We start from the raw sequence: 446,802 nt of genomic DNA on the forward strand, positions 1-446,802 counted from the left end.
CCAAATGAACGTTGATGCCCCACTCTAGCGACTTGCCCAGCGGGCCGTAGTCGGTGTAATTCATGTCTAGAAGCGGCTCGCCGCTGTACTGATCCAGGTGCACGACGCGCTGCCGTGACAGGTCGTCTGGGTAGATCGAGCCGGTATAGACGCCTCTCGGGTCGCTCGGCAGGCTGACGGCATAGCCGGGAGCGAGTCCCAGTTCGTCGAACGTCCGTACCGCGCCGTTCAGGCCGATGCTCGGCGCGTCCGGGCGCCTGGGTGTCGATTCCGGCAACCGCGCCTGCTCCAGCGACCAGGTCGTCATCTCCCGCTCCGCCAGCCGCTCGTCGGAGACCGGCACGTTGACGCGCACCCCGTCCGGATAACCGAAATTGTGGCCGTTGGCGAGCTCGTTGACCTTGCTACCCCAGACCGTTGTCCAGGGCATGCCGGTCACGGCGAGAAAGAGAATGAAGCCAGCCACGAAGAGCCCGGTAACGGCGTGAAGATCCCGCCAGAAGCGCCGCTTCGCCGGGGTCGCGCGTACCGTCATCACGCCCCCGCGCCGTCCGCGTGGCCACCACAAGTAAAGCCCGGTCAGCACCAGCAGGATCGACCAGCCGCCGACGATCTCGATGATCATGCTTGCCGTCTCGCCGAAGTAATTGAGGCTGTGGATAGACCGCACGATCCACATCACGCTGCCGTGATAGGGGATCGTACCGGTGACTTCGCCGGTGTAAGGGTCGACGTAGACGGCTTGCTTGCCGTCGGCGGTGGTGATGTCCACCTCCGCGGCGAGATTGGGTGCCGCCGGCGGTACGTAGCGGAATGCCTTGCCGGGATGCGCCGCCACGGCGGCATCGAGCTGTTGCTGCGGCGCCACCGTGGGCGACGACTGCGCCTCGACGCGCACGATGTCCGCATTGAGCCACTGGTCGATCTCATCCTTGAAGAGATACAGCCCACCGGTCACTGCCAGCGAGATCAGAAAGGGAATCGCGATGAGACCCGCGTAGAAATGCCACCGCCAGACCGCCCGATAAAGGTCGCTGGCATCACGTGAAGAACGAGACAAGAAAAAGGACATGGGCTCGACCGAGGGAGTGTCAGAGGCGTGCCATACTATCGCGACTCTCGCCCTAACACAGCCGGCCGAGCGCGCGACGCCACGGGTGTGCGCGAGGCCATGCATACGCGTCCGGGCCAGAGGCGGCCTGCGGCGCTATGAGGCGAGGCAGGGTGCGACAATCCGTCTCGTAGATCGCCCGAGCGCGGCGGCAGGTTATGATGAACTCGATGACGCCACGACGTTATGTCTTTCTCCATGCAAGGAGCTTGTCACTATGCACACCATCGGTTTGCTCGGCGGTATGAGTTGGGAGTCCACCGAAAGCTACTATCGCGCGCTGAACGAGGGCGTGAAGCAGGCTCTAGGCGGCCTGCATTCGGCGAAGGTGGCGATGGTGAGCGTAGACTTCGCCGAGATCGAAACCTGGCAGAGCGCAGGTCGCTGGGACGAAGCCGGAGAAGCGCTGGCGGAAGCCGCGCGTCAGATCGAACGCGCCGGGGCGGATTTCCTGCTCATCGCCACGAATACCATGCACAAGGTGGCGCCGCAGGTGGAAGCAGCCATCGACATCCCGCTGCTGCATATTGCCGATGCCACGGCCGAGCGATTGGTCGCCGACGGCATCACGCGGGTCGGGCTGCTCGGCACACGTTTCACCATGGAGCAGGACTTCTACAAGCAACGCCTGACCGAGCGCTTCGGCATCGAGGTCATCGTGCCGGAGGACACCCAGCGCGACCACATCCATCGGGTGATTTTCGAGGAACTGTGCCTCGGGCGCATCGAATCTGCCTCGCGGGAGGCTTTTCTGGACGTGATCGATTCGCTACATGCCCGGGGCGCGCAGGCGGTAATCCTAGGCTGCACCGAAATCGCCATGCTGATCAAGGCAACCGACACCCATGTGCCGCTCTACGACACCACGGCACTGCATGCCGAGGCTGCCGTGAAACGCGCACTCGCTGGATCCCCCTTGTCGGCAGACACTCAATAGCCCGGGAGACCCTATGTCCACGGACACCACGCAAGACCGCATCAGCCTGCACCCCCACACGCGTCGCGTTCGGGTATGGGACGGCGACACACTGCTCGCCGATAGCACGGGCGCCATCGAGCTTCGCGAGCGCGGTTATCCCTCGCGCCAATACCTGCCCGAAAGCGACGTGCACATGGCGTATCTCATCCGCTCCGCCACCGTGACGCACTGCCCCTTTAAGGGGGACGCCACGTACTACAGCACTGACGAGCATCCCGACATCGCCTGGCAATACGCCAACCCGTTGACGGACATGGACACGATTGCCGGCCGGCTGGCATTCGATGACACGGCATTAGATGTACGCGTAGAGACAGCGTAATCTGGGCGCTTTCATTTTGAATGCATGTTCTAGGCGTCTTCGCGACGCCCCGCCTCGAACCGCTCTCGGCTTTTAGTCTTATCGCAATTCTCTCGAATGCCAGCGTTCGGCATGTGGGGGCGGGCCTGGCGCCATCAGGGAAGTATCATGTTCCAGCACAAGGGAGGTGTCATGTCAGTCGCCGTGCGCGAATTCGTGGCCAGAGTGTGGCCAGTGGCCATGCTGATCGTGGCGATGTGCTCGATCCAGACCGGCGCCTCCATCGCCAAGACCCTGTTTCCGATCATTGGCGCCACCGGCACGACCTCGATCCGTTTGATTCTCGCCGCGCTTATACTGCTGATCGTCATGCGCCCCTGGCACCAGCGATTCAGTCGCCGCGCCTGGAAGTCGACGATGGTCTACGGCGTCGCCTTGGGCGTCATGAACCTGCTCTTCTACCAGGCGCTGCAGACCGTGCCGCTGGGTATCGCGGTGGCGTTGGAGTTCACCGGGCCGCTGACGGTGGCGATGCTCTCCTCGCGACGCTGGCTGGACCTCCTGTGGGTGGCATTCGCCGTGCTCGGCCTGGCGTTTCTTCTGCTGCTGGGCGACGACCGCAATGGCCCGATAGACCCTTACGGCGCGGCTTGCGCCCTGGGGGCCGGCGTTTGCTGGGCGCTCTATATCTTGTTCGGACAGAAAGCAGGCTCGGTCAACGGCGCCCAGAGCGCCACGCTGGGCATTACCATCGCGGCGGTGGTGATCGCCCCCGTCGGTCTGATTGACGTCGGTCCAGCGATTTTCGCCCCGGAAGTGCTACCGTTGGCGCTTGCCGTCGCCGTGCTTTCCACGGCCCTGCCCTACACGCTCGAAATGGTGGCGCTGCCGCGCCTGCCGACCCAGACCTTCGGCACCTTGATGAGCCTGGAACCGGCGATCGGCGCGCTCTCCGGTCTGCTGTTCCTGAGCCAGCTCTTGAGCGGCCTGCAATGGCTGGCCATCGGTCTGATCATCGTCGCCTCGATCGGCACCACACTGACGGTGCGTAGGCGCGATACCTTCGAAACGCCGGTACCGGACTGAAGCGCCCAGCCGCTTGAGCGTGGAGACAGAGCCGAACTGTACCCTCATGCCCTACGGTGCGTCGATCACGCCAAGGCCGGAGAGAATGCGGTACGCGGTTTCGACGCGCGCATCGTTGGGATAGTTCTTGTTGGCCAGCATCACCAACCCCGTCTGCTCGCCGGGCAGCATCACGACATAACCGCCGAAACCGTTGGTGGAGCCGGTCTTGTTGACCCAGACATCGTCACGCGGCGCTTGCGGCGGCGCGATGGCCTTGGCCGGGTTGGGGTCGAGGATCATGTCATAGCCGTTGCCGGTCAGCAGCGTATCGAGCGTGACGGGGAGCGGGTACTGCTCCCAAACCAGGTCCTGGGTCATATCACCGACCTGATAATAGCCCCGGCGAGTTGCATCGATGGCCTGCTGGAGCTCGGCGTCAACATCCGCGAGATGCAGATTGGCGCGCACCAGCTTGGCTAGATCGCCGGCGGTCGTCTTGATGCCGTAGGCTTCATCGTCAAGCACGCCGGGGGCCACGCGAATCGGCTGGCCGTCCTTGTTCTCGCCCATGGCGTAATCAGCCATATGATCGTCGGGAACGTCGTACCAGGTGTGCTGCAATCCCAGCGGCTCCAGCACATGAGCGCGCATCGCGGGAACGAATTCACTATCCAGACTCGCCGCCGTTTCCACGCCGAGCAGCCCGATGCCGAGATTGGAGTAGGTGCGGACGTCGCCAATCGGTTCCGGCGGCTGCCAGTCTCGATACCAGGCCATCAGCGATGCGTTATCGGTCACCTCATCCGGCACGAACAGCGGCAGCCCGCCGGTGGTGTGCGTGCCGAGATTGAGGCCGCTGATCCCATCGAAGGCGCTGCCCTCGAGCGCGGGTAGATAGCGACTCACCGGGGCGTCGAGATCGAGCTTACCCTCGACGGCGGCGAGCGATGCCAGCGTGGCGGTGAACGTCTTACTGAGCGAGCCGATCTCGAACAACGTGGCTTCGTCGACCGCTGAGCCGGCCTCGCGCTCGGCGACGCCGTAATGGGCGATCGTCGTGCCTTGCGGCCCGACGAGGGCAACCGCCATGCCGGGGATATGCTGCGCCGCCATCAAGGATTCGACGATGGGATCGAGTACCTCGCGAGCTTGCTCGTCTATCGCACCCTCCTGGGCCACCGCCGCGTTCGCCCCGCTCAACAACACCAGCGTCCCACCCAGCACCCATCCTTTCATTGCGCTTCCCTTCTTGTGTCGATAAGCCAAAACCCTGGACGGGTATCATGCGGCAAAAAAGCGACCGCTGGAACTATCGGAGACGAGGCCTATGAAGACTCTTCATCTGTGTAATAGCCGCGCTTCCCAGTACGCCGATAAAGGCAATGACCAGCGGCACGCTAAAGGCGGCGCGTCCCACCAGGATCAGAAACAAGGAAGAAATGATGGGTACGAAATAGGTCAAGATGCCCAGCAACGTGGAAGAGCTTCGCAGCAGGGCGTAGCCCCAGGTAATAAAGGCCAATCCGTAAGGGCCGACACCGATGAGCGCCGCTACGCCCCAGTCCATGGCGGTCGTGTGTTCGGGGGTGACTTCGAACAGGTAGTGCAGCCCCCAGGAGGCAACGGCGGCGCCAGCAAACAAATATTTGTATTCGACCCAGGACAATGCGGCGCGTCCCCGCAGATAGAGGGAAAACATGATCCAGGAGATACCCGAAGCAATACCTTGGGCATAACCAAGTGTCGAGGTCGGTTCTCCCTGGCCGTTCGAGAGCACCAACGGGATCAGGCCTGAAAAAGCCACGGCCGAGCCCAGCAAGGTACGTGCTCGGAGCCCACGCCCGGCCAGCACGTCCGCTACGAGCATGAAACCCAGCGGCCAGAGATAGGTCACGAGGGTGATCTTCGCCGGATCGCCCTTCCCCAGCGCCGAGAAGTAGAAATACAGCGCCCCCGTCAGGCCGCCGATTCCCATCAACCAGAACTTCCAGTCACGATACGACGTCACCCCGACCGCCGTGCCACCTCGCTGCCCGACGCCTTGCGCCATCAGGGCCGCCGCGCCCATGGCCACGGCGGCCGTCAACATCGGCGGCAGATTGATCAGATCGCGCAATACCGGAAGACTCGCCCAGAGCGTTACCGTCAAGAGTCCTGCCAATAACCCGGCTGATGTACGTGTGTTGGCCATGACCCGCTCCTGTGCGTAACGAATAGACGTTAGTTGTATGCGACGCGAGCAGTCTGGGGCAGGATGAATTATCATGGAAACGAAGACTTACGATATTTCGATCATGATTCGTGATGATACTGAATGGCTAACTTTCGTCCTTTAGATCTGGTGGTGCTCAATACCTTTGTGGCGGTCGTGGATAAGGGAGGATTTACCGCTGCGGCGGATACCTTGCATCTCGCGCAATCGACCGTCAGTGCGCACATGAAGCGCCTGGAAGAAACCTTCGGGCAGCCCTTGTTGCAGCGCAGGCGGAAAGCGTCGATCCCCACGCCGGCTGGGGAGCGCCTGCTCTCTCACGCGCGGCAAATGCTGCGCCAAAACGCGCTCGCCTGGCAGGATGTCAGCGATCAACGGCTGGATGGCGTGGTGCGACTGGGCATTCCCGACGATTACGTGATCTATCTGCCCGAGGCACTGTCCGAGTTCGAGTCCCAGTACCCGGGAGTCGAATTGCAAGTGGACTGCGGGCTCAGCGTGGACCTAGTGCAGAGCGTCCGCGCAGGCAGCCTGGATCTGGCAATCACCACGCGTCAGCCCAAGAGCCCCGGCGGGGAAGTGTTGTGCCAGGAGCCCACGGTGTGGGCCGGCGCTCCAGGGCATGACACCCAACGCCGCACACCACTGCCCCTGGCGGTCTCTACGGACGGGGTCTGCATCTTCAGGGAACGCGCCCTGGCGGCACTCGACGCCGTGGGCCTTCCTTGGCGGATTGCGTATACCAGCGCCAGTCTGTCCGGTCTCACGGCCGCAGTACGCGCGGGGCTCGCCATCACCGTACTCACACCCTCCATGCTGGGCTCGGACCTGAGTATCATCGATAGCGTCGAAGGGCTCCCCGAGCTGCCCATGACCGAAATTGCCCTGCACCGCAGTCCGGGGCGCCCCAAGGAGGCGGCGCGTCAGCTCGCATTGAGCCTGCAAGCCCACATTCAGGCTCGATCAACGGTCGGCCTTAACAAAGCAGCGCCAGCATGAGCCGCCTCTCGCACCCATAGCATCCTTGGCTACACTGCTGGCATTCTTGTCGCTCATCGCATACCGCCTGAAGGAGTCCGCATGGGGCGTTATCCTGCCGCTTATTTAGCAACTATCGAGAGGCTTGCGCCGCGTGTCCGAGCAGCGTTGGCGCTACTTGTATGCCTGTTCGTTCTCGCCGGATGTTCGTCGAGCCAACGCATCGAGACCCAGGATCCAGGCCCCATCGAAGCCCGGAATCTTTCCATCGAGCGTGCCTTGATCCTTGCCAGCGCCAAGCAGGCCCTGGGCACCCCGTATCAATGGGGCGGCACCTCGCTGGAAAACGGCGTCGACTGTTCCGGGCTGGTACAAGTGGCTTATCAAGCGGCGGGCATCGACGTGCCGCGCACCTCCAACCAGCAGTACCAGACGCTCGATCATCGCGAGCAGGCGCGCCCCGGCGACCTGCTGTTCTTCGGCGCAGGGGATCGCGCCACCCACGTGGGGATTTACCTGGGTGACCGTCGAATGATCCATGCGCCCGGTAGCGGCCGCGAGGTGACGGTGTCCTCGCTGGATATCCGCTACTGGCGCAAGCACTACTTGGGCGCGGCCGGCCCAGCGCCGTGAGCGGCAACCATTGTGGTGCGCTTGACCCTTGTGTTGGCCGCCACACGTCACCATGTATTGAAGAGAGAGGGCGCGGGAAGCGCCACGCGAGGGCAAATATCCAAGATGCATTTGCTTAGCGAAATCCATTGTTTCCCATGCCCTGGTTCATGATGCGATGCTCTATGCTTCGCGCCAATCAGTGAAAGGAGGACGCCATGGCACTACAACTCGGCGATATTGCCCCGGATTTCACCCAGGACAGCACCGACGGAACGATCAACTTCCACGAATGGGCAGGTGACAACTGGGTCATTCTGTTCTCGCATCCCAAGGATTTCACCCCAGTATGCACCACCGAGCTCGGTGAAGTGTCACGCCTGAAGCCGGAATTCGAGAAACGCAACGCCAAGGCCATGGGTCTCTCCGTCGACCCGGTGGACGATCACAAGGCATGGGAAGGTGACATCAAGGAAACCCAGGGCCACGGCCTGAATTTCCCGCTGCTGGCGGACGCCGACCGCAAGGTCAGCTCGCTGTATGGGATGATTCATCCCAACGCCAACGACACCTTGACGGTGCGTAGCGTCTTCATCATCGATCCCAACAAGAAGGTACGCCTGACGCTGACCTATCCGGCCAGCACCGGTCGCAACTTCGCGGAAATCCTGCGTGTGCTGGATAGCCTGCAGTTGACCGACAGCCAGAAGGTCGCCACACCGGTGAACTGGACCGAAGGCGACGACTGCATCATCGTACCCTCGGTCGACAACGAGAAGGCCAAGGAACTCTTTCCGCAAGGCTGGGACGAGAAGAAGCCGTATCTGCGCATGGTCAAGCTGCAGAAATGACCCCCTGGCAATGATCCGCCTCGTCAGGCGCCGTCCGGTGCCATGACTAGATTGCCCGTGGCCTGCTGGTCCACGGGCAATCTGTTTCATACGCGCTATTCTGCATGAGAAATCTCCTCCTGCCTGCGTGATGTCATCTCGCGCCGCGCGCAGTGCTTCTAGGCTTTCACGTGAGCATCCAGAAACTCACGAATGACCGGGATGATCACATCGCCATGGGTTTCCAGAGCGAAGTGCCCCGTGTCATAGAAACGAATGTCTGCATTGGGGATATCCCGCTTCCACGCCTCGGCGCCGGGCGGCAGAAAGAACGGATCGTGTTTCCCCCAGACGGAAAGCAGCGGCGGTTGGTACTCACGGAAATAGGCCTGAAATGCCGGATATTGCTCGACATTGGTGGCGTAATCCAGCAATAGGTCGAGCTGGATATCCGCCATGCCTGGCCGCGAGATATGGGCGCCCTCCAGCGTATAGGCATCCGGTGCCACAACGCTCGTATCGCTGACCCCTTCCACGTATTGCCACTTGATGGACGCCGGTGTCGGGAAGTCGCTGAGCGCTTGCCGATTTTCCGTCGTCGGATCGTTCCAGTATTTCCGGATGGGCTCCCAACCTGCGGAAAGGCCCTCCTCATACGCATTGCCGTTTTGCGAAATGATCGCCGTGATTCTTGACGGGTGGGCGAGAGCCAAGCGCCAGCCTACCGGTGCGCCATAATCGTGAACCGCAATCGCATAGCGGGTGAGCTTCAACTGGTCGGTGAATCGATCGATCGTTTTCGCCAGGTTGGCAAAGGTGTAATCGTACTGGCCACGCTCTGGCGCCTCCGTGTAACCAAATGCAGGCAGGTCCGGTGCGATTACGTGATAGCCGTCCGCGAGCGCTTCGATCACATCGCGCCACATGTACGACGAGGCCGCGAACCCGTGCAGCAACAGCACCGACGGTGCGGCTGGATCTCCCGCTTCCCGATAGAACACGTTGACGTCGCCCACCTGCTCGACGCGGTAATGGACCTGCGGTACTGCCGATGATCGGCCATCAGGAGCATGGCTGCCACGTGATGAAGAGCTGGCGCTGGGCAGGTTTTCAGTCGTCATGATCGACCCCTTAGTAACCATCAATTTATGAATTTGAAGGTTATACAGCTCCATAGTAACCTGTCAAATTAAATTTAAGAGGTTACCAAGTATGAGCTTAGGCATTACGCCACCGTTGATCGCAGGCAACCTCGCGCTCGATTTCATCAACACGCAATTTGGCGTCGGGTCCGATCGGCACGAATGTCTGAATGACGACCACAGTGTCGTTGAGTGGCTTCGTCAGGCGGGTGCGTTGAATGAAACGCTCGAGGCCCCGCCCACCGGGCTGGTGGAACTGGCTCGGGCATTGCGTGAAGACATGCGGAAACTGATCGTCTCAGCTAGGGAGGGGCGAGGCGTGGATCCCGCCATCGTCAACCAGGTACTGGAGCGCGGCCGTCCCATCGAGAGGCTCGAATGGGTGCCAGCGAACGCCGTATTCCACAGACAGACGTACCGATGCGACCTGACGAGCGAGAGCCTGTTGCAGCCGGTAGCGCAGGCATTGGCCGAGCTGCTGACAGAAGAGGACTTGCAACTGGTGAAAGAGTGCCAGGCCTCCGACTGCGTATTGCTATTCCACGATCAAACGAAGTCTCATCGGCGGCGATGGTGCAGCATGGCGTCATGCGGCAACCGAATGAAGGCGGCCGCGCATCGGGCCAGAAAAAGCGCGACGTAACTCATAGTCGACGGCCCGTGGCCCCTAAACCACGGGCGATCGTCGTTTGGCCGCCACGCGCCGCGCCGTGCGAATCACACGCACCAAGCACGCTGCTCGATAAGCAACGAATAATAGCAGGATAGCTATCTTGAACGTGACCTTGATGCGCATCGTCGTACCCGGCTCGGCGTCTCGTGGGGAAGGAGTACGACGAGTTAATCAGAGGAATGTTAAGGAATGATGTTAGCGCCGAGGTAGGCGACTGCACCCAATATCGACATCCCGCAGATAGACTTGAGCGTGAGCACCTCCTTTTTATAAAAAATACCTTATTCAGGGTCTATCGATAAAATCGACCCTCTAATCAGCCTTGGGTCAGCCCCTCAAAAAAGCTCACGGCGTTCGCTTCCAACCCCTCGAGATAATAGCCGCCCTCCTGCACCACCAACGTTGGCAGGCCGAGGTCGGCCACCACGCATCCCAACCTGCCAAACCCTGGCGTAGAGACCGCCACCTTGGCCTGCGGGTCCTGCTCATGAATGTCGAAACCCAGCGCCAGTACTAGCGCGTCCGGTTCGAATAACCGAATGGTCTGACAAGCTTCGTCCAGACGTTCGAAGAAAACCGTCTCCGGGGAGCCGTGCGGCATCGGCAGGTTGAGGTTGTAGCCTTCTCCCGCGCCGTATCCGCGTTCGTCTTCGAACCCCGTCACCGCCGGATAGAAGTTGGTGGTGTCGCCATGGATCGAGATGTACATCACGTCATCTCGGTCATAGAAGATTTCCTGCACCCCTTGGCCGTGGTGCATGTCGGTATCCAGCACCACGACACGCGGATAACGCGCCGTCAAACGCTGCGCGGCGATGGCGGTGTTATTTAGAAAGCAGAAACCGCCGGCGGCATCGGCGCGGGCGTGGTGCCCCGGCGGCCGCGACAGTGCATAGGCCCAGCGCTCCCCGTGATTGATCGCATCGGCCGCGGCAATCGCGCTTTGCGCCGACCAATACGCGGAATCCCAGGTCGCTTCCCCTATCGGCGCACTACCATCCGCCAGGTAACGCCCCGCCTCGGCCAGCACACCGCGCAAGGCATTGGGCGAGCGTACGAAGACATTGGACATGACCTCATCGCCCCAGTCGTCCCCCAGCGCGGTCCAGCGCCGATGGGCGCTTTCCAGAAAGCGCAGATACGGTAGATGATGCACGGCGCGAATCGCCGCCAGGCCGCTGTCAGGCGGCGTGCGCACCTCGAACCCCAGCCGCTGAACGGCGCCCAGCAACCCCTCGAGGCGCGCTGGGATCTCCTGGGGTTCGCGCAGCTTGCCGCGCGAAAAGTAGAGCCGAGGATGATGGCGCCGCTGCGCGGCGTGAAAGAAGGTCTTCATGATCGTGCCTCCTCCGGATCGGTCTCGATAACGCTGCAAGATACGCGCCGAGAATCACCGAAACCTCTTCGACATTTATGTCGTGGGGCGCGCCTTGATGGCCACCTGCCGTTCATACAAGGCAATGGCGACGCCGCTACCGATGATCACCAGCGCGCCGATGAAGACCCAGATATCCGGCACTTCATCCCACAACCACCAGCCCAGCAACACGGCCCAGACCATGGCGGTGTAATCGAACGGCGCCGCCAGCGCCGCTGGAGCGTAACGAAACGCCAGCGTGATGCACGACACCGCACCGACGCCGAAAATGCCGGAGCCGATGAAGCCCAGCCACGCCATGCCCTCGGGCATTCGCCAGACGCTGGGCAATAGCATCGCGCTGACGATCAGCGGCACCAAGGTAGCGTAGAAGACCATCGCCCACAGGCTTTCCTTACCGCCGTAACGCCGCGCAGTGATCATCATCAGCGCATAGCACACCGCCGCGCCGACGACGATCAGCGCACCCCACTGAAAGCCCGCCGCACCAGGACGCACCACGACCAGAACACCAGCAAAACCCACCAGCGAGGCGATGAACGGCAAACGCTCGACACGCTCCTTGAGCAGCGGCCCGGACAACAGCGTCACGAACAACGGCGCGGCGAAAGCGATAGCAGTGGTTTCCGCCAGTGGCAGTAGAGTCAGGCCGGTGACGAAGCAGAACATCGTCCCGGCAAAGATCAAGCCGCGCAGGAGATGCACCCCCGGGCGCCGAGTCTTGAGCTTTTGCCAGCCACCGTTGAAGCGTGCCAACAGCGCAATCAGCGGCAACGAGATCAAGGTGCGGAAGAAGATGATCTGAATCGGGTCGTACGTGGCGCCCAGCCACTTGGAAATCGCATCGCCCAACGCGAGGCACAACACCCCGGCGCACATGATCAAGATTCCCAGCAGTGACGGCGACATACCCACCTCCATGAAGAAAGACCACGCGGCGCCTATCGCAATGCACCCCGCTACGTGTAATGGAAACGGCCCGAAGAATCGGCCCTTGAGCATAGCCGAATCTAATACGCACCGCGATGGTGCAAGGAGAAGATAGGCCACAAATCGACGCCAAAACGTGCATAATCGGGGCTAGATTCCCGTTTATTCACTCGACGTACGCAAGAGAGTCATGACGCTCGATACCACCGCGATCAACCAACAAATGACGCACTTCAACGACCATGAGGCGATTTGGCTGTTCGGCTACGGCTCGTTGATCTGGAAGGCGGATTTCTCGTTTCTGGAGAGCCGGCCTGCACATATCATCGGTTGGGAAAGACGTTTCTGGCAGGGCTCGCACGACCATCGCGGCACGCCACAAGCGCCGGGGCGCGTCGCCACACTGACCGAGCGTCCCGGTGCGGTTTGCCACGGCATGGCCTACCGCATCACTCAGGACGTGCTCGGCCCGCTGGACGTGCGCGAGAAAAATGGCTACCTGCGGGTGGTCACGCCGCTGCACTTCGACGATGTCGAGGGCGAAGAAAATGTCGAGGGCTTGGTCTATCTCGCCGGCGAGGACAACGCCGCCTTTCTGGGGCCGGCGCCGGACACCGCCATCGCCCGGCAGATCGCCGAGTCCCACGGCCCCAGCGGCCCCAATCGCGATTACCTGCTCAACTTGGCCCAGGCGCTGCGCGAAATGGGCCACGACGACCCGCATATCTTCGCCCTGGAGCGTGAACTGCTCGCGCTCCCACGTCAGCTAGCGTAAAGCGGCCCGCCAACCGCCGGCGGAGTTACGTCTCTACCTTGCCACGCAAGGCCTTGGTCTTGCCCTTGCGGGTTTTCTTGTCGACGCGGCGGCGCTTCGCGCCCTTGGAAGGCTGGGTGGGCCGGCGTGCCTTGTGCTGCTTCACCGCCTCCTGAATCAACGCCTTGAGACGCGCCAGCGCCTCTTCCTTGTTGGCTTCCAGCGTGCGATGACGCTGTGCCTTGATGATGATCACGCCATCCTTGTTGATACGCTGGTCAGACAGCGCCATCAACCGTTCCTTGTAGAATGGCGGCAATGACGAGTGGGGAATATCGAAGCGTAGATGCACCGCCGAGGCGACCTTGTTGACGTTCTGACCGCCGGCCCCCTGCGCGCGGATTTGGCTAATGTCGATTTCCCAATCGGCGAGCGTCACCGTGTTGGAGATCGTCAGCATGGTATGCCCCTCGTGCATGACGCGCCGAGCACGACACGTGAATGGTGCGCGATAGGCTACACCATTGCCGGTATCATGGGACCCCGGCGCGGTTTACAGGGACTCGTCATCCTGACGTTGCTTGGCGTTCAGGGTGGAAACCTTCGCCGTGTCGTTATGAACACTAACGTTTTGATTAGCTTCGCTTTCCGCTACCAGGGAGAACGGTAGCAATGCGGAGACGACGATGGTTGCCAACATCGAGAACAGCTTATTGAGCGCTTTCATGACCACTCCTAGGTTGTGGTGATGCGGCGTTTTGTCGCATTACACGATTAGCATGCTAAAAGAATTTGCCGACGTCAAGCCCGCTGTGCTCACCGCCATTTTTTGCCACACTCATATAGCATGCGGCGATCATATCGTTAGCCGATAAACTATTTTGGTGCCGAAACCACCATTGTCCTGAATTTTTTACTAAAATACCTCCGTGGACTACTACTAAAGGCGTAGCCCGCAGCTCAGCCGTTGCGCTCACGTCCGTGAGCCCGGCGGAGTAAGAGCTAAGTGATCATTCCTGTCCCACCAAGGAGACAACAACGCCATGCCACAATCTCGTTCGCAAAGATTGGGCGCCATTGTGCTGCTGGTGGCTTCGCTCGTCGGAGTTGCCATCGCACTCTATGCCTATTTCACCCCGCTGACCGGGGTCAATGGCACACTTGGCGCGCTTGTCGCCATTCTGGCCAACATCGCCCTGGCCGTCATGGCGCTCATCTTGCCCGCACTGAAAGGGAACGCCACGCGTAACGTGTGGCGCGTGCTGATTCTGCTGGGCCTTGCCGGTACCTTCTTCGCGGCACTCCTCCTGCACCAAGGGTGGATCTGCGTGGCCATGGTGGTCGGCCTGATCGGGCTGATTCTCGATATGGTCCTCGCGAACCGCGCCACCCACCCCGCCCAACCATAAGGAGCCGCCCCATGCCGACATTGAGAACCACCGCGCAACGCCTCGGCACGGCCACGGCGCTAGCGCTTTTCCTGACGCCACTGCCGCTTTTGGCGCAGGATCAGAGCGCCGACCAGAACGCCTCGAGCACGCAAGAGAACGCATCGTCGCAAGCGCCATCCCAACAAGATGCGTCCGAATCGATACCGCTGGTCCCCGGCACGCCGACCTGGGATAGCTTCCACGGTCAGCTCAACGCTCAAAAGTACAGTCCTCTCGACCAAATCAATGCCGACAACGTCGGTAACCTGAAGAAGGCCTGGGAAGTTCACACCGGCGATGTCTCCGATGGCTCGGGCGAGCTACCACCCACCGTGTGGTCCGCAACACCGGTCTTCGCCAACGACACGCTTTACATCGGCACGCCGTTCTACCGGATCCTGGCGTTGGACCCCGCCACCGGCGAGCAGAAATGGAGTTTTGATACTAACTCCAAGCTCGAGGCGCTGACTCAGCCCGCGCTCAAAAGCCGCGGCGTTGCGTACTGGGAGGCGGAAAACCCGGTTGAAGGCAAATCCTGCCAGAAGATCGTCTACTTGGGCACCATGGACGCACAGCTCTTCGCCGTTGATGCCAATACCGGCAAAAAGTGCAGCAACTTCGCCAATAATGGCGTGCTCAACGTCAACCAGTGGAACGACACCAACGACAAATGGCCGCTGTCGGTATTGCAGCCGCCGACCGTCGTCGGCGATCACCTGATCCTCGGCTGGGCTGGTAATGACTGGGCCTTCGAGCAAGCGCCTCCCGGCACGGTGTTCTCCATCAACGCCCGTACCGGCGAGCGCGAATGGACCTTCCACGCCCTGCCCAAGGATATGCGTGAGCAAAGCGGCACCGCCAACGTGTGGACGCACATGTCCGCCGACGAGGAAAACGGTCTCGTGTATCTGCCGGTCTCCTCGCCGTCACCCAACTATTGGGGCGGTAACCGTACCGAGAAAGCGCCCATGGCGACATCGACCACCGCGCTTGACGTCGATACCGGCGAAGTCGTCTGGTCGCGCCAGTGGGTTCACCATGATGTCTGGGACTACGACATCAACTCCGCCCCCACGCTGATGGACATCACCGTGGATGGCGAAAAGATCCCGGCACTCGTGCAGGCCACCAAGCAAGGCTTCTTGTTCGTGGTCAACCGACTGACCGGCGAAGACGTCTGGCCAATCGAAGAACGCCCGGTCCCGCAGGGCGACGGCTCCGTCAAGGGCGAGAAGCTGGCAGCCACTCAGCCGTTCCCGACCAAGCCCGCACCTCTGCTCGATCAATCCGAGAAGCCGGAGATTTGGGGGCTCGCCGATGCCGTGAGCTTCGGCCAGTGCTCAGCGCTATGGGATAAGCTGACGTACGAAGGCATGTATACGCCGCCCACCACTAAAGGCGAAGGTACCCTGGCCTACCCTGATAGCGCCGGTGGCGTGCAATGGGGCGGTGTCGCCTATGACCCGCAGAGCCAGACAGCCATCGTCAACACCTCGCACATCGTGCAGTACGTGAAGCTCTATGGACGTGAGGCCTACGAGAAGGCTGACAGCGGCTCCGGCAACGAAGTGGGCTTCTCGCCACAGAAAGGCGCCCCTTACGGCATGCGTCTCAAGGTGGCGCGCAACTGGCTGGGCATGCCGTGCTGGAAGCCACCCTTCGGCGAACTCGTCGCCCTCGACATGCATACGGGTGACGTGAAATGGCGACGCCCACTCGGCGCTTCGCAGCAGTACGGCTTCTTCATGCCCGAAAGTTGGGGCTCGCCCACCATCGGTGGCCCGGCAGTGACGGCCGGCGGTGTGATCTTCATCGGTGCTTCGATGGACGCCAAGCTGCGCGCCTATTCGCTTGAGACGGGTGAAGAGCTGTGGGAGGACCAGGCAGAAGCCCCCGCCGTCGCCAACCCCGCCGTCTACGAGTATGAAGGCCGCGAATATGTCGTCTTCATTGCCGGCGGTAACTCGATCCTCAAGGACCAAGTCGGGGATCAGGTCGTCGCCTACGCGCTGCCGAAAGACGATAGCGAGTAACGTCTAACGGCCAGCCGTCGATAAGCGGCAGAAAGCATAAAGAAGCAGAGAAGAAAGCAGACGGGGTGGGGCCATGGGCCCACCCCGTTTATTGTATTGCGGCTTTGCAGTGGTTGGCCGGCAGGCTATGGCGCGTTCACGCCGGGGTTACGATGGCCAAGTGTTCATAGAGCACGGCAAAACCGATAGCGATGAGGATCAGCCCTCCCAGTACCTCCGCCCCCTTGCCCACGACAGTGCCGATGGCACGCCCAAGCAGCGTACCCAAAGTGACCATCAAGGTCGTCGCCAGACCGATGGCCAGGGATGCCACGACGATATTGATATCCGTCAGCGCCAGCGTAATTCCCACGGCCATAGCATCGATGCTGGTGGCCAAGGCCGTGAAGGCGATCAGCCATATGGACTTGCCTTCATGCTGAGCTCCGGCGACTTTTATCGCCTCGTTACCGCCCTTCTTGAATCCTTCCCAGATCATGTGTCCGCCTAGCAACGCCAGCATGACAAAGGCAATCCAGTGGTCGATGCCGGAGACGAAACGCATCGCGACGTGGCCGAGCGCCCATCCCACCAGCGGCATAATCGCCTCCACCACGCCAAATACAATGCCTATGCGTAGCGCGCTGATGAAGCGTACCTTGCTCAACTCGGCGCCCCGACCAACGGAAGCGGCGAAGGCATCGGTCGACATGGCGAATGCCAGCAAAATCAACGATGCAGGATTCATGTGATCTCCAAAATGCACAACTGGCGATGCTGAGGGCGCATCCTCACTCCCAAAAACCTGATTATTTTTGTCAACTTTTAATACAGCCTATACCCGACACCCCTGTATAACAATAACTACCTGAAAATAAAGCAAAAATTAACCAAGATTGATCAGTATCGTGGCGGTTAACACTCTGAGAGCATGCTTCGAATGAATAACCAGGGTTTAACAATTCCTTGCGATTCATAGGGAAAGACAAACGCGCTGCGACGTTTCAGCGCGCTCGCTGAAAAACGCTTGGCATATCATCGTCATATCGCACACGCTGAGAGACGTTTCGACGGGCAAAGGGATAGCGCCATGCATACGTTTTCGACTCGACACCAGGCCCTCGGCCTGATCGGCTGGCTGGTGGTCAGCTTCATTACCGCCGGGATCGGCGCCATCGCCTCAGTGGATGCCACGCAGTTCTACGCCGAACTCACACAGCCCAGTTGGGCGCCACCCGCCGGCGTCTTCGGCCCGGTGTGGACGACGCTCTTTGCCTTGATGGGGATCGCCGCTTGGCTGGTCTGGCGGGAAGGTGGCTGGAATCGGCACCAGGGTGTGCTGGCACTGTTCATCGTTCACCTCGCCGTCAACGCATTGTGGAGCTGGCTGTTCTTCGTCTGGCACCAGGGAGTACTGGCTTTCGTCGAGGTTATCCTGCTATGGGGCATGATCCTCGCCACCCTCATCGCCTTCTGGCGCGTGCGACCGCTGGCCGGACTGCTGTTGGTGCCTTATCTGGCATGGGTGTCGCTGGCCACGGCGCTGACCTACACCGTCTGGCAGCTAAACCCACAGCTGTTGGGGTGACGCCAGCTCTCGGCAGGAAAGCGCCTTACTTAAAAGCCGGCTGACACCGGTTTGGCCGGATGACCTAGAAGGGTGGGACTCGGTGTTCGCGCTGACGTTTACTCGCCTCGACCCACCATGTCAGGTCATCCGCAAATCGGCCAAACGCACGTTCGAAGGACTTTCCGGCCTCACCGACGGGCATGCCGTTCTCATCCAACGTATTGGCAATCTGGCCGACCGCAACCGTGCTGGAAATGACCACCATCCCCATCTCGGCCAACGTGCCGTGCCAGGCCAGATTGGCGTGAGCACCGCCGAGACGACCGGCCGAGTAGCTGACGATACCGGCCGGGCGCCAGAACCACTCTTCCAGAAAGTGATCGGTCAGGTTCTTCAGCCCCGGCTGCATGCCCCAGTTGTATTCGCCGGTGACGAAGACGCAACCATCGGCCGTACGAATCTTGACCGCCAGTTCCTCCATCGGTGCTGGCGCCTCACCCTCGGGGTACTCCTTGTACATGCGATCCAGCATCGGCAAATCGACGGCCTTGGCATCGACCAGTTCGGCCTCGGCGCCGCGCTTCTTCAACGTATTGACGACATAGTCGGCGAGCCGAATGCCGGCGCGGTCGGACCGGTAGGAACCGTAGAGAACCAGAATACGATCGGCCATGAAAAAGCACCTCGAACGCGAAGAGTGATTGGGCAAGCAAGTCTCTTCAGAGTAGCGCCGTCGAGGGAAAGCCACCACGCCGCTACGCATCCCAGCGGCGCTGGTTGTTTCACAAATCATTGATACAGCATTAGATTAATGCAGCGTTAGATATATTAAGCGCGGGGAAGTTAATGACTAGGGCGGGCGCAATTATCCAATATCAGCGCGCGACCTCACACCCATTATGTTTTTCTGGAGGCAATGAGTGTTGGGGAGCTCGGGCGACAGTTGCGAGTGACGCTACTTTTTCAGTCTCAATGAGAAGACACGTAGATCGACGGCGACGTCGGCGGTGGCAACTCGAAAGACGAGCGCATCCAGGCAACTTCCGCTCGGGGCGAGCGCGCGAAGAGCCTTTTGAACTCCCGGCTGAATTGAGACGAACTTTCATACCCCACATTCGTTGAGGCCGTAGCAGCCGTCATGCCGTTCCGGAACATCAGGAGGCGTGCCTGATGCAGCCGGACGGCCTTCACATACTGCATTGGCGATGTCTGGGTCACCTGCCTGAAATGCGCGTGGAAGCTAGGCACACTCATGTTGGCTTCATCGGCTAACTGGTGGACGTCTAGAGCCGTCGCATAGTCCGTGTGAATGCGACGGATAGCACGTGAGATAAGTCCGAAATTCCCCTCCATATCCAGTGCGGCCCGCATGGCCCCGCCCTGAGCCCCGGTAAGTACTCGGAAATAGATCTCGCGCACCATAGCCGGCCCGAGAATCCGGCCATCATCGGGCGAGGCCATGATCTCGAGAAATCGCGCCACAGTGTCGCTCAGGGCCGGCTCCATCACCGATGACAGCATCCCGCAGGGTGGCGCAGACGCCGGTATCCCCCCTTCTTCCAGCTCGAGTAGTAAGTCAGCCGCCAGCGGTATATCGAGATGCAGATAAATCGCTAGCAGCGGATTCTCGGCACTGGCATCGGTCTCCATCGTGAACGGAACGGGAACCGAGACGGCCAGGTAATGCTGAGCATCGTAGACGTAGGTTCGGTTGCCCCAGTAACCCCGTTTCCGCCCCTGACACACGATGACGATGCCTGGATCGTACAGCACGGGGGTTCTAGCCAGGGGGCGGTTAGATCGCAGGAATCGCACGTCCGGCAATGCCGTCAGGTTGTAGCCTTCCCGAGGTGCCATCTGGTCCAGCAAAGTCACCATGCGTCGTTCACGCTGGCTGTTATCGATGGATTCAGTGCTCATGACATTGGGGTCTGATAATTTTGTGCCTTCATTCTGCGTGATTCGTGCCTATAAACAATCCTACTCATAGCAATAGGCAATAAACTCAGAAGATCTCGCGTTCGATTCCGGGATCAGGCGCCCTAGGATGAGGTCGTCTCCCTGACGGGGGACATCGACCCCCAGACACAGAGCAATGTCATGAACCAGACCAAGACGATCCTCATCACTGGCGTCAGCAGCGGATTCGGCCAGGCCCTGGCGGAGACAGCATTAGCCGCCGGCCACAAAGTCATCGGTACCGTTCGGCAAGCCAGCGCAGCACGCGCGTTCGAGACCCACGCTTCCGGCAATGCCTACGCACGCCAACTCGACCTGACAGATACATCGGCCATCGCCAACGTCGTCGAAGACATTGAAACCGCCCTCGGCCCCGTTGACGTGCTGGTCAATAACGCCGGCTACGGCCACGAAGGCATCCTGGAAGAATCACCCACCGATGAGATGCGCCGGCAGTTCGAAGTGAACGTCTTCGGCGCGGTCGAAATGATCCAGGCGCTGTTACCGTTCTTTCGGAAACGTCGTGCCGGGCACATCATCAATATCACGTCGATGGGCGGCTTCATCACGATGCCCGGCATCGCCTACTACTGTGGCAGCAAGTTCGCGCTGGAGGGCATCTCCGACACCCTGAGCAAAGAGTTAGCACCGTTCAATATCCACGTCACCGCCGTCGCACCGGGCTCATTCCGGACCGATTGGGCAGGCCGCTCCATGCGCCGCTCCCCCCGGCAGATTGCCGACTACGATGCGCTATTCGACCCTGTCCGGCAGGCCCGTCTGGAAAAAAGTGGTCAGCAACTCGGAGATCCAGAGAAGGCGGCAGAAGCCATGCTGGAGATTATCGAGTGTGATACACCGCCTGCTCACCTGCTGCTCGGAAGTGACGCGCTCAAGTTGGTACGGGGGCGTTTATCCGAAATGTCGCAGCAAATGGACACCTGGGAGTCTCTGACTATTTCGACAGACGGTTAATCCTAGATGGGAGCTGCATTGCCAAGGCAAGGCCAATTCTGTAGCGGTCGGATTGGCCATTGAATTCACGAGAAGAACCATGGCTCAATTCTAGGCCATGGCGCGCTTGATGCTTTCAATAGAGACCTCCGTTCTCATCTTTAGCGTCGTCGGCTCCAGCTCTTTTTCAGACAGGCAGTTCAGCCAGGCCTGTTGAGGCTCAGCGCAGAAGAACCGCTTTATTCCATCGCCCAGAAAGTTTTCTAGATCAACATGGTCATCGGGATATAGTAGCGAAAATGCCTTTTCTGCCTCACTGACATCCGACACCTCTCTCGCCAGGCACTTCAGGTAGAGACACATGAGATTGTTGGTCCCCCGCGCGCGCGTCGAATCATAAAAGGTCATGAAGACCGAGCTATTGAAAACGATATTCTTGGAGTGTTCCGCCTGAATCCAGGACGACCAGTAAAAGTTTAATTCCACGTCCGGCAATGCGGTGACAGGTGTATTCCATGGCACATCGTTTTTCGACGTCGCGATGTTGGAATAAAGGTTGTGATCAAGAATGCCCGCTGCTCGATTGGCTAAATCGATGTCGTTCATTACTGTCTCCCAGGTTGGATGGTTCTATGGCCATGGCGCCCCGATGAGCACGACCGCTCACCCACAACACGGCCATGAGCAGCCGGTACGTGCTCGTGTCTTTGCGCGTTGCCGCAAGAACAGCGTACGTACAACGCCCACTTCCCTGAAAGCGATTTATCTTGATACTTGTTATCATGTTTAAAGATAGCTTCTTTTCTGGCGGGGAGACACGGCATGCAACTCAAATCGTTACGCCTGTTTATGGCCGTGGCCGAAACCGGCAGTTTCGTGGCCGCCGCCGAGAGGATGCATACGGTGCAATCCAACGTGACGGCCCATCTCAAGAAGCTCGAGGAAGAACTCGGTGCCCAACTCGTCCACCGGGCTGGCCAGACGCGCCTGACCTCCGCCGGGCGAGCGCTGGTGGCGTATGCCGAGCGCATGTTGTCCTCGCATGACGAAGCGCTATCGCACTTCAAGGGCAGCGACAAGACGCATGGCCAACTGCGGATCGGCGCCATGGAAACCACGACCGCGTTACGCCTTCCCCCGATCCTCACGGCGTACCATGCCGCCCATCCCGAGGTCGACATCACGCTACACACAGGCGCCACGGCGGAGCTCATCGAGATGCTGATAGCAGGCCACGTCGATGGCGTATTCATCGCGGGAGGCCTCGAACATCGCCGTTATCATCTGCTCAAGGCCTTCAGCGAACGCCTCGTACTGGTCGGCCCCCAGCCCATGGCCGCGATGCCCACCTCGGAAGAACTGATGAGCGCCGCCTTCCTCGCGTTTCGCCAAGGCTGTAGCTATCGCCAGCGCATCGAGCTGCTGCTGGCCTCCCATGGCGTCAACGCAGCGCGCATCTTCGAGTTCGGGAGCCTGGATGCCATGCTTGGCTGTGTCGCCGCCGGAATGGGCTATACCGTGCTCCCCATGAGCACTATCAAAGCCCATCAGCACCGTTTTGGAATTCACTACCTGACCCTGCCGACGTCCCTGGCGGAAATCGACACCTACTTCGCCGCACCCGAGCCAACCACCTGGACGCCTGCCCTGGCCCGCTTCGTCGACACCTTGCATCAGGCCGTAGACGTGCCCGAACCGCAGTAAGATTTCCTGCAACGCCCCCATGAAGGCATTCCGGCATTGCCACACTCACAGAGACAGCAAGCGACTATGTAAAAATACAAACTGTGCCGCAAAGTGTCGAATGGATCGACGCCTTCGAACCAGCGGCTCTTGCAGCCGATCAGTCGACTTCGTAGATGGTTATGAAGGAGATAATGGCAGCGTAAACCAAGCGCAAGTACCTTTCCCTTGTCGACTCTCAAGAATCAATCGGGAGTCGTGACGCTTAAGGACTTCGAACACGATGGCCAATCCCAGACCGGTCCCCGCTCCACGATCTCGCCCGCCCGCCGTTCGGTAAAAACGTTGCGAGACGAGCGGAATCTCTTCAGCGGGTATGCCAATGCCTGTATCCCTCACACCAACTTTCAATGTCGATGCATCGAATTCAAGCATTCGGATCGTCACCGTCCCACCCCGGTTCGTTGCAGAAATGGCATTATCGACCAGATTGGTCAGCGCATGGTCGATGAGCTCAACATCCGCCAACACTGCAGCCATTCCAACGTGGTTCTCGACTCCCAGATCGATGCCGTTCTCCACGGCCCGTGGACGGAATTTTCCGAGAATATCGTTGGCCAGCTCTGCAAAGGAGAAAGTCTCCAGACATAACGGACGGTCCGCGAGGTTCGAGCGGGACATCTGCGAGAGCTGTTCAGCCAAGCGGGTGAGACGCCCCACATTGGAATGAATGGCATCGAGGCCTTCCCGAGCATCATCGTTCAGAGAGGTTCGGCTCAACTGCTTGGCATACCCCTGCAGCGCGGTCAGCGGCGTTCGAAATTCATGCGATAGATTGGCGACCAGCTCTCGACGTTGGCGGTCGGTTTCTTGTAAGGCTTCGAGTTGAGCTTCTATGGTAGCCGCCATATTGTTGAACGCTATCCCAAGACGCCCTATTTCGTCGTCGGTCGATTCAGAGCTACGTTGACGATAGTCACCCTCTGAGAACCGCTGGACGGTCCGCGTGAGCCGTGAGAAACGCCGGGTCAGCAAGGCGAAAAGCGCCAGCCCCACTGCGAGGGTCAATGACAACGCCACGCAGCCCACGATAAGCAAGGTTCGGAAAATACTGCTCGTCTGCCAGATGTTTGCCATGGAAACATCGGTGTTGGCTTCCAGCCGAACGAACAGATAGCCGGGCAGTTTTTCCTGACCGTATGTGATGGCCGCCACCGAGAAGACACCTTCATCGCCCCGACATGGCATGGAGGCATATACCGGCAACATTGGCATGGTCGATAACAGTTCGTTGATCGCCCCCCGGTCAATGGTTTGGCCCAGACCGCATTGGTCGTCGCTGTAAGCACCGACGACTACTCCTTCGGAATCGAGCACATAAAGCGATAACGCGGGATTGATCGTCATGACCCGGGCGACGGCCTCCTTTGCCTGGGGGCTGTCGACGCCACCATCGAGCGCGCCCTGGAGGACGCGGGTCAGACGATGCGCCATGTCGATTTGCGTGCGCTGCTGCCACTCTCGCCCCAACTGATCGAACTGATCGACGGCCACCAATGCCGTGGTGGCGGATAACGCAATCAGGCTGATCAGATAGACGACGACGATGCGTGCGAACAGGCTAAGATAAATCTTGCGCAGCGTGTGACAAATGCTCATTGGGATGTCGTTGCAGACGGTCTGGAGGATGTCTGGGGCACATCGGTGAAGCGATAGCCGATGCCCCAGACGGTGAGGATGTACTGTGGATGCGAGGGATCGAGCTCTATCTTGTTGCGCAGTCGATTGATGTGCGTATTGACGGTGTGGTCGAAGCCGTCGAATTCCGGTCCCCACACGGCATCCAGCAACTCTCCGCGGGAGAAACCTTTACCGGGATGTCGAGCAAAGAAGGCAAGCAGCGCAAATTCGCGAGTCGTTAGCGATACCTGCTGGTCCCTGAGCTTGACGCTGTGATCGTCCACATTGATTTCGAGGTCTTTGATGACGAGTGGCGGGTAGGGTGACGAATGCTTGTCCAGTGCTCGCCGCCGGCGCAGCAGTGCATGGATCCTCGCCAGAAGGATATCAGCATCGAACGGTTTGGTGATGTAGTCGTCTGCGCCGATTTCCAGGCCCTCGACCACGTCCCGAGTGCCAGCCAGGGCCGTCAACATGATGATCGGCACGGCGGCATCCTGTTCGCGAATGCTGCGACAGACCGTCAAACCATCGATACCGGGCAGCATGAGGTCGAGAACGATCAAGGACGCCCGATGCCATCCTTCGAGCGCCTTCTCTCCAGTGTTCACCCACTCTGGAACATAGCCGGCCTGCTCCAGAATCTCCGTCAGCAGACAGCCGATGCCGGAATCGTCTTCGACGCATAATATCGGGCTCGCCATGCCTTTCGCTCCTTTGAATTCGGAATCCGACCATAGCGACTCGATCGACGGCAATCATCACGGCGGCGTTATCGTTGGCCGTTATGATTTCGTGATGATTGCACGAAAGACGCCCGCTTATTGTGGACTCACCGTGTCACACCAGATACGGCATGATCGATAAGGATGGAGTGCATCATGACTTACAAGACATCGAAGTTGCTATTGGCATTGAGCACCACGCTGCTGGTCGGTGGCATGGCATTCACCACCCTGGCCAGCGCACAGGAGACGCAAAACGACAGTATGGCCCAAGATTCCATGGATCACAGTGACGACATGGAGCAGGACGGCATGAGCCACGACGACGCCATGGGCCAGGACGGCATGGGCCACGACGATGCCATGGGCCAGGACGGCATGAGCCACGACGACGCCATGGGTCAGGACAGCATGGATCACGATAATTGAGCCATGGCCATCCGGCGGCTACGGCCGCCGGATGCCGTCTGCGTGAAAGCGAGGTGAATCATGCCATCCGGTATCGGCCCCGTCGCCAATCCCAACCCCAAGCCCGACTCCAGTTCCAAGCCGGCCTCCAAGCCGGAAGCATTGGAGTCGTCCCGGTTGATCAAGCGCCATAGCCTGGGCACTCGGCTGTGGCACTGGACCAATTTCCTCTGTCTCATCGTGCTGCTGATGAGCGGCCTGCAGATATTCAACGCGCACCCGGCACTGTACTGGGGAGAGCAATCCGGCTTCTCCGACCCCTTCATCGCGATTCATGCCCAAGCCGGAAATGGCGGTCAACAACGGGGCGTGGTACAAATCGCCGGCTACACGATCGATACCACTGGCGTACTGGGGCTCTCCGATGACAGCGGCCGGCTGCGCGAACGAGCCTTTCCCGACTGGTCCACGCTGCCGGGATCGCAATGGCTGGCCATGGGAAGAAACTGGCACTTCCTCGCGGCCTGGATCTTTGCGCCATCAGTGGTGGCATACCTGCTCTACATCGTAGTCAGCCGTCGCCGCCGAGGAGCGATCTTTCCAACACGACAACAACTACGCGATATTCCGAGAACGATCGTCGACCACGCGCGATTCCACTTCCACCATGAGGCCGATTACAACGGTATCCAGAAGCTCACCTATCTCCTGGTGCTATTCGTGCTGTTACCGATGATGATCCTCACCGGGCTGACGATGTCCCCCCTCATCAACGCGACCTGGCCATTGCTGACGGAGCTTTTCGGCGGCCGGCAAAGTGCCAGAACCCTGCATTTCATCTGCGCATTTTCGCTGGTGGTTTTTTTCTTCGTGCATATCGCCCTGGTGCTGGTATCGGGTGTCTTCAACAACCTGCGCTCGATGGTGACAGGGCGCTATCGCATCACGGAAAGGCCGGCTGGGCCGGTGAATCAGGAGGATCCTCATGAGTAAGCCCGAATCGTCCGAGCAGAATCGGAGCCGGCGTCGCTTTCTCTCCGGCGTGGTGGCCTTAGGGGCAGGAAGTGTGCTGGCGGGTTGCGACCGGATTTCCGGCAGCGCCTCAGTGAAGCGTGCGTTAGGTAGCGTCGAGCAACTGACCTACAAGGCGCAGCGACTGATCGCGTCCCGGCAATCACTGGCGCAGGAGTTCGACAAGAGCCAGATAGCACCGGTCTTTCGCCCCAACGGCACGACCAATCCTCAGGAAGGTTACTATCGAGCCTGGGTGGCGAACGATTTCGCCGACTGGCGGCTGACGATCGACGGTCTCGTCGAGGAGCCCATGACGTTGTCGCTGGAGGAGCTGGGCGCGATGCCGTCGCGAACCCAGATTACCCGCCACGACTGCGTCGAGGGTTGGAGCTGCATCGGCCAGTGGACCGGTGTGCCGCTGGCCGATCTGCTCGATCGCGTGCGTCCGCGGGATCAGGCCAGATTCGTGGTCTTTCACTGTGCCGATCACACCTACGGCGGTAGCGATCTCTACTACGAGAGTCTCGACATGGTCGAGTCCTATCATCCACAGACGATACTCGCTTACGCCCTGAACGATGCCGCGCTGCCGGTGGCCAATGGCGCGCCCTTGCGCCTGCGAGCCGAGCGCCAGTTAGGCTACAAGCAAGCCAAGTACGTCATGCGCCTCGAACTCGTCGAGAGCTTCAAGGACATTCAGAGGGGCAAGGGCGGTTACTGGGAAGACAGAGGATACAACTGGTGGGCGGGGATCTGAAAGCGGCAACCGAATAAAGACAGCGATAGGAACACCTTACTACGCCAAGATCGACCTCGACGCCGACCTGGCCGACAGCCTCTTCCGCTAACCGTATTTTTTTAAGCTCACTACCGCCACGCCGCTGTTCATCCAGCGGCGTATTTTTTATTCATCTTTACTAAAGTTAATGCGGCATAATCGCCGGTGTCACAGGAAGCAACCCATACAGCGTCTTGCCCAGAAGCTAAGACAGTCGATTGTGATGCAGTGCACGGCGGCTGCATTGTATTCGTCTGATTTCAGTCAGGCGCTCCCGCACGCAGGAGGTTGAGCTCTATGAAAGCTAAAGACTTCGATAAAAAATTCGAAGAAAATCATTAAGATATTGTCGATGACCTCGATCTGACTACGGCTCATCGCGTCAACCAGGAACCAAAACGAATCAACGTTGACTTTCCAGCATGGGTTGTGGAATCCCTGGATCGTGAGGCGGCGCGGATTGGTGTGACCCGGCAATCGATCATCAAGAGCGTCTCCAGACAGAAAACGCTAACAAGTCGCTCAATAATGACTCTGCCGGCGGCACACATTAGCGGTACGTTAAACCAAACAGACTGAAGGCCTGCTCCTAGCCGACGCTCTTCCCTTCCCCGGCCTCACGGCCGGGCCGTGTCTCCTCTCATCACTCATCGTAATCGACGACGAACGCGGACCAGGTTTGGCGCGTGGGCAGGCTTCTACTCGACGCCTGAGATACCTCAGCCGCCTTCTGAAGATGACTCAGATTACCCAGCGGGCTGATCTTGTATAAAAAATCGCGTAACCCTTTCTAGGTATGGCAAAGGACCGTTTTTCACAGTAGGTTACAATCACGCTCGGCGCGGTACGCCGTATGAATGGTGACAGGGGGATCGTCTCAGCATGAGACTCCACTAGAGCCAGCTACGGAAGAGAAGGACTGGGTGATGCTCCGTACTGACGAGCCATGAGGCATTATCGCAATCGCAGCCTGGCAGGCGGCTATCGAACTGTTTGAAGATAATCGAAAAACGGCAGACTGCTGGTCACATCATGAGGCAATGGGGCTGTGTCATCACTAAAAACGCAACATCATGTGCATTGGTGGACCGGTCAGTTCAGCGAATGTAGCTTCGAATCGATGTATCGCAAGTCCATAAAGACGAGAGGACGGTTTGAATCCTTCCTTTCGTTGATCTTGGTGTCCTTGGTCTTTGGGATGTTTGCGATTACAGACTACCACCTTCTCGGTTTAAGCCGGGAGTATTATCTCCTGATCACCATGCGCATCGTGGTGGTGAGCCTTTGCCTTTTCCTGGCATTCATTATCGGACCCTGGGGCAGTTACTCCCGTAAAGCCTGGTTGCACGCTCTGCCTCTCTGGATACTTGCGACGGGCATCATTTTAATCGTTCCCTTGCGCCCCGATAGCCTCTTCACTCAGGTAACCGCGGTGGTGGTCGCTACCATGGCGTTCTACCTCCTGATCCCCAACCTGCTGACGGTGGCGATGTTCGCGAGCCTCTATTTGAGCATTGGTTTTCTAGTCGCTGCGGTACTGTTCGCGGAGATTACACCGGTGGTGACGCTTCGCATCGCGCTGCTATTGATCATGACTAATGTAGTGGGCTTCTGTGCCTTGCTGCGTTTGGAGACCCTGCAGCGCAAGCAATTTGCGCTACTTCACGAAGAGCGTAATCAAAATCGCCTTCTGCTCAAGGAAATAGCGCATCGCAAATCACTGGAAGCACAGCTGCGCATTGTCGCCGAGCGGGATGCTCTGACGGGACTCGATAGCCGCAGTCATTTCATGAAACGGGCCGGGGCACTGTTACAGCGCTCGCGATTGGAAAAGGTGCCGTTCAGTCTTTTCATGATCGATGTGGATCATTTCAAAAGCATCAACGATACCTGGGGCCATACTCATGGGGATTGGGTGCTGACCAAGATCGCGGCGGCTTGTGCACAATCTCTCCGCCCCACTGATGTGATAGGGCGTTTCGGTGGGGAAGAGTTCATCGTGGCCTTGCCGAACACCGGCCCCGAGGACGCTCAAATCGTGGCGGAACGCTTGAAGAAGAGAGTCGCCGAACTTCCGTTAAAGGAAGGGATGAGCGAACTTTGCCTGAGCGTCACCATCGGTATCGCTTTAGCGCACCCCGAAGAGGCCGACCTCGAGTCCTTGATCACGCGAGCGGATCAGACGCTGTACGTTGGCAAGCGCGGCGGTCGAAATCGGGTAGTAATGTGTCGTGGTTCTTACTGATAGATAGGATTGGCGTGCCCCGTGACTGACTCTCCCTTCCCCACCCCGGCCTCACGGCCGGGGTGGGGTGCCTCTGCTGTCTCCCTTCACTCATCGTAATCGATGGCGAACGCGGACCAGGCTTGGCGCGTGGGCATGACTTCCAGGCGGTTGAAGTTGATGTGCGCCGGCAGCGTGGCGATGTAGAACATCTGCTCGGCGATGTCCTCGGCGGTGAGGGCGGTAGTGCCGCTATACAGGGCATCGGAAGCGGCCTGGTCGCCGCCGGTACGCACGAGGGTGAATTCGGTCTCGGCGATGCCAGGCGCGAGGTCGGTCACGCGCACGCCGGTGCCGAGCAGATCGCAGCGCAGGTTGTAGCTGAACTGTTTGACGAAGGCCTTGGAGGCTCCGTAGACATGGCTACCGGGGTACGGCCATTGGCCGGCGATGGAGCCGACATTGACGATGGTAGCGCCTGCGCCGACGTCGATCAGCGTCGGCAGCAGCGCGTGGGTGACGTTGACCAACCCCGTGACGTTGGTGTCAATCATGGTGTGCCAGTCGCGCCGGTCGACGTTTTGCGCGGGCTGCGGCGCCAGCGCGAGGCCGGCATTGTTGAGCAGCGTACGCACGCGCTTGAAGCCTTCCGGCAGCGCGGCCACGGCGGCGTCGACAGCATCGCTGTCACGCACGTCGAGCGCGATGATATGCACCGGAACCAGGCCTTGCAGTTCTTCCTTCAAGGCTTCCAGACGTTCCAGGCGGCGTCCGGTGAGCACCAGCGACCAGCCTGCGGCGGCGAAGCGGTGCGCAGCCGCACGGCCGAAGCCCGAGGTGGCACCGGTGATGAAGACACAATCCGTCATGCAGGTTTCCTCCGTTGTGAAAATGAGAGGTGGTGGGGGTCAGGCGAGCGCTTCGCGGAGCAGCACCCACAGCGAAAGCGCAATCAACAGTGGCGCGACGCTGGACTTGAGCGAGCGCGGCGGCGCGCATTCGAAGCGCCACTGGCCGAGGGCGTTGCCCAGCAGCGCAGGGAGCAATAGCCACGCCGCCCAGTGCCAGGTGCTAGCGTGCAAGGCGCCGGCCAGCCCCAAGCCAAGCAGGGAAGCACTGCTGCTCGCGGCGAAGAAGACGATAGCGGTGGCGCGCATTACCAACGGCGGCATGCGGCGATACAGCAGGTACAGCATCAGCGGCGGTCCACCGGCGGAAGCCAACGTCATGCACAGCCCCGAAAGGCCGCCCGCGCCGAGCGTCACACCCAGATGATGCGGCGTGGGCGTGGCCGAGGCGGTTTCACGCTGGCACAGCAGCGCCACGGCGCCGCTCATCGCCAATAGCGCGACGACGATGCGCATCGGCGAGGCCGGCATACTTGCCAGGAGCCACACACCGATCAATGTCGTCGCCACCATACCGAGCAGCAGATAGCGCAGGCACGGCCAGTCGGCATGCCGCAGGGCGCGACACCACAAGCCCATACTCGCGACGAGATCCAGCACCAGCGCCAACGGCACGGCCTGTATCGGCGCCATGAACAGCATTAGCCCCAGCGCCATCAGCATGGCAAAACCGAAACCGCAATAACCGCGCACCATGCCCGCCAGCAGCGCCAGGCTCATCGCAGCGGCAAGCATGGGGAACGTGGACGGCACGACGACTCCTGAATCCGGGTATGGGCTGGCTAATGTTGCGGAGACCTTAGCCAGCCCGCCCAGGTCACGGTAGAGCCAGTTCCAGCGCGCCAATGAGACATGCCGCCTTCACGAGGTCGGCTGTGAGCGCCGTATACACCGGGCAGCATGACGCCGAGCCTCGTGCCAGGCCTTGACGTTAGCCTTGTGCATGGTATTTGGCATTAGTACGCCGCTACCCACAGAGCACAGGCGTGCTGAAAGGTACACATCAGTAAGACATGAATCGGAGCGAGTTCATCAAGCGGGGGGCTGACGGTATCGCGACACGCACACTTCGTTTTGAAGCGTCCATGTCGCGTTCCCGGCGTGCAATGCACGCTATAGGAAGGAAGTGTTACGCGACGTCGAAGCGATCGGCGTTCATCACTTTCGTCCAGGCAGCGACGAAGTCTTTGACGAACTTCTCGTCATTATCGTCCTGGGCATAGACTTCCGCGTAAGAACGCAGCAGCGAGTTGGAACCAAAGACCAAGTCAACGCGTGACGCTGTCCATTTGACGGTGTCTGTTTCCCGGTCGCGAATCGTGTAAAGGCCGTTACCCGCTGGCTTCCAGGCGTTGCCCATATCGGTCAGATTGACGAAGAAATCATTGGTCAACTGGCCTTCACGGTCGGTGAAGACACCGTGCTGGGTACCGCCATGGTTGGTGCCCAGTACCCGCATACCGCCGAGTAGCACGGTCATTTCCGGCCCGGTCAATCCCATCAGTTGGGCACGGTCGAGCAGCATTTCTTCCGGCTTGACCACGTAATCTTTCTTCTGCCAGTTGCGGAAGCCATCGGCCAGCGGCTCCAGCGGCTCAAAGGATTCGCCGTCGGTCATTTCGGCAGAGGCATCGCCACGGCCTTTCAAGAACGGTACGCGCACATCATAGCCCGCCGTCTTCGCCGCTTTTTCGATACCCACGCTACCCGCCAACACGATCACATCGGCAATGCTGGCACCGGTATCAGCAGAGATCTTCTCATAAACACTGAGTACTTTAGCAAGACGCTCTGGCTCGTTCCCTTGCCACTCTTTCTGAGGCGCCAGGCGAATGCGAGCGCCGTTAGCACCACCACGCATGTCGGAACCGCGATACGTGCGAGCGCTGTCCCACGCCGTGCTGACCATCTCGCTAATGCTCAGGCCGCTTTCAACGATCTTCTGCTTAACGACTTCTTCACTGTAGTCGGTGTTACCAGCCGGGATCGGATCCTGCCAGATCAAGTCTTCAGCGGGCACTTCCGGGCCTATATAGCGCGACTTCGGGCCCAGGTCACGGTGGGTCAGTTTGAACCAGGCCTTGGCGAAGGTTTGCTTGAAGTATTCCGGGTCGGCCATGAACTTTTCGCAGAGCGCCCGGTAAGTCGGGTCCATCTTCATCGCCATATCCGCATCGGTCATGATGGGGTTGTGGCGAATAGAGGGGTCACTGGCGTCAACCGGCTTGTCTTCTTCCTTAATGTTCACTGGCTCCCACTGATGGGCGCCCGCTGGGCTCTTCTTCAATTCCCACTCATAGCCAAAGAGCAGATCAAAATAGCCCATGTCGAACTGAGTGGGATTCTTGGTCCAGGCACCTTCAATGCCCGATGTGATGGCGTTACTCGCCTTGCCGCCCATGCTCGGGTTGCTCCAGCCAAAGCCCTGGTTTTCAACGTCGGAAGCTTCGGGTTCGGCATCTAGAGCAGACGCATCACCGTTGCCGTGACATTTACCCACGGTATGACCACCGGCCGTCAACGTGGCGGTTTCTTCGTCGTTCATCGCCATGCGGGCGAAGGTTTCACGTACCTGCTGGGCAGTCTTCAGCGGATCAGGCTGACCGTTCACGCCTTCGGGGTTAACGTAGATAAGCCCCATTTGTACTGCGGCCAGCGGGTTTTCCATGGTGTCCGGGGTATCGACGTCTTCGTAACGCTCGTCGGAAGGCGCCAACCACTCTTTCTCATCACCCCAGTAAATGTCTTTTTCCGGTTCCCAGATATCTTTGCGACCGAAAGAAAACCCGTAGGACGGTAGCCCCATGGATTCGTAGGCGACGGTACCGGCCAGAATCATCAGGTCGGCCCAACTGATCTTGTTGCCGTATTTCTTCTTGATCGGCCACAGCAGACGACGCGCCTTATCGAGGCTCGCGTTGTCCGGCCAGGAGTTGAGCGGGGCGAAACGCTGGCTACCGGTGCCGCCGCCGCCACGGCCATCGGCAAGACGGTAGGTACCCGCAGAGTGCCATGCCATGCGGATCATCAGGCCACCGTAGTGGCCCCAGTCGGCCGGCCACCAGGCTTGGCTGTCGGTCATCAGTGCGTGAACGTCTTGCTTGAGCGCGTCGAAATCGAGCTTTCTGACTTCCTCACGGTAATCGAAGTCAGGATCCATCGGATTAGACTTGCGGTCATGCTGGTGCAAGATATCCAGATTAATACCTTCCGGCCACCAGTCTTTATTGGAGGTGCCTGTAGAGGTATGACCACCGTGCATAACTGGACATTTTCCGCTCATATTTCTTTCCCCTTCGTGCTCTTGGCCTTGGCGATATCCAAGGAACTTATGGCCGTTAGTTATCGTGCTCACTTTTACGTGACAGCCATGCGTTATTGACGTAGCCATTTTTAAAGCATTCTCTCGATAGTAAAAATTTGTATTTATATACTTTCCCAATAGAAATAAATCATCACATGGCAAGGCGGTGTGTGATGTGGCATGTCACTGTCACGCGGACGGCGTGTTTCTGGCTCTATCTAGGCACGGGGAACGCTGCCTAAGCTTGTGCAATCAACGACACCGTTCCTCGCCGACCGCATAGGACTTCGCTCATGACCCCGACCAACGACCTCGTTCGCCAGCTCGACCGCCAGTATGTTTTCCATTCCTGGTCTCAACAGGGCCAGCTCGATCCGCTGGTGATCGCCGGCGGCGAAGGCTGTCGTCTCTGGGATTACGCGGGCAAGGAATATCTGGATTTCAGCAGCCAGTTGGTGAATACCAACATCGGCCATCAGCACCCCAAGGTCATCGCCGCGATCAAGGAGCAGGCCGAGACACTCACCACGGTGGCGCCGGCACACGCCAACCTGGCGCGGGGCGAGGCCGCCAAGCGCATCGTAGAGCGCGCACCGCAGGGCTTTTCCAAGGTGTTCTTCACCAACGCGGGGGCAGACGCCAACGAGAATGCCATCCGCATGGCGCGGAGCTACACCGGACGCGACAAGATCCTCTCGGCGTATCGCTCCTATCACGGCAATACCGGGTCAGCCATCGTCGCCACGGGCGACCCTCGCCGCGTGCCCAACGAGTTCGCGCGGGGCCATGCGCACTTCTTCAATCCCTACCTATATCGCAGCGACTTCTGGGCCAGCGACGAGCAAGAGGAATGCCAGCGCGCCTTGCAGCACCTGCGGCGGGTCATCGAATGCGAGGGCCCCGGCGCCATCGCCGCCATTCTGCTCGAGCCGATCCCCGGTACGGCGGGCGTGCTAACGCCCCCGGCGGATTACTTGAAGGGTGTGCGAGCGCTGGCCGATGAATTCGGCATCCTGCTGATCTTCGATGAGGTGATGGCCGGATTCGGGCGCACCGGACGCTGGTTCGCCTTCGAGCATTACGGGGTCTCGCCGGATTTGATCGCGTTTGCCAAGGGGGTCAATTCCGGGTACGTGCCGGCCGGCGGCGTGGTGATTTCGGAGGCCATCAGCCGGCATTTCGACGAACACATGTTCTTCGGCGGGCTCACCTACTCCGGACATCCGCTGGCGATGGCGTCCATCGTCGCGACGCTGGACGCCATGCATGAGGAAGGTGTGGTGGAGAATGCCGCCAGCATCGGCCAAGGTACGCTCGGCCAAGGCCTCGAACGCTTGGCGCGCGAGCATGCCATCGTCGGCGAGACACGCGGGCTGGGGGTCTTTCATGCCCTGGAACTGGTCAGCGACCGGGAATATCGCACGCCGCTTTCAGCGAGTGCGATGGGCGAGATTAAGCACGCCCTGCTCGACGAGGGCATGCTGCCGTTCGTGGCCGAGAACCGCATTCATGTGGTGCCACCGTGCATCATTAGCGAGGCGGAAACCCGACAGGGGCTGGCGATTCTGGATAAGGTCCTGGGCGAGATGTCGGCCAAGCACGCCGCTTGACCGTCAGGCTCACGGCATCGCTATCGCAAACGCGAAATCGCATGCGCCGGGCCTTATGCCCGGCGTCGACGTGGGTACGCCGCTACCCTAGCGTTCTCGCCAGGCGTTCGATCCCTGGTTCGATGCGCTCGGCGTCGATGGCGCCGAACCCCAGGCGCATGAAGTTGCGCGGCGGCACGCGCTCGAAGAAGTGCTGAAAACCCGGTTCTATGAGCACACCGTTTTGCGCGGCCTGCCAGGCCAGGCGCTGGGTATCCACGTCTCGCGGGGCTTCCAACCAGAACACGCTAGCATGGTCGCCGCCGACCCGTCGGCAACTGGGCATATGCGCCGTGATGGCCTCGTTCATCGTTTCCCAGCGCTGGCGCATCTCGTCTGCGAACTGGCGCAAATAGCGGTCATAATGGCCTTGGGCAAGAAACTGCGCCATCTGCTGTTGCAGCGCCGAGGGCGGATGACGATACATCAGCCGCCGCAGCGCGCGTAGCTCATCGACCAGCTCGGCATCGGCGACCAGATAGCCCAGTCGTAGTCCTGGCGAAAGCGGTTTGGACAGGCTACTCATGTAGATCACCCGATCGCCGACACGGCTGGCTTTCAGGGCCGGCTGGGCCTGGTGGTCGAAGTTCACTTCCGCGTCGTAATCGTCCTCGAGCACGATCTGATCGAAACGCTGGACCTGTTGGATCAACCGCTCGCGACGCGCGCGACTCATGGTAACGCCGGTCGGCCCCTGATGGCTGGGCGTCACGTAGAGATAGTCACAGCGTGGCGTCTCGGCATCGAGCTGCATGCCTTCGCCGTCCACGTGCTGGTAGTGAAGTTGGGCACCCTGCCGCAGGAAGACATTGATCGCCTCGCGATACCCGGGATTCTCGACGGCGATACGCGTTTTCCGGTCGAACAACAACTGCGCGATCAAAAACAAGGCGTTTTGTGAGCCTAGTGTCACCAGAATCTCATCGCTCTGCGCATGAATGCCACGCTTGGGCAGCACTCGCGTGCGCAACTGCTCGACCAGCATCGGATCGTCCTGATCGTAGCGGTCACTGAGCCAGTGACGCTCGCGGTTCGCGCCCAGCAGGCGTCGCGAGGTCTCGCGCCATTGTTCGAGGGGAAACAACCGCGTATCCAGTTGCCCATACACGAAGGGGAACTCGTAATGCATCCAGTTGCTAGGACGCAGTACGCCCTGCAAGTGACTGGGGCGATGCGTGAAGCGTTTGTTCCAGGATGGTGCATCCACCGTCGGCTGGCGCGTCGCTTGAGCCAGGGGATCGCTGTCGTGATAAGCGTCGTGCAAGTAGTAACCGCTACGCGGCCGGCTGACCAGATAGCCGTCCTCGACCAGGCCTTCGTACACCAACGCGACGGTATTGCGCGAGATACCCAATTGCAGGGACAGACGGCGACATGACGGTAACGCCTCGTCGACGGGAATGGTCCCGGTGTGGATAGCATCGAGCAGCGACTCGCGCAGCTGTTCCTGCAACCCGCGCTGGGTATCGAAATCGAGATGGAAATAATGGTCGAGCATCGCTCTCTCCCGATGAGGCATTACACCGGAACAGATGCAAGGAGCGCGCCATGACACGATGCTCGCTGACTGGGCACATGATTAGGCGCCGAAACATCTGGCCAATCGGCGCCCCTCAACTGGCTCTATAGCGACCAACGTCGAATTCTTTAGGGTGGACTCACCACATTCGAGATTGCCCCGCACGGCGAGCCGTCTTCGGTCTCAGCCAACGATCTCAACAACAACAGCAACAGCGAAGGTGATTATGATGCTTCCCACGACTCGCAACGCAGGTCGCACTACAGGTTCCATTCCCCGCCGCCGTTTTCCAAAGGTCCGTTTCTCCAAGACCATTGCCGCTACCCTGGCCGGCACCTTGATGTCGTTATCGCTACCCGCCCTGGCGGCGGATCTTCCGGAGATCCAGGAACGCGGTTACATGGAGGTGGCCACCGAGGATAATTACGCGCCCTTCAACTTCATCGAGGCCGGCAACGCCAAGGGCTTCAACGCCGATATGCTCGAAGAGCTGCGCGACTACGCCGACTTCGAGATTCGCCAAGACATCCTGCCGTGGACCGGCCTATTGGCGGCGGTTTCCAACGATCAATACGACATGGCCTTGACCGGCGCATCCGTCTCCGATGAACGCTTGCGCGTGTTCAACTACACCCCGCCCTACGCCTCCGCCCAGCACTTCGCCATCAAGCGCGCTGGCGATGACAGCCTTCAGAGCGTGGCCGACCTGAGCGGTAAGACGCTCGGCGTTCAAGCCGGCAGCGTGTTGCTATCGCGACTGCCCGAGCTCAAGACCATGCTTGAGGAAAAGGACGGTGAGCTAGGCGAGGTCGTGCAGTACGCGTCCTACCCAGAAGCCTTTGCCGACCTGGCCAATGGCCGCCTGGATTACGTCATCGATTCGGCGGTGCCGGTGAATACGCTAGTGGCCTCCAAGCCGGACGTCTTCGCCAAGGGGCCGGCGGTTTCCGGGGCGGGCTACGTCTCTTGGCCGATCCCCAAGGATAGTCCAAAACTGCTCGATTACATGACCGGATTCCTCGATCACATGAAGGAAACCGGCCGCCTCGCCGAGCTGCAGAAAAAATGGTTCGGCGAAAGTTTCCCCAACCTACCCGACGAGCCACTTACCAGCGTCGCACAGTTTCACGAACTGGCCGGCCTCGACGACTGAGCCGCCGGTACGCGCCAAGTGTCAACGCGGCGCCGTGGCCCGTCCTCGGCGCCGTCCTTCTTTCCTTAGCTCGGGGGCTCTGTCATGAACGCCAGCGCCTGGCAAATGTTGCTGGAAGGGGCTTGGACCACCGTCTGGATATCCGCTGTCTCGATTGCCATCGGGGTCGTGGCGGGTTTGGTCATCGCTCTGATTCGCCTCGCGCGAATTCCCATCGTCGATCAACTGCTAGTGCTCTACATCAGCGTGGCTCGCGCCACGCCATTGGTGACCCTGGCACTGTTCATCTTTCTCAGCGCCCCCGACCTGGGGCTCGACCTCAACCGCAGCGTTGCCGGCATTCTCGCGCTGACGCTCAACACCACCGCCTTCAACGCCGAGATATGGCGCAGTGCATTTCGCAATTTTTCTCGCGAGCAAAGCGAGGCAGCCATGGCCACAGGGATGACGCCATGGATCACTTTTCGACGCATCATGCTGCCCCAAATGGTCATCACCAGCTTGCCTGGGCTAGTCAATGAGATGTCGTTTCTGATCAAAGGCAGCCCCGCCATCGCGGTGATCGGCATCGTCGATCTGACCCGCGTGACCAACCGTATTTCGGCGGTGACCTACGAGCCACTGCCACCCATTCTCGTCGCCGGCGCGCTCTACATGGCAATAATCGGTTGCCTGGTATGGCTACAGCGTCTCGCCGAACGCCGTGCCAACCGGCTGGCAATGTGAGAATAGAACGGTGAGGACACGACCATGAGCAACTGGGACATCCTGTGGGATGAACGCGCGCAGTTCTGGAGCGGTTTTCTGAGCACCCTGGAAATATTTGGCCTGTCGATCGTGGGTGCCTTTGTGATCGGCTGCAGTCTACTTTATTTACTTGAAGGCAGTCGCAAGCGGCTGACCATGCCGCTACGCATTTTTATCGACGCCATGCGCATGCTGCCGTTTTTGATCCTCGCCTATCTGCTGTATTACGGCTTGCCAAGCGTCGGTATTCGCCTCGATGCCTGGTGGTCGGGGGTCGGCGCGCTGGCAGTGTATCACGGCGCCTATTTCGCCGAAATTTTCCGGGGGAGCCGTTTGACTTTTCCACCGGGGCAGATAGAGGCCGCCAAGGCGCATGGCTTCACCAAGGGCAAGATGTTCTTTCGCCTGATTCTGCCGCAGGTCATCATGCAAACCCGCCCGTTATTGGGCAACCAGCTGATCTACGCGCTCAAGGACACGGCCTTTCTCGTCATCATCACCGTGAGTGAGCTGACCGCCGCCGCCAACAGCTTATCGAGCACCTATTTCATTCCCACCGAGGCATTCATCGTCGTGATCGGTTTCTACTGGGCGATCAGCGTGACGATGGAAATCATCATCAAACAATGCGGGCGTTTCAGCGCCAAACGGGGATTCGACAATGTCTGAAGCAAACACGTCTGAGACGGCGGCGGTTTCGATCCGCCATCTTTCGAAAAGCTTCGATGACGTTGAGGTATTGCGCGATGTCGAGCTGGAAGTAAAAACCGGCGAGGTAGTGACGATCATCGGCTCGTCCGGCTCGGGAAAGTCGACACTATTACGTTGTATCAATTGGCTGGAAAAGCCCGACCGCGGCAGTATTCATATCGCCGGGCAGCGCATCGGAGTCCACGATGACGGCCGACCGATGCCCGTGCGTGAGCTCGCCAAGGTCCGCGCTAAAACCGGCATGGTGTTTCAAGGCTTCAATCTGTGGCCGCACCTCAACGTACTGCACAATGTCACCGAGGCGCCCATCCACGTACAAGGAAAGTCCAAGCGTGAAGCCGAGGAACTCGCCACGGCGCTGCTCGAGAAGGTGGGCATGTCACACAAGCACGATAGCTATCCCAACACGCTCTCGGGCGGCCAGAAACAGCGCGTGGCCATCGCCCGGGCACTGGCCATGCAACCAGCGGTGATGCTCTTCGACGAGCCCACCTCGGCGCTCGACCCGGAGCTGGTGGGCGAAGTTTTGGCGGTGATCAAGGATCTTTCCGCCGAGGGCTACACCATGGTCATGGTGACGCACGAGATGGCCTTCGCCCGTGCGGTGTCCGATCAAGTGGTCTTCCTGGAAAAAGGTCTGATCATCGAACGCGCCGACCCGGAGACCTTCTTCACCTCCCCCAAGACCGATCGTGTGCGCAAGTTCCTCGAAAACCACGATAACCCCTCGCCCGCCTGAGCGGACGAGGGTGGAACGACGGTCCTCGCTCATCCTGTCTGAGCGGGGTCAGGGACGGTCGGGAAGCGCGGCGGGTACGCCTGCATGAAGGCATGGCAGGCACGCAGGACGCGGACATCGTCGAACTTGCCACCCGCAAGTTGGAAACCCACCGGCATGCCCGTGTCGGTGAAGCCGCACGGCACGGAGGCGGCGGGCTGCTGGCTAAGGTTGAAGGGGTACGAGAACGGCGCCCATTCTTCCCAGTCGCGCATGCCGCTACCCGGCGGGACTTCGTGATTGGCCTCAAAGGGTGACACCGAAACCGACGGCGTCATCAGCAGGTGATATTTCTGGTTAAAATGCTCGAGGCGTTGCGTCAGCCGCGCACGGGATTCCAGGGCGCGGAAGAAGTCCAGCGCGCTCCAGCGTTCTGCGATGCGTGCATTGGTCACCAGGCCGGGGTCGAGCAGGGTGCGTTCGTGTTCAGTGGACCGCGACCAGACCTCCAGCGAGGCGGTGAACCATATCTTCTGGAATATCTCGATCGGCGACTCGAAGCCGGGGTGAATCTCCTCGACCTCGGCCCCCAATGCCTGAAGCTTCTCGGCCGCTTCGCGTACACGGGCGGCGATCTGCGGGTCGACCTGGGCGTAGCCGAGATCCGGCGAATAGGCGATGCGCAGGCCGCGCAGGTCACAATCCAGGTCTACGCCCCAGTCATCGGGCTGGCCACGCGTGGCGTAGGGATCATGATAGTCATAGCGTCCGATCACGTTGAGCATGCGCGCAGCGTCAGGCACGTTGCGCGTCAACGGGCCGATATGCGACAGCGTAGGCTCCGTGGCGGGCGGCCATTGCGGCGTCCAGCCAAAGGTCGGCTTGAAGCCGAACACGCCGGTAAACGCGGCGGGAATACGGATCGAGCCACCCGAATCACCGCCCTGATGCAACACGCCCATGTTGAGCGCGGCTGCGGCCGCCGCGCCACCTGACGAACCGCCCGGCGTGAGGCGTGTATCCCAGGGATTGTAGGTGGCCCCGAACACGCGATTATCGGTGACGGCCTTCCAGCCGAACTCCGGCGTATTGGTCTTGCCCAGGAAGATTGCGCCCGCCTCACGCAGCATGCGCGCCGGCGGCGCATCGCTTTCGCAGGGCGCATCCGACGTGGTCAACGAACCGTCGCGAGCCGGCATGCCGGCCACTTCGGTCAAGTCCTTCATCGACACCGGTACGCCGTCGATGGGACTCAGCGGCTTACCTTGCCCCCAGCGGCGCGCCGAGGCCTTGGCGGCCTGCTCGGCACCTTCATGATCCACGTAAACATAGGCGTTGACTGCGTCGTTGAAGCGCTCGATACGCGCAAGCGAGGCACGCGTGGCTTCCAGCGGCGAGGCCTCACCCGACTGAAACAGCGCCGTGAGTTGCCCGGCATCCATCATGCCCAGGTCAGTTTCTTGCATAACACCCTCACATCCTTGTTTGGTGAATGACGTTCATTGGCTTGTCTTCCCTAGGCTAGACGCGACACCCTCGGCAGGGCAACGCGACGCTTCATATCGATGCAGCTTCCACGCGATCGAGAACCATGGGCACGCTTCGCGCCAACGCTTATCATCGGCCTATGTTTACGTCGGCCTGGGAACATCAATGCCCGAAAATCCCTTCTATATACAGCTTCGCGACCGCCTGGTGAAGCTGATCGAGACGGGCGAGTTGCCGCCCGCTAGCCGATTACCCGGCGAGCGCCGTCTGGCCGAGCGCTTCGCGACGACGCGTGTCACGCTGCGCCAGGCGCTGACCCAGTTGGAAAGCGAGGGGCGAATACATCGTCGCAACCGGCGCGGCTGGTTCGTCTCGCCCAGACGCGTGGAATATTCGCCGAATCACGATCAAAGTTTTACCCAGTACGTGAGTGCGCAAGGGCGGCAACCGCATACCGAGGTGTTGGACGTGGGGTGTCTACCGGCCTCTGCTGAAGCGGCACAAGCACTCGGCATTAGCTGCGGGCAAGCCATTTTGCATGTAAAACGGCGTCGTTACATCGATGGCCGGGCGGTATTGTTGGAGCGTATCTGGTTGCGCGACGACCTTTTGCCAGGCCTCGCCGAGGGCAATTTCTCGACATCGCTGTGGCAGCGCCTATGGGACGAGTACGGCCTGGTGTTGGCGCGCAAATCGCTGCGGCTCTACCCCACCGCACTGACCGGCGACGAAGCCGAGACACTCGGCGTGCACAGCGGCTGCGCGGGCCTTTGCGTGACACGCGTCACGCATGACCGTGGGGGGCGCGCCCTCGAGTATGACGAGGATTACTGGCTACACGATGCCATCTGTCTGCGCGTGGAGGTGGCGATGCCGTGAGGCCCACCGGGACGCCTCACTGGCCGGAGCCCATGGCGACCACGACGCAGTCCACGCCCTCGCGTGCCAGCTGCCGACACCCACGGCGCGCCTGGGTTTCCTCGAGATCCACCAACTGTGCCCGAAAGATGCCCCCATCGCCTTGCACCGATGACACGGCCACGCGACCGTCGAGCTCGGCTGGCAGGAATTCGGCGGCTTGGTCAGCCTGCCGACGCGCCCGGGTACGATCGCTGAACGCGCCCACCTGCACGGCCCAGGCGCCGACATTTCCGGCCGCTGTCCTGGCATCACCGTGCTCGTATTCCGCTTGGGCGATCACGTCACGAATGGGATCATCGTCAGGCGTGGGCGCAGGGGCACTCGTTGGGGTGGCCTGCAAGCGGTCACCGTAAATGTCTGCCTTCGCGATCCAATCCCCCTCTGCGATCGCTTCGGCACGCACGAACCCACGATCGAGCAGTTCGCTCATGTGGGCGTCGCGTGACTGGGCGGTAAAACCGCCCATGACCACGGACAGCAGGCGACGCCCATCATGGACGGCGGAGGTCGCCACATTGAATCCCGAGGCACGAATGTAACCGGTCTTGAGGCCATCGGTGCCGGCATAGTTGTCGAGCAGTCGGTTGTGTCCTTTGTAGCGCCGCCCCTGCCACGTGAACTCGGTCTTGGCGAACACCGGATAATAACTCGGGAAGTCCTGCATCAGGCGCAGCGCGAGAATCGCCATGTCGCGGGCGGTGGTGACTTGGCGGTCATCGGGCAGCCCCGAGGCATTGCGAAAAGTTGTGTGTACCATGCCCAAGGCGCGTGCCTTGTCGGTCATCTGGCCGGCAAAGGTGGACTCGCTACCGGCCAGCCCCTCGGCCACCACCGCCGCCACATCGTTGGCGGATTTGACCACCAGGATATTGATGGCATCTTCCACCTTCACCGTCTCCCCAGGCCTCACCCCCATCTTGGACGGCGGTTTCGCGGCAGCATGCTGCGAGACCGGCAGGCGCGAACCCATGCTCAGCGTATCGTCCTCGAGCGCCTCGAACAGCAAGTAAAGCGTCATCATCTTGGTTAACGACGCGGGGTAGCGCGTTGCATCGGCGTTTGCCGAGTACAGTACCGCACCGCTCTCGGCATCGATGACAATGGAGGCATAACGTGGATTGGGTGCCGCCTGGGCTGCAGGGAGCATGCACAACGCCATCACGAAGGCGATCAAAATGAACAGCGTAGGCACCGTACGCGATCGATGAGGAAACGAGGACGTCATTTGTTATGTCCTTGAAGGAGGGTCCACTCGTAACATTTGCCGCGACATTTTTGTTATGGCGACGCCACAAAGTGCAATGACATAAGGATTATGAGCGAGAGACACGCTCTGTACAGCCCATATCGGCATTTTGGGCACCCTTCGTGACATTGCGCAAACATTTGTCACGCGATGATGGGGCCAATGGCGACGCGAACGCTCGGTTGCGATCACGCCAGGCGTAGTGGAAGATGTCACCATCCATCTGGTATATACCAGAAAGAAGCCATCCCACTTAACGCCCTTTGAACCTGCCCGGAGGCACACGCTGAGCACACTTGCCATCGCCTTGATCGTCGTGTCCGCAGTACTCCATGCCGGCTGGAACCTGCTCGGTAAGCGCGGTGAACCATCGCTGGCGTTTTTCGCCCGTGCCATGGCAACCGGCAGTGTGCTGTATGCGCCGCTCCTGCTCTGGGGGCCTTCGCCATTGCGGCTACCCGACGTCTTCTGGGTCTGGCTCATCGCCACGGGAGCGTGCCAGGCGCTCTATATGGGCGGGCTCGCCTGGGCTTATGCACGCGGCGAAGTGAGTCTTCTCTACCCCCTGGCACGCGCCCTCCCGGTACTGCTCGTGCCCGCCGTCGCGCTCCCATGGCTTGCCACAAGCGCGCTTAATAGCGGAGACATCCTCGGCATGGCATTGATCGCCGCGAGCGCCCTCGTCATGCCCCTGCCCCATTGGCGCGCCTTGCGCCTGTCGCGTTACCTCACTCCTGCGCTGGGCTTCGTCTTGCTCGCCGCAGTCGGCACCACCGGGTATTCACTGATCGACAAGCACGCCCTGGGCTTGATGACCACGCATGGCTACACCCCGCTACAAGCCGGACTGCACTACATGGTGCTGCAAGCCATGACCACCTGGTTATGGATGTGGCCACTCGTACGAGCATTGCCCAACGAGCGTCATGCAGCACGACGACTGCACCGCTCCCCCGCCGCGCGTCGTGCCTGGCTGGCAGGCACCATGATCCTAGGTACCTACGGGCTGGTGCTGATTGCCATGTCCACCAGTGCCGACGTCAGCCACGTCGTCGCCCTGCGCCAGCTCTCGATCCCCCTCGGCGTGCTCGCCGCCGGTTACTGGTTTAGAGAACGTCTCACCCCGTTACGACTCGGCGCCATCGCCGTCATGCTCGGGGGACTGGCGCTCGTCGCGTGGTGAAGTAGGCTTGGAATTTAGGGTTTCGCCTTTCAAGCATGCTTGGCGTGTGCTCAGCACTTCCGACAGATAGGAGAAAAAAGCCATCACCCGGGCGGTATGCCGCAAATCGGGGTGCGTCAACAGCCACAACGGCGTCTCCAATGAGGCCAGCGACTCACCGACTTTCATGAGGCTATCGTCCCTATCGGCGAGATAACACGGCAGGACACCACGCCCTATGCCACTCCGCACTCCCGCCAGCATTCCCAACATGCTATCGACACGATAACGGCAGTCAGCCTCTATCCCTTCATGCGCCATCCATCTTTCCAGGGCGGGATATCCCAAGTGTGAATCAGGCCCTACCCAAGCACTTGTCTCAAGGTGGTACTGATGGACATAAACAGCCTGAGCGATTTGCCCCACTTGGCGGCCCACTAGTGTTTCCGGCGGTGATTTCGTTGGCCGAATCGCGATATCCGCGTCTCGTTGCGATAAATTGTATTCACGATTAGAGACTTCCACTTCCAATACAATATGGGGATATTCATGCTGGAAACCTGCGAGGACATCACTCAGTAGCCCCATGAGCAAGGTGTCAGTCGTGGTGACACGCAACGTACCGGACAACCTGGCGTCCTGCCCCATGAGACGCCTTTCCACGGCATCGATATCTGTCGTGACACGTGCTGCGGTCGTCGCTAGATCGTCACCCGCCAGCGTCGGCACATAGCCCGTGCGGTGACGCTCGAATAACCGTACCCCCAAGTGGGATTCAAGCGCTCCTAAGCGGCGAAATACCGTCGCATGACTGATTCCTAATTCTCGACCGGCCCCGGCTAGAGACCCCTGCCGCACGATGGCCAGTACGATCCGTAGGTCATCCCAAGGCATGACCTGTTCATTCATGCAAACCTCACTTTCATTCATGGGGGATGTCATTTCTTCTATGCAAAGCCTAGCGTAATTAGTCTCATGTCGTTACAAGGCTTTCCCATGAATATTTTGATCGTGCATTGCCACCCTGAGCCACACTCATTCAATGCGGCATTAAGCAACCTCGCCGTGACTGCATTGACACGTGAGGGGCATGACGTCTGTGTTTCAGATCTATACGTCGAAGGTTTCGACCCCGTGGAACGTGCCGAGCACTTCGTCGGTCGTGCAGATCCCCACTACTTCTCGGCGCTGACCGAGCAACGTCACCATGTTCAATCAAACACGCTACCTGGCGACATCCAGCGAGAGATCGACCGACTGCGACACGCCGATCTCGTGATCTTGCAATTCCCGCTTTGGTGGCACGCTCAGCCCGCCATGCTCAAAGGGTGGTTCGATCGTGTATTCGTCTATGGCGGGCTTTATTCGGGTACACACCGCTACGACCGGGGGCCGCTAAAGGGCAAGCGGGCCATGTGTTCGGTTACCACGGGGGCGCCAGCATCGACGTTTACTCCCGGCGGCCGAAGCGGCGATATCGCCACACTGATGTGGCCGATCCTCTGCTCCCTCTATTACGTCGGTTTCGAGGTACTTTCCCCGCACATCACATACGGCGTGCAGGGTGGTGGTTTGAGCTATAAAGACGAACCGGCCTTCCACGATCACCTGGAACAGGCCAAACACCAATGGGAAACACGTCTGCGCCACTGGCAAACGGAGAAAGCGATCCCCTTCACCGGCTGGCAAGACTGGGACGAACAGGGCCAAACCGTGGACGAGCACCCCTTGCGTTGGCGTATATGACCACGACATACGCCCTATCGGTTGTCTAATCGTCCTTGAGCTCGTCCCGACATGGCACCTACCTTGAAGGAACACGGCACATAGAGGTGCCGTGCTTTACTCACGACGAGGAGATGACGAATGGAAATCATCATCGAGAACGCCGGCATGGAAACCGACGAGTTCCACATGATCGCGGGCGGCGAGATGGGCGATGCCTTACGCAAGACTGCCAAGAACTACCTTGGTAGCCATGAAGTCACCGAGCACCAGCTCGAGGAATTGCGCATGGCGGGCGGCGAGGAATACGAGGCGCTGCGTCGTGACATGACGCAGCACGCCTTGAGTGTCGTCAACGTGCCCAAGGACACCGCAATCTCGTTGGATATCGCTTTTCAGGGCGGCGCCAAGTCGTAATTCGGCGGGTATATGCCAACTGCTATGGCAGCATGGGGGCAGGCGCTCCCATGACACTTATCTCTGCGCTATCATGCTCTTTCCCTGCCCCGTTGTTCATACTTCTTGATACATTCGAGTCGATACCGCCTGTCGCGAGGAGCATGTATGACACCGCGCCATGACCCCATCGAAGAGCCCCCCCTGATCGACGCTGGCGATAGCGTGCCAGGAGAAACGGTCGATTACGCAGACACGTTCCAGGAGCAGCGTTTCTGGCACAAGATCACCCGCTACGGACGTCGGGCAGGTCGTGAAGTCACTCGACGGGCGCTGCAACTGTACTTTGTGCTGCAGCGACCCGATGTTCCGGTATGGGCGAAGACCACGATCTTCGGCGCACTGGGGTATTTCATCTCGCCGCTGGATGCCATCCCCGACCTGATCCCCGCAGGCGGTTATGTCGACGACGCCAGTGTCCTCGGCGCGGCACTAATCGCGGTGTCGGTCTACATCGATGACGACGTCAAAGCGCGTGCCGACAACGCCATGCCCACGTGGTTGTGACAATGTCAGGGGCCTCTAGCGTCACATCGGTATGATCTCGCCGCTTACTTCTCGACGAAAGCGCGCTCGATGACGTAGTCGCCGGGTTCGCCCATGCGCGGGGAAATATTGAAGCCCAGCTCGTCGAGCATGGCGCTGGTGTCGTCGAGCATCGCCGGGCTGCCGCAGATCATCGCGCGGTCCTGCTTGGGGTCGAGCTCGGGGAGGCCGGTATCGGCGAAGAGCTTGCCGCTACGGATATGATCGGTCAGGCGCCCCATGGTGTGGAATTCTTCACGCGTCACGGTGGGGTAGTAAACCAGCTTCTCGCTGATCTCCTCGCCCAGGTACTCGTGAGCCGGCAGTTCCTGGGTAATGAAGTCGGCATAGGCCAACTCGCTGACCGTGCGTACACCATGGATCAGTACGATCTTCTCGAAACGTTCGTAGACTTCCGGATCCTGGATCAGGCTCAGGAACGGCGCCAGGCCCGTACCGGTGGACAGCAGATAAAGATTGCGACCCGGCAGCAGGTCATCGACGACCAGCGTACCGGTCGGTTTGCGGCTGACCATGATCTGATCGCCAACCTTGAGATGCTGCAGCCGTGAGGTCAGCGGGCCATCCGGCACCTTGATGCTGAAGAACTCAAGATGATCCTCGTAGTTGGGACTGGCCACCGAGTAGGCCCGCAGCAGCGGCTTACTGTCGGCTTCCAGACCGATCATCACGAACTGGCCGTTCTTGAAGCGCAGGCTACGCTCGCGCGTGGTGCGGAAGCTGAACAGGGTGTCGTTCCAGTGATGAACGCTGAGAACTTCTTCAAGTGCCAGTTTACTCACGAGACGCTCCTTAACTTATAACCGGAAAGCATTAACTGCTGAAATTGAAGTTGCACTAATTATAAGACTGAACCAATATATCTGTTAAATGAATTGTATGGATATCGGTTATCTATCTAGCCGATATAGAACGGTCGATGAAATCGCCAGGAGGTCGACATGCGTTACACACTGCGCCAGCTCGAAGTCTTCGTCGCCATCGCGCAGCATGAAAGCGTGTCCCGCGCGGCACAGCGCCTGGCGATGTCGCAATCCGCTACTAGCACCGCCCTCGCGGAGCTTGAGCGACAGTTCGACTGCCAGTTGCTCGACCGCATCGGTAAGCGGCTCAAGCTCAATGCGCTGGGCTTTCAGTTGCTGCCCAAGGCCGTGGCGCTGCTCGACCGCGGCGAGGAAATCGAGGAGCTGCTCAAGGGCCAGCGCGGCATCGGGTCACTGGATGTCGGTGCGACGCTGACTATCGGCAACTATCTGGCGACGCTGCTGATCAGCGACTTCATGCGTCACCACCCGGGCAGTCGCGTGCGTCTGCATGTGCGCAACACGGCCTCCATCGTCGAGCGCATCGCCCATCATGAGTTGGATCTCGGTCTGATCGAGGGGGACTGTCAGCACGAGGATATCGTCATGCAACCCTGGGTCGAGGACGAACTCACGGTCTTCTGCTCGCCACGGCACCCATTGGCCAGCGCCGGTGAGGCGGATCTGGAAGCGCTGATGCGTGAGGACTGGATCATGCGCGAGGAGGGCTCGGGCACGCGCCGTACGCTGGACCAAGCGATGCGCCACCGGCGTGGACGGCTCAATGTGCTGCTCGAGCTGGAGCACACCGAAGCCATCAAGCGCGCGGTGGAATCGGGACTGGGCATCGGCTGCGTCTCGCATTTGGCCCTGCGCGACGCCTTCCGGCGCGGCAGCCTGGTACCCATCGCCACCCCGGCGCTCGACCTGACACGCCAGTTCGCCTTCATCTGGCATCGACACAAATACCTGACCACCGCCATGCGCGAATTCCTGCGCCTATGCCGCGAGATGACCGCTGGGGTCCAGCGCAGCGACGACATCGACCTGCCGGCCGTTCCCTAGGATCGCCCTTGTAGAAACGGCTCAATCAAAAAAGCCCACCGGCGCATGCCGGTGGGCTTTTGATGGCGCGGGGGATGCCGGTCAGGTCTTGGTCAACGCCGGACGCGTTTGCGTGTACCCGTCTTCGCGCAGGCTGAAACGGCCCACGACCTCGGCTAGACGCGAGGCTTGGTCGCGCATTTGCTCGGCGGCGACGGTGGATTCCTCGACCATCGAGGCGTTGTGCTGGGTCATTTGATCCAGGTCGTTGACGGCCTGGTTGACCTGGGTCACGCCTTGGCTTTGCTCCTGCGTGGCGGCGTTGATCTCGGCGAGGACGTCGGAGACCCGCGCCACGGCGGTGACGATTTCCTGCATGCTGTCACCTGCCATGCGCACCATGTCGGTCCCCTCGCGGGTCTGGGTCACCGAGGCGTCGATCAACTTTTTGATGTCATCGGCCGCCGAGGCCGAGCGACTCGCCAGTTGACGCACTTCATTGGCGACCACCGCGAAACCGCGACCTTGCTCGCCGGCGCGTGCCGCCTCGACCGAGGCATTGAGCGCCAGAAGATTGGTCTGGAAGGCGATTTCGTCGATCAAGCGCACGATGTCGGAGATCTGCGTCGTCTGGGCATTGACCTCTTCCATGGTGTTGACCGCCTTGCGCGCAATATCGCCGCCATGATTGGCCGCCGTGGTCGCCTCCCGGGAGAGCTGGTCGGCCTGACTGGCAGACTGCGCGGTATTTTCCACCGTGCTGGCGATCTGCTCCATGGCGGTAGACGTTTCCTGCAAGCTGGAAGCGGCCTGCTCGGTGCGCCGTGAGAGATCCTGGCTGCCGTGGGCGATTTCGCTGGAGGCCTCGCTCACCGAGGTACTACTGGCACGGACTTCGAGGAGCACCTGGTTGACGGCATCGGCGAAGCCATTGAAACCCTGGGCGATTTGCGCCACCTCGTCGCGACCATCGATCTCGAGCCGGCGTGTCAGATCACCTTCACCAGAGGCGATATCGAACATGGCATCGCGCGCCAAGCGCAGACGGCGGAAGATCGGCGACAACAGCGCCCACAGCAGCAAGGCGGCAATCAGGCCGGACAAGACCATCGCGATCAACGTGGCGTGCAACATGCCTTGCACGCCGGCGTTGGCTTCGGCGAGGTCCAGCGCGATGACCAGGCGCCAGTCGGTTTCCGGCACAGGCACGGCATACAACAGCACATCCCGACCATTGACGGTCGCTTCTTGCGGGCGACTCTGCTGGCTCAACGCGTTGAGCCGCGCAGGGGTCAGGCTTTCGTCCAGTGCCGTCGATGGCTTCAATGCCAGGCTGGCGTCACGATAGGCGACGAGCTTGCTGTCCTGATTGACGAGGAACGCGAAGCTGCTTTGAGTCGGACGGACCGAGGTCACGTTCGCGTTGACATCGGCCAGGCTGACATCGGCGCCGATCACGGCCTGGGTCTCACCGTCCTCGATCACCGGTGTAGCGAAAGATACCACCAGGCTGTCGGTGACCATATCTAGATAGGGCGGGCTGGCAATGCTCTCGCCGGCCTCGACGGCCGAGCGGTACCAAGGGCGCTGCGTGGGGTCGTAATCTTCCGGCGGTTGCCAGTTGTCGTTGGTGATCAGGCGCTTGTCCGGCAGTCCTACGTAGACCTGGCTGAAGCCCCCGGCCGTCGCGGCTTGTTGCAGCGCAGGAACGAGCCTATCGCTCCCGAGGGCGGGAGGCAGCGCTTCAATCAGGCGCTTCTTGCTCACGGCCCAATTTTCGATGGACTCGACATGACCGCGTGCCACGCCGTCGAGCATATCGGCATTGATGGTGCGCTGGTGCTGGCTCACCAGCCAGTAGTTGACGCCACCGGTGGCGGCCAAGGCGACCAGAATCATGGCGACACAAGCCACCATGATCCGGGTGCGAAGCGATGTGAACATTAATGAGTGCCTATCGTTGGAGGAAACCTCCTCTGATTAACGGCACTCATGGAAAAAACTTTAAGCAAGACGCTTATTCATGTTGATTCGAATTGTCACATCAACTGAGGGGCGGGCGAAATTTCTCGGCCAACTCTTCCTCGTCGGCACTCGATAGGTCTTTATCCAAGGTATGGATGACGCAGGCCTGGGTCGGCTTGTCGAGTTTCTGGCGAATCAATCCCAAAAAGTGCGGCGCGGCGGCGATGATAAACTCACCGGCTTTCCCCTGGGTACGCGCCTGACGGAGATAATCAGCGACCTCCTTGGCGAAGAACGCGGCGTGTTTTTCCATCGTGGCATCGTCATTACCGGACTGACGCGGCGAATGCGATGCCGCATCGTCGGCCTCGCCTTTGCCGCCCGTACGCAGATCGCCGGTATGCAAACGGCCCTCGGGATGAATCAGCGTATCGACTTCACTCACTACACCGGCTTGATGCGCGAAGACACGCGCACGCGAGGCATTGGCGGTCACGATATAACGCTTGTTCATGTCTGACTCCTTGATCGGGGGATGACCGGCATCTCGGGACAGCGGCGCTTCCTGCGCCGTTGATATCCCACCGCCTCTTCGCGCGAACGGCGGCCCTTCAAGCATCGAAACCCAGCGTATTTCTGTCAACCTCGCGGTAGGCGTCAGCACGCCGCGACATTCGCGTGGCATGACAACGACAGGTTCACGCTTGACGCAAACCTGCTAACATCGCATCGCTGGACAGGAATCACCGGCTACGAGCGCTATCTGCCAGGGAGAGCGACATGCGCGACTTTATCTTGATGCGTCGCCCACTACCGCGACGGACGTTGATCTTTTCTCATTGTGTCCTGCAAATTGGCCTGCTGTTGGCCGGCGGCGCTTGGCTATGGCGCCATTCACCGGCAGCGAGCGGACTATCATGGCAGGAAAATTGGCCGATGTTGGCCCTCGGCGGCGGCGTACTGCTGCTTGCCATGGCGTTGGTGCGCCTGTTCGCCGAGTTATGGATGGCACCGCACCATATGCTGGCGCGGCGCGAGGGCTTTGCCCCGAGCGACGTCATGACGCGCGCCATCGATCGGCGCCCGGCCATGCACGACCCGGAACAGGCCTGGATCAGCACGGCGAAGCCGCTCGACCCGGAGGAAGGCGTGGTGGGCCAAGCGCGCGTGACAAGGCCCCGCCAGCCGGCCACCGCGAAACGGGAACCGGCCACTTCCCCCCAGCGCCAGGAACCCAGCCTCTAACCGGCGACGGGTGACTTGTCGCTCAGTGGCCGAGAATCTGGCTGAGAAACAGCTGGGTACGCTCGGAGCGCGGGTTATTGAAGAACGTTTCCGGCGGCGCTTCTTCGATGATCTGCCCCTGATCCATGAAGATGACGCGGTCGGCCACGGTCTTGGCAAAGCCCATCTCGTGGGTCACGCAGAGCATGGTCATGCCTTCGCGTGCCAGTTCGACCATGACATCGAGCACTTCCTTGATCATTTCCGGGTCGAGCGCCGAGGTCGGCTCGTCGAACAGCATCACCTCGGGGCGCATGCACAGCGCCCGTGCGATCGCCACGCGCTGCTGCTGACCGCCCGATAATTGCCCCGGGTACTTCTTGGCCTGTTCGGCAATTTGCACCCGCTCCAGGTATTCCATGGCCAATTTCTCGGCTTCGTGGCGGGGCTTCTTCTGTACCCATATCTGTGACAGGCAGCAGTTCTCCAGCACGCTGAGATGCGGAAACAGGTTGAAATGCTGGAACACCATGCCGACCTGGCGACGGATCTGTTCGATTCGCTTGATGTCTTCGGTCATGGTGATACCGCCGACCACGATGCCACCCTGCTGGTGCGCTTCCAGGCGGTTGATGCAACGGATCAACGTCGACTTGCCGGACCCCGAGGGCCCGCAGATGACGATACGCTCACCGCGCTGGACGGTAAGATCGATATCGCGCAGCACATGGAAGTCGCCATACCATTTGTTGAGGCCGGTCATCTCGATCATCGGCTCGGTGCCGTTGTCCCGTGAGGCAGTTGCTTCGCTCATGCAGGTGCTTCCTGAAATGAATTGTCTTGTTGTATGCCGGCACACGCCGCCTTGCCACTGCAACGCCTAACAGTTACCGGCTGCCGAGTGCTAATGCCCTGTGTGCAGCTTGCGTTCGATACGCTGGCTGTAGCGCGACATGCTGAAACAGAAGACCCAATAGACCAGTGCCGCGAACACATACCCTTCCATGGCATAACCCAGCCACTCGGGGTCGGTGAGCCCGGCCTGGATGATCGACAATAGATCGAGCAGGCCGATGATCAGCACCAGCGAGGTATCCTTGAACAGCGCGATGAAGGTATTGACGATCCCCGGGATCACCAGCTTCAGCGCCTGCGGCAGGACGATCAAGCCCATCCGTTGCCAGTACCCCAGGCCCAGTGACATGCCGGCCTCGTCCTGCCCCTTGTCGATGGCCTGCAGTCCACCGCGTACCACTTCCGCCATGTAGGCGCTCCAGAACAGCATGATGCCGACCAGGGCGCGCAGGAGCTTGTCGAACTCGACCTCCGAGGGCACGAACAGCGGCAGCATCACCGACGCCATGAACAGCACGGTGATCAGCGGTACGCCACGCCAGAACTCGATGAATACGACACTGACGCCCCGTACCAGGGGCATGGATGAGCGCCGCCCAAGGGCGAGCAGGATGCCGATGGGCAGCGAACCGACGATACCCACGACGGCAATCGTCAAGGTCAGCATCAACCCGCCCCAATCACGGGTCGGCACGGGCATGAGCCCGAAGACACCGCCAGCCAGCAGGAAGAAGGCGATGAGCGGAAAGCCGGTCAGGGCGAACAGGGCCACCCATCCCTTGGAGGGCAGGCGCGGCAGCACCAGCCAGGCGATCAATCCCGCCAGCATGGCGAAGACGATATTCACCCGCCAGATCTCGCTTTCAGGGTAAAAGCCGTAAACGATGCTCTCCAGGCGTGCCGAAATGAATACCCAGCATGCTCCCTCCCCCGTGCAGGCCTCACGCGTCTCGCCCAGCCAGTCGGCCTGGACGATCGCCCATTGCAGTAAAGGCCAGACGATGAGGACGGCAAGCACCAGCATCACCAGGCTGACGATGCTGTTCAGCGGCGAGGAGAAAAGATTCTTGCGTAGCCAACCGGTCACACCACGACGCGGGTCGGGGGGCTCTCGCTCGGGGATCATGGGTGTTGACGTCGTTTCGGGCGATGGCGAAGAGGTCGTCATGTCAACGCTCCTTTATCTGCACACGGGCGTTGTAGAGATTCATCAAAAACGACACGACCAGACTTATCGTCAGGTAGACCGCCATGGTGATGGCGATGATCTCGAGTGCCTGCCCGGTCTGATTGAGGGCCGTTCCCGCGAACACCGCGACCAGGTCAGGATAGCCAATGGCTGTGGCCAGCGAGGAGTTCTTGATCAAGTTGAGGTGCTGACTGGTCAACTGAGGAATGATCAAGCGCATGGCCTGGGGGATCACGATCTTGCGCAGCGTGACGCCCGGCGCCAGTCCCAGCGAACGCGCCGCCTCGATTTGGCCATGAGCGACCGACTGAATGCCCGAACGAACGATCTCGGCAATGAAGGAGGCGGTATAGATCGACAGTGCCAGCCACAGTGCCGCCAGCTCAGGCAGGATGGTAATGCCGCCGCGGAAGTTGAAGCCGGCAAGGGCCGGCACCTCCCAGTTCAGCGGGAAACCGTTGATCGCATAGACCGCCAACGGCAGGCCCACGATCAACGCAAGGCTGAGCCAGCCGGCGGGTAGCCGCTGCCCCGTGCGATCCTGACGGCGGCGCGCGAAGCGCACCAAAAAGAAACTGGCAACGACGGCCAGTAACAGCGCCCAGAGAACCGCCGAAAAACCGGGCTGCGGCAGCGGCGCCGGCATGATCAGCCCACGTATGTTCAGAAAGATGACTTCGAAAAACGACAGGCTGTCACGCGGCGAGGGCAAGGCCTGCAAAACGGCAAAGTACCAGAAGAGAATCTGCAGGAGCAGCGGTACGTTGCGAAAGATCTCGACATAGACCATTGCCGCCTTGGCCAGCAGCCAATTGGGGGACAGCCGCGCGATACCGACCAGGAAACCGATCAGGGTCGCCGTCACCACACCCATGGCAGACACCAGCAGGGTGTTGAGCAGGCCCACCACGAATGTCATCGCATAGGTGCTGTTGCCGCTGTACTCGACCAGGGTCTGTGGAATCGAAAAGCCGGCCCTCTCGCTGAAGAAGCCAAACCCCGTCGTGATACCTCGTTCTTCCAGGTTGCTCATCGTGTTGGAAACCAACACGGCGATCACTGCCGCCAGGGCGATGAGCAATACGGCCTGGACGACCAGAGCTCGAAAGCTGGGATCTCGCCACAGGGCGCCCTTTTCTCGCGAACGTTGAACGCTACGCCACATCGGTGAATGCTCGATCAGAAAGCAACCTCACAGGCTACCCATGCCGTTACGACACAGGGGCCCGGAGTTGCTTCAATGAATGTCAGGACTCGCGCCGGGTCGTTCCGGCGCGAGAGGTTGGCGTAATACGTTTCAGCGCACCGGCGGTGCGTACATCAAGCCGCCTTCGGTCCACAGCGCGTTGAGGCCGCGCTCGATACCCAACGGGGAGTTCTTGCCTACGTTGTCGGCAAAGACCTCGCCGTAGTTACCGACATCCTTGACGATCTGATAGGCCCAGTCTTTGGGCAGGCCGAGTTGCTCGCCGTAGCTGCCCTCAACGCCCAGCAGGCGGGCCACCTTGGGATTGGGCGGATTGGCCTTCATGTCGTCGACGTTCTCGCTGGTCACGCCCAGCTCTTCGGCATTGATCATGGCGAACAACGTCCACTTGACGATGTCGAACCACTGATCGTCGCCCTGGCGAACCACCGGGCCCAGCGGCTCCTTGGAGATCAGTTGGGGCAGGATTTCGACACTACTCGGATCAGGCAGTTGCAGGCGCAACGCCGCCAACTGCGAGGTGTCGGAGGTCAGCACATCACAACGTCCATTGGCAAATCCACCCGCAGTCTGATCGGGTGTGTCGAAGGTCACCGTCTGGATATTGATGTCACGGGAGGGGAAATAATCGGCGAGGTTGAGTTCGTGGGTCGTGCCGGCCTGGATACAGATCGAGGCGCCGTCGAGCTGCTTCAGGTTATCGATGCCTAGATCCTTTCGCAACATGAAGCCTTGACCATCGTAGAAAGCCACACCGGTAAAATCGAGTCCCAACGAGTTGTCACGCGTGGCGGTCCAGGTGGTGTTGCGCGAAAGTACGTCGATTTCACCAGACTGCAAGGCGGTAAATCGCTCTTTGGCGGTCAGTGGCGTGAAGGCCACCTTGCTGGCATCGCCGAACACCGCAGCGGCAACGCCTCGACAGATTTCTACATCCAGCCCTTGCCAGTGGCCGTCCTCGTCAGGTGCCGAGAAGCCGGTCAGGCCGACATTGACCCCGCAATTGAGGTTGCCACGCTCCTTGACATCGTCGAGCGTCGCCGCTTGGGAGGCGGTCGCCAGACCACTCAGCAACAGGGCGGCCGGAACGGCCATCATGAACTTGTTCTTGTATAACATGCAGAAGCTCCTTGCGTTATTGTGGTGGCTTATTCGCGAGCCACTAACCACATTAGCAAAGAGCTTGCCACTCCGACCAATATACCTAAGTCACGTACCTTTAACGTTTTTCACACGTTGCACATCACATCGACAGTGCACGACGCATGAACGGTGGCAGCGCCAATGCACCACGATGGGTCTCGACGCTGTAGTACTCGAGCGGGAATTCCACCGCCGCGGCATCGTTTTCACGAAAGCGCGTCACGTCTTTGCCCTTGCCGGCCAGCGTCACGCTCCACCACCCCGAAGGATAGACTGGCTGCGGAAATGGCAGCGTGGCGACGCTATCGAAGCCGGCGCGTTGCATATCGGCGCGTAGCTCGCGAATGATCGAGCCGGTGTGATAAAGCGGTGACTCGCTCTGTTGCACCAACACACCGCCGTCGGCGAGCAGGCGATGACAACGCGCCAGGAAGTCGGCCTCGAACAGTCCTTCCGCCGGCCCCACGGGATCGGTGGAGTCGATGATCATGACGTCGACGCTGCCTTCCGGTGCGTTCTCGACCCACTTGACGCCATCCTCGAACTTGAGCGTGGCGCGCGGGTCATCGTTGGACGCCGTCAGCTCGGGGAAGTAGCGCTGAGAGGCTCGGGTGACCTCTTCGTCGATGTCGATCTGTACGACGTCTTCGACGCCGGGATGCTTGAGCACCTCACACAACGTACCGCAATCACCACCGCCGATGATCACCACACGCTTGGGCGCGGCGTGCGAAAACAGCGCCGGATGCGCGATCATCTCGTGGTAGAGGAAGTTGTCGCGCGTGCTGAGCATCACGCAGCCGTCGAGTACCATCAAGTTGCCGTAGGTCTCGGTGGCGTAGACTTCCAGATGCTGATAGGGGCTTTGTACCTCGTGCAGCTTGTCCTTGATCATGAGTGAGAAGGCACTGCCGTGGCTGTCGAACACTTCCGTGAACCAGCCCTGGTCGAGACGCTCGGTCATGGGAACCCTCGTAATCACTATCGTCAAAGCCCCTTCGAGAGGCTGGAATCGCATTCATGGAATAGCCGCGCAACATAGCCTATCCGCGCGCGACAAGAAAGCGCCTGGGCAGCAGCCAATGGCAGACTCTAACGGCGACAAGCGCCCCTAGCGTATTGGCCAGCGCATCGGCCCAATCGGCGCCGCTACGGCCAGGCACGCCCAACTGCAGGCCCTCGATGAGAACGCCGTAGCCGATAGCCAGACTAAGCGCCGTCAGCGTACGAAAGCCCCCCAGCCGCAACAGTGCCGCCAGGCCCGCATAGGCAATAAAATGATTGAACTTGTCCCAAGGCAGATCTTGGGACATCTCCGCACCGGGCGTCAGGCTGCCCCAGGCGATCACGGCGGCGCTGATGCCGGCCAGCACCAGGCACGACCAGCGAAGAGGGCGAAGGGAAACAGACATGGCTCACTCTCCTTGTGACGGATAGATATGATCGGCAATGTCCACGTCGGCGCCCATCAAGACGAGCGGCAGTCCGAGCCGCCGGCAGGTCGTTTCATCCAGATACGATACCCAGCTCGCACGCGCTTGTGGCGACCACTCAGTCGCCGGTGCCAACCGATGGCGCCAACGCCCGACGACATGATAGACACCATCGCGCCAAGCACGCGGACACCAACGCAGCGCCGCCAGGCCGCGCCAAGGCCACTGCAGCCCCTGAGCCAGACGCCACAATGCCGAGCTGTCGCGATGCAGCTCGCCCCCGCGCACCAACCAGATGCTATCGAGCTGGTTAGGATCGGCCCCGAAGTACTCGCCCAAGCGCTGCGCCGACGCCTCGTGCAGGCTTGCCAGGTACACCGGCGCCCGTGCATGGCGCAACACGAAATGCGCCGCGCGCCGACACAATGGGCACTCGGCGTCGAGCACGAGCAGCATGGCACGTTCAGCCATATCAGCCATGATAACGCGGACTGAACTCATGCAGCGCCTCGATGAACGCGGCGACATGATCAGGATCAGTGAATTGGCTAACGCCGTGGCCCAGGTTGAAGATGTGACCCGGCCCACTGCCGTAGCTGGCCAGGATCCGCGCCACTTCATCGCGAATCGCCTGGGGCGAGGCGAACAGCACATTGGGGTCGAGATTGCCCTGCAACGCCACGCGATCGCCCACGCGGGCCCGCGCATCGCTCAGTTCGGTGGTCCAGTCCAGGCCTACGGCATCGGCGCCGCTATCGGCGATGCTTTCCAGCCACTGGCCGCCCTGCTTGGTGAACAGGATCACCGGTACGCGCCGCCCCTCGTGCTCGCGGATCAGTCCCTCGACGATGCGCGTCATATAGGCCAGCGAGAATTCGCGATATGCAGGCGTCGACAGTACTCCACCCCAGGTGTCGAAGATCTGCACGACCTGGGCACCGGCACGGATCTGGGCGTTGAGATAGTCGGTCACCGAGCGCGCCAGCTTGTCGAGCAACGCATGCATCGCCGCCGGGTCGCCATACATCAGCGCCTTGGCGTGCCGGAAATCCTTGCTCGAGCCGCCTTCAATCATATAGGTGGCCAGCGTCCAGGGACTTCCCGTGAAACCGATCAGCGGCACGCTGCCCGCCAGTTCGTGGCGAATGGTGCGCACCGCGTTCATCACGTAGTCGAGGTCGCGCTCGGCGTCGGGCACGCGCAGCGCGGCAACATCCTCGGCGCTGCGCACTGTCTTGCGAAACTTGGGGCCTTCTCCAGTCTCGAAGTAAAGCCCCAGGTCCATGGCATCCGGGATCGTGAGGATATCGGAAAACAGGATCGCCGCGTCGAGCGAGTAACGCTCCAGCGGCTGCATGGTCACCTCGCACGCCAACTCGGCGTTGCGGCACAGGTCCATAAAGCTGCCAGCTTGGCCGCGCGTTTCGCGATACTCGGGGAGATAGCGGCCCGCCTGGCGCATCATCCACACGGGTGTGCGATCTACCGGTTGGCGTGCCAGGGCACGCAATAGGCGGTCGTTTTGCAATGGCATGAGAACTCCAGACGTCGATTTTGTCCTCCATTGTAACGAATGCGGCGCGCGGCGACTTGATTCACGGTGACGCATCCCCATCTAGCAAATTGCTAGTAACATACCCCGCCGCACTAAGCGCACGCGCGGCACTTACAGGGTGAGCCTCACGCTACGGCCTGCTAGAATGCTCGCCCCGACGCTTTCGCTTTCCGCACCGTGCTGTGCACCACTGAGGTTCATCGTGACGATTCGCTTCATCGCCGCCTCTCAATTACCCACACCGTGGGCAACCTTTACCATGCATGGTTTCGAGGACGAGGCCACTGGCAAGGAACACATTGCCTTGACGCTGGGTGATGTCTCGACGTCCGAGCCCGTGCTAGGGCGCGTGCACTCGGAGTGCCTGACCGGAGACGCCCTGTTCTCGATGCGCTGCGACTGCGGCTACCAATTGCAGGAAGCGCTCAAACGCATCGCCGATGAAGGGCGCGGCGTGCTGCTCTATATGCGTCAGGAAGGCCGTGGCATCGGCCTGCTCAACAAGATCCGCGCCTATCATCTGCAGGATCAGGGCTTCGACACCGTGGAAGCCAACGAGCATCTTGGTTTCGGCGCCGACATGCGCCGTTACGATCTCTGCGTGCCCATGCTCGACCACCTGGGCGTGCAAGCGCTCAAGTTGATGACCAACAATCCGCGCAAGGTCGACGCCTTGACGCGCGATGGCGTGCGCGTCGCCGAGCGCCTGGCGATCACCGCAGGGCGCAACCCCCACAACGAGCAGTATCTGGCCACCAAGGTCGGCAAGCTCGGGCACATGATGGCACTGGACGACTTTTCCCCCACCCGCAAGGGCGATCGGGAACGCTGACGCTGCCCTTTGACGAACTATACTGATGCGCATGTTGTCTTGATGTCAGCCCGTCGCTATCACGCAGGAGTTCGCCATGTCACATGAGTCCCCACCCGTCTCGCCCGACCAAGACGCTCCTTTTTCCGGCCTCGAAGAAGCACTGCATAGCATCAGCCATGGAATCGGCGCCGTGCTGAGCCTCGTCGGCGTGGTGGCGCTCATCGTTGCAGCCAGCCTGGCGGCCGAGGTCGATCCGTGGAAGATCGCCAGCATCAGCCTCTATGGCGTCTGTCTGTTGTTGCTGTATACGGCCTCGACGCTCTACCACGGCCTACGCAGCGCGCGCCTCAAGCGCCTTTTCCAGGTCTTCGACCACTGCGCGATCTATCTGCTGATCGCCGGCACCTATACGCCGTTCTTGCTGGTCAACCTGCGCGGCCCCTTGGGGTGGACACTGTTCGCGGCGATCTGGAGCCTGGCGCTGGGCGGCATCGCACTCAAGATCGTCTGGCCGCATCGCTTTGGCATGCTGCGCGTGGGCGTCTACCTGTTGATGGGTTGGATGATCGTGCTGGCTGCCGGTGAACTCGACGCCCGCCTCAACACCCCCGGCCTCGCCCTGCTGGTTGCAGGCGGTATCATCTACACGTTGGGAGTGGTGTTCTACGCGATTCCCGCGATCCCGTACCATCACGCCATCTGGCACCTGTTCGTCTTGGGTGGCAGCGTGTGCCACTACTTCGCCGTCTACACCGCCGTGCTGCCGTTTCAGGCGTAAAGCACGGCGGCGTCGCCCTGCCAGGAAATTCGCATGTTCCACTGGTTCGAAAAGCGTCTCGCTCCGTTTCCGCCTCAAGAGCCACAGCGCCCGCCGGACACGCTGGTCGCCTTCTGCCTGCACTACACGCGTGGCGCCTGGCCGTATCTGCTGGTCGCCACGATACTGATGGCACTGATCGCCGGCATCGAGGTGTGGATGTTCGGCTTTCTCGGCAACATCGTCGACTGGCTGGCGGCCCAGGACCGCGAGACCTTTCTCGCCGAGCAGGGGTGGAAGCTGGCCGGCATGGCGCTGATCGTGCTGGTCTTGTTACCTGGCCTGGTGGGGCTGCATTCACTGTTTCAGCAGCAGACCCTCATGGGCAACTTTCCCATGCGCATCCGCTGGCAGGCGCACCGCTATCTGCTGCAACAATCGATGGCCTTCTACCAGGACGAGTTCGCGGGGCGTATCGCCACCAAGGTGATGCAAACCTCGCTGGCCGTGCGCGAGTGCATCATCAAGCTGTTCGAGGTACTCAACTACGTCAGCGTCTACTTCCTGGGTACGCTGATCCTGGTGGGCAACGCCGACTGGCGCCTGGCAATGCCGCTGGTGGCCTGGCTTGCCGGCTATCTCGTACTGCTGCGCATTTTCGTGCCCATCATGGGCCGCGTGTCGAAATCCCAGGCCGACGCCCGTTCGCGCATGACCGGGCGCATCGTCGACAGCTACAGCAACATCCAGACGGTGAAGCTGTTCTCCCACGCCCAGCGGGAGGCGGCGTTCGCCAAGGACGGCATGGAAGGGTTCCTGGTCACCGTGCATCGCCAGATGCGCCTGGTCACGGGGCTCTACGGTCTGCTCTATCTGCTCAATGCGCTGTTGCTGTTCGGCATCGGCTGGCTGTCGATCCACCTGTGGTTGGTGGAAGCGGTGAGCGTCGGTGCGGTGGCCGTGGCGCTGGGGCTGGTGATGCGCCTATGGGGCATGTCGCAGTGGATCATGTGGGAAGTCTCGGCGCTGTTCGAGAATATCGGCACGGTCCAGGACGGCATGGCGACGCTCTCGCTGCCGCGCCACATCGAGGACCGGCAAGACGCCCCGCCGCTGCGCGTCGACCGGGGTGAAATCGCCTTCGACCGGATCCGTTTCCACTACGGCAAGGGCAGCGGCGTCATCGACGAGTTGTCGCTTGCCATTCAATCGGGGGAAAAGATTGGCCTGATCGGTCCCTCCGGCGCCGGCAAGTCGACACTGGTCAATCTGTTGTTGCGTTTCTTCGAGCTGGAAGGCGGCGCGATCCGTATCGATGGTCAGAACATCGCCGAGGTGAGCCAAGAGAGCCTGCGTGCGCAGATCGGCATGGTCACCCAGGACACCTCGCTGCTGCACCGCTCGGTACGCGACAACCTGCTTTACGGACGCCCGGATGCCACCGACGAGATGGCCTGGCAAGCGGCCCGCGGGGCCCATGTCGCGGACTTCATCGAGTCACTGCACGACATTCAGGGCCGCAGCGGCTTCGACGCGCATGTCGGCGAGCGTGGCGTGAAACTCTCCGGCGGACAGCGCCAACGCCTCGCCATCGCTCGGGTGATGCTCAAGGATGCACCGATCCTGATCCTCGATGAAGCCACCTCGGCGCTGGACTCCGACGTCGAAGCCGCGATTCAAGAAAACCTCGACCAACTGATGCAGGGCAAGACAGTGATCGCCATCGCCCACCGCCTCTCCACCATCGCCGCCATGGATCGCCTGGTGGTCATGGAGGGTGGACGCATCGTCGAGCAGGGCAGCCATGCCGAACTGATCGCCCGCGACGGGCTCTACGCGCGCCTTTGGCGGCGCCAGTCCGGCGGCTTTCTGGAAAGCGAAATGGCGATACCCGAGGCACCCTGAGCCTTCATTTGCCTCTCGACACCGATGCCGTGCCCCCGATGGCCACCATGCCATTTAGTGATCGATCGCGAACATTTACTTGTTGGGACAAGTACATGGCAAATGATTTCTGCATTTTGAGTCACAACCTCATGGTGAAGAGTTGACATCACCTAGCGTGTGTTACTTTAATAGCACGACACTGTGACTCTAATAACAAAACGACAAGCCACATGCTGGCGTATGCCGTTCCCTGTATAACAATCCACAATCGAATGTCATCAGGATGCTGATATGACCGCTATCATGAGCCTGGTAGGAATGGCGACGCTGATCCTTATCGCCGTGCTGTTCTCCTCCAATCGCAAGTCGATTCGCCTACGCACGGTCGGCGGCGCCTTCGCCATCCAAGCCTCCATCGGTGCCTTCGTTCTTTACACCCCTTTCGGCCAAGCCGTCCTCGAGACGATCTCGGAAGCTGTCAGCCAGGTCATCGTCTATGCCAACGATGGCATCGACTTCCTCTTCGGCGGCCTCGCCAATCCCGACAAAGTAGGGTTTGTCTTCGCTTTCAAGGTATTGCCGGTCATTATCTTCTTCTCGTCATTGATTGCCGTGCTCTATCACCTCAAGGTCATGCAATGGGTTATCCGCCTGCTGGGTGGCGCACTCCAGCGCGTGCTGGGCACCTCACGCAGCGAGTCCATGTCGGCCACGGCGAACATCTTCGTGGGCCAGACCGAAGCGCCGCTGGTCGTACGCCCCTTCATCGCTTCCATGACGCGCTCAGAGCTATTTGCGGTCATGTGCGGTGGGTTGGCCTCGGTGGCAGGCTCGGTCCTTGCGGGGTACGCCAGCCTGGGTATCCCGATGGAATACCTGATCGCGGCCTCCTTCATGGCGGCGCCGGGTGGACTGCTCTTCGCCAAGCTGTTGATGCCGGAAACCGAAACGCCCGATGACAGTATTTCGCACGCCGAGGAAAAGATCGAAGCGGACGACAAACCCGCCAACGTGCTCGATGCCGCCGCCACCGGGGCCACCTCGGGCATGATGCTGGCGGCCAACGTCGGCGCCATGCTGCTGGCATTCATCGGCTTGATCGCACTGCTCAACGGCATCCTCGGCGGCGTCGGCGGATGGTTCGGCATGGCGTCGCTGAGCCTGGAAATGATCCTCGGCTGGCTCTTCGCACCGCTGGCCTTTCTGCTGGGCATCCCCTGGAGCGAGGCCACGCTGGCCGGCTCATTCATCGGCCAGAAGATCGTCGTCAACGAGTTCGTCGCCTTCATCAACCTGGCGCCGTACATCTCCGGCGAGACTGTCGTCGCCGCCACCGGCGAAGTCATGTCCAAACACACCGCTGCCGTCTTGTCCTTCGCGCTATGCGGTTTCGCCAACCTCTCCTCGATCGCCATTCTGCTCGGCGGGCTCGGCCTCATGGCGCCCAATCGCCGTCAGGAAATCGCCCGTTACGGCCTCAAGGCCGTACTCGCAGGGACACTTTCCAACCTGATGTCGGCCACCATTGCAGGGTTTTTCATTAGCTTGGCATAACGCCGCCGACACTCGACCAGGGGTCGGCGGGAATCGCGCTCCGGGTAAATCTCTGCGCCTGGGGTGTATTTCGACTGCAACATAAAAAACGTAAAGATGGGAAAATGACCATGAACAAGATCACAACAAGCAAGTGGGCTGGGGCCACGTTCTTGGCCACCATGGTCTGCAGTAGTCCTGCCCTGGCGGCGGATTACTCGGGCGGCATTCACGAAGACGACAACCTCTGGTTGACCTTCAATCTGATGCATAGCGAGGACAATCGTCTACCGTTCCGCAATGCTCAGGATACCTACGTGGAAATGGAGTTCGGCGGCCGCTCGGGCATCGTCGACCTCTACGGCTATGTCGACATGTTCGATGCCCTTGACAGTGGTAACTCCGACCAGCATGGCGGGGACAACGTGTTCATCAAGCTCGCGCCGCGCTTCTCGCTGGATGCCATGACTGGCCGAGATCTCTCGGTGGGCCCGGTCAAGGAATGGTACATCGCCACCGTCACGACGATCGGCGACAACGGCCCGGCCGGCGGTCTATGGGAGCATTACGTCGGGCTGGGCTCGGACGTGGAAGTGCCCTGGTTTGGCGAGATCGGCCTCAATCTCACCGCACGCTACGTGCGCGAGAACTATGGCGGCCCGGATGAGAGCTCGTGGGATGGCTTCATGGCCTCCACCAACTGGTTCAAGCCGTTCTACACCTTCTCCAACGGCGGCTATCTTTCCTACCAGGGGTATATCGATTATAAATTCGGTGCCAATACCGTCGCCGAAGAGGCGGGACGCAGCAACAACAGCCTAGAGTGGTTCAACGGCCTTTACTACCACACCAACCGCTTTGCCATCGGCTACGGCCTGAAGATCTACAACAACATGGCCTTCTACCGCGACGATACCGATGCCTCCGGCGTGCAACAGGACACGTCAGGCCCCGGCCATTACTTCAGCATCAACTACAAGTTCTGACCCGCTTGCGTGTCCGCCGTCCCGGCGGACACGTTCCCCCTGCCGGCACCACCCCAGCGCGCCGAGTGTTCGGCGATTCCTGCAATGACCTGACGCCTGCATCTCAGCGTGACGGCACCGCACGTTTACCAGCCGGCGGGCGCCCCAAGATGGCGATTGTTGTCGGAAAGGATCTCCAGCCAACTGCGTTCATCATCGGCTTGGTCGGCATTGGCAACAGTGTCGTCGGCATTGATGCCGCGCTGGCTGTCGACCATGGCAACGCTCATGCCGGAATAGCGGAAGGCATCGTTGTCGAAGGCAGTCGCTGTCGGTGCATTCGATTGAGATGCCATGTGCAGCGACTCGTGATTGACGGCGGCGGCTTGTTGGGAAGCATCGCTAGCCTGTGCGGCGAGTGGCAAGGCAGCAAACAGTAGTGCAGTGGCGGCTAATGAGCGTGTCATAGGGCATATCTCCTGACGCGTGAACGAATACGAGACATTCTATTAGCTCGCTAAACGTTATTCAACTAAAGTCATGCACACGCTTTCATAGCGCTTCACCACCGACCAGGTAGAGACAGGCTCCAAGCCTGCTGAATTTGTCAGTTCAATAGCTTGAGTCCCAGCACGCCGATCACGATCAACGCGGTAAAGCCGATCCGCAGCGGATGACGCGACTCGCCCCAGAACAGCATGCCCAACAGGGTGCCGCATACGGTGCCGATGCCCGTGAACACGGCATAGGCAACGCCCAAGTCGATGCCGCGCATGGCCAGCGCCAGAAAGCCAAGCGCCGTGCCGAATCCCAGCGCCATCAGCACACCGCCGGCCAACGCGCGCCCCTGGCTGACGCGGGCGAAACCCACCACGCCAAGCACCTCGAAGACACCTGCCCCAAGTAACGCCAACCAATGCCAGGTCATGAGGACACTCCTCCGCGCTGCCGATCAGCGTCGTGAGAGGTCCGAATGGCCGTGGGCTCGCCGGCAAACTGCTGCAAACCGATGACGCCGATCAGGATCAACCCGATACACGCCAGCGATGGCCACGAGAAATGCGTGCCGAACAGCCAGGCATCGGCCGCCACCGTGCCCGCCGCACCGAGCCCCACGAAGACCGTGTACACAGTGCTCGCCGGCAAGAAGCGCACGGCGCGCACCGCCAGCAGCAAGCTCAACGTCGCCATGACCAATGTCGCCACCCAGTCGCCGAGGCCATCGGCGAGTTTCAAGCCGGTCGCCCAACCGACCTCGGCCACCGCCGCCAGCGGTAGAATCAGCCAACGCATCGCCATCATGCCCTCCTCGTTCACCTGCGCCGCGCGCTTTTCGTAAGAGTGCTCATCACGCCAGGAGCGCCCACACTAACTAACGGTCGTTAGTATAGAGTTGGCAACACGACTTGGCAATCATGCACGCAAGCCGCGATCATGAGCAGATTCACGCAGGCCCAGGGACGTTCAGTGCATACCCGCGACAAACTCAAACACACCGGTCTCGCCCTTTTCGCTCAGCATGGCTACGAAGGCACCTCGCTTGCGCAAATAGCTGCCGAGATCGGCATCAAGAAGCCGTCGATCTACAATCATTTTCCCAACAAGGCGGCGTTGTTCCTGGCGATCTTCGAAGAGGTCGAAAGCGGCATCGTCACGCTCATCGACGACAGCCTGACACGTTCCCACGACTTGCCCACGCGAGAGCGCCTCGAGCGGCTCATCCGCGCATGCGCCACCTTCATACGCCGCGAGCATCAAGGCGTGTTCTACAAGCGCTATCTGCTTTTTCCACCCACAGACGTGGCCACCCAGGTCGCCGCCATTTCGAATGACAACGAGCGGCGCATCAACGCCCATCTGCACACACTCTTCGAGGAGGGCCGCCACGCTGGCGAGCTGCGCGCGCTGCCTGAGGCACAGTTCACCGCCGCCTTCTACTGCCTGATGGATGGTCTGTTCGCCGAGAATTTCTACTACGACGCCGATACGTTCGAACGGCGCCTGGAGGGGGCCTGGGCCGTCTTTTGGGCGGGGCTGGAAACCTGAGCGGCTGGGTCAGGAGATCAAGGAAGAAGGCCAGGTCCGCGCCGCCATGTGACGAATGAAGGCCGCCGTGGCCTCCGGCCGCGTGATGGGCAGCATGTGCCCCGCCTCGGGCTCCACATGCACGAGCATATCGGGACGCGGGCGCTGCAACGTCTCGATATGCAACGCCGGCTCGAGAATCCGGTCATCCGCACCGAACATGACGCCCAGCGGCACTCCCAGCGCCGTATAGCGAGATACCTGCCGGGGCAATTCATGCTCAAGCATGGCCATGTCGGTGGAGGCCGCATGGAAGGCTTGGGGACGCAATGCCAGAAGCCCGCCACCACGAGTGGCGTAATCCGCAGGCACCGCCTCCGGGGCAAATACCTGCGCCAACGCCTGCCGCGAGGTCACACGCGTCAGGGGAATGGCGAGCGTCTCGGCCATCCAGCGCCGCCGGCGTGGCGAGCGAATCGCCAGCAGACGCATCGCCGGCGGCACATCGGATACCTGTGCCACCAAAGGCGCGAGCAATGCCAGCCCCGCGACCTCATCGGGATATTCAAGCGCCAGCGTCAAGGCCACCGCGCCGCCCATCGAGTGCCCCACCACGAGCGGACGCTCGACGCCCAAGGCCCGCCACGCCTCGTGCAGGGCCTGCGCCTGGCAAGGCAAGCGAGCATGCCGATCATCGGTGGGAGCAGAATATCCCGACCCCGGCCGGTCGATGGCAATGACGCGGAAATCATTGCCCAGTGCCTCGGTCAAGGCATAGGTAAAGTGCTGCAGCTGGCCGCCCAGGCCATGAATCATGACCAGCGCCGGCCCCTGGCCGACATCGACGTAATGCAGGCGCCCGGCGGAGGTGTCGATGAAGCTACCACGCGGCGGTAACTGCGCTTCGGCCTGACGGGCCAGGTCGCGCGTCATGCGTCGCAGCCCCCAAAGGCACGCCGCGCCAAACAGCACACAGAGGAACATGAACCAGATCATGATCAACATCATGGCCACACGATGACGCAGTTCACGGTCTCGCCTCCGCCTTCCGAAAAGCCTGGTAGCAGTGTTGATTGCGCTCCAGCGCGATCAGGCTGTGCTGATCGAGACCTGGAATCGCACGCGGATGCAGGTCATCGAGCGCGGTCACGGCATCCGGCGGCACGGCGTTATAAGGCGGAATATCGTTCCAGCCCAGCAGGAGTTGTCCGCCGGGCCGTAGGCAGGCCACTGTCGAGGCAAAGGCGGTGTCGATATCGCCGGGGGAGTCCAGCCCCCAACCCAGTACACCGTTACAGACCACGGCATCCAGGCTTTCGGGCGGTAAATGCGCTGCCAACGCGACCATGTCAGCCACGATATGGCGCTCAGCGCCGAAAGGCGACTTGGCCGGGTCGACGTCCAGAGTGGTCACGCGACTTGTGGGGAAGAGCTCGGGATAATTACGCGTGTACCAAGCACAGCCGACGAGCAACACATGGCCGCCGCCGACTTCCGTGGCCAGTGCCGGGAGAATCACTTTCTCCAGCAACTGGCGATCACCATAGCGATAGCCCACGCGCCATCCCAGGGTGTCGAGTACGCCCAGCACACGTGCCATGGCGCGATACGCTTGCAGTCTCGCGGGCATCCGCGTCTCCCGGTGTCGCGCCACGTGGGGCGCTAGCGCCTTTAGCGTTGCCGACGCACAGGGCAGCTGTCAACGCGGCCGAGGCGAAGGAGCTGCCCAGTCACCTGCGTTTGTACAAAATCTAGGCACTCGCCTCGCGGGACTTCTTGATCAGGTCGTAGGCGTTGGAGATTTCTTGGGTACGCGTTTCGGCCATTTCGCGCATGCTTTCGGGCAGGCCTTTACCCGCCAGCTTGTCGGGGTGGTTCTGGCTCATCAGGCGACGGTAGGCTCGCTTGAGCTCGGCATCGCTGGCATCTGCTTCGACGCCCAGGACCCGGTAGGCATCGGTTAACGCCTGCTGCGATGGCGCACCATTCGCCTGCTGTTGACCGCCACGCAGCATGGCCTCGATCTGTTCGATTTCGGCCTCACTGCAGCCCAGACCGCGCGCCACGCGCAGCAGCATGTCATGCTCGTCGGGATGCAACTCGCCGTCAGCGGCGATCGCAGAAAGCTGGACTTGCAGGAATACCTGTAACAGCGCACGTTGCCCGCCGGTCACTCGCCGCACCGTGGCCAACTCGGCGTCGAGGTCGAAGTCATCGGCCTTGCCACGCTCGAAAGCCGCCTTGGCGCGCTCACGCTGCGCCTCGTTCAAGCGTAAACGCTCAAAAAGCGCCTCGACGACACGCAGCTCGTCGCCGCTGACATGGCCGTCCGCCTTGCAGACGCACCCCATGACCGCGAACGTCGAGTCGAGGAACTGCCCCTGCATTTGCGATAGCTTGGAGACGACCACACGGCGTATCAGACGCCGCGCGACCCAATACCCCAACATGGCACCGATAATCAGTCCCGGCAATTTACCGAACATGAAGCCGAGCCCGGCCCCAATCAAAATGGCGATCAGCATGAGCTTTCCGTCTTGTCGCTAAATGTTAGTCATCGCGCTGCGCCGCGTCCCAGCGCCGGCGTACCGCGGCCTCGATGCCCTCGGCGTCGAGGCCGCACGCCGTCAGCAATTCGGCGGGCTTGCCGTGCTCGACGAAGGCATCCGGCAAGCCGAGATTGAGTACCTCGACCTGGACACCCTCAACAGCCAGGAGTTCATTGACGCCGCTCCCCGCGCCGCCGGCGACGACGTTCTCTTCGAGCGTCACCAGCAGCCGGTGCTGGTTCGCCGCCGCGAGTATCGCGTCACGATCCAGCGGTTTCACGCTGCGCATGTTGAGGTGCGTAGCGTCGAGACGCTCGGCGACCTCGGCGGCGGGGCCATTCATGCTGCCGAACGCCAGCAACGCCACGCCGCCATCGCGACCGCTGCGCCGGGTCTCGGCCTCGCCGATGGGCAGCACCTCGAGGCCGGGCGCGAGTGTCGTCCCCGGCCCGGTGCCGCGCGGATACCGCACCGCCGCCGGCCCTTCGTGATGATAGGCGGCACTCAGCATGGCGCGGCACTCGGCTTCATCGGCAGGCGCCAGCACTACCATGCCCGGGATGCAGCGTAGGTAGGCGAGATCCAGCGCCCCATGGTGCGTAGGACCGTCTTCGCCGACCACGCCCGCGCGGTCGATGGCGAAGGTGACATCGAGCGCCTGCACCGACACGTCATGGATCAACTGATCATAGCCACGCTGCAGGAAGGTCGAATAGATCGCCACCACGGGCTTCATGCCCTCGCACGCCATGCCCGCCGCCAGCGTCACCGCGTGCTGCTCGGCGATCGCCACGTCGTAGTAACGCTCGGGATACTCGCGCGAGAAGCGAATCAGGTCGGAGCCTTCGCGCATCGCCGGCGTGATACCGATCAAGCGCGCATCCTCCGCAGCCATGTCGCAGAGCCACTCGCCGAAGACATTACAATACTTGCGTGGTTTAGGTTTGGCTTCAGGCTCGGGCGTAGTCTCGTTGGGCGAGCGCGGCTCCACCTTGGGCGGCGGCTCGCTGGCGGTCTTCTCGAGCTTGGTGATGGCATGATAGCCGATGGGGTCAGCCTCGGCGGGGCGAAAACCACGTCCCTTGCAGGTCTTGATATGCAGGAATTGCGGCCCCTCGAGGTTCGCCATGCTGCCGAGCGTCTGCACCAGGGTCGGCAAGTCGTGGCCGTCGATGGGGCCGATGTAATTGAAGCCCATCTCCTCGAACAAGGTCGCCGGGCTGACCATGCCCTTGACGTGCTCTTCGGTGCGGCGCGCCAATTCCAGCGCGCCCGGTAGATGCGAAAGCACGCGTTTGCTGTTCTCGCGCATCACCGTATACGGCTTGCTGACCAGGATGCGTGCCAGATAACTGGCCATGCCACCGACGTTCTCGGAGATCGACATCTCGTTGTCGTTGAGAATCACCAGCATATTGGCATCGACATGCCCGGCATGCGCCAGCGCTTCGAACGACATGCCGGCGCTCAAGGCGCCGTCGCCGATCACCGCGCAGACACGGCGCTTCTCGCCTTTGGTGCGCGCCGCCAGGGCCATGCCCAGCGCCGCCGAAATCGAGGTGCTCGAGTGGCCGACACCGAAGGTGTCGTAGGGCGACTCATCGCGCTTGGGAAACGCCGCCAGCCCGCCGAACTGACGGATGGTCGACATCTGCTCGCGACGCCCAGTGAGAATCTTGTGCGGATAGGCCTGATGACCGACATCCCAGACCAGGCGGTCATGCGGTGTGTCGAGAATATGGTGCAAGGCGACGGTCAACTCGACCACGCCCAGCCCCGCGCCGAAGTGGCCGCCGGTACAGCCGACACTATAGAGCAGGTAGGCACGCAGCTCGTCGGCCAGTTCTCGCAACTGCGCCGCCTTGAAATCGTGTAACGCCGCCGGAGACTCGAGGGTGTCGAGCAACGGCGTGGCCGGACGTTCGGCAGGAATCTCGTCGAACAGCTTCATAAGCGTCTTCTACAACCGATCAGTGATCGCGGTCGATCATATGGCGGGCCAAGTCGGCCAGAGGAAAGGCTTGCTCGCCCAGGGGCGCCAGAGCGTCCAGCGCCTCGTCGAGCAGGCCGTGCGCCTTGGCACGGGCGCCTTCCAGGCCGAGCAAAGCCGGATAAGTGGGTTTGGAACGCGCCGCATCGGCGCCGGTGGCCTTGCCCAGGGTCGCGGCGTCGCCAGCGACATCGAGGATGTCATCCTGAATCTGGAACGCCAAGCCGATGGCCGCAGCGTAGGCATCCAGCGCCGCCACGCGGGGGTCGTCTTCGTCGACGATCGTCAGGGCGCCGAGCCGCACGGCGGCACGAATCAAGGCACCGGTCTTATAGCCGTGCATGGTGGCCAGAGCGTCGACGTCCAGGCGTCCGCCCACGGCGGAAAGATCCAGGGCTTGCCCAGCGGCCATGCCCTCTCGCCCCGAGGCATTGGCCAGCACGCGCACCATCGCCCCCAGACGCGGCGGGCGTGCCTCGGCAAGCACCTCGAAGGCCAGCGTTTGCAGTGCATCGCCGGTCAGGATGGCCATCGCCTCGTTATAGACACGATGCACGGTGGGACGTCCGCGACGCATATCGTCGTCGTCCATGGCAGGCAGGTCATCGTGGATCAACGAGTAAGCATGGATCAGCTCGATGGCGGCCGCGGGGGCATCCAGCGCAGTGGCCTCGGCACCCAGGGCGCGTCCGGCGGCATACACCAGCACCGGACGCAGGCGTTTACCGCCGCCTAGTACGCCATAGCGCATGGCAGCATCGAGCTCGCCAGCGACCGGCGTCGCGCGCTCGAAGACCTGCGCCAGCACTTGCTCGGTACGCGCCCGCGCCGTCGTGATGATATCGCGCTCGGCCAGGGATTCAACGCTCACCATCGGCCTCCCCGGTATCGAAGGGCGTCTCGTGGAAGCTGCCGTCGGGCTGCTCCAGCAATGCCTTGACGCGCAACTCGGCGTTTTCCAGGCGTTGCTGGGCGTCGCGGGTCAGGTGCACGCCACGCTCGAACGCCACCAAAGAGGCTTCCAGAGACAGCTCGCCCGACTCCAGTTGAGCCACCAGCGATTCCAGACGTGTCAGCGTGGCCGCGAAATCCTCCGGAGCGGCGTCCTGAACATCCGTTTCGTCGGGCTGGGCGACACCGCCAACCGATGCATCCTTTTCCACCATGGCGCTTCTCGCTCATCCGTGCGGACCGATGCCACGGCCCGGCTTGCCAAGAGTTGGCCCCACAGTATACACCCAAGCCCCGGGGATGCGTCTGCCCCGGCGTAGCCGCAAGCGTCGCCGGTGCAAACGCATTCATGCACAAGGTGCAGCGAATTCATCCTCAAACAGGCCGCCTGTGCTACGATATGGCCCCTGTCGCTGGGCGGTCTCCTCCCCTTTTTCTTGCCTCGGGGCCTCGGATCGCCCGCTTGGACAGGCCACCACCATACCGATAGATACACGTCGCATCAGTCGACGAAAGGGTTGAACCGACAATGGCCAAGACGTCTCTGGACAAGAGCAAGATCAAGATCCTGCTGCTCGAGGGCATTCACCAGTCCGCCGTGGACAACCTCCTGAATGCCGGTTACACCAACATCGAAACGCTCTCCACTTCCTTGTCCGAGGACGAGCTGGTCGAGAAGATCCGCGACGTTCACTTCATCGGCCTGCGCTCGCGCACGCAGCTCACCGAGCGCGTGTTCGCCGCCGCCGAGCGGCTCACCGCCGTGGGCTGCTTCTGCATCGGCACCAATCAGGTCGATCTCAACGCAGCGCTCGAACGCGGCATACCGGTCTTTAACGCACCGTATTCCAATACCCGCTCGGTGGCCGAGTTGGTCCTCGCCGAAGCCATCATGCTGCTGCGCGGCATCCCGGAGAAATCCACCCGCGCCCATCAGGGCGGCTGGTTGAAGTCGGCCAAGAACGCCCACGAGGCGCGCGGCAAGACGCTGGGCATCATCGGTTACGGCAGCATCGGCGCTCAGCTTTCGGTGCTCGCCGAATCACTGGGCTTCGATGTCCTCTATTACGACGTGATCACCAAGCTGGCGATGGGCAACGCGCGTCAGGTAGGGTCTCTCGAGGAGCTGCTGGCGCGAGCCGACGTCGTTAGCCTGCACGTGCCCGACGTGCCGTCCACGCGCTGGATGATCGGTCACGACCAGTTGGCGCTGATGAAGCAGAGCGCCATCTTCATCAACGCCTCGCGCGGCACCGTGGTGGACATCGAAGCGCTGGCCGAAGTGCTCGAGAGCGGCAAGCTGCTCGGCGCAGCCATCGACGTCTTCCCCGTCGAGCCCAAGGGCACCAACGAGGAATTCGTCTCGCCGTTGCGCGGCAAGGACAACGTCATCCTCACCCCGCACATCGGCGGCTCGACCTTGGAGGCCCAGGAGAACATCGGCATCGAGGTCTCCGAGAAGCTGATCACCTATTCCGACAACGGCACCACCATCACCTCGGTCAACTTCCCCGAGGTCGCGCTGCCCGCCCATCCGGACAAGCATCGCCTGTTGCACATTCATGAGAACGTGCCGGGCGTGATGTCCGAGATCAACAAGGTGCTCGGCGACGAAGGCATCAACATCTCGGCGCAGTACCTGCAGACCAACAGCGGCGTCGGCTATGTGGTCATCGACGTCGACAAGGCCTACGGCCCCAAGGCGCTGGAAGCGCTCAAGCGCGTCAATCATACGCTGCGCCTACGCGTACTCTACTCCGAGAGCAACTTCGAAGCTTGACGCCACGGCGCACTGATCGCTTCAACGCAACACGGCCCCTCATGCGAGGGGCTTTTGTAATTATACGCTAACATAGGATTCAACATGATTTCCCATGGTTCGGGGCTTAGCGCTTGGCAATCAAACCTTCATTATTTGCATAACCTAAAAGTCGCTACCGCATACTAAAAGGACCTTTTCACTATGGGACGAGCACAGCCACTGTATTTACAAATACAAAAACATTTACTAGAAAATATCCAAAATGGCACTTGGAAAGCTCACCATCAGATCCCCCCTGAAGAACAGCTCGCCAAGGATTTTAACGTTAGCCGAATGACAGCCAATAAAGCGATTCGCGATCTAGTACAGCAAGGCTATCTTTCCCGGCAACCAGGACTAGGAACCTTCGTCACCGACCTTAAATCAGAGTCATCCCTCGTTGAGGTTCACAACATCGCTGAAGAGGTTCGGGAACGCGGCCACTTGTATAGCTGCAATGTACTATCGAGCGGAGTCATGGAGGCTGATGACGAGGTGGCATTGCGCTTGGGCGTACGACTGGGTACACAAGTCTTTCATACGCTAATAGTACACCGAGAAAACGGCACTCCCATTCAGTTGGAAGATCGCTTCGTCAACCCACGCTGGGTACCAGATTATCTCAGCACTGATTTCACGCTACATACCCCCAACGAAATACTAGTGACCGCCTGCCCCATCAACGATGTCGAGCATGTCGTAGAAGCCGTCTTAGTCGATGAGCAAACTGCTCTCCATCTAGAGATCGATACTGCGCGACCCTGCTTATGCATGACGCGCCGCACATGGTCCGGCGATCACTTAATCAGTTATGCACGACTGATACATCCAGGGGAACGTTACAAGCTACGTTCTTCAGTACACCGAAACACCTGATGATACAGCGCCAAAACTGAAGAAAAAATTACCATGTCCTCACCCATTAACAGCTAGCGCCATCACGGCATAGCCTGTCGGAATAGCCAAAAGCAAGCTTAAAGCCACTCTCAAAAACCAGATCACCACAATACGCCCAATGCTAATCGGAATAGTGGTGGAGAGAATGCAAGGGATCGAGGCCGAGAAGAACAACACTTCCGACACCGACACAACGCCTGTAGTGAAACGGGCAACAAAACCAGTATCGCCCATCAGCAGGGCCGGCAGGAACATCTCGGCAAAACCGGTAGAGGCTGCCTGGGCCAGCTGCATCGCTTCATCCAGCCCCCACAAGGCCGTCACCGGATAAAACACCAACCCCAACCAATCGAATAACGGCGTGTACTTGGCCAACAGCAAACCAATCAACCCCACCGACATGATCGATGGCAGGATACTGATCGCCATCAGCAGCCCTTCCTTGAAGTTCAATGCCACACTGCGAGCCAGGCTAGGAGCTTCTCTTGCGGCGTCGAGGCCGGTGTACCAAGCGGTCGTCAGTCGGCGTCCACGCGCTACTTCAGGCTCGTTGCCGGGCTTTTCGTCGTCCATTCTCGCCAACGGTGGCAAGCGCACGGTAATCGCGGTCACCACGAAGGTGATCAACAAAGTCAGCCAGAAATAAAGGTTCCATACCGCCATTAAATCCAGCGTCTTGGCGACGATGACCATGAAAGTTACCGATACCGTTGAAAAGCCGGTTGCAATGATCGCCGCTTCACGTGCCGAATACTGCCCCGCCTTATAGACACGATTGGTGATCAACAGACCAATCGAGTAACTGCCGACGAAGGACGCCACAGCGTCGATCGCCGACTTCCCGGGCGTGCGCCAGATGGGTCGCATCACCGGTTGCAGCAGAATGCCGATCAACTCGAGCAGGCCATAGCTGATCAGCAGCGCCAGGAAAATAGCCCCAATCGGCACGATCAGGCCCACCGGAATCACCAGCTTGTCGAACAGGAACGGCAACATATCTGGGGTATGCAATAGTGCTGGGCCCCAACCGCTGAGCGCCATCACGGCAGCCACGACCCCCAGCAACTTGAGCACGGTGAATATTCGCTCGGTGACACTACGCCGCCAGCGCCCGGTCGCCAATGGATAGACCGCCCCGGCGACGATCAACACCAACGCGTACCAGCCATCCAGTCCGCCTAACAGATATCGCGCTCCACTCACCATGTGATCGAGGGGGATGGTGGTTCGCCCCGCCAGGGTCAAGGGCACGAAAAAGATCAGGATGCCCAGCACGCTGGGAACGAACAGACGCAACACAGTTTTCAGGGAATACCGCCGCCCTGGGGCCCCGGTCGAATCGAGAATCTTGTCTTGATGTGACATAAAGGCCTCGCGGTTTGTCGTTATGATCCATTATTTGTATATACAATACTAAAACCTTGCTTGTCACGTCTTGCTCAGGCAACGAACATCCGACCAATGTCTAACACCACACAACCTCCTTCCCAAGGGAATTCGGTGCTGCTTATCCAGATTTGATGGGGGATAGGCTTGACGCCGTAGATGTGTTTCGATAATTGTATATACAATTACTAGCGAAACGCTGCCCAAGGAGAAAGCTCATGCCCGAGACGACGCGACTGCTATGGCGAGACATGACGGTATTCAACGGTGTGCAGGAATTGACCGAGCCCATGGCGGTGATCACCCAAGGCGATCGCATCGACACGCTGTGCCCGATGCGCGACTTCGATACGGCGCTTATCCAGGATGCTCATGACGCTGGCCGAGGCAAGGTGATGACACCGGGGCTCGTCGATTGTCATACCCACCTAGTGTTCGGTGGCAACCGCGCCAACGAGTTCGAGCGGCGCCTGGAAGGTGCCAGCTATGCGGAGATCGCCAAGGCCGGCGGCGGCATCCTCAGCACGGTACGTGCCACCCGTGAAGCCAGTGAGGCGGAACTCCTCGAGCTCGCCCTGCCCCGGCTCCAGGCCCTAATCGACGACGGCGCGACCACGGTGGAAATCAAGTCCGGCTATGGCCTGAACGTCGCCGACGAACTCAAGATGCTGCGCGTCGCGCGTCGCCTCGGTGAGCGGCTTCCGGTGCGGGTGGTGACGACCTTGCTCGGCGCTCACGCTCTACCACCGGAATATCAGGACGCCAGTAAAGCCTACATCGACCTAGTTTGTGACGAGATGATTCCCGCTGCGGTAGCCGAGGGACTCGCCGACGCCATCGACGTGTTTTGCGAGAAAATCGCCTTTTCCGTCGCTCAATGTGAGCGCGTCTTCCAGGCCGCTGAGACACACGGCTTGCCGATCAAGGCGCACGCCGAGCAACTCTCCAACCTAGGCGGCACGGCGATGGCCGCACACCATGGCGCGCTGTCGGCGGATCATATCGAATACCTCGACGAGGCCGGCATCGAGGCCATGGCCGAGGCCGGCAGCGTGGCCGTCATCCTGCCGGGTGCTTTCCACACGTTGCGCGAGACCCAGCTACCACCCATCGCGGCGCTACGCGAAACCGGCGTGCCCATGGCTATCGCCACCGACGCCAATCCGGGCAGCTCGCCGCTGTTCCAGCCGACACTGATGCTCAATCTGGCCTGCACGCTGTTCCGCCTGACGCCGCGTGAAGCATTAGCCGGCATGACCGCGAACGGCGCCCAGGCACTCGGCGCCAAAGAGTTCGGGCGACTCGAGGTGGGTGCGCTCGCCGACCTATGCGTGTGGGATATCCAACGCCCTGCCGAGCTAGCCTATGCCGTGCAGCCCGGCCGGTTACGTCAACGGGTGTTCCAGGGAGTGATGACCCATGAGCGCTGATACCGATACTCACGAGATGCCTCCTATCGATATGTCGATGTGGCAGGGGCGCGTCGACCCCGAGCCAGACAGCCCACGCTGGCACCAGTGCATGCACCCCTGGAAAGTGGGCGCGACTCCCGGCGCCGCCCTGCTGGGCTTTGCCTCGGATGCTGGCGTCAAACGCAACCAAGGCCGGCCGGGCGCCGCCGACGGACCGCTAGCGATCCGCCGGGCATTGGCCAACCTGGCCTGGCATCGCCAAGCGCCGATTTATGATGCCGGCACTGTCGAATGTGATGGCGATGCACTGGAAGCGGCTCAGCAATGCCTCGCCGAGCGCGTCGCCGACCTCCTAAATGCCGGGCAGTTGCCCATCGTGCTAGGCGGTGGTCATGAAGTGGCCTATGGTAGCTGGCAGGGCCTCGCCGGACATCTAGAAGCGCAAGGCAGCCAAGTGCCCAGGGTCGGCATTATCAATCTCGATGCACATTTCGATCTCCGCGACCCCGCCCATATACGCTCGTCCGGCACGCCCTTCGCCCAGATCTTTGACCAGTGCGAGACACGTGACTGGCCGTTCCGCTATGCCTGCCTGGGCGTCAGCCGCGCAAGTAACACTCGCGCCCTGTTTCAGCGTGCCGAGGAGCTCGGTGTCCTGGTACGCGAGGACCGTGAAATCAACGCAGCACGACTCGACGCTATCGTGCGCGACGTCGAGCGTTTCATCGCTCGCTGCGAGCACCTCTATCTGACCATCGACCTCGACGTACTGCCCGCCGCCGAAGCACCAGGTGTCAGTGCGCCAGCCGCGCGTGGCGTGTCGTTGGCGTTGCTCGAACCGCTGATCGAGATTATCCGCGATAGTGGCAAGCTGCGGCTCGCCGATATCGCCGAACTCAACCCCGATCACGATATCGATGGCCGCACCGCCAAGGTCGCGGCGCGTCTCGTTCATCAACTGACCCTGACCGGCTAATCGGCCACGGACTACTAGCCGCAGATTTGTCTAAACCAGCCCTAATGTTTGTCTAAAAGAGCAAAGAGAGACCTCAAATATGTCCAACACCGACAAGCGTCACGACCCCAGTCGCCGGATCGCCGCTCCCACCGAAACCGAGCTCTCCTGCAAGAGCTGGCTGACCGAAGCCCCGCTGCGCATGTTGATGAACAACTTGCACCCCGATGTCGCCGAACGCCCGGAGGATCTGGTCGTCTATGGCGGCATCGGCCGCGCCGCCCGCGACTGGCAGTGCTACGACAAGATTGTCGAGACGCTCCAACGCCTGGAAGACCATCAAACGTTGCTGATCCAGTCCGGCAAGCCAGTGGGCGTGTTCGAGACTCACAAGGATGCCCCTCGGGTACTGATCGCCAACTCCAACCTGGTACCAGCCTGGGCCGACTGGGAGCACTTCAACGAGTTGGATAGGAAAGGCCTGATGATGTACGGCCAGATGACCGCTGGCTCGTGGATCTACATCGCTTCCCAGGGCATCGTCCAGGGTACCTACGAGACCTTCGTCGAGGCGGGGCGCCAGCACTATGATGGCAAACTCGCCGGTCGCTGGATCCTCACTGCCGGCCTGGGGGGCATGGGCGGCGCCCAGCCGCTGGCCGCGAGCATGGCTGGCGCCTGCTCACTGAACATAGAGTGCCAGCAGTCACGCATCGATTTTCGTCTGCGCACGCGCTATCTCGACGAGCAAGCTGACGATCTCGACGACGCTCTGGCTCGACTCGAGAAGTACACCCAGTCAGCCCAGGCGATCTCCATCGGCCTGTGCGCCAACGCCGCCGATGTACTGCCGGAACTAGTCAAGCGTGGTGTACGTCCGGACATGGTCACCGACCAGACCAGTGCTCACGATCCGTTGCATGGCTACCTGCCCTCAGGTTGGGTCTGGGAAGATTATGTGGCTCGCGGCAAGCGCGAGTCCGAGGCAGTGGTCAAGGCCGCCAAGCGGTCCATGGCAGTGCACGTCCAGGCCATGCTCGACTTCCAAACGATGGGCATTCCGACCTTCGACTATGGCAACAACATTCGACAGATGGCAAAAGATGAAGGCGTGACGAAGGCCTTCGATTTCCCCGGCTTCGTACCGGCCTATATTCGCCCGCTATTCTGTCAGGGCATCGGCCCGTTCCGCTGGGCGGCGCTGTCCGGCGACCCGGAGGACATCTACAAGACCGACGCCAAGGTCAAGGAACTGATCCCCAACGATCCACACCTGCACAACTGGCTCGACATGGCCCGCGAACGCATAAGCTTTCAGGGCCTTCCCGCACGCATCTGCTGGATCGGCCTCAAGGATCGTGCCCGCTTGGGACAAGCTTTCAACGAAATGGTCAAGAACGGCGAGCTCAAGGCGCCGGTGGTCATCGGTCGCGACCACCTGGATTCTGGCTCGGTGGCCAGCCCCAACCGCGAGACCGAAGCAATGCTGGACGGCAGTGACGCTGTGTCCGACTGGCCACTGCTCAACGCCCTGCTGAATACCGCTGGCGGCGCCACTTGGGTCTCGCTGCATCACGGCGGTGGCGTAGGCATGGGCTACTCACAGCACGCCGGGGTGGTGATCGTCGCCGATGGCACGGATGACGCTCACGCGCGGCTAGGCCGAGTGCTGCGCAATGACCCCGGCACCGGGGTGATGCGCCATGCCGATGCCGGTTACGAGATCGCTAAAGAGAGCGCTAGAGAGAACGGCCTTGATCTGCCAATGATCGACGCACAGGAGAGCAAGTGATGAGCCATCTCAAGATTTCCCCCGGAAAGATGACCCTGGCACAAATGCGCCGGGTGTTCGAAGCCCCGATCCAAGTCAGATTACCGGATAGCGCAAACGCAGCCATCCAACGCGGCGTAGATTGCGTCAACCAGGTGCTGTCGGAAGACCGCACCGTCTACGGCATCAATACCGGTTTCGGCCTGCTGGCCCAGACCCGTATCGAAAAGGACCATCTCGAAGATTTACAGCGATCACTGGTGCTATCGCATGCTACTGGCGTCGGCGAGCCCATGGACGACTCTTTGGTGCGGCTGATCATGGTGCTCAAGATCAATGCTCTGGCACGGGGCTTCTCGGGTATTCGACGCCAGGTACTGGATGCCCTGATCACGTTGATCAATGCCGAGATCTACCCACGCATCCCGCTCAAGGGCTCGGTGGGGGCTTCCGGCGACTTGGCCCCATTGGCCCACATGAGTGCCCTGTTGCTGGGTGAGGGCCAGGCACGCTATCGGGGCGAGTGGTTGCCCGCGCGACAGGCGCTGAGTATTGCCGGACTAGAGCCATTGGCACTGGCACCCAAAGAAGGGCTCGCACTGCTCAATGGCACTCAGGTCTCCACCGCATACACCTTACGTGGGCTGTTCGAGGCCGAGGACCTATATGCAGCCGCGACGGTCTGTGGCGCCCTCACCGTCGAAGCGACGCTCAGTTCACGCGCGCCCTTCGATGCTCGCATTCACAACGTACGTGGCCAGCAGGGCCAAATCGATGCCGCTAGCGCCTATCGCCACCTGCTGGGTGAGCATAGCAGGATCAGTGACTCACATGTTGATTGCGGCAAGGTACAGGATCCCTACTCGTTACGCTGCCAACCGCAGGTGATGGGTGCCTGCCTGCGTCAGATGCGCCAAGTCGCCGAAATCTTGGAAGTCGAAGCCAATGCGGTCTCCGATAACCCTCTGGTATTCGCTGCGGAAGGTGACATCATCTCCGGCGGCAACTTCCATGCCGAACCGGTAGCCATGGCAGCCGACAATCTGGCGTTGGCGATCTCCGAGATCGGCTCGCTCACCGAGCGGCGTATCTCGCTAATGATGGACAAGAACATGTCTCAGTTGCCCCCGTTCCTGGTAGAAAAAGGTGGCGTCAACTCCGGTTTCATGATCGCCCAGGTCACCGCCGCAGCGCTGGCCAGCGAAAATAAGGCCCTGGCCCATCCGCACAGCGTCGACAGTCTGCCGACATCCGCCAACCAAGAAGACCACGTATCTATGGCGCCTGCCGCCGGTAAACGCCTGTGGGAAATGGCCGCCAATGTGCGTGGCATCGTGGCCATCGAGTGGCTGGCCGCCTGTCAGGGGCTCGACTTCCGCGACGGCCTCGCTACTACCTCCCTTCTGGAGCAGGCCCGCAGCGCATTGCGTGAACGCGTGGATTACTACGACAAAGACCGTTTCTTCGCCCCGGACATTGAAGCGACCACCGAGCTATTGCTCGCACGTGCACTCAGCAAGCTGGTACCGGACAACCTGCTGCCCAGCTACTGAGAAATCACCCGCGATCCCCATGTATCGCGGGCCTAAATTACCTAAAGCCATCATTACAATGAAGGAAAATCATGTCCAAACAATCACAAGACATTCCTTTTTTTGCCGCCATGCTGCCTTTCATCGTGATGATCGTCACGATGATGACAACCATTATGGTCTACGAAGGCAGCCCACACATTCCTTTGTTGATCGGCGCCGTGACGGCGGGCATCGTCGCCTGGTTCAACGGCTATTCATGGGAGGCGCTTGAAGGTTATATCTACGATGGCATCAAGAAGGTGCTACCTGCCGTCGTTATCCTGATACTGGTGGGGTTGTTGATCAGTTCTTGGGTCGCTGGCGGCGTCGTCGGCGCGATGACCTATTACGGCCTGGAGTTCTTGTCACCCGGCTATTTCCTGCCTGCACTGCTGCTGATCTGCGCATTTAGTACGCTGATGATGGGCAGTTCCTGGTCGACTATCGGTACCCTGGGCGTCGCGGGCATGGCGGCCGGCACCAGCATGGGACTACCACCAGCGGCGATCGCTGGGGCGATCGTTTCCGGCGCCTTCTTCGGCGACAAGATGTCACCACTATCCGACACCACCATTCTTGCCTCGGGCATCGCGGGGGCGAATATCTTCGCGCATATCCGCCACATGCTCTACACCACCATTCCCGGGCTTATCATCGCCTTAATCATGTTCATGTTCATGGCCCATTCCACTGACGCTGGCGAACTATCCCAATCGATCAGCACCGTCGTGTATAGTCTCCAGGCGAATTACGTCATCTCCCCTTGGCTGTTCATTATTCCCTTATTGATTCCAGTATTGGCGACCAGCAAGGTGCCGGCCATACCGACCCTGATCATCGGCATCATGTTGGGTAGCCTATCCTATCTTTGGATTCAGGGCGGTGATATGCAAACGCTGTTTTCTGTACTACAAGGCGGCTATGTATCGGATACAGGTAACGAAACCGTCGACAGCCTACTCAGTCAGGGTGGCCTAGACTCCATGATGTATACCGTGTCACTAGCGATGATCGCGATGATATTTGGCGGCATCATGGAAAGCACTGGAATGCTGAACGCGTTGGTAGGCAAAGTCGTGAGGCTGGCAAGAAGCGGCCGATCATTGTGCGCCGTTACAGTCGGCTCGTCTTTTTTGACCAACGTAGTCACTGCCGAACAGTATATTTCTATCATTATTCCGGGGAGAATGTACGCTCAGTCTTTTCGCGACAAGAATCTGCACCCCAAGAACCTTTCCCGTGCCCTAGAAGACGGCGGTACAATCACCTCTCCCTTAGTACCATGGAGCACCGATGCCATCTTCGTTTATAGCGCACTTGGTGTTAGCGCCTGGTCGTACGCTCCTTACGCCGTGCTGAACTACTGCGTCCCGTTGATCTCTATTGCCATGGCGCTTACCGGCTTCAAAATTGCCTATCAGAAAGTAGCTGAATCGGGCCATTCAACCTCTCAAGAAACTAGTAACTCTTCTTTAGGCTACGAACGCTAACGTAAACAAAGATATCAACGATAAAGGCAGCATATCTGCTCAATATTCTTGAGCACCGCCTGCCTCAGCGCAACATGGCCCCTCCTAGGAGGGGCCGTTTTCGCGTGCGGGGCCTGTTTCAGGTGTCAAGGCGTCTCGTCGGCACGCGAGACATCCGCTGGGTTACTGGTCGGCCCGCTTTGCGGCACGCCCGCCTTGACCTCACGTTGACCGCCGCCATAGGTGTTAACCGTACAGCCGGCTAGCGCGGCCAGCAGCAACGCGGTCCCCATCGTCAAAAATAGATAGCGCATGCGTTCCCTCTTCTCTGGTTATTGATCGATATACCTAGAATGCGACCTCCACTCCAGCGTAGACGGTCCGTCCCGGCGCCGTATCAAAATAGCGCTCATTGGTCGCATTGATGATCACGTTGGCGAAGTGCTCACGGGCGAAGAGGTTGCGGATACCCACGTAGCCCTTGAGCAAGGTATCGCCGCCCAAGTGCCAGCCATCACCGGCGCGTAGATTAACCAGCCAGTAGTCGTCGACCTGCACATCGTTGGCGTCATCCGCCACCATATCGCCGATGTACTGCGTCTCGAGGGTCGCAAAGCGCTCGTCGAGCCCCTGCCAGGTCAACTGATTGATCCAGGTCTGCTCCGGCAACCCAGGGATGCGATTACCGTCGTAATTGTTCCCATCGACGACATAATCGTCGTATTCATAACGCGCCAAGGTCAGCGCACTATCAATCCGCCAGCTCGGCGTCAGTTGCCATCCCAATGAGGTTTCGATCCCCTCCTGTCGGCTATTACCCGCATTGCGGTAATACGTCTTGCCAGCCGCGTTCTCGTATGCCACCAGGGAGTCCCGCACGCGCGTCGAAAACACGGCCAGGTCGTAACTCAGGCCATTATCGAAATTGCCACGCAGACCGATTTCACGATTCCACGCCTTTTGCGGCTCGATATCGGGATTGAAGCCGCCTCCCACGCCCGGGTTGGCGAATTCGGAGAACGTCGGCGTCTCGAAGGACGTACCCGTGGACAGATAGAACTGATGCGTAGGGAGATAACGGAAGCTTAGTCCCGTACTGCCGCTCCATTGATGGAACGTCCGCTCGCCACTGTCGTCGTCATCGCTCAGGAAATGATCGTCAATATCAAATGTCACCCGGTCATAACGCGTGCCCAGCGATAGCACCCAGCGCTCGGTCAAATCCAGATCGCCCTGTACGAACACCCCCAGAGAAGTCGCCTTTTGCGTTTCATCCTGAGAGCGACGCACATGCTCGCCATCGATCAATACGTCGTCACTATGGCGATCATCGACCTGGCGCGCCACATCGATGCCCGCCACATATGTCAGCGGCATATGCCCGAGCGAAAGTGACTGATGATATTCAGCACTGCCGCCATAATAGTTACGGTCATAGGCGATGTAGTTTTGCACATTCTCAATTGAACGGCTGCCACCCGCAAAGGCCAACTGTTGCTGATAGTCACGGTGCATATAGAAGCCTTTGAGATACAGTTCACCCGGCCCCGCCGAGAGATCCTCGTATTGCAGACCGATCACCTGTTGATCGACCTCCTGCCCCGAGTCGATCCGCTCGGGTGAGTAATCATAGTATCCTCGGCTATCGATCGTTCCTTCACGGTCCTCATTGACCAGTTCCCGCGTCATGCCGCCCGGATCTTCTGCGTAGGGGCTATCCATTAGATTGACGATAGCGGTAAGCGCGCGGTCGTCACCCAGCTCACGACGCAGCTTGCCGTTGAACAAGTATTTCTCGGCGGCGCTATGCTCGCGGTAACCGTCGGTTTTCAGTGCCGAGAAGCTCACATGGTGCGACCAGGGGCCTTCGACGCCGCCATTGCTGACCGAGGCCTTTCGATAGCCGTTACTACCCACTCCGAGACGCACGCTGCTGCCCGGATCATCGCGCCCCGTCGCCGTGGTCACGCTGATCACGCCGCCCGCCGCGTTGCCGTACTGAACCGACGCAGGGCCACGAATCACCTCAATGCGCTGGGCACTGTCGAGATCGATGGCATCGGTTTGCGCCTGCCCATCCGGCAAGGTGTAGGGAATGCCGTCGACCATCAGCGTAATACCGCGTACCCCCCAAGGCGTACGCGCCCCGAAGCCACGAATGGAAATGCGTTCGCCCTGCGCGAAGTTATAGCGGTTCTGCAGGTACACGCCCGGCACGGTCACCAGCGATTCATCGAGACGTACGCGCTGCTGGCCTTGCGCTATTTCTTCACGATCGATCACAGAGACCGCGGCGGGCGTGGCATAGAGCTCGCGGTCGAGGCGCGGGGCCGTGATTTCCATTACCTCAGGCGCGGAGGATTGGGCGAGGGCAACGCCGGAAACGCTCAAGGCGCCCAGCAACAAGGAGGTGTTGAGATAACGATGGATCATGGCGATATCGACAGGTCGGGTCTGCCGGATGACGAGGCGCCGCCGGCGGACGGATTCATTAAGCGAGGGCGCATATTAGCATATCACACGCACACCCGCCTTAAGTCTAATCGCGATTTTGCGCACCACATGCTTAGTGCCATTCAAAAGTGCGTCGTCATCACCTCCGTCACTGCCAGCGACTCATCGACACACAATACGCGACGCCATTTGTCGAACGTCAGGCATGGGTGCGACGTCCCGAAGGCGATCACATCCCCCACGGCGATATCGGCGTTCTCGGGAAGCGCGAGGAACACATGCTGATCCATGATATGCGTCGTCCGCCAGTCGCTGATATCGATCGGCGCCACGTTCTCGTCATGCAGGGAATATAGTCGAAGTGGTAATGGCAGGTCCGGCTCATGGCCAATATCACGCTTACCCAGCGCGACGATGGCCAAACCGGGCTCGGGCAGCGACTGCACATGGGCGAAGACCTCCAGCGCCGGCTGCAGCGCACCCTCAAGCTCAGGGTGGCGCGTCTGCACATTGGCCATCGCCCCGGCATAGAGCTTGTGATCGTGTACCACATAGCAACCAGGGCGCAGCACCGGCGTGTAGTGCTCGCGCGACTCAGTCTTGAAGAACGCCCGATCGAATGCCTCGGCGATCAGATCGAACCACTTGGAGCCGGAGGCGGTGACCAGCGGCGCCTCGCAGTCCAGCACGCCGCTGGCGTGCAGCGTGCGCACGGTCTCTACCAGGCGCTCACCGTAGGCACGCACGGACGCGACTTCATCACCGCCAGCGATCATGCCCTCGTATCCCTCGATGCCCACCAGCGCCAGGGCGGATTCTTCGCCAATCGCCGTGACCAGCGTCTTGACCTGCTCGGCATTGCGACATCCGCAGCGGCCACCGTCGATGCCCAGCTCGATCAGCACGTTGAGCGTAAGGCCACGCTCGGCAAAGAACGCCCCAAGATCGCGAACATTAGCGACACCATCCACCACGCAGTAATACTCGAGCCCACGCTCGATGGCATCTGCCACCAAGGCCATATTGGGGCGCCCGACCAATTGATTGGCCATCAACACGCGCTCGACGCCATGCGCATACGCCGCCACGCTCTGCACCGCCGTCGCCAGCGTGATGCCCCAGGCCCCCGCCTCGAGCTGTCGCTTGAACAACTCTGGCGCCATGGTGGTCTTGCCATGCGGTGCCAACTTGGCACCGTGGTCATCGGCAAAGCGCTGCATCCAGGTCAAGTTGTTGGTCAGTGGCGCCTCGAAAACCACCGCCGCCGGCAGCGGAATATCATGTAGCAAATGTGCCGAATGCCCGAGGGGGGCGCCTTTTTCCATTTCCCATTGCACGGGGTCTGACATCGTATCTTCCTCACAACATGGCGTGTCGTATTGGTTGCAGTGGTGATCAGGAGCGGCATCCTGCCGCAGATGCATCACCGCGTGGCATTGCGTAAAATACGTCTCCCTTGGCACTCGCCAGCGATTCACCCGGTCCGTCCTTTACGGGGACGATTACCAGGAGACAGACATGACCCAACCGCACGACGCGCCGGCCATCGTGGTCGCAGCGCTCTATCAGTTCGTCACCCTCGACGACTACGAAGCCCTGCGCGAACCGTTGCTCGAGACGATGCGCGCCCATGATGTAAAAGGCACGTTGCTGCTCGCTCAAGAGGGCATCAACGGTACCGTCTCCGGCACTCGCGAGGACATCGACGCCTTGTTGGCCTGGCTAAGGGCCGACCCGCGCCTGGCCGCGGTCGACCACAAGGAATCCTACTGCGACGCGCATCCGTTCTACCGCACCAAGGTCAAGCTCAAGCGCGAGATCGTGACCCTCGGCGTCGACGGCGTGGATCCCAACCAGACGGTCGGCACCTATGTCGAGCCCGAGGACTGGAACGATGTCATCGCCGACCCGGAAGTGCTGGTCATCGACACGCGCAACGATTACGAAGTGGAAATCGGCTCGTTCGAGGGCGCCGTCGACCCGCAGACCAAGACGTTCCGCGAGTTTCCAGATTACGTCAAAGCGCATTACGACCCCACCAAGCACAAAAAGGTGGCGATGTTCTGCACTGGTGGTATCCGTTGCGAGAAGGCCTCTAGCTTCATGCTCAATGAAGGCTTCGAGGAGGTGTATCACCTCAAGGGCGGGATACTGAGCTACCTGGAAAAGGTCCCCGAAGAACAGTCACGCTGGCAGGGCGAATGCTTCGTGTTCGACAACCGCGTGACCGTACGCCACGACCTCGCCGAGGGCGATTTCGAACAGTGCCACGCCTGTCGCCGGCCGATCTCCGAAGACGACATGGCCTCCGCGAAATACGAACCCGGCGTGAGCTGCCCGCACTGCTGGGATAACCTGCCGGAGAAAACCCGGGCCAGTGCCCGCGAGCGTCAACGCCAGATCGAGCTTGCCAAGCAACGCGGCGAACCGCATCCACTGGGTCGCGATCCGCGTCGAGACAAGGCGAGTCACGAGGCGTAACGCCCACCCTGCCGTGAACGATACGCGAGCCGACGGCCCCGTCGGCTCGCGCTGCCTCTCACTCCCACTAAAGCGTGATGACGATGCCCCCGGCCGCCAAGATCACAACCACCGCCCAGGCCGGCAGCTTCCAGACGCTCAAGAGCAGAAAGCCCGTCAATGCCAGTGCAAACTCGGAAGAGCCGACAATCACACTGGTCCAGACAGGCTGGTAGAGAGCAGCGCCCAGGATGCCCACCACCGCGGCATTCGCGCCGCGCATCAGTGATTGCGCGCGCTCCAAGCGCCGGAAGCGGCTCCAGTAAGGCAGCACGGCCACCAGCAATAACAGCCCTGGCAAGAAGATCATGATGAGCGCTAGCGCCGCGCCAAACGGCACTGACAAAGCCCCCATCTCGGCGCCAAGATACGCCGCAAAAGTGAACAGCGGTCCTGGAATCGCTTGGGCAGCGCCGTAGCCCGCGAGAAAGCTATCGGGTGTCACCCAGCCTGACTGAACGACCTCGCTTTCCAGCAGCGGGAGCACCACATGCCCGCCCCCGAACACCAAAGCGCCAGCGCGGTAGAAGGCATCGATCATCGATACCACCATTGACGACGACACCCAGGCAAGCCAGGGCAGTCCGATCAGCAACGCGATGAAACATGCGGCAGCGACTTGGCCGACGCGCCGCGACACCGGAAAATACAATTCATGCGACACCGGACCACCCTGGTCTCGGCACAACAGCATACCGGCCACCGCACCGATCACGATGGCCGTGACCATCCCTACCGGTCCGCCGATCAGCACCACCAATAGAACAGCCGCCAAGGCGATGCCGGCGCGCCGCTGGTCGGGGCAAAGCTTGCGCGCCATGCCCCAGACGGCATGAGCGACGATCGCCACGGCCGCCACCTTGAGCCCATGCAGGATGCCTTGGCTGACCGGGCCATCGAAAACTGCAGCACCTGATGCGAAAAGCACCAGCACGATGGCCGAAGGCAGCGTAAAGGCCGTCCAGGCAGCGGCGGCTCCCCAACCTCCGCCACGCAGCAATCCCAAGGCAAAACCGACCTGGCTGCTGGCCGGGCCCGGGAGAAACTGACACAGCGCCACCAGATCCGCGTAGTCCTCCTCCGACAACCAACGGCGCCGCGTGACGAACTCGGCACGGAAATAACCCAAATGGGCAATCGGCCCGCCGAAGGACGTCAGGCCCAGTATCAGAAAGGCGGAAAAGACTTCCTTGAGATGCTCAATGGAACGGCGCGCATCAGACATCGGGAGGACTCCTGATCAAACCTTGCAAGGCGAACGAGCACTCAACGTGCATGGCCAAACCGTTGAACACCACCATGGCGTGGACGCTTCGTTATAGACTCACTTGAATCTCCAGCGAGTACTCCGCGCAGTTATTGCCCTCGCCGGCGCGGTCCACCACCAGGAACTCGCCTTCCACGTCGAGCACCGAGTGAATGGCGTGCCAGGTCCCGGCGCGATAGTTCACGCCCTGGCGACCATTGGTAACGAACGCACGCACATCGTCGGGGTCAATGCGCTCCCCCGGTGGTGCGACGACGACGATGAAGCGCTCGCCGTGCAGCGGCATGAACGCCTGACTGCCGAGCGGGTGACGCTCCAGCATCGTGAGAGTCAACGGCAGCGCCACGGGTTGGCTGACGAAAAGGCTGATGATCGGCCGTGCGCCCTCGCCGAGCGTCTCGATCCGCGCCAGATCGTGATAACGCTGCGTGCGGCCATTATTGATGGGAAAGCTATCGGCATCACGACGCTCGATGATCTCGCCGAACGACGCGAAAGCCTCGTCGGTCAGCGGTTGGGCGGCAAGTTCGATCATGGTTTTCCTCAGCTCAAGCGCAGTTTCATGTGCCGGTTGACGTCCTTGTAAAGCAGGTACCGAAACGGCCCCGGTCCGGCGGCATAGCATGACTGCGGGCAGAACGCGCGCAGCCACATGTAATCGCCGGCCTCGACCTCGACCCAGTCCTGATTGAGATGGTAGATCGCGCGGCCCTCCAATACGTAGAGGCCGTGCTCCATGACGTGAGTCTCGTCGAAGGGGATCACCCCACCCGGCTGGAAGGTGACGATATTGACGTGCATGTCGTGGCGCACGTCCTGCGGGTCAACGAACCGGGTCGTGGCCCATTTGCCATCGGTGTCCGGCATGGCGATCGGCGCGATATCGTTCTCGTTGGTGACGAACGCCTCGGGCACGTCCAACCCTTCAACATGCTCGTAAGCCTTGCGAATCCAGTGGAAGCGCACCGGTGCGTCACTCTCGTTGCGCAATTGCCAGTCAGCGCCCGGCGGTAGAAAGGCGTAACCACCCGGCACCATCGCATGTGCCTGGCCGTCGAGGCTCAACGTCATCTCGCCCTCGACCACGAACAGCACGCCCTCGGCGCCGCTATCCGGCTCTGGTCGCTCGCTGCCGCCACCGGGGGAAACCTCCATGATGTACTGCGAAAAGGTCTCGGCGAAGCCGGAAAGCGGCCGCGAAAGTATCCACAGCCGCGTCTTTTCCCAATGCGGCAGGAAACTGGTGACGATATCGCTCATCACGCCTTTCGGGATCACCGCATACGCCTCGGTGAACACCGCTCGACCATGAATCAGTTGGCTCTGCGGCGGCAACCCGCCATGGGGGGCGTAGTAGGCGTTCTGAGATGTCTCGGTACGCTGTGGCATGCCTCGTCTCTCCTTGTTCAAGCCGGATGCTCCGCCGCCCAGTGGCGGGCGATATCCACACGCCGGGTTATCCACACCCGGTCGTGGGCCTCGAGATAATCCAGGAAGCGCTGCAGCGCGCGGAAGCGTCCGGGGCGACCAATCAGTCGGCAGTGCAGGCCGATGGAGAGCATCTTGGGGGTTTCCGCGCCTTCTGCGTAGAGCACGTCGAAGGCGTCGCGCAGATACTGGAAGAACGGTTCGCCGTGATCGAAACCGGTGGGCGAGGCGAAGCGCATGTCGTTGGTATCCAGCGTATACGGCACGATCAGGTGGCGGTGCGTCTGGCCCTGACTGTCCTGAACGTCGCTCCACAACGGCAGGTCATCGCCGTAGTAGTCGCTGTCATAGAGAAAGCCGCCCTGGTCGAGCAGCAGGCGCCGGGTGTTGGGGCTGTCGCGGCCGGTATACCAACCCAGCGGGGCTTCGCCGTAGAGCGTGCGGAATATCTCGACGGCGCGCTGCATATGCTCACGCTCGACGGTTTCCGGCACGTTTTGATAATGAATCCAGCGATAGCCGTGGCAGGCGACCTCGTGGCCGAGTTCCTTGAAGGCGTGTGCCGCCTCGGGATGACGTTCCAGCGCCATGGCGACGCCGAACACGGTCAGCGGCAAGCCGCGTCGCTCGAACTCGCGCAGCACGCGCCACACTCCCGCCCGCGAGCCGTACTCATAGATCGACTCCATGCTCAGGTGGCGATCCGGATAGGCTTCGGCGCCGGCGATTTCGGAGAGGAACTGCTCGGAGTGGCTGTCGCCGTGCAGCACGCTGTTCTCGCTGCCCTCTTCGTAATTGAGGACGAACTGCACGGCGATGCGCGCCCCGCCCGGCCAATCGGCCTGAGGCGGTGTGCGGCCGTAGCCGACGAGGTCGCGGGGATAAACGGCGGACGAATCGGAGGATGATGCCATGCCCATAAATACTCCCGGTTCTTGTTCTATAAGTCGATTACCTTAGCGTGCGTTGATGTATACAAAAAATCAATCCCTTGGCCGAGTGCCTAGGCTCGCCATCGCCTCGTGTGCCGGCATACGACGGATCCCTGTACCAAGCTAACGGCGACACAAGGCGTTGGTGGCTTAGTGTATGCCTGGCGCGACGACGATCAGGTATTGACTTATTTTGTATTCAATACTAGAAATTTTGTAGACAAAAAATACTGCACCCGAGGCGAAACCTCGCGCTCAAGGACTTTCATGCGCCTGCATCTCATCAACCCCAACACCAGTACCGGCATGACCACGCGCATCGGCGAATCCGCCAGTCGCATCGCCGCGCCGGGCACACGGATCGTCGCCACGCAGCCGGAAAGCGGCCCGGTATCCATCGAGGGTCACTTCGACGAGGCGATCAGCGCCGTGGGGGTGACCGAGGAAATCGCCAAGGGCGAGCGCGACGGCAGCGACGCCTACATCATCGCCTGCTTCGGCGACCCCGGCTTGATGGCGGCCCGCGAGCTGACTCGCGCCCCGGTGCTGGGGATCGCCGAGGCCGGCTTTCACGTGGCCAGCCTGATCAGCACGCGCTTTTCCATCGTCACGACGCTGAGTCGCACCGGCATCATTGCCGAGCATCTGCTGCAGGCCTACGGCTTTGCGCATCACTGCCGCCGCGTGCGCGCGGCGGAGATCCCCGTGCTCGACCTGGAAGACGACGGCGATGCAGCGCTGACCCGCGTGATCGAGACCTGTCGCCGTGCCCGCGATGAAGACGGCATCGGCGCCATCGTGCTCGGTTGCGGCGGCATGGCCGACCTACGTGGCACCATCGAGGAGGCGGTGGGCATTCCCATCGTCGAAGGCGTCACCGCCGCCGTGAAACTAGCCGAGGCCCTAGTCGGTCTCGGGCTCGGCACCAGCAAGCATGGTGATCTGGATTTTCCACGCCCCAAGGCGTTCACCGGCCACTTCGCGCATTTATCACGCTAATCCCGCAAACGGGGGGAGCCAGTTTTCAGCATCGCAACCAACGTTCGCTCGTTATAGATACTCAACCGTCGCCGGCGTCGTCTTGCCGATAAGCACAACACCAAGTCGCCCGACGGATAGATAAACAGCAGCACGCTACGCCACTCGGACGTCCCCACACCGGGACGCACAACAACAAACCGCGGGATCCGCTCCCGCCCGAGGAAAGCGTCATGACAAGCGACTCCGCCACGTCGGAAGGGCCACGCCCTGCCGGCAAGGCACCGGGACAAGAGTCCCTGGCCCCACAGCGCAACCGCATCATGGGACGCGTCTCATATTTATTGGCCTGGTTCGGTGGCTGCGTGTCGATCGGCACCTTCGCCATGGGCTCGAGCATCGTCGGTACGCTCAACCTGCTGCAAGCGTCGCTGGCCATCGCCATCGGCTGCGTCGTGATCGGCATCGCACTGACGGTCAACGGCGCCGCCGGCTATAAATACGGTATTCCTTTCATGGTGCAGGCACGCAGTGCCTTCGGCTTTACCGGCACTCGGCTACCGGGCCTCATACGCGCGGTGCCGGCCATCGTCTGGTACGGCTTCCAGAGCTGGATCGGTGCTGGCGCCCTCAACGCCGTATCGGCGACGCTGTTCGGCTTCGACAACCTGGTGCTTTACTTCATCACCTTCCAGTTCTTACAGATTGCTCTATCGGTGTTCGGCTTCCAAGGCATCAAGTGGCTAGAAAACATCGGCAGCGGCTTCATTCTGGCTTCGCTGGTCTACATGTTCTTCAGCGTGCTCGACAAGTACGGCGATGTGATCGGCGAACAGCTGATCGATATCGACGGCACTTGGGGGCTGCCCTTCTGGGGCGCGACGATGCTGTTTCTGGGCATCTACAGCACCATGATCCTCAACGCCAGCGACTACTCGCGCGAACTCAAGCACGGCAGCGGGCCGGGACTTCTGGCCACGCTCTACGCCATGTCGATCCTGCCTTGCACGCTGTTCATGGGGTTGATCGGGCTGATGGTCTCCGGCGCCACCGGCGTCGCCGATCCCATCGATGTCTTCGCCAATGCCGTCGACAACCCGCCGCTTCTGATCACCACCCTGCTGTTCATCGCCTTCGCCCAGGTCACCACCAACGTGCTCAACAATGTGGTGCCACCGACCTATGTGCTGATGGATGTGTTCAAGCTGAAATTCCGCAGCGCCACGGTGATCGTCGGGTTGCTGGCCTTCGCCACCTTCCCCTGGGAACTGGTCAAGGACGACTCCGCCGCAGGGCTGCAGCTGTTCGTGCAGACCTACTCGGCGTTCCTGGGCCCGATCTTCGCGATCATGGCGGTGGATTATTACCTCATCCGCCGGCGCACGCTGGATATCGACAAACTCTATGACACGCAGGGTCCCTATCGCGGCATCAATTACGCCGCCTTCATCGCCACGCTGATCGGGGCGCTGGTGGCGCTCAATATCTCGGCGATCTCGTGGTACGCGAGCCTCGTGCCCGCCGGTCTGGCGTATTACCTGATGATGCGCTACTGGCCGGCCTGCCAACGCTTTCGCCAATGACGTCGTCTTCCATGCATCTGCGTACCGACATAGAGCGTTTCCATGAACGATAACGATCTGCGCCTCACGGCGCCCGACGCGAGTCTCTACAACGCCGACCTGGCGCCACTGCCCTATCATCAGCGACGCTGGGGCGCCTTCGAAATCTTCAATGTCTGGGCCAACGACATTCAGAGCCTTTTCGGCTACACCCTGGCCGCCTCGCTGTTTCTGAGTTACGGCCTCAACGGCTGGGCAGTGATGGCCGCCATCATCCTCGCCGGCCTGGTGGTCATGGTACTGGTCAACCTGACCGGACGGCCCAGCGTCAAATACGGCATTCCGTTTCCGGTGGTGGTGCGCGCCAGCCTCGGCGTGCACGGCGCCAATTTACCGGCCATGCTGCGCGCAGTGATTGGTATTTTCTGGTACGGCGTGCAGACCTACTTCGCCTCCACCGCCGTCACACTGCTGTTGACCGCGCTGGGCGTACCAGAGAGCGGCCAGTTCCTGGGGCTATCGAGCGTGGCCTGGTTGGCCTTCGTCATCGTCTGGTTTTTTCAACTGGCGATGTTCTGGGCGGGGATCGAGCGCATCAAACGCTTCCTCAACTGGGCGGGGCCTTTGGTCTACGCGGTGATGATCGTGCTGATGGGCGTGGTCTGGTGGCAGGCCGGGGCCTCGCTACTGCCCGCAGTGGACGACATCTTCAGCGGCGGTAGCGCCGCCGCCGGTAGCGCCGTCGGCGCCTTCTTCACCGTGCTTGGCACCATGATCGCGTACTTCGCCGCCGTGGTGATCAACTTCGGCGACTTTGCGCGCTTCGTGAAGAACGAACGTGCCATGCGGCTCGGCAACTGGCTCGGGTTACCGCTCAACGTGGCGGTGTTCTCGTTCATCGCATTGATCATCACCGCCGGCACGCTGGCGCTGTTCGGCGAGGCGCTGACCAATCCCTCGGACATTGTCGAGCGCGTCGATAGCCTGCCGCTGACGATCGTCGCCGCGCTGACCTTCTTCGCCGCTACCGTGGGCATCAACCTGGTGGCCAACTTCATTCCACCCGCCTATGACCTCGCCAACCTGTTTCCGCGGCGCATCAGCTTCCGCCTCGGCGGGTTGATCACGGCGATCATCGCCTTCTTCATCGGCGCATTGTGGGTCAGCGTGATCAGCCAGCTCGGCATTCCCGGCTTCGTCAACGCCATCGGCGCCGTCATCGCGCCGTTCTACGGCATCATCGTGATCGACTACTACGTCGTCCGCCGTGGCCAGTTGGACGTGCAGGCGCTGTTCTCGGCTGCGCCCGGCAGTACTTACTACTACACCAACGGCTGGAACCGTCGCGGCTTGGCGGCCTTCGCCATCGGTGCGCTGTTCTCGCTAGCCTCGGTATGGGTGCCAGCCCTCGCCGCGCTGGAAGGCTTCGCATGGCTACTCGGCGCCAGCCTGGGTGGGGCGTGCTACTACGTGCTGATGCGCGGGCAGGTCTCGCCCCCCGCCCAAGTAGCGCACTAAGAAAGCACTGCTACGAAGCCCCCGTCGAGACGACGGGGGCTTACGCCGGAGTGCCATCGAAGATGGCGTACAGGTCCGGCGTTTCTTCAGGGGCCTCGGCGATGGAGAGCGAAGCTTCGATGGCCTTGAGGTGGCGCTGCATGAAGGCGCGGGCACGTTCGGCGTTGCCGCTTTCCAGGTGTCGGATCAGTTCGTCGTGATCGTGGGATTCGCAGCCGAGATGGCCGGTGTTGCCGTAGACGGCGAGAATCAGCGACGAGCGCGAACACAGGCGGCCTACGAACTCGCTGAGCGTGGCGTTGCCCGCCAGCTCGGCCAATTGATTATGGAAGGCCGCCGAGAGCTTGATCGCCTCACTCTGTTTGCCGGCCTTGAGCGCCTGGCGCTCACGTTTGGCGCAGTCGCGCAGCGCCTTAAGATCATGCTCGGTGACACGCGACGCTATCTGCGCCATCAGTTCGCATTCCACCAGTTGGCGGGCGGCGAAGACATCGCGTGCCTCCTCGGCGGTGGGCCGGGAGACGCTCGCGCCACGTCGTGGCGTCAGGGTGACGAGATGCTCCAGCGCCAGGCGTTGCAGGATCTTGCGGATACCGGTGCGGCTCACGCCGAAAACCTCCGACAAGGCGTCCTCACGCAGCCGCGCGCCGGGCTGCAGGCGGTGCTCGATGATGGCGTCGCTGATCGCGCGGTAGATGGCGTCATGACGCTGCGCCCCGTCGCCGGCCTTGCCCTCGTTGCGACGCGTTTGCTTGGCGGCATGCGCCCGACGTGACTCGCTCATTCACGGCTCCCGAATACGTTTGCGCTGATCATCGCATTGCCGGCCACGCTTCAGCTACCACGGTAGGTGGAATAGCCAAACGGTGATAACAGCAGCGGCACATGGTAGTGAGCATCCGCATCGTCGATGCCGAAACGTATCGGGATACTACCCAGGAAGCGCGGACCTGATGCGGCGCCCTCCAGGCGGTCGAGGTACGCACCGGCCTCGAAGACCAGCTCGTATTCGCCGACGCGAAATGCCTCGCCTTCGAGAAGCGGACCTTCGCAGCGGCCATCATCATTGGTCACGAACTCGCCCAGCGTCTGGCGGGCATCGGCATCGAGTCGGTAAAGCGTCAGACGCACGCCATTGGCGGGACAGCCCCGCGCGGTATCCAGTACGTGCGTGGTGAGATAACCCATGATGGCTCCTTGCGGTCGGCATGACACGGTGGAACGGGCAATGAGATGGAATGGACGCGCGCATCGTCACACCTTACCCTGATTTTGTATACAACGACTGCGACCAACATAGCATCAGGAGACGCGCATGCGCCAACCCTTGCTCTCGCCGCGCCCCACGACGCTCGATCGCGCAGCCTTCGTGGAAGCGTACGGCGGTATTTACGAACATTCCCCGTGGATCGCCGAGGCGGTGTGGGACAGTGGCCTCGCGTCCCATCACGACACTCCTGAGGGTCTTGCCGAGGCCATGGCGGCAATGCTCGACGCGGCACCGCCCGAGGACCAGCTCGAGGTCATTCGCGCGCACCCCGACCTGGCCGGCAAGGTCGCGCTGGATGGCGGCCTGACCGATGCCTCGACCCATGAGCAGGCCGGCGCGGGGCTCGATCAGTGCTCGCCGGAGGAACTCGCCCGTTTCGAGCGTTTGAATGCCGCCTACAAGGCGCGTTTCGGTTTTCCCTTCGTCATGGCCGTCAAAGGCTACCATCGCCGCGAGATTCTCGATGCCTTCGAGGCCCGGCTCGCGCATACCCCAGAAGAGGAACGCCGTACCGCCATTGCGCAGATCCACCGTATCGCCCGGCTACGCCTGGACGCCCATACCGCCTGAGTTAAGGCATGCGTCTGTGGTAAGCAAAGGCGTGCGCCTTTGGTGGGCTGGCGAGACCTCGGCATTCATGGAAGAATTTTCCATGAATGTTCCTTGAGAGAGAGCCTGGCGTGACGGAAAGCAAACGTAAGTCGGTCGGACGCCCCGCGGGTAACGGCAAAGCCACCAGCGGCCACAGTCAATCGTTGGTGCGGGGCCTGAGTATTCTCGAAGGCCTCGCCGCCGCGCCCGGCGGGCTGGCTCTTTCCGATATCGCCCAAGTCGTGGGCCTGGCGCCGTCGACCACGCACCGCCTGCTGCAGGCGCTGCATCAGCAGGGCTTCATCGCCCAAGATGCAGAGATGGGCGTGTGGCACATCGACGCCAAGACATTCCGCGTGGGTAACGCCTTCCTCGAGGCGCGCGATTTCGTCGCCACCGCCCGGCCCTTCCTGCATCAGCTGACGGCGGAGACCGAGGAAACCGCCAACCTGGGCATTCGCGATCACGGCATGGCGGTGTTCCTCGCGCAGAGCGAGTCGCCGCAGATGATGCGCATGATCACGCGGCTAGGGTCGCGCGCGCCGCTGCATGCCTCGGGCGTCGGCAAGGCGCTGCTCGCCTGGCTGCCGCGCGACGAGGTCGAGCGCATCCTCCACACGCGCGGGCTCGACAAGGTCACGCCCAACACCCTCGACACCCCGGCCCGCCTGCGCGACGCCCTCGGCGAGATCCGCCGTCAGGGCTACGCCTGCGACCGCGAGGAACATGCCATCGGCCTCAACTGCGTGGCGGCGACGCTGCACGACGAAAACGGCCTGCCGCTCGCCGCCATCTCGGTCTCCGGACCCGCCGCGCGCATTCCCGAAGCCCGCCTCGTCGAACTCGGCGGCCTGGTCAGCCGCGCCGCCCGCGAGATCACGGCGCAACTGGGTGGGCGGCTGCCGAGCGATGCCGACTGACGAAGCGACCTTGCCGCCGCCCACGATCAAGGGAAATCGCATGCTGTATAATGCCCTCTCTGCAAACCAACAGTGGGAATCGAGAAAATTAGCAAGCAGCGCCAGCGTATTGAACCCGAAACACGCAAGCGGACGATCATAGAAGCGACACTCAAATGTGTGACGCGCTACGGCCATGCCGGTACAACGATGACCCGCGTCGCACGTGAGGCCAGCGCCTCCATAGGCTTGGTGAGTCACTACTTTCAATCCAAGGAATCGCTCATGCTGGCGGCCTACCAGGAGCTCACCGAGCAACTGCGCCGGGAGAGCGACCAGCGCGATGCCGCATTGGAGTGCTCCGCACGTGAGCGGCTGACGCTCATGATTCGTTCAGCCTTCAAGAGCGAGATCTTCAACCGGCAGGTACTGGCGTCCTGGGTAGGCTTCTGGAGCGCAGCGGTAGCAACGCCCAGTCTAGCGAGGCTCAACCGTAAGCTTTACGAAGAGTATCGGGAGGAGATGCAATCTCTCGTCGAGGCCATCGCCATCGAAGAAGGGCGTGTTATCGACTCCAAGGGAGTCGCTCGAATTCTGACAGCACTGGTGGACGGTTATTGGTTGGAGTGGGCACTTGACCCCGAGGCTTTCAAAGTCGAAGAGGCGCTGCAGGATTCCTTGCACATCGCTGAGCGCCTACTTCGAGATTAGGCCATTATTTAGCGGAAGCTCTCTTCATAAGCTTTCTGAGCGGACTTACCATCGCGTGTTTTTATTCCTTTGAGGAATTCCGCGACGCGCTGAGGATGCTGAACGAGCCACTCATGTGCCACTTCAGTTTTGGGGCGTTCATTGAGGCTATAAGCGCTAATGAATTGGCTCTGCTCATCAGCGGTCAACTTAAACTGTTTCAGCAATTGCATGATGTTGGCGTTTTCTTCGGCATACCCCGTACGCACGATCGTGCGCACTTCGCTACGCCCCTGATTCTCACCGTAAACTTCTTCGGGGTCGTCCAGGATATGCATGTCGTACTTGATCGCCATCCAGTGCGGCGTCCAGCCGTAGAAAGCGATCCACTGCTTATCATTATAGGCCGCATCGACCTCGGACAGCATGCCGGGAGTCGATGAGTCGAGAATCTCCCAATCTTTGAGGCCATAGGTATCGGCGTCCGCCGCATCGTGGACCATAATGCTCGCCTGGGCGCCACTCTCTATGGAGTAGTATTCCGCACCAAAGCGTTCGCGATTTTCGGGTTGGTCCAACTGCTCGGCACTGGTAATACCCGCATCATAGACATAACCCGGCACCGCAAACCCCATTCTTGCACCTGAGACATTATTCACAACATCGACGATGGCGCCGGCTTTCATGGCTGCGTCGTAGCTCTCTTTCTGCGCCGGCATCCACCCCGCCAGCATGATGTCACTATCTCCTGTTTCCATCGTCTTGTAGCCGACGGTGGCGCCCATCTCGATCTGCTTTGATGAGTAGCCAAGGGTATCCAGAAGCTGTGACAGTATTTCCGTTTTAACTGTCACGCCAGGCCAGGGCGGCACCACCATGCGAATCGGTGCCGATTGCGCCTGGGCCAACATGGGCAGACTCAAACCCAGCAGCGCTGTGCAAAGTATCTTGACGATTTTTGTCATAATGATTCCTCTCGGATCGTGGTTGATAAAACCCATGCCGTCAGCGTGCGGCATCAATGGCCTCGTGAATCAGCGCCGCCAATGTTTCTCTTGGGCAAGGCACAGGATTGGTCGCGTAAGCGGGATCGCCCTCGACCGAATCCAAGATGGTGTCGACGATCTCGTGCGACACCCCGATACCGGAAAGGCCTTTGGGGATGTCCAGCCTATCCAGCATCGAACAGATGGCTGCGTGAAAGGTCTCGAATTGGCAATCTCGGAGCTTCATCGCATGAGCGATCGAAGGTAACTTTTGCTCGAGGGCAGGCCGGTTGAAGCGCATGACGATAGGCAGCAGGATGGCATTGGTCATTCCATGATGCGTATGGCAAGCGGCACCGACCATATGGCTGATGGCATGCACCAATCCCAGCCCTTTTAGAAAACCGACTCCAGCCAAAAAAGAGCCCGTTAACATATTACTGCGAGCTTCTAGGTTCCTACCGTTCTCAACGCTCTCCTCGAGGTTTTCCCAGACCAATCCCAACCCTTGAAGCGCTGCACCATCGCACATCGGGTGGAACATCGGCACGAGGTAAGATTCCAGCGCATGTGTCAGAGCATCCAGACCCGTCCATGCCGTCAGATTCGCAGGCAATCCAAGCGTGAAATTAGGGTCGAGAATGATCTTTTGCGGGCGTGCCAGGGGATGATGAACGCACTCTTTGGTACCACGTCGGGCATCGATGAGCATGGCGGTGCTATCGCCCTCGGCGCCCGTACCCGCCGTGGTCGGCACGGTGATCAACGGCGGGAAATCGTCACGTGTCAGGTCCGTCGGCGCTGCATGATTGTAATCAAAATCCCACAGCGAATAGCGGCTCTGCTTGGCAATCAATGCCGCACCCTTGGCGCCGTCCATGGCACTTCCGCCACCGATGGCGATGATAGCGTCGGCACCATGTTCACGGTAGCTATTTGCGGCCGCAAGAGCATCTTCGTCGGATGGATTGGCGTGAATCGCATCGTACTGCGAGCAGAGAATGTCTGCTTCGGCCAACTGCGCTTTCAAGCGACTCAAGTGATCGAGCTTTGCAAAGCCTGGGTCGGTCACGATCAGTGGCCGCTTTATCTGATGCTGAGTAAAAAAAGCATTTAAAGCAGCAATGGCCCCAGGCCCCGATTCGACACGGTAGGAAATTTCCCATTCGACATGATCGCGTGAAGAAAAACCTGAGGACATGGGTGCTCCATTCGCTAGAAAGCTGAATATTATGATTTTTTACGTTAATGACTCAGTCATGGCCGAGTAGCAAAAAACGCGTCGATGGTTTTATACTGGCCGCTATTGAAAAATATTTCAATAGCGGCCAGATTATCGATCCTGAGGAGTTCGTATGCGAGACATTTGCCAACAGTTCATCGACGGCCACTGGCGTTCGAGTTACGGCGGACGTTGCTTGGATGTGATCGATCCCTACCGGGAAACGGTCATCGCCAAGCTGACTGCGGGCGACGCTCGTGACGTCGACGCGTCAGTGCGCGCCGCCAGGCAAGCACTGCCCGCTTGGCGACGACTATCGGGCGAGACCCGCGGGCACTATCTGGAGGGACTGGCCGATGGCTTGGCCGATCAACATACCGCGTTGTGCCAAACGATCAGTCTCAACGGCGGCAAGCCGCTGGCAGAGAGCCAACTGGATGTCGACGATGCGATCGCTTGCTACCGATACTACGCCAATCTCGCCAGGCAACTGGACGCCCGCCAGGGCGAGCCGAGCGCGCAATCGATCGCGGGCGTCGAGGTCCGGCGCTATTTCGACCCCGTCGGTGTGGTGGGCTTGATCACCCCTTGGAACTTTCCTCTGGTGACGGCGGCCTGGAAAATCGCGCCTGCCCTGGCGGCCGGCTGCACCGTGGTTTTCAAGCCTTCGGAAGTCGTGCCGATTCCGGAGCAAGCGATTGCTGACATTGCTCAAACCATCGACTTGCCGCCCGGCGTCCTCAATCTAATCAACGGCGACGGACCCGGCATTGGCGAGGCGCTGACCCAACACACAGGGGTCGACAAAATATCGTTCACCGGCAGCAACCCGACCGGCGAATCGGTCATGCGCGCTGCGGCCACCGGCGTTCGCAATGTCTCGCTCGAGCTGGGCGGCAAGTCCCCCATCATCGTGACCGAGGACGCGGACATCGCGCAGGCGGCATATCTCGTCATGAACGGTATTTTCGCCAACGCGGGGCAGATATGTTCAGCCACCTCGCGGCTGTTGGTCCACCAGGCCCTAGCCGAGGACCTGTACGCCGCATTGAACCAGCATATCGACGCCCTCGTCATGGGGGACCCCCTCGACGAAGCCACCACGCTAGGCCCCCTCGTCAGCGACAAGCAGCGCGACGCAGTCAGCCGCTACCTGGCATTTGCGAAAGATGAGGGACTGATCCCCGTGCGCGAGGCGTCACATCGTAAGGTTCCTCGCCAGGGCTTTTTCGTGGCACCCACGGTGTTTCGCGATGTCCCTGTCGAAAGCCGCCTCTGGAAGGAAGAAATATTCGGCCCGGTCCTCTGCGCGCGCCAGTTCGCCAGCGACGACGAGGCTATTGCCATCGCCAATGACAGCGACTTCGGGCTAGCGGCCAGCATCGTCAGCGGAAGCCATGAAAAGGCGGCCGATATTGCCCGCCAACTCTCCGCAGGGTCGATCTGGACCAACATGGACCAACTGGCACCGCCCCAAGCGGCTTGGGGCGGTGGAAAGAAAAGCGGGATTGGCCGTGAACTCGGCCCGGAAGGCCTATCCGCCTATCAAGAATTGAAGCAGGTCATGGCGCCCAGCCGCTGACTCATGAGCGCCCACGCTACTCTGGGCGTTCATACCGTTAGGTATTAAGAATCACCCCGCCATTGAGATGCAGCGTCTGGCCATTCATATAGGAGGATTCCTCGCTGGCGAGGTAGACGTAGGCAGGGCCTATTTCGCTGGGCTGACCGGCGCGGTCCATGGGAACCTGCCCACCGAAACCGGCGACCTTGTCCTCATCGAAACTGGCGGGGATCAGCGGCGTCCATACCGGGCCGGGAGCCACGGCATTGACGCGAATGCCGCGGTCGACCAGTGACATCGCCAGCGAGCGAACCAAACCTTGAATGGCGCCCTTGGTCGCCGTGTAATCGATCAGCGTGTCGTTGCCCTTGAAGGCATTGACCGACGAGGTAGCGATGATGGTGTCGCCCTCGTGCATGTGCGGCAACGCATGCTTGGCCATGTAGAAATGGCTGAACACGTTGGTCTGGAAGGTCCGCTGCAACTGGTCGTCAGGAATCTGCGTGACGTCATCCCAGTCGTATTGCTCGGCGGCGTTGTTGACCAGAATATTGAGCGCACCGAAGCTCGCCAGCGTCGTGTCGACCACATGCCGACACAGCACAGGGTCACCGACATCGCCTTGTATCAGGACGCACTCACGTCCCTCGGCTTCGACCAGTGAGCGGGTGTCTTCAGCATCATGCGTTTCATTGAGGTAGACGACGACGCAATCCGCGCCCTCGCGGGCAAAATGCACCGCCACGGCGCGGCCGATGCCGCTATCGCCCCCGGTGATGATGGCAACCTTGCCGTCGAGCTTGCCGGTGCCGCGATAGCTATCGCGGATGTACTCGGGCTCGGGTCGCATGGCGTGTTCATCACCAGGTTGATCGGCTTGTTCCTGCGCGGGGAAATGTTGCTCACCCATGACATTCGCTCCTTGAATGGTGGGATATGGCATTCATTACCATAGAAGTCGTTCCCGCCCAGGCCAAGCGAAGCGCACCGATCGACACACGCAGCGGATGAAGCCAGCGGCGCGTATGCGTACACTACGCGCAGCGATCCCCTGCGCCACTTGCGAGGCTACCGATGAGTTCCCACCTGCTTTCCGTCGATTCCCTGTCACGCGATTACGTCGAGCACCTGATGCAACTCGCCGGCCGCATGGAACCCTTCGCCCAGCGGCGCAAGGTAACCCGTGTGCTCGAAGGCGCGGTACTCGGCAATCTATTCTTCGAAGCCAGTACGCGTACCCGCATCAGCTTTCACGCGGCTTTTTCGCGTCTCGGCGGCAGCGTCTGCGACACCACCGGTTTCACCTTTTCCTCGATGGCCAAGGGCGAGTCTCTCTACGACACCAGCCGCGTGATGGGCGGTTATGTCGACGCCGTCGTGTTGCGCCATCCTGACCAGGGCGCGGTGGCGAAGTTCGCGGAGGCGACCCAAGTACCAGTGATCAACGGCGGTGACGGCCCCGGCGAGCATCCCAGCCAGGCGCTGCTCGATCTGTACACCATCGAGAAGGAATTCGCGCGCCTGGGCAAACGCCTGGAAGGCGCGCACTTCCTGCTCACCGGGGATCTCAAGCATGGCCGCACCGTGCATTCGTTGATCAAGCTGCTATCGCTGTTCGGGCCGCTGCGCATCACGCTGGTCTCGCCGCCGGGTCTTGAGATGCCGCGTCATTTGATCGACCTGGTCACCTCGCGGGGGCATCGCGTCGAACAGCGCGAAAGCCTGGCCAACGACTTCGGCGATCTCGACGTGATCTACACCACGCGTATTCAGAAGGAACGCTTCACCGAGGAGATGTCGGAAGCCTTCGCGGGGATGTCCCAGGATTTCATCGTTGACCGCACCTTCCTCGACCAGCGCTGCTCGCCGACCACGGTGGTCATGCATCCTCTGCCGCGCGACAGCCGCCCCGGCGCCAACGACCTCAATGTCGATCTCAACGGGGACCCGCGCCTGGCCATCTTCCGCCAGGCCGACAACGGCATCCCTGTGCGCATGGCGATCTTCGCCAACCTGCTGCAGGTCGAGGATTACATCGAGCGTGATGCTCAGGACGTGCGCTGGTTCGTGCCGCCGGCCTATGGGGTGGATGATCGCACCCTCTAAGACTGGGGGCGTCAGCCTGATACGTGCTTAGGTTAGCGGCGCGCCTGCCAGAACAACGCAAACAACTCGGACTGGGAGTTGATGCCCAGCTTGGCGTAAAGATGTTTCTTGTGGGCACGAACGGTTTCCACCGAGATCACCAGCCGCCGGGCGATTTCCTTGGTCGAGCTGCCGCCCAGCATGAGTTGGCTGACCTCGCGCTCACGTTCGGTTAGCGTCTGATGGGACTCCAGCTCGCGCGGCGCCTGGGGCGAGGGATGCCATGGGTGCGGCCCCGGCGGCGAGCTCTCTTCGTGCTCGAATTCGAAATGCATGCGCTGGCGCATCAGTGCCAGCACCCACGGCTGTACCAGACTCAGCAGGCCGAGCGCCTGGGACGAGTAAGGCCGCGTCGACCCCAGCGATAGACACAGCGAGCGTTCGCCATCGAGGGGGCAGTTGAACTGCACCTCGTCGGCGACGATGTTGCGCTGGAAATAACGCTGGTAGTACTCGGTATTCTGAAAGCACTGCGGCGCCACGTCGGCCAGCGTGTACAACCCGGCACGCGCGTGGTCGCGGGCATCGATATAGAACGGGTCGAGCAGATACAGACCGCGCTGATAATCCTGAAACAGCGCCTCGTCGGCGCCGTCGTCCTCGTCGCTTTCCGCGAGGATGCGCGGCGGCTGGCGATGGTGGAAGATCAGCGCCACCCAAGTATCGAAGTCGACGTAGCGCCCCAGGGTACGCACCGTGGCCAGCCAGAAATTAGCGCCATCCAGCTTGTCCGTCAGGGCTCCGAAGGCACGGTGCCAGGCCACGCTTTCCAGGGCGCTCGGTGCCGGCGCTTGCCCGCTATCGTCCGCGTCGCTCGTCATCTCGCTCTCCTCGCTCACCCCCAAGGGGTAACCCCACCGGGGAATGGTCATGCCTGTGTGATCGCGGATACTGAAGGGGCATCCGAATGACCGCACAGCCACAATGACGCTTCGGAGTCTTGCATGCAGATAGCCTTGGCACAACTGGCCGGCCGCGAGGGCGACATCGCCTACAACCTTTCGCGCACCCTGGCTTGTCTACGCGACGCCGCCCCCGAGACGTCGCTGATCGTATTTCCCGAGACCCACCTCACCGGCTTTGCCGAACCCGGCCACGTCGACGACCGCACGCTGACCCTCGACGGCAATGAGCTCGCCACGCTCATCACCGCCAGCCGCGAGCACGACACCGCGCTCGCCCTGGGCTTTCTCGAGCGCGATGGCGAACAGGTCTTCAACACCACCGTCTTGATCACCCCGGAGGACGGCATCGCGCTGCGCTACCGCAAGGCGCATTTATGGCCCGATGAACGCGACCTCGTCGCCCCCGGCGATCGCGTGGGTTGCGTCGAATGGCGCGGCCTGCAGGTCGGCTTGTTGATCTGCTACGACCTGGAGTTTCCCGAGCCCGCACGCGCACTGGGACAACTCGGCTGCGACCTGCTGTTGGTCACCAACGGCAACATGGACCCTTACGGCCCCATGCATGCCCGCGCCGCCCAGGCACGTGCCCAGGACAATCATTACTTCGTCGCCATGACCAACCGCGCTGGCGAAGGCGCGGGACTGACCTTCGCCGGCGAGAGTTCGCTGGTCGCCCCGGACGGCGAGACGCTGTTTCGCGCCGGTCGCGAGGAAAGCGTCACCACATTGCAACTCGATCCCCAGCGCTTGCCGGACGCACGGCGCGATTACGACTACCTGAAAGACTGCCGTATCGGCCTGCAAGGCCGGCGCGAGGACACCGAACGAGGCCGCTACTGGCACTTCTAAACCCGAATTCCGGCCGGCTACCGGCCACCAAGTGGCCGTCGCAATAATCACGAAAGTCGCAACAACCATTAAACAGTCGCAACAACCACAACAGGAGGCGACGATGAACCAAATGAAGAAGACCCTCTCCCTGAGTCAGGTCGTGCTGTTCGGCTTGGCCTACATGACGCCCATCATCGTGCTGGGCACCTTCGGGGTGCTCGCCGTCACCACGCAGGGCGCCGTCTCGGGCGCCTACCTGGCAGCACTGATCGCCATGCTGTTCACAGCGCACAGCTACGGGCGCATGGCCAGCGCCTTTCCGGTGGCCGGTTCGGCCTATGCCTACGTGCGCAATGCCATCGACGACCGCCTGGGTTTCATCGCTGGCTGGGCGATCCTGCTCGATTACCTGTTCCTGCCCATGGTGATCTGGCTGATCGGCGCCGCCTATCTGCACTCAGCCTTCCCGGCGATTCCCACGCCGCTGTGGCTGCTGGCCTTCATTGCCGTCACCACCACGATCAACATCCTCGGCCTCAAGCTGGCCAGCGCGGTCAACAGCGTAATGATGCTGGTGCAGATCCTGGTGTTGATCGCCTTCGTGGGGCTGAGCATGCATTACGTACTGGGCGATCCCACCCAACCCTTCTGGAGCCTGACGCCGTTCCTGGGCGCCGACTCCGCCGCGACCCTGCCGGTGCTGATGGCGGGCGCCGCCGTGGCGTGCTACTCCTTCTTGGGGTTCGATGCCGTCACCACGCTGACCGAGGAAACCAAGGACCCGCAGCGCACCTTGCCGCGAGCCATCCTCTTGATCACGCTGATCGGGGGGCTGATCTTCGTCGTGGTGTCGTATTTCGTGCAGCTCGCCGCACCGGGGTATGACTTCGCCAACCCTGATGCCGCCGCCTATGAGATCGCACGCAACATCGGCGGCGATATCTTCGTCTCGATCTTCCTGATCGGGCTGGTGGTCGGCCAGTTCGCCTCGGGCATCGCGGCGCAAGCCAGCGGTGCGCGCCTGCTCTACGCCATGGGCCGCGACGACGTGCTGCCCAAGCGCTGGCTGGGCAAGCTGAGCCGCTTCGGAACGCCGCTGGGCGGACTGATATTCAGCGGCCTGGTCGCCTTGCTGGCGCTGACCATGGATGTGCTCTCGGCGGCGTCCTTCATCAACTTCGGTGCCTTCCTGGCCTTCGCCCTGGTCAACCTCTCGGTGATCTTCCATTACTACCTGAAGGAACGCCGCCGCAGCGGGATGGATACGCTGTGGTTCCTGATCTGCCCGTTGATCGGTCTGGGCGCGATCCTGTGGCTGATGATGAGCCTGGATCACCTGGCGATCATGCTGGGCAGTGCGTGGCTGTTGTGCGGCCTGGCGTGGTTGACCTGGCTGACGCGTGGCTTCAGCCGCCCCACGCCGGAGCTGAATCTGGAGAGTTAATCAGCAAGAATGCATCGCTAACGCACCCCGCGACCGGCCCTGGCCGGTCGCGGGCGTTTACGGCATGCGGTGCAGGAAGGTGTCATCGGCGAAGAAGCTTTGCAGGATCAACTGCGCGGCGATGCCATCCACGCCGTCATCGCGATAGTTGCCCCGATGCCCGGCGTCGCGGGCGATACGCTTGGCGGCGCGCGTCGAACCGCGCTCGTCGAACACCTCCACTGGCTTGCCGAAGCGCCCATGCAAGCGATTACCGAACTTGCGCGCGCGCCGGCTCATGTCCGACTCGGTGCCGTCCATGTTGAGCGGCAGCCCCACGACCAAAAGATCCGGCTGCCATTCTTTGAGCATTTGGCCGATCTGCTGCCAATCGGGAATTCCGTTACGCGCGGGCAGCGGCGCCAGGGCCGTGGCACTGCCCAGCATTTCGTTACCTACCGCCACGCCGATGCGCCGCGTGCCGTAATCGAAGGCCAGTACCAGCCGCTGCCCTGCCTCGGCCATCAGGAATGCCCCGCCTCGCGCGTCATCAGATTCAAATCGACACCCAAGATACCCGCCGCCGCGTTCAGGCGCTGCTCCGAGTGGACATCGAAGAGGATCGAGGCGTCGCCTTCTACCGTCAGCCAGGTATTCTGCTTGAGCTCGTCCTCGAGCTGGCCTTCCTGCCACGCGGTGCAGCCCAGGCAGACGATGAAGTCGTCAGGGCCCCGGCCCTCGGCGATGGCCTTGAGCATATCCATGGAGGTCGTCAGGGCGAGGTCGTCAGCGACCTGCAGGCTGGAATCCCAGGGCAAGTTCGAGCCGCGGTGCAGGATGAAACCGCGATCCTTATGGACCGGCCCACCGTAGTAGACCGGGGTGTCGCGACAGGGGCACTCCGAGGCATCCAACTCGAGCTGCTCGAGCAGGGCGTCCAGCGTCAACTCCATGGGACGATTGACGACCACGCCCATGGTGCCGTTGTCATCATGGTCACAGATATAGGTCAACGTCCCCTTGAAATTGGGGTCATCGAGATGTGGCATCGCCAGCAAAAAATGGTGCTTCAAGCTTTGCATGAGCCTCCCGGGCGTCGAGGCGCGTCCCGCCTCTCGCTTACGCCGAAATTGGTGCTTTTCGCAGCGATTGTATCACTGCCCTTGCCGAACCTCGCCATCGCGGGATGACAAGCGGCGCTCAGAAGCGCCGAGCAATGGCGTCCATCAATAGTCCACCGATATCGGTGCCGCGTTGAGCGTCGATCTCGCGCACGCAGGTGGGGCTGGTGACGTTGATCTCGGTGATGTAATCGCCGATTACGTCGAGCCCGACGAAGATCAGGCCCTTGTCGAGGATCGCCGGTTTGACCTGCTCGATGAGCCAGTAATCGCGGTCGGTGAGCTCGCGGGCCTCGCCACGCCCGCCGGCCGCCAGGTTGCCACGTGTCTCGCCGGCGCTGGGAATCCGCGCCAGACCATAGGGCACGGGTTCGCCGTCGATAAGCAGGATCCGCGTATCGCCGGCCTTGATCTCGGGCAGATAACGCTGCGCCATGATCTGGCGCGTTCCGCGCTCGGTGAGCTGCTCGATGACCGAGCCCAGGTTGCGGCCCTCCGGCGTGATATGAAAGATGCCGTTACCGCCCATGCCGTCCAGCGGCTTGAAGATCACATCGCCGTGCTGGGCATGAAAGTCACGCAAGACGGCATCGTGGCAAGAGACCACGGAGGGCGGAATGCAGTGCGGGAACTGCTGGGCGAAGAGTTTCTCATTGCTGGTCAAAAGCGCCTGGGTGGGATTGACCACCAGCACGCCCTCGCGCTCGGCGAAGCCCAGCAGATGCACGGCGTTGAGGAAGTGGTCATCCACCGGCGGGTCCTGGCGCATCAGGATCACGTCGAGCTCCGCCAGCGGCGCGGCCTGCACCTCCTCGAGCCGATACCACGCCTCGGGGTCACGATATGCTTCTAATGCGCGCATACGGCCCATAGCGCGCCCGCCTTCCAGGTACAGGTCTTCCGGCTCGAGATAATAAAGCGACCAGCCGCGTTCCTGAGCGGCCCACAGCATGGCCAGGGTGGTGTCTTTCTTGTAGGCGATATCGGCGATGGGGTCCATCACCACGCCGAGCTTCAAGGCGCGCTCGCTCATGATCGGTCTTCCAGGCTAGGAATGAATGCGCGCAGTATGCCGCAGCGACCAGCGGAAGACCAAGGCGCCACCGGCGCGTCAGTTGGACTGATGTGCGTCTATCGCCTCGCGCGTCAGCCGGATGCCTTCTTCCTCGATGGTGATCAGCCGCTTCTTGTAGAGCCGCCCCACCGCCTGCTTGAAGGCGCTCTTGCTCACGCCCATGCGTGCCTTGATCTCGGCGGCGGGTGTCTTGTCGCCCAGCGCCACATACCCGCCGTGGCAGCGCAGCAGCTCCAGCACCTTGTCGCCGACCACATCGAGCCCCGCCTCGCCAGGCGGCAGCATGGCCAGATCGAGACGCCCGTCTTCGCGCACGCGCTTGATATAACCGGTCAGCCGCTGGCCGCGCCGAGGCGGATGGATGATGTCATCGGCGTACAGCAAGCCCCAATAGCGATGATCGACCACCGCCTTGAAGCCCAGGTCGGTACGCTCGGCGACCACCAGCGCAACGCGGTCACCGGCCGTCATCTTCGGCGCCTCATCGGCCAGGAAGCGATCCAGACGCATCGACGCAACCGGCCGGCCCTGAGCGTCCTCGTAGAGCATCACCAACACCCGCTTGCCGACCTCGGGGCGGAAGCGCTGCTCGGCGAACGGCAGCAACACATCCTTGGGCTGGCCCCAATCGAGAAAGGCACCGGTCGTATTGACCGCCACGACCTTGAGATACGCCACCTCGCCAATACGCCCCAAGGGTGGCCGCGTCGCACTCGACGCACGCTGCCCGGTGGCGGATGAACGTGGAGAAGGATCTTGGGAACGGGACATGATGGCGACCACTGACGAGAGATATGTCCTCATTATGACGCCGCCCGGCAACGCGAGCAAAGGCCGTGGCGGGGTTTGGCGTATAAATCGGCGATTCCCTTACAACACCGATTCGGCACACATACAGCCCAATCAACGTTTGGGATCTACGCTTGAAGCGAGACGGCGCGGCCACTCTCACGATCCCCGAGGGGCACACCACGATGTTACGGCCCCTTCGTCATGAGCTCGAGCGCCGAGATTGAAGACTCCCTTCGCCAATTCCAGACCGGGCAGCTCGGTACGGCCTCGTAAAGGGTTTGGGCGGTCACGGGACCGCCCAATGGCCGGCGGGACACCCCAAGCGGGCGCCTCGCCCTTTTCCACGATAGAGAGGTGCACAATGGCTTATTCCTACCAACGACTCGACAAGAACGATGTCGCCCTGCTGATGATCGATCATCAAGCGGGCCTGTTGTCGCTAGTCCGCGACTTCACGCCGGACGAGTTCAAGAACAACGTGCTGGCCCTGGCCGACATCGCCGAGTTCTTCGATCTGCCGACGATCCTCACCACCAGCTTTGAGGACGGCCCCAATGGCCCGCTGGTGCCGGAGTTGAAGGAAAAATTCCCCGACGCGCCCTACATAGCTCGCCCCGGTCAGATCAACGCCTGGGACAACGAGGACTTCGTCCAGGCGATCAAGGACACCGGCAAAAAGCAGCTGCTCATCGCCGGCGTGGTGACGGACGTGTGCGTCGCCTTTCCGGCGCTGGCCGCGCGTGAAGCGGGCTACGAGGTCTTCGTGGTCACCGATGCCTCGGGCACCTTCAACTCGACCGTGCGCGAGGCTGCATGGGATCGCATGTCCCAGGCCGGCGTACAGTTGATGAACTGGTTCTCGGCGGCCTGTGAACTGCATCGCGACTGGCGCAACGACATCGAGGGCTTTGGCGGCATTCTGGCCAAACACCTGCCCCACTACTCGAACCTGATTCAAAGCCGCGATGCGGCCCTGAAAGGCTGAACCTTACCCACGCCGACCCTGCCGCCACCGCTACGCGCAGTGGCGGCAACCTCCGCTAGCATACGCAGGAGATTCCGCCATGAGCACCACAGAGAACCGCCCCCGACTCTACGACTCACGTGAGTGCCCCGTGGTAGACGGCCACCGGCTGATCCAGCACCTGAATGCACGCACGGCGGATGTTGGCGGCATCCCAGTCAACCGCGTGATACCCCAGAAAGGTCGCCGGCTGATCGGCGCCTGGTGCTTTCTCGACCATGCCGGTCCGGCAACTTTTTCTATCGGCGATCAGGGCATGCGTGTCGGCCCGCATCCGCACACCGGCCTGCAAACCTTTACCTGGATGCTGGCTGGCGAGGTCATGCATCGCGACAGCTTGGGTAACACGCAGCGCATTCGGCCAGGCCAACTCAACCTGATGACGGCAGGCCGGGGTATCGCCCACACAGAGGAATCCATTCCCGAATCCGGTCAATTGCACGCCGCCCAGCTGTGGATTGCCCTGCCCCACGCCGAGCGCCATACTCCGCCACGCTTCGATCATTACCCCGCATTGCCGCGTTGGTCCGAACAGGGCGCAGACGCCACGTTGCTGGTGGGCGAGTTCCAAGACCACAAGGCGCCGACGCTCACCTTCTCATCGCTTCTCGGCCTCGACCTCGTCAGCACCGACACCCTCCGGCTCCACCTCCCGGCCCGCCCTGATTTCGAATATGGCGTACTCGTGCTTGAAGGCAGCCTCACCATAGAGCGCGACCATTTCACCGCCAACGAGATGGCCTACCTCGGCAGCGGACTCGACGAGATCACACTCGCGTTGGAAAGCGGCACACGCGTGCTACTGCTCGGCGGCGAACCGCTGCATGAAGACATCTTCATCTGGTGGAACTTCGTCGGCCATAGCAAAGCCGAGATCGCCGAAGCCCAAAAGGAATGGGAATTCGGCAGCGACCGCTTTGGCGATGTGCCAGAATTCGATGGCGAACGGATCATGCCGCCACCGATTCCGTGGAAAATAGCATCCAATTAAATTGCGGCGCTTACCCCAAATCCCCAAAATAATGCTGCAACAGCGTAAGGGCGACGACGGGGGCGGTCTCGGTGCGCAGGATGCGGGGGCCGAGGGTGAGGGCGGTGAAATCGGCGGTGTAGGCGGCGTCGATTTCGGTGGGGGATAAACCGCCTTCGGGGCCGACGAGGAGTGCGGCGCGGGTAATGTCGCTGGCGTGTTGCCAGGCGGTGTCGGTGGCGGGATGCAGGACGAGGCGTAGCGCTTCGTCGCGTGCCGCCAGCCAAGCGCTGAGCGTTTGTGGGGGGTGCACGGTGGGCACGCGGCTGCGCCCGCATTGCTCGCAGGCGCTGATTGCGACGGCTTGCCAGTGGGCGAGTTTCTTGGCTTCGCGCTCACCCTTGAGGCGCACGTCGCCGTGCTCGGTATAAAGCGGGGTGATGGCCGCGACGCCCAGCTCGGTCGCCTTCTGGATCGCATAATCCATGCGATCGCCCTTGGAGATCGCCTGGCCGAGGTGCACCGCCAGCGGCGATTCGGCGCCGCCCTCGGTCACGGCGGTGACCCGCACACATACCTCGCGGCGCCCCACGCTGACGATGTCGGCCTCGGCTTCGAGCCCCTCGCCATCGAACAAGCGCAGCGCCGCGCCTTCACGCAGCCTCAACGCGCCCGCCACATGGCGTGAGGCACCTTCGGGCAAGGTGACTTCCGCTGCGGCGACCAGCGTGGCCGCCACATGAATGCGCGGTCCGGCCATCGTTTACTGCACGTTCTCGGCGGCTTCGCTTTCGCGCTTCTTCTTCTGGGCGTACATCGCCTCGAAGTTGACCGGTGACAGCATCAGCGGCGGGAAGCTGCCGCGATTGACCAGGTTGTCGATGCACTCGCGCGCATAGGGGAACAGCATGTTGGGGCAGAAAGCGCCCAGGGTGTGATCGAGCTGATCGGCGCTCAAACCGGCGATGTGGAACAGACCCGCCTGCTCTACCTCGGCAAGGAATGCGGTAGCGTCGTCTTCGTTGTTGGTGACCTGCGCCGTTACCTTGACCACCACCTCGTAGAGGTTTTCACCGACCTGCTCGCTGGTGGTGTTGAGGTCGAGCCCCACCTTGGGCTTGAACGCATTCTGGAACACGCTCGGCGAGTTGGGCGACTCGAAGGAGACGTCCTTGACGTAAATGCGCTGCATGGAAAATTGCAGCTGGTTCTGCGTGTCGTTGCCACCTTGAGCGGCCTGATTGTTGTCTTCCGCCATGTTGCACTTCCTTTGACTTATCTATGCATGAGACGCGGGGCCCGGCGTGCGCCGCCCCGCCATTGTATTGTGCTTACTTGCGTACCACCGGCAACTCATCGGACTGCCACTGGGTCATACCGCCCTTGAGCTTGGTCGCACGAGTGAAGCCAGCCTGGGTCAACTGCCCCACGGCGGCACCGGAACTCTGGCCGTGCTTGCACACCACTACCACCGGCTTTTCCTTGTAGTCCTCGAGTTCCTTGAGGCGATCTCCCAAACGGCCCTGGGGAATATTGCGCGCGCCGGCGATATGTCCCGCCTTGAAGTCCTTGACCTCGCGAATATCCAGAAACAGCCCGTCCTCGTGATTAATCAGCGAGGTGGCTTCGGACGTCGAGACGCCGCTGTTCGAGCCTTTCAGCTCGTAGGCGATCCATGCCACCAGTACCACCAGAAAAGCGCCTGACAGTAGCAGATGGTTTTGCACGAATTCGAATAACTGATCGATCATGAGTGCGGATAACTCTCGTTGTGTGTCTGTCGGCGTCGTGTGCGCTCGGCGCACGCCGCATGCCCCGGCGGGCGCCTTAGTATACATGAGCCATGCGCGAGCGTCCGGCCCCGCCGACGCGGCTGACGCTCTGCCGTGACTGCGTTATGATGCCGCAAGGAGACGTGAGTCGCGAACCCCCAGCGGCACTGCCGCTTCATGGGGTCATCGGCCGGATGCGCCGATGCGACGCCCATCAGATTCCCGCGAGGCATGTTATGGCAGATACCCACACCCAACGTCCCCGGCCCGTTGCGCTGTTGATCCTCGATGGCTACGGCCAGAACGATGACACTCGGCATAACGCCGTTTACTCGGCCAAGACGCCGGTCATGGACGCGCTGAAACAACGCTACCCCTCCGCCTTGCTGCACACCGATGGCAAGTACGTCGGGCTACCCGACGGCCAGATGGGCAATTCCGAAGTCGGCCACATGAACCTCGGCGCCGGGCGCATCGTCTACCAGGACTTCACGCGTATCACCAAGGCCATCGAAGACGGCGAGCTGGCTGCCAACACCGCATTGACCGCGCCCATCGACGCCGCCGTGGCCGCCGGCCGCGCCGTGCACCTGCTGGGCTTGCTCTCGCCCGGTGGTGTGCACAGCCACGAGGATCACATCCTCGCCGTGGCCGCGTTGGCCGCCGAGCGCGGCGCCAAGCACGTCTATTTGCACGCCTTCCTCGATGGTCGCGACACCGCACCCAAGAGCGCCCGCGCCTCGCTGGAACGTGCCAACGCGCGGCTCGCCGAGCTGTTCGGCGCCGACAACGCCTACGTCGCTTCGATCGTCGGCCGTTACTACGCCATGGACCGCGACAATCGCTGGGACCGTGTCGAGCAAGCCTATCGCGTCATTGTCGAGGGTGAAGGCAAGCAGGTCGCCACCAGCGCCGAGGCCGGACTGGACGCCGCCTACGAGCGTGACGAAACCGACGAATTCGTCGCCGCCACCAGCATTCGCCCGCACGGCGAGCCAGTGCGCATGACCGATGGCGACGCCGCGCTGTTCCTCAACTTCCGCGCCGACCGCGCCCGCGAGCTGACCCGCGCCTTCGCCGAAGACGACTTCAGCGGCTTCACCCGCCAGGCACGGCCCAAGCTGGCCCACGAAGGGCTGGTGATGCTCACCGAGTACGCCGCGAACATTCCGGCGCCGGTGGCCTTTCCGCCCACCGACCTGGTCAACACGCTGGGCGAGACCGTCGCCAAGCGCGGCCTGAAACAGCTACGCATCGCCGAGACCGAGAAGTATGCCCACGTCACTTTCTTCTTCTCCGGCGGCCGTGAGGATGAGTTCGACGGTGAGACTCGTGAGCTGATCCCCTCGCCGCAGGACGTCAAGACCTACGACGAGAAGCCGGAGATGAGCGCTTATGAGCTCACCGACAAGCTGGTCGCAGCCATCGACGCGGGCACGTTCGATCTGGTGGTGTGCAACTACGCCAACGGCGACATGGTCGGCCATAGCGGCGACTTCGATGCTGCCGTCAAGGCCATCGAGGCGGTGGATATCTGCCTAGGCCGGGTGATCGACGCCATCGAACGCGCGGGCGGCGAATGCCTGGTCACCGCCGACCACGGCAATGCCGAGCAGATGGTGCATCCCGAAACGGGCAACCCGCAGACGGCGCATACGACCTTTCAGGTGCCGCTGGTTTACGTCACGCCGCGCGCCGACGCCACCCTTGCGGACGACGGCAGCCTATGCGATCTGGCACCGACCCTGCTGACCATGATGCACGAGCCGATTCCAAAGGAAATGACCGGCCGCGTGCTGGTGGATACCCCCTGATAGGTGTGCGTATATTGCGGAGTCGGCGTATGAACGCGCCCACGTCCAGCAAGCGAATCGCCATGGCATGTGCCATGGCGATCTCGTGTGGGTGGCTGTCGCTGGGCACGCCCGGCGCCTGGGCACAGAACTCCCCCGAGGAAGTACGCCGTCAACTCGAAGCGCTGGGGGAGAACATCCAGCAGGCCCAATCGCGCCTCGAAGGCACGCGCGACTCACGCGACGAAGCCCAGCGCGCATTGCGCGAGGTGGAAACCCAACTGGCCAAGACCCAACAGCGGCTAACCAGTCTGCAGCGTGAGCAGGACCAGCTCGACCAGGAGGTCGCCGAGCTCAAGCAGCAACGCCAGACCCTCGAGGAGGAGCGCCGCCAGCAACGCGCCGCCCTGGCCACGCAGCTCAACGCGCTATACCGACTCGGCCCTACGCCACAGCTCAAGCTGCTGCTCAACCAGACCGACCCCGCGCGGCTGGATCGCCTTCAGCAGTACCTCAATCATCTCAATCAGGCGCGTCAACAGCGTCTCGATGACCTGGCCAAGCTCGAGGACCAGCTCGACAAAACGCAAAGCGCACTGCAGTCCCACCAGAAGCGCCTGAACAGCCTGGCCAGCGAGTTGGCCGAACGCCGCAAGACGCTGGCCGCCCAGCGCAGCAAGCGCGAGGCCATCCTCTCGAAGTACAAACAGCGCTATGCCAACCAGCAAGCCAAGCTGGCCGCGCTCAACGATAATCGCGAGGATGCCGAGCAACTGCTCGACCAAATGCGTGACAGGCTCGAGCGACTCGACCAGGCGCCGCCCTCCACGGATATCGAACAGACACAGGGCGAGCTGCCCTGGCCCGTGCAGGGTGACATCCTCGCCAGTTACGGCAATGGTAGCGGCGTCGACCGCAACGGCATTGTCATCGGCGCCGAGGCCGGCACCCCAGTCACTGCCGTACATGCCGGCCGCGTCGTCTTCGCCAACTGGATGCGTGGCTTCGGCAACCTCGTGATCATCGACCACGGTGATAAAATCATGACGCTTTACGCGCACCTGCAACGCTTCGATGTCAGGGTCGGCGCACACGTGGAGCGCGGTACCACCATCGCCGCCGTTGGCGACAGCGGTGGCCGCGAATCGCCAGCGCTGTATTTCGCGGTCCGCGAGAACGGTGACCCCATCGACCCCAGCAGTTGGATCGCCCGACGCTGAACATGTGTCACGCTGGATTGCGCCGACCCATAAAGGCTATGCTGGGCCTTCGGCGCGCGTGGGTTCGCCTTCGCCCCGCCCCGGTTGCCCCCCTTGGGGCCAGCCAACACGAGCCCGTTCCGCCGCGTTGTGGAGACAGCATGACCGCAAGCCAATCCCGTCCGCGTTTCATCGTTCGTCACGTTCTAGCAATGGGCATGGCCCTGGTGATCGGTGCGCTAGCCCTGCCGGCGCATGCCCAGCAAAGTACTCAATCTCAGAGCACCCAGCCCAGTACCCAACAGAGCACTCAGCCGTCGGCCGACAACGACGCCCTGCCCGTGGAAGACGTGCAGACCTTCGCCGAGGTCTTCGAGCGCATCAAGCGCGCCTATGTCGATGAAGTCGACGACACCACCCTGATGCGCAACGCCATGCGCGGCATGCTCGGCGAGCTCGACCCGCATTCCGCCTATCTCGACAAGGAGGCCTTCCAGGCCCTGCGTGAGACCACTGAAGGTGAATTCAGCGGCGTCGGCATCGAAGTGGGCATACAAGATGGGCAGCTGACCATCATCTCCCCACTTGACGGAACACCAGCGGCTCGCGCTGGCCTCCAAGCCCAAGACCGCATATTGCTCATCAACGATACGCCCACCGAGAGCCTGTCGCTGCAGGAGGCCGTGGACATGATGCGCGGCAAAGAGGGCACAGAACTGCAACTGACCATCCTGCGCCAGGGCGAGGATGCGCCACGCGAGGTCACGCTGACGCGTGAGACCATCCAGACCGAGAGCGTCAAGCACGAAATGCTCGCCCCGGGCTATGGCTACCTGCGCATCAGTCAATTCCAGAGCCGCACCGGCGAGCAAGCCCGCGACGCCATCGCCGCGCTGCGCGAAGAGGGCAAGCTCAAAGGCCTGGTGCTCGATCTGCGCAACAACCCCGGCGGCGTGCTCGACAGCGCCGTCGACGTCGCCGATCTGTTCCTCGACAGCGGCCTGATCGTCTACACCGAAGGCCGTCTGCCGGACAGCGACATGCGCTTCTCGGCCTCCTCCCAGACCATCGCCCCGGATGTCCCCATGGTCGTGCTGATCAACGGCGGCAGCGCCTCGGCGGCGGAGATCGTCGCCGGTGCCCTGCAGGATCAACAGCGCGCCGTGCTGATGGGCACCGAAAGCTTCGGCAAGGGCTCCGTGCAGCAGGTACTGCCGCTCCCCAACGGCGACGGCCTGAAGTTGACCACCGCGCTCTACTACACGCCGGATGGCCGCTCGATCCAGGCCCAGGGCATCGCGCCGGATATCGAAGTGGTGCGTGGTCGCCTCGAAGTCGCTGAAGGCAATGGCTTCAACATCCGCGAATCGGATCTCGAGAATCACCTGCGCAACATCAACGGCCAGGCCGAAAACGAACCACAAGGCGCCTCACTCGCCGAAAGCGACTACCAGCTAGGCGAAGCGCTCAACCTGCTCAAGGCCCTCAACGTTCTGCCGCGCACGCAGTCCAGCAACTGACGCCCCGCACTAACCACTGACAAAACGCCCCCGCGCCGTGATGTTGAAATAAACGGCGCGGGGGCGTTTTGTCAGATTCAGCAAGCTACTCGTTATTATCGCTGCGGCGCTGCAGCCAGGTTTTGCCAGCGGCCGTTAGCCGGTACCTCTGCAAACGGCTATTGGGCTTGTCCGGAATCGTCATTTCAATGGCGCCTGCCTTCAGCGCCGGACGCAAATAGGCTTCCCGGAAGTGATCTTCATGTTTCAGCCCAAGCGCTGCCTGCATCTCCGAGCGCTTCATTTCGCCCTGCAAGACCGAGAGTAGTCGCATCACTTCCCCGGTGACTTCCCCGGTGACTTCCCCGGTGACTTCCCCGGTGACTGGTGGGGCCTCTGCGTCAGAGCGCCATTCTGCTTCTGGCCGCCATACCACTGCGCTGAACTGATTGCCCGACGCGTCGTCCACCAAATCAATCCGCGGCCATGCCTGAAGTGCTCGGGGTATGCCGCTGCCCATGCCTCGATAAGGCAGGATATGAGAGGCATGCTCGGTGAGCGTAGGATTGCGGCGAATGGTCTTGCCTCGGCGAATATCTGCCGGGCTCAAGCTATCCGACAAGTGGCCAGGGCTAACGATCTCCACCCGGTCGGCAAAGACCATCAGGCGTACAGAGGCGCTGGTGAAATAATCCCGGTGGATCAGGGCGTTGACCAGCAGTTCTTCCAACGCTGTTTCGGGGATCTCAAGCTCACCCAACGTATTGAAGCTGCGCCCATGCTGCACATGGTGCAGGTTGCGCTTGATAAAAGCGAAAGCGCCCCGGAACTGCTCCAGCAAAGTGCCCTTGATGTCCTCACTATCCAGGTAGCGGGTATCGTGCAGCGCGGTGCCGGGGAAGGCCACCGCCTTGACTTCAAATGCCGAGCGCCAGCGCTGGGGGGTGCGGGCAAACAGCATTAGCCCCGACAGGTTCAGCTCGCTGCCATCGCCCAAGCCCAGGTTCTGCAGCAACTGCTCCCGAGTCAGGCCCGAGAACTCATCGCTTTCTCCGTAGCGACGATCGAAATAGGCCGTAAAGGCCTTGTCATCGATATCTTCGATGGAAGTACCCGCCACCGGCACCACATCGGCGTAAACCAGCCCGGATCGTTGGAACATGCGCTGCATTTCCTCCCGGGAAGTTACATGCCGCTTGTCCGAGCCCTGCTTGACCCAGATGCGGCCTTGATTGTCCAAATAAGGCTTGGCCAATCCATCAGGCACTTCAACCACCACCACAAGCCCCTGCTCCGTCTGCACATTCTCGGTCAGCGGATGCACCGGCGGGCGCACATGCTGAGAGGCGGCGTTGCCCAGCAACTGGTTCAACCGCCGAACCGCCACACCATCCAGCCCCGCAATCGAGCCATCGTCGTTCACGCCCAGAAACAGCCAGCCACCGCCACTGTTGGCAAAGGCCGCCAGCTCGGCGGCAAGACCATCCGCATTGGTAACGTCGCGCTTGAACTGGTGGCGGCTGTCTTCGCCGCGTGCGATGACTTCTTGAAGGTCACTTTGTGTCATGGCAATGCCATTTCGCTCCTTTTTTGACGAGTCGGCCCTGATTCTCTTCAACACTCAATACGACAAACCACTCCGCGCTCCCGAAGACCGGAATATCGGCGTTATAGGTGGCAAAAGTGAACTGGTGCATCAATTTAACAAATAAACGACGCGGGGCGTTTTGTTTGGGCCTCGGCTTGCACGTGTAAAGTGATCGTTTTACACTGCGGATATGGATATTCGCACACGATTGCTCGAGACCGCCGAGCAGCTCTTCGACCGTCACGGTTTTAACGCCACCGGCATGGACAGGCTGACGGAGGGCGCGGGGATCTCGAGCCGCACGCTCTACAAGCACGTCGGCAACAAGAACGGCCTGATCGCGGCCGTTCTGAACGAACGGGATCGCCGCTTCCATCGCTTGGTGGAAGAGGACAGCATCGATGCCTTGTTCGGTGCACTGGAGACCTGGTTGGCCCAGGAGGCCGTGCGGGGCTGCCTGTTCCTGCGCGCCTGGGGGGAAACCGGCGGCGACGTGCCGGAAATCGCCGAGGCGATGGAACGCCACAAGCAGCGCCTGCGGGACCGGATTGGCGACATCGTCGTCGCCGAGATCGGCCGGCACGACGACGAACTCGTCGAGACGATGCAACTACTGTTCGAGGGCGCGACCCACATGGCGGCGTATCGCGGCGTCGCGGCCGTCGATGTCGCGCGCCGGGCGGCGCAGCGTTTGGCAAACGCCGCGCGGGCATCATAGCAGCGCCGAGTTCAGCGACACGCTTGCCGCTTCGACACGCAGCATAGCCAACGACTAGTAACGTTAACCGGGCTCGGGCCGGCGGCTACATTACGTCCATAGTGAAAACGATCGTTTTACATTCCATTAACACGATGCCGGCCACAGGCCGAGGGGAGTACACCGCATGACGCGTATCGAATTCCGCCTGATCGTCGCCGGCACCATGCTGATCGGCACCACCTACGGCTTGGCACGCTTCGCCTATGGGCTCTTCCTGCCCGGCATGCGCGACGATGTCGGCTTGAGCCCGACCCTGGCCGGCGTCATCGGTAGCGGCGCTTATGTCGGTTACTGCCTCGCCATCGTGCTCAGCGCGCTGCTAGTGGAGCGCTTCGGGCCGCGCCGGATTGCTGTCGCCGCCGCCCTGATCGCAGCGGCCGGCATGGCAGGTGTCGCCCTCAGCACGCAGCCATTGTGGCTGGCCGGCGCCATTCTGCTCGCGGGGACGAGCACCGGGCTGGCATCGCCGCCCATGGCGCAGGCAGTGTCCCGCGCGATCACCGCGCCCCGGCAAGGGCGGGCCAACACCGTCATCAACGCCGGTACCAGCCTGGGCGTCGCGGTTTCCGGACCGGTCGCTTTCATCGCCACCGGCCAGTGGCGGCTCGCCTACGCCGCCTTTGCCATTGCCGCGTTGCTCAATGCGCTGTTGTTGCTGATCAGCATGCCTCGCGCGGGCACCAATGACGACGCCTCAACCGACAGCCGCCAAGACACCGACCGCCTTGGTGGGCTATGGCGCCCTCGCGCGTTGACGCTCGTGGTGGCAGCCGCCGGGATGGGCACGGCCAGCGCCGCCTTCTGGACCTTCTCGAGCGATGTGGTCATCACGCTGGGACATTTCGAGCAGGCGACGGCCAACATCGTCTGGATTTTGATCGGCGTCGCGGGGCTGGTGGGCGGCGCGGCGGGCGACCTGATCGCACGCTTCGGCCTCAACATCGTGCATCGCGGCAGTCTCGCGGCCATGGCCGGCGCGCTCGGCTTGCTGGTACTCAGCGCCTCGAATCTGGTAGCGGTGCTGGTCGCGGCCGCACTCTTCGGCGCGGCCTACATCATGCTGACCGGCGTCTACCTCGTCTGGGGCATCCGGCTGTATGCGGACCGCCCCGCCATCGGGCTGGGACTGCCCTTCCTGATGATCGCCGTTGGCCAGATCGTCGGCTCGCCCCTCGCGGGCTACCTGATCGGCAGCCGAGGGTATCTCATCTGCTTCATCGCCTTCGCGCTGATCGCGGTGGCTACGGCCTTCATCGGCTACAGGACCGCCGAGCGCGCGGCTTTCCAGCCTCTTTCCACTTCATCCCGTCATCAGGAGACATAAATGGCAGGTGCAACGGCACTCGTGGTTCTCGCCTCACTTTGCTGGGGTTTATCCGGCGGCATCGGCGGCCTGCTCATGGCGGACGACTGGGATGCGTTCGTCGTCTCGTTCTACCGGGGCGCCATCGGTCTGCTGTTCGTTCTCGGGTGGTTGGCGATCCGCCCGCGCCACAGCGGGTTGCGCAATCGCCGCCTGTGGGGCTGGTCGGCGGTGGCCGGCCTGGGCGTCGCCGGCAACTTCGCGTTCTACTTCCTCAGCATCTCGCAGGGCAGCGTCGCGGTGGCGGCGACATTGATGTACTCGGCGCCGATCTTCGTCTATCTGCTCTCGTTCGTACTGAAGCTCGAACAGCCCACGCCGATAAAATGGGCCGCCATCGTGGTGGTGATGCTCGGTATCGTACTGCTAACACGCATATACGATGTGAGCTCAGGGGGCGTCACGCTACTCGGCGTGGGTGCCGGGCTGCTGGCCGGGGTCTCCTACGCTGTGTTCATCTTCGGGTTCAAGTATGCCGCACCGCACGGCAGCCCACAGGCCATTCTCGTGATCGCCTTCGCGGTCCTCGCCGTGCTCCTGGCCGGCCTTGGCGACACCAGCCAAACCTTGGACGTGTTACACACGCCGGACTGGCCGCTGTTCGTCACGCTGGGGATACTCGGCGCCGGGCTCTCGTTCATCTTCTACATCGCCGGCCTGAAACACACCGCCCCCGCCGTCGCCTCCATCGTCGCCATGGTGGAACCCGTCACCGCCTCGCTCTTCGGCGTCATGGTTCTCGGCGAAAGCCTGGTGAGCATCCAGATCGTCGGGATGGTGCTGATCCTCGCCACGGTGACCGCGCTGAGCGTCTACTCTAGTCCCAAGAAGTGAGGTGGGGTTTAAATAGGATCACGCAACGTTTTACGGCGCTATAGAAATTGGGCGATGGTGTATGGAAACATCCTCCTGATGCCGTAAGCCACCATGATGATCAACGGGGTCTTATCATGAAGCTCCTAGGCTACCTCGCCCTAGCGCTGCTGCTCGGTGTACTGGATGCGTTTCCAATCAGCGCCCAGGCAAACGAAACCACCTGGAGGGCCTTGCAGAAAGGCGGCGCGGTGATTTTGATGCGCCATGCAGTGGCTCCGGGAATAGGTGATCCTGCCGAATTTGAGCGCGGTCGCTGCGAGACGCAGCGCAACCTCTCTGAGCGAGGACGCGCTCAGGCGAGAGCGATTGGCCGTGATCTCCGCGAGCGGAACATTTCGGTTGCAGCGGTGTATGCCTCGCAGTGGTGCCGCGCATTGGACACCGCAAGACTCATGGACATCGGCGACGTCAAACCAGCACCGTGGCTAGACTCTTTCTTCCGTGAGCGTAGTGACAAAGAATCGCGTACCCGAAAGGCGCGCGAGCACATCCTGGACTGGCAAGGGCCAGGCAATTTGCTGTTGGTTACCCATCAAGTAAATATCTCGGCGCTGGTGGGCAGTGTCATTGGCGCCGGCGAGATGATCGTAGTGCGTCCTACCGATGATAAATTGCAGGTATTAGGGCGGTTAAGCGTCGGTAGCTATTAGCGGCTCCTGGCTACGTCTCCATCAAACCATGGTGGAAGCCTGTGTAGCGCTTAGGGGCAGTGATTCTCTGCAAAAGCTGGAGTATTCAGATCGCCATGATGGTGTTGGCCTGCACTACGGCGGCAGCGATTCGTCAGGCGTTCACCACCAGTTTTGGCCACATTTCCAGCCATCTTTTAGAGCTTATCCTGGCTTCGAAATCCGTTCGCTTTGGCCGTTTTGAGTTCAAGGTGATGGTGAAGCCGAATAGCCGCTCAACACCGAAAGGGGCCACAATCGCTACCTCGCCTCTCTCATCCAACCTGGCCCCCACGGCAGTTTCCACCTCTACCCAGAAACTCATGGCATCTTCAGTTGAAATGTACGGACTGTCCGAATTCCGCTCGTGCATTCTGGCCTGATTCTTCACCGACCATGGAAGCTTCGAAATGCTTTTTAAATCATCCTCAATTTCTCGGTCACGAGATTCACTACAATCGCGTGGATCGAAGTAAATCAAGTCAACGTCGTTCAGATCGGTAGCCGATGAAAGCCCATGAATATTATCCCAAACCAAGTTCCTAACGAACCCCGCAGCGATGCACCACTCCGGCAGCTTCTCCTCAGAAGCGATGGCAAGCGCCTCCATACGCATGGGGTCGCACGCCAGCCAATCCTTGATCTGTGCTTCGTAGGTCATATCGATATCTGACATCAGCCATCACGCACTTAACGCGTGCATGTCATCATTAGGTTCTCATGCCTCAATGCTAGCGGATACCAGACATCCGTAATATCTCGTCGCTTGGAACGAGAGCCAAGTCGGCAGCCGATAACCCAGACGTTAGGATAGCTTGGTCTACAATGTAGGTTCCCGCACGATAACCAATCCAACGCCGCCCATCCGGGTGCTGGAACATCCAATGATCGTAAGACGCCGAAACCGGAAGCTCTAGCAACTCAGCAACCCATTGCTCGACCTCGGCAGGATATTGCCCCCAAGGCGTCTCACGGCCCCCAAAATCTCGCTCAAATACGGTCGCAAGGCCCTCGCTGACGACCCCCTCCATAAAGGAGGTGCGCGCCGCCCCGCCATACATGACCCATCCTCTTACCAAATGATGAAGCTCATGAAACAACGTGAAACGCAGCTGGGCACGAGCAACAGCGGCCACGCCGCCCGGCAATCTCGCATCAACGGTCCACCTCACGCGACCTGGCGAGACTGCCATGCCCATCTCTCCCGTTTCCGGGATAACGAAAGGCCCCGTCTGACAGGCCAAATCAATATCTTCATTTAAGTCGCCGAGGAAAGAACGAATCTCCGGTTCAGCATCGGCACACACCTCCTCAACAGCCCGACGAGCATCCTTTGAAAAATACCGACCATCATTTGTATCAAGGAATAAAGGAACGATCATCAGTGATTCCTTCAGTGAGGACCTGTTGGTTCAAGGCCAAAACACAGCCAATTCACACGCACATAGCGAGTGAGTGGTCGGCCGGAACGCCTTATTGATCAGCGATAGCTACATAAGCACTGTTTACGTCTCATCACCTGGTAGCCCGATCAGGTCTGTAACTCCGACATCAATGCCCAGTTGGGTAAGAAGGGTCGTGACTTGGCCACGATGGTGTGTCTGATGGTTAAAGAAATGTGAAAGGGCAAACCAAAGCGGGTACCGCCGAGGCTCAGGGTTTACGATACTGGTATAGATCAAGTCTTCGTTCACATCTTGCGTGGAAAGCGAGGCTACCCATTCGATTATGCGATTGTCCTCAGCCTCGCGCTCGCTTCGAAGAACGTCGAAGTTCGCGTAGAGCTCATGATCTAGTGACGTGATATAGAATGGCTTACCCGTAAACCGTCCCATCCAGACCCGATCAGTAAGTAACAAGTGGTTAAGAGTGCCATGAATTGATTTAAAAAAAGCCCCCATATCGCGCTTCCGCTTCTCATCTGACAATCCAGAGCAGCACTCGTAGATTTTCTGATTCATCCAGCGATTATATCGCGCCATCGTTTGAATATGCATTTGACTTACGTCCTCATCTGTCTCGCCGCCCAACGCCGCGTGAATGGCTTGGTTATACCTATTCATAGGTTCTAGTCATATATTCTGCATCCTCCCCATAGGCGGAAAGACGACCCTTTAACTCCTCATTCACTTGCACAGCCTCAAACCCTTGGCGCTTCCAGTAAGATGACGCTCCCTGGATAGCTACTAGGAATAGCCGCTTATATCCCCTTGATTTTGCGGACTCCAATACTGAGTTCAGCAAATATTTCGCAGTACCGCCATTGCGTGCTTCACGACTCACCGCGATGTCGTGGATACAAAGGCTATCCGCATCTACCGGAACAGAATAATCAACACCATCCAAGTCAAGCAGTTCACCATATACCCATGGCAAAGCCACCACATACCCTACTACCATTTCGTTCTGTATCGCGATAAAACTGAAATCCGAATTAGCAGACAGCTTTGCAGAATATGAATCAATGGATTCAAGGAGATCCTCGCTATAGCACTCGCGCTGAATGCGCGAAATGTCCATGAGGTCAGCTTGAGATATCTTTCTAATTTTCATAGTGCTATGCGTACCTATCTTGTGACGTATAACGCCGCGCTCACCGGTAAGTTAGGAGCGAAGTGAGTAATTTATCCGAGTGCAGCGCCTTGTTATACATTTACCCAAGCCCCATTTGCTCGTTAACATTTATAATAGGGTTTGTACCAGCTTCAATTTTAAGCGGAAAACCTTTCACATCTAAAATTGATGTTGCGAGATCAACAACTAGATATAATCGGTCCGCAGTCTCAATAGACAGCCGAAATAAACTAGACTTGTTCCCAAATAGATCTCTGCAGTTAGTGTTTAGCTCAACTTCGGTAGTTGCCTCGGATAGGGTTGCTAGTGCCGGCGCCACTATTGCTAAAACCATATCTCTAATTGCCGCACCTTCATCAATGTTTTTAGATTGGGATGCAAATTTAATTGCCTCAACTACATCACTGAAATTTTCTGCTATATCTTCCTCTCCCGCATCACTCATATAAGAAACCTCATGCGCCGCAGCATTTGGTTTTTCGTCACTAGTTAACTGATCTGCGTACTGATAATAAGCCTCGATAGTTCCTTTCTTAAGAATGAAACACCCTTGGCTTCTTAATAAACCGATAAGAGATATTAGTCTTGCTTTTAGTCCGCACCATTGGGGGTAATTATTTAACTGGCTGAGCATATTTTCGTCTGCTTCAAGCAAGGAGCAAAATACTGCACGTCTCTTTGCAATGATCTCGTCTTTTTGGACATCACGGTTTAACCAGTATGAATGGGTCATTGATAGATCACTTATATCATCCCAGTTTTCGTCTACTTGCTGAGAAAAGTCTCGATATATATCTCTAGCAAATTGAGAAGCGTTCCGATGTCCAAATCTCATAGCTATGTCATCTGCGGCTTGTTGATTAACAAATGAACTAATAAGATCAACTCCGTCTGCTAATGCGTCGGCATCCGCTAAAACGCTGGGCGTTTTACCAATTAGACGCATCAGTTTTGTAACTACAGGCATTTGGCCTTTTCCGGTTACAGGCAATATTTGTGATCCAGCTGCTTCGGTATTTAAATCAAGTGCTCGGCTTATGCCAGAACAAATAATTTGATCACTAGGCCCCTCCACCAATAAAGGCCGGTCACAGAAAAGTGCTAACTTATGCTCTTGTCCCATCTTGGCGAGCAGGGCTTGAATTTTTCGACTTCGAAATTCGTCAATTGCTGGATCAATTTGTACGGGTTCCTTAAGAACATCGCTGCAAAAAACTATTGAAGCTAGATCATCTACTGATTGAAGGTGCACGAACTCAGTTGAGTGAGTGGATAGAAATACTAATTTTTTCCCTTGCTCATCTGGTGAGCCGGCCACCTTTGCTATTTCTTGATACAAAAAAGATTGTAGCTGGGGGTGGAGGGAAACTTCGGGCTCATCGATTAAAACCACTCCAACTTCATCGTCATACAAGCCTGCGAGGATGGAAACCAAATGAAGTAATCCACTTGCCTCGCGAGCAGACGAATATTCATTTGATTCCATATCGACTCGGGTAAAATATATCTTTAGCCGACCACCATCCCAGTCAACATGAACATCTCTATTGAAAAGTTTCCTTAGCCTTTCCTGAACTTTAATTAAAATATCTGGTCGTTCGCTAAGTGTCGCAAAGTCACCAGTTACAGTTTCATTTGCATGCCTACGCTGCATGGAGCCTTTATCTCCATATTGTGCATTCTCATAATTTGGGTTCCCGCCACGCTGACCATCGAAATCAGACCTAAAGTTTTCTAAAGGACCTAATCTTCCCGCCGAAACATAGCGAACCTTCTTTCCAGATGAATGCTGGACAATATCCTGTTTTAGCCCTCTTAATAGCTGTGTTTTACCCGAACCGTTTGGACCAAGAAAGGTAGTGATTCCACTATAAACATGAATTGACTTAGGTTGCACATTTTGAATATTTGAATGCCTAAGATTTATATTAATCTGAGTGGGAAATTCCATCTACGATATTCTCTCTTGTGTATAACGCACCCAGCAGGCGCGGGTTTGGAGTGAAGCCGCAGGCGGAACGGAAAACCCGTCGCCCTGCCTGGGCTTGTTATATGCCGACGCCCTCTGGATGAGCATTTACACGAACCAACCTACCAGAACTCGCATCCATCGCTATTAGGTATGGCTGCACGATTACGGGCTCCTCCTGTACTAGCTCAGCGACAACACCTTGGCCTTTACCAACAAACTCGACCATTGATTCTAGATATCTCTCAGTTGCTTCTTCAAACTCGTCTTGGGACCAGTCCGTTCTATACAAAAACTTAACTTTCTCATTGTTCCTGCCTACACAATATAGCGCCAAGATGAGAGATTATGGAGTTTCCGGCGCCTTATTTTCTGACGATGAAATCACCTTGACCTGATAACTCGCGTTAGGGCCAAAGTATTTTTTATAAACTCCCAAAAGCGCCCGCTTGATGTGCGGGTAACAGTCTTCAGCAGCTTTATCGCCCAGCTTCTTTATAAAAGAACCGCCAAATATAAGAGCCACCGAGGTAAACCCTAGAAGCAATATAGAAGCTTGCGGCCCTCTATCTGGAACGGCATGAAAGTCTGCATCACCGCCGAAAAATGCAATAGCCTCCCTAAGCTGGGAAGCAGCCTCCTGATCAACGTCATCCTCTACAGCAACATTCAAAATATCCCGATTCACGCCCTCTCCCTGTACATATAACGCTCCGCTAAACGGCGAGCGTTAGCGAGTCCGGTGGAGGCCACGCTTTTTGTGGCCGGAACGAATTTGAGCGGCTTGTTATACGTTTTCTGCCTAGACATCTTTATTTGCGTATGCCTCCAGATCGTAAACCACTTGAATAAATAGGTCGGCCAGACCGACTCCATGATTCTCTTGAGCTTCAAGTAGACTGCCGGATTCTGTTAGAGCTCCGTGAAGCTGCTCAAGGCCGTCAGTCATGTCGTTAAAGCTAGCCCTGCATTTAGTTATTAGATTTAGCAATTCACCTTTATTTGGTGCATAGCCAAGTTTGTGAGCAAAATTATTTCTCATCTTATTAATACTTTGTAGGCAATTCGCCACATCATCTGGTACCAAGCCCAAAGAGTTGATAAGGGTAATTTTTCTACTATGGGTTAATGACAGAAAATGCACCATGAGCTTGCTGTCATAACTTAGGACTATTTCTTCAAGTAGGTGCTCTATAACCAAGTGCCCAATAAGAAATCCTGTCAGCAAATCTGAATCATCAATCCGATGAAACAAGAATTCTTCGTACTCATTGCTGTAGGTAGACATTGCTACTTAATTCCTTAGGGGGACGTATAACGCAGAGCTTTGCGGCAATTTTGGAACCGCGAAGCGGTGGAGAAATTGTCCGACAACAGCGACTGGTTATGTATTTCCTGAAGCACATAAGACGGCATTTCTTACGGCACCCATATATACCTTAAATACTTTAATATTTGAGGAAAGATCAGAAAAAGAAACATCCATAGCATTGTCGTTATGATGAACAATGCTATTCCGTTTGTTAACTACAGCGTTGATGAGATCTTTATTTTTATTAAACTCATCTTCTGCCGAAAGATCAATCCCTAAAAGCCGATAAGCTTTTAGCGTCTTGTATGGATTCGCAGACAGCCCATCGGAGATATCTTTCTTATTCGAGGGATAATTAGCCTCTTCAAACCTCAGATCCTTCTCTTTTGGATCCCTGGATGCTTTCCAATAAATGAAGTTGTGAGGAATTCTGGCAAGCCTTATCCTGCGATTAATTTCTTTTGCATACTCATAAGCCAAATCTTGAAGATAAGCCTCCAGGTATGAACAAATATTTATCATGTATGATTTCACGAAAAAGTTGACGTTATCTGAAAAAAGCTCATCTGGATTTTCAGATAAAACACGATCTTCAGATAACTCTATAATCTCGAATAAATTGTCATATAGGCTTTTGTATCTTCCGAAAAGCTCATCAACTTTATCCTCCATTAATCGCAGCCTCCAAAAGCTCGGACCAGCTCTGTTTTCTCCTAAGAATAGATGATCTATTTTGTAGTCCGCCAGAAAGTGTTCTTTTGAAATCGTCACTTTCACAAAGGGCTAAATAAGCGCCTCTTATGTTTTCTTTATTTTCTTTCGCAACTTCAAAATCCAATCGTCCTACGGTTGGCATTAGAAGGTCATAGTGAACCAGGCCCTTCCTTTTTCGTTCTGCTGCAGGGTTGGTAAAAACGTTATCGCCGAAAACTTCTATGCAATTTTCAAGGGCCTTGTTGAAACTCTCTCGATACTCACCTAGTGCATCGTCATCGAGCTCTGAATTTCGTTCCATATAGTCATCCAGGAAATCTTTAAGGTTAGTATTAAAACCAGTTAGTTCAGGGTCGTCAGAAAAGGCAAAGAAGCGCAGAACCTGCTCCTCCGACTCTAAACTATTCCTGTCAACATCAGAGTTTTCGGCTAGACCGAACCTTGCGATAAAGGGATTTTCACCGAGTTCGACCAAAAGCTCATCGAGAGTGCCTGGATATAGAGCATGTCGAATTTCTTGATCTGAAAGTTCTACGGCCCCCTGGTTTAGTCTTGAAAATATTTCCCGGACAAGGCTCTTTGGATTCTCTTTTCTTAGAATGATGCATCGTATTGTTGTAGTTTCTAACTCTGTCTGCAGTGCACCTAATTCAGAGAACTTTTTACCTTCTAATTCTTTGAAGGTAGTCATGCCCTCCAATGCAAATTCATCATTGAAAAACCGGGCTATTGTTGTGAGTCGCTGCACACCATCAATTACCATATGGCGTCCATCTTCATCTTCTGCGAAATAGCATGATGGGAGCGGTATCCTCATGAGGCATGACTCTATGAACCTTGAAGACCGTACCCAGCCATCTTTGTCCCACTTGTACTTCCTTTGAAAGTCTGGATCCAACTTTAACTTCGGTGGGTTTGACTGAATCCTGTTTACAAGCGTCTCAAATGGGTAGTCGATCGGATAGAGGTTTAGGGTTTTATCCTCAATATTTTCAGTCATTTGGCTTCCTTAGATTAAAATTATCGATTCAATATACATAACAGGTATTAGATAGCGCGCTCGTTTTCTCACTTAAACGAGCGCGCGCGTTCAACAAATCTTATCTAGCCCGCTATTTCGCACCTAAGTCATTGATTTTAAACCACGCTAAGCATAGTTCGGCGCGTTATGCAGAATTCGCGTGCTTGCGCGTTTTATCGGAACCAACATGCGGAATGAAAAACAGCGGCGGGTCATGAATTCCAGGCACGCTACCGCCACCTACCTGCAAGCGGTGATGCGCCCTTGCCATCCATGCGGTAGTCCCTCTGCGTTGTGTTGTTGTCATTCTTCAGTCTGGCCGCCTAAGCAGCTTTAGTGATTCAGAGTATTCAAGTGTGATGATGGATGCAAAGCGGCGGTTGGTCGTAGAGGTGGGGGTTCTGGTATTAACGCATTAGGCGGGGCTGAATGCCCTCTCCGTCGGGGCGCGCCGTGAGTGGCGGTGACGGAGAGGGTGGGGAGGCGCGGTTACGAGGTGGCGATGCCGGCTTTGGCGGCGCGCGCGGCGTGCAGTTTCTTGTAGCTTTCGATCAGGCGCTGATGGCGGTCGATGCCTTCCAGCCCCATGCTGGTGGGTGTCAGCCCAGGGAAGCGTATCTCGTCGTTCACCGCGCCGATCACTTGGCGCATGGTCTCTTCGCCGAACATCCGCGTGAGGTTGCGGTGGTAGTCGTCGAAGTCGAGGTCGTCGTCCAGGGCGATCTCCAGCACCGCTTGCATGGCCTGGTGAAACAGGCCGCGCTGCACGGTGTTGTCGTTGAACTGCAGGAACATCTGGACGTGCTCCAGCGCGGCGTCGTACTCGCCTAAAGCGAGCTCGATCAACAGCTTGAGCTCGAGGATGGTCAGCTCGCTCCACACGGTGTTGTCGTCGAATTCGATGCCGATCAGCGTGCCGACCTTGATGTGGTCGTCGAGCTGGCTTTCCTCCAGACGCTCGAGCAGGTCGGCGAGGCGCTCATCCTCGAGCGAATGCAGGTTGAGGATGTCGGCGCGGAATGCCAGCGCCATGTTGGTGTTGTCCCACACCAGGTCCTCGACCGGGTACACCTCGGAATAGCCCGGCACCAGAATGCGGCACACCGGCGCGCCCAGGTCCTCGTGCTCCATCACGTAGGCTTCCAGCCCCTGGTCGGCGAGCAGTCCATAAAGGCGCTCGGCCTCTTCCGCGGTGGTGCCGGCGAAGTCCCATTCATGGAAGTCGATATCCGTGCGGTCGCTGAAGAAGCGCCAGGAGATCACCCCGGAGGAGTCGATGAAGTGCTCGACGAAGTTATTGGGCTCGGAGACCGCCAGCGAGCTGAAGGTCGGCTGCGGCAGGTCGTTCAGGCCCTCGAAGCTGCGCCCCTGGAGCAGCTCGGTGAGGCTGCGCTCCAGCGCCACCTGGAAGCTCGGGTGGGCGCCGAAGGAAGCGAACACGCCGCCGGTGCGCGGGTTCATCAGCGTCACGCACATCACCGGGTAGCGGCCGCCGAGCGAGGCGTCCTTGACCAGCACCGGGAAGCCCTGGGCCTCCAGCGCGGCGATGCCTTCCTGAATGCCGGGGTACTTAGCCAGCACCTCGTCCGGCACGTCGGGCAGGACGATTTCCTGCTCGATGATCTCCTTCTTCACCGCGCGTTCGAAGATCTCGGAGAGGCACTGCACCTCGGCCTCGGCGAGCGTGTTGCCGGCGCTCATGCCGTTGCTAAGGTAGAGGTTCTCGATCAGGTTGGAGGGGAAGTACACCGTCGCGCCATCGGAGCGGCGTTTGAACGGCAGCGCGACGATGCCGCGATCCGCGCGCCCGGAGTTGGTGTCGATCAGGTGCGAGCCACGCAGCTCGCCATCCGGGTCGAAGATCGCCCGGCAATGGTCGTCGAGAATGCCTGCAGGCAGGGCGTCATCGTCTTCCAACGGAAACCAGCGCTCGCTGGGGTAGTGGACGAAGGCACTATCGGCGATTTCCTCGCCGAAGAACTGATCGTTGTAGAAGAAGTTGCAGGAGAGGCGCTCGATGAACTCGCCCAGCGCCGAGCAGAGTGCGGCTTCCTTGGTCGCGCCCTTGCCGTTGGTGAAGCACATCGGCGAGGCCGCGTCGCGCAGATGCAGCGACCAGACATTGGGCACGATGTTGCGCCACGAGGCGATCTCGATCTTCATGCCCAGGTCCTCGAGGATCTGGGTCATGTTGGCGATGGTGCGCTCCAGCGGCAGGTCCTTGCCCTCGATCCAGGTTTCGTTGCCTTCGCTGCCGTCCTTGGCGCTCGTGCCCATCAACAGCGCCTGGGCGTCTTCGTCGATGTTCTCGACCGTCTCGATCTGAAATTCGGGGGCGTTCTGGATCACGCGCTTGACGCTGCACCGCTCCGCCGCGCGCAGGATGCCGGTGCGGTCCTTCTCGGAAAGGTCCTCCGGCAGCTCCACCTGGATCTTGAAGATCTGGTTGTAGCGGTTCTCCGGGTCGACGATGTTGTTCTGCGACAGCCGGATGTTCTCGGTGGGGATGTCACGCGCGTTGCAGTACAAGCGCACGAAATACGCCGCACACAACGCCGACGAGGCCAGGAAGTAATCGAACGGACTCGGCGCCGAGCCATCGCCCTTGTAGCGAATGGGCTGATCGGTCTCGACGGTGAAATCGTCGAACTTGGCCGCCAGCCGCAGATTTTCGAGAAAGTTGACCTTGATTTCCATGTACAAAAACCGGGTTGGTGTCGGGGTGCGCCCACAGGCGAATTGCTCGCCATTATCCGGGTTTCAAGCGGGTGTGTCTTGGGTAGGGGATGAGTCGAGTGGCGCCATATCGAGGCGAGCGGCCCCTCGACGCACAACGACCGCCGCCGGCGGTCGTTGTGGCATGCCGTTCCAGGCGAACGGCCGTCGATTTTCAGGCAGCGCTTAGAATTCTTCCCACTCTTCCTCGGGCGTATGGCGCGCCGTGCTGCGGGTGCTCGGCAGGCGAGACGAGGATGCCGGTGCCCACTGATGACCTGCGCTGTGCGAGGTCCCTTGGGACCGATCGGTTGCCTGGCGCGTGGCCTGTGACGAAACATCGCCAAGCTGGAAGGCCGACATCAGTTCCATCAGCTTGTGCGCGCGCTCCTTGAGACTGTTGGAGGCGCTGGCGCTCTGCTCGACCAAGGTCGCGTTCTGCTGCGTGACCTGATCCATCTGGGTAACGGCATCACCGGCCTGCTGCACTCCATCGCGCTGTTCAGCGGTCGCGTTACTGATTTCTTCCATCAGTTCGGTCACGCGCTTCACGGAGGCCACCACGTCTTCGGTGGTCTTGCCGGCTTGGGTGGCCAGTTCCGTCCCCTGCTCGACACGCTTGCGATTGGCGGTGATCAAGGCGTTGATCTCCTTGGCCGATGATGCGGAGCGGCTGGCCAGCTCGCGCACTTCCTGAGCGACCACGGCAAAGCCTCGGCCGTGCTCACCGGCACGTGCCGCCTCGACGGAGGCGTTGAGCGCCAGGATATTGGTCTGGAAGGCGATGCCGTCGATCATCGAAATGATCTCGGCTACTTCTCTAGAGCTGCCATCGATGTCATGCATGGTCTGCACCACCTGCGTGACGACCTCGCCACCCTCTTCGGCGATTTGCGAGGCATTCGCGGCCTGCTTGCGTGCTTCGACGGCGTTGTCGGCGTTTTGCTGAACGGTGCTGCCCAGTTCTTCCATCGCGGAGGCGGTCTCAGCCAGAGAGCTCGCTTGCTGCTCAGTGCGTGAGGCCAGTTCGTTGTTTCCCTCGGCGATCTGTTCGCTATTGGTCGCTACCGATTCCGCCGAACCGCGCACCTGCATTACCGTCGCTTTCAATTGCTCTGCCATCGCTACCTGGGAGGCCATGATGCTGTTGCGATACTGCGGTTTCAGCGACACCTTGCGGGTCAGGTCGCCATTGCCCACCGCCTCGGCGAAGGCTTTGACCTCATAGGGTTCCGCGCCGAGTTCGCGCAACAGCAACCGGGTCAGCACCGTCGCCACCAAGGCCCCGATCACCAGAGCCACCAGGCAAAGCACCAGCATGGTGATCTGGAAGTTTTCGGCGATATTGCGCGCAAAGCCGGTTTCAGCCGCGTTGAGCTCCTCTTGCAGCGTGATGAAGGCATTGATGTCGCTTAGCCAAGTACGGAAGGCTGGCGCCGCTTCGTCGAGCAGCAATTGCTTGGCGCCGGTGATATCACCTGCCTGACGCCGCTCGAGCACTTCCTCGATCAGCGGCATGGTCGTGGCCTGGATCTCCCGGATAGCGGCCAGGGCGTTACGCTCTTCAGCGGTGACATTGCCCTCCGAGAAGATCTCCCGCATGCCGGTCGCAGCCTCGCGGTAGTCGCCTTCGAGGCGTTCGATATCCGCCAGGATCGGCTCGAGCTGAGCATTGTTCTCGACCAGTACCGCATCGCGCACGGCGATGGCGCGGTCGTGCACACTGCCGCGAAAATCGACCGCATACTGTTGTTTGACGCTATTCACGTCGTTGATGACCTTCATGCTGTGGTCGATCAAATTGACCTCACGTATCCCTTCGGCGGTCAGAATGACCATCAGCAAAAGAACACTGGCAAAGCCGGCCGTCATTCGGGCACGAATCGACGTTCCCTGGAGCCATGAAAATATGGTTTTCACGATGTTATTCCTATCTGGCGAATCGGAGAAAGCACATGTACCGAAAACGATCTTTCGTTCAGCGAACAAGGCGTAAGTATACAAACCTTGTACAAGAAATAAACCTTCGTACAACAAAATGCCACAAAGTCTCTTTCGCGCCACGCACTCGGTATCGGTTAGGCGCCCGTATCTAAACAACAAAAAGTGGGTAGCCACCTTTCTAGACAGGGCCGTACAGAGCAGCGCCGGCAGACAGATTCGTCGTCCGAAGCGAGTGTGTCTTGGGGGAGAAAGGCAGGGGGGCGCCGAAAGCGGGACCGTCCGGCGCCCGACAATGACAGCGTTTCAATTAATGGCGTGGTTTCAATCGAGTAAGCGCTCGAGAACCTCTTCATGAACCCGAACGTCCGCCTCCTGGAACAGCACGAAGCGGATATGCTTGACCGAGGATAGCCGGGGCAGCGTCTCGAGCACCGTGTTGAACGCCACCTGCGTCGCCGCTTCTAGCGGATATCCGAAGGCCCCGGTCGAGATCGCCGGAAAGGCGATGGAGGTAAGTTCGTTTTGCTCGGCCAGTTCGAGCGCGTTGCGATAACAGGCCGCCAGCAACGGCTCGGCGGGCTCGTCCACGCCGTACACTGGCCCCAGGCAATGCACCACCGAACGGTTGGGCAAGTGATGAGCGCCGGTGATCACCGCTTGCCCCGGCTGAATGGGCGCCAGCGGCTGGCATTCCCGTTCCAGTTCCGGCCCGGCGCCACGGTGAATCGCACCGGCCACACCGCCGCCAATACGCAACTCCGCATTCGCCGCGTTCACGATGGCGTCCATATCCGGCTGGCGCGCGATATCACCTTGCACGCACTCAAGCGTCACGCCCTGAAGATTGCGTTTCGTCATGAATTTACCTCCATGGGTATCTGATCCGTTGTCTACACGCACGGTTCATGAGCGAAGGAAGGACCTTCGCGAATGACACTTTTTCTTTGGAGATACCAGGAAGGTTAGGTGCGACTTCACACCGCCACAAGCTTCTTGACCCGCAGATCCTTGCGGTGCTGCTGCAAAAGAAATGGAGCACTATTCATAATGGCTCCAGAGCCTAAGAATTTTCACCACTTTCTCGTCATCAAGCACTTGGTAAACAAGACGGTGCTGGATATTGATTCTGCGTGAATAAGCCCCGGCAAGATCACCGACAAGCTTTTCAAATGGGGGAGGCTTTCGATATGGATCTTCTGAGACCAGCGTCAAAAGTTCTTGAGCTTTAGGTTTCAGGCCACTTGAGGATAATTTCTTTGCATCTTTCTGGGCTTGTTTGGTGTAAACCAGCTTCCATCTCACCAGTCTAGCTCCTCGTCGCACTCATCGACAGAGGCAGCCATCCCCTCACGAATCGAGTCACGCATACCCGGTACAGAAAGCAGGTAAAGCGTTTCCTGAACAGCAGCCCAGTCCTCCTCAGAGACCAGCACGGCCTTGTTTCGTTTACCCATGATGATAATCGGCTGATGAGACTCGGCTGTTTCATCAATCAATCGGTATAGATTGCTGCGCGCCTCTGTTGCAGTAATTCCAGTCATGGCACACCTCCGGTTGCTTGGCTAACTAGAGTGTACGCCATTTCGAACGTACGTCAAGACGAACGTTACGGGATAAGCAGTTCGCCGCGCTCCCTAGCAAGCCTGGCTATGCGCCATTCCTATGCCGCAACAAGCTTCTTGACCCGCAGGTCCTTGCGGTGCTGCTCGGCATGCCATAGCTCATACTGACAAAGCACCGTTAGCACGCCCCTTTAGAATAGCTGGGCCGGGTATGTAACCGGCCCAACGATCATCTTAACGACACACGGCGGGCAGTTCGCCGCGTTCGCCGGCGGCTTGACGAATCATGGTGCGCTTGAGAGGCATGAGTTTGTCGGTACTGGAGAGGCCGACGTTACGTATCAATCGTAACGCGGGGTGCTTGGCACCGAACAACAGGCGGAAGCCGTCCATCAGTGCCAGCATGGCGGCGTTGTCGCCGCGCCGACGACGGGCGTAACGCGCCAGTGTGCGGGCGTCGCCGAGTGCCACGCCGCGTTGGTGGGCGTGGATGATTTCTTCCGCCAGCACCGCCGCATCCAGAAAGCCGAGATTGACGCCCTGGCCAGCGAGCGGATGGATGCTGTGCGCGGCGTCGCCGATCAGGGCCAGGCCCGGCGCGGTGTATTCGCGGGCGTGGCGCTGAGTCAAAGGGAAGTGGTGTACGTCGTCGAGCACCTCGATCTTGCCCAGTCGGCCTTCCATGGCGTCCCCCAGGGCTTGGGCGAACGCCTCCGACGATAACGCCAGCAGGCGCTCGGCATGCTCGGGGCGAGTCGACCAGACGATCGAGCAGTGCCGGTCGTCTTCCTCGACGCGCAGCGGCAGAAAGGCCAGCGGCCCGTCCGGCAGGAAGACCTGGCGCGCCACGCCGCCATGGCCATGCTCGCAGCGTAGCGTGGTGACCAGCGCCACATGACCGGTATCACGCTCGCTGACGTCGATGCCCGCCAGGTGGCGAAGCGGCGAGCGTGCGCCGTCGGCGGCAACCACCAGCGGCGCCGTCCAGCGGCTGCCATCGTCGAGGGTGACTTCCTGCGCGTCTGCCGCACGGGCGAGCCCCGTCACGCGTGCGCCGAAGCGCTGAGTGACGCTGGGCAAGGCCTCGAGGCGCGCTTCCAGGGCGGCCAGGATGACGTCGTTCTCGACGATGTGGCCGAGCTCGCGCAGGCCGATATCCGCCGCCGCGAAGGCGATCTCGCCACTGCCTTCGCCATCCCAGACGCGCATGCCTTGATAGGGCGACACGCGCCGCTCGGCGATCCACGGCCAGGCACCAAGATGCGTCAACAGGCGTTGCGATACCGGCGTCAGGGCGCTGACCCGTGGCGCGGGCAGGCCATGGCCGACGTTTTCACGCGTCAGCGGCGTCGAGCGGGCGTCGAGCACCGTCACCGAGATGCCGGCCTCGCCGAGTAGCGCCGCCAGGGCGCTGCCCACCATACCGCCACCGACGACGATCACGTCATCGTGTGTTGTCTCATCCATGCTGGTTTCCTCGTCGGCCTTCATCGCTCCAGCCCCATGGCGCGGCGCGCCAGGGTGCGTCGCAGCGGACTCACGATATTGAGTCCCACCAGGCCCGCGGCACGCAAGTGGGAAAACGCGGCATGCTCAATGCCGAACAGACGAATCAGGCCATCGCTGAAGCGGATGACGTTACGCCGGTCGGCGGCGCGGCGGGCCTCGAAATCGCCCAGCAGGCTCGCGCCACCGATGGCCTGGCCACGCGCCAGCCCATCCTCCAGCGACGTGACCAAATCCATGACGCCGCGCAAGGCAAGATTGAACCCCTGCCCGGCGACCGGGTGCAGCGAGTGAGCCGCATTGCCCATGATCGCCAGATGCGGGCGCACCGGCTCGTTGGCGGTGACCAGCGACAGCGGATAGGCGTCACGCTGGCCGATGCGCCGAAAGCGCCCCAGACGGTCGCCGAAAGCCTCTTGCAGCCGCCGCAGGCATTCAGCGTCGCTCCAGCCCAGCGTTTCCTCGCGTGGCGCCTTGGCATGGGTCCAGACCAGCGCCATGCGACGCCCGGCCAGGGGCAGCAACGCCATCGGGCCCAGGGTCGAGAAGCGCTCAAACGCCACGCCGGCGTGGTCGCGACCGATCTCGACGTTGGCGATCAAGGCGTGCTGTTCATAGGACTGTGCTTGGCTATCAATACCCAGACGCTCCTTGAGCCCCGAGCGACCACCATCGGCGAGTACCGTCAGACCGGCCTCGAGGCAGGCCCCGTCGCTGAGCGTCAGGCGGTGGCCGTCGGCGAGGGGCACGATGTCCTCGACCCGCGCCGGGCAGTGCCAGGTCAACGGTAACGCTTCGAGGCCGGCGTGCAGCACGCGCCCCATCCAGGCGTTGGGAATCACATACCCCAGAGCATCGAGATGGAACTCGTCAGCCGTCAACCGCGTCGCCCCGAAACGCCCACGTTCGCTGACATGGATCTGGCGAATCGGCGTGGCGCGCTCGGCCATCGACGCCCACACCCCGAGCCGTTCGAAATGCCGGCGCGAGCCTTGCGCAATGGCGCTGGCGCGGGCATCGAAACTGGGCTGGAAGGTCGTCGGCTGCGTCGCGTTCAACGGCGCGGCCTCGATCACCGCCACGCGCAGCCCGTGGCGCTCGATCAGCGGCGCCAGGGCACATGCCAGGCTGGCGCCGACCAGTCCGCCTCCCACGATGGCGATATCGACCCGGTTAGGCGGCATCGAACACTCTCCCTGTCGGCTTCGAAGGTCTTGCCATCCGCGATGGCGAGACACGCTGTTTTGTACCACGTTAAGGACATCGACGGCAGTCGTGGTGACAGCCGTTATGGATTTTTACGTATCCATAACGTAATTACGTAAATATATACCGCGCGATCAAAAAATAATCAACTCTCACGCATGAGCGCCTCGATTTCCACCACTTCCTTGGGCACATCCGCCGTCAACACCTCATGCCCCGTCGCGGTCACCGCGACATCATCCTCGATACGAATGCCCATGCCGCGATACACCTCGGGAATATCTTCGACGTTGGGGATATAGAGTCCGGGCTCGACAGTCAGCACCATGCCCGGTGCCAGCACACGCGGTTCGCCGTCCAGTCGATAGGTGCCGACGTCATGCACGTCGAGCCCCAGCCAGTGCGAGGTGGCGTGCAGGAAGAAGCGCCGGTAGCTGTCATCGGTGATTCGCGCCTCGAGTGTCCCTTCGAGCAGCCCCAGGCGAATGAGGCCGGCGGTCAGATCGCGTACTACGCCGTCGTGGATCGCACGCAGGGTCGTGTCCGGCGCGACAGCGGCCACCGCGCGGCATTGCGCCTCGAGGACGACCTCATAGAGCTCGCGCTGCGCGGACGTGAAGCGACCGTTGACCGGGAAGGTGCGCGTAATGTCACCAGCGTAGAGGTCGAACTCACCGCCAGCGTCGATCAACACAAGGTCGCCATCGCGAAGCGCGGCAGTGTTCTCGATATAGTGCAGCACACAGGCGTTTTCGCCGCCTCCGACAATCGTGGCATAGGCCGGTGCGCGGGCACCGTGCCAGACGAACTCATGCTCGAGCTCCGCCTGGAGCTGATACTCGAGAAGCCCCGGAGACACGTTTTGCATGGCCCGGCGGTGCGCCTGCGCCGAGATACGCGCAGCGTGGCGCATCAGGTCCAGCTCCGCGTCGCTCTTGATCAGGCGCCGTTCGTGGATCAGCGGCGCGACATCGGCGAAGGCACTGGGTGTGCGTTCGCCACGCCGGGCCTGGGGCGCCAGTTCGGCACGCAGCGACTCGGCCAGGGCCAACATGTCGCCATTATCGAGGGGCAGGTACAGCGTTTCACGCCCCTCGAGCAGCTCGGGAAGCAGGGCATCGCGGTCGTCGTTCTCGTAAGCCTCATCGACGCCATACGCCGTCACGGCGGCTTCGGCACCGATACGCATGCCGGTCCAGGCTTCCTTGAAAGCATCTTTTTCCTGGCAGAACAGCACGCTTTCGCCGGCGTCGCGGCCAGGCAGCAGCACCAGCAGCGCGTCGGGTTCAGGGAAGCCGCTCAGGTAGTGGAAGTCGCTATCCTGGCGAAAGGCGTATTCGCTGTCGCGGTTGCGCGTAACCAGCGAGGCCGCAGAGATCAATACGGCACTGTGCGCGGGCAAGGCCGCCATCAACGCCTGGCGGCGGGCACGGTATTCAGCGGAAGAAATCGCCGCCGGACGCGGCAAGGCTGTGCGAGGCATGGGCGCTCCTCGAATGGCAGGAGAAAGGTGGGAGAGTGGCCGGGCACACGACCCGGCCCAAGAGACTTGTCAGTGAGTCTGTGACGGCGGCGTGGTGGCGTCGTCATCCTCGGAGTTTTCGACGCGCTCGACTTGGGGCTGGCCGGGATGCTGCTCGGTGTAGAGCAGCATGGCAGCCATACGTGCATGCTCGGTCAAGGCGAAGAGGTCGTTCTCGTTCTCGGCGTTATCCTCGAGCTCGACCTCCAGGTTGACGAGCGAGCCAAGGTCTTCGAGCACTTCGCGCAGAGCCGGTGACCAGTCGTCACTCTGACCGCCGGCCTCGACGATGGCCTCCAGGAAGCCCTGGGTCCATTCCTGGAGGCCGTGTGCGCGCTCGGCGAGGGAGAACAAATCATCGGGCAGCAGCGGCTCGAAGTTGAGTTCCGGCGCGGCTAGAGCGTCCAGCGTCTGCCGCCGCCAGGCGAGCAGGACCTCGCCGTCTTCGCGGCTATTGGGTTGGTCGACACCTAAGGTCGCGCAGACTTCCTCGAGCCAGGTATCGGCGCTGATGTCGGCCAGCGCCAGACGTGCGCACAAGCGGCCGTCGAGAAACGCCGGTGACTGCATGCTGCCGTGGGCGAGAAAGGTGTCGGCGACACCTGAAAAATCGAGCTGTTCGTCGATGAGGGACATGATGCGGTCCTGTGCTGCAGGCCGCCGGGCCGCGTTGACCGCGCCCGGGCGGCTCTTTATAGTGATCAATGGCTTACATGGCGGCGAACGTGGGCTCGCGACGGCAGGATGCCGATATCGTCGAGGCCGTTCCCTCCACCGCGCAAGACGCGGAAACTTGGTTCCATCTTACCGCATCGGGCCCGACCTTGGCCCGCTCTGGAGCGATCCATGAACGACGCCTCGCGGCAGACGATCGAGATCACGTTGCTGGGACGCCCCTACGTGATTGCTTGCCCGCCTGATCAGGAAGACGAGCTAAAGCGCGCGGCGCGCTATCTGGATCGCGCCATGAATGGCATTCATTCCCAGGGCAAGGTGCAGGGCGCCGAAAAAATCGCCATCATGGCGGCGCTGAACATCACCCATGAACTTCTCGAAGCACTCGACACCCAGCGTGAGAGCGAGTCTAGCCTGTCACGCCTTAGCGAGCGTCTGGAAAAAGCCCTGGCCGATACGCCATCTCCGGACGATGGCAAACCCTCGAGCTGACGTTCAACCCTTGTCCGACAAACGCTTAGGTTCGTTACGAAAAGGCTCTATACGGGTAAAGGTGGTATACGAGAAAGGGGCTACACGAGACAAGGCTCTATACGAAAAGAGGCTGGCGCTTTGGCCGCGCCCCGGTCTCTGCTAGGATGGAGGCGTTCCCTGAGGTGTTCGCCAGTCGTTATAGTCCCTCGAGCCTATGCGCATTACCAGGGGGCCAATTGCTAGACGGGTCTGTGTGCATGTCCGTGCGACGGAAAGCCTGATGACTCGTCTGCGGCCACCCACCTTGAACCTTTAGGTTCAGGGCCAGAACGACAGCGGCACTTTGGGGAACCTCACCGAACATGACGCACGAACCCCCTCTCGAGCTATCCGACCGACGCAGCCTGCGCCGCGAATTGCGCCGGCGTCGCCGTCGACTTTCCGCATCGCAACGTCGCCAGGCCGCCTATGCGCTATGTCGTCGCCTACGCCGATTGCCGGAGGTCAAGCGCGCCCGCCGCGTCGCGCTCTATCTGCCCAACGACGGCGAGATCGACCCGACACCGCTGATCGCGTGGTTCCGACGCCGCGGCGTCCGGATATATCTCCCCGTGCTGCGCCCGTTGTCCGACAACCGCCTGTGGTTCGTGCATTACCACGCAAAGACCCCCATGCGTACCAATCGCTTTGCCATCTCGGAGCCGAGCACGCGGCACGGCGCGCATCGCGCACGGCGCCTGCCGGCCTGGGCGCTGGATCTGGTGCTCATGCCGCTGGTCGGTTTCGATGCCCAGGGCAATCGGTTGGGCATGGGCGGCGGCTTCTACGACCGTACTTTTGCCTTTCGACGCCTGCGCCGCCCGCATCCGCGCCTGATCGGGCTTGCCCACGACTGTCAGTACGTCGAACGATTACCCGTCGCGGACTGGGACGTACCCCTCGATGCCATCGTCAGCGATGCCCGCACCGTACGTCCGTAACGCAAGCGGCCGACGATGGTTTCCCATCGTCGGCCGCTCGGCGGGCCATGCAAGCACTCAGGCGTTCAAGACGACCGGCGAATACGCCCAGATACCGGGGCGCTCATCAAGTGCCCATCAATGTCTGTGCGTAACCCGTCGCCACTACACCCAAGCCAAACAACATTACTAAAGCCATGACCAAATCAGGCTTGCGTTTCATTTCCTGCTCCGTAAAGGACTGTTTCTTATAGCACCCCAAATAACGCTTACGACTATAGGGCCAGGCATATGGGTTGACAACTGGCCTCGGGCACAAGAATGAAACGTTTGGTTAACGAACAACGTTTTATCTGATTTTCGTCATACCACCGACATGAGAACCTATGAGAATATAGATCCTCATAATCGGCGACTATGAAGGCGCCATGGCATGGCGCCGAGCGGTTCACGCCATGAAAAGCCGATAGGCGGGATTGTCGGACTCTTTCCAGTAACGATAGCCGATGCGCTCGAAGTGCTCCTCGACATGCGCGCGGGCGCCATTGGGAATCTGCATGCCCACCAAGACCCGGCCATACGCCGCCCCGTGATTGCGATAATGAAACAACGAGATGTTCCAGTCGGCGGGCAGATGCGTCAGGAAGTTCATCAGCGCGCCGGGGCGCTCGGGAAACTCGAAGCGATAGACTTCTTCGCTGAAGTGTTCCTTGGGGCGTCCGCCGCCGAGATGGCGAATGTGCAACTTGGCCAGCTCGTTATCGGTGAGGTCCTCCACCGGATAGTCGGCCTCGCGCAGCTTGTCGATGACCGCCTGGCGGTCGTCGCCACCCGGCTTGACTTGCACGCCGACGAAGATATGCGCCTGCTCGGGATCGGCGTAGCGGTAGTTGAACTCGGTGACCATGCGCTTGCCGATGGTCTTGCAGAATTTCTTGAAGCTACCCGGGCGTTCGGGAATCGTCACCGCCAGGATCGCCTCGCGCTGCTCGCCCAGCTCGGTACGCTCGGCGATGTGCTGCAGACGGTCGAAATTGGTATTGGCGCCCGAGTTGATGCACAACAGCGTCTGGCCATCGACGCGCTCTTGCTGGATGTACTTCTTGAGTCCGGCCAGCGACAGCGCGCCGGAGGTCTCGGCGACGGCGCGCGTGTCCTCGAAGATATCTTTGACCGCCGCGCATATCTCGTCGGTGGTGACGGTGACCACACCATCGATCCAGTGCCGCAGGATCTCGAACGGCGCCTCGCCAATTTGTGCCACGGCGACGCCTTCGGCGAACACGCCGACCTGGTCGAGGGTGACGCGCTCGCCGGCCTCCATGGCCGCCTTGAGGCAGGCCGAGTCTTCCGCCTCCACGCCATAGACCTTGATCTCGGGGCGCAGGTACTTGATATAAGCCACCACGCCGGCGAGCAGGCCGCCACCACCCACGGGCACGAAGATCGCATCCAGCGGCCCGCTATGCTGACGCAGGATTTCCATGCCCACCGTGCCCTGGCCGGCGATCACATCGTCGTCGTCGAAAGGCGGAATATAGGTATAGCCATGCTCATCGATCAGTTCACGTGCATGCGCCAGTGCCTCGCCGAAGGCATCGCCCCTGAGCACGACCTTGGCGCCTCGGGCGCGTACCGCCTGCACCTTGATGTCCGGCGTGATGCGCGGCATGACGATGGTCGCCTTGACGCCCATCTGCTTGGCGGCCATCGCCAGGCCCTGAGCATGGTTGCCGGCGGAAGCGGCAATCACGCCCTTGGCCTTCTGCTCTTCGCTTAGCTGGGCCATCTTGTTGTAGGCGCCGCGAATCTTGAAGGAGTAGACCGGCTGCAGGTCCTCACGCTTGATCAGAATCGTGTTGTTGAGACGGCGGGAAAGGAAGGGAGCAGGGGATATCGGTGTTTCCCGGGCAGCTTCGTATACGCGTGCCTGGAGGATTTTCTTGACGGTCTCTTCTAGCATTCTGGTGTGTCCTGCGAATTCGCGCGTCTCATTGTGAAACCGGCGCGCCAGGGGCGGCCAACCGGTAGCAAACTTCCATTGTTAGCAGAGGGCGCGGCACAGCGTCCAGTCCCACGCGTGCCATCATGTCTCTTATGCGACGCCGATAAGCTCTATAATAGGCACGGATTTCGCCGATACGTCTTCACAAGAACGTTTATACGAACGCCCATACGGACGCACCATGACCCAAGACGAACTCAAGCGCGCAGTGGCTGCCGCCGCCATCGAGGACATCAAGCCCTTGCTCGGCCGCGACACCATCATCGGCGTGGGCACCGGCTCCACCGCCAACTTCTTCGTGGACCTGCTGGCCAAGCTCAAGCACGACTTTCAAGGCGCGGTGGCAAGCTCGGACGCCACCACCGAGCGTCTGCGCGGCCACGGCATCGATGTTTTCGAGCTCAACCACGTGGGCACGGTGCCGGTTTATGTCGACGGCGCCGACGAGATCGATGCGCACTTCAATATGATCAAGGGCGGCGGCGCGGCGCTGACGCGCGAGAAGGTCGTCGCGGCCTGCGCCGAGCGTTTCGTGTGCATCGCCGATGTTTCCAAACACGTCGATGTGCTCGGCGGCTTTCCGCTGCCCATCGAGGTGATCCCCATGGCGCGCTCCTACGTGGCGCGCGAACTGGTCAAGCTGGGCATCACCCCGGTCTACCGCGACGGCGTGGTCACCGACAACGGCAACCAGATCCTCGACGGTTACGATTGCCTGTTTGAGGACCCCAAGGCCATGGAAGAACACCTCAACAATATCGTCGGCGTGGTCACCAACGGGCTCTTCGCCCAGCGCGGCGCCGATGTGTTGCTATTGGGGACGGATGAGGGCGTCGAGCGTCACACGCCCTAAGCGTATACGTCCGCCGGCAGGCGCGCCGCAATGCCTGCCAGCGTCTTTTCCAGCGCGCCGCGATTGGTGGCTACCACGGCTTCGCCCGCGGCGCCCAGTCGGCGGCGCTGGTCGGGATCGTTGGCAAGGGTCGCCAAGGCCTCTCCCAGGGCCTCGGCTGTGTCGATCTCGCACAGTGCCTTGGCCTCGCGCAGGGTCTCGGCGATATCCTGAAAGTTCGCCAGATGCGGCCCAGTGAGCACCGGCACGCCGAGCGCGGCGGGTTCGAGCAGGTTGTGTCCACCGATGGGCACCAGGCTGCCGCCCACGAAGGCAGCGTCCGCCGCGGCGTAGAAGCGCATCAGTTCGCCCATGGTGTCGCCCAGCAGGACGCTCGTCTCGGCTTCCACCGTCTCATCTTGCGAGCGCCGCGCGAGGCGCTCGCCGCGTGCTTCGCAAAGTTCGGCCACCGCCGAAAAGCGCTGCGGATGGCGCGGCACCAGCACCAGCAGCGCCTGAGGATGCGTGCGTCGCAGGCGGGCATGCGCGGCCAGTACTTGCTCGTCTTCGCCCTCATGGGTCGAGCCTGCCACCCACACGAACCGCACGCCCCATAGGGTATGTAAGCGCTCACCTTCATCGCGCAGCTCGGCATTGATGGGCAGATCGAACTTGATCGAGCCCACCACCTCGCCGCACGCGTCGGGTAATCCCAGCGCCGTGAAGCGTTCGAGATCCGCCGACGATTTGGCCGCCAGCCAACTGACCGCGCCCAGTGCGCCACGCAGCAATGGCGCCACCTTACGATAGCCCTGGAAGGCCTTGCCCGAGAGCCGGGCGTTGGCGACTACCACGGGCACGTGCTGGCGTTCACACGCTGCCAGCAGGTTGGGCCATAGCTCAGTCTCGACGATGATCGCCAGGCGCGGGCGCAAACGGGCGATGAAACGCCGCGCCGCGCCCGGAAAGTCCAGCGGCAGGAAGTAATGCGTGAGCGCGTACCGCTCGGCGGGAAACAGCGCCCGTACACGCTCGGCGCCGGTGGCGGTCATGGTGGTGACCACCAAGCGATGATCGGCGTGGCGTTCGGCCAAGGCTTCGATCAAGGGCCGTGCCGCCAGCACCTCGCCAACCGAGGCGGCATGTAGCCAGATCGTCGGCGGGCCATCCGCCGCGTCGGCGATCAAACCCAAGCGTTCCGCGCGTTTGTTAGTAAGCGCATGCTCACGCCACACCCGCCACCAGATCAGTGGCGAGAGCAGATACAACAGCGCGCTGTAGAGACCGCGTGCGACACCCGGTGCCATCATTGTGCCTTAGCCTTCACGATCGAGAATGGTGCCGATCATCGCGGTGGTGGAGACACCATCCTCGAAGTTGAGCACCCGGACCTCGCCGCCATCGGCGATGACCGCCTCACCGCCGGCGATGTCTTCGGGGCGGTAGTCGCCGCCCTTGACCAGCACGTCGGGCAACACCTCGGCGATCAAGCGTGCCGGGGTTTCCTCGGCGAAGGGCACTACCCAATCCACCGCACTCAAGCCCGCCAACACCTGCATGCGGCGTTCGAGGGCGTTGATCGGGCGCTTGGGGCCCTTGAGGCGCGCCACGGAAGCGTCGTCGTTGACGGCCACGATCAGCCGATCGCCCAGCCGCTTGGCCTGCTCGAGATAGGCCACGTGGCCGGCATGCAGGATATCGAAGCAACCGTTGGTCATCACCACGCGCTCGCCGCGCAGCTTGGCCGCGCGCACCGCATCGACCAACGCGCTTTCCTCGATGGGGCCGAATTCGGCGAGCTTGTCGCCATGCAGCGCCGTGTAGAGCTCGGCGATGGACAGCGTCGCGGTGCCCGGCTTGGCGACCACCAGCCCTGCTGCCAGGTTGGCGAGCATGATCGCTTCGGGATAGCCGTGGCCCGCCGCCAACGCCAGCCCCAGCACGCCGATGACGGTATCCCCGGCGCCGGTGACGTCATACACCTCGCGGGCATGCGTCGGCAGGTGCAGCGGCGCGTGGCCCTCGCGGATCAATGTCATGCCCTTCTCGCTGCGCGTGACCAGCAGCGCCTCGAGCTGCAACTCGGCGCGAAGCTGCTCGCCCTTCTCGGCGAGCGTGGCATCGTCGGGACACGGCCCGACGACCGCTTCGAACTCGCCCAGATTGGGGGTGATGATGCTCGCCCCGCGATACTTGTCGAAGGCATGTCCCTTGGGATCGACCAGCACACGCTTACCTGCCTGACGCGCGATGGCGATCAGCGTTTCGACGCGGTTGAGGCTGCCCTTGCCGTAGTCGGAGAGGATCATCACGTCGGCATCGGGCAACGCCGCCTCGACGCGCTCGGTCAGGCCTTGGGTGTCGATCTCCCACAGCGATTCCTCGAAGTCGAGGCGCAACAATTGCTGATTGCGGCTCATCACGCGCAGTTTGGTGATCGTGGGAATATCGGGGCTATGATGGAAGTGAGTGCTTACATTCGAGGCATCGAGACTCGCCTTGAGCAAAGCGGCGTTGTCATCCTCGCCGACCACGCCGGCCAGCGCGGCGTGTGCCCCTAGTGCGGCGATATTGAGCGCCACGTTGGCGGCGCCGCCGGGACGGTCTTCCGATTCACCGACCTTGACCACCGGCACCGGCGCTTCCGGCGAGATGCGCGAGGTGCCGCCATGCCAGTAGCGGTCGAGCATGACGTCACCCACCACCAGCAGGCGGGCCTGTTCGAGAACGGTCAGATCAAGCTTCATGGTCAGACTCCGAGCGGGGCGAAGCGGACGACGTGGCATCCAGCAAGGCATCGAATTGGACGATGACGTCGTCGGCACGGATCAGGCTCATGGCGTCGGGGTGACGCACACGCGTCCCCCACGGAATCGCCTCCGGTGACTTGTGCAGATAACGACGCACGGCATCGGGATAACGGTCGACCACGAAACGCCGCCAACAATAAGGCGCCGCGCGATCGGGATTAGTAGTGGCATAAAGCCCCAGCGTCGGCGTGCGTAAGGCGTTGGCCATGTGCACGGGGCCGGAATCGGGCGCGATCACCATGCGCGCGCGATCGAGCATGGCAAGCAGCCCCTTGAGCGAGGTGCCGCCGATGGCATCGATGACCGCCTCTTCCGTGCACAGGGCGCGAATGCGCGCGCCCATCTCCTGCTCCTGGACGCTGCCGCCTCCGGTCATTACCGTGCGCAGGCCGTGTTCTTGCCAGGCATACGCGATCACCGCCGCATAGCCCTCGGCGGACCAGTTGCGGAAATTGCGCAAGCGCGGATTAGCACAGGGGCTGATCACCACGTAAGGCGCCTCGCCGGTGACGCGCGCCGCCTCTTGGTAGGCGGATTCGGGAATCGCCAGGTCCCAGCGCAAGGGCTCGGCATCGACACGTTCCTCGCCGCCCAGCAAACGTGCAAAGTCGAGAAACGACTCCAATACGTGCGCATGGGGGTGTGGTGCCAACTGATGATGCGTGAACCAGTGCTGCCAGTCTTTGACGCGCGCCTTGTCGTAACCGATGCGCAGGTCCGTCTTGAGCCCCAGGGAGAGAACACTAGCGCGCAGTGCCTGCTGCATGTGCAGCAATACATCGAAGCGCGTATCACTCAGTTGGCGCCAGATCTGGCGCACGCCGGCCCAACCGGTGTCCTTGTCGTAGACGATGAACTCGACCCCCGAGAGGCCGGCCAGTAGACTGTGCTCGCCCTTGCCGATGATCCAGGTGATTCGGGCATCGGGCCATAGGCGCTGCAACACACGAATGGTCGGGACAAGGTTGCAGACATCGCCCAGCGCGGACAGTCGTAGCACACCAATATGCGCAGGGCGGACGGGCAGAGGATGCTTCATGCGGTTGGCAACATTCCAAACGGGACAGGCATTCATTCTATATGATGCCGATATTCTATGTGACGCCGGCCACAGGCCACAAATCGACCCGCAATGGTTGACTCCGGCCTTCTGGCGCGAGCGCGATGCGGTGCTCGGCGAAGCGCCGGGGCGCGGGGCGAGCCTGTTCGTCGCTTGCGGCGAGGAGCGCTGGGCGCTGCGCCCCTATCGGCGCGGCGGTCTGATCGCCCGGCTCAGCGACGCACGCTATGTGTGGACTGGGCTCGAGCGCACCCGCGCCTTTCGCGAGATGCGCCTGACCGCCGAACTCAAACAGCGTGGCCTGCCGGTACCCTCGCCGGTGGCCGCCGGCGTGTGGCGACACGGCCCGAGCTATACGGCCACGCTGATCACACGGCTGATCCCCGATGTCACTGCCCTGGCCGAGCGCCTACCGACGGCGACGCCCGACCTGCTGAAGCGAGTCGGGCATACCGTGCGCCGTTTTCACGACGCCGGGCTCGACCATGTCGACCTCAACGCCCGCAATCTGCTCGTCGACGCCCACGATCGCGTCTGGTTGATCGACTTCGACCGTTGCCGGTTGCGCTCCCCGGGGCGCTGGCAAGAGGGGAACCTGGCGCGGCTCGAGCGCTCGCTGATCAAGTTCGGCGCTCCCGACGCCATGGCCTCGGTTCGCCTCGGCTACGCGGCATCCGCGTAAATCTCGCACAGTCCGGTCACATGCCGGGCCAGCGTGAAGCGCGCGTTGACGAAGCGACAAGCGTTGGCGCCGAGGCGTTCACGCAGTACGGGAGCATCACGTAGCTCGCCGAGCCTCATCGCCCAGTCCGACGGATCCTGCGGATCGGCGAGCCGGCCGTTCTCGGTGCCAACCAGTTCCGGAATCGCGCCGCTGTCAGCACCTACTACGGCCTTGCTCGCCGCCATCGCCTCGATCACCGTCAACCCGAAGGCCTCGTTGCGCGACGGCACGCAGACGATATCCACCACCTCGAAGAGCCGCGCCAGGTCACGCCGAAACCCGGTGAACGTGACACGTGTGTCCAATCCCCTCTCACTGACCTGCTGACGCAGGGAAGCAATGAACGTCGGGTTGCCGCCCTCGTCCGCCTCCAGACCGCCGATCAGCACCAGATGCGATTGCGTATCGCCGGCGTCGCACAGGCGAGTAAAGGCATCCAGCAGAACTTGCTGACCCTTGCCGGGGGTCAAGCGGCCGGGCAGGGCCATCGCCACCACCTCGCGCGGAATGCCCAAGGCGTCACGTAGCGCCTGGCGCTCAGTAGCGTCAAGCTGGGGAACAAACTCCGCTGTGTCGATGCCCAGATACAGTCGGGTGATCCGCGACGCGGGCAGCGGAAAGGCCTGGCGATTGCGCAAAAGCGTTGCCTCGCTAATCGACAGCACACGATCGACATGCCGGTAGACCCAGCGATGGTAAGGATCATGCTTGGACCGCGTGGCCCCCATGTGATCGGTGAAGATCAAGCGTAGTTCAGGGCATAGACACTTGAGCAATGCCCCGAGACGTAGATCACTCGACTTGTGGCAATGCACGACGCGGATGCCACGGCGGCGCAGCCAGCGCACCAGCATCGGAAGTTGCCACAGCGCGCGCGTGGGTGAGCGCACACTACGCACTTCGAGCGCGCCACTCTCAGCCAGCGTGTGGGCCACTCGCGTTCCCTCGAGCGCCAGGGCGTAGGCATGCCACCCCTGACGAGCCAGCTCGGGTATAATGCGCGCAGGATACATTTCCAGCCCGCCCCAGCCGCGGGATAAACAGATATGCAAGACCTTGTGCTGCAAGGCAAGCTCCTCGGACAATGTTCGACTCACGCGTCGACGCCACCGGGCACAGGAGACTCGATGACCCAGTCGCGCCCAAAGCGCATCCTCGTGGTACGCAACGACAAGCTCGGCGACTTCATGCTCGCCTGGCCGGCCCTGGCCTGCCTGAAGAGTGCCCATCCCGGCAACCATGTTGCCGTGCTGGTGCCCACCTATACGGCGCCCTTGGCGCATGCCTGCCCGTGGGTCGATGAGGTGATTCTCGACCCGGGCGGCGTCGCGCCGCGCCACCAGCAGAAAGACGTGCTCAGGCAGCTTCGCGCCGGGAAGTTCGACGCCTTACTGACGCTATTCTCCACGCCACGCATCGGCTGGCTAGGGTGGCGTGCCGGTATTTCCTTGCGCATGGCGCCCGCCACCAAGTGGGCTCAAATATTTTACAACTTCCGCATTAAACAGCGTAGGTCACGATCGCAAAAACCCGAATACATCTACAATCAGGACCTGTCCGCCGCTCTACTGCAGACCCTTGGTCAGGACGTGCCGACGCTGACGCCGCCTTACTGGCCGCTGCCCGATGCAACGCGCGACGCGCAGCGTCAACGTCTGAGCGATGAATTGAGCCTTCCTCCATCACGTCCGTGGTGGTTCCTGCATCCTGGCAATGGTGGATCAGCGGTCAATCTCAGCGTGGCACAATACGCGGACTTGGCTCAGGCACTGAGTGCCCGCCTCTCCACTCCACCGAAGTGGGTGCTTACTTACGGCCCCAACGAGGAGGCCGTCGCCCAACACCTGGTGGACACACTCAATGCACGCGAGGTCGATGCGGTACTCATGCCACCGCGCGCCAGCCTGACCGATTTCGCCAAGACCCTGGCCGCCGCCGATGTCTTCGTCGCCGGTTCGACGGGGCCCTTGCACATCGCCGGGGCGCTCAACCGACCCACGATCGGCTTCTACCCCGCCAAGCGTTCGGCCACGCCGCTGCGCTGGCAAACCTGCAATGCCGAGACACGCCGCCTGGCCTTCAGCCCCCCTGCCGACGATGCCTCCGCCAGCGATATGTCGCGTATCGACATCGCGATGGTGGCACGCCAAATCGCCGACACCTGGCCAACACCAACGGCCACCGAGGAAACGCCATGCAACCACTGACTGGAATCGTCATTACCCTCAATGAGCAAGCCAACATCGCCGACTGCGTGCGTTCTCTGTCACGCGTCTGCGACGAGGTCATCGTCGTCGATTCGCTGAGTAGCGATGACACCGTGGCCATCGCCGAGGCCGAGGGTGCGCGGGTGATCTCGCAAGCCTATCTCGGCGATGGGCCTCAGAAGGCACACGGCGTGCCGTTCGCCAAGAATGACTGGATCTTGGCCCTGGACGCCGACGAACGCCTCGACGACGATGCCGTGACCCTGATCGAGTCGCTCACCCTCGACGATCCACAGACTGCCTATAGTTTCCGACGCAAGAACTACGTGGCCCGCCACTGGATTCGCGCTGCGGGGTTCTATCCAGACTCGGTGGTACGCCTATACAACCGCACCACCGCCGGCTACCTGCCCAAGAAGGCGCATTCCTCGGTCGAGGCGCCCAACGTCGAGGCCACCACCGCACACCTGCAGCATTTCACCTATGCGAACATGTCGCACTGGATTCAGCGTATCGATGCGCTCTCCAGCCGCGATGCCTGGGCGATGAAGGAACGTGGGGTGCGCCCTTCGCGACTGCAGCCAACGCTACATGCCGCCAACGCCATGCTGCGCAAGCTGGTCTTCAAGGGTGGCATGTTCCAGGGAATGGATGGCATGACGGTCGCTGTGACCACGGCGTTTCATGCCTATATGAAGTACGCCAAACTCAACGAGCTCCACGAACTCGAACGCAACGCATAACGAACACGATACGTGGACCAGGAAGGTCTCACGCATTAGACACGGCATTGCCATACACTTGTCATAATGGCTCATGCCAACGCGAGCAGGGACGACCAACGATGAAGATACCTAGCGTCTCCACAAGATGGTCAGCGCTCACTTACATAGGCTTGTGCCTGGGTTATACCTTCTCCACGCTGGCCGTTGTCAGCCACTGGTTCATGCTCCCCGTGGCGGCCTTGTGGGTCACCATCGCCTGGCGTTTCCGCTGGGGGCACCCCGATCAACGTTCGAGCACGAGACGCATCTGGCCGTGGTCACTCATTCCACTCGCCTTGTGGTGGGTATACCTGTATCTCGATGACAGTTTCGGCAAGCTCGACCTTGGCGCGGTGATTTTCCACCTGCAGGCCGGCATGGCCGAGCATGGCGGTCAACGCCGGGTATTTGCGGCATTCGTCTTCACTTTCTGCGGACTTCTCATGCTAGCCGCCGTGACCTATCTGGTGCGTCATGATCATCGCTGGCGGCTCTGGGAACGGGTCGCGACAATCTTCCTGTTGGCCTTCAATCCGTTGTTATTCGGCCTGTCGCAACGCGGGGCCTCGGTCGTCACCGAGGGGCACTGGTTGCGTGATCACTATCGGTCGCCGGAGATCGTTGCCACCCCGGAAACACGCCCCAACCTCATCTATCTCTATCTGGAGAGCACCGAGCGCACCTACGCCGACCGCGACAAGTTCGGCGACGCCTACGAGGATCTCACTGCGCTGGGTAAGCGCGGCATCGTCTTCGAGGGGCTCAAGCAACTCGACAATACCGGTTGGACGACTGCTGGCATGGTCGCCACGCAATGCGGCGTGCCGCTCATCCCCGCTGGCTTGATGCATGACAATCAGTTCGAACCGCTCGATGCGGTCTTGCCACACACTCAGTGCATGGGCGACTTGCTTTCCGCTCAAGGGTACCATCTCACCTACATGGGCGGTGCCAGCACCCGCTTCGCGGGCAAGAAAGTCTTCTATGAGGGGCACGGCTTCGATACCGTTCTGGGCCGCGATGAGCTGGAGGATGACGTCACCCCGCCCGACTACCTCAATGACTGGGGGCTCTACGACGACACCCTGCTCAACATGGTCACCGAGCGCATCCGCAAGCTCGCCGAGGATGACAATCATCAGCCCTATGCCATGTTCGCCCTGACCCTGGCCGCGCACCCGCCCTTCGGTAACCCGGCCCGGGCCTGCCGTAAGAATCAGGGTGAATTCGACGGTGTCGACATCCTGTATTCGGTGAAATGCACCGGCTGGCTGGTACGCCGCTTCCTGAAACGGCTCGACCGCGAGGGCCTGCTCGACAATACCCTGGTGATCATCTCCAGCGACCACCTGAGCATGAAGAATTCGCAATGGCCGCAGCTGGTCGACGCCAAGCGCGAAAACACCTTCATGATGCTCGGCAAGGGCATTCCTGCCGGGAAGCGCATCCGACGTCGAGCCTCGATGGTGGATGTCTACCCGACGGTGCTTGAAGCCATGGGATTCAAGCTGGATTCACGCGCCGCCGGTCTGGGGCGCTCGCTCTTCGCCGAGGCCCCTACGCTGGTCGAAAAATACGGCCTCGAAACCATCAACGATCACATGGCGGAGGAAGACGCCCTGCAATCCTACATGTGGAAGGGCGTCAATTGAGCGCCGATTGACGGATCGCCGCCAGCAGCCGTGCCGGCTCGAGATGACGCAGACAGTTAGTGTGTCCCAATGGACAGTCACGCGCGAAGCATGGCGAGCAAGACAGCTCGAGATCGTGAATCTCGGCATTCTCGGTCAGAGGCGGCGTGTAGGCTGGCGAGGATGACCCGTATATGGCTTGCACCCGCGTGCCCACCGCCGCTGCCACGTGCATCAGTCCCGAGTCGTTGGTGACCACTTGCTTGCAATCGGCGAGCAAATCCACCACCTCGGTGAGCTTGGTACGCCCGCAGAGATTATGCACGCCCTCCAGCGCCTGGCTGATCGTCTCGCCCGCCTCGGCGTCTTTGGGGCCACCCATCACCCGTACTTCGAAGCCCTCGGCCACCAGACGTTCCGCCAGGGTGCGGAAATGCGCCAGCGGCCACTGCTTGGACGGTCCAAACTCGGCGCCGGGCATCATGCCAATGGCGGGCCTATCCGAGAGCCCCAAGGTCTCGCGCAGATGCTGCTGCTTGTCGGCATCCACCTCGAGGCGCGGTGCGGGTATCGCAAAGCCCCCACCCTGGGCCTCGTCTTCGGGCAGGCCCAGCGAAACAAAACGCTTAACGGTTTGATTCAGCACGCTCTTGTCGAGTTGACGGCGCGCGTTGAGCACCACGTAGCGCTGCTCACCATGGAACCCCAGGCGCTCAGGGATGCGGGCCAGGAACGGCACCAGTGCCGATTTCCAGGAACGCGGCAACACGATCGCCCGGTCGAAGCGGCCCTTCAGCATGCGCGCCACGTCGCGCCGCGTGGTCCAGCCGAATTCGCCGTGCTTGACGTCTAACGCGACGGTTTCGTCGACCTCGGGCATGCGCGCCAGGATCGGCAACGACCAGCCCGGGGCCAGCACCCCGAGGTAGGCATCCGGATAGCGCGCCTTGAGCGTCATGAACAGGCTCTGCGCCATGACCATGTCGCCGACCCAGGAAGGACCGACGACGAGTAGCCGTGGAGCAGCGGTAACGATGTCGTCAGCCATTCAACCAATCCAGGTAGGCGCTGACGCCTTCACGCACGGTCTTGAATTCCGCCGGATAACCCGCCTCACGCAGGCGCGAGATATCCGCACGGGTGTAGCTCTGATAGCGCCCCTTGAGCTCCTCGGGAAAGGCGATGTAGTCGATCTTGCCAGTCTGATAATAATCGATCACCGTCTCGGCGATGGCCTTGAACGGTTCGGCGCGGCCGGTGCCCAGATTGAAGATACCCGACACTTCGGGATTGTCGAGGCACCATAGATTGACGTCGACCACGTCACCGACATAGATGAAGTCGCGGCTTTGCATGCCGGCTTCATAGCCTTCCCAGGCACCGAACAGCCGGGGGTTCTCGCCACGTTTCACCTGGTTGTGATGGTGATAGGCGACGCTGGCCATCTTGCCCTTGTGCTGCTCGCGCGGACCATAGACGTTGAAGTAGCGGAAACCCACCACCTGAGCCTCGAACTCCTCCCAGTGGACGCGCACGTACTGATCGAACAGCAGCTTGGAATAGCCGTACACGTTGAGCGGCTTCTCATGCTCCGGCGCCTCCACGAACACCTCGCTACCGCCGTAGGTCGCCGCCGATGACGCATACAGAAAGGGAATACGCTTGTGCTGGCAGAAGTGCAGCAGCACCTTGGAGTACTCGAAGTTGTTCTCGAGCATGAACTTGCCGTCCCACTCGGTGGTATCCGAACAGGCCCCTTCGTGGAAGATGGCCTCGATCGGCGGCAAGGCGCTCGGCTCACCACGCAGTTCGGCCTTCACACGCGCCAGGAAGTCATCCTTGTCGAGATAATCACCCAGCGTGCAGTCGGCGAGATTGACGAACTTGGTGCCGTCGGAGAGGTCGTCGACCACGAGCACATCCTCGTGGCCGCGTGCATTGAGAGCCTTCACTAGATTGGCGCCGATGAACCCGGCACCGCCCGTCACTACGATCATGTCGTCGATTCCTTCAAGTCGTGCACCCACGCGGGAAGCGTGCTTTTCGTCACGGTGCCTATAACCGATTAACCGCTAATTGTATACTTGGCAGTTCGTGAATTCATGGGCCAACGGTACTTCACCAATGACACAGTCGACGCCAGACGTGAAAACCTTCCAGGGCCTGATCCTTGCCCTGCAACAGTACTGGGCCGAACAGGGCTGCGTAATCATGCAACCCCTGGACATGGAAGTCGGAGCCGGCACTTTTCATCCCGCGACCTTCCTGCGCTCCATCGGCCCCGAGACCTGGAATGCCGCCTACGTGCAGCCATCGCGCCGTCCCACCGACGGGCGCTACGGCGAAAACCCCAATCGCTTGCAGCACTACTATCAGTTCCAGGTGGTGATGAAGCCCTCTCCCCTGGAACTGCAGGCACTGTACCTGGGCTCGCTCGAGCGTCTCGGCATCGACCCGCAGGTCCACGACATTCGCTTCGTCGAAGACAACTGGGAATCGCCTACCCTAGGTGCCTGGGGCCTGGGTTGGGAAGTCTGGCTCAACGGTATGGAAGTGACCCAGTTCACCTACTTCCAGCAGGCCGGCGGTATCGAATGCTATCCGGTCACCGGCGAGCTTACCTACGGCCTGGAACGCATCGCCATGTACCTGCAGGATGTCGATAGCGTCTACGACCTAGTATGGACCTACGCCCCCGATGGTTCATCCGTCACCTACGGCGATGTCTACCTGCAGAACGAACGCGAACAGTCGGCTTACAATTTCGAACACGCCGATGTCGACTATCAGTTCTCCGCCTTCGACCACAGCGAAGGCGAATGCCAAAAGCTGCTCGACGCGGGTTTGCCCCTGCCCGCCTACGAGCACGTGCTCAAGGCATCGCATACTTTCAACCTGCTCGACGCCCGGCACGCCATCTCGGTCACCGAGCGTCAGCGCTACATCCTGCGTGTGCGCACCATGGCCCGTGACGTCGCCCACGCCTACTTCGAATCGCGCAAGGCAGCCGGGTTCCCCATGGCCCCCGAGACCATCCGCCAGGAGCTGCTGAGCCGAGAAAGCAACGAGGGAGACGCGTAAGAATGGCATCCAACACCCTACTGGTCGAACTCGGCGTCGAGGAGCTTCCGCCAGGCGCCATCGAATCCCTCGCCCATGCCCTGCGCGACGGCATCGCAAATGGCCTCGCCGAGGCCGAGGTTCCCTTCGAAGCGGCGCGTGCCCACGCCACGCCACGCCGTCTGGCGGTCAGCATCCAGGCGCTTGGCGATAAGCAGCCGGATCGCGAGATCGAACGCCGAGGCCCCGCCCTGGCCGCCGCCTTCAAGGATGGCGAGCCCACCAAGGCCGCGGAAGGCTTCGCGCGCTCCTGCGGCGTCGAGGTCACGGACCTGATCCATCTGGAAACCGACAAGGGCACATGGCTCGGCTATCGCTACCAGGAATCGGGGGAATCCACCACGGCATTGCTGCCAGCTATCCTCGAGCGTGCCGTCAACGCCCTGCCGGTGCCCAAGAACATGCGCTGGGGCGCCTCTCGGCTCGAGTTTTCTCGCCCCGTGCACTGGCTAGTCATGCTCTACGGCCAGGATGTGGTACCCGCCGAGGTACTCGGCCTCGAGACCGGCCGCATCACCCGAGGGCATCGCTTCCATGCCCCGCAGGCCATCGAGCTGGCGCACGCCGACGACTACCTCAACGTGCTCGAAAATGCCTTCGTACTGGCCGATAACGACCGCCGGCGTGAGCGCATCCGCGAGCAAGTGCTTGCCGAGGCCGAGGTCAACGATGCCACGGCGGTGATCGACGACGACCTCCTCGACGAGGTCAACGGCCTGGTCGAATGGCCGGTGGCGCTGACTGGTAGCTTCGACGAACGCTTCCTTGAAGTGCCCGCCGAGTGCCTGGTCTCATCGATGAAGGCCAACCAGAAGTACTTCCACCTGCTCGACGCCGAGGGCCAACTCAAGCCGGCCTTCATCACCGTCTCCAATATCGAGAGCCGCGATCCGCAGCAGGTCATCGAAGGCAACGAGAAAGTCATCCGCCCGCGCCTGGCCGATGCCGCTTTCTTCTACGATACCGACCGCAAGCAGACATTGGCCTCACGGCGCGACGCGTTGAATAGCGTGGTTTTCCAGAAGGCGCTGGGCACACTGGGCGACAAGGCGCGGCGCATGGAGACTATCGCCGCATTCATTGCCGGTCGGATAGGCGGCGACGTCGACCATGCAATGCGTGCCGCACAGCTCGCCAAGTGCGACCTGGTCACCGAGATGGTGCTGGAATTCCCCGAACTCCAGGGCATCATGGGCACCTACTACGCTCGTCAGGACGGCGAGCCTGGAGAGGTCGCACAAGCACTTCACGAGCAGTATCTGCCGCGTTTCGCCAGCGACGACGTGCCCAAGACGCAGACCGGCTTGGCCTTGGCACTGGCCGACCGCCTGGATACGTTGACCGGCATCTTCGGTATCGGCCAGCGGCCCACGGGCACCAAGGACCCCTTCGCCCTGCGCCGTGCCGCCATCGGTGTGCTCAACATCCTGATCAAGGGTGAGCTCGACCTCGATTTACGCGAGTTACTCGAACTCGCTGCCGCTCAGCATATCGAGCTACCCAAGCCTGACGGCCTGATCGACGATGTGCTCGACTACATGCTCGATCGCTTCCGCGCCTGGACCCAGGACGAAGGCATCGCCGTTGAGGTTTACCTGGCGGTGCGCTCTCGCCCGGTCACGCGGCCGCTCGATTTCGCTCGCCGGGTCCGAGCCGTGCATGCCTTCAGCCAACGGGAGGAGGCCGCAGCACTGGCTGCGGCCAACAAGCGTGTCTCGAATATACTCGCCAAGCAACAGCACGACGGTACTACCTCCGTGGATGCTTCTCTGCTGCAAGCCATAGCTGAGAAGACGCTGAGCGAAGCACTCGAACAGTGCCATCAAGCGGTGCGTCCGTTGCTCGATGCTGCTCGCTACAGTGAAGCACTGGATGTTCTGGCGCGCCTGCGCGGCCCCGTCGACGCGTTCTTCGACGATGTCATGGTCATGGCCGAGGACGATGCCGTGCGCCGCAACCGCCTTGCCTTGCTAGCCAGCCTCCAGGCCCTGTTCCTGGAAGTCGCGGATATCGCTCAGTTGCAGCAATAACCAACCGGCACGCGTTGCAATCGAAAAGGGTGGCCCTACCAGCCACCCTTTTTTGTTTCACGTGGAACAAATGACCACCGGTATTTCGTTCTTATACATCAGCCCTTCCCCTGCATTCACCGACTAGAAATGTTTCACGTGAAACACAGCGTCCAGATTTGGCGCCAAGGATTCTCTTCCCTCATAGCTCATAGCTCAAAGATTGTTTCACGTGAAACCCTCCTCCATCATCACAACACTCATCCATCGCCACCACGACCTTACCGAGATTCTTAGGTCGATGTACCAGCGCCTGCTGGATGTCTCCAGGAGAAAAGGTCTCAGCAATGCTCGGCCTCATTTCGTGTGCTTGCATGAATGCCAACAATTCCTCGAATTGGCGCCGACTGCCCACACTGACACCTTCCAGACGCAGCAGCCCCTTCAACAATGGGCCCACCAAATCACCTTGTACATGGTTATCATCAAGAAAACCAACAACAGCCACGCGACCACCAGTGGCCATCGACGGCAACACCAGTGACATCAGGGTATCGCCCCCGGCAACATCAACCGCGAGGTCGACGCCCCTCCCCCGGGTAAACCGCATTATGCTTTCCAGACGAGTGGCGCTATCACCGGGCCCGATCACAACGTCGGCCCCGCGCTGTTGCAACTCTGTCGCCAAATGCTGCCGTGACGTCAGCACAATAGGACGCGCACCCGCGTGAGCAGCCAACTCCAGCGCCATCAATGAGACATTGCCAGTACCTTCGATCAGTACGAATTGACCCTCGAGTGCTAAAATATCGCCCAGTGCATGCCACGCCGTCACTCCGGAAATCGCCAGACTAGCTGCCTCCTTCATGCTCCACCCATACGGCACCGGAAGTAATGCACTGGCCGGCATGATGATCTCCTCCGCCAGCCAGCCATCCACAGGCCCGCCAATCTTGCTGTCATGGAAAAAGGACTGGAAGGCGCCATCCAGCCAGGCCGCTCGTCATTTGCACCTCTCGACCAGCGCCATCAGCCGACGTATCGACAGTCTGGAACAGCGTCTTGACGTACGTCTGCTACACCGCTCCACTCGCCTTGTCGCGCTGACGGCGGAAGGCAGTCAGTATCTAAGCGAGATACTGCCGGCGCTCGATTCCCTAGCAATGGCGGGAGATCGACTGGTGGAGGGTAGACAACTGATACGTGGCGATATCCGCGCCGTTTTCCCGGTCAACTACGGTCGCCTGTATATCGCGCCCCATCTTGCCGAGTTCCTCCGGCGTCATCCGCACGTTCGACTGGAAGCGATTTTCGATGACAGCTTCAATGATATTTCTGGCGAAAGTCTCGACCTGGCGATTCGCATCGGCCAGCTGGAAGATTCACGACTAGTCGCCCGACGCATAGCCACCGACAGTCGCGTATTGGTAGCATCCACCGGCTATCTAGATAGATACGGCTTACCGGCCCACCCCACCGACCTTCTACACCACAATTGCCTACACTATACTCGCTTCCGCAGCCCTCAGCGCTGGCGCTTCCAACGCGGTGAGGAGAATCTGTCGATTGCTGTCGATGGCAATCTACGCGCTGACTATGGCTTGGCGCTGACCAACGGCAGGTTGTGTGAAGTACTGAACGAATGGTCGCTGCCGGAAATAGGGGTATATGCTGTGACGCCATCCCGAGAGGTGCCTGCACGCGTCAAGGCACTGGTGGACTTTCTAGCCGAGTCGCTTCCCGATGCTTGAATGTGTCCTCCAGGAGACTCGGCCCAGGTACTTGTTTCACGTGGAACACAGCGTCCAGATTTGGCGCCAAGGGCTCTCTCCCTCGTAGCTCGTAGCTCGTAGCTCGTAGCTCGTAGCTCGTAGCTCGTAGTTCAAAGATTGTTCCACGTGAAACATGGCGTGCTTTTGCAGTCGGTGCCTTTAGCCACGATAATTGGCGTCAGTTTTTTTGCTAGCCGAGACCCCATGACTCAACTCGTCATCCTCGACCGAGACGGCGTCATCAATCAGGATTCCGATGACTATGTGAAATCGCTCGATGAGTTTATCCCCTACCCTCAGGCCATCGAGGCCATTGCGCGCCTATCGCAAGCCGGTTGGACAGTAGCAGTGGCCACCAATCAATCGGGCATCGCCCGCGGCTATTTCGATGTAGCCACCCTCGAGGCGATGCATGCCAGGATGCAAGAACTGGTGAGCGCTGCCGGCGGCAACATCGCCTATATTACCTACTGCCCGCATGGGCCGGATGATGATTGCTCTTGCCGCAAGCCTTTGACAGGGCTGCTGGAACGCATACGCGATGCAGCCGGGCTGGAAACGCTTGAAGGCAGCTGGATGGTGGGCGACAGCCTGCGTGACCTACAAGCCGGCAATGCTGTGAGCTGCCAAAGTGCGCTGGTGCGTACAGGCAAGGGAAGGCGCACCGAGTTAAAGGGCGCAGGCCTCGATCATGTACGCATCTTTGACGACCTTGCCACCTTCACCGATTGGCTTCTCTCTAGCGAGCAAAAGGCGCCTAGCCATTCACCCTGACGACGCGCTCGCGCACACCGCTCCCTCTGCCCACAAAAAAAGCTGGCAACATCTTGGTGACGCTGCCAGCTCTCCTCTTGTGCGTAAGCACCTGATCATCGAATGCTAGGGGCACTTCATTGTGAATGTTCCACGTGAAACATTCTCTTGCCCGATGCCTTTGCTATATATCCAGATTGGCGACCAGTGCGTTGCGCTCGATAAAGTCACGGCGCGGCTCAACCTCATCACCCATCAGGGTGTTGAACATCATGTCGGAGGCCACGGCATCCTCGATGGAAACACGCAACATACGGCGAGAAGAGGGGTCCATGGTGGTTTCCCATAGCTGCTCGGGATTCATCTCGCCCAAGCCCTTGTAGCGCTGCACACTCAAGCCACGCTGAGCTTCGCTCATCAGCCACTCGAGCGCCTCGTAGAAGGTATCCACAGAACGCTGACGCTCACCGCGAGCCACATAGGACCCTTCTTCGAGCAGGCCGTCCAACGTCTCGCCCAATGCGGTCATTGCGCGGTAGTCGGCACTGCGGAAGAAATCGACGCCCCACACGTAGTCGGTCGTCACCCCATGCGCCGTCAGTGCTACGCAGGGTAGAAAAACATCGCGCTCGGTATCTTCCTGGAGGTGGAAGGTATAACGCGGGCCACCCTCATAGACGATGAGATCGTCCATTTCCTTTTGCAGATGGTCGATCCAGTTCTGCATGGTGACACGATCCTTGAGGCTCTCGCTCTCGAGTTTCGCGGTATGCACGATCTTGCGCAGCACCAGATTGGGATAGACCCGAGACAGGCGATCGATACGCCGCATGACATCACGATATTCGTTGACCAGGGCCTCGAGATTTTCGTTGGCGATACCCGGTGCATCGGCATTGACGTATAGCCGAGCGCCATCCAGCGCCGTTGTGGTCAAATAGTCCGTCAGCGCCTGTTCATCCTTGAGATAGGTTTCCTGCTTGCCGCGCTTGATCTTGTAAAGCGGCGGCTGAGCGATGAACACATGGCCGCGTTCGATCAACTCCGGCATCTGCCGGAAGAAGAACGTCAACAACAACGTGCGGATGTGCGAGCCGTCGACGTCGGCATCGGTCATGATGATGATCGAATGGTAGCGCAACTTATCAGGATTGAACTCTTCGCGCCCGATGCCGCACCCCAGCGCTGTGATCAGCGTACCAACCTCCACCGAAGACAGCATCTTGTCAAAGCGCGCCTTCTCGACGTTCAGAATCTTGCCCTTGAGCGGCAGAATCGCCTGGGTGCGACGATCGCGGCCCTGCTTAGCGCTGCCACCGGCCGAATCACCCTCGACCAGGTAAAGTTCCGACAGGCTAGGATCCTTTTCCTGGCAGTCAGCCAGCTTACCTGGTAGCCCGGCGATATCCAGCGCACCCTTGCGGCGTGTCATATCCCGCGCCTTGCGTGCTGCCTCGCGAGCACGAGCTGCCTCAAGCATCTTGTTGACGATGGCCTTGGCTTCGTTGGGCCGCTCTACGAGATAATCCCCCAACTGACGTCCCATCTCCTGCTCGACCGCTGTCTTGACCTCGGACGACACCAACTTATCCTTGGTCTGGGACGAGAACTTGGGATCGGGCACCTTAACCGAGACGATGGCCGTCAACCCTTCCCGCGCATCGTCACCGGCCGTATTTACCTTGGCTTTTTTCAGCAGCCCTTCGGTCTCGATGTAATGATTGAGCGTACGCGTCAAGGCCGCACGAAAACCGGCCAGGTGTGTCCCACCATCGCTCTGCGGAATGTTGTTGGTGTAGCAGAAGATATTTTCGGAGAAGGTATCGTTCCACTGCATCGCCATTTCGACGCCGATACCGTCTTCGCGTTGCGTTTCGAAGTGGAAAACCGGGTTCAGCGTCGTCTTATTGGTATTAAGATGATCGACGAAGGCGCGTAGCCCACCTTCATAGTGAAACAGTTCTTCCGCGCCCGAGCGCTCGTCGAGCAAGCGGATCGCGACACCGGAGTTGAGGAACGAAAGCTCACGCAGACGCTTGGCCAGAATATCGTAGTGGAACTCGATATTAGCGAAGGTTTCGGTCGACGGCTTGAAATTGACCTGGGTGCCACTCTGCTCGGTTTTACCTACCACGCTGAGAGGTGAGTCAGGCACACCGTGATGATAAATTTGCTCGTAGACTTGGCCAGCCCTCCACACCGTCAGCTTGAGCTCTTCGGAAAGCGCATTGACGACGGATACACCGACGCCATGGAGTCCGCCCGACACCTTGTAGGAGTTGTCATCGAACTTGCCGCCGGCATGCAGCACCGTCATGATGACTTCTGCCGCCGAGACGTTTTCCCCTGTATGGAGATCAGTCGGAATGCCGCGCCCATTGTCGCTGACGGTGACGGACTCATCGGGGTGGATCACCACGCGAATCTCGCTGCAGTGTCCCGCGAGCGCTTCATCGATGGAGTTATCCACCAGTTCGAAGACCATATGATGCAGGCCCGTGCCGTCATCGGTGTCGCCGATATACATGCCGGGGCGCTTGCGTACCGCATCCAGACCCTTTAGGACCTTGATGCTCGATGAGTCGTAAGCTTGTTCGCTCATTGCCTACTCCGTCGTGAAGTCATTCCGTGAGCAGTCGCCCGTGTTCCACGTGAAACATCGTGACATCCGTTTCCGACTGCCATGCATTCTCGAGCGCACCGCGCTCGACTCCGGTAATAAAGACCTGGCAGTGCAAGCGCGCCAGCCAATGACAAAAGATCCGCCGATGCGATACATCCAATTCGGCAGCCAGGTCATCGATCAGGTAAACGCAGGTACGCCCCGTCAGTTTCTCCAGCAAATGCCCCTGGGCCAGTTTCAGAGCACTCACCACCAACTTTTGCTGCCCGCGCGATAGCTCTTCCACGGCAGCACGTTTGCCAATGCGCAAGCGCAAGTCGGCCCGCTGTGGCCCTTGCTGGGTAAAGCCCATCTGGCGGTCGGTATCCCGACCGTTTTCGAGCACATCCAGCAACCCGCGCTGCTTGTCCCATCCGCGAGAATAGCGAAGCGACAAGCCGGAAAGCGGCAACAACTCATGCAATGTAGCTTCGAATGCCTTGGCGAATTGTGCCATGTACTCGCTGCGCAAGAAGTCGAGTTGCTCGCTCCAGTGCGCCAACTCTTGCTCCCAGACACGCATCGATCGTAAGTCGATTCTATCATGCCTGAGCAGTGCATTCCGATGTTTCAGGGCGCGGCGCACCCGACGCCACGCTTCGAAAAACTCATGTTTCACGTGAAACACACCCCAATCCAAGAACTCGCGTCGAGCTGCTGGCGCCCCTTCCAGCAGGCGGAACGCATCGGGGTTGATCAGCTGTACGGGAAGCGCTTCAGCCAGGCGCGCCACACGGATACCCCGCTCGCCGTCGAGGCGAATTTCCAACTCGGCGGCATCCCGCGCCCGGCGAACACCCAATGATACCGGTGGGTCACCTGCCAGGCGACCGTATAAGGTAACGGCATCGGCGTCGTGGGCAATCGCGTGCTTGAGCTTCTGAGTGCGGAACGAGCGTGCCATGCCCAGCATATGTATCCCCTCCAGCAGGCTCGTCTTGCCGCTACCGTTGGCACCGGTGATCAGGTTGATCCCCGGCGCGGGACGCATATCGAGTGCCGCCAGGTTACGCAGACCTAGGAAATTGAGTCGTTCGAGGGGCATAGAGGGAATCGGAGGCAGCACGCTGCCTCAGGCGCGATTGATGATACCGGCAAACCGGCCACCACACCCGAGGCATGCAGGAGTGAAAAAGCAGTGCAGGCGCTCAGAGGCGCATCGGCATGACCACGTACATGGCATCGCCACCGCCCGGCTCTTCAAGCAGTGCACTGCTGTTGGGGTCGGAAAGCGTCACCTGAACGCGATCGGTATCGAGCACACCGAGCACATCCACGAGATAGCCCACATTGAACCCCACTTCCAAGGTATCGCCCTCGTACTCGACGGCCACGTTTTCCTCGGCTTCTTCCTGTTCGGGGTTGTTGGCCGTCACACGCAGGTTGTGCTCTTCGAGATTGAGCCGCACCCCGCGATATTTCTCATTGGAAAGGATCGCGGTACGCGACAACACTTGGCGCAATTCGCCGCGCTCGGCGATGACGACCTTGTCGCCGCCCCGCGGGATGACGCGGTCGTAATCCGGGAACTTGCCATCGACGAGTTTGGACGTAAAGGTGAAATCTCCAGTCTGCGCTCGCAGATGGGTGCCCCCGATGGTGAGTTCGACGGGCTCGTCGCTGCCATCCAGCAGGCGCGCCAGCTCTAGAATGCCCTTACGCGGCACGATGAGCTTCTGTGACGGCTCGATGTCGACATCGGCGCTACGTGCGCACACTGCCAGGCGGTGGCCATCAGTCGCCACCGTACGCACCAGATGGTGGCCGAACTCGAGCAGCATACCGTTCAGGTAATAACGCACATCCTGCTGCGCCATGGCGAAAGAGGTCGCATCGATCAAGTGCTTGAGCGTGCTGCGAGACAAGGTCAAAGTCGTATCGCTTTGACTTCCTTCAATATTCGGGAACTCCGCCACCGGCAGCGTCGACAAGGTGAAGCGTGAACGCCCCGCACGCAGCACCGCCCGTCCCTCTTCGAGCGTGAAGGTGATATCCGTCTTCTCGGGCAACGACTTGCAGATGTCCATTAGCTTGCGCGCCGGTACCGTTGCCGACCCCGGCTCGTCGACATGGTGCGGTACCGTACGACCGACCAACTCGACTTCGAGGTCCGTACCGGTCAGCGCCAGTTGCGTATCCTGTACCTCGAGCAGCACATTGGACAGCACTGGCAGAGTCTGGCGACGCTCGACAACGCCGGCGACCAGCGACAGCGGGCGCAAAAGGTCTTCGCGGGTGATGGTAAATCTCATGGGCTCCACTCTCGTCCTGGGGTCCAAGGGAATATTCTGGCCGCCATGCTCAACTGGTCAGCAGCCGCAACAGATTCTTGTAGTCCTCGCGGATGTCCGCGCTTTCTTCCTTGAGTGTCTGCACCTTTCGGCAGGCATGCAGCACCGTGGTGTGATCGCGCCCCCCGAAGGCGTCGCCGATCTCGGGCAAGCTGTGGTTGGTCAGTTCCTTGGCCAGGGCCATGGCAACCTGACGTGGGCGCGCCACTGAACGCGAACGGCGCTTGGAGAGTAGATCCGCCAGCTTGATCTTGTAGTACTCCGCCACCGTGCGTTGGATGTTGTCGACGCCGACCTGCTTGTCCTGCAAAGCCAGCAGGTCCTTGAGTGACTCGCGAATGAAATCCTGGGTGATCGGCTTGCCCATGAAGTGCGAGTCGGCGATGACCTTTTTCAATGCCCCTTCCAGCTCGCGCACGTTGGAGCGGATCTTCTGTGCGATGAAGAACGCTGCATCGTGCGGCAGATCGACCTTGGCCTGGTCGGCCTTCTTCATCAGGATCGCCACGCGGGTTTCCAGCTCGGGCGGTTCGATGGCTACCGTCAGTCCCCATCCGAAGCGCGACTTGAGGCGTTCCTCCACCCCGCTGATTTCCTTGGGGTAGCGATCCGAGGTAAGGATCATCTGCTGGCCACCCTCGAGCAACGCATTGAACGTATGGAAAAATTCTTCCTGCGAACGCTCCTTACCGGCAAAGAACTGGATGTCATCGATCAGCAGTGCATCCACACTTCGGTAGAAACGCTTGAAGTCATTGATAGCGTTGAGCTGCAGCGCCTTGACCATATCGGCGACGAAACGCTCCGAATGCAAGTAGACCACAGTGGCATTCTCACGCTGCGTAGCAAGATGATTGCCTACCGCATGCATGAGGTGCGTCTTACCCAAGCCGACACCACCGTACAGGAACAGCGGGTTATAGGCACCACCAGGATTTTCGGCCACCTGGCGTGACGCGGCACGCGCGAGCTGGTTCGACTTGCCCTCGACGAAGGTTTCAAACGTAAAGTTGGGATTGAGTCCGCTCTGGTGCTTGAGACTGCCTTCTACCTGGACCTGGCGCTCGCCACTCCCCCGGCGCGGGGGCTCTTCTCGCTCTCGTTCACGCATGCGGTCGATTTCCTGCTCGTCCGCATAATCGCCTCGGGCCCTTGGCGTATGTACCGCAGGCGGCGTTTCGGGCGGCCGCGAGGTGTTCATCGACGACGCCGACACCGGCGCCCCCAGATCACGTGGTGATGAAACCGATACATTGCGGCGGCTACCAACCGTCAGCTGCACCTTGGGCGGCTTTCCGGACGCAAGCTCCCTCAGCAATTCATTGATACGCTTCAGGTATTTATCGTTGACCCAGTCACGCACGAAGCGGTTGGGCGCCAACAGACACAGCTCGTTGGCGTCACCGTTCTCCGCCTGCAAGGGGCGAATCCAGGTGTTGAACTGCTGCGAGCTCAGCTCATCCTGAAGAAAGTTGAGGCATTGCTGCCAGAGAGCGACCGACACACGACCTCACCTAGCGTTGATGAATGGCCGGCTATTGTAGCGCTCGACGCCCGGGTTATCCACATGGATGCCGGCTCTCTTTTCCTGTGGAAAACATTCTACATAACTCAACGCACAACATGTCCGTGAAACGTGGAGCACTTGCGGGTTGTGGAAAAACAATGACTTGCCCACAAGGCTACCGACAGTTTACCCACCGCTTTCTCGCCTTTTTCCCACATGTTCAAGAACATGCCACATCGTTGTTTGTACAGGTTAAAAATGAGTTATCCACAAATAATGCCTTTGCCATTAATAACAACATCAGTCAGTACAATTTCAATAATGATAATAGCGCTATCGTTCACACAAGGTCGGCACGACACACGACAAGCATCCAAACGACATCCGCTCGGGCCGACAGCCCCGGCACATGCCGAGCCCCCCGCCGCCGTAACAAAACAGGTGTGGATAAAAGCGCCGGAAAAATTGCACCCGCCCTAGGGATTCACTAGAATTGCCGGTCTTGAGCCGAATACCGCCTGGTGCAAGCGCACCGGGCTCTTCAGTTTCAAATCGTTTCCAAACAACCACGTGAGAATTCGCAGCTATGAAGCGCACTTTTCAACCGAGCGTCCTAAAGCGCAAGCGCGTGCACGGCTTCCGTGCTCGCATGGCCACCCAGAACGGCCGCCAGGTGCTGGCGCGTCGTCGCGCCAAAGGTCGCAAGCGTCTGAGCGCCTGACTGGACAACGAATGTCCAATCAGGGCTTTTCCCGGCGGTCAAGACTGCTGACCGCCGGGGACTATCAGCACGTCTTCGCTCATGCGTCCTTCAAGGTGCACGGCAAGGGCCTCTTGATGCTTGCGCGCCCCAATACTCTCGGCACGCCGCGAGTGGGACTCGTATTCAGCAAGAAGAACGTGCGTCGTGCCGTCGACCGTAACCGTCTGAAACGCCTCGTCCGTGAATCCTTTCGTCTTCAGCAGCAGCGTCTCCCCGCCGTGGATATCGTCGTTCTCGCTCGGCGCGGAGCTCATGAGCTGGAAAACGATACCTTGCATCGCCAATTGCATGGCATGTGGCGACGCTTGGAAAAAGACGTACGCAAGCAGTCGGTCCCGTCCACGCCATCCCTTTGATCGGCATTTTTCCGCCACGTTACACCGTGGGCGTATGCCGATCGGGACGTGACCTCAGAATGTATCACCGGGCAGAATTTTTATGGACGTAAAACGACTCCTACTCGTCATCCCGCTCGCGGTACTCGCCTATCTACTGGTCATTCAGTGGAACGCGGATTATGGGCAAAACAACGTCGCTCAACGCGCCCCCACTAGCGCCTCCCAGAACGGCTCCAGCAATGATGCCGCCGAGGAAGGACTCTCGGCACCGAGTAGTGCCGGGAACGGTAGCGTATCGCAAGGCGCTGCCAATATGCCGGGCAAGAAGGCACAGACCAGCTCCGAGCATATGGTGCGGGTACGGACCGACGTGCTTGACCTGCATATCGACGCTCAGGGTGGCGACGTCATCTATGCGGCGTTACCCAAGTACAAGGCCGCCTTGAACAGCGAACAGCCCTTTGTACTTCTCAGTGACAATCAGCGTCGCAGCTATGTCGCCAAGTCCGGCTTGCAACTCGGGAGCCATGACGGGCGCATCACCTATACGCCCTCGAAAACGCAATACTCGCTCGATAAAGGGCAGGATGTATTGACCGTCGATCTAAAGGCCAATATCGACGGTGTCGATATCATCAAGCGCTTTACCTTCGATCGCGGTCGATATGCCGTCAAGGTCCAGTACCTGGTTGCCAACCAGAGTCAGACGCCGGTCTCTGCGCGCTTCATTGGGCAACTGGCTCGTGATAACAGCCCCGACCCCAGTCAGGGTGGCGGCCCGATGAGCATGAAGTCATTCCTCGGTGCGACCTTCTCCACGCAAGAAAGCAACTACGAGAAGATCAGCTTCGAGGACATCCGCGAGGACGGGTTCAAGAACGTCACCTCCGAAGGTGGCTGGGTCGCCATGATCCAGCATTACTTCACCTCGGCATGGGTACCGAGAAACGACCAAAAGAACCTGTATTACACGAGTATCGACTCGCGTGACCGCAACGTGGCTGCCTTCGCGGGTCCGACGCGGCGTATCACCCCCGGTGATCAAGCCACCCTTGCCGCCACCCTCTATGTCGGCCCGAAAATCCAGGATCGGCTTGAAGCCATTGCGCCGAACCTGGAACTGACCGTCGACTTCGGCTGGCTGTGGTTCATCGCCAATCCGCTGTTCTGGTTGCTGGCCAAGATTCACAGCCTGATCGGCAATTGGGGCTGGTCGATCGTGCTACTCACGGTCGTCGTCAAGATCGTGCTCTTCCCGCTCTCCGCCAAGGCCTACAAGTCGATGGCCAAGATGCGCAAGATGGGCCCGGAGATGAAGCGCATCAAGGAGCAGTACGGCGACGACCGACAGAAGATGTCGCAGGAGATGATGAAGTTCTACCAGAAGGAGAAGATCAATCCTCTGGGGGGCTGTCTGCCCATCGTCGTGCAGATGCCGGTCTTCATCGCCTTGTACTGGATGTTGCTGGAATCGGTGGAATTGCGTCATGCGCCCTTCATGCTGTGGATAAATGACCTTTCGGCCCAGGATCCCTACTTCATCCTGCCGATCATCATGGGCGCCTCGATGTTCGTTCAGCAGTTGCTGAATCCGACACCGCCGGATCCCATGCAGGCCAAGATCATGAAGATGCTGCCCGTGATCTTCACGTTCTTCTTCCTGTGGTTCCCGGCCGGCCTGGTGATCTACTGGATCTGCAACAACGTCATTTCGATCCTTCAGCAGTGGATCATCACGCGCAAGATCGAAAGTGATGGTGAAACGGGAAAAGCCAGTAAAGCCAAGAGCTGACGGCGCTTTCCGATTTCCACCGGATCAGACCCCCGCCTCGGCGGGGGTCTGGCGTTTTGGGCCTACCCCCCGGACAATACCGGCAACGAGTCGGAGAATGACATGACTGCCACGCCTCTCTATCGCCAGGACACCATCGCCGCCATCGCCACGCCTCCCGGACGTGGCGGTGTCGGCATCGTACGTATCTCGGGCCCCGCAAGCCGCGCCCTGGCCGAGGGCATCCTCGGCCATTGCCCGGCCCCGCGTCACGCGCATTACGGCCCCTTCGGCAATGCCAATGGCGATGTCATCGACGAAGGGATCGCGCTCTTCTTCCCCGGCCCTCATTCCTTCACCGGCGAGGATGTTCTCGAGCTGCAAGGGCATGGCGGGCCGGTGATCATGGATCTGCTCCTCGAACGCTGTGTCACGCTGGGCGCCCGCCTAGCGCGCCCCGGTGAGTTTTCCGAACGCGCCTTCCTCAATGACAAGCTCGACTTGGCACAGGCCGAGGCCATCGCCGATTTGATCGATGCCAGTTCCCGCGCCGCCGCCGAGAATGCCCTGCGTTCGCTGCAGGGTGAATTTTCGACACGCGTCGCAGCGCTCGTCGACAAGCTGATCGAGTTGCGCATGTTCGTCGAAGCCGCCATCGACTTTCCTGAGGAGGAGATCGACTTCCTCGCCGACGGCAAGGTGGCGGCAATGCTCGACGACGTGTACACCATGCTCGGCGAGGTGCGTGCCGCCGCCGGTCAGGGGGCACTGATGCGCGAAGGCATGAACGTGGTCATCGCCGGGCGTCCCAATGCCGGCAAATCGAGCCTGCTCAACGCGTTGACCGAGCGTGACAGCGCCATCGTTACCGACATCGAGGGCACCACGCGCGACGTACTGCGCGAGTATATCCACCTGGATGGCATGCCGCTGCACGTCATCGACACCGCCGGCTTGCGCGACACGCCGGATGCCATCGAAAAAATCGGCGTCGCCCGCGCCTGGGAAGAGATCGAGAAGGCCGACCGCGTGCTGCTCTTGGTCGACGCGGCAACCACGACCCAGACCGACCCCATGCGACTCTGGCCGGAATTCGTCGCGCGCCTTCCCCATCCCGAGCGCCTGACGCTGGTGCGCAACAAGATCGATGAAAGCGGCGAGGATGCCGTAAGCGATTTATCCACAAACCCACCGCTGGTGCGGATGTCCGCCATTACCGGAGTGGGTGTGGATAACTTGAAGGATCATCTCAAGACGGTGATGGGTTTCGATGCCACCACCGAAGGACGTTTCTCGGCTCGCAGACGCCATCTCGATGCCCTCGACCGCGCCGGTCAGGCCCTCGACAACGGCATCGCCCAGCTACAAGGACACGGCGCCGGCGAACTCCTCGCCGAGGATCTCCGTGAAGCGCAGCACGCACTCTCCGAAATCACCGGCGAATTCACCGCCGACGATCTGCTCGGCGAGATATTCGGCAGCTTCTGCATCGGCAAGTAAGACCCCACGCCCCTTTCCTGGCGATCGTCATCGCGCGGCCCTCGCCAGGGACCTCTTCCATCAGTGAAGACGAATTGATTTGGAAATTTACTTGCCCCCCGCCAGGGGCAGGCGTAACCTATAGATAACAACGAATCTCATTCTCTTTCGAGATCGTGTCCTCTTCTCCCGCTTCACCAGGACTCCGACATGCTTGTCCCCTTTCTCATCATGCTACGCGAGGGGCTCGAGGCCGCCCTGATCGTAGGTATCATCGCCAGTTATCTTCGCCAGACCGGGCGTGGTGCCTGGATGCCCGCCGTCTGGATCGGCATCTTCCTTGCCATCGCCCTGGCCTTGGGTGTCGGCGCAGGCCTGCAGTTCGCCAGCGCCGAGTTCCCCCAGCGTCAGCAGGAGCTGTTCGAGGCACTCGTCGGGTTGATCGCCGTGGGTGTGTTGACCTGGATGGTGTTCTGGATGCGTCGCGCCGCCCGTGGCGTTCGCCGCTCGCTGACCGGTGCCCTCGACGACGCCTTCGAAAGCGGTCGTCGTCAGACCCTGGCATTGATCGGCATGGTGTTTCTCGCGGTGGCTCGCGAAGGCCTGGAATCGATATTCTTCCTGCTTGCGGTATTCCAGCAGAGTACCGATCAAGCCGCACCCTTGGGCGCATTGCTGGGCATCCTCGCCGCACTCGTGGTGGGCCTTGCCCTCTATCGCGGCAGCCTGCGCCTCAATCTCGCACATTTCTTCCGCTTGACCGGACTCTTCATCCTGCTGGTGGCCGCCGGCCTCCTGGCCGGCTCGGTGCGTGCCCTGCATGAAGCCGGCATCTGGAACCATGCTCAGCAGGTCCTTTTCAATCTCGGCGACCTACTGCCGCTGGACTCGCCGCTCGGCGCCGTTTTCGCCGGCGTGCTCGGCTACCAGCCCGCCCCGACCGTGAGCGAGGCGGTGGTGTATATCGGCTATCTGCTGGCGACGCTGCTGCTGTTCTTGCGTCCCGCGCGCACCGCGCGGTCGGCCGCCCCACACGCCAACGCTCGCTGATCGGAGAGACACCCATGTCCGTATCGCCCCCTCCCTCCGCACGGCTGCTCAAGCTCGGCGTATTGGCATCGGCCCTGCTGATGCTCGCCGCCTTGGGCCTGTTCGCACTATCGCTGAACGGTCGCGATCATGATGACGGCGACGTCCGGCTCGTGGTCACCGCTCAGGGCTGCGAACCCCGTGAACTCAGCGTGCCCGCCGGTAAGACGCGCTTCAGCATCGTCAACGACTCCCAGCGCGCCATCGAATGGGAGATTCTCGATGGTGTGATGGTCCTCGAGGAGCGCGAGAACATCGCCCCCGGCCTGCACCAGCCGCTGACCGCCACCCTGGCGGCGGGCGACTACGCCATGACCTGCGGACTCTTGAGCAATCCTCATGGAACATTGCACGTCACGGCCAACGACGCTGCACCGGTGGTCGCCTTGTCGCGGCAGGCCTTCATCGCCCCGCTGGCTGAATACAAGGTCTATCTGATCCTGCAGACCCGTCGCCTGATCGATGCCGCCGAGACCATGCACCAGGCCATTGCCGCCGGCGATCTGGAGGCGGCACGCGCGGCCTACCGCGAGGCACGGCTCATCGATCAACGCCTGGCGATGGCCACCGGGCTCTACAGAGATCTCGACGAACGCCTCAACGCCCGCGCCGACTACTTCGCCGAGCGCGAGCAGGATCCGCAATTCGTCGGTTTTCACCGCCTGGCCCAAGGCTTGTTCGACGTCGGGAGCACTGACGGCCTGACCCCGATCGCCGCACAACTGCTCGAGGATGCTCGGACACTCGGCGAACGCTTCAGACACCAAGCGATTCCTCCGGCTCAACTGGCCAACGGCAGCGCCCGGGTACTCAAGGCCTGGCACGCTCATGCCATCGACAGTGCGACGCTGAACGCACACCAATTGCTCGACCTGCAAGGCCTTACCGCGGGCACCGAGAAGATCGTCACGCTACTCGCGCCACTCCTCGAGCGTCAGGCGCCGGACGCCCTGGAAGGCTTGCAGGCACAGCTCGCCAGACTCCAGCAGGACTTGCCGGAGCAGAGCAACACCGCGTCGGGAGCCAAGGACAGCAGCGATGTCGACCGCAATGCCCTGCTTGCCGACACCCAAGCCCTGGCCGACACCCTGGACAGGCTCGATCGCACGTTGGCCTTGAACGGCTGATCATCGTCCTTCTTGGCATCATCACGGTTTATCGACATGAGTGATCAATACGACCACACCTCACGCTGCCCCTTCACGCTGAATCGCCGACGCTTTCTACAAGGGCTAGGAGCAGCCAGTGCCGCCGCCGGGCTGAGCGGTTCGGCCTGGGCTGAATCGCGCACCGATGCCACCAGTGCTCACGACGTCACCGGCGCACCGGTCAGTACCACTACCCAGCAGTCCCATCCCTTTCACGGCCGTCACCAGCAGGGCATTCTCACCCCGCGTCCGGCGACCGGCATGGTGGTTGTCTGCGACGTGCTGGCCCGTGACCGCGCCGGACTCGAGCGGCTTTTACGCACCCTCACCGAGCGTATTGCTTTTCTTACCCATGGCGGTAGCTATCCTAAGCGCGATCCAAGCTATCCACCGGCGGATTCCGGCATCCTCGGACCGACCATCGCCCCGGACGCGTTGACCGTCACCGTCTCGCTGGGTGCCTCGCTGTTCGACGAGCGCTTCGGCCTGGCTGGCGCCAAACCCAGGCATCTGCAACGCATGACGGGGTTCCCCAACGATGCCCTGGAGCCGACACGTTGTCACGGCGACCTGTCGTTGCAGATCTGCGCCAACACGCACGATACGACCATTCACGCCATGCGCGACATCATCAAGCACACCCCCGGCCTGCTCATGGTGCGCTGGAAACAGGAAGGTACGGTGCCGGTGGTGCCTCCCGACCATGAGACCCCCGCGCCCAGCGCGCGCAATTATCTGGGCTTTCGCGACGGCACCGCCAACCCCAATACCGACGACGATGCCCTGATGAACGCCTTGGTATGGACCGGCGCCGATCCCGAAGAGCCCGACTGGGCCCACGGCGGTAGTTACCAGGTGGTACGCCTCATCCGCAACTTCGTCGAGCGCTGGGATCGCGCGCCGTTGGCCGAACAGGAGGCGATCTTCGGCCGACGCAAGGATAGCGGCGCGCCACTGTCTGGCGGTAGCGAATACGACAAGCCCGACTACGCCAACGACGCGGACGGCAAGATCACCCCGCTGGACGCACATATTCGGCTGGCCAACCCGCGTACCCCAGGTTTCGAGAAGCACCGTATTCTGCGTCGGCCGTTCAACTATTCCAACGGCGTCGAGGCCAACGGCCAGCTCGACATGGGGCTGTTGTTCATCGTCTACCAGGCCGATCTCGAAGCCGGTTTCATCACCGTTCAGAACCGCCTCAACGGTGAGCCATTGGAGGAGTACATAAAACCGGTGGGTGGCGGATACTTCTTCACGTTGCCGGGCGCCGTCGATAACCGCGACTTCCTTGGCCGCTCTCTACTGGAAGCGACCGCGACCGATGTTTGATCACAACGATAGGCGCACCAAGGTGCCGATAGCCATGACCGAACTAGCCCCACGAACAACCCGATCCCCCATCAAGGAGTCATCGCATGTCATTTCGCTCACTGTTTTTCGCCGCCAGCGCCTTCGGGCTCATAGCGCTGCAGACACCGGCCCAGGCAGACGTCGCTCCCGAAGCGATGGTCGAACCGGTAGCAGAGTACAAGCTTTACGTGCTCGATAATCTCGACCAGTTCGTCAGCCACACCGAGAAGTTTACCCAGGCCATCGAGGCCGGCGATCTGGACCGCGCCCAAGCGCTCTACGCCCCGACGCGGGTCTACTACGAACGCATCGAACCGATCGCCGAGCTGTTCGCCGATCTCGATGCCAGCATCGACGCCCGCGAGGATGACTACGAACACGGGGTCGAGGATCCCGATTTCACTGGCTTCCATTGCCTCGAATACGGCCTCTTCAAAGAGCAGACCACCCAGGGCTTCGTGCCCTACGCCAAGCGGCTGATGATGGACGTCAACGACCTCGAATCACGTGTACAGGGTCTGACCTTTCCGCCGGCCAAGGTCGTCGGGGGCGCTGCCGCACTGATGGAAGAAGTCGCCGCGACCAAGGTCAGCGGTGAGGAAGACCGCTATAGCCACACCGATCTGTGGGACTTTCAGGGCAATGTCGACGGTTCGCAGAAGATCTTCGAGCTATTCAAGCCGCTGGTCGCCGAGGAAGACCCGGCATTCGTCAAGCGGGTCGAGGAAAACTTCGCCGCCGTCGAGGCCACGCTCGCCCACTACCGACTGAAAGCCAACAATCCCGACGCCGGTTTCGTCAGCTACGAGAAGGTCAGCGACGAGGACCGACGCGCCTTTGTCGGGCCGGTGACCGTGCTTGCCGAGGATCTCTCGACCCTGCGTGGCAAGCTGGGCCTATAGCCGCCACGTGATAACCCATCGGCGCCGGCGTCCAGCTGGCGCCGTGGTTGTTTTCAGGCTCACTCCGGTACCCACCACTGTGACGAATGCGTCGCTTCGCCACCCAGGCACCCCACGACGCGGGCCAGGCTGTCATCGAGCTGCGTATCCACGCCCCAGGGCGGATTGAAGATCAGCATGCCGCTACCGTACATGCCATGCGTAGCATCGCCGGGCGGATATAGTTGCAGCTCGCTGCGCCAGACCTTGCGCAATCCGCTGCGCCGGACGGCCTCAAGCAGATCGTGATGGCGTCCACTGGGCAATAGCGGATACCAGATCAAGACGATGGCGTGACGCACCTTGGCGGCCACCGCCTGTAACGTCGTCGCGACGTCGGCATATTCCTGCTTGAGCTCGTAACTGGGGTCGATGAGCACACACAGGCGCGGCGTCGCGGGCGGCAAGGAACCACGTAAACCAGCCAGCCCATCCGCATGGAGACGTCGCGCCTGAGCGGGCAACGCCTGGTCCTCCAGATGGCTCGCCTCGCCCGGATGAAGCTCGTACAGGTCGAGCCGATCCTGCTCTCGACATGCCTGCGACAACCACCAGGGCGAACCCGGATAATGGCTCAGTTGGGACGCGCCCTGCACCGCGCCGAGACGCTCGCACCATGGGCCTAGCAGCGGGTCGTCGGCAAGGCGTTCACGCGCCGCCCAAAGACTCGCCACACCGTGGCGATACTCCTTGAGGCGTTGCGTTTCTTGGGCATCGAGAGGATACAGCCCGCGTCCGGCATGCGTATCTACATACGTAACGGGAGAAGCTTTACGTAATAGATGGCGAAGAACGGCGAACACGGCGAGATGTTTGTGAACGTCGGCGAAATTACCGGCGTGGTAGGCGTGCTGATAGGCGAGCATGAGGGTTCCGAAACGACGTGAAGCGCGAATGGAGCCCACGTCATGGGCGCTAATGAGCCTGGCAGGCCAGGCCGGCACTAACCGGCCTGGCACGACGCCGTAGTCGCTTAGCTCTACTGGGTGACGGGTGTCAGGGTGATTTCGACACGCCGATTCTGGGCACGGCCACTTTCGGTCTCATTGCTGGCCACCGGCTGGTTTTCCCCGTAACCGACCGTATCGATACGGCTGGCGGCGACACCTCCCTGATTGAGGTAATCGGCAACGGATTGCGCACGACGCTCAGAGAGACGCTGATTGTAGGCAGCGCTGCCGGTGCTGTCGGTATAGCCCGCCACGGTGATGCGCGTCTTGGGATACTTGCGCATGACGGCAGTGGCATCGTTGAGAGCCTGCCGCGCGGGCGCTCTCAATTCGCTGGAATCGACCGCGAAGGTTACGCTGCTGGGCATATTGAGGACGATGTTGTCGCCCTGGCGATCGACGCCGATGCCGGTCCCCTCGAGATCCTTGCGCAGCTGTTTTTCCTGGGCGTCCATATAGGCGCCGACACCACCGCCGATGGCCGCCCCGGCAGCCGCGCCGATCAACGCACGGTCACGGGTGCTGCTGCCGCCATCCCCGGTCAGCGCCCCGGCAATCGCCCCTACGGCGGCACCAATACCCGCACCACTCAAGGTCGTGCCATGATCACTCTGCTGTCCGGGAGCCTGCGTAGTGTTGCTCGCACAGCCCGTCACGCCAATGGCCAGGGCCAACGGAACCGCCATCCATATCGAGCGTTGCATGCGTCCTTTCTCCTTACTGTGAATGCCTTTCGAAAAACGTTCTAGCGTTCCTGCTATCGAATCGTTCGTCACTGCTCATCGCACAGCGCGAGCAGGTCGTTCAAGAATAACAGCCCGTGAGGTGATGCCTGTAGGCGCTGCGCCGGATCGCGCAGCAAGCCCTTGGCTTGGGCCTCCTCCAGACGGGCGTCGAGCAGTGTATCAGGCAGGCCGCTCCGTTCGCGCCAAAAATGTCGCGGTACACCCTGGGTAAGGCGCAGGGCGTTCATCAAGAACTCCAGCGGCAGCTCCTGCGTCTCGAGAGCACGACGCCCGGCGACGAAGCCACGCGGGTCCTGCGCACGCCGCAGATAGGCTTCAGGTTGCCGCACCTTCCAGCGGCGTTCGATGGCCAGACTACCATCCGGCTGCCAAGCACTCACCTTACCGTGCGCCCCGGCCCCGATGCCGAGATAGTCGCCGAACGTCCAGTAATTGAGGTTGTGGCGTGCCTGGCGATCGGGACGCGTGTAGGCGGAAATCTCATAGCGCTGGTACCCGCCGGCCTCGAGCCGTGCGTGCCCGGCCTCCTGGATATCGCACAAAACGTCTTCATCAGGTAAGCGCGGGGGCTGCGAGTAGAACTGGGTATTGGGCTCGAGCGTGAGCTGATACCAGGAGATATGCTCGGGCGCCAATGCCAGTGCCTGCTCGATATCCGCCAGGGCGTCTTCCACGCCCTGCTCGGGAAGGCCGTGCATCAGATCGAGGTTGATGTTGTCGAACCCCGCCGCGCGTGCATTGTGTAACGCCTGGGCGGCTTCATCGCCGCCATGAATGCGCCCCAGACGCTCGAGCTGGAGCGACTGAAAACTCTGCACCCCCAACGACAGGCGGTTGATGCCGGCCTCGCGATACGCTGCGAAGCGGTCGTGTTCCACGGTGCCGGGGTTGGCTTCCAGGGTGATCTCGATATCCGAGGCGAACGGCAAGCGAGCCTGTATAGCCTGCAACAGACGCCGATACGCCGTGCCGCTCAACAGACTGGGCGTACCACCGCCGATGAAGATGCTCACCAGCTCGCGACCACTGGCCAATCCCAGTTCCGTGTCCAGATCGGCGATCAGGGCATCGACATAGGCGCGTTCGGGAAGCGTTCGGTCATGCCCCACGCCATGCGAGTTGAAATCGCAATACGGGCATTTGCGCACGCACCAGGGCACGTGCACATAGAGCGACAAGGGAGGCAGGGTCGTCATGAGTCGGCGGACAATTGAGCGAGCAACGCGGCCATGGCACGGCCTCGATGGCTGAGCCGATTCTTGTCCTCAGCGGGCAGCTCCGCCGCGCTCATGCCGCGTTCCGGCACCCAGAAGAGTGAATCGTAGCCGAAACCGCCCTCGCCCCGCGGGTGGGCCAGGATTTCTCCTTCCCAGGCGCACTGCACAATATGCGGCACCGGGTCCTCGGCATGGCGCAAATACACCAGCACGCACCAGAACCGCGCCGTGCGCTGTCCTTCCGGCACCGCGTCGAGCGCTTCCAGGAGCTTGCGATTGTTGGCAGCATCATCCTTGGGTTTGCCCGCGAAACGCGCCGAGTAAATCCCCGGAGCGCCTTGCAGTGCATCGACATCCAGTCCCGAATCGTCAGCAAGCGCTGGACAACCACTCACTCGCGACGCTTCACGCGCCTTGAGCAAGGCATTCTCGACGAACGTCAGGCCGGTTTCCTCGACGTCGGTCACAGCGAAATCGTGCTGCGGGCGCACCTCGAGGCCCAAGGGACTCAGCAGGTGCTGGAATTCACGCAACTTGCCAGCATTGCCACTGGCCAGCACCAGCGTCTTGCGATCCGTCATCATGCGTTCTCCTCATCGCTCGACCACTCATTCTACGGGCCGCTCTACGGTCGGGAAACCACTCTGACCGTTAATTAATATGTGTTTAAAAACAATATTTTAATGACGCAAATGATGATTCTCATACTTTTGAGCCATTATTTGGCTAATATAAATTAGCGGTATGACTGAAATTTCTCTTCCTCCACCCGCGTCGTACTCATCTAGACGCCTCCTAGCTCCTCCCAACCAATTGATGTGCCTCTAAAATCATTAAATGCTATAAAAAAACATGGTTATATTCTTTTAAGTTTTAAGCTGTCGGGGTTACTGTCTATTTACAAAGGACGTGTCTCGGATAAGGCTTGAAGGTAATTCGACATGAAACCGGCCATGAGAAAGTCGGGAAATGCCACTGACAACGTCACAAAACACCGGGAATGGAACGCATGAGCATGGATAACACAAGGGTTCTGATGGTCACCGACTGCAATCCGCAGTCGCAGCTATTCATCGATTATATTCGCCAGCAACTCGATTGCCAGGTCGAGGCGCTGAGCACCCAGGAAAGCTTCGAGCCGCCCACGGACTGCAAGGTCGTGGTATTGCTGGATGCCGACCACGTCGACGAAAACTGCATGCATCTATGGAACAGCCGCGCCAGCGAAAGCCCGGAAATGATCCTCGCGGCCTTCAACCTGCGTGACGATGAGCATGCGGCGGAGTTACTGATCAGTCTGCATCTACAGGGCGTCTTTTACCGCCAGGACAACCTGCTGCTGATCTGCAAGGGCATTGCCAAGCTTCTCGAAGGGGACCTGTGGATGTCGCGCAACCTGATGACACGCCTGATCGACTTCTATCGCCGCCAACAGCTCAACGCATATCGTCCGGTATGCGGGTTGACCCACCGCGAACTGGAAATCATCGGCCTGCTGGGCACCGGCGCTTCCAACACCGAAATCGCCGATCAACTCTTCGTCAGCGAACATACCGTCAAGTCGCATCTTTACAATATCTTCCGCAAGATCAAGGTCCACAACCGCATTCAGGCCATGAACTGGGCGCGCCAGAATCTCGGTGCGCCGCCCATGGTCTCGCTGCGCAGCCCCCGCAAGGCGCGCACGTCATGATTCCGGCGGTACCGACAAAAAACGCCGCTCCCGAAGGAGCGGCGCAATATCACGAGACTCACATCACCCACACGCCATGCGGCAACGTGACGACCCTAACCACCCCTTGAGCATAAAAGGGGCATATGACAGGCCCATGACGCCGCCACGACAGGACGATGACGGCACCTCAATTGAGCTGAATACGCTCCTGAATCATCGACACCAGGGTACGATTGGCATCCGGTGCCGTGGTATCGAGATGGACCAGGTGGCTCAATTCATCGTCGGCGAAGGGTTCAAAGCGTGCCAGTTGGCGCTCGAGTACCTCGAGCCCCGCCTCGGAGGGATCTCCACCGCGCTGAGCACGCCTCTCGATGCGCGCGCGCAGGGTCGCTTCATCCGCTTCGAAACTCACCAGTAGCACCGGCAGCCCACGACGTTCGGCCTCGAAGCACAGTAACGTGCGCTGGGCGCGCGTCAGGCAGGTGGCATCGACACAGGCCGGCAGCCCTGACTCCAGCAAGACCCCTGCCAGTTCGGCGAGGCGCTCATAGGTACGTGCAGTCGCCTGGGACGTATAGATATCGGCACCGTCGGCGGTGCTGGCTTGGGCCTCGAAACCATACAGCCGCTTGCGTTCGATGTCGGAACGCACCCGCACACCGCCCAGCCGCTGCACCATCTCACCGGTGAAACGGCTCTTGCCGCTGCCGGAGACTCCCACGCCCACGATCAGATACGGGAAGCGGAACTCGCTGTAACGCTCGGCCAAGGCGATGTAGTGCTGGTACTCCGCGTATACCGCCTGGCGTTCGTCAGACGTCAATTGCGGTTGCTGGTAATGCAGCATCGCCACCTTGGCCCGCACCAGCGCCCGATACAACTTGTAATAGGCGAGCAAACGCACCAGTTCGTAATCGCCGGAGAGCTCCAGGTAGCGGTTGAGCACATGGTTGGCGAAGGCCTGTTCACCGCGCGCCTCGAGATCCATCAACAAGAACGCCAGCTCGCAGCCGACATCGTTCCAGCGCAGTTCGGCATTGAACTCCAGCCCATCGAAGAGCAGCGCGCGGCCTTCGAAATGCACCGCGTTACCAAGATGGATGTCGCCATGGATCTCACGCACGTAGCCCTCGCGCCAGCGTCGCTCGAACTCATGTTCGAGCCGCGCGAAGCTGTCCAGACTCCAGGTCTCGAGCCGCGAGAGCCGCTCACGTGCCTGGGGATCGTCGAGCCGCGCTTCGATCAAGCGAAACTCACGGTCCAGCGTGCGGCGCACGGTATCCGGCGAGCCCAACGAACTATCGCCGCTGATACGCGGCGCGTCTTCATGAAACGCCACCAGCTGATCGACGAGGTCATCCAGCAACTCCACCGAAAGCTCGCCGCTGACTTGCAGGGTGCTGAACAGGTGACGGTTGCTGAACTGGCGCATCTTGACGGCATATTCGAACGGCGTGCCGCTGCCGTCCAACCGAGGCGCCTCGGGTGTACCACTGATGGGCACGGCCTCGAGATACAGCGCCGGGGCAAGCCGCCGATTGAGACGCACTTCCTGCTCGCAGAGCCGACGCCGCTTTTCGAGGGTGGAAAAGTCCAGAAAGCTGCCGAAATCCAGCGGTTTCTTGATCTTGTAGGCATAGTCGCCAGTGAGGATGACCCAGGAGATATGAGTCTCGAACACCTCGATCTCGCCGACCGAGTGTCCAAATTCCTTGCCTTGGCGCAATGCCTCGATCAATACCTGGCTCACTGAGCGTTCTCCCGTATCCTGTCGTTGCATTGCATCGTTCACCTGCCCTGTCAGGCCTGTCCCAATGTCGCCAGTACCCGTTCGGCGGCATCCAAAGTGGTCTGGATATCGGCCGTCGTGTGCGCACTCGACATGAAGCCTGCCTCGAACGGCGAAGGCGCTAGATACACACCCTCCTCGAGCATGCCCAGGAAGAAGCGCCGGAAGATATCGGCATCGCATGCAGTGGCCTGAGCGAAGTTGTCGACACGCTGCTGGGCGGTGAAGAAGACCCCGAACATGCCGCCCACACGTTGGGTGATCAAATCCACGCCGGCCGCCTCCGCGCGGGCTTCCAGGCCATCGCACAGCGTCGCTACGCGTTCGCCGAGCGCGTCATGGAAGCCCGGTTCGCGGATTTTTTCGAGCAGCGCGATCCCTGCCGCCATGGCCAACGGATTGCCGGCCAGCGTGCCCGCCTGATAGATCGGCCCTAAAGGCGAAACCTGCTCCATGAGTTCGCGTGCTCCGCCGAAGGCGCCGACCGGCATGCCTCCGCCGACGATCTTGCCCAGGCACGTCAGGTCCGGGGTCACGCCGAAGTGTGCCTGGGCACCGCCCAGCGCGACACGAAAGCCCGTCATCACCTCATCGAATATCAGCACGCTGCCATGGGCATCGCACACCTCGCGCAAGCCCTTGAGGAAATCGGGCTGCGGCGGGATGCAGTTCATGTTGCCCGCCACCGGTTCGACGATGATGCCGGCGATCTCATCCCCCAGACGCGCGAAGCAGTCGCGCACCGCCTCGAGATCGTTATAGGGCAACGTCACGGTATGCTCGGCAAGGGACGCCGGCACGCCGGGCGAGCTGGGTTCGCCATGCGTCAGGGCCCCGGAACCAGCCTTGACCAACAACGAGTCGGAATGGCCGTGATAATTGCCTTCGAACTTGACGATCTTGTCGCGCCCGGTATAACCGCGCGCCAGACGAATCGCCGACATGGTGGCCTCGGTGCCCGAGTTGACCATGCGCACCATGTCGATGGACGGCATGATCTCGCAAATCAGCTCCGCCATGCGCGTTTCGATGGCGGTCGGGGTGCCGAAGGACAACCCATCGTCGAGTCGCGCACGCACTGCGCCCAGCACATCGGGGTCGGCGTGGCCGGTGATCAACGGCCCCCAGGAACCGACATAATCGATGTAGCGCTGACCTTCGACATCGTAGAGATAGGCACCCTGGGCGCGTTCCACGAATACCGGTGCACGCTCCATCCCCTTGAAGGCGCGCACGGGTGAGTTCACACCGCCGGGGATGTGACGGCAAGCCTGCTCGAAGAGTTGTGCGGACGTGGTCATGACTTCCTCTGGCTGTGTCTGACTAGAAATGTGGATAACTCTCTGGACAGGTCGAACAACTCTCCGCTCGAGCCTGTGGATAATTCAGCTTTGTAGCGTGTCACCGAGACTCGCTTTTAATCTGCAGATAGCGATGGCGGGGTCGTCGGCGCCAAAGACCGCATGCACCGTGGCCAGCAGCTCCGCACCGGCCTCGCGGGCTAAACGCATAGTGTGGACGTCGAGCCCTCCGATCGCCACACGCGGCAGGCCGAAACGCGCTGCATCGTCGAGCAGCGTCAAGGGCGCCGGTGGTGCTTCGGGTTTGGTGCGCGAGGCGAAGAAACGCCCGAAAGCCAGATAACTGGCGCCCTCGGCCGCCGCGCGCTCGGCAAGATCCAAGCGTGCATGGCAGGTCGCGCCGATGATAGCCGCCGGTCCCAGAGCCTCGCGCGCGGCACCCAACGCGCCATCCTCCTGCCCCAGATGCACCCCGATAGTGGTGCCGAAACGCGCGCCCAGCCGCACCGCCAGGGCGATATCGTCGTTGACGATCAGCGGGACCCCGGCGTCGTGGCAATACCCGGCCAAGGTCGCGGCCTGACGCCAACGCTTGTCGGCATCCGCCGACTTGTCACGGTACTGCAGCAACGCCGGGGCAGCGCTCAAGGCGCGCTCGCAAGCCGCGAACAGGCGTTCATCATCCGGCAGCAGCGTCGCATCGGTAATGGCGTAAATGCCGCGCGTCCAGTCTGGCCTCATGTGACCTCGCTCTCGAAGGGCGGCAATCGCCACAGGCGGTCGGGTAATGCCTGGCCGCGCCCGGGACGTTGCGCATGCACCAGGCTGTCCCACGCCACTCGCTGGGCCTGGCTGCAGGCCTCGATCAAGGATTCATCGCACGCCAGGCGCGCGGCAAGCGAGGCCGCCAAGGTACATCCCGAGCCATGATAATCGCCCGCCAAGCGCGGCCAGCGCCATTGGCGACTATTGTCGGGGGTATGCAGGGTGTGGACAACCTCGTCGTACGCCGACGCTGTGCCATCCCAGGCATCGGCTCCGGTGACCAGAATAGCTTGCGCACCCAGCGACATCAGCTCCACCACCCGGTCCACCTCGCTTCCGGAAACTGCGCTCAGACATGCTAGTTCGTGGCGATTGGGGGTCAGGATATCCACCAACGGCAACAGGCATTCGCGGAACAGCGATACGTTGTCATCGGGCACCAACGCGCTGCCGCCACCGGCACGCATCACTGGGTCAACGACCAGCGGCAAATGGGGATGTGCACGCACCACGGCGATGACCGCCTCCAGGGACTCACGATCGGCGATCAGCCCCACCTTGATGGCGCTGATCTCGATATCCGTGAACAAGGCCTCGCAGGCGCTTTCAATGCTCTCGCGCGAACACGGCATGACGCGCTGCACGTCACGCGTGGTCTGCACCGTCAGCGCCGTGGCCACGGTCAATGGCCAGCCACCACAGGCGCGAATGGCTTCAGCATCGGCGATCAATCCCGCTCCGCCAGTGGGGTCGTGTCCAGCAAGCACCAGCACCGCCGGTAATCTTGGCATCGCCATCAAAACGGCTGGAACATGACGAGCAGGACGATAGCCAGCAGCAGCACAATGGGAATGCCATTGAAAGCCTTGAAGAATGCCGCGCTCTTATGACACTGCGAGGCCGCGAATCGCTTGAGATAGGCCAGACACACATGATGGTAACCGATCAATAACGCTACCAGCAGCAGCTTGAAATGAAACGAGCCATTACTCATGACACTCGGCACCAGATAGATCAGCAGCCCGCCAAAAACGATCACCGCAATCATCGCCGGCAGCATGATGCCCTTGTAGAGACGCCGTTCCATGAGCTGAAAGTAGCCTATCGCCTGGTCATCGCCATGATCACGCGCCTGGGCATGATAGACGAACAATCGGGGGAGAAAGAAAAGCGCCGCGAACCAGGTCATGACGGCAACCAGATGCAGCGATAAGATTAATTGATGCATGGCGATTCCTTAATGCTAGTGCCTGCGTTCTTGCTGAAAAATGCCTCGGAACCTTACCGGGTTCATTTATTACGGTAGTAGTTCTCGATGGCGTCGCGGGTGATGATACCCGAAATCTTGCGGATCAGCGGCGCCGTGGTGTGTTCGACGTAGAGCGCATCGACGCCATACTTGTTGAGTTGCTCGAAGGCTTCCGAGAGCGTTGCCTGCAAGGAGATGGGCGCCAGATCGACACGCTGCCCGGGAATTTCCAGCAAATCGAAGCGGGCCTCATCCTGCCAGTTTTCGTCGAGCATGAGCCGTGCCAGCCCGGCCGCCTTGAGCCCCACCGGAGGCTTGTCGTCCTCGCGCGAGACCACCAACCAGGTGGGTTTGCCGGCCAGCAGCTCCTGAGCCTGGGCCCGCGATAACACGCGCGGCGCCCGCGCCACGCTACGTTCCATGACGGCGGGCACCGCGACCCGTGACAAGGCTTGCATCAACGGGCGCTGCAAGGGATGCAGACCCTGACTATCGAGCGTGGAGATGAAAAAGCCCGAGCAGTGATAGCCCTGACGCTCCACCAGCACCGCGATGACTACTGCCAGCATGCCAGGTAGCAGAATGCTCGAATTGTGCGTCAACTCCAGAAGTGCCATCAACGCCGCCAAGGGTGCCTGCAGGACGGCGCCCATCATGGCAGCCATGCCCAATAGCGAGAACACCACCGGCGAAGAAGCCAGCCCCGGTAGCAGCGTGGCCCACAACAGTCCGCACAACGAGCCCATGGCCGCCCCCGCCACCAGGATCGGCCCGATGATACTCACCGGCACCCCGAAGGCGATGGCCAGAGCCGTCAGCGCCAGCTTGCCAAGCGCCAAGGCGATCAGCACATCCAGCGCCGGCTGACCGACGAGCATGTCTTCCAGCGAGTCGTAGCCCATGCCCTGGACCTGGGGATACCACCAAGCCAGTGCCGCCACCGCGCCGCCCACCGCCAGGAATCGACCCCATACGGGCAGACGCGTTTGCCATGTCGCGGGCCTTGCCAGGCGCACGAAGCCGCCGGCCACCAGTCCGATCAACACGGCCGTGACCACGATCCAGGGCAGGTCGAACAACGAAGCCAACTGCACGCTGGGCACCGAGAAGGCGGGCTGGGAACCGTAGACCAGTTGCGAAACCACCGCACCGGTGGTCGAGGCCAGGATGACCGGCATGAAGCCGATGATGGTGTATTCCATCATCACCACTTCCATGGCGAAGATGACGCCGGCGATCGGCGTATTGAACGACGCGGCGATACCCGCTGCGGTGCCGCACCCCACCAACACGCGCAAGCTGTTGTGCGGCAACCGCATGGTCTGGCCGATCCAGCTCGACGCCGCCGCGCCGAGGTGAATGGCAGGCCCCTCGCGCCCTGCGGAAAGCCCACCCAGCAGGGCCACCAGCCCTACCCACCATTGGGTGATCCAGTTGCGTAGCGGCATCTTGCCCTGATGATAGGTCAAGCGTTCGATGACGTGCCCGATGCCGATCTTGCCGGCACCCATCGGCATGCGCCACAGCCACAAGCCGATCAGCGCCACAGCGATCAACGGTAATACCACGCGGAGCGGTACTGCGAGTTGCTCGAAGGCTTCGGGGTCGCCACCCGGCATGAAGGCCAACGCCCCGAGTTCCAGCGCACCGCGAAACACCACCATCAAACCGCCTGTCAGAAGCCCCGAGAGGACGCCCAGCACACATAACTGCGGCAAGGCATCGACACTCGCCAAGCGACGACGAAAAACTTCCATACTGAGCCACTTGAGCGGTGGTCGAAACCGACGCAAAGGCACACCATATCTCCCCATGAACGAATGGCCTCCACCGGGGACATGACGGGCGGTATAGGGTCACGCCCCGGCGTCACCACGGCGATCTGACGCGGCACTTGCTTTATCATACACCTTAGTGAAGGGTGGTAGTCAGCGCCCCAGGCCAATACAAAGTTGACCGTTTTGCTTGGTTTTAACGATAATGGGAAGCTATATGCCACACGATGGATTAAGGAGGGCCACCCATGAGCGGGGCTGAATCGTTCGTCCCGGCGCCCATGTTCTTGACCGATGCCGCCGCCCAGCGTCTGGGCGTCCTGGTCGAGGAAGAAGGCAAACCGGGGCTCAAACTGCGTGTCTACGTCACCGGCGGAGGTTGCTCTGGCTTCCAATACGGCTTCGATTTCGCCGAGAATGTGGGCGACGAGGATACCGTCATCGAACATGGCGGCGCGTCGATGATCATTGACGCACTCTCGTATCAATACCTGGTCGGCTCCACGGTGGATTTCGAGGAAGGCCTCGCCGGGGCACGCTTCATCATCAAGAATCCCAACGCCACGTCCACCTGCGGCTGCGGTGCCTCGTTCGCCGTCTGAGCGGTCATGCAGCGCCTCGGGCGTCCGCCACGCGGATGCCCCCTCTACTCCGTTCACGTTCCCTCGCCGTCACTTGACGCCCCCCGCAGGACTCGTCAATGTAGAGTCGGTCCCATCAACAACACCAATCGGGGAACGCTATGAACCAATCACTTCTAAAATCTCTCTCGCTGGCTTCTGCACTGACATTGGGCCTTGGCGCATCTGCCGTTACCCAGGCCGAAACCTTGAGCGCCGTCACCGATCCGAGTTTCGTCCCGTTCGAGATGATGGACAAGGAAACCGGTAAGATGGTCGGTTTCGATATGGATATCTTGCGCGAAATCTCCGACCGCGCCGGCTTCGACCTCAATCTGCGGACGATGGATTTCAATGGCATCATCCCGGCCGTGCAGACCGGCAATGCCGACCTGGCTATCGCCGGCATCACCATCACCGATGAGCGCGAGAAAGTCGTCGATTTCAGCAACCCCTACTACGATAGTGGCCTGCGTATCTTGGTACCCGCCGGTAACGAAAGCATCGATGAGCTAAGCGACCTCGAAGGCAAGCGCATCGGTACCAAGATCGGTTCGACCAGCTACGACTATCTCCAGAAAAACCTCGGCGACAGTGCCGAGATCAAGCCCTATCCTGGCAGCGCTGACATGTACTTGGCGTTGATGGGAGGCAGTGTCGATGCGGTGTTCTACGACGCGCCCAACGTCGGTTACTTCGCCAAGACCAAGGGGGAAGGCAAAGCCAAGGTCGTCGGGCCGCTCTATGAAGGGCAGCAATACGGCATCGCCTTTACTGATGGAAGTCAGTGGGTCGAGCCCGCCAACAAGGCGCTCGCCTCAATGAAGAAAGATGGTACTTACGCTGAAATCTACAAGAAGTGGTTCGGTGAAATGCCCGATAGCCAGTAATCGCTCTTTGCCACATGTCGGGGCCGGGTAGCCATAGCGCGCCCGGCCCTATTGCGTTCTTCACATTGACACGTGGCTCGCCGGGCGCTGGCGAGCCACGCCGGAGATTCCGACGTGGACGTCACTTTCCAGTTCGATTGGCAGGCGGCAATCGCCTCCATACCCTACTTGCTCGAAGGCATCCCCTGGACCCTGCTGATTTCGTTCGGCGGGCTTGCCATCGGCTTTTTAATCGGCATTTTCTTTGGCTTGTTGCGCATCAGTCCTTTAAGGCTGCTGCGGTGGCCCGCCGTGACTTATATCGAGATATTCCGTGGTACGCCGGTCCTCGTCCAAGTGCTGTTCATATTCTACGGCTTGCCACAAATCATCGGCGGTCCCATCGACGCCGTCACCGCAGGTATCGCAGCCATCGCCTTGAACGCCGGGGCTTATATCTCGGAAATCGTGCGCGGTGGTGTGCAATCCATCGACCGAGGACAACGCGAAGCGGGCCTGTCCCTGGGATTATCGAGAGTCGATACCTTTCGCTACATCATTTGGCCACAAGCCTTGCGCCGCATGATTCCCGCACTTGGCAATCAAGGCATCGTCAGCATCAAGGATACCTCGTTGTTCTCGGTGATTGGCGTGGGTGAATTGGTTCGTCAAGGACAAATCTATATCGCCACCACCTTCACCGCGCTCGAGGTCTATTTCATGGTTGCCATGCTCTATCTGGTGATCACTCTGAGTCTTTCTTTAGCCCTGCGCATGGTCGAGCGCCGTGGTCTGGTCGGTCAATGAGGAGCCAATGCCATGAATGACAACACCCAACATGAGACGTCCCCGGCAACGGCTCAGTCCATCGTCTATATGGAGAAGGTCAACAAATATTTCGGTAGCCTGCACGTGATGCAGGATATCGATCTCGAGATAACCACCGGCGAGGTGGTCGTCATCGTCGGTGCCAGCGGCTCCGGCAAATCGACGCTCATCCGCTGCGTCAACGGCCTCGAGGAGTTCCAGTCGGGTCGCATCGTGGTCGATGGCAACGAGCTCACACCGTACGGCAAGGGCGGGAAATCGTTGCAGACCATCCGCACTGAAGTTGGCATGGTTTTCCAGCAATTCAATTTGTTTCCCCACTTGTCGGTGCATGCCAACGTGACCCTGGCCCCCGAGAAGGTACGCGGACTCGACAGCGCCAAGGCTCGGGAAATCGCCGATCGACTGCTCGAACGCGTGGGTATCAGCGATCAAGCCGACAAGTATCCCAGCCAACTCTCCGGCGGCCAGCAACAGCGTGTCGCCCTGGCACGCGCATTGGCCATGGAACCGCGCCTGATGCTGTTCGACGAGCCCACCTCGGCCCTTGACCCGGAAATGATCGGCGAAGTGCTCGACGCCATGCGCGAACTGGCCAACGAAGGCATGACGATGATGATCGTGACCCACGAGATGGGCTTCGCACGCGAGGTCGCCGACCGCGTCATCTTCGTGCACGGCGGCCGTATCGTCGAACAAGGTACGCCACAAGAAGTCTTCGACCACCCTCAAAATGAACGTACCCAGTCCTTCCTCTCCCGCGTTCTCAAGCACTAAGGTTCTCTCGTACCAGAGTATTCAATACTCACGTTCCCAGCGCCCAGGTAGCACTCCCACCTCACTATCACGCGGCGACCCCCCAGGGTCGCCGCGCTTCCTTTCTGTCTTCACAGGGCGATTTTTTGCCTGTGCATAACATTGATGCCACACCCCCCTCATTCTCGCCACCAGCCCCGTCATGCAGGGGCTAAGAGGCAACGCCGACAAATGTTGACCACTATGGGCGGGGCCCTGGTATGGGGCTGGGGACAAGTGGTGCACGATCTGCCATGTGGATAAGCCCCCCTTCCATCCACAGGCCATCCCCCGCTCCCACGCAGGCTATTTGCGTTTTTTCCGATCAGGGATGAACAGCGTAACAAGCCATCAATACTCGGTTTTTTCCACTTATCCCCAGATTTTGCCGAGACCAGTAATAACAACAACAACAGAACTTCTTTTAAATTCTATATTGTTATTAATAAGAGACCCCGATGGCGATCCATCCCACTGGCAATCCATGTGTGGAAAACCCTGACGGTTACTCACAAGGGGTTTATACTGTCCGGCTATTTACCAAGCTTCATCGCCTGACGATGAGACTTGCCGACATGCACGACCGCAGCCATACGCTGCGATTCGAGGTGTAACGTGGATTACCCAGACCGCTTTGATGTCATCGTCATCGGCGGGGGCCATGCGGGGACCGAAGCCGCATTGGCTGCCGCTCGCATGGGCTGTCAGACGCTATTGCTGACGCATAACATCGAGACGCTCGGCCAGATGTCCTGCAATCCCGCCATCGGCGGGATCGGCAAGAGCCATCTGGTCAAGGAAATCGATGCCTTAGGCGGCGCCATGGCGCATGCCACCGATCTCGGTGGCATTCAGTTCCGTGTACTCAATGCCCGCAAAGGTCCCGCTGTGCGTGCCACACGGGCCCAGGCCGATCGCGTCCGTTACAAGGCTGCGATTCGCAGCCAACTGGAAAACCAATCGCATCTGACGCTCTTCCAACAGGCCGCCGACGACCTGATCGTCGACGGCGACACGGTGCGCGGCGTTGTCACGCAGACGGGTATCCGGGTCTACGGCGAAAGTGTGGTGCTGTGTACCGGGACCTTCCTCGGCGGTGTTATCCACATCGGATTGGACAATCACTCCGGCGGGCGTGCCGGGGATCCGTCCTCCAACGCCCTGGCACAACGCCTGCGTGCTTTGCCGTTCAACGTCGACCGTCTCAAGACCGGTACACCGCCGCGCCTGGACGCCAAAAGCGTGGATTTCTCGGTACTCGAGACCCAACCGGGGGATACGCCGACCCCGGTGATGTCATATCTCGGTAGCCGGGAGCAGCATCCGCGTCAGATGAACTGCCATATCGCGCATACCAACGCCCGTACCCACGAGATCATTCACGCCAACCTCGATCGCTCGCCGATGTATTCCGGCGTCATCGGGGGGGTCGGACCGCGCTATTGCCCATCCATCGAAGACAAGGTGAACCGCTTCGCGGACAAGTCGAGTCACCAGATCTTCGTCGAGCCCGAAGGCCTCGATACCCACGAGCTCTATCCCAACGGGATTTCGACCTCGCTGCCCTTCGACGTGCAGTTCCAAGTGGTACGTTCGATCAAGGGTTTCGAGAACGCGCACATCACGCGTCCCGGTTATGCCATCGAGTATGATTTCTTCGATCCGCGCGATCTGCGTCACTCGCTGGAAACCAAATTTATCCACAACCTGTTTTTCGCCGGTCAGATCAATGGCACCACCGGCTACGAGGAAGCTGCCGCCCAGGGCTTGCTGGCCGGACTCAACGCCGCACGTCGCGCCCAGGGACAGGATGCCTGGTCACCGCGCCGCGACGAGGCCTATCTCGGGGTGCTGGTCGATGATCTGATCACCATGGGGACCCAGGAGCCATATCGCATGTTCACCTCGCGAGCCGAGCATCGCTTGTTGCTGCGCGAGGACAATGCCGACTTGCGCCTCACCGAGATCGGGCGGGAACTGGGACTCGTCGATGACGAGCGCTGGCAGCGTTTTTCCACCAAGCGCGAGGCCATCGCCCGAGAATCCGAACGCTTGCGGGACACCTGGGTACAACCCCAGAGCGATCTGGCCAAGCGCCTGTCAAGCAAGCTCGACAAGCCCTTGGCCCGTGAATACCGCCTGGCGGATCTACTCAAACGGCCCGAACTGACGCATGCCGACCTCGACGACGACGCCCCCGCGCTCGATCCCAGCGTCGCCGACCAGGTTCAGATCCAGGCCAAGTACCAGGGATACATTGCGCGCCAGCAAGACGAGATCGAGCGTCTGCGTCGCCATGAGACACTGCGTCTTCCCGAGGATCTGGACTACGCACGCATCGATGGCCTATCCCACGAGATCCGTCAGAAGCTCGAAGCCGCGCGGCCTGAGACGCTGGCGCAGGCAGGACGTATCTCTGGGGTCACCCCAGCGGCCGTGTCGCTGCTGCTGGTGCATCTCAAGAAGCGTCGCCTGATCGATGAGCAGTCCCTCCAGGCGGCCAACGCATGACACCAGCTTGTGAAGCGCGTCTCGATAGCGGCCTTGCCGCGCTCGGGGTCAACGTCGATGCTATTGCCCGTGAGCGCCTGTTAGCGTTGCTCGCGTTGTTGCACAAGTGGAACCGCGCCTATAACCTCACCGCGGTACGCGATCCTGAGCAGATGGTCACCCGCCATTTGCTCGATAGCGCCAGCGTCGCGGCCGCCGTGCGCGGCCCGACGTTGCTCGATGTCGGCGCGGGCGCCGGATTGCCTGGCCTGGTATTGGCGATACTCGATCCTCGCCTGGCGGTGACCCTGCTCGATGGCAATGGCAAGAAAGTACGCTTTCAACGCCAGGCCGTTCTAGAGTTGGGGCTGGATAACGTCACGCCGGTGCAAGCGCGAGTCGAAACCTTCGAGCATGGCGGTTTCGACCAGATCGTGTCGCGGGCCTTTGCTGATCTGGCGACCTTCCTCACGTTGACGGGCCCTTTGTTGGCCGAGGATGGCGAATGGTTGGCGATGAAGGGCCGTGATGTGGACACGGAGCTTGCCACCTTGCCGAGCGAGGTGACGCTCGTCGAAAACCGCCGGCTGGCGGTGCCGGGCGATGAGGCGCAACGTATGCTCGTGCGCCTGCGACGTAGTTGAATGCCACCAGCGCTGCCGTTTTCGGGCGTTGTCGATAATGGGAGTCGATCGTGACCAAGATAATCGCTTTGACCAACCAGAAGGGTGGCGTTGGCAAGACCACCACTGCGGTCAATCTCGCGGCCTGCCTTGCGGCGCTGGACAGGCGGGTTCTGTTGGTCGACCTCGATCCCCAGGGCCACGCCACCATGGGCAGCGGCGTCGACAAGCACGAACTCGAGGGCAGTGTGCTCGAGGTGTTGCTCGACGGGCGCCGTGCCAGCGAGGTGATTCTCGATTGCCCCGACGCCGGCTATGCTCTACTGCCTGGCAATGGTGATTTGACCGCCGCCGAAGTCGATCTCCTCGATCGCGATGGACGTGAACGCTGTCTGGGCGATGCCCTGGAAAGCGTGGCCGAGAGCTACGACGTGGTGATCATCGATTGTCCGCCTTCGCTCAACATGCTGACCGTTAACGCCTTGACCGCCGCGGACGGAGTGTTGATTCCCCTGCAGTGCGAATTCTACGCGCTGGAAGGACTCTCGGCACTTCTGGATACCGTTGAGCAGATCCAGGCCAGCGTGAACCCCGAGCTGAACGTTTACGGCATCGTGCGCACCATGTACGACGCGCGCAACAGCCTGACGCGCGATGTCAGCAAACAGTTGAGCCAATATTTCGGTGACACCCTGCTCAAGACAACCATTCCGCGCAACGTGCGCGTCGCCGAGGCACCCAGTCACGGCGTACCGGTAACCAAGTATGCGCGCCTGTCGCGGGGGAGCCAGGCCCATCGGGTGTTGGCCAAGGAACTGATCCGTCGCCTGGCGCTATGATGCGCCCCTGGCGAGTGGGAGACGAATCGAGGGAAGACTTATGACGCGCAAACGCGCACTGGGACGCGGCCTGGATGCCTTGATCGGTGCAGGCGCGCGTCAACGCGACACGCTCGGCGATGAGGCCATCGTCGGTGACGTCGTGCTGGAACCCGCTCAGGCCCCGGCTGCCAGCGAGGAGCAGGAGCGCTTGATGCGCTTGCCGCTGGGACAACTGAGCCGGGGCAAGTATCAGCCACGGCGTGATATTCAGCCCGAGTCGCTCGAGGAACTGGCCGATTCGATTCGTGCTCAGGGCGTCATGCAGCCCATCGTGGTGCGCCCCATGGGCGAGTCTCGCTATGAGATTATCGCCGGCGAACGGCGCTGGCGGGCGGCGCAGCTCGCAGAGCTCGATGTCATCCCCGCCGTGGTGCGTGAGGTCAGCGACGAGGCCGCCCTCGCTTTGGCGCTTATCGAGAACATTCAGCGCGAAAATCTTAACCCGGTAGAGGAAGCCTCTGCGCTGAAGCGGTTGCTCGATGATTTCGAGTTGACCCAACAGCAGGTCGCGGATGCGGTGGGCAAATCGCGCGCGCAAGTGGCGAACCTGTTGCGCTTGTTGAGCCTCGACGAGGAAGTGCAGACGTTGCTCGAACGCGGCGACCTGGACATGGGGCATGCACGTGCCTTGTTGACCCTGCCTGCTGGGCGCCAGCGTAGTATCGCGCGCGAGGTCGTCGAACGCGATCTGACCGTGCGTCAGACCGAGGCGTTGGCCAAGCAAAACGCCAGCGGCAAGGAGACCGCCAAGTCCACACCGCGCGCATCGGACAATACCGATGTGGCACGGCTCGAAACGCGTCTCGCCGAATTGTTGGGGGCACCGGTCAAGATCCAGCATGGGGCCTCCGGCAAGGGGCGCGTCACCATTCGCTACACCAGTCTCGACGAACTGGACGGCATTCTGGGACATATTCAATGACGGGATGCCGTCGCGCGAGTCGTGGTTAGTGTGACAAAATGCCGCAGTCAACGTTTAGCGCGTTAACGTTATTTGTCGTCTTTTCGTGCCCCTTTAGTGGTAAAGGTCAGCCAGATCGCGCTAAATCGCTGCATGCTCGGTTGAAGGGTATCGGGCCCTCCCCTATAATCCGCCGAGATTTGTCTGGGCGATGACGCCAGTAAAGAACAGGACGGCGAGACCGACGCCATGCATAAAGCGGCACCGGCCAGGCTCAAAGGCCCACGAATATTTCCCCTTCTGATGTTGCAGTTGATGGTTGCGTTGGGGATGGCGGTGCTCGTATTTATCGGGCATTCGCTCGGTGCGGCACTCTCGACATTGCTCGGGGGGGGAGTGGCTTGGTTGCCCAGCGTTCTTTTCGCCTGGTTGACCTTTCGCCATCGAGGAGCATTACAGGCACGTAACATCGTCAAGAGTTTCTATCGAGCCGAGGCCGGTAAGTTCGGTTTGACGGCGGCATTGTTCATCGTGGTATTCGTGGCCGTGCCTCCCTCAAACCCCGCTTTCTTCTTTGGCGCTTATGTGGTGACGCAGTTGGTGCACTGGCTGGGACCCTGGCTGTTGCATCGACCGTCGCGCACTTGAACTCGAGGCTTACTCAATGGCAACAGGCGACAATCTAACGACCACGGCGTACATCCAGCACCACCTGCAGAACCTGACCTTCGGTCTGCATCCGGAAAATGGCTGGTCGTTCGCCACTAGTGCAGAACAAGCCACCGAGATGGGCTTCTGGGCGATTCATGTCGACACCATGGCGTGGTCGATCGGCTTGGGTATCCTGTTCCTGTGGGTGTTCCGAATGGCCGCCAAGACCGCGACCACCGGTGTGCCGAGCGGTTTGCAAAATTTCGTCGAGATGATGGTCGAGTTCGTCGATAACTCGGTGCGCGAGACGTTCCACGGCAAGAGCAAGCTGATCGCGCCGCTGTCGCTGACGATCTTTTGCTGGATATTCTTGATGAACCTCATGGATCTGGTGCCCGTGGACTTCCTGCCGATGCTGGCACAGAAGATTGGCGCCTTGTTCGGTGCTGATCCCAATAATGTCTACTTCAAGGTCGTGCCGACCACCGACATCAACGCCACGTTGGGTATGTCACTGTCGGTCTTCGTCCTGATCATCTTCTACAGCATCCGCAGCAAGGGCCTCTCCGGCTTCGTGGCCGAGCTGACCCTGCATCCTTTCAACGCCTCCAATCCGTTCGTCCAAGCCTTGCTGATTCCCGTCAACTTCCTGCTGGAAGCGGTGACGCTGCTGGCCAAGCCTGTGTCGCTGGCGCTGCGTCTGTTCGGCAACCTCTATGCGGGCGAACTGATCTTCATCCTGATTGCCATGGTCGGCTTGTGGCAGTTGCCTCTGCATTTCGCATGGGCGACCTTCCATATTCTGATCATCACGCTGCAGGCGTTCATCTTCATGATGCTGACGATCGTCTACCTGAGCATGGCGACGGAAAAGCATTAACCGGTTTTCTCAACCCCAACCCCTTAAACCTTGAAATAAACTGGAGTCAATCATGGAAGCACAAGTTCTGGGCATGACCGCCATCGCCGTCTCTCTGCTGATCGGTCTGGGTGCATTGGGCACCGCCATCGGCTTCGGCATTCTCGGCGGCAAGTTCCTCGAAGGTGCCGCGCGCCAGCCGGAAATGATCCCGCAATTGCAGGTGAAGATGTTCATCGTCGCCGGTCTGCTCGACGCCGTGACCATGATCGGTGTGGGCATCGCGTTGTTCTTCACCTTCGCCAATCCGTTTGTCGGGTAACACCACCATGCGGCCCGAGGGCCACGGTGGCTTTAACCCCCAACATGTGATGCGAGAGGTGCTGGCGTGAATCTGAACCTAACCCTGATCGGTCAGGCCATAGCCTTCGCGGTTTTCGTCTGGTTCTGCATGAAGTATGTATGGCCACCGGTCATGCAGGCGTTGCAGGAACGGCAGAAGAAGATCGCTGATGGCCTGGATGCGGCCAGCCGTGCGACTCGCGATCTTGAGCTGGCCGAGGAGCAAGCGGCCGAGCAGCTCAAGGAAAGCAAGGAGCAGGCGGCCCAGATCATCGAACAAGCCCATAAAAGGGCTAACCAGATGATCGAGGAAGCGCGTGACAATGCCCGTCTCGAAGGAGAGCGCATGATCGAAAGCGCTCGCGGCGAGATCGAGCAGGAGACCCAGCGCGCGAAGGAAGAGTTGCGGGCCCAGGTGGCGACACTCGCCATCCAGGGGGCCGAGCGTATCCTCGACTCCTCCATTGATGAAGCCAGGCATCGTGAGCTGGTCGACAAGCTCGCGGCCGAGCTCTGAGGAGGTGAGGCATGGCTGAAACGTCTACCGTAGCTCGTCCGTACGCCAAGGCGGCGTTCGAGTATGCGCGTGACCACAAGGCGCTTGAAGCTTGGTCCGGACAGTTGGCGTCGGCAGCACAAGCAGTGTCTGACGCCGCGTTCAAGGCTAAGGTCGTGGGCAACCCGAAACTGTCCCAGGGGCAGAAGACGGAGTTCTTGCTCGACGTCTGCGGCGAACTCGACGAGTCGCTTCGCAACTTCCTCCGTAGCGTTGGCTCACAAGGGCGGCTCGCCGCCCTCACGGCGATCGCCGAGCAGTTCGATGCACTGCGCGCTCGAGAAGAAAAGCGGGTGGACGTGACCATCGTCTCCGCCTTCGATCTGGATGCCGCACAGCAGGACAAGCTCGCGACTGCGCTGAAGAAGCGTCTCAACCGCGAAATCTCCATTACCACTCAGGTGGATCGTGCGCTGATGGGCGGCGTGGTCCTGCGTGCCGGCGACACCGTCATCGACGGTTCGGTACGCGGTCGATTGAACCGTCTACGCGACGCACTTTCCGCTTGAGTTCGAGGGACATGGCATGCAGCAACTGAATCCTTCCGAGATCAGCGACATCATCAAACAGCGTATCGAAAAGCTGGATGTCGCATCCGAAGCCCGCAACGAAGGTACCGTGGTCAGCGTTTCCGACGGTATCGTGAAGATCCATGGTCTCGCCGACGCGATGTTCGGCGAAATGATCGAATTTCCCGGCAGCATCTTCGGCATGGTGCTCAACCTTGAGCGCGACAGCGTGGGTGCCGTGGTTCTGGGTGACTATCTACAACTCGAAGAAGGTATGACCGCGCAGTGTACCGGTCGCATTCTCGAGGTGCCGGTGGGCCCGGAACTGACCGGCCGTGTGGTCGATGCGCTGGGTAACCCCATCGATGGCAAGGGCGAGCTCGAAACCAAGATGACCGACGCGGTGGAAAAGGTCGCGCCGGGCGTCATCACTCGTCAGTCGGTCGACGAGCCGATCCAGACCGGTCTCAAGTCCATCGATGCCATGGTGCCGATCGGTCGCGGTCAGCGTGAGCTGATCATTGGTGACCGTCAGATCGGTAAGTCGGCGATCGCCATCGACACCATCATCAACCAGAAAGGCAAAGGGGTGACGTGCGTCTACGTCGCCATCGGCCAGAAGCAGTCGACCATTGCCAACGTGGTGCGCAAGCTCGAAGAGCACGGTGCCATGGAACACACCATCGTCGTCGCCGCCGGCGCGGCTGACCCGGCGCCGATGCAGTTCCTGGCGGCGTATTCTGGCTGCACCATGGGCGAGTATTTCCGCGACCGTGGCGAAGACGCCCTCATCGTCTACGACGATCTCTCCAAGCAGGCCGTGGCCTATCGTCAGGTCTCGCTGCTGCTGCGTCGTCCGCCGGGCCGCGAAGCCTATCCGGGTGACGTCTTTTATCTTCACTCGCGCCTGCTCGAACGTGCCGCGCGTATCAACGTCGATCATGTCGAGAAGCTCACCAACGGTGAGGTCAAGGGCAAGACCGGCTCGCTGACCGCGCTGCCGATCATCGAGACCCAGGGTGGCGACGTCTCCGCGTTCGTTCCGACCAACGTGATCTCGATCACCGACGGTCAGATCTTCCTCGAGACCAACCTCTTCAACTCTGGGGTACGTCCGGCGATCAACGCGGGTCTGTCGGTATCGCGTGTGGGTGGCTCGGCGCAGACCAAAATCATCAAGAAGCTTGGCGGGACCGTGCGTCTGGCCTTGGCCCAGTACCGTGAACTGGCGGCCTTCTCGCAGTTCGCCTCGGATCTTGACGAAGCGACCCGCAAGCAGCTTGAGCATGGACAGCGCGTCACCGAGCTGATGAAGCAGAATCAGTATTCACCGCTGTCGGTGGCTGAAATGGCGGTAACGCTGTATGCCGCCAACGAAGGTTTCCTGGAAGATGTTGAGGTCAATAAGGTGCTGGATTTCGAAAAGGCGCTGCATGCGTACATGAAATCCGAGCATGCCGAGCTGATGGACAAGATCAATCAGACCGGCAATTACGACGACGACATCAAGCAGGGCCTCAAGTCCGGCCTCGAGACGTTCAAGTCCACTCAGACCTGGTGATGCAAGGCCCGGTGGCATACCGGGCCGGCATTCCGGCTGAGCGGCTCGCAAGAGGGTGAGATCGAGATGGCAGCTGCAAAAGAGATTCGCACCCAGATCGGGAGCATCAAGAACACGCAGAAGATCACCAGCGCCATGGAGATGGTCGCTGCGTCGAAGATGCGCAAGGCTCAGGAGCGCATGACGGCCAGCCAGCCATATGCCAAGCTGATTCGGCGCGTGGTGAGCCATATTGCCAAGGCCAACCCCGAGTATCGTCATGAGTACATGGTCGAGCGTGAAGTGAAGCGCGTGGGGTATATCGTGGTCTCCAGCGACCGCGGTCTGGCCGGCGGCCTGAACGTCAACGTGTTCAAGGCCGTGACGCGTGAAGCCAAGTATTGGCATGAACAGGACGTCGAGGTCGATTACGCGGCCATCGGCTCCAAGGCCAATGTGTTCTTTGGCAACCATGGCGGCAATTTGGTGGCAGGCAAGAGCGGTCTGGGCGAGGCCCCGGCCGTCGATGACCTGATCGGGAGCGTCAGCGTCATGCTGAAGGCCTTCGATGAGGGACAACTGGATCGGCTTTACGTGGTGCATAACGAATTCGTCAACACCATGACGCAAAAGCCGATCGTACGTCAGTTGCTCCCCTTGGTAGGCGAGGCGGATGACGACGAAGAAGAGACACGTGCCAGCGGCAGCTGGGACTACCTGTATGAGCCGGACGCCAAGACCCTGCTCGATCATTTGCTGGTGCGCTATGTGGAATCCCAGGTGTACCAGGCTGTGGTCGAGAATGCGGCCTGCGAACAGGCGGCGCGGATGATCGCGATGAAGAACGCGACCGACAATGCCGGCAATCTGATCGATGATCTGGAGTTGGTCTATAACAAGGCCCGTCAGGCCGCGATCACCCAGGAAATTTCGGAGATCGTCGGCGGCGCCGCCGCCGTATGACGACGCAGGTCCCACCGAGGCCCCACACGCGTGGGTTGCCTCGGGGTCCAGGCGAAACAGGTTTCATTTGCAGGTATTAGAGGAACCAACATGAGCGGACGTATCGTACAAATCATCGGCGCGGTGATTGACGTAGAGTTTCCGCGGGACGAAGTGCCCAAGGTCTACGACGCGCTGAAGGTCTCGGAAACCGAGACCATCATGGAAGTGCAGCAACAGCTGGGTGACGGCGTCGTGCGTGCCATCGCCATGGGCACCACCGAAGGCCTAAAGCGCGGCCTCGATGTCGCCAATACCGGGGCGGCGATTTCGGTGCCGGTGGGCAAGGCCACGCTGGGGCGCATCATGAACGTGCTCGGCGAGCCTATCGACGAAGCCGGCGAGATCGGCGAAGACGAACGCATGCCGATCCACCGCAAGGCGCCGGGCTACGCGGATCAAGCAACGTCCAACGAGCTCCTGGAAACCGGCATCAAGGTCATCGACCTGGTATGCCCGTTCGCCAAGGGCGGCAAGGTCGGTCTGTTCGGCGGTGCCGGTGTCGGCAAGACCGTCAACATGATGGAGTTGATCCGTAACATCGCCACCGAGCACAGCGGGTATTCCGTCTTCGCCGGGGTGGGGGAGCGTACCCGTGAGGGTAACGACTTCTACCATGAGATGAAGGACTCCAACGTCCTCGACAAGGTCTCGCTGGTCTATGGCCAGATGAACGAGCCGCCCGGGAACCGTCTGCGTGTGGCCCTCACCGGCCTCACCATCGCCGAGAAGTTCCGCGATGACGGGCGCGACGTGTTGTTGTTCGTCGACAACATCTACCGTTACACTCTGGCGGGCACCGAGGTCTCGGCACTGCTGGGCCGTATGCCCTCCGCGGTGGGCTACCAGCCGACCCTGGCCGAGGAAATGGGCGTGTTGCAGGAGCGCATCACCTCGACCAAGACGGGCTCCATCACCTCCGTGCAGGCGGTTTACGTCCCGGCGGACGATTTGACCGACCCGTCACCGGCGACAACCTTCTCGCACCTGGATGCCACCGTAGTACTGGCGCGTTCCATCGCCGAACTGGGCATTTACCCGGCCATCGATCCGCTGGACTCCACCTCGCGCCAGCTCGATCCGCTGACCGTCGGCGAAGATCACTACAACACCGCACGCGGTGTGCAGGGCGTGCTGCAGCGCTACAAGGAGCTCAAGGACATCATCGCCATCCTGGGGATGGACGAGCTGGCCGACGAAGACAAACTGACCGTGGCACGGGCGCGTAAGATCCAGCGCTTCCTGTCGCAGCCGTTCTTCGTCGCCGAGGTGTTCACCGGGGCGCCCGGCAAGTACGTCTCCCTCAAGGAGACCATCCGTGGTTTCCAGGGCATCCTCGACGGTGAGTACGACGAACTGCCCGAACAAGCCTTCTACATGGTTGGCACCATCGACGAAGCCGTCGAGAAAGCCAGTAACATGAAGTAAGGCCATGCCCATTAGGGAGTGCAGGACCGGCGCTGCCGCGTGAGGCGCGCCGGATCCGATGCTTCCATGAACGAGGAGATAGCGATGGCTAGCTTCCAATGCGACATCGTCAGTGCCGAGAAGGCCATCTTCTCCGGCAACGCCGAGCAGCTAGTGGCGGCCGGCGTGTCGGGCGATCTGGGTATTCTGCGTGGCCACGCACCGCTGCTCACCGAGCTCAAGCCGGGGCCAGTACGCGTGACGCGCGAAGATGGCGAGGAAGAAGTGTACTTCGTCACCGGTGGCTTCCTGGAGGTCCAGCCGGACGTAGTTTCGGTACTGGCCGATACGGCCACGCGGGCACATGATCTCGACGAGGCTGCCGCCGAAGAGGCACGCCAGGAGGCCTTGCGGTCCATGGGCGACAAGCAGTCCGATCTCGACTACACCCGAGCGGCTGCCGAACTAGCAGAAGCCGTGGCTCAGTTGCGCACCATCCAGCAGCTACGTGAGAAAGGTAGTCGACGCTAGGCGCCGCACGCGATGCCGCTGTCATGAAGGCGACCCACGGGTCGCCTTTTTCGTGGATGCGATCCGCTAACCGCGTGTCACGGACGTTTACATATCGTGCCGAGACATGACGCATGTCGCTTGGTAGCGCCTTCCGCCCGCCGTAGAATACGCCCATCTTCTTCAAGAGATGCATAGGGACGACAGCGATGACGTTAGACGTGGTGATACTCGCCGCCGGCCAGGGAACGCGGATGCGTTCGGCCAAGCCCAAGGTCCTGCATCCGTTGGCGGGTAAGCCGATGGTGACGCATGTGCTGGATACCGCCGAGCAATTGGGCGCGACGCGCACGCACGTGGTGATCGGCCACGGCGCCGAGCAGGTCGAGACCGAGCTTGGTGGGCGCGAGGTGCGTTTCGCCCTGCAGGCCGAACAGAAGGGGACCGGTCATGCGGTGGCCCAGGCGTTGGAGAACATGGACGACGGCAAGGTGCTGATCCTTTACGGCGATGTCCCGCTGATCCGCGCCGAGACCTTGGCGGGGTTGCTTGCCGAGGTGGATGAGACCCGCCTGGGCCTTCTGACCGTGGAATTGGCCGATCCCAGCGGATACGGGCGAATCGTGCGCGATGCCGACGGCCGCGTTACGGGCATCGTCGAACACAAGGAGGCCAGCGAGGCCCAGCGCGCTATCACCGAATGCAATACCGGGATCGTCGCCGCCACCGGGGCGCAGCTCAAGCGCTGGTTACCCCGGCTCTCCGCCGAGAACGTCCAGGGGGAGTATTATCTGACCGATATCTTCGCCATGGCGGCGGCTGAAGGTATCGAAATCGCCACGGCCGCGCCCGCCTCGGCGCTGGAAGTCGAGGGCGTCAACAACCGCGTGCAGATGGCGGCTCTGGAGCGTGCCTATCAGCGCGACCGAGCCCAGCGGCTGTTGGTCGAGGGCGTGGCGTTGGCCGATCCCGCGCGTTTCGATGTGCGTGGCCGCCTCGAGTGCGGACATGATGTCTTCATCGACGTGGGCTGCGTGTTCGAGGGCGAGGTGACGCTCGGCGATGGCGTCAGCGTGGGCCCCTATACGTTGATCCGCAACAGCCATATTGAGGCGGAGACGGTCATCGAGGCGCATAGCATCATCGACGGCGCCGAGGTGGCATCACGCGCCCACATCGGGCCCTTCGCGCGCTTGCGTCCCGGTACGCGCCTGGCATGCGACAGCAAGGTCGGCAACTTCGTCGAGACCAAGAATGCCGATGTCGGCGAAGGCAGCAAGATCAATCATTTGAGCTACGTCGGCGATGCTCGGCTGGGGCGTGGCGTCAATGTCGGCGCGGGCACCATCACCTGCAACTACGACGGCGCCAACAAGCACCGCACCGACATCGGCGACGATGTCTTCGTGGGCTCCAACACCGCTCTGGTGGCACCGGTATCGCTGGGCGATGGCGCGACGGTCGGGGCTGGCTCGACCATCAACAAGAATGTCGATGCCGGAGCCCTGGCGGTGGCGCGACCCCGTCAGACCACGCGTACGGGTTGGAAGCGCCCCCGCAAGTCTTCCTGAGTATCGAACTCCGGCGCTCTCATCCCAGGGAGCGTCGCCCTTGGTATGACGTTGTTGATCGCGGGCGGAGGATTTTTCTACACGTCGCTGGGCTGCGCTTGACCGAAGATGTCGAATCGCGTTTGATAAGCACATCGTTTCGTTTCGTAAGAAATATCTTTCGTGAAAAAGGATGCCATGCCCAAACGCGATACTGCCCAGCGCCGCCATGCCATGCTGGCCTATGTGAACGAGCAAGGTGAAACCAGCGTCGATACGCTTGCCCGCCACTTCGCAACCTCCGAAGTCACCGTACGCAAGGATCTCGCCACCCTGGAGAAGAGCGGTCTGCTGTTGCGTCGCTTCGGCGGTGCCGTTCCGTTACCCAGTGAGATACTGGCGGAAGCCAATGCGCCGCTTTCGCCACGAAAGCGGGCGATTGCACGTGCCGCCAGCGAGCGTATCCGTGCTCACAACCGCATCATCATCGACAGCGGTACCACCACTTCGGCGATGATTCCCGAACTGGGCGGGCGTGAAGGGCTGGTGGTAATGACCAACGCGCTGTCGGTGGCCAACGCCTTGCGCGAGGTCGAGCCCGAACCGGCGATCCTGATGACCGGCGGTACCTGGGACCCGCATTCCGAATCCTTCCAGGGCCAGGTCGCCGAGCAGGTGTTGCGTTTCTACGATTTCGATCAATTGTTCATCGGTGCCGATGGCATCGACCTGGAACGTGGGACCACCACCTACAACGAATTGCTGGGGCTATCGCGGGTGATGGCCGAGGTCGCGCGCGAAGTCGTGGTGCTCGCCGAATCCGACAAGATCGGTCGGCGCATCCCCAATCTGGAACTGCCGTGGGAACGGATCCATACCCTGATCACCGACGAGGGGCTCGATGCTGATGCCTGTCGACGGATCGAGGCTCAGGGCATCGCCGTCATCCGCGCCGCGGTCAACGAATGAAGACGAGGAGTTCAATATGTGTGGAATCGTAGGGGCCGTCGCCGAGCGTCACGTGCAGGAAATTCTTCTCGAAGGTTTGCGCCGTCTCGAGTATCGCGGCTATGACTCGGCGGGCATGTCCGTGCTTTCCGACGATGCGCGCCTCAATCGTCAACGTGCAGTGGGCAAGGTAGCGGCTCTGGAAGAGAAGCTCGCCGACACGGCGCTCAAGGGCACCCTGGGTATCGCCCACACGCGTTGGGCCACGCACGGTCGCCCCAGCGAGCAGAACGCGCATCCGCATCAATCCGGCGATAGCCTGGCGGTGGTGCATAACGGCATCATCGAGAACCATGAGGCGCTTAAAGCCGAGCTTGAATCCCAGGGGTATGTCTTCACCTCCGAGACCGACACCGAAGTGATCGCGCACTTGTTGTCACGCGAGTTCACCCTTTCCCAAGACTTGCTCCAGGCCGTGCAACGCAGCGTGGCACTGCTGGAAGGCGCCTACGCCCTGGCGGTGGTGCACCGTGCCGAGCCCGATGCGATCATCGGTGCGCGCAAGGGTAGCCCGTTAGTGGTTGGCGTGGGCATCGGCGAGGCATTCCTCGCCTCCGACCCGCTGGCGCTGTTGCAGGTCACCGACCGCTTCATCTATATGCTGGAAGGCGATGTGGTGCGCCTGGCCCGGGGCGGCGAGATCGAGCTCTTCGAGGCAAGCGGCGAGCGGGCCGAGCGTCCGGTGACCATCTTCGAGCATGGCGACGGCGTGACCAGCAAGGGGGGTTATCGTCACTTCATGCTCAAGGAAATCCATGAGCAGTCCCAGGTGATCGCGGCCACGCTGGAAGGCCGTCTCGGCGATCATCAGGTGCTGGTCAACAGTTTCGGGGCGGAGGCCGCATCGCTATTCGAGGGCGTGCGCCAGGTGCATATCATCGCCTGCGGGACCAGCTACCATGCGGGCATGGTGGCGCGCTACTGGATCGAGAAACTGGCCGGCGTACCGACCCAGGTCGAAGTGGCCTCGGAATATCGCTACCGCGAGGTCGTAGTGCCTGAGGGTACACTGTTCGTGACGCTATCGCAGTCCGGCGAGACCGCCGATACGCTGGCGGCGCTGCGCTTTGCCAAGCAGCGCGACTATGTCGGTAGCCTGGCGATCTGCAATGTGCCGGGCAGCTCGCTGGTGCGGGAGTCGGATCTGACCTTGATGACGCAGGCCGGCCCCGAGATCGGCGTCGCCTCGACCAAGGCCTTCACCACCCAACTGGTGGCGTTGATGCTACTGGCCCTGGCGCTGGGCCGGGTGCGGGGTGCCAATGGCGAGCATGCGCCGCTGGTTCAGGGGCTCAGGGAGTTGCCCGGGGTGATCAACCAGGTGCTGGCCCTGGATGGCGAGATCGAGCAACTGTCGATGGCGTTCGCCGAGAAGCATCATGCACTCTTCCTGGGACGCGGCGCGCATTTCCCGATTGCCCTGGAAGGGGCACTCAAGCTCAAGGAAATCTCCTATATTCATGCCGAAGCCTATCCGGCGGGCGAGCTGAAACACGGGCCTTTGGCGCTGGTCGACAGCGAGATGCCGGTGATCGCCGTGGCCCCCAACGATGAATTGCTCGAGAAGCTGAAATCCAACTTGCAGGAGGTTCGCGCGCGCGGCGGCGAGTTGTTCGTGTTCGCCGATGAAGGCATTCGCCTCGAACCCTCCGAGCATCTGCACGTGCTGCGCGTGCCGGCCATCAGCGAGGCATTGGCGCCCATCGTCTATACCATTCCGCTGCAATTGCTGGCCTATCATGTCGCCGTGCTCAAGGGCACCGATGTCGACCAGCCGCGCAACCTGGCCAAGTCGGTGACGGTGGAGTGATGCGACATTTTGTCGGCTGGGTTAATTTGTTAGCGTGCTATAAAATACATCGCGGTTCTTAACGCCGGGCGCCGCCGCGCCCGGCGGCGATCAAGGAGTCTTACATGCCTGCTCAGTTTCCCCAGGCCCGTCTGCGGCGTCTGCGGCGCACATCATCGCTGCGTGACATCGTGCGCGAAACCTCGCTGCGTCCAGAGCATCTGGTGTACCCGATCTTCGTCGAGGAAGGTGCGGACGATTTTGTCCCCATCGAGGGCATGCCGGGGCAGTATCGTGTGCCGGAAAGCCAACTGGCGGACGAGGTGAAGCGCCTCAGCGCGCTGGGCCTCAAGGGCATCATGCCGTTCGGGATTTCGCATCACAAGGACGCCAGTGGCAGTGATGCGATGGACGACAATGGTTTGGTGTCGCGCATGGTACGCATCATCAAGGCGGCCGACCCCGAGATGGTGGTGATTCCGGATATCTGCTTCTGCGAGTACACCACGCACGGCCACTGCGGCATCCTCAAGGGCGACACGGTCGACAACGACCTGACGATTCGCAATCTCGGTGTCCAGGCGGTCGCGGCTGCTCGGGCGGGGGCCGACATCATTGCGCCCTCGGCGGCTCAGGACGGTCAGGTGGCGACGATTCGCGCGGCCCTGGACGAGGCCGGTTTCGAGGACATTCCCATCATGGCGTATTCCACCAAGCTGGCGTCGGCGCTGTACGGGCCCTTCCGCGAAGCGGCGGGCACCGAACTCCAGGGGGATCGCAAGACCTATCAGATGGATCCCATGAACCGTCGCGAGGCGCTGCGTGAGTCGCTGGCCGACGAGGCCGAAGGCGCCGATTTCCTGATGGTCAAGCCAGCGTTGGCGTATCTCGACATCATGGCGGATATTCGCCGCAACAGCCTGTTGCCGCTGGTGGCGTATCAGGTCAGCGGTGAGTACGCGATGATTCGTCTGGCGGCACAGCAGGGCGTGATTGATGAAGCGGCGGTGATTCGCGAGACGCTGGGCTCGATGCGCCGCGCCGGTGCCGATCTGATCATGACCTACTTCGCCCCCCAGTTGCTGGAAGAAGGGCTGTAGAGGCTGGAAGGTCTGTAGAGTCTGGCAGTGCCTATGCAGGGTATGTCGTTTCCCAGCGTGCCCCGGTGAGCTCGCACGAGACATCCCATAGACGCGCCTCGACCGCCGAATCGCGTGCGTTGCGGGCGCGTCGGGCTAGTTTGGGTGCGCCACGTGTCTCGCCGAGACCGTCGGGCCCGATGTAATCGCCGGGACCGATGCTTGCACTGAGTGCGGCATGCAGCGTGGGTCGGGCGCCCTCGGCGGCGGACTGGCTGATCAGTGGCAGGGTCAGCTTGAAGACACTGCCGATAAAGGGCCGGCTTTTGACCCCGGCGTCGAACAGCGCGGTACGCGACAATCCAGGATGGGCGGCCAGGCTCAAAAGCCCCCAGCCCTGGGCATCGCTGTGTTTCTGCAGCGCCTGGGCGAACAACAGCATGGCGAGTTTGGATTGCCGGTAGGCTTGCCAGGAGTCGTAGTGCGTCTCGCCGTTCAAATCATCGAAGGCGATGCGTCCGCTACGATGGGCGAGGCTCGAGAGTTGCACCACGCGGGGCGCCGTCGCGGCGATGAGCAGTGGCAGCAACTCGCTGGTGAGCAGGAAATGGCCCAGGTAGTTGACACCCCATTGGCGTTCGAAGCCGTCCCGTGTGCGCTCAAGGTGCGGCAGGGCCATGATCCCGGCGTTGTTGATCAGCCGCTCCAGCGAGGACTCGCGGTGTACCAGGCGCCGGGCGAAGTCGAGTACCGAATCCAGACTGTCGAGATCGAGTGGTTCGGCGCGCACCTCGGCATGGGGCGCATGGGTGCGAATGGCATGACAGGCCAGCTCGCCTCTTTCCACGTTGCGTGCGGTGACGATCACGCGATAACCCTGCTCGGCCAGGCCCTTGGCGGTCTCGAGTCCGAGTCCAGCGGTGGCGCCGGTGACCACTGCCAACGGGGCCGTGGCGTGACGAACTTCACTCATGGGTCTCTCCTCTCGCCCGATGATCGGCTCATTTCGGCATCAGCACCCACAGGCGACCATCCTGCTTCATGCGTGCGGCGCGTTCACCGGCCGCTTCGCCGTGTCCCCAGTAGAAATCCGCGCGTACCGTACCCTGGATGGCGCTGCCGGTGTCCTGGGCAACCATCAGGCGTTGCAAGGGTTTCTTCGAGAGCGGCTGTGTGGTCGACAGGAAGATCGGCGCACCTAGCGGAATGCGCGAGGGATCCACGGCGAGGCTGCGTTGTGCGGTCAGGGGTACGCCGAGGGCGCCGATCGGCCCTTGGGTAGCGCTGTGATCGCTATCCAGCTCACGGAAGAACACCATGCGCGGATTGACGGTAAGCATGTCTTCCACGCGTTCGGGGTGCCGCTTGGCCCAGGCCTTTACACCGGGCAGGGTCGCTTGGGAGGCGTCGATTTCCCCGCGCTCGATCAGGGCACGATTGAACGAGCGGAAGGGCTGATTGTTGGAGCCTGCGAAAGCCACCCGCATGGTGCCGCCGTCGTCCAGCCGGACACGCCCCGAGCCCTGGATCTGCAGGAAAGCAGCCTCGACGGGACTGTCGACCCAAACCAGTTCCTGACCGCGCAGGGCACCGCTATTCAACAGGCTGCGCTGCTCGGCGCGGACACGATGAGGTGCTGCTTGCCAGGCGTCGGGAAAACGGTAAAGCGGCGTCTGGTAGGGCCCGTGGCGGTCACGCGAGCCATGTAGAATGGGCTCATAATAGCCGGTGATCGTGCCCGTGGCGGAGCCATTGTCGTTGAGCAAGCGGTAAGGTTGAAAGCGGGCCTCGAAGAAGCGCGTGATGGCGTCGTCATTGAGTGGGTCGACATGCTTGGCGTCAGCGCAGATCGATGCCCACCGCGGCTTCTGGTCAAGCCGTGAACAACTGGCGAGAAACGCACTCCAGGCGGCGATGACGTTATCGTCACGCCAGCCGGGCAGTGCCTGCCAGGCCATGGGCTGCATGTGTTCGGATGTCGCCGGTGGTGGCGTGCTCGGCGCGGGAGGTCGAGTGCTGCAGGCCGCGAGCGCCAGCAGCGGCAACAACCACGCCGCACGAGCGATTTGGCGCAGGGTGTGGGCGGCATCGATGATCGATCGCGGCAATGGCATGAACAAGCAAGGCACCTCGGCGGCCGACTCCTGGAATGGGTATCGCCAGCGATGATGCCTTGCCGAACTGGATCGTGCCAGTGGCGTTTTGGTCTTAACCTTCCTCGTTGAGGGGCCGCAAGCGCGCGATCGAAGCGCGATGAGGGGATAGCGCCCCCTTGCGACGCGGAATGCGCGTCATCTCGTCATCGTCGTCACCGGGTTGGTGACGCTGGCCACTGGTCTTGCGATGGTAACGGCCGAGTACCGCGCTCAAGGTGAGAAATGCCAAGGCTGAGCCGGCTACTTGTGTCCATGGGTAGACGATGACGGCCAGCAACAGCAGCAGCAGGTCGCAGCACAACGTGGTGCGACCTGCATGCCATCCCACGCGGCGTTCCAGATAAAGGGCGAGAATGTTGAGGCCGCCCAGCGAGGCGTTGGCGCGAAACAGCAGCGCAAGCCCGAGGCCAATCAACAACCCCGCCGCGATGGCGCACACCACAGGATGGGTGCTGCCCAAGGGAAGCGTGGCGGTGAGAGTGTCGCTAAGTACTGAAAGCAAGGTCACGCTCGAGAGCGTGCGGAGCGTGAAATCGCGCCCCAATTGCTTGAATGCGAGCCCGTAAAAGGGCAGGTTGATGACGAAGAAAGTGATGCCGAAACTCACCGGCAGCAGATCGCTGATCAGCAAGCTCAACCCTGCGGTACCGCTGACCAGCAGATCGGCGGATTGCAGAAGTCGTACGCCGAGCGCCACCAACAGGCAGCCTTCGAGCAGCGTCAACCAGGAACGCCAGGAAACCTTCATGTTGTCTCTCCCGTGGGTGTGGAAGATGAATCGATGCCGAGGATGGTCGGCGAACCGCCGCGGGCTTGTGGCCGAGTGGCGGGTCAATAGTACGAAGCAAGAAGCGTACCCGGTGAGGCGGCTTCGTGGAGCGCATCATAGCCGCGGGATACCCGCGATACAATCGCGAGGCACGTCATGACGGGGGGGCAGCCAGGCTTGTTCCTGGGGTTGCCGATGTGGGCCAATGTCGAATGGCGCGGTAGTCTCTACGCGCAACATGCGCCGCAGGAGGGCATGCTGCACGATTACGGTGCCGTGTTCAGTAGCGTGGAGGGCAACACGACCTTTTATAGTGGGCCGCCCAAGGCGGCGACCATCGCCCAGTGGGCGCGCCAGGCGCCGGCGAATTTTCGTTTTTGCTTCAAGTTGCCGGCGCATCTCACGCATGAAAAACGCCTGGTGGGTATCGCGGATGAGCTCGAGACGTTCTTTGCAGCGCTAGCGCCGTTACATGACCGGCTAGGGCCGACGATGGTGCAATTGCCGCGTGATTTCGGGGCCCCGGAACTGCCAGCACTGGAGGCATTGTTGAGAGACTGGCCGTCGGCAATACCCTGTGCCGTGGAAGTGCGTCATAGTGATTTTTTCCACAAAGGGGCGGCAGAACAGCAATTGAACCGCTTGTTGATAACTTTGGGAGTGGACCGGGTCATGCTCGATGTCAGGCCGCTTTTCGACACGCCCGCCGGCACCGATACGCGCTTGATCAAGGCTCAGGGCGAAAAGCCGAAACGCCCGTTACACGTGATTTCCACGGCAAATATGCCTATCGTGCGTTTCATCGGGCATTGTGATATGGCCATCAACGAGCGACTTTTTACGCCTTGGTGTGAGCGTCTGGTACTGTGGATAAAACAGGGGAAAACCCCTTTTTTGTTTGTGCATACGCCGGACAACCGGCAAGCGCCACAATTGGCGCGACGCTTCTATGCACGCTTGGCCGAACGCGTCGAATTGCCGCCTCTCGAAGCCTTTCCCGGCGAGCGCCAGAGCGCGCTTTTCTAGTGGCGGTGATAACGCCATGGCGCCCTATGAATCGCCGTTAATGGCTTGACGCTATACGCGAATGGTTTTGGCTAAAACTTGTCGCTAAAATGGCGCTTCTTTGTGGACGACGTCGAGGACAGTCGTCTCCTCAATCGGTGTTTATCGACACCCTTACGGTGGCTGACATCGCCGCGAGCGGTGCGGTCTCCTTGTTGATCGGTGGTTAGATCCCAACGATTGCAAGGGCCTGTCATGCTCCATGTCGCGGTGTGCGATCCATACCCAAGGGACGTGGCAACAACAATACAACGTCATCCTTTAATCGCGCGATGGCGCCACGCAACTCAGGTGAAGCAATGTCTTACAAGTCTCATTCGCACGCGCAGTGGTCCTCCCGGATGGCCTTCGTGCTGGCCGCCGTCGGCTCGTCGGTCGGCCTGGGCAATATATGGAAATTTCCCTACATGACCGGCGAAAGCGGTGGTGGCGCTTTCGTTCTGGTCTATCTGATCTGCATCTTCCTGGTCGGCTTGCCGATGCTGATGTCCGAATGGTTGCTTGGCCGCCTGGGCCAGAAGAACCCCATCTCGACGATGGGTGACATCACACGGCGCCTCAAGCGTAGCCGTGCTTGGGTATTGATCGGTGTGGCCGGTATTCTCGGCGCCTACTTGATCCTCTCGTTCTATAGCGTGATCGGCGGCTGGGCGCTGGCGTACATTCAAATGGCCGTCGTCGATACCTTCAGCGGGCTGGACAACGATAGTGTCGGCACTCTCTTCGGCAACCTGCTGGCGAGTCCCGTGGAATTGCTGCTCTGGCATAGCCTGTTCATGATCATGACGATCGGGGTCGTGGTGGGTGGCGTTGCCGGTGGGCTGGAGCGTGCAGCGAAGACCCTGATGCCGGCACTGGCCGTGCTGCTGGTGGTGCTCGTGGGTTACGCTGCGACCACCGGTGCCTTCGCCGAAGGGGCGGCTTACCTGTTCACGCCGGATTTCTCCAAGATTACCCAAGACGGCATTCTCGCCGCGCTAGGGCATGCCTTCTTCACCCTGAGTCTGGGCATGGGCATCATGATGGCGTATGGCTCGTATCTCTCCGATGACGTCAACATCGGGCGCTCGGCGCTCATCGTGGTGATCATGGACACGGTCATCGCCCTGCTCGCCGGGATGGCCATTTTCCCCATCGTATTCGCCAATGGGCTGGATGCGGCTGCGGGCCCGGGCCTGATCTTCCAGACTCTGCCGCTAGCGTTCGGCAATATGGCCGGTGGTTGGCTTTTCGGGGTGCTGTTCTTCGTGCTGCTGGTATTCGCGGCGTGGACCTCGGCGATCTCGCTGCTCGAACCGGTGGTGGAATGGCTCGAGGAACGCTCGCCGCTGTCGCGCGTGGGCGCGACCATCGTCGCGGGGCTGGCAACCTGGGCACTGGGTCTGGTGACGGTGCTGTCGTTCAATATCTGGGGCGATGTCACGCCGCTGGGCATGTTCGACAAGTTCGCCGGCATGACCATCTTCGATCTGCTCGACTATGCCACCAGCAAGTTGCTGCTGCCGCTGACCGGCTTGGCTACCGTGCTGTTCGTGGGCTGGTTCATGGGACGCGATGAACTGCGCTCGCAGCTCAACATGGGTGATGGCGCCTTCACGCTGTGGCGTGTGGCAGTACGCTTCATCGCACCCATCGCTGTGGTGATCGTGTTCGTCAGCAGCCTTTGAACATGGCCTGACGACTCGGCGCGGGCGCATATTGCCCGCGCCGGATCTGGAACGCTCAGAGACGCCATGAGCAGGCTTTCCGCTCATGGCGTCTCTGTGTTCACTGCCAGTCGTCGTAATCGACGATGTCGCGCTCCAGGCGCTTGAATTCACGGTGCAATTCAATGCCGCGCCGCGCGCGCAGATAGCGTGTCGCGGCGTTTTTCTTGCGTTGTTCGTGCTCGATCATTTCCAGACTCATGTGGATGTCGAGAAGCTCGCTTTTCAAGGATTGAAGATGTTCGGCATCGCGCATATCGAATCTCCCAATCGTCCTCACAACCGGCTTATTACCCTCTAGCCGCGTTCCGCTTGACATCATTACTATAACGCACTTGACAGAATTGTGACGCGGGGACTGAAACGAGTGTTTTTTCTCCCCTTCAACGCCTGCGGCATACTAGAATCGAAGCTGTTTTCACGTCGTTGCTGGTCAGCCAAGGAGTCGCGCCATCATGAGCAGTGCCCTGTTCGACGAGATGAGACGCCGCATGGAGCACTTTCGGCGCTCCGAACAGAAGGTGGCGCGTTTCGTGTTGCGTCATCCCGAAGATGTTATCCACATGCGCATCGTCGATCTGGCCACCGAGGCCAAGGTCAGCGAGCCGACCGTGGTGCGTTTCTGTCGCGCGCTGGGGTGCAACGGTTTCCAGGACTTCAAGCTCAAACTGGCACAGATGCTGGCCACAGGGAGCCAGTTCGCGCAGTTCTCGATGAACGATAGCGACAGCGTCGCCGAATTTGCCCACAACATTTTCGATTCCACCGTGGGCACCTTGCTCTCGGTGCGTGACCGGCTCGATCATGCCGCGCTGGGCAAGGCGGTCAACGCCCTGGCCATGGCCGATCGTGTGGAATTCTACGGTTTCGGTGCTTCGGGGGCGGTGGCGTTCGATGCCCAGCACAAGTTCTTCCGTCTGCAGATATCCACAGCGGCTTATTCCGATCCGCACATGCAGAACATGTCGGCGGTGACGCTGACGCCGCGTGACGTGGTGGTGGCCATCTCCCAGACCGGGCGCACCCGGGCGCTGGTGGCCAGCGTTCGCCTGGCCCGCGAGACCGGCGCTACGGTGATCGGTTTATGTCCCAGCGACTCGCCGCTGGCCAGCGAGGTCACCCTGCCGCTTTATATCGACGTGCACGAGGACACCGAAATCTACACGCCGATGAGCTCGCGTGTGGCGCATCTGGTGATCATCGACGTGCTCGCCGTGGGCGTGGCCAAGACGCGAGGCCCCAAGCTCGCGGAACAACTCCAATCGGTGAAGAAAAGCCTGGTGCCGCTGCGTTATCCCGACGCCGACGAAGACGCCTAGCCGCCTGGCGGATCGCGAACGACCGAAGCCGAGAACGCTTGTGCTAAGCTGGGCGCTCATTTCGCAATGCCAAGATACGTGATCCATGGACGACGTTTCGCCGGGCGACGTTTCGCCGCTACTCGACTCGCTGAATACGGCCCAGCGCGAGGCCGTGAGCCATCCGCAGGGCAATTTGCTGGTGCTGGCCGGCGCTGGCTCGGGCAAGACGCGTGTCCTGGTGCATCGTATTGCCTGGTTGTTGCAGGTCGAGGGGCTGTCGCCCTACGCGATTCTCGCCGTCACCTTCACCAACAAGGCAGCGCGCGAGATGCGCACGCGTCTCGAGGCGTTGCTGGGGTTGTCGCTGCGCAATATGTGGGTGGGCACGTTCCACTCCATCGCGCACCGCTTGCTGCGCACCCACTGGCATGACGCGCGCCTGCCCCAGCATTTCCAGATCATCGACAGCGACGATCAACTGCGCCTGGTCAAGCGCTTGCTCAAGGATCATCGCATCGACGCTGAGCGCTTCCCGCCCAAGCAGGTGCAATACTTCATCGGCGGCTGCAAGGAAGAGGGGTTACGCGCCCATCAGGTCCAGACCCATGGCGACGCTTACATGGGGCAAATGGTCGAACTCTACGAACGCTATCAGCTGACCTGTGAGCGTGCCGGGCTGGTCGATTTCGGGGAACTACTGCTGCGTGGCCTGGAGCTTTTGCGCGACAATCCGGCGTTGCTGGCGCATTACCGTGAGCGTTTCGGTCATCTGCTGGTCGACGAGTTCCAGGATACCAATACCCTGCAGTATGCCTGGCTCAAGCTGCTCGCCGGCGACCGCGCGGGCATGACCGTGGTCGGCGACGACGATCAGTCGATCTACGGTTGGCGCGGGGCCAAGGTCGAGAACATTCGGCGTTTTGTCGAGGAATTCTCCGGGACCACGACGGTGCGCCTGGAGCAGAACTACCGCTCGACGAGTGCGATTCTCGAAGCCGCGAACACGCTGATCAGCCATAACGCCGGGCGTATGGGTAAGGAGCTGTGGACCGACGGCGTGCACGGCGAGCCGATCTCGGTCTACGCCGGCTTCAACGACCTCGACGAGGCCCGCTTCATCGTCGATACCCTCAACGAGGAAGTGAATAAGGGCAGCGCGCGGCATGACATCGCCATTCTCTATCGCTCCAACGCCCAGTCACGGGTGCTCGAGGAGGCGTTGATTCGTAGTGGCGTGCCCTATCGCATCTACGGCGGACAACGCTTCTACGAGCGTCTCGAGATCAAGAACGCCCTGGCCTATCTCAGATTGACGCTGACGCGCGACGACGATGCCTCGCTGGAGCGCGTGATCAACGTGCCGGCACGCGGCATCGGTACGCGCACCGTGGAAGTGCTGCGCGAGCGGGCGCGTACCCAAGGGATATCGCTGTGGCAAGCGCTGCACGATAGTCTCAGCGAGGGGGCACTCAAGGGGCGCGCGGCAAGTGCGCTCTCGGCATTTTCGGAGTTGATCGAACGTCTCGACAACGATACCGCCGGCATGACGCTGCATGAACTGATCGAGCATGTCCTGCATACCACCGGGTTGCTTGAGCATCACCGCAACGAAAAGGGCGAGAAAGGCCAGGCGCGTGTCGAGAACCTCGAGGAATTGATCAATGCGGCGCGCAACTTCGCCCAGGGCGATCCCTTCTCGTTGCAGGAAGTCGGCGAGGGCGCCGCGGCGCTGGAACCGTTTCTAGCCGAGGCGGCGCTCAATGCCGGCGATCACGAGGCCGACGACTTCGAGGACAGCGTGCAACTGATGACGTTGCACTCGGCCAAGGGGTTGGAGTTTCCGGTGGTTTTCATCGCTGGGGTCGAGGAAGGTCTGTTTCCGCATAAGATGTCGCTGGAAGAGCCGGGACGCCTCGAGGAAGAACGGCGACTGTGCTATGTCGGGGTGACCCGCGCCATGCGTAAGCTGTATTTGACGCATGCCGAAATACGTCGCCTGCACGGCAAGGAAACCTTCTCGCGGCCATCGCGCTTTCTGCATGAGCTGCCCGAGGCGTTGCTCGAGGAGGTGCGTCTGCGTGGCCAGGTCTCACGGCCGGTTTCCACGCGCCCCAATCGCGGCCTTTCCCAGCAGCAGAGCGTATCGAGCGACGACGATCAGCCGTCGTTGAGCCTGGGCCAGCGCGTCAGCCATCCGGTCTTCGGCGAGGGTGTGATCATCAATGCCGAGGGTGAGGGCGCCAGGGCTCGCGTGCATATCAGTTTCGAGGACGAGGGTGACAAGTGGCTGGTACTGGGATTCGCCAAGTTGACGCCGTTATGAGCCGGCGCGTGTCGAACGATACGCTCGGAGCAATCGCCAGGGACAAGAAAAGCGAGGAGCAACGATGAAGAAGTGGTTTCCCGAGGTGATGGATCAGTGGTCACAGCTCTCCGGCTATCAGCGTTTCGAGCGTCTGGTCTCGCTGGTTCTCACGGCGGCAATCGGTTTTGTGGTATTGGTGGCGCTCTATTATTTAGTGATTCATGTCGCCGAACTGTTGTTCGTACGGACCCGCGACCCTTTCGATTACCGTGTCTTTCAGGTGGTCTTCGACATGATCCTGACGGTGCTGATCGCCATGGAGTTCAACAACTCCATCGTGCGCACCATGGAAGGCCGTGGCGGCTTCATACAGGTCGAAATCGTGGTGCTGATCGCGATCATGGCCCTGGTCCGCAAGTTCATGGTCATGGATATGGAAACCATCGAGCCGTTGAAAATAATGGCCCTGGCCGCCGCCGTGCTGGCTCTGGGCCTAAGCTATTGGCTGGTGCGGCGCGGCAATCAATCTGACTAGTGCAGGGTGGATCTTACGTCTCGGGGACGGGGCGTATGCGGCCGTTGTCGTCCAGCGCCACCATCACGAAGCGTGCCTCGGTGACTTTGTAGCGTTCCTCGGGACTGCGTTCGTGCGGTGGACGGATCCACACCTCGACATCGACCTTGATCGAGCTGCGCCCGACCTCGTTGATTTGGGTGAAAATATTGACCATCGCGCCGACCCGCACCGGGCACAGGAAATCCATGCCCTCGGTGGCGACCGTGGCGGTCCGACCATGTGCCAGGCGTCCCGCGGCGAGTTCGGCGGCCTGGTCCATCTGCGCGATGAGCCAGCCGCCGGGGATATCGCCATAAAGGTTGGTGTCTTGGCGCCGGGTGACGAGCTTGAGCGTGAGTTCCCCTCGGGGGGCGGGAATATCGTCGAGGTCATGCATGTGGAGTGTCCTGGCGCGTTATTGTTGTCGGAGCTCATGCCGAGCTGGATCGCTCAGCGAAGCTGATAGGCGCATGTTAAACGCCGCCGGGCCTCGGCGACCAGTCTTCCGACGAGGCACTGATGAGAGTGGCAGAGGATGTGACGAGAGGTGAGATGCGCGAAAGGCAGGCAGGGCGTCGCGGCGGGTGGGGTTGGCAAAGGCAAGTGGCAGTGGTGCTGGCGTTGTGGTGGCTGCCTTTCATGGCAATGGCGGCGCCATTGAGCGGTACACTGGGCTCGATCGGTTCGGATACGCTGGGTGGCTTGATGACGCAGTGGGGCGAACGGCTCAGCGCTCGCTATCCCGAGGTGCGATTGCAGATACAGGCCTCAGGGTCAGGCACTGCACCGCCGGCGCTGGCCGAGGGGGTAACACGCTTCGGGGCCATGTCGCGGCCCATGTCCGAGGCCGAGCGCGCCGACTTCATCGCCCGCCAGGGTCATCCACCCTTGGCGGTACCGGTGGCACTGGATGCGCTGACGCTGTTCGTGCATCGTGACAATCCGTTGAACTCGTTGTCACTCCCCGAAGTCGAGGCGCTGTTCGCCGATACTCGTTACTGTAGCCAGGCGTCTCCCCTGCGGCGCTGGGGGGCGCTGGGACTCGACGGCGACTGGGCCAAGCGGCCGATTGCACGCTTCGGCCGCAATACCGCTTCTGGATCACGTGCGCTGTTCAAGCGGAAGGCCTTATGTGGCGGCAATTTTCGACGCGACGTCAACGAACTGCCGGGCTCCTCGGCGGTGGTGGCTGCGGTCGGTCGTTCCCGCGAGGCGATCGGCTATGCCGGTCTGGGCTATCCCACCGCGATGGTCAAGGTACTGGCGCTGCGCGATGACCAGGGAACGCCGCGTCTGCCCACGCATGACAACGTCGTTAGCGGCCGTTATCCGCTCACCCGCCCCTTGTATGTATACGTCAACCTGGCCCCGGATGAGCGCTTGCCGGCCCTGGAACGCGCCTTCTTCGATCTAGTGCTATCGCCCGAAGGGCAGGCGGTGGTAGCTCGCCAGGGGTTCGTGCCGTTGCCTGAACCTCGCTTGGCCGCCGCCAGGCGGGCATTGCGGTTGCCACCCCTTGCTGATGTCACGCAATCGTCATCAAACTGACGTAATCTGATGTTTCATCCTCATTTGCATGGCACGCATTGCCGCCGGGCTCGCCGATGACCGACCCTTTTGTTTCCTCCCATCGCGCGAATCGCCGCCTGCGTCAGCGTCTCGACCGTCTGGCGACCGGGGTGATCGCCGCCAGCGGTATCGGCGTGGTCGGTGCGGTGCTGGCCATCGGCGTGTATTTAACGCTGGCCGTGCTGCCGCTTTTCGACGGCGCCGAAGTGGATACCGACGCCGTCCTTTCGGCCGCCGACGAGGACGCGATTCACACCGTCTGGTTGGCCGATGACGGCACGCGCTGGTTGACCCGGGACGGGCATCTACGCACCGCCGAGGGTGAAATCGCGACGCTGACCACAGACACTACGATCGCGGCAGTGGCCGAGGCGGGCAAGACGCAGCCGCTGGCTCTGGGGCTTAGCAACGGCGAGGTGCGTCTGGTGCCCCACGATGACCGGGGACGGTTGCGATGGGCCCAGGCCTCGACCATGCGCCTGTTCGAGACCCATGGTGTCGCGGCGTTGACACTGGAACATACGGCCCAGGGCTGGGTTTTGGCAGGGCGCGATACTCAAGGCGAAGTGGCGGCCCTGTGGCATACCGATGAAGCCACGCGGCGTATCGCGGTGCCGGAAACGGCCGAGCATATCGCGCTGGGTCACGCGGGCCGCCTGGCCATGACCCAAGGCACGCAATTGACGCTTTGGCAACTGTCTTCCGACGGAGGTGGCAAGGCGTTGGCGCGCACCAAGACCCAGGCGCCGGTGACGGCGTTGAGCTTTCTGCAAGGCGGGCGCACGCTGATCGTCGGCGATGCCCACGGTGGGCTGCGGCGTTGGCGGTTGTCTCCCGATGGCACGGGCTGGCAAGCGGCCGAGACGACTTACACGGCTCTGGGTGACGCCGCCATTCGACGCTTGATCGCTCTGCCTCGCCAGCGCCTGTGGCTGGCGCTGGACGACAGCGGCCGCTTGGGCCTCTATCAATCCCTGAGCGGCCAGCGCTGGCAGGGTCAAGCACCCGAGGCGACGCCGCCGACGGCCGTGTCGATTAATGCACAAGGCACGCAGGTAATGTGGCTGGGCGAGTCGGGGACGCTCCAACGGCTGGCGATCGAGGCGCCGCATGCCGCAGTAAGTCCGGCGACGCTGTGGATGCCGCTGACCTATGAAGGCTACAGCGCTGCACAGTGGCGCTGGTCAGCAGCCGTCACCGGCGATGAAGAGCCGCAATACAGCCTGGTGCCACTGGCCTGGGGCACACTCAAGGCGGCGGCTTGGGCCATGGTGTTCGCCGTGCCGCTGGCGCTGGGGGCGGCGGTGCATAGCGCTTGTTACATGTCACGGCGACAGCGTGCGCGTCTCAAGCCCGCCATCGAGTTGATGGAGGCGTTGCCCGGCGTGGTCATCGGCTTCGTCGCGGGACTGGTCGTGGCACCCTTCATCGAGCGGCACCTCGCCGGGACGCTGGCGCTTTTCGTGTGCGTGCCGCTGGGCAGCATGGCGTGCGGTTGGCTGTGGCAGGGCCTGTCACGACGCTGGGAACTGCGTCTACCCCCTATCAGTGCCGGAGTCGGGTTGATGGTGCCATTGGCACTGTTGTGCTGGGCGGCACTGAGTCTCTCGCCGTGGCTCGAGGCGTGGTGGTTCGGCGGCGACCTGCTTGCCTGGATGTACCAACAGTGGGGTTGGGATTACGCGCAACGCAATGCGCTGATCGTCGGCATGGCCATGGGGTTGGCGATCATCCCCACGCTCTATTCACTGGCCGAGGAAGCACTTTCCGGCGTACCCCGCCCCCTGGCGGAAGGCTCCCTGGCGCTGGGGGCAACACGGGCGCAGACGCTGTGGCGGGTCCAGTTGCCCGTCGCCGCGCCAGGCATTCTCTCCGCGGTCATGATCGGCGCGGGACGCGCGGTGGGGGAAACCATGATCGTGCTGATGGTCACCGGCAATACGCCGCTGATGTCGCCGAGCCTCTTTGAGGGCCTGCGCTCGCTGGCGGCCAACCTGGCCATCGAATTACCCGAGGCGGCGGTGGGCGGCACGCATTATCGTGTGCTGCTGCTTGGGGCGCTCTTGCTGTTCGTGTTCACCTTCGTCGTCAACACGCTGGCGGAAATGGTGCGCTGGCGGCTCAAGCGTCGATATCGACGCTATTGGGGGCACGCATGAAGATACCTCGGGTGGGCGGCGATGGTGTCTGGCGCTGGCTGAGCGGGGCCTGCGTGGCGTTGTCTCTGTTGGCCGTGGTGGCGCTGCTGACGTTGGTCGTGACGCGTGGATTGGCGCACTTCTGGCCCAATGATATCGAGCAACTGACCCTCGACGATGGCCAGCGGGTCGCCGGCATCGCCCGTGGCAGCGAGGCCGGCGAACGGCGCTATTTCACCGCCAATCGCGACCTCGATGGTCAGGTATGGCGATGGGTCGAGACCCAGGCCATCGAGACGCGCGAGACGCCGCCGGATCTACTCTACGCTGAGCGTCGCGGCTGGGGGCCCTTCATCGGACGCCTGACGGCGGTAACGACGCCCACCAGTGAACGCCTGCAAGGCGATGAGGCCGAACGCCGCCTGCGTCGGGCCCTGGTGGGGGACGCCGAGGTCACGACGCTGCATCTGCGCAATGTCGAGGGACGTGAGCTTAGGGTGGCGTTCGCGCAGGTAGAGTCGCTTTCCTGGCCCAACCGCATGGATATCGGCGACAAGCTCGCGGCCTGGGGGCACGGCGTGTGGCGCTTTCTCAGCGAAGCACCGAGCGATGGCAATACCGGAGGCGGCGTATGGCCGGCGATCTTCGGCACCCTATTGATGGTGATGCTGATGTCGCTGGTGGTCACGCCGTTCGGCGTGCTGGCGGCGTTGTATCTCAATGAGGTGGCACGCCAGGGACCGTTGACACGCCTGGTGCGCATCGCGGTGCGTAATCTGGCCGGGGTGCCGTCGATCGTCTACGGCGTGTTCGGGCTGGGTGTGTTCGTCTACGGACTGGGCGGTCGTCTCGATAGCTGGTTCTTCGCCGAGCGCTTGCCATCGCCGACCTTCGGCACTGGCGGGCTGCTGTGGGCCTCGCTGACGTTGGCGCTGCTGACGCTACCGGTGGTGATCGTGGCCACCGAGGAAGGCCTGGCGCGAGTGCCCGGGTCGCTTCGCGAAGGCTCGCTGGCGCTGGGCGCCACGCGTTTCGAGACCTTGCGCCGGGTGGTGGTGCCTATGGCACTACCGTCGATGCTCACCGGGGTGATCCTGGCCGTGGCCCGTGCCGCTGGTGAGGTAGCGCCGCTGATGCTGGTGGGTGTGGCTAAGCTGGCGCCGGAAATTCCCTTGAATGGGGAATTTCCGTACCTGCATCTCGACAGTAAATTCATGCACCTGGGGTATCACGTGTTCGATCTTGGCTTCGCCAGCCGCGATACCGAGGCGGCGATGCCGCTGGTATATGCCACGGCGACGCTGTTGGTCATCGTCATCGTGGTGCTTAACCTAACTGCAATAATCTTGCGCCATCATCTCAGGGCACGTCACCGTGCACTGGAGCATTCGTAGGAGGTTCGTCACTCTTGTCTGCCGCGTCTTTTTCCGCCGCCGGGACCCAGCGCGTCTCGGCGGCGGTGGTCGATTTTCCCTCGACGTCGAGCTGTTTCGACATCGAGGCCCTGTCGCTCGCCTATGAGGGGACGCCGGCGCTGTGCGACTTGACGCTGCGCGTGCCGCGTCATTGCGTGACGGCTTTCATCGGGCCCTCGGGATGCGGCAAGTCGACGCTACTGCGCAGCCTCAATCGATTGCATGACCTCAACGATCAAGTCACGCGGAAAGGACGCATTCGCCTCGAGGGCCAGGACGTTCATGCCCGCGACGTGGATGTGGCGGAGCTGCGCCGCCGAGTAGGGATGGTGTTTCAGACGCCTAACCCGTTCCCCATGTCGATCTATGAAAACGTCGCCTACGGGGTGCGTCTGCAGGGCGTCAAACGCAAGCGCGAGCTGGATGAGATCGTTGAGTGGGCGTTGCAGTCGGCGGCGCTCTGGGAAGAGGTCAAGGCGGACCTGCATGCCTCGGCGTGGACGTTATCGGGTGGACAGCAGCAGCGCCTGGTCATCGCCCGCACCCTGGCGGTGCGCCCTGACGTGTTGCTGCTCGACGAGCCGGCCTCGGCGCTGGATCCGATCTCGACACTCAAGATCGAGGAGTTGATCCGTGGTTTGAAGTCGCAACTGACGCTGATTCTGGTCACCCACAACATGCAGCAGGCGGCGCGCGTGTCCGACTACACCGCGTTTCTGCACGCTGGCGAGCTGGTCGAGTACGCCCCGACCGATACGTTGTTCACCAATCCGCGCTTACGGCGCACCGAAGACTATATTACCGGCCGCGTGGGTTAAGTCGCGGCGACTTTGATAGCGGAGCAGTGTCATGGACATTACCAACGAGACGCATAGTCAGCACATTTCCCGTCAGTTCAATCAGGAACTGGAACAGCTCAAGACCCAACTGATGGCCATGGGAGGGTTGGTCGAGAAGCAGGTGCAAGACGCCGTCGAGGCGTTGCTCGAGGGCGATAGCCGAACCGCCGAGCGCGTGCGCGATAGCGATACCACCGTCAACGACATGCAAATCCAGATCGATGAGGAGTGCACCCGGGTGCTGGCACGCCGGCAGCCGGCAGCTTCCGATCTACGCTTGGTGCTGGCGGTCATCCGCGCTACCTCCGATCTCGAGCGTGTCGGTGACGAGGCCAACAAGATCGCGCGTAATGCCTTGACGCTCATCGAGTCGGATCGTCATGCGCGGGGCATGGTCGAAATTCGCCATCTGAGCGAGCATGTGCGCAAGATGCTGCGCGACGCGTTGACCTCTTTCGCGCGTTTCGATACGCGCCTGGCGCTGGAGGTGCTCCACGAGGACGAGTCGGTCGACAACGAATACACCACGGCCACGCGCTCGCTGGTGACTTTCATGATGGAAGACCCGCGTGCCATCACTACCATCCTCAGCGTTATGACGATCCTGCGCGCCCTCGAGAGGGTGGGCGATCATGCCGATAACCTGGCCGAGCACGTCATTTATCTGGTCAAGGGACTCGACGTGCGTCACACCGACCCCGGCGATCTGGACGAGTCGCTCGGGGAGTGATGCCGCTTTCTGGCGGTGGCCGCCAACAGCGCTTCGGCATGCGCTGGGGTCAGGGCGATGGAGAAGACATGACCCTGAATGGTGTGGCAGTGGAAGTCGCGCAGTAGCGTGACCTGGGTGATGTTTTCCACGCCTTCGGCGACGACTTGCATGCCGGCATCGCGCCCCAGCGAGACGATCGACCGTACCAGCGAGGCCACCCGGGGGTCCTCGCAGATGCGGTCGATGAAGCTCTTGTCGATCTTGAGTGTGTCGAATGGGATCCGCGTGAGATAGGAAAGCGACGAATAACCGGTCCCGAAATCGTCTATGGCGAATCCTACGCCACGACGCTTGAGGCGCCGCATGCTGTCGATGATGGCCTCCGGATCGTCGATCAACGAACGTTCCAGCACTTCCAGATTGAGAAAGCGTCCGGGTAGGCGGTGGCGTGTCAGCAATGAGTCGATCAAGTCGGCGAAGGCGGGCCGTGCGAGCTGCTCCTGGGAAACGTTGACGGATACCGGTAGCAGGGCGTGGCCTCGGTCGCGCCAGGTAGCCAGTTGACGGGTGACGGTTTGCAGGACCCAGGTATCCAGTTGATCGCCGAGATCGATTTCCTCGCTGATATCGACGATATCCTGGGGGCTGACTTGACCCAGTTCGCTGTCATGCCAACGCAGCAAGGCCTCGAAACCTTTCATTCGGTAACCGCGTATGGTGACCTGCGGCTGGTAGTGGAGCCGGAAGCGGTCTTCGGCCAGTGCCGAGGCTGTGCGGCGGCGCAGCGAGTTGCGTCGCGTCAGGCGTGGCAGTAGTGCTGGCGTATCGAGTCTGAGCAGGGTGTCGCCGCGTTCGTTCTGAAGGCGGCGGCAGGTATGCTGCAGGGCGGAGAGGATGTCATCGGCATGGCCGAGCCGGGTGGCGTCCTGCGCCCAGACCACGCGTGCGGCGGCGGTGACGGTCTTGCCGGCGGCGATATAGGGCGCCCGCAAGGTCTCGGCCACTGTTGCCATGGTGTCGGCCATGCGCGCGGGATCCCCCTGGTAGAGCAGCACTCCTAGGCGTTGATCGTCGATGCGTGCCAAGTCGAAGACGAAGCCGTCGAGGGCTTTCTCGACCCGCGCGATGCCGCGCATGAGCACTTCGTTGCTGGCTTGTAGCGAGAATCGCGTACGCACTGCGCGCATGCCATACAGATCGATGGCCGCGACGCCACAGAACGTCGCGGCGTCCGGCAATGCCGCCAGGCGCGCCTGAATGAGCTGCTGAAAGCGCTGTTGCGTGGCCAGCCGGGTTTGCGGGTCGAACTGGGTGCCGATCTCGGCGCGGGCGCGCTCGAGGCGTGTGATGACATCGTCGCCGATTTCGTTTTCCACCAGGCGCGCCAGGTCGAGCAGGATCTGGCGCTGCTGGGCGTCAAAGTGTCTCGGGTGGCGGTCGATCACGCACAGCGTACCCAGCGGCAGGCCCGAGGCCATACGAATGACAGCGCCGGCGTAAAAGCGGATGCAGGGCGTGTCGGTAACCAGGGGATGATCGTGAAAGCGGGGATCATTGGCGGTGTCCTCGATCACCAGCATCTGGCGCTCGAGCAGAGCATGCGCGCAAAAGGCATTGTCGCGGGAGGTCTCGCAGGCGTCGAGGCCGAAGCGCGATTTGAACCACTGGCGGTGGCGGTCGATCAGCGTGATCAGCACAATGGGCACGTCGAATACCCGTGCTGTCAGCCGGGTAATGTCGTCGAAACGCTTCTCGGGCGGTGTATCCATCAGGCCAAGACGTTGGAGTTCGTCGAGGCGGCGCGCTTCATCACCATGATCGGGGGCGCCGGCCCCAGAGGCGTTTGCCATGAGGTGTTCTCTTGTCGCGATGCCGGGCCGCGTCATGTACAGGCCGGGGAGGCGCGTTAACGCTGCGCAGGCATCCCGGTGGTAGAACGTTAGCACACCGCCGCGCCGCGTCTGACCGCTATTCGCCGGGTTGCGCCGAAAGGCCGAGCGGATCATGCGTTTTACTGAGCGCTAAGTCTGAGAGCGCCTCATACTAGTATTAAATTTATCATCCATTGCGGGAGGTGGGCGCCAATGCCGACGGATGGCATGCTGTCGCAAAGGGCCCGCGCCGTCGATCAAGGAATAACCTCGATGTTGAACGCGTTTACGGCCATTGGGCGGGGTACGCGGCTGGTGCTGTCGCCGGGAATGCGCCGCTTCGTCGTTGTGCCGGTAATGATCAACCTGCTGGTCTACGCCGCTACGCTAGGCTATTTGTTCACCCGTTTTGGTGGCTGGCTCGACTACTGGATGCTCCAGGTGCCGGCCTGGCTCGAGTGGCTGGAATGGCTGATTTGGCCGCTGCTGGTGGTGAGCCTGCTGTTGGTGGTGTTCTTTACCTTCACGTTGGTGACCAATCTGATCGCTGCGCCGTTTTACGGGTTTCTCGCCGAGAAGGTGGAATGGCGGCTGAGCGGAGAGCCGCCCAGCGATACGCGGGGGCTTTTCCGCGCCGGGGTCGATGCGCTGGGCCGAGAATTCGTCAAGCTGGGATACATGTTGCCGCGCATGGCGCTGTTGTTCGTGCTCGGCTTCGTGCCCGGCGTGAACATATTCATGCCGTTCTTGTGGGCCGCCTTTTCGGCATGGATGTTGGCGATTCAATACCTGGACTATCCGATGGATAATAATCAAGTGAGTTTTCGCGACATGCGACATCGATTGCGAGCACGATTGTGGCCGACGCTGACCTTTGGCTTTGGGATGTCGCTGGCGACATGGGTGCCGGTGCTTAACCTCGTGTTGCTGCCGGGTGGTGTGGCCGGAGCGGTGGTACTCTGGCAGCAGTACTATCGTCATCTACCGGCTTTGACGCGCTGAATGTTTCGATGATGCAAGGAGAGTCCGCATGCAAGATACGCAAGCGCCTTCCGTAGTACCCGGTGGTTTCATTAGCCGTCGCTGGGCGTTGGGCATCCTGCTCGCGGCGGCCGTGGGGGCCTTGCTGGTGTGGTGGCTGGGTGCCCAGATGCGCGATTGGCTAGGCACGCTGTCCACGCTTCAGGCAGGGATACTGGCGAGCCTGGTGGCCGGTCTTTTCACGCCGGTAGGGGCGTTACCGATGATGGTGCTGCGCCATATCAGCCAGCGTCTCGAAGACGCCCTGATGGGCTTTGGTGCCGGGGTGATGCTGGCCGCCACGGCCTATTCTCTGGCGATGCCGGCCTACGAGGACTCGCTGGCGCTTACCGGCACCATCGGCTGGGCGTTGACGATCGTGTGCGGGGGCATCGTGTGTGGCGGCCTCTTGGTCTGGGGCATGGACCGCTTCGTGCCCCACGAGCACTTCACGTTGGGCAAGCAAGGCGGTGCGGATGCCTTGCAGATCCGGCGTATCTGGCTGTTCATCTTCGCCATCACCATTCACAACTTCCCCGAAGGGCTGGCAGTGGGCGTGGGCTATGCGCGTGGCGACATGGCCGCCGGGGTGGCGCTGACGCTGGGCATCGGCCTCCAGAATCTACCCGAGGGCCTGATTGTCTCCCTGGGGCTGCTGGCCATTGGCTATTCGCGCCTTACGGCATTGGGTGCGGCGTTATTGAGCGGTCTGGTGGAGCCCATCGGCGGGGTCATCGGGGCCTTCGCGGTGCATATCGTCGATGCCTTGCTACCTTTTGGCCTGGCGTTTGCCGCCGGTGCGATGTTGTTCGTGATCAGCCACGAGATCATTCCCGAGTCGCATCGCAAGGGACACGAACGCGATGCGACCTTCGGCGTGCTGGGAGGGTTCATGCTGATGTTCGTGCTCGACAAGGTCTTCTGACCCCTCACCTAAGCCGCTAAGTAATTGACAAACCTGCAATGAAAACTATTATTGTTAGGTACAACGTGTCATTGGTGCCATGTTGCACCAAGGCTCGACATTCGACGATAGATTGACAAGGAGGTATGTCGTGGCGCATCAACTACCGACGTTACCCTATGCTTATGATGCCCTGGAACCGCATATCGATGCGCTCACCATGGAGATCCATCACAGCCGTCACCATCAGACCTACGTCAATAATTTGAACGCCGCTCTGGAAGGCACGGATCTCGAATCGCTGCCGGTCGAAACCCTAATGGGTGAAATCGAGCGCGTTCCGGAAGCCAAGCGTCAGGCAGTGATCAACAATGGCGGTGGGCATGCCAACCACTCGCTGTTCTGGACAGTCATGTCGCCGCAGGGCGGAGGCAAGGCCAAGGGTGATCTGGCCTCGGCCATCGAAAGTGAACTGGGCGGTGATGAGGCGTTCCGTGAAGCCTTCACGCAAGCTGCCGTCAAGCGCTTTGGCAGTGGCTGGGCTTGGCTGTCTGTCACGCCTGCCAAGCGGCTGGTCGTGGAAAACACACTCAACCAGGACAGTCCGCTGATGCACGGCAATACGCCGATTCTGGGGCTGGACGTGTGGGAACACGCCTATTACCTCAAGTATCAGAACAAGCGTCCCGAGTACATCAAGGCCTTCTTCGAGGTCGTCGATTGGGACGAAGTGGCGCGTCGTTACGCCGAAGCCACTGCGTAAGCCTATCGGGAGTATGTCATGGGCCCGGCGACAGGCATGATGAACGATGTCTCAGTGCCGGCCCAATGCCTGACCATGGCAGATTTCGGCGCTTTCGAGCGCCGTTATCGTTTGTATCACCGCTTCCCCTCCTTGACCCGCAACGACGCCGCGTCCACCCCGGTGGCCGAGGGTTGGGTCGACGAATGCCGTCCCGCCATGGGTGTCAGCCTGGTTGGTTCGCGCCTCACGATCCATCATACCTACGAAACGCACGCCTTGGCCGATGCGCCAGCGCATGTATCGATCATCGTCATGCTCGAGGGCAGCGCGGAACTATCGCACGGTGGGCAGCATTTCGCCTTGGGACCGCGTGAAGCGCTGATGCTCACGCACGCCGGTCATCAAGCGTTGAGTGCGCGTCATGCCGGTGGGCAGCGGCTGCGCGCGATCAACCTCACCTTGCTGGAAGCCGCACGTACGTCGCACACACGCTTGGCTGCGCCGCTGGCTGAATTGCTCGACACCACCACCAGTGAGGCGTGGCGCTTGCCCTTGCCCGAAGGCGTCTGGCTGTCGCTCGAGGAGTGGCTTAATGCGCCACCGGATGAAGCCCAGCATGCCTTGCTCGGCGAGGGGCTGGCGCTGCAATTGATGGCTCACGGCCTGGCGGCCCGGGACACCTCTCCCCGGCAGGAGCGCCGCTTGGGGGTGCGCGACCGCTACCATCTAGCTCGCGTGCGTGAGTGCCTGCACGAACATCCCGAGGCGTCGCATAGCATCGAATCCTTGGCGCAACTGGCGTGCATGAGCCCCAGCGCATTGCGTGACAAGTTTCGCCAGGCTCGGTCTTTGAATGTTTGCGTCAACACCGCCTCGAGATGGCCCACGAGCTGCTCCGGGAAGGTTATAGCGTGCAGTACGTGGCGACACGGGTGGGGTACCGGCATGCCAGTAACTTCGCTACCGCTTTCAAGCAGCGCTACGGCCTATCCCCGCGTGCGTTACACCAGTGCCTACCCCCGGTTGGGGTCGTGAATACCCCTTAATGATGAAATAAGTTCCTCCACGAGATCGCTTGCAGCGTCACGCATAGATATTGCGGCATTGACCATAAGCAGAACGACTCTTAAAAGTTAATAATTCTCACTCTCCATAAGAACTGGGTCGATGCCGACCCGATGACGAGAGCGAGGATTTGTTTCCATGAGTCGCACATTGCATCCCTACTGGTTTTCCTGCGCGTGCCTGGCGGGCGTATTGTTCATGCCCACGACAGCGTGGGCACAATCCGGCAGCGATAACGGCGATGCCGTCGACCTGTCCACACTGACGGTTTCCGGCAAAGCCGCCACCAAGACGGATACGCCATTCATCGAAACACCGCAGTCCGTCTCCTACGTTGACCGCGAGGAAATGAATACACGCGACACACGCACGCTTGGCGATGCCGTGAAATACACGCCGGGGGTATACACCAATCAAGTGGGCGCATCGAACCGTTACGATTATCTGGTCATGCGGGGATTCTCCGACGGTAGCTTGAGTAATGTGTACCTCGATGGTCTTAAGGTGATGGGGGATGCCAATTCTTATAGCTCAATGGTCATCGACCCTTACTTCCTCGAGAAAATTGAAATCGTCAAGGGGCCGGCCTCGGTGCTCTATGGCCGCTCGTCTCCCGGGGGTTTGGTGGCGCTGACCAGCAAGCAGCCGCAGTTCGAGACGCAGCGTCAACTGCGCGTTAGCGTGGGCAACAATAGCCAGCGCAGCGTGGCGTTCGATTTGACGGGCCCGTTGGACGAAAAGCGGCGTGCCGCCTATCGCGTGGTGGGCCTGGCGAGTGGCAAGGATACGCAGTTCGGGCCGGTCGAGGAGGAACGCTATGCCATCTCGCCCTCGGTGACTTGGGATGTCACCGACGACACGACCCTTTCGTTCATGGCCTATCTACAAAAAGACCCGGAAGGTGGCTACCACTCCGGCGTGCCTTACGAGGGAGCGGTGGAAAGTCACAATGGACAGAAGATCAGCAATAACTTCTTCGATGGCGAAGACGCTTACGACAAGTTCGAGCGTACCCAACGCATGTTCGGTTACAGCCTCGAACATCGCTTCAATGACGACTGGACCGCGCGTCAGAAGCTGCGTTATCTGAATGCCGACATCGCTATGGACCAAGTCACCCAAGGTGCTGAATACCTTTACGACAGTGCGGGCAACTTGATAGGGCAAAACGTCTGGGTTGACGGAAATAGCAATGAGCTTAAGCGTTACTATTATGGCGCCCAGGAGTCGCTGGAAGCCTGGACTATCGATAACCAAGTGGAAGCCAAGCTCAGCAGTGGTTTCATCGACCACACTGTGCTTGTCGGTGTGGACTATCAGACACGCCAGAACGATATCGTCTACACATCTGGCGTTTTCCCGAATATCAATCCCTTCGATCCGCAGTACGGCGCCGATCCTGTGGGAGCGATCGCCACAGCCAGCGACGAACGTCACGAACTGACACAGACGGGGGTTTATCTACAGGATCAGATGGCGTTCGATCGCTGGCGTCTGACGCTCGGGGGCCGCTACGACTGGGTTAATATCGAGAACACCGACTACCTGAAAGATAGCGAGGACAAGCTGGACGATACCCAGTTCAGTGGTCGGGCCGGTGCGCTCTATCTATTCGACAATGGTGTCGCGCCCTACGTCAGCTATAACACGGCCTTCACGCCGACCAGCTTCGTCGATGCTGAGGGTGACGTGCTCGAGCCGATGGAGGGCGAGCAGTGGGAAACCGGCCTCAAGTACCAGCCGCCGGGTACCCAGGATCGCTACAGCTTCTCGCTGTTCCGCATCACCCAGGAAAACGTCGCCACCAAGGAGCAACCCACCGACCCTTATCGCTCCATCGGCGAGATCGAGTCGCAAGGCCTGGAACTGGAAGCCCGCACGCAGTTGACCGAGGGCTTGCGGTTGCAGGCGGCCTATAGCTACACCGATATCCGCTACACCAAGAGCGAAGACCCGGACGAAGAAGGCAGTCACGCCATTTACGCGCCGCGCCATCAAGCTAGCCTGTGGGGCCACTATGCCTTCCAGGGCGAGACGCTCGCAGGTCTGGATGCCGGTCTCGGGGTGCGTTATTACGCCGATATCTACGCAGATCGTGCCAACACCGAGAAAGTTCCTGACTACACGCTGGTCGATGCCATGTTGGGCTATGACATGAGCCAGATGGGTATGCCAGGCATGCAAGTGCGTCTCAACGTGGGTAACTTGCTCGACAAGGAATACGTCGCCTCCTGCAATTCGCTTCAATATTGCTACTTCGGAGCGGAGCGTAATGTTCGCGCGAGTCTGACCTACAATTTCTAGCGCGTTTGAGACGCGAGTGGTTTTCATTTACGCTTCAAAGCGTGGGTCGATGACCCACGCCTTCCACTTGGCCTCGCCACAGGAAAGCTTTCGATGTCAGTGTTGCTTGATCGGTTTTATACCGGTCCCTTGAAAGGGATGGATCGCAAGCTGGTTACCTGGGATCAGGCGCCCACCGCGACCTGGGCGGCGCGAGATGTATTCTCCGAGCCCGGGATGGTGCAGATCCTCAAACGTTATGGTGCCGAGCATCAGCATGGTGATGCTCGGGCCGTGATCTCGCTGTGGTCGAAGTATTTTCTGGCGCTCACGACCTATCTGGGGGCGGCACATAACTTGCTGGCGGAGCGACAATTACCGCTCGAGCTGTCGCGGCTGGGGTTGGTACTCGGTGAGGATATGCTCATCGAGGCACTGGTCGTCGAAGACACCACCACACCACTCGCCACGACCCAAGCCGAGACACGCTTTCTTCCCATGATACGCGACACTTGGGAACCGGCGATTGCCTGCATGGCCGAGCACACCGGCATCGCGCCCCGCGCACTATGGGGCAATCTCGGGCACTACTATGACTACCTCATCTCCCAGCTCTACACATTGCCGGGCGCCCAGGCGCGGGCCGAGACGGGCGGTCGTCTGATGACCCTTCGGGAATTGGCCGATGGCCAGCGCAACCCGCTGTTTCGTCCCATTCGCTATCGTGAAAGCAGCGCAGGCGACATCGAACGCACGCGGCGTGTCTGCTGCATTCGCTACCTTCTCCCTGGACTCGGCTACTGCGGCAACTGCCCGTTGGCATGTCGCGAGAAGTTGGAAGACCAACCGCCACGACGTGTCGCCAACGGCTGATATGTCGAGCGGGCATTTTTCTGAAACGTTTAGTCGCCGCCCACGGCACGCCGTTCTTCAGGGGCGGTGCGCACGCGCGTGGCGGGGAAAACACAGCGGAAAAGCGCGCCCTGGCTGGGGTGGCTGTCGATGTCGAGATGCGCGTCGTGACGCAGCAACACATGCTTGACGATGGCCAGCCCCAGCCCGGTGCCACCATTGGCGGCGCTGCGGCCCTTGTCGACACGATAGAAGCGTTCGGTGAGGCGTGGCAGGTGCACGGGGTCGATACCGTCGCCGTCATCTTCGACCTCGACTGCGGCGCCCTCCTTCCAGGGCTTCCAGCGTAGCGTGACGGTGCTCCCCGGCGGTGTGTAACGCACGGCGTTGAAGACCAGGTTGGAAACGGCGCTGCGCATCTCGCCTTCGTCACCCAGCAGGCAATGGTCGGTGTGGATGTCCAGGGCTATCTCGTGGCTGCCTGCGCAAAGGTTGGCGGCGTCGTCGCGAATGTTTTCCAGCAGCGTGACCATGTCCAGCGGAGCCGGATCGTCGCGGGTCTGATCGGTTTCCAGCTTCGACAACAGCAGCAGATCCTCGACCAGGTTCTGCATGCGCTGGGTCTGTTCCTGCATCTGGCCGAGGCCGCGTTGCCAGCGCGACGGTAGTTGATCGGCCTGATCGAGATAGGTCTCGAGATAACCGGTCAACACGGTGAGCGGGGTGCGCAGCTCATGCGACACATTGGCCACGAAGTCGCGCCGCATCTGCTCGAGACGATGCAGTCGCGAGATGTCGCGCGCCATGACCAGGCGCTCGTTGTCGCCAAACAGCGTGACCTGGTATTGCAGCGTCACGTCATCGCGTATCGGTGAGGCCAGGGTCAGCGGTTCGCGGTAATCGCGGGCATTGAAATAGGCCACGAAGCGCGGGTCGCGCAAGAAATTGGTGATGTGCTGGCCGCGATCATGGGGCGTTTGAAAGCCGAGCATCTGGGCCGCGGCGCTGTTCCACCATTCCAGGTCGCCATGTCGGTCGAGCATGACCACGGCATCGCGCATCGCCTCGCAGGAGTCCTGTACGCGGCGGATGATATCGCGCAGGCGGGCCTGCGATTGACGCTGGGTCTTCTGATACTTGTAGAGGCGGTCGAACAGGTCGCCCCAGACCCCGGCGCCGACCGGTGGGGTGTCATGCGGATGCTGGGTCAGCCAGACATACAGGGCGCGCAAATGGCGCAGATGTAGATAGACATAGAGTCCGAGACCGGCGGCCAGCCCCCAGCCGGGTTCGCCGAAGAGCCACCCGAGGACACCGAAACCGATGACGATATACGCCAGACGCCACAGTTCATTGGTCCAATAGTACACGTGCGCTACTCCTTGGTGGAGAAGCGATAACCGGTGCCGCGTACCGTCTGGATGAGGTGTTGGTGGTCATCGCCGAGCGCCTTGCGCAGGCGGCGAATATGCACGTCGACGGTGCGCTCCTCGACGTAGACATTGCCACCCCAGACTTGGTCGAGCAACTGGCTACGGGTGTAGGCGCGCTCCTGATGCGTCATGAAGAACTGCAGGAGCCGATACTCGGTGGGGCCCACGTCCAGCGCTTCGCCGTTGGCGCTGACCCGGTGACTGACGGGGTCGAGACGCAAGCCGTCGATTTCCACCGTGTCCTCGACCCCGGTGGGCGTGGCGCGTCGCAGCACGGCCTTGAGGCGTGCCACCAGCTCCCGCGGCGAGAACGGCTTGGTGATGTAGTCATCGGCGCCGGCTTCCAGCCCCTGAATCTTGTTGTCTTCCTCGCTCTTGGCGGTGAGCAGGATGATCGGCAACTCGGCGGTGGCGGTATCGCGCTTGAGACGTCGCGCCAGTTCGATACCGCTGGTGCCGGGCATCATCCAGTCCAGCAGCAATAGATCGGGCTGGTCATCGACCACCATGGCGTGTGCCGTTTGGGCATTGTCGGCTTCCAGCACGCGGTAGTCGGCCATTTCCAGCGCCACTGCGATCATTTCGCGGATGGACGCCTCGTCATCGACGATGAGCACGGTCTTGGCGGTCATGGGCGTGGGCCTCTTGCGGATCGCGATGCAGCGAATCACTCATGAATGACATCAGCATGACGATTACAACGCGCTAATGTGACAGCTTCGTGACAATCGTGCTCTTTACCTATAGCTCATAGCGTCACATAGGCCATAACGCCAGGGCGATGCCTGCGAAGGTCACCAGCCCGGCCCAATGATTGTTGAGGAAGGCGCGGAAGCAAGGATCGCGCTCGCGATAACGAATCAGAGAGTGCTGGTAGACGAAGATCGCCACCATGGCGGCCAGACCCAGCCAGAAGAAGCCGCCGAGCGCCAGACGCAGGCCGACCCAGGCGAGTAGCGCGACGGTCAGGGCCTGCAACAACCCGATGATCAGCCGGTCGGCGCGGCCGAACAGCACTGCCGTGGATTTGATGCCCACCTTGAGGTCGTCGTCGCGATCGACGATGGCGTATTCGGTGTCGTAGGCCACCGTCCAGGCCACATTGGCAGCGAGTAGCAACCACGCCTCGAGCGGTACCTGGCGCTGAATGGCCATGAACGCCATGGGAATCCCCCACGAGAAAGCCGCGCCCAGCACCACCTGCGGGAAATGCGTATAGCGCTTCATGAACGGATAGGTGGCCGCCAGCGCCAGTGCCGCGAACGACAGCAGCACTGTGGGCAGGTTGGTCAGGCAGACCAGGCCGAAGGCAATCACCACTAGCACCGCGAAGGTGGCCTTGGCTTCCCTCTCGGAAATGCGCCCGGTGGCCAACGGCCGGTCACGCGTACGCTTGACGTGGCCATCGAAATGCCGGTCGGCGTAGTCGTTGACCACGCACCCGGCGGCGCGCATCACATACACGCCGACGACGAAGATCAGCAGTGTGCCGCGTTCGGGAATGCCCTCGGCCGCCAGCCATAGCGCCCATAGCGTCGGCCACATCAGGAGCCAAGTGCCGATGGGCCGGTCCAGGCGCGTCAGGCGCAGGAAGTCCGGCACGCGGGCCAGGCCGGTAGGGCGCGCGGCGTCGGATGAATCGGCGGACATCGGGCTCTCCTCTAACAACTTGAACAACGTGCCTGTGAAAACGTGAGCGACCAGCTTAGCGCGATGATAACGCGAGGTCAGCGTCCATGGCGTCGAGAAAGAATTCCTGGACGAGAATCGATGTACGCCCCAGGCGCAGGATCGAGCGTCGCCCCCAGGGCGCGGCGCGGTCGTGTGCCGTGACGAGCGAGGGAGCCGGCGACCGAATGATGTCGATAGGGCCGCGTTCGAGGCCGGGTTGGCGAAACAGCCAGCTACCCAGCGAACGTGTCCCCAGCGACTGCAGTCGCGTGCCTTGAAGCGACGCCAGTGGGGCCACCGAGCGTGCCGTGACCCACGCTGTGTCGCCCAGCATCAACAGGACCTCGCGCCGCCAGATACGGGCTCGGGGGTCGAGCCCCAGCGCCCGGGCCTCGTCGCCTCGAGGATGGCTGATTCCCTGAGCGAGCAGCCGTACTCCGAAGGGCTGTGTGCTGGCAGCGCGCAGATGCGCGGTCAGCGAGTCGCGCGAGGCGACCCAGCGCCACCAAGCGGGACTCATGCGGGGGCGCTGGGCGGCGGCCGGCAGCCAGTGTGGGCCAGCGCTGAAACGGTCGTGTGTCATGCGTAAGATCAGGCTTAAAGTACATTAGTGTATCATGCGTGTACGATGCGCTATTGCGGCGTCCGCGCTGTCGTATCGTTGCGTCGTCCCCCTTTTGTCATGCGTAGCACGAGGCGCCAATGAGCGACCCCTTGATCATCGTCGGCAGCGGCATGGCTGGCCTGGGCCTGGCCCGGCAGGTACGTGCTCGCGATGCGCGGCGTGCCATCACCCTGATCACCGCCGATAGCGGCGCCGACTATTCGAAACCGCTGTTGTCGACGGGTTTCGCCAAGGGCATGCCGCCTGAGCGTTTGGCGATGCGTTCCCCCATCGATGTGGCCGATGCGCTCCAGATGACGGTGCGCACGCACACGCGGGTCGATGCCATCGATCCGCGAACGCAGACACTGGCCATCGGCGCGGAACGCCTTCCTTACGGCGAGCTGGTATTGGCCACCGGGGCCGCGCCCAGCGCGCCCTTCACGGTGTCTGACGACGTGCGCGATCGCGTCTTCACTATCAACGACCTCGACGACTATCGGCGTTTTCATGCCGTCTTGTCGCACCATGGCGGCGCCGCGCGCGTTGCGATCGTCGGCGCCGGACTGGTGGGCTGCGAGTTCGCCGACGATCTGCTTGCCGGGGGGCATCGCGTGGCGCTCGTCGCGCCTGAGCAAACGCCGCTGACGCGTCTGCTGCCGCTGCCGCTGGGTCAGGTGCTGGGGGCCGCGCTGGGCAAGGCGGGCGCCGACCTGCGCCTGGGACGTAGCCTCGCGCAGCTCCAGCGTGATGACGAGGCAGTCTCGCTGGTGTTGGACGATGGTGAGGCATTGTCCGCCGACCTGGTGTTGATCGCCACCGGCCTCTCGCCGCGTACCGCACTGGCCGATACCGCCGGGCTCGCGGTTTCCGAGGCGGGTATCCAGACTGACCGCTACCTGGCGACCGTGCAGCCCGGCATTCATGCATTGGGCGATTGCGCCTGCGTGGCGGGGCTCAATGCCATGTACGTGCAACCGCTTCAAGCCAGTGCCAAGGCGCTGGCAGCGACCCTGACCGGGACGCCGACGCCGGTCGCTTACGGTGCCTGGCCAGTACTGGTCAAGACCCCGTCATGCCCGGTGGTGGTCCTGCCGCCGCGGCAGGCACCGGCACGCTGGCGGATCGAGGGCGAGGGCGACGATCTCAGTGCGCTCGCCGAGGATGAAAACGGCTATTTGCTGGGGTTTGCATTGACAGGCGCTTGCGTACGTCGGAAAGTCGAGCTGGCGCGGGCCGCCCCGCCGTTGCTACCCTAGCTTAGGTCGTCATGCCGGTAGGTACCGGTCTGGCGCATTAGGTGGGTAGTGTCAGCGCTGCGCCGATGGCGTGGCGTTTGTTTCGCTCATTGAAAAACAACAAGCGATATCAAAGAGATGTCGCATTCGTTGCCAAACCAGGAGGGCTTTATGCGCAAGCCAGAACTCGCCGCGGCGATCGCCGATCGTGCCGATCTTTCCAAGGACAAGGCCAGTCAGGTCCTTAATGTCATTCTCGATGAGATCACAGGTACCGTCTCCAAGGGCCAGGATGTCTCGCTGATCGGGTTCGGTGCCTTCACCGTACGCGAGCGTGCCGCGCGCACCGGCAAGAATCCGCAGACGGGCAAGCCGCTGACCATTCCGGCGAGCAAGACCGTGGCGTTCAAGCCCGGCAAGGCGCTCAAGGACGCCGTGAAGTGAGTGATGGCACGGAGTGTTCGGGCCATCTATCCACCGGCGCTCCGTGCAATTTCTTCTCCTTTCCCTTCTTTTTCTATGTGGCGAGGCGCGCATGAAACTGCGTCTGATGCTGTGGCTGTTGGGTGTCATGCTCAAGCGTGCTCGACGTCGCAATCCGCGTTTTCAGCAGAAGCTCTCGGACATGCAACGCTTCGATTGGGGCGTCGCCACCGAGGATCTCAGCCTCGCGCGCCATTACCGCATGCGCCCCGAGGCCATCGAGGACGCGCCGGGCTTACCCATCGATCTTGATCTGGAATTGCGCTTTCGCGATGCCCATGCCGGCGTGGCGTTTCTCAAGCGCCCTACGGCGCGTGCGTTCTTCGACGGGTTGCAAAGCGGTCGTTTGCGTCTGGTCGGCGATTCGCGCGACCTGGAGCGGCTACAAGGGTTGCTCAAGCACCTGCGCTAGCACCCGCCACCCGATGCAAGTCGCCCTGGCTCGGTCGGTTTCGTTATACTAACGTCGTAGTGTCGTGCATGGCGCGACTTCCTGGCTTGTGACCGCTCGACCGAGAGATATGCTGCCGACGTCGTTGACCCAACCGCTTAGACGCCTCTGGACCCTGGAGTCCTTCGCCTACAGCCTGCGTGTATTCATCGCCCTGACCGGGGTCATGGCGCTGTGCTGGTATCTCGACGACATGGGCAAGCTGATCCCGCTGTTCCTGGGCATCATCGCCAGTGCCCTGGCAGAGACCGACGATACCTGGCAGGGACGCCTGCAGGCGCTGCTGGTGACCTTGGTGTGTTTCGCCGTCGCCGCAGTGTCGGTGGAGCTGACGTTTGCGCATCCCGTGATCTTCGCGGTGGGCCTTGGTGTGTCGAGTTTCGGCATGACCATGCTCGGTGCGGTAGGACAGCGCTATGCGACTATCGCCACCGCGACCTTGATTCTCGCCATCTACACCATGATCAGCCTCGAGCAGCACGGCGGTGTGGCACTGGGCGAGCTATGGCGCGAGCCGTTGCTGCTGGTCTCGGGCGCGGCTTGGTACGGGGCGATCTCGGTGGTGTGGTGCGCCTTGTTTTCGCGTCATCCGCTCAAGTTGAGCCTGGCGCACGTCTTTCGCGAGTTGGGCGTTTACTTGCGCCTCAAGTCGGCGCTTTTCGAGCCGCTGAGAGGGATGGATATCGAGCAGCAGCGTCTGGCGCTGGCCCAGCAGAATGGCCGCGTGGTGGCGGCACTCAACCAGAGCAAGGAGATGATTTTCCGCCGCCTCGAAGGACAGCGAGGCGGACGCAAACTCAATCGCTACCTGCGGCTCTACTTCATCGCGCAGGATATCCACGAGCGGGCGAGTTCCTCGCATTATCCGTATGGTGCGCTGGCCGAAGCATTTTTCCATCACGACATCCTCTTTCGCGCCCAGCGCCTACTCGATCAGCAAGGGCGTGCCTGCAAGGCCTTGAGTCGTGCGTTGCTGCTCGACCGTCCCTTCGATCACGGTCCCAGCGCCCAGGCATTGGAGGATTTCAACGCATCTCTGAACAACCTGCATGCCCAGCGACGCGACGAATGGCGCGACCTGCTGCGCTCGCTGTCGGCGCTGGCCGATAACCTCGCCACGCTGGAAGACAAGTTGGCCGGTGCCGACAATCCCGATGCGCGGGCCGATCATGAGGACAGCAGTCTGTTCGACCGCTCGCCACGCGGGCTGCACGATGTCGTCGAACGTCTCCATGCGCATGTCAGTCTGGCGTCACCGGTGTTTCGCCATGCGCTACGCTTGAGCGTGACACTGGTAGTGGGCTATGGCTTGCTGCACTGGATCCATCCCACTCAAGGGTACTGGATCCTGCTCACCAGCGTGTTCGTGTGCCGGCCCAATTTCGGGGCCACGCGGCGTTTCCTGCGCCAACGCATCCAGGGCACAGTGCTGGGCCTGGTCGCCGGCTGGGCGCTGATCACGCTGTTTCCCGGCGAGCCTATCCAGGCGTTGATTGCGGTGGCTGCCGGCGTCGCCTTCTTCGCCATGCGGGCACATCATTACACGCTGGCGACGGCCGCCATCACGCTGATGGTGCTGTGCTGCTTCAATCAAGTCGGCGACGGCTTTGGGCTGATCTGGCCGCGTCTGTTCGATACCCTGCTGGGCGCCGCCATCGCGGGCCTGGCAGTGCTGGTGATCCTGCCCGACTGGCAAGGGCGCGGGCTGCATCGCCAGGCGGCGGCGACGCTCGAGGCCAGTGCGGCCTACCTGCGCGCAATCCTCGGCCAGTACGCGCGTGGCAAACGCGACGATCTCGATTATCGGCTGGCGCGGCGCAATGCCCATAACGCCGACGCGGCGCTTTCCACGACGCTGGGTAATGTGCTGTTGGAGCCGGGCCACTTTCGCAAGGACGCCGATGTCGGGCTGCGTTTTCTGGTGCATTCACACACCTTGCTGAGTTATCTCTCGGCGCTGGGCGCTCACCGTGGAACGGCTGGCGCTGCGGGCGATGATAATGCGGTGGTGACAGAGGCGGCCGATGACGTGGCTGAGACGCTGGCGCGCGTGGCACGCCAGCTCGCTGCGGGCGAAACGGTCGAACCGTGCCAGGACTCCCTGTCGCGGCATGCTGGCCTGCTGGAGGCATCCGCCGCCGAGGAAACCTGTGATGAACGCCGTTTGCTGCAGAGCCAGCTGGCGTTGATCAGTCGCCAGCTCGTCGCACTGAGCGAGGCGGCGGGACGTTTGTCGACGCAGGCCTCGCGTGAGTGACGGCATCACGGGTAAGTCACTGCTATCGGGGGATAATCGACGCCATGCAACGTAACCGTTAGTGTTGTTCGATCTTCAAAAAAGCAACGCAATGGTTACGTCGCTTGGGGTCGAGACGCCTTACTGTGCAGGCATGGAAGATGCCAAGACCCAATTCGCCCAACGCCTGCGCGAGGCCATGCAACAGGCCGGCTATGCGCCCAAGCCCGCCGTTCTGGAGCGTGAGTTCAATCTGCGCAATCCGGGGCGTCCCGTGACGCTGCACGGCGTGCGCCGCTGGCTGCGCGGCGAGACGCTGCCCACTCAGGACAAGCTCGTGGTCCTCGCCGAGTGGCTGAAAGTGCCGCCGGCAGCCTTGCGTTTCGGCGCGCCGACACAGCACCGCGTCCACGAGAGCGACCATCTGTGGGAAGCGCTGAGTTATCGCGAACGCGAAACGTTGGAAGCCTTCGCCGGTTTGCCGCCGAGTCAGCGCGCCATCGCCCGCGAGGTCATCATGGCACTGGCCAAGGCGGGCAAGTGGGAGCGCCAGGCAGGCCAGGCCGAGGATGATCCCGCGTCGTCATGACGACCGAAGCGCTCACCTTACCCGCCTGGAGTCAGACATGCCCGTAATGTCCGGCGTCTTCGCCCAGCCAACGCCGAATCAAGGGCGTGGCGGCCTCCGGTGCCTCGTCGAGCAGCGCGCGCGCCAGGGGACTGATGGTGTCGAGCAGGTCACGATCGCGCTCCAGGTCGGCGATCTTCATCTGCGCCAGGCCCGTCTGGCGAGTGCCGAGGACCTCGCCGGGGCCGCGCAGCTCAAGGTCCTTCTCGGCGATACGAAAGCCATCGGTGGTATCGCGCATCACCCCCAACCGTTCCCGCGAGTGCTGTGAAAGCGGCGGATGATACAGCAGCACGCAGAAGCTCTCGGTGGCGCCGCGCCCCACGCGGCCGCGTAGCTGATGCAACTGCGAGAGCCCCAGGCGCTCGGGGTTTTCGATGATCATCAAGCTGGCGTTGGGCACGTCGACGCCGACCTCGATCACCGTGGTGGCGATGAGAAGATCCAGCTCGCCCGCCTTGAAGGCCTCCATGACCTCGGCTTTTTCCGCCGCTTTCATGCGCCCGTGCACCAGGCCGATGGCCAGGTCGGGCAGTGCCTCGCCGAGGTGCTCATGGGTTGCCTCGGCGGCCTGGCAGGTCAAGGCTTCGGACTCCTCGATGAGCGTGCACACCCAGTAAGCCTGATGGCCCTCGGCGCAGGCGCGGCGAATGCGCTCGACCACCTCGGGACGACGCTCGTCGGGCACCGCCACCGTCTTGACCGGCGTGCGTCCAGGCGGTAGCTCGTCGATCATCGACAGGTCGAGATCGGCGTAGGCGCTCATTGCCAGTGTGCGCGGAATCGGCGTGGCGGTCATGATCAACTGGTGCGGCGTGAGGCCGCCGGCTTCACCCTTCTGGCGCAGCGCCAGGCGCTGGTGAACGCCGAAGCGATGCTGTTCGTCGATGATCGCCAGACCCAGGCGGTGAAAATGCACGTCGTCCTGAAATAGCGCATGCGTGCCCACTGCGACCTGAATGCGGCCATCGGCGATCGCCGCCTTGGTATCCAGACGCGCCTTGCCCTTGAGTTTACCCGCCAGCCAGCCGACCTCGATCCCCAGCGGCGCAAACCAATCGCGGAAGTTGCGATAATGCTGCTCGGCGAGGATCTCGGTAGGCGCCATGATGGCCGCCTGGCAGTCACCGGCGATGGCTGCCAGTGCCGCCATGGCAGCGACGACGGTCTTGCCCGAGCCGACATCGCCCTGGACCAGGCGCAGCATGGGAGTGGCGCATTCCAGGTCGTGGCCGATCTCGTCGAGAACCCGGCGCTGCGCACCGGTCAGCGAGAACGGCAATTGGGTCAGGAAACGCGCCTGCAGGCTACGTCCGCCGGCCAGTGCGGGTGCACTGTCGGTCTGGATGCGCAGACGCACCTGCCGCAGGCTGAGTTGATGGGCGAGCAGCTCTTCCAATGCCAGGCGGCGCTGGGCCGGATGACGGCCTTCGGCGAGGCGTTCCACCGGCGCCTCGGGGGGTGGCTCGTGGAGGTAGCGCAGCGACTCGAGCAGCCCGGGCAGGCGAAAGCGCTGGCGCAGGGCGTCGGGAATCCAGTCTGGCAAGACATCGGGCGCGGCGTCGAGCCGCTTGAGCGCCTGCTGGATCAGCCCGCGCAGGCGTGGTTGGGTCAAGCCCTCGGTGGTGGGGTAGATCGGCGTCAGGTGTTCCTCTACCGGGGCGTCTTCCTGCTGCAACAAGCGGTACTCGGGATGGTAGATCTCGAGGCCCGTGGCACCGGCACGGGCCTCGCCGAAGGCACGCACACGCAGTCCGCGCGTGAATTGCTGCTGCTGCGCGGGCGAGAAATGGAAAAAGCGCAGGCTGAGGATGCCCGAGCCGTCCTTGAGGCGCACCAGCAGGCTGCGTCGCCGTCCCTTGACGACATCGGCGGCGGCGATGTCGCCTTCGACCACGGCTTCGGTGCCAGCGCGCAGGGTGCCGATGGGCGTGATGCGCGTGCGATCCTGATACCGCAGCGGCAGGTGGAAGAGCATGTCGGCGATGCTTGTGATGCCCAGCCGGGCAAGTTTGGCGGCCAGCGCCTCGCCCACGCCGGTGAGTTCGCTGACCGGTGCATCTAGAGTCTTTATTGCGGTGCTCATGCCGCCTGGATACGCTGTTGCTGGCACGTATCGATGGCCTCGGTCAGGGCATCGATGGCCTTGGGCCTGGGGAAGCTGGCGCGCCAGGCGATGGCCACCGTACGGCTGGGCACGCTATTGGCGAAGGGGCGGCTTTCGAGCAGTCCCGCTTCGTAATGGCCGGTCCCGATGGCCGATTTGGGCAGCACCGTGATGCCAAGCCCTGAAGCCACCATGTGGCGAATGGTTTCCAGCGAGCCGCCCTCGGCGGTCAGGGTGTTGCCTGGATTGTTGAGCTGGTTGTTGATGGCGGGACAAGCCTCGAGAATCTGATCGCGAAAGCAATGTCCCTCGCCCAGCAGCAGCAACTTTTCATCAAGCAGTTCCTCTTTGTCGATAGCGGCTTTGCGCGTCCATGGGTGCCCGCTGGGTAACAGCACTTCGAACGGTTCTTCGTAGACCGTCTTGGTCAGCACATCCGGCTCATTGAACGGTAGTGCGACGATCACGGCATCCAATTCACCGCTGCGTAACTTGCGACGCAGGTCTCCCGTCAGGCCTTCTTCGATGTACAGTGGCATCTGCGGTGCGTGGCGCGACAATTCGGGGATCAAGTGTGGAAACAGATACGGGCCGATGGTGTAGATCGCACCGATGCGCAGAGGGCTCGCCAGTTGGTCCTTGCCTTCGGTGGCCATTTCCTTGATGAGGCCGGCCTGTTCCAGCACGCGATGTGCCTGAGCGACGATCTTCTCGCCCAGCGGCGTGACCTGTACGGTGGATTTGGAACGCTCGAACAAGGCGATGCCCAGCTCGTCTTCCAACTTCTTGACGGCCACCGAGAGCGTGGGTTGGGAGACGTAGCAGCGCTCGGCAGCGCGCCCGAAATGGTGCTCTTGAGCCAAGGTTACGATATAACGAAGTTCTGTTAGGGTCATGATCTGGGCCTTTTCGGGCCTCCTGAGCGACGCGATGGATTCACTAAGGTATCGATGCAAGGGACTTTTTGCTAAGGACTTTTTACCAAGAGGCTAGGGAAAGGTGAAGAAAACGACTCTGATTATTGGCTGTGGCGACATTGGTATCCAGCTAGGCAAGCGTCTGATCGACGCCGGTCAGCGGGTGATCGGCGTGCGCCGCCATATCGCGCCGCTCAAGGAAACCGGTATCGAGGGCCTCGCAGCGGACGTCACGGATCCCGCCGCGCTGGCTCGCTTGCCCGACGCGGATACTGTCGTCTATATCCTAAGCGCTGCGCGCTTCGACGAAAACGCCTATACCGAAGCGTATCCCAAGGGGCTCAAGGCCGTGCTCGGCGAACTCGAGACGCGTGCCACGCAACCCAAGCGCGTGTTTTTCGTCTCATCGACCGGCGTCTATGCCCAGCAGGCGGGCGAAGTGGTTGATGAAACCTCCGAGACCGCGCCCACCGGGTTCTCGGGACTCTTGATGCGTGAGGCCGAACAGGCGCTGCTCGATCATCCCATGCCTGGCACCGTGGTGCGCTTTTCGGGGATCTATGGCCCGGGGCGCGATGGGTTGATCCGCCAGGTCAAGGAAGGACGCGTTGCGGCGGCGAACCCGCCGATGTATTCCAACCGTATCCACCGTGACGACTGTGCCGGCGTGCTGGCGCACTTGATCGCCTTGACCCTCGATGACAAGCCGGTGGAGGCACTCTATCTAGCCAGTGACTGCGAGCCGACGCCCTTGCACGAAGTGATGACATGGATGGCCGGCAAACTCAAGGTCGAACTCACCGAGACCATTCAATCGCCGCTGCGGCGACGTGCCAGCAAACGCTGTGACAACTCACGCTTGCTGGGTACTGGCTACCAATTTCGATATCCCACCTTTCGCGAAGGCTATACCGAGGTGATAAAGGCGCATCGCCAGGCATCCGAGTCCGCCTGATCCTAGTCCCGGCGACTTGCCGTCGCTGTCGCTGGGCACTCGGCCAGCACCCGATAGACGGGTCGAGTGCCGTCGAGAATCGATTCCACCAACGTCAGCCGCGTCAACGGCCAGGTCCATTCGGGTGCCTCGAGCGTTGACGGCGGCGCCTTCTCGGCGTGGCGCAGTAGCGTGACGTGCGGCTGGTAGTCATGCGAGGACGGCAGCGGCCGACCGCTCGCTGCCAGGGCCTCGCCAAGACGCGCGTGCCACAGGTTCAGTGTGGCTGTCGGCGGACCGCCGAGCCATGCCAGGCGCGGTTTGTGAAAATAGCCGTAGCGGTCGAGTGTCCACTCGCCGGCAGGCAGCGTCAGGCGCTCGGTCAATGCCTGTAGGGACGCGATCTCCGTCGTGGGTACATTACCCAGAAATCCCAGCGTGAGATGCAGGTTATCGACGACCGGTGTGCGCCCCCCGCAATGGCGTTGGAGACGTGTCGCCAGCGTTGCCAGGCGCGCGCGCAGGGCGTCGTCGGGCCAGACGGCGAAGAAGAGTCGGCGCGGAACGTTCACTATATCGGCTCCCGGTGGCGTTGTTGGCAGGGTGGCGCATCGTTCCCCATCCTGCCAACGGTTGGCTGGTATGACCGTGCCCCTCGATCACGCAGGGTCGTTTTTCGGCCGATGATCTTCGCCTTCCATCGTCGAGCCGTGATCCTGGCTGAGCGGGCCGGCCAGCTTGCGCAGCGCGACGTAGAAGACCGGCGTCAGGAAGAGCCCGAACAGGGTCACGCCGAGCATCCCGGCGAACACCGCGATGCCCAGGGCCTGGCGTACTTCGGCGCCGGCGCCATGGCCCAGCGCCAGCGGTATCACCGCGGCGGTGAAGGTGATCGAGGTCATGATGATCGGGCGCAGTCGCAGGCGGCAGGCCTCCAGCGCCGCCTCCACCACGCTGCGACCCTGGAACTCGAGTTCGCGGGCGAACTCGACGATCAGGATAGCGTTCTTGCAGGCCAGCCCGATCAACACCACCAGCCCCACCTGGACGAAGACGTTGGTATCGCCGCCGGAGATCCTGACGCCGACCAGCGCCGACAGCAGGCACATCGGCACGATCAGGATCACCGCCAGCGGCAACGTCCAGCTCTCGTAGAGCGCGGCCAGCACCAGGAACACCAGCAGGACCGCCAGCGGGAATACCACCAGCGCGGCATTGCCCTGGGTGGACTGCTGGTAGCTGAGGTCGGTCCATTCGAAGTCGATGCCATCCGGCAGTACCCGCTCGCCGATATCGGACAGAACGCTCATTGCCTGGGGCGAGGAGAGTACCCGCGGGTCGGCTTCGCCGGCCAGGTCCGCCGCCGGGTAGCCGTTGAAGCGCAGCACCGGATCGGGGCCGAAGCTTTGGCGGATATCGATCATCGAGCCGATCGGCACCATGTCGCCCTGGGCGTTGCGGGTACGCAGGCGAGCGATGTCCTCGACGCTGTCGCGATAGGGCGCGTCGGCCTGGGCAATCACCTGCCAGGTGCGTCCGAAGCTGTTGAAATCGTTGATGTAGGTGGAGCCCAGGTAGGTCTGCAGGGTATCGAACAGGTCGCTCACCGCTACGCCCTGGGTCTTGGCCTTGAGTCGGTCCACCTCGGCATCGAGTTGGGGTACGTTGGCCTGATAGCTGGTGATCGGATAGCTCATGCCTGGTGTCTGTACCACCGCCCCTTGGAAGGCGGTCACCGCCTCCTGCAGCGGGCCGTAGCCGAGCCCGCCGCGATCCTCGATGAAAAGCTGATAGCCCGAACCGTTGCCCAGCCCGAGGATCGGTGGCGGCATGAACGAGAACGCGATGCCGTCCTTGAGACCACTGATCTTGCCGGCGATCTCGGTGTTGATCTCCGCCGCGGTGCGGGTGCGCTGATCGAAGGGTTTCAGGGTCAGGAACGCCAGCCCGGTGTTGGCGGTGTTGGTGAACTGCAGTGCGTTGAGGCCGGGGAACGAGATGGCGTGTTCGACGCCGTCGGTCTCCATGGCGATATCCACCACCTGGCGCAGCAGGTCATCGGTGCGATCCAGCGAGGCGCCCTCCGGCAGCTTCACACCGGCGATCAGGTACATCTTGTCCTGGACCGGAATGAACCCGGGCGGCACGATCTTCAACAGATAGCCGGTGGCCCCCAGCAGGACCAGGTAGACCACGAATACCGCGCCACGCCGGCGCAGGCTGCTCGAGACCACGCCTTGGTAGCGCTTGGAGCCGGTGTTGAAGAAGCGGTTGAACGGCCGGAACAGCCAGCCGAACAGGACGTCGATCACCCGGGTCAGACGGTCCCTGGGCGCGTCGTGGGGCTTGAGCAGCATCGCCGCCAGGGCCGGTGACAAGGTCAGCGAGTTGATCGTCGAGATCACCGTCGAGATGGCGATGGTGACCGCGAACTGGCGGTAGAACTGGCCGGTCACGCCGGAGAGGAACGCCATCGGCACGAACACCGCGCACAGCACCAGGCCGATGGCGACGATCGGCCCGGACACCTCGCGCATCGCCCGGTGGGCGGCGGCCCGCGGCGCCAGCCCCTGACCGATGTTGCGCTCCACGTTCTCCACCACCACGATGGCGTCGTCGACGACGATACCGATCGCCAGCACCAACCCGAACAGGGTCAGGGTGTTGATCGAATACCCCAGCAGCAACAGCACCGCGAAGGTCCCCACCACCGAGACCGGCACCGCCAGCAGCGGAATCAGCGACGCGCGCCAGGTCTGCAGGAACAGCGTCACCACCAGCACGACCAGCAGTATCGCCTCCAGCAGGGTCTGAATCACCGAGCGGATCGAGTCGCTGACGAACAGCGTGGTGTCGTAGACGGTGCGATATTCCACTCCCGGCGGGAACCGGGCGGCCAGCTCGTCCATGGTCCGGACCACCTGGTCGCGAATCTGCAGGGCGTTGGCGCCGGGCGACTGGAAGATGCCGATCGCCACCGCCTCCTTGCCGTCCAGCCGGGAGCGCAGGGTGTAATCGCCCGCGCCCATCTCGAGACGGGCGACATCGCGAAGCCGCAGGATTTCACCATCCTCGCCGACCTTGAGCACGATGTTGCCGAATTCCTGCTCGGTGGATAGGCGGCCCTTGGCGTTGATCAGGGTGAGGAAGTCGCTGTCCGGCATCGGCTCGGCGCCGATCTGGCCGGCGGAGACCTGGACGTTCTGTTCGCGCATGGCGTCGACCACGTCGCCGGCGGTGAGATCGTGAGAGGCGATGCGGTCGGGATCCAGCCAGGCGCGCATGGCGTAATCGCCGCCGCCGAACAGCTGCGCCTCGCCGACGCCGGAGATCTTCGCCAGCTGGTCGCGTACGTGCAGGCGCGCGTAGTTGCGCAGGTAGAGGGTATCGTAGCTGTCATCCGGCGAGACCAGGTGCACCACCATCAGGAAGGTGGGGGACTGCTTCTGGGTGGTCACGCCCTGTCGCCTCACCGCTTCCGGCAAGCGCGCCAGCGCCTGGCTGACCCGGTTCTGGACGCGCACGGTGGCCTGTTCGGGATCCGTGCCGGGCTGGAAGGTGATGGTCATCTGCAGCACGCCATCGGAGCCGGCCACTGACTTGAAATACATCATGTTCTCGACGCCGGTGATCGCCTCCTCCAGCGGCGTCGCTACGGTTTCCGCGATCTCCTTGGGATTGGCGCCGGGGTAGGTGGTGCGGACCAGTACCGACGGTGGTACCACCTCCGGATATTCGCCGACCGGTAGGTTGGGAATGGAGATCGCCCCCACCGCGAAGATGACGATGGAGAGCACCGCCGCGAAGATCGGCCGGTCGACGAAAAAGCGGGAAAAATTCATGACAGCAGGCTCCTGGGCGGCGGGGACGATGCCCGCTGCGTCTTGTCATTCCGGGGAGAGGGGCACTTGGGAAAGACGCGTTCGAAAGTGAAACGATTGGAAGCGCTAGGGGTGATTGACAGCGACGTCGTTGCCCACGGTCGGTTCGCGCATGGCGATCGGGTTCGGCGCCACCGGCATGCCGGGCGCGAAGATTTTCTGGGTGCCGTTGACGACCACGCGCTCGCCGGTTTTGAGGCCGTCGCGGACCACCACCAGGTCACCCACTTCGCGGCCTATCTGGATCTGACGCGGCGTCACCGTGTCGTCGTCGCCGACCACGTAGACGAAGCGCCGGTCCTGATTGGCAAGCACCGCCTTACGATTCACCAGCATCGCCTCCGCCAGATTGGCGACGGGCATTTCCACCCGCGCGAACTGCCCCGGCCGGAATGCGCCAACCGGGTTGGCTAGGACGGCGCGATAGCGCAGCGTGCCGGTATCCGCGTTGATCTGGTTATCGACGAAATCCAGCTGCCCCCGATGGGGAAAGCCCGTTTCGCCGGTCAGGCCGATGCGTAGCGTGACGGCCTTGCCTTGATTCAGCAGTACTTGAGCGCTGGGGGCTTCGGCTTCGTTGCTGTCGAAGTAGACGTACAAGGGGTCGACCGACACCAGCGTGGTCAGCAGCGTCTGGTCGGCGCTGGCGAGATTGCCCTTGGTGACCATGGCTCGCCCGGTGCGACCCGTTACCGGCGCGGTGACCCGGGTGTACTGCAGATCCAGTTCGGCACTGGTCAGCGCGGCCTCGGCCTCGGCTTCCTGCGCCCGGGCATTGAGCGCCGCCGCCTGACGCTGGTCGTGCTGCTCCTGGGAGATCATGTGTTTCTGGATCAGTTGGCGGGATCGACCGGCCTCGACGTCGGTGAGCCGGCGCTGACTTTGTGCCTGGGCCAACGCCGCCTTCGCCGCCTGCACGCGGGCTTCGTAAGGGCGGGGATCGATACGGAACAGCAGGTCACCCGCCTCGACCAGGGCCCCTTCCTCGAAGGCCACCTCGTCGATATAGCCGCTGACCCTTGCCCGCAGCTGGACGGTCTGCGGTGATGCCACGCGACCGGTGAAGGTCTCGCGCAGCGTCACCGGTTCCACCAGGACCTGGGCCACGTCGACTTCCGGAGGCGGGGGTGTGTCGGCGGAGTCTGCCTCGCCATGAGCGTCGCAACCGCTCAGCAGGACGATGACGAGCATCACGCCCAGGCCACGCGCCAGACGCGTTTTCGACAAGCGTTGATCGTCAAGCTTCTTCATTTTTTGACTCCGCTTTTAATGTGACCGGTCGTCGATCCCTATCCATCGCCTCGGCGGATCGGCGCTTTGGCGGGTAACGGCAAGCCGGTATCGAATTCGACGACTGGCCGAGCCGAGAGAGAAAACCGCCATTCAGCTGATAGCGTCGAGGTCCCCGTGAAAGATGCCGTCGACCCGCGAGATCGCGAGCGCCAGCGTGGGATCATGGACGATCAATGTACGGTCCCAGGGCGAGAGCGCGTTATCGGGTTTCTCCGCATTGATTGCCTAATTCTGTCGAGATCGTTGAGTCGAAATGTAGGGACGCTCGATGGTCACTGCGAACTCAGGAGAATTTCCCTCGACTTGCCCGTTCCTTCAAAGGTCTTGCCCAATCCTGCATGAATCGCCAAATTGTCATCAAAATGCGGGAATGCCGGCATATACTCACGATTCATCCAAGATTGAGAATTTACCGACCCACCAGAGGGCGACGACGTGAGTACCGAGCAACCTATCTGCGAAGAACTCGACGGGGAACTCGGCCGGTTGGCGGATGCTCTGGCATCGCAGATACAGAAGTGGGCGCTTCGGGAGGGTTTGTCCGCCACGTCGGTGCCCGGGCTGGAACTGATACGGGCCGATGCCTCTCTCAACAACTGCATCGGCTCGACGGTCTACGACCCTTCGCTCTGCCTGATCGCGCAGGGCAGCAAGACGGTGTGGCTGGGAGATCGAAAAATCGATTACGGGCCGCTGAGCTGCATGGTATCGGCGGTGCATCTGCCGGTGCTGGGCAGGGTCACCGAGGCGTCACCGCAAAAGCCCTATCTGGGTTTGAAAATTGCCGTCGAACCGCAGGAAATCACCGACCTGGTGCTGGAGCTGGGTGAGGGGATGGCCGAGGTGGCGCCGCAGGAATGCCCGGAGAACGCCTGTGGTTTGAGCAGGGTACAGGCGGAGAAGGATCTGGTAGTGGCGGTACTGCGGTTGGTTAATCTGCTCGATTCACCGCCACAGGACATTCGCATTCTCGCACCGCTGGTAAGACGCGAGATCTTCTACCGCGCCCTGATCGGCGAGATCGGCGTGCACATGCGCAAGTTCGCAGTGGCAGACACCCAGACGCACCGAATTTCCAAGGTGATCACGGTGCTCAAGGATCGCTTCACCGAGCCGCTGCGCGTGCGCGATCTGGCGGACATGGTCAACATGAGCGAGTCGTCGTTGTTCCATAGCTTCAAACAGGTCACGCGGATGTCGCCGGTACAGTTTCAGAAGAAACTGCGGCTGCATGAAGCGCGCCGATTAATGCTCTCCGAGGGTATGGAGGCGGCCACCGCCAGTTTCCGCGTGGGATACGGAAGCCCCTCCCACTTCAGCCGCGAATACAGCCGCCTGTTCGGTGTGCCGCCACGCGCGGATGTGAGCAAGCTGCGTGGCGAATTGCCGGAAACCGCGCGTGTTTGAACATCTACCCGAGCGTCTTCAATCGTCGGGCATCGGCTGGATGATCCGCTCTCAGTCACCGATGACCATGACGGCTTCGGCCTCCACCTGGCTGCCCTTGGGCAGTTCCTTGACGCCGACTGCCGCGCGGGCCGGATAGGGCGCCTGGAAGTACTCTTCCATGATCTGGTTGACCACGGCGAAGTTGCTCAGGTCGGTCAGGTAGATATTGAGCTTGACGATGTCCTGCAGCGAGCCGGCGGCTTCGTGGCAGACGGCCTGAAGGTTGGTGAAGACCTGGCGCGTCTGGGCCTCGAAACCCTCGGCGACGAGCTCCATGGTGCCAGGGTCCAGTGGGATTTGCCCGGACATGTACACGGTGTTGCCGGCCTTGATGGCCTGCGAGTAGGGTCCGATGGCGGCCGGCGCCTGCTCGGTATTGATGACGGCTTTGTTACTCATGGCATGGCTCCTTGTCGTTATGCGATGTGCGCATTGCGATGGACAAAAATAACGACGCCGCCGCGTCCGCATGAGCGGGCGCGCCGGGCCGTAAAAACGAAACGACCGACCCGCCGCTCCTGCTGGCGGCGGGTCGGTCGCCACGGTGTCAACTGCGAACGCGAGTGATCTTGCCGACGTGAGGCAGGTTGCGCAGTCGTTTCATGATACTTGCCAGATGCACGCGGTCGTGGACGGCCAACGTCAAGTTGATGATCGACAAGCGTGCGTCGCGTTCTTCGATGCCGATGCGTTCGATGTTGGCATCGGCATCGGTCACCAGGCCGGCCAGTTCGGCGACCAGGCCGCGCCGCGTCTCGACGTGGAGTCGCAGCGCCACCGGAAAATCCTGATCGATCTGCTGCGACCACGCCAAGGCGAAAAGCTTGTCGGGGTCGTCACGCAGTTCCTGCAGGTTACCACAATCATGGCGGTGCACCACGATCCCCTTGCCCACCGATAGATGGCCTACGATGGGGTCGCCGGGCAGCGGATAGCAACAGCGCGCAAAACTGATGACCATGCCCTCGGCGCCGTTGATCACGATCGGCACGCCGGAGCCCGGTGCCGTGGCGACTTCCTCGGCACTCGAAGGCGCGTTGCATTCCAGAAGACGGCGCGCGATGGCGTAGGCCATACGCGTGCCGAGCCCGATCGATTCGAGCAGATCGTCCTCGTGCTTGAGGTCGAGCTCCTCGAGTATCGCCGCCAAGCGATTCTCGGGCAGTTCCTCGAGGCTGGTCTCGAAGGCACTCAGCGCGCGGTTGAGCAGGCGTCGGCCCAGTTGCACGGATTCAGTGCGCTGCTGATGCTTGATAGCGTGGCGGATCGCCGAGCGCGCCTTGGCGGTGACCACGAAATTGAGCCAAGCCAGGTTGGGCCGAGCGCCGGGAGCGGTGATGATCTCCAGCGTCTGGCCGCTTTCCAGGGTCGAGGACAGGGGCGCCAAATGGCGGTCGATGCGGCAGGCGATGCAACTGTTGCCGATGTCGGTATGCACGCTGTAGGCGAAGTCCACTGCCGTGGCGCCGCCGGGGAGCTCCATGATGTCGCCCTTGGGCGTGAACACGTAGATATCGTCGGGGAACAGGTCGTTCTTGACGTGTTCGATGAACTCCAGGGAGTTGCCGGCGTGGCGCTGCATCTCGAGCAGGCCGCGGACCCATTCGCGGGCCCGGGCATGGCTGCCGGCGCCGATGGGGCGCTCGGTTTGACCGGCCTTGTACAGCCAGTGCGCGGCGATGCCGTTGTTTGCCATCGCCTCCATCTCGCGGGTACGGATCTGTACCTCGATGGGCATGCCGTTGGGGCCGAACAGCGTGGTATGCAGGCTCTGGTAGCCGTTGGCCTTGGGGATGGCGATGTAATCCTTGAAGCGTCCCGGCACCGGCTTGTAGAGATTGTGCACTGCGCCGAGGATGCGGTAACAGGTGTCGACATCGTCGGTGATGATGCGAAACCCGAACACGTCCATGATCTCGGCGAAGGGTTTGCGTTGATCGCGCATCTTGCGGTAGATCGACAACAGGTGTTTCTGGCGGCCCACCACGCTGCCGCCCAGCGTGTCATCGTCAAGACACTTCTGCAGGCTGTCCTGGATCTGGCGCATCATCGAGCGGCGATTGCCGCGCGCTTTTGTGACGGCGCGTTTGATGCGTTCGGCGCGCATCGGGTGGATTGCCTGGAACGAGAGATCCTCGAGCTCGACGCGGATGGTGTTGATACCCAGGCGGCTGGCGATGCGAGCGTATATCTCCAGCGTCTCGCGGGCGATGCGGCGTTTCTTGTCCGGACGCAGCGCCCCGAGGGTGCGCATGTTGTGCAGGCGATCGGCGAGCTTGACGATGATCACGCGGATGTCCTGGGACATGGCGAGGACCATCTTCTGGAAATTCTCCGCCTGGGCGACCGCCTTGTCCTCGAAGGTGATTTGAGTCAGCTTGGAAACGCCATCGACCAGTTCTGCCACGGGGTCGCCGAACTGCTTGGCCAGCGCTTCCTTGGTGACCCCGGTATCCTCGATGACGTCGTGCAGCATGGCGGCCATCAGGCTTTGGTGGTCCATGTGCATGTTGGCGAGAATGTTGGCGACCGCCAGCGGATGCGTGACGTAGGGTTCGCCGGATCGCCGCCGTTGGCCGTCATGGGCCTGTTCGGCATAGTAGAAGGCGCGCTTGACGTGCAGAATCTCTTCGGGGGGCAGGTAGCCGCCGAGTCGGTCCGCGAGGTCGTCGATGGTGAACATAGCGCGCGCCTTCGAGAATGGAGAGAACTTAGTCGTTGTACTCTCGTTCGGGACGCGGCTTGGGAGCGGGCGGATCGACGACTTCGTTGAGAATGCTGACATCGACCAGGCCGGCCGCGATTTCGCGCAGCGCCATGACCGTGGGCTTGTCGTTTTCCCAAGGCAGTAGCGCATCGCGCGAGCCGCGAGCGAGCTGACGTGAACGCTGCGTGGCGATCATCACCAACTGAAAGCGGTTATCGACGTTGTCGAGGCAATCTTCTACGGTAACGCGTGCCATGAGTGTGAACCCTGATCGAGAAATGAAAACGGCTTGCGCCGGACCTACGGAAGGACCCTTGAGTCTACTCGACGTCTTCCACGCGTGACAAGAGCGCCGCCAGTAGCGGTGCGTGGGCGGCCTGGACGCGGCTTACGCGAGTCCGCTCGGCATGCACCAGGCAACTCAGCTCGTCGAGCGCATGCGCGAAGGTGTCGTTGATGATGACATGTTCGTATTCGTCATAGTGCGACATTTCGTCGACTGCGTCGCGCATGCGCCGGGCAATGGTCGCCTCGTCGTCGGTACCGCGCCCGGCAAGCCGCGCGTGGAGTGCTTCCCGGGAAGGCGGGAGGATGAACACCGAGACCGCCTCGTCGAAGGCTGCACGCACTTGGCGGGCGCCTTGCCAGTCGATTTCCAGGATCACGTCCTGGCCGGCGTCGAGCAGGGCCTGTACGGCGGCGCGCGAGGTGCCGTAGTAGTTGTCGAAGACCCGCGCATACTCGATGAAATCGCCGCTTTCGATCAGGCGCTCGAAGGTCGAGACGTCGACGAAGTGGTAGTTGACGCCGTTGTGCTCGCCGGGGCGCATGGCGCGCGTGGTGTGCGAGACGCTGACCTGGATGCCCGCGATGCGTTCGAGCAGGGCGCGTACCAGGCTGGTCTTGCCCGCACCGGAAGGCGCCGAGACGATGTAGAGTGTCCCTTTTGACGGAAGCTGAGTGGGCATAGGGCGTGTCCGATTGAGCCGCTTCTGGGGAAACGAGCATTATCGCATACACTTTGTGTCCTGCCGACATCGCGCAGGGTGCGCGTCATCTGACAAGGAACCTTTTGCATGTCCCCGACTGGTTTGTCCTCAAGTGAATCGACGACGCGGCTGGCCTTTGCCGGGGTCGCCTTCGCGTTTCTCGTGACCATGCTGGGCACGACGCTGCCGACACCGCTCTACCCAGGCTATCAGGCGGCTTTCGGCTTCTCGCAGCTCGTCATTACGGTGATCTTCGCCGCCTATGCTGTGGGTGTCATCGCCGCGTTGTTGATCACCGGACGTTGGTCGGATCAGTTGGGGCGCCGTCCGCTACTGTTTGCGGGGTTGGCGGCGGCGGCGCTTAGCGATGTCGTCTTCCTTGCGGCCGATGGTCTTTCCACGCTGCTGGTAGGGCGCGTGCTGTCGGGTATTTCGGCCGGTATCTTCACCGGCACGGCGACAGTGGCCGTGGTTGAGCTGGCACCCGAGGCCTGGAAGCGCGCGGCGACCTTCGTCGCCACCGCCGCCAACATGGGTGGCCTGGGCTTGGGGCCGGTGGTCGCGGGTGCCTTGGGTGAATATGCCGTGTGGCCGTTGCACTTGGCGTATGCCGTGCACCTGGGGCTTTTGTTGCTCGCCGTGCTGGGCGTTGCCATGGCCTCGGAAACCGTGACGCGGCCGCCCCGGGTGCGTCTGCGCATCCAGCGCCTGAAGGTGCCCGCCGAGGTGCGTGGCGTGTTCGTGCCGGCGGTGATCGCCGGGTTCGCCGGCTTTGCGGTGCTGGGATTCTTCACCGCCACCGCACCGGCCTTCATGAGCCAGGTGCTGGGGTACTCGAACCTGCTGGCGATCGGTCTGGTGGCGGGCTGCGTCTTCTTCGCCTCGACGCTGGGACAGTTCGTACAGGGGCGCCTACCCGAGGTGCATCGCCTGCCGCTGGGGTGTGCCGTGGTGATCGTCGGTGCACTGCTCGTCGGGGCCGGATTGGCGTGGGCGACGCTCTGGATCTTCCTGCTGGGAGCGCTGGTCGTCGGCCTGGGGCAGGGCATCGCCTTTCGCGCCGGGTTGGGCGCCGTGGCGGCAGTCTGCCCGCTGAATCAGCGCGGCGCGGTGACGTCGACCTTCTTCGTGGTCGTCTATGTGGCGATTTCGATTCCCGTGGTGGGCATCGGCCTGGTGGCGCGGTTCGTCGGCCTGCAAACCACCGGAGTGGGGTTCGCTATCGGCGTGGCCGCGCTGGCGGGCGTCGCTTTGGTATCATTGCAGCGTCAGCGTGCCGCCACGGCGGTGCGTTAAGCGTTTTTCGTCCGTTTTTCCGCCCGTGCCCAGGAGCCTGAGAATGTCCGAGTCCCCCACCCGTCTTCGCCTCCGCCGCCCCGACGACTGGCATCTTCACCTGCGAGACGGCGACGTGATGCGCCTGGTACTCCCTGCCACCAGTCGGGTCTATGGGCGCGCCATCGTGATGCCCAACCTGATGCCACCGATCACCACGCTGGCGGCGGCCGAGGCCTACCGCGCGCGGATTCTCGAGGCAGTGCCGACGGGTCATGACTTCACGCCGCTGATGACCTGCTACCTCAACGAGAGCGTCTCTGCCGAGACACTCGAGGCGGGGCATGCCAGTGGCTTGCTGACGGCGGCCAAGCTCTACCCGGCCAATGCCACCACCAATTCGCAGCATGGCGTCAAGCACGTCGCGGACATCTACCCGCTGCTCGAGGTGATGCAGCGGATCGGCATGCCGCTGCTGGTGCATGGCGAAGTCACGCGCGGCGAGATCGATATCTTCGATCGCGAGAAGTATTTCATCGACGAGGTGATGACTCCGCTACGCCAGCGCTTTCCGGCTCTCAAGGTGGTGTTCGAGCACATCACCACCGGCGATGCCGCGCAGTACGTCCTCGAGGGCGATGCCAATCTGGCCGCAACGCTGACGCCGCAGCATCTGGCGCACAACCGCAACGACATGCTGGTGGGCGGTATCCGTCCGCATCTGTATTGCCTGCCGATCCTCAAGCGGGCCGAGCACCAGCGGGCGTTGCGCGCGGCGGTGGCCAGCGGGCATCCCCGGTTCTTCCTGGGCACCGACTCGGCACCGCACGTGGTCGCCGCCAAGGAAGCGGCCTGCGGTTGCGCCGGCGTATTCAACGCCCAGGCGTCGTTGGCCGTCTATGCCGACGTGTTCGAGGAGGAGGGTGCGCTCGAACACTTCGCGGCATTCTGCTCCGAGAACGGGCCGCGCTTCTATGGCCTGCCGCTCAATGACGAGGAGATTGAGCTTGAACGCCGTCCCTGGACGATGCCCGAGCGCACTGCCGGTCAGGGCGAGACGCTGATACCTTTCAAGGCCGGCGAGACGCTGGCGTGGTCGGTCAACGCCGGACGCGAGTGACGCACATCAGGTCGTCGTCGACAGGCGTGGCAAGTGCGACACATCTGGCTCGCGTAACGGGCGGATTTCCCAACTGCGTATTCCGTATGGCGCTACCCATTGCGGCACGGCGTTATCGGTGCGCGGCCCGTTCGGCGTGCCGCTGTCGAGATAGCGGATCACCCGGATCAATCCGGAATGGCCGATGACCAGCGGTGTCTCGTGCTCGACGAGCAGGGCGTTGAGTGTGGCGACGATGCGGGTGACGAAACCCACCCAGCTTTCCCCGCCCTCGGGCGAGAGCAGATAAGGCATCGTCTCGGGAATGGGCTGTTCTTCGTGCTCGCCCCAATGACGTTCCTTGAGCCCTCCGATCAGACAATGCGGGGCACGTCCGGTGGCGAGCTCGGCCGTGCGTCGGGCACGCTCCAGGGGGCTGGCGACGATCAGCGGCCAGTCGATATCGCCGAGCAACGCATACGCCTGGCGCGCTTCTCGTTCGCCTTGAGCGGTGAGAGGAACATCGCGCTGGCCGGCGATCCGGCGATTCAGGTTACTGGTGCTCTGGCCATGGCGTAGAAACACGAAGGGTCGACGAATCAGCTCGGGCATGGCGATGGCTCCAGGGAAATCTTGACTCGATCCTATCAGGCCAAGCGCGGCGGAGCGCGTATTCTGTGTCATGGATGGCAATAGCCGTCATGTTAGAGCGCTTATGTTTTAGACGTAAGTCTAAATCTGAGAGAATTGACCGTTTCGGCTCACAGGTTGCGAATCGGTCGCGACATATTGTCTTCGGGACACGTTCTTCGCGATACGTTCCTCAAGATCAGGACCTCAAGACAGGAAAATGCCCATGCGCGCATCCACAGACGCGTCGACGCCTTCCGGCAGCGCCGCGCATCCACGCCTGGCGGAATTGGCCCTGGCGCTGGGCGGCTTCGGTATCGGTACCGGTGAATTCGTCATCATGGGGTTGATGGGGCGTGTCGCCGACGATCTTCAGGTGGCGATTCCCGATGTCGGCTACGCCATCAGCAGTTACGCGCTTGGGGTCGTCGTCGGCGCGCCGATCATCTCGGCCTTGGCGGCACGGTTACCCAAGCGGGCGCTTTTGATCGGACTGATGCTGCTGTTCGCCCTCGGCAACTTCGCCAGTATCATGGCGCCGCATTTCGGTACCTTCGTCGGATTACGCTTCATCGCCGGCCTGCCGCACGGCGCCTACTTCGGTGTCGCGGCGTTAGTGGCCGCGGCGGCGGTGCCCGTCGATCAACGCGCCCGGGCGGTGGCGCGCGTCATGACCGGGCTGACCGTGGCGATTCTGATCGGTGCGCCGCTGGCCACCTGGGTGGGCAATTTGATCGGCTGGCAGGCAGCCTTCGCCGGCGTGGGCGGCATCGCGCTGCTGACGGCGCTGATGGTGCGCCTGTGGGTGCCGTATCAGCCCGCCGACCGTCAGGCCAGTCCCAAGCGCGAGCTGGGCGCGATGATCAAGCCACGCGTGCTGTTCACGCTGGGCGTGGCCTGTTTTGGGTGCGGCGGCATGTTCGCGGTGTTCAGTTATGTCATGCCCACGCTCACCGAGCAGGCCGGCATGGCCGAGTCGCTGGGGCCGCTGGTGCTGGCGATTTTCGGGGTGGGCACCATCTTGGGTAATTTCGCCGGTGCGCGTATCGCCGACTGGAATCTCCTGCGTGGCATTCCGCTCATTCTGCTGTGGGTGGCGTGCGTGCAAGGTGGCTTTTACTTCGCCGCCAACTCGGTGTGGGCAGGCTTCTTGTTCGTGGCGTTGGTCGGAACCAGCATGGCCGTCGCCCCCGCCATGCAGACTCGGTTGATGGACGTCGCCGAAGACGCCCAGACTATGGCCGCCTCGCTCAATCACGCCGCCTTCAACATGGCCAACGCACTCGGCGCTTGGCTGGCCGGCGTGACCATCAAGGCAGGGCTGGCGTGGTCATCCACCGGCCTGGTGGGCGCCTCTCTCGCCTTATTGGGCATCGCAATCTTCGCCACCGGCCGCTGGCTGGAAAAACGCGAGGCATTGCAGCAGCCCGCCGCCTCGTCATAAGGCAAGCCGCGAGTGGTGTGTGTACGTCGCTTGCGGCCGCCACGCTCCTCGAATGGCCGCCCTCTCGGGTGCTTTAATTTTCCGGTAACATTTAAGTTTTTCCTTATTCTTGCCGATAGGTCTTGAGGGGACGTGTCGCTCAGCCGCTTCGCAAGGTAAAAATGCGCGCGATACTGAGCGGGGCCGGGCCATTGAAACCACCAGGTGGACGTCGGGGAGAAAACGCTATGTCGGGGATGGAAGATGGGGGCGTAGTACGGGAAGAGGGGCAATTCGCGGTACTTGGGTTTGCGGTGTCATGCCGTCTGCAGGACGTCGGACAAGACGATGCGTCGCGGTTTCTCGATGCTCTGGAGGCACAACTCGAATCGCACGGCCTGATCATGGGCGGTGGGATCGACGCGGATCGGCTGGACGTCTTCGTCCTGCCGCGCAAAGACGCTGACGCTACTGATAGCGACCACCGCCTCGTGTTGGCCGAGTGGCTCGATCGGCAGCCGCTGTGCGCCGAGGTTGCGGTGGGCGATTGGGTGGATGCTTACGGGGTGGAGTAACACTCGCGGTTCAAGCGCCTCTGCCTGTGGCCGGGTGTCGTTTCGATTGCTGTTTCGATTGCAATTGCGGCCTCAGACGTAACGGCCCGAGTCGTCTTTCGATGCCTCGGGCCGTTGAAGTTACGCCCGAGAGATGGGCGCAAGATATCGTCGATTGTCAGGTAAAGCCTGGGCGATGCTCAAACTTCGACGTTCAGCGTCTCGTCGATATTGCCCGGGTAGCGTCTATTCGTTCACGCCACCGATCCCAGGCGGGCTGGGGTTCCAGCGAGTCGAGTAAATAATCCAGAAGCGCGCGCACCTTGCGCGTGCGTAGTCGGCGTTCGGTGGTCAGCACGTGGATGTCGCGGCGACCGGGCATGACCTCGCCGCGCCATGCTTCCAGAACTGGAACCAGTTCGCCCCGCGACAGCGCATCACTGATGAGCCAGGTCGGAAACAGCACCAGACCCTGTCCCATCAGCGCGGCTTGCAGGAGGCTTTCGGCGTCGTTGCTGTAGAGATTGCCGGTGACCTCGAACGGGGTCGAGCCGCTCTGTTCCGGTGCCTGGAAATACCAGCGCTGGCGGCCCATCTCGCCCTGATAGAGCAGACAGTTATGATCACTCAGCGCCTCGGGTGTCTCCGGCGCGCCGTGCGCGTCGAGATAGCGCGGCGCGGCGGCCACCACGTAGTTCATCGGGGCCAGGCGGCGCGCCACCAGCGAGGAGTCGGCCAGGTCGCCGACCCGAAAGGTGATGTCATGGCCCTCGCGCACCGGGTCGACGACCTGGTCGCTCAGCTGCAGCTCGACGGTGATACCGGCATGGCGGTGCTGGAAACGGTGCAGCAACGGCACGATCTGGCGCTGACCGAAGGCGACCGGTGCGTTGATCCGCAGCACGCCACTGGGCTCGGTGTCGGGATACGCCAAGGCTTCGGTGGCGAGATCGAGCCGTTCCAGAATCTCACGAACTTCCTCGTAGTAGCGCCAACCCGCCTCGGTCAGCGTGACCGCGCGTGTATGCCGATAGAGTAGCGGCTGCCCCAGCGACTCTTCCAGCCCGCGGATCTGGCGGGATACCGAGGAGACCGCGCGGTGAAAGTGGCGCGCAGTGGCGGTGAAGCTACCGGTGGCGGCGACGCGTTCGAACACGCGCAACGCATTGAGATCCATCGTGTTGCGATCCATTGAATTGAAATTCATCAAGTTGCGTCTTGTGCAATAAAGATTTGCGACGCTTTCGATTGTAGCAATGATTAAAGCCTACCAGACTCCCACCATCGATTCGGCGCATTCGTCGAGTCCCTTTCGAGGAGGATATAGAGCATGCGTAAAGGCACTGCACTCGTGGTTGGCGCCACCGGGATTACCGGCGGCAATCTGGCGGCGTATCTGGTCGCCAGCGGCTGGACCGTCTACGGCCTTTCACGTCGCGCCACCGAGCAGAGCGGCGTGATTCCCGTCACCGCCGACCTGCTGGACGAAGCCGCCACCGCGCAGGCGCTGGCCGGCCTGCCGATTACCCACGTCTTCTACTGCACCTGGATTCGTCGCGACAACGAGAAGGCCAACGTCGAAGCCAACAGCCAGATGATGCGCAATCTGTTCGCCGCGCTCGACAGCGATAACCTCGATCACGCTTCGCTGGTAACCGGCACCAAGCAGTATCTGGGCTCGTTCGAGGCCTACGGCAGCGGCCGCATCGAGACGCCGTTCCGCGAATCTGAGCCGCGCGTGCCGGGCGACAACTTCTACTACGCGCTGGAGGACGTGCTGTTCGACGCCGCCGAGCGTCACGGCTTCGCCTGGAACGTGCACCGCCCGCACACGGTGATCGGCTATGCCCGCGGCAATGCCATGAACATGGGCACGACGATCGCCGTCTACGCCTCGATCTGCAAGGAAACCGGCCAGCCGTTCGTGTTCCCCGGCTCGCAAATCCAGTGGAATGCGCTCACCGACATGACCGATGCGCTGGTACTGGCACGGCAGATGGAATGGGCCGCGACCACGCCGGGTGCAGCGAATCAGGCCTTCAACACCGTCAATGGCGATGTGTTCCGCTGGCGCCGGATGTGGCGCGAGATCGGCGAGTATTTTGGTCTCGAAGTGCAGGGTCCCGAGGTTCAGAGGCCCGAAGCCTCGGACGACCCGGATACGATGCAGCCGCTGGAAGTGCAGATGGCAGGCATCGAATCGACCTGGCGCGAGATGGCGGAGAAGCACGGCCTGGTCGAACCAGATGTCGCCAAGCTGGCCTCCTGGTGGCACACCGATGCCGATCTGGGCCGCGATCAGGAGTGCGTCAACGACACCACCAAGTCTCGCGACTTCGGCTTCGATCACTTCCGCGAGACACGGGCGGCGTTCTTCGACCTGTTCGCCCGCCTGCGCGCGGAGAAGATCATTCCCTGATCGGTCTTCCTGAGTGTTTTTGTGATCGGCTGTAGGTTTTTATTGACCGTAAGTCTTTATCAACGACAGCAAGAAAACCGGCGCCGAGAAGGCGCCGGTTTTCGTCGTCATGACCCCGCTGAAGCCGCATCGCCTTCTTGCCGAGCACTTCCGTTCGTTAGCGCCTCAACTCAGCCGCTGCATGTAGTCGACGTAACCGAAGGTCTTGATCGTGCGGATTTCGCGGCTGGTTTCGTCGATCCGGCAGATCGACGGTAGGCGGATGCCGTTGAAGGTGGTGTTCTTGACCATGGTGTAGTGGGCCATGTCGGTGAACACCAGCCGGTCGCCGATGGCGAGCGGCGCATCGAATGAGTAGTCGCCGATCACGTCGCCGGCCAGGCAGGTGGTGCCGCCCAAACGGTAGGTGTGGGCCTTCTCGCCGGGCTTGGCGCCACCGATGATCTCGGGACGGTAGGGCATTTCCAGTACGTCCGGCATGTGCGCGGTGGCGGAGGTATCAAGAATGGCAATGGGGCCGTCGTTGTCGACGATATCCAGCACGCTGCAGACGAGATAACCCGTGTTCAGTGCGATCGCCTCGCCCGGTTCCAGGTAGACCTCGAGGTGCGGATAGCGTGCCTTGAAGTCACGAATCAGCCGGACCAGCCGCTCCACATCGTAGTCGCCGCGGGTGATGTGATGGCCGCCGCCGAAGTTGACCCAGCGCAGTTGCGGCAGGTACTGGCCGAAGCGGGCCTCGAAGGCGTCGAGCGTGGCTTCCAGGGCGTCGCTGTTCTGCTCGCACAGCGCATGGAAGTGCAGGCCTTCCAGCCCGTCGAGGTCGTCCGGCGCGAGGTTGGCCGCGCGCGTGCCGAGTCGCGATCCCGGCGCGCAGGGGTCGTAGAGGGCGACCTCGCCGGTCGAGTGCTCGGGATTGACCCGCAGCCCGCACGAGATGTTGCGCGGTGCCGAGGCGACCGTGTCGCGAAAGCGCCGCCACTGGCCCGGTGAGTTGAAACTCAGGTGATCCGCGTAGCGCAGCACCACGTCCATCTCCGGCGCGGTGAACGCCGGCGAATAGACGTGGACCTCGCCGCCAAAGTGATCAAAGCCCAGGCGGGCTTCGTCCTGCCCGCTGGAGGTGGTGCCCACCAGGTACTGGCTTATCAGCGGGAAGGCGTCCCACATGGCGAAGCCCTTCAGCGCCAGCAGGATCTTCGCCCCGCTGCGTGCCTGAACCTCCTTCAGGAGCTCCAGGTTGCGACGCAGCAGGGCGTCGTCGACCACGTAGGCCGGCGACGGGCAGGCCCCAATGTCGAACGGATAAGCGTCGAACGGGTATGTCGCTTCCGCCATCACGAATCCGCCAGCGGATCGTCGTCGGGGTCGAGCTCGACCATCTGCCACGGCAGGCCCATGTCGCCGATGCGCTCCATGAACGGATCGGGGTCGAGCTGCTCGACGTTGTAGACGCCGTCGCCCTTCCAGATACCCTGGAGCATCAGCATGGCGCCGGTCACCGCCGGTACGCCGGTGGTGTAGGAGATCGCCTGGGACTTGACCTCCTGGTAGCTTTTCTCGTGGTCGCTGATGTTGTAGATGTGGACCTTGCGACGCTTGCCGTCCTTGATGCCGTCGAGGATCACGCCGATGTTGGTCTTGCCCTTGGTGCGCGGGCCGAGTGACGCGGGATCGGGAAGTACCGACTTGAGGAACTGCAGCGGCGAGATCTTGCAGCCGTTGACGTTAATCGGCTCGATGCTGGTCATGCCGACGTTTTCCAGCACCTTGAGATGCGTCAGATATTTCTCGGAGAAGGTCATCCAGAAGCGGATACGCTCGATGCCCTTGATGTTCTGTGCCAGCGATTCCAGCTCCTCGTGGTAGAGCAGGTAAATGTCCTTCTCGCCGATGCCGTCGAAGTCGAAGGTGCGCTTCTCGGCCAGCGGCGCGGTCTCCTTCCACTCGCCTTTCTCCCAGTAGCGGCCATTCGCGCTGATCTCGCGAATGTTGATCTCGGGGTTGAAGTTGGTGGCGAACGGGTAGCCGTGGTCGCCGCCGTTGGCATCCAGAATGTCGATTCGGTGGATTTCGTCGAACAGGTTCTTCTGGCCGTAGGCGCAGTAGATATTGGTCATGCCGGGGTCGAAGCCGCAGCCCAGCGTGGCCATGTTGCCGGCCTTGGCGAAGCGCTCCTGGAACGCCCACTGCTCCTTGTACTCGAACTTGGCCTCGTCCGGATGCTCGTAGTTGGCGGTGTCCAGGTAGGGCACGCCGGTGCGCAGGCAGGCTTCCATGATGGTCAGGTCCTGATAGGGCAGGGCCACATGGATCAGCACGTCGGGCTGGAAGGACTCGATCAGCGCGATCAGCGCCTCGACGTCATCGGCATCGACCTGGGCGGTCTGGATGGGGCGGTCCAGTTGGTCCGCGATCGCCTTGCACTTCGCTTCGTTGCGACTGGCCAGACAGATTTCGTGGAACACCTCGGGGTGCTGCGCGCACTTGTGAGTCACCACACCACCGACGCCGCCGGCGCCAATAATCAAGGCTTTGCTCATAGGGTTCGGATCCAGATCGGGGAAATGGAAAGGAATGACGATAAAGGGCCAATGATCGCACTCTTGAGGCTGGTCGCAAGGGGTTTTAGCGTCAAGTCCGAGATGCAAGGGGCCTCGCGTTCAGAACAGAAACGCAAACTTCTCGCGCAGCTGCTCCCAATGCGCTCGCGAGCTGGCCGCCAGCACCGTGCCCTGGTGAATCGTCGGTTGGTAGGGCGTGCCGTCGAGCAGCGCCGAATAACCGCCGGCTTCCTGATGGATCATCAGCCCCGCGGCGTGATCCCACGGCATCAGCTTGCCGGTCAGCATGAAGTCGACGAAGCCGAACGCCAGGGTGCGATATTCATGGCAGGCGCAGCCGAACGCCATCATGCGCTGGAAGTCGGGGAAGGTCGCCGCCAGCTGGTACTGCTGGGGCTTGGGGAACAGCCGGATCGAGGTTGAACCGACCATCTCGTCGAACCTTTTGGTGTCCGAGACCTGCAGCTGGCGCTGGGTGCCGTCGGGGCGGCCGAACCAGGCGCCTTCGCCATGGCGGGCGACGATCCAATCGTCCGCTAGCGGATCGTAAAGCAGGCCGAAGATCGTCTCGCCGAAACGGGTCGCCGCCAGAATCACCCCGAATTGATTCAGTCCGCGGGCGAAGTTCCAGGTGCCGTCGACCGGGTCGATAATCATCGCCAGCTCGGCACCGGCGATATCGTCGAGATTCGCGCTGCCATCGGCGACCGCTTCCTCGCCGATCACCGTTGCCGCCGGCAGCAGCTCGCGGATCGCCGCCGTCATCATGCGTTCCGCGCCCTGATCGGCATCGGTCACCAGATCGTCCGGCGCGCTCTTCGAGCGGATCGCGTCTTCGGAGAGGTTACGAAAGCGCGGCAGGATTTCGGTCTTGGCGGCATCGCGCACGATCTCGATCAGGCGTTGCTGTTGCTCGAGGCTGATGGCACTGGCGGGCATGCGAATCTCCTGGGTCGTGGGTCTCTTTCCTAGGGTATCCGATTCCGGCGCCGGGGTCCGTCTCGCCGCCCCGTCATTCCGCCCCCTGTGTCGACGCCACCTGACGATCGCGCCCGGCGCCCAGCGCCATGACCAGCGCGCACAGCCCAATTGCGCTCACCAGAAAACCCACCACGTTCCAGCCACCGCTCCAGTCGTGCAGCACGCCGACCAGCAGTGGTCCCATCGCCGCCAGGGTGTAGCCGATGCCCTGGGCCATCGCCGAAAGACTGGCCGCCGTGGTGGCATCCGGCGCACGCAGGGCCAGCAGGGTCAACGCCATGCTGAACGTACCGCCCTGGCCCAGGCCCAGCACTACGATCCACAGCCAGATGCTTGCGACCGGGGCGTAGAGGCAGCCCAGCAGCCCGGTCAGAGTAAGTGTCATTACGCCGATCAGCACCGCCCGCTGGTCGCGCATGCGGCTGCCGATCCATGGTGCCAGAATCGCCGTGGTCACCTGCAGCAGGATCGATACCGACAGTGCCAGCCCCGCGGTGACCGCCGCCAACCCGCGATCCTGCAGGATCGTCGGTAGCCAGCCGAACACGATATAGGCCAGCGACGACTGCAACCCCATGAACAGCGACACCTGCCACGCCAGCGAGTCGTGACGCAGCCGCGCACCGCGACGCGCAGGAACGCGAGTGGGTTTGGTGCCCTTGAGCTGCGGCAGCCAGAACAGCGCGGCGATCACCGCCGGTAGTAGCCAGAATGCCAGCGCGCCTTGCCAGGGACTGTATGAAGCCCCCTGTGAAGCCCCTTGCCAAACACTGGCCAACGCCTGACGCAGCGGCTCGGTGGCACCCGCGGCAGCGGATGCGCCGAGATTGAGCGCTACGGTGTAGAGGCCGGTCATGATGCTGACGCGCCGGGGGAAGTCCCGCTTGACGATGCCCGGCAGCAACACTCCGATGATGCCGATACAACCACCTGCGACCGCCGTGCCCAGGAACAGCCCCGCTGTGCCGATATAGGGTCGCACGAGCAACGCCACCGCCAACACCAGCAGCGCGGCGAACACGCTGCGCTCCGGACCGATGCGTCGCACCATGCGTGGCGCCAGCGGCGCTGCGATTCCCAGAAACAGCACCGGCAGCGTGGTCAGAATGCCCTGCCAACTGGATGAGAGCGCCAGCTCCTCACCGATGCTGCCGAGAACCGGCGCAACGCTGGTCAGTGCCGGGCGGAGGTTGAGCGCTACCAGCAGCAGCGCGACGAGAGTCAGAACGCCCCGGCGGGGCATCGCGGAAGTCGACAAGAGGACCATCCTTGGAAATCGAAAGATATTACGTCACGACGGCAAAGCCGAGGAGGCAAGGGTAGCCGATTACGACCAAAACCGGGATGGTTCTACGCCAATCGTCGAGTGTCGGTAGTGATTTCGACTCCATGGGTGGGTATTGGCCGAGTGACTTGCTCAGCAGTTGATATGCACGGAAGTGGCGGTGGGCGTCTGGGGGATGCTTATTGGGTGGAGTGACAAACGCGTTGCTATTCACGGACCTGTTTCAATCGCGGTTCAAGAGCCGCTGCCGCAGTGCAGGACTCTTGGGCAACAATCCCACGCTCAGCCCGAAGGGGCGAAAGGCACTATTCAGGAGTATGAGCGACTGGCTGCCCTTGTCGGTCTCGATGTCCGAGAGTGTACGCCGGCTGATCCTAGTCAGCGCCGCATACTCGGTCTGGTTCATGGCCAACACCTCGCGGCGCAGCTTTCTGAGTACGGCGCCGGGCGTCGTGCGTTCGGCAAGTAACGCTTCGACTTGCTCAAGCAGTAGGGTTTCTCGTTCGGCCGGTGAAAGAGGCGTTTTCATACGAGGTTCCATCGATGAAGGCGCTCGTCCAGTCGCGCGAACCCTATGGAGGGAAAGTCGAGAATGGTGCGTGGCACGCCGCGCTGGGCCAGCCGCTCATGGAGCCCGAGCAGCTTTTGGGCCAGCGTGCGGAGTTCCGCGATCAACTGCTCTTCTGGCACGTAAGCGGATAGCGCCTTGGCAATGGCGTACCAATCAAAGTAACCGCCCGCTTCAAGGGGCGTGCCCCAGGTGGTGGTGCGTGTAACGCCTTCCGGGTCGGCCTTCATCGGCGCGAAGTCGTAGATGGGCGCTAACGTCATGCCATCGGGGCGTTTGATGATCGCCGTGTTACGGCCGTGATTGTCGGAATTACCGAATGCGACATTCAGCAGGTCACGCTTCACAAGCTCGATTACCAACGAGGCGGCATCGAATGTCGCCCCCTCGGTTTGGACGCGAGACTGACGGCTCAATCGTGCGACCAGTGTGTCGATGACCTCAAGCATGCTGAGGTACGCTCCGGGCCCTTTTTCCATGATCGAGTAGACCGATTCCAGTCCGTACAGGGTGCGCTGGCCTGCCTCGAAAGCCACGTCGAAACGCGGCAACCAGAGCGAAGGGTAGCGAGCTCCCTCCTCAAGTCGCATGCCGGTGGTATCGATGGTCTCCATCCCGAGCGCTGCGAGTTCGTGATAGAAGTAATACTCGGCGCGCAGGATATCGCAGTCGATTCCATCACGCCGATTGCGCGGGAACTTGACTAGGTAATGTTGATCCTGAAGCGTCTGCTCGTCCTGCCAGGTGTCGATCCATACTCTATTCTCGGGCGAGCAGCGCAGTAACAGCTTGGGCGCTTCACCACCCGCGCCGGTGGCCCCGCCGCTGGCTGCCCCCATTTGTTGTGCGTACTCCAGGAAGTCGGTATGTCGCTCGATCACGTCCTGAGCCGGGAAGCGAATCTGTGTGAGTGGTCCGTCTGACACTTGGGGCGGAACCGCCTCTCTAATACGCAAATTCCCCACTGGCGCAATTGTGCCGTGACGCAGTAGTTCGAAATCCTGCTCGCCGGGAGGCAGATGATCGATACCCAGTTGCTGGATCCAGTACCGGCGACTGGCGCCCGCTGGCATGAGGTCATCCAGAAAGGCGAACCAGTGTGCACCATGAAACTGTTCCATCAAGCGTACGGGATAGTTGACGCCGCAGGCACGCTCGTCATCGCACTCCATCCAATCCACGGCGTAATATTGCTCGTAGCCCAGAGACGCCGGTCCGCGTCGCCCCTTCTCGGGGTACGGAATCGATAGAATGGCGGCATCATGCCATCGGTGTTGATGAAAGATCTGTAGTGTAAGCGTCATGACCAAACCTTGAGCAAAAAAGCGCTCAAAAAGAAGATACGCAAAACATTATGAGCAAGATACCACTCATAAAAAAGCGATGAGCGATATTTTGGGTAAAATATTGCTCATTATAGGTCTTGGCACCTTCCCTCTTGAATTTGGATGCGTCAGCGCACGCCCGCCCGATAGCTGTTGGGTTCGAGCCATAAATGATCATGCAGGTCACCCTGGAGGCAGAACATTCGCGGCCGCTGCCGGAAGTCGAATAGGCGGAAGAGGTGGTAGCGGTCGGCGTAAGAGCGAGAACAGGCCAGTTCATTGGGTGAGATGAAGAAGGCGCTTTCGATGGCGAATGCCGTCGTTTTGACTTCGATCCATCGCTCACGACCATCTGCTTCGAATGAGAGCACGTCAAAACCTGCACCGTCGCCTTGTGTCTCCGCGACGTGTTCGACCTTTTCGGCCAGCTTGTCATGGCCGTCCTGCTTCAAGCGATGTTGTTCGTAGCTGACCACGAAATGCTCGCCGGCCAGACCGAGCTCGCGGTTTTGTGCCTCGCGCGCCAAATAATCCCGCTTGAGGGGCTTTCGTTCATAGGCAGCGGGCTTCTCATTGATCTCTTGGTGCGGCCGCGACGGTTCGGGAGGCGTGACGATAATGACATCGTTGGCTGGCTCAGCCGCATCGACCGCCGGGCGTTCGGTCGCTAAGCGAGCCGCGCGATCGAAGAGTTCGCTACCTAGCAGTACGCGCTCGACGGCCTCGACCAGCACTCCTTGATAGTTGCTCAAGGGCTTGTAGCCATCAACGTAAGGGCAGTCTGCGTCGCGCAGTACGGCGCTGATATTGCGATGTTTGTACTCGATGGAAGACCTTGAACGATCATGAAGGCGCTCCATCAGCGCCTGATTGAGTTGGCGCTTGTTGTAGCGCTGCCCACTCAGTTCGGCTACCAGCATTTGCCGGTATGTAGCGACGATGGTTTCGACTTCGGTAACGCTCCAGGGTGCCGCGCGACGCATGCCACTTACTCCAAATTCTGGATCTGTTCCCGCATCTGTTCGATCAACACCTTCAGCTCCACCGCGCAGCGGGTGGTGTCGGCGACGACGGATTTCGAGGAGAGGGTGTTGGCTTCGCGGTTGAGTTCCTGCATCAGGAAGTCGAGGCGGCGGCCGACGGGGCCTTTTTGCGTGAGCTGACGTTCGACCTCGGCCACATGGGTCTCGAGGCGGTCGAGTTCTTCGGCGACGTCGGCTTTCTGGGCGAGCAGGGCGATTTCGGTCTCGATGCGCTGGGGGTCGAGCTCGGCCTTGAAGGCGGTCAGGCGCTCGACTAACTGCTCGCGCTGGCGTTCCAGAATCTCGGGCAAATGGGCGCGGACCTCGGCGACCACGGCGCGAATGCCTTCAAGCCGGTCGCGGATCAACTGCGCGAGACGTTCGCCTTCGCGGGCGCGGCCGGCGATCAGGTCGTCCAGCGCGGCATCGAAAAGTGCGTGGGCGGCATGCTGGACACGCTCGAGGTCGAGCCCGTCGCTTTCCAGTACGCCGGGGTGATCGAGCAGCGCCAGCGCATCGGGCATGGTGGCATCGGGAATCTGTGCGCGTACTGTACCCAGTGCCTGGGCCAGAGTGGCCAGGCGTGTCTCGTTGACGCGGAGCGTGGTGTTGCCGTGAGCCGGTTCGAATCGCAGTGTGCATTCGACCTTGCCGCGTGAGAGGCGCTTGCGCAACGCATCGCGATAATGCGGCTCAAGGTCGCGCAGATTATCCGGCAGGCGGAAATGCGGTTCCAGGTAGCGCTGATTCACCGAGCGCAACTCGAGCTGCAAGCTGCCCCAGTCGGCGTCCTGTGTCTGCCGGGTGAAGGCGGTCATGCTGTAAGCCATGCGATTCTCCTGCGCTGCGAAGCCATTCTTGAATCTTGCAGTCTAACCGATTCACGGTCCGCTTGAGGCTCGCTTGAGTGTAGAATGCGCGGATTGCTGCGGCGTGGCCGCGACGTGATTATTCCGAACCTGGTTTTTTCGATCGACGATGCAGAGAGGTGGTATGCGCCCGAGTGGACGACAGCCCGATCAACCCCGCGAGATTACGCTCGAGCGGGGCTATACGCGCCATGCGGAGGGTTCCGTATTGGTGAGCTTCGGTGATACCAAGGTGCTGTGCAATGCCAGCGTCGAAGCCGGCGTGCCTCGCTGGCTGCGTGGCAAGCAACAAGGGTGGATCACCGCCGAATACGGCATGCTGCCCCGCGCGACTCATACCCGTGGCGGGCGAGAGGCCACGCGTGGCAAGCAGGGTGGGCGTACGCTGGAGATTCAGCGCTTGATTGGCCGTTCGCTGCGCACCGTGGTGGATCTCAAGAAACTCGGTGAATTCACCATCACCGTGGATTGCGACGTGATCCAGGCCGATGGCGGCACGCGCACGGCGTCGATCACCGGCGGCTGCGTGGCGCTGGTGGACGCGATCCATCACCTGCAGCGCGAGAAGCTGATCAAGAAGGATCCCTTCAAGCAGCTGGTGAGCTCGGTCTCGGTGGGGATCTTCAAGGGCCAGCCGGTGGTGGATCTCGACTATCCCGAGGACAGCACGGCAGGCACCGACATGAACGTGGTCATGGCCGAGGATGGCGGCTTGATCGAGGTGCAGGGCACCGCCGAAACGGCGACGTTCACCCGCCAAGAGCTCAATGCGATGCTCGATCTGGCCGAAGGCGCCGGAAGTCAGCTATTCGCCCATCAGCGCGAGGCGCTGGGCTTTCGCGACTGATTGCGGACGATAGCATGTGGCAAGAACGCACGACGCCGGCCTGGGGCCGGCGTCGTCATTTGCGCGGGACCGGCGACGTTACAGGTCGAGATCGTACTCGACGATGAGCGGCGCGAACTCGGAGAAAGTCGCGTCGCGGTCGATCCAGGCATCCACCACGTGGCGGCGGAAGTCGGGGCCCACGATCTGATAATCGAGGCGCCAGCCTTCCTGACGTGTGCGGGGCACGTCCTGATCAAGCTTGGGCCACCAAGTGTACTGGCTGGCATCGCGATTGACCTCGCGGAAGGTGTCGATGTAGCCCATCGGCCCGAAGACTTGATCCATCCACGCGCGCTCTTCGGGACGAAAGCCCGGTGTGGTCTGGTTATCGGCCCAGTTAGCAAGGTCGATGGTCTTGTGCGCGATGTGCCAGGTGCCGCAGATGATGTACTCGCGGCGCTTTTTGGCCATCTTGCTGAGATATTCCTGGTACTGATTCATGAAGGACTGCTTGGCCTCCATGTCGCTACCGTCGGGCATCAGGAAACTGGCGATGCTGAAGCGGTCGTAATCGGCCTGAAGAAAGCGCGCTTCGTTATCGCACTGGGGAAAGCCCAGCCCGTACATGATGGCCTTGGGAATCTTACGGCAATAGAGTCCTACACCCGAGAAACCGTCTTCCTCGGCGTCCAGGAAATAGCCTTCATACCCCTCGGGGAACAGAATGCTGTCGTCGAGTTCGAAGCTTTTGGCCTTGAGGTTCTGAACGCAGATGACATCGGCGTCCTGGTTGGCCAGCCAGTCGAGAAACCCCCTCCCGACCGCTTCGCGGATTCCGTTGACATTGATGCTGGCGATTTTCATACATGGTCCCTTTTTCGTCGCGCGTGTATGATACCTGAGCTTTCGACGTTTAGGTAAATGTGTAATAGCGATCAGGGTGATAGGGAGTCCGGCGTGACCGCGCAACTGCAACCATATCAGCAGGAGTTCATCGAATTCGCCATCGAAGAAGGCGTGCTTACCTTCGGTGAATTCACCCTCAAGTCCGGGCGGGTCAGCCCCTATTTCTTCAACGCCGGTCTCTTCAAGAGCGGCCGAGCCCTGGCGCGTCTCGGCCGTTTCTATGCGCAGGCCATCGCGCACAGCGGTCTCGAGGCGGATGTGCTCTTCGGTCCGGCTTACAAGGGCATCCCGCTCGCCACCACCACGGCCGTGGCACTGGCCGATCATCATGACCGCGACTTGCCGTTCGCGTTCAACCGCAAGGAAGCCAAGGACCACGGCGAAGGCGGCAACATCGTCGGCGCCGCGCTCGCCGGGCGGGTGCTGATCATCGACGACGTCATTACCGCGGGTACCGCGATCCGCGAGGTCATGGACCTGATCGATGCCGCCGATGCCCAGGCGGCGGGTGTGGTCATCGCCCTTGATCGTCAGGAGTGCGGCCAGGCCGAAGAGGGCGCCCAGCGCCGCAGTGCCATCCAGGAGGTCGAGGCGCGCTACGCCATGCCGGTGGTGAGTATCGTCACGCTCGACCAGGTGCTGGCCTATCTCGAAACTCATGCCGGTGCCGACCTTCAGCCTCATGCCCAGGCCATCCGTGCATATCGCGATCGTTACGGCGTGCATCTCGACGGATAAGGTTTGAAAACGGCGTTTCTAAACTGATGCGATTATGCCATAGTGATGGCAGTATTCACCATTTTTTGCGGGAGCATCCCATGATCAAATCACTCGGTTTCGCGCTCACCTCTGCCGGCCTTCTGCTGGCCAGCCAGCAAGCCATGGCGCTCAGTGTGTCCGCCAACGCGGGTGCCGACTCGCATGGGATCGAAGCGAGCCAGAGCATCTTCCCGACCCTGCGCGCCAGTGTCGGCTATCTTACCTCGGACGATAGCGGCCATGATGCCGATACCTATTCCGGGTCGTTGATGTTCTCGCCGTATCTGCCGCTGGTCGATCTCTCGGTCGGCGCGCGCTATCAATACCAGGACACGCACTTCGGCGACGGTGGTGGCGTCGGGCTCGGCGGTTCGGCCTACGTCGACACGCCGATTCCGCTGACCTCGGTGGGTGGCTACGGCTTCTACACGCCGGACGGCCTGAGCCACGGCGACATCAAGAAGAGCTACGAGTACGGCGCCCAGGCGCGGGTCAACGTCATCTCGCAGACCTATCTCTATGGCGGCTATCGCTATTACCGCACTGATTTCAACGACAGCGGCGAGCACACGCTCGACAGCGGCCCGGTATTGGGCGTCAGTGTCGGTTTCTAGGCTCCGGCGGCATAGCCCGCGACATAAGTCGACGCTCCCTTGGCAAGCAGCCATTGCCCGTGGAGATGAAACATCGGCGTCCCATTCGGGGCGCCGATTGCGTATCATGCAGGCACATCGCCGCCATTGGCAGAGTGATCCTCATGCTCGATATCGTACTCTTTGAGCCCGAAATTCCGCCCAACACGGGCAATCTCATCCGTTTGTGCGCCAACACCGGTTTTCGCTTGCATCTCATCGAGCCGCTGGGCTTCGCGCTCGATGACAAGCGTCTGCGCCGCGCCGGGCTCGACTACCACGAGTGGGCGCGGGTCACCGTGCACGCGGACTGGAACGCCTTCTTGGAAAGCGTTCAACCGGTGCGCGTGCTGGCGGTGTCCACGCGCGGTCGCACCGGATATCACGACGTCGCCTATCGGGAAGGCGATGCGCTGGTCTTCGGCCCCGAGACCCGTGGCCTTCCGCAGGCCATGCTCGATGCCTTGCCGGCAGCGCAACGCCTGCGTATCCCCATGCTGCCGGATAGCCGCAGCCTGAACCTGTCCAACGCCTGCGCAATCCTGGTCTTTGAAGCCTGGCGACAGCTCGAATTCGCCGGCGCAGGGATTGCCGATGTGGACGCGGCGCCGACGTCATGAGCACCCCATCCCCGATTCGCCAACGCCTCGCCAAGCTCAATCCCCGCCAGCAGGAAGCCGCGCGGTATATCGACGGCCCCTGTCTGGTGCTGGCCGGTGCCGGTTCCGGCAAGACCAGCGTGATCACCACCAAGATCGCTTACCTGATTCAGGAATGCGGGATGAGCGCGCGCAAGATCGCGGCGGTGACCTTCACCAACAAGGCGGCGCGCGAGATGAAAGAGCGCGTGGGGCAGATGCTCCAGGGGCGCGAGGGCCACGGCCTGACGGTCTCGACCTTTCACACGTTGGGGCTCAACATCATTCGCGGCGAACTGAAGACGCTGGGCTACAAGCCGGGCTTTTCGCTGTTCGACCCCGAGGATGCCAAGGCGCTGTTGCGCGATCTGATGCAAAAAGAAGCGGATACCGATGCCGAGCAGATCAACGCTGTTCAGGGACAGATCTCCCAGTGGAAGAATGACCTGGTACTGCCGGGGCAGGCGATCTCGCACGCCGCGGACGAAGACGCGCAATACGCGGCGCGGGTGTATGAAGCCTATAGTCGGCATCTCAAGGCCTACAACGCGGTCGACTTCGACGACCTGATCCTGCTGCCGGTGGTGGTGCTGCGCGACAATCCCGACGTCCTGGCCCGCTGGCGGCGCAAGATCCATTACATGCTGGTCGACGAGTACCAGGACACCAACGTCAGCCAGTACCAGCTGGTGCGCCTGCTGATGGCTGAGCGTGCCACCTTCACCGTGGTTGGCGACGACGACCAGTCGATCTATGCCTGGCGCGGCGCGCGCCCCGAGAACTTGGTCATCCTGGGCGAGGACTTTCCGCGCCTTAATGTGATCAAGCTCGAGCAGAACTATCGTTCCACCGGCACCATCCTGCGCGCGGCGAATACGTTGATCGGCAACAATCCCCACATCTATGAAAAGACCCTGTGGTCGGAGATGGGCCAGGGCGATGCCATTCGCGTCATCGTCAATCGCCACGAGGAGGCCGAGGCCGAACGCGTGGCTAGCGAGATCCTCACCCGGCGCATCAAGGAGCGCGCCGAGTGGCGCGACTTCGCGGTGCTGTATCGCGGTAACTTCCAGGCGCGGTTATTGGAGCTCAAGCTCCAGCATTATCAGATTCCCTACAAGCTGTCCGGCGGCACGTCGTTCTTCTCGCGCAACGAGATCAAGGACGCCATGGCCTACTTGCGGCTGTTGATCAATCCCGGCGACGATAACGCCTTCCTGCGTATCGTCAACGTACCGCGTCGCGAGGTCGGCCCCGGGACGCTGGAAAAGCTTGCCAACTACGCCACCGAGCGGCACGTATCCTTGTTCGCCGCCTGCCATGAGATCGGCCTCGAACAGGTTCTGCCGACGCGTGCAGTGGAGCGCTTGTCGCGCTTCACGCACTTCATCGACGGGGTGCGCCGGCGCATGGATCAAGGCGACGCCATTGCGGCGATTCGCGAAATGCTGCAAGACATGGATTACGAGGCCTGGCTGTTCCAGAACGCCAGCGCCCCGACCGTCGCCGAGCGGCGCATGGCCAATGTGTGGACGCTGGTCGATCAGCTCGAGAAGTCGATGCACCGGGACGATGAAGATGGCGAGGCCTCCGAGGAGACCGACGACGTACAGTCGGCGATATCGCGCCTGGTGTTGCGCGACATCCTCGAGCAGCAGGCCGAGGAAGACGACTCCGACCGGGTGCAGCTCCTCACCATGCACGCCTCCAAAGGGCTGGAGTTCCCGCATGTCTATCTGATGGGGCTGGAGGAAGAGCTGCTGCCGCACCGTAACGCGATCGAAGCCGGCACCATCGAAGAAGAACGCCGCCTCGCCTATGTCGGCATCACCCGCGCGCGGCGCACGCTGACGCTGACGCTGGCCCGCCAGCGCAAGACCTACGGTGAGCTGCTTGATTGCACCCCCAGCCGCTTCCTCGAGGAGCTCCCGCCCGACGATCTCGAGTGGGAAGGCCGCGCCGACAAGGAAGACCCCGAGAAGAAGCAGGCGCGTGGCAAGGACGCCCTGGCGGGTATCCGTTCGCTGTTGGGATAGCATGCCATCGCCTGAAAGATAACCGCGTCATCCGACGGAGCCTTTTATGAATCCGCATGCCCTGCGCTCTCTTCTGTTCGTGCCGGCCACCCGGCCAGATCGCATCGCCAAGGCTCTGGCCAGCCCGGCGGATGCCGTCATCGTCGATCTGGAAGACGCCGTCGCCGACGGCGACAAGGCCAATGCCCGGGACACGCTCGAGGCCTTCCTGGCGGACAACCCGCAGGTCTCGCTCATGGTGCGCGTCAATGCCCCCGGCACCCCGTACCATGAACCCGACCTGGCGCTATGCGCGCGCCAGACGGCCATCACGCGCCTGCTCGTGCCCAAGGCCGAGTCCCGCCAGGCACTGGCAAAGGCCGCCGCCTGTGACAAGCCGCTGTGGCTGCAGATCGAAACGGCGCAAGGCCTGCTGGCGCTGTCTAGCCTGGCCGTTGCGGCAGGCGTCGAGCGGCTCAGCTTCGGGGCCCTGGATATGATCACCGAGCTGGGCCTGGCGCCCGAGACGCCGGGTGCTCGCCAAATGCTCGATCAGGGGCGTTATCAGCTGGTGGTCCACTCGCGCGCGGCGGGACTGGCCGCGCCGCTTGAAAGCCCCCATCCCGCCCTCGACGACACGGATGCCGTGGCGCGCACGGCCGTTCACGCCAAGGAGATGGGCTTCACCGGCATGCTATGCATTCACCCCCGGCAGTTGCCCGTGGTCAACCAAGCGTTTTCTCCCAGCGAGGCCGAGGTCGCCTGGGCCAGGCAAGTGGTCGACGGCGCCAGCCACCAGGCAGGTGCGTTCAGTGTTGCGGGCCAAATGGTCGACGCGCCGGTCATCAGCCGCGCTCAAGGCATCCTCGCCAAGTACGAAGCGGGCGACTAATGGCTACAAGCTCCCAAGGATAAGTGGGTGGTTATGGCGTTATTACTGAGTGCTCGCTAGCTATTGATAGTGCAAAAGGGGCATGGGATAGCAGGGTTAGAGCTTGATGGGTAGAATGCTTCAAGAACTGAATTCAAAATATAAAATTCGTTATCAGCGATCAGGGTGCGGTTGAGGTATCCACATGGCTGGCGGAATCGACGCTTGCTTGTCATGTAGTGCGATGCTGTGTACCCGGACATTGGATAGGTCTATGGATAAGATCAAGCAGAACACTCTGCATGGAGAAGTTGCCGTTCGCATTCGCGATATGATCGACGCGGGAACGTTGGCGCCTGGGAGTCGGGTTCCTGAAAAACAGCTTTGCGAGCAGTTTGGTGTCTCGCGTACTCCTCTGCGAGAAGCTTTGAAAGTATTGGCCTCGGAAGGATTCGTAGAGTTGCTACCGAACCGAGGTGCGCGTATCTCCAAGCTGACCATCGATACTTTACAGCACACGCTAGAAGTTATGAGCGCCCTCGAGGGGCTATCCGGTGAACTGGCTTGCGCACATATTTCCGACGCCGAGCTCGCCAACATAGAAGCGTTGCACTATCAAATGTTGGCTTACTACAAGAATACCAATATGGCCGAATATCTGTTGACCAATCAGCAGATACATGAGGCAATCGTAGTTGCCTCACGGAATGATGTGCTGATTGATGTTTACAAGAACTTGAATCAGAGAGTTCGGCGCGTTCGTTTTTCCGCCGAGCTCAGCAGAGAGTACTGGGCTAAAGCAGTACAAGATCACGAGGATATCATTGCCGCCCTTCGCCGGCGGGATAGTGAAACACTGGGCCAAATCCTGCGCCGTCACCTTAGCGATAAAGTCGAGGTTTCTTCCTTGGCCGACATGGCGGAGCCAAAAAACTTGTTGTGATATTTTATATTTTGGAATGAGCAGACCACCGCGTTAAATAAGGGGTGGTCTGCGTTTGGGTGTGAAAAGTATATGCTAGACTTTTCGGGCGCTCATTCCCCGGAGTTTGCTATACATCTTGGCCAAGCGTGGGCCGTAAAGTATGAGTGCGGCCAAAGCGAAAAGCACCATGGCGATTGGTCGATCCAAGAAAATCGTCAAATCGCCGCCCCCCATAGAAGAAGTCTGGATTAGTGTCTTCTCAAACATTCCTCCGAGAACGATCCCTAGTATTAGAGGGGCGGTAGGGTAATCATAGCGCTTCATAAAATAGCCAACGATTCCGAAAACCAGCGTTAGCCAGACCCCCCACATGCGATTTTCGATGGCGTAAGCACCGATGAATGATAGGAACAAGATACAAGGATAAATCAATGCATAGCGGAAGCGCAGGAGCGAAGCAAATACGGGAACGAGAGGCAGGTTGAGCAGTAATAGTATGGCGCTTCCAATGAAGAATGAGCACATCAGCCCCCACACCAAGTCAGGCTCGTTGGTAAAAAGCAGAGGTCCGGGCTGAATGCCGAAGACGATGAAAGCGCCGAGCAAAACCGCTGTTGTTCCTGAGCCGGGAATACCCAAAGTAAGGGTGGGCACGAAGGCACCATTGACGGCTGCGCTATTTGCAGCCTCCGGCGCAGCAACCCCTTCTATGGCGCCTTTACCGAATTCGTCTTTGTGCTTCGAGAAATGACGCGCCAGATCGTAACCCAGGAAAGATGCGAGTGTGGCACCAGCGCCTGGTAGTACCCCGATAAAAAAGCCAAGTAGTCCACTGCCCAATATGGTAGTCCGACACCTCCGCCAATCCTCCCGCTTCAGGATCATATCGCGAAAGCGTGTGCGTATTGGTTCGACTTTACCACTGCGGACTTGATGCAGTACTTCGGCTACCGCAAACAGGCCAATCACCACCGGCAAGAAGCCAATACCGCCAAATAGATTGATAAAGCCAAAGGTAAAGCGCGCGCTGCCACTTTGCGGATCGAGGCCAATGGTAGTGATTGCCACGCCTAGAGCGGCCATGGCCAGTCCCTTAGTTCGTGACGTACCACTAAAACCAACGATGCTCGTGAAGCCGAGAACGATCAGTGCACAAATTTCGGGTGGCCCGAAATGCAGCGCTAGAGAAGCGAAGACCGGGGCCAATGCCATGAGGAGAATCAAGCTGATGATGCCCGAAACGAAGCTTGAGACCGCGCCTATGGCCAAGGCTGGCCCGGCCCGGCCTTGCCGCGCCATGGGATAGCCGTCGATAGCGGTAACGACGCTGGCCGAGTCACCTGGCGTTGCAATCAATATCGAAGTGATCGTCGCTCCATACTGTGCACCATAGTAGATACCAGCGAGCATGATGAGAGCCGTGATTGGGCTCAAGTTGAGTGTCAAGGGTAATAGCAAGGCGACCCCGGTGGCCGAGCCTAGCCCAGGTAGCAGGCCGATGACCGTGCCGAGTAATACTCCGATGAAACAGTAGAGCAAATTCATGGGGGACAGCGCGGTGCCAAACCCCGTTATTAGATTCGCAAAAAAGTCCATGACTCAGCCTCCAATCAGTGGGGCACTGATGCCGAGGGGTAAACGAATCCCCATGAATTGGTAAAAGATCAGCCAAGCGAGAAGGCCTATACTCAGACTGATGACCAAGCTGAACCAAAGACGTTCGCGTTCCACGCCGGCCAAGATCGCGAAAACAAGGATTGAAAAGGTCAGAAGGAATCCTAGAATAGGCGCCAAGATCACTGCTATAAACAACAATCCAAAGATCAAGGCTACGGATTTCGTAGTGTTGTAGCGCGTTTCTTTGTCAGTATCTGACTCGGCTTCGGTGTCATCTTCTGTTGGATTTATCGTGGCGTGAATGCGAGATCTCCAGGTCTCCCAGCCGATCATGGCACCGAAAGCGACCAATAGTAGGCCAACTACGAAGGGGACGAAGCCCGGACTAATCCGGGCCTCTTCCCCCAAGATGCCGTAATCGACCGAGAGGGTGGAAAACGCCGCTCCTATTGCGACAAGGATCAACGCTCCCACGTAGTCTCCCCTCGGTTTCATGGTCATTACCTCTCAGTCCGTTTCCTTGAGGAGTGGAGCAATAGTATCGTGCTGCTTGGCAAGGAAATCGGCGAACTCATCACCGGTGCGGACCTTGGGCGTCAGATAGTTGTTGTCGATATAGTTCTTGTAGCCCTCGGTTTTAGACCAGGCCTTGATGGCATTTTCCCAGTAGGTTTGTTGTGCTTCGCTGAGGCCTGGTGCCGCCAGTATGCCACGGAACTGCAAGGTAGGCGTGACATCGACATCGATGCCTGCTTCGGCGATGGTTGGTACGTCGGATAATGGCTCTCTTTGGAATCGTTCTTCCTTGAAGATGGTCAAGGCACGCACTTTGCCAGCTTTGATGAGCTCGATGGCCTCGCCAGGGTTGGCGCCAGCAGCGGCAACGTCTCCACCAAGTAACGCGGCGTTATTTGCCGAACCAGATTCAAAGACCACACGGTTGAATGAAACATCCTGATCTTTTTCGATCAATTTGAAGGCTAAAGAAGCCGGGCTACCCTTGCCAGAGATGGCTATGTTGACCTGTCCCTCCTTCGCTGCATCGACTAGGTCACTAATGGATTTATAGGGGGAATTATTGGCGACGATGATCATTGTATGATCCTCGGCAGCCTCGGCGATTGGGGTCAGCTTATCCCAACTGTATGGGACATCGTTCATGATGGGCAGGATGATAGCTGCCCCTGTCTCCGACGCGAGAAGGTAGTGGGGATTACCTTTGCGTTGCAGAAGTGTCGAATAACCGACGGCTCCTGAACCGCCGACGATGTTTTGGACGGAAATGTCGATGTCGCTTCTGACTTCCTCAATGCCCGACGTCGCCGCGCGGCCGAAGATATCGCTCCCGCCACCGGGTTTGAATGGCACCACCATCGAGACTTGCTGCGATGGAGACCATGAGGATTCTTGGGCTTGGGCGGAACTTGCTAATGTTACGGATCCCAAGGCACAGGCCATCGCTATGGAACTGCCGATCTTTAGGAAATTTTTGCGCTTTTTGGTGATAGTCATTGTAGTTCTCCCAATGTGTCTGTGAGCTAAGCGATTGTTCTTTTGAGCGTAAAGCGTTGTCTGTCTCCTCTATGAATAAAGAGTGAATGTCGTCGTCGAGAATGGATTACTCGACGATGTGGAACTGGTCGAAACTCGTTTTATTGAGCGTGAGCCCGAGTCCTGGAGTATCGTCACTCAAGTCGAGATACCCATCGATGGGTTCCGGGTCTCCAGTGAACAGGTAGTAGAAGAGCTCGTTGCCGATCTCGACGTCATGCACTGGGAAGAATTCCGACATCGGTGAGGCGAGCGATGCCATCGTCAGGTGATAGTTGTGCATCTGCCCCGCGTGCGGAATCACCGGGATCTCGAAGGCCTCGGCCATGGCATTGATCTTGCGCGCCACGCTGATACCGCCGACACGATTGGTATCGTACTGAATCACCGATACCGCCTTCTTCTCCAAGAGTTGTCGGAAACCGTGCACGGTGAATTCGTGCTCGCCACCGGAAATCGGCATCGGCGCCATGCGATTGAGCTCAGCGTAACCGTCAATGTCATCGGCGATCACCGGCTCTTCCAGCCAGCGCAGCGAGAAGTGTTCCAGTTTCGGCAGCATGCGTCGGGCGTAGTCGAGGTTCCAGCCCATGTAGCAGTCGGCCATCAGGTCGATGTCCTCACCGATCACTTCGCGTACCGCCGCCACGCTCTTGAGGTTCTCGCGCATGCCCTTGGGCCCATCCTTGGGCCCATAACCGAAACGCATCTTCATCGCCGTGAAGCCCTGGTCGAGATAGGCTTGCGCTTCGCGCTGCATCGTCTCGCGATCGGTGTGGTAGAGCTTGGAGGCGTAGCAGGGAATCTTCTCCTTGGTCCGTCCGCCCAGCAGCTTGAACACCGGCTTGCCGAGGGCTTTGCCCATCACATCCCAGATGGCGATATCGACGCCTGAGATCGCCGCCATGCCGATGCCACGCCGGCCCCATGCCAGCGTCGCGCGATACATACGCTGCCATAGATATTCGTAGTCGAACGGATCCTGGCCGATGACCAAGGGAGCGAGGTGCTGATCGATGATCGTCTTGGCGACACGTGGCGCCAAGGCCACATTGCCAAGACCGACGACGCCCTCGTCCGTTTCGACCTCGATCACTGCCCAGCCGTGGAAACGGAAACTGCCCATCGCATCGCCACGGTCCCACAGGGCATCCATGGCATTGGTGCAGAAGTGTGGCTGCGGTGGCACCGTTTCGCCTTTCCATTCGAAAACGCGGGCCCTGACTCGTGTGATTTTCATTAGCTTGTCCGTATAGCGTGACGAGATGGAGTTAGCTGGAAAGTCGGTTGCTGGCCGCCATTTGGCATGCCAATTTGAAGGCGTTGTGGGTCGGGCGTAGATTGGCTTTGCCTAAGCTGGCGATGTCATAGGCCGTGCCGTGTGCTGGTGTGGTGATAGGCACCGGCAAGCCGCCGTGAACCGTGACCCCTTCATGAAAACCGAGAAGCTTGATGGCGATTTGCCCTTGGTCGTGAAACATGGTGACCACAGCGTCGTATTCCCCGTCACGTACTTTGAGAAATAAAGTGTCAGCGGGATGCGGGCCGGAAACCGTTAGCCCCTCGGTTTGAGCTTCTTCCACTGCCGGGGCAATGGTGTCAATTTCCTCGCGACCGCAGGTGCCACTCTCGCCACCATGTGGGTTGAACGCCGCGACGGCGATGCGTGGGTTGGCAACTCCGGCCAAACGTAGTGACTTATCAGTGAGGCGTGTTGCTTCCAGGATGCGTTCACGCGTGACGTAGGAAGGCGCGTCTTTCAATGGAATGTGTGATGAGATACGTGAGGTCCAGATACTGCCGAATGTATTGAACTCACAGGTGTAGCCGTTAACACCCAAATAATCAGCGAAGAATCCCAGTTCGTCCTCGAAGTTCATGCCTCCGAGCTTCATGGCGTACTTATTCAGCGGGCCGAAGCAAATCCCCTCGATATCACCCCGTACGGCGGCGTCTAGACATTGAGTTAGGGCCTGGCGAGCAGAGCGCCCACCCGCAGCGTTGGCTTCTCCGTAGCGGGTCTCCTCGCGAGAGACGCTATCGATGGGCATTAGTACGGGCGTCGTGTGTTCGCGTGCTTCGGCGTAGCGTTCGACTACTGGCAGATCGAGCCGGGTGCCGGCGACGCGCTGACCTTCTTCCCAGAGCCAGGGGTCGGCAACCAGTATCGCATGGCCGTTTTCCTGAGTGGCGGGATCCGCCAGAAGCTTGGCAATCAACTCCGGGCCGATGCCGCCGGGGTCGCCGAGAATGATGCCGATGAGCGGACGGTCGCTAGTGTTTTGAGTGTCGCTGGGCGGTGTCATGGGTGTCTTTTCCTTTCGTGCCTGCGTCCGCAATGACGCCTGTGTTGTTTTCTGGTCTTCTGGTTGTATTACCAGTCCAGTTACCGACAAGATTAGTTGTCCCCACGAGAGCGTCAAGGCTAGATATTCGCATTTTGGTTATACTTAGGTATTAATAGTATTGTGAGATGTTGATTGATGGACTAAAAGTTAGACCAGTTGGAAGAGGGATATTTGCGATGGACAATCCGGCTTTTGCGTTTGAGCAGGCGCTGAGAAATAAAACTAAGAAGGAATTGCTGGCCGATAAGCTGGTCGACATGGTTCGTAATCGGCTGCTTCAAGATGGTGATGAGCTGCCTAGCGAACGTGAGATGGCGCAGCTGTTCAGCGTAAGTCGAGAGACCATTCGTGGCGCCGTGTCTCACTTGGCGGCCTTGGGAATGGTTAGCGTATCGCATGGTAGTAAGACACGCGTGTGTGCCGATGAGTCAGCGCTTCAGCATTACCGACTTATGCAGGGCGAGGAGGCAGTCGACGCTTCCCAGGAGGCTCGCTATGACATCGATAGCGTTTACGAGAGCCGGCTGGTGATCGAGGCGTCGATCGCCCGACGTGCGGCATTGAAGATCGATGATCATGGTGTCGCGCAGCTAGAAAAGATGCTCAAGACCCAGTCTGAGTGTGACGAGGTCTATCCGATTCCCTTCCAGATGTCGGACAAGGCGTTTCATAGGTTGATTTCGGAATATGCCGATAACGCCATCTTGGTTAAGTATGCCGATGAACTCTACAGCTTTGATCTATACGTGCGACGGCGTGTTTTGCTCGAGCCTGGCGCGGTCGAGCGCAGTTATCGTGAGCACATATACATCGTTGAGGCCTTGAAACGGGGCGATCCGGATGCTGCTGAGCGAGCCATGCTTGCCCATCTCGATAGTGTCTACCGGACGACTAAAGCAAAAATGGCGGGTGGGTCTGGCTAACCACGTTTATGAGTCGACACGGACCGAGCAGTCAGTGGGCAAGACTATTGATGCGTAGTTTCGACAGAGGTGTGGCGCTGTGAAGACCGCATGAAGAAGCCGCAACCTACTGGTCAATCTGACAGCGTGACGAACAATGAAAGGAATGGATATGCACGTACTGATAACCGGCGCTGCTGGCTTTCTAGGACGGCGCCTGACCGCGGCGCTGCTCGACCAAGGACGACTCGATGGACAAGCACTGACTCGATTGACATTGGTTGATCGAGTCGCGCCCGTTCCAGAGTCACTTTCAAGCGATGACATCGACGTCGAGTGTCGTGCTCTGGATATTACCAACTCCGGCGCTTTGGACGCATCTCTCGGTGAGCGGCCCGACGTCATTTTTCATTTGGCCGCTGTGGTCAGCGCAGCAGCAGAGGCCGACCTTGACCTGGGCATGACGGTTAACTTCGATGCCACTCGTGCTTTGCTGGAAGGTTGTCGTCGTTATGCCCTTTCCGCTACGCGCCTTGTCATGACGAGCTCGGTGGCTGTTTATGGAGGTGAGTTGCCTGAAGTGCTCGATGACATGACGGCGTTAACGCCGCAGAGTTCTTATGGTACCCAAAAAGCGATGTGTGAGCTGCTGATCAGCGATTACAGCAGGCGCGGTCTGGTTGATGGTCGTGTGCTGCGCTTGCCAACCATAATGATCCGTCCAGGCCGGCCCAATGCGGCTGCGTCTAGCTTCGCTTCCAGTATCCTGCGCGAACCGCTCGGTGGTGAGGCCGCTGTCTGTCCGGTTTCCACCGAGTTGGAGATGTTTGTGATGTCACCGGGCAAGGTGGTCGCCGCGTTAATCCACGGTGCAGAAGTGCCCGGAGATGATTTTGGCGCCTCACGTAGTTTGATGCTGCCAGGCCTTACAGTGAGTGTCGCTGAGATGCTGGAGGCGTTGTGCCGTCATGGTGGAGAGCAGGCCTTGGCACGCGTTGAGCACCACCACGATAAGGATATCGAAACTATCGTTGCCAGCTGGCCAGCTCGTTTTCGCACCGATAAGGCAAAGCGGTTGGGCTTCACCGGTGACTACGACTTCCGGGAAATCGTAGAGAGCCACCTTAGCGAACGCGCCGCCTCAAAGTAAGCACCCCATTAGGCCTAGCCGGCACCAACCAGATAGCCCAGGCCGTCAGTGCATTACGTATTGGTGGCAGCTTGGTGACCCGTCAGGCCGATGACGCTGATGTTGGGCTTGTCTGCTGTTTCTATAGCCGTGACATCGGTCACGGGTGGGGCGCCGAGGCTCTGGAATACGGCATCGGAGACTACATCGAGATCAAATACATGTGCATGGGCGGGCAAGTGAGCCTGGGCGCAACTTCGCTGAGGATGACACCATGAACGACAATCGAGCGGATATACGAGTAGGCGTGATCGGCATCGGCCTGATGGGCCACGGGATCGCGAGTAACATTCAGAAGCACGGTTGGTCGCTGAGTTTTCTGGACCATCCCGGCAACCAGTCGGTGGACGTGCTCGTAACCAATGGCGCCCAGAGCTTTACCAATGGGCGTGACCTGGCCGCCCACTGCGACGTGATCATTGTCTGCGTGACCGGCTCGCCGCAGGTCGAGGATGTATTGTTTCGCGATGATGGTGTGCTCAAGGGCTTGAAGCGGGGAGGGGTGGTGATCGACTGCTCCACGGCGATTCCCAGTTCGACCGAGCAAATCGCTGACGCAGTAACGAAAGCGGGTGGGCGCTTTCTGGATGCGCCGATGACGCGTACGCCGAAAGAGGCCGCAGAAGGCCGGCTCAACCTTATCGTCGGCGGCGAGCGCGAGCTGTTCGAGGCTCACCGGCCACTACTAGAAAGCTTCGCCGAAAACATCACCTATGCCGGCCCGGTGGGCTCAGGACACAAGCTTAAACTGCTGCACAATTTCGTGTCGGTAGGATTTTCGACTGTTCTGGCGGAAGCCGCTGCCTGTGCACAGCTCGGTGGTATCGAGTCGGAGACACTGGTCGAGGTGCTCGCCAAGGGCGGTGGAGCCGGCGCCATCCTGCAGCGCCTGCAACCCTACATTCTGGAGCGCGACAGTTCCGGCTTCCAGTTCAGCATTTCCAACGCGCATAAGGATGTGGACTATTACGTGACCATGGCGGGAGGCTTGCAGGCCAACAAAGGTGTAGCAGACGGCATTCTTGCGGTGCTTGAGGAGGCTAAAAGCTCGGGGCATGCCGAGGCTACGATTCCCGAATTGATAGGCCTCCTCGCAGAGGGGGAGCGGCGCCGTTAGACGGCGCGCGTCCCAAAGGCGGATAACGGTGACCCGTTATATCGGGCGCGAGTGCATATGGTTGCTGGTCGCTTAAGTACTGATCAGATTAAGTATCGATTCGCTTGAGTTCGTGGCGATAACGCTCCTTGCGCTCGACATAATGCTGGCTGCTTTCTCTCAGGCCAGCGACTTCTTCATCGTTTAGTGTACGAACCACCCTGGCTGGCGAGCCTAGAATCAGTGAGTTGGGCGGAAAACGTTTGTTTGACGTGACCATCGCGCCGGCACCGACCAGGCAGTTCTCGCCGATCACAGCGCCGTTGAGCACTGTGGCATGCATGCCAACCAGACAGCCGTCGCCGATAGTACACCCGTGCAGCATGACGAGGTGGCCTACGGTGACGTTGTCACCGATGGTCAGGGGGAAGCCAGGGTCGACGTGCAGTACGCAATTTTCCTGGATATTGCTGCCGCTGCCCACGGTGATTGCCTCGTTGTCACCACGAAGCACGGCGCCAGGCCAGACACTGACATCTTCGCCCAGCGTTACTGTACCGATGATCACTGCTTCAGGCGCGGTATATGCGCCTGACTTGAACGTGGGGGACGCGTCCCCCAGCGAGTAGAGAGCCATCTATAGTGCTCCTGGTCGTTGTGGATGTAGGAGCCGCCTGGTGGCAGGAGGCTGAGAATCGCTCTTTTGAAATTATGAATGCAAATTACTAATCTCTTTTCGTGCTTTTATAGCTAGTACCTTGTTTTAAAGTAGCTTTTATCGATACGTTTTTCGTCTAGACGAAAGTCTATTTTGTAAAAATGAATTATGAGTTCATTCTGCAAGAGACGTATCGACCCATGGCAGTGCCTTGCACCGTGCAGCCGAAACCAAGGAGAAGAACATGGAGCAGCAAGCTGAAGTCGAGTGTGCCCGGGAAGGGCGACTGGCATGGGTGACATTCAATCGCCCCGAGGTCAGAAACGCTATGACCTGGGCCATGTACGACGGACTCGAACGGCTATGTGACGAGTTGGAAAAAGACGATAGCGTCGATGTCGTGGTACTGCGCGGCAAGGGGGGGGAGGCCTTCGTCGCCGGTACCGATATCAAGCAGTTCACGCAATTCGATGATGCGGCTGATGCAATCGACTACGAGCGACGTATCGATCGCGTCATTGAGCGTCTAGAAACACTCGAGAAGCCGACCATTGCTCTGCTTGAAGGCTTCTGTATCGGTGGGGGAGCGGCGATCGCCATGGCCTGCGACTTTCGCTATGCAACGCCAGAACTCAAGTTTGGCATTCCCATCGCGCGCACCTTGGGCAACTGCGTATCGATGAACAACATCGCACGCATCGTCGGACTGGTAGGGGTAGCGCGCGCCAAGGAAGTATTGATGCTGGCTCGACTGCTCAAGGCGGAGGAGAGCTATAACGCTGGTCTGGTCACGCAAATCTTTGCGGCGGACGTCATCGAAGAGGAGGTGCGCTCCGTCGCTGAAAAGTTAAGCAGCTTCGCACCGTTGACCCTCAAGGCATGCAAGGAAGGTATCCGGCGAGTCCAAGTCAATCAGCGGCCTGCGCCGGGCATGGATGAGGACCTTATTTCGCTCTGCTATACCAGCCAAGATTTTCGTAACGCGGTGGATGCCTTCATTAACAAGAAGACGCACACATGGCTGGGTAAATAAAGATAAACGAGAGACAGGAGGTTGGGGCATGCTTGCACTATCGAATATGAAGGTGCTGGATATCTCGCAAATCATGGCTGGGCCTTACTGCACTATGGTGCTTGCCGACCTCGGCGCTGAGGTGACTAAGGTCGAAAAGATCAACGGCGGTGACGATAGCCGCCAGATGGGCCCTTACGTCAATGAAGAGTCGACGTGCTTCGCTCAGATCAACCGTAACAAGAAGAGTATTTCCCTCAATCTTAAGACGGACGAGGGCAAGGAACTCTTCTATCAACTGGCAAGAGAAGCTGATGTCATCGTCGAGAATTACCGCCCTGGCGTCACCAAGTCGCTACAGATCGACTACGAGACTCTCAAGGCTATCAATCCAGGCATCATCTACTGCTCCATCTCTGGATATGGACAGACTGGACCCTACAGTCACAAGGGCGGTTTTGACTTGGTGGCTCAGGGCATGACCGGGCTGATGTCGATGACCGGTGAGCCGGGGCGTCGACCGCTGAAAACGGGAATCGCCGTGTACGATATCGGCGCCGGTATCACCGCCGTCTACTCCATTCTCGCCGCCTACATCCACAAGATGAATACCGGTGAGGGGCAACTGGTCGATGTTGCCATTGCCGAATGCGGCTTGCCTTGGTTCTCTTGGGAGGCAGCTGCGTACTTTTCCAATGGCACCATTCCGCAGCCGACTGGCTGGCGGCATCGTGTGTCAGCTCCTTATCAGGCACTCCAGGCGCGTGATGGTTATATGATGCTCGGCTGCGCTAACCAGCGTACTTGGGAGCGGCTATGCCAAGAGGTCATCATGCGCCCCGATTTGCTGGAAGACCCCCGCTTCACGACCAACTACCAGCGTGGCCAGAATGTCGAGGCTCTCGAGACGGTTCTGGAAGAAATTTTCGCGACAGATGACATGAATGCTTGGTTGGAAAAATGCGACCAAGCAGGGGTCCCGGCCGGCCCTATCAACAATTTCGCCCAGGCGGTACAAGATCCTCATTACCAGGCGCGTGGCATGGTACAAGAGGTCGAGCATCCGGTGATCGGTAAGATGAAGATGATGGGCTTCCCGAGCAAGTTGTCGCTGACGCCACCTTCTATACGCCAACCAGCGCCAGTATACGCTCAGCATACCGATGAGGTGCTACAAGGGTTGGGGTTGCCCGCCGAGCGTTTGAAGGCGCTGCGTGAGCAGGGTGTGATCAAATAGGCAACCCATATTGAGCGTTACGCTTAGAACGAGTGCTTAGATGAAGCGCCATACACATAGCTTTCTTTTAGAGCCGTCTTCTAGGGCCGTTGTGAAAGGAGAATGGCACGATACGACGATCAAGGAGTTGTAGCTGGCTGCGTTTGCGGTGGACAACTCCTGTCCTGACGCAGTAGGATATGCCGCGTTCCGCCCTTAGCTCAGCTGGATAGAGCGTTGCCCTCCGGAGGCAAAGGTCGAAGGTTCGAATCCTTCAGGGCGGGCCAAGAATCTATAAAAGCCCGCGAGTCGTATCTCGCGGGCTTTTCTTTTCTCTATGACCCGTCCTGAATAGCCGTGGTGACACAGATGACGTTTGAGTTCCTCAGTTCGGGATGATGACGACCCTCATGGCTTGGGCATAAGGGCATTCAGGCCGGTCTGATGTTCTGATTGATACGGAAAATGTTTGCCGGATCGAACTTCTTCTTGAGCTCCACCAACCGCTCGTAACTATCACCATAGGCGAAAGCGACGCGCTCACTCTCATCCCCGGTCAGGAAGTTGACGTAGGCGCCACTGCTGGCGAAGGGTTGTGAGCGAGCGAAGAATTCACGGGCCCAGGCAATGCAGTGTGCGTCCTCGGCAGCCGTTTCCCATCGTGCATGTACGTTCAGTACGTAGTTGGCATCACGGTTTGAGTAGGCCATCGCGTCAGGAAGTGTTCGGCGTGTCTGGCCTCCGATCGTGGCGATGAATATCTCGCATTGCGAAGACGGTAAGGCACTGGCGTATTCGATTATGGCATCGATCGGGCCTTCGTCGAGCGTCGAGAAATTATGTGTTTTCCAATAGTTGCGGGCCCCTGGGGTCAACAGCGGGTCGAAAGCCTGTTGCCAGTCGATGTATGGCTGTACACCAATGTGCTCGCCGTAGGCGGTGCCGAATTCTCGCAGCGGTTCGATGTGTTTCTCGCCTTCAGCGGGATCGCCGACGTAGCAAATAGCAAGCGCGACGATCTCTTTCCCGTGGACTGCCTCGGGTAGGAAAGGCAAGGGAGGCGCTTTGCGAGTAACCATCCACACGTTGAGTTCGTCCGGCATCGTTTCGGTGAAACGGGCGAACTGCGTGATGATTGATTTCGCCTGGTCGAAGGGAAAAACGATAAGACCGCATAGCACGTTCGGCCCCACAGGATGCAACTGGTACTCGAAACGGGTCACGATACCAAAATTGCCGCCTCCGCCACGCAGTCCCCAGAAAAGATCGGCGTTTTCCGATTCGCTGGTGTGTAATTGTTGACCGTCGGCTGTAATCACCTCCATAGAGAGTAGATTGTCTATGGTCATGCCGTACTGTCGGCTGAGCCAACCGAAGCCACCGCCCAGAGTGAGTCCGGCCACCCCTGTGGTGGAGTTGATGCCTAACGGTGTGGCGAGGCCGTACGCTTGGGCGGCGGCGTCGAAATCAGCGAGGGTACAGCCTGGCTCGACAGATCCTTGTTGACGCTCTTGGTCGATGTGGACTCCCTTCATCAGCGAGAGGTCGATCATCAGTCCATCTTCGCAGACAGCGTTGCCTGCGATGTTGTGACCGCCTCCGCGTATGGAGAAGGGTAAGCCGTGCTGGTTAATGAAGCGCAAGGAATGGACCACATCTGCAGTTGAAGTGCAGCGGACGATCATGGAAGGCCTGCGATCAATCATGGCATTCCAGATTTGGCGAACTTCGTCGTATCGCGGGTCGTCGGGGAGCATCACACTGCCCGCGACATTGTCCTTGAACTCCTGTAGTTCGGTCTGTGAAAACTGGCTCATGGCGACCACCGTTACGTATGCCACGGGGTCACCAAAGGCGACCCCGGGCGGGGGGAGAGGAATACGACCAGTCTGGCGATTAGCCTTATGCCTCACAGGGCCCCGTGATTGGCATTTCGTCAGTGGGTAGTCACAGTATAGGTGTGAATGTCAACAATCCCTTCTATTTATTCTCTTCCATCTTCGTGTGTCTGCAGCAGGGCTTGGGGGTGGGCGTCTCACTCGGCCACGTCCAGACGTACCATGTGATAACTCAGCGGCGCGAGCTTGCCTTCGAGTGCCGTGCCGTCGACGGTGAGCCCCTGGCCGGGCGTGGGCCGAATATGCTCGGGGCGCTCGGCGATGTTGGCGGCCTTCATGTCGGGATAGTCGATGCTTTGATGATCCACGATCCTGCAGGACGTGAAACCGCCCAGATCGACATCGAACGCGAGAGAATCGCTGGGATGGCGATTGACGATGAACAACGTGATGGCCTCGTGCGCTTCGTCGTGCACGGCGGAAACGTCCAGATAGGGGACGTCCCCGAGTTCATCCACCGGGTAGGTCGGGCTGTCGACGGCCAGTCGTAGGGCCTTGCCGCGACCGAAGCGGGAAGCGAAATACAGCGGGTAGAAGATCGTCTGGCGCCAGGCGCCGCCATCGCTTTCGGTCATGATCGGCGCGATGACGTTGACCAACTGAGCGATACAGGCGATGCGCACGCGGTCGGAACGCCGAATGAAGGTGTTGAGCACGCAACCGATCAGCAGCGCGTCTTCGACATTGTAGGCGTCTTCGAGGATCGCCGGTGCGAAAGGCCAGTCGTTGCCCTGGAGGATGCGCTTGTCGCGCTCGGTGCTGTGATACCAGACATTCCACTCGTCGAAGCAGATGTGCACGTCCTTTTGGGAGCGCTTCTTGGCCTTGATGTAGTCGATCACGCCGGCGATCGAGCCGATGTAGCAGTCGAGCTTTTCGCTGAGCGCCAGGTAGCTGCCCAGGTCGTCGGCGTAGTTGGTGAAGTACATGTGCAGCGAGATGTAGTCGACCGTCTCGTAGCAGTGGTCGAGCACGGTGGCTTCCCACTCGGGGTAGCTGGCCATATCGGGGTTGGAGGAACCGCAGGCGACCAGTTCGAGGCTGCTGTCGTAGGCCTTCAGCGCCTTGCCGGTTTCGTTGGCGAGATGGCCGTATTCGTCGGCGTTCTTGTGACCGACCTGCCAGGGGCCGTCCATCTCGTTACCCAGGCACCATAGCTTGACGTTCCAGGGTTCCTGGCGGCCGTTGCGGATCCGCAGGTCGCTCCAGGCGCTGCCCTCGGGGTGGTTGACGTACTCGAGAAAGTTGCGGGCGGCGTCGATGCCGCGCGAGCCGAGATTGACCGCCAGCATCATGTCGATGCCGGCCAGCTCGCACCAGTCGGCGAATTCGTGAATGCCGATCTGGTTGGATTCGCGACTGTGCCAGGCCAGGTCGAGGCGTACCGGGCGCTCCTCGCGGGGGCCGATGCCATCTTCCCAGTTGTAGGCGGAGACGAAGTTGCCGCCCGGGTAGCGCACGATGGGCGGCGCGAGCTCCTTGACCATGTCCAGCACGTCGCGACGGAAACCGTTGTCGTCCGCCTCGGGGTGGCCGGGCTCGTAGATGCCGCTATAGATGGCCCGGCCCATGTGCTCGAGGAAGGCGCCGTAAAGGCGGTCGTCGATCTCGCTGATGACGAAGTCGCGGTGCAGGGTGACGCGAGTATGCATGTCAGGCTCCTTGTAACGGGGAAAGACAGGATTGAAATCAGGTGTAGGCCGGGTCATCGGCATCGGCAGAGGGCGCGTCAGGAGACGAGGGTGAGGAGTCCTGTTCGGGGCGGCGGGTCTGGAGCGCTCCTCGAACCTGGTCCATGTCATCGTCATTCAGACCGAACAGGTACGTGGCCCAGAACATCAGCAGGGAGACCAGCGCCGGAATCAGGGTCAATAGCAGCGTGATGACCAGCAGCGCCGTGTCGCTCTGCTGGTCGACGTTGGCCTGGTAGCCGCCCCAGGACAGCAGAAAGCCGATCATGCCGCCGGAAACGGCGAGTCCCATTTTGAGAAAGAACAAGTTGCCCGCGAAGGAGACCCCGGTATTGCGCTGTCCGGTCTTCCATTCGCCATAATCCTCGGCATCGGCCATCAGTGCCCAGGAAATCGGTGCGCCGATGCCGTGCATGAAACTGACCAGCACGAAAAGCACGGTCGCCACGATGCCCCACTGCCCAGGCACGAAGAACAACAGGCACGATGTTCCAATCAAGGCCAGGGTACTGGCTTGAAACACGATGCGTTTGCTGATGCGCTGACTGAGCCGGGGCGAGAGCGCGGTCCCGGCGATGCTGGCGAGTGCACCGGCGGTAATGAAGACGGAAATACCCACAGTGCCGAAGCCCAGCACGTAGGTTGCGAAATAGATCGCCGCACCCTGACGGAGGAAGAATTGCAGCGCTTGGAGGAAGGTAACGCCCAGGATGATCCGCCATTTGATATTCATGGCCAGGGACTTGAGCGTGGCCGTCAGCTTTTCCTGTTTTTGTAGGGGTGGGTGAACACGCTCCCTCACCGTTGCGAAGCAGAAGCCGAACATGGCGAGTGCGATCACGGACATGATGGCCATGGTGTACTGAAAGCCTTGGGTCTCGTCGCCGCCGCCGAGTAATTCGACCAGCGGCATCAAGCTGCTGTTGAGAATCAGGTAGGCCACGCCGACGAGGATAAAGCGCCAGGACTGAAACGATACCCGCTCGCGGTGGTCGTCGGTGATCACACCGCCCAGCGCGCAGTAGGGAATGTTCACCGCCGTGTAGAGGAGCGACATCGCGAAATAGGTGGCGAAGGCGTAGCCAATCTTGGCCGACTCCGACCAGTCGGGGGTGGTGAACATCAGTACACAGGAAGCGGCCAAAGGCACGGGAACAAACAGTATGTAGGGACGGAAACGCCCCCAGCGGCTGCGGGTCCGATCCGCGAGCGCTCCCATGAGGGGGTCGGTGATGGCATCCACGAAGCGCATGGAGATGAAGATGGTACCCACGATGGCCGGCGAGATGCCGTAGACATCGGTATAGAAGTAGGAGAGATACATGACCACGGCGGCAAAGGTCATGTTGTTGCCGGCGTCACCCATGCCGAAACCTATCTTCTCCATCACGCTAAGCTTGGTATTACGCATCGCAGGCTCCCGAGAGCTTGTTCTTTATTGAGCCTGCGAAGCGTAGGCGCCCACTTGGAATTCTATCTAATATATGTATTTCTTGTTTTTGATATAAAAAAAGTTATTCGCATCTGCCAGAGCAGTCCATGACAAACACCTCTGTATGTAATGCGACCAAAGGTGCGCGACTAAAGTGGTGTCAGATAACACATGATTGCTTGCACGCACGCTGCTGGCGCGATTCTGTTATCCTGCTGCCATTCCATCCTTAGCCACTCATCGCTATCACGCGTCTACCTATTCGCGTGCATGGCGTGGCCAGCTTCATGACAGGATTTGTCGCCGTGTCCGATTCATCATCATCCGATTTCGCTACCTTGCCGCTGGCGCCCGCGCTGCTCACTAACCTGGAGTCGCTGAGCTATCACGCCATGACGCCGATCCAGGCCGAGAGCCTGCCGGCGATTCTCGCTGGGCGCGATGTGATCGGCCAGGGTCAGACCGGTTCGGGCAAGACCGCGGCATTCGGCCTGGGGGTGCTCTCAAGGCTCGAGACCAAGGCGTTTCGCGTGCAGGGGTTGGTGTTGTGCCCGACTCGCGAACTGGCGGACCAGGTCGCCGGCGAGTTGCGCCGGCTGGCGCGTGGGCTCAGCAACGTCAAGGTGTTGACGCTGTGCGGCGGGACGCCGCTCAAGCCACAACGTGACTCGCTGGAGCACGGCGCGCATGTGGTAGTGGGCACGCCGGGGCGGATCGAAGAGCACCTGCGCAAGGGCTCGCTGGCACTCGACGCGCTGAACACGCTGGTGCTGGATGAAGCCGACCGCATGCTGGACATGGGCTTTCAGGCGGCGATCGAGTCGATCGTCGGCCAGGCGCCGACCTCGCGCCAGACGCTGTTGTTCAGCGCCACCTACGGTCCGGGCATTCGGCCCATTGCCGAGCGCATGATGCGTGAGCCGCTGAACGTCGAGGTCGCCTCGACGCATGATGACACCAGCATCCGCCAGCATTTCTATCGCGTTGCGAGTGAGGACGCTCGCATGCCGGCACTGGAACGCCTGTTGCTCAACATCCGCCCCGAATCCAGCGTGGTGTTCTGCAATACCAAGCGCGAGACTCAGCAGGTCGCCGACGCCCTGAACGCAGCAGGCTTTTCTGCGTTGGCCCTCAATGGGGACCTGGAGCAGCCCGATCGTGATCGTATCCTGGCGATGTTCGCCAACAAGAGCGTGTCGATTCTGGTGGCCACCGACGTGGCGGCACGCGGGCTGGATATCGACGCGTTGGATGCGGTGTTCAATGTTCAAATCGCCCGCGAACTCGAGGTGCACGTGCACCGCATCGGACGCACCGGTCGGGCCGGCGGGAGTGGCGTGGCCTGCACGCTGGTCGCCGAGAGCGAATATTACCGGCTCGACAAGCTTGGCGAGTTCCTCGGTGAGTCGCTGGCCTGTGAGCCGTTACCGCCGCTGCGTGGCGACGCGCGGCCGTTCACCCCGCGCATGGCGACGCTGCAACTCGATGCCGGCAAGAAGCAGAAGGTGCGCCCCGGCGACATCCTCGGCGCGTTGACCGGCGAGGGCGGCATCGCCGGCGATCAGGTCGGCAAGATCCAGGTCACCGACCGCAGCGCTTTTGTCGCTGTCGAGCGCGAGGTCGTCCGCGCTGCACTCGATCAGCTCGCCAATGGGCGGATCAAGGGGCGGTCGTTCCGGGCGCGCCGTGTCACCCGCTAGTCGGGTTTCGTGGGAGCGAATTTATTCGCGATGCCGAGGCAATGCTTTGCCGATTATTGGCTCATACCATACATAAGGTAATATGAAAGTACCCAAGAGACTCCAGCCCCTGATCGACGACGGTTTGATCGATGAGGTCGTCAGCCAGTTGATGAGTGGCAAGGAAGCCCAGGTTTACGTCGTGCGCTGCGGTGACGAACTGCGTTGCGCCAAGGTCTTCAAGGAAGCCAGCCAGCGTAGCTTCAAGCAAGCCGTGCAGTATCAAGAGGGTCGCAAGGCGCGCAACACACGACGTGCCCGAGCGATGGCCAAGAAGACCCGCTATGGCCAGAAGGAACAGGAAGCGGCCTGGCTCACCTCCGAGGTCGATGCGCTGTACCGGTTGGCCGCAGCGGATGTGCGCGTGCCACGCCCGCATGGCTTCGTCGACGGCGTGCTGCTGATGGATCTGATCAGTGACGGCGAAGACGGCGTCGCTCCCCAGCTTGGCGAGGTGGCGCTGAGCCCGGAAAAGGCGCGCGAGTATCATGATCGGATCATCACCGACGTGGTGCGCATGCTATGTGCCGGATTAGTACACGGCGATCTCTCCGAATTCAACGTGCTGGTCGACCAGGATGGGCCGGTGATCATCGACCTGCCCCAGGCGGTCGACGCGGCGGGCAACAACAGCGCGCCGATGCTGCTGGTGCGCGACGTCGACAATATGCGTGCCTGGTTCGGGCGCTTCGAGCCGGCGCTGCTGAATACCGATTATGGCAAGGAAATCTGGGCGCTTTATGAAGCTGGCGAGCTGCATCCGGATAGCCGGCTCACCGGGCACTTCGAACCCGACACCCTCGACGTCGACGTGATCGAGCTGATGGCGGTGATCGACGACGCCCGCGAAGAGGCCGAGGAGCGCCGCGAACGCGAACGTGACGACCTAGAAGACGACGACTGAGTTACCGGCTGGCGTGGTGGTGCCTTCGTGAAGGCACGTTCCAGGAGGCACAGTAAATACGAATATTTATCATAATCATTGACTCTTGATGTGGAGGTTTCCATACTTCGCCGTTTGGAAACGATCCATAAATTTGGCGCCTATGACGCGTCATCAAGGGAACACAATGAAAAAGACGTCCTGGTTGCCGGGGGAACCGGTTCGGGCCCACTGGCGGCACATACGTGTGGCGCCGCTCGCGCTCTGCTCTTCCATTGCCGCCCTGCTTTCCCCTCTGGCCCTGGCCCAGTCTGCGGATGCCGACGAGCTGGATACACTCACCGTCACTGCGCAGAATCTCTATGAAAACGTCGGCTATACCCGCCGCAGCACGACGGCGGGGACGCGTTTCGAGCTAAGCCCCAAAGAGATCCCTCAGTCGATCAGCATCATCACCGAGCAGCGCATCGACGATCAGAATCTCGACACCGTCAAAGATGTACTAGCGAATACGACGGGGATCTCGGTCAGCCAGGTCGACAGCAATCGCGTACAGTTCTACTCCCGCGGTTTCAGAATCAATAGCTATCAATACGACGGTATCCCCACCCTCAACACGGACAGTCGCTGGTACTTCGGCGAGGGAGCCCAGAATACGGCGATCTATGATCGGGTCGAGGTGGTGCGTGGCGCCAATGGCCTGATGACCGGGGCCGGGAACCCCGGTGCCTCGGTCAATTTCGTGCGTAAGCATGCCGACAGTCGCGAGCTGATGGGGTCAGTATCCGGCACCTTGGGGAGTTGGGATCAACGCCGCGGTGTGGTCGACGTCACCACGCCGCTGACCGAATCCGGTGACGTTCGTGCGCGTTTCATCGGCGGTTATGGCGCTGCAGACGGTGAGCTCGATCGTTATGGGGAACGCAAGAAATTCGGCTATCTGGTGATCGATGCTGACGTTACCGACAATACGACTGTCTCGCTTGGCTACGACTATCAGGATACCCATATATCCTCGCCGACCTGGGGCGGGCTGCCGCTCTGGTACAGCGACGGTAGTGAGACTGACTACGCGCGCTCCTTCAGTGTGGCACCGGATTGGGCTTACAACGATTACGAATCGCAAAAGGTTTTCGTCGATCTCGATCATCGTTTCGGTAATGGCTGGGAGTTCAGGGGGACGGCGACGCACGGAGAAACGGATCTCGACTCCCGACTGATGGCGCCCTATTACGAACCCTATTTCTCGTCACCAGATCCGGTGACCGGCCAAGGGCCAGGTTTCTATACTGGCTGGAATCGTGGTGAGCGTAGTGTGGATTCGGTCGATGCTTACGTGAGAGGTCCATTCGAGCTATTCGGTCGTGAACACGAACTCGTCTTTGGTGGAAGTTACAGCGATCAGGAAAACGATTACCAAAACAGTTTTGCGCCCGGTGTGATCGACGTAGGGGATTTCAACAACTGGAATGGTTCGACACCTGACCTGGAGTGGCCGGATTTCGCGCCCTCGGAAAGCGCGAGCACCCGCCAGAAGGCCGTCTATGGCATGGCGCGTTTCTCGTTGGCTGAGCCGCTGATGCTGATCGTCGGCGCACGCTACACCGATTGGCAAGGTAGCACCTGGTCAAGTGGCTTGGGTAACCACTCGCAGGACGAAGACGCTATCACCCCGTATGGCGGCTTGGTCTATGACATCAACGATGTCTGGTCCACTTACTTAAGCTATACCGAGATTTTCCAGCCGCAGAGCTATCGTTTGGAAGGCGGCAACGGTTATTTGGATCCTCTCGTGGGAAAGAACTACGAAACCGGCGTCAAGGCGGCGTGGTTTGATGGGCTGCTCAACGCTTCGTTCTCGGTGTTCAGGCTCGAGCAGGACAACGTGGCCGATATCGTCAGCACGCCTGGCTCGCTCATCACCACCGCGACGCCTGTCAGCGACGTGGTCAGCGAAGGTTTCGAGGCCGAGCTGACCGGTGCGGTGACCGACGATCTCGATATGACCGTGGGGATTACCCACTACACGGCGACCTCTGCGGAAGGTTCATTCAACACGGATCGGCCGCGTACTCAGGCCAACCTGTTTGCCAGCTACCGCGTGCCGCAGTGGCGTCAGTTGACGATTGGCGGCGGGGCCCGGTGGCAGAGCGAGACCTTCATCGACGATCAGGCAGCGCCCGGCGGGACGCGTGACTACGAACAGGAGAGCTATACGCTGGTCAATGTGTTCGGTCGTTATCAGTTCACGCCGCAGTTGGCCCTGCAGGTCAACGTGAAGAACCTGTTCGACGAGACGTACTACAGCTATTTCGACACTTATGGCGTCTATGGTGAACCGCGGCGCGTGACTTCGACGCTGACTTATTCGTTCTAAGTGTCTTGGCAGCCCCTAGCCCCCGCCAGCGCTGGGGGCTGCGAGTCCCGGTGTCTAAGCTTGCCGCTTCCACGCCTCGAACCATCCCAGCCCCGCCCGCGTGCCGGCGCGGGGCTTGTATTCACAGCCGACCCAGCCCTCGAAACCGTCTGCATCCAACTGTTCGAACAGCCACGGATAATTCACTTCGCCGCTATCGGGTTCATGGCGCTCGGGTACGCCGGCGATCTGAAGATGGCCGACGCCCGAGCGATGGCGCTGGTAGGTGGTCCAGATATCTCCGTCCATGATCTGGGTGTGGTAGAAATCCATCTGTACCTTGACGTTCGGCTCGCCCAGCTCGGCCACAATCGCATGGCCTTCGGCTTGATGATTGAGGAAGTACCCCGGCATGTCGCGGGTATTGATAGGCTCGATCAGCAGCTCGAGGCCATCTGCGGCGAGACGACGCGCGGCATGACGCAGGTTTTCCAAATACACGTCACGCAATGTTTCCCGTGAAACATCCTCGGGCGCCAGCCCGGCCATGGCATGGACACGAGGGCAGCCGAGCGCGATCGTGTAGTGCAATGCGGTTTCGACGCTGTCGCGGAATTCCGCCTCACGCCCCGGCAGGGCGGCGATGCCGCGCTCGCCGGCGTCCCAGTCGCCCGGCGGCAGGTTGAACAGCACTTGCTGCAAGCCATGATGTTTGAGTTCGGCGGCAATGGCGTCGGCCTCGAACGCATAGGGGAACAGGAACTCGACCCCTTCGAAGCCGCAGGCGGCGGCCTCGGCGAAGCGTTCCATGAAGGGCGCCTCGTTGAACATCATGGACAGATTGGCGGCAAAGCGGGGCATGTGGGACTCCTTTCAGGAAATGCTTACCAGTGGGCGCCGAAGGCCTGACGGAGATCGTCGATCTCCGCCTCGCTCAAGGTGCGCACGTCGTGCTGGCGCAGCAGGAGGTACAGCTTGGCGGTTTCTTCTAGTTCCTCGATGGCGTTGCGTGCCGCTTCCAGTGTCTTGCCCGCCACCACGGGGCCGTGGTTGGCCAGCAACACCGCACCATGAGTCTTGGCATGCTCGCGTATCGCGTCACCGAGGGCAGGGTCACCGGGACGATAGTAAGGAATCAGCGGCAGACGCCCCACGCGCATGACGAAATACGGCGTGATGGGGGGCAGGCAGGAGTGTTCATCGAGGCCGCTGAGACACGAGACAGCCGCCGAGTGCGTGGCATGCAGGTGAATGATGCCGCCGGTATCGGGGCGCTGATCGTAGAAGGCGCGATGCAGGAACGACTCCTTGGTCGGTGGTTCGCCGTCGAGCAGATTGCCGTCCCAGTCCAGTTTGGAAATCGCGGCGGGATCGAGGGCACCGAGGCTGGCGTTGGTCGGCGTCATCAACCAGCCGTCATCGAGCTTGGCGCTGATGTTGCCGGAGGTGCCCGGCGCCATGCCCAGTAGCCGAAAGGAACGACCGATTTCGGCGATCTCCTCGCGCAGGTGATTTTCGGTGGTCGTGGTGCTGATGTGGCTCATGGCAACATCCTCCATGCCTTGGTCATGAAGTCCGGGGCGCCGAAGTTACCCGACTTGAGGGTCAGGGCCAGCGGCGCCGGTGTGCCAAAGGTGGTGGTCCAGGGCACGCCGGGGTCGATACTCGGGCCGATGCGTAAGCCTTGTACGCCAAGCGCGTTGACCACGGCACCGGAGGTTTCGCCGCCGGCCACGATCAAGCGTCGTACGCCATGGGCCTCGACGAGCGAATGGGCGATCTCGGCCAGGGCGCGCTCGACCAGGGCGCCCGCCTCCGCGACGCCGAGGCTCTCCTGAGCCTTCCGGACGTCTTCCGGCGAGGCGCTGGCGTATACCAATACCGGGCCGCCATCGAGATGCTGATCGGCCAAATGGAGCGCTTTTGCGATGACGCCATCGTAATCGCGCGCCAAGGCCAAGGCGTCGAGGTGATAGCTGGGGTAGTGCTCGCGGGCGTGTTCGAGCTGCGCCAGGGTGGCGCGCGAACAACTCCCGCTGAGGATCGCTTCACGTCCGGTGATGACGGGTAACGCATCGGCCTGTCCCGCCGCAGGCAATCGATCGGCCAGGTTGGCGGGCAGCCCCAGTGCCAGGCCGGAGCCGGCGGTAACCAACGGCAGATCGCGACAGGCGCGCGCCAGAGTATGCAAATGCTGGGTGTCGATGGCGTCGCAAATGGCGATGCCCACGCCTGCCGAGCGCAGTGCCTGGATGCGGCGCTCGACGGCCTCGACTCCCTCGCTGAGCGTGGCGTAGTCGATCAGATCGACCCGCTGGCGCGTCTGAGCGCCGAGGACGCGCATCAGGTTGGCATCCGTCATGGGAGTCAGCGGGTGATCCTGCATGCCGCTTTCATTGAGTGGCACGCCGCCCGCGAACAAATAGCCGTTGTAGACGGTGCGCTGGTTGGCGGGCAGTGCCGGGCAGGCCACGGTGAAATCGGTATCCAGCGCTGCCATCAGCGCGTCGGTCACCGGGCCGATGTTGCCTTCGGGCGTGGAGTCGAAAGTCGAGCAGTACTTGAAGTAGAACTGTTCGCAGCCCTGTGCTTGTAACCACTTCAAAGCGTCGAGGGATTGCGCCACGGCGTCGTCGGCGGGCAGGGTGCGCGACTTGAGGGCGACGACCACGGCATCAACGTCGTCATCCAGCGCCGTCGAGGGAACGCCGATGGTCTGCAGCGTGCGCATGCCGGCGCTGACCAGCATGCTTGCCACGTCCGTGGCGCCGGTGAAGTCGTCGGCAATGCAACCGATGATGGGCATCGTCATTCCTCCTCCCCCGTATTGGCATCGTTGGCTGCGTGAGACGGTAACCCGAAACCCGGGAACGTCTTGATCACGGCGGCGTCATCGTCGCCGCCATGGCCTTGTGCCGAGGCTTGGGTAAACATGGTGAGTGCCTGACTGGTCAGCGGCAGGGGAAACTTGTCGCGATGGGCAGTGTCGTGGACCAGGCCCAGATCCTTGACGAAGATGTCCACCGCCGAACGCGGCGTGTAATCGTCCTCGAGAATATGTGGCACGCGGTTTTCGAACATCCATGAATTGCCGGCGCTCTGAGTGATGACCTCATACAGCACCTGCGGATCGCAGCCGCCGCGCATGCCGTAGGCCATGGCTTCGGCGGCGGCGGCGATGTGCACCCCTGCCAGCAGTTGGTTGACCAGTTTGACCTGCGAACCTTGGCCCATCTTCTCACCGAGGCGGAAGACCTTGGCGGCGAGGGCGTCGAGGACGTCCTCGACGCTGTCGAAGACATCGCTCGGCCCCGAGGCCATGATCGTCAGTGCGCCTTGCGCGGCCTTGGCCGCACCTCCGGAAATCGGGGCGTCGAGCAGGCGTAGGCCGCGGGTGGCGAGTTCGTCGCCCAGGGTAACCACGGCCTCCGGCGCGCAGGTGGCGCAAGAGATGACCACACTACCGGGCGCCAGGCCGTCGGCGATACCATGCGGTCCGAACAGGACCTCGCGGGTCTGCGCGGCGTTGACGACCACGCTGACGACGACATCGACGTGGGCGGCCATCTCGCCGGGTGTGGCGACCGCTTGGCCACCGTGGTCCTCGAATGCCTGCCTGGCGTCGGAGCGCAGGTCGCAGCCCCAGGTCTCGAAGCCGGCATCGACCAATGACGTCGCCATCCCCATCCCCATCGATCCCAGGCCGATGATTCCCACGCGTGCACGCTGTGCTTGTGTCATTTCGCATTCCTTGTCGTTGGTTAACACGGTCATTGGCTAGAACGGCCGTTGGTTAGACTGACGTATTAGCCCCGGTGTCTTCGACTCGTTCCAGCAGATCCGTCGGCGCCTGGCGCAGGCGCCACTCGGCATGCTCCAGGTGGCGCCCGGCGGCCTGGGCGGCAGCTTCTTCATCGCCTTGAGCGATGGCATCGACGATCGCTTGATGTTCTTCGATGACCTGCGCCATGAACGTGTCGCGTAGCGATTCGTTGGTCCGCGTCACGGTGATGGCGTGATGCAGGAAGCGGTTATAGAAGTCGATGATGGCGGTGAAGTGCGTGTTGTTCGACGCCTCGGCGATGGTGCGGTGAAAGGCCATATCCTGATCGACGCCATCGGCACCGACCTCGACGGCCTCATCGATATCGGCCATGGCATTACGGATTCGGCGCAATTGGGACGGCGTGCGGCGCTGTGCCGCCAACCGCGCCGCCTCGACTTCCAAAGCCCGGCGCAGTTCGAGCAGACGGATGACCGATTGCAGCGATGGGTCGGGAATCGCCAGGCGCAACGCCACGGTGGGTACCTCGGCGACGAAGCTGCCGCTGCCGCGACGCGACGTGACCAGGCCGGCGTTGCGCAGCATGGAAATGGCCTCGCGTACCACGGAACGACTGATGTCATAGCGTTCGCCCAGCGCGGCCTCGGTGGGCAGACGTTCGCCGGGACGCATCTCGCCGGTATGGATGGCGTGCGTCAGCTGTCGTGCGACCTGCTCCGGGAGTTGGACGCCCCGGGTCGGTTGGGTCTCGTGGTTCGTGGTCACCGCTATTCCTGCTCCTTTCGTTCGTCGTCGCCTGGCGTGGTGCGGGCCTCGCGTCGATGGTGCGGGGCGTCTCTCACAAATGGCGGTGTTGCCCTGATAGATTTGTCAGACAACATTATAAATAGCGCGGTGACGACACAATACGTCTTTGGATCAATGTTGCGTCGCTGGTTTTGGACATTGTTTGGGTGTGGGTTTTGACCTCGGGCAATACAGAACCGCTATGGGACTAAGACTTGCGACGTAAAACGCCAACCGCATGACGTGTCATGGCAATCCTTTTGTCGTTGGGCTTTCGATAATGAGGGCGTTCGACGGCATCACGCCGCCACTTAGACGCTCAGGACGCCACTATGAATCGAAACGTCATCCTCACCTGTGCCATCACCGGTGCCGGTGATACGGCCGACAAGCATCCCGACCTCCCCATCACGCCCAAGCAGATTGCCGATAGCGCCATCGAGGCCTCGCGTGCCGGGGCGAGCATCGTGCACTTGCACGTGCGCGATCCAGAAACCGGCGGCGTCAGCCATTCCAGCGAGTACTTTCGCGAGGCGGTGGGGCGCATCCGCGAGGCGGATGTCGACGCGGTCATCAATATCACCGCAGGCGGTGGGGGCGATCTGTTCCCCGAGGTGCGCGATGGCGCCATCCATGGCCTCGAGGGCACCGATCTGCAGACGCCGGCGGAGCGCCACGCCCCGGTCGGCGAGCTATTGCCGGAAATCTGCACCCTGGATTGCGGCAGCCTCAACTTCGGCGACATGGTCTATCTCAATACCGCCGACTGGTTGCGCGAGCATGCCCGGTTGGTCAAGGAAGCCGGCGTCAAACCCGAGCTGGAGTGCTTCGACTTGGGGCATGTGTGGTTCGCGCGGCAGTTGATCGACGAAGGCCTGATCGAAGGCGACCCGCTGTTTCAGCTGTGTCTGGGCATCCCCTGGGGCGCCGAGGCGGATACCGAAACCATGCTGGCGATGCGCAACAAGCTACCTGCCAACGCTCATTGGTCGGCATTTGGCATCGGTCGCAGCGAGATGCCCATGGTCGCGCAGTCGATGCTGCTCGGCGGCCACGTACGCGTGGGGCTCGAGGACAATCTCTATCTCAGTCGGGGCGTATTCGCCACCAATGCGCAACTGGTGGAGCGTGCCGCCACGATTGCCGAAAATCTGGGCGGGCGTGTCCAGACGCCGGCCGAAACCCGCCAGACGCTCGATCTGCGTCAACCGTGAGCGACAAGGAGAGCCTGATGTCTCGACAGACTGCTGAACGAAGCACGGCCGAACAAAGCGTCGCGCCGGCGCGCGTCGCCGTCATCGGCACCGGCGTGATCGGCAATGGTTGGATCGTGCGGGCCCTGGCGGCGGGTTGCGAGGTCGTCGCCTTCGACCCGGCCCCCGGCGCCGAGGCGACGACGCGTGATTTCGTCGCGCGGGTCTGGGACTCGGTGGCGACGATGGGCTTGGCCGACACGGCGGACCCGGCCAAGTTGCGTTTCGCGGCCTCGCCCGCTGAGGCTGTCGAGGACGCCGACTTGGTCCAGGAAAACGTGCCCGAGCGCCTCGAGATCAAGCATAACGTCCTGGCGGAACTGGATGCGCATGCGCCCGAGGGCGTGGTCATCGGCTCCTCGACCTCCGGCATCAAGCCCAGCGAGCTACAGACGGCCTGCACGCGCGACCCCGGCCGCGTCATCGTTGCGCATCCGTTCAATCCGGTGTACCTGCTGCCGTTGGTTGAGCTGGTGGGCGGCGAACATACCGCGCCGGTTGTCACCCAGCGCGCCCGGGCGCAGTACGCCGCGCTGGGCATGCGGCCGCTGGTGGTGCGCCGCGAGATCGAGGGGCACGTCGCCGACCGTTTGATGGAAGCGCTGTGGCGCGAGGCGCTGCATTTGGTCAACGACGGCGTTGCCACCACCGAGGAGATCGATGCCGCCGTGGTCTATGGCTGCGGCTTGCGCTGGTCACTGATGGGCACCTTCCTGACCTTCCACCTGGCCGGTGGCGAGGGCGGTATGCGCCACATGCTGCATCAGTTCGGGCCGGCGCTGAAGCTGCCATGGACCAAGCTCGAAGCGCCGGAGTTGACCGACGAGTTGATCGAGAAGGTCGCCGACGGTTGCGAGCATCAGGCCGCCGGGCGCAGCGTCGCCGAGCTGGAGACACGGCGTGACGCCTTCCTCACCGAGCTGCTGGCGTTGACGCGCAAGTACTGGCCGGAAGCCGAAGGGCTCGAGGGACGCATCTGATGAGCCAGACGACAGCCAGGCCGCTGCTGGAAACCCGGGTGGCCGACGCCTGGGTCGACTACAACGGCCATATGAACGATGCCGAGTACGCACGGGTGTTCTCGCTGGCCGTCGAGGCATTGATGGCGCGTATCGGCCTCGATGTGGCGGGGCGCGCCGCGCATGGCTACACGCTCTATACCCTGGAAACGCATCTCTGCTACCGCCAACAAGCGCATCGTGGCGAGGCGCTGGCGGTTGACCTGACGCTGCTCGACGCCGATGCCAAGCGTTTGCACGTCTTCTTCACCCTGCGCAACGCCGATGGCGACCCACTGGCCACCAGCGAGCAGATGCTGATGGGGATCGATGTCGCTAGCGGTAGGCCTGGACCGTTCCCCGAACCGGTGGCGGCGGTTATCGAGACATTGCCGTCCGCCGGAGACGAGTGGCCGAGCGCTGCGGGGCGGCGTATCGGGATCGTCCGCCGCTAGCGCCGAATCGAGCGTCACGGCACACCATTCTCCCTCGCTGCAAGAACCCACCCATGGCTTGCCATGGGTGGGTTCTTGCGTGTTTGCAGGTCTGGATCAGCCCTGGCTGAGTGCCTCGACGCGTTGTTGGCGGTGGGCACGGCGTAGCATGCGTAGCCGCGAGCGGGCTTCGTCACGCTCGAGATAGCAGCCTTGCAGCCAACGCCGGCCGCCCTGGCCGACATCGAAGGCGTCACGGGCATGCAGCAGGCGGCGGTTGTCGAAGATCACCAAATCGCCGGGCGTGTAGGTGAAACGCAGCGCGAACTCGGGCTCGCGCAGCAGGCGCTGCAGGGCCATCAAGGCGGCGTAGGCGGGCTCCACGTCCTCGAATGGCACCATCAAGGGGCCGCGCAGGAAGTCGGCGATGCGGACTTCGTCGAAAGCGCCGTTGTCATCGAGCTGGATCATCGGTGCGTACCACACATGATCGGTGGTCCGGGCGGTGTTGGCGTAGCACCAGTGCACGCGGACGAGCGTCGCGAAGTGCTCGGGATGACGCTCGCGCAGGGCCTCGGCCACGGCGAAGCCGTCCATCATCACTGCTTCGCCGCCGACGGTGTCGTTTTCCAGACAGTGCAGCAACTGCAAGCCCGGCTGATACTCGCGGGTGGGCAGATCGACGTGCGGCGGTAGAGCGATCGAGGTGTAGGCATTGGAGTCGGGGTCGGGCTTGGCGCGTACGTCGAACAGCGTGCCGAAGTTCGTGGCGCGCGGGGGACCGATGCGGCGGGCGATGGCGTCGAGGCTTCCGGGTTCGGTGGGCAGGTTGCGTAGTCGCACCAGGCCTTCGCCGATGACGGCTTCCAGCGCTTGTTCGAGGCAGCTATCCAACGCCTGGGGATCGGCCTCGGTGTCGAGCCAGCCGTGCGCATCGAGGGTCGTGGGCGCGTCGCGCTCGCTGCCTTTCCACAGTGTTGCGCGAGGCAGCGGGGCGTCGAGTTCCGCCAGGTGGGTATAGTCATGCGCGCGCAGCCAGCCGGGGTGAAAGCGCAAACGGCGTTGCTCCGGCGCGAAGACGACCACCAGCGCGCCCGCGTCGTCGAGAGTCGCTTCGGTGACGGTCGGCCAGTCTTCGAGACGCGAGAGATCGAGAATGCGCTCGCGGGTATCCAGGTTGACGGTACTCGCATCGGCGGCGTTCTCACGCAGCCAGATGCTGTGGTACTGGCTGACGCGGCCGTCCTCCCAGCGCACTTCCACCTGGCGCAGGGTCGGGCGCACCTCGACTATGGCGACCTCGATCGGCCAGGCGTCGTAATCCGGCGTCGCGGGGAGCGCGTCGCTGGGCGTATTGGCAGACGTAGTGGCAGGCGTGGAGAGGGTCATGACGGCATCCTTGGCTACAAAACGTAGCCCTAGCATGGCCCGACTCGTCGTCTAGATTTACACCTCAAGCGACGACCTCTTGTCGTAAGTCGTCATGTTGTTTCGTCAGGGCGCGGGCGGCGTGCCTGACGTGGGCTGGTACCGAAATACTGCTTGTAGGCCCGCGAGAAGCTGGAAGCCGAGGTGAAGCCGCTTGCCAGGCCGATGCTGAGGATGTCGCGGTCGGTTTCCCGCAATAGCTGGCGGGCATGCTGCAAGCGTAGACGCAGATAGTGATCGCGAGGCCGCTCGCCGAGTTCCTGCTCGAAGAGCCGCTGTAGCTGGCGTAGCGAGATGCCGATGCGCGCGGCGAGTTGGGTGAGTGACAGCGGCGTCTCGAGGTGACGCTCCATCAAGGCGACGGCTTCGATCACGCTGTGCTTGTGAGTGCCCAGGCGCTGGGTCAGATCATGACGCTGGTGGTCGTGGCGGGGCCGCATGCGGGCGTGAATCAACTGCTCGGAAACGTCAGCGGCCAAGGCATCGCCATGACGACGGGCGATCAGGTCCAATGTCATGTCCATCGCGGCAGTGCCACCGGCGCAGGAGAAACCGCGGGGGCCGACCTCGAACAGCGACTCAACGGCGTCGATCTCGGGGAAGCGTTCGCGAAACGCTGGCAGGCTCTCCCAGTGGAGGGTGACGCGTTGTCCTTGGAGCAAGCCGGCGCGGGCGAGGATCAGACTACCGGTGTCTATACCGCCCAGCACGCAGTCGCTTTGATGGCGTTGATGCAGCCAATGCAGCAAGTGGTGGGTCAGACGCTCCTCGGGCTCGAAACTGGCACAGATGGCGATGCTGGGTAGGGCTGGTGCTGAGGCGAGGGTGTCGTCGGCGAGCAGCGTCATGTCATTGCTGGCGGTGACCGAGGCGCCTTCCAGACCGATCACGCGCCAGGTGAAAAGGCGTTTTCCGGCGATGCGGTTGGCGATGCGCAGTGGCTCGACGGCGGAGAAGAACGCCATCATCGAGAAGCGCGGCAACAGCAGAAAGCCGATGGGCTCGGGTGACAGACCAGCATAATGTAGACGCATCTCTCCCCCGTGGCGGTGGCGAACGGTGACGCGCCGAGGTGCGCGGAGCGCTCACGATAGCAAATTAGGTTGCCGAGGGCTTGCGGGTCGCATCAGCGAGAGCGGAGGGGAAATAGGACAGGCTTGGAGGTGGGCCGGTCTTGGCGACCGGCCCGGGATGGGATCACTCCTTGTCGAGCCAGCTGTCGATGAGGTCGCGATGTGCCTCGATCCACTGCTTGGCGCCTTGCGTGGGGTCGCCGACATTTTCGATGGTCAGCATGAGGTCGGCCAACTGGGCGTGGCTCATGTGCCAGGTATCGAGCATCTCGGTAACCTCGGGATGCTCCTTGCCAAAGCCCTTGGGCGACATCCACATGATGTCGTCACCGCCGCCATAGCTCTCTTTGGGGTCCTTCAGCGCCTTGAGATCGTACTGCGCGTAGGCCCAGTGCGGTTGCCAGAGGGTGACGGCGATCGGCGCTTCGTTGGCATAGGCTTCCTCGAGAGCCGCGAGCATGGCGGGCCCGGAACTGTTCAACTGACGAAACGGCAGGTCGTAACTCTCGATGGCGTTTTCGGTCTCGCCGGAGATGGCCGAGCCCGATTCGATACCGATGATAGTCGGCTCGCCCTGGTAGACGAAGCGCTCGGCGTTGGCCTTGAGATCGCTGATGCTGTCGATATCTTCCATGTAAGCAGGCACCACCAGTTCGTCCTGGGCGCCGTCGTACCAGGCATCGTGAACGGCGATGCGGTCCTTGTAGGGCTCGATGTACTGGGCATCGCCATGCGGTAACCAGACTTCCAGCGAGATATCCAGATCGCCGTTTGCGAGCCCGCTGAAGAGCACGCTCTTGCCGGTGGTGGTCAGCTCGACAGCGTAGCCTTGCTCTTCGAGCAGTTGTTGCCACATGTGTGAGACGGCGATGTTTTCCGCCCAGTTATTGGTGCCGATGGTCAGCGTGTCGTTGGCCGAGGCGGTCATCGAGAGACCGGCCAGGCCGCAGGCGAGGAAAAGGGTATTTAACGGTTTCATACGCGTCCTTTTTGTGATGAGTACGGTTTGTGATGAGTACGGTTGGTGGTGAAGCGGAACACGTTGGTCAGTGAGGTAGCGTTATTCTGCCATTAACGTGTCGCAATAGCCGTAGGTCGAGAGGCGTTCGATGCCATCTTCGGTGATCAGCACCTGCTCTTCCAGCTTGACGCCCTCGGTGCCGTCACGGTGGCCGATATAGGCCTCGACGCAGAGCGTCATGCCGGGCTCGATGGCGCCGTCGTAGCCGACGTCGTCCCAATCCATGTCGTGGGCGATCAGCGGCCATTCGCCGGTCATGCCGCAGCCATGGACGATGTCCAGGTAGCGGTTCTCGCGATAGCCGTCGGGTATCGGCCACGCTTGTTGCGAGTAGTCGCGGAAGCTCATGCCGGGGCGCAGCAGGGCGATGTTGCGCTCGAGCTGGTCGGCGGCCATGCGGTACAGCGCTTTCTGCTCGGTGCTAGGCGCGCCTGCGCCGGGCACATGGAAGGTCCGCGAGAAATCGGTGTAGTAGCCGAAGCAACCTACGATGTCGGTGTCGAAGGCCACCAGCTCGCCTGGAGCGATGACCTTGTCCGAGCATTCCTGGAACCACGGATTGGTACGCGCCCCTGAGCTCAGAAGCCGAGTTTCGGCATATTCACCGCCGGTGGCCAGCACGTGCTGGTTGAAGATCGACCACAGCTCGTTTTCGCTCATACCGGGGCGTATGGCGGCTTCCATGCGCGTCATGGCGGCTTCGGTCAGGGTCACGGAGCGGTGGATCAGAGCCAGCTCGTCGAGACTCTTGATCGACTTGGCGCCCTCGACCACGGTGGTGGCATCGGTCAGCTGAAAGCCGGCCTGGCCCAGCGCCTCGATGGCGCCGGTGGGCGCGGACTCGATGCCCAGACGTTGTCCCCGGGTATGTGAACGCTCGAACAGACCGCGGATGTCATCGACGAAGGCCTGGGTATGTGCCGCGCAGCGCGGGCCGCTGTATTGCGGCATCACTGCGCGGGCGGGATGCACCTCGTCGAGCAGCTCGGCGTTGGCCGCCAAGTGCAGGCAGGCACTGAACTCATACAGTACCACCGGGCCATCCGCCGCGACGTAGAGATAGCGTGCGGGATTGCGCTGCGAGTAGACCTGCATATTGCGCACGCCGCAGGCATAACGAATGTTGATGGGATCGAACAGGATTACCGCGTCCAGTTCGTGATGTTTCATCTGCTGGCGTAGGCGTTGCAGCCGGTAACGCTCGACGCGTGATAGCAGCGCGGCGTCGAGCGTGGCATGGCGAAAGCTCCCACCGGCATAGGGGCCGCCCGTGGGGACGGATCCGGCGAGTGACACGATATCGCCCATGGCAAGGCATCCTTTTGTGAAGTGGAGAAATGGCGGTCGAGCGCAGGCACTTGGCAGCGAAACCTAGCCCATGAGCGCGTCGTGACGGCGCTGATTATCGGCATCGATATGCTGCTGGGTGACGCGGCCATAAATGCGCCGAGTGTGCTCCAGACTGCCCATCATGTCGGGGGTCTTGGCGTAGCCGAGCAGGGTGCACAGGCGTTGGCCCTTGGCGGCGGCGACGCGGTGCATGGAGTAGCGCCCTTTGAAGAGCTGCAGGTCGCCGGTGTTGAGCGTCAGCGATTCGACGTCGGTGTGGTCGCCCTCGAGCACGCGCTGCACGGCCGCGAAGTTTTCCTCGCCGGGACGGCGGATGCTGGGCGCGTACTGGAACTCACCCCCTTCATTGGGACGCCGCGTCATCAGGCTGACGATGAATTCGTTGGTATCGAAGTGCCAGGGCAACTCGGTGTCGTCGGGCATTACGTTGATGACCAGCCCGGCGATGGGATCGGCGAACTCGTAAATCACCGGCTCTTCGAGGCAGTCGGCCACGAAGCGCTGGAAATCGGGGTCGCGGTAAAGCTGCTGGACGATGGCATCCTCGGGGATCAGATCGCGCGCCACGAAGCCGTTGGTGTAGTGCTGGAAGAAGCGTGCGGGGTGATCCTCGGGCAGCGACGGGTCGTCCGGCGTGACGTAGGGATTGACGTTGTTGTCCGAGTAGAACGCCTGCGGTGCCAGGGCCTCGCTTTCCTCGCGCAGCGGTTCAATGAGGTCCTCGCGAATGAAACTCGATAGCAGGGCGCAGCCGTCGGTGCGCAACTGTTGGCGGACGCCCTCGACCGCTGCCCGGTAAGCGTCGCTATCGCGCTGCAGGATCGGGTAGCGGTCGAGATCGATGAAACGCGCCAGAGGATGATGCTCGGCGGTGACGTCTTGCGCGGTGGTGTGAGTTGCGAGCGTGGCCTGTGACATGAGATCGCCCTCCTGTGCGGTCGTTGATCGGGAGCCCTTGATTGGGAGTCGTTAATGCGGAGTAGCGATACGGTAAAAGGCGGGAGGGCGTGAAACTAATGAGAATGTCCGGCCATCTGCGACGAGATTCTTATCGGTCGCATGCGCCGTGGCGGATAGCGTCTTGTCTTAGGCGTCGGCGCGGTAGAGATGACGCAACGTGGTCGCCATCGACTCGGCGGCGGCGGTGATGTGGGGTGTCTGTGCATAGGCCAGATACCAGGGAATGCGTGGCAGCTCGCCGGCCAGGGGACGCATGACGACGCGCCCTGCCTGATGCGCGTCACGCGCCGCCCAGCGCGAGAGAATGCTCACGCCCTTGCCGGCGGCGACCAGGTCCAGAATCAAGGCCACCGACTCGATCTGCACCATGTGTGAGGGATAGATGCCGGCCGGCTGGAAGAAATGCTCGAATTCATGGCCGGATTCAGGAGTGATGCTGTAGGTGAAATGCCGCCCCTGATCGAAGACCTCGGCGGGTACCGCATCGCTTTGTGCATAAGGGTGACCGGGCGGCAACACGGCCACCAGCGGTTCCTCGAACAACAGCTGATGAGCGATGCCGCGCTGCGAGGGCACCTCGATCATGCAGATCATGTCGACGCGACTGGCGAGTAGTGCCGTGGTCATGTCCGCCATGGGCAGGCGGACCAGGTCGATGTCACGCGCGTGCTGGTCGTAGAGATGCGGAATCGCCCGCGAGAAGGTGTCGTAAGGGCCGATGCCCAGACGCAAGGCGGGCTCGGCGCGGCGTGCCAGTTGCCACGCCTCGAGCTCGGCGCTGCGCAGACGAGGAAGCACGTCGTGCGCGGTTTCGAGTAGACGTTCGCCCGAAGCGGAAAGCGTCAGCCGGCGTCCTTCACGGTGAAAGAGCGCCACGCCCAGGCGGCGTTCCATTTCACGAATGCGATGCGTGGCCGCGGGCTGGGTGATGCCGATGGCGGCGGCGGCATCGTGCACCGTACCGTGGGTGGCAATGGCGTCGATCAATACGTAATACTTGATATCCAGCATGGGACTCAGGGGCTCTTGGAGAGTGACGCGTCGCGTGAAACGACATGCTACGCTCTCGGCTAGGTGCGACAAGATCCCACAACAAGGAGCACGACACCATGTCGGACGATCACGACACCGCCAACGCCGAGCTGGACGAGGCCACGATTCGTCTGGCCACGGAGATCTTCAACAGCGCGCGCAACGGCGAGACGGAAAAGCTGCGCGGCTGGCTGGCCCAGGGCCTACCGCCCAACATGTGCAACGATAAGGGCGACAGTTTGCTGATGCTGGCCAGCTACCACGGTCATCTCGATGCCACGCGGGTGCTGCTCGAGCAGGGCGCGGACCCCGAGATGTACAACGACAACGGCCATCATCCACTCTCTGGCGCGGCCTTCAAGGGCGACCTGGCCATGGCCGAGCTGCTGGTCTCGCATGGCGCCTCGGTCAACGCCCGCTCTCCCGACGACAAGACGGCCTTGATGTTTGCCGCCATGTTCGACAACGCCGAGGTCGTCGACTTCCTGCTGGCGCAAGGCGCCGATTCCCATGCCACCGACAGTCGTGGCATGACGGCGAGCGAACTTGCCTCGGCGATGGGCGCGACGCAGACGCCCTCGGTGCTCGACGCCGTGTAAGCGCTTCTTCACCACGACCGTCTAGAAACGACAATGCCCCTGCGTCAGGGGCATTGTCGCATCATCGTACTGGCAGGTGTCGTGGCTTACACCGCGTCCTTGCCGGTTTCGCCGGTGCGGATACGGATGACCTGTTCGAGCGGTGAGACAAAGATCTTGCCGTCGCCGATCTTGCCGGTGTTGGACACCTGCGTGATGGCGTCGATCACCTTCTCGATCATGTCGTCGTCGACGGCGACCTCGAGCTTGACCTTGGGCAGGAAGTCGACCACGTATTCGGCCCCCCGATACAGCTCGGTATGCCCCTTCTGACGGCCAAAGCCCTTCACTTCCGTGACGGTAATCCCCTGAACGCCGATCTCGGACAACGACTCACGAACGTCGTCGAGCTTGAACGGCTTGATGATGGCGGTCACCAGTTTCATCGTCTTTCTCCTCGCATTGTATATGCGGGTGGCGCATACCACCCTCGATTATGCCCAACGATCATGCTTTCAAGCATACACCGCTGGTCGCGGGATTAAAAAAGGCCCCCCGAAGGGGGCCAGGGGAGCACGCCAGCTCACTCGGTACTCCAGCAAGGTTTACTTATTGCTGGAGGAAAACTCGGGGTAGGCTTCCAAGCCGCATTCGGCCAGGTCGACCCCTTCGTATTCTTCTTCTTCACTGACTCGCACGCCCATCGCGGCCTTGATGATCAGCCACACGATCAAGCTGGCGATGAAGCACCACAGGAAGATGGCGAGGGCGCCGATGATCTGAGCGCCGAAGGAGGCACTGGCATTGGTGAGGGGTACCACCAGCACACCCCACAAGCCGGCCACACCGTGCGCGGAGATAGCCCCCACCGGGTCGTCGATCTTGAGCTTGTCCAGTGCCACGATGGACACCACGACCAGCAGCCCGCCGACGGCACCGATGAGCGTGGCGCCCAGGCCCGTGGGTGACAGCGGATCGGCGGTGATTGCCACCAGGCCGGCGATGGCACCGTTGAGCGCCATGGTCAGGTCTGCCTTGCGGAACCAGATCTTGGCGAGAATCAACGCGGCGATCACACCGCCTGCGGCGGCGGCGTTGGTGTTGACCAGCACCTGCGCCATGTTATTGGCGGAGTCGATGTTGGAGACCATCAGCTCGGAGCCACCGTTGAAGCCGAACCAGCCCATCCACAGGATGAAGGTACCCAGCGTCGCCAGCGGCAGATTCGCCCCAGGGATGGCGTAAATCGCGCCGTTCTTGCCATATTTGCCCTTACGCGGACCAAGTACCAGTACCCCGGCCAAGGCTGCAGCCGCCCCCGCCATGTGGACGATACCCGAACCGGCGTAGTCGGAATAACCCAGCTCGGCGAGCCAGCCGCCGCCCCAGGTCCAATAGCCGGACGTCGGGTAGATGACGGCGGTCATCACCACAGCGAAGGCCAGAAATGCCCACAGCTTCATGCGTTCTGCCACGGCACCCGAGACGATCGACATCGCAGTCGCCACGAACACCACCTGGAAGAAAAAGTCGGCACGGTTGGAATAATAGATATCGCCGTTGCTGCCCATCACCTGGTCGACGGTGTTCTCGCCGCCCAGCAGGAAGCCCAGACTCGGCAGGAAGCCGCCAGCGCCACTGGAATACATCAAGTGGTAGCTGAACAGCAGATACATGGTGCAAGAGATGGCGAACAACACCACGTTCTTGGTCAGAATTTCCGCCGTGTTCTTGGCGCGGACCAAGCCCGCCTCGAGCATGGCGAAGCCGGCGGCCATCCACATGACCAGCACGGCGCAGACCAGAAAGTAGAAGGTGTCGAGCGCGTACGATAGCTGCGTAATATCTTCAGTCATTTATTGTGTCTCCCTTCAGCCCTTGCCTTAAACGGCGTCGGCTCCGCGTTCACCGGTACGGATACGAATGACGTCTTCGAGCGGCGTGACGAATAGTTTGCCGTCGCCGATCTTGCCGCTGTTCGCGGCATTACTGATCGCCTCCAGCACGCTTTCCAATCGGTCTTCCTCCACGGCGATTTCTATTTTTACCTTGGGAAGGAAGTCCACGACGTATTCAGCGCCGCGGTAGAGTTCCGTGTGACCCTTTTGGCGCCCAAAACCCTTCACTTCTGTGACGGTGATCCCTTGGACGCCGTTGTCGGCCAGCGCCTCGCGGACATCGTCCAGCTTGAAAGGTTTGATGATGGCGGTAATGAGCTTCATGCCAGTTCTCCCGTTGTCGGCTTGCGCCTCTCGGGACGTACGCAGAAGCCATGCCATATTGGCTGTGTGCCATTAAAAACAGTCGGTTATGGAAAGGTGTGAAAACCTCGCTGCATGTGGTGCCCAAACATGGACCGTCCCTCGCCAGGTTTTGGTGCGCGGCGCTGACGAGGCTGCACCAAGATGGCGCATGCGTATTTCGCCGGCCTTGCGTATGCTGTGCCGAGATGGAAACGTTCAATCCGAGGGAACTCTCATGGCGACACACGACCTCTTCTCACGTCTCGCACAGCAAGTCGGCGACCGGCTCCAGGACGCCTCGCACGCGCCGGAAGACATCCAGCGCAGCGTTCAGGGCGTGATGCGCGGTGCCTTCGATCGCATGGAACTGGTCTCGCGTGAAGACTTCGACATCCTGATGGAAGTGCTGCAACGCACGCGCTCGCGTGTCGAATCGCTCGAGGCCCAGGTCGCGGCCTTGGAAGCGGCGCTGGACGTGGACCAGAGCGCCCCGGTAGCCGCCGCCGAAGGCGCCGAACCGGCAACCGAGCACGACGCCAATGGCGATGCCGACGAAGCGAGCGCGTCCGACACTTCCCGCAAGAGCTGATCGCCACTCGACAATGGGGGCCGCCTCGGCCAAGTGAGCGGCGTCATGCCTTCCGCATCACGTGCGTTACCGCAGTCAATCAATTAGTGTATACGCATATCTTGATGTGACAGGGGGAAGGCTGCATGGCGCTTGCCATCATCAATACACGCGCCGGCCTGGGCCTGGAGGCGCCGGATGTGCTGGTCGAAGTACATCTCACTAACGGGCTCCCGGGATTGGCGATCGTCGGCCTGCCGGAGGCGGCGGTCAAAGAGAGCCGTGAGCGGGTGCGCAGTGCCCTGATCAACGCTGGTTTCGACTTTCCCACGCGGCGCATCACGCTCAATCTCGCCCCGGCGGATCTTCCCAAGGAGGGCGGACGCTTCGATCTACCCATCGCGTTGGGCATCCTGGTGGCCTCGGGGCAGATTCCCGGCGAGGCCGTGGCGGGGCTTGAGTGCCTGGGCGAGTTGGCACTGGATGGCAAGTTGCGCCCCGTACGCGGGGTCTTGCCGGCCGCCCTGGAGGCGCGCCGTGCCGGGCGTGCCCTGCTCCTGCCCGAGAGCAACGCCGATGAAGCGGCCTTGGCCGGTGATCTGGATGTCCTCCCTGCCGCTGATTTGCCGCAGGTCGTCGCGCACTTGCTCAAACAAGCGCCGATTACGCCGCACCAACTTGGTGAGCGGCCTGCACCGCGCTTGGCCGAGCCCGACCTCGCCGAGGTGCGTGGCCAGCAGCAGGCCCGGCGGGCGTTGGAAGTCGCCGCCAGCGGTGGCCACAACCTTCTTTTCGCTGGGCCTCCGGGGACCGGCAAGACCATGCTCGCCAGTCGATTGCCGGGGATTCTGCCGCCACTCCAAGAAGACGAAGCACTGGAAGTGGCCGCCGTGCGCTCCGTGTGCGGTTTACCGATTCTCGAACGCTGGGGGCAGCGCCCGTTTCGTACCCCGCATCACACCGCCAGCGGTGTGGCGTTGGTGGGCGGTGGCGGCAAGCCGCGTCCTGGAGAGATTTCCCTGGCGCATCACGGCGTGCTGTTTCTGGATGAACTGCCGGAGTTCGACCGGCGTGTACTGGAGGTGCTGCGTGAACCGCTGGAATCGGGCCAGATCGTCGTCTCGCGAGCGTTGATGCAGAGCTGCTTTCCTGCCCGTTTTCAACTCGTTGCGGCAATGAATCCATGTCCCTGCGGACATCTAGGCGACCCGCGCAAAGCTTGTGTGTGCACACCGGCCCAAGTGCAACGTTATCAGGCACGTATCTCAGGCCCGCTGCTCGACCGTATCGACCTCCAAGTAGAAGTCCCCGCGCTGCCCGCCGCGCAACTCACCGAACAACGCAGCGGCGAAAGCTCCGAGGTCGTCCGCCAGCGTGTCCTCGCCGCCCGCCAGCGCCAGGCCCAGCGCGGTGCGCTCAACGCCTATTTGCCTGGCAGCACGCTGGAGGATTTCTGCGCGCTGGATGGCCAGGAGCGCACTTGGCTGGCCGACGTGCTCAACCGCCTCAACCTCTCCGCCCGCGCCTATCACCGCGTGCTGCGCGTCGCCCTGACGCTCGCCGACCTCGCCGAGGAACCCCGGCCCCGCCAGCCGCAGCTGATGGAAGCCATCGGCTATCGTCAACTGGACCGGCTGATCGGCGGCAATGGGGGTGTTTAGGGGTTGGAATGGGAGGCACCGTCTCGTGACTGGTGCCGCCACGTGGCCTCCGGCTTTGCGTGATATTCTGGACTATCCTAGGGTGGATAGGCTGAGTCTAGCCCAAACGCCCTAGAGGTTTGTTATGCCGGTCGCCGTGCCCGTTTTCCTATTGTTTGTCATCTTCGTAGTGGGCTCCATGGTTTATGTCTACCGGTTCCGTGGTCAGGCGCATTATCAGAGTGTGGGTGAGCATTGGCGCAAGGGCTGGCCCATCTTTAACCCATTGAACTGCCTTTTGTACCTGTTTACCGAGAAACGGGCCCGGGCGCCGATCATGGATCGGCAACGCTTTGCTGAACTTCAGGTCATTCAGGACAATTGGGAGATCATTCGCCGGGAAGCCGTGGAACTGTACGAGGACCGGGTCTTTGACCAGACCAGCGATCCGGAATCGAGTGCCTATTACGACATCGGTTTTCGCACCTTTCAGAAGTACGGGTGGAGCAAGTTCTACCTCAAATGGTACGGTACTAAGCACAACTCCGCCCGGGCATCATGCCCCGAGACCTTGAAGATCCTGGACCAGGTGCCGTCTGTGAACGGCGCTATGTTCTCGATCTTGCCGGTGGGCTCGCAGTTGACCCGTCATTCGGACCCGATGGCATGTTCTCTGCGTTATCATCTAGGCCTGTCCACGCCCAATGATGATCGCTGCTACATCAATATCGACGGTCAGGACTACTCTTGGCGAGACGGAGAGGACCTGATCTTTGACGAAACCTACCTCCACTATGCGCATAATGACGCTGAGCAGTACCGGCTGATCCTGATGTGTGACGTGGAGCGCCCCACCTGGTTGCTGGGACGGGTGATCAATTTCTTCTATAAAGGACTGATGCGGTTGACGGTGGTGCCTAACGTAGAGGGTGATCAGCGGGGCTTCGCCAATAACCTGTTTGCACGCATCTCGCCGGCCTTGGCAAGGGTGCGCGAGTTGAAGAAAACCAATCGCCGCCGCTACAAGGCCATCAAGTACTCCGTGAATACGTTACTGGCTCTGGTGATTGGGGGTATGGTGCTCGGTGGCATGATGGCCCTGAACGGGCTTATTGCCTCGACGGCTAGCCTTGTGGCAGATGGCGGGGTGGGGGCCGCTGCTAGCGATTCGTAGCGGAGACTGGTTTTCCGGGTTTCGCCGGGTCCCGGCAATCACCGCTTCAATGACGTCAACAGTTGTCAGTAACAAGTCTCTCCTTACTCCTGGCCCCGCAGGCAGGTGACTTCTGTTTCCCGGGGGTATCGGAGGGGCTGGAAAATCCCGCCCCCGCCAGCCCCAACTGATGGAAGCCATCGGCTATCGCCAACTGGTCCGGCTGATCGGCGGCAATGGGGGCGTCTAGTCGTCCGCGTCGTAAGACGGAGCGTCCGCACCGGGAATACCGGCGCGGATGCGTGCGGAGAAGTCGTCGGCGTTACCCGCTTGGAGGGCGCGGGCGTTGATGTGGCCCTTGGCCCTTAGTTCGGCGAAGGGAACCGCGGGTGCCAACGCGCCGACGCTATGTACGTACTCGGGCAGGTAGCCGGATAGCAACAGTCGGTAGTCGAAGGGCAGACCGGGGACGATGCGTTTCATCATGGCGTAGACCAGCGTGGTGCAGTTGGAGGTCAGCGTGTTGTAGTAGCGCGGATCGCGTTGCAGTTCATGGGCTTCGTCGAGGTAGGCGCGAAACAGGTCCTGCATGACCGGCTTGGGCATCTGCACGCGATACAGATAGACGTCTTCGTCGCGCACGTTGGTACGTACGCGCACGATGTCGCGCTCGTCGGCGGCAATGATGCTGACTTCATATTCCTTGAAGAAGCCGCCCAGGGTCGAGAAGGCCTCGCCGCGCTCCTTGCGGATTTCCACCGAGAAGGTGACGTGGCGCCCATCGTCGAAGCCGAAGCTGACCAGCGTATGGGCAATGGCGGGACCCATCCAGTAGGACACCAGCAGGTCGACGGAGCGTATCCGGTCCAGGTCATAGTGGCGGGTGTCCCAGTGCTCGTCGAAGTCCTGCGGGGTGCGCCATTGAAAGTGACGCACGTTTTCCAGCGTGATGCGGTGATCGTCCTGGCGCATGCCGTCGACGATATGGGCGACATCCGGCGCCCAGTCGCGATCGGAGGCGGGCTGGATCGAGACCCACCAGACGCCCAGCACGAGATAGAGGATGCCATAGGCCAGCATCGCCCGCTGCGGCCAGCCCTTGACGAAGAGCCCGACGCAGCACGCCAGCGCGGCGGCGATCCATATCCCCGCGACGACGTAGCGCAGCGCGACGGGGCCGGGCAAGCGGTACCAAAGCGCCAGCACCGCCCAGCCGCTGCTGGCAATGATGAGCAGCGCCATGAGGCTGGCCAGGACCCCGTGCCACAGCGATGCCACCCAGCCGCGTGTCATGCTCAGGCCCGTGGCTCGAGTGCGCGCTCCAGCGCGGCCAGTCGGCCGGGCACCAGGGCGTCCTCGAGCGTACTGATGCGCAGCACGTGGCCCAGCGCCGGATGCGCGGGGCGGTGCACGAGCGTGCCGGCCTCGAGCAGCTCGCGGTGAACGCGGGCGGCAAGGTCCGCGTCGGGCAGGCGCACGGCGATGAAGTTGGTGGCGCTGGGTGGCACGTCGGCGCCCAGCGTTCGCAGGTGGTCGGCCAGGGCATCGCGACGGGCGTTCACGTCCCGGATGTGTTGTGCGGTTTCCTCCGGGTGATCGAGCACGGTCTCGGCGGCCGCCAGGGCCAGCGACGAGACGGCATAATGAATGCGCACCTTGTGCATGATGTCGATCAGTGCCGGTTCGGCAATGGTGTAACCGATCCGCAGGCCGGCCAGACCATGGGCCTTGGAGAAGGTTCGCAGACGCACCACGCCGGGCCACACCTCCCCGGCGGCGGGGGCGTCGGCATCGTCACGGAAGTCGTGATAGGCCTCGTCGAGCAACAGCGTGCAGTCCTCGGGCAGGGCATTGCGCAGCGCGAGGACGTCGGCATCGCTGTGCAGGTGACCGCTGGGGTTGTCGGGGTTGGCCAGATAGACCACGCGGGCTTGTTCATGCACCGCTCTGGCGGCCAGGGCGTCGAGATCCGGCGCCAGGCTGCCGGGGGCGTCGTGGTAGTCGACCTCGACCAGGCGACATCCTTGCCCCTCGGCGAAGTGGCGAAAGGTGGGATAGGTGCCCGCGCTGGCGATCACCGTGCTGCCGGGGTCGCACAGCGTGCGCAGGGCGAGCGCCATCAGGCTGTCGGCGCCGGCATCGACCAGCAGCGCCTCCAGTGGCGTGCCGAGCAGCGAGACGAGCCGCTGACGCACCTCCATGGCCTCGGCGTCGCCGTAGGCCCGGGCAAGCTCGGCGACCGCGTCGCCAAAGCGCGCCTTGAGCGCCCGGTGCGGCATGTCGAGGCCTTCGTTGGAGCCCAGCCGATGGGGGACTTCTCGGCCCAGCTTGCGCTCCAGCGCCTTGAGGCCGGGGAAGGGATTGGCCGGGCCCGAGCGGTCTAGATGGCGAGCATAGCGGGACATGCAAGACTCCTGAGGGCAAAAGGCGCATTGTGCGACCGTGACGGGCCTGAAACAACGTGGCCGGGCCCGTGCCGGCTACAACGCGCTGGCATCCAGTGCCCCGGCGAGGGTGGCCCGCCAGCTGGGGGCCTCCTGGCCGGGGCGGCGTAGCGTGATTTCCCACTGATAGGGCAGCAGCTCGCGATCCGACAGCCGGATCACGCCGTTGCCGTCCAGGCGGCTTTCGAGGATCCAGTGATTGGCCGGCGCATCGTCGGCCACCATCGAGGGTGTCCAGTCGAGGACCTGGGGACCGTCCTCCAGTGCCAGCAGTGCGCGGCCCAGCGTCTCGGTGAGCCTTCCCGCACTGATGCCGAGCGTCGCGTCGACCGTCGGCGGCGCGAGCATCACGACCATGTCCTGCGACATCCCCGACCAGGGGGGCGAGGCAAGCAGCGCCTCGGCGGCCTGGCTGCTCATGCCGTACACGGCCTGGCGCATGTTGCGCGGTTCTTCATCGAGCCCCGCGCACCCCGCCAGCGACAGGCAGAGCGCAAGGAGCCAGACGCGAGGACGCACGCGGTGCCGGCTCATGGCGATTCCCGTGAGCAGGCGTCGGCGGACGTGCCCCGCGAGGTGCCGGCCTGCCGCTCGTAGCGTGCCAGAAAGGCGGCCAATTCCTCGAAAAGCGTATCGCGGATGGACTGGGCTTCGTTGACGAGATGATGCCGCGCGTCGGGATGGCGGTGTATCTCGGCGTTGGGGAACTTGCCCAGCAGGGTGTCCAGGTTCCACTGCCAGTCCACGGTGAGATCCTGTTCGCCCTGCAGGATCAACACCGGCAAGTCACTGGGCGGCATGGACAGCAGCAGGGGAATCCAGTCGCGCATGGCGCTGACCCAGGTCAGGGCCAGGCGATCGGGTTGCAAGGGGTCGCCACTGCGCAGGAAATCGGCGAAACCGAGGTCGGTGGTATTGGCGCGAAACCGTCGCGGCACCGAACGCACGAAGGGGCTGACCACCCGGTGCAGCCAGCTGGATTGCTGCCAGCCCCAGGGACGCACCAGCGGCGCCAGCAGGGCGAGGCCGGCCCAGTGGGTGCGGTGGCCCTGGGTCAGGGCATCGGTGGCCAGAATCGCCGCGCCGGTGCTCTGGCCGATCCCGATCCAGGGCGCGTCGGCGACGTCGAGGCGCGCGACCTCCTCGGTCAGCACGCTCAGGCAACTGACGTAATCGTCGAAGTCGTCGATCGAGGCACGCGCGCCGCTGGACAGTCCATGGCCGGGGAGATCCCACATCACCACCCGCCATCCGCGTGCCAGTACCAGCTCGAGCAGGTGGCGGTAGAGTCCCAGGTGATCGAAGTAGCCGTGGACCACGAAGATCGTGCCCTGCGGGTCGGGCGGACTCCACACCTGGGCCCATAGTCGGAAGCCCCGCGCCTCGATGAAGCCGGCGTGCAATGCGACGTCTTCGGCCAGCAAGGGCGTCAGGCGGTAATGATCGAGATAGGCGGCCATCGTCGACGAGGGCGGCAGGCCGATCGGAGCCAGCGGGCCTAGGTGTTGCAAGTGGGTAAAGTCGGTCATGCGGTTCTCCCGGTGACGTCCATGCTAGCGCCCGCAAGGCTTTGAAGCTACCGGGAAATTGTCATGTCTCGCCCGGCGAGATAGGGCGGTGTCGCGCGGCAGGGGGCGACGCGTGCACGCTCAGACCAATGGGGGAGGTGACAGGACGCCCATTCCGGTCTAATTTGTGGAATTATTTTCCACGTTTGAGGCGATGCCCGAGGAGAGCCGCATGACAGACCGTACGACACGCCATCGTTTGCAGGTGGCCAGCCAGCTCGACCGTTTCATCAACGACGAAGCGTTGCCGGGAACGGGCGTCGACCCCGAGGCCTTCTGGGCCGGGTTCGATGCCCTGGTCCACGAGCTCGTGCCCACCAACCGTGACCTGCTGGCCGAGCGCGAGCGACTGCAGGACGAACTGGACGCCTGGCACAAGGCGAACCCCGGGCCGGTGCGGGACATGGCCGCCTATCGTGCCTTCCTGAAGGACATCGGTTATCTGGTCGAGGCGCCGGCCAAGGTGCAGGCCACCACCGCCAATGTCGATGACGAGATCGCCGTGCAGGCGGGGCCCCAGCTGGTGGTGCCGGTAAGCAACGCGCGTTATGCCCTCAATGCCGCCAATGCGCGCTGGGGCAGCCTTTACGACGCGCTCTACGGCACCGACGTGATTCCCGAGACGGACGGCGCCGAAAAAAGCCAGGGCTACAACCCCAAGCGTGGCGAAAAGGTCATCGCCTACGCACGCGGTGTGCTCGACCAGGCAGCCCCCCTGGCCGAGGGCACGCATGCCGAGGCGAGCGCTTATGCTCTGCGTGACGGCAAGCTGGTGGTGACCCTGCAGGGCGGCGGTGAGACGGGGCTGGCCGATCCTGCGCAACTGGTCGGTTACCGAGGCGAGGCACAGGCGCCCACGGCGGTGCTGCTCGCCAATCATGGCCTGCATCTGGAAGTCCAGTTCGACGCCACACACCCCATCGGCAAGACCGATCCGGCCCACGTCAAGGACGTGCTGGTCGAGGCGGCGGTGAGCACTATCATGGACTGCGAGGACTCCGTGGCGGCCGTGGACGCCGATGACAAGACGCTGGTCTATCGCAACTGGCTGGGGCTGATGAAGGGCGACCTCGAGGAGCGCTTCGACAAGGGCGGCAAGACGGTGACGCGCGCCCTCAACCCGGACCGCGACTACACGGTCCCCGGCGGTGGCGAGTTGCGCCTGCCCGGACGCTCTTTGCTGTTCGTGCGCAATGTCGGCCATCTGATGACCACGCCGGCCGTGCTCGATGGCGATGGCAACGAGATTCCCGAGGGAATGCTGGATGGCGTGGTCACCAGTCTGCTGGCGATTCACGACCTCAAGAAAGGCGACGGCGCAGCCCCGTCCGCCACGGCACCGGAGGCCAAGCGTAATAGCCGGACGGGATCGGTCTATATCGTCAAGCCCAAGATGCACGGCCCCAGGGAAGTGGCCTTCGCCAACAGCCTGTTCATGCGCATCGAAGACATGCTGGGCCTGCCGCGCGATACCCTCAAGATGGGCATCATGGACGAGGAGCGGCGTACCTCGATCAACCTCGATGCGTGCATTCACGAGGCGGCGTCCCGCGTGGCGTTCATCAACACCGGCTTCCTCGACCGTACCGGCGACGAGATGCACACCGCCATGGAAGCCGGCCCCATGCTGCGCAAGGGGGAGATGAAGGGCACCAAGTGGATCGCGGCCTACGAAAAGAACAATGTCCAGACCGGCTTGGCGTGCGGCCTGCGCGGCCGGGCGCAGATCGGCAAGGGCATGTGGGCCATGCCGGAGCTGATGGCAGCGATGCTCGAGCAGAAGATCGGGCATCCCCAGGCCGGTGCGACCACGGCCTGGGTGCCGTCACCCACCGCCGCCGTGCTGCATGCCCTGCACTACCATCAGGTCGATGTCGCGACGATTCAGCGTGAACTGGAGGCCAAGCCTGGTGGCGACTTTCTCGACGATCTGCTCACCGTGCCGGTGGTCGAAAGCGCGGCTTCGGGCGCTAACAAGAGCCCGAGCTGGTCCGACGACGAGATTCAGCAGGAGCTGGATAACAACTGTCAGGGCATCCTCGGCTATGTGGTGCGCTGGGTCGAGCATGGCGTGGGCTGCTCCAAGGTGCCGGACATCCACGACGTGGGGCTGATGGAGGATCGCGCGACGTTGCGTATCTCCAGTCAGCACATTGCCAACTGGCTGCATCACGGCATCGTCAGCGAGGCACGGGTACGCGAGACGCTGGAGCGCATGGCCAAGGTGGTCGACGACCAGAATGCCCACGATCCCGACTATACGCCGATGACCTCGCACCTGGCGGAGTCCTGCGCCTTTCAGGCGGCATCCGACCTGATCTTCAAGGGGCGTGAGCAGCCCGCCGGCTACACCGAGCCGCTGCTGCACCAGTGGCGCGCGGTGCACAAGGCGCGGGGGTAAAAAGAGGGAAGTTTGAAGAGCGGCGCTTCGCGCCTGGAAGCTGGAAGAAAAGCCACAACCGAAAACCGTTTGTCTTGGCTGAGGGCGGTGGTAGTGTCTTGGCTTCCAGCTTCCAGCTTCCAGCTTCCAGCTGCGGAACACCGTGCCCCGGCGGTTGCGCTATCTTGGCCACTACGCTGTCTTTTAAGCGTCGTTTCAGCTTTATGGGATATAAAGTATTTGTACCCAATGAAATGAGGTGTGCCATGAAAGTGAAAATGATTGCATTGACAGCTTTTGTCTCCAGCGCGTTAGCAATTCCTGCTGTTGCGAGCGTTGGTCATGACGGTGGCGTTCCCGTGCTAGAAGATGGTATTTCATCGAGTCAGATGATTAGCAATGGTAACGAAAACCGATACACCGTATCTATTGATAAGCCGACTACTTTAACAGTAACAAGTGAGCACTATGCTGGTAGCTCTAGCCGTGGAAACTATCTGAAGGCGGTGCTCTATGACGCATCAGGAGAAATGGTTGCCGCAGCGTCAGATCCTGATGGGCACTTTTCTCTTGTCAGGTCATTAGAGCCAGGAGATTATCAGCTTATGGTTACTGGAAGCACTACCATGGGAGGCGCTCATGAAAGTCGGAATATCTACCAACTCCACACCCAATATCAATAAGTGATGCATGGTAAATTAAGGGCCGGCTGATTGGGGTTGGCCGGTTCTTCTTGTAGTGTGCAATCCTAAAATAGCATGGGGTGTGGATAATGAAGGCAACGGACTCATATAAATACTATGGTGTTGTTAGTCGCGTATTGCATTGGATAACTGCAATATTGGTCATTATACAGCTAGCCGATGTATATATGCGTAGTTGGGACCCCAAGAATATTTTTAGTCAGTATGTACAGCCGTGGCATATGACGATAGGGGTTTCTATTTTGGGGGTAATGTTGCTCCGCATGATCTGGTTGTTGGTGCAGAGAAAGCATAGGCCACGAAGTAGAAGTGTAATGGTAAGGTTTGGGCATTTTAGCATATACGTTGTTCTGATCGCTATCCCCTTGAGTGGCTTATTGCAAGGTTATCCCGTTTTAGTTTTTGATACTCTTCTGACAAAAGGTCTTGACACAAAATGGGATACGATTTTTCAGGAGCTGCATGGCCCACTTGCTTATATACTGACAGCGTTGATTGCAGGACATGTGTTTATGGCGATATTGCATCGCCTAGTACATCGTGACGGAACTTGGGAAAAAATGATAGGGAAAAATCAATAGCTTTGGTTAAGATTTTGTCGTGTGTAAAAAAGGAGGGGAGATGCTCCCCTCTAAAAGCCAGGCTACGATGAAAATATTTTCTAAAAAGTCATGAAAGAATGGTCTTTATTATTTTTAAATTCATAGATTTTAAAGGGTGCTTCTTGAGCCCCGGGCATGCCTGGGGATCCTTTCGGCATGCCGACAAGGCCAATGCCATTTATATCCGGTTGTTTAGAGAAAAGCGTTGCTAGTGCTTTCTTAGGAACGTGACCCTCGATCCAATACTTACCCATTTTAAGGGTATGGCATGAAGCCAAATTCTTGGGCACTTCTGCTCGCTTCTTGATGCTATCCAGCGCAACATCATCCACGATCGTGATCCTGACACCTTGCGTTTCAAGGTAATGTGCATAAGCTGTACAACAGTCGCACCTGGGGTCTTTGTAAAGAGTTGCTTCATCAGGTAGGTCGTTTGCCGACACTGCCTCTGTTGCCAAGAAACTACATGCCAGTAGTGAAGCAAGGAGTTGTTTAATGCCTGTATCCTTCATGAGGGCCCCTGAAAAGGTACTTAATAAGAGAAGCAATGCTTAATCCAATAAGCAAAAGTAATGTTAGTGGCATAAGCCACCCTATCCATCCCATTGAGCCCATTAAAGCGAAACATTCTGAATTCATCATGAAAATTCTCTTGGCAGTGCTATCCTAAGGTAAAGAGTACAGCCTTTGTGTAGCCCAAAGGTCAAGCTGTAGAAATGATCATGGCTTTTTGTTAGCAAACTAAGTAGATGTATTCAGGATCATTTCAGGTTGTGCCTCTATAAAGGGTAGACATCCACTTTTGTAGGAGAACACTGATGTATAAGAAGCATCTGGTATCAAGCCTTTTGGCAATCTCGTTGAGTACGCTGGCGGCGGCTTCCTGGGCCTCGGCCGGGCATGGAAATAGCGAAAAGGTGAGTGACGCTGACGTTGATCGCACCATCACGGTGGAAGCGGGAGACATGTGGTTTGATCCTGAGGACATTGAGGCCTCTACCGGGGAAACCATTAAATTCGAGATCACTAACACGGGTAGTATAGAACACGAGTTCACAATTGGAGACGAGTCTGCTCAAGAGGAGCATCGTGATATGATGCAAGAAATGAGTGAAGGCGATGGTGGACATCATATGTCGGAAGGTAGTGATGGCATGGCTTCGGTGACCATCGAACCCGGTGAGACTGAAGAGCTGGTTTGGACGGTTCCGGATAGTGTTAAAAACCTAGAGTATGCCTGCAACATCCCTGGGCATTATGAGTCAGGTATGTATGGGAACGTTACAGTGAAATGATGTGAATATATGAGACTGTTGCTTCTTGAAGATGATGATCTGCTTGCCGATAGCTTATCGGAAAGCTTGAAGGACAACGGTTACCTCGTTGACGTGGCCGACTCGATAAAAGCGGCCACGTCACTTGTGGCAACCGAGTGTTATGAACTGGCTGTTATCGATATTGGCCTGCCGGATGGCTCTGGCCTTGACTTGATTGCACATTGGCGTAAGCAAAAGGTTGGCATGCCTATTTTGGTTCTTACGGCAAGGGATACTTGGGAAGATAAAGTGTCCGGGTTAGAAACTGGTGCAGATGATTATTTGACAAAGCCATTTCATGAGGCCGAGTTATTGGCGAGGCTTAAAGCATTGCTTAGACGCCGCTCTGGAAGTGTGTCTCAAATACTGACAGTTAATGGGGTTTCTTTAGATGAGGCTGGGCAATCAGTTTGTACAGAAAGTCTTCCTTGGCGTTCGCTAACGGCAACTGAATATCGACTGTTGCGTTACCTGATGCACCACCCCGATCGTGTGCATTCTAAAGATCATTTGCTCGATCAACTTTACGCGCTTGAACAAGATGCAGCTGAATCTAATCTGGTGGAGGTATATATTGCCCGGCTGCGCCGGTATTTAGGTAAGGAATTGATACAAACACGTCGCGGCCAGGGGTACTTATTTGTATCGCATTGATTGGCACAGTCTGCGGTTTCGCCTGCTAGCTTGGCTAGGAAGCGTAGCGCTTGTAGTAGTGGTCGTAACATGGCTGATGCATGGCTTTTTTTTGGAAAATATTGCCAAGGATTTTCTTGGTGAGCGTCTTCGTAGGGAGGCTGATCATGCTGTTTCTCAGCTGGGTGAAGAACGCTCCTTGGTCCCCGAGTCATTACAGTCTGTAAGCCAAAGCTATCAAGTTTTTCACCACCTGTATGTACTATCCATTGGCGGTAGTGTTAGTGCCTCGGATCCGAAGTGGCGGACAAGGCTTTCTCCACTGCTCGCAAGCGACCGTGATTCCTTGGTAGAAGTAGAAGAAGGGGGGCGCCACTTACTGGTCTATCGTCGCCATTTTAGCTGGGAAGATAGTAACGGCGTGTTGCTTATTGGAGAAGACTTTTCACAGGTGGAGGCTGGGCTTTCAGCTTTACATTGGTGGGTGGGGGCGGTCGCAGGAGCATTGTTGATAGTATTGATAGTGCTTAACATGTTGGCAGTCAATCGTGGCTTGAAGCCATTGAGAGAATTACGAGAACAGTTGGATGCACTACAAGCGGGGAAGCGTCGACGGTTTTCAGTACTGGCACCTTCTGAATTGAATGCCCTCGTCGAGCAGCTCAACCGGTTCATGGATGATATAGATTCACGTTTACAGCGCTCACGTGAGTCGGCGGCCAATCTTTCTCACGCGTTGAAGACACCATTGGCTGCCGTGACACAGGTGCTTCGTGGGAATCGGCCAATTAATGATGATCGCCGCCTCAAGCTTCTCGTAAGAATAGAAAATATTAATGCTCAGCTTGATGCTGAGCTGCGCCGCTCTCGAATAGCGGGTCCCAATATGGGGAGAGTGACTCATTTAATGAACGATAGCTCTCGCCTTATAGACATGTTTCGTGGCCTTTATCCTGATAAGGAGTTCCAGATAACATATTCCAGTGTTGACCGGGATCAGGTGCCCGTAGAGCCTCATGATTTTGCGGAAATGCTCGGGATACTATTAGATAATGGAGGCAAATGGGCAAAACACTATATCTGCTGCGATATAAGGTTGTTAACAGAAACTTTGGTGATAATCATCGATGATGATGGTCCTGGTGTGGCGGAAAGCGATTTGCCTAGGTTGGGCGAGCGGGGCAAGCGTTTGGACGAGCGCCATCCGGGGTATGGCTTGGGATTGTCCATATTGACTCAGCTAGCTGCGCGCTATGCCGGATACGCACAATTTTCTCATAGCTCACTTGGTGGTCTGCACGCAGAGGTGATTCTACCCTTCGCCGAGGTAGCGAGGTAACAGTTCGTTCAGTTTTGATTCAGCTTGTTCTGGCAGGATCAAGCTATGTAAAACCTAATGGGAGTTGCACATGGCACGCTCACCTGTTGTATCGCGCCCTTTCTCGCGCCGCCAGGTGCTAAAAGGAGGAGCTGCCCTCGGATTGGGATCTGCTGCTGCTTTGGGGTTGAGTCCAGCCTGGGCCAATCCATGGGGCAGGAGTACTACATATTCCTATGAGAGCGAAGAAGGGCCTAACGTGTCCTTGTCCATTCGCCGTGAGTCCTTGCCTGTTGCTGGACAAGAGGCGCGGCCTATTACCATTAATGGCACTAGCCCAGGGCCTTTGATTCGCTTGAAGGAAGGCCAAGACGCTGTACTACGGGTCACCAATCTGCTTGAGGAATCCACGTCCATTCATTGGCACGGCATGATCCTGCCACCCGGCATGGATGGTGTGCCCGGCATCAGCTTTGCAGGCATCGCGCCTGGTGAGACCTTTACCTACCGCTTCCCGGTACAGCAAAACGGGACCTACTGGTATCACAGCCACTCGGGGCTTCAGGAGCAGCTTGGTCATGCTGGCCCTCTGATCATCGACGCTGCCGAACCGGAGCCCTTTCGTTATGATCGCGAGCATGTGCTTCTGTTGACTGATTGGACCTTCGAAAATCCTGCGTCGGTATTTCGCAACCTGAAGACAATGGAAGGGTTTTACAACTTTCAGGAACGCACTCTCGCTGATTTTTTTGCCGATGTTCGGCGTAAAGGCTTTTCAGACACGGTGGAAATGCGCCAAATGTGGGCAAAAATGCGCATGAGCTCGCGAGATATCGCCGATGTGACTGGTAGCACTTACACTTATCTACTAAATGGCCGCGCCCCCGAGGAGAACTGGACGGCGTTGTTCAAGGCGGGTGAGCGCGTGCGCCTTCGAGTGATTAACGGTTCGGCGATGTCGTATTTCGATGTGCGCATTCCCGGCCTGAAAATGACCGTGGTAGCCGCCGATGGCCAGCCAGTGCAACCCGTGCCTGTGGACGAATTCCGCATTGGTGTGGCCGAGACCTACGACGTGCTGGTCTCCCCCGAAGACGATCAAGCTTATACGATCTTTGCTGAATCAATGGATCGCAGCGGCTACGCCCGTGCCACCCTGGCCCCACGTGATGGCATGCAGGCTGAAATCCCCAAGCGCCGCCAAATTGCCGACCGCGGGATGGAAGGGATGGCAGCTGGCGCAATGGTGGGCATGAAAGGAATGGATCATTCCGGCATGTCCAGAGATGACATGGAGGGCATGGACCACTCCAATATGTCCGGCGGAGACATGGAGGGCATGGACCACGGCAGCGGCGACGGCATGGCGAAAGAAAAAGCCAAGACGCGCGAGAATGGCATGCTTGTGGCCGGTGAGGCCCAGCCGGGCTCACGCTATGGCGAGGCAGGCATCGGCATCGACCCCGACGAGCGCCGTATGCTGGTCTACCGCGACCTGAAAGCCTTCACCCCATGGCCTGACCGGCGCGGCCCCGGCCGCGAGCTGGAGCTGCATTTGACCGGCAACATGGAACGCTACATGTGGTCGTTCGATGGCAAGAAATTCAGCGAAGTCTCAGGCCCTATCCACTTTGAAAAGGATGAGCGTCTGCGCCTGATCTTGATCAATGACACCATGATGGAGCACCCCATTCATCTTCACGGTATGTGGATGGAGCTGGAAAACGGCCAGGGTGAGTTAATTCCACGCAAGCATACCCTGAACGTGAAGCCCGGTGAGCGGGTCTCCGCGCTTATCACGGCAGATGCGGAAGGAAGCTGGGCTTTTCACTGTCACCTTCTTTACCACATGGAAGCTGGCATGTTCCGCGTTGTTCAGGTTTCTTGAGGAGGCAGTATGAAGATAAAACTTTACCTCGTGGGTGTGAGTGCGGCATTCATCTTTGCTTCCTTGGCTAAAGCTGATGATGGTTACGATGCTCCTGATGGCTGGCCATCCCCTATCGTGGAGCATAATCAAGGCACGGCACAATTTGATCGGCTTGAATATAGTATTCCGGAGAATGGTAAGGATGCCATGGTATGGGACTTCCAGGGGTGGTACGGCAGCGACGTTAACCGTATGTACGTAAAATCGGAAGGTGAAAATATTCAGGGAGACGGTGAAGACGCCGAGTTTGAGTCCCTGGAGCTACTCTATAGCCGGTTGATTGCCGATTTTTGGGAGCTGCAGGGTGGCGTGGGTTACCAAGGGGGTGTGTTCTCTGATGATCATGAAGAGCGAACCTACGGTGTCGTTGGGTTGCAAGGGGTTATGCCATATGAAATTGAGACCGATGTAGCCTTGCAAGTGAGTGACGAAGGAGATGTATCCGCTAGTTTCGAGGGAGAATATGACTTTCGACTTACTCAGCGACTCTATGTACAGCCACGCACGGAAATCGCCATGGCCGCCAATGAAGTCGAAGAATTTGGCGTGGGCGAAGGGCTGAACTCCGTGCGTGTCGGCATGCGTTTGGGTTATGAGGTGACCCGCCGCGTCGCGCCTTACGTAGGCGCTTACTGGGAAAAAGAGTACGGTGAGACTGCGGATCTAACTCGTGCGAACGGTGATAGAACGGAGGGCACGGGCGTTGTCGCAGGTATCAAGCTGATCCTGTGAGTCATCATGCTTTCCCCGCCTTGGTCAGCGCCGAGTGAGGTGTGTTCTTGTTGATGTCGAGAGCTTGACTTTAGGGCAGCATCAAGCACTAACCTGAATGGCAGGATAAAGAGTAGGTATTCGCTACAAGGAGGCTGGCAATGACATCATCAACGCATCAAAGTGCGCGGGTTTATAGAATGAAAACCGCCGAGCATATGTGCCCGTTCGGCTTGAAAACTGTCGATCTACTCAAGCGCAAAGGCTATGAGGTCGACGACCATACACTAACGTCACGCGATGAAATCGACGCGTTCAAAGCGCAGGAAAACGTCGATACGACACCACAGGTGTATATCGGCGAGAAACGCATTGGCGGCTATGAAGAACTGCGTCAACATTTGGGGATGAGTGTTCCCAATGCAAAAGACATCACTTACCGGCCTGTGGTCGCGATTTTCGTCACCGCGTTGCTGATCGGCCTTGCCGTTAGCTGGGCTGCCCATGGCGCGCTATTAACTGCGCGCATGCCGGAATACGCCGTTGCCACGGCAATGGTGCTACTGGGCTTGCAGAAACTGCAGGACGTGGAAAGCTTCAGCACCATGTTTCTCAATTACGACCTGCTTGCCCAGCGCCATGTCCCTTATGGTTACGTGTACCCCTACGCCGAAACGCTATCCGGTTTGCTCATGCTGGCGGGAGCACTGATCTGGGTGGCCGCGCCGCTGGCGTTGTTTGTCGGCACTGTGGGAGCCGTTTCCGTCTTCAAGGCCGTTTATATCGACAAACGTGAGCTCAAATGCGCCTGTGTGGGCGGTAATAGCAATGTGCCGCTGGGCTTTGTATCGCTGACGGAAAATCTGGTGATGATCGCCATGGGGCTCTGGATGCCACTGCGAATGCTGATGTAAACCGTCTGAGCGCCCCTTTCTTGGAGACGCCTGCGTACAGTATGCGAGGCGGTGAGCCGGTGGCGCCGCATGGTGCGTGTGTTTTCGAGTGATGTTGCGCTATCTTGACCACTGCGCCGACGTCTTGAGCACTGCTGCCGGGGGAGAATTTGCCATGACCGTGATGACCGCCGCCGCCATCGAGGAGTTCCTCGACGAGGTCTTTCCACAGCGACAAGGCACCATCGAAGGCGTGGGTGAGATGCGTGCGACCATGAGCTTGGCCATCGAGGACGAACACTTGCGTCCCGGTGGCTGTGTCTCGGGCCCCACGCTGATGGGGCTAGCGGATGTCTGTCTGTATGTGGCGATCCTGGCCCAGGTTGGGCCTGAGCCGATGGCGGTAACCACCGATTTCAATTGCCACTTCCTGCGCCGCGCGCGCGGCGACCGCGATCTCATCGCCAATGCACACGTCGTCAAGCTGGGCGAGCGCCTGGCGGTCGGCGAGGTGCACTTGTTTTCTGCCGATGACGAGGATCCCGTGGCCACCGTCACCGCGACCTATGCGCTCCCCGAGCATGATGATGACTGACGGTGGTTCAACCAGCGGGCTGCTGACGCCAGCCGCACCAGGCGAGCGTCAGCCAGCCGGCCATCAGCAATAGCCCGCCGAGCGGTGTGATGGGCCCCAGCCAATGGGCGCCGGTCAGCGCGAGCAGGTAAAGCGAGCCGGAAAACGCCGCCATCCCCAGGCTCCATAGCCAGAGCACCGCCCGTTGCCCTTGCAGCGGTTGCTGCCCCCGCCAGATGAGTACCGCCATGGCGGCCAGGGTATGCCAGGCCTGGTAACGCACGCCGGTCTCGAAGGCCTCGAGCAGTCGCGGTGCGAGCCAGCCGTCAAGTGCGTGGGCGCCGAACGCCCCGGCCATCACGACCACGAAGCCGCTCAAGGCGACGAGTATCCATCCACCACGGTGGGTCATGTCTCATCCTGTGTCACTGACTACGCTGAAACGGTGAGTGAGCGCCGAAATGTCATCCCGGGGCTCGATGTCGCCACACTGTCGCTTACCCTATGGCGTCGCCCACGTCATGACAAGCATCTCCGGATGGCGTATCGTCGCGGCCTTGCCGATCTCAAGAATCATAATGGAGCATTAATCCATGGACTCTCTCGCCAGTCTCGTCGCACCGCTGCACGATGCTATCTACGCGGTGATGACCCCTGTCAGCGATTTCATCTGGTCGTATATTCTCGTTTATCTCTTGTTGGGCGCGGGGGTGTTGTTCACCGTGCTGACGCGTGGCATGCAGTTTCGTTTGTTTGGCCACATGGCGCGTGTGACCTTCAATAGCCGGGGCGCGGGCGAGGGCGTTAGTGGCTTCCAAGCGTTCGCCACCTCGTTGGCGGCGCGCGTGGGAACCGGGAACCTGGCCGGCGTGGCCATCGCGTTGTGGATCGGCGGCCCTGGAGCGATCTTCTGGATGTGGATCACCGCCCTGGTCGGGTTTGCCACTTCGTTCGTTGAGTCGACTCTGGCGCAGGTCTACAAGAAGCGCCACGAGGACGGCGTGTACCGTGGCGGTCCTGCCTACTATATCGAGCGTACACTGGGTTGGCGCTGGATGAGCCTGCTGTTCGCCTTCTTCCTGCTGATGGCCTATGGCCTGGCCTTCAACGGCGCCCAGGCCAACACCATCGCCCAGGGTATGAACGAGGCCTTTGGCATGCCCAACTGGGTCACCGGCTTGATCCTGGTCGGTGTCGTGGCCGTGGTCATCTATGGCGGGCTCAAGTCCATCGCGCGCACGGCGGAGAAGATCGTGCCGATCATGGCGATTGCCTACTTGCTGGTGGCGCTGGTGGTGCTGGCGCTCAACATCACCGCAGTGCCTGAGATGCTGGCGCTGATCGTCAAGAGCGCCTTCGGCTATGGGCCCGCAGTGGGCGGCGCGGCCGGCTATGCCATCAAGACGGCGATGGAGAACGGTATCAAGCGTGGCCTGTTTTCCAACGAGGCGGGTATGGGCTCGGCGCCCAACGCGGCGGCCCAGGCCAACGTCAAGCACCCCGCCGCGCAGGGCCTGGTGCAGTCGTTCGGCGTGTTCATCGATACCCTGGTCATCTGCAGTTGCACGGCGGTGGTGATCCTGCTGTCCGGCGTCTACGAGACGCTGATGGCCAATTCACCGGGACAGGATATTGTCGGCATCCAGCTTACCCAGGACGCGATGGCGGATCACTTCGGCGGCTTCGGCGAGATCTTCATCGCCGTGGCGATCCTGCTTTTCGCCTTCACCTCGATCATCGCCAACTTCTCGTTCGCCACGGTCAATATCGAGTACATGTTCAAGCGCCATGCCAAGGCTGCAGTGCAGGTATTGCGCCTGGCCGTTTTGGCCATGGTGATGATCGGCTCGGTGTCGCAGTTGACCTTCGTATGGGACTTCGCCGATCTTTCCATGGGTTTGATGGCGACCACCAACCTGATCGCGATCCTGATCCTGGCGCCGATCGCCATGCGTGTGCTCAAAGACTATGAGCGCCAGCGTCGCGAAGGCGTCAAGGAACCACGTTTCGATCCCAAGGTACTCAAGCGTCCCGAGCAGGTAGATGCTGATGTCTGGCCGTCCAAGGATTCTTGAGCACGGCATTTGGCGTTATAATGGCGGCCTCTCCCCCACCTACGTGAGAGGCCGCCATGCATATTCAACTCAACGGCGATCAGCGCGAGCTCGCGTCCCAGCTGACGATCAGTGAGTTGATCGAGCAGCTCGCATTGACCGGGCGCCGCATCGCCGTCGAAGTCAACGAGGAAATCGTGCCGCGCAGCCAGCATGCCGAGACGCGTCTGTCCCCGGGCGACCGTGTGGAAATCGTGCATGCCATCGGCGGTGGCTGATGTTACTCGCTCGCCGACGCGCGAAGCTGCTTAGTGGCTCAGGCGTGTCGGCGGCTCCCTTTACGTCAGGAGGTTCGTCATGTCCGCTGATCAGCGCCAGGACATCCCATTGACCGTCGCCGGTCGCGTCTTCTCATCACGCCTGCTGGTGGGCACCGGCAAGTACCGTGACTTCGACGAGACCGCCGCCGCCGTCGAGGCGAGTGGCACCGAGCTCGTCACCGTGGCGGTGCGCCGCACCAACCTGGGCCAGAATCCCGATGAGCCCAATCTGCTCGACGCCTTGCCGACGAGCCGTTACACGATCCTGCCCAACACGGCGGGTTGCTATACCGCCAAGGACGCGGTGCGGACCTGCAAGCTGGCGCGCGAGCTGCTCGATGGCCACAACCTGGTCAAGCTCGAGGTGCTGGGCGACGATGGCACGCTTTACCCCAATGTGGTCGAGACCCTCAAGGCCGCCGAGACGCTAGTCAACGACGGTTTCGATGTCATGGTCTACACCAGCGACGATCCTATCGTCGCCAAGGAGTTGGAGCGCATCGGCTGTTGTGCGGTGATGCCGCTGGGGTCGTTGATCGGCTCGGGGCACGGCCTGCTCAATCCGGCAACGCTTGAGATCATCCTCGACAACGCCGAAGTGCCGATCCTCGTCGATGCCGGCATCGGCACGCCCTCGGATGCCGCCCTGGCCATGGAAATGGGCTGCGCCGGCGTGCTGGTCAACTCGGCCATCGCCAACGCCCGACAACCGGTGCGCATGGCGCATGCCATGAAACTGGCGGTGGAGGCGGGGCGTGAGGCGTATCTCGCCGAACGCATGCCACGCCGTGCCTCCGCGAGTCCGTCCTCGCCCTTCGCCGGGCGCATCAACGCCTGAATTTTCGCGCGGCCTGACCGGCCGCCTTCGCTACGTGACCGATAACGCAGACTTGCCATGAGTGACTCCTCCTCTTCTTCCGATAATGCCCCGGTGACCCCCGAGTCGCCGGGACGCCCGCCGCGCGGCATCAAGAGCTACGTACTGCGTGCCGGACGCATGACCGCCGCCCAGTCGCGGGGGCTCGAAGAGGTCTGGCCGCGCCTGGGGCTGAGCGTTGCCGATGGCCGTCAGTCGTTGCAGGCGCTGTTCGGCCGCCGTGCCCCTTGTGTCGTGGAGATCGGCTTTGGCATGGGCCAGTCGCTGGTCGAGCAGGCGAGCGCGCATCCCGAGACTGATTTCATCGGCATCGAGGTGCATGCGCCGGGGGTTGGCAAGCTGCTCGACGAGGCGGATAAGCGCGGCCTGGCCAATCTGCGTGTGTACCGCGAAGACGCTCTGGAAGTGCTCGAAAAATGCCTGCCCGAGGCCGGTCTGACGGGATTGCAGCTGTTCTTCCCCGATCCGTGGCCGAAGAAGAAGCACCACAAGCGGCGCATCGTGCAGCCGGCGTTCGTCGAGCTGGTGCGTACGCGTCTGGCGCCTGGTGGTTATCTGCACATGGCGACCGATTGGGAGGCCTACGCCGAGCACATGGTCGAGATCATGGAAGCGGCGCCGGGCTATCGCAATACGGCATCGGCCGAGAGCGCGCCCTACGTGCCGCGACCGGCATTTCGCCCGCTGACCAAGTTCGAAAGCCGCGGCGAAAAGCTCGGCCATGGGGTCTGGGATCTGATCTATGCCCGTGAGGATGGATAGCACACGCTGCAGCATCGCTCTCACAGAGCACTTCCACGCAACGCTGAGTCCTCCGAAAACCGCTGCTTGCAGCGGTTTTTTCGATTGTGGCTGATCTGAATCACGACACGGTAAATAAGACGCTGGCAGAGTGCCGCCTCTCTTGGTCTCTTGGCCGGATGCGCAGCATAAAAAAAGCCGCCCGGGTGGGCGGCTTAAAGACCGTGACTAGCTTGATGAGGAGATAACCATGGGCAGGAACCTGACATTCGCTGCTTAGGTCAGTGGCGCTTGGCGGCGCCACGGTTGTTAAGGTAAACCATTCTCATTTGAGTCGTCAAGCGTAACGAGAATATTTTTCACTTAGTATGCGTCGGGAGGCATCAGGTGCCACTTATCGCCATGTTCAGCGCCCAGCCGTATGACCGCCGTTTCTTCGAAACCGCGAATGCGCGCCATGGGTTCCACATCAGTTATCACGACGTGGCGCTCAGCGCGGAGAGTGCCGTGCTGGCCCACGGCGCCGATGGGGTGTGTGCCTTCGTCAACGACACGTTGGATGCCGCCACGCTGGAGGCCCTGAGCGCGCAGGGAGTGCGTTTCGTGGCCATGCGCTGCGCGGGGTTCAACAATGTCGATATCGCTGCTGCCAAGCGCCTGGGGGTGGCCGTAGTGCGCGTGCCGGCATACTCACCGGAGGCGGTGGCCGAGCATGCCCTGGCGCTTCTGTTGACGCTGAACCGACGCACGCATCGCGCCTACAACCGGGTTCGCGAGGGCAACTTCATGCTCGAGGGGTTGCTGGGCATGACGTTACACGGCAAGACGGTGGGCGTGATCGGCACCGGTCGTATTGGCCTTGCCACGGCGCGGATCTTTCGTGGCTTCGGTTGCCACTTGCTGGGTGAGGACCGTTATCCCTGCGATGATTTCACCGCACTGGGTGGCGAGTATGTGTCACGTGAGTGTCTGCTGGCGGAGAGCGACGTCGTCAGCCTGCATTGCCCGCTGACCGACGACACACGCTATCTGATCGATGCCCAGGCCCTGGCGGCGATGAAGCCGGGCGCGATGCTGATCAATACCTCGCGCGGGGGATTGATCGACACCCGTGCGGTCATCGAGTCCCTCAAGGCACGGCGATTGGGTGGTCTGGCCATCGACGTCTACGAACAGGAGACATCGTTGTTTTTCCGTGATCATTCCAGCGACATCATCGATGATGATGTCTTCCAACGTCTGGTGACGTTCCCCAATGTGCTGATCACCGGTCATCAGGGCTTCTTCACGCAGGAGGCGTTGACCGAAATAGCCGAGGTCACGCTCGACAACGTGGCGTGTTTGATGCGCGGTGCACCCTGTGCCAATCGGGTTGGCGATTGAGTGTCAGCTCGCCAGCGCCATCCATGCCGGCAGCGTGACCATGGCCAGCAGGGTCTGGCCGGTGATCAGCGCCGCCATCAGCTCGGCGTCGCCACCGAGCTGGCGGGCGAGGATATAGGCCGAGGTGGCGGTGGGCAGGGCGGCGAACAACAGCGCGATGTCGCGGCTCACCGGGTCGAGCCCGGTCAACCAGGCCAGGGCCAGTACTACCACGGGGGTGGCACCGAGCTTGAGTGTGGCCGAGTGCCAGAACGCGTGTCCGCTGCCGGCGAGGGCACGCGGGCGTAGCGCCACGCCCACGGCAATCAACCCTAGCGGGAGGGCGGCACGGCCGGTGAGTTCGACGGTGCTGCCCAGCCAGCCCGGCAGACCGATGCCGGTAACATTGAGGGCGATACCGATCACGCAGGCCAGGATCAACGGATTGCGTAGCAGGGCAGCAAGACTGCGCCCGAGGCTCGAGGGGCCCAAGGTGCCGGCGGCGATGAAACCACTCACGCAGAGCACATTGGCCAGCGGTACCATCAATGCCACGGCGACTGCCGCCACCGTCGCGCCGGCCTGGCCATGCAGCGCGGCGGCGCCGGCGACCCCCACGTAAGTATTGAAGCGCAGCGTGCCTTGCAGCACCGAGGTGAACGCCGGTGGCGCCAGCGCCAGGCGATGACGCGCACACCAGAGCACCAGCGCGAACAGCGTCATGGCACCCATCAGTACCACGGCCAGGCGGATGACCGGCACCTGCGCGACATCCGCCGTGGCGAGGGTCGAGATCAGCATCGCGGGGAACAATAGAAAGTAGATCAGCCGTTCCATTGCGGGCCAGAAATCGCCCCCGGGGAAACGCCGCCAACCCAAGAGGGCGCCGAGTAAAATCAGTAAAAATAGAGGGCCCAAGGCCCCAGTGACACCGCTCATTGTGCCTCCGTTTGAGCAACTTCATGGACACTGGGCGCTGACGCAGCCAAGCTCGCCGGCACACGAACTGGTAAGCTTAGCGCGATGCCCTGGGTGATGGGATTCGACCTAACGATATGCAACACCACGATGAAGACCCCGTAAGGCCGCCGCTGCTCAATCTTTTGACGCTGCTGACGCTGGTAACGATTCTGGTGGCGGCCGGTTATCTGGCCGATTATTACCTGCGCGATTCGCGTGACGACGTCATCTGGTATCCCCCACGCATGCATTGCGATCTGCGCGAAGGGCCGTGTCGTGCCGATATCGGCTTGAATGGCACGCTGAGTTTCGAAATGCACGGCGATTTCGCCTCGTACGAGCCGTTGACGCTGGATGTACAGACATCCGGCATCGACGTGCAGTCGGTAGCCGTGGAATTTCTCGGGCGTGACATGAATACGGGGCTCACGCGGGTCGAGTTGGAGAAAGTGGCTGACAACCACTTCCGGGGCGTGGGTGAACTCCGTCCCTTCACTGAAACGGTCATGCCGTGGCGGGCGCAGGTCATTCTCGAGACGTCTGAGGGGCGTAAGGGAAGCTGGTTCGATTTCGATATTCACCGCTAGGTGCAGCATGCCAAGTATCGTTTGTCCACATTATGACAAGCGCCTTTGCTATGCGGCTTGTGGGTAAGCCAACGCTTACTCCGCGGTCACTATCGAGTAACGATTATCTTAAAAAATCCAATTAAAACAAAGGGTTTATATTTATTTTTAGAGTTTTGGCATGGCGTGCTTGACTGTTCGCGCGCGTCATGTGCAAACCCCGCAGGGGCAAAAAAGCGGGCTTTCACCGCCAAGCCACAGACGCTCCACAAAACTATCCACAAGTGGTGGTGGCGTAAGGATGTGGAAAACACTAGGCGTGCGCCCCGAAAGAAAGCAGCACGAAGAAAGGTAGAAGCAGGGTTGTGCGAGATGCTAGGCGCCCCGCAGGGCACCTAGCGTGATGCGCTTACTTATCGGCCGATGGCTTCTGGCCGTCCTGAGCTTCGATACCCAGCAGCTCGATCTTGAAGGTGAGTGCTTGGTTGGGACCGATAGGGCCACGAGTGCCACCCTGCCCATAGGCGAGATTGGAAGGCACATAGAGCATCCAGGTATCGCCGACCTGCATTTTCTGCAGTGCTTCCTGCCAGCCCTTGATGACCTGGTTGACCTGGAACGTGACGGGCTCGCCACGCTCGTAGGAGCTGTCGAAGACGGTTCCGTCGGGTAACTTGCCTTCGTAGTTGACCTTCACGGTCGAGTCGGCGCTGGGCGTTTTACCGTCGCCGGATTCGAGCTCCTTGTATTGCAGCCCGGAGTCGGTAACTTTCACGCCTTCCTTCTTGGCGTTCTCGGCCAGGAATTTCTCGCTTGCCTTGCGATTCTCTTCGGCCACCTTTTGCTGTTGGGCCTTCTTTTCGGCCATCTTCTGTTTCTGGAAGTCAGAAAGTGTGGCCGCGATCTCTTTATCGCTCATCTGCAGGTCGCCGCCAGCATAGACATCCTTGACCGCTTGGGTGAAGGCGTCGGTATCGAGATCCGGGATGTCCTGCTTGACGCTTTGGCCCAGCGTGGCGCCGAGGCTATAGCCGAGCTTGGCTTCGTCGCTTTGCGGGGCAGCCATGGCCAGCAGCGGCGTCGCTACGAGGCCGCCGAATGCCACAGCCGTCATTAAACGCTTCATGAAAACTCCTTAACAAGATAAACAAAACACCGCCCTTCAACTGTACCAGCATGGGGGCCGTTGCGCACCCGCGCAGCTTGCAGTCACTTGACATTGAGGCGACTTTGCTCTTCTCTGAATCTACATTGATAAGAAAGAGGGAACTCTATGCAACTGCGCAATATCGTTCTGAGTATCACGGCGTTGAGCTTGGTCGGTGTCGCTTCCACGGCGGCCGCCGAGACCTGGCGTTTCGGTCTCGAGGAGACGGAAGGTAGCGTGCAGTACGGCTATGCGGAAGAGTTCAAGAAGCTGATCGAGAAAAAGAGCGACGGCGACATCACAGTCGAGTTGCTGCCGTATGGCTCATGGGGGTCGAGCTACACGGCGTTGTATGACGCCATCCAGAGCGGCGCCATTCCGATTGGCTTCGGCTCCGGCTTTCTGGGCGGCACTGTGCCGGAAAGTCAGTTGATGAGCCTCAACTTCGTCATGCCCAATGATCAACTCGAGACGGCCAAGATTCTCAACTCCGACGATTTCCTCAAGAGTGATGCTTGGCAGGAATCGTTCCGCGAGCGTGGCTTGGTGCCGCTTGCCACCTTGCCCGAGGGGTACCAGGTCTGGACGGCTAACAAAGAGATCCGCACGCCGGAGGACATGGAAAACCTGCAAATCCGTGTCATGGATAACAGCCTGCTCCGCGCGACCTACGAGGCTTATGGCGCCTCGCCCATCACCATCGCCTACGGCGAGCTCTACAGTGCCCTGCAGCAAGGCCAGGCGGAAGGTAACATTCAGCCGGTCTTCGCGCATGAAAACATGGGCTTCTATGAAGTCCAGGACTACATGATCTTTGCCGATCAGTCGCAATTCATCGCCAATCTCATCGGTAACGAGCAGTGGTACGAGGGGCTGTCCGATGAGCAGCAAAAGATGCTCGAGTCCACGCTCGATGAGATGGTGAAGAAAGGGCATGAGATCCAGACGCAGTTCAACTCCGAGCGCCTCGAGACGATCAAGAACAAGAGTGATATCAATATCATTCACTTGAACGAGGAAGAGCGCGCGGCATTCCGTGAACTGGCCAAGCCGGTGCGTCAGACCTACGTCGATATGGTCGGCGAACGTGGTCAGAAGGCGCTGGACATTGTGCTGGATCATGTCAATCAGTCTGGCGACAAGGCGGAGTAAGCCTGACGGTCAGTATCTGAAGTACTGCGATACCGCATGCAAAACCCCGGAAGCGTTGAGCTTCCGGGGTTTTTATATGTCTGGCGGATGGTGGTGAGGCAGGGATGCTGCTCCACACCGTGCCGACCCGACGAAGGCCGGGTCGGCTGCGCTCAGTCGCCGCCGAGCGAGGGCAGCAGCAGCGATATCTGCGGGAACATGATCAAGATGATCGTGGCCAATACCAGGATGGCGATGAACGGGGGCGTGCCGCGAATCACTTCCATATAAGGCCGGCGGAATACCGCGATGGCGGTGAAGATATCGCAACCGAACGGGGGAGTGGCCGAGCCGATGGCCGCCTGCAGGGTAACGATCACGCCGACATGTACCGGATCCAGTCCGGTGGCCTCGACCAGTGGCTTGAAGATCGGCACCAGAATCAGAATGACCACGATGGGGTCGACGAACATACAGCCGACGAAGAAGGCCGCCGCGATCAGCAGCAGTGCCAGGAACTGGTTGTCGCCGATACCCTCGATGATGGGGCCGAGGATCTGCTCCGGCACGCCGGCGGTACCCAGGGTCTGCGAGAACGCCGCGCCGATGGCGACTAGAATGAAGACCACGGCGGTGATCATGCCGGTGGAGAGCGCCAGACTGCCGAGATCGCGGATCGATACCTGACGGTAGATCAACACCTCGAGAATAAAGGCATAGGCCACCGCGACCGCTGAGGCCTCGACGGCGCTGAAGAAGCCGCCGTAGATACCGCCGACCACCAGCACCGGGAACCCCATCGGCAGAATGACTCGGCGCACCGCCTTGAAGCGTTCCGCCCAGGTGGCGCGTGGCTCGGGCTCGATGCCTTTCAGGCGCGCGCCGATATAGCAGTACACGGCAAACATGGCCAGGATCAGAATACCGGGGAGAATGCCGGCGAGGAACAGGTCGCCGATCGATGTTTTCATGACCACGCCATAGACGATGAAACCGATGCTGGGCGGAATCAGTAGCGCGATATCGCTGGCGTTGATGATCAGGGCCAGAGCGAAACTGTCAGGGTAGCCCCGCGCCAGGAGGCGAGGACGCATCGGCCCGCCCATAGCAACTACGGTGGCCTGCGTGGAACCCGAGACGGCCCCGAACAAGGCGCACGAGGCGGCGGTGGTGATTGGCAGCCCCCCGCGGACATGGCGGGTGAAGACATCGACGACATCGAGCAGGCGGTTGGCGGTATGGCCCTTGGTCAGGATGTCGGCGGCGAAGATGAACATGGGCACGGCGGCGAGTACCCAACTGCCGATGCCGTTGATCATCCAACTCACGGCCTGGTCGGGCCCGAAAAACGTCATGCCTGTGAACATCATGAAAAGCGTGCCCGCCGCCAGGGGAACCATCATCGGGAACCCGAGCAGCAGCAGTACCAGCATGATCACGGCTAGCCAAGTTAGCATTGTTTTACGTCCTCGCGTTGATGGCGGTCGTGTTGCGGAGAGGCAATTCAGGTATCGCGACGTGCGTCATGGTCCTCGTTACTGCCATTGCCTTCTTCCGCTTCTGGGGGCACTTCGTTGTATTCCTCTTTTTCGTTGAAGGAACGGTAGATATCGTCACTCACTAGGTTGCGCACGGTGGTGAGCAGGTATTGCACGCCGGCGAGAATGAAGCCGATGGGGAGGGCGAGATAGACGATCCACATGGGGATGTTAAGCGAGGCACTGCTACGACCGCGGTCATGAATGGCCATGACATAATCGATGGACTTGTCGGCGAAGTAGAACATCAATACTGCAGTGCCCAAGGAGATCAGGATGAGGAGCGCCTTGCGCCAGCGGCCGCTGAGCTGGTCGTAGATCGCCGACATGCTGATATGGCGGGCGTTGCGTGCCGCATAACCGACACCGACGAAGGTGATCACCACGATGAGCATCTCGGTCACTTCGTAGGTCCCGGGGATGCCTTGTTCGAAGAGCAGATTGCCGACGACCTGACCGCTCATGAGCACGGCCATGGCGAGTACGCCCCCCGCGATGATCACGCGCTCGATGATGCTCAGGCCATGATCGATAGCGCCTAGTACACGAAGCAAGGCACTGCGTGATTCAGCGTTTTCATCGCTATTGCCAGGCTGTGAAGGTGTCATGTCGTAGAGTCCTTTTTGTGATGGCCGATTCGTCGCGCGAATGGCATGGATCTCGACGTCCGTACCGCGTCGTGGAGGTGCCGCGATCAATCGGACTGGCTTCTATAAAACCTACAGAGTTTGTGGGATGAGCGCCACTCGTCAATGATTTGTCCGTACATGCATCATATACGCTCTCCCGAGCATTGAGCTGGCTGCGAAGAGGCAATGTATTACGAATGGTGCGTCGTGTGTTGGGTGGTCAGCGTCGCCAGCGCAGCTTCCTGCGCTGGCGCGTGCATGACCAAGCAGCGTGTCAGCTGCATGGTCAGGCTGGTGTCGTCCGCACGGCGCTTGCGTACGGCATGCGACGTCTCGCTGAGAGCCTGAAGCTGGCGCAGTGTTTCACGTTCGGCGAGCAGCTCGGCTTCCTTGAGATGATCGCGCAGCGTCGCCACGTCTTGTTCGTCTCGCGCACGTGGCTTGAGCATGCGACGTAGATGACGGATCGGCTGTGTGACCTCGGCTTGCCAGGCACGGATTCCACCCAGTGCGTTGTGCGCCTCGTCGGTGGGTACGAGAGCGTGATGATCGAGCCAGCAGCGCCACAACAATTCGCAGACATCCGCCCCTGCCGTATCTTGTAGCTGCAAGCAGGCGTCGGCGACCCCGGGGCGCTGGTACAACGCCAGGGCATAATCCCAAAGCGGTGGATTCCGCAGAACATCGCACAATTGGGTAGAATGCATGGGTAATCTCCAGCCGTCCTGGCAGGCATGACGGCGGAACTCACCGAATCACCACCGGAGCGGGCATGATCGCATTTCGCCAACTCGCGCTGCAACGCGGGATCCAGCCGCTGATCGAGAACGCCGACCTCACGCTACACGATGCCACCAAGGCGGGTATCGTGGGCGCCAACGGTTCGGGCAAGTCGAGCCTGTTCAAGCTGTTGCTGGGGGAGCTGACGCCGGAGCACGGCACGGTTGAACTCTCCGGTGGGCAGCGCATAGCGCACATGGCGCAGGAGGTGGAGGCGCTCGACCGGGCGCTGGTCGAGCATGTCCTCGATGGCCACACCGAATTGCGCGCCACGGAGCATGCCCTGGCCGAGGCCCAGGCCAGCGGTGCGGTCCACCGCGAGGCCGAGTTGCATGGCGAAATCGAAGCGCTCGAGGGCTATACCGCGCGCCCACGCGCCGAACAAATGCTGGTCGGGTTAGGCTTCACGCAGGATGACCTGTATCGTCCGCTGTCGGACTTCTCAGGGGGCTGGCGGATGCGTGTCAGCTTGGCGCAAACGCTGTTCATGCCGTCTGATCTGATGCTGCTCGACGAGCCGACCAACCACCTCGATCTCGACGCATTGTTATGGCTCGAGCAGTGGCTTACCCGCTATCCTGGTACGCTGCTGCTTATTTCCCACGACCGCGATTTCCTGGATGCGGTGTGCGATCACATCGTGCACTTCGAACAACGTCAATTGATGCTGTATCGCGGCAACTATTCGACGTTCGAGCGTACGCGGGCCGAGCGTCAGGCTCGCGCCCAGGCCGAGGCAGCCAAGCAGCAGGCCCGGCGCGAGGAGATCGAGCGTTTCGTGGCACGCTTTCGCGCCCAGGCCAATAAAGCGCGTCAGGCACAGAGTCGGCTGAAGATGCTTGAGCGCATGGGAACCATCGCCGTCGCGCATGCCGACTCGCCGTTTCACTTCACCCTGCCCAGTGCCGACAAGACCTCCTCGCCGCTGCTGGTACTCGATGACGCCACGCTGGGGTATGGCCAAACACCATTGCTCGAGCACGTCAGCGTGAGCATCCTGCCGGGACAGCGAATCGGACTGCTGGGCGCCAACGGGGCGGGCAAGTCGACGCTGATCAAGGCGCTGACGGCGCAGCAACCGTTGCTGGCCGGCAAGCGTGTGCCCGGCGATAACCTGGCGATCGGCTACTTCGCCCAGCATCAGCTCGAGCATCTTGATGTGAGCTCCACGCCGTTCGTGCACATCCAGCGGCTGTCGCCCACGGCCAGCGAACAGGAGATTCGCAACTTCCTGGGTGGCTTCGGATTTCACGGCAATGATGTCTTCGCCAGCGTGGGGAACTTCTCCGGGGGCGAGAAGGCGCGTCTGGCGCTGTCGTTGATCGCTTGGCAAAAACCCAATCTGTTGTTGCTCGACGAGCCTACCAACCACCTCGACCTGGAAATGCGTGAATCCCTGACACAGGCCTTGGCCGGGTTCGAAGGAGCGGTGATCATCGTCTCCCACGACCGCCACCTGCTGCGCGCCAGCGTCGATGAGTTCTGGCATGTGGTGGATGGCCGCGTCACTACCTTCGATGGCGACCTGGACGATTATCGTGCCTGGCTCAAGGCGCGCCTCGAGGGCGAGCGGCGCGATGCGCGCCAGGAAAAGGCCGAGCGCCAGGTCACTGCGGAAGCCCCCAAGGGCGACCGCAAGGCTTCGCGTCGTGCCGCCGCCGAAGTACGTGAGAAGTTGCGGCCGCTCAAGCGCGAGCGCGACAAGATCGAACGTGACATGAGCAAGGCTCAGGCGGAGCTGGCAAGTCTGGAGGCCGCTCTGGCCGATGAAGGCTTGTATCAGGATAGCGCGCGCAAGGGCGAGCTAACCGACTTGCTGGGGCGCCAGGGCGATGCGCAGAGCCGCCTCGAGACACTCGAACAGCGCTGGCTGGAGGCCGAGGAGGCGATCGAGGCGCGTGAAGCGGCATTGGCGGACGACGCCTGATACAGAAAACAGGCGTCTACTGCGGACACATGAGCGTGTCGCTAGGCTCATGTCTCGACGATAAACGTCACTGGCCCGTCGTTGAGTAGCGAGACCTGCATATCGGCGCCGAATTCACCGGTGGCGACGCGCGACCAAGCCTGCCGTGCTCGAACGGCCAAGTAATCGAACATCGCCTCGCCGTGGGCGGGTGTCGCGGCGCCATCGAAGCCCGGTCGCAGGCCCTTGGCGGTATTGGCCATGAGGGTGAACTGCGGCACCAGCAACAAGGCGCCTTCCACCTGCTGTACGTTGAGGTTCATCTTGCCTGCCTCGTCGCCGAATATGCGCAGCTTGAGCAGTTTATGCAGCATCTTGTCGGCGTGGGCCTGGGTATCTTCGGGCGCCACGCCGATCAAGGCCATCACGCCTTGCTCGATGGCGCCCGTGGAGCGGTCGTCGACGGCGACGCTGGCATGGCGGACACGTTGAATGACGGCTCGCATGGTGAGGGTCCTTTCGGGCACGAGTGGCTACCAGGCCCGGCATACCATCATGTCCACATGCACTTCGGCAAGCAGTCGCTCGATCAACGGCGCCGGTTGATGACGGCCGAAGAGTGCCAGATCCTGATGGCCGAGTGCCAGCAGATCGGGCGGTTGGCGACGCAGATAATCCATCAGCACCTCGCCGGGTTCGCCTTGCTCGAGGACCAGCTCGAGCTCCGGCACGTCGCCGACCTCCTCCATGAGCTTGTCGACTTCCGCTTCCAGGCGGATACGCCGCGCGGCGAGTTCGCGCTCGCGCCAGCGGGCATAGCCGCTATCGGAACCCATTTCGTCATCGCCGGGCAGGTGCCAGGCATGCAGTAGCGTCAGGCGGGCCTCGGAAAAGTGCGTCAGGACGTCACGCAGGGTATGACGACTGGCCAGCGAAAAATCCACCGGCACCAGCACGTCTTGCCATGCCTGCTCGGGGCTGTGGCTTACGGTGAGCACCGGACACGGCGCGCGGCTTAGCACCCGGGCCAGGGTCGTGCCGCCAACCAGCGCGTGCTGGCCGCGTTTGCGATGGGTGCCGAGCACGATCATGGTGGCATCGCGGTCATGCGCCTCGCGGATGATTTCGGCGTAGGGCGCGCCGGTGGTGGTTTGTATTAATGTCTCGGGCGCCGGCAGGGCATAGTCTTCGCGGATATCGGTCAACTGACGCTCTAGCTCGTCGACGACGCTGCGTTCCAGGTCACGCAGTGCCTGGCGCGGCAGATAAGGGTCGAGGACGTGGAGGATGTCCAGGCGGCTGCCGCTGGCGTGCGCTAGTTTGAGGGCGCGCGCAAAGGCAGCACGGTTGTCGGCGGACAGGTCGCAAGCCAGTAGTAAGGTCTGAGGCATGATACGTCCCTCCTGCGAGAAGGCGGCGTGCGAATGCAGGCGACACCGCGCTGACGTCGAGCCGGATGGTTAACACCGCAATGCCATGGTAAACATTGCGGTGAAGCCAAGCATGGCCGCCCCCGGCGCTCTCTGCAAGTGCGGGCGACGACCCGCTTTCACCACCAAGCGTGAAAATGATGTACCGGCCCCCGCCCCTGGCCGACATCGAGATGTACGCTGGCGTCCAATGCTGTGTGCAGCCAGTGTTTGGCGTCGCCGATGGCTGCGTGGATATCGTCGTGGGCACTGGCCTCGGCCGGCAGGCGGGCCAGATAGGCGGTCACCGCCGAGGACAGCGCACAACCGGTGCCATGCAGGTTCTGGGTGGCGATGCGCGGTGCCTCGAGCCATTCCACGCCCTGCGGAGTCGCGAGCAGGTCCGGGCAGGCGTTACCACTGAGGTGGCCGCCCTTGAGCACCACATACGGGGCGCCGAGGCGCGTCAACTCGGGCAGCAGGGAAGCCATTGCCTCAGTGGTGCGGGGTGTTTCGGTGTCCAGCAGCACCGCTGCCTCCGGCAGGTTGGGGGTGATGACATCGGCTAGGGGCACCAGGACGTCACGCACCGCACGAATGCCGGTACGGTCGACCAGGATGTCGCCGCTCTTGGCGACCATCACCGGGTCGAGCACGACCCAGCGTGGCCGGTAACGGGCCAGGGCGTCGCGAATCGTCGTGGCGACGTCCATGCTCGCCACCATGCCGATCTTGACCGCGTCGATGCGTACATCGCCGAGTAGATTGTCGAGTTGCTCGGCGATCATCTCGGCGGGGATCGGATGCACGGCACGTACGCCTTGCGTGTTCTGGGCGATCACTGCCGTGATGACGTTGGTGGCGTAGGTGCCCAATGCTGAAAACGTCTTGATATCCCCCTGCAACCCGGCGCCACCCGAAGGGTCGGAGCCGGCGATGGTGAGGACATTGGGAGGTGTCGGAGCGGACATGGCCTGACCTTTGGTGTTCTGACGTAGTGTGCGCCCATTGTGGCGGCTCGAGCGCTTGCGTGGCGCGTAGGATACCGGCAAAACGTTCGGCGAACCGAACATGGGTTGCAGCGACTCAGGATGTGTCTGGATAACTTAGACTTTCGTTGACGCCTGGCGAGAGATGGGACCGCCCCATAGGCTCATTTCTTATTAGAACAATCTTTAGTGAACCCAGCTTCCGAAGTAAGTAATGACTTACGTACTAAGCTCGGCGAGTGGTGATCATGGTGCTCGACATGGCGTTAACTTACTCACTTTATCGTTGGCCTTCCTGACAGGCGCTGCTAAATCCCCTAGAATTGTAGGGACTCGCCACACGCAGGCAACGTGAATGGCGCTACGAGGTGTGCGCACCTCGATGATAACGAATATTGGGGTAGCGCCCTACCGCGCTATCCGCTGCTTGAGAGGCATGGCAATGACCGATGAGGCAACCGCGCTGATCGCCGAATATTGGGCCGTGGGGCTATTCATAATAGCCGTGTTCACGTTATGTGCCCTGATGATCGGTGCCGCGAGTCTGCTCGGTGGTCGTAGCCGTGGTCGTAGCAAGTCCCTCCCCTTCGAGTCTGGCATTGTCGGTACCGGCAATGCCCGCCAACGCTTTTCCGTCAAGTTTTATCTGGTCGCGATGCTGTTCGTGATCTTCGATATCGAAGCCGTGTTCCTGTTCGCCTGGGCCGTATCGGTCCGTGAGGTGGGCTGGGAAGGCTTTGCGGGCGCCGCCGTCTTCATTTTCATCCTGTTGGCGGGATTGATCTACGATAGTCGTGTCGGCGCCCTGGAGTGGGCGCCACGCAAGCGCGGTCAATCGCCCGATATCGTGACGGATCGATGAGCGTACCGCCCTGGAGGCGGTCTTGAGCCGGCGACGACCGGCATAGCGCCAGATACCCGAATTTTCTTTTTCAGAGCTTCGAGGCGCATCATGCAATATACCCTGACGCGAGCGGATAGTGAGCCGGCGCCGGATAGCGCAAGCTATCCGCTGGATAAGCGCGAAACCACCGGTGACCCGATGAAGGAGCAAGTTCACCGCAACGTCTTCACCGGCAAGTTGGAAGATGTACTCAACGATAGTGTCAACTGGGGGCGCAAACACTCCCTGTGGCCGTACAACTTCGGCCTCTCCTGCTGCTATGTAGAAATGACTACGGCCTTTACCGCACCGCATGACGTGGCGCGTTTCGGGTCCGAGGTCATTCGCGCTTCCCCGCGTCAGGCCGATTTCATGGTCATCGCTGGCACCTGTTTCATCAAGATGGCGCCGGTCATCCAGCAGCTTTACGATCAGATGCTCGAGCCCAAGTGGGTGATCTCGATGGGGTCGTGCGCCAATTCCGGGGGCATGTACGACATCTACTCGGTGGTGCAGGGCGTCGACAAGTTTCTCCCGGTGGATGTCTACGTGCCTGGCTGTCCGCCGCGTCCCGAGGCGTTTCTACAGGGATTACAACTGCTTCAGGACTCCATTCAGCAGGAGCGCCGCCCGCTTTCTTGGGTGGTTGGCGATCAGGGAGTATATCGCGCCGAGATGCCCTCGCAGCGCGAGGCGAATCGCGAGCGGCGTATCGCCGTGACGGAACTGCGTTCCCCGGATGAGGTGTAGGCCCCGTGCCTGATGCCGTCGCCTGTTATCCGAAGTCGATCCACCTTGCCGGGGAATGAAAACCGATCATGAGCGCAGTTCAATCGCCATACGCCAATCACGCGCACGCCGATGACCCGGTCGTCCAGGCGTTATTCGCGCGCTTCGGCAACCATGTGTTCGTCGAGCAAGCGACGTACACCGGCATGCCGGTCCTGTGGCTCGACCGTGAGCACCTGCTCGAGGTGCTCGGCTTCCTGCGGGACATGCCCGAGCCCTTCGAGATGCTCTTCGACCTGAATGCCATCGACGAGCGTCTACGTAGCCATCGTGCGGATTTGCCCCCCGCGGATTTTACGGTCTTTTATCAGTTGATGTCGGTGTCGCGGAACCGGGACTTGATGCTCAAGGTGGCGCTTTCAGAGCGTGACCTCGAGGTGCCCAGCGTCGCGGGTCTTTACCCCAATGCCAATTGGTATGAGCGAGAAGTCTGGGACATGTTCGGCATCGACTTCCGTGGGCACCCGCACCTTACACGCTTGCTGATGCCGCCCACTTGGAACGGGCATCCGCTGCGCAAGGATTATCCAGCGCGTGCCACCGAGTTCGATCCCTATACGCTGACCGTGGAAGGCCAAGATACCGAGCAGGAAGCGTTGCGCTTCGATCCCGAGTCCTGGGGCATGAAGCGTCAGGACGAGAACACGGACTACATGTTTCTCAACCTGGGGCCCAATCACCCTTCCGCGCATGGCGCTTTCCGCATTGTCCTGCAGCTCGACGGTGAGGTCGTGGTCGATTGCGTCCCCGATATCGGCTATCACCATCGCGGCGCCGAGAAGATGGCCGAGCGCCAATCCTGGCACAGCTACATTCCCTACACCGACCGCATCGACTATACCGGTGGGGTGATGAACAACCTGCCGTATGTGATGGCGGTGGAGAAGCTGGCAGGCATCCAGGTCACCGATCGTGCCAAGACCATTCGCGTGATGATGGCGGAAATGTTCCGCATCAACAGCCACTTGCTGTTTCTGGGCACCTACCTGCAGGACCTGGGCGCGATGACGCCGGTGTTCTTCACCTTTACCGATCGCCAGAAAGCCTATGAGGTCATCGAGGGCATCACCGGCTTTCGCATGCACCCGGCGTGGTATCGCATCGGCGGCACCGCGCACGACCTGCCCAATGGCTGGGACAAGCTGGTTCAGGGCTTCCTCGACTGGATGCCCAAGCGACTCGTCGAATACGAGCGCGCGATGATGGAAAACGCCGTCATCCGCGAGCGCACCAAGCAGGTGGCTGCCTTCACCACCCGCGAGGCGCTCGAATGGGGCGTCACCGGGCCCAATCTGCGCGCCACCGGCTGCGACTTCGACCTACGCAAGAAGCGCCCTTATTCCGGTTACGAGAATTTCGATTTCGAGGTGCCGCTGGGTGCCAACGGCGATGCCTTCGATCGTGGTCAGCTCCGCATCGACGAGATGCGCCAGAGCCTGCGCATCATCCAGCAATGCGTCGATCATATGCCGGCCGGCGACTACAAGGCTGATCACCCGCTGACCACGCCGCCGCCGCGCGAGAAGATGCTCCAGCACATCGAGACGCTGATCACCCACTTCCTGCAGGTCTCCTGGGGCCCCGTGCTCAAGCCCAACGAGTCGTTGTCGATGATCGAGGCGACCAAGGGTATCAACAGCTATTACCTGACCTCGGATGGCAACACCATGAGCTATCGCACGCGCATCCGCACGCCCAGTTTCCCGCATCTTCAGCAGATCCCTGCGGCGGTGCGCGGTGCCTTGGTGCCGGATTTGATCGCCCATCTGGGGAGTATCGATTTCGTGATGGCCGACGTGGACCGCTGATATGACCAATGCTTCGACTTCCACCGACACGCCCATCGCCACCGACGGCTTCGTGCTGCACGACGAGGATCGGGCGGCCATCGCCCACGAGCGCGAGCATTACCCGCAGCCGCAGGCAGCCAGCATCGAGGCGCTCAAGATCGTCCAGAAGCGCCATGGCTGGGTACCGGACGCCGCCATCGATGCCATCGCGCGCGAGCTTGGCGTGGCGCCGGCAAGCGTCGAGGAAGTGGCGACATTCTATAGCTTGATCTTCCGCCAGCCGGTGGGACGCCACGTGATCCTGCTGTGTGACAGCAGTTCATGCTTCCTCACCGATTACGAAGCCCTGCGTGACGCCTTCTTCGCGCATCTCGGCATCGGCTTCGGGCAGACTACGCCAGATGACCGCTTCACGCTGCTTCCGGTGTGCTGTCTCGGCGCCTGTGACCGGGGCCCGGCGCTGATGATCGGTGAGGATACCTACGGGCCGGTGACGCCCGAGGAGATCCCCACCCTGTTGGAGGCGTACGCATGAACTGGGAGAGCGAGGCATGAGCCGGATTCTGCAAGACCGCGACGAACGCCGTCCTGAAACGCACCCGCTGACCTTTCGGCTCAACGACGATGGCACGCCGGTGATGCTCGACGCCTACCGCGAGCAGCAGGGCTACGCCAGCGTCGAGCGCGCCTTTCGAGACTTGACCTCGAAGACGCTGATCGATGAGCTCAAGACCGCCAACCTGCGCGGACGCGGTGGCGGCGGGTTCTCCGCCGGGCTCAAGTGGAGCCTGACCATGCAGGGCGAGGGCATTCCGCGCGGCTATATCGTCTGCAATGCCGACGAAATGGAGCCCGGCACCTTCAAGGATCGCTTATTGCTCGAGCAGCAGCCGCATCTGCTCATCGAGGGCATGATTCTGGCCGGCTTCGCCAACAACGCCTACCAGGGCTACATCTTCATGCGCGGCGAATACGTCGACGCCGCGCGCACGGTGCAGCGTGCGCTGGACGAAGCGCGTGCCGCCGGCTGGCTGGGGCGTGACGTGGCCGGCAGCGGCTGGGATTTCGATATCGTCCTGCATACCGGCGCCGGCCGCTATATCTGCGGCGAGGAAACCGCGCTGATCAACTCGCTGGAAGGCAAACGCGCTAATCCCCGCGCCAAGCCACCTTTTCCGGGGCAAAGCGGGGCCTGGGGCAAGCCCACCGTGGTCAACAATGTCGAGACGCTGTGTAACGTGCCGTCCGTCGTGCTGCATGGTGCTGACTGGTACCAGGGCTTGTCTCAGGGCAAGAGCGGCGATGGCGGTACCAAGCTGTACGGCGTCTCCGGCAAGGTCAAGCGGCCCGGCCTGTGGGAATTGCCGATGGGCACCACGGCCAGCGAGTTGATGGAGCGCGCCGGCGGCATGCGCGATGGTTTGACGCTCAAGACGTGGCTACCCGGGGGCGGGAGTACCGGCTTTCTGCTGCCCGAGCATCTCGAGCTGGCACTCGATTTCGACACCATCGGCAAGGCCGGCAGCCGTCTGGGCACCGGGCTCATCGCGGTGGTGGCCGACGATCAGAGCGTGGTGTCGCTGGCACGCAACCTGGAGGAGTTCTTCTCGCGCGAGTCCTGCGGTTGGTGTACGCCGTGCCGCGATGGGTTGCCGTGGAGCGTCAAGCTCCTGCAGGCCCTGGAGGCCGGCGAGGGCGAGCGAGGGGACATCGAATTGCTGGAGTCGCTAGCGGTAGATCTGGGGCCGGGCCGCACCTTCTGCGCGCATGCGCCGGGGGCGGCAATGCCGTTGGCGTCGGCGATTCATTATTTCCGCGATGAATTCGAGCGTGGCGTCACGCGTGGCCAGGGTGCGGCACATGCCGACCCGATCCCGGTGGGTAGCGTATGAATGACGTGACGATGACGACGGGCGAGGAGCGATAATGGCAACGATTCACGTGGATGGCCGTGATTACGAAGTCGACGGCGCCGACAACCTGCTGCATGCTTGCCTATCGCTGGGACTGGATATCCCGTACTTCTGCTGGCACCCGGCCATGGGCAGCGTGGGGGCCTGCCGCCAGTGCGCGGTCAAGCAGTACAAGAACGCCGACGACACCCAAGGCATGCTGGTGATGTCGTGCATGGCGCCAGTGCAGGACGATGCCTATATCTCCATCGAGGATGATGAAGCCAAGGCTTTTCGCGCCAACGTCATCGAATGGCTGATGATCAACCACCCGCATGACTGCCCGGTCTGTGAGGAAGGCGGCCACTGCCATTTGCAGGACATGACGGTGATGACTGGCCATGACAGCCGCCGTTACCGGTTCCGCAAGCGTACCCACAAGAACCAGGACCTGGGGCCATTCATCGGCCATGAGATGAACCGCTGCATCACTTGCTACCGCTGCGTGCGCTTCTATCAGGATTATGCCGGTGGCGGTGATCTGGGTGCCTTCGGGGCGCACGATAACGTCTATTTCGGACGCTTTCAGGACGGCACGCTGGAAAGCCCCTTCTCCGGCAATCTCACTGAGGTGTGCCCGACCGGGGTGTTCACCGACCAGACCCACTCCGAGCATTACACCCGCAAGTGGGACCTGCAGTTCGCGCCCAGCGTCTGCCATCAATGCGCGGTGGGCTGCAATATCAGCCCTGGCGAGCGCTACGGCGATATCCGACGGATCGAGAACCGCTATAACGGTGAAGTGAATCACTACTTTCTGTGTGACCGCGGGCGTTTCGGCTATGGCTACGTGAACCGCGAGGACCGCCCGCGCGTACCTGAATGGCGCGAGCGCCAGCGTGTCGCCGCCGGGGGCGATTCGGGCGTGGTCGCCGGCACCATCAGTCTGGAAATCGACGATGCGCTGGACCGTGCCGCCGATGGCATGCGCAATGCGCGTCGTGTGATCGGCATCGGCTCGCCACGGGCGAGCCTGGAGAGCAACCATATGCTGCGCACGCTGGTGGGGGATGCCAACTTCTCCACCGGCATCGCTGCCCGCGAGCTCGAGTTGCTGGTACGCATGAACGAGCTCAATACCCGCTGTGGACTGCCATCGCCGAGTCTGCGTGAGATCGAAAGCTGCGATGCGGTGTTCGTGCTCGGCGAGGACCTCATCAATAGTGCCGCGCGCATGGCGCTGGCCATTCGCCAGGCGGTCAACGCCAAGGGCGAAGCGCTGGCCGCCGAGCGTGGTATCCCGTCCTGGAATGCCGAGGCGGTGAAGACGCTGGCCCAGGATGAACGTCATCCGTTGTTCCTGTCCACGCCGGGTGCAACCGAGCTGGACGCAGTGGCGGAGCAGACCTATAACGCTGCCCCGGACGACATCGCGCGGCTGGGTTTTGCCGTGGCGCACTACATCGACCCCGAGGCGCCGTACCCGGAGGCTCTCGACGACGCGACCTCGGCACTTGCAAAGCGCATCGCCGAGGCCTTGCTGGCGGCGCAGCGCCCGCTGGTGGTCTCGGGTGGCTCGCTGGGGACGCCGGCGGTGCTCGAGGCGGCCGGCAACGTGGCACGCGCCCTGGCGCGGCGGACACGCCCCGGGGCGTTGTCGCTGGTGCGTCGTGAGGCCAACAGCACCGGCCTGTCGCTGCTCGGTGGGCAATCGCTGGATTGGGCCCTGGAATGCTTGAGCAGCGGCGAGGCCGATGGCGTGGTGATTCTCGAGAATGACCTGTACGCGCGGGCCGATGCGGAGCAGGTCGACGCCGCCCTGCAGCGTGCCGACTGCATCGTCACGCTCGATCATCAGCGCACTGCGACCTGGGATAAGGCGGACATCGGACTCCCGGCGGCGAGCTTTGCCGAAAGCGATGGCACCCTGGTCAGTCTGGAGGGCCGGGCTCAGCGTTTCTATCAGGTCTTCGAGCCCAGCTATATCCGCCCCGAAACGCGCATCCGCGAAAGCTGGCGGTGGCTCAATGCGCTCAAGGTCAGTGTCGAACGTCAGGCGATGACGCCGCTCACCCTCGATGAGGTGACGCGTGACATGGCCATGACGTACTCCGCCCTGGCGCCGGCCGGCGATGCCGGTTTGAGTGCCGCATATCGTGTGCATGGGCTACGCCTGGCGCGTGAGCCTCATCGCTATAGCGGTCGCACGGCGATGCGTGCCAATCTCGATGTCAGTGAACCACGCGCGCCGCAGGATGCCGACACGCCATTCGCGTTCTCCATGGAGGGCTATGCCGGTCACGCCGAACCGCGCCGCGAAGTAGCCTTCGCCTGGGCGCCGGGCTGGAACTCGCCGCAAGCCTGGAACAAGTTCCAGGACGAGGTCGGTGGGCATCTGCGGGCCGGCGATCCCGGTGTGCGGTTATTGGGGCCGCTGCCTGGGGATTACGACTATGCGCGAATGCTGCCGGCACGCTTTGCCGCGCGTGACGATCAATGGCTGGCGGTGCCGCAGGCGCGGTTGTTCGGGGGCGACGAGACCTCGGCGCGGGCTGAGCCGATCCAGGCGCGCATGGCCGAGACGCGTTTTACCGTGTCGCGTGGTGCCGCCGAGCGGTTGCGGATGTCGGCGAGCGCGACGCTGACGCTCAACCTAGGGGAGCGGCGGCTCACGCTACCGGTAGCGATCAGCGATGCGTGGCCCGATGGCGTGATTGGTGTGCCGGATCAGTCGGGGCTGCCCTTGGCCGCGCCTGAGTGGGCCCATCTCGAATCCCAGGAGGTGCGCGCATGAGCTGGTGGACGCCACAGGTCGAGGCGATCGCGTTCGCGCTTTTTCAAGCATTGGTGATCCTGCTCGTTGCGGTGGGCGCAGGGGCGCTGCTGACCATGGTGGAACGGCGCCTTTTGGGCCTATGGCAGGATCGTCATGGTCCCAATCGCGTCGGGCCGTTCGGGGTGCTGCAGATCCTCGCCGACATGCTCAAGATCCTCTTCAAGGAAGACTGGATCCCGCCGTTCGCCGATCGCACCTTCTTCGTTTTGGCGCCAGCGATCGCCATGGCGTCATTGTTGTTGAGCTTCATGATCATCCCCATCACACCCAGTTGGGGGGTGGCCGACCTGCACATCGGCTTGCTGTTCTTCTTCGCCATGGCGGGCATCAACGTCTATGCGGTGCTCTTCGGCGGATGGTCGAGCGGTAACAAGTACGCCTTGCTGGGGGCGATGCGCGCTTCGGCGCAGACGCTTTCCTATGAAGTCTTCATGGGCCTGTCGCTGATGGGCGTGGTGGCCATGGCCGGCTCGTTCAACATGCGCGAGATCGTCGCCGCCCAGGACACGATCTGGTTCATCGTGCCCCAGTTCTTCGGCTTCTGTACCTTCCTGGTCGCCGGCATCGCCGTGACGCACCGTCACCCGTTCGACCAGCCCGAGGCTGAGCAGGAGCTGGCCGATGGCTATCATGTCGAGTATTCGGGCATGAAATGGGGCATGTTTTTCATCGGCGAGTATGTAGGCATCGTGCTGGTATCGGCACTGATGGTGACGCTGTTCCTGGGTGGCTGGCACGGTCCGTGGTTGCCGCCCATCGTGTGGTTCCTGCTCAAGACCGCCGTGTTCGTGGTTTTTTTCGTGCTGCTGCGAGCGGCCTTGCCGCGACCCCGTTATGACGCGGTGATGAGCTTCGGGTGGAAGATCTGCCTGCCACTGACCCTGATCAATCTGCTAGTGACCGGCGCGCTGATTCTCGTATTCAGCCCCGCCGGTGGCTAAGCGCCGAGACTGGAGGAGACCGTGACGATTAAATCACTGCTCGCGGGGACATGGTCGCAACTGCGGACGCTGGGCATGGTCTTCATGCACGCCTTCCGCAAGCGCGAGACCCTGCAGTACCCGGAAGAACCGGTCTATCTGTCGCCGCGCTATCGCGGGCGTATCGTGCTGACCCGCGACCCCGACGGCGAGGAGCGCTGCGTGGCGTGCAATCTATGTGCGGTGGCGTGTCCGGTGGCGTGTATCTCGCTGCAGAAAGATGAGCGCGATGATGGCCGCTGGTACCCGGAATTTTTCCGTATCAATTTTTCGCGCTGCATCTTTTGCGGACTGTGCGAGGAAGCCTGCCCGACTTCGGCGATCCAGCTCACGCCGGATTTCGAGATGAGCGAGTTTCGGCGCCAGGAGCTGGTCTACGAGAAGGAGGATCTGCTGATCTCCGGGCCTGGCAAGGACCATAACTATAACTTTTATCGTGTGGCGGGGCTGTCGATCGCCGGAAAAGGCAAGGGCGAGGCGCAGAACGAAGCCGAGCCGATCAACGTCAAGTCGTTGATGCCCTGATCAGGGATGCCCTTACCAGAATAGGGAGACACCATGGAAATCGCCTTCTATCTCAGCGCCGTGGTCGCCGTGCTTGCGACGCTTGGGGTGGTCACCGGGCGGCACCCGGTACATGCCTTGCTTTACCTGATCGTCTCGCTGATCGCGGTGGCGATGGTGTTCTTTGCGCTGGGCGCGCCCTTCGCCGGGGCGCTGGAAATCATCGTCTACGCTGGCGCGATCATGGTGCTGTTCGTGTTCGTGGTGATGATGCTCAATCTGGGCGAATCGACCGCGCAGCAGGAACGCGCCTGGCTGCGTCTGCGTACCTGGCTGGGGCCGGCGATACTCAGCGGTGTCTTGCTGCTGGTGCTGCTGGCGACGCTTATCGGTGCCGACGTGGGGGGACGTATCCAAGGCGAGATCCTGACCGCCAAGGCAGTGGGCACGTTGCTGTTCGGGCCTTATTTGATCGTCGTCGAGCTCGCCGCGATGCTGCTGCTGGCGGCGTTGGTGTCGGCGTCTCATCTGGGGCGCAGCGAGGCGCAGGACGAGGGGCACGCGGTTCGACAGGTGCCGGGCAAACGCACTGCAGATGGCCGCGGGCGCGCCACCAGCGAGCGCTCCCTCGGTGACGACACCTCACGCGAGGAGAATTCACGATGAATGGCGTTCCCATGGAACACGGCTTGATCCTGGCGTCGATCCTCTTCGTGCTGGGGCTGGTGGGGCTGATGATGCGCCGTAACATGCTGTTCGTGCTGATGAGCCTGGAAATCATGATGAACGCGACGGGGCTCGCCTTCATCGTCGCGGGGACGCGCTGGGGCCAGCCCGATGGCCAGGTGATGTTCCTGCTGGTGATCACCCTGGCAGCGGCCGAGGCAAGCGTGGGGCTGGCGCTGTTGTTGCAGCTCTACCGGCGCTTCAAGACCCTTGATATCGATGCGGTAAGCAGGTTGCGCGGATGAATCTACTCACTCTGACATTCTTGTTTCCCCTGTTGGGGTGTCTCGTTCTGGCGCTGGGCGGTGACCGCTTGTCGCTTCGCGGCGCGGCGACGGTAGGGGTCACCGCACTGGGGCTAGCGGCGGCCACGACCGTGTGGGTGGGCCTCGATTTCCTGGCGCACGGCTCGGCAGCGCAAGTCATGGAGCTTTGGACCTGGATCGATGTGGGCGATTTCCAGTCGTCGATGGGTCTGCTGGTCGATGGGTTATCGTTGACGATGCTGGGTGTGATCACCGGCGTGGGTTTCCTTATCCATCTGTTTGCGGCCTGGTACATGCGCGGCGAGACGGGTGTGCGCCGCTTCTACGCCTACATGAACCTGTTCGTGTTCAGCATGGTGCTGCTGGTGCTGGGCGACAACCTGTTGCTGCTGTATCTGGGCTGGGAAGGCGTTGGTCTGTGCAGCTATCTGTTGATCGGCTACTACTACCATGACTCGGCCAATGGCTGGGCGGCGTTCAAGGCCTTCCTGGTGACGCGTATCGGCGATGTGCTGATGGCGATCGGGCTGTTCATCCTGTTCGTCGAGCTGGGTACGCTGGATATTCAGACACTGCTGGTGCGGGCACCGCAGGTCTGGGCGCGCGGCGACCTGATGGTCGAATTGGCCACGTTAATGTTGCTGGGCGGGGCGTTGGGCAAGTCCGCGCAACTCCCGCTGCACACTTGGCTGGCCGACGCCATGGCCGGCCCCACGCCGGTGTCGGCGTTGATCCACGCGGCGACCATGGTCACCGCCGGGGTGTATCTGATCGCGCGTATGCATGGCCTGTTCCTGCTGGCGCCGGATGTCCTGACACTGGTGGGCTGGATCGGCGCGCTGACGCTACTGATGGCTGGGTGCGCCGCCCTGGCGCAAACCGACATCAAGCGTGTGCTGGCCTATTCGACGATGAGCCAGATCGGCTACATGTTCCTCGCCCTGGGCGTAGGGGCCTTCGATGCGGCGATCTTCCATCTGATGACGCATGCCTTCTTCAAGGCGCTGCTGTTCCTCTCGGCTGGGTCGGTAATCGTCTCCTGCCACCATGAGCAGGATATGCGACGCCTCGGCGGGCTGTGGCGCAAATTGCCGCTGGCCTATGCCGGGTTCGTGGTGGGTGGCTCGGCACTGGCGGCGTTGCCGCTGGTGACGGCTGGCTTCTACAGCAAGGATGAGATCCTCTGGGAGGCGCTGGCGTCTGGGCATATCGGCTTGCTGCTGGCGGGTCTGGTCGGGGCGTTGCTGACCTCGCTGTATACCGTGCGCTTGATCGTCGGCACCTTCCACGGCACGCCGGGTAGCGAGCACAGCCGGCATGCCGAAGGTGGCCGTGGTCTGGTGCATGGCCTGCCGTTGGTCGTGTTGATCGTACTCTCGACACTGGTGGGCGCCTGGATTCACCCGCCGCTCGACGAGGTGCTGCCGGCCAGCCCCGGCGCAACTCAGGAAGCTGGACGTCACGCGCTGGAGATCGTGGCCATGCTGGTCGCCGTGGGTGGCGTGGCGGTGGCGCTGTGGCTGTTCGCGTGGCGACGCGAGCGGGTGGCGCGCTTGGTCGCCCTGCCGGCAGGCGCGCGGCTGTGGCGCTTGTGGCATCACGCCTGGGGCTTCGATGCCTTCTACGATGTGGTGCTGGTCAAGCCGTTCCGTGGTTTGGTGTGGCTGTGGCGTAGCGACTGGATCAACGGATTGTGCAATCTGGCGCCATTATTGGCGCGCAGCCTGCGCTGGTTGTTGACGCGATCCCAGACGGGACGGCTGCGCCACTATGCCGTTTCGATGACGCTGGGCGCGACCGTGGTGCTGATCTTCCTGGCGATGGGGTAAGCGATGTACGACTTGAAGAAAGACAGCGGTGGCGGGGATAGCAGGCAAACGTGGCAAGCTGAGGGGGCACAGCGCTGATGACTCTTGTCTGGTTGATTCTGATTCCCTTCATCGGCGGGTTGCTGTGTTGGCAAGCCGAGCGTTTTGGCGAGCAGCCGCCACGCTGGATTGCTCTGGGTACCATGCTGCTCGAACTGGCATTGGTTCTGGGCGTGTGGTGGCATGGCGATTATGGCCTGAACGTCGCGCAGGACGCCTCGGCCTGGGCGCTTGAATGGCGTGCGGACTGGATCCCCCGTTTCGGCATCGAGGTGCATCTGGCGCTGGATGGCTTGTCACTGATCATGATCGCGCTCACCGGGCTGCTCGGGGTATTGGCGGTGGTGTGCTCGTGGCACGAGATCGCCCGGCGGATCGGCTTCTTCCATCTCAACCTGTTGTGGATTCTGGGGGGGGTGGTCGGCGTCTTCCTGGCCATCGATTTGTTCCTGTTCTTCTTCTTCTGGGAGATGATGCTGGTCCCCATGTACTTCCTGATCGCGCTGTGGGGGCATAGCGGTTCCACGGGCAACACGCGTATTCAGGCGGCGACGAAGTTCTTCATCTATACCCAGGCCAGTGGCCTTTTGATGCTGGTGGCCATCCTCGGCCTAGTCTTCGCGCATCACGCCGCCACCGGGGAATACAGCTTCAGCTATGAGGCATTGCGTCATACCGCGCAGAATGAACTGTCTCCTCAGATGGCATGGTGGCTGATGCTGGGCTTCTTCATTGCCTTCGCGGTCAAGATGCCGGTGGTGCCGCTGCACGGGTGGCTGCCCGACGCGCATGCTCAGGCGCCTACCGCAGGTAGTGTCGACCTGGCGGGGATTCTGCTCAAGACGGCCGCCTACGGCATGTTGCGCTTCGCCTTGCCGCTGTTTCCCGAGGCCTCTCAGGCTTTCGCGCCGGTCGCGATGGGGCTTGGCGTCCTGGGGATCTTCTACGGCGCGATCCTGGCTTGCGGCCAGCATGACCTGAAACGTCTAGTGGCCTACTCCAGCATTTCCCACATGGGCTTCGTGCTGATCGGCATCTACAGTGGCACCGAGTTAGCGTTGCAGGGGGTGGTGGTGCTGATGGTCGCCCACGCCTTCTCTGCCTCGGGGCTCTTCATCATCAGTGGCCAGCTCTACGAGCGCCTGCATACCCGCGACATGCGTTTGATGGGTGGCCTTTGGGGCCGCATCAAGGGCCTGCCGGGCATCGCGCTGTGCTTCGTGGCAGCCTCGATGGGCATTCCGGGCACCGCCAACTTCGTGGGCGAGTTCCTGGTGCTGTTCGGCACTTTCGATACTTGGCCCTGGGTGACCGTGGTCGCCAGTGGCGGCTTCGTGCTGGCGGCAATCTACTCGTTGTTCATCATGCAACGCGTCTACTTCGGTCCGACCAAGGAAGAAACGCCGTTGGGCGGGCTCGATGGCCGCGAAACCGTGATGATGCTCGGGCTGCTGGCACTGGTGTTGTGGGTTGGGCTCTACCCCAGTCCATTGCTGGACACCTCGGAGGCGGCAATGCAAAACGTCGCGCACATCATGACGCTGGAAGAAACGCCTGCCATGCCTGAGGAGACGCCATGACGTCGTTGCTTGCTCTTTCACCGCTGATCCTCGTCTGCGCCACGGCCATCGTGGTCATGTTGACCATTGCGTGGCGTCGACATCATGATCTGACGGCCACGTTGACCGTGATCGGCCTCAATCTGGCGCTGGCGGCACAGCTTTTGTCCTGGTGGCAGGCGCCGCTCGACGTGACGCCGCTGATGACGGTGGACGGCCTATCGATCTTCGGCGGTGTGCTGGTTCTCGTCGCCACGCTGGCTTGCGCCACACTGGGCCATGCTTACTTCGAAGGCGCGCGCGGCCCACGCGAGGAATATTACCTGCTGCTACTGTGTGCTGCCGCTGGCGGGATTGCACTGGTGAGCAGTCGCCACCTGGCCTCGCTGTTCTTCAGCTTGGAACTGTTGTCGATGCCGCTTTACGGCATGCTGGCCTACACTTATCGAGAGCGGGGCGCTCTGGAAGCGGGCGTCAAGTACATGGTGCTCTCTGCGGCCGCCTCGGCCTTCTTGCTGTTCGGCATGGCGCTTCTGTATGCGCGTACCGGGCATCTCGATTTCGCCGGGCTGGGTGGGGCGCTAGCGTCGGCAGGCGGCGATGGATGGCTACTGGCCGGCATGGGGATGCTGATCGTCGGGTTGGGCTTCAAACTTTCCATCGTGCCATTCCACCTGTGGACACCGGATGTCTACGAAGGCAGTCCCGCCCCGGCGGCGACCTTCCTGGCCTCGGCCAGCAAGGTCGCGGTGTTGGTGGTCTTGCTGCGTCTGCTGCAATCCGCCCCGGTGACCCAGGATGCCTGGTTCCACAGTCTGCTCGCCGTGCTTGCCTTCGTGACGATGTTGGTCGGCAATCTATTGGCATTGATGCAGCAGGATCTCAAGCGTCTGTTGGGTTATTCCTCGATCGCGCATTTCGGCTATCTGCTGGTAGCGCTGGTGATCAACGAAGGCCTGGCGATGGAGACCGCGGGTATCTATCTGGTGACCTACGTGGTGACGACGCTGGGTGCGTTCGGTGTGGTGACGTTGCTGTCGAGCCCTTACGGCGGCGCGGACGCCAGTCGCTTGCACCATTACCGTGGCTTGTTCTGGCGGCGGCCCTACCTGACGGCGGTACTGACGGTGATGATGCTGTCGCTGGCGGGGATCCCCTTGACCGCGGGGTTCATCGGCAAGTTCTACATCGTCGCGGTGGGGGTCGAGGCCAGCCGCTGGTGGCTGGTCGGCGCCGTGGTGGCGGGGAGCGCCATTGGGCTTTATTACTATCTACGCGTGATGGTGACGCTCTTTTTGCCCGAGCCGGGCATGCAACGCCGCGACGCCACCACCGACTGGGCACAGCGTGCAGGCGGCGTGGTGGTACTGGCATTGGCGGCCCTGGTCGTGCTGTTGGGGGTCTATCCCGCGCCGATGATCGACTGGGTACGGCTCATGGCTGCGATGTGAGCGTTGCGCTCATGCTGAGCTGATACCGGTCGCTCATGAGGCGATATGGTCGTCGGACATGCTGCGCAGACAGGCGGTAGGTAGTTGAATGTCTACCGCCACCGGCAGGTGATCGGAAAACAGCCGATCGAGCACCTCGAAGCGCTCGGCATGCAAGGCGTCAGATATCAGGATATGGTCGAGCGCGCGGCGTGGCTGCCAGGCCGGGTACGACAGTGGCATCGCCACGGGGTGCAGCGGTAGCGCATGGCAGAAGCGCTGATGCGCGTGGATCTGGTCCGGCGTGCAATTGAGATCGCCCATCACGACCACATGCCGCAATGGCTGAATGAGCTCGCTCAAGTAGTCGAGTTGACGGGTGCGCGTACGATGGCCGAGTGCCAGGTGCGCCACGACTAGGTGCAGAGCATCGGGTCCCTCGCCGAAGCGCGCATGCATGGCACCGCGTCCCGGCAGTGTGCCGGGCAGGCGATATTCGTCCACTTGACGCGGCGTCAGTCGCGATAGCAGGCCGTTGCTGTGCTGGGCGACACGCCCCAGGTTGCGGTTGAGCTGCTGGTAGTAGTGAGGAAACTCGGCCCGTGCGGCGAGATACTCGACCTGATTGACGTGCCCCGAACGGAAGCTCCCTCCATCGACCTCCTGAAGGCCGACGATATCGTAGTCGCGCAGCATGTCGCCGATCAGATCGAGCCTTCCCTGACGCTTGGGGTGTGGCAGCAGGTGCTGCCAGCTGCGCGTGAGATAATGGTGATAGGCCGACGTATGAATGCCGACCTGCAGGTTACAGGTCAGAAGGCGTAACGAGCGGGGCGCCCGCGAAGCAGGCGCCGCGGTGGTGGCATCACTCATTGCGTTCGCTGCGTACCTTGTCGATCAGAGCGCTGGCGATCTTGGGCATGTTCTCCAGCGAGCCGGCACTTTTCGGCGAGATCACATAACGCCCGTCGACGACCAGTGCGGGCACGCCCATGATCTTGTAGCCACGCATCTTGGCGCTGGCTTGGTTGAGTTGGCTCTTCACGCCGAAAGAATCGAGCGCATCGAGCGCGTCATCCTTGCTGACACCATATTGCGTGAAGAACTCGGCGATATCCTCCGGATCGGTGAGTCGCTGGCCCTGCTCATGGATGGCGTCGAAGAAATCGCTGTGCATTTCCTTCTGAATACCTAGCGCCTTGGCGGCATAGAAGGCACGCGCATGCTGTGTCCAGGTGTCGCCCATGGTGGCTGGGATGCGCTGGAAGACGACGTCAGCGGGGAGCTCGTCGACCCAGGCATTGAGCGGCTCTTCGAGGGCGTAGCAATGCGGGCAACCGTACCAGAACACTTCGTTGACCTCGATCTTGCCATCCGGTACCTCGGTTTTCACCGGCTCGTCGAGTACCTTGTAATCCTCTCCCGCGACCGGCTCGGCGGCCATGACCAACGTTGACATACCCAGGCCGGCGACCAGTACTAACAACGACTTCAACATGCATCTCTCCTTGGCTTGCATAAACAGCAGGCGGCGAACGGCCGTCGCCCACCATGATGAACGTTTGAACCACGCCGGCGATCAGGGTTCCCGAGCGGTTCAATGTGAACACATGCTTTAGTGATACCACCCCAGCCATCGACATGGAAAGAGTGCGAGGGATATTGGGGCGGTTTTGCCAGCATGCGCGCTGCCCACGCAATGATACACTGTGCCGCAAACGTCCTTCATGGATCATTCGCCGCTTGTAGGCGGCAGTTTAGTCGAGAACCAACATGCAAGATGGCAAGATCAACTACCAGACCGCGCGTTTTATGATCAGTGCGCCGCGTCTGGCCTTGTGCCCCTCTGACACGGGCGCGGAAGTGGCGTTCGCGGGCCGTTCCAATGCCGGCAAGTCCAGCGCGATCAATGCGCTGACACAGCAGAAGGCATTGGCGCGCACCTCCAAGACGCCGGGGCGCACGCAGCTGATCAACTTCTTTACCTTGGCGAACGACGAGACATACCGGTTGGTGGATCTGCCCGGTTACGGCTTCGCCAAGGTGCCGGATCAGGTCAAGCTGGAGTGGCAGCGTCACTTGAGCGAGTACCTGTACGAGCGTGAGGCGCTCAGGGGCTTGATGCTGGTCATGGACGTACGGCATCCGCTGAGCGAGTTCGATCAGATGATGCTGGGCTGGGCCGACGAGAAAGCGATGCCCGTGCACATCCTGTTGACCAAGGCCGACAAGCTCAAGCCCGGAGCGGCCAAGTCTTCGCTTCTGGCGGTGCGCCGCCAACTCGCCGAGTGGGAAGACCTGGTCAGCGTGCAACTGTTCTCGGCGCTCAAGCGGCAAGGTGTCGACGAGGCATGCGCGCGCATGGATGCCTGGCTATGTGAGCCGGATCCTATGTGACGCGAAAGGGGTGACTAGGACACCAGGCTATCGAGTAGCGCGGGGAGCTCACGAACGTGGGTCAGTCTATGCACGCCGGGTGGCAGCTCGCGCGGGCCTTCGTTCTTGGCGTCGATCCAGGCGACATGCATGCCCAGGCGCTGCGCGGGTAGAACATCCTCGCGCCAGGAGTCGCCCACATGAAGACCTTGCGACGGCCGGGCACCGAGCCTTGCCAGTGCCGCGAGGAAGGCACGCGGGTCGGGCTTGGGAGCATGCAACTCCCCCGCGGCGATCATCACGCTGAAATGCTCGGCCAGGTCCAGGCGCTTGAGGTCGGCGTTGCCGTTGGTGATCGCGGCGATTCGATAGCCCTGGCGCAGCGTGTCGAGCATGGCCACTACCTCGGGGTAAGGCGTTAGATCATGGCGCAGGTCGAGGAAATGCGCGATGGCGTGCGCTGCCCACAGGCGCGCCCGCAGGCGCGGCAGCCCGTAGGCTTCCACCATCTCGAACAATGCACGTTCGCGCATCCAGGTGAAATCGCCGCGCTTGAGTGGAAAGCGCCGCGCCACATCGGCGCGGTGCTGCTGATACGCGCTCAACGGGTAGTCAGTCATGAACGTGCTGCCGCGGCCTGGCGAAGCGGTGGCGAGGGCGTCGCTGAGCCATTGATAATGGCCGGTTTCGGCACGCTCGAGGACCGGGCGGTTGTTCCACAGCGTGTCATCGAGATCGAAGGTCAGCGCGGTTATCGCCATGTAGGTTGTCTCCAGAGCCGTGAGTCAGAACCGTGAGCCTAGCCTTCGCCGGGCGTTTCGTGACGACGCCGGGCGCGCGGGTGGGCAGCGTCGTAGGCGTCGGCGAGATGCTGCCAGTCGAGACGCGTATAGACTTGCGTGGTGGATAGATTGGCATGCCCCAGCAGTTCCTGGACGGCGCGCAGGTCCTGGCTCGATTCGAGCATGTGGCTGGCGAAGGAGTGACGCAGGCGATGCGGGTGCAAATGTTCGGGCAGGCCGCGCTCGCGGGCAAGGTGTACGAGGCGCTTCTGCACCGCACGATGCCCGAGTCGTACGCCGCGTTGTCCGACGAACAGCGCACTTTCTTCCGCGTCGGCCAGCTGACCACGGACCTTGAGCCATGCTGCCAGTGCCGTCTGGGCACGGCTGCCGAGGGGCATCTGGCGCGGCTTGCTGCCCTTGCCTATGACCCGCACACGCCGCGTCTCTAGATCCGTGACGTCCAGTGCCGTCAACTCCGCCAGGCGCAGCCCGCAAGAATAAAACAGCTCCAGCATGGCGTGGTCGCGCACCGCGAGTGGGGTGTCGTCGTGTGGGGTATCCAGAAAGCGCGATAACTGATCGACATCCACCGGACGCGGCAGGTGCCGAGGCTGGCGCGGGGTCTGGGTCAAGGCCACAGGATTGTGAGCGAGCGCGCCGCTGCGCACTAGATGATCGGCGAAGCGCGAGAGCGCGGCGCGGCGCCGGGCCAGGCTGCGCGGGGCCAGACCACGGGTACGCTCGGCGCCCAGGAAGCGACGCACCAGGGCGACATCCAGCGTGGACCAGGCGTCGATGTCATGCGCCTCGAGGAAATGCGCCAGCGCGGCCAAGTCGCGCCGATAGGCATCCAGCGTCGCAGGGCTGGCGCGCCCCGCCAGCCCACGCAGGAAGTCTTCAATCGCGGCGTGCATGCGCGGTATCCAGTCGGATCAACAAGCGTCCGACGATTTCTCCGAGGTAATCGGTGAACAGGGTGTCGAGCGTGGCACGAAAGTGCTCGCTTTCCTGGCTGGCAAGCAGCAGGTAGCCGAGCGGCTCGCCCATGGTCAGGCGCGTCACGGCGCATGAACCGCTGCTCTCGGGTGGTTCGGAATGCGGAAGGAGCTGTTGCCACGCTTCTCGCGAGAGCTGGGTGCAGCGGCTGTTGTGGCCGTCGAGAAGGTCCTCCAGTGTCGCGCGCGCGGCATCATCGAGACGCAGTTGGGGAGGCTGTACAGCGCTGCCATCGTGGGGTGAGTCCAGCCACAACGCGACCGCCTGGGTGCGAAAGCGCTCACTGAGTTGGGTCGAGAGGGCCTCGCCTAGCGCGTCGACGTTTTCCGCTTCGAGCAGCGCCAGGATCAACGAGCGTGTGCGCTGGTACTGCGCCTCGTTGTGGCGCGCCGTCTCCAACAGATGCTCGAGGCGCCATTCGGCGGTCTCGGCGCGCTCGCGCAGGTCGTGCACGAGACGTTCGAGCAGCGAAATCGCGCCCTGGGTCTGGGGATGCGGCACCTTTAGCTGTTGGAGCAGTCCCTCTCGGCCGACGAAGAAGTCGGGATGACGGGCCAGCCAATGCGCGACACGCTCGGGGTCGAGCGTAGTGCGCGGCTCGGGCGCCTGGGCTTGGGACATGCGTATGTTCTCCTGTGTTTCCGTCTTGCGTGCCGTGTCGTTGTTTGAAGGTTCTCCGGGCACTCGGCAATGCTGCTATGACAGCGCGATACGCCCCTCGAAGACGCTGGTGGCGGGGCCGATCATCACCATCGGGGCATCATCGCCGGGCCATTCCAAGGTTAGCGTGCCACCGGGTAGATGAACATCGACGGGACTCTCGAACAACCCGCGTCGGATGCCGTTAGCCACCGCTGCGCAGGCGCCGGTGCCGCAGGCTAGCGTTTCACCGCTGCCGCGTTCGAAGACCCGCAGGCGCGCCTCGTGACGCGAGACGACCTGCAAGAAGCTCACATTGACGCGCCGGGGGAAGCGTACGTGGCGTTCTATGAGCGGGCCCAGGTGTGCTACCGGTGCGGTATCGACATCGTCGACCACGAGGACGGCGTGAGGGTTGCCCATCGAGACCACACCGATTTCCCAGCGTGCGTCATCGACCTCCAGGATATGCGTGGGGGCATCGGCCGGGGCGTCGAAGGGCACCGCCTCGGGGGCGAAACGCGGCACGCCCATGTCCACGCGGACCCGCTCGTCTTCCTCGACGCGTAGGGTCAGGGGCCCGGCCTGGGTTTCGACGCGAATCTCGCGCTTGTGGGTCAGGCGCGCCTCGCGCACGAAACGTGCGAAGCAGCGGGCGCCGTTACCACAATTTTCCACCTCGTGGCCGTCGGCGTTGAAGATGCGGTAGCGGAAATCCATCTCCGGGTCGCGCGGCGGTTCGACCAGCAGCAACTGATCGAAACCGATGCCGAGATGCCGGTCGGCCAGTTGCCGGATGCGCTCTGTGTCGAGCCGCGCCCGTTGGGTGACCAGGTCGACCACCATGAAGTCGTTGCCGAGTCCGTGCATCTTGGTGAAATGCAGCAGCATCAGGAGGTCTCCGCCAGACGGTGCTCGCCGGCCCACAAGGCGGCGAGTGTCTCGCGTTCGCGCACGACCTGGACACTATCGCCGTCGACCATGATTTCGGCGGGGCGAGGCCGGCTGTTGTAATTGGAGGCCATCACGAAGCCGTAGGCCCCGGCCGAGCGCACGGCGAGCAGGTCGCCCGGCGCGATGGCCAGTTCGCGCTCCTTGCCGAGAAAGTCACCGGTTTCACAGACCGGGCCGACCACGTCGTAGAGTGCCGTCTCGCGGGGCGCGCGGGTATCGACCGGGACGATGCGCTGCCATGCCTGATACAGCGCGGGGCGAATCAGGTCGTTCATGCCGGCGTCGACGATGGCGAAATGCTGGGCCTCGCCGGGCTTCAGGTATTCGACGCGGGTCACGAGCACGCCGGCGTTGGCGGCGATCGAGCGGCCTGGCTCGAAGAGCAGCGTCAAGTCGCGGCCGTCGAGGCGCTCGAGCAGGGCCCGGGCGTAATCGTAGGGCGCGGGCGGTTGCTCGTCTTGATAGGGCACGCCGAGGCCGCCACCCAGGTCGAGATGCTCGATGGTAATGCCCGCTTCTTGCAGGCGGTCGAGCAGCACCAGCAGGCGGTCCAGGGCGTCGAGGAAGGGTGAGAGCTCGGTGAGCTGCGAACCGATGTGGCAATCCAGGCCAACGACCTCAAGGTTCGGCAGTTCGGCGGCGCGCTGATAGACCCCGAAGGCGTCATCGACGGCGATACCGAACTTGTTGGCCTTGAGGCCGGTGGAAATGTAGGGATGCGTCCGGGCATCGACATCGGGATTGACGCGCAACGAGACCCGCGCCACCTGGCCGCATTCGTCCGCCACCTGGTTCAGGCGCTCTAGCTCGGGTAGTGATTCCACGTTGAAGCACTTGATGCCGACGTCCAGCGCGCGGGCCATTTCGCCGGCCTGCTTGGCGACACCGGAAAACACCACCTTGGCGGGGTCGCCGCCGGCGGCCAGCACGCGCTCGAGTTCACCCTGGGAGACGATATCGAACCCCGCGCCGAGGCGTGCCAACAGGTCGAGCACGGCGAGGTTGGCATTGGCCTTCACTGCGTAGCAGATCAGGTGTGGATGCTCGCCCAGCGCGTCACTGTAAGCCTTGAAGTGACGCGTGAAGGTCGCCCGTGAATACACGTAGCAGGGCGTGCCGAAACGCTTGGCGATGTCGGCCAGCGGGACGTTTTCAGCGTAGAGTTGGCCATCGCGGTAGTTGAAATGATCCATCGTCAGTCTGCGTCGCTGTCGGGTGGTGGCGTTGCCGCGTCGTCTTCGCCGGGGGTATCGGGACCAGAGGGGGCGGCGGTGTCGTTCTCGTAGGCTCCCTGGGGATCGTACTGCTCGCTGGCCTGTTCATCATCGGGCATGTAGAGCGGCCCTTTCTGGCCGCAGCCGGCGAGCGTGAACAGGGCGATACCGAGGACGGCTGACATCGGAAGTAAGCGCATCATGCCTCCTGTTGCAGCGCGGCGAGTGCGTCACGGGCGCGCTGGGCGGCAGCACGGACCTGGTCCGGCGCGGTGCCGCCGATGTGATTGCGTGCCGCCACCGAGCCTTCCAGCGTCAGCACTTCGAAGACGTCGGACTGAATGGCGTCGGAGAACTGGCGCAGTTCATCGAGGGACATCTCCGAGAGGTCCTTCTGCTCGCGCAGGCCCAGCGCTACGGCTTGGCCGACGATTTCGTGGGCATCACGAAAGGCCACGCCGGCACGCACCAAGTAGTCCGCCAGGTCGGTGGCGGTGGAGAAGCCCTTGCGCGCGGCTTCGAACATGTTGTCCGCCTTGGCCTCGATGGCCGGCACCATGTCGGCGAACGCCTTGAGGCAGCCCTGCACGGTATCGAGGGTGTCGAACAGCGGTTCCTTGTCTTCCTGATTGTCCTTGTTGTAGGCCAGCGGCTGAGACTTCATCAACGTCAAAAGCCCCATCAGATGGCCGTAGACGCGGCCGGTCTTGCCGCGTACCAGCTCGGGGACATCAGGGTTCTTCTTCTGCGGCATGATCGATGAGCCGGTGCAGAAGCGGTCGGGCAGGTCGATGAAGTCGAACTGGGCGCTGGTCCACAGCACCAGCTCCTCGCTCATGCGTGATAGGTGCATCAACAGCACGCTGGCGAAGGCGCCGAATTCGATGGCGAAGTCGCGATCGCTGACCGCGTCGAGGCTATTTTCGGCAGGGCGCTCGAACCCCAGCAACTCGGCGGTGACGTGCCGGTCGATGGGGTAGGTGGTACCGGCCAGCGCGGCGGCACCCAGCGGCATGACGTTGACGCGCTTGCGGCAGTCCAGCAGGCGTTCGTGGTCGCGGGCGAGCATTTCCTGCCAGGCCAGTAGATGATGGCCGAAGGTCACCGGCTGGGCGGTCTGCAGATGCGTGAAGCCGGGCATGATGGTATCGGCCTCGCGCGTGGCCAGCTCGATCAATCCTTCGCGCAGGCGGGCGATCTCGGCCGCGACGACATCGATCTCGTCGCGCAGATAAAGCCGGATGTCGGTGGCGATCTGATCGTTGCGCGAGCGCCCGGTATGCAGCTTCTTGCCGGTGATGCCGATCTTCTCGGTCAGCCGGGCCTCGATGTTCATGTGGACGTCTTCGAGTTCCACCGACCAGGGAAACTGCCCGGCCTCGATTTCCTGCTCGACCTCGCCGAGACCTTGCACGATGGTTTCGCGTTCATCAAAGGTGAGTACGCCGACGCGTTCGAGCATGGTGGCATGCGCGATGGAGCCTCGAATGTCGTGATGATAGAGGCGTCGGTCGAAGTCCACTGAAGCCGTGAAGCGCGCGACGAAGGCGTCGGTGGGTTCGCTGAAGCGTCCGCCCCAGGATTGGTTGGTCGTATTGCTCATCGGGCGTGGCGTCCTGCTTGGTCGAGATGGTGATGCCCTGAGTGTACCAGAGTCGGCGCCGCTGGCGAGGTGGGACAGGGCACGGGAACGCTGGGGGCGGGATTTTTCCTCGACCGGGGACTGCTTTATGATGATAGCTATCCCCGCCGCCGAAACGGTGTGCGCCCATTTAGGAGAGTCCAATGCCCGCCATGCAGACACTGCGCATCGCCACCCGACAGAGCCGCCTTGCGTTATGGCAGGCTGAGCATGTCAAGGCTCGGCTGATGGCACTACATCCCGGACTCGAGGTGGAACTGGTCGCCCTGACCACGCGTGGCGACAAGATCCTCGATTCGCCGCTGTCCAAGGTCGGCGGCAAAGGGCTGTTCGTCAAGGAATTGGAGGAGGCGCTGCTGGACGGGCGCGCCGATATCGCCGTGCATTCGATGAAGGACGTGCCAATGCACTTCCCCGAGGGGTTGGGGCTATCGGTTATTCTGGAGAGCGGCGCGCCCACGGATGCCTTCGTCTCCAATGATTACGCTACCTTGGACGCCTTGCCCGAGGGCGTGCGGGTGGGCACCTCGAGCCTGCGCCGGGGCCTGCAGGTCAAGGAAGCGCGTCCCGATCTGGAGGTGCTCAACCTGCGTGGCAACGTGCAGACCCGCTTGGGTAAGCTGGATAGCGGCGAGTTCGAAGCAATCATCCTGGCGACCTCGGGACTCGAGCGTCTCGAACTTGGCCACCGCATTACCCAGGAGCTGTCACCGGAAGTCAGCCTGCCGGCCTGTGGCCAGGGCGCATTGGGTATCGAATGTCGCTATGACGATGAAACGCTGCTCGAGGTCCTGGCGCCGCTCGACCATTCGCAGACGGCTACTCGAGTGCGCGCCGAGCGTGCGATGAACACGCGCTTGGATGGCGGCTGCCAGGTGCCTATTGGTGGCTATGCCGTGCTCGAGGATGGCGACCGTACGTTATGGCTGCGGGCACTGGTCGGTGATCCGGATGGCTCGCATGTGTTGCGCGCCGAAGGGCGTGGCTCGGCCGACGAGCCTGAAGCGCTGGGTGTGCGTATCGCCGAGTCGCTGCTCGAGCAGGGGGCCGGCGAGATTCTCGCGGATATTTACGGTCAAGGTGAATGAGTGCCGCGTCACGCATCCTGGTGACGCGCCCCGGCGAGGGCGGCGAACGACTGGCCAAGGCCTTGTCGGAGGCGGGGTTCATGCCTGCGCACCCGACGTTGATGCACTTGCAACCGCTCGGCGTCGACGAGGTCAAGCGCGCAGCGCTGCTGGATATCGATCAGTACGCTGTGGTAGTCGTGACCAGCCCCTTCGCCGCCGAGTGCCTGGTCGAGTGGCTCGACCGCTACTGGCCGCAATTGCCGCAGGGACCGCGATTCTATGCGTTGGGCGTGGCTACGGCGGCGACGCTGCACCGGGGGTTGGGCATCAAAGCGAGCTTGCCCGATCCCGAACAGGGTACCACCAGCGAGGCACTGTTGGCGATGCGTTCGCTGGCCCGACTCGACGGCCAGCGTGCGCTGGTCGTCGGCGGAGTGGGTGGGCGCCAGGCGCTCGCCCAGACACTCGAGGCGCGTGGCGCACGGACTTCCAAGCTGGCACTCTATCGACGCGTTTATACCGCGCCGGATGAGGCCGCCGCCGGCTGGCTCGCCACGGGTGATTTCACGACCATGATCGTGACCAGTGGCGAATTGCTCGAGCATCTGGTTATCTGGTGCGGACAGGCGGCGTTGAACAAACCGCTAATCGTTTCCAGTCAGCGTTTGGCTACACTGGCAGACACGATGGGTTTCGCTTCGCTGCACGTGGCGCAGGGGGCGACACCCGAGGCCTTGGTGAGCGCCGTACAGGAAGTAGGCGACACGTGACGCGCCGACGTTGATCACGATGAGTTTGAAAAGGGCTAGCGACACATGAGCAAACGACAGGATCAGGATGATAAGAACACGCCCACCGATGCGTCGACATCCGCCGACGAGGCGCCTCAGTCGCCGGCCTCCTCCGAGACTCACAAGGCCGACGCCGACGGCGAGGTAGCCGACGAGACGCGCGGTGCCTCGGACAAGGCGGCGGACGCCGCGTCGTCCAAGGCATCGACGACCGACGCCGCAGCGTCCCAGGCTTCCTCCGATGCGACGCCGAAGACGGATGAAAAAGAGGACGCTGCGTCGCGCAAGGCGAGCGATACGACGTCCGGAGCCGGCGCATCGACGTCCACCGCCAAGCGTGGCACCAAGGCACAGCAAAAAACACCGGATACTCCGACCAAGGGCACAGGCAATACCAAGGCAGGCACCCGCGCATCATCAGCCGGTGGTGCGTCGACGGGCACCGCCTCGCGCGACAAGATGTCGGCGTCGGATAAAGCCAGCGGCGCAGGCAACGGCTCCTCTTCCTCCGCCGCGCAAGCGTCGCAAGGTGGCGGTGGCAACGGGCGTGGCTTGGCCATCGTGGCGCTGATCATCGCCGTGATCGTGGCCATCGTCGTGGCGCTGGCACTGGGATATGGCTGGAAGCGTTTGCAGGCGCAGCAGTCCCAGCAGGCCGAATTGGCGAGTACCGCTGATGCCAACGCCCAGTCCATCGACAAGCTGCGTCAGCGTCTCGATCAGCGCCAGCAAGCGTTCACGTCGTTGCGTGAGGACTTCCAGGCGTATCGTCAGGAACTTGATGCGAATCTCGACAAGGTGCTTGCCGAATTGGCAGAGGAGCAGGAGGCCGATCCGCGCGAATGGCTGTACGCCGAGGCCGAGTATCTACTCCGTCTGGCCAATCAGCGTTTACGCCTCGAGCGTGACGTGCGTGGTGCCAAGGCGTTGCTAGAGACGGCCGATCAACGTTTGGCCAAGGCGGATAATCCAGCACTGATTCCCGTGCGCCGGGCGATTCAATCCGAGCTAGCGGCGTTAAGTTCGGTACCCACGGTAGACCGCACCGGGATGTACCTGGCATTGATGGCGCAGCAGGAGCAATTAGCGACACTGCCCCTCAAGCAGGAGGTCGAAGAGATTGCCGCTCAAAACGATGATCAGGCGCCGCTCAAGGGTGGCTGGCAACAACAGCTTGCCCAACTCGGCGGCGAGCTCAAGGATCTCGTCGTCATACGCCGTCACGATGAGGCGCTGGAAGCCTTGGTGACGCCGGAGCAGGAATCCTACCTGCGCCAGAATGTGCGCCTTTTGCTCGAGCAGTCACAGCTGGCATTGCTCAAGGCTGAGCCCAAGCTCTATCGGGCCAGTCTCGGCAAGGCGATTACCCTGATCGAGCGTTATTACGCTACTCAGCAGGAAGCGGTAAAGGCATCGCTCGAGCGCCTCAAGTCGTTGCGTGACAAGACCATTCGGCCCGAGCTGCCGGATATCAGCGAGTCTCAGCAGGTGCTCAAGGACTTCATCGAGAAGCGTTTCCAGAACGGCAACGGGAACGGTAGTGGCAAGCAGCGTCAGGACGATGGCGGTACTGCGGCCCAACCGGGCAATGAAGGAGACAGCGCATGAGGAAGCTGATTCTTCTCATCGTCGTAGGGCTGGCCGTCGGCGCGCTATTCGGCCAGTTGATGCAGTCGATGCCTGGTTACTGGCTGGTGCGCGTAGGTGATACCTCGATCCAGACCTCGTTCTGGCTGGGCCTGGTGATATTGCTGGCGGTGTTCCTGGCCCTGCATTTCCTGCTGCGCGTCCTCCACCGGCTGCGTCGTCCGGTGAGTCGACTCAAGGTCTGGAACAGTCGCACGCGCAATCGCAATGCCATGAAGCGTACCGTGAGAGGCCTGGTAGCGCTCGCCGAAGGTCGCTGGAAGCGTGCCGAGAAGGATCTGGTCAAGGCGGCGGATGATTCCAGCACGCCGCTGGTCAATTACCTTTCCGCAGCATTGGCGGCGCATTACCAGGGGCGTTTCGAACATGCCGACTCGCTGCTCAAGCGCGCCCATCACAGCACCGAGGGGGCCGACAACGCGGTGGGCATGGTGCAGGCGCAACTGATGCTCGATCGTCAGCAGTTCGAGGAAGCGCTGGCGACGCTGACGCGCCTCGAAAAGCAACTGCCCAATCATCCGCAGGTGCTCAAGCTACTGCGTCAGGCCTATCTCAGTGTCAACGACTGGGAGGGGCTGCGTCATTTGCTGCCCAAGCTCGACAAGCAGCAACTGATCACCGAAGAAGAGCGTCGCGAGCTGGAACAGCGTGCCTATCGCGAGTTGATCCTCCAGGCGGTCCAGCGCCATCCCAATGCCGATGCCAACCGTGTGCGCAACCTGTGGGCCGATATGCCCGACTATCTGCGCAGCGATGTCGAACTGGTGGTGCTGTATACCGAGGCGCTGGTCAAGGATGGCGAGGAGGCAATCGCCGAACGTCTGTTGCGGCATTCTCTCAAAGAGCACTGGGACACGCGCCTGGTGCTGCGCTATGGCTTGCTCAACGTGGATGCCGGGCGTCAGTTGGCGTATGCCGAGAAATGGTTGCAGGAGCGCCCCAACGACCCCGATTTACTGCTGAGCCTGGGGCGTTTATCGTTGCGCAACGCTTATTGGGGCAAGGCGCAGGAATACTTCGAGGCCAGTCAGCGCCAGCGGCCCAGCGGGGTGGTATGTGCTGAGCTGGCGCGGCTTTACGCCAACCTGGGCGAGCACCAGAAGAGCCAGCTCTTCTACCGCCAGAGCGTGGAGCTGCTCGATCGCTCGTTACCGGCGTTACCACAGCCTAGCGAACGCACACGCTAGCCAACGTTTTTGCTCTCCTGGGCGCCTGCGGGCGCCTTTTTTTATCGTCCGTCATGAAGGACGAGTCGCGGCCTACAGGCGCTCCATCAGGGAGACCTGTGGGCCGTTAGTGTTTCTGCGCCCTTGTCCAATCGGTCAAGATGTGGGTAACGTTAGGACGTCCTTCATGACAACAATGACACACATAGGAACGACATCATGGCGCAGACTCCCCACCGACGTGCTGCCACGTCATCGACCCCGCAACAGGGTGGCGCTCTGGAGCGTTACTTCGGCATCCGCCGCTACGGCTCGACCCTGCGTACCGAGCTGTTGGCGGGCCTAGCGACTTTTCTCGCGGCGATGTACATCATCGTGGTCAACCCCTCGATCCTGAGCGATGCAGGCATTCCCTTCTCGGCAGGGCTCTCGGCGACCGTCTTGATCAGCTTCCTCAGTAGTCTGGCGATGGGGTTGTACGCACGTAACCCTATACTCGTCGCGCCCGGCATGGGCATGAACGCGCTATTCGCCTATACCCTGGTGCAGGGGGCGGGTTTGCCTTGGCAAGTCGCGTTGGGCTGCGTGTTCTGGTCGGGGGTGTTGTTCGCGCTGCTGGCATTCTTCAACGTGCGCAAGGCGATCGTCGAAGCAATTCCCGATTCGCTGCGTTACGGGATTACCTGCGGGATCGGGTTGTTCATTACCTTCATCGGCTTCAAGAACGCGGGCTTTGTCGTCGATAATAGTGCGACGCTGGTCGCCCTGGGCCAGCTGACGCCTGCGTTGATCACCTTCATCGCCGGGATGCTGTTGACCGCGATTCTGGTCACACTGCGCATCAATGGTGCGCTGGTGCTCGGTATCGTCATCACGACGCTGGTGGCGATACCCATGGGGCGTCTATGGGGCACGGAGGTGGTCGTGGCGTGGAGTGGTCTGGCGGCATGGCCGGATTTCAGCGCCATGTGGCAGGTAGACCTATGGGGTGCGCTCCAGGTCGCCTACTGGCCGTTCATCTTCGTGATGCTGTTCACCAACTTCTTCGATGCGCTGTCGTGTTTCCTGGCGCTCTCGGAAGCCGCCGATCTCAAGGACGATAACGGCCAGCCGCGCAACCTCAAGCGCTCGATGACCGTGGATGCCTTCGCCTCGATGATCGCCGCGCCGCTGGGGACCAGCGCCGCGCAGACATTCATCGAGTCCGGAGTGGGCGTCTCCCAGGGGGGGCGCACAGGGATCGTCGGCATCGTCTGTGGCTTGCTGTTTCTACCCTTCCTGTTCCTGTCGCCGTTGCTTTCGTTGGTGCCGGCGATCGCCACCGCACCGGCGCTGGTGATGGTCGGGGTATTCATGCTCGCGCCGGTGGGGGGTATCGAGTGGCAGAAGATGGACCAGGCCTTCCCGGCATTTCTGGCGATCATCGTCATGCCGCTGACGTATTCGATCACGCTGGGCATCGCCTTTGCCTTCTTGAGCTTCGTGGTGATCAAGCTTTGCACGGGGCGTCTGGCCGAAATCAAGCCTGCGATGTGGGTGACGGCAGTACTCTGCGCGATCATGCTGGTAACGACGCAGTAAATCGTCGTTCGCCCACGTTGGAAGCCTTGGCTTACCGCTATATCGGTGGCACCAACACAAAAGGGCCACCCCAGACGGGGCGGCCCTTTTAGTGGCACGTCACCACGCGTGTGGCGGCGCGATTGGCCTCAGTTCGCGTTTTCGTCGTTATCCGGCTTGGCGTGTTCCGGATTCGTGTTGTTGTCCGATGGAGCATCGGGTGAGAGTGGCGCATTCTGCGAAGCTGGCTGATTGTCCACCACCTCGCCCTTCTGGGACAGGATGCGCAGGTTGGCGGGCGGGGCGCTGCCGTCCTTTTCCTGCCCGAAGTAGAGCGTGGTATGCGGGAATGGAATCTCGATGCCCGCGGCGTCGAAGTACATCTTGACCAGCCGGTTGTAGGCACGGCCCACGGCCCACTGATCGCCAGGCGTGGTCTTGATGATCACACGGATGTTGACCGAGCTATCGGCCAGCGCGATCACACCTGCCACGCTGAGCGGCTCAAGCAGCTTGTAGCCGTGCTCGCTTTCCTTGAGAGCCTCGAAGGCGGCCTGCAATTGCTCGATGGCGTCGTCGATGTTCTCGCGATAGGCGATACCGTATTCGCCGACATGATTACCGAATTCACGCATGTAGTTGGAGACGGTGTCCACCGAGGAGAACGGTACGATGTGGTAAGTGCCCGATAGATCGCGAATTCCCACCGAGCGAATGCTGATGCGTTCTGCCGTCCCGGTAGTCCCGCCCACGGTGACGACATCGCCGGTGTTCATGGCATTCTCCAGTTGGATGAATACCCCGGTAATGACGTCCTGTACCAACTTCTGCGAGCCGAAACCGATGGCCAGACCGAGCACCCCGGCACCGGCGATAAGCGGGCCGATATTGATGCCGATCTCGGCCAATATGATCATGGCCGTCATGGTGATCAGGGCAATCGCCAGCGCATTGCGGAACAGTGACAATAGTGTCTTGGCGCGGGCCGAAGGCTCACCTGTACCGGCATCCGCGTTAAGACGATGCTCGATCAGGCTGGCGAGTCCAATCCAGGCGGCGATGGCCACCAGTAGGATGATGATCACGTTCAGCGTAGTACCAACGGCATGCGCACCGGCTTCGGAAGCATACCAGGCAGCGAGGTCGAAGACCTGCCAAGCGCTGAGCACGAACATCGCCACGACAATCAGAATGATGGCGCGAATCACCTTGAGTGTGGTCGGCACGTAGGCATTGAGGCGCGTTTCCAGCAGTGGAAGACGGCGTTGGATATCTCCGGAAAGACGGATGCGCCGGCCGATCAATTGGGTGAGTACACCCGAGGCCAGCATGCCGATGCCAATGACGATGACAGTCTTGAGGGTAGCCATCAGCACGAAGGGCAGCGCAGTCTCCGGGTGCAGTACGGTGACGACGAAGACCATCAGAGCGTAGGCTAGGGCCAGGAGGTGCCAGGTGCGTCCCAACAGGCGCAGCGCGAAGCGCGTGGCGCTCATGTCGGCATTATCGGCGCGTTGCACCAAGGTGTCGCGTAGCGCTATGCGGTGTTTGAGGATGACCGTGGCGGCGTAGATCAGCGCCAGCAGCATGATCAATGTGCCGAGCCCCTGGCCGAGCGCCGGTGACAGGTTGTAATTGATGATGGGCACGGCTACCAGCATGCCATAACCGATGAAGCCGGCTAGGCGTGCGAGGAAGCGGTTGCAGTAAGAGGCTTGCGGCGCGGCGATTGGCATCAGGCGTAGACCGTCGTAACGCGATGAGAACAGCATGCGCAGCGCGGCCTTGAACAGCTCGATCATCAAGAAGGCGTTCAGGAACAACGAGAAGCGCGTCTGCATGCTGCCCGCCTCGCCGATGGCGAAGGTCGCCAACAGGTTGCCGACGACATAAGCCAGCACCACGACGATGACATCCACGATGGCAGCCAATACGACCGCGACAATGGTGCGCAGCAAGGCGCTTTTCTCGGCGCGCTGCGACGACCACCGGCTGAGTTTGCCGAATAGCGGCGCTGCGAGACGGCGCAGCACGAACAGCGCCGCGAAGGTGCCAATGACAATCAGCGCAAAGTTGAACGCGGCGGTCAGGAAGGCACCGGTATCGAAGCCCGGGCCGCTGGCGCTGGCTTCGCTGGTGCCGAACAAGCCGACCAGGGCTGCGCCGAGACTCTTGAACTGGCTGCCCAGGTTACCCGCAATATGGCTGGTGACGTCGGCCAGGCGGCGTGGAAAGGAAACCTCGCCGGCCGTCTGGTCGCTGGGCGCATTGTCGGCGATTTTTTCGGCCGAAGAGGCGCCTTCGACGCCCAAGGCGTTTTCCTGAGCCGCTTGGGCACGCAGTTGGTCGATGATCGTCTGGCGGGTCTGCTCGTTCTCTAGCATATCGGCCAGGGTGGAATAGGCGGGAGTGCTGCTTTCTGCAGGCGCCGTGTCCTGTTGAGCCAGGGCCGGCGCCATCACGAAGAGCAGACACAGCAACAACCAGCGGCTGAGCCACGTATCGAGACGTAGAGTCGGCACGTGGTGACCTCCTTGTACGTAATGGGTGGCACTAAGCCACATCGTTTATGATTAATTTGCCTATCAATACTAACACTAGGCGGCTCATTTCCGAGCGTCGAGCGATGGCTGCAGCGTACCACTGGTCAAGCGCCACGAAAGGGGTATGAGCCATTGCCAGCATGATAACGAATCTGTCGTTTTTTGTACCATACTTGTACGAATCTGTATTGTTCGGCGCTTTAGGCATACCAAAAACGAAAAAAGCCAACCCCAGAGGGTTGGCTTTTTCGGTGTTTGGTGGAGGCGGGGGGAATTGAACCCCCGTCCGCCGGCACTCACCCATCGGCTCTACATGCTTAGGTTCGTCTTTTGATTTAACGCCTCTGGCTCCGACGAGCAGGATCCAGCGACGCGATTCCTCTAAGTTTTAGCGGCTGACGCGAGGACAAAGCCAGCCGCGATCCCATCAGTCTGAGCTCGTATCCCATCGGTGATGAATGGGCACATCACCTCCGGGCCGGACTAGAAGCTAGCAGTTGTTACGCTGCCAGCGCGCCCTGAGCATAGTTGTCGTCGTTTGCGACTATTTTATCGTAACGTTGGATTTACGAGATACGTTACGCTCTCGGCATGCACCTCAGGGATTGTCACCGGCGTCGAAGCCATGTCGCCCCCGTAAGCGTTTCTACAGTCTAACAGGTTGGGATGCCCCGAGGCTAGTTCAACCCCATCGCCACGGCTTTTCGTGGCCAGGCGTTCGTTTCTCGATGCGCCTTTCTTGATGGGCCCTTGCCGCGCTCAGTGAGCACGCATGATACGGGCCTTTTCACGGTCCCAGTCGCGGGCCTTTTCCGTGGCGCGCTTGTCGTGCATCTTCTTGCCGCGGACCAGAGCGAGCTCGCATTTGACGAGATTTTTCTTCCAGTACAGCTTCAGTGGCACGCAGGTATGCCCCTTGTCCTGGGTGCGCGAGAAGATCTTGGCGATCTCCTTGCGATGCAGCAGTAATTTGCGCGTACGCGACGGATCCGCCACCACATGCGTGCTCACGGTATTGAGCGGCGTGATGTGACTGCCCAGCAGCCAAGCTTCGCCATTCTTGATCAGGATGTAGGTATCGGTGAGCTGCGCCTTGCCGGCACGCAGGCTCTTGACCTCCCATCCGGACAGTGACAAACCCGCCTCGAAGGTCTCGTCGATATGGTATTCGAAGCGAGCCTTCTTGTTCTGCGCGATGGTGCTCGAGCCTATATTGCCCTTTTTCTTGGCCATGGAACCTCTACATTACTATGCGCCGAATCCGCTAGCCCCATGAAATGGGGGAAGTCGTGATATCATTCAAGGCCTTGATGTTAACCTTCCATCATACGCGCACGGCGCAACAAAGTCAGCGGAGTGGTGAATGCCTACGGTCAACCGGTCTGCCTTGGTAAAACATTCATGCAAGGCGATGTTCGATCTGGTCAACGATTTCGAAAGTTATCCTGAGTTCTTGCCGGGATGCCGTCGAGCACGGGTCATCGAGCACGAAGAGGGGCGCTATCTGATAGGTGAGATGACGCTGGCCAAGGGGGGCGTGGAGCAGACCCTGGCTACACGTAACGAGCTTTACCCTCACGAGCGGATCGACCTATCGCTCGACCGGGGACCTTTCAAGCGTCTCAGCGGGCGCTGGGTGTTCACGTCGATGGGCGAGTCGTCCTGTCGAGTGAGCCTGGAAATGGAGTTCGAATTTTCCAATCGTCTGTTGGGAATGGCGTTTGGCAAGCTGTTCCAGCAAGTTGCCGGCCAGTTGGTCGATGCGTTCACGCGCCGTGCGGATGCGCTTTATGGCCGCCAATGACATCGAGCAAACACACATCAACGTCGAGGTCGCTTTCGCGGAGCCTCATCGCCAGCGTGTCGTCGCGCTCGCCGTGCCACCGGATACGTCGGCACGCGACGCGGTCGTGATGGCCGACTTTCCAGCCTTGTTTCCCGAGCGCGGAGAAGCCTTTTTCGAACACGCGACATTAGGAATCTATGGCCAAGCATTGCGTGCGCCGGAACAGCGGACGCTAGTAGAAGGAGATCGCGTCGAGATCTATCGCCCATTGACGGTCGACCCCAAGCAAGCGCGCTTGGCGCGGGCTCGGGGAGACGACTAACTCAGGGCGCGACGCATTTACTTTTCCGGTGCGTAGCCGGGGCCTGCTGCAGGGCCGCCGCCTGGCCCGGGGCCTTCCATCGCTGGGCCGGGGTCGCTTTGAGTCGAGAGAGCGACATCTTCCTCAATATCGCCCTCACGCTCGATGTCGGCCAGCTTGTCGTTCTGGAAGGTCAGCGTGACGCGCTTTTGTTCGACATCGTCATAGGCTTCATCGAGGTAGAAGACGTAGTCCCAACGGTCTTCGTTGAACGGTCCTTTGAGTAGGGGGCTGCCCATGACATAGCGAACCTGCTCCTTGGTCATGCCGGTCTCGAGTTGCGAGACCATATCTTGGGTGATGAGGTTGCCCTGGGCCAGGTCGCGTTTGTAAACGCCGACATAGCTGCAGCCGCTGACGAGCGCCAGGGCGACGGAAAAGGTGACTGTTTTAATCAAGTTTTGCATTTGCGCCTATCATTCACTATCGTTGCCTGGATTGATCATACCTGACCTACCACGATACTGCGAAGAGCAACCGCAACCATGGCCGATCAGAACCATGAACTGCGCAAGGCGGGGCTAAAAGTCACCTTGCCGCGCGTCAAGATCCTGCAAATTCTCGAAAGCACGCAGGACCAACACCATCTGAGCGCCGAAGATGTCTACAAGGCTTTGCTCGACGCAGGTGATGATGTCGGTCTAGCAACCGTATATCGTGTCTTGACCCAGTTCGAGACCGCGGGGCTGGTCATTCGTCACAATTTCGATGGCGGACACGCCGTGTTCGAATTGTCGCAGGAAGAACACCACGATCATATGGTGTGCCTGGAAAGCGGCGAGATCATTGAATTCTTCGACGACACCATTGAGCGGCGTCAACGTGAGATCGCCGAGGAGCACGGCTTCGAGCTCGTCGATCATGCTCTGGTACTCTACGTGCGTCCTAAGGGATCCAGCGTGACGCGTCAAGAAGGCTCAGGGCCCGGCAAGAAGTAGCCTGAGCAGCTAGCGTGCACCGATGACGAAACCGGCCTTCATGCCGGTTTCGTCGTTTCGTACCCCTCGTCGTCGAGGACGGCTATGGAGCTGGAGCCAGGTGAGCTCAATGCTGGGCGTGCTGGCTGGCGTCGAGCATTTCACGAGCATGCGCCAGGGTGCGGTCGGAGAGCTTGACGCCGCCGAGCATGCGGGCCAGTTCGCGCACGCGTCCGGCATCGTCGAGCAGCGCCATATGCGTGAGCGTCGTGTCGTGTTCGGCATGCTTTTCGATATGTAGATGATGATGTGCCTGGGCCGCGACTTGCGGCAGATGCGTCACGGTCAAGATCTGTCCTTGGGCGCCGAGGCGTCGCAGTAGCTGGCCGACGATTTCCGCGATGGCGCCGGACACACCGACATCGACTTCATCGAAGACCATGCTGGGGGCGCTGCTGTGCTGTGCGGCGACGACCTGGATCGCCAGACTGATGCGCGATAGCTCGCCGCCCGAGGCAACCTTGCTCAGCGGGCGTGACGGCTGGCCGGGGTTGGCGCTGATCATGAAGCGTATCTGGTCGAGCCCTTCGGCCTGGGGTGTCTCACGCGGTGAAATGGCAACCTCGAAGGTCGCCTTGCCCAACCCCAGGAAGGCGAGTTGTGCCTGTACGGCCTCGCCGAAGTCGCGTGCCGCTTCGAGGCGCGCCTCGCCGACCGCCTTCGCTTGCTGTCGATAGGCGTCGCGGGCCTGTTCCACTTCCTCGGCGAGCGCCTCCAGGTCATGCTCGCCGCCTTCTAGGCTGGCCAGTTCGTCGCTCAAACGTTGATGCAGGTCGCGCAGCTCCTCGGGCATGACATGATGCTTACGCGCGATGCGATGCACTTCGCCGAGGCGGGTCTCGACCTCCGCCAGGCGCTGCGGGTCAAGCTCGGTGGTGTCTACGAAGCGGTGCAGCTCGCGCGCCGCCTCCTCAATCTGGATTTGCGCCTCGCCCAGCATGGAAAGCGCGTCTTCCAGTTGGCGTCGGGTCTGCTCGGGTGCATTCCCCAGGCGTGTGGTGGCGTGGTGCAGCAACGAGCGCGCGCCGTGCTCGTCCTGATCGCAACAGTCGGCAGCGAATTGAGCGTCACCCAAGACTTCCTCGAGGTTGGCCAGTTGGGTCTGCTCGTCCTCCAGCGTGTCCAGTTCCCCCTCGGCGAGCGCCAGTTGATCCAGTTCCTCGACCTGATAACGCAGCAGCTGACGCCGTGCCTGGACTTCATCGCCGCTTTCTTGCAGATCGCGTAGTCGCCGTCGACGTGCGCGCCAGTGATGAAACTGTTCGCCGAGGGTTTTCACGGCGTCGGTCTGGCCGGCATAGGTGTCGAGCAGGCGCAGATGAGTTTCTTCGCGCAAGAGCGCTTGATGGGCGTGTTGGCTGTGGACCTCGATGAGGTGCTCACCCAGTGCTCTCAGATCGCTCACCGTGACCGGTTGGCCGTTGATCCAGGCCTTGGAGCGCCCCGAGGCGGTGACGACACGCCGTAGCAAGCATTCGTCTTGTGGTAGTTCGCGCTCGGCGAGCCAGGCGCGAGCGTCGGCGAGTCGGGTGATATCGAAGCGCGCACTGATGTCCGCGCGTTCGCAGCCATGGCGCACGCTGCCCACGTCGGCGCGCTCTCCCAGGCATAGCCCCAGGGCGCCGAGCATGATCGATTTGCCGGCGCCGGTCTCGCCGGTGATGGCTGTCATACCGTCGTGCAGGTCCAGATCGAGGCGCTCGACGATGGCGTAGTCGCGAATGGCAAGCTGTATCAGCATGAAAACCTCCGGGCGTCGGAAACGAAGCCGATCTCTGTGTGTTTATACAGTAGTTGGGTGGGGGCTTCAATTGCCAGTCAGTGCAGTCGATATGGATGGCTTGAGATCGTTCATCGCATCCCCATATAGGAGGCAATCGCTTATTAGATGCGGCTTCGGGCCGCGCCAGCTGTCAGGAGAAACTCATGGCCAAAGACCCGCAGACCCCAACCGAGGAAGAGCTGGCTCGCGCCGAGCGCGATGCCGAACCCCAGCCGGACGACACCATCGGAGACGATGCTGAACTCGAAGGCGTCGTCGAGGATGTCGAAGCCAGCGAGGCCGATGCCGAAGCGCTCGAAAACCCGGAAGCCGACGCGCTGGCTGTGCGTGTCGAAGAACTGGAGCAAGCCTTGACGGAGTCCAAGGATCAGGCAGTGCGTGCCGCCGCCGAGGCGCAGAACGTGCGTCGCCGCGCTGAGCAAGATGTCGAAAAGGCACGCAAGTTCGCCTTGGAAAAGTTTGTCAATGAGTTGCTGCCGGTCGTCGACAGCCTGGAAAAGGCGCTGGAGTCGATGCAGGAAGGCGCCAGCGAGGTGCATCGTGAGGGGGTCGCAATGACCCTGAAGTTGCAGCTCGACGTGCTCAACAAGTTTGGCGTGGAGGCAGTTGACCCGCAAGGCGAACCGTTCGACCCGCAAGTGCATGAAGCCATGACCATGGTGCCCAATCCCGAAGTTGAGCCCAACACCGTTATCGAGGTCATGCAGAAGGGCTATCTACTGAATGGACGTCTGGTACGTCCGGCGATGGTGGTCGTCAGCCAAGCCACCAATTGATGTGGCAGGGGAGTGATGTGACGCCGAAGCCCTTGAAAGGCGTGTCCCCACCCCCCAAATAGACGAACAACGAGGCGGCGATGCCGCCGACGAAGACGAAACAGTCAAGCAACGATTTGAGGTATTCCAATGGGACGCATCATCGGTATTGATTTGGGGACCACCAACTCCTGTGTTGCCATCTTGGACGGCGGCGACGCGAAGGTGATCGAAAACGCGGAAGGTACACGCACCACGCCTTCCATCATCGCCTACACTGACGATGGTGAGACGCTGGTCGGCCAGGCCGCCAAGCGCCAGGCCGTGACTAATCCCAGCAACACGCTGTATGCGATCAAGCGTCTGATCGGCCGCAAGTTCAAGGACGACGTCGTCCAGAAAGACATCAAGATGGTGCCTTATACCATCACCGAGGCCGACAATGGCGATGCCTGGGTTGAGGTCAAGGGCAACAAGCTGGCCCCACCGCAGGTCAGTGCGGAAGTGCTGAAGAAGATGAAGAAGACCGCCGAGGACTATCTCGGTGAAGAAGTCACCGAAGCGGTGATTACCGTGCCGGCGTACTTCAACGACAGCCAGCGCCAGGCCACCAAGGATGCCGGTCGCATCGCTGGTCTCGAAGTCAAGCGCATCATCAACGAGCCGACGGCGGCGGCGCTGGCCTATGGCATGGACAAGGCGCGTGGCGACAAGACCATCGCCGTCTATGACCTGGGCGGCGGTACCTTCGATATCTCCATCATCGAAGTAGCCGATGTCGATGGCGAGACTCAGTTCGAAGTGCTGGCCACCAACGGTGACACCTTCCTGGGCGGCGAAGACTTCGACCTCAAGCTGATCGACTACCTCGTGCAGCAGTTCAAGAGCGATTCCGGTATTGACCTGTCCGGCGATAGCCTTGCCATGCAGCGTCTCAAGGAAGCCGCCGAGAAAGCCAAGATCGAACTGTCTGCGGCTCAGCAGACCGAAGTCAATCTGCCGTACATCACGGCCGATAACACCGGGCCCAAGCACCTTAACGTCAAGATCACCCGGGCCAAACTCGAGTCGCTGGTCGAAGATCTGGTCAAGCAATCGCTGGGGCCGTGCAAGACCGCGCTGAGTGATGCCGGCCTGTCCGCTTCCGAGATCGACGATGTGATCTTGGTCGGCGGCCAGACACGCATGCCGCTGGTGCAATCCAAGGTGGCCGACTTCTTCGGCAAGGATGCCCGCAAGGACGTCAACCCGGACGAAGCCGTGGCCGTGGGCGCGGCGATTCAAGGCGGCGTGCTGGGTGGCGACGTCAAGGACGTGCTGTTGCTCGACGTCACGCCGCTGACCCTGGGTATCGAAACCCTGGGGGGTGTGATGACGCCGTTGATCGAGAAAAACACCACCATCCCGACGAAGAAGACCCAGACCTTCTCGACTGCGGATGACAATCAGACGGCCGTGACCATCCACGTGCTGCAAGGTGAGCGCAAGCAGTCGGGCGGCAACAAGTCGCTGGGCCGTTTCGACCTGGCCGACATTCCGCCGGCGCCGCGTGGCGTGCCGCAGATCGAAGTGGCATTCGATCTGGACGCCAACGGCATCCTCAACGTCTCTGCCAAGGACAAGGCTACTGGCAAGGAACAGTCCATCGTCATCAAGGCTTCCGGCGGTCTCTCCGACGAAGAGATCGATCAGATGGTCAAGGATGCCGAGGCTCACGAGGCCGAGGACAAGAAATTCGAGGAACTGGTGCAGTTGCGTAACCAAGCCGATGGCATGGTCCACGCCGCGCGCAAGACCCTCGAAGAGGCCGGCGACAAGGTCGAGGCCAGCGAGAAAGAGCAAATCGAGACCGCGATCAGCGAGCTCGAGGAAGCCACCAAGGGCGACGACCAGGAGCATATCCAGGCCAAGCTCGACGCGCTGACTGAAGCCTCCGGCAACCTTGCACAGAAGATGTACGCCGAACAGGGCGACGCAAGCGCCGAGGGTGGCGAGCAGCAAGCCGACGATGGCGCCCAGAAGAAAGAAGACGATGTGGTTGACGCCGAGTACGAGGAAGTCAACGACGACCAGAAAAAGCAGTAACCACGACGTCTGATGCTCGCATGACGGCAGCGCGGGGGATGTTCTCCCGCGTTGCTGTTTGCGCAGCGCCGACACGGAGGCGGACCATCCATGTCCAAGCGTGATTATTACGAAATATTGGGCATCGAACGGGGAGCCGATCAGAAAGAGATCAAGAAGGCTTACCGTCGACTCGCCCAGAAGTACCATCCGGATCGCAATCCGGATGATGACACTTCGGCGGAGAAGTTCCGAGAAGTGTCCGAAGCTTATGAAGTGCTCGCCGATGAAGAAAAACGCAGTGCCTATGACCAGTTCGGCCATGCCGGCGTCGACGGCCAGGGTGGCGGCGGCTTCGGTGGCGGTGGCGCCGGTGCAGGCGGTTTCAGCGATATCTTCGGCGATGTGTTCGGCGATATCTTCGGGGGCGGCGGGCGCCGCAATCCCAACGCACCGCAACGTGGCGCCGACCTGCGCTACAACCTCGAGATCGATCTCGAGGACGCCGTTGCCGGTACCACGGTCGATATTCGTGTGCCGCGCCATATCGCGTGTGAGCATTGCGATGGCGATGGTGCCGAGCCGGGCTCCAGCAAGGAGACCTGCCCGACCTGCCACGGTCAGGGCCAGGTGCGCATGCAGCAAGGCTTCTTCGCCGTGCAGCAGACCTGCCCGACCTGTCATGGCGCCGGTCAGAGCATCAAGGTGCCGTGCCGCAAGTGTCATGGTGAAGGGCGCGTCCGCGAAACGCGGACCTTGTCGGTGAAGATCCCCGCCGGGGTCGATACCGGCGACCGGATTCGTCTCAACAACGAAGGTGAATCGGGGCTCAATGGCGGGCCGCCGGGGGATCTTTACGTGCAGGCGGCGATCAAGCCGCACCCGATCTTCGAGCGTGACGGTCGCCACCTGCAGTGTGATGTCCCGATCAACTTCATTGATGCGACGCTGGGCGGTGAGCTGGAAGTACCGACCCTGGACGGCCGGGTCAAGTTGAAGATTCCACCGGAGACGCAGACCGGCAAGATGTTCCGGCTCAAGGGCAAGGGCGTCAAACCGGTGCGCGGCGGTCCACCGGGCGACCTGTTGTGCAAGGTCGTGGTAGAAACGCCAGTCAACCTGGGCGAGGAACAGAAGGACCTGCTGCGTCGCTTCCAGGAAAGCCTGGATGGCAGTAACAGCCATCACTCGCCGAAGAAGTCGAGCTTCTTCGACGGCGTGAAGAAGTTCTTCGAGGACATGAAGCCATAAGTCGGCTTTCTGGCCCGAACGACCAAGGCCCCGCACTCCGTGAGGAGGCGGGGCCTTTTCGTGTCCGTCGCTAGCTCAGCAGGCGCTTCATGCGCCATTTGAAGATGGGAATCATTCCCGGTTATCGTGTATCATATTGCTTCGCTCACCGGTGAGCTGCCTGGCTACGGCACGACGAGGGGTGCCCTTCCTACTTGAATAGAACGACAAGGACACTCATGGACGATGTCGCGGATCGGCCCCTGGCCGGTATTCTGCTCAGGCTGGTCTCGGGCATTCTCTTCGCCGGGATGATGGTGTGCGTCAAGGCGGTGAGCACCGAGGTGCCATTGGGTCAGACGGTCTTCTTTCGCTCACTGTTCGCGCTGTTGCCGATCGTGGCCTTCATGGCCTGGCGCCGGCAGTTCCCCGCGGCCTTGGCCACGCGGCGTCCGCTTGGGCATCTGTTGCGCTCGGGATTGGGGGCGGCGGCGATGTTTGCCGCCTTCGCGGCGGTGGCTCGTCTGCCGGTGGCCGAGGCGACGCTGCTGGCGCAGTTGTCGCCGGTGGCGATGGCGGTGGGCGGAGTGATGCTGCTCGGTGAGCGTTTTTCGCTGCATCGGGCGGTGGCCCTGGCGCTGGTGCTCAGCGGCGTAGCGGTGCTGGTGGTGCCCGATCTTCAGGGGCATCAGAGTGGTGGGCGTGTCCTCGGGTATGCGCTGGGCATCCTGGCGGCCTTGCTGACAGCGGGGGCGTTAATGACCGTGCGGCGTATTTCACGCACCGAGACGCCGGCCTCTATCGCCTTCTACTTCGTGATGGTCACGACCCTGGCGGGCCTTGCGACGCTGCCGATGGGATGGGTGGTCGTGTCGGGGGAGACGCTCGGCTTGCTGGTGCTGTCCGGGCTGTTCGGCGGCGCGGCGCATATCTGCATGACCTTGGCGCTACGCTATGCTGAGGTCTCGCGTCTGGCGCCATTCGAATATGTGGCCCTGATCTGGCCAGTGCTGGCGGATCTGTGGATCTTCGGGCTGCCGCTCACCAGTAGCTTCCTGCTGGCCCTGCCGCTGGTGTTAGGCGGCGCTGCCCTTGCGGGATTCGAGGGGCGGTTTAAACGGCTGCTTCGACGATGAGTTGAGGGCGTCCCTGAGAGCACGGCTCGATGCGGGCTTCGACTTGGAAAATGCGCCGCAGCAGCTTTGGCGTGACCACCTCGTTGGTGGCGCCGCAGGCCACCAGTTGGCCGTTCTCGAGCACTATTGCCTGGTCGGTAAAGCGCAGCGCATGGCCTATGTCATGCAGCGAGGCGATGATCAGCATCTCCCGCTCGCGGGCCAGTCGTCGCAAAATATCCAGCAGGTTGATCTGGCGGTGCAGGTCCAGCGCCGACGTGGGTTCATCCAGGAGCAGGATCTCGGGGGCCTGAACCAGCGCCTGGGCCGCGCTCACCAACTGGCGCTGCCCGCCACTGAGGTCACTGATATCACGCTCGCCAAGTGTCGCGATGCCCAGGTCTTCCAGGGAACGGTCGACCTCATGCAGGTCGTCGGGTTGAACCTTCAGGCTGCGACCCTGCATGCGCGCCAAGAGCACCGATTCGTAGACCGTCAGTACAGCAGTGGACCCGGTTTCCTGAGGCATGTAGGCCACCGGACGCTCGCTGGTGGTGCCCTCGATACGGACTTCGCCACTGCCCTTGAGCAGCCCGAGGATGCGCCGGAAGAGGGTCGACTTGCCGGCCGCATTGGGGCCGAGCAGGGACACGATCTGTCCGCCGGCGAAGGTCGGCGTGGTGATCTCTGAGAGGATCTGGCGCCGGCCATAGTGGGCCGACAGGCAATCTAGCGTAAGCGTTACCATGAAGCCTTCTTGTGGTTGAGCACGAGGAACAGGAAGAATGGAATGCCCACCAGTGAGGTGATGATGCCAATGGGGATGATAGTGCCGGGCAGGATGATCTTCGATAGCACTGAACCCACGGAGAGGATCAGGGCGCCGCAGAGCGCCGAGCCAGGCAAGAAGAAACGCTGATCTTCCCCTAGTAGTAGGCGGGCGATATGCGGCCCGACCAGGCCGATGAAGCCGATGGTGCCGACGAAGGCTACCGAGATGGCGGCCAGCAGCGAGACCAGCACCAGTACTTCCAGGCGCAGTGCGCGGGGATTGACGCCCAGGCTCTCGGCCTTGGCGTCGCCCAGGCGCATGGCGGTCAGCGCCCAGCCACGGCGCGCCAGCAGGGGCAGGATAATGGCCAGTACACCGGCGGCAATCCACAGCTTGGGCCAGGTGGCCTTGGTCAGGCTGCCCATGGTCCAGAACACCACTGCCGATACCGCCTGCTGGCTGGCGAAGAACTGAATCAGGGCCATCAGCGAGTTGAAGATGAACACCATGGCGATGCCTAGCAGCACGATGGTCTCGACGGTCACCCCGCGGCGCATGCTCAACAGGTGAATGGCGCCGGCGGTCAGCATGGCCATGACGAAGGCATTGATCGGGATGATGTAGTCGACCGCCGCGGGCACCAGCGACACGCCGAAGGCCAGCGCCAGGGCGGCACCGAAGCTGGCGCCGGCCGAGATGCCCAGCGTGAAGGGGCTGGCCAGCGGGTTGCTGAGGATGGTCTGCATCTGGGCGCCGGCGATCGACAGACTGGCGCCCACCACCAGCGCCATCAGCGCCACCGGCATGCGAATTTCCCAGAGGATGACCCTGACCGGCTGGCTGACGGCATCGGGCGTGAAGATGGCGGCGACCACTTGTGACAGTCCGAAGCGTGCGGGACCGAGCGCCAGATCGACGCACAGGCTCAGGCACAGTGCCAGCGTCAGGGCGGCTAGGATCAACTGACGCTTGATCACCAGGCCACGGTAGAATGCGCCCTCTCGTGGCGCGTTGGTGCTGGCGGCCGTATCACTGCTCATTCAGGGAGACCCAATATCCGGGTTGGTAGTCGACCGGCAGGAAGCGTTGGTGCAATGTCTTCAGCGTCGCTTCGGGGTCCAGGTCGTGGAATAGTTCCGGGTGGAACCATTTGGCCAACCGTTGCACGGCGACGAAGTAGTAAGGGCTGTTGTAGAACTGATGCCAGATGGCGTGGAAATTGTCTTTTCCCACGGCCGTGATGCCGGTCATGGCGGTGCGCTGGGTCAGCGCCTGGAGCTTGGCCCGGGCCGCGTCCATGTCGGCGCCCGGGCCCACGCCGACCCAGTCGCCGCCGGGTACATAGGCGTCCCAGTTGCCGCCGGTGACGACCACGTGGTCGGGGTTGGCGGCGATGATCTGCTCTGGGTTCAGGGTGCCGAAGGTGTTGGGGATGATATCGGCCGCGATGTTGGTGCCGCCCGCGATCTCGACATACTCGCCGAAGTTGCCCGGCCCGAAGCTCATGCAGCAGTCTTCGGAATAGCCCCCCGCGCGATCGATGAAGACCTTGGGGCGCTCGGGATCGGCGGCGGCGATCGTTTCGGTAACCCGGGCCATCTGCGCCTGGGAAAAGTCGATGAAGGCCTGGGCCCGGTCTTCCTCGCCCAGCAGACGGCCCATCAGGCGCATCGAGGGAATGGTGTGTTCGAGTGGCTTTTCACGGAAGTCCACGTAGACGATCGGAATACCGAGTTTGGCGAGCTTGTCGTCATAGGCCGCATCCTCGGTGGCCGCCTTGGCTTCGAGGTTCATCAGTACCACGTCCGGCTGGAGCGCAGCGGCCTGCTCGACATCGAAGGTGCCGTCCTTGAAGCCGCCGAAGGTCGGGATATCGGTCATCTCGGGGAACTTGGCGGCGTAGGCAGCGTAATTGTCCGGGTCGGCCTGGGAGAAGTCCTTGCGCCAGCCCACCACGTGCTCGAACGGGTCCGCCGGCTGGAGTGCCGCCAGCAGGTAGATCTGGCGTCCCTCGCCGAGGATCACGCGCTCCACGGGGGCATCGACGGTGACCTCGCGGCCGGCGACGTCGGTGACGGTGATCTCCTCTGCCAGAGTGGCCGCGGAGACAAGGGTCAGGGCTGCGCCGGCAGCGGCTTTCAGTAGTGGGATGTGCATGGGTAGTGTCGGCTGGATGATGTTGTCGAGATACGGCGCAAGGCGCTAATTCGTATCGCTATTTTTTGCGACTAATTGTCGTCTGCATTTAGCGGCTAGTATGCCTGCATCTCCGGGGCTCGTCGAGCCATGCGGAACGAAGCGTTCCGCCTTGTGCTCGCTCTTCTGGAGGCTCCGAGTCCAGTGTTGACGAACAATGCGTTGCCGGAGAGACGCGGGGGCGCATGCCATAATAAGCGGGTTGTTAGAATGCTAAACGATTGTGGAGGTACTATGTCCGAGTCCCAAGCCGTCGTCTTGACGACATCCGGTTCGCGTTACATCAACCGCCTGTGCAAGCACTGGCAGCACAAGCTGAACGTTTCCCACGATGAGCATCAAGGGCGCGTCACGTTCGACGGCGGGGTATGCCACATGCGCGCCGAGGTGGATGCCTTGCATCTGCAGTTGACGGCCGAAGATGAGGCGACCCGCGAGCGCCTCGAAGAGGTCGTGGCGCTGCATCTCGAGCGGATGGCCAGCCGTGAGTCGCTCGATATCGTCTGGAAGTCCGCCGTGAGCTGATGCCGCATGATCGGCGGCAGTGTGCGTGACGGGAATGCGGGGCGATTTGGTATACTCTCCGGTATTCATCGACACGTAATCGCAAGGAGTCCACATGACGCGTATCGCCATCGTCGGCGTCGCCGGGCGCATGGGCCGCACCCTGGTCAACGCCGTACAGCAGGATCCCGAGGCCAGCTTGGCGGGCGGCATCGTCGAACCCGGCAGCTCGTTGGTCGGTGCCGACATTGGCGAGCTTGCCGGTGCTGGACGTCTGGGCGTGAATGCCACGGACGACCCCGCTGCCATCGTCGACGCCTTCGATGTGCTGATCGACTTCACCACGCCTCGGGTCACGCTGGCCAATCTGGCGTTTTGCGCCGAGCACGGCAAGGCCATCGTGATTGGCACCACGGGGCTCTCCGATACCGAGCTCGCCGAGCTCGACGGGTATCGTGACCGCGTCCCCATGGTATTCGCGCCCAACATGAGCGTCGGCGTCAATCTCACCCTCAAGTTATTGGAAACCGCTGCTCGGGCGCTGGGTGACGAGGGCTACGATATCGAAGTGAGCGAGGCGCATCATCGCCACAAGGTCGATTCGCCTTCCGGCACGGCGCTGAAGATGGGGGAGGTCGTGGCCAAGGCCTTGGATCGCGACCTCAAGGAAGATGGCGTCTTCGAGCGGGTCGGCCAGTGCGGGCCGCGCGGCGACAAGGAGATTGGTTTCGCCACCGTGCGTGCCGGCGACATTGTTGGTGAGCATACCGTGATGTTCGCCACCGAGGGCGAGCGCATCGAGATCACCCACAAGGCCTCCAGCCGCATGACCTTCGCCAAGGGCGCGGTGCGTGCGGCGCGCTGGGTCGCCTCGCGTGACAGTGGCCGCTACGATATGCAGGACGTGCTGGGTCTCAAGGGGTAGTCCGCGTCCTGTAAATCACGTATCATCGAGCCAATTTGGCCGGGCAAACGCATTGGGCATTGGCGGCCACAGGGATCCGAGCGAATGACAAAAAGGCGGGATGAAACCGGGCTTCTTTCAGGTTTCGTCCCGCTTTTTTACGACCCGCGAGCGGCGGTCGTCAATACTCTCAGTGCTCCTTGAACACGAGGGGCCCGGCGATACGCCGGCCCCGGCCCAGACTCGCGCATGACAAGGGGAGGACGTTGCGTTGATCAGACCCGCGATATTGGCCTTGGAAGACGGCAGTGTATTTCATGGCAGTGCCATTGGAGCCGATGGACAGACCAGTGGTGAAGTGGTTTTCAATACGGCCATGACTGGCTATCAGGAAATCCTTACCGACCCCTCCTACACGCGACAAATCGTTACTCTCACTTACCCTCACATCGGCAATACCGGCGTCAACGCCGAGGACATCGAATCCGCCGCCATCGCCGCGGCCGGTCTGGTGATCCGTGACTTGCCGCTCATGGCCAGCAATTTTCGCAGCGAGGCGAGCCTCGATGAGTATCTCAAACGCGGCAATGTGCTGGGTATCGCCGATATCGACACGCGGCGCCTGACGCGGTTGTTGCGCGATAAGGGCGCGCAGAATGGCGCGATCCTGGCGGGTAGCGATGCCGAGGGCGAGGATGCCGTCGAGCGGGCCTTGGAGGCGGCACGCGCCTTTCCAGGCCTCAAAGGCATGGATCTCGCCAAGGAAGTGAGCTGTCGCGCCACCTACGAATGGAGCGAAGGCGAATGGGCACTGGGCAGCGGCTACGCCGATGCGGCCCAGGGCGAGCGCCCCTTCCATGTCGTGGCCTATGACTATGGGGCCAAGTTCAACATCCTGCGCATGCTGGCTTCGCGCGGCTGCCGCCTGACGGTGGTGCCGGCGCAGACGCCGGCCGCCGAGGTGCTGGCGATGAATCCCGATGGCGTCTTTCTGGCTAATGGGCCGGGCGATCCAGAGCCTTGCGATTACGCCATCGCGGCAATCCGCGAGGTGATCGACGCCGGGCTGCCGTTGTTCGGCATCTGCCTGGGGCACCAACTGCTGGGCTTAGCCTCCGGGGCGCGCACGGTGAAGATGAACAACGGCCATCATGGCGCCAACCATCCGGTCGAAGATCTCGACACCGGGCGGGTGATGATCACCAGCCAGAATCACGGCTTCGCGGTCGACGAGGCGAGCCTGCCGGCCAACGTGCGGGCCACGCACCGTTCGTTGTTCGATGGTACGTTGCAGGGCATCGAGCGCACCGATTGCCCGGCGTTCAGCTTTCAAGGGCACCCTGAGGCCAGCCCCGGCCCGCGTGATGTTGCGCCGCTATTCGATCGTTTCATCGCCTTGATGCAAGCGCGTCGCTAAGGCCCCGCCTCCGCACGGCGGAGGCGCTTTCACGTTGAGCCGTCGTCAGTCACCAAGTTAGCGGGAATCGTCATGCCGAAACGTACCGACATCCAAAGCATCCTGATCATCGGCGCCGGGCCCATCGTCATTGGCCAGGCGTGCGAATTCGATTACTCCGGCGCCCAGGCCTGCAAGGCGCTGCGCGAGGAGGGCTATCGAGTCATCCTGGTCAACTCCAATCCGGCCACCATCATGACCGACCCGGTGATGGCGGATGCGACCTATATCGAGCCGATCACCTGCCAGGCGGTGGCCCAGATCATTGAGAAAGAACGCCCTGACGCCATTTTGCCGACGATGGGCGGACAGACGGCGCTCAACTGCGCGCTGGATCTCGATAAGCACGGCGTGTTGATGCAATACGGCGTGGAGATGATCGGCGCCAATGCCGATGCCATCAACAAGGCCGAAGACCGCGATCTGTTCGACAAGGCGATGAAGAACATCGGTCTGGAATGCCCCAAGGCCAAAGTCGCCCACCGTATGAGTGAGGCGTGGGAGATCCAGGGTGAGCTGGGTTTCCCGGTGATTATTCGGCCGTCCTATACCATGGGGGGTTCCGGCGGCGGGGTGGCCTACAACAAGGAAGAGTTCGAGGAAATCTGCACCCGAGGTTTCGAGCTTTCCAACAACCATGAGCTGTTGATCGACGAGTCACTGTTGGGGTGGAAGGAATATGAGATGGAGGTCGTGCGCGACAAGCACGACAATTGCATCATCGTTTGCGCCATCGAAAACTTCGACCCCATGGGCGTGCATACCGGGGATTCCATTACCGTCGCGCCGGCGCAGACGCTGACCGACAAGGAATACCAGGTCATGCGCGACGCCTCCCTGGCGGTGTTGCGCGAGATTGGTGTCGAGACCGGCGGTTCCAACGTGCAGTTCGGCGTCGATCCACAGACCGGTCGTGTGGTGGTCATCGAGATGAACCCGCGCGTCAGTCGCTCCTCGGCGCTGGCCTCCAAGGCCACCGGCTTCCCGATCGCCAAGATCGCTGCCAAGTTGGCGGTGGGCTATACCCTCGACGAGCTGCAGAACGACATCACCGGCGGCAAGACGCCGGCCTCGTTCGAGCCGTCCATCGACTACGTGGTCACCAAGATCCCGCGTTTCACCTTCGAGAAGTTTCCCCAGGCCAACGATCGTCTGACTACGCAGATGAAGTCGGTGGGCGAGACCATGGCCATTGGGCGGACCTTCCAAGAGTCGTTGCAAAAGGCGCTACGCGGCATGGAAACCGGCGTCGATGGTCTGGATCCGAAGGTTACCGACTTCAACGATGCGGGCATGGCGCTGATCAAGGGCGAGTTGCAGGCCGCCGGCGCCGATCGCATCTTCTTCGTAGCAGATGCGATACGTGCGGGCATGAGCCTCGATGAGGTCTTCGCGCTGACCAACATCGACCGCTGGTACCTGGTGCAGATCGAGGAGCTTGTGCGTCTTGAGCAGCAGCTCGCCAGTCGCTCGCTGAACGAGCTGTCGGCGGCGGCACTGTTCCGCCTCAAGCGCAAGGGGTTTGCCGATGCGCGTCTGGCTACGCTGCTCGGGGTCTCTGAGGAAGAATTCCGCAAGACGCGCCAGAAGCACGGCATTCGCCCGGTCTACAAGCGCGTTGACACCTGTGCCGCCGAGTTCGCGTCCAGCACGGCCTACATGTACTCCACCTATGAGGAAGAGTGCGAGGCCGAGGTCAGCGACCGCCAGAAGATCATGGTGCTGGGCGGTGGACCCAATCGCATCGGTCAGGGCATCGAGTTCGACTACTGCTGCGTGCACGCGGCGCTCGCGATGCGGGAAGACGGTTACGAGACCATCATGGTCAACTGCAACCCGGAGACCGTCTCCACCGACTACGACACCTCGGACCGTCTCTACTTCGAGCCGGTGACGCTCGAGGATGTGCTGGAGATCGCCGACAAGGAGAAGCCGGCCGGGGTGATCGTGCAGTTCGGCGGGCAGACCCCGCTCAAGTTGGCGCGTGCGTTGGAGGCGGCCGGCGTGCCGATCATCGGTACCACGCCGGATGCCATCGATCGCGCCGAGGATCGCGAGCGCTTCCAGCAGATGATCGACAAGCTGGGCCTCAAGCAGCCCCCCAACGCCACCGCGCGCAGCTTCGAGGATGCCTTCGCCAAGGCCGAGAAGATCGGTTACCCGCTGGTGGTGCGTCCCAGCTACGTGCTTGGCGGCCGCGCTATGGAGATCGTCTATGACGCCTCCGAGTTGGAAAGCTACATGACGCATGCCGTCAAGGTGTCCAATGACTCGCCGGTGCTGCTGGATCACTTCCTCAACGCGGCTGTCGAGGTCGATATCGACGCGGTCAGCGACGGCGAGCAGGTGGTGATCGGCGGCATCATGCAGCATATCGAGCAGGCCGGCGTGCACTCTGGTGACTCGGCATGTTCGCTACCGCCGTATTCGCTACCGGCGGAGGTGCAGGATGAGATGCGCGACCAGGTCAAGCGCATGGCGTTGGAGCTCAACGTGGTGGGGCTGATGAACGTGCAGCTCGCCTGGCAGGATGGTGAGATCTACGTCATCGAGGTCAATCCGCGTGCATCGCGCACGGTGCCATTCGTGTCCAAGTGCATCGGCATCTCGCTGGCCCAGGTCGCGGCACGCTGCATGGCCGGTCAGACCCTTGCCGAGCAGGGCTTTACCCGCGAACGCCTGCCAGGCTACTACAGCGTCAAGGAAGCCGTCTTCCCGTTCAACAAGTTCCCCGGCGTCGACCCGATTCTGTCGCCGGAGATGAAGTCCACCGGCGAGGTGATGGGGAGTGGTTCGACCTTCGCCGAAGCCTTTTACAAGGCGCAACTGGGCGCGGGCGAAGCGATTCCGCGCCTGGACGGCGAGCGTAAGGCATTTCTCTCGGTGCGCGACCCGGACAAGAGCGAGATTACCGAGGTGGCCCAATCTCTGCTAGCATTGGGCTTCAGCCTGATCGCGACCCGTGGCACCGCCATCGCTCTTGAAGCGGCTGGCCTCCCGGTCAAGGTCGTCAATAAGGTCTATGAAGGTCGCCCTCATATCGTCGACATGCTCAAGAACGACGAAGTGGCTTATATCGTTAATACGACCGAAGGCCGCCAGGCGATCAGTGATTCTTCCGTGATCCGTCGTACTGCACTCGCTCGCAAGGTCCCCTATGCCACGACGCTGGCTGGGGCGCGTGCGGTGTGTATGGCGCTTGAGTATGGAAATGCAATTACCGTACGGCGGCTGCAGGAACTGCATGCAGGAGCAAGCACATGAACAAGGTCCCGATGACCGTTGCGGGCGAACAAAGCCTGCGAGAAGAGCTCGATCACCTCAAGAGCGTGGAACGTCCCCAGGTGATCAACGCCATTGCCGAGGCGCGTGAGCACGGCGATCTCAAGGAGAATGCCGAATACCACGCTGCGCGCGAGCAGCAAGGGTTCATCGAAGGGCGTATCCAGGAGATCGAAGGCAAGCTTTCCGCGTCGCAGGTGATCGACGTCACCAAGCTGCCCAAAACTGGCAAGGTGATCTTCGGCGTGACAGTCGAGTTGATCAACCTGCAAAACGATGAGGAAGTGCGCTACCGGATCGTTGGTGAAGATGAAGCCGACATCAAGGAAGGGCGGATCTCCGTGACTTCGCCAATCGCGCGCGCCCTGATCGGCAAGGAAGTAAGCGACACGGTGCTCGTGCGTACCCCGGGTGGCGATGTCGAATACGAGATCGCTAGCGTAGAGCACCTGTAACCCGGCTGCACCGGAAGTCGGAAACTATTAGCCGGAAGAGCGGCGCTGGGCGCCTGGAAGCATGAAGTAGGAAGAAAAACACCCCGCAGGATGGTTGCGGGGTGTTTTCGTCGCTAGCCTATCGCACTTTGTGGGTTTCCAGCTCGCGCGAAGCGCGGTCGCTCAGCGCCGCCCGTGGTGGTTTTCGAAGCGCTGGATGTTGGACAGCTTGGGGTTGACGCGAGGGTTGTGACGATAAAGCAACGCGATCTTGCCGATCGTCTGGACGAGTTCGCTGTGGCTGGCCTCGGTCAGTTCGGCGATCACTGCTTGGCGGTCGTCGCGGTCGCCGATGGCAAGCTTGACTTTGACCAGTTCGTGATCTTCCAGTGCGCGTGCGAGTTCGGCCAGAACGCCTTCGGAAAGCCCGTTCTCTGACACCGTCACAACGGGGTTCAGGTGGTGGCCGATGCTACGAAATGCTTTCTTTTGTGCCTGTGACAAGCTCATGGTATCGTGACTGTTCCGGGTTGGCGGACACTCGGCGTGTCACCGAGGGCGTTATAAGAATGCGAGCAGGTCGCATGTCGGTGCAGTTGCTGACGATCGCTCTAGACTGTGGCCAATGCGATACGCAGCGCCGAGAAAAGATTGAACGCGCCATGTTACGGGGAAAGCGGCGTCTTGGAAAGGCCGTGTCGCCCGCTTAGCTAGCCCGCTCCCGCCTTCCGGAAAGGTTCTGATTGCTACCGATTTAGGTGACCCGTGGCACGATCCTCGCATACTAGCAAGAGCTCGGCCTCTTGGCTCAAGGAGCACTTCGACGATCGCTACGTGCAGCGTTCGTGGCAAGATGGCTATCGTTCGCGGGCAAGTTACAAGCTTCTCGAAATCGATGCCAAGGATGCGCTTCTCAAGCCGGGCATGACCGTCATTGATCTTGGCGCCGCGCCAGGTGGGTGGAGCCAGATCGCCGCCGACAAGGTCGGGACCAAGGGCTGCGTGGTGGCGTCCGATATCCTGGAGGTGGATGCCTTGGCGGGCGTCACGTTCGTGCAAGGCGATTTTACCGAGATGGACGTGCTAGAGCGGGTGCTTGCCGCCTTGGGTGGGCGTCGTGTCGACCTTGTGATGTCTGACATGGCCCCCAATATGAGTGGTATGGCGGCCATCGATCAGCCGCAGGCGATGTATCTCGTCGAGCTAGCGCTTGATCTGGCACGTCAAACCTTGTCGCCTGGGGGGCGCTTTCTGGCCAAGGTCTTCCAAGGAGAAGGGTTCGATGCATATTTGAAGGAGCTGCGCAGCAGTTTCCGCAAGGTGACGACTCGCAAGCCGGAAGCCTCGCGTGCCCGTTCGCGAGAAGTCTATCTGCTTGCAGAAGGATTCCACGGCTGAGCTTGCGCCCATGGGACACAAACGCTGATGCATCGGCTCGATAGTCATAATGACTTGGTAGTCGAAACGCCTCGTGTGGTGTAGTGTCCGAATAATGGTCCTGCTTGGCAGACAGTTGCATGCAATGAGGGTATTCCCTTGAACGACATGGCGAAGAACCTGATTCTCTGGTTGGTCATCGCGGCGGTATTGCTGACGGTGTTCAACAATTTCAGTACCGAAAGCGCACCTCAGACGATGAGCTACTCTCAATTCGTCCAGCAAGTGCAGAATGACCAAGTGCGCAGCGTGACGATCGCAGGGTACACCATCAATGGTGTGCGCGAAGATGGTACGAAGTTCCAGACCATCAGGCCCGCAGCGCAAGATCCCAAGCTGATGGACGATCTGCTGGCGAATGACGTCACAGTGGTGGGCAAGAAGCCCGAGGAGCAGAGTCTATGGACGCGCCTGCTCGTGGCCAGCTTCCCGATACTGATCATTCTGGCGATCTTCATCTTCTTCATGCGTCAAATGCAGGGAGGCGCCGGCGGCAAAGGCGGGCCGATGAGCTTTGGTAAGTCCAAGGCCAAGCTCCTTACCCAAGACCAGATCAAGACTACCTTCGCTGATGTGGCGGGGTGTGACGAGGCCAAGGAAGAGGTCGAAGAGCTCGTCGATTTCCTCAAGGACCCCAGCAAGTTCCAGCGACTGGGTGGGCAGATTCCTCGAGGTGTCCTGATGGTGGGACCGCCGGGTACTGGTAAGACGTTGTTGGCTCGGTCAATCGCTGGCGAGGCCAAGGTACCGTTCTTCTCGATCTCGGGGTCCGACTTCGTGGAGATGTTCGTTGGTGTAGGGGCGTCGCGTGTCCGTGACATGTTCGAGCAAGCCAAGAAGCAGGCGCCGTGCATCATTTTCATCGACGAAATCGATGCCGTCGGGCGTTCGCGTGGTGCCGGCATGGGGGGCGGCAACGACGAGCGCGAGCAGACGCTTAACCAGTTGCTGGTCGAGATGGACGGTTTCGAGGCCAACGAGGGCATTATCGTCATCGCCGCGACCAACCGCCCCGATGTGCTTGACCCCGCGTTGACGCGGCCGGGACGTTTCGATCGTCAGGTCGTGGTGGGGCTGCCCGATATTCGTGGGCGTGAGCATATTCTGGGTGTGCATCTGCGCAAGGTGCCGCTGGGCGACGATGTTCAGCCTAGCTTCATCGCTCGCGGTACGCCGGGCTTTTCAGGCGCCGATCTGTCCAACTTGGTTAATGAGGCGGCGTTGTTCGCGGCGCGCCGCAACAAGCGTCTGGTGGGCATGGACGAGCTCGAGATGGCCAAGGACAAGATTCTGATGGGTGCCGAGAAGCGCTCGATGGCCATGTCCGAGAAGGAAAAGAGCAACACTGCGTATCACGAGTCGGGGCATGCGATCATCGGGCTGTTGATGCCCGAGCATGATCCCGTCTACAAGGTGACGATCATCCCGCGCGGCCGTGCGCTGGGCGTGACGATGTTCCTGCCGGAAGAAGACCGGTATAGCCTTTCCCGGCAACAGATCATCAGCCAGATATGCTCGTTGTTTGGCGGTCGTCTCGCCGAGGAAATGACGCTAGGACCGAACGGTGTCACCACGGGTGCGTCCAACGACATCAAGCGCGCCACCGAGTTGGCCCATAACATGGTCGCCAAGTGGGGCCTCTCCGAGGAGATGGGGCCGCTGATGTACGACGAGGACGAGTCGCATCAGTTCCTGGGTGGTCCTGGTCAGGGTGGTAAGCTCAAATCTGGCGAGACCACGACGCGACTCGACAAGGAAGTACGTCGCATCATCGACGAATGCTATACCAAGGCGCGTCAGATCCTCGAAGACAATCGCGATAAGCTGGATCTAATGGCTGAGTCGTTGATGCAATACGAGACTATCGACGCTAATCAGATCCGCGAGATCATGGAAGGTCGCAAACCGCGTCCCCCCGAAGATTGGGACGACAATGGACCGACCTCTGGGTCGGGACAGCCTGTAGGAGCGTCGGAGGAAGATCCCGACACCAGCATTGACGAAGATGACGATGCGAGGCGGCGTCCCTCGGACCCGTTGGGTGGGCCGGCCGGCCACTAATATCAATTTTGTGCCATCTTCCAACGGGCGCCGCTATGCGGCGCCCGTTGGCGTTTGGAGCGTGCTTACACTCCGATCGCTGCATGGTAAGGTAGAAGTTTGACGTTGCAACGGCCCTGATCATGCAAGACCGATACGCCATGCCCACGCAGTTACGCTGTGGGCGCCATCAGCTCGACCTTTCGTACCCCCGTGTCATGGGAATCCTCAACGTCACGCCGGATTCGTTTTCCGATGGTGGTCGCCATAATACGTTGGACGAGGCCCTGCGGCACGCCGAGTCCATGCTGGCCGAGGGGGCGGCGATCATCGATATCGGTGGCGAGTCGACACGTCCCGGTGCTTCCCCGGTGCCGCTTCAGGAAGAGCTGGATCGCGTGCTGCCGGTGGTGGAGCGTTTGGCCAACGAGTTGGATGCATTGGTGTCGCTGGATACCAGTCGCGGTGAAGTGATGCGGGAGGCGGCGTCACGAGGCGCGGGCATGATCAATGACGTGCGCAGTCTGCGCTGGCCCGGCGCGCTGCAGGCTGCGGCGGCGAGCGGTCTGCCGGTGTGCGTGATGCATATGCTGGGTGAGCCCACCGACATGCAGCGGGCGCCGCATTACGAGGCACCGATCGAGGAAGCGGTGGCCACGTTCCTTGAGGCGCGTATCGCCGAATGCGAGGCGGCGGGAGTTCGGCGCGACCAGTTGGTTCTCGACCCGGGCTTTGGTTTCGGCAAGCGTGTCGAACATAACCTGCGCTTGCTGAATCGTATGCAACCATTGACTGATTTTGGGCTCCCCATACTGGCTGGTATGTCACGTAAGAGTATGATTGGCAAAGTGCTGGCGCGCCCCGTCGAGGAGCGCCTGCCGGGGGGGTTGGCGCTCGCCACGATGGCGGTGGAGCGTGGGGCGCGTATCGTGCGCGTCCACGATGTGGGGCCGACGGTGGATGCGGTCAATATGACTTGGGCAGTGCTAAAGGAAGGCACCGACGCATGACACGACGCTATTTTGGAACCGATGGTATTCGCGGCACGGTGGGAGAGCCTCCCATTACTGCCGATTTCGTATTGAAGTTGGGCTGGGCGATGGGTCGAGTACTGTCGCGTCACACAGGGCGCAAGTCGCGCGCCAAAGTGTTGATCGGCAAGGATACGCGGATATCGGGTTACATGTTCGAATCCGCGCTGGAAGCGGGACTATCGGCAGCAGGGGTCGACGTATCCTTGTTGGGGCCGATGCCCACGCCGGGTATCGCGTACCTGACGCGGACGTTCCGTGCCGATGCGGGAATCGTCATTTCTGCGTCGCACAATCCGTTTCAGGATAACGGCATCAAGTTCTTCTCCGCCGAGGGCGTCAAACTTGCCGATGCCGTCGAGGAGGAGATCGAGGCACAGCTCGAGCAGCCGCTATCCACGGTCGCGCCGGCGGCCTTGGGCAAGGCGCTGCGTATCTCGGATGCCGCGGGACGCTACATCGAATTCTGCAAGTCCACGGTGCCTGACCGTCTGACGCTGGAAGGCCTGAAGGTAGTGCTCGATTGCGCGCATGGCGCAACCTACCACATCGCGCCCAGTGTGTTGCGCGAACTGGGCGCCGAGGTCAGCTTGATCGGCGTCGATCCGGATGGGCTCAATATCAACCAGGGTGTGGGGTCCACGCATCCCGACGCCTTGCGCGCGACGGTGATTGAGCGTGGCGCCGATCTCGGCATGGCACTGGATGGCGATGGCGACCGGGTGATTCTCGTTGATGCCGAGGGGCATGAGGTCGACGGCGACGATATTCTTTATCTGATTGCTCGCGACCGGAAGATGCGCGATATGCTAGGCGGCGGCGTGGTCGGCACGCTGATGTCCAATTTTGGTCTTGCGGCCGCGCTGGAGGCCTTGGGTATTCCCTTTGAGCGGGCCAAAGTCGGCGACCGTTATGTGATGGAGCGCTTGGCAGCTAACGGCTGGCAGTTGGGGGGTGAGTCCTCCGGGCATATTGTCTGCGGCCATGTACAGTCGACCGGAGATGGGATTGTGTCTGCGCTTCAGGTGCTGGCGATCATGGTGCGCGAGTCATCGTCGCTGTCGGGCCTGCTCAAGGGTTTCGAGAAAGCGCCGCAAGCGTTGATCAACGTACGCCTGCCCTCCAATGTCGACAACGAGGCGCTGCTGGCCAATGAGCAGGTACGTCATGCCGTTGCCTCAGTCGAGGCAGAGCTGGGCGACGAAGGGCGTGTGCTGTTACGGCCTTCGGGCACCGAGCCCTTGATCCGGATCATGGTTGAAGGGCGGCCCCATTTCGATGTTGACGCGCTGGCTAAGCGCATCGCGGATGATATCGAGGGGCAAATGGCGCGCTGAGGCGCGCATATTGTGTTGTCAATACGCCTCCTATACCATGGCGCTCCATTCGGAGGACTGTTCTATGCGCACGCCGCTGATCGCGGGCAATTGGAAGATGAACGGCTCGCACGCGCTGGTGGATGCGTTCGGCCGTGCCTTTGCCGACGCCGCGCTTCCCGATTCGCTGGACGTCGTCGTAGTGCCGCCATTCCCTTATCTTGATGCGGCGCGTCGCGCGTTGGCCGACGTATCCGTGCAACTTGGCGCACAGACGCTCAATCCCTCGCATGCTGGCGCGCACACTGGCGAGGTCAGTGGGCATATGCTCAAAGAGTTCAGTGTCGACTATGTGCTCGTCGGTCATTCGGAGCGGCGGGCGCTTTATCGTGAAACCGATGATGATGTCTATGACCGCTTGCTGGCTGCATTGAATGTCGGTATTCAGCCGATTTTGTGCGTCGGTGAGACGCTCGAGGAACGCGATGCAGGGCATACCTTTGATGTCGTGTTGCGCCAGGTCGGCCATGCGTTGGCCCCCCTCGAACCCGAACAGCGTGCTCGAGTGACGATCGCTTACGAGCCGGTGTGGGCCATCGGCACGGGACGTACGGCGACGCCTGAGCAGGCGCAGGACGTCATGGCCGCTATTCGCGAGTACCAGGCCGGTTTCGATCCCGGTCTGGCTCAGGCAATGCGGTTGCTTTACGGCGGTAGCATGAGCGCGGCCAACGCGGCCGAGTTGCTGGCGCAGCCGGATATCGACGGCGGCCTGGTGGGCGGCGCTTCGCTCAAGGTCGACGATTTTCTAGCCATTTGTCATTCAGCAAGGTAGCGCGATGTATATTGGGGTGTTGTTGGTTCATGTGGTGATCGCCATTGCCCTGGTGGTATTGGTGTTGCTACAGCAAGGCAAGGGGGCCGATGCCGGTGCGTCCTTCGGGGGCGGTGCTTCGCAAACGGTCTTCGGGTCGCAAGGCAGCGGTAGCTTTCTCGCCAAATTGACGGGCGTTCTAGCGGCGGTTTTCTTCGCGACGTCGCTAGGCCTGGCGTACTTGGTCTCTCAGGAGGGGGATGCGCCGCAGGAAGGCGTGCCTGATGCGCAGGTCATCGAGCAACAAAAATCCTCGCCATCTATTGACGAAGAGCAACAAAGCGAGCAGAATGCAGCGCCAGTGCTCGAGGACGGCGGCGAATAAATTCAACGTCGTCATTGAGTTAGCTCATCGAGTTGATCAGTGAAACACAAAGACTGGTGCTTGATGAGTGGTAGCAGGTGAAGCGATGCATACGAAAGGTACCTAGTGTCTTGTGTCGCGGTAGCCTGGCCCCTGTTGCCGAAGTGGTGGAATTGGTAGACACGCTATCTTGAGGGGGTAGTGACCTCATGGTCGTGCGGGTTCAAGTCCCGCCTTCGGCACCAAATTGAGTCGATGTAAGCTATTGACCCAATTAGAGATTGGCAAAATTATGACGATAGTTGGGCGCCTTGACCTTACAAGAGGCGATCAGTATAATCGTCAGCCATTGATGCGGGGTGGAGCAGTCTGGTAGCTCGTCGGGCTCATAACCCGAAGGTCGTCGGTTCAAATCCGGCCCCCGCTACCAAGTTTTTTACGAAAGGCCCCTTCCTATGAAGGGGCTTTTTGTTATCACTTGCGACGATAACGCCAATCAGCCACCTAGCTTTCCTCTTTACTCCTGGTCAGGTGCCTGATGCAACTGCTAGTGGGAGCCTCTGTCTGTGGCAAACAAGGACGCTGCACTGAAAGCGCTCATCGAGCCGGTCGTGACGGCCATGGGTTTCGAGCTCTGGGGAATCGACTACCTTGCCCAGGGTAAACACTCCCGATTGGTCATCTATATCGAGAACGCCGAGGGCGTGACCGTGGATGACTGCGCATCTATCAGCCGTCAGGTCAGTGGCGTGCTGGATGTGGAAGACCCCATCGCGGGAGAATACCGATTGGAGGTGTCTTCACCGGGGATGGATCGCCCTTTGTTCACGCTCGAGCAATTCGCGAGTTTCAAGGGTAGCCACGTCAAGCTGAAGTTGAGTACGCCTTTCGAAGGGCGTCGCAAGTTTCAGGGCCAACTGGCCGGCGTCGAGGGCGACGAGATTTTGCTGCATCTCGACGGACAAGAGTATTGCTTTCCCATCGAAAGCATCGAGCAGGCGCGGGTGGTGCCTCAGTTCGATAATTAAGGACAGCTTTTCTGCGAGGCATAGGCATGAGTAAAGAGATTCTGCTGGTCGTGGATGCGATCTCGAACGAGAAGGGGGTGCCGCGAGAAGTGATCTTCGAGGCCGTGGAGTCAGCGCTGGCGAGTGCATCGCGCAAGCGTTTCGACGGTCAGGAAGTGAGCACCCGCGTCAAGATCGACCGTGTCAGCGGCGAATACGATACGTTTCGTCGTTGGACTGTCGTCGATGACGAGGCGTTCGAGAATCCGGACAGCGAGATCCCGTTCTCCGAGGCCGCGCATCGCGACCCGCCGTTGGCCCTCGGCGATGTGGTCGAGGAGCAAGTCGAGTCGGTGGCCTTCGGGCGCATCGCCGCCCAGACCGCCAAGCAGGTCATCGTACAGAAGGTACGCGAAGCCGAGCGGGCCGAGGTCGTGCGGCAATACGCCGAGCGTGAAGGCGAATTGGTGGCGGGCATCGTCAAGAAGACCACGCGTGAAGGTCTGGTGGTCGATCTGGGAGAGAACGCCGAGGCGTTCCTGCCACGCAGTGAGATGATTCCTGGCGAACGATATCGTATGAACGAGCGGGTCCGTGCTCTGCTATGGAAGGTCGATGCCGAGGCGCGTGGCTCGCAGTTGATCTTGACGCGTACGCGTCCCGAAATGATCGTCGAGCTCTTCAAGATCGAAGTGCCTGAGATCGCCGAGCAACTGATCGAGATCAAGGGCGCGGCGCGCGATCCGGGCGCACGTGCCAAGATCGCGGTGAAGACCAATGATAAGCGTATCGACCCGGTCGGTGCGTGTGTCGGCATGCGTGGATCGCGCGTGCAAGCGGTGTCCAACGAGCTGCGTAATGAGCGCGTGGACATCATCACCTGGGACGACAACCCGGCGCAATTGGTGATCAACGCCATGGCGCCTGCGGAAGTCGGCTCAATTCTCGTCGACGAAGATGCCCACTCCATGGATGTCGCCGTTGCCGAGGATAACCTGGCGCAGGCCATCGGCCGCAGCGGCCAGAACGTTCGCTTGGCTTCCGAGCTGACAGGCTGGACGCTCAACGTGATGACCGAAGAAGAGGCCGAAGGCAAGCGCGAGCAAGAAATCGACAGCCTGATCGAGTACTTCATCAATCACCTCGAAGTCGACGAGGAACTGGCGCGTCTACTCGTCGAGGAGGGGTTTACCTCGCTCGAAGAGCTGGCCTACGTGCCGCTTGAAGAGTTGCTCGAAATCGAGGAATTGGATGAAGCACTGATCGAGACGCTGCGCGCTCGAGCCAAGGACGAATTGCTGACGCTGGCCATTGCCTCCGAAGAGGCGCTGGATGGCGCGCAGCCCGACGACGACCTCCTTGAAATGGAGGGCATGGAACGTCACTTGGCATTCACGCTCGCCAGTCGAGGCATCGTCACTCGCGAGGACTTGGCCGAGCAGTCCATCGATGATCTCAAGGACATCGACGATGTGGACGAAGAGCGCGCCGCGGCGCTGATAATGACCGCTCGTGCGCCTTGGTTCGAGAGCGAACAGTAATCTGGTCACGGGCTCAGGAGGGTCGTAATGTCAGACATGACCGTTAAGGATTTTGCCAGCAAGGTGGGGCGCGATGTGTCCCGTCTGCTGGAGCAGATGCAAGAAGCAGGTCTCTCCCATAAGGCCGAAGGCGATGCGGTATCCGAGGAGGACAAGCAGCGCCTTCTCGAACACCTGACGCGTAGCCATGGTGGGGACAGCGGCGCGACGAAGAACCGCGTGACGCTGACGCGCAATACCAAGAGTCGCATTCGCTCGGGCGATGGTCGGGGCAAGGCCATCGACGTGCAGGTGCGCAAGAAGCGCACTTACGTCAAGCGTGAGCCAGAGCAGGCCGAAGAAGCACCGGCTGAAGAATCTGGTCCGCGCCAGTTGGTCGGTGATATGGCGGATGCCAAGCAGGCTCAGGCCGCCGAAGCTGCCGAAGCCGCTAAGGCAGAACAGGCCGCTGCCGAAGAGGCTGCACGAGCGAAAGCGCAGGAATCTCAGGAAGCCGAGACCGCCAAGCCAGCCGAAAGCGAGACGCCAAGCACGCCGGAAGTTCCCGTGCCCGAGGAGATCGCGGCACCGGAAACCACGAGCGAGCCCTACGTGGAGGCGCCGCCGAAGGAGCCGCGTACACCGAATCGGCGTGGTCAGACGCATCACAAGAAAGAAACCGAGCGTGGCCGCAAAGGCGGTCGTGATGACGATGACGAGCGTCGCGATCGCAGCGAACGTCGCCGTGGCAACGCCAAGAAAGCCAAGCGTTCCGAGCGTCGTGGCGGTCGTCGCGGTGGTGGTCGCGATAACCAGCATGGTTTCCAGAAGCCCACGCAGCCCATCGTGCGCGAAGTCGGCATCCCCGAGTCGATCAGCGTCGCCGAGTTGGCCGACAAGATGTCGATCAAGGCCAACGAGGTCATCAAGGCGATGTTCACCATGGGTGCGGCGGTGACTATCAACCAGACCATCGACCAGGACACGGCGGCCATCGTCGTCGAAGAGATGGGCCACAAGCCCAAGCTGGTCAAGGACGATGCGCTGGAGACGGAAGTACTCGAGGCCATCTCCTACGAAGGCGACGAAATTACGCGTGCACCGGTCGTCACGGTGATGGGCCACGTCGATCACGGCAAGACCTCGCTGCTCGACTTCATTCGCCGCACCAAGGTCGCGACCGGTGAGGCCGGTGGCATCACCCAGCATATCGGCGCTTACCACGTAGAGGACCGGCACGGTGGCGTGACCTTCCTCGATACTCCGGGCCACGCGGCGTTCACCGCCATGCGTGCGCGCGGTGCCCAGGCGACTGATGTGGTCATCCTGGTGGTCGCGGCCGACGATGGGGTCATGCCACAGACCGTTGAGGCGATCGAGCATGCCAAGGCGGCCGGCGTGCCGATGGTGGTTGCGGTCAACAAGGTCGACAAGGAAGGCGCGGATTTCGACCGCATTCGCAATGAGCTGTCCCAGCACGGTGTCATCTCTGAAGAATGGGGCGGCGATACGCAGTTCGTACATGTCTCGGCCAAGACCGGTGACGGTATCGATGCATTGCTCGAGGCGGTACTACTGGTCTCTGAGGTGCTCGAGCTCAAGGCGGTGCCGGACGCACCGGCCAAGGGCGTCGTCGTCGAATCCCAGTTGGACAAGGGCCGTGGTCCGGTGGCGACCGTGCTGGTACAGAACGGCACGCTCAAGCGGGGCGATATCGTCCTGGCTGGTTTGCACTATGGTCGCGTTCGCGCGCTGGTCAATGAAACCGGCACACGCGTGGAAGAGGTCGGCCCGGCCATGCCGGTCGAGATTCAGGGCCTCGATGGTACGCCCGAAGCCGGTGACGAGTTCATCGTCGTGGCCGACGAGAAGAAGGCACGTGAAGTCGCCAACTTCCGTCAGGGCAAGTACCGCGAAGTGCGTCTGGCTCGTCAGCAGAAGGCCAAGCTGGAGAACATGTTCAGCCAGATGGGCCAAGACGAAGTGGCCAAGGTCAACATCGTCCTCAAGGTCGATGTGCAAGGCTCCTTGGAAGCGATTCGTGGCGCCCTGGAAGAACTCTCCACCGACGAGGTCAAGGTCGCGGTCGTGTCCTCTGGTGTCGGCGGTATCACCGGCACCGATGCCAACCTGGCGGTGGCCAGTGACGCCATTCTGGTCGGTTTCAACGTGCGTGCCGATGTGTCCGCGCGGGAAATCGTCGAACGGGAAGGCTTGGATCTGCGCTATTACAGCGTGATCTATCACCTCATCGACGAGGTCAAGCAGGCCATGAGTGGCATGCTGGCGCCGGAGTGGAAAGAAGAGATCGTCGGTGTGGCCGAAGTGCGCGAGGTGTTCCGGGCGCCCAAGATCGGTGCCGTGGCAGGCTGCATGGTCGTCGAAGGCACCGTGCATCGTCACAAGCGGATTCGCGTACTGCGTGAGAACGTCGTCATCTACGAAGGCGAGCTGGAATCCCTGCGTCGCTACAAGGATGATCTTGGCGAGGTCCGCAGCGGTATGGAATGCGGTATCGGCGTCAAGAACTATAACGACGTTCAGGTCGGCGACAAGATCGAGGTCTTCGATCAGGTCAAGGTCGAGCGTAGCCTGTAACGTATGGCGGACGACGTGTCGTCCGCCATCCGAGTGGCGAATCGCGGGAGATAACGATGCGCGAATTCAAACGTACCGATCGCGTGGCCGATCAACTGCAGCAGGAGTTGGCTGTCCTCATCCAGCGTGAGATCAAGGATCCGCGCCTGGGGATGGTCACCGTCAGTGCGGTGACGGTCAGTCGCGATCTGGGCTATGCCGATATCTACATCACGCTGCTGGGTGAGAACGATGCCACGCGCATCGATGAAAACCTCAAGGTGCTGCGTCATGCACGGGGTTTCCTGCGCAGTCAGATCGCCAATCGTGTCAAGCTTCGGCATGTGCCGGAGCTACGCTTTCATTATGATGAAAGCGTCGTGCGCGGTCAGCGTCTGTCGTCGTTGATCGATGAGGCGGTCGCCGATGATCGTCGCCGCCACGGCGATGAAGAAGACGAAGACGAGGTACGTTGATGGCGCGACGTCGTCGTGGCCTGCCGGTAGATGGCGTGCTGCTGCTCGATAAGGCTCAGGGCATATCGTCGAACCGTGCCTTGCAGCAGGTGCGTCGTCTGTACGAGGCGCAAAAAGCCGGCCATACCGGTACGCTGGATCCCATGGCGACCGGCTTGCTACCGATTTGCTTTGGCGAGGCGACGAAGTTCTCCGCCTATCTGCTCGATGCCGACAAGACGTATCGTACATGGGTCAGGCTAGGCGAGATGACCGACACCGGGGATGCCGAAGGCTCGCTGGTCGAGCGTCATCCGGTGCCGGCGTTTGCCGAATGCGACATCGAAGCCGTACTGGCACGGTTTCGGGGGGACATCGAGCAGGTGCCGCCGATGTATTCGGCGCTCAAGCATCAGGGGCGTCCGCTGTACGAGCTGGCTCGCGAAGGCAAGCAGGTCGAGCGTGCGTCGCGCCGCGTGAAGGTTTATGATATGCGCCTGCTGTCGTGCGCGGCTGAAGGCTTCGAGCTCGAAGTCCGTTGCAGCAAGGGTACTTACATCCGCACTCTGGCTGAAGACATCGGTCAGGCACTGGGGTGCGGGGCGCACATTACGTACCTGCGTCGGCTTCATAGCGGGCCCTTCGATGCCGATTCCATGCACAATCTCGAGGCGCTCGAGCAACTGGACGGACCCTCGCGTCAGGCGCAGTTACTGCCCCTTGATGCAATGTTGCCTCATGTGCCTTCGCTTGAGGTGGCGGCCATCGAATCGCACCGACTGCTACATGGGCAGCGGGCCAGGGTGGATACTGGCGCGTTGGTCTCGGATGCGACGGCGCGATTGTATCATGATGGTATTTTCTTGGGGCTCGTGCGCGTCACGACGCCGGGGGAGGTCGCGCCGCGACGCTTGCGAAATACCGCCTCGCCCGTCAACGAGTGAGGCGTGAAACCCGGCGAGTGCCATGTACGCCGGGGCGTGCCGAGCCTATTGGCATGCATGAAGGCTAGCCAGCCTTTGACATGGTGCCCGTATTTCACGGGTAGTACCTGGAGACTGCAAATATGCGTGGTCTCCGACATTCATTGCTCAGGCATATTGTTTACTGGAGAGAGAAATGGCACTGACCGCTGAACAGAAAGCCACCATCGTTAGCGAATACGGTCGTGGTGAAGGCGATACCGGCTCCCCTGAAGTTCAGGTGGCCCTGCTATCCGCCAATATCGATGGCTTGCAGGATCACTTCAAGATCAACAAGCAGGATCACCACTCTCGCCGTGGTCTGATTCGCATGGTCAACCAGCGTCGCAAGCTGCTGGATTACCTGAAGCGCAAGGATTTCGAGCGCTATCAGTCGCTGATCCAGCGTCTCGGCCTGCGTCGCTAAGGAAAAGCGCGCTCGCGACGGGGCAAGCATGGGGCCATGATGGCTTCTTGCGCGCCTGCCACGTTCGCGGCGACTTTAATCACGCTAGCGCCGACGCATGGTTGTTTGAAACGGGCAGTCCTTCGGGCTGCCCGTTTTTTATTTGGTCGTCGTCGCATGTCGTAATGAGTGGCCCCGTGGCGCGTGACCTCCTAAAATGGTCGCCGAGTCTAGACGACCCATACATGAGAAAAGTTAAGGACATTGCCGTGAACCCGGTCAAGAAAACGTTTCAGTACGGTCGCAGTACCGTCACCCTGGAAACGGGCCGTATTGCCCGACAGGCTACCGGTGCCGTGATGGTCACCATGGACGACACTGTGGTGCTATGCACCGTGGTGGCCAAGAAAGACGCCAACCCCGCTCAACCCTTTTTCCCGCTTTCTGTCCATTATCAGGAAAAGACCTACGCTGTGGGCAAGATCCCCGGTGGTTTCTTCAAGCGTGAAGGACGTCCCACCGAGAAGGAAACTCTCACCTCGCGTTTGATCGATCGGCCGATCCGCCCGTTGTTCCCCAAAGGATTCATGAACGAAGTGCAGGTCGTGTGCACGGTGCTTTCCACCGACCGCAATCATGACCCGGATATCGCGGCGATGCTGGGTACGTCCGCAGCGTTGGCTATCTCCGGGGTCCCCTTCAATGGCCCGATCGCTGCCGCGCGCGTTGGCTTCACCGAAGACAATGGCTATTTCCTCAACCCGACGGTGGAAGAGCTCGGCAGTTCAGAGTTGAACATGGTCGTGGCCGGCACCGAGAAAGCCGTGCTGATGGTCGAGTCCGAGGCCAACGAGCTGCTCGAGGATGAAATGCTCGGTGCAGTGCTTTACGGCCATCAGGAAATGCAGGTCGCGATCGCCGCAATCAACGAGTTGACCGCCGAGGCTGGCAAGCCGCGTTGGGATTGGCAGCCCGCTACCGAGAACACCACCTTGAAAGAGACCCTGGCGTCTGGCTTCGAAGCCAAGGTGGGTGAGGCTTACCGTATTACCGACAAGATGGCGCGTCAGGATGCCTTGTCGGCGTTGAAGGGCGAAGCGGTCGCGCAACTGGCTGATGAAGAGCAGGGCCAGTTCGACGCGGACGAGGTCAAGAGCGCCTTCGCCGGCCTCGAGAAGCGGGTGGTGCGTTCACGTGTGATCAGAGGCGAGCCGCGTATCGATGGCCGCGATCACAAGACCGTGCGCCCGCTGGCGATCGAGGTCGGTAATCTGCCCAAGACGCATGGCTCGGCGGTGTTCACGCGTGGCGAGACCCAGGCAGTCGTGGTTGCCACGCTAGGGACGCTGCGAGATGCGCAGTTGATCGAGTCGCTGGAAGGTGAGCGCAAGGACCGTTTCCTGTTGCACTACAACTTCCCTCCCTACAGCGTCGGCGAAGCTGGTTTCATGGGCGGTCCCAAACGCCGCGAGATTGGCCATGGACGCCTCGCGCGTCGTGGTGTGCAGGCCATGCTGCCCAGCGAGGAAGACTTCCCCTACACCATTCGTGTGGTGTCCGAGATCACCGAGTCCAACGGCTCCAGTTCCATGGCGTCAGTGTGTGGCTCCTCCTTGGCGCTCATGGATGCCGGCGTCCCGCTCAAGGCCCCGGTGGCGGGTATCGCCATGGGTCTGGTCAAGGACGACGATGGCTTCGCGGTGTTGACCGATATCCTCGGTGACGAGGACCACCTGGGTGATATGGACTTCAAGGTTGCGGGTTCCGTGAACGGCGTGACCGCGCTGCAGATGGATATCAAGATCGAGGGCATCAACGAAGAGATCATGGAGACCGCGCTGCAGCAAGCTCACGCAGCGCGCCTGCATATCCTCGAGCAGATGAACACCGTCATTGGCCAGAGCCGTAGCGAAGTGTCCGACAATGCCCCCTCGATGGCCACGATCAAGATCGATCCGGACAAGATCCGTGATGTGATCGGCAAGGGTGGCGCGACCATTCGCAAGATTTGCGACGATACCGGTGCCTCCATCGATCTCGACGACGATGGTACCGTGCGTATTTACGCCGAGGACAAGACAGCTGCCAAGGCGGCGATCGATACCGTGCTGGCGATCACCGCCGAGCCTGAGATCGGCAAGCTCTATCGCGGCAAGGTGGCACGCATCACCGACTTTGGTGCTTTCGTCACCTTCATGCCGGGTACCGACGGGCTGGTGCATATTTCGCAGATCGTCCCCGAGCGTGTCAACGACGTGCGCGACTATCTCAGCGAGGGTCAGGACGTCATCGTCAAGGTACTCGACATCGATAACCGCAACCGTGTGAAGCTTTCCATCAAGGAAATTACCGCGGAAGAAAAAGCGGCTTTCGAGGCGGAAGTAACTGAACCCGAGTCGTAAGCCTCTGGCAAGCTGAAAGCCGGAAGCGGGAAGAAAAACCGCCCCCATGGTCTGCCATGGGGGCGGTTTTTTATGCATAGGAGGCTCAAAAGATGGGCCCCGAGAGTCAATCCCGGGGCGCGTCGAGCTTCGAGCTGGCGCGTCAGCGCTCGATGGCCAGCGCCACGCCTTGTCCTCCGCCGATGCACAGCGTCGCCAGCCCCTTCTTGGCGTCGCGGGCAATCATCTCGTGCAGCAATGTCACCAGGATGCGGCAGCCGGAGGCGCCGATGGGGTGTCCCAGCGCGATGGCGCCGCCATTGACATTGATCTTGGCTGGATCCCAGCCGAGCTCCTTGTTGACGGCGAGCGCCTGGGCGGCGAAAGCCTCGTTGGCTTCGATCAGGTCCAGCTCGTCGAGTGACCAACCCGCGCGTTCCAGACACCGCCGCGTAGCAGGGGCGGGACCGATGCCCATGATCGCCGGGTCGACCCCGGCATTGGCATAGGCCTTGATCACCGCGAGAGGCTCCAGCCCCAGGGCTTTCGCTTTCTTTGCCGAGCAGAGCATGGTCACGGCAGCGCCGTCGTTGAGCGAGGAGGCATTGCCGGCAGTGACGGTGCCATCGCGCTTGAAGGCGGGGCGCATGCCGGCGAGCTGTTCGGCGGTCACGCCCGCGCGAGGTCCTTCGTCGGTAGTGACATGGAGCGGATCGCCTTTGCGCTGAGGGATCTCGACCGGCACGATTTGTCCGGCGAAACGGCCTTCCTCGATGGCTGCAGCCGCCTTTTGTTGCGATGCGGCGGCAAAGGCGTCCATATCCTCGCGGGTGATGGCGTATTTGGCGGCAAGGTTCTCGGCGGTAATGCCCATGTGAATATCGTTGAAGGCGTCCCACAGGCCGTCGCGGATCATCGTGTCCACAGCCGTCCAGTCGCCCATGCGTTGGCCGGTACGCGAGTTCGGCAGCACGTGTGGGGACAGCGACATGTTCTCTTGGCCACCGGCAATGATCAACTCGGCGTCGCCACAGCGGATGGCCTGTGTGGCCAAATGCAGTGCCTTGAGGCCGGAGCCGCAGACCTTGTTGATGGTCATCGCCGGTACGGCGGAGGGAAGCCCGGCGTTTATGGCCGCTTGGCGGGCAGGGTTCTGACCACATCCGGCGGCCAGCACCTGACCGAGCAGAACCTCATCGACCTGTTCGGGCGCCACGCCGGTATGCGCGAGCAAGTCCGCGATGACCGTGGCGCCGAGCTGGGTCGCGGGGAGGCTGGCGAGGGCGCCGCCGAAACTGCCAATGGCGGTGCGCCGTGCCGCTACGATCACCACGTCTTCCATGAGAGTCTCCTATCAGCCTAGAGGGGCGATACACTCAGAATAGGCGAGTCCGGTGCTGCGCGACAATCGGGTAATAGGTGTAGACCGTCGGTATACCGACATAATGTGACGAAGATCAGGCGACTGATCAGCGCGGCAAGTTGACCGGGAGATTGTCGATCAAGCGGGTGGTGCCGAGATGCGCGGCGACGAGAAGAATCGCTTCATGGGTATCCAGCGCAACCGGCCCCAGGTCCCAGGCGCAACGCAACTCCAGGTAATCGGGTTTGAAGCCCGCCGCCGCGAGACTCGCCAGTCCCTCACGCAGCGCCGAGGCCGGGAGTTCGCCGCCTTGCAGTGCGTCACGCACCTGGCACAGGGTGCGGTACAGTGCGGGCGCGCGCTGGCGCTCCGCGGTGCTCAGATACGCGTTGCGTGAGGAGAGCGCCAGGCCGTCTGCGGCCCGTTGGGTGGGCACGCCGACGATGTCGATCGGGAAATGCAGGTCCGCGACCATTTTGCGGATTACCGTCAATTGCTGGTAATCCTTGCGCCCGAAGTAGGCGATATCGGGCTGCACGAGATGAAAGAGCAGGCTGACGACCGTGGCTACGCCGGTGAAATGCCCGGGCCGGTTGGCGCCGCACAGTCCTTCCGACACCTGAGGCACACTGACCTGAGTGTGATGGTCGCGGCCCTGGGGATAAAGCATCTCGGCACTGGGGGCGAAGACGATATCGCAGCCGTGGCTCGCCAGCGCTTGGGTATCGGCCTCGAGCGTTCGCGGATAGCGCTCGAAGTCCTCGCCGGCTCCGAACTGCAGGGGATTGACGAAGATGCTGGTGACCACCACGTCGGCGTCACGGCGCGCGGCGTCGACCAGAGCCAAATGCCCGGCGTGCAGATTGCCCATGGTCGGTACCAGGGCGATGCGCTGCCCGTCGCGGCGTTGGGGATTCAGGTGGGCACGCAATTCGGCGATGTCATGCAGCGTCAACATCAAAAACAATGCTCCTCGGCGGGGAACTGGCGTGTCTTGACGGCGTCGTTGTAGGCCGCGAACGCGGCCTGAATGCTGTCTTGGCCGGTCAGGAAGTTCTTGGTGAAACGTGGTGGCCGCCCGGTCACGCCGAGGATGTCATGCATGACCAATATCTGGCCATCCACGTCGGGGCCTGCGCCGATCCCGATGACCGGAACTTCCACTGCATCGCGCACGGCCCGGCCCAGTGAGGCGGGCACGCACTCGAGCAGGATCACCGAGGCACCGGCATCGACCAGCAAGCGGGCGTCGTCGACGATGCGCTGAGCGTCATCCTGTTCGCGGCCTTGCACCTTGTAGCCGCCGAACTGATGCACGCTCTGCGGTGTCAGCCCGAGATGCGCGCATACCGGCACGCCTCGCCGTGTGAGGGCGCGCACATCATCGTGCATCCAGCCCGCGCCTTCGATCTTGACGAGCTCGGCACCGGCTCGCATCAGGGCGCCGGCATCATGCAGCACTTGGTGCGTGTCGGCGTTGCTCATGAAGGGTAGATCGACCATCAATAGGCTACGCTGCTTGCCGCGCGCCACACAACGTGTGTGATAGAGGATGTCGTCGAGGGTCACGGGAATCGTGCTGGCATGACCCTGCAGCACCATGCCCAGCGAATCTCCCACCAGCAGCACATCGATGCCGGCGGCGCCCGCATGCTGCGCGAACGAAGCATCGTAGGCCGTCAGGCAACTGAACGGTTCGCTGGCACGCTTGAAGGCATTGAGGTGGCTCAAGGTGACGGTTTTCATGAGACATTCCATGCTGTGGCGGCCCGCGGGGGCCTAGGAGAAATGTTACCGCAAATGTTACTTCAGGGTGGCGAGAGTGTGGATCGGTAACAAATTGGCTGCAACTCGACTTTTAGGGGAGAAGACGGTACAGGTCTGCATCATCATGGTGCGTCGCCAGGTTGGCGCTGGTCTCGCCTGCAAGTGCCACCTCGGGGGCGAGCTCCGCCAGGGGAACGATCACGAAGGAACGCTCTCGCATGGCCGGATGGGGAAGTGTCAGGCGAGGCGTTCGCCATTCGAGATTCGCGTAGAGCAAGAGGTCGAGATCCAACGTGCGCGGTCCCCAATGGCGTTGGCGCACCCGGCGATGGCGTTGCTCGAGTGCCTGCAGTTGATCGAGCAACGCTAGCGGCGAGAGTCGCGTGAATACGCGGGCAACGGCATTGACGAAGTCGGGTTGATCCTGGGGACCCACTGGCGCTGAGGCATACAGGGAGGAATGCCCCGCCAAGTGGGTCAGCGGCAGGGCATCGAGTTCGTTCAGGGCACGCGAGACATGCTCGCGCGGCCCGTCCAGATTACTGCCCAGGCCGATATAGGCCGCTACGCGGTCACTCCTGGCGCCCGTCATTGCCATTATTGCCATTCCCGGAAGGCGGGTTGCGCCGCCGCCGCCGACGGCGCTTGGGGCGATCGGAAGTGCCGGCCGGGGAACCACTGGTCTTGGCGATCAGGCGTGCCTGCTCGTGGTCGTCGCCTTCCTGGAAAGCCGTCCACCAGTCGCCGAGTCCGGGGTCGATCTCACCGGCGCTTTCTCGCAGCAAGAGAAAGTCATAAGCGGCGCGGAAACGGGTATGCTCCAGGGTTTGGAAGGCGCGTTTGCCACGACGCTGAGGTAGGCGTTGCTGAAGGTCCCAGATTTCGCGCATCGGCATGCTGAAACGCTTGGGGATCGAGGTGTGTTGCAACTGCCGAGAGATACTTTGCTGCGAGGCGGTCTGTTGTGCAGGGATCGGCGGCATGCCGTCGCGCTCGAGGCCTTCGGCGCGTAGACGCATCCCGGGCCACAGCATGGCGCCATACAGAAATGCTGGCGTGACGGGGCGTTCTTCTTGGATGCGCCTGTCGGTGTTGATCAAGGCCTGCTCGATCAGCGGCTTTGCCCACGCGCGTTCTGCGATGGCCTCTTCCGCCTCCGGGAACAGCATGGCGAACAGGCCGTACTCGCGGAGTAACTCGAAGGTGCGCAATGCTTGCCCGGAGAGGAAGAGCTTGAGCACCTCCTCGAACAGGCGTGCTGGGGGGATCTGCAACAACAAGGGCGCCAATTCGAGAATCGGGGTCTCGGTGCGCGGCTCGATGTCGAAGTCCAACTTGGCGGCGAAACGCACGGCACGCAACATGCGCACCGGATCCTCGCGGTAGCGTACCTCAGGATTGCCGATCAAGCGCAGGGTGCGGGCTTCGAGATCGCGCACGCCGTCGGCCCAGTCGTGTATCGAGAAGTCGGCGATGTTGTAGTACAGCGCGTTGACCGTGAAGTCGCGACGTAGTGCGTCTTCCTCGATGGTGCCCCAGACGTTGTCGCGCAGCAGTAAACCGTCGTCGGATTGCTGGGAATGCGTCGTGTCGTGATCCTCGTCGGGTCGTCCACGAAAGGTCGTGACCTCGATGATTTCGCGGCCGAAGCGCACGTGAACGATACGGAAGCGGCGCCCGATGATCCGGGAGTTGCGAAACAGTGTGCGCACCTCTTCCGGCGTGGCGTCGGTGGCGATATCGAAGTCCTTTGGGGTTTCGCCCAACAGGGAGTCACGTACACAGCCGCCCACCAGGTAAGCCTCATGGCCGGCGTTGTGCAAGCGATATAGCACTTTGAGAGCACTGTCGCTGAATAAACGCCGTGATACGTCGTGCTGGTCGCGTGGAATAACGCGCAGCGTGGGCGTGGAAGGACCGGAGGACTCTTGGGCGCCAAACAGGGTCTTCAAACGTTCACCGGGGCGTTGGAGAAAGCGGGTAAATCCTTTGAACATGCGTCGTTAACGACTCGCGGAAAGCGAAGTGGCTTAGTGTAAGCCGACACTCCCTGGCTTGCAAAGAATGTGGCGTTCGGGGGAACGGGAGCAGACTATCGGAGATCGGCGTGCAATGCATCACATTAGAAAGGGGAGACCCGATGGGCCTCCCCCTAAGATATGCTATGCAACGTCCTTGCTGCTATTTCTTCTTCGTGATGGCGCATCGCCTTGAATACGCACCACAGTCACCAATGGGATCCGGCAGGCAAGCAGTGTTCTTATTGTTGTGGCTCTTCCCGCGTGGTGACCACCTCGTATTCAAAACAATAATCCAACCACGACGACATCGTTTCTCCCGACGTCTTGTTGTTGTTGTCGGGATGCTCCGGGCGAGGGCGTTGTTCTTGTTGGGCCTCGCGTGAAGCGTCGCGTCCTGGTTCGGTTCCGGATTCCGGCCAGCTTGTTATTGTTGGTGGTCGGCTCGCGTTGCGTCTCGTTTATTGTTGTTGGCGATTCGCTTGCGATGTTCCAGTCCGGCGGTGTTGTGTTTGTTGTTGCCGATGCCGGGCTGAGCACCTGGGCATACGTTGTTGTGGTTGTTCGTGCGCCACAGGCGTCCGGTTGTTGTTTTTCTTGATCTATATATTGCAGTGGCCATGCCACTGTGTGTTTTTTATTTTTAAATCAATGTGTTGTGGTTGTTACTGAAAGTTCCTGGCGTGTAGAAAGCGTGTGGTGTTACCGAAGTTGCCGCATAACGGGGCATTCCTTGTGTGGGATGGTAACAACTGGTGCAGCCGCCTCTTCTCAATGGCGCATAGGGTCTCTAAAAAGTCTGAAGGATGCGCTTAGACCATAGTCGCGATAAGGGCAGAAAAGTGTTCGAAAGCGGCATTGGGGCGTATCACGCCGGACGGCGAGCGTTCTTCTTGCGTGGGATACCCAGCCGTTGGCGGCGTTCCCACAGGCATTTGCGGCTGATGCCCAGCTTCTGGGCCAATTCGGTTTCACTCATCTGCGCTTGATGCTCGAGGACGAAATGCTGGAAGTAATCTTCCAGGGACAGGTCGTCGTCGGGTGCATCGTCCTCCTCGGGGGCGTCGGACAGTGCGGCGCCCGGTTCCTGTCGGCGTTCCAGTGGGAGGCCGAGATCGTCGTGGTGAATGAGGTGACCCTCGGCGAGAATGACGCCGCGTTCCAGGGCATTTTCCAGCTCGCGCACGTTACCGGGCCATGCATAGCCCAGGATGTCGTGGCGAGCGGCACGCGATAAGCGCAATCCCGGGCGTGCATGGCGGGTGCAAGCACGCTCGAGCAGAACCTGAGCAATGGTGAGGATATCGTCGTCGCGTTCGCGAAGCGGTGGCAATTCGATCTGCATGACATTGAGGCGATAGTAGAGGTCGAGCCTGAATTCGCCGCTGCGTGACAGAGAGTGCAGATCGCGATGCGTCGCCGCGATCAGGCGCACATCGACGTAACGCGTTTCCACCGAGCCGATACGCCGAATCTCGCCTTCCTGCAGTACCCGTAGCAGTCGCGCCTGAGCATCCAGGGGCAGCTCGCCGATCTCGTCGAGAAAGAGCGTACCGCCATCGGCGGCTTCGACCAGGCCTGTGCGTGCACTGTTAGCCCCTGTGAAGGCGCCCTTTTCATGACCGAAGAGTTCGGATTCGATCAGGGTTTCGGGGATCGCGGCGCAGTTGACGCAGATCAGCGGTGCCTTGGTGCGGCGGCTCTGGCGATGCAGGGCGCGCGCGACCAGTTCCTTGCCGGTGCCCGATTCGCCCTGTACCAGCACGGTGACGTCGGCCGGAGCCGTCTTGCGAATGCGTTCGTAGACACGTTGCATGGCGACGCATTCGCCGATCATGCCGCGAGGAACACCGCTGGGAGTGGCGGTTTCCTTGGGCGTCGGGCGTGACAGCACACGTGACACGGTCGCCAGGACGTCATCGTCATCGACGGGCTTGGCAATACAGTCGACGGCGCCTTCCTTGAGTGCGATCACGGCCTTGCGCAGGCTGGCGTGGTCGGTCATGACCAGCACTGGGGTCGGGGCACTCAGCGCGAGCATCTGTGTGCCGTCTTCTCCCGCCAGTCGTAGGTCGCAGACCACCAGGTCGAACGTCTGCGGGGCCAGTACTTGGGCGGCGTCGAGCGACGCAGCGGTCGCGACGCGGTACGCCTGGCGCTCGAGGAGTTCCTTCAGGGCCTGGCGGGGGGTAGCTTCGTTTTCGACGATCAGAATTCGGCTCATGGGCCTCATGGTCGCGTGAATGCATGGGGAGTGGCCGAACGTCGGCTCTGGCGGCGCTCGCTGGGTTTGTATCCTGACGCCTGCCGGCTGGACGAATCAAGCCACGGGGCGTGCGACCATGGCATGATAAGGATGTCGCCCGAAGATCGACCCGCAGCGATGTTAGACGCTATCAGGGTGCGCCTGTCGTGATGTGACGCAAGCGTTCGGGGTTCCAGGCGTTGATGGCCGCGTCGAGTTGGTCGGCCACGCGAGCGTGCGACATCGCGCAAGGTGGCTGTTGGCCGAGTCGCTGCAAGGCGTGGTGCAGGGTGTGGCGAATGCCGGGCGTATCGGTGGGAAGGGCTGGGGCGAGATTCTGCTTGGAGAGCTTCTGGCCGTTGTCGCCGAGTACCAGAGGAAGGTGCAAATAGCGTGGCGCCGGGAAGTCCAGTGCGTCCTGCAACTGACGCTGCCAGGGAGTGTTGTCGAGCAGGTCGGCGCCGCGCACCACGTCGGACACGCCTTGATCGGCGTCATCGACGACCACCGCGAGCTGATAGGCCCAGAAGTCATCCTTGCGCTTGAGGACTACATCGCCCAGTTCGGCGGGGTCGAAGCATTGGTGACCCAGGCGCCGGTCTTCCCATTCGATGGGGCGCGTACCGAGGTCGCTACGTAGCCGCCAGGCCAGGGGGCGTTCGGGATGCAGGGGCCCTTGCCGGCACCAGCCAGGATAGATAGCGTGCCTGCGCCATTCCTTGCGCGAACAGCTGCATGGATAGGCAAGTCCCCGCTCAACGAGACGCTCGAGTGCTGCTTGGTAGTCCGCGTGACGCTCGCTCTGATAGTGCACGCTGCCATCCCAGGTCAGGCCGAAGGCCTCCAACTGTCGGAGAATGGTATTGGCGGTGCCTGCGGGGCAGCGTGGCGGGTCGATATCCTCGATACGCACGAGCCAGCGCCCCTGGGCGTGGCGTGCGTCGAGAAAGCTTGCCAGGGCCGCGATCAGGGAGCCCAGATGGAGGGGCCCCGAAGGTGTCGGTGCGAAACGACCGATATACGACATGACTGACGTGACCTGCGCAATGACAAACGGGCACCCGAGGGTGCCCGTCGATAGAGTGTTCAGGGACGGCATCAACCGCCGAGTTGCTTTTCCTTGAGCTCCGCCAGCGTCTTGCAGTCGACGCAGAGCGTGGCGGTGGGGCGAGCCTCGAGGCGGCGAATGCCGATCTCGACGCCGCAGGCTTCACAGAAGCCATAGTCGTCCTCATCGATATTTTCGATGGTCTCGTTGATTTTCTTGAGCAGCTTGCGCTCACGGTCACGGGTGCGCAACTCCAGGTTGAAGCCTTCTTCCTGGGTGGCCCGGTCGGCCGGGTCGGCGAAGTTGTTGGCCTCTTCCTGCAGGTGGCGCACCGTGCGATCCACCTCTTCCATGAGCTCCTGTTTCCAGATGAGCAGGATTTGGCGGAAGTGCGCGAGCTGCTGCTCGTTCATGTATTCTTCACCCGGCGCCGGCTCGTACGGGGTGAATTTTTCTGGCGCTTCCGTTTTGATTTCCGCTACTGGCATGGGACTGCCTCATTACGCAAGTGACTTGGGCCGATGCCTGGCCAGGGTAGGGCTTGGGCGCCCGCCCGAAGCCTTGCTTATTTAGCGGAAAAGCGCAGACTTTGCAACCATTCTCGGCGATAAAATGATCTCTTCCGATCCCGATCAGGCGCTGGAGCGCGCGCATCAGGCGCTCACGCGACGACTCTGGCGAGAATGTGATTTTTTGTCCCTCGATGGGACATATCCAGTATCCAAGAGGGGGCGATGGAATACACGCAACTGAGATCTGGCATCCTGGTCCGCCGTTACAAGCGCTTTCTAGCCGATGTGCGCTTGGCATCGGGCGAAGAGGTAGTCGCACATTGTCCTAATACCGGCTCCATGCGCGCGGTCAACGTCCCGGGGTGTCGCGTCTGGCTCTCGCCGAGTCGTAATCCCGCGCGCAAGCTAGCCTGGACCTGGGAGTGGATCGAGCTGCCCATGCCCGGTGCAGCACCGGCCCTGGTATCGGTGCACACCGGGCGCGCCAATGCGTGGGTCGAGGAAGCCCTGTGTACCGGGCGTGTCGCCGAGCTGGCGGGGTATGCGGCACTCAAGCGGGAAGCGAAGGTCGAAGGCGCACGGCTCGATTTTCGCCTCACCGATGCCCGGCAAACGACCCATGTTGAAGTCAAGCAGGTCACGCTGCGTGAAGACGACGGCCATGGCTATTTCCCCGACTCGGTCAGCGAGCGTGGTCGGCGGCATCTGGAGGCACTGGCGGCGCGGGTCGCATTGGGCGAGCGCGCGGTGCTCCTGTTTTGCGTGGCGCACACCGGGATCGATGCTGTGGCGCCCGCTGCGCACCTCGATCCGGCTTATGCAGAGACGCTACGTCGCGTCGCCGTCCAGGGGGTCGAAGTACTGGCATATGGCGTCGGCGTCACCCGGGACACGGCCGGCGTACCTTGCCAGGCCATGTTGACCCGGCGGCTGGCGGTGGATCTCGAGCGACAGCCGCCAAGCGTCTGAGTCAGCGTGAGGCGCGGGTGACACGGAAGATCGCCGTTTCCCCGCACAGGTTGGGCCACAGGCGCGAGCTCCAGTGCGGCTCATGATCGCCGTTGCCGACGCGTTGATCGACGATGGTCAGGCCTTTGTCACGGCATAGCTGGCCGAAATCGCGAAACGTCGATAGATGGATGTTGGGCGTGTCGTACCAAGCGTGGGGCAGCGACTTGGACACCGGCATACGGCCCTGAATGCCGAGATAGAGGCGGTGGCGCCAGTAGGCGAAGTTGGGGAAGGCGATGATGCATTCCCGGCCTACGCGCAACATTTCGTCGAGGGTGCGGTCCGGGCGCTGCAGGGCCTGAAGCGCCTGGGTCATGATCACCAAGTCATAGGCGTCATCCTCGACGTTGCTCAGGCCGTCGTCGATGTCCTGCTCGATGACGCTGACCCCGCGCTCTATGCAAGCGGTGATGCCATCGGGGTCGATCTCCAGACCATAGCCGACGACCTGCTTGTCACGCGCCAGGGCGGCAAGCAGCGCGCCATCGCCACAGCCCAGGTCGAGCACGCGCGCGCCTTGCGGCACCCAGTCGTGGATCAATTTGAGATCGGCGCGCATCAGGTCGTCTCCTCGAGCTGCAGGTCGCGGGCGACGCGACGCATGAAGCCGCCGAACACCGCTTCGTAACGCGGATGCGGCAGCAGGAATGCATCGTGGCCGTGGGGTGAGTCGATGCTGGCGTAGCTGACGGTCTTGTCGGCGCGCATCAGAGCGTCGACCAGTTCCCGCGAACGCGGCGGTGCGAAGCGCCAGTCGGTGGTGAAGCTGACCACCAGGAATGGGCATTGCGCTGGTGCCAGCGCCGCCGCCAGATCGCCGCCATGCAGGGCGGCCGGGTCGAAATAATCCAGCGCCTTGGTCATCAGCAAATAAGTATTGGCATCGAAGCTGGTGGAAAACGTATCGCCCTGGTGGCGCAGATAAGATTCGACCTGGAATTCCACGTCATAGCCGAAGTTGAGCTGATCGGTACGCAGGTCGCGGCCGAACTTGGCCCCCATCGAATGTTCGGAAAGATAGGTAATATGACCGATCATGCGGGCCAGCTTGAGCCCGCGCTTGGGGACTGTGCCATGCTCCTCATACCAACCGTCATGGAAGTCGGGATCCGAACGAATCGCCTGGCGGGCGACCTCGTTGAAGGCGATGTTCTGCGCCGAGAGGCGCGGCGTGGCGGCGATGACCACGGCGTTGGCGATGCGTTCGGGATATGCCATCGTCCATTGCAGCACCTGCATGCCGCCGAGGCTGCCGCCGACCACAGCGGCGAAGCGTTCGATGCCCAGTCGATCGGCCAGGCGTGCCTGGCTATGCACCCAGTCGGCCACCGTCAGAACCGGGAATGCCGGTCCCCAGGCGCGCTGGGTCTCGGGGTTGATCGAGGCAGGGCCGGTACTGCCGTGGCAGCCGCCAAGGTTGTTGATCGAAACGACAAAGAAGCGCTCGGTATCGATCGCCTTGCCGGGGCCGATATAGGCGTCCCACCAGCCGGGCTTGCGATCTTCCATATCATGGAAGCCGGCGGCGTGGTGATGGCCGGAAAGCGCATGGCAGATCAGCACCGCGTTATTGCGCTCGGCGTTGAGCGTGCCATACGTCTCGTAGACCAGCGAGTAGTCGGACAGCGTCTTGCCGCCGGCCAGTGCCAGTGGCGTATCGAAGTGCGCCGTTTGCGGCGTGACCAGACCGACCGAGTCGGGAGGTAGCGTGTCGGGCATCGTGTGTGTCGGTTTCCGTGTCCAGCGTGGGGCGCGCGACGGCGCCAGGGTAGTGAATGTTCAGAAGCCTACCAGCATGCCGGGCAATCCCGCTGCACGGGTCAGGGCGCCGACGATGAGGCTATCGAACAGGCTAATGGCGATGAACACCACGATGGGTGACAGGTCGATCATCCCGAGCGGAGGAATGACTTTGCGCACCGGCGCCATGATCGGCTCGACCAGTTGATGGACGAGAATGGCGCCGGGATGACTGGCCTGCGGTGCGACCCAACTGAGAATGATCATGATGATCAGAGCAAAGAAGTAGATGTCGAGAATGGCGCCCAACACCCCGGCCAGTGCCGCCACCAGTACGCCTTGAATCGGCGGCATGCCGATGCCTGCGAACTTGAGCAGCACGAAGATGACGATCCCCTTGAGCAACAAGCCCGCGACCAGCGAGGCGGGGTCGAAACGTCCACGCGGACGGAAGATGCGCTGCAAGGGAGCGACCACGGGGCGCGTGGCCTTGATCACCGCTTGGCTGACGGGGTTGTAATAATCGGCGCGCGAGAACTGCAGCAGAAAGCGCAGCATCAAGACGAACAGATACACATTGACTAGCGTGTTGACCAGCATCAAGCCGGCGCTTCCCATTTGGCTGCCCATGGGGCTCCTCCGTATCGAATGGGTGAAGGGGGATTCAGTCGCGGCTCAGTTCGTCGGCCAGTTCACGGGCGCGTGTCGCACACGCTTGCGTCGCGTTTTCGAACATCTGGCGTAGACCGTCGTCCTCGAAGCTATTGATGGCGCGTTCGGTGGTGCCGTTGGGCGAGGTCACGCGGCGGCGCAACTCGGCAGGCTCGAATTCGCTCTCGCGCGCCATACTGGCTGCGCCGTAAGCAGTCTGCAAGGCGAGGCGTCGGGCACTGTCGGCGGGCAGGCCGAGTTTCTTGCCGGCATCCTCGAGGGCTTCCATGATCAGAAAGAAATACGCTGGGCCGCTGCCCGACACGGCAGTAACCGCTTCGAGAAGCGCCTCGTCGGCGACCCACTCCACGAGCCCGACGGCTTCCAGCAGCGAGGTGGCCAGCTGCTTCTGCTCCTCGCTGACGCGGGCGTTGGCGTAAAGCCCCGAGGCGCCCTGACCGACCAGGCTGGGGGTGTTGGGCATGCAGCGGATCACGGCCATGTCGCCGCCCAGCCAGGTGTCCAGCGTTTCGGCACTCAAGCCGGCGGCCACAGAGACGATCAGTGGCCGCCGACGCTGCACGCTGTCGCGGAGTGCGTGGCAGACATCGCGCATGACCTGTGGCTTGACGGCCAGAACTACGACGTCTGCATGTTCGACGGCCGCGTTGTTGTCGGATGTGGTCTGGACGCCGTAGCGTGACGCGAGCGCGTCGAGTGTCTGAGCGCTGCGTGCGGTGGCGGTAATGGCCTCGGCGGGATAGCCGCCCTCGATCATGCCGCCGAAGATGGCGCTGGCCATGTTACCGGCGCCGATGAATGTCACTTGGCTTGTCATGATGACTCCTTAAATTTCGCGGCGAAACAATGGGGTTAGGGCAAGGCGATCAAGGAGGCGGTGTGCGCTGACCGAAAATGGCGGTACCCAGGCGCACCAGGGTGGCGCCTTCGTTGACGGCGGCCTCGAGATCGCCGCTCATGCCCATCGATAAGGTATCCAGGGGCGCCTGGGGATGTCGCTGGCGGAGTGTCTCGAGCAATGCGCGCAGTTCGGCGAAGGGGCGTCGTTGGGTCGCCGGATCGTCGCTCGGTGCAGGCAGTGCCATCAAGCCGCGTAACCGCAGGCGCGGCAGCGCCACCACGGCGTCGGCCAGTGCCGGCAAGGCCTCAGGGGAGACACCGGATTTGCTGGCTTCGCCGCTGACGTTGACCTGCAGGCAAACATCCAGCGGTTCCAGCGCTGCCGGACGCTGTGCGTCGAGGCGTGTGGCGATGCGCGCGCGGTCGATGGTATGTACCCACTGGAAGTGCTCGGCCACTGCGCGGGTCTTGTTGGATTGCAAAGGACCGATGAAATGCCAGACGATACCCTCGAGATCGTCCAACGAGGCCTGTTTGTCGAGCGCTTCCTGAAGATAGTTCTCGCCGAATGCGCGCTGCCCCGCAGCAAAGGCCTGACGCACACTCGCTGCAGGTTGCGTCTTGCTCACGGCCAACAGGTAGGCGTCCTCGCGGTTACGCCCCGCGCCCGCCAGGGCGCGGGTCAAACGCTGGCGAGCGCGTTCGAGGGATTCGGCGATGGTGACATCTGGCATACTGGGAAACCCTGTCCGCGAGCGAGAGAAATGCATGGATATTATCGAATTGCTGGCGTTCTCGGCAAAACAGAAGGCGTCCGATCTGCATCTGTCCGCCGGATTGCCGCCGATGATTCGCGTCGACGGCGACATTCGCCGGCTCAACGTGCCGCCGATCGAGGACCGTGAGGTCCGCAAGTTGATCTACGCGATCATGAACGATCAACAGCGCCGCGACTACGAAGAGGCGCTCGAGCATGATTTCTCGTTCGAGGTGCCGGGCGTGGCGCGCTTCCGAGTCAACGTCTTCCATCAAGGGCGCGGTGCGGGCGCTGTCTTTCGCACCATTCCCAGCGAGGTGCTCACCCTCGATGACCTGGACCTGGGCGAGGTGTTTCGTCGCCTGGCCTCGCTGCCGCGCGGGCTGGTACTGGTGACCGGGCCAACCGGGTCGGGCAAGAGTACGACCTTGGCGGCGATGATCGACTACGTCAACGAAAACTACTATCAGCATGTGCTGACCATCGAGGACCCGGTGGAGTTCGTGCATCGCAGCAAGCGTAGTCTCATCAATCAGCGCGAGTTGCATCGCGATACGCGTAGCTTCGCCACGGCGTTGCGTTCGGCGCTGCGCGAAGATCCCGACGTGATTCTGGTCGGCGAGCTGCGCGACCTGGAAACCATCCGCCTGGCGCTGACCGCCGCTGAAACCGGGCATTTGGTGTTCGGCACCTTGCATACCACGTCGGCGGCCAAGACCGTGGACCGCATCATCGATGTGTTCCCGGGCGACGAAAAGAGCATGGTGCGTTCGATGCTGTCCGAGTCGTTGCAAGGGGTCATTTCGCAGGTGCTGCTCAAGCGCGAAGGCGGCGGGCGCATGGCGGCCCATGAGATCTTGGTAGCCAGCGCGGCGGTGCGCAATCTGATCCGGGAGAACAAGCTAGCGCAGATGTATTCCTCAATCCAGACCGGGGGCAGTCTGGGCATGCAGACGCTGGATGCGGCGCTTTCGCGTCTGGTAGCACAGGGTGTCGTCTCGCGCGCCGAGGCGCAGGCCAAGGCGAAGGATGGGCGTGTGCTGGGCGTGTGAGCCGGGGACCAATCGACGGTCGCGAAGGAGAACGCGAGATGACGCCATACGAGTGGCTGACGCAACTGCTGGATATCATGCTCGACAAGCAGGCCTCCGACCTGCTGGTTTCCACTGGGGCGCCACCGAGTCTCAAGATCAACGGCGAGCTGGTCACATTGGGTGAGCAGGCGATGTCGGTGTCGCAGGTGCGCGAGCTGGTCTCAGCGGCACTGCCCCAGGGTGTGGGAGAGCGTTTCGAGGCCGAGCGCGAGGCCAACTTCGCGCTCAGTTTGCAAGGCAGAGGGCGTTTTCGCGTGAGTGCCTTCTATCAGCGTAGCCAGATGGCGATGGTCGTGCGCCGCATCGCTTTCGATATCCCCGATCTGGCGAGCCTGGCGTTGCCCTCGGCTCTGGGCGAACTGGTCAATCGCAAGCGCGGTCTGGTGTTCATCGTCGGTGGTACGGGCAGCGGCAAGTCGACCACGCTGGCGTCGATGATCCAGCACCGCAATCAGACGACCGGCGGGCATGTCATCAGCATCGAAGACCCCATCGAATACATTCACCCGCATGGCCGGGCGATCATCAATCAGCGTGAAGTGGGCATCGATACCGAGTCCTTCGAAGTGGCGCTCAAGAATGCGCTGCGTCAGGCGCCCGATGTCATCATGATCGGCGAGGTTCGCTCGCGCGAGATCATGGAGCATGCGTTGACGTTCGCCGAGACCGGTCATCTGTGTCTGGCGACGCTGCATGCCAACAACGCCAACCAGGCGCTGGAGCGGATTCAGCATTTCTTCCCCAGCGAGCGCCACGAACAAGTGTGGATGGACCTGTCGCTCAATTTGCAGGCCATCGTCGCCCAGCGTTTGTTGCCGCGCGAGGACGGTGAGGGACGCTGTGCGGCGGTCGAGGTGATGCTGCGTTCGCCGCTGGTCAGCGACCTGATCCGCAAGGGGGCGATTCACGACCTCAAGGAGGTTATGCAACGCTCCCACGACCAGGGCATGCAGACCTTCGATCAGGCGCTATACGCGCTCTATCGGCAAGGACGTATCAGCGAAAAGATGGCCTTGGTGCATGCCGACTCGGCCAACGACCTGCGGTTACGTATCGATTACGGCGATGCCGATAGCCCGCAGTTGGCGCGGGCCAGCGGTGCCGCTGAGCGTTTCACCCTGAAAGGCGACGATGAGTGAGCCTTCATGGCGCATAGAGACCGCCCAGCACACGGGGGCCGCGGGCGCCGGTGACCTCGGGCAGGTTGCCGGGGTGTCCTGCGAGGCGTTGATGGGCAAGCCAGGCGAAGGCCCCGGCTTCCAACCAGTCTGCTGACCAGCCGAAACGCTCGCAGGGCGTCAGCGGGATCTCCGGTACGTGCCGGCGTAGGCGCGCCAGCAGGTCCGCGTTGTGGGCGCCGCCCCCGCAGGGAATAAGTGCATCGCAATCCTCGTCCGAACGCTCGCTGCCTTGGATAATAGCCATAGCGATGCTGGCGGCGGTCAGTTCGGCGAGCGTCGCCTGGACGTCTTGGGGCGCTTCGTTACCCATCAGGTGAGTCGCCAACCAGTCGAGATGAAAATGCTCACGTCCGGTGCTCTTGGGCGGCGGGCGTTTGAAGTAGGGATCATCGAGGAGGCGCGAGAGTAAGGCTTCGTCGACGCGCCCGCCGGCGGCCCAGGCACCCTCGGCGTCGTAGGCGTGGCCCAGGTGGCGCTGACACCAGGCATCCATCAGCATATTGGCCGGGCCGGTGTCGAAGCCGAGCACGGGGGCGGGGTCGCCGCTCGGAGGAAGGCGCGTGAGGTTGGCGATGCCACCGAGATTGAGGATCAAGCGCGTATGCTCGGGGGCGGTGAACAGCGCGGCATGAAAAGCCGGCGCGAGCGGTGCGGCTTGTCCTCCGGCGGCCATGTCGCGGCGCCGAAAATCGCCGACCACCGCGCAGCCGGTCAGCTCAGCGAGCAGGCTGGGGTTATCGAGCTGGTAGGTATGCGGCGGTACGCCCTCAGGAGCGTGTTCGATGGTCTGTCCGTGGCTGCCGATGGCGGCGATGTCGTCAGGCAAAGTGTCGGTCTCCGCGAGCAGGCGGTTGACCGCCTCGGCTTGGCGTTCGCAGAACGCGGTCTCGAGCCGTGCCAGCTCCGCGAAGGTAGTCTCGCGAGCGAGACATAAGGCCAGTAAATCCTCGCGCAACGTGGCGGGAAAGGCTATCCCAGTGGCACCCAGCCACTCAGGGCGACCGTCACCGCAACGCACAAGGGCAGCGTCTATGCCGTCCAGGCTGGTGCCGGACATCAGGCCGATATAAAGGGGCATGCTCATCTCCATGTGCCGGGGGCGCTCAACCGCCGTCGATGAGTCATGCTAACATCCCACGTTATTGCCCAAGTCACCCTAATTTGCGGAGAAAGGATACGATGACCGACGTCGCCGATGCGCTGGCGCTGCTCAAGCGTGGCACCCATGAAATCCTGCTGGAAGACGAGTTGGTAAAGAAGCTCGAGTCCGGGCGTAAGCTGCGTATCAAGGCGGGGTTCGATCCTACCGCACCGGATCTCCACCTGGGACATAGCGTGTTGCTCACCAAGATGCGTCAGTTTCAGGAACTCGGCCACCAGGTCGTCTTCTTGATCGGCGACTTCACGGGGCGTATCGGCGATCCCACGGGGAAGAACGTGACCCGCAAGCCGCTGACCGAGGAGGAGGTCAAGGCCAATGCGGAGACCTATAAAGAGCAGGTGTTCAAGATCCTCGACCCAGCACTGACGGAAGTGCGTTTCAACGCCGAGTGGATGAGCCAGCTTTCAGCGGCCGACATGATCGAGTTGGCAGCGCAGTCCACCGTGGCACGCATGCTGGAGCGCGACGATTTCGAGAAGCGCTATACGGCCAATCAGTCGATCTCGATTCACGAATTCCTGTATCCCCTGGTGCAGGGCTACGACTCGGTGGCACTCGAGGCCGACATCGAGCTGGGCGGCACCGATCAGAAGTTCAACCTCTTGATGGGGCGCGAGATCCAGAAGCATTTCGGCCAGGCGCCGCAGGTGGTTATGACCATGCCGCTGCTGGAAGGGCTGGATGGCGTGCAGAAGATGTCCAAGTCGCTGGGCAACTATGTGGGGGTCGACGATACGCCGGGCGTGATGTTCAACAAGCTGGTGTCGATGCCCGATAGCTTGATGTGGCGTTACTTCGAGCTATTGTCGCTCAAGTCCAACGAGGACATCGAAGCGATTCGTCAGTCGATCGAGGCCGGGGCCAATCCGCGTGATATCAAGATGGAGCTGGCACGCGAATTGATCGGGCGTTATCACGGCGAAGAAGCTGCCGCTAATGCGCATAAGTCAGCAGGCAATCAACTGGCGGAAGGCGAGCTGCCGGAGGACCTCCCGGAGGTTGAGGTGGCCTTCGAAGGCGAACAGGCGCCGATCGCCGCAGTGCTTAATCGCTCGGGATTGGTCAACAATAGTGCCCAGGCGAAGGACATGCTGGGCAATGGTCGCGTCAAGGTCGATGGCGATGTCGTGGCACGCGATCATATGCTCGCCACCGGTCAGAGCTATGTCATCCAGGCGGGTAAGAAACGCTACGCGCGAGTGACGTTGGGGTAGGGCGCAACGCCATGTTTCATGCGTGTAAAAAACCTCTTGCGTTCAGTCCGCGTGGGCCGTAAAGTACGCATCCGCTGCCGGCGACGGGCTTCGTGGCCAGCGGTGAAAGGGTAGCGCAAGTAGCTGACTTGCT

422 protein-coding genes, 3 tRNA genes, 2 other RNA genes and 1 pseudogene (1 of these 428 only partly in view) are annotated in these 446,802 nt (G+C 61.2%); 225 read left to right on the forward strand and 203 right to left on the reverse strand.

Going from position 1 to position 446,802, the window contains the following annotated elements:
- On the reverse strand, nucleotides 1-1,072 hold the 5' portion of the coding sequence (locus RVY79_RS04305; RefSeq protein ID WP_317462795.1) for a PepSY domain-containing protein. The gene continues 284 nt to the left of window position 1, outside the view; 1,072 of the gene's 1,356 nt are visible here — the first part of the coding sequence; the start codon lies at nucleotides 1,070-1,072; the stop codon falls past the left edge of the window.
- 256 nt (nucleotides 1,073-1,328) lie between these two features.
- On the opposite strand from RVY79_RS04305, the gene RVY79_RS04310 reads away from it, so the two are divergent.
- The 3 genes from RVY79_RS04310 (at nucleotide 1,329) to rhtA (ending at nucleotide 3,477) form a co-directional block, all read left to right on the forward strand.
- Nucleotides 1,329-2,048 carry an aspartate/glutamate racemase family protein gene (locus RVY79_RS04310; RefSeq protein ID WP_317462796.1) on the forward strand — a complete coding sequence of 240 codons (720 nt, stop codon included), beginning with the start codon at nucleotides 1,329-1,331 and terminating at the stop codon, nucleotides 2,046-2,048.
- A 13-nt stretch (nucleotides 2,049-2,061) separates the two neighbouring features.
- Nucleotides 2,062-2,412, forward strand: coding sequence for a DUF427 domain-containing protein (locus tag RVY79_RS04315; protein WP_317462797.1), 351 nt, complete (start codon nucleotides 2,062-2,064; stop codon nucleotides 2,410-2,412).
- 171 nt (nucleotides 2,413-2,583) lie between these two features.
- A complete protein-coding gene (gene rhtA, locus RVY79_RS04320; RefSeq protein ID WP_317462798.1) occupies nucleotides 2,584-3,477 on the forward strand; it encodes a threonine/homoserine exporter RhtA in 894 nt (297 codons plus the stop codon).
- 51 nt (nucleotides 3,478-3,528) lie between these two features.
- Here rhtA and ampC read toward each other — a convergent pair whose 3' ends face one another.
- Entirely contained in the window at nucleotides 3,529-4,695 is a 1,167-nt protein-coding gene (gene ampC / locus RVY79_RS04325) for a class C beta-lactamase (protein WP_317462799.1), read from the reverse strand.
- A gap of 73 nt (nucleotides 4,696-4,768) precedes the next feature.
- A complete protein-coding gene (locus RVY79_RS04330) occupies nucleotides 4,769-5,650 on the reverse strand; it encodes a DMT family transporter (RefSeq protein WP_317462800.1) in 882 nt (293 codons plus the stop codon).
- Between the two features lie 123 nt (nucleotides 5,651-5,773).
- On the opposite strand from RVY79_RS04330, the gene RVY79_RS04335 reads away from it, so the two are divergent.
- From RVY79_RS04335 to RVY79_RS04345, 3 genes are all read left to right on the forward strand, one after another.
- Nucleotides 5,774-6,670 (forward strand): LysR substrate-binding domain-containing protein, encoded by an 897-nt coding sequence (locus tag RVY79_RS04335; RefSeq protein ID WP_317462801.1) that lies wholly within the window; start codon nucleotides 5,774-5,776, stop codon nucleotides 6,668-6,670.
- Nucleotides 6,671-6,817: 147 nt separating this feature from the next.
- Complete coding sequence (locus RVY79_RS04340; RefSeq protein ID WP_317462802.1) at nucleotides 6,818-7,282, forward strand: NlpC/P60 family protein; 465 nt, start codon at nucleotides 6,818-6,820, stop codon at nucleotides 7,280-7,282.
- Between the two features lie 197 nt (nucleotides 7,283-7,479).
- On the forward strand, nucleotides 7,480-8,112 hold the full coding sequence (locus RVY79_RS04345) for a peroxiredoxin (RefSeq protein ID WP_246973606.1): 633 nt from the start codon (nucleotides 7,480-7,482) through the stop codon (nucleotides 8,110-8,112).
- Between the two features lie 158 nt (nucleotides 8,113-8,270).
- Here the strand turns inward: RVY79_RS04345 and RVY79_RS04350 are convergent, their stop codons facing one another.
- Nucleotides 8,271-9,266 (reverse strand): alpha/beta hydrolase, encoded by a 996-nt coding sequence (locus tag RVY79_RS04350; RefSeq protein ID WP_317462803.1) that lies wholly within the window; start codon nucleotides 9,264-9,266, stop codon nucleotides 8,271-8,273.
- Between the two features lie 37 nt (nucleotides 9,267-9,303).
- Here RVY79_RS04350 and RVY79_RS04355 point away from each other — a divergent pair, with 37 nt between their 5' ends.
- Entirely contained in the window at nucleotides 9,304-9,876 is a 573-nt protein-coding gene (locus RVY79_RS04355) for a CGNR zinc finger domain-containing protein (protein ID WP_317462804.1), read from the forward strand.
- A gap of 346 nt (nucleotides 9,877-10,222) precedes the next feature.
- On the opposite strand, the gene RVY79_RS04360 is transcribed toward RVY79_RS04355, so the two are convergent.
- Complete coding sequence (locus RVY79_RS04360; RefSeq protein WP_317462805.1) at nucleotides 10,223-11,242, reverse strand: histone deacetylase family protein; 1,020 nt, start codon at nucleotides 11,240-11,242, stop codon at nucleotides 10,223-10,225.
- Nucleotides 11,243-11,317: 75 nt separating this feature from the next.
- Nucleotides 11,318-12,193 carry a DMT family transporter gene (locus RVY79_RS04365; RefSeq protein ID WP_317462806.1) on the reverse strand — a complete coding sequence of 292 codons (876 nt, stop codon included), beginning with the start codon at nucleotides 12,191-12,193 and terminating at the stop codon, nucleotides 11,318-11,320.
- Nucleotides 12,194-12,404: 211 nt separating this feature from the next.
- Here RVY79_RS04365 and RVY79_RS04370 point away from each other — a divergent pair, with 211 nt between their 5' ends.
- Entirely contained in the window at nucleotides 12,405-12,989 is a 585-nt protein-coding gene (locus tag RVY79_RS04370; RefSeq protein WP_317462807.1) for a gamma-glutamylcyclotransferase, read from the forward strand.
- A 25-nt stretch (nucleotides 12,990-13,014) separates the two neighbouring features.
- Here the strand turns inward: RVY79_RS04370 and arfB are convergent, their stop codons facing one another.
- Together arfB and RVY79_RS04380 are read right to left on the reverse strand one after the other, a co-directional pair.
- On the reverse strand, nucleotides 13,015-13,428 hold the full coding sequence (gene arfB, locus RVY79_RS04375) for an alternative ribosome rescue aminoacyl-tRNA hydrolase ArfB (RefSeq protein WP_317462808.1): 414 nt from the start codon (nucleotides 13,426-13,428) through the stop codon (nucleotides 13,015-13,017).
- A 93-nt stretch (nucleotides 13,429-13,521) separates the two neighbouring features.
- Entirely contained in the window at nucleotides 13,522-13,695 is a 174-nt protein-coding gene (locus tag RVY79_RS04380; protein WP_317462809.1) for a hypothetical protein, read from the reverse strand.
- A gap of 316 nt (nucleotides 13,696-14,011) precedes the next feature.
- On the opposite strand from RVY79_RS04380, the gene RVY79_RS04385 reads away from it, so the two are divergent.
- Together RVY79_RS04385 and RVY79_RS04390 are read left to right on the forward strand one after the other, a co-directional pair.
- Nucleotides 14,012-14,377 (forward strand): hypothetical protein, encoded by a 366-nt coding sequence (locus RVY79_RS04385; protein ID WP_317462810.1) that lies wholly within the window; start codon nucleotides 14,012-14,014, stop codon nucleotides 14,375-14,377.
- Between the two features lie 11 nt (nucleotides 14,378-14,388).
- Nucleotides 14,389-16,431 carry a pyrroloquinoline quinone-dependent dehydrogenase gene (locus RVY79_RS04390; protein ID WP_317462811.1) on the forward strand — a complete coding sequence of 681 codons (2,043 nt, stop codon included), beginning with the start codon at nucleotides 14,389-14,391 and terminating at the stop codon, nucleotides 16,429-16,431.
- Between the two features lie 136 nt (nucleotides 16,432-16,567).
- Here RVY79_RS04390 and RVY79_RS04395 read toward each other — a convergent pair whose 3' ends face one another.
- A complete protein-coding gene (locus tag RVY79_RS04395) occupies nucleotides 16,568-17,158 on the reverse strand; it encodes a manganese efflux pump MntP family protein (protein WP_317462812.1) in 591 nt (196 codons plus the stop codon).
- A 342-nt stretch (nucleotides 17,159-17,500) separates the two neighbouring features.
- On the opposite strand from RVY79_RS04395, the gene RVY79_RS04400 reads away from it, so the two are divergent.
- Nucleotides 17,501-17,998: a TspO/MBR family protein gene (locus RVY79_RS04400; RefSeq protein ID WP_317462813.1), complete on the forward strand. Its 498-nt coding sequence runs from the start codon at nucleotides 17,501-17,503 to the stop codon at nucleotides 17,996-17,998.
- 64 nt (nucleotides 17,999-18,062) lie between these two features.
- On the opposite strand, the gene RVY79_RS04405 is transcribed toward RVY79_RS04400, so the two are convergent.
- Together RVY79_RS04405 and RVY79_RS04410 are read right to left on the reverse strand one after the other, a co-directional pair.
- The gene (locus RVY79_RS04405) at nucleotides 18,063-18,653 is read right to left on the reverse strand and encodes an NAD(P)H-dependent oxidoreductase (RefSeq protein ID WP_317462814.1); all 591 of its coding nucleotides are present in this window, start codon (nucleotides 18,651-18,653) and stop codon (nucleotides 18,063-18,065) included.
- A 296-nt stretch (nucleotides 18,654-18,949) separates the two neighbouring features.
- Nucleotides 18,950-19,900 carry an AraC family transcriptional regulator gene (locus RVY79_RS04410; RefSeq protein WP_317462815.1) on the reverse strand — a complete coding sequence of 317 codons (951 nt, stop codon included), beginning with the start codon at nucleotides 19,898-19,900 and terminating at the stop codon, nucleotides 18,950-18,952.
- A gap of 180 nt (nucleotides 19,901-20,080) precedes the next feature.
- On the opposite strand from RVY79_RS04410, the gene RVY79_RS04415 reads away from it, so the two are divergent.
- The gene (locus RVY79_RS04415; RefSeq protein WP_317462816.1) at nucleotides 20,081-20,914 is read left to right on the forward strand and encodes an oxidoreductase; all 834 of its coding nucleotides are present in this window, start codon (nucleotides 20,081-20,083) and stop codon (nucleotides 20,912-20,914) included.
- Between the two features lie 90 nt (nucleotides 20,915-21,004).
- Here RVY79_RS04415 and RVY79_RS04420 read toward each other — a convergent pair whose 3' ends face one another.
- Nucleotides 21,005-21,499 (reverse strand): hypothetical protein, encoded by a 495-nt coding sequence (locus RVY79_RS04420; RefSeq protein WP_317462817.1) that lies wholly within the window; start codon nucleotides 21,497-21,499, stop codon nucleotides 21,005-21,007.
- Between the two features lie 216 nt (nucleotides 21,500-21,715).
- On the opposite strand from RVY79_RS04420, the gene RVY79_RS04425 reads away from it, so the two are divergent.
- On the forward strand, nucleotides 21,716-22,597 hold the full coding sequence (locus RVY79_RS04425) for a LysR substrate-binding domain-containing protein (RefSeq protein WP_317462818.1): 882 nt from the start codon (nucleotides 21,716-21,718) through the stop codon (nucleotides 22,595-22,597).
- 159 nt (nucleotides 22,598-22,756) lie between these two features.
- On the opposite strand, the gene RVY79_RS04430 is transcribed toward RVY79_RS04425, so the two are convergent.
- Together RVY79_RS04430 and RVY79_RS04435 are read right to left on the reverse strand one after the other, a co-directional pair.
- Nucleotides 22,757-24,235 carry a HAMP domain-containing sensor histidine kinase gene (locus RVY79_RS04430; protein ID WP_317462819.1) on the reverse strand — a complete coding sequence of 493 codons (1,479 nt, stop codon included), beginning with the start codon at nucleotides 24,233-24,235 and terminating at the stop codon, nucleotides 22,757-22,759.
- Nucleotides 24,232-24,960: a response regulator transcription factor gene (locus RVY79_RS04435; RefSeq protein ID WP_317462820.1), complete on the reverse strand. Its 729-nt coding sequence runs from the start codon at nucleotides 24,958-24,960 to the stop codon at nucleotides 24,232-24,234. Before RVY79_RS04435 ends, RVY79_RS04430 begins: the two co-directional genes overlap by 4 nt.
- Before the next feature lie 177 nt (nucleotides 24,961-25,137).
- On the opposite strand from RVY79_RS04435, the gene RVY79_RS04440 reads away from it, so the two are divergent.
- The 5 genes from RVY79_RS04440 (at nucleotide 25,138) to RVY79_RS04455 (ending at nucleotide 29,426) form a co-directional block, all read left to right on the forward strand.
- Nucleotides 25,138-25,410: a pentapeptide MXKDX repeat protein gene (locus RVY79_RS04440; protein ID WP_317462821.1), complete on the forward strand. Its 273-nt coding sequence runs from the start codon at nucleotides 25,138-25,140 to the stop codon at nucleotides 25,408-25,410.
- Nucleotides 25,411-25,470: 60 nt separating this feature from the next.
- Nucleotides 25,471-26,382 (forward strand): cytochrome b/b6 domain-containing protein, encoded by a 912-nt coding sequence (locus RVY79_RS04445; RefSeq protein WP_317462822.1) that lies wholly within the window; start codon nucleotides 25,471-25,473, stop codon nucleotides 26,380-26,382.
- Complete coding sequence (locus RVY79_RS04450; RefSeq protein ID WP_317462823.1) at nucleotides 26,375-27,160, forward strand: molybdopterin-binding protein; 786 nt, start codon at nucleotides 26,375-26,377, stop codon at nucleotides 27,158-27,160. The genes RVY79_RS04445 and RVY79_RS04450 overlap by 8 nt, the downstream gene beginning before the upstream one ends.
- 423 nt (nucleotides 27,161-27,583) lie before the next feature.
- Nucleotides 27,584-27,760 carry a hypothetical protein gene (locus RVY79_RS22000; protein WP_411161705.1) on the forward strand — a complete coding sequence of 59 codons (177 nt, stop codon included), beginning with the start codon at nucleotides 27,584-27,586 and terminating at the stop codon, nucleotides 27,758-27,760.
- Between the two features lie 469 nt (nucleotides 27,761-28,229).
- Nucleotides 28,230-29,426 (forward strand): diguanylate cyclase, encoded by a 1,197-nt coding sequence (locus tag RVY79_RS04455; RefSeq protein WP_317462824.1) that lies wholly within the window; start codon nucleotides 28,230-28,232, stop codon nucleotides 29,424-29,426.
- A gap of 86 nt (nucleotides 29,427-29,512) precedes the next feature.
- Here RVY79_RS04455 and RVY79_RS04460 read toward each other — a convergent pair whose 3' ends face one another.
- The 3 genes from RVY79_RS04460 to katG form a co-directional block, all read right to left on the reverse strand.
- Nucleotides 29,513-30,274 carry an SDR family NAD(P)-dependent oxidoreductase gene (locus RVY79_RS04460; RefSeq protein ID WP_317462825.1) on the reverse strand — a complete coding sequence of 254 codons (762 nt, stop codon included), beginning with the start codon at nucleotides 30,272-30,274 and terminating at the stop codon, nucleotides 29,513-29,515.
- A 39-nt stretch (nucleotides 30,275-30,313) separates the two neighbouring features.
- Entirely contained in the window at nucleotides 30,314-31,066 is a 753-nt protein-coding gene (locus tag RVY79_RS04465) for a sulfite exporter TauE/SafE family protein (RefSeq protein ID WP_317462826.1), read from the reverse strand.
- Between the two features lie 376 nt (nucleotides 31,067-31,442).
- Nucleotides 31,443-33,596, reverse strand: a complete 2,154-nt coding sequence (gene katG, locus RVY79_RS04470) for a catalase/peroxidase HPI (protein WP_317463230.1) — start codon at nucleotides 33,594-33,596, stop codon at nucleotides 31,443-31,445.
- 314 nt (nucleotides 33,597-33,910) lie between these two features.
- Between katG and RVY79_RS04475 the strand changes: the two genes are divergently transcribed.
- A complete protein-coding gene (locus tag RVY79_RS04475) occupies nucleotides 33,911-35,227 on the forward strand; it encodes an aspartate aminotransferase family protein (RefSeq protein WP_317462827.1) in 1,317 nt (438 codons plus the stop codon).
- A gap of 82 nt (nucleotides 35,228-35,309) precedes the next feature.
- On the opposite strand, the gene RVY79_RS04480 is transcribed toward RVY79_RS04475, so the two are convergent.
- A complete protein-coding gene (locus RVY79_RS04480; protein WP_317462828.1) occupies nucleotides 35,310-36,764 on the reverse strand; it encodes a PLP-dependent aminotransferase family protein in 1,455 nt (484 codons plus the stop codon).
- Nucleotides 36,765-37,014: 250 nt separating this feature from the next.
- On the opposite strand from RVY79_RS04480, the gene RVY79_RS04485 reads away from it, so the two are divergent.
- From RVY79_RS04485 to RVY79_RS04500, 4 genes are all read left to right on the forward strand, one after another.
- Complete coding sequence (locus tag RVY79_RS04485) at nucleotides 37,015-37,938, forward strand: transporter substrate-binding domain-containing protein (RefSeq protein WP_317462829.1); 924 nt, start codon at nucleotides 37,015-37,017, stop codon at nucleotides 37,936-37,938.
- An 84-nt stretch (nucleotides 37,939-38,022) separates the two neighbouring features.
- Nucleotides 38,023-38,664 carry an amino acid ABC transporter permease gene (locus RVY79_RS04490; protein ID WP_317462830.1) on the forward strand — a complete coding sequence of 214 codons (642 nt, stop codon included), beginning with the start codon at nucleotides 38,023-38,025 and terminating at the stop codon, nucleotides 38,662-38,664.
- Nucleotides 38,665-38,688: 24 nt separating this feature from the next.
- On the forward strand, nucleotides 38,689-39,354 hold the full coding sequence (locus RVY79_RS04495) for an amino acid ABC transporter permease (protein ID WP_317462831.1): 666 nt from the start codon (nucleotides 38,689-38,691) through the stop codon (nucleotides 39,352-39,354).
- Nucleotides 39,347-40,135, forward strand: a complete 789-nt coding sequence (locus RVY79_RS04500) for an amino acid ABC transporter ATP-binding protein (RefSeq protein WP_317462832.1) — start codon at nucleotides 39,347-39,349, stop codon at nucleotides 40,133-40,135. Before RVY79_RS04495 ends, RVY79_RS04500 begins: the two co-directional genes overlap by 8 nt.
- A 29-nt stretch (nucleotides 40,136-40,164) precedes the next feature.
- Here RVY79_RS04500 and RVY79_RS04505 read toward each other — a convergent pair whose 3' ends face one another.
- Nucleotides 40,165-41,580, reverse strand: a complete 1,416-nt coding sequence (locus RVY79_RS04505) for an amidase (RefSeq protein ID WP_317462833.1) — start codon at nucleotides 41,578-41,580, stop codon at nucleotides 40,165-40,167.
- Between the two features lie 187 nt (nucleotides 41,581-41,767).
- Here RVY79_RS04505 and RVY79_RS04510 point away from each other — a divergent pair, with 187 nt between their 5' ends.
- Complete coding sequence (locus RVY79_RS04510; protein WP_317462834.1) at nucleotides 41,768-42,481, forward strand: GntR family transcriptional regulator; 714 nt, start codon at nucleotides 41,768-41,770, stop codon at nucleotides 42,479-42,481.
- A gap of 16 nt (nucleotides 42,482-42,497) precedes the next feature.
- On the opposite strand, the gene RVY79_RS04515 is transcribed toward RVY79_RS04510, so the two are convergent.
- A complete protein-coding gene (locus tag RVY79_RS04515) occupies nucleotides 42,498-43,748 on the reverse strand; it encodes a D-alanyl-D-alanine carboxypeptidase (protein WP_317462835.1) in 1,251 nt (416 codons plus the stop codon).
- 337 nt (nucleotides 43,749-44,085) lie between these two features.
- Here RVY79_RS04515 and RVY79_RS04520 point away from each other — a divergent pair, with 337 nt between their 5' ends.
- On the forward strand, nucleotides 44,086-44,952 hold the full coding sequence (locus RVY79_RS04520; RefSeq protein WP_317462836.1) for a drug/metabolite transporter: 867 nt from the start codon (nucleotides 44,086-44,088) through the stop codon (nucleotides 44,950-44,952).
- On the opposite strand, the gene RVY79_RS04525 is transcribed toward RVY79_RS04520, so the two are convergent.
- Complete coding sequence (locus RVY79_RS04525) at nucleotides 44,896-45,840, reverse strand: LysR family transcriptional regulator (protein WP_317462837.1); 945 nt, start codon at nucleotides 45,838-45,840, stop codon at nucleotides 44,896-44,898. The genes RVY79_RS04520 and RVY79_RS04525 overlap by 57 nt on opposite strands.
- Before the next feature lie 87 nt (nucleotides 45,841-45,927).
- On the opposite strand from RVY79_RS04525, the gene RVY79_RS04530 reads away from it, so the two are divergent.
- From RVY79_RS04530 to RVY79_RS04540, 3 genes are all read left to right on the forward strand, one after another.
- The gene (locus tag RVY79_RS04530; RefSeq protein ID WP_317462838.1) at nucleotides 45,928-46,677 is read left to right on the forward strand and encodes an NAD(P)H-dependent oxidoreductase; all 750 of its coding nucleotides are present in this window, start codon (nucleotides 45,928-45,930) and stop codon (nucleotides 46,675-46,677) included.
- A gap of 120 nt (nucleotides 46,678-46,797) precedes the next feature.
- The gene (locus RVY79_RS04535) at nucleotides 46,798-47,073 is read left to right on the forward strand and encodes a hypothetical protein (RefSeq protein ID WP_317462839.1); all 276 of its coding nucleotides are present in this window, start codon (nucleotides 46,798-46,800) and stop codon (nucleotides 47,071-47,073) included.
- Between the two features lie 147 nt (nucleotides 47,074-47,220).
- Nucleotides 47,221-47,619, forward strand: a complete 399-nt coding sequence (locus tag RVY79_RS04540; RefSeq protein ID WP_317462840.1) for a YkvA family protein — start codon at nucleotides 47,221-47,223, stop codon at nucleotides 47,617-47,619.
- Between the two features lie 44 nt (nucleotides 47,620-47,663).
- On the opposite strand, the gene RVY79_RS04545 is transcribed toward RVY79_RS04540, so the two are convergent.
- Nucleotides 47,664-48,440 (reverse strand): ferredoxin--NADP reductase, encoded by a 777-nt coding sequence (locus RVY79_RS04545; protein WP_317462841.1) that lies wholly within the window; start codon nucleotides 48,438-48,440, stop codon nucleotides 47,664-47,666.
- A gap of 159 nt (nucleotides 48,441-48,599) precedes the next feature.
- On the opposite strand from RVY79_RS04545, the gene RVY79_RS04550 reads away from it, so the two are divergent.
- The gene (locus tag RVY79_RS04550) at nucleotides 48,600-49,526 is read left to right on the forward strand and encodes a LysR family transcriptional regulator (protein WP_317462842.1); all 927 of its coding nucleotides are present in this window, start codon (nucleotides 48,600-48,602) and stop codon (nucleotides 49,524-49,526) included.
- Between the two features lie 81 nt (nucleotides 49,527-49,607).
- Here RVY79_RS04550 and RVY79_RS04555 read toward each other — a convergent pair whose 3' ends face one another.
- Both RVY79_RS04555 and RVY79_RS04560 read right to left on the reverse strand, forming a co-directional pair.
- Nucleotides 49,608-51,449 (reverse strand): methyl-accepting chemotaxis protein, encoded by a 1,842-nt coding sequence (locus RVY79_RS04555; RefSeq protein WP_317462843.1) that lies wholly within the window; start codon nucleotides 51,447-51,449, stop codon nucleotides 49,608-49,610.
- A 100-nt stretch (nucleotides 51,450-51,549) separates the two neighbouring features.
- On the reverse strand, nucleotides 51,550-51,984 hold the full coding sequence (locus RVY79_RS04560; protein ID WP_317462844.1) for a host attachment protein: 435 nt from the start codon (nucleotides 51,982-51,984) through the stop codon (nucleotides 51,550-51,552).
- Nucleotides 51,985-52,250: 266 nt separating this feature from the next.
- On the opposite strand from RVY79_RS04560, the gene RVY79_RS04565 reads away from it, so the two are divergent.
- Entirely contained in the window at nucleotides 52,251-52,715 is a 465-nt protein-coding gene (locus RVY79_RS04565) for a hypothetical protein (RefSeq protein ID WP_317462845.1), read from the forward strand.
- A gap of 22 nt (nucleotides 52,716-52,737) precedes the next feature.
- Here RVY79_RS04565 and RVY79_RS04570 read toward each other — a convergent pair whose 3' ends face one another.
- The 8 genes from RVY79_RS04570 to hemE all read right to left on the reverse strand — a co-directional run bounded on the left by RVY79_RS04570 (nucleotide 52,738) and on the right by hemE (nucleotide 60,055).
- Nucleotides 52,738-53,466 carry an amino acid ABC transporter ATP-binding protein gene (locus RVY79_RS04570; protein WP_411161706.1) on the reverse strand — a complete coding sequence of 243 codons (729 nt, stop codon included), beginning with the start codon at nucleotides 53,464-53,466 and terminating at the stop codon, nucleotides 52,738-52,740.
- A 132-nt stretch (nucleotides 53,467-53,598) separates the two neighbouring features.
- On the reverse strand, nucleotides 53,599-54,717 hold the full coding sequence (locus tag RVY79_RS04575; RefSeq protein WP_411161698.1) for an amino acid ABC transporter permease: 1,119 nt from the start codon (nucleotides 54,715-54,717) through the stop codon (nucleotides 53,599-53,601).
- Between the two features lies 1 nt (nucleotide 54,718).
- Nucleotides 54,719-55,903 (reverse strand): amino acid ABC transporter permease, encoded by a 1,185-nt coding sequence (locus RVY79_RS04580; RefSeq protein WP_317462847.1) that lies wholly within the window; start codon nucleotides 55,901-55,903, stop codon nucleotides 54,719-54,721.
- Nucleotides 55,904-56,035: 132 nt separating this feature from the next.
- Nucleotides 56,036-57,064 (reverse strand): amino acid ABC transporter substrate-binding protein, encoded by a 1,029-nt coding sequence (locus RVY79_RS04585; RefSeq protein WP_317462848.1) that lies wholly within the window; start codon nucleotides 57,062-57,064, stop codon nucleotides 56,036-56,038.
- Between the two features lie 124 nt (nucleotides 57,065-57,188).
- Complete coding sequence (gene speE, locus RVY79_RS04590; protein ID WP_317462849.1) at nucleotides 57,189-58,052, reverse strand: polyamine aminopropyltransferase; 864 nt, start codon at nucleotides 58,050-58,052, stop codon at nucleotides 57,189-57,191.
- 79 nt (nucleotides 58,053-58,131) lie between these two features.
- The gene (locus tag RVY79_RS04595) at nucleotides 58,132-58,500 is read right to left on the reverse strand and encodes a VanZ family protein (protein WP_317462850.1); all 369 of its coding nucleotides are present in this window, start codon (nucleotides 58,498-58,500) and stop codon (nucleotides 58,132-58,134) included.
- Nucleotides 58,501-58,503: 3 nt separating this feature from the next.
- Nucleotides 58,504-59,001: a DUF393 domain-containing protein gene (locus RVY79_RS04600; protein WP_317462851.1), complete on the reverse strand. Its 498-nt coding sequence runs from the start codon at nucleotides 58,999-59,001 to the stop codon at nucleotides 58,504-58,506.
- Entirely contained in the window at nucleotides 58,994-60,055 is a 1,062-nt protein-coding gene (hemE, locus tag RVY79_RS04605; protein ID WP_317462852.1) for a uroporphyrinogen decarboxylase, read from the reverse strand. Before hemE ends, RVY79_RS04600 begins: the two co-directional genes overlap by 8 nt.
- Nucleotides 60,056-60,278: 223 nt before the next feature.
- On the opposite strand from hemE, the gene ribA reads away from it, so the two are divergent.
- The 5 genes from ribA (at nucleotide 60,279) to RVY79_RS04630 (ending at nucleotide 66,053) form a co-directional block, all read left to right on the forward strand.
- A complete protein-coding gene (gene ribA / locus RVY79_RS04610; RefSeq protein WP_246973421.1) occupies nucleotides 60,279-60,908 on the forward strand; it encodes a GTP cyclohydrolase II in 630 nt (209 codons plus the stop codon).
- Between the two features lie 76 nt (nucleotides 60,909-60,984).
- On the forward strand, nucleotides 60,985-61,668 hold the full coding sequence (gene trhA / locus RVY79_RS04615; protein ID WP_317462853.1) for a PAQR family membrane homeostasis protein TrhA: 684 nt from the start codon (nucleotides 60,985-60,987) through the stop codon (nucleotides 61,666-61,668).
- Nucleotides 61,669-61,701: 33 nt separating this feature from the next.
- Nucleotides 61,702-63,552: an ABC transporter ATP-binding protein gene (locus RVY79_RS04620; protein WP_317462854.1), complete on the forward strand. Its 1,851-nt coding sequence runs from the start codon at nucleotides 61,702-61,704 to the stop codon at nucleotides 63,550-63,552.
- Between the two features lie 273 nt (nucleotides 63,553-63,825).
- On the forward strand, nucleotides 63,826-65,088 hold the full coding sequence (locus RVY79_RS04625) for a NupC/NupG family nucleoside CNT transporter (RefSeq protein WP_317462855.1): 1,263 nt from the start codon (nucleotides 63,826-63,828) through the stop codon (nucleotides 65,086-65,088).
- 110 nt (nucleotides 65,089-65,198) lie between these two features.
- Nucleotides 65,199-66,053, forward strand: a complete 855-nt coding sequence (locus RVY79_RS04630; RefSeq protein ID WP_317462856.1) for an outer membrane protein OmpK — start codon at nucleotides 65,199-65,201, stop codon at nucleotides 66,051-66,053.
- A gap of 125 nt (nucleotides 66,054-66,178) precedes the next feature.
- Here the strand turns inward: RVY79_RS04630 and RVY79_RS04635 are convergent, their stop codons facing one another.
- From RVY79_RS04635 to RVY79_RS04645, 3 genes are all read right to left on the reverse strand, one after another.
- A complete protein-coding gene (locus RVY79_RS04635) occupies nucleotides 66,179-66,499 on the reverse strand; it encodes a hypothetical protein (protein ID WP_317462857.1) in 321 nt (106 codons plus the stop codon).
- Nucleotides 66,500-66,639: 140 nt separating this feature from the next.
- Nucleotides 66,640-66,960 (reverse strand): multidrug efflux SMR transporter, encoded by a 321-nt coding sequence (locus RVY79_RS04640; RefSeq protein ID WP_317462858.1) that lies wholly within the window; start codon nucleotides 66,958-66,960, stop codon nucleotides 66,640-66,642.
- Complete coding sequence (locus tag RVY79_RS04645) at nucleotides 66,957-67,334, reverse strand: DMT family transporter (RefSeq protein WP_317462859.1); 378 nt, start codon at nucleotides 67,332-67,334, stop codon at nucleotides 66,957-66,959. Before RVY79_RS04645 ends, RVY79_RS04640 begins: the two co-directional genes overlap by 4 nt.
- 132 nt (nucleotides 67,335-67,466) lie before the next feature.
- Between RVY79_RS04645 and RVY79_RS04650 the strand changes: the two genes are divergently transcribed.
- Entirely contained in the window at nucleotides 67,467-68,078 is a 612-nt protein-coding gene (locus tag RVY79_RS04650; RefSeq protein ID WP_317462860.1) for a TetR/AcrR family transcriptional regulator, read from the forward strand.
- Between the two features lie 9 nt (nucleotides 68,079-68,087).
- Here the strand turns inward: RVY79_RS04650 and RVY79_RS04655 are convergent, their stop codons facing one another.
- The 6 genes from RVY79_RS04655 to RVY79_RS04680 form a co-directional block, all read right to left on the reverse strand.
- A complete protein-coding gene (locus RVY79_RS04655; RefSeq protein ID WP_317462861.1) occupies nucleotides 68,088-69,053 on the reverse strand; it encodes an alpha/beta fold hydrolase in 966 nt (321 codons plus the stop codon).
- A gap of 31 nt (nucleotides 69,054-69,084) precedes the next feature.
- A complete protein-coding gene (locus RVY79_RS04660) occupies nucleotides 69,085-69,687 on the reverse strand; it encodes a class I SAM-dependent methyltransferase (RefSeq protein WP_317462862.1) in 603 nt (200 codons plus the stop codon).
- 121 nt (nucleotides 69,688-69,808) lie between these two features.
- The gene (djlA, locus tag RVY79_RS04665) at nucleotides 69,809-70,582 is read right to left on the reverse strand and encodes a co-chaperone DjlA (RefSeq protein ID WP_317462863.1); all 774 of its coding nucleotides are present in this window, start codon (nucleotides 70,580-70,582) and stop codon (nucleotides 69,809-69,811) included.
- Nucleotides 70,583-70,607: 25 nt separating this feature from the next.
- Nucleotides 70,608-72,557, reverse strand: coding sequence for a 1-deoxy-D-xylulose-5-phosphate synthase (gene dxs / locus RVY79_RS04670; protein WP_317462865.1), 1,950 nt, complete (start codon nucleotides 72,555-72,557; stop codon nucleotides 70,608-70,610).
- A gap of 19 nt (nucleotides 72,558-72,576) precedes the next feature.
- The gene (gene ispA, locus RVY79_RS04675; RefSeq protein ID WP_317462866.1) at nucleotides 72,577-73,470 is read right to left on the reverse strand and encodes a (2E,6E)-farnesyl diphosphate synthase; all 894 of its coding nucleotides are present in this window, start codon (nucleotides 73,468-73,470) and stop codon (nucleotides 72,577-72,579) included.
- Nucleotides 73,457-73,762: an exodeoxyribonuclease VII small subunit gene (locus RVY79_RS04680; protein WP_317462868.1), complete on the reverse strand. Its 306-nt coding sequence runs from the start codon at nucleotides 73,760-73,762 to the stop codon at nucleotides 73,457-73,459. Before RVY79_RS04680 ends, ispA begins: the two co-directional genes overlap by 14 nt.
- 314 nt (nucleotides 73,763-74,076) lie before the next feature.
- On the opposite strand from RVY79_RS04680, the gene serA reads away from it, so the two are divergent.
- A complete protein-coding gene (gene serA / locus RVY79_RS04685; protein WP_317462869.1) occupies nucleotides 74,077-75,327 on the forward strand; it encodes a phosphoglycerate dehydrogenase in 1,251 nt (416 codons plus the stop codon).
- A 183-nt stretch (nucleotides 75,328-75,510) separates the two neighbouring features.
- Nucleotides 75,511-76,224 (forward strand): histidine utilization repressor, encoded by a 714-nt coding sequence (hutC, locus tag RVY79_RS04690; RefSeq protein ID WP_317462870.1) that lies wholly within the window; start codon nucleotides 75,511-75,513, stop codon nucleotides 76,222-76,224.
- A gap of 39 nt (nucleotides 76,225-76,263) precedes the next feature.
- On the opposite strand, the gene RVY79_RS04695 is transcribed toward hutC, so the two are convergent.
- A complete protein-coding gene (locus RVY79_RS04695) occupies nucleotides 76,264-77,610 on the reverse strand; it encodes a YjiH family protein (RefSeq protein ID WP_317462872.1) in 1,347 nt (448 codons plus the stop codon).
- 239 nt (nucleotides 77,611-77,849) lie between these two features.
- Here RVY79_RS04695 and hutI point away from each other — a divergent pair, with 239 nt between their 5' ends.
- The 5 genes from hutI to nhaC all read left to right on the forward strand — a co-directional run bounded on the left by hutI (nucleotide 77,850) and on the right by nhaC (nucleotide 84,833).
- Complete coding sequence (hutI, locus tag RVY79_RS04700; protein WP_317462873.1) at nucleotides 77,850-79,061, forward strand: imidazolonepropionase; 1,212 nt, start codon at nucleotides 77,850-77,852, stop codon at nucleotides 79,059-79,061.
- Complete coding sequence (hutG, locus tag RVY79_RS04705) at nucleotides 79,051-80,019, forward strand: formimidoylglutamase (protein WP_317462875.1); 969 nt, start codon at nucleotides 79,051-79,053, stop codon at nucleotides 80,017-80,019. The genes hutI and hutG overlap by 11 nt, the downstream gene beginning before the upstream one ends.
- A 79-nt stretch (nucleotides 80,020-80,098) precedes the next feature.
- Nucleotides 80,099-81,790: a urocanate hydratase gene (hutU, locus tag RVY79_RS04710; protein ID WP_317462876.1), complete on the forward strand. Its 1,692-nt coding sequence runs from the start codon at nucleotides 80,099-80,101 to the stop codon at nucleotides 81,788-81,790.
- Complete coding sequence (hutH, locus tag RVY79_RS04715; RefSeq protein ID WP_317462877.1) at nucleotides 81,790-83,322, forward strand: histidine ammonia-lyase; 1,533 nt, start codon at nucleotides 81,790-81,792, stop codon at nucleotides 83,320-83,322. The genes hutU and hutH overlap by 1 nt, the downstream gene beginning before the upstream one ends.
- Before the next feature lie 71 nt (nucleotides 83,323-83,393).
- Nucleotides 83,394-84,833, forward strand: a complete 1,440-nt coding sequence (nhaC, locus tag RVY79_RS04720) for a Na+/H+ antiporter NhaC (protein ID WP_317462878.1) — start codon at nucleotides 83,394-83,396, stop codon at nucleotides 84,831-84,833.
- A 125-nt stretch (nucleotides 84,834-84,958) separates the two neighbouring features.
- On the opposite strand, the gene RVY79_RS04725 is transcribed toward nhaC, so the two are convergent.
- The 3 genes from RVY79_RS04725 to RVY79_RS04735 all read right to left on the reverse strand — a co-directional run bounded on the left by RVY79_RS04725 (nucleotide 84,959) and on the right by RVY79_RS04735 (nucleotide 88,615).
- Nucleotides 84,959-85,126: a hypothetical protein gene (locus RVY79_RS04725; protein ID WP_317462879.1), complete on the reverse strand. Its 168-nt coding sequence runs from the start codon at nucleotides 85,124-85,126 to the stop codon at nucleotides 84,959-84,961.
- 34 nt (nucleotides 85,127-85,160) lie between these two features.
- Entirely contained in the window at nucleotides 85,161-87,245 is a 2,085-nt protein-coding gene (locus tag RVY79_RS04730; RefSeq protein ID WP_317462880.1) for a TonB-dependent receptor, read from the reverse strand.
- 143 nt (nucleotides 87,246-87,388) lie between these two features.
- Nucleotides 87,389-88,615, reverse strand: a complete 1,227-nt coding sequence (locus RVY79_RS04735; RefSeq protein WP_317462881.1) for an amino acid deaminase — start codon at nucleotides 88,613-88,615, stop codon at nucleotides 87,389-87,391.
- Between the two features lie 169 nt (nucleotides 88,616-88,784).
- Between RVY79_RS04735 and RVY79_RS04740 the strand changes: the two genes are divergently transcribed.
- Nucleotides 88,785-89,747 (forward strand): rhodanese-related sulfurtransferase, encoded by a 963-nt coding sequence (locus RVY79_RS04740; RefSeq protein WP_317462882.1) that lies wholly within the window; start codon nucleotides 88,785-88,787, stop codon nucleotides 89,745-89,747.
- A 67-nt stretch (nucleotides 89,748-89,814) separates the two neighbouring features.
- Here RVY79_RS04740 and chrA read toward each other — a convergent pair whose 3' ends face one another.
- The 4 genes from chrA to puuE all read right to left on the reverse strand — a co-directional run bounded on the left by chrA (nucleotide 89,815) and on the right by puuE (nucleotide 93,395).
- The gene (gene chrA, locus RVY79_RS04745) at nucleotides 89,815-91,011 is read right to left on the reverse strand and encodes a chromate efflux transporter (protein WP_317462883.1); all 1,197 of its coding nucleotides are present in this window, start codon (nucleotides 91,009-91,011) and stop codon (nucleotides 89,815-89,817) included.
- A gap of 91 nt (nucleotides 91,012-91,102) precedes the next feature.
- On the reverse strand, nucleotides 91,103-91,588 hold the full coding sequence (locus tag RVY79_RS04750; protein WP_317462884.1) for an ureidoglycolate lyase: 486 nt from the start codon (nucleotides 91,586-91,588) through the stop codon (nucleotides 91,103-91,105).
- A gap of 8 nt (nucleotides 91,589-91,596) precedes the next feature.
- Nucleotides 91,597-92,442 carry a bifunctional allantoicase/(S)-ureidoglycine aminohydrolase gene (locus tag RVY79_RS04755; protein ID WP_317462885.1) on the reverse strand — a complete coding sequence of 282 codons (846 nt, stop codon included), beginning with the start codon at nucleotides 92,440-92,442 and terminating at the stop codon, nucleotides 91,597-91,599.
- 17 nt (nucleotides 92,443-92,459) lie between these two features.
- The gene (puuE, locus tag RVY79_RS04760; protein WP_317462886.1) at nucleotides 92,460-93,395 is read right to left on the reverse strand and encodes an allantoinase PuuE; all 936 of its coding nucleotides are present in this window, start codon (nucleotides 93,393-93,395) and stop codon (nucleotides 92,460-92,462) included.
- Between the two features lie 285 nt (nucleotides 93,396-93,680).
- Here puuE and RVY79_RS04765 point away from each other — a divergent pair, with 285 nt between their 5' ends.
- The 3 genes from RVY79_RS04765 (at nucleotide 93,681) to RVY79_RS04775 (ending at nucleotide 97,471) form a co-directional block, all read left to right on the forward strand.
- A complete protein-coding gene (locus RVY79_RS04765) occupies nucleotides 93,681-94,412 on the forward strand; it encodes an aspartate/glutamate racemase family protein (protein ID WP_317462887.1) in 732 nt (243 codons plus the stop codon).
- Nucleotides 94,413-94,624: 212 nt separating this feature from the next.
- On the forward strand, nucleotides 94,625-95,974 hold the full coding sequence (locus RVY79_RS04770; RefSeq protein WP_317462888.1) for an NCS1 family transporter: 1,350 nt from the start codon (nucleotides 94,625-94,627) through the stop codon (nucleotides 95,972-95,974).
- A gap of 42 nt (nucleotides 95,975-96,016) precedes the next feature.
- Nucleotides 96,017-97,471 carry an NCS1 family nucleobase:cation symporter-1 gene (locus RVY79_RS04775; RefSeq protein ID WP_317462889.1) on the forward strand — a complete coding sequence of 485 codons (1,455 nt, stop codon included), beginning with the start codon at nucleotides 96,017-96,019 and terminating at the stop codon, nucleotides 97,469-97,471.
- 40 nt (nucleotides 97,472-97,511) lie between these two features.
- Here RVY79_RS04775 and RVY79_RS04780 read toward each other — a convergent pair whose 3' ends face one another.
- Both RVY79_RS04780 and uraH read right to left on the reverse strand, forming a co-directional pair.
- The gene (locus RVY79_RS04780; RefSeq protein ID WP_317462890.1) at nucleotides 97,512-98,255 is read right to left on the reverse strand and encodes a GntR family transcriptional regulator; all 744 of its coding nucleotides are present in this window, start codon (nucleotides 98,253-98,255) and stop codon (nucleotides 97,512-97,514) included.
- A 50-nt stretch (nucleotides 98,256-98,305) separates the two neighbouring features.
- Nucleotides 98,306-98,659, reverse strand: a complete 354-nt coding sequence (gene uraH, locus RVY79_RS04785; protein WP_317462891.1) for a hydroxyisourate hydrolase — start codon at nucleotides 98,657-98,659, stop codon at nucleotides 98,306-98,308.
- A gap of 127 nt (nucleotides 98,660-98,786) precedes the next feature.
- Between uraH and uraD the strand changes: the two genes are divergently transcribed.
- The 3 genes from uraD to betI all read left to right on the forward strand — a co-directional run bounded on the left by uraD (nucleotide 98,787) and on the right by betI (nucleotide 100,942).
- A complete protein-coding gene (gene uraD / locus RVY79_RS04790) occupies nucleotides 98,787-99,311 on the forward strand; it encodes a 2-oxo-4-hydroxy-4-carboxy-5-ureidoimidazoline decarboxylase (RefSeq protein WP_317462893.1) in 525 nt (174 codons plus the stop codon).
- Nucleotides 99,312-99,421: 110 nt separating this feature from the next.
- On the forward strand, nucleotides 99,422-100,252 hold the full coding sequence (locus RVY79_RS04795; RefSeq protein WP_317463233.1) for an IclR family transcriptional regulator: 831 nt from the start codon (nucleotides 99,422-99,424) through the stop codon (nucleotides 100,250-100,252).
- Nucleotides 100,253-100,324: 72 nt separating this feature from the next.
- Nucleotides 100,325-100,942 (forward strand): transcriptional regulator BetI, encoded by a 618-nt coding sequence (betI, locus tag RVY79_RS04800; RefSeq protein WP_317462894.1) that lies wholly within the window; start codon nucleotides 100,325-100,327, stop codon nucleotides 100,940-100,942.
- A gap of 8 nt (nucleotides 100,943-100,950) precedes the next feature.
- Here betI and RVY79_RS04805 read toward each other — a convergent pair whose 3' ends face one another.
- The gene (locus tag RVY79_RS04805; protein WP_317462895.1) at nucleotides 100,951-101,940 is read right to left on the reverse strand and encodes an ABC transporter substrate-binding protein; all 990 of its coding nucleotides are present in this window, start codon (nucleotides 101,938-101,940) and stop codon (nucleotides 100,951-100,953) included.
- Nucleotides 101,927-103,108: an iron-containing alcohol dehydrogenase gene (locus RVY79_RS04810; protein ID WP_317462896.1), complete on the reverse strand. Its 1,182-nt coding sequence runs from the start codon at nucleotides 103,106-103,108 to the stop codon at nucleotides 101,927-101,929. The genes RVY79_RS04805 and RVY79_RS04810 overlap by 14 nt, the downstream gene beginning before the upstream one ends.
- Before the next feature lie 154 nt (nucleotides 103,109-103,262).
- Between RVY79_RS04810 and RVY79_RS04815 the strand changes: the two genes are divergently transcribed.
- Nucleotides 103,263-104,711 carry an aldehyde dehydrogenase family protein gene (locus RVY79_RS04815; RefSeq protein ID WP_317462897.1) on the forward strand — a complete coding sequence of 483 codons (1,449 nt, stop codon included), beginning with the start codon at nucleotides 103,263-103,265 and terminating at the stop codon, nucleotides 104,709-104,711.
- A gap of 37 nt (nucleotides 104,712-104,748) precedes the next feature.
- Here the strand turns inward: RVY79_RS04815 and RVY79_RS04820 are convergent, their stop codons facing one another.
- Nucleotides 104,749-105,603 (reverse strand): SDR family oxidoreductase, encoded by an 855-nt coding sequence (locus RVY79_RS04820; protein WP_317462898.1) that lies wholly within the window; start codon nucleotides 105,601-105,603, stop codon nucleotides 104,749-104,751.
- A 164-nt stretch (nucleotides 105,604-105,767) separates the two neighbouring features.
- Between RVY79_RS04820 and pyrB the strand changes: the two genes are divergently transcribed.
- Nucleotides 105,768-106,799: an aspartate carbamoyltransferase gene (gene pyrB, locus RVY79_RS04825; RefSeq protein ID WP_317462899.1), complete on the forward strand. Its 1,032-nt coding sequence runs from the start codon at nucleotides 105,768-105,770 to the stop codon at nucleotides 106,797-106,799.
- A 32-nt stretch (nucleotides 106,800-106,831) separates the two neighbouring features.
- Here the strand turns inward: pyrB and RVY79_RS04830 are convergent, their stop codons facing one another.
- Nucleotides 106,832-107,659 carry a response regulator transcription factor gene (locus RVY79_RS04830; RefSeq protein WP_317462900.1) on the reverse strand — a complete coding sequence of 276 codons (828 nt, stop codon included), beginning with the start codon at nucleotides 107,657-107,659 and terminating at the stop codon, nucleotides 106,832-106,834.
- 123 nt (nucleotides 107,660-107,782) lie between these two features.
- Here RVY79_RS04830 and RVY79_RS04835 point away from each other — a divergent pair, with 123 nt between their 5' ends.
- Both RVY79_RS04835 and RVY79_RS04840 read left to right on the forward strand, forming a co-directional pair.
- Entirely contained in the window at nucleotides 107,783-108,592 is an 810-nt protein-coding gene (locus tag RVY79_RS04835; RefSeq protein ID WP_317462901.1) for a carbon-nitrogen hydrolase family protein, read from the forward strand.
- A 103-nt stretch (nucleotides 108,593-108,695) separates the two neighbouring features.
- A complete protein-coding gene (locus RVY79_RS04840; RefSeq protein ID WP_317462902.1) occupies nucleotides 108,696-110,018 on the forward strand; it encodes an APC family permease in 1,323 nt (440 codons plus the stop codon).
- 57 nt (nucleotides 110,019-110,075) lie between these two features.
- Here the strand turns inward: RVY79_RS04840 and ruvX are convergent, their stop codons facing one another.
- The 4 genes from ruvX to RVY79_RS04860 form a co-directional block, all read right to left on the reverse strand.
- Nucleotides 110,076-110,522, reverse strand: a complete 447-nt coding sequence (ruvX, locus tag RVY79_RS04845) for a Holliday junction resolvase RuvX (RefSeq protein WP_317462903.1) — start codon at nucleotides 110,520-110,522, stop codon at nucleotides 110,076-110,078.
- On the reverse strand, nucleotides 110,522-111,079 hold the full coding sequence (locus RVY79_RS04850) for a YqgE/AlgH family protein (protein ID WP_317462904.1): 558 nt from the start codon (nucleotides 111,077-111,079) through the stop codon (nucleotides 110,522-110,524). The genes ruvX and RVY79_RS04850 overlap by 1 nt, the downstream gene beginning before the upstream one ends.
- A 118-nt stretch (nucleotides 111,080-111,197) precedes the next feature.
- Nucleotides 111,198-112,151 (reverse strand): glutathione synthase, encoded by a 954-nt coding sequence (gene gshB / locus RVY79_RS04855; RefSeq protein ID WP_317462905.1) that lies wholly within the window; start codon nucleotides 112,149-112,151, stop codon nucleotides 111,198-111,200.
- Between the two features lie 78 nt (nucleotides 112,152-112,229).
- Nucleotides 112,230-112,964, reverse strand: coding sequence for a S1 RNA-binding domain-containing protein (locus RVY79_RS04860; RefSeq protein ID WP_317462906.1), 735 nt, complete (start codon nucleotides 112,962-112,964; stop codon nucleotides 112,230-112,232).
- 382 nt (nucleotides 112,965-113,346) lie between these two features.
- Here RVY79_RS04860 and ycaC point away from each other — a divergent pair, with 382 nt between their 5' ends.
- Entirely contained in the window at nucleotides 113,347-113,970 is a 624-nt protein-coding gene (ycaC, locus tag RVY79_RS04865; RefSeq protein WP_317462907.1) for an isochorismate family cysteine hydrolase YcaC, read from the forward strand.
- Between the two features lie 79 nt (nucleotides 113,971-114,049).
- Nucleotides 114,050-115,000, forward strand: a complete 951-nt coding sequence (locus RVY79_RS04870; RefSeq protein ID WP_317462908.1) for a pirin family protein — start codon at nucleotides 114,050-114,052, stop codon at nucleotides 114,998-115,000.
- Between the two features lie 10 nt (nucleotides 115,001-115,010).
- Here RVY79_RS04870 and RVY79_RS04875 read toward each other — a convergent pair whose 3' ends face one another.
- From RVY79_RS04875 to RVY79_RS04885, 3 genes are all read right to left on the reverse strand, one after another.
- On the reverse strand, nucleotides 115,011-115,739 hold the full coding sequence (locus RVY79_RS04875) for a 16S rRNA (uracil(1498)-N(3))-methyltransferase (RefSeq protein WP_317462909.1): 729 nt from the start codon (nucleotides 115,737-115,739) through the stop codon (nucleotides 115,011-115,013).
- A gap of 3 nt (nucleotides 115,740-115,742) precedes the next feature.
- Nucleotides 115,743-116,237: a protein-export chaperone SecB gene (gene secB / locus RVY79_RS04880; protein WP_317462910.1), complete on the reverse strand. Its 495-nt coding sequence runs from the start codon at nucleotides 116,235-116,237 to the stop codon at nucleotides 115,743-115,745.
- A 73-nt stretch (nucleotides 116,238-116,310) separates the two neighbouring features.
- Nucleotides 116,311-116,730, reverse strand: coding sequence for a rhodanese-like domain-containing protein (locus tag RVY79_RS04885; protein ID WP_317462911.1), 420 nt, complete (start codon nucleotides 116,728-116,730; stop codon nucleotides 116,311-116,313).
- Between the two features lie 257 nt (nucleotides 116,731-116,987).
- Here RVY79_RS04885 and gpmI point away from each other — a divergent pair, with 257 nt between their 5' ends.
- From gpmI to RVY79_RS04900, 3 genes are all read left to right on the forward strand, one after another.
- Nucleotides 116,988-118,565, forward strand: a complete 1,578-nt coding sequence (gene gpmI, locus RVY79_RS04890) for a 2,3-bisphosphoglycerate-independent phosphoglycerate mutase (RefSeq protein ID WP_317462912.1) — start codon at nucleotides 116,988-116,990, stop codon at nucleotides 118,563-118,565.
- Nucleotides 118,566-118,594: 29 nt separating this feature from the next.
- A complete protein-coding gene (locus tag RVY79_RS04895; RefSeq protein WP_317462913.1) occupies nucleotides 118,595-119,764 on the forward strand; it encodes a murein hydrolase activator EnvC family protein in 1,170 nt (389 codons plus the stop codon).
- Nucleotides 119,765-119,904: 140 nt separating this feature from the next.
- Nucleotides 119,905-121,263: a S41 family peptidase gene (locus tag RVY79_RS04900; protein WP_317462914.1), complete on the forward strand. Its 1,359-nt coding sequence runs from the start codon at nucleotides 119,905-119,907 to the stop codon at nucleotides 121,261-121,263.
- A gap of 85 nt (nucleotides 121,264-121,348) precedes the next feature.
- Here the strand turns inward: RVY79_RS04900 and RVY79_RS04905 are convergent, their stop codons facing one another.
- The gene (locus RVY79_RS04905) at nucleotides 121,349-122,809 is read right to left on the reverse strand and encodes a Fic family protein (RefSeq protein WP_317462915.1); all 1,461 of its coding nucleotides are present in this window, start codon (nucleotides 122,807-122,809) and stop codon (nucleotides 121,349-121,351) included.
- Between the two features lie 229 nt (nucleotides 122,810-123,038).
- Here RVY79_RS04905 and RVY79_RS04910 point away from each other — a divergent pair, with 229 nt between their 5' ends.
- From RVY79_RS04910 to RVY79_RS04925, 4 genes are all read left to right on the forward strand, one after another.
- Nucleotides 123,039-123,548: a helix-turn-helix domain-containing protein gene (locus tag RVY79_RS04910; RefSeq protein WP_317462916.1), complete on the forward strand. Its 510-nt coding sequence runs from the start codon at nucleotides 123,039-123,041 to the stop codon at nucleotides 123,546-123,548.
- 166 nt (nucleotides 123,549-123,714) lie between these two features.
- Nucleotides 123,715-124,914: an MFS transporter gene (locus RVY79_RS04915; RefSeq protein WP_317462917.1), complete on the forward strand. Its 1,200-nt coding sequence runs from the start codon at nucleotides 123,715-123,717 to the stop codon at nucleotides 124,912-124,914.
- A complete protein-coding gene (locus RVY79_RS04920; RefSeq protein WP_317462918.1) occupies nucleotides 124,915-125,787 on the forward strand; it encodes a DMT family transporter in 873 nt (290 codons plus the stop codon).
- A 116-nt stretch (nucleotides 125,788-125,903) separates the two neighbouring features.
- Nucleotides 125,904-126,479 carry a histidine phosphatase family protein gene (locus RVY79_RS04925; RefSeq protein ID WP_317462919.1) on the forward strand — a complete coding sequence of 192 codons (576 nt, stop codon included), beginning with the start codon at nucleotides 125,904-125,906 and terminating at the stop codon, nucleotides 126,477-126,479.
- Nucleotides 126,480-126,612: 133 nt separating this feature from the next.
- Here RVY79_RS04925 and RVY79_RS04930 read toward each other — a convergent pair whose 3' ends face one another.
- From RVY79_RS04930 to RVY79_RS05015, 18 genes are all read right to left on the reverse strand, one after another.
- On the reverse strand, nucleotides 126,613-127,173 hold the full coding sequence (locus tag RVY79_RS04930) for a nucleotidyltransferase family protein (RefSeq protein WP_317462920.1): 561 nt from the start codon (nucleotides 127,171-127,173) through the stop codon (nucleotides 126,613-126,615).
- 55 nt (nucleotides 127,174-127,228) lie between these two features.
- Nucleotides 127,229-127,879: a DUF2268 domain-containing putative Zn-dependent protease gene (locus RVY79_RS04935; RefSeq protein WP_317462921.1), complete on the reverse strand. Its 651-nt coding sequence runs from the start codon at nucleotides 127,877-127,879 to the stop codon at nucleotides 127,229-127,231.
- Between the two features lie 123 nt (nucleotides 127,880-128,002).
- Nucleotides 128,003-128,494, reverse strand: a complete 492-nt coding sequence (locus tag RVY79_RS04940) for a DinB family protein (protein WP_317462922.1) — start codon at nucleotides 128,492-128,494, stop codon at nucleotides 128,003-128,005.
- A gap of 58 nt (nucleotides 128,495-128,552) precedes the next feature.
- Nucleotides 128,553-129,050, reverse strand: a complete 498-nt coding sequence (locus RVY79_RS04945; protein ID WP_317462924.1) for a GNAT family N-acetyltransferase — start codon at nucleotides 129,048-129,050, stop codon at nucleotides 128,553-128,555.
- Nucleotides 129,051-129,150: 100 nt separating this feature from the next.
- Nucleotides 129,151-131,022 carry an ATP-dependent nuclease gene (locus RVY79_RS04950; protein WP_317462925.1) on the reverse strand — a complete coding sequence of 624 codons (1,872 nt, stop codon included), beginning with the start codon at nucleotides 131,020-131,022 and terminating at the stop codon, nucleotides 129,151-129,153.
- Between the two features lie 364 nt (nucleotides 131,023-131,386).
- Complete coding sequence (locus tag RVY79_RS04955) at nucleotides 131,387-131,728, reverse strand: hypothetical protein (protein WP_317462927.1); 342 nt, start codon at nucleotides 131,726-131,728, stop codon at nucleotides 131,387-131,389.
- Nucleotides 131,729-131,842: 114 nt separating this feature from the next.
- On the reverse strand, nucleotides 131,843-132,328 hold the full coding sequence (locus RVY79_RS04960; protein ID WP_317462928.1) for a hypothetical protein: 486 nt from the start codon (nucleotides 132,326-132,328) through the stop codon (nucleotides 131,843-131,845).
- Nucleotides 132,329-132,424: 96 nt separating this feature from the next.
- Nucleotides 132,425-133,024 (reverse strand): HEPN domain-containing protein, encoded by a 600-nt coding sequence (locus RVY79_RS04965; RefSeq protein WP_317462929.1) that lies wholly within the window; start codon nucleotides 133,022-133,024, stop codon nucleotides 132,425-132,427.
- Nucleotides 133,014-134,066, reverse strand: coding sequence for a DUF262 domain-containing protein (locus tag RVY79_RS04970; RefSeq protein WP_317462930.1), 1,053 nt, complete (start codon nucleotides 134,064-134,066; stop codon nucleotides 133,014-133,016). Before RVY79_RS04970 ends, RVY79_RS04965 begins: the two co-directional genes overlap by 11 nt.
- Before the next feature lie 510 nt (nucleotides 134,067-134,576).
- On the reverse strand, nucleotides 134,577-136,784 hold the full coding sequence (locus RVY79_RS04975; RefSeq protein WP_317462931.1) for an OsmC domain/YcaO domain-containing protein: 2,208 nt from the start codon (nucleotides 136,782-136,784) through the stop codon (nucleotides 134,577-134,579).
- A gap of 204 nt (nucleotides 136,785-136,988) precedes the next feature.
- On the reverse strand, nucleotides 136,989-138,722 hold the full coding sequence (locus tag RVY79_RS04980) for a methyl-accepting chemotaxis protein (protein WP_317462932.1): 1,734 nt from the start codon (nucleotides 138,720-138,722) through the stop codon (nucleotides 136,989-136,991).
- 345 nt (nucleotides 138,723-139,067) lie between these two features.
- On the reverse strand, nucleotides 139,068-139,604 hold the full coding sequence (locus tag RVY79_RS04985; RefSeq protein ID WP_317462934.1) for a macro domain-containing protein: 537 nt from the start codon (nucleotides 139,602-139,604) through the stop codon (nucleotides 139,068-139,070).
- A gap of 180 nt (nucleotides 139,605-139,784) precedes the next feature.
- The gene (locus RVY79_RS04990; protein WP_317462935.1) at nucleotides 139,785-140,048 is read right to left on the reverse strand and encodes a Txe/YoeB family addiction module toxin; all 264 of its coding nucleotides are present in this window, start codon (nucleotides 140,046-140,048) and stop codon (nucleotides 139,785-139,787) included.
- On the reverse strand, nucleotides 140,045-140,287 hold the full coding sequence (locus tag RVY79_RS04995) for a type II toxin-antitoxin system Phd/YefM family antitoxin (RefSeq protein WP_317462936.1): 243 nt from the start codon (nucleotides 140,285-140,287) through the stop codon (nucleotides 140,045-140,047). Before RVY79_RS04995 ends, RVY79_RS04990 begins: the two co-directional genes overlap by 4 nt.
- 255 nt (nucleotides 140,288-140,542) lie before the next feature.
- Nucleotides 140,543-141,775 carry a UbiH/UbiF/VisC/COQ6 family ubiquinone biosynthesis hydroxylase gene (locus RVY79_RS05000; protein ID WP_317462937.1) on the reverse strand — a complete coding sequence of 411 codons (1,233 nt, stop codon included), beginning with the start codon at nucleotides 141,773-141,775 and terminating at the stop codon, nucleotides 140,543-140,545.
- 20 nt (nucleotides 141,776-141,795) lie between these two features.
- On the reverse strand, nucleotides 141,796-142,998 hold the full coding sequence (gene ubiH, locus RVY79_RS05005) for a 2-octaprenyl-6-methoxyphenyl hydroxylase (RefSeq protein WP_317462938.1): 1,203 nt from the start codon (nucleotides 142,996-142,998) through the stop codon (nucleotides 141,796-141,798).
- A gap of 167 nt (nucleotides 142,999-143,165) precedes the next feature.
- Nucleotides 143,166-144,503 (reverse strand): Xaa-Pro aminopeptidase, encoded by a 1,338-nt coding sequence (gene pepP, locus RVY79_RS05010; protein ID WP_317462939.1) that lies wholly within the window; start codon nucleotides 144,501-144,503, stop codon nucleotides 143,166-143,168.
- 69 nt (nucleotides 144,504-144,572) lie between these two features.
- Nucleotides 144,573-145,178, reverse strand: coding sequence for a UPF0149 family protein (locus RVY79_RS05015; RefSeq protein ID WP_317462940.1), 606 nt, complete (start codon nucleotides 145,176-145,178; stop codon nucleotides 144,573-144,575).
- Between the two features lie 210 nt (nucleotides 145,179-145,388).
- On the opposite strand from RVY79_RS05015, the gene RVY79_RS05020 reads away from it, so the two are divergent.
- The 3 genes from RVY79_RS05020 (at nucleotide 145,389) to RVY79_RS05030 (ending at nucleotide 146,671) form a co-directional block, all read left to right on the forward strand.
- Nucleotides 145,389-145,709, forward strand: a complete 321-nt coding sequence (locus RVY79_RS05020) for a cell division protein ZapA (protein ID WP_317462941.1) — start codon at nucleotides 145,389-145,391, stop codon at nucleotides 145,707-145,709.
- A 153-nt stretch (nucleotides 145,710-145,862) separates the two neighbouring features.
- A non-coding RNA gene (gene ssrS / locus RVY79_RS05025) (6S RNA) lies at nucleotides 145,863-146,045 on the forward strand.
- A gap of 8 nt (nucleotides 146,046-146,053) precedes the next feature.
- Nucleotides 146,054-146,671: a 5-formyltetrahydrofolate cyclo-ligase gene (locus RVY79_RS05030; protein WP_317462942.1), complete on the forward strand. Its 618-nt coding sequence runs from the start codon at nucleotides 146,054-146,056 to the stop codon at nucleotides 146,669-146,671.
- 427 nt (nucleotides 146,672-147,098) lie between these two features.
- Here RVY79_RS05030 and ilvA read toward each other — a convergent pair whose 3' ends face one another.
- Complete coding sequence (ilvA, locus tag RVY79_RS05035) at nucleotides 147,099-148,664, reverse strand: threonine ammonia-lyase, biosynthetic (protein WP_317463234.1); 1,566 nt, start codon at nucleotides 148,662-148,664, stop codon at nucleotides 147,099-147,101.
- Between the two features lie 172 nt (nucleotides 148,665-148,836).
- On the opposite strand from ilvA, the gene rpiA reads away from it, so the two are divergent.
- Nucleotides 148,837-149,508, forward strand: a complete 672-nt coding sequence (rpiA, locus tag RVY79_RS05040) for a ribose-5-phosphate isomerase RpiA (RefSeq protein ID WP_317462943.1) — start codon at nucleotides 148,837-148,839, stop codon at nucleotides 149,506-149,508.
- On the opposite strand, the gene waaA is transcribed toward rpiA, so the two are convergent.
- Genes waaA through RVY79_RS05055 form a run of 3 tightly spaced genes read right to left on the reverse strand, consistent with a single transcriptional unit; the run spans nucleotide 149,505 to nucleotide 153,336 of the window.
- A complete protein-coding gene (gene waaA, locus RVY79_RS05045; RefSeq protein ID WP_317462944.1) occupies nucleotides 149,505-150,797 on the reverse strand; it encodes a lipid IV(A) 3-deoxy-D-manno-octulosonic acid transferase in 1,293 nt (430 codons plus the stop codon). The two genes, rpiA and waaA, sit on opposite strands and share 4 nt — an antisense overlap.
- 6 nt (nucleotides 150,798-150,803) lie before the next feature.
- On the reverse strand, nucleotides 150,804-152,234 hold the full coding sequence (hldE, locus tag RVY79_RS05050) for a bifunctional D-glycero-beta-D-manno-heptose-7-phosphate kinase/D-glycero-beta-D-manno-heptose 1-phosphate adenylyltransferase HldE (RefSeq protein WP_317462945.1): 1,431 nt from the start codon (nucleotides 152,232-152,234) through the stop codon (nucleotides 150,804-150,806).
- The gene (locus RVY79_RS05055; RefSeq protein ID WP_317462946.1) at nucleotides 152,224-153,336 is read right to left on the reverse strand and encodes a glycosyltransferase family 9 protein; all 1,113 of its coding nucleotides are present in this window, start codon (nucleotides 153,334-153,336) and stop codon (nucleotides 152,224-152,226) included. Before RVY79_RS05055 ends, hldE begins: the two co-directional genes overlap by 11 nt.
- Between RVY79_RS05055 and RVY79_RS05060 the strand changes: the two genes are divergently transcribed.
- Entirely contained in the window at nucleotides 153,335-154,039 is a 705-nt protein-coding gene (locus RVY79_RS05060; protein ID WP_317462947.1) for a 3-deoxy-D-manno-octulosonic acid kinase, read from the forward strand. The two genes, RVY79_RS05055 and RVY79_RS05060, sit on opposite strands and share 2 nt — an antisense overlap.
- Here the strand turns inward: RVY79_RS05060 and RVY79_RS05065 are convergent.
- Complete coding sequence (locus tag RVY79_RS05065) at nucleotides 154,021-155,178, reverse strand: glycosyltransferase family 4 protein (protein ID WP_317462948.1); 1,158 nt, start codon at nucleotides 155,176-155,178, stop codon at nucleotides 154,021-154,023. The two genes, RVY79_RS05060 and RVY79_RS05065, sit on opposite strands and share 19 nt — an antisense overlap.
- A 30-nt stretch (nucleotides 155,179-155,208) precedes the next feature.
- Between RVY79_RS05065 and RVY79_RS05070 the strand changes: the two genes are divergently transcribed.
- From RVY79_RS05070 to RVY79_RS05080, 3 genes are all read left to right on the forward strand, one after another.
- Complete coding sequence (locus RVY79_RS05070; RefSeq protein WP_317462949.1) at nucleotides 155,209-156,288, forward strand: glycosyltransferase family 9 protein; 1,080 nt, start codon at nucleotides 155,209-155,211, stop codon at nucleotides 156,286-156,288.
- A complete protein-coding gene (locus RVY79_RS05075; RefSeq protein ID WP_317462950.1) occupies nucleotides 156,276-157,031 on the forward strand; it encodes a glycosyltransferase family 2 protein in 756 nt (251 codons plus the stop codon). The genes RVY79_RS05070 and RVY79_RS05075 overlap by 13 nt, the downstream gene beginning before the upstream one ends.
- Before the next feature lie 101 nt (nucleotides 157,032-157,132).
- Entirely contained in the window at nucleotides 157,133-158,704 is a 1,572-nt protein-coding gene (locus tag RVY79_RS05080) for a sulfatase-like hydrolase/transferase (RefSeq protein WP_317462951.1), read from the forward strand.
- Here RVY79_RS05080 and waaF read toward each other — a convergent pair.
- Both waaF and rfaD read right to left on the reverse strand, forming a co-directional pair.
- Entirely contained in the window at nucleotides 158,697-159,731 is a 1,035-nt protein-coding gene (gene waaF / locus RVY79_RS05085; protein ID WP_317462952.1) for a lipopolysaccharide heptosyltransferase II, read from the reverse strand. The two genes, RVY79_RS05080 and waaF, sit on opposite strands and share 8 nt — an antisense overlap.
- Nucleotides 159,724-160,680, reverse strand: a complete 957-nt coding sequence (gene rfaD / locus RVY79_RS05090; RefSeq protein WP_317462953.1) for an ADP-glyceromanno-heptose 6-epimerase — start codon at nucleotides 160,678-160,680, stop codon at nucleotides 159,724-159,726. The genes waaF and rfaD overlap by 8 nt, the downstream gene beginning before the upstream one ends.
- A gap of 127 nt (nucleotides 160,681-160,807) precedes the next feature.
- Here rfaD and glyQ point away from each other — a divergent pair, with 127 nt between their 5' ends.
- Nucleotides 160,808-161,764, forward strand: a complete 957-nt coding sequence (glyQ, locus tag RVY79_RS05095; protein WP_317462954.1) for a glycine--tRNA ligase subunit alpha — start codon at nucleotides 160,808-160,810, stop codon at nucleotides 161,762-161,764.
- Nucleotides 161,765-161,766: 2 nt separating this feature from the next.
- Nucleotides 161,767-163,833 (forward strand): glycine--tRNA ligase subunit beta, encoded by a 2,067-nt coding sequence (glyS, locus tag RVY79_RS05100; RefSeq protein ID WP_317462955.1) that lies wholly within the window; start codon nucleotides 161,767-161,769, stop codon nucleotides 163,831-163,833.
- Between the two features lie 181 nt (nucleotides 163,834-164,014).
- On the opposite strand, the gene RVY79_RS05105 is transcribed toward glyS, so the two are convergent.
- Complete coding sequence (locus RVY79_RS05105) at nucleotides 164,015-164,722, reverse strand: zinc-binding dehydrogenase (protein ID WP_317462956.1); 708 nt, start codon at nucleotides 164,720-164,722, stop codon at nucleotides 164,015-164,017.
- A gap of 43 nt (nucleotides 164,723-164,765) precedes the next feature.
- Here RVY79_RS05105 and RVY79_RS05110 point away from each other — a divergent pair, with 43 nt between their 5' ends.
- A complete protein-coding gene (locus RVY79_RS05110; protein ID WP_317462957.1) occupies nucleotides 164,766-165,563 on the forward strand; it encodes a LysR family transcriptional regulator in 798 nt (265 codons plus the stop codon).
- 225 nt (nucleotides 165,564-165,788) lie between these two features.
- On the forward strand, nucleotides 165,789-166,358 hold the full coding sequence (gene gmhB / locus RVY79_RS05115) for a D-glycero-beta-D-manno-heptose 1,7-bisphosphate 7-phosphatase (protein WP_317463235.1): 570 nt from the start codon (nucleotides 165,789-165,791) through the stop codon (nucleotides 166,356-166,358).
- 163 nt (nucleotides 166,359-166,521) lie between these two features.
- Here the strand turns inward: gmhB and gyrB are convergent, their stop codons facing one another.
- The 4 genes from gyrB to dnaA all read right to left on the reverse strand — a co-directional run bounded on the left by gyrB (nucleotide 166,522) and on the right by dnaA (nucleotide 172,794).
- Nucleotides 166,522-168,939: a DNA topoisomerase (ATP-hydrolyzing) subunit B gene (gyrB, locus tag RVY79_RS05120; RefSeq protein ID WP_317462958.1), complete on the reverse strand. Its 2,418-nt coding sequence runs from the start codon at nucleotides 168,937-168,939 to the stop codon at nucleotides 166,522-166,524.
- A 19-nt stretch (nucleotides 168,940-168,958) separates the two neighbouring features.
- Complete coding sequence (recF, locus tag RVY79_RS05125; protein WP_317462959.1) at nucleotides 168,959-170,044, reverse strand: DNA replication/repair protein RecF; 1,086 nt, start codon at nucleotides 170,042-170,044, stop codon at nucleotides 168,959-168,961.
- A gap of 103 nt (nucleotides 170,045-170,147) precedes the next feature.
- Nucleotides 170,148-171,251, reverse strand: coding sequence for a DNA polymerase III subunit beta (gene dnaN / locus RVY79_RS05130; RefSeq protein ID WP_317462961.1), 1,104 nt, complete (start codon nucleotides 171,249-171,251; stop codon nucleotides 170,148-170,150).
- Between the two features lie 49 nt (nucleotides 171,252-171,300).
- Complete coding sequence (gene dnaA, locus RVY79_RS05135) at nucleotides 171,301-172,794, reverse strand: chromosomal replication initiator protein DnaA (RefSeq protein ID WP_317462962.1); 1,494 nt, start codon at nucleotides 172,792-172,794, stop codon at nucleotides 171,301-171,303.
- Nucleotides 172,795-173,383: 589 nt separating this feature from the next.
- Here dnaA and rpmH point away from each other — a divergent pair.
- The 8 genes from rpmH (at nucleotide 173,384) to efeO (RVY79_RS05175) (ending at nucleotide 181,640) form a co-directional block, all read left to right on the forward strand.
- The gene (gene rpmH / locus RVY79_RS05140; RefSeq protein ID WP_040240205.1) at nucleotides 173,384-173,518 is read left to right on the forward strand and encodes a 50S ribosomal protein L34; all 135 of its coding nucleotides are present in this window, start codon (nucleotides 173,384-173,386) and stop codon (nucleotides 173,516-173,518) included.
- A gap of 11 nt (nucleotides 173,519-173,529) precedes the next feature.
- Nucleotides 173,530-173,916: a ribonuclease P protein component gene (gene rnpA, locus RVY79_RS05145; RefSeq protein WP_317462963.1), complete on the forward strand. Its 387-nt coding sequence runs from the start codon at nucleotides 173,530-173,532 to the stop codon at nucleotides 173,914-173,916.
- Nucleotides 173,917-173,998: 82 nt separating this feature from the next.
- On the forward strand, nucleotides 173,999-175,690 hold the full coding sequence (yidC, locus tag RVY79_RS05150) for a membrane protein insertase YidC (protein WP_317462964.1): 1,692 nt from the start codon (nucleotides 173,999-174,001) through the stop codon (nucleotides 175,688-175,690).
- A 102-nt stretch (nucleotides 175,691-175,792) separates the two neighbouring features.
- Nucleotides 175,793-177,169 carry a tRNA uridine-5-carboxymethylaminomethyl(34) synthesis GTPase MnmE gene (gene mnmE / locus RVY79_RS05155; RefSeq protein ID WP_317462965.1) on the forward strand — a complete coding sequence of 459 codons (1,377 nt, stop codon included), beginning with the start codon at nucleotides 175,793-175,795 and terminating at the stop codon, nucleotides 177,167-177,169.
- A 189-nt stretch (nucleotides 177,170-177,358) separates the two neighbouring features.
- Nucleotides 177,359-178,198, forward strand: a complete 840-nt coding sequence (gene efeU, locus RVY79_RS05160; RefSeq protein ID WP_317462966.1) for an iron uptake transporter permease EfeU — start codon at nucleotides 177,359-177,361, stop codon at nucleotides 178,196-178,198.
- Nucleotides 178,199-178,212: 14 nt separating this feature from the next.
- Nucleotides 178,213-179,364: an iron uptake system protein EfeO gene (gene efeO / locus RVY79_RS05165; RefSeq protein WP_317462967.1), complete on the forward strand. Its 1,152-nt coding sequence runs from the start codon at nucleotides 178,213-178,215 to the stop codon at nucleotides 179,362-179,364.
- A gap of 36 nt (nucleotides 179,365-179,400) precedes the next feature.
- On the forward strand, nucleotides 179,401-180,717 hold the full coding sequence (efeB, locus tag RVY79_RS05170; protein ID WP_317462969.1) for an iron uptake transporter deferrochelatase/peroxidase subunit: 1,317 nt from the start codon (nucleotides 179,401-179,403) through the stop codon (nucleotides 180,715-180,717).
- 86 nt (nucleotides 180,718-180,803) lie between these two features.
- Nucleotides 180,804-181,640 (forward strand): iron uptake system protein EfeO, encoded by an 837-nt coding sequence (efeO, locus tag RVY79_RS05175; RefSeq protein WP_317462971.1) that lies wholly within the window; start codon nucleotides 180,804-180,806, stop codon nucleotides 181,638-181,640.
- Nucleotides 181,641-181,699: 59 nt separating this feature from the next.
- Here efeO (RVY79_RS05175) and RVY79_RS05180 read toward each other — a convergent pair whose 3' ends face one another.
- The 4 genes from RVY79_RS05180 to rdgB form a co-directional block, all read right to left on the reverse strand.
- Nucleotides 181,700-182,545, reverse strand: a complete 846-nt coding sequence (locus RVY79_RS05180) for a 23S rRNA (adenine(2030)-N(6))-methyltransferase RlmJ (protein ID WP_317462972.1) — start codon at nucleotides 182,543-182,545, stop codon at nucleotides 181,700-181,702.
- A 113-nt stretch (nucleotides 182,546-182,658) separates the two neighbouring features.
- The gene (locus RVY79_RS05185) at nucleotides 182,659-183,333 is read right to left on the reverse strand and encodes an OmpA family protein (RefSeq protein WP_317462973.1); all 675 of its coding nucleotides are present in this window, start codon (nucleotides 183,331-183,333) and stop codon (nucleotides 182,659-182,661) included.
- Nucleotides 183,334-183,401: 68 nt separating this feature from the next.
- Nucleotides 183,402-184,571, reverse strand: a complete 1,170-nt coding sequence (hemW, locus tag RVY79_RS05190) for a radical SAM family heme chaperone HemW (protein ID WP_317462974.1) — start codon at nucleotides 184,569-184,571, stop codon at nucleotides 183,402-183,404.
- Complete coding sequence (gene rdgB, locus RVY79_RS05195) at nucleotides 184,568-185,173, reverse strand: RdgB/HAM1 family non-canonical purine NTP pyrophosphatase (protein ID WP_317463236.1); 606 nt, start codon at nucleotides 185,171-185,173, stop codon at nucleotides 184,568-184,570. Before rdgB ends, hemW begins: the two co-directional genes overlap by 4 nt.
- A gap of 428 nt (nucleotides 185,174-185,601) precedes the next feature.
- Here rdgB and RVY79_RS05200 point away from each other — a divergent pair, with 428 nt between their 5' ends.
- Entirely contained in the window at nucleotides 185,602-186,285 is a 684-nt protein-coding gene (locus RVY79_RS05200; protein ID WP_317462975.1) for a LuxR C-terminal-related transcriptional regulator, read from the forward strand.
- A gap of 169 nt (nucleotides 186,286-186,454) precedes the next feature.
- Here the strand turns inward: RVY79_RS05200 and RVY79_RS05205 are convergent, their stop codons facing one another.
- From RVY79_RS05205 to RVY79_RS05230, 6 genes are all read right to left on the reverse strand, one after another.
- Nucleotides 186,455-188,050 carry an AAA family ATPase gene (locus tag RVY79_RS05205; protein WP_317462976.1) on the reverse strand — a complete coding sequence of 532 codons (1,596 nt, stop codon included), beginning with the start codon at nucleotides 188,048-188,050 and terminating at the stop codon, nucleotides 186,455-186,457.
- 20 nt (nucleotides 188,051-188,070) lie between these two features.
- Complete coding sequence (hemL, locus tag RVY79_RS05210) at nucleotides 188,071-189,360, reverse strand: glutamate-1-semialdehyde 2,1-aminomutase (protein ID WP_317462977.1); 1,290 nt, start codon at nucleotides 189,358-189,360, stop codon at nucleotides 188,071-188,073.
- An 84-nt stretch (nucleotides 189,361-189,444) separates the two neighbouring features.
- Nucleotides 189,445-190,101 (reverse strand): thiamine phosphate synthase, encoded by a 657-nt coding sequence (gene thiE, locus RVY79_RS05215; RefSeq protein WP_317462978.1) that lies wholly within the window; start codon nucleotides 190,099-190,101, stop codon nucleotides 189,445-189,447.
- Nucleotides 190,098-190,922 (reverse strand): bifunctional hydroxymethylpyrimidine kinase/phosphomethylpyrimidine kinase, encoded by an 825-nt coding sequence (locus RVY79_RS05220; protein ID WP_411161699.1) that lies wholly within the window; start codon nucleotides 190,920-190,922, stop codon nucleotides 190,098-190,100. The genes thiE and RVY79_RS05220 overlap by 4 nt, the downstream gene beginning before the upstream one ends.
- Nucleotides 190,922-191,353: a CopD family protein gene (locus tag RVY79_RS05225; RefSeq protein ID WP_317462981.1), complete on the reverse strand. Its 432-nt coding sequence runs from the start codon at nucleotides 191,351-191,353 to the stop codon at nucleotides 190,922-190,924. The genes RVY79_RS05220 and RVY79_RS05225 overlap by 1 nt, the downstream gene beginning before the upstream one ends.
- Before the next feature lie 62 nt (nucleotides 191,354-191,415).
- The gene (locus RVY79_RS05230) at nucleotides 191,416-193,131 is read right to left on the reverse strand and encodes a chloride channel protein (RefSeq protein WP_317462982.1); all 1,716 of its coding nucleotides are present in this window, start codon (nucleotides 193,129-193,131) and stop codon (nucleotides 191,416-191,418) included.
- Nucleotides 193,132-193,397: 266 nt separating this feature from the next.
- On the opposite strand from RVY79_RS05230, the gene erpA reads away from it, so the two are divergent.
- The 21 genes from erpA to hemB all read left to right on the forward strand — a co-directional run bounded on the left by erpA (nucleotide 193,398) and on the right by hemB (nucleotide 213,979).
- Nucleotides 193,398-193,751: an iron-sulfur cluster insertion protein ErpA gene (gene erpA, locus RVY79_RS05235; RefSeq protein ID WP_317462983.1), complete on the forward strand. Its 354-nt coding sequence runs from the start codon at nucleotides 193,398-193,400 to the stop codon at nucleotides 193,749-193,751.
- A 140-nt stretch (nucleotides 193,752-193,891) separates the two neighbouring features.
- Nucleotides 193,892-194,659, forward strand: a complete 768-nt coding sequence (locus tag RVY79_RS05240) for a transporter substrate-binding domain-containing protein (RefSeq protein WP_317462984.1) — start codon at nucleotides 193,892-193,894, stop codon at nucleotides 194,657-194,659.
- 114 nt (nucleotides 194,660-194,773) lie between these two features.
- Nucleotides 194,774-195,445 carry an amino acid ABC transporter permease gene (locus tag RVY79_RS05245; protein WP_317462985.1) on the forward strand — a complete coding sequence of 224 codons (672 nt, stop codon included), beginning with the start codon at nucleotides 194,774-194,776 and terminating at the stop codon, nucleotides 195,443-195,445.
- Nucleotides 195,446-195,457: 12 nt separating this feature from the next.
- The gene (locus RVY79_RS05250; RefSeq protein WP_317462986.1) at nucleotides 195,458-196,243 is read left to right on the forward strand and encodes an amino acid ABC transporter ATP-binding protein; all 786 of its coding nucleotides are present in this window, start codon (nucleotides 195,458-195,460) and stop codon (nucleotides 196,241-196,243) included.
- Between the two features lie 633 nt (nucleotides 196,244-196,876).
- A complete protein-coding gene (gene mnmG / locus RVY79_RS05255) occupies nucleotides 196,877-198,772 on the forward strand; it encodes a tRNA uridine-5-carboxymethylaminomethyl(34) synthesis enzyme MnmG (RefSeq protein ID WP_317462987.1) in 1,896 nt (631 codons plus the stop codon).
- Nucleotides 198,769-199,395, forward strand: coding sequence for a 16S rRNA (guanine(527)-N(7))-methyltransferase RsmG (gene rsmG, locus RVY79_RS05260; RefSeq protein WP_317462988.1), 627 nt, complete (start codon nucleotides 198,769-198,771; stop codon nucleotides 199,393-199,395). Before mnmG ends, rsmG begins: the two co-directional genes overlap by 4 nt.
- Nucleotides 199,396-199,445: 50 nt before the next feature.
- Nucleotides 199,446-200,213 (forward strand): ParA family protein, encoded by a 768-nt coding sequence (locus RVY79_RS05265; protein ID WP_317462989.1) that lies wholly within the window; start codon nucleotides 199,446-199,448, stop codon nucleotides 200,211-200,213.
- Nucleotides 200,214-200,253: 40 nt separating this feature from the next.
- Entirely contained in the window at nucleotides 200,254-201,177 is a 924-nt protein-coding gene (locus RVY79_RS05270; RefSeq protein WP_317462990.1) for a ParB/RepB/Spo0J family partition protein, read from the forward strand.
- Between the two features lie 282 nt (nucleotides 201,178-201,459).
- Nucleotides 201,460-201,804: an ATP synthase subunit I gene (locus RVY79_RS05275; protein ID WP_317462991.1), complete on the forward strand. Its 345-nt coding sequence runs from the start codon at nucleotides 201,460-201,462 to the stop codon at nucleotides 201,802-201,804.
- Nucleotides 201,805-201,820: 16 nt separating this feature from the next.
- Nucleotides 201,821-202,687, forward strand: coding sequence for a F0F1 ATP synthase subunit A (atpB, locus tag RVY79_RS05280; RefSeq protein WP_317462992.1), 867 nt, complete (start codon nucleotides 201,821-201,823; stop codon nucleotides 202,685-202,687).
- 52 nt (nucleotides 202,688-202,739) lie between these two features.
- Entirely contained in the window at nucleotides 202,740-202,988 is a 249-nt protein-coding gene (gene atpE, locus RVY79_RS05285) for a F0F1 ATP synthase subunit C (protein WP_011508579.1), read from the forward strand.
- Between the two features lie 66 nt (nucleotides 202,989-203,054).
- Nucleotides 203,055-203,525 carry a F0F1 ATP synthase subunit B gene (locus tag RVY79_RS05290; RefSeq protein WP_317462993.1) on the forward strand — a complete coding sequence of 157 codons (471 nt, stop codon included), beginning with the start codon at nucleotides 203,055-203,057 and terminating at the stop codon, nucleotides 203,523-203,525.
- An 11-nt stretch (nucleotides 203,526-203,536) separates the two neighbouring features.
- Nucleotides 203,537-204,073 carry a F0F1 ATP synthase subunit delta gene (locus tag RVY79_RS05295; RefSeq protein ID WP_317462994.1) on the forward strand — a complete coding sequence of 179 codons (537 nt, stop codon included), beginning with the start codon at nucleotides 203,537-203,539 and terminating at the stop codon, nucleotides 204,071-204,073.
- 16 nt (nucleotides 204,074-204,089) lie between these two features.
- Nucleotides 204,090-205,634 carry a F0F1 ATP synthase subunit alpha gene (gene atpA / locus RVY79_RS05300; RefSeq protein ID WP_317462995.1) on the forward strand — a complete coding sequence of 515 codons (1,545 nt, stop codon included), beginning with the start codon at nucleotides 204,090-204,092 and terminating at the stop codon, nucleotides 205,632-205,634.
- Between the two features lie 66 nt (nucleotides 205,635-205,700).
- Nucleotides 205,701-206,576 carry a F0F1 ATP synthase subunit gamma gene (gene atpG, locus RVY79_RS05305; RefSeq protein WP_317462996.1) on the forward strand — a complete coding sequence of 292 codons (876 nt, stop codon included), beginning with the start codon at nucleotides 205,701-205,703 and terminating at the stop codon, nucleotides 206,574-206,576.
- Between the two features lie 90 nt (nucleotides 206,577-206,666).
- Nucleotides 206,667-208,043 (forward strand): F0F1 ATP synthase subunit beta, encoded by a 1,377-nt coding sequence (gene atpD / locus RVY79_RS05310; RefSeq protein ID WP_317462997.1) that lies wholly within the window; start codon nucleotides 206,667-206,669, stop codon nucleotides 208,041-208,043.
- An 84-nt stretch (nucleotides 208,044-208,127) separates the two neighbouring features.
- Entirely contained in the window at nucleotides 208,128-208,553 is a 426-nt protein-coding gene (locus tag RVY79_RS05315) for a F0F1 ATP synthase subunit epsilon (protein ID WP_317462998.1), read from the forward strand.
- A gap of 188 nt (nucleotides 208,554-208,741) precedes the next feature.
- Complete coding sequence (gene glmU / locus RVY79_RS05320) at nucleotides 208,742-210,103, forward strand: bifunctional UDP-N-acetylglucosamine diphosphorylase/glucosamine-1-phosphate N-acetyltransferase GlmU (protein ID WP_317462999.1); 1,362 nt, start codon at nucleotides 208,742-208,744, stop codon at nucleotides 210,101-210,103.
- A 162-nt stretch (nucleotides 210,104-210,265) separates the two neighbouring features.
- Entirely contained in the window at nucleotides 210,266-211,051 is a 786-nt protein-coding gene (locus RVY79_RS05325; protein WP_411161700.1) for a DeoR/GlpR family DNA-binding transcription regulator, read from the forward strand.
- A gap of 16 nt (nucleotides 211,052-211,067) precedes the next feature.
- A complete protein-coding gene (glmS, locus tag RVY79_RS05330) occupies nucleotides 211,068-212,900 on the forward strand; it encodes a glutamine--fructose-6-phosphate transaminase (isomerizing) (RefSeq protein ID WP_317463000.1) in 1,833 nt (610 codons plus the stop codon).
- 104 nt (nucleotides 212,901-213,004) lie between these two features.
- Nucleotides 213,005-213,979 (forward strand): porphobilinogen synthase, encoded by a 975-nt coding sequence (gene hemB / locus RVY79_RS05335; RefSeq protein WP_317463001.1) that lies wholly within the window; start codon nucleotides 213,005-213,007, stop codon nucleotides 213,977-213,979.
- A 31-nt stretch (nucleotides 213,980-214,010) separates the two neighbouring features.
- On the opposite strand, the gene RVY79_RS05340 is transcribed toward hemB, so the two are convergent.
- The 3 genes from RVY79_RS05340 to RVY79_RS05350 all read right to left on the reverse strand — a co-directional run bounded on the left by RVY79_RS05340 (nucleotide 214,011) and on the right by RVY79_RS05350 (nucleotide 216,862).
- Nucleotides 214,011-214,931, reverse strand: coding sequence for an oxidoreductase (locus RVY79_RS05340; RefSeq protein WP_317463002.1), 921 nt, complete (start codon nucleotides 214,929-214,931; stop codon nucleotides 214,011-214,013).
- Between the two features lie 28 nt (nucleotides 214,932-214,959).
- Nucleotides 214,960-216,072: a murein transglycosylase A gene (locus tag RVY79_RS05345; protein WP_317463003.1), complete on the reverse strand. Its 1,113-nt coding sequence runs from the start codon at nucleotides 216,070-216,072 to the stop codon at nucleotides 214,960-214,962.
- A 94-nt stretch (nucleotides 216,073-216,166) separates the two neighbouring features.
- Nucleotides 216,167-216,862: a YitT family protein gene (locus RVY79_RS05350; RefSeq protein WP_317463004.1), complete on the reverse strand. Its 696-nt coding sequence runs from the start codon at nucleotides 216,860-216,862 to the stop codon at nucleotides 216,167-216,169.
- A 177-nt stretch (nucleotides 216,863-217,039) separates the two neighbouring features.
- On the opposite strand from RVY79_RS05350, the gene RVY79_RS05355 reads away from it, so the two are divergent.
- Together RVY79_RS05355 and RVY79_RS05360 are read left to right on the forward strand one after the other, a co-directional pair.
- A complete protein-coding gene (locus tag RVY79_RS05355) occupies nucleotides 217,040-217,909 on the forward strand; it encodes a DUF72 domain-containing protein (RefSeq protein WP_317463005.1) in 870 nt (289 codons plus the stop codon).
- A 338-nt stretch (nucleotides 217,910-218,247) separates the two neighbouring features.
- On the forward strand, nucleotides 218,248-219,615 hold the full coding sequence (locus RVY79_RS05360) for a sodium-dependent transporter (protein ID WP_317463006.1): 1,368 nt from the start codon (nucleotides 218,248-218,250) through the stop codon (nucleotides 219,613-219,615).
- Nucleotides 219,616-219,715: 100 nt separating this feature from the next.
- Here the strand turns inward: RVY79_RS05360 and RVY79_RS05365 are convergent, their stop codons facing one another.
- Nucleotides 219,716-219,910 carry a PA3496 family putative envelope integrity protein gene (locus RVY79_RS05365; RefSeq protein ID WP_317463008.1) on the reverse strand — a complete coding sequence of 65 codons (195 nt, stop codon included), beginning with the start codon at nucleotides 219,908-219,910 and terminating at the stop codon, nucleotides 219,716-219,718.
- A 199-nt stretch (nucleotides 219,911-220,109) separates the two neighbouring features.
- Here RVY79_RS05365 and hexR point away from each other — a divergent pair, with 199 nt between their 5' ends.
- From hexR to RVY79_RS05380, 3 genes are all read left to right on the forward strand, one after another.
- The gene (gene hexR, locus RVY79_RS05370; RefSeq protein ID WP_317463009.1) at nucleotides 220,110-220,973 is read left to right on the forward strand and encodes a transcriptional regulator HexR; all 864 of its coding nucleotides are present in this window, start codon (nucleotides 220,110-220,112) and stop codon (nucleotides 220,971-220,973) included.
- A gap of 85 nt (nucleotides 220,974-221,058) precedes the next feature.
- Nucleotides 221,059-223,278, forward strand: coding sequence for a DNA helicase II (uvrD, locus tag RVY79_RS05375; protein ID WP_317463010.1), 2,220 nt, complete (start codon nucleotides 221,059-221,061; stop codon nucleotides 223,276-223,278).
- 64 nt (nucleotides 223,279-223,342) lie between these two features.
- Entirely contained in the window at nucleotides 223,343-223,795 is a 453-nt protein-coding gene (locus tag RVY79_RS05380) for a phosphate-starvation-inducible PsiE family protein (RefSeq protein ID WP_317463011.1), read from the forward strand.
- A 13-nt stretch (nucleotides 223,796-223,808) separates the two neighbouring features.
- On the opposite strand, the gene RVY79_RS05385 is transcribed toward RVY79_RS05380, so the two are convergent.
- Entirely contained in the window at nucleotides 223,809-224,213 is a 405-nt protein-coding gene (locus RVY79_RS05385) for an acyl-CoA thioesterase (RefSeq protein WP_317463012.1), read from the reverse strand.
- 155 nt (nucleotides 224,214-224,368) lie between these two features.
- On the opposite strand from RVY79_RS05385, the gene RVY79_RS05390 reads away from it, so the two are divergent.
- The 5 genes from RVY79_RS05390 (at nucleotide 224,369) to phoU (ending at nucleotide 230,507) form a co-directional block, all read left to right on the forward strand.
- Nucleotides 224,369-225,364, forward strand: a complete 996-nt coding sequence (locus tag RVY79_RS05390) for a PstS family phosphate ABC transporter substrate-binding protein (RefSeq protein ID WP_317463013.1) — start codon at nucleotides 224,369-224,371, stop codon at nucleotides 225,362-225,364.
- Nucleotides 225,365-225,420: 56 nt separating this feature from the next.
- Nucleotides 225,421-227,544, forward strand: a complete 2,124-nt coding sequence (locus tag RVY79_RS05395; protein WP_317463014.1) for an ABC transporter permease subunit — start codon at nucleotides 225,421-225,423, stop codon at nucleotides 227,542-227,544.
- Nucleotides 227,541-228,917, forward strand: a complete 1,377-nt coding sequence (gene pstA / locus RVY79_RS05400) for a phosphate ABC transporter permease PstA (protein WP_317463015.1) — start codon at nucleotides 227,541-227,543, stop codon at nucleotides 228,915-228,917. Before RVY79_RS05395 ends, pstA begins: the two co-directional genes overlap by 4 nt.
- Before the next feature lie 65 nt (nucleotides 228,918-228,982).
- The gene (gene pstB / locus RVY79_RS05405) at nucleotides 228,983-229,756 is read left to right on the forward strand and encodes a phosphate ABC transporter ATP-binding protein PstB (RefSeq protein WP_317463238.1); all 774 of its coding nucleotides are present in this window, start codon (nucleotides 228,983-228,985) and stop codon (nucleotides 229,754-229,756) included.
- A gap of 31 nt (nucleotides 229,757-229,787) precedes the next feature.
- Nucleotides 229,788-230,507 (forward strand): phosphate signaling complex protein PhoU, encoded by a 720-nt coding sequence (gene phoU, locus RVY79_RS05410; protein WP_317463016.1) that lies wholly within the window; start codon nucleotides 229,788-229,790, stop codon nucleotides 230,505-230,507.
- Here the strand turns inward: phoU and RVY79_RS05415 are convergent.
- Nucleotides 230,465-232,339, reverse strand: a complete 1,875-nt coding sequence (locus RVY79_RS05415; protein ID WP_317463017.1) for a sensor domain-containing phosphodiesterase — start codon at nucleotides 232,337-232,339, stop codon at nucleotides 230,465-230,467. The two genes, phoU and RVY79_RS05415, sit on opposite strands and share 43 nt — an antisense overlap.
- Nucleotides 232,340-232,633: 294 nt before the next feature.
- Here RVY79_RS05415 and cysZ point away from each other — a divergent pair, with 294 nt between their 5' ends.
- The 3 genes from cysZ to RVY79_RS05430 all read left to right on the forward strand — a co-directional run bounded on the left by cysZ (nucleotide 232,634) and on the right by RVY79_RS05430 (nucleotide 235,047).
- Nucleotides 232,634-233,362, forward strand: a complete 729-nt coding sequence (gene cysZ, locus RVY79_RS05420; RefSeq protein WP_317463018.1) for a sulfate transporter CysZ — start codon at nucleotides 232,634-232,636, stop codon at nucleotides 233,360-233,362.
- Nucleotides 233,363-233,390: 28 nt separating this feature from the next.
- The gene (locus RVY79_RS05425; protein ID WP_317463019.1) at nucleotides 233,391-234,305 is read left to right on the forward strand and encodes a ZIP family metal transporter; all 915 of its coding nucleotides are present in this window, start codon (nucleotides 233,391-233,393) and stop codon (nucleotides 234,303-234,305) included.
- 130 nt (nucleotides 234,306-234,435) lie between these two features.
- A complete protein-coding gene (locus RVY79_RS05430) occupies nucleotides 234,436-235,047 on the forward strand; it encodes a superoxide dismutase (protein WP_097021469.1) in 612 nt (203 codons plus the stop codon).
- Nucleotides 235,048-235,362: 315 nt separating this feature from the next.
- Here the strand turns inward: RVY79_RS05430 and RVY79_RS22005 are convergent, their stop codons facing one another.
- A complete protein-coding gene (locus RVY79_RS22005; RefSeq protein ID WP_411161701.1) occupies nucleotides 235,363-235,689 on the reverse strand; it encodes a hypothetical protein in 327 nt (108 codons plus the stop codon).
- 218 nt (nucleotides 235,690-235,907) lie between these two features.
- On the opposite strand from RVY79_RS22005, the gene RVY79_RS22010 reads away from it, so the two are divergent.
- The 3 genes from RVY79_RS22010 to fhuF all read left to right on the forward strand — a co-directional run bounded on the left by RVY79_RS22010 (nucleotide 235,908) and on the right by fhuF (nucleotide 239,250).
- On the forward strand, nucleotides 235,908-236,075 hold the full coding sequence (locus RVY79_RS22010; protein WP_411161707.1) for a helix-turn-helix domain-containing protein: 168 nt from the start codon (nucleotides 235,908-235,910) through the stop codon (nucleotides 236,073-236,075).
- 157 nt (nucleotides 236,076-236,232) lie between these two features.
- Complete coding sequence (locus tag RVY79_RS05440) at nucleotides 236,233-238,398, forward strand: TonB-dependent siderophore receptor (protein ID WP_411161702.1); 2,166 nt, start codon at nucleotides 236,233-236,235, stop codon at nucleotides 238,396-238,398.
- Nucleotides 238,399-238,491: 93 nt separating this feature from the next.
- Nucleotides 238,492-239,250 carry a siderophore-iron reductase FhuF gene (gene fhuF, locus RVY79_RS05445; protein ID WP_317463021.1) on the forward strand — a complete coding sequence of 253 codons (759 nt, stop codon included), beginning with the start codon at nucleotides 238,492-238,494 and terminating at the stop codon, nucleotides 239,248-239,250.
- Nucleotides 239,251-239,279: 29 nt separating this feature from the next.
- On the opposite strand, the gene phoR is transcribed toward fhuF, so the two are convergent.
- From phoR to RVY79_RS05465, 4 genes are all read right to left on the reverse strand, one after another.
- A complete protein-coding gene (phoR, locus tag RVY79_RS05450) occupies nucleotides 239,280-240,599 on the reverse strand; it encodes a phosphate regulon sensor histidine kinase PhoR (protein WP_317463022.1) in 1,320 nt (439 codons plus the stop codon).
- Nucleotides 240,600-240,604: 5 nt separating this feature from the next.
- Nucleotides 240,605-241,294: a phosphate regulon transcriptional regulator PhoB gene (gene phoB / locus RVY79_RS05455; protein ID WP_246894876.1), complete on the reverse strand. Its 690-nt coding sequence runs from the start codon at nucleotides 241,292-241,294 to the stop codon at nucleotides 240,605-240,607.
- A gap of 124 nt (nucleotides 241,295-241,418) precedes the next feature.
- Nucleotides 241,419-242,312 (reverse strand): 4-hydroxybenzoate octaprenyltransferase, encoded by an 894-nt coding sequence (ubiA, locus tag RVY79_RS05460; RefSeq protein WP_317463023.1) that lies wholly within the window; start codon nucleotides 242,310-242,312, stop codon nucleotides 241,419-241,421.
- Between the two features lie 55 nt (nucleotides 242,313-242,367).
- Nucleotides 242,368-242,916 carry a chorismate--pyruvate lyase family protein gene (locus tag RVY79_RS05465; protein WP_317463024.1) on the reverse strand — a complete coding sequence of 183 codons (549 nt, stop codon included), beginning with the start codon at nucleotides 242,914-242,916 and terminating at the stop codon, nucleotides 242,368-242,370.
- A gap of 119 nt (nucleotides 242,917-243,035) precedes the next feature.
- Here RVY79_RS05465 and RVY79_RS05470 point away from each other — a divergent pair, with 119 nt between their 5' ends.
- The 5 genes from RVY79_RS05470 to RVY79_RS05490 all read left to right on the forward strand — a co-directional run bounded on the left by RVY79_RS05470 (nucleotide 243,036) and on the right by RVY79_RS05490 (nucleotide 247,934).
- A complete protein-coding gene (locus tag RVY79_RS05470; protein ID WP_317463025.1) occupies nucleotides 243,036-244,196 on the forward strand; it encodes an FAD-dependent oxidoreductase in 1,161 nt (386 codons plus the stop codon).
- 150 nt (nucleotides 244,197-244,346) lie between these two features.
- Nucleotides 244,347-244,619 (forward strand): HU family DNA-binding protein, encoded by a 273-nt coding sequence (locus tag RVY79_RS05475; RefSeq protein ID WP_040240342.1) that lies wholly within the window; start codon nucleotides 244,347-244,349, stop codon nucleotides 244,617-244,619.
- 91 nt (nucleotides 244,620-244,710) lie between these two features.
- Entirely contained in the window at nucleotides 244,711-245,070 is a 360-nt protein-coding gene (locus RVY79_RS05480) for a hypothetical protein (protein ID WP_246894880.1), read from the forward strand.
- A 109-nt stretch (nucleotides 245,071-245,179) separates the two neighbouring features.
- On the forward strand, nucleotides 245,180-247,366 hold the full coding sequence (yccS, locus tag RVY79_RS05485; RefSeq protein WP_317463026.1) for a YccS family putative transporter: 2,187 nt from the start codon (nucleotides 245,180-245,182) through the stop codon (nucleotides 247,364-247,366).
- Between the two features lie 91 nt (nucleotides 247,367-247,457).
- Entirely contained in the window at nucleotides 247,458-247,934 is a 477-nt protein-coding gene (locus tag RVY79_RS05490) for an XRE family transcriptional regulator (protein ID WP_317463027.1), read from the forward strand.
- Between the two features lie 31 nt (nucleotides 247,935-247,965).
- Here the strand turns inward: RVY79_RS05490 and recG are convergent, their stop codons facing one another.
- Together recG and RVY79_RS05500 are read right to left on the reverse strand one after the other, a co-directional pair.
- Nucleotides 247,966-250,059: an ATP-dependent DNA helicase RecG gene (recG, locus tag RVY79_RS05495; RefSeq protein ID WP_411161703.1), complete on the reverse strand. Its 2,094-nt coding sequence runs from the start codon at nucleotides 250,057-250,059 to the stop codon at nucleotides 247,966-247,968.
- On the reverse strand, nucleotides 250,056-250,976 hold the full coding sequence (locus RVY79_RS05500) for a hydrogen peroxide-inducible genes activator (RefSeq protein ID WP_317463028.1): 921 nt from the start codon (nucleotides 250,974-250,976) through the stop codon (nucleotides 250,056-250,058). The genes recG and RVY79_RS05500 overlap by 4 nt, the downstream gene beginning before the upstream one ends.
- A 103-nt stretch (nucleotides 250,977-251,079) precedes the next feature.
- Between RVY79_RS05500 and RVY79_RS05505 the strand changes: the two genes are divergently transcribed.
- Nucleotides 251,080-251,952: an SDR family oxidoreductase gene (locus RVY79_RS05505; protein WP_317463029.1), complete on the forward strand. Its 873-nt coding sequence runs from the start codon at nucleotides 251,080-251,082 to the stop codon at nucleotides 251,950-251,952.
- A 2-nt stretch (nucleotides 251,953-251,954) separates the two neighbouring features.
- On the opposite strand, the gene thpR is transcribed toward RVY79_RS05505, so the two are convergent.
- The 3 genes from thpR to RVY79_RS05520 all read right to left on the reverse strand — a co-directional run bounded on the left by thpR (nucleotide 251,955) and on the right by RVY79_RS05520 (nucleotide 257,063).
- Nucleotides 251,955-252,503, reverse strand: a complete 549-nt coding sequence (gene thpR, locus RVY79_RS05510) for an RNA 2',3'-cyclic phosphodiesterase (protein WP_317463030.1) — start codon at nucleotides 252,501-252,503, stop codon at nucleotides 251,955-251,957.
- Between the two features lie 87 nt (nucleotides 252,504-252,590).
- Nucleotides 252,591-255,773: a multidrug efflux RND transporter permease subunit gene (locus tag RVY79_RS05515; RefSeq protein WP_317463031.1), complete on the reverse strand. Its 3,183-nt coding sequence runs from the start codon at nucleotides 255,771-255,773 to the stop codon at nucleotides 252,591-252,593.
- A 105-nt stretch (nucleotides 255,774-255,878) separates the two neighbouring features.
- Nucleotides 255,879-257,063: an efflux RND transporter periplasmic adaptor subunit gene (locus tag RVY79_RS05520; RefSeq protein WP_317463032.1), complete on the reverse strand. Its 1,185-nt coding sequence runs from the start codon at nucleotides 257,061-257,063 to the stop codon at nucleotides 255,879-255,881.
- A gap of 477 nt (nucleotides 257,064-257,540) precedes the next feature.
- On the opposite strand from RVY79_RS05520, the gene RVY79_RS05525 reads away from it, so the two are divergent.
- Entirely contained in the window at nucleotides 257,541-258,512 is a 972-nt protein-coding gene (locus tag RVY79_RS05525) for an AraC family transcriptional regulator (RefSeq protein WP_317463033.1), read from the forward strand.
- Between the two features lie 51 nt (nucleotides 258,513-258,563).
- Here RVY79_RS05525 and RVY79_RS05530 read toward each other — a convergent pair whose 3' ends face one another.
- The 4 genes from RVY79_RS05530 to gmk all read right to left on the reverse strand — a co-directional run bounded on the left by RVY79_RS05530 (nucleotide 258,564) and on the right by gmk (nucleotide 262,229).
- Nucleotides 258,564-258,953 carry a RidA family protein gene (locus RVY79_RS05530; RefSeq protein WP_317463034.1) on the reverse strand — a complete coding sequence of 130 codons (390 nt, stop codon included), beginning with the start codon at nucleotides 258,951-258,953 and terminating at the stop codon, nucleotides 258,564-258,566.
- A 148-nt stretch (nucleotides 258,954-259,101) separates the two neighbouring features.
- Nucleotides 259,102-261,237, reverse strand: a complete 2,136-nt coding sequence (spoT, locus tag RVY79_RS05535) for a bifunctional GTP diphosphokinase/guanosine-3',5'-bis pyrophosphate 3'-pyrophosphohydrolase (RefSeq protein ID WP_317463035.1) — start codon at nucleotides 261,235-261,237, stop codon at nucleotides 259,102-259,104.
- 28 nt (nucleotides 261,238-261,265) lie between these two features.
- A complete protein-coding gene (gene rpoZ, locus RVY79_RS05540; protein WP_317463036.1) occupies nucleotides 261,266-261,517 on the reverse strand; it encodes a DNA-directed RNA polymerase subunit omega in 252 nt (83 codons plus the stop codon).
- A 64-nt stretch (nucleotides 261,518-261,581) separates the two neighbouring features.
- Entirely contained in the window at nucleotides 261,582-262,229 is a 648-nt protein-coding gene (gene gmk / locus RVY79_RS05545) for a guanylate kinase (protein WP_317463037.1), read from the reverse strand.
- A gap of 108 nt (nucleotides 262,230-262,337) precedes the next feature.
- On the opposite strand from gmk, the gene RVY79_RS05550 reads away from it, so the two are divergent.
- Nucleotides 262,338-263,546, forward strand: coding sequence for an MFS transporter (locus RVY79_RS05550; RefSeq protein ID WP_317463038.1), 1,209 nt, complete (start codon nucleotides 262,338-262,340; stop codon nucleotides 263,544-263,546).
- A gap of 43 nt (nucleotides 263,547-263,589) precedes the next feature.
- Nucleotides 263,590-264,645 carry a dihydroorotase gene (gene pyrC, locus RVY79_RS05555; protein ID WP_317463039.1) on the forward strand — a complete coding sequence of 352 codons (1,056 nt, stop codon included), beginning with the start codon at nucleotides 263,590-263,592 and terminating at the stop codon, nucleotides 264,643-264,645.
- A 6-nt stretch (nucleotides 264,646-264,651) separates the two neighbouring features.
- Here the strand turns inward: pyrC and RVY79_RS05560 are convergent, their stop codons facing one another.
- Complete coding sequence (locus tag RVY79_RS05560) at nucleotides 264,652-265,236, reverse strand: histidine phosphatase family protein (protein WP_317463040.1); 585 nt, start codon at nucleotides 265,234-265,236, stop codon at nucleotides 264,652-264,654.
- A gap of 244 nt (nucleotides 265,237-265,480) precedes the next feature.
- On the opposite strand from RVY79_RS05560, the gene RVY79_RS05565 reads away from it, so the two are divergent.
- Both RVY79_RS05565 and RVY79_RS05570 read left to right on the forward strand, forming a co-directional pair.
- The gene (locus tag RVY79_RS05565) at nucleotides 265,481-266,698 is read left to right on the forward strand and encodes an MFS transporter (protein WP_317463041.1); all 1,218 of its coding nucleotides are present in this window, start codon (nucleotides 265,481-265,483) and stop codon (nucleotides 266,696-266,698) included.
- A gap of 227 nt (nucleotides 266,699-266,925) precedes the next feature.
- Entirely contained in the window at nucleotides 266,926-267,252 is a 327-nt protein-coding gene (locus tag RVY79_RS05570) for a 50S ribosome-binding protein YggL (protein WP_317463042.1), read from the forward strand.
- Between the two features lie 193 nt (nucleotides 267,253-267,445).
- Here RVY79_RS05570 and RVY79_RS05575 read toward each other — a convergent pair whose 3' ends face one another.
- Nucleotides 267,446-268,408 carry a LysR family transcriptional regulator gene (locus RVY79_RS05575; RefSeq protein WP_317463241.1) on the reverse strand — a complete coding sequence of 321 codons (963 nt, stop codon included), beginning with the start codon at nucleotides 268,406-268,408 and terminating at the stop codon, nucleotides 267,446-267,448.
- A 153-nt stretch (nucleotides 268,409-268,561) separates the two neighbouring features.
- Between RVY79_RS05575 and RVY79_RS05580 the strand changes: the two genes are divergently transcribed.
- A complete protein-coding gene (locus tag RVY79_RS05580) occupies nucleotides 268,562-269,650 on the forward strand; it encodes an SDR family oxidoreductase (protein ID WP_317463043.1) in 1,089 nt (362 codons plus the stop codon).
- Between the two features lie 165 nt (nucleotides 269,651-269,815).
- On the opposite strand, the gene nspC is transcribed toward RVY79_RS05580, so the two are convergent.
- The 8 genes from nspC to RVY79_RS05620 form a co-directional block, all read right to left on the reverse strand.
- Entirely contained in the window at nucleotides 269,816-270,988 is a 1,173-nt protein-coding gene (nspC, locus tag RVY79_RS05585; RefSeq protein WP_317463044.1) for a carboxynorspermidine decarboxylase, read from the reverse strand.
- A complete protein-coding gene (locus tag RVY79_RS05590; RefSeq protein WP_317463045.1) occupies nucleotides 270,988-272,193 on the reverse strand; it encodes a saccharopine dehydrogenase family protein in 1,206 nt (401 codons plus the stop codon). Before RVY79_RS05590 ends, nspC begins: the two co-directional genes overlap by 1 nt.
- Nucleotides 272,194-272,313: 120 nt before the next feature.
- Entirely contained in the window at nucleotides 272,314-273,153 is an 840-nt protein-coding gene (locus tag RVY79_RS05595) for an inositol monophosphatase (protein ID WP_317463046.1), read from the reverse strand.
- Between the two features lie 73 nt (nucleotides 273,154-273,226).
- Nucleotides 273,227-274,462: an MFS transporter gene (locus RVY79_RS05600; protein ID WP_317463048.1), complete on the reverse strand. Its 1,236-nt coding sequence runs from the start codon at nucleotides 274,460-274,462 to the stop codon at nucleotides 273,227-273,229.
- Between the two features lie 241 nt (nucleotides 274,463-274,703).
- Complete coding sequence (locus RVY79_RS05605) at nucleotides 274,704-275,009, reverse strand: transcriptional regulator (protein WP_317463049.1); 306 nt, start codon at nucleotides 275,007-275,009, stop codon at nucleotides 274,704-274,706.
- Nucleotides 275,006-276,352, reverse strand: coding sequence for a type II toxin-antitoxin system HipA family toxin (locus tag RVY79_RS05610; RefSeq protein ID WP_317463050.1), 1,347 nt, complete (start codon nucleotides 276,350-276,352; stop codon nucleotides 275,006-275,008). Before RVY79_RS05610 ends, RVY79_RS05605 begins: the two co-directional genes overlap by 4 nt.
- Before the next feature lie 149 nt (nucleotides 276,353-276,501).
- On the reverse strand, nucleotides 276,502-277,356 hold the full coding sequence (locus RVY79_RS05615) for a DUF3883 domain-containing protein (RefSeq protein ID WP_317463051.1): 855 nt from the start codon (nucleotides 277,354-277,356) through the stop codon (nucleotides 276,502-276,504).
- Between the two features lie 5 nt (nucleotides 277,357-277,361).
- On the reverse strand, nucleotides 277,362-278,225 hold the full coding sequence (locus RVY79_RS05620) for a YicC/YloC family endoribonuclease (protein WP_317463052.1): 864 nt from the start codon (nucleotides 278,223-278,225) through the stop codon (nucleotides 277,362-277,364).
- 163 nt (nucleotides 278,226-278,388) lie between these two features.
- Between RVY79_RS05620 and rph the strand changes: the two genes are divergently transcribed.
- Nucleotides 278,389-279,111 carry a ribonuclease PH gene (gene rph, locus RVY79_RS05625; protein ID WP_317463053.1) on the forward strand — a complete coding sequence of 241 codons (723 nt, stop codon included), beginning with the start codon at nucleotides 278,389-278,391 and terminating at the stop codon, nucleotides 279,109-279,111.
- Between the two features lie 78 nt (nucleotides 279,112-279,189).
- On the opposite strand, the gene RVY79_RS05630 is transcribed toward rph, so the two are convergent.
- Nucleotides 279,190-279,957, reverse strand: coding sequence for an exodeoxyribonuclease III (locus tag RVY79_RS05630; RefSeq protein WP_317463055.1), 768 nt, complete (start codon nucleotides 279,955-279,957; stop codon nucleotides 279,190-279,192).
- Between the two features lie 93 nt (nucleotides 279,958-280,050).
- On the opposite strand from RVY79_RS05630, the gene pyrE reads away from it, so the two are divergent.
- The 6 genes from pyrE (at nucleotide 280,051) to RVY79_RS05660 (ending at nucleotide 285,857) form a co-directional block, all read left to right on the forward strand.
- Nucleotides 280,051-280,737 carry an orotate phosphoribosyltransferase gene (pyrE, locus tag RVY79_RS05635; protein WP_317463056.1) on the forward strand — a complete coding sequence of 229 codons (687 nt, stop codon included), beginning with the start codon at nucleotides 280,051-280,053 and terminating at the stop codon, nucleotides 280,735-280,737.
- A gap of 80 nt (nucleotides 280,738-280,817) precedes the next feature.
- The gene (locus RVY79_RS05640; protein WP_317463057.1) at nucleotides 280,818-281,372 is read left to right on the forward strand and encodes a YfaZ family outer membrane protein; all 555 of its coding nucleotides are present in this window, start codon (nucleotides 280,818-280,820) and stop codon (nucleotides 281,370-281,372) included.
- A gap of 143 nt (nucleotides 281,373-281,515) precedes the next feature.
- Complete coding sequence (trmL, locus tag RVY79_RS05645) at nucleotides 281,516-282,010, forward strand: tRNA (uridine(34)/cytosine(34)/5-carboxymethylaminomethyluridine(34)-2'-O)-methyltransferase TrmL (protein ID WP_317463058.1); 495 nt, start codon at nucleotides 281,516-281,518, stop codon at nucleotides 282,008-282,010.
- Nucleotides 282,007-284,064, forward strand: a complete 2,058-nt coding sequence (gene rep / locus RVY79_RS05650; RefSeq protein ID WP_317463059.1) for a DNA helicase Rep — start codon at nucleotides 282,007-282,009, stop codon at nucleotides 284,062-284,064. The genes trmL and rep overlap by 4 nt, the downstream gene beginning before the upstream one ends.
- Nucleotides 284,065-284,110: 46 nt before the next feature.
- A complete protein-coding gene (locus RVY79_RS05655; protein ID WP_317463060.1) occupies nucleotides 284,111-284,935 on the forward strand; it encodes a CoA ester lyase in 825 nt (274 codons plus the stop codon).
- A gap of 253 nt (nucleotides 284,936-285,188) precedes the next feature.
- Nucleotides 285,189-285,857: a GntR family transcriptional regulator gene (locus RVY79_RS05660; RefSeq protein WP_317463062.1), complete on the forward strand. Its 669-nt coding sequence runs from the start codon at nucleotides 285,189-285,191 to the stop codon at nucleotides 285,855-285,857.
- A 75-nt stretch (nucleotides 285,858-285,932) separates the two neighbouring features.
- Here the strand turns inward: RVY79_RS05660 and RVY79_RS05665 are convergent, their stop codons facing one another.
- From RVY79_RS05665 to RVY79_RS05685, 5 genes are all read right to left on the reverse strand, one after another.
- A complete protein-coding gene (locus tag RVY79_RS05665; protein ID WP_317463063.1) occupies nucleotides 285,933-287,435 on the reverse strand; it encodes a tripartite tricarboxylate transporter permease in 1,503 nt (500 codons plus the stop codon).
- Nucleotides 287,436-287,438: 3 nt separating this feature from the next.
- Nucleotides 287,439-287,930 carry a tripartite tricarboxylate transporter TctB family protein gene (locus tag RVY79_RS05670; RefSeq protein ID WP_317463065.1) on the reverse strand — a complete coding sequence of 164 codons (492 nt, stop codon included), beginning with the start codon at nucleotides 287,928-287,930 and terminating at the stop codon, nucleotides 287,439-287,441.
- A gap of 33 nt (nucleotides 287,931-287,963) precedes the next feature.
- Nucleotides 287,964-288,968: a tripartite tricarboxylate transporter substrate binding protein gene (locus RVY79_RS05675; protein ID WP_317463066.1), complete on the reverse strand. Its 1,005-nt coding sequence runs from the start codon at nucleotides 288,966-288,968 to the stop codon at nucleotides 287,964-287,966.
- Nucleotides 288,969-289,074: 106 nt separating this feature from the next.
- On the reverse strand, nucleotides 289,075-290,247 hold the full coding sequence (locus RVY79_RS05680; RefSeq protein ID WP_317463067.1) for an L-rhamnonate dehydratase: 1,173 nt from the start codon (nucleotides 290,245-290,247) through the stop codon (nucleotides 289,075-289,077).
- Between the two features lie 31 nt (nucleotides 290,248-290,278).
- A complete protein-coding gene (locus tag RVY79_RS05685) occupies nucleotides 290,279-291,313 on the reverse strand; it encodes a 4-hydroxythreonine-4-phosphate dehydrogenase PdxA (RefSeq protein ID WP_317463068.1) in 1,035 nt (344 codons plus the stop codon).
- Between the two features lie 218 nt (nucleotides 291,314-291,531).
- Between RVY79_RS05685 and RVY79_RS05690 the strand changes: the two genes are divergently transcribed.
- The 3 genes from RVY79_RS05690 to RVY79_RS05700 all read left to right on the forward strand — a co-directional run bounded on the left by RVY79_RS05690 (nucleotide 291,532) and on the right by RVY79_RS05700 (nucleotide 294,563).
- On the forward strand, nucleotides 291,532-292,278 hold the full coding sequence (locus RVY79_RS05690; protein ID WP_317463069.1) for a FadR/GntR family transcriptional regulator: 747 nt from the start codon (nucleotides 291,532-291,534) through the stop codon (nucleotides 292,276-292,278).
- Nucleotides 292,279-292,429: 151 nt separating this feature from the next.
- Nucleotides 292,430-293,407: a D-erythronate dehydrogenase gene (gene denD, locus RVY79_RS05695; protein ID WP_317463070.1), complete on the forward strand. Its 978-nt coding sequence runs from the start codon at nucleotides 292,430-292,432 to the stop codon at nucleotides 293,405-293,407.
- Between the two features lie 202 nt (nucleotides 293,408-293,609).
- Nucleotides 293,610-294,563 (forward strand): NAD(P)-dependent oxidoreductase, encoded by a 954-nt coding sequence (locus RVY79_RS05700; RefSeq protein WP_317463071.1) that lies wholly within the window; start codon nucleotides 293,610-293,612, stop codon nucleotides 294,561-294,563.
- A gap of 88 nt (nucleotides 294,564-294,651) precedes the next feature.
- On the opposite strand, the gene RVY79_RS05705 is transcribed toward RVY79_RS05700, so the two are convergent.
- Nucleotides 294,652-295,179 (reverse strand): gamma carbonic anhydrase family protein, encoded by a 528-nt coding sequence (locus RVY79_RS05705; protein WP_317463072.1) that lies wholly within the window; start codon nucleotides 295,177-295,179, stop codon nucleotides 294,652-294,654.
- Nucleotides 295,180-295,444: 265 nt separating this feature from the next.
- Between RVY79_RS05705 and RVY79_RS05710 the strand changes: the two genes are divergently transcribed.
- From RVY79_RS05710 to RVY79_RS05720, 3 genes are all read left to right on the forward strand, one after another.
- Nucleotides 295,445-296,233 carry an enoyl-CoA hydratase/isomerase family protein gene (locus RVY79_RS05710; protein ID WP_317463073.1) on the forward strand — a complete coding sequence of 263 codons (789 nt, stop codon included), beginning with the start codon at nucleotides 295,445-295,447 and terminating at the stop codon, nucleotides 296,231-296,233.
- A gap of 28 nt (nucleotides 296,234-296,261) precedes the next feature.
- Nucleotides 296,262-297,449, forward strand: coding sequence for a CoA transferase (locus RVY79_RS05715; protein WP_317463074.1), 1,188 nt, complete (start codon nucleotides 296,262-296,264; stop codon nucleotides 297,447-297,449).
- 189 nt (nucleotides 297,450-297,638) lie between these two features.
- Nucleotides 297,639-297,715, forward strand: a tRNA-Arg gene (locus RVY79_RS05720).
- Nucleotides 297,716-297,859: 144 nt separating this feature from the next.
- Here the strand turns inward: RVY79_RS05720 and RVY79_RS05725 are convergent.
- From RVY79_RS05725 to RVY79_RS05735, 3 genes are all read right to left on the reverse strand, one after another.
- The gene (locus RVY79_RS05725; RefSeq protein ID WP_317463075.1) at nucleotides 297,860-299,245 is read right to left on the reverse strand and encodes an FAD-binding oxidoreductase; all 1,386 of its coding nucleotides are present in this window, start codon (nucleotides 299,243-299,245) and stop codon (nucleotides 297,860-297,862) included.
- A gap of 218 nt (nucleotides 299,246-299,463) precedes the next feature.
- Nucleotides 299,464-300,978 (reverse strand): alpha-N-arabinofuranosidase, encoded by a 1,515-nt coding sequence (locus tag RVY79_RS05730; RefSeq protein WP_317463076.1) that lies wholly within the window; start codon nucleotides 300,976-300,978, stop codon nucleotides 299,464-299,466.
- 37 nt (nucleotides 300,979-301,015) lie between these two features.
- Complete coding sequence (locus RVY79_RS05735) at nucleotides 301,016-302,428, reverse strand: MFS transporter (protein ID WP_317463077.1); 1,413 nt, start codon at nucleotides 302,426-302,428, stop codon at nucleotides 301,016-301,018.
- Between the two features lie 308 nt (nucleotides 302,429-302,736).
- Between RVY79_RS05735 and dbpA the strand changes: the two genes are divergently transcribed.
- The 3 genes from dbpA (at nucleotide 302,737) to fhuE (ending at nucleotide 307,448) form a co-directional block, all read left to right on the forward strand.
- Nucleotides 302,737-304,149, forward strand: a complete 1,413-nt coding sequence (dbpA, locus tag RVY79_RS05740) for an ATP-dependent RNA helicase DbpA (RefSeq protein ID WP_317463078.1) — start codon at nucleotides 302,737-302,739, stop codon at nucleotides 304,147-304,149.
- An 82-nt stretch (nucleotides 304,150-304,231) separates the two neighbouring features.
- The gene (locus RVY79_RS05745) at nucleotides 304,232-305,092 is read left to right on the forward strand and encodes a PA4780 family RIO1-like protein kinase (protein ID WP_317463079.1); all 861 of its coding nucleotides are present in this window, start codon (nucleotides 304,232-304,234) and stop codon (nucleotides 305,090-305,092) included.
- 166 nt (nucleotides 305,093-305,258) lie between these two features.
- Nucleotides 305,259-307,448, forward strand: a complete 2,190-nt coding sequence (gene fhuE / locus RVY79_RS05750; protein ID WP_317463081.1) for a ferric-rhodotorulic acid/ferric-coprogen receptor FhuE — start codon at nucleotides 305,259-305,261, stop codon at nucleotides 307,446-307,448.
- Between the two features lie 54 nt (nucleotides 307,449-307,502).
- Here fhuE and otnI read toward each other — a convergent pair whose 3' ends face one another.
- From otnI to RVY79_RS05775, 5 genes are read right to left on the reverse strand one after another with little or no spacing between them, the layout of a single operon-like run.
- The gene (gene otnI / locus RVY79_RS05755; RefSeq protein ID WP_317463082.1) at nucleotides 307,503-308,288 is read right to left on the reverse strand and encodes a 2-oxo-tetronate isomerase; all 786 of its coding nucleotides are present in this window, start codon (nucleotides 308,286-308,288) and stop codon (nucleotides 307,503-307,505) included.
- Between the two features lie 23 nt (nucleotides 308,289-308,311).
- Nucleotides 308,312-308,971: a 3-oxo-tetronate 4-phosphate decarboxylase gene (otnC, locus tag RVY79_RS05760; RefSeq protein ID WP_317463083.1), complete on the reverse strand. Its 660-nt coding sequence runs from the start codon at nucleotides 308,969-308,971 to the stop codon at nucleotides 308,312-308,314.
- A complete protein-coding gene (gene otnK, locus RVY79_RS05765) occupies nucleotides 308,968-310,239 on the reverse strand; it encodes a 3-oxo-tetronate kinase (protein WP_317463084.1) in 1,272 nt (423 codons plus the stop codon). Before otnK ends, otnC begins: the two co-directional genes overlap by 4 nt.
- Nucleotides 310,236-311,201 (reverse strand): L-threonate dehydrogenase, encoded by a 966-nt coding sequence (gene ltnD, locus RVY79_RS05770; protein ID WP_317463085.1) that lies wholly within the window; start codon nucleotides 311,199-311,201, stop codon nucleotides 310,236-310,238. Before ltnD ends, otnK begins: the two co-directional genes overlap by 4 nt.
- Before the next feature lie 19 nt (nucleotides 311,202-311,220).
- Nucleotides 311,221-311,976, reverse strand: a complete 756-nt coding sequence (locus RVY79_RS05775; RefSeq protein WP_317463087.1) for a FadR/GntR family transcriptional regulator — start codon at nucleotides 311,974-311,976, stop codon at nucleotides 311,221-311,223.
- 353 nt (nucleotides 311,977-312,329) lie between these two features.
- Here RVY79_RS05775 and RVY79_RS05780 point away from each other — a divergent pair, with 353 nt between their 5' ends.
- The 3 genes from RVY79_RS05780 to RVY79_RS05790 are packed head-to-tail and all read left to right on the forward strand — an operon-like array spanning nucleotide 312,330 to nucleotide 314,703.
- Nucleotides 312,330-313,211, forward strand: coding sequence for a 3-keto-5-aminohexanoate cleavage protein (locus RVY79_RS05780; protein ID WP_317463088.1), 882 nt, complete (start codon nucleotides 312,330-312,332; stop codon nucleotides 313,209-313,211).
- A gap of 17 nt (nucleotides 313,212-313,228) precedes the next feature.
- Complete coding sequence (locus tag RVY79_RS05785; protein ID WP_317463089.1) at nucleotides 313,229-314,230, forward strand: 3-hydroxyacyl-CoA dehydrogenase NAD-binding domain-containing protein; 1,002 nt, start codon at nucleotides 313,229-313,231, stop codon at nucleotides 314,228-314,230.
- A complete protein-coding gene (locus tag RVY79_RS05790; protein WP_317463091.1) occupies nucleotides 314,230-314,703 on the forward strand; it encodes a thioesterase family protein in 474 nt (157 codons plus the stop codon). Before RVY79_RS05785 ends, RVY79_RS05790 begins: the two co-directional genes overlap by 1 nt.
- A gap of 96 nt (nucleotides 314,704-314,799) precedes the next feature.
- Here the strand turns inward: RVY79_RS05790 and RVY79_RS05795 are convergent, their stop codons facing one another.
- From RVY79_RS05795 to RVY79_RS05820, 6 genes are all read right to left on the reverse strand, one after another.
- Nucleotides 314,800-316,071 carry a TauD/TfdA family dioxygenase gene (locus RVY79_RS05795; protein ID WP_317463092.1) on the reverse strand — a complete coding sequence of 424 codons (1,272 nt, stop codon included), beginning with the start codon at nucleotides 316,069-316,071 and terminating at the stop codon, nucleotides 314,800-314,802.
- 92 nt (nucleotides 316,072-316,163) lie between these two features.
- On the reverse strand, nucleotides 316,164-317,144 hold the full coding sequence (locus RVY79_RS05800; protein WP_317463093.1) for a GlxA family transcriptional regulator: 981 nt from the start codon (nucleotides 317,142-317,144) through the stop codon (nucleotides 316,164-316,166).
- 163 nt (nucleotides 317,145-317,307) lie between these two features.
- Nucleotides 317,308-318,162, reverse strand: a complete 855-nt coding sequence (locus tag RVY79_RS05805; RefSeq protein ID WP_317463094.1) for a glycine betaine ABC transporter substrate-binding protein — start codon at nucleotides 318,160-318,162, stop codon at nucleotides 317,308-317,310.
- Nucleotides 318,163-318,243: 81 nt separating this feature from the next.
- On the reverse strand, nucleotides 318,244-319,512 hold the full coding sequence (locus tag RVY79_RS05810) for a Xaa-Pro peptidase family protein (RefSeq protein WP_317463095.1): 1,269 nt from the start codon (nucleotides 319,510-319,512) through the stop codon (nucleotides 318,244-318,246).
- 63 nt (nucleotides 319,513-319,575) lie between these two features.
- On the reverse strand, nucleotides 319,576-320,472 hold the full coding sequence (locus RVY79_RS05815) for a hypothetical protein (RefSeq protein ID WP_317463097.1): 897 nt from the start codon (nucleotides 320,470-320,472) through the stop codon (nucleotides 319,576-319,578).
- Nucleotides 320,473-320,640: 168 nt separating this feature from the next.
- The gene (locus tag RVY79_RS05820; RefSeq protein WP_317463098.1) at nucleotides 320,641-321,525 is read right to left on the reverse strand and encodes a LysR family transcriptional regulator; all 885 of its coding nucleotides are present in this window, start codon (nucleotides 321,523-321,525) and stop codon (nucleotides 320,641-320,643) included.
- 98 nt (nucleotides 321,526-321,623) lie between these two features.
- Between RVY79_RS05820 and RVY79_RS05825 the strand changes: the two genes are divergently transcribed.
- The gene (locus RVY79_RS05825; RefSeq protein ID WP_317463100.1) at nucleotides 321,624-322,145 is read left to right on the forward strand and encodes an ankyrin repeat domain-containing protein; all 522 of its coding nucleotides are present in this window, start codon (nucleotides 321,624-321,626) and stop codon (nucleotides 322,143-322,145) included.
- Between the two features lie 86 nt (nucleotides 322,146-322,231).
- Here RVY79_RS05825 and glnK read toward each other — a convergent pair whose 3' ends face one another.
- From glnK to RVY79_RS05840, 3 genes are all read right to left on the reverse strand, one after another.
- On the reverse strand, nucleotides 322,232-322,570 hold the full coding sequence (glnK, locus tag RVY79_RS05830; RefSeq protein ID WP_178999049.1) for a P-II family nitrogen regulator: 339 nt from the start codon (nucleotides 322,568-322,570) through the stop codon (nucleotides 322,232-322,234).
- A gap of 159 nt (nucleotides 322,571-322,729) precedes the next feature.
- The gene (locus RVY79_RS05835) at nucleotides 322,730-323,980 is read right to left on the reverse strand and encodes an ammonium transporter (protein ID WP_317463102.1); all 1,251 of its coding nucleotides are present in this window, start codon (nucleotides 323,978-323,980) and stop codon (nucleotides 322,730-322,732) included.
- Nucleotides 323,981-324,007: 27 nt separating this feature from the next.
- The gene (locus tag RVY79_RS05840; RefSeq protein ID WP_011508451.1) at nucleotides 324,008-324,346 is read right to left on the reverse strand and encodes a P-II family nitrogen regulator; all 339 of its coding nucleotides are present in this window, start codon (nucleotides 324,344-324,346) and stop codon (nucleotides 324,008-324,010) included.
- 256 nt (nucleotides 324,347-324,602) lie between these two features.
- Between RVY79_RS05840 and RVY79_RS05845 the strand changes: the two genes are divergently transcribed.
- The 3 genes from RVY79_RS05845 (at nucleotide 324,603) to RVY79_RS05855 (ending at nucleotide 327,749) form a co-directional block, all read left to right on the forward strand.
- The gene (locus RVY79_RS05845; protein WP_317463103.1) at nucleotides 324,603-324,956 is read left to right on the forward strand and encodes an accessory factor UbiK family protein; all 354 of its coding nucleotides are present in this window, start codon (nucleotides 324,603-324,605) and stop codon (nucleotides 324,954-324,956) included.
- A 125-nt stretch (nucleotides 324,957-325,081) separates the two neighbouring features.
- A complete protein-coding gene (locus RVY79_RS05850; protein ID WP_317463104.1) occupies nucleotides 325,082-326,596 on the forward strand; it encodes a YifB family Mg chelatase-like AAA ATPase in 1,515 nt (504 codons plus the stop codon).
- A gap of 124 nt (nucleotides 326,597-326,720) precedes the next feature.
- The gene (locus RVY79_RS05855; RefSeq protein WP_317463105.1) at nucleotides 326,721-327,749 is read left to right on the forward strand and encodes an aspartyl/asparaginyl beta-hydroxylase domain-containing protein; all 1,029 of its coding nucleotides are present in this window, start codon (nucleotides 326,721-326,723) and stop codon (nucleotides 327,747-327,749) included.
- Between the two features lie 225 nt (nucleotides 327,750-327,974).
- Here RVY79_RS05855 and RVY79_RS05860 read toward each other — a convergent pair whose 3' ends face one another.
- From RVY79_RS05860 to RVY79_RS05875, 4 genes are all read right to left on the reverse strand, one after another.
- On the reverse strand, nucleotides 327,975-329,021 hold the full coding sequence (locus RVY79_RS05860) for a DUF4105 domain-containing protein (protein ID WP_317463106.1): 1,047 nt from the start codon (nucleotides 329,019-329,021) through the stop codon (nucleotides 327,975-327,977).
- A gap of 2 nt (nucleotides 329,022-329,023) precedes the next feature.
- Nucleotides 329,024-330,133: a pyridoxal phosphate-dependent aminotransferase gene (locus RVY79_RS05865; protein ID WP_317463108.1), complete on the reverse strand. Its 1,110-nt coding sequence runs from the start codon at nucleotides 330,131-330,133 to the stop codon at nucleotides 329,024-329,026.
- 75 nt (nucleotides 330,134-330,208) lie between these two features.
- Entirely contained in the window at nucleotides 330,209-330,706 is a 498-nt protein-coding gene (locus RVY79_RS05870; RefSeq protein ID WP_317463109.1) for a hypothetical protein, read from the reverse strand.
- Nucleotides 330,703-331,701 carry an alpha/beta hydrolase gene (locus tag RVY79_RS05875; RefSeq protein ID WP_011508445.1) on the reverse strand — a complete coding sequence of 333 codons (999 nt, stop codon included), beginning with the start codon at nucleotides 331,699-331,701 and terminating at the stop codon, nucleotides 330,703-330,705. The genes RVY79_RS05870 and RVY79_RS05875 overlap by 4 nt, the downstream gene beginning before the upstream one ends.
- Before the next feature lie 211 nt (nucleotides 331,702-331,912).
- On the opposite strand from RVY79_RS05875, the gene RVY79_RS05880 reads away from it, so the two are divergent.
- From RVY79_RS05880 to RVY79_RS05890, 3 genes are all read left to right on the forward strand, one after another.
- On the forward strand, nucleotides 331,913-334,141 hold the full coding sequence (locus RVY79_RS05880; protein ID WP_317463110.1) for a malate synthase G: 2,229 nt from the start codon (nucleotides 331,913-331,915) through the stop codon (nucleotides 334,139-334,141).
- A 245-nt stretch (nucleotides 334,142-334,386) separates the two neighbouring features.
- Nucleotides 334,387-334,803 carry a hypothetical protein gene (locus RVY79_RS05885; RefSeq protein WP_317463111.1) on the forward strand — a complete coding sequence of 139 codons (417 nt, stop codon included), beginning with the start codon at nucleotides 334,387-334,389 and terminating at the stop codon, nucleotides 334,801-334,803.
- 89 nt (nucleotides 334,804-334,892) lie between these two features.
- The gene (locus RVY79_RS05890; RefSeq protein ID WP_317463113.1) at nucleotides 334,893-335,405 is read left to right on the forward strand and encodes a cytochrome b; all 513 of its coding nucleotides are present in this window, start codon (nucleotides 334,893-334,895) and stop codon (nucleotides 335,403-335,405) included.
- An 80-nt stretch (nucleotides 335,406-335,485) separates the two neighbouring features.
- Here RVY79_RS05890 and RVY79_RS05895 read toward each other — a convergent pair whose 3' ends face one another.
- The gene (locus tag RVY79_RS05895; protein WP_128691519.1) at nucleotides 335,486-335,938 is read right to left on the reverse strand and encodes a DUF411 domain-containing protein; all 453 of its coding nucleotides are present in this window, start codon (nucleotides 335,936-335,938) and stop codon (nucleotides 335,486-335,488) included.
- Between the two features lie 306 nt (nucleotides 335,939-336,244).
- Here RVY79_RS05895 and RVY79_RS05900 point away from each other — a divergent pair, with 306 nt between their 5' ends.
- The 7 genes from RVY79_RS05900 (at nucleotide 336,245) to RVY79_RS05930 (ending at nucleotide 342,822) form a co-directional block, all read left to right on the forward strand.
- Nucleotides 336,245-336,721, forward strand: coding sequence for a plastocyanin/azurin family copper-binding protein (locus RVY79_RS05900; protein ID WP_035414268.1), 477 nt, complete (start codon nucleotides 336,245-336,247; stop codon nucleotides 336,719-336,721).
- 9 nt (nucleotides 336,722-336,730) lie between these two features.
- A complete protein-coding gene (locus tag RVY79_RS05905; RefSeq protein ID WP_224113348.1) occupies nucleotides 336,731-337,396 on the forward strand; it encodes a response regulator transcription factor in 666 nt (221 codons plus the stop codon).
- Nucleotides 337,383-338,714: an ATP-binding protein gene (locus RVY79_RS05910; RefSeq protein ID WP_287124727.1), complete on the forward strand. Its 1,332-nt coding sequence runs from the start codon at nucleotides 337,383-337,385 to the stop codon at nucleotides 338,712-338,714. The genes RVY79_RS05905 and RVY79_RS05910 overlap by 14 nt, the downstream gene beginning before the upstream one ends.
- 70 nt (nucleotides 338,715-338,784) lie before the next feature.
- Nucleotides 338,785-340,581 (forward strand): copper resistance system multicopper oxidase, encoded by a 1,797-nt coding sequence (locus RVY79_RS05915; RefSeq protein WP_224113346.1) that lies wholly within the window; start codon nucleotides 338,785-338,787, stop codon nucleotides 340,579-340,581.
- 9 nt (nucleotides 340,582-340,590) lie between these two features.
- Complete coding sequence (locus RVY79_RS05920) at nucleotides 340,591-341,355, forward strand: copper resistance protein B (protein WP_317463117.1); 765 nt, start codon at nucleotides 340,591-340,593, stop codon at nucleotides 341,353-341,355.
- Nucleotides 341,356-341,495: 140 nt separating this feature from the next.
- Nucleotides 341,496-342,248 (forward strand): glutaredoxin, encoded by a 753-nt coding sequence (locus tag RVY79_RS05925; RefSeq protein ID WP_317463118.1) that lies wholly within the window; start codon nucleotides 341,496-341,498, stop codon nucleotides 342,246-342,248.
- Nucleotides 342,249-342,402: 154 nt separating this feature from the next.
- The gene (locus RVY79_RS05930) at nucleotides 342,403-342,822 is read left to right on the forward strand and encodes a PaaI family thioesterase (RefSeq protein ID WP_317463119.1); all 420 of its coding nucleotides are present in this window, start codon (nucleotides 342,403-342,405) and stop codon (nucleotides 342,820-342,822) included.
- 7 nt (nucleotides 342,823-342,829) lie between these two features.
- Here RVY79_RS05930 and RVY79_RS05935 read toward each other — a convergent pair whose 3' ends face one another.
- Nucleotides 342,830-343,213 (reverse strand): DUF423 domain-containing protein, encoded by a 384-nt coding sequence (locus tag RVY79_RS05935; RefSeq protein WP_317463120.1) that lies wholly within the window; start codon nucleotides 343,211-343,213, stop codon nucleotides 342,830-342,832.
- 181 nt (nucleotides 343,214-343,394) lie between these two features.
- Between RVY79_RS05935 and RVY79_RS05940 the strand changes: the two genes are divergently transcribed.
- The 5 genes from RVY79_RS05940 to RVY79_RS05960 all read left to right on the forward strand — a co-directional run bounded on the left by RVY79_RS05940 (nucleotide 343,395) and on the right by RVY79_RS05960 (nucleotide 348,176).
- On the forward strand, nucleotides 343,395-344,876 hold the full coding sequence (locus RVY79_RS05940) for a sodium:alanine symporter family protein (protein ID WP_317463121.1): 1,482 nt from the start codon (nucleotides 343,395-343,397) through the stop codon (nucleotides 344,874-344,876).
- A gap of 56 nt (nucleotides 344,877-344,932) precedes the next feature.
- Nucleotides 344,933-345,133, forward strand: coding sequence for a sulfur carrier protein ThiS (gene thiS / locus RVY79_RS05945; protein WP_317463122.1), 201 nt, complete (start codon nucleotides 344,933-344,935; stop codon nucleotides 345,131-345,133).
- A 79-nt stretch (nucleotides 345,134-345,212) separates the two neighbouring features.
- A complete protein-coding gene (locus RVY79_RS05950) occupies nucleotides 345,213-346,013 on the forward strand; it encodes a thiazole synthase (RefSeq protein WP_317463123.1) in 801 nt (266 codons plus the stop codon).
- Nucleotides 346,014-346,070: 57 nt separating this feature from the next.
- Nucleotides 346,071-346,814: a tRNA (guanosine(46)-N7)-methyltransferase TrmB gene (trmB, locus tag RVY79_RS05955; RefSeq protein WP_317463124.1), complete on the forward strand. Its 744-nt coding sequence runs from the start codon at nucleotides 346,071-346,073 to the stop codon at nucleotides 346,812-346,814.
- A gap of 366 nt (nucleotides 346,815-347,180) precedes the next feature.
- Entirely contained in the window at nucleotides 347,181-348,176 is a 996-nt protein-coding gene (locus RVY79_RS05960; protein ID WP_317463125.1) for a 2-hydroxyacid dehydrogenase, read from the forward strand.
- A gap of 3 nt (nucleotides 348,177-348,179) precedes the next feature.
- Here the strand turns inward: RVY79_RS05960 and RVY79_RS05965 are convergent, their stop codons facing one another.
- On the reverse strand, nucleotides 348,180-349,094 hold the full coding sequence (locus RVY79_RS05965) for an AEC family transporter (RefSeq protein WP_317463127.1): 915 nt from the start codon (nucleotides 349,092-349,094) through the stop codon (nucleotides 348,180-348,182).
- Nucleotides 349,095-349,210: 116 nt separating this feature from the next.
- Here RVY79_RS05965 and RVY79_RS05970 point away from each other — a divergent pair, with 116 nt between their 5' ends.
- The gene (locus RVY79_RS05970) at nucleotides 349,211-349,702 is read left to right on the forward strand and encodes a hypothetical protein (RefSeq protein ID WP_317463128.1); all 492 of its coding nucleotides are present in this window, start codon (nucleotides 349,211-349,213) and stop codon (nucleotides 349,700-349,702) included.
- 388 nt (nucleotides 349,703-350,090) lie between these two features.
- On the opposite strand, the gene RVY79_RS05975 is transcribed toward RVY79_RS05970, so the two are convergent.
- On the reverse strand, nucleotides 350,091-350,807 hold the full coding sequence (locus RVY79_RS05975; protein WP_317463129.1) for an FKBP-type peptidyl-prolyl cis-trans isomerase: 717 nt from the start codon (nucleotides 350,805-350,807) through the stop codon (nucleotides 350,091-350,093).
- A gap of 147 nt (nucleotides 350,808-350,954) precedes the next feature.
- Between RVY79_RS05975 and dctP the strand changes: the two genes are divergently transcribed.
- Nucleotides 350,955-351,980: a TRAP transporter substrate-binding protein DctP gene (dctP, locus tag RVY79_RS05980; RefSeq protein ID WP_317463130.1), complete on the forward strand. Its 1,026-nt coding sequence runs from the start codon at nucleotides 350,955-350,957 to the stop codon at nucleotides 351,978-351,980.
- A gap of 152 nt (nucleotides 351,981-352,132) precedes the next feature.
- On the opposite strand, the gene RVY79_RS05985 is transcribed toward dctP, so the two are convergent.
- The 3 genes from RVY79_RS05985 to RVY79_RS05995 form a co-directional block, all read right to left on the reverse strand.
- Nucleotides 352,133-353,416: a TRAP transporter large permease gene (locus RVY79_RS05985; protein ID WP_317463131.1), complete on the reverse strand. Its 1,284-nt coding sequence runs from the start codon at nucleotides 353,414-353,416 to the stop codon at nucleotides 352,133-352,135.
- Between the two features lie 47 nt (nucleotides 353,417-353,463).
- Nucleotides 353,464-354,105 carry a TRAP transporter small permease gene (locus RVY79_RS05990; protein ID WP_317463132.1) on the reverse strand — a complete coding sequence of 214 codons (642 nt, stop codon included), beginning with the start codon at nucleotides 354,103-354,105 and terminating at the stop codon, nucleotides 353,464-353,466.
- 212 nt (nucleotides 354,106-354,317) lie between these two features.
- Nucleotides 354,318-354,833, reverse strand: a complete 516-nt coding sequence (locus RVY79_RS05995; RefSeq protein ID WP_317463133.1) for a TIGR02444 family protein — start codon at nucleotides 354,831-354,833, stop codon at nucleotides 354,318-354,320.
- Nucleotides 354,834-354,898: 65 nt separating this feature from the next.
- On the opposite strand from RVY79_RS05995, the gene RVY79_RS06000 reads away from it, so the two are divergent.
- On the forward strand, nucleotides 354,899-356,833 hold the full coding sequence (locus tag RVY79_RS06000) for an ABC-F family ATP-binding cassette domain-containing protein (protein ID WP_317463135.1): 1,935 nt from the start codon (nucleotides 354,899-354,901) through the stop codon (nucleotides 356,831-356,833).
- Nucleotides 356,834-356,880: 47 nt separating this feature from the next.
- On the opposite strand, the gene dtd is transcribed toward RVY79_RS06000, so the two are convergent.
- The 3 genes from dtd to thiD form a co-directional block, all read right to left on the reverse strand.
- A complete protein-coding gene (dtd, locus tag RVY79_RS06005; protein WP_317463136.1) occupies nucleotides 356,881-357,318 on the reverse strand; it encodes a D-aminoacyl-tRNA deacylase in 438 nt (145 codons plus the stop codon).
- Between the two features lie 27 nt (nucleotides 357,319-357,345).
- Nucleotides 357,346-358,203 carry a universal stress protein gene (locus RVY79_RS06010; protein WP_317463137.1) on the reverse strand — a complete coding sequence of 286 codons (858 nt, stop codon included), beginning with the start codon at nucleotides 358,201-358,203 and terminating at the stop codon, nucleotides 357,346-357,348.
- A gap of 158 nt (nucleotides 358,204-358,361) precedes the next feature.
- The gene (gene thiD / locus RVY79_RS06015) at nucleotides 358,362-359,192 is read right to left on the reverse strand and encodes a bifunctional hydroxymethylpyrimidine kinase/phosphomethylpyrimidine kinase (RefSeq protein ID WP_317463138.1); all 831 of its coding nucleotides are present in this window, start codon (nucleotides 359,190-359,192) and stop codon (nucleotides 358,362-358,364) included.
- 460 nt (nucleotides 359,193-359,652) lie between these two features.
- Between thiD and RVY79_RS06020 the strand changes: the two genes are divergently transcribed.
- From RVY79_RS06020 to nuoN, 13 genes are all read left to right on the forward strand, one after another.
- Nucleotides 359,653-360,072 (forward strand): NADH-quinone oxidoreductase subunit A, encoded by a 420-nt coding sequence (locus tag RVY79_RS06020; protein WP_280539711.1) that lies wholly within the window; start codon nucleotides 359,653-359,655, stop codon nucleotides 360,070-360,072.
- A gap of 90 nt (nucleotides 360,073-360,162) precedes the next feature.
- The gene (locus tag RVY79_RS06025; RefSeq protein ID WP_317463139.1) at nucleotides 360,163-360,843 is read left to right on the forward strand and encodes an NADH-quinone oxidoreductase subunit B; all 681 of its coding nucleotides are present in this window, start codon (nucleotides 360,163-360,165) and stop codon (nucleotides 360,841-360,843) included.
- Between the two features lie 68 nt (nucleotides 360,844-360,911).
- Nucleotides 360,912-362,690 carry an NADH-quinone oxidoreductase subunit C/D gene (gene nuoC / locus RVY79_RS06030; protein WP_317463140.1) on the forward strand — a complete coding sequence of 593 codons (1,779 nt, stop codon included), beginning with the start codon at nucleotides 360,912-360,914 and terminating at the stop codon, nucleotides 362,688-362,690.
- A 1-nt stretch (nucleotide 362,691) separates the two neighbouring features.
- Nucleotides 362,692-363,207, forward strand: a complete 516-nt coding sequence (nuoE, locus tag RVY79_RS06035) for an NADH-quinone oxidoreductase subunit NuoE (protein ID WP_317463141.1) — start codon at nucleotides 362,692-362,694, stop codon at nucleotides 363,205-363,207.
- 16 nt (nucleotides 363,208-363,223) lie between these two features.
- Nucleotides 363,224-364,564: an NADH-quinone oxidoreductase subunit NuoF gene (gene nuoF / locus RVY79_RS06040; RefSeq protein WP_317463142.1), complete on the forward strand. Its 1,341-nt coding sequence runs from the start codon at nucleotides 363,224-363,226 to the stop codon at nucleotides 364,562-364,564.
- A 34-nt stretch (nucleotides 364,565-364,598) separates the two neighbouring features.
- Nucleotides 364,599-367,358 (forward strand): NADH-quinone oxidoreductase subunit NuoG, encoded by a 2,760-nt coding sequence (gene nuoG / locus RVY79_RS06045; protein WP_317463144.1) that lies wholly within the window; start codon nucleotides 364,599-364,601, stop codon nucleotides 367,356-367,358.
- Nucleotides 367,355-368,341, forward strand: coding sequence for an NADH-quinone oxidoreductase subunit NuoH (nuoH, locus tag RVY79_RS06050; protein WP_317463145.1), 987 nt, complete (start codon nucleotides 367,355-367,357; stop codon nucleotides 368,339-368,341). The genes nuoG and nuoH overlap by 4 nt, the downstream gene beginning before the upstream one ends.
- Before the next feature lie 21 nt (nucleotides 368,342-368,362).
- Complete coding sequence (gene nuoI, locus RVY79_RS06055; protein ID WP_317463146.1) at nucleotides 368,363-368,905, forward strand: NADH-quinone oxidoreductase subunit NuoI; 543 nt, start codon at nucleotides 368,363-368,365, stop codon at nucleotides 368,903-368,905.
- 33 nt (nucleotides 368,906-368,938) lie between these two features.
- Nucleotides 368,939-369,550: an NADH-quinone oxidoreductase subunit J gene (gene nuoJ / locus RVY79_RS06060; protein WP_317463147.1), complete on the forward strand. Its 612-nt coding sequence runs from the start codon at nucleotides 368,939-368,941 to the stop codon at nucleotides 369,548-369,550.
- Nucleotides 369,547-369,855, forward strand: a complete 309-nt coding sequence (gene nuoK / locus RVY79_RS06065; protein ID WP_317463148.1) for an NADH-quinone oxidoreductase subunit NuoK — start codon at nucleotides 369,547-369,549, stop codon at nucleotides 369,853-369,855. The genes nuoJ and nuoK overlap by 4 nt, the downstream gene beginning before the upstream one ends.
- The gene (gene nuoL / locus RVY79_RS06070; protein ID WP_317463150.1) at nucleotides 369,852-371,705 is read left to right on the forward strand and encodes an NADH-quinone oxidoreductase subunit L; all 1,854 of its coding nucleotides are present in this window, start codon (nucleotides 369,852-369,854) and stop codon (nucleotides 371,703-371,705) included. Before nuoK ends, nuoL begins: the two co-directional genes overlap by 4 nt.
- A 77-nt stretch (nucleotides 371,706-371,782) precedes the next feature.
- Entirely contained in the window at nucleotides 371,783-373,324 is a 1,542-nt protein-coding gene (gene nuoM / locus RVY79_RS06075; protein WP_317463152.1) for an NADH-quinone oxidoreductase subunit M, read from the forward strand.
- Nucleotides 373,321-374,754, forward strand: coding sequence for an NADH-quinone oxidoreductase subunit NuoN (nuoN, locus tag RVY79_RS06080; RefSeq protein ID WP_317463153.1), 1,434 nt, complete (start codon nucleotides 373,321-373,323; stop codon nucleotides 374,752-374,754). Before nuoM ends, nuoN begins: the two co-directional genes overlap by 4 nt.
- Before the next feature lie 33 nt (nucleotides 374,755-374,787).
- Here nuoN and RVY79_RS06085 read toward each other — a convergent pair whose 3' ends face one another.
- A complete protein-coding gene (locus RVY79_RS06085) occupies nucleotides 374,788-375,606 on the reverse strand; it encodes an endonuclease/exonuclease/phosphatase family protein (protein ID WP_317463154.1) in 819 nt (272 codons plus the stop codon).
- Nucleotides 375,599-376,231 (reverse strand): thiol:disulfide interchange protein DsbA/DsbL, encoded by a 633-nt coding sequence (locus RVY79_RS06090; protein WP_317463156.1) that lies wholly within the window; start codon nucleotides 376,229-376,231, stop codon nucleotides 375,599-375,601. Before RVY79_RS06090 ends, RVY79_RS06085 begins: the two co-directional genes overlap by 8 nt.
- Nucleotides 376,232-376,506: 275 nt before the next feature.
- On the opposite strand from RVY79_RS06090, the gene yihA reads away from it, so the two are divergent.
- On the forward strand, nucleotides 376,507-377,130 hold the full coding sequence (yihA, locus tag RVY79_RS06095) for a ribosome biogenesis GTP-binding protein YihA/YsxC (RefSeq protein WP_317463157.1): 624 nt from the start codon (nucleotides 376,507-376,509) through the stop codon (nucleotides 377,128-377,130).
- 14 nt (nucleotides 377,131-377,144) lie between these two features.
- Here the strand turns inward: yihA and RVY79_RS06100 are convergent, their stop codons facing one another.
- The 7 genes and pseudogenes from RVY79_RS06100 to argH all read right to left on the reverse strand — a co-directional run bounded on the left by RVY79_RS06100 (nucleotide 377,145) and on the right by argH (nucleotide 383,300).
- The gene (locus tag RVY79_RS06100; protein ID WP_317463158.1) at nucleotides 377,145-377,870 is read right to left on the reverse strand and encodes an HAD family hydrolase; all 726 of its coding nucleotides are present in this window, start codon (nucleotides 377,868-377,870) and stop codon (nucleotides 377,145-377,147) included.
- 38 nt (nucleotides 377,871-377,908) lie between these two features.
- Nucleotides 377,909-378,808: a tyrosine recombinase XerC gene (locus RVY79_RS06105; protein ID WP_317463159.1), complete on the reverse strand. Its 900-nt coding sequence runs from the start codon at nucleotides 378,806-378,808 to the stop codon at nucleotides 377,909-377,911.
- Complete coding sequence (locus RVY79_RS06110; RefSeq protein WP_317463160.1) at nucleotides 378,792-379,511, reverse strand: DUF484 family protein; 720 nt, start codon at nucleotides 379,509-379,511, stop codon at nucleotides 378,792-378,794. Before RVY79_RS06110 ends, RVY79_RS06105 begins: the two co-directional genes overlap by 17 nt.
- Nucleotides 379,512-379,586: 75 nt before the next feature.
- On the reverse strand, nucleotides 379,587-380,420 hold the full coding sequence (gene dapF / locus RVY79_RS06115) for a diaminopimelate epimerase (RefSeq protein WP_317463162.1): 834 nt from the start codon (nucleotides 380,418-380,420) through the stop codon (nucleotides 379,587-379,589).
- The gene (lysA, locus tag RVY79_RS06120; protein ID WP_317463163.1) at nucleotides 380,420-381,676 is read right to left on the reverse strand and encodes a diaminopimelate decarboxylase; all 1,257 of its coding nucleotides are present in this window, start codon (nucleotides 381,674-381,676) and stop codon (nucleotides 380,420-380,422) included. Before lysA ends, dapF begins: the two co-directional genes overlap by 1 nt.
- Before the next feature lie 110 nt (nucleotides 381,677-381,786).
- Nucleotides 381,787-381,882 (reverse strand): annotated as a pseudogene (lptM, locus tag RVY79_RS06125) (LPS translocon maturation chaperone LptM); the annotation flags it as partial.
- 14 nt (nucleotides 381,883-381,896) lie between these two features.
- On the reverse strand, nucleotides 381,897-383,300 hold the full coding sequence (gene argH / locus RVY79_RS06130) for an argininosuccinate lyase (protein ID WP_317463164.1): 1,404 nt from the start codon (nucleotides 383,298-383,300) through the stop codon (nucleotides 381,897-381,899).
- Nucleotides 383,301-383,482: 182 nt separating this feature from the next.
- Here argH and hemC point away from each other — a divergent pair, with 182 nt between their 5' ends.
- From hemC to RVY79_RS06155, 5 genes are all read left to right on the forward strand, one after another.
- Nucleotides 383,483-384,427, forward strand: a complete 945-nt coding sequence (gene hemC / locus RVY79_RS06135; protein WP_317463165.1) for a hydroxymethylbilane synthase — start codon at nucleotides 383,483-383,485, stop codon at nucleotides 384,425-384,427.
- Complete coding sequence (locus RVY79_RS06140) at nucleotides 384,424-385,179, forward strand: uroporphyrinogen-III synthase (protein ID WP_317463166.1); 756 nt, start codon at nucleotides 384,424-384,426, stop codon at nucleotides 385,177-385,179. Before hemC ends, RVY79_RS06140 begins: the two co-directional genes overlap by 4 nt.
- A gap of 45 nt (nucleotides 385,180-385,224) precedes the next feature.
- A complete protein-coding gene (locus tag RVY79_RS06145) occupies nucleotides 385,225-386,808 on the forward strand; it encodes a uroporphyrinogen-III C-methyltransferase (protein ID WP_317463168.1) in 1,584 nt (527 codons plus the stop codon).
- Nucleotides 386,805-388,034 (forward strand): heme biosynthesis HemY N-terminal domain-containing protein, encoded by a 1,230-nt coding sequence (locus tag RVY79_RS06150; protein WP_317463169.1) that lies wholly within the window; start codon nucleotides 386,805-386,807, stop codon nucleotides 388,032-388,034. Before RVY79_RS06145 ends, RVY79_RS06150 begins: the two co-directional genes overlap by 4 nt.
- A 198-nt stretch (nucleotides 388,035-388,232) precedes the next feature.
- On the forward strand, nucleotides 388,233-389,594 hold the full coding sequence (locus RVY79_RS06155; RefSeq protein WP_317463170.1) for an NCS2 family permease: 1,362 nt from the start codon (nucleotides 388,233-388,235) through the stop codon (nucleotides 389,592-389,594).
- A 128-nt stretch (nucleotides 389,595-389,722) separates the two neighbouring features.
- Here RVY79_RS06155 and ybiO read toward each other — a convergent pair whose 3' ends face one another.
- The 3 genes from ybiO to smpB form a co-directional block, all read right to left on the reverse strand.
- Nucleotides 389,723-392,095, reverse strand: coding sequence for a mechanosensitive channel protein (gene ybiO, locus RVY79_RS06160; protein WP_317463171.1), 2,373 nt, complete (start codon nucleotides 392,093-392,095; stop codon nucleotides 389,723-389,725).
- 277 nt (nucleotides 392,096-392,372) lie between these two features.
- Nucleotides 392,373-392,752: a transfer-messenger RNA gene (gene ssrA, locus RVY79_RS06165) on the reverse strand.
- Between the two features lie 123 nt (nucleotides 392,753-392,875).
- Nucleotides 392,876-393,349 carry an SsrA-binding protein SmpB gene (gene smpB, locus RVY79_RS06170; RefSeq protein WP_246897454.1) on the reverse strand — a complete coding sequence of 158 codons (474 nt, stop codon included), beginning with the start codon at nucleotides 393,347-393,349 and terminating at the stop codon, nucleotides 392,876-392,878.
- A gap of 130 nt (nucleotides 393,350-393,479) precedes the next feature.
- Here smpB and RVY79_RS06175 point away from each other — a divergent pair, with 130 nt between their 5' ends.
- Together RVY79_RS06175 and RVY79_RS06180 are read left to right on the forward strand one after the other, a co-directional pair.
- Nucleotides 393,480-393,920, forward strand: a complete 441-nt coding sequence (locus RVY79_RS06175; protein WP_317463173.1) for a type II toxin-antitoxin system RatA family toxin — start codon at nucleotides 393,480-393,482, stop codon at nucleotides 393,918-393,920.
- The gene (locus RVY79_RS06180) at nucleotides 393,907-394,224 is read left to right on the forward strand and encodes an RnfH family protein (protein ID WP_317463174.1); all 318 of its coding nucleotides are present in this window, start codon (nucleotides 393,907-393,909) and stop codon (nucleotides 394,222-394,224) included. Before RVY79_RS06175 ends, RVY79_RS06180 begins: the two co-directional genes overlap by 14 nt.
- Before the next feature lie 17 nt (nucleotides 394,225-394,241).
- Here the strand turns inward: RVY79_RS06180 and RVY79_RS06185 are convergent, their stop codons facing one another.
- Entirely contained in the window at nucleotides 394,242-394,670 is a 429-nt protein-coding gene (locus RVY79_RS06185; protein ID WP_317463176.1) for an outer membrane protein assembly factor BamE, read from the reverse strand.
- Between the two features lie 78 nt (nucleotides 394,671-394,748).
- Between RVY79_RS06185 and fur the strand changes: the two genes are divergently transcribed.
- On the forward strand, nucleotides 394,749-395,201 hold the full coding sequence (fur, locus tag RVY79_RS06190; protein WP_040239960.1) for a ferric iron uptake transcriptional regulator: 453 nt from the start codon (nucleotides 394,749-394,751) through the stop codon (nucleotides 395,199-395,201).
- 106 nt (nucleotides 395,202-395,307) lie between these two features.
- On the opposite strand, the gene recN is transcribed toward fur, so the two are convergent.
- The gene (gene recN, locus RVY79_RS06195; RefSeq protein ID WP_317463178.1) at nucleotides 395,308-396,981 is read right to left on the reverse strand and encodes a DNA repair protein RecN; all 1,674 of its coding nucleotides are present in this window, start codon (nucleotides 396,979-396,981) and stop codon (nucleotides 395,308-395,310) included.
- A gap of 185 nt (nucleotides 396,982-397,166) precedes the next feature.
- Between recN and grpE the strand changes: the two genes are divergently transcribed.
- The 4 genes from grpE (at nucleotide 397,167) to RVY79_RS06215 (ending at nucleotide 402,208) form a co-directional block, all read left to right on the forward strand.
- Complete coding sequence (gene grpE, locus RVY79_RS06200; protein WP_317463179.1) at nucleotides 397,167-397,799, forward strand: nucleotide exchange factor GrpE; 633 nt, start codon at nucleotides 397,167-397,169, stop codon at nucleotides 397,797-397,799.
- 129 nt (nucleotides 397,800-397,928) lie between these two features.
- Nucleotides 397,929-399,863 carry a molecular chaperone DnaK gene (gene dnaK, locus RVY79_RS06205; RefSeq protein ID WP_317463180.1) on the forward strand — a complete coding sequence of 645 codons (1,935 nt, stop codon included), beginning with the start codon at nucleotides 397,929-397,931 and terminating at the stop codon, nucleotides 399,861-399,863.
- Nucleotides 399,864-399,953: 90 nt separating this feature from the next.
- A complete protein-coding gene (gene dnaJ, locus RVY79_RS06210; protein ID WP_317463182.1) occupies nucleotides 399,954-401,093 on the forward strand; it encodes a molecular chaperone DnaJ in 1,140 nt (379 codons plus the stop codon).
- A 218-nt stretch (nucleotides 401,094-401,311) separates the two neighbouring features.
- The gene (locus RVY79_RS06215; protein WP_317463183.1) at nucleotides 401,312-402,208 is read left to right on the forward strand and encodes a DMT family transporter; all 897 of its coding nucleotides are present in this window, start codon (nucleotides 401,312-401,314) and stop codon (nucleotides 402,206-402,208) included.
- Here RVY79_RS06215 and RVY79_RS06220 read toward each other — a convergent pair.
- The 3 genes from RVY79_RS06220 to RVY79_RS06230 are packed head-to-tail and all read right to left on the reverse strand — an operon-like array spanning nucleotide 402,186 to nucleotide 405,116.
- Nucleotides 402,186-402,935 carry an ABC transporter ATP-binding protein gene (locus tag RVY79_RS06220; RefSeq protein WP_317463185.1) on the reverse strand — a complete coding sequence of 250 codons (750 nt, stop codon included), beginning with the start codon at nucleotides 402,933-402,935 and terminating at the stop codon, nucleotides 402,186-402,188. The two genes, RVY79_RS06215 and RVY79_RS06220, sit on opposite strands and share 23 nt — an antisense overlap.
- Nucleotides 402,929-403,999 carry an iron ABC transporter permease gene (locus RVY79_RS06225; RefSeq protein ID WP_317463186.1) on the reverse strand — a complete coding sequence of 357 codons (1,071 nt, stop codon included), beginning with the start codon at nucleotides 403,997-403,999 and terminating at the stop codon, nucleotides 402,929-402,931. Before RVY79_RS06225 ends, RVY79_RS06220 begins: the two co-directional genes overlap by 7 nt.
- Nucleotides 403,989-405,116 (reverse strand): ABC transporter substrate-binding protein, encoded by a 1,128-nt coding sequence (locus RVY79_RS06230; RefSeq protein WP_317463187.1) that lies wholly within the window; start codon nucleotides 405,114-405,116, stop codon nucleotides 403,989-403,991. The genes RVY79_RS06225 and RVY79_RS06230 overlap by 11 nt, the downstream gene beginning before the upstream one ends.
- A gap of 273 nt (nucleotides 405,117-405,389) precedes the next feature.
- On the opposite strand from RVY79_RS06230, the gene RVY79_RS06235 reads away from it, so the two are divergent.
- The 5 genes from RVY79_RS06235 (at nucleotide 405,390) to greA (ending at nucleotide 411,756) form a co-directional block, all read left to right on the forward strand.
- Nucleotides 405,390-405,680: a DUF2218 domain-containing protein gene (locus tag RVY79_RS06235; RefSeq protein ID WP_317463188.1), complete on the forward strand. Its 291-nt coding sequence runs from the start codon at nucleotides 405,390-405,392 to the stop codon at nucleotides 405,678-405,680.
- A gap of 94 nt (nucleotides 405,681-405,774) precedes the next feature.
- Nucleotides 405,775-406,584, forward strand: coding sequence for a 4-hydroxy-tetrahydrodipicolinate reductase (gene dapB, locus RVY79_RS06240; RefSeq protein WP_317463189.1), 810 nt, complete (start codon nucleotides 405,775-405,777; stop codon nucleotides 406,582-406,584).
- Between the two features lie 250 nt (nucleotides 406,585-406,834).
- Complete coding sequence (gene carA, locus RVY79_RS06245; RefSeq protein ID WP_317463190.1) at nucleotides 406,835-407,980, forward strand: glutamine-hydrolyzing carbamoyl-phosphate synthase small subunit; 1,146 nt, start codon at nucleotides 406,835-406,837, stop codon at nucleotides 407,978-407,980.
- 72 nt (nucleotides 407,981-408,052) lie between these two features.
- Nucleotides 408,053-411,283 (forward strand): carbamoyl-phosphate synthase large subunit, encoded by a 3,231-nt coding sequence (carB, locus tag RVY79_RS06250; protein WP_317463191.1) that lies wholly within the window; start codon nucleotides 408,053-408,055, stop codon nucleotides 411,281-411,283.
- Nucleotides 411,280-411,756, forward strand: coding sequence for a transcription elongation factor GreA (gene greA, locus RVY79_RS06255; RefSeq protein WP_317463193.1), 477 nt, complete (start codon nucleotides 411,280-411,282; stop codon nucleotides 411,754-411,756). The genes carB and greA overlap by 4 nt, the downstream gene beginning before the upstream one ends.
- Before the next feature lie 162 nt (nucleotides 411,757-411,918).
- On the opposite strand, the gene yhbY is transcribed toward greA, so the two are convergent.
- Entirely contained in the window at nucleotides 411,919-412,245 is a 327-nt protein-coding gene (gene yhbY, locus RVY79_RS06260) for a ribosome assembly RNA-binding protein YhbY (protein ID WP_317463194.1), read from the reverse strand.
- Between the two features lie 255 nt (nucleotides 412,246-412,500).
- Here yhbY and rlmE point away from each other — a divergent pair, with 255 nt between their 5' ends.
- The 15 genes from rlmE (at nucleotide 412,501) to pnp (ending at nucleotide 428,066) form a co-directional block, all read left to right on the forward strand.
- Nucleotides 412,501-413,133, forward strand: coding sequence for a 23S rRNA (uridine(2552)-2'-O)-methyltransferase RlmE (gene rlmE, locus RVY79_RS06265; RefSeq protein WP_317463195.1), 633 nt, complete (start codon nucleotides 412,501-412,503; stop codon nucleotides 413,131-413,133).
- Between the two features lie 138 nt (nucleotides 413,134-413,271).
- Entirely contained in the window at nucleotides 413,272-415,233 is a 1,962-nt protein-coding gene (gene ftsH / locus RVY79_RS06270) for an ATP-dependent zinc metalloprotease FtsH (protein WP_317463196.1), read from the forward strand.
- A gap of 197 nt (nucleotides 415,234-415,430) precedes the next feature.
- Nucleotides 415,431-416,222 carry a dihydropteroate synthase gene (gene folP / locus RVY79_RS06275; protein WP_317463243.1) on the forward strand — a complete coding sequence of 264 codons (792 nt, stop codon included), beginning with the start codon at nucleotides 415,431-415,433 and terminating at the stop codon, nucleotides 416,220-416,222.
- Nucleotides 416,219-417,580, forward strand: a complete 1,362-nt coding sequence (gene glmM, locus RVY79_RS06280) for a phosphoglucosamine mutase (protein ID WP_317463197.1) — start codon at nucleotides 416,219-416,221, stop codon at nucleotides 417,578-417,580. The genes folP and glmM overlap by 4 nt, the downstream gene beginning before the upstream one ends.
- A 64-nt stretch (nucleotides 417,581-417,644) precedes the next feature.
- Entirely contained in the window at nucleotides 417,645-418,394 is a 750-nt protein-coding gene (tpiA, locus tag RVY79_RS06285; protein WP_317463198.1) for a triose-phosphate isomerase, read from the forward strand.
- Nucleotides 418,395-418,398: 4 nt separating this feature from the next.
- Nucleotides 418,399-418,758 (forward strand): preprotein translocase subunit SecG, encoded by a 360-nt coding sequence (secG, locus tag RVY79_RS06290; protein WP_317463199.1) that lies wholly within the window; start codon nucleotides 418,399-418,401, stop codon nucleotides 418,756-418,758.
- 137 nt (nucleotides 418,759-418,895) lie between these two features.
- A tRNA-Leu gene (locus RVY79_RS06295) sits at nucleotides 418,896-418,982 on the forward strand.
- Nucleotides 418,983-419,090: 108 nt separating this feature from the next.
- Nucleotides 419,091-419,167, forward strand: a tRNA-Met gene (locus RVY79_RS06300).
- Between the two features lie 136 nt (nucleotides 419,168-419,303).
- Nucleotides 419,304-419,765, forward strand: coding sequence for a ribosome maturation factor RimP (gene rimP / locus RVY79_RS06305; protein WP_317463200.1), 462 nt, complete (start codon nucleotides 419,304-419,306; stop codon nucleotides 419,763-419,765).
- Between the two features lie 26 nt (nucleotides 419,766-419,791).
- Nucleotides 419,792-421,285, forward strand: a complete 1,494-nt coding sequence (nusA, locus tag RVY79_RS06310; protein ID WP_317463201.1) for a transcription termination factor NusA — start codon at nucleotides 419,792-419,794, stop codon at nucleotides 421,283-421,285.
- 27 nt (nucleotides 421,286-421,312) lie between these two features.
- A complete protein-coding gene (gene infB, locus RVY79_RS06315; RefSeq protein WP_317463202.1) occupies nucleotides 421,313-423,862 on the forward strand; it encodes a translation initiation factor IF-2 in 2,550 nt (849 codons plus the stop codon).
- 56 nt (nucleotides 423,863-423,918) lie between these two features.
- Nucleotides 423,919-424,317, forward strand: coding sequence for a 30S ribosome-binding factor RbfA (rbfA, locus tag RVY79_RS06320; RefSeq protein ID WP_317463203.1), 399 nt, complete (start codon nucleotides 423,919-423,921; stop codon nucleotides 424,315-424,317).
- Entirely contained in the window at nucleotides 424,317-425,240 is a 924-nt protein-coding gene (truB, locus tag RVY79_RS06325) for a tRNA pseudouridine(55) synthase TruB (RefSeq protein WP_317463204.1), read from the forward strand. Before rbfA ends, truB begins: the two co-directional genes overlap by 1 nt.
- A 175-nt stretch (nucleotides 425,241-425,415) precedes the next feature.
- Complete coding sequence (gene rpsO / locus RVY79_RS06330; RefSeq protein WP_317463205.1) at nucleotides 425,416-425,685, forward strand: 30S ribosomal protein S15; 270 nt, start codon at nucleotides 425,416-425,418, stop codon at nucleotides 425,683-425,685.
- A gap of 248 nt (nucleotides 425,686-425,933) precedes the next feature.
- Nucleotides 425,934-428,066: a polyribonucleotide nucleotidyltransferase gene (gene pnp, locus RVY79_RS06335; protein WP_317463244.1), complete on the forward strand. Its 2,133-nt coding sequence runs from the start codon at nucleotides 425,934-425,936 to the stop codon at nucleotides 428,064-428,066.
- A 142-nt stretch (nucleotides 428,067-428,208) separates the two neighbouring features.
- On the opposite strand, the gene RVY79_RS06340 is transcribed toward pnp, so the two are convergent.
- The 5 genes from RVY79_RS06340 to pcnB form a co-directional block, all read right to left on the reverse strand.
- On the reverse strand, nucleotides 428,209-429,387 hold the full coding sequence (locus tag RVY79_RS06340; RefSeq protein WP_317463206.1) for an acetyl-CoA C-acetyltransferase: 1,179 nt from the start codon (nucleotides 429,385-429,387) through the stop codon (nucleotides 428,209-428,211).
- Between the two features lie 127 nt (nucleotides 429,388-429,514).
- Nucleotides 429,515-430,366 (reverse strand): pantoate--beta-alanine ligase, encoded by an 852-nt coding sequence (gene panC / locus RVY79_RS06345; protein ID WP_317463207.1) that lies wholly within the window; start codon nucleotides 430,364-430,366, stop codon nucleotides 429,515-429,517.
- Nucleotides 430,366-431,154: a 3-methyl-2-oxobutanoate hydroxymethyltransferase gene (gene panB, locus RVY79_RS06350; protein WP_317463208.1), complete on the reverse strand. Its 789-nt coding sequence runs from the start codon at nucleotides 431,152-431,154 to the stop codon at nucleotides 430,366-430,368. The genes panC and panB overlap by 1 nt, the downstream gene beginning before the upstream one ends.
- 112 nt (nucleotides 431,155-431,266) lie before the next feature.
- Complete coding sequence (folK, locus tag RVY79_RS06355; RefSeq protein WP_317463209.1) at nucleotides 431,267-431,773, reverse strand: 2-amino-4-hydroxy-6-hydroxymethyldihydropteridine diphosphokinase; 507 nt, start codon at nucleotides 431,771-431,773, stop codon at nucleotides 431,267-431,269.
- The gene (pcnB, locus tag RVY79_RS06360; protein WP_317463210.1) at nucleotides 431,748-433,172 is read right to left on the reverse strand and encodes a polynucleotide adenylyltransferase PcnB; all 1,425 of its coding nucleotides are present in this window, start codon (nucleotides 433,170-433,172) and stop codon (nucleotides 431,748-431,750) included. Before pcnB ends, folK begins: the two co-directional genes overlap by 26 nt.
- A gap of 403 nt (nucleotides 433,173-433,575) precedes the next feature.
- On the opposite strand from pcnB, the gene RVY79_RS06365 reads away from it, so the two are divergent.
- Entirely contained in the window at nucleotides 433,576-433,794 is a 219-nt protein-coding gene (locus RVY79_RS06365; RefSeq protein ID WP_317463211.1) for a hypothetical protein, read from the forward strand.
- A 267-nt stretch (nucleotides 433,795-434,061) separates the two neighbouring features.
- Here RVY79_RS06365 and RVY79_RS06370 read toward each other — a convergent pair whose 3' ends face one another.
- From RVY79_RS06370 to dksA, 3 genes are all read right to left on the reverse strand, one after another.
- A complete protein-coding gene (locus RVY79_RS06370; protein WP_317463213.1) occupies nucleotides 434,062-435,417 on the reverse strand; it encodes a sigma-54 dependent transcriptional regulator in 1,356 nt (451 codons plus the stop codon).
- Between the two features lie 172 nt (nucleotides 435,418-435,589).
- Nucleotides 435,590-436,465 (reverse strand): tRNA glutamyl-Q(34) synthetase GluQRS, encoded by an 876-nt coding sequence (gluQRS, locus tag RVY79_RS06375; RefSeq protein WP_317463214.1) that lies wholly within the window; start codon nucleotides 436,463-436,465, stop codon nucleotides 435,590-435,592.
- 71 nt (nucleotides 436,466-436,536) lie between these two features.
- Complete coding sequence (gene dksA / locus RVY79_RS06380) at nucleotides 436,537-436,974, reverse strand: RNA polymerase-binding protein DksA (RefSeq protein ID WP_317463215.1); 438 nt, start codon at nucleotides 436,972-436,974, stop codon at nucleotides 436,537-436,539.
- 246 nt (nucleotides 436,975-437,220) lie between these two features.
- Between dksA and sfsA the strand changes: the two genes are divergently transcribed.
- On the forward strand, nucleotides 437,221-437,967 hold the full coding sequence (sfsA, locus tag RVY79_RS06385) for a DNA/RNA nuclease SfsA (protein ID WP_317463216.1): 747 nt from the start codon (nucleotides 437,221-437,223) through the stop codon (nucleotides 437,965-437,967).
- 1 nt (nucleotide 437,968) lies between these two features.
- Here the strand turns inward: sfsA and metW are convergent, their stop codons facing one another.
- From metW to RVY79_RS06410, 5 genes are read right to left on the reverse strand one after another with little or no spacing between them, the layout of a single operon-like run.
- The gene (gene metW / locus RVY79_RS06390; RefSeq protein ID WP_317463217.1) at nucleotides 437,969-438,568 is read right to left on the reverse strand and encodes a methionine biosynthesis protein MetW; all 600 of its coding nucleotides are present in this window, start codon (nucleotides 438,566-438,568) and stop codon (nucleotides 437,969-437,971) included.
- Complete coding sequence (locus RVY79_RS06395) at nucleotides 438,568-439,728, reverse strand: homoserine O-succinyltransferase MetX (protein WP_317463218.1); 1,161 nt, start codon at nucleotides 439,726-439,728, stop codon at nucleotides 438,568-438,570. Before RVY79_RS06395 ends, metW begins: the two co-directional genes overlap by 1 nt.
- Before the next feature lie 60 nt (nucleotides 439,729-439,788).
- Complete coding sequence (locus RVY79_RS06400) at nucleotides 439,789-440,379, reverse strand: YggT family protein (RefSeq protein ID WP_317463219.1); 591 nt, start codon at nucleotides 440,377-440,379, stop codon at nucleotides 439,789-439,791.
- Nucleotides 440,380-440,413: 34 nt separating this feature from the next.
- Nucleotides 440,414-441,238 (reverse strand): pyrroline-5-carboxylate reductase, encoded by an 825-nt coding sequence (gene proC, locus RVY79_RS06405; protein WP_317463221.1) that lies wholly within the window; start codon nucleotides 441,236-441,238, stop codon nucleotides 440,414-440,416.
- 49 nt (nucleotides 441,239-441,287) lie between these two features.
- Nucleotides 441,288-441,995, reverse strand: a complete 708-nt coding sequence (locus tag RVY79_RS06410; RefSeq protein ID WP_317463222.1) for a YggS family pyridoxal phosphate-dependent enzyme — start codon at nucleotides 441,993-441,995, stop codon at nucleotides 441,288-441,290.
- Between the two features lie 34 nt (nucleotides 441,996-442,029).
- On the opposite strand from RVY79_RS06410, the gene RVY79_RS06415 reads away from it, so the two are divergent.
- The gene (locus tag RVY79_RS06415) at nucleotides 442,030-443,070 is read left to right on the forward strand and encodes a type IV pilus twitching motility protein PilT (protein ID WP_317463223.1); all 1,041 of its coding nucleotides are present in this window, start codon (nucleotides 442,030-442,032) and stop codon (nucleotides 443,068-443,070) included.
- A gap of 38 nt (nucleotides 443,071-443,108) precedes the next feature.
- Nucleotides 443,109-444,251, forward strand: coding sequence for a PilT/PilU family type 4a pilus ATPase (locus RVY79_RS06420; RefSeq protein WP_317463224.1), 1,143 nt, complete (start codon nucleotides 443,109-443,111; stop codon nucleotides 444,249-444,251).
- A 4-nt stretch (nucleotides 444,252-444,255) separates the two neighbouring features.
- Here the strand turns inward: RVY79_RS06420 and RVY79_RS06425 are convergent, their stop codons facing one another.
- Nucleotides 444,256-445,371 (reverse strand): anhydro-N-acetylmuramic acid kinase, encoded by a 1,116-nt coding sequence (locus tag RVY79_RS06425; RefSeq protein WP_317463225.1) that lies wholly within the window; start codon nucleotides 445,369-445,371, stop codon nucleotides 444,256-444,258.
- A gap of 101 nt (nucleotides 445,372-445,472) precedes the next feature.
- On the opposite strand from RVY79_RS06425, the gene tyrS reads away from it, so the two are divergent.
- Nucleotides 445,473-446,669, forward strand: coding sequence for a tyrosine--tRNA ligase (tyrS, locus tag RVY79_RS06430; protein ID WP_317463226.1), 1,197 nt, complete (start codon nucleotides 445,473-445,475; stop codon nucleotides 446,667-446,669).
- The last annotated feature ends 133 nt before the right edge of the window (nucleotides 446,670-446,802 follow it).

Origin of the sequence: Chromohalobacter sp. HP20-39 (genome assembly GCF_033052815.1) — a bacterium.
In the GTDB taxonomy this organism is placed as follows: domain Bacteria; phylum Pseudomonadota; class Gammaproteobacteria; order Pseudomonadales; family Halomonadaceae; genus Chromohalobacter.

Coding starts and splice junctions, on each gene's coding strand:
- RVY79_RS05990 (WP_317463132.1), bottom strand. CDS start 354,105: ATGACACCTTCACAGCCTGGCAATAGCGATGAAAACGCTGAATCACGC.
- RVY79_RS05705 (WP_317463072.1), bottom strand. CDS start 295,179: ATGGCTCTCTACTCGCTGGGGGACGCGTCCCCCACGTTCAAGTCAGGC.
- RVY79_RS04635 (WP_317462857.1), bottom strand. CDS start 66,499: ATGACACGCTCATTAGCCGCCACTGCACTACTGTTTGCTGCCTTGCCA.
- RVY79_RS04495 (WP_317462831.1), top strand. CDS start 38,689: ATGAGCAACTGGGACATCCTGTGGGATGAACGCGCGCAGTTCTGGAGC.
- argH (WP_317463164.1), bottom strand. CDS start 383,300: ATGAGCAATACGACCAACCAATCCTGGGGCGGACGCTTCAGCGAACCC.
- RVY79_RS05840 (WP_011508451.1), bottom strand. CDS start 324,346: ATGAAGCTCATTACCGCCATCATCAAACCTTTCAAGCTGGACGATGTC.
- hutH (WP_317462877.1), top strand. CDS start 81,790: ATGAGCCATCTCAAGATTTCCCCCGGAAAGATGACCCTGGCACAAATG.
- rnpA (WP_317462963.1), top strand. CDS start 173,530: ATGTCCAATCAGGGCTTTTCCCGGCGGTCAAGACTGCTGACCGCCGGG.
- RVY79_RS05870 (WP_317463109.1), bottom strand. CDS start 330,706: ATGAGCCGGCACCGCGTGCGTCCTCGCGTCTGGCTCCTTGCGCTCTGC.
- RVY79_RS04570 (WP_411161706.1), bottom strand. CDS start 53,466: ATGATCGAGATGACCGGCCTCAACAAATGGTATGGCGACTTCCATGTG.
- hldE (WP_317462945.1), bottom strand. CDS start 152,234: ATGAAGCTTGATCTGACCGTTCTCGAACAGGCCCGCCTGCTGGTGGTG.
- pyrB (WP_317462899.1), top strand. CDS start 105,768: ATGAGTTCCCACCTGCTTTCCGTCGATTCCCTGTCACGCGATTACGTC.
- serA (WP_317462869.1), top strand. CDS start 74,077: ATGGCCAAGACGTCTCTGGACAAGAGCAAGATCAAGATCCTGCTGCTC.
- RVY79_RS04695 (WP_317462872.1), bottom strand. CDS start 77,610: ATGTCACATCAAGACAAGATTCTCGATTCGACCGGGGCCCCAGGGCGG.
- RVY79_RS04530 (WP_317462838.1), top strand. CDS start 45,928: ATGAATATTTTGATCGTGCATTGCCACCCTGAGCCACACTCATTCAAT.
- dnaK (WP_317463180.1), top strand. CDS start 397,929: ATGGGACGCATCATCGGTATTGATTTGGGGACCACCAACTCCTGTGTT.
- RVY79_RS05275 (WP_317462991.1), top strand. CDS start 201,460: ATGTTGCAGTTGATGGTTGCGTTGGGGATGGCGGTGCTCGTATTTATC.
- RVY79_RS04975 (WP_317462931.1), bottom strand. CDS start 136,784: ATGGAAATCAAGGTCAACTTTCTCGAAAATCTGCGGCTGGCGGCCAAG.
- waaF (WP_317462952.1), bottom strand. CDS start 159,731: ATGGCTGACGACATCGTTACCGCTGCTCCACGGCTACTCGTCGTCGGT.
- RVY79_RS04365 (WP_317462806.1), bottom strand. CDS start 12,193: ATGTCGCCGTCACTGCTGGGAATCTTGATCATGTGCGCCGGGGTGTTG.
- phoB (WP_246894876.1), bottom strand. CDS start 241,294: ATGACCGCCAAGACCGTGCTCATCGTCGATGACGAGGCGTCCATCCGC.
- RVY79_RS05675 (WP_317463066.1), bottom strand. CDS start 288,968: ATGACTATCACCAAAAAGCGCAAAAATTTCCTAAAGATCGGCAGTTCC.
- RVY79_RS04490 (WP_317462830.1), top strand. CDS start 38,023: ATGAACGCCAGCGCCTGGCAAATGTTGCTGGAAGGGGCTTGGACCACC.
- gshB (WP_317462905.1), bottom strand. CDS start 112,151: ATGAGCGAGCGCGCCTTGAAGCTCGGCGTGGTGATGGACCCCATCGCC.
- infB (WP_317463202.1), top strand. CDS start 421,313: ATGTCAGACATGACCGTTAAGGATTTTGCCAGCAAGGTGGGGCGCGAT.
- RVY79_RS04935 (WP_317462921.1), bottom strand. CDS start 127,879: ATGATCGTTCCTTTATTCCTTGATACAAATGATGGTCGGTATTTTTCA.
- atpA (WP_317462995.1), top strand. CDS start 204,090: ATGCAGCAACTGAATCCTTCCGAGATCAGCGACATCATCAAACAGCGT.
- pyrC (WP_317463039.1), top strand. CDS start 263,590: ATGTCCGAGTCCCCCACCCGTCTTCGCCTCCGCCGCCCCGACGACTGG.
- RVY79_RS04740 (WP_317462882.1), top strand. CDS start 88,785: ATGACCCAACCGCACGACGCGCCGGCCATCGTGGTCGCAGCGCTCTAT.
- RVY79_RS06185 (WP_317463176.1), bottom strand. CDS start 394,670: ATGCAAAACTTGATTAAAACAGTCACCTTTTCCGTCGCCCTGGCGCTC.
- dnaJ (WP_317463182.1), top strand. CDS start 399,954: ATGTCCAAGCGTGATTATTACGAAATATTGGGCATCGAACGGGGAGCC.
- RVY79_RS05615 (WP_317463051.1), bottom strand. CDS start 277,356: ATGCGTCGCGCGGCACCCTGGAGCGTTACCGAAGTCGAAACCATCGTC.
- RVY79_RS06230 (WP_317463187.1), bottom strand. CDS start 405,116: ATGCACATCCCACTACTGAAAGCCGCTGCCGGCGCAGCCCTGACCCTT.
- RVY79_RS04805 (WP_317462895.1), bottom strand. CDS start 101,940: ATGCCGCACGCTGACGGCATGGGTTTTATCAACCACGATCCGAGAGGA.
- RVY79_RS05790 (WP_317463091.1), top strand. CDS start 314,230: ATGAGCCAGACGACAGCCAGGCCGCTGCTGGAAACCCGGGTGGCCGAC.
- RVY79_RS06010 (WP_317463137.1), bottom strand. CDS start 358,203: ATGCCTCAGACCTTACTACTGGCTTGCGACCTGTCCGCCGACAACCGT.
- RVY79_RS05970 (WP_317463128.1), top strand. CDS start 349,211: ATGCAACACCACGATGAAGACCCCGTAAGGCCGCCGCTGCTCAATCTT.
- RVY79_RS04395 (WP_317462812.1), bottom strand. CDS start 17,158: ATGAATCCTGCATCGTTGATTTTGCTGGCATTCGCCATGTCGACCGAT.
- RVY79_RS04970 (WP_317462930.1), bottom strand. CDS start 134,066: ATGACTGAAAATATTGAGGATAAAACCCTAAACCTCTATCCGATCGAC.
- metW (WP_317463217.1), bottom strand. CDS start 438,568: ATGCGCGCCGATCTCAAATTGATCCACGACTGGGTGCCGCAAGGCGCG.
- ycaC (WP_317462907.1), top strand. CDS start 113,347: ATGGCTTATTCCTACCAACGACTCGACAAGAACGATGTCGCCCTGCTG.
- efeB (WP_317462969.1), top strand. CDS start 179,401: ATGAGTGATCAATACGACCACACCTCACGCTGCCCCTTCACGCTGAAT.
- glnK (WP_178999049.1), bottom strand. CDS start 322,570: ATGAAACTGGTGACCGCCATCATCAAGCCGTTCAAGCTCGACGACGTT.
- RVY79_RS05820 (WP_317463098.1), bottom strand. CDS start 321,525: ATGCTGGATATCAAGTATTACGTATTGATCGACGCCATTGCCACCCAC.
- RVY79_RS04870 (WP_317462908.1), top strand. CDS start 114,050: ATGAGCACCACAGAGAACCGCCCCCGACTCTACGACTCACGTGAGTGC.
- glyS (WP_317462955.1), top strand. CDS start 161,767: ATGGCATCCAACACCCTACTGGTCGAACTCGGCGTCGAGGAGCTTCCG.
- RVY79_RS04945 (WP_317462924.1), bottom strand. CDS start 129,050: ATGAAAATTAGAAAGATATCTCAAGCTGACCTCATGGACATTTCGCGC.
- nuoG (WP_317463144.1), top strand. CDS start 364,599: ATGGCAACGATTCACGTGGATGGCCGTGATTACGAAGTCGACGGCGCC.
- RVY79_RS05470 (WP_317463025.1), top strand. CDS start 243,036: ATGAGCGACCCCTTGATCATCGTCGGCAGCGGCATGGCTGGCCTGGGC.
- RVY79_RS05660 (WP_317463062.1), top strand. CDS start 285,189: ATGGATAAGATCAAGCAGAACACTCTGCATGGAGAAGTTGCCGTTCGC.
- dctP (WP_317463130.1), top strand. CDS start 350,955: ATGCAACTGCGCAATATCGTTCTGAGTATCACGGCGTTGAGCTTGGTC.
- RVY79_RS05835 (WP_317463102.1), bottom strand. CDS start 323,980: ATGACTGAAGATATTACGCAGCTATCGTACGCGCTCGACACCTTCTAC.
- RVY79_RS05340 (WP_317463002.1), bottom strand. CDS start 214,931: ATGAGTGAAGTTCGTCACGCCACGGCCCCGTTGGCAGTGGTCACCGGC.
- RVY79_RS04895 (WP_317462913.1), top strand. CDS start 118,595: ATGAACGCGCCCACGTCCAGCAAGCGAATCGCCATGGCATGTGCCATG.
- RVY79_RS05805 (WP_317463094.1), bottom strand. CDS start 318,162: ATGAAACCGTTAAATACCCTTTTCCTCGCCTGCGGCCTGGCCGGTCTC.
- RVY79_RS05725 (WP_317463075.1), bottom strand. CDS start 299,245: ATGAGCCAGTTTTCACAGACCGAACTACAGGAGTTCAAGGACAATGTC.
- rdgB (WP_317463236.1), bottom strand. CDS start 185,173: ATGACGGATCGCAAGACGCTGGTGCTGGCCAGTGGCAATGCTGGCAAG.
- nuoJ (WP_317463147.1), top strand. CDS start 368,939: ATGGAAATCGCCTTCTATCTCAGCGCCGTGGTCGCCGTGCTTGCGACG.
- RVY79_RS04725 (WP_317462879.1), bottom strand. CDS start 85,126: ATGCGCTATCTATTTTTGACGATGGGGACCGCGTTGCTGCTGGCCGCG.
- RVY79_RS04385 (WP_317462810.1), top strand. CDS start 14,012: ATGCCACAATCTCGTTCGCAAAGATTGGGCGCCATTGTGCTGCTGGTG.
- RVY79_RS04415 (WP_317462816.1), top strand. CDS start 20,081: ATGAACCAGACCAAGACGATCCTCATCACTGGCGTCAGCAGCGGATTC.
- hutG (WP_317462875.1), top strand. CDS start 79,051: ATGAGCGCTGATACCGATACTCACGAGATGCCTCCTATCGATATGTCG.
- RVY79_RS06020 (WP_280539711.1), top strand. CDS start 359,653: ATGACCGATGAGGCAACCGCGCTGATCGCCGAATATTGGGCCGTGGGG.
- RVY79_RS04775 (WP_317462889.1), top strand. CDS start 96,017: ATGAACGATAACGATCTGCGCCTCACGGCGCCCGACGCGAGTCTCTAC.
- RVY79_RS05080 (WP_317462951.1), top strand. CDS start 157,133: ATGAAGATACCTAGCGTCTCCACAAGATGGTCAGCGCTCACTTACATA.
- RVY79_RS05640 (WP_317463057.1), top strand. CDS start 280,818: ATGATCAAATCACTCGGTTTCGCGCTCACCTCTGCCGGCCTTCTGCTG.
- ltnD (WP_317463085.1), bottom strand. CDS start 311,201: ATGACCGTGTTAACCAACGACAAGGAATGCGAAATGACACAAGCACAG.
- RVY79_RS04565 (WP_317462845.1), top strand. CDS start 52,251: ATGCGCGACTTTATCTTGATGCGTCGCCCACTACCGCGACGGACGTTG.
- yhbY (WP_317463194.1), bottom strand. CDS start 412,245: ATGAGCTTGTCACAGGCACAAAAGAAAGCATTTCGTAGCATCGGCCAC.
- RVY79_RS04445 (WP_317462822.1), top strand. CDS start 25,471: ATGCCATCCGGTATCGGCCCCGTCGCCAATCCCAACCCCAAGCCCGAC.
- RVY79_RS04315 (WP_317462797.1), top strand. CDS start 2,062: ATGTCCACGGACACCACGCAAGACCGCATCAGCCTGCACCCCCACACG.
- yihA (WP_317463157.1), top strand. CDS start 376,507: ATGCAAGATGGCAAGATCAACTACCAGACCGCGCGTTTTATGATCAGT.
- RVY79_RS04475 (WP_317462827.1), top strand. CDS start 33,911: ATGACCCCGACCAACGACCTCGTTCGCCAGCTCGACCGCCAGTATGTT.
- RVY79_RS05590 (WP_317463045.1), bottom strand. CDS start 272,193: ATGAGCAAAGCCTTGATTATTGGCGCCGGCGGCGTCGGTGGTGTGGTG.
- RVY79_RS04730 (WP_317462880.1), bottom strand. CDS start 87,245: ATGATCCATCGTTATCTCAACACCTCCTTGTTGCTGGGCGCCTTGAGC.
- atpB (WP_317462992.1), top strand. CDS start 201,821: ATGGCAACAGGCGACAATCTAACGACCACGGCGTACATCCAGCACCAC.
- RVY79_RS04645 (WP_317462859.1), bottom strand. CDS start 67,334: ATGATGGCGATGCGTTGGCTGATTCTACCGCTGGCGGCGGTGGCCGAG.
- RVY79_RS05885 (WP_317463111.1), top strand. CDS start 334,387: ATGAAAGTGAAAATGATTGCATTGACAGCTTTTGTCTCCAGCGCGTTA.
- RVY79_RS04815 (WP_317462897.1), top strand. CDS start 103,263: ATGCGAGACATTTGCCAACAGTTCATCGACGGCCACTGGCGTTCGAGT.
- RVY79_RS05415 (WP_317463017.1), bottom strand. CDS start 232,339: ATGGCAAACGCCTCTGGGGCCGGCGCCCCCGATCATGGTGATGAAGCG.
- efeO (WP_317462967.1), top strand. CDS start 178,213: ATGTCCGTATCGCCCCCTCCCTCCGCACGGCTGCTCAAGCTCGGCGTA.
- nusA (WP_317463201.1), top strand. CDS start 419,792: ATGAGTAAAGAGATTCTGCTGGTCGTGGATGCGATCTCGAACGAGAAG.
- uraD (WP_317462893.1), top strand. CDS start 98,787: ATGCGCCAACCCTTGCTCTCGCCGCGCCCCACGACGCTCGATCGCGCA.
- otnC (WP_317463083.1), bottom strand. CDS start 308,971: ATGAGCCACATCAGCACCACGACCACCGAAAATCACCTGCGCGAGGAG.
- RVY79_RS05690 (WP_317463069.1), top strand. CDS start 291,532: ATGGACAATCCGGCTTTTGCGTTTGAGCAGGCGCTGAGAAATAAAACT.
- hutC (WP_317462870.1), top strand. CDS start 75,511: ATGGGACGAGCACAGCCACTGTATTTACAAATACAAAAACATTTACTA.
- gyrB (WP_317462958.1), bottom strand. CDS start 168,939: ATGAGCGAACAAGCTTACGACTCATCGAGCATCAAGGTCCTAAAGGGT.
- RVY79_RS05735 (WP_317463077.1), bottom strand. CDS start 302,428: ATGCGTAATACCAAGCTTAGCGTGATGGAGAAGATAGGTTTCGGCATG.
- RVY79_RS05550 (WP_317463038.1), top strand. CDS start 262,338: ATGTCCCCGACTGGTTTGTCCTCAAGTGAATCGACGACGCGGCTGGCC.
- pcnB (WP_317463210.1), bottom strand. CDS start 433,172: ATGTTCAAAGGATTTACCCGCTTTCTCCAACGCCCCGGTGAACGTTTG.
- RVY79_RS05075 (WP_317462950.1), top strand. CDS start 156,276: ATGCAACCACTGACTGGAATCGTCATTACCCTCAATGAGCAAGCCAAC.
- RVY79_RS04765 (WP_317462887.1), top strand. CDS start 93,681: ATGCGCCTGCATCTCATCAACCCCAACACCAGTACCGGCATGACCACG.
- RVY79_RS04755 (WP_317462885.1), bottom strand. CDS start 92,442: ATGCCACAGCGTACCGAGACATCTCAGAACGCCTACTACGCCCCCCAT.
- RVY79_RS05880 (WP_317463110.1), top strand. CDS start 331,913: ATGACAGACCGTACGACACGCCATCGTTTGCAGGTGGCCAGCCAGCTC.
- puuE (WP_317462886.1), bottom strand. CDS start 93,395: ATGGCATCATCCTCCGATTCGTCCGCCGTTTATCCCCGCGACCTCGTC.
- RVY79_RS05940 (WP_317463121.1), top strand. CDS start 343,395: ATGGACTCTCTCGCCAGTCTCGTCGCACCGCTGCACGATGCTATCTAC.
- glmM (WP_317463197.1), top strand. CDS start 416,219: ATGACACGACGCTATTTTGGAACCGATGGTATTCGCGGCACGGTGGGA.
- RVY79_RS04540 (WP_317462840.1), top strand. CDS start 47,221: ATGACACCGCGCCATGACCCCATCGAAGAGCCCCCCCTGATCGACGCT.
- RVY79_RS05000 (WP_317462937.1), bottom strand. CDS start 141,775: ATGGATGAGACAACACACGATGACGTGATCGTCGTCGGTGGCGGTATG.
- RVY79_RS05380 (WP_317463011.1), top strand. CDS start 223,343: ATGAAGAAGTGGTTTCCCGAGGTGATGGATCAGTGGTCACAGCTCTCC.
- fhuF (WP_317463021.1), top strand. CDS start 238,492: ATGTCAGTGTTGCTTGATCGGTTTTATACCGGTCCCTTGAAAGGGATG.
- RVY79_RS04560 (WP_317462844.1), bottom strand. CDS start 51,984: ATGAACAAGCGTTATATCGTGACCGCCAATGCCTCGCGTGCGCGTGTC.
- secB (WP_317462910.1), bottom strand. CDS start 116,237: ATGGCGGAAGACAACAATCAGGCCGCTCAAGGTGGCAACGACACGCAG.
- thiE (WP_317462978.1), bottom strand. CDS start 190,101: ATGAGGCCAGACTGGACGCGCGGCATTTACGCCATTACCGATGCGACG.
- RVY79_RS04920 (WP_317462918.1), top strand. CDS start 124,915: ATGGCAGGTGCAACGGCACTCGTGGTTCTCGCCTCACTTTGCTGGGGT.
- RVY79_RS05850 (WP_317463104.1), top strand. CDS start 325,082: ATGGCGCTTGCCATCATCAATACACGCGCCGGCCTGGGCCTGGAGGCG.
- otnI (WP_317463082.1), bottom strand. CDS start 308,288: ATGCCCCGCTTTGCCGCCAATCTGTCCATGATGTTCAACGAGGCGCCC.
- rpiA (WP_317462943.1), top strand. CDS start 148,837: ATGACCCAAGACGAACTCAAGCGCGCAGTGGCTGCCGCCGCCATCGAG.
- RVY79_RS05730 (WP_317463076.1), bottom strand. CDS start 300,978: ATGCATACTCGCGTCACCCTGCACCGCGACTTCGTCATCAGCGAGATC.
- RVY79_RS04750 (WP_317462884.1), bottom strand. CDS start 91,588: ATGATCGAACTTGCCGCCCAACCGCTGACCGACGAGGCTTTCGCGTCG.
- hemE (WP_317462852.1), bottom strand. CDS start 60,055: ATGCCATTGCAAAACGACCGCCTATTGCGTGCCCTGGCACGCCAACCG.
- RVY79_RS04960 (WP_317462928.1), bottom strand. CDS start 132,328: ATGTCTACCTACAGCAATGAGTACGAAGAATTCTTGTTTCATCGGATT.
- gluQRS (WP_317463214.1), bottom strand. CDS start 436,465: ATGTCGTATATCGGTCGTTTCGCACCGACACCTTCGGGGCCCCTCCAT.
- RVY79_RS04330 (WP_317462800.1), bottom strand. CDS start 5,650: ATGGCCAACACACGTACATCAGCCGGGTTATTGGCAGGACTCTTGACG.
- yidC (WP_317462964.1), top strand. CDS start 173,999: ATGGACGTAAAACGACTCCTACTCGTCATCCCGCTCGCGGTACTCGCC.
- RVY79_RS04440 (WP_317462821.1), top strand. CDS start 25,138: ATGACTTACAAGACATCGAAGTTGCTATTGGCATTGAGCACCACGCTG.
- RVY79_RS05580 (WP_317463043.1), top strand. CDS start 268,562: ATGCGTAAAGGCACTGCACTCGTGGTTGGCGCCACCGGGATTACCGGC.
- RVY79_RS05605 (WP_317463049.1), bottom strand. CDS start 275,009: ATGAAAACGCCTCTTTCACCGGCCGAACGAGAAACCCTACTGCTTGAG.
- glyQ (WP_317462954.1), top strand. CDS start 160,808: ATGACACAGTCGACGCCAGACGTGAAAACCTTCCAGGGCCTGATCCTT.
- RVY79_RS05925 (WP_317463118.1), top strand. CDS start 341,496: ATGACATCATCAACGCATCAAAGTGCGCGGGTTTATAGAATGAAAACC.
- rpmH (WP_040240205.1), top strand. CDS start 173,384: ATGAAGCGCACTTTTCAACCGAGCGTCCTAAAGCGCAAGCGCGTGCAC.
- RVY79_RS05815 (WP_317463097.1), bottom strand. CDS start 320,472: ATGTCACAGGCCACGCTCGCAACTCACACCACCGCGCAAGACGTCACC.
- RVY79_RS04485 (WP_317462829.1), top strand. CDS start 37,015: ATGCTTCCCACGACTCGCAACGCAGGTCGCACTACAGGTTCCATTCCC.
- RVY79_RS05230 (WP_317462982.1), bottom strand. CDS start 193,131: ATGGAAGTTTTTCGTCGTCGCTTGGCGAGTGTCGATGCCTTGCCGCAG.
- RVY79_RS05920 (WP_317463117.1), top strand. CDS start 340,591: ATGAAGATAAAACTTTACCTCGTGGGTGTGAGTGCGGCATTCATCTTT.
- RVY79_RS06140 (WP_317463166.1), top strand. CDS start 384,424: ATGAGTGCCGCGTCACGCATCCTGGTGACGCGCCCCGGCGAGGGCGGC.
- RVY79_RS05465 (WP_317463024.1), bottom strand. CDS start 242,916: ATGACACACGACCGTTTCAGCGCTGGCCCACACTGGCTGCCGGCCGCC.
- RVY79_RS06085 (WP_317463154.1), bottom strand. CDS start 375,606: ATGAGTGATGCCACCACCGCGGCGCCTGCTTCGCGGGCGCCCCGCTCG.
- spoT (WP_317463035.1), bottom strand. CDS start 261,237: ATGTTCACCATCGACGACCTCGCGGACCGACTCGGCGGCTACCTGCCC.
- RVY79_RS06425 (WP_317463225.1), bottom strand. CDS start 445,371: ATGCCCCTTTATATCGGCCTGATGTCCGGCACCAGCCTGGACGGCATA.
- grpE (WP_317463179.1), top strand. CDS start 397,167: ATGGCCAAAGACCCGCAGACCCCAACCGAGGAAGAGCTGGCTCGCGCC.
- RVY79_RS06000 (WP_317463135.1), top strand. CDS start 354,899: ATGATCGCATTTCGCCAACTCGCGCTGCAACGCGGGATCCAGCCGCTG.
- dksA (WP_317463215.1), bottom strand. CDS start 436,974: ATGCCAGTAGCGGAAATCAAAACGGAAGCGCCAGAAAAATTCACCCCG.
- smpB (WP_246897454.1), bottom strand. CDS start 393,349: ATGGCCAAGAAAAAGGGCAATATAGGCTCGAGCACCATCGCGCAGAAC.
- efeO (WP_317462971.1), top strand. CDS start 180,804: ATGTCATTTCGCTCACTGTTTTTCGCCGCCAGCGCCTTCGGGCTCATA.
- RVY79_RS05715 (WP_317463074.1), top strand. CDS start 296,262: ATGCTTGCACTATCGAATATGAAGGTGCTGGATATCTCGCAAATCATG.
- RVY79_RS04450 (WP_317462823.1), top strand. CDS start 26,375: ATGAGTAAGCCCGAATCGTCCGAGCAGAATCGGAGCCGGCGTCGCTTT.
- RVY79_RS05105 (WP_317462956.1), bottom strand. CDS start 164,722: ATGCCGGCCAGTGCATTACTTCCGGTGCCGTATGGGTGGAGCATGAAG.
- recN (WP_317463178.1), bottom strand. CDS start 396,981: ATGCTGATACAGCTTGCCATTCGCGACTACGCCATCGTCGAGCGCCTC.
- rep (WP_317463059.1), top strand. CDS start 282,007: ATGAGCACCCCATCCCCGATTCGCCAACGCCTCGCCAAGCTCAATCCC.
- RVY79_RS04810 (WP_317462896.1), bottom strand. CDS start 103,108: ATGTCCTCAGGTTTTTCTTCACGCGATCATGTCGAATGGGAAATTTCC.
- RVY79_RS04555 (WP_317462843.1), bottom strand. CDS start 51,449: ATGTTCACATCGCTTCGCACCCGGATCATGGTGGCTTGTGTCGCCATG.
- RVY79_RS06145 (WP_317463168.1), top strand. CDS start 385,225: ATGAGCAAACGACAGGATCAGGATGATAAGAACACGCCCACCGATGCG.
- RVY79_RS04425 (WP_317462818.1), top strand. CDS start 21,716: ATGCAACTCAAATCGTTACGCCTGTTTATGGCCGTGGCCGAAACCGGC.
- rph (WP_317463053.1), top strand. CDS start 278,389: ATGCGCCCGAGTGGACGACAGCCCGATCAACCCCGCGAGATTACGCTC.
- RVY79_RS05365 (WP_317463008.1), bottom strand. CDS start 219,910: ATGCGCGATGCCGAACATCTTCAATCCTTGAAAAGCGAGCTTCTCGAC.
- recF (WP_317462959.1), bottom strand. CDS start 170,044: ATGCCCCTCGAACGACTCAATTTCCTAGGTCTGCGTAACCTGGCGGCA.
- RVY79_RS05220 (WP_411161699.1), bottom strand. CDS start 190,922: ATGGCGATGCCAAGATTACCGGCGGTGCTGGTGCTTGCTGGACACGAC.
- rsmG (WP_317462988.1), top strand. CDS start 198,769: ATGACACCAGCTTGTGAAGCGCGTCTCGATAGCGGCCTTGCCGCGCTC.
- RVY79_RS04640 (WP_317462858.1), bottom strand. CDS start 66,960: ATGACCTGGCATTGGTTGGCGTTACTTGGGGCAGGTGTCTTCGAGGTG.
- RVY79_RS04585 (WP_317462848.1), bottom strand. CDS start 57,064: ATGTTATACAAGAACAAGTTCATGATGGCCGTTCCGGCCGCCCTGTTG.
- nhaC (WP_317462878.1), top strand. CDS start 83,394: ATGTCCAAACAATCACAAGACATTCCTTTTTTTGCCGCCATGCTGCCT.
- RVY79_RS04985 (WP_317462934.1), bottom strand. CDS start 139,604: ATGACGAAACGCAATCTTCAGGGCGTGACGCTTGAGTGCGTGCAAGGT.
- RVY79_RS05860 (WP_317463106.1), bottom strand. CDS start 329,021: ATGACACGCGGCTGGGTGGCATCGCTGTGGCACGGGGTCCTGGCCAGC.
- truB (WP_317463204.1), top strand. CDS start 424,317: ATGGCGCGACGTCGTCGTGGCCTGCCGGTAGATGGCGTGCTGCTGCTC.
- RVY79_RS05895 (WP_128691519.1), bottom strand. CDS start 335,938: ATGAAGGATACAGGCATTAAACAACTCCTTGCTTCACTACTGGCATGT.
- nuoL (WP_317463150.1), top strand. CDS start 369,852: ATGAATCTACTCACTCTGACATTCTTGTTTCCCCTGTTGGGGTGTCTC.
- RVY79_RS04885 (WP_317462911.1), bottom strand. CDS start 116,730: ATGATCGATCAGTTATTCGAATTCGTGCAAAACCATCTGCTACTGTCA.
- trmB (WP_317463124.1), top strand. CDS start 346,071: ATGAGTGACTCCTCCTCTTCTTCCGATAATGCCCCGGTGACCCCCGAG.
- RVY79_RS06340 (WP_317463206.1), bottom strand. CDS start 429,387: ATGGAAGACGTGGTGATCGTAGCGGCACGGCGCACCGCCATTGGCAGT.
- RVY79_RS04915 (WP_317462917.1), top strand. CDS start 123,715: ATGACGCGTATCGAATTCCGCCTGATCGTCGCCGGCACCATGCTGATC.
- RVY79_RS04600 (WP_317462851.1), bottom strand. CDS start 59,001: ATGGCTGATATGGCTGAACGTGCCATGCTGCTCGTGCTCGACGCCGAG.
- nuoC (WP_317463140.1), top strand. CDS start 360,912: ATGAGCGCAGTTCAATCGCCATACGCCAATCACGCGCACGCCGATGAC.
- RVY79_RS04905 (WP_317462915.1), bottom strand. CDS start 122,809: ATGACACAAAGTGACCTTCAAGAAGTCATCGCACGCGGCGAAGACAGC.
- dnaN (WP_317462961.1), bottom strand. CDS start 171,251: ATGAGATTTACCATCACCCGCGAAGACCTTTTGCGCCCGCTGTCGCTG.
- RVY79_RS05440 (WP_411161702.1), top strand. CDS start 236,233: ATGAGTCGCACATTGCATCCCTACTGGTTTTCCTGCGCGTGCCTGGCG.
- dtd (WP_317463136.1), bottom strand. CDS start 357,318: ATGCGAGCCGTCATTCAACGTGTCCGCCATGCCAGCGTCGCCGTCGAC.
- RVY79_RS05520 (WP_317463032.1), bottom strand. CDS start 257,063: ATGAAGAAGCTTGACGATCAACGCTTGTCGAAAACGCGTCTGGCGCGT.
- RVY79_RS04625 (WP_317462855.1), top strand. CDS start 63,826: ATGACCGCTATCATGAGCCTGGTAGGAATGGCGACGCTGATCCTTATC.
- djlA (WP_317462863.1), bottom strand. CDS start 70,582: ATGCTGATCGCCATTTTGATTGGGGCCGGGCTCGGCTTCATGTTCGGT.
- RVY79_RS05205 (WP_317462976.1), bottom strand. CDS start 188,050: ATGCAACGACAGGATACGGGAGAACGCTCAGTGAGCCAGGTATTGATC.
- RVY79_RS05500 (WP_317463028.1), bottom strand. CDS start 250,976: ATGACCCTAACAGAACTTCGTTATATCGTAACCTTGGCTCAAGAGCAC.
- hutU (WP_317462876.1), top strand. CDS start 80,099: ATGTCCAACACCGACAAGCGTCACGACCCCAGTCGCCGGATCGCCGCT.
- RVY79_RS05475 (WP_040240342.1), top strand. CDS start 244,347: ATGCGCAAGCCAGAACTCGCCGCGGCGATCGCCGATCGTGCCGATCTT.
- greA (WP_317463193.1), top strand. CDS start 411,280: ATGAACAAGGTCCCGATGACCGTTGCGGGCGAACAAAGCCTGCGAGAA.
- RVY79_RS04925 (WP_317462919.1), top strand. CDS start 125,904: ATGAAGCTCCTAGGCTACCTCGCCCTAGCGCTGCTGCTCGGTGTACTG.
- RVY79_RS04335 (WP_317462801.1), top strand. CDS start 5,774: ATGGCTAACTTTCGTCCTTTAGATCTGGTGGTGCTCAATACCTTTGTG.
- RVY79_RS06225 (WP_317463186.1), bottom strand. CDS start 403,999: ATGAGCAGTGATACGGCCGCCAGCACCAACGCGCCACGAGAGGGCGCA.
- RVY79_RS05600 (WP_317463048.1), bottom strand. CDS start 274,462: ATGGTCCTCTTGTCGACTTCCGCGATGCCCCGCCGGGGCGTTCTGACT.
- RVY79_RS05900 (WP_035414268.1), top strand. CDS start 336,245: ATGTATAAGAAGCATCTGGTATCAAGCCTTTTGGCAATCTCGTTGAGT.
- RVY79_RS05890 (WP_317463113.1), top strand. CDS start 334,893: ATGAAGGCAACGGACTCATATAAATACTATGGTGTTGTTAGTCGCGTA.
- RVY79_RS05795 (WP_317463092.1), bottom strand. CDS start 316,071: ATGACCCTCTCCACGCCTGCCACTACGTCTGCCAATACGCCCAGCGAC.
- RVY79_RS05995 (WP_317463133.1), bottom strand. CDS start 354,833: ATGCATTCTACCCAATTGTGCGATGTTCTGCGGAATCCACCGCTTTGG.
- RVY79_RS06090 (WP_317463156.1), bottom strand. CDS start 376,231: ATGTTGAAGTCGTTGTTAGTACTGGTCGCCGGCCTGGGTATGTCAACG.
- panC (WP_317463207.1), bottom strand. CDS start 430,366: ATGTTGACGCTGCATGACATCGCCGAATTGCGTGCCCACCTGAATCCC.
- RVY79_RS05385 (WP_317463012.1), bottom strand. CDS start 224,213: ATGCATGACCTCGACGATATTCCCGCCCCCCGAGGGGAACTCACGCTC.
- RVY79_RS05180 (WP_317462972.1), bottom strand. CDS start 182,545: ATGCTCGCCTATCAGCACGCCTACCACGCCGGTAATTTCGCCGACGTT.
- RVY79_RS06105 (WP_317463159.1), bottom strand. CDS start 378,808: ATGCACGCCGCGATTGAAGACTTCCTGCGTGGGCTGGCGGGGCGCGCC.
- RVY79_RS05355 (WP_317463005.1), top strand. CDS start 217,040: ATGACGGGGGGGCAGCCAGGCTTGTTCCTGGGGTTGCCGATGTGGGCC.
- folP (WP_317463243.1), top strand. CDS start 415,431: ATGGGAATCCTCAACGTCACGCCGGATTCGTTTTCCGATGGTGGTCGC.
- RVY79_RS05030 (WP_317462942.1), top strand. CDS start 146,054: ATGACGCACGAACCCCCTCTCGAGCTATCCGACCGACGCAGCCTGCGC.
- RVY79_RS04515 (WP_317462835.1), bottom strand. CDS start 43,748: ATGACGTCCTCGTTTCCTCATCGATCGCGTACGGTGCCTACGCTGTTC.
- RVY79_RS05935 (WP_317463120.1), bottom strand. CDS start 343,213: ATGACCCACCGTGGTGGATGGATACTCGTCGCCTTGAGCGGCTTCGTG.
- carB (WP_317463191.1), top strand. CDS start 408,053: ATGCCGAAACGTACCGACATCCAAAGCATCCTGATCATCGGCGCCGGG.
- RVY79_RS05905 (WP_224113348.1), top strand. CDS start 336,731: ATGAGACTGTTGCTTCTTGAAGATGATGATCTGCTTGCCGATAGCTTA.
- RVY79_RS04965 (WP_317462929.1), bottom strand. CDS start 133,024: ATGGAGGATAAAGTTGATGAGCTTTTCGGAAGATACAAAAGCCTATAT.
- RVY79_RS04950 (WP_317462925.1), bottom strand. CDS start 131,022: ATGGAATTTCCCACTCAGATTAATATAAATCTTAGGCATTCAAATATT.
- fur (WP_040239960.1), top strand. CDS start 394,749: ATGGCCGATCAGAACCATGAACTGCGCAAGGCGGGGCTAAAAGTCACC.
- hemW (WP_317462974.1), bottom strand. CDS start 184,571: ATGACGACCCTGCCTCCCTTGTCGCTCTATGTGCACGTGCCCTGGTGC.
- RVY79_RS04595 (WP_317462850.1), bottom strand. CDS start 58,500: ATGTCTGTTTCCCTTCGCCCTCTTCGCTGGTCGTGCCTGGTGCTGGCC.
- dapB (WP_317463189.1), top strand. CDS start 405,775: ATGACGCGTATCGCCATCGTCGGCGTCGCCGGGCGCATGGGCCGCACC.
- RVY79_RS05185 (WP_317462973.1), bottom strand. CDS start 183,333: ATGCAACGCTCGATATGGATGGCGGTTCCGTTGGCCCTGGCCATTGGC.
- RVY79_RS04850 (WP_317462904.1), bottom strand. CDS start 111,079: ATGCAAAGCTTGAAGCACCATTTTTTGCTGGCGATGCCACATCTCGAT.
- nuoF (WP_317463142.1), top strand. CDS start 363,224: ATGAGCCGGATTCTGCAAGACCGCGACGAACGCCGTCCTGAAACGCAC.
- RVY79_RS05710 (WP_317463073.1), top strand. CDS start 295,445: ATGGAGCAGCAAGCTGAAGTCGAGTGTGCCCGGGAAGGGCGACTGGCA.
- RVY79_RS06025 (WP_317463139.1), top strand. CDS start 360,163: ATGCAATATACCCTGACGCGAGCGGATAGTGAGCCGGCGCCGGATAGC.
- glmS (WP_317463000.1), top strand. CDS start 211,068: ATGTGTGGAATCGTAGGGGCCGTCGCCGAGCGTCACGTGCAGGAAATT.
- efeU (WP_317462966.1), top strand. CDS start 177,359: ATGCTTGTCCCCTTTCTCATCATGCTACGCGAGGGGCTCGAGGCCGCC.
- pepP (WP_317462939.1), bottom strand. CDS start 144,503: ATGCCTCGCACAGCCTTGCCGCGTCCGGCGGCGATTTCTTCCGCTGAA.
- fhuE (WP_317463081.1), top strand. CDS start 305,259: ATGAAAAAGACGTCCTGGTTGCCGGGGGAACCGGTTCGGGCCCACTGG.
- RVY79_RS05015 (WP_317462940.1), bottom strand. CDS start 145,178: ATGTCCCTCATCGACGAACAGCTCGATTTTTCAGGTGTCGCCGACACC.
- RVY79_RS05915 (WP_224113346.1), top strand. CDS start 338,785: ATGGCACGCTCACCTGTTGTATCGCGCCCTTTCTCGCGCCGCCAGGTG.
- nuoK (WP_317463148.1), top strand. CDS start 369,547: ATGAATGGCGTTCCCATGGAACACGGCTTGATCCTGGCGTCGATCCTC.
- RVY79_RS05620 (WP_317463052.1), bottom strand. CDS start 278,225: ATGGCTTACAGCATGACCGCCTTCACCCGGCAGACACAGGACGCCGAC.
- RVY79_RS04310 (WP_317462796.1), top strand. CDS start 1,329: ATGCACACCATCGGTTTGCTCGGCGGTATGAGTTGGGAGTCCACCGAA.
- thiD (WP_317463138.1), bottom strand. CDS start 359,192: ATGTCCGCTCCGACACCTCCCAATGTCCTCACCATCGCCGGCTCCGAC.
- RVY79_RS05785 (WP_317463089.1), top strand. CDS start 313,229: ATGTCTCGACAGACTGCTGAACGAAGCACGGCCGAACAAAGCGTCGCG.
- trhA (WP_317462853.1), top strand. CDS start 60,985: ATGTCACATGAGTCCCCACCCGTCTCGCCCGACCAAGACGCTCCTTTT.
- RVY79_RS05425 (WP_317463019.1), top strand. CDS start 233,391: ATGCAAGATACGCAAGCGCCTTCCGTAGTACCCGGTGGTTTCATTAGC.
- lysA (WP_317463163.1), bottom strand. CDS start 381,676: ATGGATCATTTCAACTACCGCGATGGCCAACTCTACGCTGAAAACGTC.
- RVY79_RS06370 (WP_317463213.1), bottom strand. CDS start 435,417: ATGAGCCGAATTCTGATCGTCGAAAACGAAGCTACCCCCCGCCAGGCC.
- RVY79_RS05780 (WP_317463088.1), top strand. CDS start 312,330: ATGAATCGAAACGTCATCCTCACCTGTGCCATCACCGGTGCCGGTGAT.
- RVY79_RS05390 (WP_317463013.1), top strand. CDS start 224,369: ATGCGCGAAAGGCAGGCAGGGCGTCGCGGCGGGTGGGGTTGGCAAAGG.
- ruvX (WP_317462903.1), bottom strand. CDS start 110,522: ATGGCCGAGGCAGGGCAGCGGCTGGTACTGGCCTTCGATTACGGCACG.
- RVY79_RS05200 (WP_317462975.1), top strand. CDS start 185,602: ATGAGCATGGATAACACAAGGGTTCTGATGGTCACCGACTGCAATCCG.
- RVY79_RS05530 (WP_317463034.1), bottom strand. CDS start 258,953: ATGAGTAACAAAGCCGTCATCAATACCGAGCAGGCGCCGGCCGCCATC.
- panB (WP_317463208.1), bottom strand. CDS start 431,154: ATGAAAACCGTCACCTTGAGCCACCTCAATGCCTTCAAGCGTGCCAGC.
- RVY79_RS06215 (WP_317463183.1), top strand. CDS start 401,312: ATGGACGATGTCGCGGATCGGCCCCTGGCCGGTATTCTGCTCAGGCTG.
- RVY79_RS05825 (WP_317463100.1), top strand. CDS start 321,624: ATGTCGGACGATCACGACACCGCCAACGCCGAGCTGGACGAGGCCACG.
- RVY79_RS06175 (WP_317463173.1), top strand. CDS start 393,480: ATGCCTACGGTCAACCGGTCTGCCTTGGTAAAACATTCATGCAAGGCG.
- RVY79_RS05055 (WP_317462946.1), bottom strand. CDS start 153,336: ATGAAGCATCCTCTGCCCGTCCGCCCTGCGCATATTGGTGTGCTACGA.
- erpA (WP_317462983.1), top strand. CDS start 193,398: ATGAGCGGGGCTGAATCGTTCGTCCCGGCGCCCATGTTCTTGACCGAT.
- RVY79_RS05395 (WP_317463014.1), top strand. CDS start 225,421: ATGACCGACCCTTTTGTTTCCTCCCATCGCGCGAATCGCCGCCTGCGT.
- RVY79_RS04770 (WP_317462888.1), top strand. CDS start 94,625: ATGACAAGCGACTCCGCCACGTCGGAAGGGCCACGCCCTGCCGGCAAG.
- RVY79_RS04535 (WP_317462839.1), top strand. CDS start 46,798: ATGGAAATCATCATCGAGAACGCCGGCATGGAAACCGACGAGTTCCAC.
- thiS (WP_317463122.1), top strand. CDS start 344,933: ATGCATATTCAACTCAACGGCGATCAGCGCGAGCTCGCGTCCCAGCTG.
- RVY79_RS05950 (WP_317463123.1), top strand. CDS start 345,213: ATGTCCGCTGATCAGCGCCAGGACATCCCATTGACCGTCGCCGGTCGC.
- RVY79_RS06150 (WP_317463169.1), top strand. CDS start 386,805: ATGAGGAAGCTGATTCTTCTCATCGTCGTAGGGCTGGCCGTCGGCGCG.
- RVY79_RS05240 (WP_317462984.1), top strand. CDS start 193,892: ATGAACCAATCACTTCTAAAATCTCTCTCGCTGGCTTCTGCACTGACA.
- RVY79_RS05965 (WP_317463127.1), bottom strand. CDS start 349,094: ATGAGCGGTGTCACTGGGGCCTTGGGCCCTCTATTTTTACTGATTTTA.
- RVY79_RS04345 (WP_246973606.1), top strand. CDS start 7,480: ATGGCACTACAACTCGGCGATATTGCCCCGGATTTCACCCAGGACAGC.
- chrA (WP_317462883.1), bottom strand. CDS start 91,011: ATGTCTGATGCGCGCCGTTCCATTGAGCATCTCAAGGAAGTCTTTTCC.
- RVY79_RS22010 (WP_411161707.1), top strand. CDS start 235,908: ATGGCCCACGAGCTGCTCCGGGAAGGTTATAGCGTGCAGTACGTGGCG.
- nuoM (WP_317463152.1), top strand. CDS start 371,783: ATGACTCTTGTCTGGTTGATTCTGATTCCCTTCATCGGCGGGTTGCTG.
- atpG (WP_317462996.1), top strand. CDS start 205,701: ATGGCAGCTGCAAAAGAGATTCGCACCCAGATCGGGAGCATCAAGAAC.
- nuoH (WP_317463145.1), top strand. CDS start 367,355: ATGAGCTGGTGGACGCCACAGGTCGAGGCGATCGCGTTCGCGCTTTTT.
- tyrS (WP_317463226.1), top strand. CDS start 445,473: ATGACCGACGTCGCCGATGCGCTGGCGCTGCTCAAGCGTGGCACCCAT.
- secG (WP_317463199.1), top strand. CDS start 418,399: ATGTATATTGGGGTGTTGTTGGTTCATGTGGTGATCGCCATTGCCCTG.
- RVY79_RS05480 (WP_246894880.1), top strand. CDS start 244,711: ATGAAACTGCGTCTGATGCTGTGGCTGTTGGGTGTCATGCTCAAGCGT.
- folK (WP_317463209.1), bottom strand. CDS start 431,773: ATGGCAATGACGGGCGCCAGGAGTGACCGCGTAGCGGCCTATATCGGC.
- speE (WP_317462849.1), bottom strand. CDS start 58,052: ATGACCGAGCGTCTCGACCAGGGCTGGTTCACGGAAGTGTTCGACAGC.
- hemB (WP_317463001.1), top strand. CDS start 213,005: ATGCCTGCTCAGTTTCCCCAGGCCCGTCTGCGGCGTCTGCGGCGCACA.
- RVY79_RS05800 (WP_317463093.1), bottom strand. CDS start 317,144: ATGCGTCTACATTATGCTGGTCTGTCACCCGAGCCCATCGGCTTTCTG.
- rbfA (WP_317463203.1), top strand. CDS start 423,919: ATGCGCGAATTCAAACGTACCGATCGCGTGGCCGATCAACTGCAGCAG.
- RVY79_RS04525 (WP_317462837.1), bottom strand. CDS start 45,840: ATGAATGAACAGGTCATGCCTTGGGATGACCTACGGATCGTACTGGCC.
- RVY79_RS04995 (WP_317462936.1), bottom strand. CDS start 140,287: ATGACTGGAATTACTGCAACAGAGGCGCGCAGCAATCTATACCGATTG.
- atpE (WP_011508579.1), top strand. CDS start 202,740: ATGGAAGCACAAGTTCTGGGCATGACCGCCATCGCCGTCTCTCTGCTG.
- RVY79_RS05630 (WP_317463055.1), bottom strand. CDS start 279,957: ATGAAAATCGCCAGCATCAATGTCAACGGAATCCGCGAAGCGGTCGGG.
- rpoZ (WP_317463036.1), bottom strand. CDS start 261,517: ATGGCACGCGTTACCGTAGAAGATTGCCTCGACAACGTCGATAACCGC.
- ampC (WP_317462799.1), bottom strand. CDS start 4,695: ATGAAAGGATGGGTGCTGGGTGGGACGCTGGTGTTGTTGAGCGGGGCG.
- RVY79_RS05985 (WP_317463131.1), bottom strand. CDS start 353,416: ATGCTAACTTGGCTAGCCGTGATCATGCTGGTACTGCTGCTGCTCGGG.
- RVY79_RS06420 (WP_317463224.1), top strand. CDS start 443,109: ATGACGCCATACGAGTGGCTGACGCAACTGCTGGATATCATGCTCGAC.
- denD (WP_317463070.1), top strand. CDS start 292,430: ATGCACGTACTGATAACCGGCGCTGCTGGCTTTCTAGGACGGCGCCTG.
- RVY79_RS05745 (WP_317463079.1), top strand. CDS start 304,232: ATGAAAGTACCCAAGAGACTCCAGCCCCTGATCGACGACGGTTTGATC.
- pstA (WP_317463015.1), top strand. CDS start 227,541: ATGAAGATACCTCGGGTGGGCGGCGATGGTGTCTGGCGCTGGCTGAGC.
- RVY79_RS05250 (WP_317462986.1), top strand. CDS start 195,458: ATGAATGACAACACCCAACATGAGACGTCCCCGGCAACGGCTCAGTCC.
- rpsO (WP_317463205.1), top strand. CDS start 425,416: ATGGCACTGACCGCTGAACAGAAAGCCACCATCGTTAGCGAATACGGT.
- RVY79_RS04460 (WP_317462825.1), bottom strand. CDS start 30,274: ATGACGGATTGTGTCTTCATCACCGGTGCCACCTCGGGCTTCGGCCGT.
- nspC (WP_317463044.1), bottom strand. CDS start 270,988: ATGGCGGAAGCGACATACCCGTTCGACGCTTATCCGTTCGACATTGGG.
- RVY79_RS04875 (WP_317462909.1), bottom strand. CDS start 115,739: ATGGCCGGACCGCGCATTCATGTGGCGGCCACGCTGGTCGCCGCAGCG.
- RVY79_RS06235 (WP_317463188.1), top strand. CDS start 405,390: ATGTCCGAGTCCCAAGCCGTCGTCTTGACGACATCCGGTTCGCGTTAC.
- RVY79_RS04480 (WP_317462828.1), bottom strand. CDS start 36,764: ATGCTCGACCATTATTTCCATCTCGATTTCGATACCCAGCGCGGGTTG.
- RVY79_RS06395 (WP_317463218.1), bottom strand. CDS start 439,728: ATGCCCGACACGCTACCTCCCGACTCGGTCGGTCTGGTCACGCCGCAA.
- RVY79_RS04780 (WP_317462890.1), bottom strand. CDS start 98,255: ATGAGCGAGTCACGTCGGGCGCATGCCGCCAAGCAAACGCGTCGCAAC.
- RVY79_RS04735 (WP_317462881.1), bottom strand. CDS start 88,615: ATGTCAGACCCCGTGCAATGGGAAATGGAAAAAGGCGCCCCCCTCGGG.
- RVY79_RS05020 (WP_317462941.1), top strand. CDS start 145,389: ATGAACGACGCCTCGCGGCAGACGATCGAGATCACGTTGCTGGGACGC.
- RVY79_RS05845 (WP_317463103.1), top strand. CDS start 324,603: ATGGCGACACACGACCTCTTCTCACGTCTCGCACAGCAAGTCGGCGAC.
- uvrD (WP_317463010.1), top strand. CDS start 221,059: ATGGACGACGTTTCGCCGGGCGACGTTTCGCCGCTACTCGACTCGCTG.
- RVY79_RS04420 (WP_317462817.1), bottom strand. CDS start 21,499: ATGAACGACATCGATTTAGCCAATCGAGCAGCGGGCATTCTTGATCAC.
- RVY79_RS05575 (WP_317463241.1), bottom strand. CDS start 268,408: ATGGATCTCAATGCGTTGCGCGTGTTCGAACGCGTCGCCGCCACCGGT.
- RVY79_RS05595 (WP_317463046.1), bottom strand. CDS start 273,153: ATGCCCGCCAGTGCCATCAGCCTCGAGCAACAGCAACGCCTGATCGAG.
- RVY79_RS04930 (WP_317462920.1), bottom strand. CDS start 127,173: ATGTCAGATATCGATATGACCTACGAAGCACAGATCAAGGATTGGCTG.
- hexR (WP_317463009.1), top strand. CDS start 220,110: ATGAGCAGTGCCCTGTTCGACGAGATGAGACGCCGCATGGAGCACTTT.
- RVY79_RS04650 (WP_317462860.1), top strand. CDS start 67,467: ATGAGCAGATTCACGCAGGCCCAGGGACGTTCAGTGCATACCCGCGAC.
- RVY79_RS05490 (WP_317463027.1), top strand. CDS start 247,458: ATGGTTACGTCGCTTGGGGTCGAGACGCCTTACTGTGCAGGCATGGAA.
- katG (WP_317463230.1), bottom strand. CDS start 33,596: ATGAGCGGAAAATGTCCAGTTATGCACGGTGGTCATACCTCTACAGGC.
- RVY79_RS05570 (WP_317463042.1), top strand. CDS start 266,926: ATGTCGGGGATGGAAGATGGGGGCGTAGTACGGGAAGAGGGGCAATTC.
- RVY79_RS05865 (WP_317463108.1), bottom strand. CDS start 330,133: ATGTCCCGCTATGCTCGCCATCTAGACCGCTCGGGCCCGGCCAATCCC.
- RVY79_RS06110 (WP_317463160.1), bottom strand. CDS start 379,511: ATGTCCCAAGCCCAGGCGCCCGAGCCGCGCACTACGCTCGACCCCGAG.
- uraH (WP_317462891.1), bottom strand. CDS start 98,659: ATGGGTTATCTCACCACGCACGTACTGGATACCGCGCGGGGCTGTCCC.
- RVY79_RS04860 (WP_317462906.1), bottom strand. CDS start 112,964: ATGTCCCGTTCCCAAGATCCTTCTCCACGTTCATCCGCCACCGGGCAG.
- RVY79_RS05360 (WP_317463006.1), top strand. CDS start 218,248: ATGTCTTACAAGTCTCATTCGCACGCGCAGTGGTCCTCCCGGATGGCC.
- RVY79_RS04680 (WP_317462868.1), bottom strand. CDS start 73,762: ATGGTGGAAAAGGATGCATCGGTTGGCGGTGTCGCCCAGCCCGACGAA.
- RVY79_RS04380 (WP_317462809.1), bottom strand. CDS start 13,695: ATGAAAGCGCTCAATAAGCTGTTCTCGATGTTGGCAACCATCGTCGTC.
- RVY79_RS05345 (WP_317463003.1), bottom strand. CDS start 216,072: ATGCCATTGCCGCGATCGATCATCGATGCCGCCCACACCCTGCGCCAA.
- RVY79_RS04575 (WP_411161698.1), bottom strand. CDS start 54,717: ATGACGACCTCTTCGCCATCGCCCGAAACGACGTCAACACCCATGATC.
- RVY79_RS05560 (WP_317463040.1), bottom strand. CDS start 265,236: ATGCCCGAGCTGATTCGTCGACCCTTCGTGTTTCTACGCCATGGCCAG.
- RVY79_RS05070 (WP_317462949.1), top strand. CDS start 155,209: ATGACCCAGTCGCGCCCAAAGCGCATCCTCGTGGTACGCAACGACAAG.
- RVY79_RS05295 (WP_317462994.1), top strand. CDS start 203,537: ATGGCTGAAACGTCTACCGTAGCTCGTCCGTACGCCAAGGCGGCGTTC.
- proC (WP_317463221.1), bottom strand. CDS start 441,238: ATGACAAGCCAAGTGACATTCATCGGCGCCGGTAACATGGCCAGCGCC.
- RVY79_RS04840 (WP_317462902.1), top strand. CDS start 108,696: ATGAACCAAATGAAGAAGACCCTCTCCCTGAGTCAGGTCGTGCTGTTC.
- RVY79_RS04350 (WP_317462803.1), bottom strand. CDS start 9,266: ATGGAGCTGTATAACCTTCAAATTCATAAATTGATGGTTACTAAGGGG.
- atpD (WP_317462997.1), top strand. CDS start 206,667: ATGAGCGGACGTATCGTACAAATCATCGGCGCGGTGATTGACGTAGAG.
- RVY79_RS05875 (WP_011508445.1), bottom strand. CDS start 331,701: ATGACCGACTTTACCCACTTGCAACACCTAGGCCCGCTGGCTCCGATC.
- RVY79_RS06155 (WP_317463170.1), top strand. CDS start 388,233: ATGGCGCAGACTCCCCACCGACGTGCTGCCACGTCATCGACCCCGCAA.
- mnmE (WP_317462965.1), top strand. CDS start 175,793: ATGACTGCCACGCCTCTCTATCGCCAGGACACCATCGCCGCCATCGCC.
- RVY79_RS04820 (WP_317462898.1), bottom strand. CDS start 105,603: ATGGGTGAGCAACATTTCCCCGCGCAGGAACAAGCCGATCAACCTGGT.
- sfsA (WP_317463216.1), top strand. CDS start 437,221: ATGGAATACACGCAACTGAGATCTGGCATCCTGGTCCGCCGTTACAAG.
- RVY79_RS04370 (WP_317462807.1), top strand. CDS start 12,405: ATGACGCTCGATACCACCGCGATCAACCAACAAATGACGCACTTCAAC.
- RVY79_RS04630 (WP_317462856.1), top strand. CDS start 65,199: ATGAACAAGATCACAACAAGCAAGTGGGCTGGGGCCACGTTCTTGGCC.
- RVY79_RS04580 (WP_317462847.1), bottom strand. CDS start 55,903: ATGTGGCGTAGCGTTCAACGTTCGCGAGAAAAGGGCGCCCTGTGGCGA.
- RVY79_RS05350 (WP_317463004.1), bottom strand. CDS start 216,862: ATGAAGGTTTCCTGGCGTTCCTGGTTGACGCTGCTCGAAGGCTGCCTG.
- RVY79_RS05565 (WP_317463041.1), top strand. CDS start 265,481: ATGCGCGCATCCACAGACGCGTCGACGCCTTCCGGCAGCGCCGCGCAT.
- RVY79_RS04900 (WP_317462914.1), top strand. CDS start 119,905: ATGACCGCAAGCCAATCCCGTCCGCGTTTCATCGTTCGTCACGTTCTA.
- RVY79_RS06180 (WP_317463174.1), top strand. CDS start 393,907: ATGGCCGCCAATGACATCGAGCAAACACACATCAACGTCGAGGTCGCT.
- RVY79_RS04550 (WP_317462842.1), top strand. CDS start 48,600: ATGCGTTACACACTGCGCCAGCTCGAAGTCTTCGTCGCCATCGCGCAG.
- dbpA (WP_317463078.1), top strand. CDS start 302,737: ATGACAGGATTTGTCGCCGTGTCCGATTCATCATCATCCGATTTCGCT.
- RVY79_RS05610 (WP_317463050.1), bottom strand. CDS start 276,352: ATGACGCTTACACTACAGATCTTTCATCAACACCGATGGCATGATGCC.
- RVY79_RS04430 (WP_317462819.1), bottom strand. CDS start 24,235: ATGAGCATTTGTCACACGCTGCGCAAGATTTATCTTAGCCTGTTCGCA.
- gmhB (WP_317463235.1), top strand. CDS start 165,789: ATGACTCAACTCGTCATCCTCGACCGAGACGGCGTCATCAATCAGGAT.
- yccS (WP_317463026.1), top strand. CDS start 245,180: ATGCTGCCGACGTCGTTGACCCAACCGCTTAGACGCCTCTGGACCCTG.
- hemL (WP_317462977.1), bottom strand. CDS start 189,360: ATGACCACGTCCGCACAACTCTTCGAGCAGGCTTGCCGTCACATCCCC.
- RVY79_RS04400 (WP_317462813.1), top strand. CDS start 17,501: ATGCATACGTTTTCGACTCGACACCAGGCCCTCGGCCTGATCGGCTGG.
- gmk (WP_317463037.1), bottom strand. CDS start 262,229: ATGCCCACTCAGCTTCCGTCAAAAGGGACACTCTACATCGTCTCGGCG.
- RVY79_RS04655 (WP_317462861.1), bottom strand. CDS start 69,053: ATGATCTGGTTCATGTTCCTCTGTGTGCTGTTTGGCGCGGCGTGCCTT.
- RVY79_RS04510 (WP_317462834.1), top strand. CDS start 41,768: ATGCCCGAAAATCCCTTCTATATACAGCTTCGCGACCGCCTGGTGAAG.
- RVY79_RS04355 (WP_317462804.1), top strand. CDS start 9,304: ATGAGCTTAGGCATTACGCCACCGTTGATCGCAGGCAACCTCGCGCTC.
- RVY79_RS04405 (WP_317462814.1), bottom strand. CDS start 18,653: ATGGCCGATCGTATTCTGGTTCTCTACGGTTCCTACCGGTCCGACCGC.
- nuoE (WP_317463141.1), top strand. CDS start 362,692: ATGACCAATGCTTCGACTTCCACCGACACGCCCATCGCCACCGACGGC.
- RVY79_RS06410 (WP_317463222.1), bottom strand. CDS start 441,995: ATGCCAGATGTCACCATCGCCGAATCCCTCGAACGCGCTCGCCAGCGT.
- RVY79_RS05315 (WP_317462998.1), top strand. CDS start 208,128: ATGGCTAGCTTCCAATGCGACATCGTCAGTGCCGAGAAGGCCATCTTC.
- RVY79_RS05270 (WP_317462990.1), top strand. CDS start 200,254: ATGACGCGCAAACGCGCACTGGGACGCGGCCTGGATGCCTTGATCGGT.
- RVY79_RS04390 (WP_317462811.1), top strand. CDS start 14,389: ATGCCGACATTGAGAACCACCGCGCAACGCCTCGGCACGGCCACGGCG.
- dxs (WP_317462865.1), bottom strand. CDS start 72,557: ATGAAGCTGTTCGACGAGATTCCTGCCGAACGTCCGGCCACGCCGTTG.
- tpiA (WP_317463198.1), top strand. CDS start 417,645: ATGCGCACGCCGCTGATCGCGGGCAATTGGAAGATGAACGGCTCGCAC.
- rfaD (WP_317462953.1), bottom strand. CDS start 160,680: ATGATCGTAGTGACGGGCGGTGCCGGGTTCATCGGCGCCAATCTAGTG.
- RVY79_RS05060 (WP_317462947.1), top strand. CDS start 153,335: ATGCGGTTGGCAACATTCCAAACGGGACAGGCATTCATTCTATATGAT.
- ispA (WP_317462866.1), bottom strand. CDS start 73,470: ATGGTGAGCGTTGAATCCCTGGCCGAGCGCGATATCATCACGACGGCG.
- recG (WP_411161703.1), bottom strand. CDS start 250,059: ATGAGCACCGCAATAAAGACTCTAGATGCACCGGTCAGCGAACTCACC.
- RVY79_RS04660 (WP_317462862.1), bottom strand. CDS start 69,687: ATGCCCGCGAGACTGCAAGCGTATCGCGCCATGGCACGTGTGCTGGGC.
- dapF (WP_317463162.1), bottom strand. CDS start 380,420: ATGCTGCTGCATTTCACCAAGATGCACGGACTCGGCAACGACTTCATG.
- ubiH (WP_317462938.1), bottom strand. CDS start 142,998: ATGCCGCCTAACCGGGTCGATATCGCCATCGTGGGAGGCGGACTGGTC.
- RVY79_RS04835 (WP_317462901.1), top strand. CDS start 107,783: ATGCAGATAGCCTTGGCACAACTGGCCGGCCGCGAGGGCGACATCGCC.
- RVY79_RS05930 (WP_317463119.1), top strand. CDS start 342,403: ATGACCGTGATGACCGCCGCCGCCATCGAGGAGTTCCTCGACGAGGTC.
- RVY79_RS06220 (WP_317463185.1), bottom strand. CDS start 402,935: ATGGTAACGCTTACGCTAGATTGCCTGTCGGCCCACTATGGCCGGCGC.
- ubiA (WP_317463023.1), bottom strand. CDS start 242,312: ATGTCCGCCGATTCATCCGACGCCGCGCGCCCTACCGGCCTGGCCCGC.
- arfB (WP_317462808.1), bottom strand. CDS start 13,428: ATGCTGACGATCTCCAACACGGTGACGCTCGCCGATTGGGAAATCGAC.
- RVY79_RS05655 (WP_317463060.1), top strand. CDS start 284,111: ATGAATCCGCATGCCCTGCGCTCTCTTCTGTTCGTGCCGGCCACCCGG.
- otnK (WP_317463084.1), bottom strand. CDS start 310,239: ATGACGATGCCCATCATCGGTTGCATTGCCGACGACTTCACCGGCGCC.
- RVY79_RS04410 (WP_317462815.1), bottom strand. CDS start 19,900: ATGAGCACTGAATCCATCGATAACAGCCAGCGTGAACGACGCATGGTG.
- rhtA (WP_317462798.1), top strand. CDS start 2,584: ATGTCAGTCGCCGTGCGCGAATTCGTGGCCAGAGTGTGGCCAGTGGCC.
- hutI (WP_317462873.1), top strand. CDS start 77,850: ATGCCCGAGACGACGCGACTGCTATGGCGAGACATGACGGTATTCAAC.
- RVY79_RS06400 (WP_317463219.1), bottom strand. CDS start 440,379: ATGGGCAGCCAAATGGGAAGCGCCGGCTTGATGCTGGTCAACACGCTA.
- trmL (WP_317463058.1), top strand. CDS start 281,516: ATGCTCGATATCGTACTCTTTGAGCCCGAAATTCCGCCCAACACGGGC.
- phoU (WP_317463016.1), top strand. CDS start 229,788: ATGGACATTACCAACGAGACGCATAGTCAGCACATTTCCCGTCAGTTC.
- RVY79_RS04830 (WP_317462900.1), bottom strand. CDS start 107,659: ATGACGAGCGACGCGGACGATAGCGGGCAAGCGCCGGCACCGAGCGCC.
- RVY79_RS05685 (WP_317463068.1), bottom strand. CDS start 291,313: ATGACACCGCCCAGCGACACTCAAAACACTAGCGACCGTCCGCTCATC.
- glmU (WP_317462999.1), top strand. CDS start 208,742: ATGACGTTAGACGTGGTGATACTCGCCGCCGGCCAGGGAACGCGGATG.
- RVY79_RS04940 (WP_317462922.1), bottom strand. CDS start 128,494: ATGCATATTCAAACGATGGCGCGATATAATCGCTGGATGAATCAGAAA.
- RVY79_RS05665 (WP_317463063.1), bottom strand. CDS start 287,435: ATGGACTTTTTTGCGAATCTAATAACGGGGTTTGGCACCGCGCTGTCC.
- RVY79_RS05975 (WP_317463129.1), bottom strand. CDS start 350,807: ATGAAGCGTTTAATGACGGCTGTGGCATTCGGCGGCCTCGTAGCGACG.
- RVY79_RS06100 (WP_317463158.1), bottom strand. CDS start 377,870: ATGGCGATAACCGCGCTGACCTTCGATCTCGATGACACGCTGTGGAAC.
- RVY79_RS06415 (WP_317463223.1), top strand. CDS start 442,030: ATGGATATTATCGAATTGCTGGCGTTCTCGGCAAAACAGAAGGCGTCC.
- RVY79_RS05855 (WP_317463105.1), top strand. CDS start 326,721: ATGCCGGTCGCCGTGCCCGTTTTCCTATTGTTTGTCATCTTCGTAGTG.
- waaA (WP_317462944.1), bottom strand. CDS start 150,797: ATGATGGCACCGGGTGTCGCACGCGGTCTCTACAGCGCGCTGTTGTAT.
- RVY79_RS05680 (WP_317463067.1), bottom strand. CDS start 290,247: ATGAAAATCACACGAGTCAGGGCCCGCGTTTTCGAATGGAAAGGCGAA.
- RVY79_RS04620 (WP_317462854.1), top strand. CDS start 61,702: ATGTTCCACTGGTTCGAAAAGCGTCTCGCTCCGTTTCCGCCTCAAGAG.
- RVY79_RS05810 (WP_317463095.1), bottom strand. CDS start 319,512: ATGGGCGATATCGTGTCACTCGCCGGATCCGTCCCCACGGGCGGCCCC.
- cysZ (WP_317463018.1), top strand. CDS start 232,634: ATGTTGAACGCGTTTACGGCCATTGGGCGGGGTACGCGGCTGGTGCTG.
- hemC (WP_317463165.1), top strand. CDS start 383,483: ATGCCCGCCATGCAGACACTGCGCATCGCCACCCGACAGAGCCGCCTT.
- gpmI (WP_317462912.1), top strand. CDS start 116,988: ATGGCAGATACCCACACCCAACGTCCCCGGCCCGTTGCGCTGTTGATC.
- RVY79_RS05515 (WP_317463031.1), bottom strand. CDS start 255,773: ATGAATTTTTCCCGCTTTTTCGTCGACCGGCCGATCTTCGCGGCGGTG.
- nuoN (WP_317463153.1), top strand. CDS start 373,321: ATGACGTCGTTGCTTGCTCTTTCACCGCTGATCCTCGTCTGCGCCACG.
- RVY79_RS04500 (WP_317462832.1), top strand. CDS start 39,347: ATGTCTGAAGCAAACACGTCTGAGACGGCGGCGGTTTCGATCCGCCAT.
- RVY79_RS04435 (WP_317462820.1), bottom strand. CDS start 24,960: ATGGCGAGCCCGATATTATGCGTCGAAGACGATTCCGGCATCGGCTGT.
- RVY79_RS04505 (WP_317462833.1), bottom strand. CDS start 41,580: ATGCAAGAAACTGACCTGGGCATGATGGATGCCGGGCAACTCACGGCG.
- RVY79_RS04360 (WP_317462805.1), bottom strand. CDS start 11,242: ATGAAGACCTTCTTTCACGCCGCGCAGCGGCGCCATCATCCTCGGCTC.
- RVY79_RS05225 (WP_317462981.1), bottom strand. CDS start 191,353: ATGCATCAATTAATCTTATCGCTGCATCTGGTTGCCGTCATGACCTGG.